This window comes from Bacteroides congonensis (assembly GCF_900130125.1).
GTDB lineage: Bacteria > Bacteroidota > Bacteroidia > Bacteroidales > Bacteroidaceae > Bacteroides > Bacteroides congonensis.
The window spans coordinates 115,343-576,715 of the sequence record NZ_FQXY01000008.1; the positions used below are offsets into that span (position 1 = coordinate 115,343).

At 43.0% G+C, this 461,373-nt stretch carries 350 protein-coding genes, 5 tRNA genes, 3 rRNA genes, 4 pseudogenes and 5 riboswitches (1 of these 367 running past the window's edge); of the genes and pseudogenes, 185 read left to right on the forward strand and 177 right to left on the reverse strand.

All coding sequences use genetic code 11. The features are described 5' to 3' along the window. Positions 1-69: 69 nt before the first annotated feature. From BQ7997_RS03865 to BQ7997_RS03880, 4 genes are read left to right on the forward strand one after another with little or no spacing between them, the layout of a single operon-like run. Positions 70-1,233 carry a thioredoxin family protein gene (locus BQ7997_RS03865; RefSeq protein WP_073343742.1) on the forward strand — a complete coding sequence of 388 codons (1,164 nt, stop codon included), beginning with the start codon at positions 70-72 and terminating at the stop codon, positions 1,231-1,233. Between the two features lie 29 nt (positions 1,234-1,262). Further along, the gene (locus BQ7997_RS03870; RefSeq protein ID WP_073343744.1) at positions 1,263-4,535 is read left to right on the forward strand and encodes a SusC/RagA family TonB-linked outer membrane protein; all 3,273 of its coding nucleotides are present in this window, start codon (positions 1,263-1,265) and stop codon (positions 4,533-4,535) included. A gap of 27 nt (positions 4,536-4,562) precedes the next feature. Then, positions 4,563-6,041, forward strand: coding sequence for a RagB/SusD family nutrient uptake outer membrane protein (locus BQ7997_RS03875; protein ID WP_073343747.1), 1,479 nt, complete (start codon positions 4,563-4,565; stop codon positions 6,039-6,041). Positions 6,042-6,055: 14 nt separating this feature from the next. After that, a complete protein-coding gene (locus tag BQ7997_RS03880; protein ID WP_073343750.1) occupies positions 6,056-7,402 on the forward strand; it encodes a TlpA family protein disulfide reductase in 1,347 nt (448 codons plus the stop codon). A 136-nt stretch (positions 7,403-7,538) separates the two neighbouring features. On the opposite strand, the gene BQ7997_RS03885 is transcribed toward BQ7997_RS03880, so the two are convergent. Beyond that, positions 7,539-7,832 carry a hypothetical protein gene (locus BQ7997_RS03885; RefSeq protein WP_073344751.1) on the reverse strand — a complete coding sequence of 98 codons (294 nt, stop codon included), beginning with the start codon at positions 7,830-7,832 and terminating at the stop codon, positions 7,539-7,541. A gap of 206 nt (positions 7,833-8,038) precedes the next feature. On the opposite strand from BQ7997_RS03885, the gene BQ7997_RS03890 reads away from it, so the two are divergent. The 3 genes from BQ7997_RS03890 to BQ7997_RS03900 all read left to right on the forward strand — a co-directional run bounded on the left by BQ7997_RS03890 (position 8,039) and on the right by BQ7997_RS03900 (position 12,792). Beyond that, positions 8,039-8,500: a helix-turn-helix domain-containing protein gene (locus BQ7997_RS03890; RefSeq protein WP_073343753.1), complete on the forward strand. Its 462-nt coding sequence runs from the start codon at positions 8,039-8,041 to the stop codon at positions 8,498-8,500. Between the two features lie 29 nt (positions 8,501-8,529). Then, positions 8,530-10,287 (forward strand): ATP-binding protein, encoded by a 1,758-nt coding sequence (locus BQ7997_RS03895; protein WP_073343756.1) that lies wholly within the window; start codon positions 8,530-8,532, stop codon positions 10,285-10,287. Positions 10,288-11,067: 780 nt separating this feature from the next. After that, a complete protein-coding gene (locus tag BQ7997_RS03900) occupies positions 11,068-12,792 on the forward strand; it encodes an ATP-binding protein (RefSeq protein WP_073343759.1) in 1,725 nt (574 codons plus the stop codon). A 63-nt stretch (positions 12,793-12,855) separates the two neighbouring features. On the opposite strand, the gene buk is transcribed toward BQ7997_RS03900, so the two are convergent. Together buk and BQ7997_RS03910 are read right to left on the reverse strand one after the other, a co-directional pair. Beyond that, complete coding sequence (gene buk, locus BQ7997_RS03905; RefSeq protein ID WP_073343761.1) at positions 12,856-13,917, reverse strand: butyrate kinase; 1,062 nt, start codon at positions 13,915-13,917, stop codon at positions 12,856-12,858. A 45-nt stretch (positions 13,918-13,962) separates the two neighbouring features. Beyond that, the gene (locus BQ7997_RS03910; protein WP_022139442.1) at positions 13,963-14,919 is read right to left on the reverse strand and encodes a phosphate acyltransferase; all 957 of its coding nucleotides are present in this window, start codon (positions 14,917-14,919) and stop codon (positions 13,963-13,965) included. A gap of 180 nt (positions 14,920-15,099) precedes the next feature. Between BQ7997_RS03910 and BQ7997_RS03915 the strand changes: the two genes are divergently transcribed. The 3 genes from BQ7997_RS03915 to BQ7997_RS03925 all read left to right on the forward strand — a co-directional run bounded on the left by BQ7997_RS03915 (position 15,100) and on the right by BQ7997_RS03925 (position 17,498). After that, positions 15,100-16,008 (forward strand): S66 peptidase family protein, encoded by a 909-nt coding sequence (locus tag BQ7997_RS03915; protein ID WP_073343764.1) that lies wholly within the window; start codon positions 15,100-15,102, stop codon positions 16,006-16,008. A 70-nt stretch (positions 16,009-16,078) separates the two neighbouring features. Beyond that, positions 16,079-17,062 carry a M20 family metallopeptidase gene (locus tag BQ7997_RS03920; protein WP_073343767.1) on the forward strand — a complete coding sequence of 328 codons (984 nt, stop codon included), beginning with the start codon at positions 16,079-16,081 and terminating at the stop codon, positions 17,060-17,062. Positions 17,063-17,072: 10 nt separating this feature from the next. Next, a complete protein-coding gene (locus BQ7997_RS03925) occupies positions 17,073-17,498 on the forward strand; it encodes a SufE family protein (RefSeq protein WP_004316653.1) in 426 nt (141 codons plus the stop codon). 14 nt (positions 17,499-17,512) lie between these two features. Here the strand turns inward: BQ7997_RS03925 and BQ7997_RS03930 are convergent, their stop codons facing one another. The 5 genes from BQ7997_RS03930 to BQ7997_RS03950 all read right to left on the reverse strand — a co-directional run bounded on the left by BQ7997_RS03930 (position 17,513) and on the right by BQ7997_RS03950 (position 24,025). Beyond that, positions 17,513-18,292: a CPBP family intramembrane glutamic endopeptidase gene (locus tag BQ7997_RS03930; protein WP_073343770.1), complete on the reverse strand. Its 780-nt coding sequence runs from the start codon at positions 18,290-18,292 to the stop codon at positions 17,513-17,515. Between the two features lie 148 nt (positions 18,293-18,440). Beyond that, positions 18,441-19,433 (reverse strand): bifunctional riboflavin kinase/FAD synthetase, encoded by a 993-nt coding sequence (locus tag BQ7997_RS03935; RefSeq protein WP_073343773.1) that lies wholly within the window; start codon positions 19,431-19,433, stop codon positions 18,441-18,443. Positions 19,434-19,443: 10 nt separating this feature from the next. Continuing rightward, positions 19,444-20,064: an HAD family hydrolase gene (locus BQ7997_RS03940; RefSeq protein WP_073343776.1), complete on the reverse strand. Its 621-nt coding sequence runs from the start codon at positions 20,062-20,064 to the stop codon at positions 19,444-19,446. Then, on the reverse strand, positions 20,054-22,759 hold the full coding sequence (locus tag BQ7997_RS03945; protein ID WP_073343779.1) for a calcium-translocating P-type ATPase, PMCA-type: 2,706 nt from the start codon (positions 22,757-22,759) through the stop codon (positions 20,054-20,056). Before BQ7997_RS03945 ends, BQ7997_RS03940 begins: the two co-directional genes overlap by 11 nt. Before the next feature lie 90 nt (positions 22,760-22,849). After that, positions 22,850-24,025, reverse strand: coding sequence for a sensor histidine kinase (locus BQ7997_RS03950; protein WP_073343782.1), 1,176 nt, complete (start codon positions 24,023-24,025; stop codon positions 22,850-22,852). Between the two features lie 224 nt (positions 24,026-24,249). Here BQ7997_RS03950 and rd point away from each other — a divergent pair, with 224 nt between their 5' ends. After that, the gene (rd, locus tag BQ7997_RS03955) at positions 24,250-24,414 is read left to right on the forward strand and encodes a rubredoxin (RefSeq protein ID WP_004306971.1); all 165 of its coding nucleotides are present in this window, start codon (positions 24,250-24,252) and stop codon (positions 24,412-24,414) included. Positions 24,415-24,548: 134 nt separating this feature from the next. After that, positions 24,549-25,250, forward strand: a complete 702-nt coding sequence (locus tag BQ7997_RS03960) for a hypothetical protein (protein ID WP_073344753.1) — start codon at positions 24,549-24,551, stop codon at positions 25,248-25,250. Between the two features lie 90 nt (positions 25,251-25,340). Here the strand turns inward: BQ7997_RS03960 and BQ7997_RS03965 are convergent, their stop codons facing one another. After that, entirely contained in the window at positions 25,341-27,038 is a 1,698-nt protein-coding gene (locus tag BQ7997_RS03965) for a Na/Pi cotransporter family protein (protein ID WP_073343785.1), read from the reverse strand. 82 nt (positions 27,039-27,120) lie between these two features. Here BQ7997_RS03965 and BQ7997_RS03970 point away from each other — a divergent pair, with 82 nt between their 5' ends. Together BQ7997_RS03970 and BQ7997_RS03975 are read left to right on the forward strand one after the other, a co-directional pair. Continuing rightward, positions 27,121-28,794 (forward strand): nucleoside kinase, encoded by a 1,674-nt coding sequence (locus BQ7997_RS03970; protein ID WP_022139431.1) that lies wholly within the window; start codon positions 27,121-27,123, stop codon positions 28,792-28,794. Between the two features lie 238 nt (positions 28,795-29,032). After that, positions 29,033-29,440, forward strand: a complete 408-nt coding sequence (locus BQ7997_RS03975; RefSeq protein WP_073344756.1) for a hypothetical protein — start codon at positions 29,033-29,035, stop codon at positions 29,438-29,440. Between the two features lie 166 nt (positions 29,441-29,606). Here the strand turns inward: BQ7997_RS03975 and BQ7997_RS03980 are convergent, their stop codons facing one another. Then, positions 29,607-30,914, reverse strand: a complete 1,308-nt coding sequence (locus BQ7997_RS03980) for an acetylxylan esterase (protein ID WP_073344758.1) — start codon at positions 30,912-30,914, stop codon at positions 29,607-29,609. 8 nt (positions 30,915-30,922) lie between these two features. Continuing rightward, a complete protein-coding gene (locus BQ7997_RS03985) occupies positions 30,923-32,296 on the reverse strand; it encodes an aminopeptidase P family protein (protein WP_073343788.1) in 1,374 nt (457 codons plus the stop codon). Between the two features lie 138 nt (positions 32,297-32,434). On the opposite strand from BQ7997_RS03985, the gene rpoN reads away from it, so the two are divergent. The 6 genes and pseudogenes from rpoN to BQ7997_RS04015 form a co-directional block, all read left to right on the forward strand. Continuing rightward, positions 32,435-33,919 carry an RNA polymerase factor sigma-54 gene (gene rpoN / locus BQ7997_RS03990; RefSeq protein WP_073343790.1) on the forward strand — a complete coding sequence of 495 codons (1,485 nt, stop codon included), beginning with the start codon at positions 32,435-32,437 and terminating at the stop codon, positions 33,917-33,919. An 85-nt stretch (positions 33,920-34,004) separates the two neighbouring features. Beyond that, positions 34,005-34,676: a phosphatase PAP2 family protein gene (locus BQ7997_RS03995; RefSeq protein WP_022139426.1), complete on the forward strand. Its 672-nt coding sequence runs from the start codon at positions 34,005-34,007 to the stop codon at positions 34,674-34,676. Positions 34,677-34,705: 29 nt separating this feature from the next. Further along, positions 34,706-35,086 carry a glycine cleavage system protein GcvH gene (gene gcvH, locus BQ7997_RS04000; protein ID WP_022139425.1) on the forward strand — a complete coding sequence of 127 codons (381 nt, stop codon included), beginning with the start codon at positions 34,706-34,708 and terminating at the stop codon, positions 35,084-35,086. A 100-nt stretch (positions 35,087-35,186) separates the two neighbouring features. After that, positions 35,187-35,696, forward strand: coding sequence for a 5-(carboxyamino)imidazole ribonucleotide mutase (gene purE / locus BQ7997_RS04005; RefSeq protein ID WP_004296231.1), 510 nt, complete (start codon positions 35,187-35,189; stop codon positions 35,694-35,696). Beyond that, the gene (locus BQ7997_RS04010; RefSeq protein ID WP_073343793.1) at positions 35,696-37,534 is read left to right on the forward strand and encodes a 4-hydroxy-3-methylbut-2-en-1-yl diphosphate synthase; all 1,839 of its coding nucleotides are present in this window, start codon (positions 35,696-35,698) and stop codon (positions 37,532-37,534) included. The genes purE and BQ7997_RS04010 overlap by 1 nt, the downstream gene beginning before the upstream one ends. Positions 37,535-37,836: 302 nt before the next feature. Beyond that, positions 37,837-38,265: pseudogene (locus BQ7997_RS04015) on the forward strand (DUF6078 family protein); the annotation flags it as partial. Between the two features lie 345 nt (positions 38,266-38,610). On the opposite strand, the gene BQ7997_RS26005 reads toward BQ7997_RS04015, so the two are convergent. Continuing rightward, a complete protein-coding gene (locus tag BQ7997_RS26005; RefSeq protein WP_022139422.1) occupies positions 38,611-38,739 on the reverse strand; it encodes a hypothetical protein in 129 nt (42 codons plus the stop codon). Between the two features lie 288 nt (positions 38,740-39,027). Here BQ7997_RS26005 and BQ7997_RS04020 point away from each other — a divergent pair, with 288 nt between their 5' ends. The 7 genes from BQ7997_RS04020 to BQ7997_RS04050 all read left to right on the forward strand — a co-directional run bounded on the left by BQ7997_RS04020 (position 39,028) and on the right by BQ7997_RS04050 (position 48,129). After that, a complete protein-coding gene (locus BQ7997_RS04020) occupies positions 39,028-39,657 on the forward strand; it encodes a porin family protein (RefSeq protein WP_073343796.1) in 630 nt (209 codons plus the stop codon). A 220-nt stretch (positions 39,658-39,877) separates the two neighbouring features. Further along, on the forward strand, positions 39,878-41,146 hold the full coding sequence (locus BQ7997_RS04025) for an ATP-binding protein (protein WP_073343799.1): 1,269 nt from the start codon (positions 39,878-39,880) through the stop codon (positions 41,144-41,146). 82 nt (positions 41,147-41,228) lie between these two features. Continuing rightward, complete coding sequence (locus tag BQ7997_RS04030) at positions 41,229-43,175, forward strand: heavy metal translocating P-type ATPase (protein ID WP_073344761.1); 1,947 nt, start codon at positions 41,229-41,231, stop codon at positions 43,173-43,175. Positions 43,176-43,181: 6 nt separating this feature from the next. Then, complete coding sequence (locus BQ7997_RS04035) at positions 43,182-43,604, forward strand: Fur family transcriptional regulator (protein ID WP_022139419.1); 423 nt, start codon at positions 43,182-43,184, stop codon at positions 43,602-43,604. Between the two features lie 240 nt (positions 43,605-43,844). Further along, positions 43,845-45,080, forward strand: coding sequence for a hypothetical protein (locus BQ7997_RS04040; protein ID WP_139260883.1), 1,236 nt, complete (start codon positions 43,845-43,847; stop codon positions 45,078-45,080). A 101-nt stretch (positions 45,081-45,181) separates the two neighbouring features. Further along, positions 45,182-47,248: a TonB-dependent receptor plug domain-containing protein gene (locus BQ7997_RS04045; protein WP_159436741.1), complete on the forward strand. Its 2,067-nt coding sequence runs from the start codon at positions 45,182-45,184 to the stop codon at positions 47,246-47,248. Positions 47,249-47,250: 2 nt separating this feature from the next. Beyond that, on the forward strand, positions 47,251-48,129 hold the full coding sequence (locus BQ7997_RS04050; protein ID WP_083589163.1) for a DUF4249 family protein: 879 nt from the start codon (positions 47,251-47,253) through the stop codon (positions 48,127-48,129). A gap of 105 nt (positions 48,130-48,234) precedes the next feature. Here the strand turns inward: BQ7997_RS04050 and BQ7997_RS04055 are convergent, their stop codons facing one another. Beyond that, entirely contained in the window at positions 48,235-49,236 is a 1,002-nt protein-coding gene (locus BQ7997_RS04055) for a malate dehydrogenase (RefSeq protein ID WP_073343809.1), read from the reverse strand. 197 nt (positions 49,237-49,433) lie between these two features. Here BQ7997_RS04055 and BQ7997_RS04060 point away from each other — a divergent pair, with 197 nt between their 5' ends. The 4 genes from BQ7997_RS04060 to BQ7997_RS04075 all read left to right on the forward strand — a co-directional run bounded on the left by BQ7997_RS04060 (position 49,434) and on the right by BQ7997_RS04075 (position 52,456). Further along, positions 49,434-50,273, forward strand: a complete 840-nt coding sequence (locus BQ7997_RS04060) for a CvfB family protein (RefSeq protein WP_073343812.1) — start codon at positions 49,434-49,436, stop codon at positions 50,271-50,273. 115 nt (positions 50,274-50,388) lie between these two features. After that, a complete protein-coding gene (locus BQ7997_RS04065; protein WP_073343815.1) occupies positions 50,389-51,066 on the forward strand; it encodes a proline and serine-rich protein 1 family protein in 678 nt (225 codons plus the stop codon). A gap of 59 nt (positions 51,067-51,125) precedes the next feature. Further along, on the forward strand, positions 51,126-51,257 hold the full coding sequence (locus tag BQ7997_RS04070; RefSeq protein WP_262481142.1) for a DUF4476 domain-containing protein: 132 nt from the start codon (positions 51,126-51,128) through the stop codon (positions 51,255-51,257). A 14-nt stretch (positions 51,258-51,271) separates the two neighbouring features. Further along, entirely contained in the window at positions 51,272-52,456 is a 1,185-nt protein-coding gene (locus BQ7997_RS04075) for a hypothetical protein (RefSeq protein WP_073343817.1), read from the forward strand. A gap of 191 nt (positions 52,457-52,647) precedes the next feature. Here BQ7997_RS04075 and msrB read toward each other — a convergent pair whose 3' ends face one another. The 6 genes from msrB to BQ7997_RS04105 form a co-directional block, all read right to left on the reverse strand. After that, a complete protein-coding gene (gene msrB, locus BQ7997_RS04080; protein WP_073343820.1) occupies positions 52,648-53,676 on the reverse strand; it encodes a peptide-methionine (R)-S-oxide reductase MsrB in 1,029 nt (342 codons plus the stop codon). An 84-nt stretch (positions 53,677-53,760) separates the two neighbouring features. Then, entirely contained in the window at positions 53,761-55,101 is a 1,341-nt protein-coding gene (locus tag BQ7997_RS04085) for a TolC family protein (RefSeq protein WP_073343823.1), read from the reverse strand. A 9-nt stretch (positions 55,102-55,110) separates the two neighbouring features. Continuing rightward, positions 55,111-56,211 (reverse strand): efflux RND transporter periplasmic adaptor subunit, encoded by a 1,101-nt coding sequence (locus BQ7997_RS04090; RefSeq protein WP_044653908.1) that lies wholly within the window; start codon positions 56,209-56,211, stop codon positions 55,111-55,113. A gap of 64 nt (positions 56,212-56,275) precedes the next feature. Beyond that, the gene (locus tag BQ7997_RS04095) at positions 56,276-57,517 is read right to left on the reverse strand and encodes an ABC transporter permease (RefSeq protein WP_022139411.1); all 1,242 of its coding nucleotides are present in this window, start codon (positions 57,515-57,517) and stop codon (positions 56,276-56,278) included. A gap of 4 nt (positions 57,518-57,521) precedes the next feature. Then, positions 57,522-58,781: an ABC transporter permease gene (locus BQ7997_RS04100; RefSeq protein WP_022139410.1), complete on the reverse strand. Its 1,260-nt coding sequence runs from the start codon at positions 58,779-58,781 to the stop codon at positions 57,522-57,524. Between the two features lie 33 nt (positions 58,782-58,814). Next, the gene (locus BQ7997_RS04105; protein WP_022139409.1) at positions 58,815-59,531 is read right to left on the reverse strand and encodes an ABC transporter ATP-binding protein; all 717 of its coding nucleotides are present in this window, start codon (positions 59,529-59,531) and stop codon (positions 58,815-58,817) included. Between the two features lie 179 nt (positions 59,532-59,710). On the opposite strand from BQ7997_RS04105, the gene BQ7997_RS04110 reads away from it, so the two are divergent. Beyond that, complete coding sequence (locus BQ7997_RS04110) at positions 59,711-60,691, forward strand: ROK family protein (protein ID WP_022139408.1); 981 nt, start codon at positions 59,711-59,713, stop codon at positions 60,689-60,691. A gap of 282 nt (positions 60,692-60,973) precedes the next feature. On the opposite strand, the gene rplS is transcribed toward BQ7997_RS04110, so the two are convergent. Continuing rightward, the gene (gene rplS / locus BQ7997_RS04115) at positions 60,974-61,327 is read right to left on the reverse strand and encodes a 50S ribosomal protein L19 (RefSeq protein ID WP_044654838.1); all 354 of its coding nucleotides are present in this window, start codon (positions 61,325-61,327) and stop codon (positions 60,974-60,976) included. Between the two features lie 181 nt (positions 61,328-61,508). Here rplS and BQ7997_RS04120 point away from each other — a divergent pair, with 181 nt between their 5' ends. From BQ7997_RS04120 to BQ7997_RS04135, 4 genes are read left to right on the forward strand one after another with little or no spacing between them, the layout of a single operon-like run. Beyond that, on the forward strand, positions 61,509-62,582 hold the full coding sequence (locus BQ7997_RS04120; RefSeq protein ID WP_044654839.1) for a PDDEXK nuclease domain-containing protein: 1,074 nt from the start codon (positions 61,509-61,511) through the stop codon (positions 62,580-62,582). A gap of 14 nt (positions 62,583-62,596) precedes the next feature. Next, complete coding sequence (locus BQ7997_RS04125; RefSeq protein WP_073343826.1) at positions 62,597-63,382, forward strand: 5'-nucleotidase C-terminal domain-containing protein; 786 nt, start codon at positions 62,597-62,599, stop codon at positions 63,380-63,382. Between the two features lie 25 nt (positions 63,383-63,407). Next, entirely contained in the window at positions 63,408-64,238 is an 831-nt protein-coding gene (locus tag BQ7997_RS04130) for a bifunctional metallophosphatase/5'-nucleotidase (RefSeq protein WP_044654841.1), read from the forward strand. Then, positions 64,235-67,252, forward strand: a complete 3,018-nt coding sequence (locus tag BQ7997_RS04135) for a serine hydrolase domain-containing protein (protein WP_073343828.1) — start codon at positions 64,235-64,237, stop codon at positions 67,250-67,252. The genes BQ7997_RS04130 and BQ7997_RS04135 overlap by 4 nt, the downstream gene beginning before the upstream one ends. Before the next feature lie 104 nt (positions 67,253-67,356). Here BQ7997_RS04135 and BQ7997_RS04140 read toward each other — a convergent pair whose 3' ends face one another. The 4 genes from BQ7997_RS04140 to BQ7997_RS04155 all read right to left on the reverse strand — a co-directional run bounded on the left by BQ7997_RS04140 (position 67,357) and on the right by BQ7997_RS04155 (position 71,706). Further along, complete coding sequence (locus tag BQ7997_RS04140) at positions 67,357-67,983, reverse strand: porin family protein (RefSeq protein WP_022138548.1); 627 nt, start codon at positions 67,981-67,983, stop codon at positions 67,357-67,359. 15 nt (positions 67,984-67,998) lie between these two features. Beyond that, positions 67,999-68,634: a DUF4136 domain-containing protein gene (locus BQ7997_RS04145; protein ID WP_073343832.1), complete on the reverse strand. Its 636-nt coding sequence runs from the start codon at positions 68,632-68,634 to the stop codon at positions 67,999-68,001. 226 nt (positions 68,635-68,860) lie between these two features. Next, entirely contained in the window at positions 68,861-69,211 is a 351-nt protein-coding gene (locus BQ7997_RS04150) for a MarR family transcriptional regulator (RefSeq protein ID WP_022138550.1), read from the reverse strand. A 35-nt stretch (positions 69,212-69,246) separates the two neighbouring features. Further along, positions 69,247-71,706, reverse strand: coding sequence for an FAD-dependent oxidoreductase (locus BQ7997_RS04155; protein ID WP_073343835.1), 2,460 nt, complete (start codon positions 71,704-71,706; stop codon positions 69,247-69,249). Between the two features lie 131 nt (positions 71,707-71,837). Here BQ7997_RS04155 and BQ7997_RS04160 point away from each other — a divergent pair, with 131 nt between their 5' ends. Then, positions 71,838-73,178, forward strand: coding sequence for a sigma-54-dependent transcriptional regulator (locus BQ7997_RS04160; protein ID WP_073343838.1), 1,341 nt, complete (start codon positions 71,838-71,840; stop codon positions 73,176-73,178). Positions 73,179-73,347: 169 nt separating this feature from the next. On the opposite strand, the gene BQ7997_RS04165 is transcribed toward BQ7997_RS04160, so the two are convergent. The 6 genes from BQ7997_RS04165 to BQ7997_RS04190 form a co-directional block, all read right to left on the reverse strand. Beyond that, complete coding sequence (locus BQ7997_RS04165; RefSeq protein ID WP_073344763.1) at positions 73,348-74,571, reverse strand: clostripain-related cysteine peptidase; 1,224 nt, start codon at positions 74,569-74,571, stop codon at positions 73,348-73,350. A 112-nt stretch (positions 74,572-74,683) separates the two neighbouring features. Then, entirely contained in the window at positions 74,684-76,762 is a 2,079-nt protein-coding gene (locus BQ7997_RS04170) for a hypothetical protein (RefSeq protein WP_073343840.1), read from the reverse strand. Positions 76,763-76,823: 61 nt separating this feature from the next. Continuing rightward, positions 76,824-77,900 (reverse strand): DUF6562 domain-containing protein, encoded by a 1,077-nt coding sequence (locus tag BQ7997_RS04175; protein ID WP_235817255.1) that lies wholly within the window; start codon positions 77,898-77,900, stop codon positions 76,824-76,826. A gap of 44 nt (positions 77,901-77,944) precedes the next feature. Next, the gene (locus tag BQ7997_RS04180; RefSeq protein ID WP_235817256.1) at positions 77,945-79,057 is read right to left on the reverse strand and encodes a DUF6562 domain-containing protein; all 1,113 of its coding nucleotides are present in this window, start codon (positions 79,055-79,057) and stop codon (positions 77,945-77,947) included. 19 nt (positions 79,058-79,076) lie between these two features. After that, positions 79,077-80,282 (reverse strand): DUF3575 domain-containing protein, encoded by a 1,206-nt coding sequence (locus BQ7997_RS04185; protein ID WP_073343849.1) that lies wholly within the window; start codon positions 80,280-80,282, stop codon positions 79,077-79,079. Between the two features lie 380 nt (positions 80,283-80,662). After that, positions 80,663-81,652, reverse strand: a complete 990-nt coding sequence (locus BQ7997_RS04190; RefSeq protein WP_073343852.1) for a tyrosine-type recombinase/integrase — start codon at positions 81,650-81,652, stop codon at positions 80,663-80,665. 1,855 nt (positions 81,653-83,507) lie between these two features. Between BQ7997_RS04190 and BQ7997_RS04200 the strand changes: the two genes are divergently transcribed. Then, positions 83,508-83,846, forward strand: a complete 339-nt coding sequence (locus BQ7997_RS04200; protein ID WP_073343855.1) for a hypothetical protein — start codon at positions 83,508-83,510, stop codon at positions 83,844-83,846. Positions 83,847-84,258: 412 nt separating this feature from the next. Here the strand turns inward: BQ7997_RS04200 and BQ7997_RS04210 are convergent, their stop codons facing one another. Next, on the reverse strand, positions 84,259-84,474 hold the full coding sequence (locus tag BQ7997_RS04210; RefSeq protein ID WP_073343867.1) for a hypothetical protein: 216 nt from the start codon (positions 84,472-84,474) through the stop codon (positions 84,259-84,261). Positions 84,475-85,071: 597 nt separating this feature from the next. On the opposite strand from BQ7997_RS04210, the gene BQ7997_RS04220 reads away from it, so the two are divergent. From BQ7997_RS04220 to BQ7997_RS04270, 11 genes are all read left to right on the forward strand, one after another. Beyond that, a 16S ribosomal RNA gene (locus BQ7997_RS04220) occupies positions 85,072-86,601 on the forward strand. Between the two features lie 183 nt (positions 86,602-86,784). Continuing rightward, positions 86,785-86,858: transfer RNA gene (locus BQ7997_RS04225), tRNA-Ile, on the forward strand. 17 nt (positions 86,859-86,875) lie between these two features. Beyond that, positions 86,876-86,949 (forward strand) — tRNA-Ala (locus BQ7997_RS04230). A gap of 144 nt (positions 86,950-87,093) precedes the next feature. Then, positions 87,094-89,973 (forward strand): 23S ribosomal RNA (locus tag BQ7997_RS04235). 72 nt (positions 89,974-90,045) lie between these two features. Continuing rightward, a 5S ribosomal RNA gene (gene rrf / locus BQ7997_RS04240) occupies positions 90,046-90,156 on the forward strand. The 16S, 23S and 5S rRNA genes sit together here with 2 tRNA genes alongside, the layout of an rRNA operon. Before the next feature lie 448 nt (positions 90,157-90,604). Next, positions 90,605-90,685, forward strand: a complete 81-nt coding sequence (locus tag BQ7997_RS04245; protein ID WP_073343870.1) for a potassium-transporting ATPase subunit F — start codon at positions 90,605-90,607, stop codon at positions 90,683-90,685. 28 nt (positions 90,686-90,713) lie between these two features. Beyond that, positions 90,714-92,420 (forward strand): potassium-transporting ATPase subunit KdpA, encoded by a 1,707-nt coding sequence (gene kdpA / locus BQ7997_RS04250; protein ID WP_073343873.1) that lies wholly within the window; start codon positions 90,714-90,716, stop codon positions 92,418-92,420. Positions 92,421-92,438: 18 nt separating this feature from the next. Then, positions 92,439-94,472 carry a potassium-transporting ATPase subunit KdpB gene (gene kdpB / locus BQ7997_RS04255; protein WP_073343876.1) on the forward strand — a complete coding sequence of 678 codons (2,034 nt, stop codon included), beginning with the start codon at positions 92,439-92,441 and terminating at the stop codon, positions 94,470-94,472. A gap of 16 nt (positions 94,473-94,488) precedes the next feature. Beyond that, a complete protein-coding gene (locus BQ7997_RS04260; protein ID WP_073343879.1) occupies positions 94,489-95,061 on the forward strand; it encodes a K(+)-transporting ATPase subunit C in 573 nt (190 codons plus the stop codon). Between the two features lie 15 nt (positions 95,062-95,076). Then, positions 95,077-96,207 (forward strand): sensor protein KdpD, encoded by a 1,131-nt coding sequence (locus tag BQ7997_RS04265; protein ID WP_022139937.1) that lies wholly within the window; start codon positions 95,077-95,079, stop codon positions 96,205-96,207. Positions 96,208-96,226: 19 nt separating this feature from the next. After that, the gene (locus BQ7997_RS04270; protein WP_022139938.1) at positions 96,227-97,666 is read left to right on the forward strand and encodes a sensor histidine kinase; all 1,440 of its coding nucleotides are present in this window, start codon (positions 96,227-96,229) and stop codon (positions 97,664-97,666) included. A 23-nt stretch (positions 97,667-97,689) separates the two neighbouring features. On the opposite strand, the gene BQ7997_RS04275 is transcribed toward BQ7997_RS04270, so the two are convergent. Beyond that, positions 97,690-98,232: an RNA polymerase sigma factor gene (locus BQ7997_RS04275; protein WP_073343882.1), complete on the reverse strand. Its 543-nt coding sequence runs from the start codon at positions 98,230-98,232 to the stop codon at positions 97,690-97,692. 200 nt (positions 98,233-98,432) lie between these two features. On the opposite strand from BQ7997_RS04275, the gene BQ7997_RS04280 reads away from it, so the two are divergent. The 8 genes from BQ7997_RS04280 to guaA all read left to right on the forward strand — a co-directional run bounded on the left by BQ7997_RS04280 (position 98,433) and on the right by guaA (position 111,445). Further along, positions 98,433-99,614 carry a FecR domain-containing protein gene (locus BQ7997_RS04280; RefSeq protein ID WP_073343885.1) on the forward strand — a complete coding sequence of 394 codons (1,182 nt, stop codon included), beginning with the start codon at positions 98,433-98,435 and terminating at the stop codon, positions 99,612-99,614. Between the two features lie 201 nt (positions 99,615-99,815). Then, positions 99,816-103,400 carry a SusC/RagA family TonB-linked outer membrane protein gene (locus BQ7997_RS04285; protein WP_073344766.1) on the forward strand — a complete coding sequence of 1,195 codons (3,585 nt, stop codon included), beginning with the start codon at positions 99,816-99,818 and terminating at the stop codon, positions 103,398-103,400. 11 nt (positions 103,401-103,411) lie between these two features. Beyond that, on the forward strand, positions 103,412-104,908 hold the full coding sequence (locus BQ7997_RS04290) for a RagB/SusD family nutrient uptake outer membrane protein (protein ID WP_022139943.1): 1,497 nt from the start codon (positions 103,412-103,414) through the stop codon (positions 104,906-104,908). A 7-nt stretch (positions 104,909-104,915) separates the two neighbouring features. Continuing rightward, positions 104,916-105,857, forward strand: a complete 942-nt coding sequence (locus BQ7997_RS04295) for a substrate import-associated zinc metallohydrolase lipoprotein (protein WP_159436742.1) — start codon at positions 104,916-104,918, stop codon at positions 105,855-105,857. 13 nt (positions 105,858-105,870) lie between these two features. Then, a complete protein-coding gene (locus BQ7997_RS04300; protein ID WP_159436743.1) occupies positions 105,871-107,337 on the forward strand; it encodes a DUF4302 domain-containing protein in 1,467 nt (488 codons plus the stop codon). Positions 107,338-107,366: 29 nt separating this feature from the next. Then, the gene (locus BQ7997_RS04305; RefSeq protein ID WP_073343894.1) at positions 107,367-108,236 is read left to right on the forward strand and encodes a Calx-beta domain-containing protein; all 870 of its coding nucleotides are present in this window, start codon (positions 107,367-107,369) and stop codon (positions 108,234-108,236) included. A 13-nt stretch (positions 108,237-108,249) separates the two neighbouring features. Next, positions 108,250-109,788, forward strand: a complete 1,539-nt coding sequence (locus BQ7997_RS04310; protein ID WP_073343897.1) for a BACON domain-containing protein — start codon at positions 108,250-108,252, stop codon at positions 109,786-109,788. 349 nt (positions 109,789-110,137) lie between these two features. Continuing rightward, on the forward strand, positions 110,138-111,445 hold the full coding sequence (guaA, locus tag BQ7997_RS04315; RefSeq protein ID WP_073343899.1) for a glutamine-hydrolyzing GMP synthase: 1,308 nt from the start codon (positions 110,138-110,140) through the stop codon (positions 111,443-111,445). 117 nt (positions 111,446-111,562) lie between these two features. Here guaA and BQ7997_RS26220 read toward each other — a convergent pair whose 3' ends face one another. The 4 genes from BQ7997_RS26220 to BQ7997_RS04335 form a co-directional block, all read right to left on the reverse strand. Further along, the gene (locus BQ7997_RS26220; RefSeq protein ID WP_073343378.1) at positions 111,563-112,042 is read right to left on the reverse strand and encodes a transposase; all 480 of its coding nucleotides are present in this window, start codon (positions 112,040-112,042) and stop codon (positions 111,563-111,565) included. Further along, complete coding sequence (locus tag BQ7997_RS26225) at positions 112,039-112,398, reverse strand: transposase (RefSeq protein ID WP_073343902.1); 360 nt, start codon at positions 112,396-112,398, stop codon at positions 112,039-112,041. The genes BQ7997_RS26220 and BQ7997_RS26225 overlap by 4 nt, the downstream gene beginning before the upstream one ends. 28 nt (positions 112,399-112,426) lie before the next feature. After that, the gene (locus BQ7997_RS04330) at positions 112,427-112,807 is read right to left on the reverse strand and encodes an ISAon1 family transposase N-terminal region protein (protein ID WP_022136870.1); all 381 of its coding nucleotides are present in this window, start codon (positions 112,805-112,807) and stop codon (positions 112,427-112,429) included. A gap of 158 nt (positions 112,808-112,965) precedes the next feature. Next, positions 112,966-113,042, reverse strand: a tRNA-Met gene (locus BQ7997_RS04335). 224 nt (positions 113,043-113,266) lie between these two features. Between BQ7997_RS04335 and BQ7997_RS04340 the strand changes: the two genes are divergently transcribed. The 4 genes from BQ7997_RS04340 to BQ7997_RS04355 all read left to right on the forward strand — a co-directional run bounded on the left by BQ7997_RS04340 (position 113,267) and on the right by BQ7997_RS04355 (position 118,124). Then, positions 113,267-113,653, forward strand: coding sequence for an START-like domain-containing protein (locus tag BQ7997_RS04340; protein WP_073343905.1), 387 nt, complete (start codon positions 113,267-113,269; stop codon positions 113,651-113,653). A 76-nt stretch (positions 113,654-113,729) separates the two neighbouring features. Beyond that, positions 113,730-115,628: an LptF/LptG family permease gene (locus BQ7997_RS04345; protein WP_073343908.1), complete on the forward strand. Its 1,899-nt coding sequence runs from the start codon at positions 113,730-113,732 to the stop codon at positions 115,626-115,628. Between the two features lie 5 nt (positions 115,629-115,633). Continuing rightward, on the forward strand, positions 115,634-116,848 hold the full coding sequence (locus tag BQ7997_RS04350) for a bifunctional 3,4-dihydroxy-2-butanone-4-phosphate synthase/GTP cyclohydrolase II (RefSeq protein ID WP_022139952.1): 1,215 nt from the start codon (positions 115,634-115,636) through the stop codon (positions 116,846-116,848). A gap of 82 nt (positions 116,849-116,930) precedes the next feature. After that, positions 116,931-118,124 (forward strand): pyridoxal phosphate-dependent aminotransferase, encoded by a 1,194-nt coding sequence (locus BQ7997_RS04355; protein ID WP_044653813.1) that lies wholly within the window; start codon positions 116,931-116,933, stop codon positions 118,122-118,124. Between the two features lie 133 nt (positions 118,125-118,257). Here BQ7997_RS04355 and BQ7997_RS04360 read toward each other — a convergent pair whose 3' ends face one another. Then, on the reverse strand, positions 118,258-118,428 hold the full coding sequence (locus tag BQ7997_RS04360; protein ID WP_002559159.1) for a DUF362 domain-containing protein: 171 nt from the start codon (positions 118,426-118,428) through the stop codon (positions 118,258-118,260). A gap of 180 nt (positions 118,429-118,608) precedes the next feature. Here BQ7997_RS04360 and metA point away from each other — a divergent pair, with 180 nt between their 5' ends. From metA to BQ7997_RS04380, 4 genes are read left to right on the forward strand one after another with little or no spacing between them, the layout of a single operon-like run. Further along, positions 118,609-119,526 (forward strand): homoserine O-acetyltransferase MetA, encoded by a 918-nt coding sequence (gene metA, locus BQ7997_RS04365; RefSeq protein ID WP_022139954.1) that lies wholly within the window; start codon positions 118,609-118,611, stop codon positions 119,524-119,526. Further along, a complete protein-coding gene (locus BQ7997_RS04370; RefSeq protein WP_073343911.1) occupies positions 119,523-121,352 on the forward strand; it encodes a peptidase U32 family protein in 1,830 nt (609 codons plus the stop codon). Before metA ends, BQ7997_RS04370 begins: the two co-directional genes overlap by 4 nt. Continuing rightward, positions 121,349-122,407 carry a zinc ribbon domain-containing protein gene (locus tag BQ7997_RS04375; RefSeq protein WP_167369126.1) on the forward strand — a complete coding sequence of 353 codons (1,059 nt, stop codon included), beginning with the start codon at positions 121,349-121,351 and terminating at the stop codon, positions 122,405-122,407. The genes BQ7997_RS04370 and BQ7997_RS04375 overlap by 4 nt, the downstream gene beginning before the upstream one ends. 39 nt (positions 122,408-122,446) lie before the next feature. Next, complete coding sequence (locus tag BQ7997_RS04380) at positions 122,447-122,938, forward strand: GNAT family N-acetyltransferase (RefSeq protein ID WP_073344771.1); 492 nt, start codon at positions 122,447-122,449, stop codon at positions 122,936-122,938. 573 nt (positions 122,939-123,511) lie between these two features. Here BQ7997_RS04380 and BQ7997_RS04385 read toward each other — a convergent pair. The 5 genes from BQ7997_RS04385 to BQ7997_RS04405 all read right to left on the reverse strand — a co-directional run bounded on the left by BQ7997_RS04385 (position 123,512) and on the right by BQ7997_RS04405 (position 131,139). After that, entirely contained in the window at positions 123,512-125,959 is a 2,448-nt protein-coding gene (locus BQ7997_RS04385) for a TonB-dependent receptor (RefSeq protein WP_073343914.1), read from the reverse strand. 90 nt (positions 125,960-126,049) lie between these two features. Then, positions 126,050-126,652: a response regulator transcription factor gene (locus tag BQ7997_RS04390; protein ID WP_073343917.1), complete on the reverse strand. Its 603-nt coding sequence runs from the start codon at positions 126,650-126,652 to the stop codon at positions 126,050-126,052. A 17-nt stretch (positions 126,653-126,669) separates the two neighbouring features. Beyond that, entirely contained in the window at positions 126,670-128,322 is a 1,653-nt protein-coding gene (locus BQ7997_RS04395) for an NAD(P)/FAD-dependent oxidoreductase (RefSeq protein ID WP_073343919.1), read from the reverse strand. A gap of 60 nt (positions 128,323-128,382) precedes the next feature. Continuing rightward, positions 128,383-129,750, reverse strand: a complete 1,368-nt coding sequence (gene radA, locus BQ7997_RS04400; RefSeq protein ID WP_073343922.1) for a DNA repair protein RadA — start codon at positions 129,748-129,750, stop codon at positions 128,383-128,385. Between the two features lie 351 nt (positions 129,751-130,101). Then, entirely contained in the window at positions 130,102-131,139 is a 1,038-nt protein-coding gene (locus tag BQ7997_RS04405; protein ID WP_073343925.1) for an asparaginase, read from the reverse strand. A 398-nt stretch (positions 131,140-131,537) separates the two neighbouring features. Here BQ7997_RS04405 and thrA point away from each other — a divergent pair, with 398 nt between their 5' ends. From thrA to thrC, 3 genes are read left to right on the forward strand one after another with little or no spacing between them, the layout of a single operon-like run. After that, the gene (gene thrA, locus BQ7997_RS04415) at positions 131,538-133,973 is read left to right on the forward strand and encodes a bifunctional aspartate kinase/homoserine dehydrogenase I (protein WP_073343928.1); all 2,436 of its coding nucleotides are present in this window, start codon (positions 131,538-131,540) and stop codon (positions 133,971-133,973) included. A gap of 6 nt (positions 133,974-133,979) precedes the next feature. Continuing rightward, positions 133,980-135,188 carry a cofactor-independent phosphoglycerate mutase gene (locus BQ7997_RS04420; RefSeq protein ID WP_022139964.1) on the forward strand — a complete coding sequence of 403 codons (1,209 nt, stop codon included), beginning with the start codon at positions 133,980-133,982 and terminating at the stop codon, positions 135,186-135,188. Positions 135,189-135,200: 12 nt separating this feature from the next. Continuing rightward, complete coding sequence (gene thrC, locus BQ7997_RS04425) at positions 135,201-136,502, forward strand: threonine synthase (RefSeq protein ID WP_073343931.1); 1,302 nt, start codon at positions 135,201-135,203, stop codon at positions 136,500-136,502. Positions 136,503-136,679: 177 nt separating this feature from the next. On the opposite strand, the gene BQ7997_RS04430 is transcribed toward thrC, so the two are convergent. Genes BQ7997_RS04430 through BQ7997_RS04440 form a run of 3 tightly spaced genes read right to left on the reverse strand, consistent with a single transcriptional unit; the run spans position 136,680 to position 140,213 of the window. Continuing rightward, positions 136,680-137,306 carry a thiamine diphosphokinase gene (locus BQ7997_RS04430; protein ID WP_073343934.1) on the reverse strand — a complete coding sequence of 209 codons (627 nt, stop codon included), beginning with the start codon at positions 137,304-137,306 and terminating at the stop codon, positions 136,680-136,682. Further along, on the reverse strand, positions 137,303-137,917 hold the full coding sequence (pnuC, locus tag BQ7997_RS04435) for a nicotinamide riboside transporter PnuC (RefSeq protein ID WP_073344774.1): 615 nt from the start codon (positions 137,915-137,917) through the stop codon (positions 137,303-137,305). The genes BQ7997_RS04430 and pnuC overlap by 4 nt, the downstream gene beginning before the upstream one ends. A gap of 13 nt (positions 137,918-137,930) precedes the next feature. Further along, the gene (locus tag BQ7997_RS04440) at positions 137,931-140,213 is read right to left on the reverse strand and encodes a TonB-dependent receptor (protein WP_073343937.1); all 2,283 of its coding nucleotides are present in this window, start codon (positions 140,211-140,213) and stop codon (positions 137,931-137,933) included. Continuing rightward, a riboswitch (TPP riboswitch) is annotated at positions 140,214-140,310 on the reverse strand. A 129-nt stretch (positions 140,311-140,439) separates the two neighbouring features. Between BQ7997_RS04440 and BQ7997_RS04445 the strand changes: the two genes are divergently transcribed. Next, positions 140,440-141,345, forward strand: coding sequence for a mechanosensitive ion channel family protein (locus BQ7997_RS04445; RefSeq protein ID WP_073343940.1), 906 nt, complete (start codon positions 140,440-140,442; stop codon positions 141,343-141,345). 118 nt (positions 141,346-141,463) lie between these two features. On the opposite strand, the gene BQ7997_RS04450 is transcribed toward BQ7997_RS04445, so the two are convergent. Beyond that, complete coding sequence (locus BQ7997_RS04450) at positions 141,464-141,703, reverse strand: hypothetical protein (RefSeq protein ID WP_022139978.1); 240 nt, start codon at positions 141,701-141,703, stop codon at positions 141,464-141,466. 74 nt (positions 141,704-141,777) lie between these two features. Beyond that, the gene (locus BQ7997_RS04455) at positions 141,778-143,064 is read right to left on the reverse strand and encodes an O-acetylhomoserine aminocarboxypropyltransferase/cysteine synthase family protein (protein WP_073343943.1); all 1,287 of its coding nucleotides are present in this window, start codon (positions 143,062-143,064) and stop codon (positions 141,778-141,780) included. Positions 143,065-143,242: 178 nt separating this feature from the next. Between BQ7997_RS04455 and BQ7997_RS04460 the strand changes: the two genes are divergently transcribed. From BQ7997_RS04460 to BQ7997_RS04525, 14 genes and pseudogenes are all read left to right on the forward strand, one after another. Then, positions 143,243-143,713: an Lrp/AsnC family transcriptional regulator gene (locus BQ7997_RS04460; RefSeq protein ID WP_022139980.1), complete on the forward strand. Its 471-nt coding sequence runs from the start codon at positions 143,243-143,245 to the stop codon at positions 143,711-143,713. 129 nt (positions 143,714-143,842) lie between these two features. Continuing rightward, the gene (locus BQ7997_RS04465) at positions 143,843-144,643 is read left to right on the forward strand and encodes an IclR family transcriptional regulator (RefSeq protein WP_229088190.1); all 801 of its coding nucleotides are present in this window, start codon (positions 143,843-143,845) and stop codon (positions 144,641-144,643) included. Between the two features lie 29 nt (positions 144,644-144,672). Next, positions 144,673-146,430 carry a YncE family protein gene (locus BQ7997_RS04470; RefSeq protein WP_073343946.1) on the forward strand — a complete coding sequence of 586 codons (1,758 nt, stop codon included), beginning with the start codon at positions 144,673-144,675 and terminating at the stop codon, positions 146,428-146,430. Positions 146,431-146,441: 11 nt separating this feature from the next. Continuing rightward, positions 146,442-147,536, forward strand: coding sequence for a chorismate transformation FkbO/Hyg5 family protein (locus BQ7997_RS04475; RefSeq protein WP_073343949.1), 1,095 nt, complete (start codon positions 146,442-146,444; stop codon positions 147,534-147,536). A 30-nt stretch (positions 147,537-147,566) separates the two neighbouring features. Beyond that, positions 147,567-148,142: pseudogene (locus BQ7997_RS04480) on the forward strand (cupin domain-containing protein); the annotation flags it as partial. A gap of 45 nt (positions 148,143-148,187) precedes the next feature. Next, a complete protein-coding gene (locus tag BQ7997_RS04485) occupies positions 148,188-151,490 on the forward strand; it encodes an SUMF1/EgtB/PvdO family nonheme iron enzyme (protein WP_073343952.1) in 3,303 nt (1,100 codons plus the stop codon). A 32-nt stretch (positions 151,491-151,522) separates the two neighbouring features. After that, on the forward strand, positions 151,523-153,982 hold the full coding sequence (locus tag BQ7997_RS04490) for a cytochrome c biogenesis protein CcsA (RefSeq protein WP_073343955.1): 2,460 nt from the start codon (positions 151,523-151,525) through the stop codon (positions 153,980-153,982). A gap of 18 nt (positions 153,983-154,000) precedes the next feature. Next, positions 154,001-154,900, forward strand: a complete 900-nt coding sequence (locus BQ7997_RS04495; protein WP_394333722.1) for a beta-propeller domain-containing protein — start codon at positions 154,001-154,003, stop codon at positions 154,898-154,900. A 206-nt stretch (positions 154,901-155,106) separates the two neighbouring features. Further along, positions 155,107-155,733 carry a CatB-related O-acetyltransferase gene (locus BQ7997_RS04500; protein WP_073343958.1) on the forward strand — a complete coding sequence of 209 codons (627 nt, stop codon included), beginning with the start codon at positions 155,107-155,109 and terminating at the stop codon, positions 155,731-155,733. 7 nt (positions 155,734-155,740) lie between these two features. Next, positions 155,741-156,274: a GNAT family N-acetyltransferase gene (locus tag BQ7997_RS04505; RefSeq protein ID WP_073343961.1), complete on the forward strand. Its 534-nt coding sequence runs from the start codon at positions 155,741-155,743 to the stop codon at positions 156,272-156,274. Between the two features lie 97 nt (positions 156,275-156,371). Then, a complete protein-coding gene (locus BQ7997_RS04510) occupies positions 156,372-157,751 on the forward strand; it encodes an MATE family efflux transporter (protein ID WP_073343964.1) in 1,380 nt (459 codons plus the stop codon). A 745-nt stretch (positions 157,752-158,496) separates the two neighbouring features. Beyond that, positions 158,497-160,452 carry a DUF3857 domain-containing protein gene (locus tag BQ7997_RS04515; protein ID WP_073343967.1) on the forward strand — a complete coding sequence of 652 codons (1,956 nt, stop codon included), beginning with the start codon at positions 158,497-158,499 and terminating at the stop codon, positions 160,450-160,452. A 6-nt stretch (positions 160,453-160,458) separates the two neighbouring features. Further along, entirely contained in the window at positions 160,459-162,024 is a 1,566-nt protein-coding gene (locus tag BQ7997_RS04520; protein WP_073343970.1) for a DUF3858 domain-containing protein, read from the forward strand. A 253-nt stretch (positions 162,025-162,277) separates the two neighbouring features. Then, positions 162,278-163,474 (forward strand): aminotransferase-like domain-containing protein, encoded by a 1,197-nt coding sequence (locus tag BQ7997_RS04525; RefSeq protein ID WP_073344779.1) that lies wholly within the window; start codon positions 162,278-162,280, stop codon positions 163,472-163,474. On the opposite strand, the gene BQ7997_RS04530 is transcribed toward BQ7997_RS04525, so the two are convergent. The 7 genes from BQ7997_RS04530 to BQ7997_RS04560 form a co-directional block, all read right to left on the reverse strand. Then, positions 163,466-164,878 carry an aminotransferase-like domain-containing protein gene (locus BQ7997_RS04530; protein ID WP_073343973.1) on the reverse strand — a complete coding sequence of 471 codons (1,413 nt, stop codon included), beginning with the start codon at positions 164,876-164,878 and terminating at the stop codon, positions 163,466-163,468. The two genes, BQ7997_RS04525 and BQ7997_RS04530, sit on opposite strands and share 9 nt — an antisense overlap. A gap of 139 nt (positions 164,879-165,017) precedes the next feature. Beyond that, positions 165,018-165,488: a GyrI-like domain-containing protein gene (locus tag BQ7997_RS04535; RefSeq protein ID WP_073343976.1), complete on the reverse strand. Its 471-nt coding sequence runs from the start codon at positions 165,486-165,488 to the stop codon at positions 165,018-165,020. A 30-nt stretch (positions 165,489-165,518) separates the two neighbouring features. Then, positions 165,519-166,652 carry a GyrI-like domain-containing protein gene (locus BQ7997_RS04540; RefSeq protein ID WP_073343979.1) on the reverse strand — a complete coding sequence of 378 codons (1,134 nt, stop codon included), beginning with the start codon at positions 166,650-166,652 and terminating at the stop codon, positions 165,519-165,521. Beyond that, positions 166,653-167,069 carry a DUF3788 domain-containing protein gene (locus BQ7997_RS04545; protein ID WP_073343981.1) on the reverse strand — a complete coding sequence of 139 codons (417 nt, stop codon included), beginning with the start codon at positions 167,067-167,069 and terminating at the stop codon, positions 166,653-166,655. It abuts the gene before it with no gap. Positions 167,070-167,209: 140 nt separating this feature from the next. Next, entirely contained in the window at positions 167,210-168,076 is an 867-nt protein-coding gene (locus BQ7997_RS04550) for a 23S rRNA (adenine(2030)-N(6))-methyltransferase RlmJ (RefSeq protein WP_022139104.1), read from the reverse strand. A gap of 100 nt (positions 168,077-168,176) precedes the next feature. Beyond that, a complete protein-coding gene (locus BQ7997_RS04555) occupies positions 168,177-168,671 on the reverse strand; it encodes a hypothetical protein (RefSeq protein WP_073343984.1) in 495 nt (164 codons plus the stop codon). Between the two features lie 220 nt (positions 168,672-168,891). Continuing rightward, a complete protein-coding gene (locus BQ7997_RS04560) occupies positions 168,892-171,021 on the reverse strand; it encodes a cation:proton antiporter (RefSeq protein ID WP_073343987.1) in 2,130 nt (709 codons plus the stop codon). Positions 171,022-171,167: 146 nt separating this feature from the next. Between BQ7997_RS04560 and BQ7997_RS04565 the strand changes: the two genes are divergently transcribed. Beyond that, positions 171,168-171,791: a hypothetical protein gene (locus BQ7997_RS04565; protein WP_073343990.1), complete on the forward strand. Its 624-nt coding sequence runs from the start codon at positions 171,168-171,170 to the stop codon at positions 171,789-171,791. Between the two features lie 94 nt (positions 171,792-171,885). Here the strand turns inward: BQ7997_RS04565 and BQ7997_RS04570 are convergent, their stop codons facing one another. Beyond that, on the reverse strand, positions 171,886-172,089 hold the full coding sequence (locus BQ7997_RS04570) for a hypothetical protein (RefSeq protein WP_073343993.1): 204 nt from the start codon (positions 172,087-172,089) through the stop codon (positions 171,886-171,888). A gap of 145 nt (positions 172,090-172,234) precedes the next feature. On the opposite strand from BQ7997_RS04570, the gene BQ7997_RS04575 reads away from it, so the two are divergent. Genes BQ7997_RS04575 through BQ7997_RS04585 form a run of 3 tightly spaced genes read left to right on the forward strand, consistent with a single transcriptional unit; the run spans position 172,235 to position 177,686 of the window. Further along, the gene (locus BQ7997_RS04575) at positions 172,235-173,344 is read left to right on the forward strand and encodes an efflux RND transporter periplasmic adaptor subunit (RefSeq protein ID WP_073343996.1); all 1,110 of its coding nucleotides are present in this window, start codon (positions 172,235-172,237) and stop codon (positions 173,342-173,344) included. Between the two features lie 6 nt (positions 173,345-173,350). Further along, on the forward strand, positions 173,351-176,458 hold the full coding sequence (locus BQ7997_RS04580; RefSeq protein WP_073343999.1) for an efflux RND transporter permease subunit: 3,108 nt from the start codon (positions 173,351-173,353) through the stop codon (positions 176,456-176,458). After that, entirely contained in the window at positions 176,436-177,686 is a 1,251-nt protein-coding gene (locus BQ7997_RS04585; RefSeq protein ID WP_022139097.1) for a TolC family protein, read from the forward strand. The genes BQ7997_RS04580 and BQ7997_RS04585 overlap by 23 nt, the downstream gene beginning before the upstream one ends. Before the next feature lie 69 nt (positions 177,687-177,755). On the opposite strand, the gene BQ7997_RS04590 is transcribed toward BQ7997_RS04585, so the two are convergent. Beyond that, complete coding sequence (locus tag BQ7997_RS04590; RefSeq protein ID WP_022139096.1) at positions 177,756-178,121, reverse strand: MmcQ/YjbR family DNA-binding protein; 366 nt, start codon at positions 178,119-178,121, stop codon at positions 177,756-177,758. Positions 178,122-178,234: 113 nt separating this feature from the next. Here BQ7997_RS04590 and BQ7997_RS04595 point away from each other — a divergent pair, with 113 nt between their 5' ends. Further along, positions 178,235-178,801: a sugar O-acetyltransferase gene (locus BQ7997_RS04595; RefSeq protein WP_235817257.1), complete on the forward strand. Its 567-nt coding sequence runs from the start codon at positions 178,235-178,237 to the stop codon at positions 178,799-178,801. 86 nt (positions 178,802-178,887) lie between these two features. On the opposite strand, the gene BQ7997_RS04600 is transcribed toward BQ7997_RS04595, so the two are convergent. The 8 genes from BQ7997_RS04600 to BQ7997_RS04635 form a co-directional block, all read right to left on the reverse strand. After that, the gene (locus BQ7997_RS04600) at positions 178,888-180,381 is read right to left on the reverse strand and encodes a DUF4998 domain-containing protein (protein WP_159436744.1); all 1,494 of its coding nucleotides are present in this window, start codon (positions 180,379-180,381) and stop codon (positions 178,888-178,890) included. Positions 180,382-180,397: 16 nt separating this feature from the next. Continuing rightward, positions 180,398-181,801, reverse strand: a complete 1,404-nt coding sequence (locus tag BQ7997_RS04605) for a DUF4959 domain-containing protein (protein ID WP_073344005.1) — start codon at positions 181,799-181,801, stop codon at positions 180,398-180,400. 30 nt (positions 181,802-181,831) lie between these two features. Next, complete coding sequence (locus BQ7997_RS04610) at positions 181,832-183,775, reverse strand: RagB/SusD family nutrient uptake outer membrane protein (protein ID WP_052662231.1); 1,944 nt, start codon at positions 183,773-183,775, stop codon at positions 181,832-181,834. 9 nt (positions 183,776-183,784) lie between these two features. Further along, positions 183,785-187,198: a SusC/RagA family TonB-linked outer membrane protein gene (locus BQ7997_RS04615; protein ID WP_073344008.1), complete on the reverse strand. Its 3,414-nt coding sequence runs from the start codon at positions 187,196-187,198 to the stop codon at positions 183,785-183,787. Between the two features lie 315 nt (positions 187,199-187,513). Next, positions 187,514-188,752, reverse strand: coding sequence for a FecR family protein (locus tag BQ7997_RS04620; protein WP_083589167.1), 1,239 nt, complete (start codon positions 188,750-188,752; stop codon positions 187,514-187,516). Positions 188,753-188,807: 55 nt separating this feature from the next. After that, positions 188,808-189,308: a sigma-70 family RNA polymerase sigma factor gene (locus tag BQ7997_RS04625; RefSeq protein WP_044655180.1), complete on the reverse strand. Its 501-nt coding sequence runs from the start codon at positions 189,306-189,308 to the stop codon at positions 188,808-188,810. Positions 189,309-189,436: 128 nt separating this feature from the next. Further along, complete coding sequence (locus BQ7997_RS04630; RefSeq protein WP_052662234.1) at positions 189,437-189,952, reverse strand: thioredoxin family protein; 516 nt, start codon at positions 189,950-189,952, stop codon at positions 189,437-189,439. Between the two features lie 207 nt (positions 189,953-190,159). Next, a complete protein-coding gene (locus BQ7997_RS04635; protein WP_073344010.1) occupies positions 190,160-190,795 on the reverse strand; it encodes an HU family DNA-binding protein in 636 nt (211 codons plus the stop codon). 348 nt (positions 190,796-191,143) lie between these two features. Between BQ7997_RS04635 and BQ7997_RS04640 the strand changes: the two genes are divergently transcribed. The 9 genes from BQ7997_RS04640 (at position 191,144) to BQ7997_RS04680 (ending at position 205,407) form a co-directional block, all read left to right on the forward strand. Continuing rightward, positions 191,144-193,237: a BT4734/BF3469 family protein gene (locus BQ7997_RS04640; RefSeq protein WP_044656320.1), complete on the forward strand. Its 2,094-nt coding sequence runs from the start codon at positions 191,144-191,146 to the stop codon at positions 193,235-193,237. Positions 193,238-194,307: 1,070 nt separating this feature from the next. Further along, the gene (locus BQ7997_RS04645; protein WP_073344013.1) at positions 194,308-195,171 is read left to right on the forward strand and encodes a helix-turn-helix transcriptional regulator; all 864 of its coding nucleotides are present in this window, start codon (positions 194,308-194,310) and stop codon (positions 195,169-195,171) included. A gap of 39 nt (positions 195,172-195,210) precedes the next feature. Then, on the forward strand, positions 195,211-195,858 hold the full coding sequence (locus tag BQ7997_RS04650) for a hypothetical protein (protein ID WP_073344786.1): 648 nt from the start codon (positions 195,211-195,213) through the stop codon (positions 195,856-195,858). A gap of 148 nt (positions 195,859-196,006) precedes the next feature. Continuing rightward, the gene (locus tag BQ7997_RS04655; RefSeq protein ID WP_073344789.1) at positions 196,007-196,603 is read left to right on the forward strand and encodes a DUF3575 domain-containing protein; all 597 of its coding nucleotides are present in this window, start codon (positions 196,007-196,009) and stop codon (positions 196,601-196,603) included. A 59-nt stretch (positions 196,604-196,662) separates the two neighbouring features. Beyond that, entirely contained in the window at positions 196,663-198,141 is a 1,479-nt protein-coding gene (locus BQ7997_RS04660) for a DUF3868 domain-containing protein (protein WP_073344016.1), read from the forward strand. 50 nt (positions 198,142-198,191) lie between these two features. Continuing rightward, positions 198,192-199,586: a hypothetical protein gene (locus tag BQ7997_RS04665; protein ID WP_073344019.1), complete on the forward strand. Its 1,395-nt coding sequence runs from the start codon at positions 198,192-198,194 to the stop codon at positions 199,584-199,586. Between the two features lie 196 nt (positions 199,587-199,782). Next, on the forward strand, positions 199,783-200,700 hold the full coding sequence (locus BQ7997_RS04670) for a FimB/Mfa2 family fimbrial subunit (protein ID WP_073344022.1): 918 nt from the start codon (positions 199,783-199,785) through the stop codon (positions 200,698-200,700). Between the two features lie 20 nt (positions 200,701-200,720). Then, positions 200,721-202,112 carry a DUF5042 domain-containing protein gene (locus BQ7997_RS04675; protein WP_229088201.1) on the forward strand — a complete coding sequence of 464 codons (1,392 nt, stop codon included), beginning with the start codon at positions 200,721-200,723 and terminating at the stop codon, positions 202,110-202,112. A 37-nt stretch (positions 202,113-202,149) separates the two neighbouring features. Beyond that, complete coding sequence (locus BQ7997_RS04680; protein WP_073344024.1) at positions 202,150-205,407, forward strand: DUF4906 domain-containing protein; 3,258 nt, start codon at positions 202,150-202,152, stop codon at positions 205,405-205,407. Positions 205,408-205,547: 140 nt separating this feature from the next. Here BQ7997_RS04680 and BQ7997_RS04685 read toward each other — a convergent pair whose 3' ends face one another. The 10 genes and pseudogenes from BQ7997_RS04685 to BQ7997_RS04730 all read right to left on the reverse strand — a co-directional run bounded on the left by BQ7997_RS04685 (position 205,548) and on the right by BQ7997_RS04730 (position 210,991). Beyond that, positions 205,548-206,111 carry a YdeI/OmpD-associated family protein gene (locus tag BQ7997_RS04685; protein WP_073344027.1) on the reverse strand — a complete coding sequence of 188 codons (564 nt, stop codon included), beginning with the start codon at positions 206,109-206,111 and terminating at the stop codon, positions 205,548-205,550. A gap of 61 nt (positions 206,112-206,172) precedes the next feature. Next, complete coding sequence (locus tag BQ7997_RS04690) at positions 206,173-206,532, reverse strand: DUF6463 family protein (protein ID WP_022139081.1); 360 nt, start codon at positions 206,530-206,532, stop codon at positions 206,173-206,175. A 34-nt stretch (positions 206,533-206,566) separates the two neighbouring features. Beyond that, positions 206,567-207,022 (reverse strand): GNAT family N-acetyltransferase, encoded by a 456-nt coding sequence (locus tag BQ7997_RS04695; protein WP_073344030.1) that lies wholly within the window; start codon positions 207,020-207,022, stop codon positions 206,567-206,569. Between the two features lie 195 nt (positions 207,023-207,217). Next, positions 207,218-207,490 (reverse strand): annotated as a pseudogene (locus BQ7997_RS04700) (RagB/SusD family nutrient uptake outer membrane protein); the annotation flags it as partial. Positions 207,491-207,532: 42 nt separating this feature from the next. Beyond that, positions 207,533-208,012, reverse strand: a complete 480-nt coding sequence (locus tag BQ7997_RS26230) for a transposase (protein ID WP_073343378.1) — start codon at positions 208,010-208,012, stop codon at positions 207,533-207,535. Between the two features lie 20 nt (positions 208,013-208,032). After that, positions 208,033-208,368 (reverse strand): transposase, encoded by a 336-nt coding sequence (locus tag BQ7997_RS26235; protein ID WP_073343381.1) that lies wholly within the window; start codon positions 208,366-208,368, stop codon positions 208,033-208,035. A 28-nt stretch (positions 208,369-208,396) separates the two neighbouring features. Then, positions 208,397-208,777 carry an ISAon1 family transposase N-terminal region protein gene (locus BQ7997_RS04715; RefSeq protein ID WP_022136870.1) on the reverse strand — a complete coding sequence of 127 codons (381 nt, stop codon included), beginning with the start codon at positions 208,775-208,777 and terminating at the stop codon, positions 208,397-208,399. Positions 208,778-209,071: 294 nt separating this feature from the next. After that, a tRNA-Lys gene (locus tag BQ7997_RS04720) sits at positions 209,072-209,144 on the reverse strand. Between the two features lie 94 nt (positions 209,145-209,238). Then, complete coding sequence (locus BQ7997_RS04725) at positions 209,239-210,372, reverse strand: AI-2E family transporter (protein ID WP_073344033.1); 1,134 nt, start codon at positions 210,370-210,372, stop codon at positions 209,239-209,241. A 19-nt stretch (positions 210,373-210,391) separates the two neighbouring features. Further along, positions 210,392-210,991 carry a thymidine kinase gene (locus tag BQ7997_RS04730; RefSeq protein ID WP_022140377.1) on the reverse strand — a complete coding sequence of 200 codons (600 nt, stop codon included), beginning with the start codon at positions 210,989-210,991 and terminating at the stop codon, positions 210,392-210,394. Between the two features lie 140 nt (positions 210,992-211,131). Here BQ7997_RS04730 and BQ7997_RS04735 point away from each other — a divergent pair, with 140 nt between their 5' ends. From BQ7997_RS04735 to BQ7997_RS04755, 5 genes are all read left to right on the forward strand, one after another. Next, positions 211,132-211,692, forward strand: coding sequence for a hypothetical protein (locus BQ7997_RS04735; RefSeq protein ID WP_073344791.1), 561 nt, complete (start codon positions 211,132-211,134; stop codon positions 211,690-211,692). A gap of 11 nt (positions 211,693-211,703) precedes the next feature. Then, entirely contained in the window at positions 211,704-212,378 is a 675-nt protein-coding gene (rsmI, locus tag BQ7997_RS04740) for a 16S rRNA (cytidine(1402)-2'-O)-methyltransferase (RefSeq protein ID WP_022140375.1), read from the forward strand. A gap of 34 nt (positions 212,379-212,412) precedes the next feature. Further along, positions 212,413-213,270, forward strand: a complete 858-nt coding sequence (locus BQ7997_RS04745) for a Cbp1 family collagen-binding glycoprotein adhesin (RefSeq protein ID WP_073344035.1) — start codon at positions 212,413-212,415, stop codon at positions 213,268-213,270. Between the two features lie 98 nt (positions 213,271-213,368). Beyond that, positions 213,369-214,061, forward strand: a complete 693-nt coding sequence (locus BQ7997_RS04750; RefSeq protein ID WP_073344038.1) for a YjjG family noncanonical pyrimidine nucleotidase — start codon at positions 213,369-213,371, stop codon at positions 214,059-214,061. Positions 214,062-214,123: 62 nt separating this feature from the next. Further along, positions 214,124-214,783 carry a MarC family protein gene (locus BQ7997_RS04755; protein ID WP_073344042.1) on the forward strand — a complete coding sequence of 220 codons (660 nt, stop codon included), beginning with the start codon at positions 214,124-214,126 and terminating at the stop codon, positions 214,781-214,783. Positions 214,784-214,934: 151 nt separating this feature from the next. On the opposite strand, the gene BQ7997_RS04760 is transcribed toward BQ7997_RS04755, so the two are convergent. Genes BQ7997_RS04760 through BQ7997_RS04770 form a run of 3 tightly spaced genes read right to left on the reverse strand, consistent with a single transcriptional unit; the run spans position 214,935 to position 220,584 of the window. Then, positions 214,935-215,822 carry a hypothetical protein gene (locus tag BQ7997_RS04760; RefSeq protein WP_231590165.1) on the reverse strand — a complete coding sequence of 296 codons (888 nt, stop codon included), beginning with the start codon at positions 215,820-215,822 and terminating at the stop codon, positions 214,935-214,937. Positions 215,823-215,850: 28 nt separating this feature from the next. Further along, complete coding sequence (locus BQ7997_RS04765) at positions 215,851-217,518, reverse strand: SusD/RagB family nutrient-binding outer membrane lipoprotein (RefSeq protein ID WP_073344045.1); 1,668 nt, start codon at positions 217,516-217,518, stop codon at positions 215,851-215,853. A 12-nt stretch (positions 217,519-217,530) separates the two neighbouring features. Further along, the gene (locus tag BQ7997_RS04770) at positions 217,531-220,584 is read right to left on the reverse strand and encodes a SusC/RagA family TonB-linked outer membrane protein (protein WP_235817265.1); all 3,054 of its coding nucleotides are present in this window, start codon (positions 220,582-220,584) and stop codon (positions 217,531-217,533) included. A gap of 596 nt (positions 220,585-221,180) precedes the next feature. Between BQ7997_RS04770 and BQ7997_RS04775 the strand changes: the two genes are divergently transcribed. Further along, positions 221,181-221,360 carry a hypothetical protein gene (locus BQ7997_RS04775; RefSeq protein WP_073344048.1) on the forward strand — a complete coding sequence of 60 codons (180 nt, stop codon included), beginning with the start codon at positions 221,181-221,183 and terminating at the stop codon, positions 221,358-221,360. A 213-nt stretch (positions 221,361-221,573) separates the two neighbouring features. On the opposite strand, the gene BQ7997_RS04780 is transcribed toward BQ7997_RS04775, so the two are convergent. After that, positions 221,574-222,764, reverse strand: a complete 1,191-nt coding sequence (locus BQ7997_RS04780; RefSeq protein WP_022140366.1) for a site-specific integrase — start codon at positions 222,762-222,764, stop codon at positions 221,574-221,576. 451 nt (positions 222,765-223,215) lie between these two features. Between BQ7997_RS04780 and BQ7997_RS04785 the strand changes: the two genes are divergently transcribed. The 6 genes from BQ7997_RS04785 (at position 223,216) to BQ7997_RS04810 (ending at position 234,297) form a co-directional block, all read left to right on the forward strand. Continuing rightward, complete coding sequence (locus BQ7997_RS04785) at positions 223,216-226,296, forward strand: SusC/RagA family TonB-linked outer membrane protein (protein ID WP_073344051.1); 3,081 nt, start codon at positions 223,216-223,218, stop codon at positions 226,294-226,296. A gap of 15 nt (positions 226,297-226,311) precedes the next feature. Further along, the gene (locus tag BQ7997_RS04790; RefSeq protein WP_073344054.1) at positions 226,312-227,751 is read left to right on the forward strand and encodes a RagB/SusD family nutrient uptake outer membrane protein; all 1,440 of its coding nucleotides are present in this window, start codon (positions 226,312-226,314) and stop codon (positions 227,749-227,751) included. A 133-nt stretch (positions 227,752-227,884) separates the two neighbouring features. Next, positions 227,885-229,141 (forward strand): GTPase HflX, encoded by a 1,257-nt coding sequence (gene hflX / locus BQ7997_RS04795; protein WP_073344056.1) that lies wholly within the window; start codon positions 227,885-227,887, stop codon positions 229,139-229,141. Between the two features lie 58 nt (positions 229,142-229,199). Then, the gene (locus tag BQ7997_RS04800) at positions 229,200-231,191 is read left to right on the forward strand and encodes a DUF4954 family protein (protein ID WP_073344794.1); all 1,992 of its coding nucleotides are present in this window, start codon (positions 229,200-229,202) and stop codon (positions 231,189-231,191) included. Positions 231,192-231,383: 192 nt separating this feature from the next. Continuing rightward, complete coding sequence (locus BQ7997_RS04805) at positions 231,384-233,021, forward strand: fumarate hydratase (protein ID WP_073344059.1); 1,638 nt, start codon at positions 231,384-231,386, stop codon at positions 233,019-233,021. Between the two features lie 115 nt (positions 233,022-233,136). Beyond that, entirely contained in the window at positions 233,137-234,297 is a 1,161-nt protein-coding gene (locus BQ7997_RS04810) for an acyltransferase (RefSeq protein WP_073344062.1), read from the forward strand. 132 nt (positions 234,298-234,429) lie between these two features. Here BQ7997_RS04810 and BQ7997_RS04815 read toward each other — a convergent pair whose 3' ends face one another. The 9 genes from BQ7997_RS04815 to BQ7997_RS04855 all read right to left on the reverse strand — a co-directional run bounded on the left by BQ7997_RS04815 (position 234,430) and on the right by BQ7997_RS04855 (position 246,710). Next, a complete protein-coding gene (locus BQ7997_RS04815; RefSeq protein WP_083589169.1) occupies positions 234,430-235,776 on the reverse strand; it encodes a TolC family protein in 1,347 nt (448 codons plus the stop codon). Next, positions 235,773-238,805 carry an efflux RND transporter permease subunit gene (locus BQ7997_RS04820; RefSeq protein WP_073344065.1) on the reverse strand — a complete coding sequence of 1,011 codons (3,033 nt, stop codon included), beginning with the start codon at positions 238,803-238,805 and terminating at the stop codon, positions 235,773-235,775. Before BQ7997_RS04820 ends, BQ7997_RS04815 begins: the two co-directional genes overlap by 4 nt. A gap of 12 nt (positions 238,806-238,817) precedes the next feature. Next, positions 238,818-239,903, reverse strand: coding sequence for an efflux RND transporter periplasmic adaptor subunit (locus BQ7997_RS04825; RefSeq protein WP_073344068.1), 1,086 nt, complete (start codon positions 239,901-239,903; stop codon positions 238,818-238,820). Between the two features lie 101 nt (positions 239,904-240,004). After that, entirely contained in the window at positions 240,005-241,636 is a 1,632-nt protein-coding gene (locus BQ7997_RS04830) for a hypothetical protein (protein WP_073344071.1), read from the reverse strand. Positions 241,637-241,700: 64 nt separating this feature from the next. Then, entirely contained in the window at positions 241,701-242,633 is a 933-nt protein-coding gene (gene rsgA, locus BQ7997_RS04835; protein ID WP_073344799.1) for a ribosome small subunit-dependent GTPase A, read from the reverse strand. 73 nt (positions 242,634-242,706) lie between these two features. Beyond that, positions 242,707-243,267 (reverse strand): ribosome recycling factor, encoded by a 561-nt coding sequence (gene frr, locus BQ7997_RS04840; protein WP_044656385.1) that lies wholly within the window; start codon positions 243,265-243,267, stop codon positions 242,707-242,709. A 51-nt stretch (positions 243,268-243,318) separates the two neighbouring features. Then, positions 243,319-244,230, reverse strand: coding sequence for a DMT family transporter (locus BQ7997_RS04845; RefSeq protein WP_073344074.1), 912 nt, complete (start codon positions 244,228-244,230; stop codon positions 243,319-243,321). Positions 244,231-244,616: 386 nt separating this feature from the next. Beyond that, a complete protein-coding gene (gene pyrH, locus BQ7997_RS04850; protein ID WP_022140351.1) occupies positions 244,617-245,327 on the reverse strand; it encodes a UMP kinase in 711 nt (236 codons plus the stop codon). A 54-nt stretch (positions 245,328-245,381) separates the two neighbouring features. Then, positions 245,382-246,710, reverse strand: a complete 1,329-nt coding sequence (locus BQ7997_RS04855; RefSeq protein ID WP_073344077.1) for an MATE family efflux transporter — start codon at positions 246,708-246,710, stop codon at positions 245,382-245,384. 111 nt (positions 246,711-246,821) lie between these two features. Between BQ7997_RS04855 and BQ7997_RS04860 the strand changes: the two genes are divergently transcribed. After that, the gene (locus BQ7997_RS04860) at positions 246,822-247,505 is read left to right on the forward strand and encodes a tetratricopeptide repeat protein (RefSeq protein ID WP_073344080.1); all 684 of its coding nucleotides are present in this window, start codon (positions 246,822-246,824) and stop codon (positions 247,503-247,505) included. Between the two features lie 88 nt (positions 247,506-247,593). Here the strand turns inward: BQ7997_RS04860 and BQ7997_RS04865 are convergent, their stop codons facing one another. From BQ7997_RS04865 to BQ7997_RS04940, 16 genes are all read right to left on the reverse strand, one after another. Next, entirely contained in the window at positions 247,594-250,173 is a 2,580-nt protein-coding gene (locus BQ7997_RS04865; RefSeq protein WP_073344083.1) for a family 78 glycoside hydrolase catalytic domain, read from the reverse strand. A gap of 23 nt (positions 250,174-250,196) precedes the next feature. Further along, entirely contained in the window at positions 250,197-251,498 is a 1,302-nt protein-coding gene (locus BQ7997_RS04870; RefSeq protein WP_073344087.1) for a trehalase family glycosidase, read from the reverse strand. 24 nt (positions 251,499-251,522) lie between these two features. After that, entirely contained in the window at positions 251,523-253,775 is a 2,253-nt protein-coding gene (locus BQ7997_RS04875; protein WP_073344090.1) for a glycoside hydrolase family 3 C-terminal domain-containing protein, read from the reverse strand. Between the two features lie 201 nt (positions 253,776-253,976). Beyond that, on the reverse strand, positions 253,977-255,617 hold the full coding sequence (locus BQ7997_RS04880) for a polysaccharide deacetylase family protein (RefSeq protein WP_073344093.1): 1,641 nt from the start codon (positions 255,615-255,617) through the stop codon (positions 253,977-253,979). Positions 255,618-255,686: 69 nt separating this feature from the next. Then, on the reverse strand, positions 255,687-257,570 hold the full coding sequence (locus tag BQ7997_RS04885; protein ID WP_073344096.1) for a beta-L-arabinofuranosidase domain-containing protein: 1,884 nt from the start codon (positions 257,568-257,570) through the stop codon (positions 255,687-255,689). A gap of 132 nt (positions 257,571-257,702) precedes the next feature. Then, entirely contained in the window at positions 257,703-260,483 is a 2,781-nt protein-coding gene (locus BQ7997_RS04890) for an alpha-L-rhamnosidase (protein WP_073344099.1), read from the reverse strand. Between the two features lie 139 nt (positions 260,484-260,622). Next, positions 260,623-262,053, reverse strand: coding sequence for a glycosyl hydrolase family 28 protein (locus BQ7997_RS04895; protein WP_073344102.1), 1,431 nt, complete (start codon positions 262,051-262,053; stop codon positions 260,623-260,625). Between the two features lie 100 nt (positions 262,054-262,153). Continuing rightward, positions 262,154-263,998, reverse strand: coding sequence for a RagB/SusD family nutrient uptake outer membrane protein (locus BQ7997_RS04900; RefSeq protein WP_073344105.1), 1,845 nt, complete (start codon positions 263,996-263,998; stop codon positions 262,154-262,156). Positions 263,999-264,018: 20 nt separating this feature from the next. Then, a complete protein-coding gene (locus tag BQ7997_RS04905) occupies positions 264,019-267,249 on the reverse strand; it encodes a TonB-dependent receptor (protein WP_235817258.1) in 3,231 nt (1,076 codons plus the stop codon). Between the two features lie 273 nt (positions 267,250-267,522). After that, positions 267,523-269,019 carry a hypothetical protein gene (locus tag BQ7997_RS04910; RefSeq protein WP_073344112.1) on the reverse strand — a complete coding sequence of 499 codons (1,497 nt, stop codon included), beginning with the start codon at positions 269,017-269,019 and terminating at the stop codon, positions 267,523-267,525. Between the two features lie 161 nt (positions 269,020-269,180). After that, positions 269,181-270,266: a FecR family protein gene (locus BQ7997_RS04915; RefSeq protein WP_073344115.1), complete on the reverse strand. Its 1,086-nt coding sequence runs from the start codon at positions 270,264-270,266 to the stop codon at positions 269,181-269,183. Between the two features lie 96 nt (positions 270,267-270,362). Further along, a complete protein-coding gene (locus BQ7997_RS04920) occupies positions 270,363-270,935 on the reverse strand; it encodes an RNA polymerase sigma factor (protein WP_083589190.1) in 573 nt (190 codons plus the stop codon). Between the two features lie 232 nt (positions 270,936-271,167). Next, positions 271,168-272,472, reverse strand: coding sequence for a zinc-dependent metalloproteinase lipoprotein (locus BQ7997_RS04925; protein WP_073344122.1), 1,305 nt, complete (start codon positions 272,470-272,472; stop codon positions 271,168-271,170). 67 nt (positions 272,473-272,539) lie between these two features. Further along, positions 272,540-273,298: a biotin--[acetyl-CoA-carboxylase] ligase gene (locus BQ7997_RS04930; protein ID WP_073344125.1), complete on the reverse strand. Its 759-nt coding sequence runs from the start codon at positions 273,296-273,298 to the stop codon at positions 272,540-272,542. Then, the gene (locus BQ7997_RS04935; RefSeq protein WP_022140346.1) at positions 273,282-273,638 is read right to left on the reverse strand and encodes an MmcQ/YjbR family DNA-binding protein; all 357 of its coding nucleotides are present in this window, start codon (positions 273,636-273,638) and stop codon (positions 273,282-273,284) included. Before BQ7997_RS04935 ends, BQ7997_RS04930 begins: the two co-directional genes overlap by 17 nt. 52 nt (positions 273,639-273,690) lie before the next feature. Then, positions 273,691-274,056 (reverse strand): YraN family protein, encoded by a 366-nt coding sequence (locus BQ7997_RS04940; RefSeq protein WP_073344127.1) that lies wholly within the window; start codon positions 274,054-274,056, stop codon positions 273,691-273,693. Positions 274,057-274,123: 67 nt separating this feature from the next. Here BQ7997_RS04940 and BQ7997_RS04945 point away from each other — a divergent pair, with 67 nt between their 5' ends. Next, positions 274,124-274,357 carry a hypothetical protein gene (locus BQ7997_RS04945; protein WP_022140344.1) on the forward strand — a complete coding sequence of 78 codons (234 nt, stop codon included), beginning with the start codon at positions 274,124-274,126 and terminating at the stop codon, positions 274,355-274,357. A gap of 30 nt (positions 274,358-274,387) precedes the next feature. Then, a complete protein-coding gene (locus tag BQ7997_RS04950) occupies positions 274,388-274,825 on the forward strand; it encodes a nucleoside deaminase (protein ID WP_073344130.1) in 438 nt (145 codons plus the stop codon). Positions 274,826-274,873: 48 nt separating this feature from the next. On the opposite strand, the gene BQ7997_RS04955 is transcribed toward BQ7997_RS04950, so the two are convergent. The 3 genes from BQ7997_RS04955 to BQ7997_RS04965 form a co-directional block, all read right to left on the reverse strand. Continuing rightward, positions 274,874-275,176, reverse strand: coding sequence for a DUF4834 family protein (locus BQ7997_RS04955; RefSeq protein ID WP_022140342.1), 303 nt, complete (start codon positions 275,174-275,176; stop codon positions 274,874-274,876). A gap of 67 nt (positions 275,177-275,243) precedes the next feature. Further along, positions 275,244-275,951, reverse strand: coding sequence for a CDP-diacylglycerol--serine O-phosphatidyltransferase (gene pssA / locus BQ7997_RS04960; RefSeq protein WP_044654021.1), 708 nt, complete (start codon positions 275,949-275,951; stop codon positions 275,244-275,246). Between the two features lie 10 nt (positions 275,952-275,961). Next, complete coding sequence (locus BQ7997_RS04965; RefSeq protein WP_073344133.1) at positions 275,962-276,648, reverse strand: phosphatidylserine decarboxylase family protein; 687 nt, start codon at positions 276,646-276,648, stop codon at positions 275,962-275,964. A 161-nt stretch (positions 276,649-276,809) separates the two neighbouring features. On the opposite strand from BQ7997_RS04965, the gene dnaE reads away from it, so the two are divergent. From dnaE to BQ7997_RS04980, 3 genes are all read left to right on the forward strand, one after another. Further along, positions 276,810-280,616, forward strand: coding sequence for a DNA polymerase III subunit alpha (gene dnaE / locus BQ7997_RS04970; RefSeq protein ID WP_073344136.1), 3,807 nt, complete (start codon positions 276,810-276,812; stop codon positions 280,614-280,616). 66 nt (positions 280,617-280,682) lie between these two features. Further along, a complete protein-coding gene (gene trxA / locus BQ7997_RS04975) occupies positions 280,683-280,997 on the forward strand; it encodes a thioredoxin (protein WP_022140338.1) in 315 nt (104 codons plus the stop codon). A 40-nt stretch (positions 280,998-281,037) separates the two neighbouring features. Beyond that, a complete protein-coding gene (locus BQ7997_RS04980; protein ID WP_073344139.1) occupies positions 281,038-281,373 on the forward strand; it encodes a hypothetical protein in 336 nt (111 codons plus the stop codon). A 77-nt stretch (positions 281,374-281,450) separates the two neighbouring features. On the opposite strand, the pseudogene BQ7997_RS04985 reads toward BQ7997_RS04980, so the two are convergent. Together BQ7997_RS04985 and BQ7997_RS04990 are read right to left on the reverse strand one after the other, a co-directional pair. Beyond that, positions 281,451-282,671 (reverse strand): annotated as a pseudogene (locus BQ7997_RS04985) (PD-(D/E)XK nuclease domain-containing protein); the annotation flags it as partial. Between the two features lie 43 nt (positions 282,672-282,714). Beyond that, positions 282,715-283,440: an RDD family protein gene (locus BQ7997_RS04990; RefSeq protein ID WP_073344142.1), complete on the reverse strand. Its 726-nt coding sequence runs from the start codon at positions 283,438-283,440 to the stop codon at positions 282,715-282,717. A 101-nt stretch (positions 283,441-283,541) separates the two neighbouring features. Between BQ7997_RS04990 and BQ7997_RS04995 the strand changes: the two genes are divergently transcribed. The 6 genes from BQ7997_RS04995 to BQ7997_RS05020 are packed head-to-tail and all read left to right on the forward strand — an operon-like array spanning position 283,542 to position 289,619. Further along, positions 283,542-284,504: a stage II sporulation protein M gene (locus tag BQ7997_RS04995; RefSeq protein ID WP_073344145.1), complete on the forward strand. Its 963-nt coding sequence runs from the start codon at positions 283,542-283,544 to the stop codon at positions 284,502-284,504. After that, positions 284,485-285,423: a hypothetical protein gene (locus tag BQ7997_RS05000; RefSeq protein WP_073344148.1), complete on the forward strand. Its 939-nt coding sequence runs from the start codon at positions 284,485-284,487 to the stop codon at positions 285,421-285,423. Before BQ7997_RS04995 ends, BQ7997_RS05000 begins: the two co-directional genes overlap by 20 nt. Positions 285,424-285,439: 16 nt before the next feature. Beyond that, positions 285,440-286,057 (forward strand): DUF4129 domain-containing protein, encoded by a 618-nt coding sequence (locus BQ7997_RS05005; RefSeq protein WP_073344151.1) that lies wholly within the window; start codon positions 285,440-285,442, stop codon positions 286,055-286,057. Further along, positions 286,054-287,322 (forward strand): DUF4350 domain-containing protein, encoded by a 1,269-nt coding sequence (locus BQ7997_RS05010; RefSeq protein WP_073344154.1) that lies wholly within the window; start codon positions 286,054-286,056, stop codon positions 287,320-287,322. The genes BQ7997_RS05005 and BQ7997_RS05010 overlap by 4 nt, the downstream gene beginning before the upstream one ends. A gap of 11 nt (positions 287,323-287,333) precedes the next feature. Continuing rightward, positions 287,334-288,308, forward strand: a complete 975-nt coding sequence (locus BQ7997_RS05015) for an AAA family ATPase (RefSeq protein WP_022140330.1) — start codon at positions 287,334-287,336, stop codon at positions 288,306-288,308. After that, positions 288,309-289,619: a DUF58 domain-containing protein gene (locus BQ7997_RS05020; protein WP_073344156.1), complete on the forward strand. Its 1,311-nt coding sequence runs from the start codon at positions 288,309-288,311 to the stop codon at positions 289,617-289,619. Between the two features lie 70 nt (positions 289,620-289,689). Here the strand turns inward: BQ7997_RS05020 and BQ7997_RS05025 are convergent, their stop codons facing one another. The 4 genes from BQ7997_RS05025 to BQ7997_RS05040 all read right to left on the reverse strand — a co-directional run bounded on the left by BQ7997_RS05025 (position 289,690) and on the right by BQ7997_RS05040 (position 291,647). Then, positions 289,690-289,917 carry an immunity 17 family protein gene (locus tag BQ7997_RS05025; protein WP_022140328.1) on the reverse strand — a complete coding sequence of 76 codons (228 nt, stop codon included), beginning with the start codon at positions 289,915-289,917 and terminating at the stop codon, positions 289,690-289,692. Then, a complete protein-coding gene (tsaE, locus tag BQ7997_RS05030) occupies positions 289,914-290,327 on the reverse strand; it encodes a tRNA (adenosine(37)-N6)-threonylcarbamoyltransferase complex ATPase subunit type 1 TsaE (protein ID WP_073344159.1) in 414 nt (137 codons plus the stop codon). The genes BQ7997_RS05025 and tsaE overlap by 4 nt, the downstream gene beginning before the upstream one ends. 20 nt (positions 290,328-290,347) lie before the next feature. Then, positions 290,348-291,151, reverse strand: a complete 804-nt coding sequence (locus tag BQ7997_RS05035) for a metal ABC transporter permease (RefSeq protein ID WP_073344163.1) — start codon at positions 291,149-291,151, stop codon at positions 290,348-290,350. A gap of 61 nt (positions 291,152-291,212) precedes the next feature. Next, a complete protein-coding gene (locus tag BQ7997_RS05040; protein ID WP_022140325.1) occupies positions 291,213-291,647 on the reverse strand; it encodes a hypothetical protein in 435 nt (144 codons plus the stop codon). Positions 291,648-291,758: 111 nt separating this feature from the next. On the opposite strand from BQ7997_RS05040, the gene BQ7997_RS25455 reads away from it, so the two are divergent. Further along, the gene (locus tag BQ7997_RS25455) at positions 291,759-292,871 is read left to right on the forward strand and encodes a leucine-rich repeat domain-containing protein (RefSeq protein ID WP_073344166.1); all 1,113 of its coding nucleotides are present in this window, start codon (positions 291,759-291,761) and stop codon (positions 292,869-292,871) included. A gap of 23 nt (positions 292,872-292,894) precedes the next feature. Continuing rightward, a complete protein-coding gene (locus BQ7997_RS05050) occupies positions 292,895-293,899 on the forward strand; it encodes a M20/M25/M40 family metallo-hydrolase (RefSeq protein ID WP_073344169.1) in 1,005 nt (334 codons plus the stop codon). 167 nt (positions 293,900-294,066) lie between these two features. Here BQ7997_RS05050 and BQ7997_RS05055 read toward each other — a convergent pair whose 3' ends face one another. The 4 genes from BQ7997_RS05055 to BQ7997_RS05070 form a co-directional block, all read right to left on the reverse strand. Further along, positions 294,067-296,079, reverse strand: a complete 2,013-nt coding sequence (locus BQ7997_RS05055; RefSeq protein ID WP_073344172.1) for a RagB/SusD family nutrient uptake outer membrane protein — start codon at positions 296,077-296,079, stop codon at positions 294,067-294,069. 13 nt (positions 296,080-296,092) lie between these two features. Next, entirely contained in the window at positions 296,093-299,326 is a 3,234-nt protein-coding gene (locus BQ7997_RS05060; protein WP_073344175.1) for a SusC/RagA family TonB-linked outer membrane protein, read from the reverse strand. A gap of 575 nt (positions 299,327-299,901) precedes the next feature. Further along, entirely contained in the window at positions 299,902-300,618 is a 717-nt protein-coding gene (locus tag BQ7997_RS05065) for an SDR family NAD(P)-dependent oxidoreductase (RefSeq protein WP_073344178.1), read from the reverse strand. Between the two features lie 53 nt (positions 300,619-300,671). Continuing rightward, positions 300,672-301,904 (reverse strand): 3-phosphoshikimate 1-carboxyvinyltransferase, encoded by a 1,233-nt coding sequence (locus BQ7997_RS05070; protein ID WP_097677743.1) that lies wholly within the window; start codon positions 301,902-301,904, stop codon positions 300,672-300,674. Positions 301,905-302,069: 165 nt separating this feature from the next. Here BQ7997_RS05070 and BQ7997_RS05075 point away from each other — a divergent pair, with 165 nt between their 5' ends. Beyond that, on the forward strand, positions 302,070-303,122 hold the full coding sequence (locus BQ7997_RS05075) for a winged helix DNA-binding domain-containing protein (RefSeq protein WP_073344181.1): 1,053 nt from the start codon (positions 302,070-302,072) through the stop codon (positions 303,120-303,122). A gap of 522 nt (positions 303,123-303,644) precedes the next feature. Here the strand turns inward: BQ7997_RS05075 and BQ7997_RS05080 are convergent. Continuing rightward, on the reverse strand, positions 303,645-304,310 hold the full coding sequence (locus tag BQ7997_RS05080) for a DUF1349 domain-containing protein (protein ID WP_229088067.1): 666 nt from the start codon (positions 304,308-304,310) through the stop codon (positions 303,645-303,647). Positions 304,311-304,397: 87 nt separating this feature from the next. Between BQ7997_RS05080 and BQ7997_RS05085 the strand changes: the two genes are divergently transcribed. Then, on the forward strand, positions 304,398-305,171 hold the full coding sequence (locus BQ7997_RS05085) for a response regulator transcription factor (RefSeq protein WP_073344184.1): 774 nt from the start codon (positions 304,398-304,400) through the stop codon (positions 305,169-305,171). Here the strand turns inward: BQ7997_RS05085 and BQ7997_RS05090 are convergent, their stop codons facing one another. The 10 genes from BQ7997_RS05090 to BQ7997_RS05135 form a co-directional block, all read right to left on the reverse strand. Next, entirely contained in the window at positions 305,172-305,870 is a 699-nt protein-coding gene (locus BQ7997_RS05090) for an HAD family hydrolase (protein ID WP_073344187.1), read from the reverse strand. Between the two features lie 81 nt (positions 305,871-305,951). After that, positions 305,952-308,135 (reverse strand): glycoside hydrolase family 3 N-terminal domain-containing protein, encoded by a 2,184-nt coding sequence (locus tag BQ7997_RS05095; protein ID WP_073344190.1) that lies wholly within the window; start codon positions 308,133-308,135, stop codon positions 305,952-305,954. Positions 308,136-308,144: 9 nt separating this feature from the next. Further along, a complete protein-coding gene (locus BQ7997_RS05100) occupies positions 308,145-310,100 on the reverse strand; it encodes a sialate O-acetylesterase (protein WP_073344806.1) in 1,956 nt (651 codons plus the stop codon). An 18-nt stretch (positions 310,101-310,118) separates the two neighbouring features. Then, the gene (locus BQ7997_RS05105) at positions 310,119-312,122 is read right to left on the reverse strand and encodes an FAD-dependent oxidoreductase (protein ID WP_073344192.1); all 2,004 of its coding nucleotides are present in this window, start codon (positions 312,120-312,122) and stop codon (positions 310,119-310,121) included. Between the two features lie 28 nt (positions 312,123-312,150). Continuing rightward, complete coding sequence (locus BQ7997_RS05110) at positions 312,151-313,188, reverse strand: BACON domain-containing protein (protein ID WP_159436745.1); 1,038 nt, start codon at positions 313,186-313,188, stop codon at positions 312,151-312,153. A 52-nt stretch (positions 313,189-313,240) separates the two neighbouring features. Continuing rightward, a complete protein-coding gene (locus BQ7997_RS05115) occupies positions 313,241-314,941 on the reverse strand; it encodes a right-handed parallel beta-helix repeat-containing protein (RefSeq protein ID WP_159436746.1) in 1,701 nt (566 codons plus the stop codon). Positions 314,942-314,967: 26 nt separating this feature from the next. After that, entirely contained in the window at positions 314,968-316,467 is a 1,500-nt protein-coding gene (locus BQ7997_RS05120; protein WP_073344201.1) for a RagB/SusD family nutrient uptake outer membrane protein, read from the reverse strand. Between the two features lie 11 nt (positions 316,468-316,478). Further along, the gene (locus BQ7997_RS05125; protein ID WP_083589170.1) at positions 316,479-319,913 is read right to left on the reverse strand and encodes a TonB-dependent receptor; all 3,435 of its coding nucleotides are present in this window, start codon (positions 319,911-319,913) and stop codon (positions 316,479-316,481) included. 132 nt (positions 319,914-320,045) lie between these two features. Then, positions 320,046-321,026, reverse strand: coding sequence for a FecR family protein (locus BQ7997_RS05130; protein WP_073344203.1), 981 nt, complete (start codon positions 321,024-321,026; stop codon positions 320,046-320,048). A 78-nt stretch (positions 321,027-321,104) separates the two neighbouring features. After that, a complete protein-coding gene (locus tag BQ7997_RS05135) occupies positions 321,105-321,692 on the reverse strand; it encodes an RNA polymerase sigma factor (protein ID WP_159436747.1) in 588 nt (195 codons plus the stop codon). Positions 321,693-321,784: 92 nt separating this feature from the next. On the opposite strand from BQ7997_RS05135, the gene BQ7997_RS05140 reads away from it, so the two are divergent. Further along, positions 321,785-322,849: a DUF2027 domain-containing protein gene (locus BQ7997_RS05140; RefSeq protein WP_073344206.1), complete on the forward strand. Its 1,065-nt coding sequence runs from the start codon at positions 321,785-321,787 to the stop codon at positions 322,847-322,849. A 99-nt stretch (positions 322,850-322,948) separates the two neighbouring features. Here BQ7997_RS05140 and BQ7997_RS05145 read toward each other — a convergent pair whose 3' ends face one another. The 3 genes from BQ7997_RS05145 to BQ7997_RS05155 form a co-directional block, all read right to left on the reverse strand. Continuing rightward, positions 322,949-323,305 carry a hypothetical protein gene (locus tag BQ7997_RS05145; RefSeq protein ID WP_044656705.1) on the reverse strand — a complete coding sequence of 119 codons (357 nt, stop codon included), beginning with the start codon at positions 323,303-323,305 and terminating at the stop codon, positions 322,949-322,951. A 292-nt stretch (positions 323,306-323,597) separates the two neighbouring features. After that, complete coding sequence (locus tag BQ7997_RS05150) at positions 323,598-324,206, reverse strand: LysO family transporter (RefSeq protein ID WP_073344209.1); 609 nt, start codon at positions 324,204-324,206, stop codon at positions 323,598-323,600. Further along, the gene (locus tag BQ7997_RS05155; RefSeq protein ID WP_073344212.1) at positions 324,203-324,490 is read right to left on the reverse strand and encodes a LysO family transporter; all 288 of its coding nucleotides are present in this window, start codon (positions 324,488-324,490) and stop codon (positions 324,203-324,205) included. The genes BQ7997_RS05150 and BQ7997_RS05155 overlap by 4 nt, the downstream gene beginning before the upstream one ends. Positions 324,491-324,919: 429 nt before the next feature. Between BQ7997_RS05155 and BQ7997_RS05165 the strand changes: the two genes are divergently transcribed. Next, on the forward strand, positions 324,920-325,588 hold the full coding sequence (locus BQ7997_RS05165) for an ATP-binding cassette domain-containing protein (RefSeq protein WP_073344218.1): 669 nt from the start codon (positions 324,920-324,922) through the stop codon (positions 325,586-325,588). Positions 325,589-325,626: 38 nt separating this feature from the next. On the opposite strand, the gene hemW is transcribed toward BQ7997_RS05165, so the two are convergent. Further along, positions 325,627-326,757 (reverse strand): radical SAM family heme chaperone HemW, encoded by a 1,131-nt coding sequence (hemW, locus tag BQ7997_RS05170; RefSeq protein WP_073344220.1) that lies wholly within the window; start codon positions 326,755-326,757, stop codon positions 325,627-325,629. A gap of 379 nt (positions 326,758-327,136) precedes the next feature. On the opposite strand from hemW, the gene BQ7997_RS05175 reads away from it, so the two are divergent. From BQ7997_RS05175 to rprY, 3 genes are all read left to right on the forward strand, one after another. Then, positions 327,137-329,293 (forward strand): elongation factor G, encoded by a 2,157-nt coding sequence (locus tag BQ7997_RS05175; protein ID WP_044654686.1) that lies wholly within the window; start codon positions 327,137-327,139, stop codon positions 329,291-329,293. Between the two features lie 265 nt (positions 329,294-329,558). Further along, positions 329,559-331,115: a sensor histidine kinase gene (locus BQ7997_RS05180; RefSeq protein WP_044656166.1), complete on the forward strand. Its 1,557-nt coding sequence runs from the start codon at positions 329,559-329,561 to the stop codon at positions 331,113-331,115. Between the two features lies 1 nt (position 331,116). Further along, positions 331,117-331,818: a response regulator transcription factor RprY gene (gene rprY / locus BQ7997_RS05185; protein ID WP_024987200.1), complete on the forward strand. Its 702-nt coding sequence runs from the start codon at positions 331,117-331,119 to the stop codon at positions 331,816-331,818. 78 nt (positions 331,819-331,896) lie between these two features. Here the strand turns inward: rprY and BQ7997_RS25665 are convergent, their stop codons facing one another. After that, positions 331,897-332,073: a hypothetical protein gene (locus BQ7997_RS25665; RefSeq protein WP_022140303.1), complete on the reverse strand. Its 177-nt coding sequence runs from the start codon at positions 332,071-332,073 to the stop codon at positions 331,897-331,899. Positions 332,074-332,213: 140 nt separating this feature from the next. Next, positions 332,214-332,660: a MarR family winged helix-turn-helix transcriptional regulator gene (locus BQ7997_RS05190; protein WP_005678715.1), complete on the reverse strand. Its 447-nt coding sequence runs from the start codon at positions 332,658-332,660 to the stop codon at positions 332,214-332,216. A gap of 160 nt (positions 332,661-332,820) precedes the next feature. Between BQ7997_RS05190 and rpsF the strand changes: the two genes are divergently transcribed. The 8 genes from rpsF (at position 332,821) to BQ7997_RS05230 (ending at position 340,399) form a co-directional block, all read left to right on the forward strand. Next, positions 332,821-333,165 carry a 30S ribosomal protein S6 gene (gene rpsF, locus BQ7997_RS05195; protein WP_044656008.1) on the forward strand — a complete coding sequence of 115 codons (345 nt, stop codon included), beginning with the start codon at positions 332,821-332,823 and terminating at the stop codon, positions 333,163-333,165. Between the two features lie 2 nt (positions 333,166-333,167). Continuing rightward, positions 333,168-333,440 (forward strand): 30S ribosomal protein S18, encoded by a 273-nt coding sequence (gene rpsR, locus BQ7997_RS05200; protein ID WP_004307964.1) that lies wholly within the window; start codon positions 333,168-333,170, stop codon positions 333,438-333,440. A 14-nt stretch (positions 333,441-333,454) separates the two neighbouring features. Continuing rightward, entirely contained in the window at positions 333,455-333,898 is a 444-nt protein-coding gene (gene rplI, locus BQ7997_RS05205) for a 50S ribosomal protein L9 (protein WP_044656007.1), read from the forward strand. A gap of 78 nt (positions 333,899-333,976) precedes the next feature. Continuing rightward, a complete protein-coding gene (locus BQ7997_RS05210) occupies positions 333,977-335,641 on the forward strand; it encodes a DUF6377 domain-containing protein (protein ID WP_022136933.1) in 1,665 nt (554 codons plus the stop codon). A 235-nt stretch (positions 335,642-335,876) separates the two neighbouring features. After that, positions 335,877-336,989 carry a Gfo/Idh/MocA family protein gene (locus tag BQ7997_RS05215; protein ID WP_022136934.1) on the forward strand — a complete coding sequence of 371 codons (1,113 nt, stop codon included), beginning with the start codon at positions 335,877-335,879 and terminating at the stop codon, positions 336,987-336,989. A gap of 11 nt (positions 336,990-337,000) precedes the next feature. Continuing rightward, positions 337,001-338,488: a Gfo/Idh/MocA family oxidoreductase gene (locus BQ7997_RS05220; RefSeq protein WP_022136935.1), complete on the forward strand. Its 1,488-nt coding sequence runs from the start codon at positions 337,001-337,003 to the stop codon at positions 338,486-338,488. A gap of 34 nt (positions 338,489-338,522) precedes the next feature. After that, positions 338,523-339,392, forward strand: a complete 870-nt coding sequence (locus BQ7997_RS05225) for a 3-keto-disaccharide hydrolase (RefSeq protein ID WP_073344223.1) — start codon at positions 338,523-338,525, stop codon at positions 339,390-339,392. A gap of 89 nt (positions 339,393-339,481) precedes the next feature. Then, entirely contained in the window at positions 339,482-340,399 is a 918-nt protein-coding gene (locus tag BQ7997_RS05230; RefSeq protein ID WP_073344815.1) for a sugar phosphate isomerase/epimerase family protein, read from the forward strand. 104 nt (positions 340,400-340,503) lie between these two features. On the opposite strand, the gene BQ7997_RS05235 is transcribed toward BQ7997_RS05230, so the two are convergent. Together BQ7997_RS05235 and BQ7997_RS05240 are read right to left on the reverse strand one after the other, a co-directional pair. After that, positions 340,504-340,725 (reverse strand): hypothetical protein, encoded by a 222-nt coding sequence (locus tag BQ7997_RS05235; protein ID WP_022136938.1) that lies wholly within the window; start codon positions 340,723-340,725, stop codon positions 340,504-340,506. A gap of 159 nt (positions 340,726-340,884) precedes the next feature. Then, complete coding sequence (locus BQ7997_RS05240) at positions 340,885-342,558, reverse strand: long-chain fatty acid--CoA ligase (RefSeq protein WP_022136939.1); 1,674 nt, start codon at positions 342,556-342,558, stop codon at positions 340,885-340,887. Between the two features lie 110 nt (positions 342,559-342,668). Between BQ7997_RS05240 and mtaB the strand changes: the two genes are divergently transcribed. From mtaB to BQ7997_RS05260, 4 genes are read left to right on the forward strand one after another with little or no spacing between them, the layout of a single operon-like run. After that, positions 342,669-343,988: a tRNA (N(6)-L-threonylcarbamoyladenosine(37)-C(2))-methylthiotransferase MtaB gene (mtaB, locus tag BQ7997_RS05245; RefSeq protein ID WP_073344226.1), complete on the forward strand. Its 1,320-nt coding sequence runs from the start codon at positions 342,669-342,671 to the stop codon at positions 343,986-343,988. Between the two features lie 2 nt (positions 343,989-343,990). After that, positions 343,991-344,917, forward strand: a complete 927-nt coding sequence (locus BQ7997_RS05250) for a lysophospholipid acyltransferase family protein (protein WP_073344229.1) — start codon at positions 343,991-343,993, stop codon at positions 344,915-344,917. Further along, complete coding sequence (locus BQ7997_RS05255; protein ID WP_073344232.1) at positions 344,914-345,942, forward strand: glycosyltransferase family 2 protein; 1,029 nt, start codon at positions 344,914-344,916, stop codon at positions 345,940-345,942. Before BQ7997_RS05250 ends, BQ7997_RS05255 begins: the two co-directional genes overlap by 4 nt. 4 nt (positions 345,943-345,946) lie before the next feature. Next, on the forward strand, positions 345,947-346,477 hold the full coding sequence (locus BQ7997_RS05260; RefSeq protein ID WP_022136943.1) for a methylglyoxal synthase: 531 nt from the start codon (positions 345,947-345,949) through the stop codon (positions 346,475-346,477). A 4-nt stretch (positions 346,478-346,481) separates the two neighbouring features. Here the strand turns inward: BQ7997_RS05260 and folB are convergent, their stop codons facing one another. The 4 genes from folB to BQ7997_RS05280 form a co-directional block, all read right to left on the reverse strand. Further along, the gene (gene folB / locus BQ7997_RS05265) at positions 346,482-346,853 is read right to left on the reverse strand and encodes a dihydroneopterin aldolase (RefSeq protein ID WP_073344234.1); all 372 of its coding nucleotides are present in this window, start codon (positions 346,851-346,853) and stop codon (positions 346,482-346,484) included. Next, positions 346,837-347,889: an acyltransferase family protein gene (locus tag BQ7997_RS05270; protein WP_073344236.1), complete on the reverse strand. Its 1,053-nt coding sequence runs from the start codon at positions 347,887-347,889 to the stop codon at positions 346,837-346,839. The genes folB and BQ7997_RS05270 overlap by 17 nt, the downstream gene beginning before the upstream one ends. Positions 347,890-348,140: 251 nt before the next feature. After that, positions 348,141-350,822 (reverse strand): 4-alpha-glucanotransferase, encoded by a 2,682-nt coding sequence (locus tag BQ7997_RS05275; RefSeq protein ID WP_073344238.1) that lies wholly within the window; start codon positions 350,820-350,822, stop codon positions 348,141-348,143. 131 nt (positions 350,823-350,953) lie between these two features. Further along, positions 350,954-353,491 (reverse strand): adenosylcobalamin-dependent ribonucleoside-diphosphate reductase, encoded by a 2,538-nt coding sequence (locus BQ7997_RS05280; protein ID WP_022136947.1) that lies wholly within the window; start codon positions 353,489-353,491, stop codon positions 350,954-350,956. 284 nt (positions 353,492-353,775) lie between these two features. Between BQ7997_RS05280 and BQ7997_RS05285 the strand changes: the two genes are divergently transcribed. Continuing rightward, on the forward strand, positions 353,776-354,519 hold the full coding sequence (locus BQ7997_RS05285) for an NADPH-dependent oxidoreductase (protein WP_022136948.1): 744 nt from the start codon (positions 353,776-353,778) through the stop codon (positions 354,517-354,519). An 88-nt stretch (positions 354,520-354,607) separates the two neighbouring features. Here the strand turns inward: BQ7997_RS05285 and dnaA are convergent, their stop codons facing one another. The 3 genes from dnaA to BQ7997_RS05300 form a co-directional block, all read right to left on the reverse strand. Beyond that, on the reverse strand, positions 354,608-356,020 hold the full coding sequence (dnaA, locus tag BQ7997_RS05290) for a chromosomal replication initiator protein DnaA (protein ID WP_073344241.1): 1,413 nt from the start codon (positions 356,018-356,020) through the stop codon (positions 354,608-354,610). 350 nt (positions 356,021-356,370) lie between these two features. Continuing rightward, positions 356,371-357,264 carry an MlaD family protein gene (locus tag BQ7997_RS05295; RefSeq protein ID WP_022136950.1) on the reverse strand — a complete coding sequence of 298 codons (894 nt, stop codon included), beginning with the start codon at positions 357,262-357,264 and terminating at the stop codon, positions 356,371-356,373. A gap of 9 nt (positions 357,265-357,273) precedes the next feature. Further along, complete coding sequence (locus BQ7997_RS05300; RefSeq protein WP_073344817.1) at positions 357,274-358,530, reverse strand: N-acetylmuramoyl-L-alanine amidase family protein; 1,257 nt, start codon at positions 358,528-358,530, stop codon at positions 357,274-357,276. Positions 358,531-358,611: 81 nt separating this feature from the next. On the opposite strand from BQ7997_RS05300, the gene BQ7997_RS05305 reads away from it, so the two are divergent. The 3 genes from BQ7997_RS05305 to BQ7997_RS05315 all read left to right on the forward strand — a co-directional run bounded on the left by BQ7997_RS05305 (position 358,612) and on the right by BQ7997_RS05315 (position 361,775). Beyond that, the gene (locus tag BQ7997_RS05305) at positions 358,612-359,574 is read left to right on the forward strand and encodes a bile acid:sodium symporter family protein (protein WP_073344244.1); all 963 of its coding nucleotides are present in this window, start codon (positions 358,612-358,614) and stop codon (positions 359,572-359,574) included. Between the two features lie 21 nt (positions 359,575-359,595). After that, on the forward strand, positions 359,596-360,699 hold the full coding sequence (locus tag BQ7997_RS05310) for a PDDEXK nuclease domain-containing protein (RefSeq protein WP_073344247.1): 1,104 nt from the start codon (positions 359,596-359,598) through the stop codon (positions 360,697-360,699). 92 nt (positions 360,700-360,791) lie between these two features. After that, positions 360,792-361,775 (forward strand): hypothetical protein, encoded by a 984-nt coding sequence (locus BQ7997_RS05315; protein WP_073344249.1) that lies wholly within the window; start codon positions 360,792-360,794, stop codon positions 361,773-361,775. 257 nt (positions 361,776-362,032) lie between these two features. On the opposite strand, the gene BQ7997_RS05320 is transcribed toward BQ7997_RS05315, so the two are convergent. Continuing rightward, positions 362,033-362,641 (reverse strand): HU family DNA-binding protein, encoded by a 609-nt coding sequence (locus tag BQ7997_RS05320; protein WP_073344252.1) that lies wholly within the window; start codon positions 362,639-362,641, stop codon positions 362,033-362,035. A 103-nt stretch (positions 362,642-362,744) separates the two neighbouring features. On the opposite strand from BQ7997_RS05320, the gene BQ7997_RS05325 reads away from it, so the two are divergent. The 3 genes from BQ7997_RS05325 to BQ7997_RS05335 are packed head-to-tail and all read left to right on the forward strand — an operon-like array spanning position 362,745 to position 366,026. Then, on the forward strand, positions 362,745-363,044 hold the full coding sequence (locus BQ7997_RS05325) for a hypothetical protein (RefSeq protein WP_139260885.1): 300 nt from the start codon (positions 362,745-362,747) through the stop codon (positions 363,042-363,044). Further along, positions 363,041-365,125 carry a BT4734/BF3469 family protein gene (locus BQ7997_RS05330; RefSeq protein WP_073344258.1) on the forward strand — a complete coding sequence of 695 codons (2,085 nt, stop codon included), beginning with the start codon at positions 363,041-363,043 and terminating at the stop codon, positions 365,123-365,125. The genes BQ7997_RS05325 and BQ7997_RS05330 overlap by 4 nt, the downstream gene beginning before the upstream one ends. A 37-nt stretch (positions 365,126-365,162) precedes the next feature. Then, entirely contained in the window at positions 365,163-366,026 is an 864-nt protein-coding gene (locus tag BQ7997_RS05335) for a BRO-N domain-containing protein (protein ID WP_073344260.1), read from the forward strand. 131 nt (positions 366,027-366,157) lie between these two features. Here BQ7997_RS05335 and BQ7997_RS05340 read toward each other — a convergent pair whose 3' ends face one another. Next, positions 366,158-367,324, reverse strand: a complete 1,167-nt coding sequence (locus tag BQ7997_RS05340) for an exo-beta-N-acetylmuramidase NamZ family protein (protein WP_073344263.1) — start codon at positions 367,322-367,324, stop codon at positions 366,158-366,160. Positions 367,325-367,392: 68 nt separating this feature from the next. Between BQ7997_RS05340 and BQ7997_RS05345 the strand changes: the two genes are divergently transcribed. Together BQ7997_RS05345 and BQ7997_RS05350 are read left to right on the forward strand one after the other, a co-directional pair. Further along, entirely contained in the window at positions 367,393-367,929 is a 537-nt protein-coding gene (locus BQ7997_RS05345; protein WP_044654406.1) for an HDIG domain-containing metalloprotein, read from the forward strand. 89 nt (positions 367,930-368,018) lie between these two features. Next, the gene (locus BQ7997_RS05350) at positions 368,019-370,733 is read left to right on the forward strand and encodes a putative LPS assembly protein LptD (RefSeq protein WP_073344266.1); all 2,715 of its coding nucleotides are present in this window, start codon (positions 368,019-368,021) and stop codon (positions 370,731-370,733) included. 80 nt (positions 370,734-370,813) lie between these two features. Here BQ7997_RS05350 and ung read toward each other — a convergent pair whose 3' ends face one another. Together ung and asnA are read right to left on the reverse strand one after the other, a co-directional pair. Beyond that, positions 370,814-371,476: a uracil-DNA glycosylase gene (gene ung / locus BQ7997_RS05355; protein ID WP_073344269.1), complete on the reverse strand. Its 663-nt coding sequence runs from the start codon at positions 371,474-371,476 to the stop codon at positions 370,814-370,816. A gap of 5 nt (positions 371,477-371,481) precedes the next feature. Continuing rightward, positions 371,482-372,519, reverse strand: a complete 1,038-nt coding sequence (gene asnA, locus BQ7997_RS05360; RefSeq protein WP_073344272.1) for an aspartate--ammonia ligase — start codon at positions 372,517-372,519, stop codon at positions 371,482-371,484. Between the two features lie 274 nt (positions 372,520-372,793). Here asnA and BQ7997_RS05365 point away from each other — a divergent pair. Beyond that, positions 372,794-372,865 (forward strand) — tRNA-Arg (locus BQ7997_RS05365). A gap of 91 nt (positions 372,866-372,956) precedes the next feature. On the opposite strand, the gene BQ7997_RS05370 is transcribed toward BQ7997_RS05365, so the two are convergent. From BQ7997_RS05370 to BQ7997_RS05390, 5 genes are all read right to left on the reverse strand, one after another. Next, positions 372,957-373,817: a BRO-N domain-containing protein gene (locus BQ7997_RS05370; protein ID WP_073344276.1), complete on the reverse strand. Its 861-nt coding sequence runs from the start codon at positions 373,815-373,817 to the stop codon at positions 372,957-372,959. Between the two features lie 24 nt (positions 373,818-373,841). Next, a complete protein-coding gene (locus BQ7997_RS05375) occupies positions 373,842-374,267 on the reverse strand; it encodes a hypothetical protein (protein ID WP_073344278.1) in 426 nt (141 codons plus the stop codon). 602 nt (positions 374,268-374,869) lie between these two features. Further along, the gene (locus BQ7997_RS05380; protein ID WP_073344281.1) at positions 374,870-377,722 is read right to left on the reverse strand and encodes a bifunctional fucokinase/fucose-1-phosphate guanylyltransferase; all 2,853 of its coding nucleotides are present in this window, start codon (positions 377,720-377,722) and stop codon (positions 374,870-374,872) included. Between the two features lie 50 nt (positions 377,723-377,772). After that, on the reverse strand, positions 377,773-378,447 hold the full coding sequence (locus BQ7997_RS05385) for an inorganic diphosphatase (protein ID WP_073344284.1): 675 nt from the start codon (positions 378,445-378,447) through the stop codon (positions 377,773-377,775). A gap of 34 nt (positions 378,448-378,481) precedes the next feature. Continuing rightward, positions 378,482-379,291, reverse strand: coding sequence for a hypothetical protein (locus BQ7997_RS05390; RefSeq protein WP_073344287.1), 810 nt, complete (start codon positions 379,289-379,291; stop codon positions 378,482-378,484). Between the two features lie 192 nt (positions 379,292-379,483). Here BQ7997_RS05390 and BQ7997_RS05395 point away from each other — a divergent pair, with 192 nt between their 5' ends. Next, entirely contained in the window at positions 379,484-379,990 is a 507-nt protein-coding gene (locus BQ7997_RS05395) for a DUF5035 domain-containing protein (RefSeq protein ID WP_073344290.1), read from the forward strand. A 99-nt stretch (positions 379,991-380,089) separates the two neighbouring features. Here BQ7997_RS05395 and BQ7997_RS05400 read toward each other — a convergent pair whose 3' ends face one another. From BQ7997_RS05400 to lysS, 3 genes are read right to left on the reverse strand one after another with little or no spacing between them, the layout of a single operon-like run. Then, positions 380,090-381,427 (reverse strand): glucose-6-phosphate isomerase, encoded by a 1,338-nt coding sequence (locus tag BQ7997_RS05400; RefSeq protein WP_073344292.1) that lies wholly within the window; start codon positions 381,425-381,427, stop codon positions 380,090-380,092. Between the two features lie 18 nt (positions 381,428-381,445). Then, positions 381,446-382,441 (reverse strand): NAD(P)H-dependent glycerol-3-phosphate dehydrogenase, encoded by a 996-nt coding sequence (locus BQ7997_RS05405; protein WP_022139686.1) that lies wholly within the window; start codon positions 382,439-382,441, stop codon positions 381,446-381,448. Between the two features lie 23 nt (positions 382,442-382,464). Then, the gene (lysS, locus tag BQ7997_RS05410) at positions 382,465-384,195 is read right to left on the reverse strand and encodes a lysine--tRNA ligase (RefSeq protein ID WP_022139687.1); all 1,731 of its coding nucleotides are present in this window, start codon (positions 384,193-384,195) and stop codon (positions 382,465-382,467) included. 105 nt (positions 384,196-384,300) lie between these two features. Between lysS and BQ7997_RS05415 the strand changes: the two genes are divergently transcribed. Further along, positions 384,301-385,653 carry an MATE family efflux transporter gene (locus BQ7997_RS05415; protein WP_044656003.1) on the forward strand — a complete coding sequence of 451 codons (1,353 nt, stop codon included), beginning with the start codon at positions 384,301-384,303 and terminating at the stop codon, positions 385,651-385,653. 210 nt (positions 385,654-385,863) lie between these two features. Here the strand turns inward: BQ7997_RS05415 and BQ7997_RS05420 are convergent, their stop codons facing one another. The 3 genes from BQ7997_RS05420 to BQ7997_RS05430 all read right to left on the reverse strand — a co-directional run bounded on the left by BQ7997_RS05420 (position 385,864) and on the right by BQ7997_RS05430 (position 387,273). Then, on the reverse strand, positions 385,864-386,298 hold the full coding sequence (locus BQ7997_RS05420) for a DUF6078 family protein (protein ID WP_022139689.1): 435 nt from the start codon (positions 386,296-386,298) through the stop codon (positions 385,864-385,866). A 293-nt stretch (positions 386,299-386,591) separates the two neighbouring features. Further along, a complete protein-coding gene (locus tag BQ7997_RS05425) occupies positions 386,592-386,996 on the reverse strand; it encodes a HepT-like ribonuclease domain-containing protein (protein WP_073344295.1) in 405 nt (134 codons plus the stop codon). Continuing rightward, positions 386,980-387,273: a nucleotidyltransferase family protein gene (locus BQ7997_RS05430; RefSeq protein ID WP_073344298.1), complete on the reverse strand. Its 294-nt coding sequence runs from the start codon at positions 387,271-387,273 to the stop codon at positions 386,980-386,982. The genes BQ7997_RS05425 and BQ7997_RS05430 overlap by 17 nt, the downstream gene beginning before the upstream one ends. A gap of 468 nt (positions 387,274-387,741) precedes the next feature. Between BQ7997_RS05430 and BQ7997_RS05435 the strand changes: the two genes are divergently transcribed. Then, positions 387,742-388,518 carry a hypothetical protein gene (locus BQ7997_RS05435; protein WP_022139692.1) on the forward strand — a complete coding sequence of 259 codons (777 nt, stop codon included), beginning with the start codon at positions 387,742-387,744 and terminating at the stop codon, positions 388,516-388,518. A gap of 3 nt (positions 388,519-388,521) precedes the next feature. On the opposite strand, the gene BQ7997_RS05440 is transcribed toward BQ7997_RS05435, so the two are convergent. Together BQ7997_RS05440 and BQ7997_RS05445 are read right to left on the reverse strand one after the other, a co-directional pair. Then, positions 388,522-389,106, reverse strand: coding sequence for a Crp/Fnr family transcriptional regulator (locus BQ7997_RS05440; protein ID WP_022139693.1), 585 nt, complete (start codon positions 389,104-389,106; stop codon positions 388,522-388,524). A gap of 13 nt (positions 389,107-389,119) precedes the next feature. Next, positions 389,120-390,475, reverse strand: a complete 1,356-nt coding sequence (locus tag BQ7997_RS05445; RefSeq protein ID WP_073344301.1) for an MATE family efflux transporter — start codon at positions 390,473-390,475, stop codon at positions 389,120-389,122. 323 nt (positions 390,476-390,798) lie between these two features. On the opposite strand from BQ7997_RS05445, the gene BQ7997_RS05455 reads away from it, so the two are divergent. The 7 genes from BQ7997_RS05455 to BQ7997_RS05485 all read left to right on the forward strand — a co-directional run bounded on the left by BQ7997_RS05455 (position 390,799) and on the right by BQ7997_RS05485 (position 401,902). Next, positions 390,799-393,021 carry a polysaccharide lyase 8 family protein gene (locus BQ7997_RS05455; protein WP_159436748.1) on the forward strand — a complete coding sequence of 741 codons (2,223 nt, stop codon included), beginning with the start codon at positions 390,799-390,801 and terminating at the stop codon, positions 393,019-393,021. A gap of 281 nt (positions 393,022-393,302) precedes the next feature. After that, positions 393,303-393,515, forward strand: a riboswitch (cobalamin riboswitch). 144 nt (positions 393,516-393,659) lie between these two features. Further along, a complete protein-coding gene (locus BQ7997_RS05460) occupies positions 393,660-395,717 on the forward strand; it encodes a TonB-dependent receptor plug domain-containing protein (protein WP_073344311.1) in 2,058 nt (685 codons plus the stop codon). Between the two features lie 4 nt (positions 395,718-395,721). Continuing rightward, positions 395,722-396,879, forward strand: coding sequence for a YncE family protein (locus BQ7997_RS05465; protein WP_073344314.1), 1,158 nt, complete (start codon positions 395,722-395,724; stop codon positions 396,877-396,879). 5 nt (positions 396,880-396,884) lie between these two features. Further along, positions 396,885-398,120: a cell surface protein gene (locus BQ7997_RS05470; RefSeq protein WP_073344317.1), complete on the forward strand. Its 1,236-nt coding sequence runs from the start codon at positions 396,885-396,887 to the stop codon at positions 398,118-398,120. 33 nt (positions 398,121-398,153) lie between these two features. Continuing rightward, positions 398,154-399,437 carry a fibrobacter succinogenes major paralogous domain-containing protein gene (locus BQ7997_RS05475; protein WP_073344320.1) on the forward strand — a complete coding sequence of 428 codons (1,284 nt, stop codon included), beginning with the start codon at positions 398,154-398,156 and terminating at the stop codon, positions 399,435-399,437. A 44-nt stretch (positions 399,438-399,481) separates the two neighbouring features. After that, positions 399,482-400,996, forward strand: a complete 1,515-nt coding sequence (locus BQ7997_RS05480) for a PKD-like domain-containing protein (protein ID WP_073344323.1) — start codon at positions 399,482-399,484, stop codon at positions 400,994-400,996. Between the two features lie 198 nt (positions 400,997-401,194). Next, complete coding sequence (locus BQ7997_RS05485; RefSeq protein ID WP_073344325.1) at positions 401,195-401,902, forward strand: Dph6-related ATP pyrophosphatase; 708 nt, start codon at positions 401,195-401,197, stop codon at positions 401,900-401,902. Here the strand turns inward: BQ7997_RS05485 and BQ7997_RS05490 are convergent. Beyond that, positions 401,872-402,444 (reverse strand): DUF2284 domain-containing protein, encoded by a 573-nt coding sequence (locus BQ7997_RS05490; RefSeq protein ID WP_073344328.1) that lies wholly within the window; start codon positions 402,442-402,444, stop codon positions 401,872-401,874. The two genes, BQ7997_RS05485 and BQ7997_RS05490, sit on opposite strands and share 31 nt — an antisense overlap. Before the next feature lie 60 nt (positions 402,445-402,504). Here BQ7997_RS05490 and cobO point away from each other — a divergent pair, with 60 nt between their 5' ends. Then, complete coding sequence (cobO, locus tag BQ7997_RS05495) at positions 402,505-403,020, forward strand: cob(I)yrinic acid a,c-diamide adenosyltransferase (RefSeq protein ID WP_073344331.1); 516 nt, start codon at positions 402,505-402,507, stop codon at positions 403,018-403,020. A gap of 22 nt (positions 403,021-403,042) precedes the next feature. Here the strand turns inward: cobO and BQ7997_RS05500 are convergent, their stop codons facing one another. Next, positions 403,043-404,728, reverse strand: a complete 1,686-nt coding sequence (locus tag BQ7997_RS05500) for a putative transporter (protein WP_073344820.1) — start codon at positions 404,726-404,728, stop codon at positions 403,043-403,045. Between the two features lie 309 nt (positions 404,729-405,037). Continuing rightward, positions 405,038-405,246: riboswitch (cobalamin riboswitch) on the reverse strand. 52 nt (positions 405,247-405,298) lie between these two features. After that, a riboswitch (cobalamin riboswitch) is annotated at positions 405,299-405,509 on the forward strand. A gap of 161 nt (positions 405,510-405,670) precedes the next feature. Here BQ7997_RS05500 and BQ7997_RS05505 point away from each other — a divergent pair. Together BQ7997_RS05505 and BQ7997_RS05510 are read left to right on the forward strand one after the other, a co-directional pair. Next, positions 405,671-406,687, forward strand: a complete 1,017-nt coding sequence (locus BQ7997_RS05505; protein ID WP_073344334.1) for a PKD domain-containing protein — start codon at positions 405,671-405,673, stop codon at positions 406,685-406,687. A 33-nt stretch (positions 406,688-406,720) separates the two neighbouring features. Further along, the gene (locus tag BQ7997_RS05510) at positions 406,721-408,034 is read left to right on the forward strand and encodes a DUF5074 domain-containing protein (protein WP_073344337.1); all 1,314 of its coding nucleotides are present in this window, start codon (positions 406,721-406,723) and stop codon (positions 408,032-408,034) included. Positions 408,035-408,128: 94 nt separating this feature from the next. On the opposite strand, the gene BQ7997_RS05515 is transcribed toward BQ7997_RS05510, so the two are convergent. The 8 genes from BQ7997_RS05515 to BQ7997_RS05550 form a co-directional block, all read right to left on the reverse strand. Further along, positions 408,129-408,884 carry an ABC transporter ATP-binding protein gene (locus tag BQ7997_RS05515; RefSeq protein WP_073344340.1) on the reverse strand — a complete coding sequence of 252 codons (756 nt, stop codon included), beginning with the start codon at positions 408,882-408,884 and terminating at the stop codon, positions 408,129-408,131. After that, positions 408,881-409,897, reverse strand: a complete 1,017-nt coding sequence (locus BQ7997_RS05520) for a FecCD family ABC transporter permease (protein WP_073344342.1) — start codon at positions 409,895-409,897, stop codon at positions 408,881-408,883. The genes BQ7997_RS05515 and BQ7997_RS05520 overlap by 4 nt, the downstream gene beginning before the upstream one ends. Further along, positions 409,894-411,033, reverse strand: coding sequence for an ABC transporter substrate-binding protein (locus BQ7997_RS05525; protein WP_073344345.1), 1,140 nt, complete (start codon positions 411,031-411,033; stop codon positions 409,894-409,896). The genes BQ7997_RS05520 and BQ7997_RS05525 overlap by 4 nt, the downstream gene beginning before the upstream one ends. A 38-nt stretch (positions 411,034-411,071) precedes the next feature. Further along, positions 411,072-413,099 (reverse strand): TonB-dependent receptor plug domain-containing protein, encoded by a 2,028-nt coding sequence (locus BQ7997_RS05530; RefSeq protein ID WP_073344347.1) that lies wholly within the window; start codon positions 413,097-413,099, stop codon positions 411,072-411,074. After that, entirely contained in the window at positions 413,096-414,169 is a 1,074-nt protein-coding gene (locus tag BQ7997_RS05535) for a YncE family protein (protein WP_073344350.1), read from the reverse strand. The genes BQ7997_RS05530 and BQ7997_RS05535 overlap by 4 nt, the downstream gene beginning before the upstream one ends. 137 nt (positions 414,170-414,306) lie before the next feature. Continuing rightward, entirely contained in the window at positions 414,307-415,428 is a 1,122-nt protein-coding gene (locus BQ7997_RS05540) for a YncE family protein (RefSeq protein ID WP_073344352.1), read from the reverse strand. 22 nt (positions 415,429-415,450) lie between these two features. Next, positions 415,451-417,304, reverse strand: a complete 1,854-nt coding sequence (locus BQ7997_RS05545) for a hypothetical protein (RefSeq protein ID WP_073344353.1) — start codon at positions 417,302-417,304, stop codon at positions 415,451-415,453. Positions 417,305-417,349: 45 nt separating this feature from the next. Continuing rightward, positions 417,350-419,101: a PKD-like domain-containing protein gene (locus BQ7997_RS05550; protein WP_083589172.1), complete on the reverse strand. Its 1,752-nt coding sequence runs from the start codon at positions 419,099-419,101 to the stop codon at positions 417,350-417,352. Positions 419,102-419,264: 163 nt separating this feature from the next. Next, positions 419,265-419,472: riboswitch (cobalamin riboswitch) on the reverse strand. A 765-nt stretch (positions 419,473-420,237) separates the two neighbouring features. Here BQ7997_RS05550 and BQ7997_RS05560 point away from each other — a divergent pair. Together BQ7997_RS05560 and BQ7997_RS05565 are read left to right on the forward strand one after the other, a co-directional pair. Continuing rightward, positions 420,238-422,997 carry an outer membrane beta-barrel protein gene (locus tag BQ7997_RS05560; RefSeq protein ID WP_073344357.1) on the forward strand — a complete coding sequence of 920 codons (2,760 nt, stop codon included), beginning with the start codon at positions 420,238-420,240 and terminating at the stop codon, positions 422,995-422,997. A 52-nt stretch (positions 422,998-423,049) separates the two neighbouring features. After that, positions 423,050-423,685 (forward strand): cytidylate kinase-like family protein, encoded by a 636-nt coding sequence (locus tag BQ7997_RS05565; protein ID WP_073344359.1) that lies wholly within the window; start codon positions 423,050-423,052, stop codon positions 423,683-423,685. A gap of 104 nt (positions 423,686-423,789) precedes the next feature. Here BQ7997_RS05565 and BQ7997_RS05570 read toward each other — a convergent pair whose 3' ends face one another. Continuing rightward, on the reverse strand, positions 423,790-425,454 hold the full coding sequence (locus BQ7997_RS05570; protein ID WP_073344361.1) for a putative transporter: 1,665 nt from the start codon (positions 425,452-425,454) through the stop codon (positions 423,790-423,792). A gap of 257 nt (positions 425,455-425,711) precedes the next feature. Here BQ7997_RS05570 and mutA point away from each other — a divergent pair, with 257 nt between their 5' ends. From mutA to BQ7997_RS05615, 9 genes are all read left to right on the forward strand, one after another. After that, entirely contained in the window at positions 425,712-427,613 is a 1,902-nt protein-coding gene (gene mutA / locus BQ7997_RS05575) for a methylmalonyl-CoA mutase small subunit (protein ID WP_022139705.1), read from the forward strand. A gap of 1 nt (position 427,614) precedes the next feature. Next, on the forward strand, positions 427,615-429,762 hold the full coding sequence (gene scpA / locus BQ7997_RS05580; RefSeq protein ID WP_073344362.1) for a methylmalonyl-CoA mutase: 2,148 nt from the start codon (positions 427,615-427,617) through the stop codon (positions 429,760-429,762). Positions 429,763-429,968: 206 nt separating this feature from the next. Continuing rightward, positions 429,969-430,589 (forward strand): RNA polymerase sigma-70 factor, encoded by a 621-nt coding sequence (locus BQ7997_RS05585; protein ID WP_073344365.1) that lies wholly within the window; start codon positions 429,969-429,971, stop codon positions 430,587-430,589. Between the two features lie 118 nt (positions 430,590-430,707). Then, the gene (locus BQ7997_RS05590) at positions 430,708-431,691 is read left to right on the forward strand and encodes a FecR family protein (protein WP_073344368.1); all 984 of its coding nucleotides are present in this window, start codon (positions 430,708-430,710) and stop codon (positions 431,689-431,691) included. A gap of 32 nt (positions 431,692-431,723) precedes the next feature. After that, positions 431,724-432,872 carry a peptidase M26 gene (locus BQ7997_RS05595; RefSeq protein ID WP_073344370.1) on the forward strand — a complete coding sequence of 383 codons (1,149 nt, stop codon included), beginning with the start codon at positions 431,724-431,726 and terminating at the stop codon, positions 432,870-432,872. A gap of 176 nt (positions 432,873-433,048) precedes the next feature. Continuing rightward, positions 433,049-436,570: a SusC/RagA family TonB-linked outer membrane protein gene (locus tag BQ7997_RS05600; RefSeq protein ID WP_073344374.1), complete on the forward strand. Its 3,522-nt coding sequence runs from the start codon at positions 433,049-433,051 to the stop codon at positions 436,568-436,570. Positions 436,571-436,590: 20 nt separating this feature from the next. Then, entirely contained in the window at positions 436,591-438,348 is a 1,758-nt protein-coding gene (locus tag BQ7997_RS05605; RefSeq protein WP_073344377.1) for a RagB/SusD family nutrient uptake outer membrane protein, read from the forward strand. Positions 438,349-438,372: 24 nt separating this feature from the next. Beyond that, complete coding sequence (locus BQ7997_RS05610; protein WP_073344379.1) at positions 438,373-439,932, forward strand: endonuclease/exonuclease/phosphatase family protein; 1,560 nt, start codon at positions 438,373-438,375, stop codon at positions 439,930-439,932. A 223-nt stretch (positions 439,933-440,155) separates the two neighbouring features. Then, positions 440,156-442,327, forward strand: coding sequence for a DNA topoisomerase 3 (locus BQ7997_RS05615; protein ID WP_073344381.1), 2,172 nt, complete (start codon positions 440,156-440,158; stop codon positions 442,325-442,327). A gap of 209 nt (positions 442,328-442,536) precedes the next feature. Here BQ7997_RS05615 and BQ7997_RS05620 read toward each other — a convergent pair whose 3' ends face one another. Beyond that, a complete protein-coding gene (locus BQ7997_RS05620) occupies positions 442,537-443,457 on the reverse strand; it encodes a hypothetical protein (RefSeq protein WP_097677746.1) in 921 nt (306 codons plus the stop codon). A 249-nt stretch (positions 443,458-443,706) separates the two neighbouring features. On the opposite strand from BQ7997_RS05620, the gene BQ7997_RS05625 reads away from it, so the two are divergent. Beyond that, positions 443,707-444,762, forward strand: coding sequence for a linear amide C-N hydrolase (locus BQ7997_RS05625; protein ID WP_073344383.1), 1,056 nt, complete (start codon positions 443,707-443,709; stop codon positions 444,760-444,762). A gap of 120 nt (positions 444,763-444,882) precedes the next feature. Here the strand turns inward: BQ7997_RS05625 and BQ7997_RS05630 are convergent, their stop codons facing one another. Both BQ7997_RS05630 and aroC read right to left on the reverse strand, forming a co-directional pair. After that, positions 444,883-446,247, reverse strand: coding sequence for a dipeptidase (locus BQ7997_RS05630; protein ID WP_073344386.1), 1,365 nt, complete (start codon positions 446,245-446,247; stop codon positions 444,883-444,885). Between the two features lie 19 nt (positions 446,248-446,266). Then, the gene (gene aroC / locus BQ7997_RS05635; protein ID WP_022138565.1) at positions 446,267-447,343 is read right to left on the reverse strand and encodes a chorismate synthase; all 1,077 of its coding nucleotides are present in this window, start codon (positions 447,341-447,343) and stop codon (positions 446,267-446,269) included. A 160-nt stretch (positions 447,344-447,503) separates the two neighbouring features. Between aroC and BQ7997_RS05640 the strand changes: the two genes are divergently transcribed. Further along, on the forward strand, positions 447,504-448,070 hold the full coding sequence (locus BQ7997_RS05640; protein ID WP_022138566.1) for a calycin-like domain-containing protein: 567 nt from the start codon (positions 447,504-447,506) through the stop codon (positions 448,068-448,070). An 87-nt stretch (positions 448,071-448,157) separates the two neighbouring features. Here the strand turns inward: BQ7997_RS05640 and BQ7997_RS05645 are convergent, their stop codons facing one another. Both BQ7997_RS05645 and BQ7997_RS05650 read right to left on the reverse strand, forming a co-directional pair. After that, the gene (locus tag BQ7997_RS05645; RefSeq protein ID WP_022138567.1) at positions 448,158-448,943 is read right to left on the reverse strand and encodes a porin family protein; all 786 of its coding nucleotides are present in this window, start codon (positions 448,941-448,943) and stop codon (positions 448,158-448,160) included. Positions 448,944-448,983: 40 nt separating this feature from the next. Then, complete coding sequence (locus tag BQ7997_RS05650) at positions 448,984-450,069, reverse strand: PCMD domain-containing protein (protein ID WP_073344389.1); 1,086 nt, start codon at positions 450,067-450,069, stop codon at positions 448,984-448,986. Between the two features lie 143 nt (positions 450,070-450,212). On the opposite strand from BQ7997_RS05650, the gene BQ7997_RS05655 reads away from it, so the two are divergent. Continuing rightward, positions 450,213-451,499: an L-cysteine desulfidase family protein gene (locus BQ7997_RS05655; RefSeq protein ID WP_073344827.1), complete on the forward strand. Its 1,287-nt coding sequence runs from the start codon at positions 450,213-450,215 to the stop codon at positions 451,497-451,499. A 192-nt stretch (positions 451,500-451,691) separates the two neighbouring features. Here BQ7997_RS05655 and BQ7997_RS05660 read toward each other — a convergent pair whose 3' ends face one another. After that, entirely contained in the window at positions 451,692-452,273 is a 582-nt protein-coding gene (locus BQ7997_RS05660) for an FKBP-type peptidyl-prolyl cis-trans isomerase (protein ID WP_073344392.1), read from the reverse strand. 479 nt (positions 452,274-452,752) lie between these two features. On the opposite strand from BQ7997_RS05660, the gene ilvD reads away from it, so the two are divergent. From ilvD to ilvC, 5 genes are all read left to right on the forward strand, one after another. Continuing rightward, positions 452,753-454,555 carry a dihydroxy-acid dehydratase gene (gene ilvD / locus BQ7997_RS05665; protein WP_073344395.1) on the forward strand — a complete coding sequence of 601 codons (1,803 nt, stop codon included), beginning with the start codon at positions 452,753-452,755 and terminating at the stop codon, positions 454,553-454,555. A 26-nt stretch (positions 454,556-454,581) separates the two neighbouring features. Beyond that, complete coding sequence (gene ilvB, locus BQ7997_RS05670) at positions 454,582-456,279, forward strand: biosynthetic-type acetolactate synthase large subunit (protein ID WP_073344398.1); 1,698 nt, start codon at positions 454,582-454,584, stop codon at positions 456,277-456,279. Between the two features lie 56 nt (positions 456,280-456,335). After that, on the forward strand, positions 456,336-456,899 hold the full coding sequence (gene ilvN / locus BQ7997_RS05675) for an acetolactate synthase small subunit (protein WP_022138573.1): 564 nt from the start codon (positions 456,336-456,338) through the stop codon (positions 456,897-456,899). Between the two features lie 21 nt (positions 456,900-456,920). After that, on the forward strand, positions 456,921-457,664 hold the full coding sequence (locus BQ7997_RS05680; protein ID WP_073344400.1) for an acyl-[acyl-carrier-protein] thioesterase: 744 nt from the start codon (positions 456,921-456,923) through the stop codon (positions 457,662-457,664). Between the two features lie 109 nt (positions 457,665-457,773). After that, entirely contained in the window at positions 457,774-458,817 is a 1,044-nt protein-coding gene (ilvC, locus tag BQ7997_RS05685) for a ketol-acid reductoisomerase (RefSeq protein ID WP_073344403.1), read from the forward strand. A 474-nt stretch (positions 458,818-459,291) separates the two neighbouring features. Here ilvC and BQ7997_RS05690 read toward each other — a convergent pair whose 3' ends face one another. Continuing rightward, entirely contained in the window at positions 459,292-461,232 is a 1,941-nt protein-coding gene (locus BQ7997_RS05690; RefSeq protein ID WP_073344829.1) for an AAA domain-containing protein, read from the reverse strand. A 66-nt stretch (positions 461,233-461,298) separates the two neighbouring features. Between BQ7997_RS05690 and BQ7997_RS05695 the strand changes: the two genes are divergently transcribed. Continuing rightward, positions 461,299-461,373 carry the 5' end (the start) of an aconitate hydratase gene (locus tag BQ7997_RS05695; protein WP_073344410.1) on the forward strand. 2,169 nt of this gene lie beyond the right edge of the window, so only the first 75 of its 2,244 coding nucleotides appear in the window; it begins with the start codon at positions 461,299-461,301; its stop codon lies beyond the right edge, outside the window.

The window sequence follows — 461,373 nt, forward strand, 5'->3', positions numbered from 1 at the left end:
ATAGTTTTAAGGTAAAAGAGAAAATTGCAAACGAGGCACACAATCAAATTCTTAACCAAATAATAAAACATGAAGAGAAATTTGTCTATTTTAATTGCATGTATTTGTGCGATTTCCTTAAGTGCGCAGAGCGCAGGTATTAACTTTCTACACGGTGCCACATGGGCGGAAGCCGTAACAAAAGCAAAAGCAGAGAATAAACTTATATTCATAGATTTCTACACTCAATGGTGTGGCCCTTGTATGAATATGGCGCAGACTGTCTTTTCTTTGCCGACAGTGGGGTATTATTACAATAATACGTTCGTCAATCTGAAAATAGATGCGGAAGAAGGCGAGGGAGTTACGCTGGCAAAGAAATACGGAGTACGCAGCTATCCTACTTATGCGTTCATTGACCCTACTACTGAAGAAATAGTTCATAGAAGCAGTAGCCGTCAGTCGGCAGAACAGTTCATTCAGACAGGAAAAGATGCCACGATACCTGCACAACGTTCTTTCTATTTGCAGGAACAGTATGCGAACGGTAACAGAGAACGTGCGTTTTTAATCAATTACATCAATTACAACCACTCCGTTTATGCGCGTGATAATGTTCAGAAAGCATTTGAAGAATTGTTGAAAGGTGGTGCCAGGTTGACAGACCCCGATATCTGGGAAGTCTATGTGAATAATATCTCAGGCATGACCCCTTATCTGAAACAAGTGTCGGACAATTATGCGGATTTCTGCCAACGCTTCGGGAAAAAAGCGGTGGATGCAAAGTTAGCTAAAGAAACAACCTACGGTGATCTGACTGCTATTGAAGCTTTATGCGATTACGAAGGAAAGGACTTCAATTGTAAAATGATTCGTATCAACAATAGTGTTAACGCAAAGAATTATGATGCTGCCGCAGCTCAGATTGACGCAATGATTGCAGATCCGAATGTTGACCAACAGGAACTTATCTCCCGGTTGAAATTTATCGCACGTTTAAGCTATAAGGTAGACGAACTGCCTGATGCATGGTTTTACAAGTGTGTAGACTATTTGAGATATATCGCTTATAATCAGAAAGACAGGGATGATGCTTATATTCATCAGGAATATGCGTCAGCTTTGGAGATGGTGGTTCGCAGAATGAATGACAAGCAAGTGGTTCCGGCTTATATCATTGCCCCACCGACACACGGTAAGCCTATCTATAACATGCGTCCGGATGCATTGAAAGCAAAGCCTAAACGAAAATAACATAAACATATTTAATTAATTGCTAGAATATGAAAGTAGCAAACATTACGAAGCGAAGCAGTATATACGGCTTGCTCGCTTTAAGTGCTATGTCGTTTTATCCGGTTTCTTCTGCTTATGCCGAGCAGATGAAACATAACGATACGACAATGGAAGTGAGCCAGAAGAAAGTAAGAATTACTGGCGTGGTAAGAGATGAGAACGGAGATGTGGTTCCCGGAGCCAGTGTTATAGTGAGAGGTACTAATAATGGTACGGTCACTAATATAGACGGACAATTCTCACTGAATGTTGAGGCGGGGAACACGTTGGTGGTGTCTTTTGTGGGATATACCAACGCTGAGTTGAAAATCACTCAGGACAAGTCTAATTATACAGTAGATTTAAAACCTGCAAGCCAATTGTTGGACGAAGTGGTAGTGACCGGTTATCAGACAATCTCAAAAGAACGTGCGACAGGTTCTTACGCTATCATGACACCGAAGGATATAGAAGGAAAACTTCAGACTAATATCTTGGATAGAATGGAAGGAAAAGTTGCGGGGTTGGACTTGAGGGTGTCAGCGGATAAGGACGTCGTTCCGTCTATACGTGGTATATCGACTTTGGTTAAAGGAAAACGAACACCATTGTATGTCGTAGATGGTATTCCTTATGAAGGGGAACTGGATGCTATTAACCCTGCCGATATTGTTAATGTTACGGTTTTGAAAGATGCTACGGCGGCTTCTATCTATGGAGCCCGTTCGGCGAATGGGGTTATTGTAATCACTACCCGTTCCGGTGAAAAAGGTAAAACCCGTGTCAGTTATAATGGTAGCGTCAAGTTTACACCGTTGCCTTCACATAGCTATATGAATCTGACTTCAAGCGGTGAATTGGTCGACTTGATGCAAGAGTTATTCGGATATTATCATAATCCGTATCAGCCTACTGATGCACGTTCTACGAATGAAATTTATTTGTTGATGTATAAGCGCGAAGCGGGTGAAATTGCTACCGATGCGGAGTTGCAGTCACAACTTGATGTATATCGCAATCGTGATAGTTATTCACAGATTAAGGACGAGCTTCTGCGCAAAGCTGAAATTACACACCAGCATAACATATCATTCAGTGGCGGTTCTGATATTTATAAATATGCTTTATCGGCAAACTATCAGGAAAATCTTCCTTACGAGAAAGAGCAATCCAATCAACGTATCGGCTTTAACTTAAAGAACCAGTTTGATTTCTTTAAATGGTTGCAGGTTAATGTGGGTATTATCAACAGTAATTACAAAGCAGATTACGATAATGGCTTTCAAGGATTTAGTAATTTGTATTCAAAACCCTACCGGATGCTTCGCAATGAAGACGGTACTCCTGCTATATGGACAATGAATCGTACCCAGGAATCTATTGATGGATTAGTTGCTAAAGGGTTGCTTGATGAAACTTACCGTCCGTTGGATGAAATAGACAAGGCACACTATAACAATGAAAAAAAATATCAGAATTTGAATGTTAGTGCCAAATTCAAGATTATGCCTGAATTGAATTTGTCGATATACTACCAAAATGAAAATACTTCTATTTATAATAGTCAGTATTATGATGTAAATTCATATACAATGAAGTCCACGATAAATGATGCTACTGTTATTAAGGACGGAACGATAACCAACCATATACCTGTAGGTGGGCGTCTAAGTGAGACTTGGAATAAGAATAAGTCATATACATTTCGTGTACAAGCGGATTTTAATAAGGAATTTGGCAGACACGATGTACAAGTACTGGTTGGTGCTGAGAGAAGGCAGGTAAAGACACAAAGTTCATATTATACCAAATGGGGGTATGATCCGCAAAGTTTAACATGGAAATCGTTTAATGAACTGCAATTGGGAACAGGTATAAGTGGAACAGAGGCTTTATATGGCAGCTATTATTTTAGTGGGCCGTATGACAAGTTTACTGATACCGATGACCGTTATGTCTCATTCTATGGTAACGCATCTTATTCGTTAGACCATCGTTTGTCTGCCACCGGTAGTATTCGTATTGACCAGTCGAACTTGTTCGGTACAGACCCCAAATACCAATATCGTCCGTTGTGGTCAGCCGGATTGCATTATGTAGTTTTGGAAAACTGGCAATGGATTGATCGTCTGGCTATACGTGGAACGTATGGTATCAATGGTAATATAGCCAAAGACAGCGGCCCGTATATGATAGCTACAACTAATTCGCGTCCCAACTCCTACACGAATGAATATTACTCGTACATCTCTACTCCCCCCAATCCGACTTTGCGCTGGGAAAAGACAGGAGTATTTAACCTCGGCGTTGATTTCAATATTTTGAATAACCGTTTGAGCGGAACAATCGAGTTTTATAATAAAAAGACGGTAGATTTGTTGGGGCAACGGCAGACCGACCCGACTTCCGGTTGGGGCTCTTTGCAGTTGAATTACGGTCAGATGTATAATCGCGGTGTGGAAGTCACTTTGCATAGCGAAAATATTCGTACACATAGCTTCAGTTGGTCTTCTGATTTCATCTTCAGTTATAATAAGAACAAACTGACTCAAATAGAGAATTCGGGAACTTCAGCTCAGAGTTATTTCGGATCTTTGCAGAATCGTGAGGGCTATCCTATGAATTCTATATTTGTAGTCCGTTATGCCGGTTTGGATAAAGAAGGTTTACCGCAGGCTTATAAAGCCGACGGAACCATTGTCAATAGCTACGCTTTGTTAGAGCCGGAAGATTTGGTACATGTGGGAACTACCACTCCTCCTTATTCCGCTTCTTTATCAAACCGGATTGCTTACAAGGGATTCGATCTTGATTTCATGTTTATATTTTATGGCGGTCATAAATTAAGAGATGTTGCGGCAAGCAGTATGTTCACGATGTATCCTGTGATGAACTCTACCAGTGCGATAGATCGTGACCGTCTTAACTTCTGGAGACAACCGGGTGATGAGAATGATCCGAACATGGCTCCTGCTTTCCTGTATGGCAACAGCCGTTCGGGTCAGGTGCAATACTTGTGGAGTGCGGCGGATAAGCATATCCAGAAGGGAGATTATATTAAGCTGCGCGACCTTTCTATAGGATATACATTCCCCAAAGTATGGATCAAAAAATTCTTTATGCAGAATCTTCGCGTAAACCTGCAAATTCAGAATTTATGGTATTGGGCTGCCAATGACAAGAATTTAGATCCGGAAGTATGGTCAGGAACAAGCCTTTCGCCGTCCAGAGGACAGCATATTCCTGCAACTTATACAATCGGGCTGTCAGCTAATTTTTAAAAACAAAATTTGAATAGTAAGAATAATATGAAAATAACAAAATATATTGCTATCGCTTGTGCTATCTTATCTTTAGCTTCCTGCGATGACTGGTTGGGCAATAAGCCGAAAGGTTATACTATTCCCGAGACTTATGCTGATTACGAAAAGTTAATATCCAGTCAATATCTAATTAATGTATTAGATCCTTATTTGGTTTATTTCACTGACGATCCGATGATGGTGGAAAAAGGCGAAACGACAGTTGAATGGTTCGAATATATCGGTAAAAAAGACCATGAAAGGAATATCTTCTCGTTCCAGCCAGGACAGGTCTACACACCCGGAAACAGTGATGCTATCTGGGAAGATGCATATGCTAACATTTTCAGTTATAATGCCATTATTAATAATGTATTAAGTGCTACCGGCGGTAATGATGCCGACAAGCGCCGTCTGCAGGCAGAGGCATTGGTAGGTCGTGCGTTCGAGTACTTATGTCTGATTAATGTATATGGAAAGCAATATGATGCTTCTACCGCAGCTACGGACTATGGAGTGCCTTTGGTGTTGAGTGAAGAAGTAGGGGGCGGTAAATATAAGCGTAATACGGTTGCCGAAGTTTATGGACAGATAAAAGAAGATTTGGAAACTGCTTCCGCAAGTTTGGCTGACAAAAAAGCGTTCCCTTTCTATCCCACTAAAAATGCTTGTTATTCAGTGTTGTCCCGTATGTATCTGTACATGGGTAATTATAGCGAGGCTTTGAGATATGCCAATATGATACTTTCTGATCCGCAGAATATTCAGTTAATCGAATATAAGAACTATAAGAAGATCGACGGAACTCAATGGAGAAATATCGTAACGGATGACGATAACGAGACACAGTTCCCCGATGGACAATATGGTTTCCCAAGCCCGGAACAGATTTATACCCGTTATATCAGTAATCATACTTTCAACAGTGTAGCTGAAAGCGACGATTTGCGTCAGGCTTTTGCCAAGAATACGGATACAGAGGCAGGTGAAGTGGATTTGCGTGAATATTTATTTTTCCGTTCCGACTGCATGAACCGGGGAGCGGGTATGGAATACTTCAAAGGATATACCGTTTATACAGCATGGATACAAATCAATGCGGGGACTTCCATTCCTGAAATGCTCCTGACTGCGGCAGAATGTGAAGCGCGCGTGGGAGCTACTTCCAAAGCTATCGGCTACCTGAACACTTTGCGTGCATCCCGTATCAAAAATCATATTGCATATGATGCTGCGGACTATACAGATAGACAAAAAGCATTGCAGTTAGTACTTGACGAACGTCGTTGTGAGTTCGCAATGATAGGATATATGCGATATGTGGATTTGCGGCGTCTGAACAAAGAACCTCAATTTGCAAAAACGATAGTCCATAAAGTGGGAAATGAGACATGGGAACTTCCGGCGAATGACCCGCGTTATATTATGCCTGTTCCCCAAAATGTATTGGAATATAATCCGGACATTCCTCAGTATGAACGTTAATAGATAGAAATTGTATGTACAAAATAACATCAATGATGGTACTCGGCTTAGCGCTGAGTGCCTTCACGACGGCAGAAGCCGCCAAGCTGACTTTCAAGATAACCAATCCCGATGAAACAGCTAAAGTGGTATTAACCTTCGCTCAGAGTAATGAACAAAAGGAAATTGCGATAGATGCAGCCGGAAATGGAAGTATTGAAATCACAGACTTTGCGCCGCAATATGTAACCATGCAATATACTCGTGGACGCCGCACCCTTTATCTGGATCCTGAACAGGATCTTAGCCTCTCGTTCAACAGCGATGATATGTGGAAGAATGTAACCTTCGCAGGAGAAGGAGCAGCTATCAACACTTACTTGGGAAGCGGAAAACTCAAGTCGTTAGGCATGCCCGATATGAAAATGCAGGAAGATGCCATCTTGCACAGGGGCGATAGCCTGTATGCGGCTAATTGTCAGGTTCTGGAGTCTTCACTGTTGCCTGCCGACTTTACCGCATTAGAGAAGGTGCGTTTGCAGTATTACACTTACTATTATCTTCCATTGTACGCTTCTTATCATTCTTATTACGGAAAAGATAAAGACTACACTCCTTCGGAAACATTCTATAAAAAGCTGAAAGCACTAACCCCGATTGACGCCAAACTGTTGGCTCTGAGAGAATACAAAGCATATCTGCCCGGCGCTGTTACGGCTTTGAGCCTCGAAGGAAAAACAAACGATTCAAGAGTGATTGAACAACGTGTCCATTATGTGGATTCTGAAATAAAAGATGCGGAAGTTGCAGAATTTCTGATGAATGAATTCGTTTATAGTTATGTAGAGAATAGCGGTTTGGACGATGCTGACAGCCTGATTGCCATGTTTCGCAAACATGTGAAAGATGCGCAGTCTATAGAAAAGTTTAATACACTTTGTGGCAAATGGGAAAAGCTGAGATCGGGTAATCCGTCCGTTAGTTTCTCTTATATGGATATAGATGGTAAAACCGTTTCCATGGCTGATTTGAAAGGTAAGTATATCTACATTGACGTATGGGCTACATGGTGTGGCCCTTGCCGCGGAGAACTTCCTTCATTGAAAGAACTGGAAGAAAAATATGCGGGCAAGGATATTTACTTCGTCAGTATGTCATGTGATAAAAACAAGAAAGCATGGGAAAACATGGTAAAGAAAGATGAACTGAAAGGAATCCAACTTCACATGGGTACTGACAGGTCGTTTATGGATGCCTATCTTATTAATGGTATTCCCCGGTTTATCCTGTTAGACCGTGAAGGCAAAATTATCTCTGCTAACATGACACGTCCTTCGGACTCCAGAACAGCAAAGAAGTTTGATGAATTATTAGGTCTTTAATACCTGCTTTTTACTTCTAAACATTAGGGTGGATTACAGATTATTCAGAAATAAAGAGGGCTCGCTTCACGATTGGAAGCGGGCCCTCTTTGGGATAAAGAAACCGGTTAGGGTATTTATATATAGGGATGAGGATTTATTTTTTAGTTAGATGTTGAGTGAATATTTCTTCTGATTTATAGTCTTCTGCAATCTGTTTTATCCGTTCATTGGTTTGGTTTAATATCTCATACAATTCTGTTTCATCGAAACAATCTCCCAGTTCTATGGCAGGTGTCAGAAAATCAGGTCTGTTATCTCCTTCTTTTTCATGGATTATAACTACGATTTTCCCTTCTTGATTCGTGGAAAACAAAATGCCGTGTTTTCGGATTAACTCAATAAATTCTTTTACGAACTTATATTCTTTTATTGTTAATATTCTTTCCATGGTTTTCTGTTTGTATGTTGTTTGCTGCAAAGTTCGTGTTTTTTTCTATAATCAGGCTGTTTGGAAGTATTCATTTTATTACTTTTGACCGGTAGTAATATTCCTTTTATCCATATTATCACATCTATTCGTTTTTTTCGTATATTTGCTTCGAGCGAAACTTTTCATTTGTATATTTGTTGGATTTTAAAAAGAAGAAATCAAGAATGGAAACAGAAGAATTGACTATTGGGAGAGTCCATCACGGACGCAATATACGTCGTACCCGTATTGAAAAGAATATGAACCAGGAAGGTTTAAGTGAATTGGTACACCTTTCACAACCTGCTGTCTCTAAATATGAGAAGATGAGAGTGATTGATGATGAAATGTTGCAGCGTTTTGCACGGGCATTGAATGTTCCTTTCGATTATCTTAAGACTTTAGAAGAGGATGCACAGACGGTGGTGTTTGAGAATAATACGGTGAATAATAATGACCAAGGAGGAGCTAACTTTAATTTGGGAACTGTTAAGACATGTGATGTTGATAACGATAATCGAGTTAACAATTTCAACCCTATCGACAAAATCACCGAACTCTATGAACGTCTTTTAAAAGAAAAGGATGAAAAGTATGCAGCTTTAGAACGTCGTTTGCAGCATATTGAGCAAAGTTTGCAGAAATAGAAAAATAGATAATTGAAAGGAATCGCAATATGATGAAACAAATACCATACGGAATAACGGACTTTGGACGAATTCAGAAAGAGAATTATTATTATGTGGATAAGACAATGTTCATTGAAAAAATAGAGATGCAACCGCCTTATCTATTTCTGATCCGTCCCCGTCGATTTGGGAAGAGTCTGACTTTGGCTATGTTGGAAACCTATTACGATATTAGTTATGTCGAACAGTTTAATGAATTGTTCGGACATTTATACATAGGTCAGCATCCTACCAGGCTACATAATAAGTTTCTCATTATGCGGTTTAATTTTTCCGAAGTAAGTTCTAATGTCAATGAGGTAGAGCACTCGTTTAAACTTCATTGTTGTAACAAGATAAAAGACTTCGTATACAAATACGAGCATTTGTTGGGAAAAGAAATTTGGGAGGTTTTGGATGAGGATACCCAAAAAGTCCCCGGTGCTTTTTTATCGGCAGTCAACACCTATGCCAGTCGCAAAGGAAATCTCCGAATTTATTTGCTTATTGATGAATATGATAATTTCACTAATACCATTCTTTCAACTTACGGTACAGACTATTATCGGAAAGCAACGCATGGCGAAGGTTTTATCCGCGGCTTCTTTAACGTGATAAAATCAGCCACTACCGGAACCGGCTCTGCTCTCGAGCGATTGTTTATCACTGGAGTGAGTCCTGTGACGATGGATGATGTCACTAGTGGTTTTAATATCGGAACCAACATCACAAATGATTCCTGGTTCAATGATTTGGTTGGCTTTAGTGAGAAAGAGTTGCGTGAAATGTTGACGTATTATAAAGAGCAGGGAGTTCTTGAAGAATCAGTGGATGAAATTGTTGCCATGATGAAACCTAATTATGACAATTATTGCTTTAGTGAAGATACGTTGGAACAGTGTATGTTCAATTCTGATATGGCACTTTATTTTCTGAAATCTTTTGTTCTTCATCATAAAAAACCAAAAGAGATTGTAGACCCTAATATCCGCACTGACTTCAATAAACTGACATATTTGATAAAGCTTGATCACGGATTGGGAGAGAACTTTTCCGTTATAAAGGAAATAGCCGAACAGGGCGAGATTACTACCGATATCGTCACTCATTTTTCTGCATTGGAGATGACAGATCCCAGCAATTTCAAGTCTTTGTTGTTCTACTTCGGACTTCTTTCCATTAAAGGTGTTGATATGGTGGGAAGACCCATCTTGCATGTCCCGAATTTAGTGGTAAGGGAACAGCTTTTCAATTTCTTGATTCAAGGATATAGTAAACATGATATCTTTAAGATGGATATGAACAAGATGACAGCTCTATTTGAGGATATGGCTTTTCGGGGAGACTGGAAACCTCTTTTCGGTTTTATAGCTGATGCCATTCGTGAGCAGAGCCGCATCCGTGAATATATTGAGGGTGAAGCACACATTAAAGGTTTTTTGCTTGCTTATTTAGGGATGTACCGTTATTATCAACTCTATCCGGAATATGAATTGAATAAAGGTTTTGCAGATTTCTTCTTCAAGCCTAGTCCGTCGGTTCCCGTGATGCCCCCGTTCACCTATCTGCTCGAAGTGAAATATGCGAAAGCCGGTGCTTCGGAAAAAGAGATACGTACCCTTGCCGATGAGGCGCGCGAACAGTTGCTTCGTTATAGTGAAGACGAATTGGTGGCGGGAGCTAAGGCTAAAGGTGGACTGAAACTGATTACAATTGTATGGCGTAGTTGGGAGCTTGTATTATTGGAAGAGATTACTCTTTCTTAATAATATGAACCAGTAGTTGAATTTGAATGAAACTGTACGGAAATAAGTTGAATTATATCTCCCAATAACTCTACTAGGGAATTAAAATGTGAAAATTTGCTGTCACCTGTCACATATTTACATTTAAACATGTGATTGTGAGGGAGTAATGATGTGACAGCAGTATGTGACAGCACGGTGATAGCATTTTTGCTGTCACATCTCTTCTTCTCTCTTTCTTTTAAAAGCAAGTTCCAAGTTTGTTCCTCTTGCCTGAAACTTTAGTTTCAAGCAGTAAAAACTAAAGTTTCAAGGCTTAGAAACAATTGTTTCGAGTAATTGAAACTCTAGTTTCAAGCGGGTGAAACTTTGGTTTCAAGCAGGCGAAACTCTAGTTTCATCCTATGAAACCAATAGTTTAAAGGCATGAAACTAATATTCCCCCCTACGGCTAAAAAATATGAGCTATACAAGTTGTGATTTTTAAGAAAGAGAAAAGAGAGGGAAGATAGAAAAAGGGAGATAAAATGGTGACAGCACTTTTGCTGTCACTGTGCTATCACATGCTGCTGTCACATCATTACTCACTCACAATCACATGTTTAAATGTAAACACGTGACAGATGACAGCAAGTTTCCACTTTTTAATTCTCTAGTGGAAATTCGTGGAGATTACGTTTCGTCTTGTTTTTGCATAGTGACACTTCAACTTTCTTTCCCTTTCTTTGTTCTTTCTGCGGGAATGTGTTACTTTTGTATTGCCCCAATCAATGGGTATGAGGACTAAAGAAAGGAACAATTATGGAAGAAGTAAAAAGAATCCCTTATGGGGTTTCCAATTTTGTGGAAGTGGTGGAGCAGAACCAATATTATGTGGATAAAACGATGTATCTGCCTTTGTTGGAAGAGCAACCCAGCAATTTGTTCTTTATCCGTCCCCGCCGTTTCGGTAAGAGCATCTTTCTGAGTATGCTCCGGACTTATTATGACATCTCTCAAAAAGAAAAGTTCGAAAAACGCTTCGGCAATTTGTGGATAGGTAGTCGTCCTACACAGTTGCAAGGGGCTTTCCAAATACTTTATCTTGATTTTTCCAGAGTGGGGGGGCTTGATAGGACACTTGCCCAGAGCTTTGATGATTACTGCTGCGGCGGACTGGATGATTTTGCTTCTATCTATGAACCCTATTATTATCCCGGCTTCGAAGAGGAAATGAAAGCCCAATGCGGCACTACCAACAAAATTAACTTTCTGGAGCGTAAGGCACGTAATAACGGCTCCAAGCTTTATCTGATAGTGGATGAATACGATAATTTCACTAACGTGGTGCTGAACGAGCAGGGCGACAAAGTTTATCATGCCTTGACCCATGCCAGTGGCTTTTACCGCGAAATATTCAAGAAGTTCAAAGGTATGTTTGATCGTATCTTCATGACTGGTGTCAGCCCTGTGACATTGGATGACTTGACTAGCGGATTCAATATCGGTTGGAATATTAGTACTGATCATCAGTTTAACATGATGCTGGGATTCAGTGAGACTGATGTACGCGAGATGATCCGGTATTATAAGGATGCCGGACGGTTGCCGGGCAATACGGATATAAATGCGATGATAGAGGAAATGCGCCCGTGGTATGACAATTATTGTTTTGCCGAAGAAAGCTTGGAGCGCGATCCGAAAATGTTCAACTGTGACATGGTGTTCTATTATTTGCGGCATTATATGACTTTGGGTAAATCGCCCAAAGAGATGATAGATCCCAATACCCGTACAGATTACAATAAGATGAAGAAACTTATCCGGCTGGATAAGTTGGACGGTAATCGTAAGGGCGTATTGCGTAAAATCACGGAAGAGGGGCAGATTGTCACCACGTTAGTGACTACCTTTCCTGCTACCGATATCACTAAACCGGAGATTTTCCCCAGCCTGCTCTTTTATTATGGTATGCTCACCATTACCGCCACCTACGGAAAACGCTTGGTGCTAAGTATTCCCAATAATAATGTGCGTAAGCAATATTATGAATTCCTGCTGGAAGAGTATCAGGACAGAGAACATATCAATTTGAATGATTTGGCAGACTTGTTTGATGAGATGGCCTACGAGGGTCATTGGCGTGAAACGCTGGAATTTATCGCCCATGCCTACAAAGAAAACTCCTCCGTGCGAAGTGCCATCGAAGGCGAGCGCAATCTGCAAGGCTTCTTTACTGCCTACTTGAGCACGAATGCCTATTACCTGATAGCTCCGGAAGTGGAATTGAACCACGGTTATTGCGACTTGTTCCTAATGCCCGACTTGATGCGCTATGACGTGAAGCATAGCTATATCATCGAAATGAAATACCTTTCCACCAAAGACTCGGAAGCGAAAGCCGAAGCTCAGTGGCAAGAAGCCGTAGAGCAGATAAAAGGGTATGCTGTTGGTCCTAAGGTACGCCAGATGGTGCACGCCACCGAGTTACATTGCATCGTGATGCAGTTTCGCGGATGGGAACTGGAACGGATGGAGGAAGTTTGACCTAATCCATAACATTGGGAAAAGAGCAGGCGGTTCACTCTCATTCTTGCGCAAAAGTTCATGTTACTTGTAGACCTGTATCGCCAATTCTCCTTTCAATGCCCCTATCGCATTAAAAGCCAATGACTCCATTTCGTTTTCTCCGGGATAGATATGGATAGGAGCCAGAAATGAGATGCGTTTTTTGAGTCGGGAAATAACATAATCCGAATAAGCAATTCCCCCGGTCAGAAGGATGGCGTCTATTTTTCCGCATAGGACGGTAGCTGCGCCACCGATGGCTTTTGCTACATTATAAATCATGGCATCCAATATCAGTTCCGCTTTTTTATCCCCTTCTTCTATGGACTTGATAATAGCAGGTACATCGGTAGTCCCCAAATGTGCAGTCAGGCCGGCGCGACCGGAAATTCGTTTTTTCAATTCATCTTTGGTGTGTTGTCCGCTGAAACAAAGATCAATGAGTTGACCTGCCGGAAGCGTTCCGGCACGTTCCGGTGAGAAAGGGCCTTCGCCATCTAATGCATTGTTCGCGTCGATAGCCCGTCCATGATGGTGGACAGCTATCGAAATACCGCCGCCCAGATGACAAATTATTAAATCGAGATCCTCATACTTTGTTCCCTGCTCTTTGGCAAAACGCCGGGCTATCGCCTTTTGATTCAATGCATGCCAGATGGTGATTTTCGGCATCAATGGAGAGCCTGTAATACGGGCTATATCTTCCAGTTCGTCTACAACTCCCGGGTCGGCAATGAAAGCAGGACAATTGGGAAGAGAAGATGCCAGTTCTTTGGCTATCAAGCCGCCTAAGTTGCAGGCATGCGTGCGCATGGCATGCAATGTGTCCCGTACCATAGCCTCGTTCACTTCATATACACCACCGGGAATAGGCTTTACCAATCCGCCCCGTCCGATGACGGCATCAAAAGCAAAAGGAATGCTATTGGACTCTAATTCTTTAAGTACAAGGTTCTTTCGGAACTCAAACTGGTCTATAACCTGCGGATAAACGGATAATTCTTCTACCGTATGCTTGATATTGCTGACAAATAGGGGTGTTTCGTTTTCGTATACAGCTATTTTTGTAGAGGTGGAACCGGGGTTGATGACTAGAATCTTCATAGAGTCTAATGTTTTAAGTATGGATTATGAACTGTGAATTGCGAATTATGAATTATTACCTTGATTAAGCACTTGCTTTCTGCACTCGCAATCTCCTGACACTTGCAGGCATGCCATGGCTATACTGTAATATTTGGATAATCCCGAATCACTGCGGGACGGAAGGACTACGGGGCACACAGGGCCTTGCAGCAATCCTGCCATTTCTGCATTGGCAAACAAGGAAACAGACTTATAAAAAGCATTTCCAGATTCTATATTAGGGAATATAAGCACATCTGCCTGGCCGTTGATAGGAGATACAATACCTTTTATATCCCCGCTTGCCTGCTCGCAAGCCGTACGTACATCCAGCGGTCCGTCGATAATGACGTTTCCGAACTCTCCGGCTTCAGCCAATTCAACAATATTCACATAATCCAATGAATGAGGGAACTTTGCGCTTACTTTTTCCGTACAGTGAATCAACGCCACACGTGGCTGTTCAATGCCGAAGTGCCGGCAGGTACAAATGGCATACCATATCATTTCTATACGTTGTTGCAAGGTAGGACGTGGGATTACCGCAGCATCTGAGAAGAAAAGCAGCTTATGATAAGTCGGAATTTCCATCACTGCCAGGTGCGTGAGGATTTTCCCTTTCGGGAGCAGTCCTTTTTCTTTGTCGAGTATAGCGTGCAGCAGGTTGTCCGTATTGATGATTCCTTTCATTAAAATATCCGCTCCGCCCTCACGAACGATACGTACGGCTTCGCGCGCTGCTTCGTCCGAATCTTCTATATGGATGGTTTTCACATATTCCGGATATTGTTTGAGCGTAGGGTATTTTTCAAGGATAGCCGAGTCTCCAATCATCAGAAACTCCGCAATCCCTTCTTCCAAAGCACGCGTAATCGCATACTCGGTATTAGGATCATTGGCACAAACCACGGCAATCCGTTTTCTGTGGTTTAGTTTCTTGAGGTGTTCTGTGAGTTGGGCAAAATTTAGAATAGGTTCCATAACGTTAGATTTTTAGCAAATATCAGAAAAATGATTGAAAAAATAAGGATTATAACCCGAAAAAATACATCTGTTGTGTAACATTTTGCTATATTTCATTTGTTTTGCCCGCTAGATGCGCATGGAATCGTTTTTTCATGTATTTTTGCATACATAAGTCAACAAAATAGAGTATAGAATATGGATATTCAATTTCCCCCTTTTTTGCAGCCGGGTGATAAAGTAGTCATTGTGTCGCCTTCCAGTAAGATAGACAAAGAGTTTCTGAAAGGTGCCCGGAAACGGATCGAGTCATGGGGACTGAACGTTGCTATCGGAAAGCATGCCGGCGGTTCTTCCGGAAGATATGCCGGAACAATCAAACAACGTCTCAAAGACTTGCAGGACGCGATGGATGATCCGACGGTGAAAGCTATTCTTTGCAGCCGTGGGGGATATGGAGCGGTGCATCTGGTAGATAAGATCGATTTTACCGCTTTTCATGAGCATCCGAAGTGGTTGCTTGGATTCAGTGACATCACGGCATTGCACAATCTGTTTCAGAAAAACGGATATGCATCTCTGCATTCACTGATGGCACGCCATCTCACGGTAGAGCCGGAGGATGATCCGTGTACTGTCTATTTAAAAGGTATCCTGTTCGGCAATCTGCCTGTTTATACTTGTGAAAAACACAAGCTGAATAAACAAGGGAGCGCGCAAGGAATCCTGCATGGCGGAAACATGGCAGTAGCCTACGGTTTGCGTGGAACTCCTTACGATATTCCGGCGGAGGGGACGGTGCTGTTTATAGAAGATGTCAGCGAGCGCCCTCATGCCATTGAACGGATGATGTATAATCTGAAACTGGGTGGTGTGCTCGAAAAACTGTCCGGGCTTATTATCGGGCAATTTACCGAATATGAAGAAGACCGTTCCTTGGGAAAGGAATTGTATGCAGCCTTGGCAGATTTAGTGAAAGAGTATGATTATCCCGTTTGTTTTAATTTTCCGGTGGGGCATGTCACTCATAATTTGCCGCTTGTCAATGGGGCAAAAGTGGAGTTCACGGTTGGAAAGAATAATGTAGAATTAAAGTTTATTTGTTAATAATCTATTCCATCTGAGCAATGCTGTGATGAAAATGACTAATTTTGAGGCTTTAATAGAAAAGAGGACGATGAAAAAGAAACCTATGATAGTATTGACAAGTGCCTTTTTGTTATTATCGGCTTTCTCTTGTGGAGGCGGCAACAAGGCAAATAGTACAAATGAACAAAGCGAGAAGGTAGTCGTGAACGTACCACAGTTTGATGCGGACAGTGCTTATCTGTATGTGAAGAATCAGGTGGATTTCGGCCCTCGCGTGCCTAATACGAAGGAACACGTAGCTTGTGGAAATTACCTGGCAAAGCAGTTGAAAGACTTTGGCGCACAAGTGACCGACCAATATGCCGACCTGATAGCCTATGACGGAACTTTGCTGAAAGCAAGAAATATCATCGGTTCTTATAAGCCCGATAGCAAAAAGAGAATTGCCCTCTTTGCGCATTGGGATACACGTCCTTGGGCTGACAACGATCCCGATGAAAAGAACCATAAGACTCCTATTTTAGGAGCGAATGACGGAGCGAGCGGAGTAGGAGCCTTATTGGAGATAGCCCGTTTGATAAACCAACAGCAGCCGCAACTCGGTATTGATATAATCTTCCTTGACGCGGAAGATTATGGGGCGCACGATCAGAATAATGAAGCATCATGGTGTCTGGGCGCACAGTATTGGGCACGCAACCCTCATGTGCAGGGATACAATGCCCGCTTTGGCATCCTGCTCGATATGGTGGGCGGCAAAAATACCGTTTTCCTGAAAGAATCATATTCAGAACAATTTGCGCCGGATATCAATAAGAAAGTCTGGAAAGCAGCCAAGAAACTGGGATATGGTAAAATGTTTATTGATGAAGACGGCGGCGGAGTGACAGACGACCATCTGTTTATCAACCGCCTGGCACGTATCAAGACGATTGATATCATCGCTTCTGACCCCGAGGGCGGATTTACTCCTACCTGGCATACGCTGACGGACAACATGGAGCATATTGATAAAAATACATTGAAAGCAGTCGGACAGACTGTATTGGAAGTAATTTATAACGAGAAATAATAAATATATCATGTCAATTAATGAATTGCAAGACGAAGTTATTGCAGAGTTCAGTGACTTCGACGATTGGATGGATCGCTACCAACTACTTATTGACTTAGGAAATGAGCAGGAACCGCTGGAAGAAAAATATAAGACGGAACAGAATCTGATTGAAGGATGCCAAAGCCGGGTATGGCTTCAGGCGGATGATGTAGACGGTAAGATTGTTTTTAAGGCGGAAAGTGACGCGTTGATTGTAAAAGGAATCATAGCCTTGCTGATAAAGGTGTTGTCAGGGCACACTCCTGATGAAATACTGAATACGGATCTTTATTTTATTGATAAGATCGGATTGAAAGAGCATCTATCGCCTACACGCAGCAATGGGTTGCTGTCGATGGTAAAACAAATACGAATGTACGCATTAGCATTCAAGGCAAAAGAGGGGAAGTGAAAACTTCCCTTTTTTTATTTTGCTTTTGCGGAAGTCAGATAACGCATAGCCAATATACTTCCAATGAGTAACAAAACCGCTCCGGATAAAACAAGCAGGTAGGGTGTACCGCTTATCAGATCATCCATGTTTTTCGCTTCGGGATATTGGATACTGAGATATACCGCCAGTGAGTTGTTCAGCACATGCATGAGTATACAGGGAATCAGGCTGCCGGTCTTATAATACGTCCATGCAAACAGGATACCGATGAGAAATGCCGGAAGTATCTGTGCCGGATTAATATGAAAGACACCAAACAGAAGCGCTGAAATGAGGATAGCCTTCGTCGGGCTATATTGCTGTAGTAATGCTTTGGTGATAGCTCCGCGGAACAACAATTCTTCCAGTACAGGGCCTATGATGGCTATCGCAAGAATTCCACCCCAACCGGATTGAAGAATGTCGAAAGATTGTTCCATGATATCAGGAATCCAGTCAAGCAGTCCCATAAGTGCGGATACTGTAAATCCGCCGGTGAGGATAGCCAGCCCGCTACATACCAGATAAGGAGCTGATACAGGCGACCATGTTGCCTTTTTTGTACTGATATAACCGGCTTTCCATAGATAAATGCCCATCATAATCTGACCGGCCAATTGTGCCGGAATCATGATTGTCTGCGTCAAGACAGCTCTGTCCAGGTTCCCGGTAGTGACCAATAAATAGATGGTACAGGGAATCATTATCAGAATAGGGGCGACAATCTGTGCGATGAGAAGGTCGATCAGAACTAGTTTGATGGCTGTCTTCATAAGGCTTTATGTTCTTTATTTAGTTGTAAAGAAACTGCATATGAACATAGCTAACATGGAAATAGCTATTACCACGAGGGAGATACTCATAAATGTCTTTTGCATAAGAATCCGCTTTTAAGTTGTTATTATATATGGTTCATTTAGTCTATTTCGTCGGAAACACCTCTTTTCCCTTTGGTGAGCCTGTCTCTTTGGCAAGAAGGATGGCTTCTGTCTCTTCAGCGTCTTTATGAAGTTGTATAATCAGTTCGTCGATACTGGAATATTTCAGTTCGGGACGAGTCCGTTTTACAAAAGTGAGCCGGATAAACTTGTCATATATGTTGGAATGGAAGTGAAGGATATTCACTTCAATCGTGCGGTCAGGCCCATTGCCAATCGTTGGGCGGACGCCTATATTCAACATTCCCATATAAGTTTTCCCGTCGAATGTCACCCATACGGCATAAACACCATCCGCAGGAATGAGTTTGTCGGGATCGTCAACACTTAAGTTTGCGGTCGGGAATCCGATTTTCCTACCCACTTGATAACCGCCTACTACTGTTCCGTCCAGAAAATATTCATATCCAAGGCAACGGGCTGCCAAGTCTACATCTCCTTTGTGGAGCAGTTTGCGGATGAGGGAAGAACTGACAGTTACACTCTGTCCGTCTTTCATTTCTACAGGACTGGTATATGCTTTTGCCTGAATAACCTCTATGCCGATTTCTTTTCCATAGCGTACATAATCTTCAAACCCTTCACTGCGGTTGTGCCCGAAACGATGGTCGTAACCAATCACCAGGCATTCCACCTGAAAGCGCTCTTTTAGTACTTGAGTCATAAACTCACGTGCCGTCAGTCGGGAAATTTCCGGTGTGAAATCAAGCATCAGGCAGTAATCTACTCCGATGCCGGCCAACAGATTTATTTTTTCTTCCGGTGTAGTCAGAAGTTCCGGGCGATAATCGGCGTTCATCACTTTGCGGGGATGAACAGGGAAAGTAACCAATGCAGAACGTAAACCTTTGGCTGTCGCTATCTCTTTCACTTGCCGAATCAGATAGCGGTGTCCTGCATGAACTCCATCAAAGAAACCGATGGTAGCTACACAGGGTTCCGGAGTAAGGGGCGATATATCACGTATAATCTGCATTTCTACGAATTTATTTTTTGAAAAGATGACTCCAGTCTTCGCCGGCTTTTGCCGTATAGGTGGAAATGCCCAGTTCTTGAGCGGCCTTACAGTTGATTTCGGAGTCGTCGATGAAGAGTGTTTCTTGCGGTTCGATACCTGCATCTTCGATGACAGCCTTAAAAATATCCGCTTCCGGTTTTACCATGTGCATCTCATAAGAGAGATAGGCTTTTTCGAAATAATCCTCTACTCTGAAGGTGCGATAGGGAAACAGGTTGTGGCAGGCATATTTCCAATGGATTTCGTTGGTGTTGCTAAGCAGGTAGACAACATATTTAGTGCGCAATTTCAACAGTAAATCAAGTTTGTAGTCAGGTATGTCTACCAGGAAACTATTCCAGGCCGCGTCTATTTGTTTGTCACTGACTACTTTGCCCATCATGTCCCGGAGCCCGTTCCGGAATTCGGCGGAAGTAATCAGCCCTTTTTCCTGTTGCATGAATACTCCATGCAGTTGTTGGATATTCAATCGCTCTTCTACGTCTGTGAACCCTAATTTCTTAAAGTTCTCCATACAACGTTGGCGGTCGAGATTGATAAGCACACCGCCCAAATCAATAAGAAGGTTTTTAATTCCTTTACTTTTCATTTCTACTCTTTTTGTGAATAATACGCTGAACAAGGCGGACAAGTTCTCCAACCCATAACACCGTGGACGAAACGCCTATAATTAGAAGCCAAGTCTGCCAGTCGAGTGGTGTCGTACGGAATACAGCCCCACCGAACTGTACAATCAGGAATTGTCCGACCAGGATGGCCAGTACAATGAGCTCCATACCATACGATTTGGAAAGCCCTTTGAATGCCGAGTCGGTAGTTCCGAATACGCGGGCGTTAAAGAGATTCCAGAATTGTAACATGACAAAGAAGGTGAAGAAAATAGTGAGGTTACGTATATCCATACCTTGCGGGCTATGGTCGAAATAATAAATCATCCCGAGCAGCACGATAAGGAAAATAGACCCTACACCTATTATATTAGACCGCATCGCTTTACTGATAATAAAATCGGTACTGCGACGGGGTTTCTCAAGCATCACGGTTTCGCTGGGCGGGATGGAAGCCAGAGCCAAGGCCGCAAAAGTATCCATAATCAGGTTTACCCATAGCATCTGTGTCACGGTCAGCGGAAGTTCCGTACCGATAACCGAACCCAGCAGAACGATAAGCAGAGCGACGAAATTAATCGTCAACTGGAAAACAATGAAACGCTGGATATTTTTATAAAGTGAACGTCCCCACATGACAGCGGTTCCGATACTGTTGAACGAATCATCGAGCAATGTAATGTCACTGGCTTCTTTGGCAACGGAAGTTCCCGTCCCCATTGACAACCCGACTTGGGCATGGTTCAGGGCAGGCGCGTCATTCGTACCGTCTCCGGTTACGGCTACTACCGCCCCTTTCTGTTGGAGTAATTGTACCAGGCGTTGTTTATCCGTCGGGCGGGCACGCGACATGATTTTAAGATCCATCACCCGGTCTAATGCTTCTTCGTCACTCAATTCGGCGAATGCCACTCCGGTGATACGATTCCGCTCTGTATCCGTCTCCGGATTCCAAAGACCTATCTGACGGGCAATCTCCGTAGCAGTTCCCGGTGTGTCACCGGTCACGATCTTGATACCGATACCCGCCGACTGGCATTTGGCTACGGCAGCAGGCACATCCGGACGAATCGGGTCGGAAATGGCAACGATTCCTAAGAAGTTCAAATCATTGGCTGATACTAATTCGGTACAGTCATCCGGTTCGTTCTCCCCTACAATCTTGAAAGCAAATCCAAGTGTGCGCATTGCCATATTCTGGTAATTCAGCAATTGCGCTTCTACTGTCGAACGGTATTCCACGGCATCCACTCTTCTTCCGTCCAGTACAACTTCCTTACACTTACCAAGAACGATTTCCGGCGCTCCTTTAATATAGAGTATTTTCTTTCCGATTAATGGCGATTTTACAAGAGTAGCCATGAACTTCCGTTCGGTCGAGAACGTGAGTTGGTCAAGGATATGTGCATTTTCGCGAAGTTCGAGATAATTCCTTCCCTGGCTGTTCAACCATAACAGTAAAGCTACCTCAGTAGGATTTCCCACTCCTTTCGGTTTTTCTCCGGTAGCTGATTCTTCCAGAAAAGCGGTTGAATTGGCACTGATACCTTCCGCGATAAGTGCGCTGATATCGTCATCGGACAGGTCACTGCCGTTCTTTATGCCATAAAAGTTAGGTTCATGCACCTGCATCAGATTCTGTGTCAGCGTACCTGTTTTATCCGTACAAATCACAGTGATAGCGCCCATCGTCTCGCAAGCGTGCATCTTTCGTACGAGGTTGTTAGTAGAAAGCATACGGCGCATATTCAACGCCAGGCTGAGGGTGACGCTCATAGGTAATCCTTCGGGCACGGCCACTACAATCAGAGTAACCGCCATCATAAAGTATTTGAGTGTCCGCTCGAAAACCGGAAGCCATTCATGCCATCCGTTCAATGCGCCGAAATCAAAGTAGAGCAATACATCTTTCACGAAGAAAATAAGGAAAGCGAATCCTGCAACGGTAAAGCCGATTTTTCCGATCAGGTTGGCAAGTTTCGTCAACTGTATATTCAGTGGTGTCGGTTCAAGATTATCTTCCGTACTTTGGCGGGCTACTTTTCCGATTTCGGTAGCATCTCCTACATGCAGTACACGCATTGTTCCATGCCCGTCGACTACCGTAGTGCCGCGCATTACCAAGTTTGAAGCATACGTCGCCTCTTCGTCAAAATCCGCTTCCACAGTCGTCTTATTGATAACGGGTTCTCCAGTCAGATTGGATTCGTTCACCTGCAAGGAGATGGCTTCCAGCAGTTCTCCGTCCGCCGGTATTTCTTCTCCCGTTTCCAGGATAACGATATCACCAACCACTATATCTTTACGGGGAACTTCCTGCACACGTCCGTTACGGATTACTTTTACCAATGTCTCTTCGTTGACTGCATTCAGCAAATCGAATTTCTTACTGGCGTCATATTCGAAAAAGAAACCGATACCGGTAGCCAACAGGATGGCGGCTATAATTCCGATTGTCTCGGCATACTCATTCTCAATGATGGAGATTATTAACGAAAATGCGGCTGCCACTAATAGTACGCGTACAACCGGGTCTTCAAATTTTTCGAGATAAAGCTTCCATAGGGAAGGACGCTTGGGGGGTGTTAACAGGTTGATACCATTTTTTTCCCTGCTTTGAAGGACTTCGTTATCGGTAAGTCCTATATGATAAAAGTCATCTTTATTTGTACTCATGCAGATACATGCGTTTAGTTTGGACTGCAAAAGTACAACATAATATTGTGATAAAATGTTTAATTAAAACTTTTTATGAAGTCGGAATTATTACTGCGGCTTGCCACATGTCCGGTAGGGGATGGTGAACCAGAATGTAGAGCCTTCACCCTCTACGGAGTCCGCTCCGATTTGACCGTCCAGTCTGTTTACGATGGTTTGGGAAATAGAAAGCCCCAGTCCTGCTCCTTTCTTGTCTTTGTTCAGCTTCACAAACCGCCCGAATACGTCCGGCAATTTTTCGGCAGGAATCCCTGCTCCGGTGTCCTTTACATAAAAATAAATTTCAGTATCCCGGGCTTCATATCCGATACGGATCGTACCTTCATGCGTGAATTTAATCGCGTTGGTCGTAAAGTTGGAGAGCACTTGGGCGACGCGGTTGCGGTCGGTCGATATGAGACAGGAAAAACGCGATGGTTCTGCTATGATTTTAATCATTCCGCCGGCATCATTCACCCGCATCTGGAAAAGTTGCTGTAAGTCTGAAAGCAACAAGTTGATATCAACCGTTGTATATACAAACTCCAAGGTGCCCGCTTCAATCTTTGACATATCGAGAATATCATTGACCAGTTGCATCAGGAGGTCGGCATTCATCTTTATGATTTCCTGATATTGTTTTTTTTCCTCTTCTGTGTTGGCGCTGCCCATTATTTCCGCAAATCCGGTAATGGCATTGAGGGGTGTACGTATCTCATGGCTCATATTAGCTAGAAACGCAGATTTGGATATATCGGCTTTCTCCGCTTTTTCCTTGGCGCGTGTCAGTTCCTCTTCCGCTTTTTTCAGACGGGTGACATCATGGACGGTAAGTACCATATTCTCTTTCTCATCCAGAAGAAAGTATGAACCGGATATGCTCGCGTTGCATTCGACGGCATCATTATCGGAAGTAACTATGTTCAGCGTCGCTTCGAGGTCGGTGAAATTCCTTCTTTGCTCGAAAGCCTGGCGTATGGCAGTACGTACCGGGCAGGAACCGCAAAAACTATGTGTTCCGCAACCCCCTTCGGCAGCCAATGCGTTGCGGCATTGCAGCAGGTCGCCCACTCTTTTTTCTTCCGCTCCTTTCTTGGTTCCGGTTTTCTGGTAGTAATTGGTTTTCAGAACTTTGAAATCGTTGTCTATTAACAGGATAAAAGCATGCACGTTTTTCAGGACAGAACCGGCGATATGATTGGTGCGTTCCAACTTTCTGGATTCCCGGAATAATCGTTGTTGCATCCGGAGACATTTTCTGCGCTCCCATAAGAAACTAAGCAGCAGGATGGCGCATAAGACTACTAATATTGATAATAATGCTATAAGCATACTTGTATAATTGTTGTTTTAGCTTGATGAATATGACTACAAAGATAGTTTTTTCTTTCCGTATAAAAAAAGTGTTGAACAAATATCGTACTATTTGCGTTATATAATTTAGAAAACCAATTAAAAATACGAACGTTATGAAGAAGTACATTTGCACGGTCTGTGAATATATTTACGACCCCGAACAAGGAGATCCGGAAAGCGGAATTGAACCAGGAACTGCGTTTGAAGATATTCCAGATGATTGGACTTGTCCACTATGTGGAGTCGGTAAAGAAGATTTCGAGCCGTACGAAGGATAAAGCAGAGAGGGAGAGAATTTATTAAGTGAAAATGGTTGGATACATTGGATGTATTCAGCCATTTTGTTTTTTTGTGATAAGAAATGCTTATGATGCCTGAATTTGTAATACCTTTGATTCAAAATTATAGCATTATGTATTACAACAAGACAACCACTACTAATCGAATTTCACAGTTATTCCTTTTTATATCTGTATTATTCATATCCGGCTTTTTAATTACGGGCTGCCATGACGATGATGATGTTCCTGAACAAGAACCGCCTATCCCGGATTATACTATCATAGTCAAGGATATACAGAATATCCCCGAGGGCTTTGTTTTTGACAGGGTAGAGGTGAAGGTTACGGGCGTTGACTGGAGTGTGATTGAAACGCTTACGTTCCCTTATGAGAATGGGCAGATTATTATGGATTTACCCACTGTTTTTTCTTCAGAAGTGCTGCAAAAAGTAGACCGCAGAGGAGGGGATATGAGTGGATACTGGACGGGAACTTCAAATGACAGCGATGCGCTTGTTGCCACACTGGGAGATTTTTTTGTATTTAACGGGGATAAGAAAGTAGGCCGGATTGCAATATCCAACTGGACAGGCAGGGGTTCTTCTGCCGGAAAAGCCACATTAGTGAGTTATCAGTTTGCCGACCGTCCTTTTTCGTTGACAGGCAGTGATAAATCTTATAATTACAGCGATTGCTCTTTCGTCAGAGGATGGAATATGTTTGCCAATATCAATCCGGCATCAGAAAACGGTACGGGAAAAGTTCTTCGAACCACTGTCGTGCCGGAATCTACTCTATTTTGGCGTCTTGCGGAATCGTATGTTTATAATTGATTGCTCTTAAAAGATATATAAAAAAGGAGAATCGACCTGATGCATTCGCACAGTCGATTCTCCTTTTTTATTATTTGTTTCCTTTACTTATTAAGAAGCCTTCTTCTCTTTCACATCACTGCTTGCTTCCACCACATTTACCACATAATCACCCAGTTTCTCACATTCGGCGATAATATCCATGTAATAAACTCCCATCTGATAATCATATTCTTTGTTGTTCACGTCAAGGATATTCTGATTCTTCAGTTGGTTGCGGTAGTTATTGATTTCGTTCTCGATATTGAAAGACTTGTTGATGTCAATACTCTGATGTTCCGGTTTCTCCACTACCACAATCATCTGCGCGAGGGCATCGCTTGTCAGCTTCATCATGAAGTGGATATGTTCGTATTGCTTTTCGGTGAAGTCCTGGTTTGTCTGGCGTTTCCGGTTGATGGTACGCGCCAGGTTATAACAACTGTCCCCGATACTTTCAATCTCCGTCACCTCACGCAGCATGGCACGTATCTGCAACTTACTTTCGGAACTCAAACGTCCTTCTGACACTTGATTCAGATAGTTGGCTATTTCCAACTCCATATTGTCGCTGATATTCTCGTATTTCTCTATCCGGCTGAACAGTTTGTTGAAGTCATCATCCTTCTCCGTATGCAGCAAGTCCTGCACCATACCGAACATACGATGGGTACGTTCAGCGAAAAGATGAATCTCCTTGCGTGCCTGAAGAATGGAAAGCTCCGCCGTAGACAGCATACCGCCGGTGATAAACCGCAGTCTCGGTTCTTCGTCCTCTTCCTTCGGGTGGATTAAAGCACATACGGTACGTTCAATCAGTTTCACGGCCCATATCAGGATACATACGTTACAGATATTGAAGATAGAGTGGAAAGCGGATAGTTTGTATGAGATGGCAACTTCGGGGTTGCTGCTTTGGAAGAAAGTGTCTACTACCCAGTTTACAAACTGCATGAAAGGGTGGAAGATAATCAATACCCAGATAACACCGAACACATTAAAAACAAAATGCGCCAATGCTGCCCGTTTAGCCTGTGTGTTGGCTGTTAATGCGGCAAGATTGGCGGTGATTGTAGTTCCGATATTTTCTCCCAGTACGAGGGCTGCTCCCAGTTCCAGACTAATCCATCCGTTGGCACACATAATCAGTGTAATTGCCATCGTGGCGGCAGAAGCCTGTACAATCATGGTCAGTATCGTACCGATGAACAGGAACAGGAGAATGGAGAAGAATCCCATATCCGTGTAGTTCTGTACGAAGGCGAGCATTTCCGGGTTGGCATTCAAGTCGGGCGCATTTGCTTTCAGGTAAGAAAGCCCCATAAAGAGGAAAGAAAAACCGAAAATGAATTCACCGACGGACTTGCGGTTGCTTTTGCCCGAGAAGATAAGCGGAAGGGCGATGGCCAGAAGAGGAAGGGCAAAGGCGGCCATGTCAACCTTAAATCCGAAAATTGAGATAATCCAGGCAGTGACCGTAGTACCGATGTTGGCACCCATAATGACACTGATAGATTCGGCAAGAGTAAGCAACCCGGCATTAACGAAACTCACGACCATTACCGTCGTTGCTGAAGAAGATTGGATAAGGGCTGTGATTAACACACCTGTTAAAACCCCCGTTACCCTGTTGGTGGTCATTGCCGTCAAGATACTTCGTAGTCTGTCACCCGCGACCTTTTGTAAGCCCTCGCTCATTATCTTCATTCCATACAGGAAGAGGCCTAATGAACCTATGAGCTTTAAAAAATCATAAAAAGAATATTCCATCTATAATATTTTTAATGGTTATTTGTTCTCAGTCTGATTATAAGTATATTAGTCCCAAATTATTCACCTTTTAACGAACTCGATGAAACAGATGTTACAAATATGTTGCAAAAATAACAATATTTCCAAAGAATTCCCTATCGGAAGCTCACTTTTGGATATTTATTACGGTTTTAATCTTAATTTTCCTTATCAGGTGGTTAGCGCCAAGGTCAATAACCGCTCTGAGGGACTTAATTTTAGGGTATATAACAATAAGGATATAGAGTTTTTGGACGTAAGGGATCAGTCTGGTATGCGTACCTATGTCCGTTCGCTCTGTTTTGTCTTGTTCAAGGCTGTCACGGAGTTGTATCCCGACGGAAAGTTATTCGTAGAACATCCCGTCTCCAAAGGATATTTCTGCAATTTGCGTATCGGGCGCCCCATCGAACTGGAAGATGTGAAACGCATCAAGCAGCGTATGCAGGAGATTATTGCCGAAAATATTCCTTATCACCGCATCGAGTGTCATACGGCGGAAGCTGTACGTGTATTCAGTGAACGGGGGATGAATGACAAAGTGCGGCTGCTCGAAACTTCCGGCTCCCTCTATACCTATTATTATACGTTGGGCGATACGGTCGATTATTATTATGGTAATCTGCTGCCCAGTACCGGATATATTAAGTTGTTCGACATCGTGAAATATTACGATGGACTGCTTCTTCGGATTCCGAGCCGCGAGAATCCCGAAGTATTGGAAGATGTTGTGAAGCAGGAGAAGATGTTGGACGTCTTTAAGGAATATCTGAACTGGAGTTACATTATGGGACTCAACAACGCCGGAGACTTTAACCTGGCTTGTGAAGAAGGGCACGCCACAGATTTGATTAATGTAGCCGAAGCCTTGCAGGAGAAGAAGATAGCCCAGATAGCCGATACCATCTTCCACCGTGGAGAAAACGGCAACCGTGTGAAACTAGTCTTGATTGCCGGGCCCTCATCCTCGGGAAAAACTACTTTCAGCAAACGTCTCTCTATCCAGTTGATGACAAACGGCTTGAAACCCTATCCCATTTCTCTGGACAACTATTTCGTAGACCGTGAAGACACCCCTCTGGATGAAAACGGAAACTACGATTATGAATCACTTTACGCTCTCGACCTGGATTTGTTCAACCGGCAATTGCAAGCCTTGCTGCGTGGTGAAGAAGTGGAGCTTCCACGTTTTAACTTCTCCCTTGGCAAGAAAGAGTATAAAGGTGACAAACTGAAAATAGAAGATAACACGATTCTAATTCTGGAAGGTATTCATGCCTTGAATCCGGAACTGACTCCCCATATTCCGGCTGAACGCAAGTTTAAGATTTACGTATCTGCACTGACTACCATTTCCCTGGACGACCATAACTGGATTCCGACCACTGATAACCGTCTGTTGCGCCGTATTATCCGCGACTTCAATTATCGTGGATATTCCGCCCGCGAAACCATTTCACGCTGGCCTAGTGTACGTGCCGGTGAAGACAAGTGGATATTCCCTTACCAAGAGAATGCCGATGTCATGTTCAATTCGGCATTGCTTTTTGAGTTTGCCGTTCTTCGTCTGCATGCCGAACCTATTTTGATGGGAGTTCCGCGCAATTGTCCCGAATATTGTGAAGCCTACCGGTTGCTGAAATTCATTAAATATTTTGTTCCGGTACAGGATAAGGAAATTCCGCCGACTTCCCTGCTTCGCGAGTTTTTGGGTGGAAGTAGCTTTAAATATTAAGTAAAACTATAACTAAATTAAGTAGAACTATAATAAGAATATATTTGTCCTTGTGTTTTCTGCAATGGGAACACAAGGATTTTTTGTACTGTAAAAACACAAAAGAAATACAAAATAGATGATAATTAGATTCTATTTTCGAAAAAGAGCGGCTGAACGTTCTATTAAACTTTAAAACATTGAACTTTTGCTTGTTTTATCCGTTATGAATTTACATGCAACAATAAAGAGAGAGAATATGATTTTTTACAATAATCTTTTAGCAAAATGGTTCTTAGGAAAAGGGAAGAATAAGAGTCATTATTTTATGTTTAGTGGTTTTTTCTTTACCCGATATAAGTATTTGGAAATTTGGGAAGATATGGAACTACGGATTCATGCAAGGCAGTTTTGGGAATGTTTCCTTTTAACACTGTTTCCTGCCTTAGTCTTGTCATTAGTGTATTCATGGTGGTGGATGATACTGCCTTTCATGACTTACCATGTGTTTTACTGGCTGGAAAAGTCATTCCGTCCTCATTCTGTTTTCGATTGGGAAGCGATAGAAAATTGTGGCGACTCACTTTATATAAGGAAAAGAAAATCGTATGCGTGGATGAAGTGGTACGGAAAGAAAACATTGCCTTTGTCCGATTGGGACGATTAAAAAATAAGTAAGACGATTGGAATTAAAGATTGTCGAGACTTCTTAGGATTTTTCTTAGGCACGGATTACACGGATAACACGGTTTTTAATGAATTGGAACCGTGAAATCCGTGTAATCCGTGCCTAAAAATATTATTATGGCTGGCTGATTTTTATTTTTAAGACTTTATTTCAAATGCTTCTTTATCCAAAGCAAATGCCCGTATTCAGTATCACTTGAAGTCCAATGCTCGTTAATCGGAGTAATCAATGCCTCTTTCGGACAGTTCAATGCATTATATACAATATAACTGGTTGTCGGCGGGCATACATCATCGTTGAATCCCCATGTCATGTAAGTGTCCGCTTTGATTAGTTTTGCGAAGTTCACTACATCGTAATAAGCCATTGTCTTTATCTTTTCAGGCGTATCCATGCCTGTTGCTCTTCTGAAAAAGTGCGGATAACCGCCGGCACGTCCGGCCTTGTATCCCGCCATGTCACTTAATGCAGGATGGTTGGCAACGCAAGCGGTGACACGCTGGTCAAGTCCGGCAGTGATTAACGCTAATGCACCGCCCTGGCTGCCACCTTGGACAATCACATTCTTGCCGTCCCATTCAGGCAGGGAAGTCAGCAAGTCAATGCTGCGGACGCAAGCCAGATATACCCGTTTCATATAATAATTGTCAGGGTTGTCCAGGCCGTTGGTTAAATAACCGTTCTCCCTGCCGTTGAACGCGTTGCTGATTTCTTTAAATTCCTGTTCACTCATTTCCGGATTAAGACCATGTATCTCAATTTCAAAGCGGATGCAGCCTTGTTCCGCATAATATTTATGGCGCATCGGGTCTTTAATCGTTTTGATGCCCGCTCCCGGAGGACACAATACCACAGGAAATTTTCCTTCTTTCTTGGGATAGAATAAATAACCATAGACGCATTGACCGCCTTTATTCAGTTGTAATTTCACGAGATAACAATCTATTTTGTCCGTAGAATACTTTTCTACGTGCTCTTTGGTGTAAGTCAGCGGAAACTCTTTTTGCTCTGCTTTGGCCTTTTCCCAAAAATCGTTGAAATCGGCGGGCATGGTCGTATAGGGCTTCAGCTTTTCCGGTGAGAAACCTACTTTTACATGATGCGAATATGTTTTTCCGTCTACTGTTGTTTTCAGGCGGCAATCGCGGAATCCGGGTTCTTTCATTGTGCCGATGGGTATTACGGCCCTGCCGTTTTTAAGCGTAACACTTCCCTTTGTATCGGCCGGCATCAAATCCCCGCCTGTTTCATAGTTGACAACTACGTTATCTCCGGGGATACCATATTTATAGAATTGTACTTCCACGGTCGCTTTTTCTCCTGTCTTATAAATCCAGTCGGCATGGTTGGGAACGGTAACCCAAAGTACATCGCTTCTATAAGGATAGTTTTCGGCTACGGCAGATAGCAAGGTTACCAACAACAGACATACGGATAAGAATAGTTTCTTCATGGTGCTGTTCATCTTAAGGCTTCCACTTCTTCCGGAGTCAAAGGTATTTTCTTACCCAGTCTGCGAGCTCCGGTTTCAGTAATCAGATAATCTTCTTCATTGCGGATGCCGCCGAAATCTTTGTAAGTCTCCACCACATCGTAATTGATGAAATCGGTAAACTTCTTTTCCGCTTTCCACATATCAATCAGTTCGGGAATAAAGTAAATTCCCGGTTCTACGGTATGCACAAATCCCGGTTCCAATGGAATGGCAAGACGCTGTGACTTGCGACCGAACTGCGTACTCTTCGGCTGACCGTTATATCCTACCCATATCTCTCCCAGGTTCTCCATATCATGCACGTCCAGTCCCATCATATGACCTAATCCATGCGGATAGAACAAGGCGTGAGCGCCTTCGCGAACCGCGCTCTCCGCATCTCCTTTCATCAATCCAAGCGCCTTCATTCCCTCTACCATCACACGGGCGGACAATTCATAAACTTCCATATAAGGAATCCCCGGACGGAGAGCTTTCACCGATTCCAGATGCATCGCATTCTGAATTTCATAAACTTCACGCTGCCGGGTAGTAAATTTCTTATCGGCAGGAACCGTAGACGACATATCACCTGCATAACCCGATTCGACTTCCGCACCGGCATCAATCAGGAACAAGTCACCCGGTTTCACTTTATTTCCATGATAATGGTTGTGCAATGTCTGTCCGTTGATTGTTGCAATTGTGGCAAAAGAGAGCTGGCAGTTGTTAGCTTCCGCCACCCGGTTCATTTCCGCTACTATTTCATATTCATACATCCCCGGGCGAAGCACCTTCATGGCAGTGATATGCATATCGGCAGTCACGTCGCAAGCCTTTTCTATCTCTACGATTTCTTCTGCCGATTTATAATTACGTTGAGCAATGACAGCGCGAATAAAAGGAACAGACCCCTCCTGACGCGCAGGCGGAACACCCAGCCAATCCATCAGTTTCAATTTATGTTCGGGACGGTAAGGCGGCAGATAATGAACTGCTTTTCCTTTCTGCACGCACTTGTGAAGATAACTTACAATTTCAGCGGACGGCATTAAATCAGCCACGCCTACACGTTCGCACTTGTCACGCAACGTCGGCTGAGAACCCATCCACACGATAGCGTCAATCGAAAGCTCGTCGCCGAAAATAATTTCCTTGTCTTCGTCAATATCTATGATTGCCGAAAGTCCGGCGCAAGAAAGCCCGAAGTAATAAAGAAATGTTGAATCCTGCCGATAACGGAACGTGTTATCCTCGTAATTCAGTCCGCACTCGTCATTTCCAAGAAATAACAATACTCCAGAGCCTATATTCTTTTTCAGCAGGGCTCTCCGCTGCATATACGTTTCTTTGGCAAACATATGGTTCTATTTTTTAAGTTCGTGCAACAAAGATAACGAATTTTGTGTTATAGGATTAAAAATAATCCCCTTAATCTGTGTAATCTCTGGTTAAAAAGTTACTTTTGTAGCGAGAAACGATAGAAAGCAAAAACGAATATGGCACAAGGTTCCCGTCAAATACAATCTCAGGCGCAACAGCAGATACAGACGCTATCGCCCCAGCAGATTCTCGTCGTGAAATTGTTGGAGCTTCCCGCAGTAGAGCTGGAAGACCGTATTCATGCCGAACTGCTTGAAAATCCGGCTCTTGAAGAAGGCAAAGAAGATAATGCCGCCGATGAATATACCGATGCCGACAGCGCGGAAGACGGCATGGAGAATGATGCCAATGACTATGATTCTTTAGGTGACTATCTCACCGAAGACGATATTCCCGATTATAAACTGCAAGAGAATAACCGCTCGAAAGACGAGCAGGCGGAAGATATACCCTTCTCCGACACCACTTCCTTTTATGAAATATTGAAAGAGCAACTCCGTGAACGGAATTTGACAGAACATCAATGCGACCTGGTAGAATACCTGATTGGATCATTGGATGACGACGGCTTGCTCCGTAAATCTCTGGAAAGCATCTGTGACGAACTGGCCATTTATGCCGGTATAGAATCCACTGAAGAAGAGCTCGAAGAAGCATTGTGCATCTTGCAGGACTTTGACCCGGCAGGTATCGGCGCCCGTAGCCTTCAGGAATGTCTGTTGATACAGATTGACCGGAAGAAAGAGGCGGAAAGAACTCCCGATCCCATACTCGACCTCGAAGAACGCATCGTCCGTGACTGCTACGAAGAGTTCACCCGCAAACATTGGGAGAAAATCATAAAGAAACTGGATGTTGACGAAGAAACATTCAATGAAGCCATCTGCGAAATCACCAGACTGAATCCCCGTCCCGGTGCTTCTTTGGGCGAAACCATCGGCAGAAATCTTCAGCAGATAATTCCCGACTTTATCGTAGAAACCTATGATGACGGAACGATCAATATAAGTCTCAATAACCGCAACGTCCCCGAACTCCGCATGAGCCGTGACTTTACGGAAATGGTGGAAGAACATACCAGGAATAAAGCCAACCAGTCCAAAGAATCCAAGGAAGCGATGATGTTCCTGAAGCAGAAAATGGACGCGGCACAAGGATTCATCGACGCTGTCAAGCAACGTCAGAATACGCTGATGACCACCATGCAGGCAATCATCGACCTGCAACGGCCGTTTTTCATCGACGGAGACGAGTCGCTGTTGAAGCCAATGATTCTGAAAGACGTAGCCGAACGTACCGGACTGGATATATCAACCATCTCCCGTGTCAGCAACAGCAAATATGTGCAGACGAATTACGGCATCTATCCGCTTAAATTCTTTTTCAGCGACGGATATACCACGGAAGACGGAGAAGAAATGTCCGTCCGCGAAATCCGTAAGATTCTGAAAGAATGTATCGACGGCGAGGACAAGAAGAAGCCGCTGACCGATGATGAACTGGCAGAAATCCTGAAAGAAAAAGGATACCCCATTGCCCGCCGGACAGTAGCCAAATACCGCCAACAACTGAATATACCGGTGGCGCGGCTTCGGAAATAGCGGCTTAGGAAATAAGAATGGACAATTGATATTATAAGGAACGAGAGTTATAATTTGCAATTAATAATCAGTAATTAAAAAAGAAGTGGACAGAGAAAGAGAGCATATCATAGCGGATAAGTCAATGTTGCAGGTGGCGAGGGTCACTTCGATATTGTTTACCCCATTTTCTATTCCGTTTTTGTCGTTTCTGGTGTTATTCCTGTTTTCTTATCTGCGCATCATGCCGATGGTGTATAAGTTGATTGTATTGGGAATCGTTTACTGCTTCACCATACTGACACCTACCATCACCATTTTCCTGTTTCGCAAGATAAATGGTTTTGACCGCCAGGAATTGAGCGAACGTAAGAAACGCTATATACCTATCCTGCTGACTATCATCTCCTATGTATTCTGCCTGTTGATGATGCGCAAACTGAATATACCCTGGTATATGACGGGCATTATCCTCGCTTCTCTGGTGGTATCTGTCATTTGCATTGCAGTCAATCTGAAATGGAAACTGAGCGAACATATGGCCGGAATGGGTGGAGTGATAGGAGGACTGGTTTCTTTCAGTGCCCTGTTCGGTTATAATCCGGTAGGCTGGTTATGCCTGTTTATCCTGATAGCCGGCATACTCGGTTCAGCCCGTATCATCTTGGGACATCATACGTTGGGTGAGGTGCTTTCCGGCTTTGCTGTCGGTCTGGTATGCGCCCTTCTGGTGCTTCATCCGATGAGTAATTTCTTATTTCGAATATTTTTGTTTTAAAACAGTATAAATCCTAAAAACTAATTATTATGGACTTTCCACAGAATTTGAAGTACACGAACGAACACGAATGGATTCGCGTTGAAGGAGACATTGCTTATGTTGGTATCACAGACTACGCTCAAGAGCAGCTAGGGGATATTGTATTCGTAGATATACCTACTGTCGGTGAAGCGCTGGAAGCCGGCGAAGTTTTCGGAACCATCGAAGTAGTAAAAACCATTTCCGACCTTTTCCTGCCGGTAGCGGGTGAAGTAATGGAACAAAACGAAACGCTGGAAGAAAATCCGGAGCTGGTGAACAAGGATCCTTATGGCGAAGGCTGGCTGATTAAAATGAAGCCGGCAAACCTGAAAGACGTAGAAGACTTGCTGGATGCCGAAGGGTATAAAGAAGTGATTAACGGATGAGTGATTAGTGATTAGTAGCTGCGCTGTGGCTGCTAATCGCTGAGTAAAATCATGCACGTTATCTAAATATATTAATCGCTAAAAAACTAATCATTAAGAAATGACTCCAATTGTAAGTATCATCATGGGCAGTACGTCCGACCTTCCCGTAATGGAGAAGGCTGCGCAACTGCTGAATGATATGCATGTACCGTTCGAAATGAACGCACTTTCTGCTCACCGCACGCCCGAGGCTGTGGAAGAGTTTGCCAAGAATGCCCGCAACCGTGGCATCAAAGTGATTATCGCTGCTGCCGGAATGGCTGCCGCCCTTCCCGGTGTAATTGCGGCCAACACTACGCTTCCCGTCATCGGAGTACCCGTAAAAGGTTCCGTTCTCGATGGTGTAGACGCCCTTTACTCTATCATTCAGATGCCTCCGGGCATTCCCGTAGCCACCGTTGCCATCAACGGCGCGATGAATGCGGCTATCCTGGCTATCCAGATGCTTGCATTGAGTGACGAGAAGTTGGCCGAAGCTTTTGCTGCTTACAAAGAAGGACTGAAAAAGAAAATCGTAAAAGCAAACGAAGAACTGAAAGAAGTGAAGTTTGAATATAAAACGAACTAATGGATCTATTCAATTATTTTCGAAGAGAAACCACAGAAGTGAATATTGGGGCTGTACCGTTGGGCGGCCCCAATTCTATTCGTGTCCAGTCGATGACCAACACGTCTACGCAGGATACGCAGGCTTGTGTGGAACAGGCAAAGCGAATTGTTGACGCGGGTGGCGAATATGTCCGCCTGACAACGCAGGGCATCAAGGAAGCGGAAAACCTGATGAATATCAACATCGGTTTGCGCAGCCAGGGATATATGGTTCCGTTGGTTGCCGATGTGCATTTCAATCCGAAGGTTGCCGATGTAGCTGCTCAATATGCGGAAAAGGTGCGTATCAATCCGGGAAATTACGTAGATGCTGCGCGTACTTTTAAGAAACTGGAATATACAGATGAAGAGTACGCTCAGGAGATACGCAAGATTCACGACCGGTTTGTCCCTTTCCTGAATATCTGTAAGGAGAACCACACGGCTATCCGTATCGGAGTGAACCATGGCTCTTTGTCCGACCGCATCATGTCACGCTATGGTGACACCCCCGCAGGAATGGTAGAATCCTGCATGGAATTTCTCCGTATCTGCGTCGAAGAGAACTTCACCGACGTAGTGATTTCTATCAAAGCGTCCAATACAGTCGTCATGGTGAAAACCGTCCGCCTGTTGGTAGACGTGATGGAAAAAGAAGGCATGGCCTTCCCGCTGCACCTCGGAGTGACGGAAGCCGGAGACGGGGAAGACGGACGTATCAAGTCTGCTCTCGGCATCGGCGCGCTGTTGAGCGACGGACTTGGTGATACCATCCGTGTATCTTTGAGTGAAGCGCCCGAAGCGGAAATTCCCGTAGCCCGCAAACTGGTGGATTATATCCTGTTGAGGCAGAACCACCCTTATATCCCGGGACTGGAAGCACCGGACTTCAATTATCTGTCTCCCGAACGCCGCAAGACGAAAGCTGTCCGCAATATCGGTGGTGAACACGTCCCTGTGGTGATTGCCGACCGTATGGATGGAAAGACGGAAGTCAATCCCCAATTTACCCCGGATTATATCTATGCCGGACGCGCTTTGCCCGAACAACGGGAAGCGGGCGTGGAATATATCCTCGATGCCGACGTATGGCAAGGGGAATCCGGCACCTGGCCTGCTTTTAATCATGCGCAACTGCCACTGATGGGCGGCTGCAATGCAGAACTCAAATTCCTGTTTATGCCCTATATGGCACAAACGGACGAAGTAATAGCCTGCCTGAAGCAACACCCCGAAGTAGTCATCATTTCCCAAAGCAATCACCCGAACCGTTTGGGCGAACACCGTGCGTTGGTACACCAACTGACAACGGAAGGTTTGCAAAACCCGGTTGTCTTCTTCCAACATTACGCTGAAGATAACGCAGAGGATTTGCAAATAAAATCTGCCGCTGATATGGGCGCCTTGATTTTTGACGGACTTTGCGATGGCATCTTCCTGTTCAACCAAGGCAGCCTGAGCCATGCGGTAGTGGACGCAACCGCTTTCGGAATCCTGCAAGCCGGACGTACCCGTACTTCCAAGACAGAGTATATCTCTTGTCCCGGTTGCGGACGCACGCTCTACGATTTGGAAAAGACAATTGCCCGCATCAAGGCGGCTACTTCACATCTTACGGGACTGAAGATCGGTATCATGGGATGCATCGTGAACGGCCCCGGCGAAATGGCGGATGCTGACTACGGTTATGTAGGTGCCGGACGGGGTAAGATCAGCCTTTATAAAGGCAAAGTCTGTGTCGAGAAGAATATCCCCGAAGAAGAAGCAGTGGAAAGATTGCTGGAGTTTATCCGGCATGACAGGGAAGAAAACTCTTGATACTATTATTTTATGGGGTGCATCTGCTACGGATGTCACCCCATAAATTTTCCTTGAATGCCAATTGCTGAATTTATTTTAGCTCTTTGAGTTCTTCTTTTTTGTTATAAATACTCGAAATCAATGATTTAATGTTGGTAACCGTGGTTACAGTAACCATCGTTACCAGAGTGTGTGTGCTTTTAGTCAATAACGTGCAATTGTATTTCCTAGAAAAATAATAAATGCGATATAAATTGTCTTACTAATCAATTTGCTGTAACTTTGTATTGTCAAATAAGAAAGCAAAATAAAATACGATAATGGAAGAAAATTTTGACTACCAGGCAGTGCCCTGTGGTTTCACCCACTGCTTCAATAACCAATGTCCGAAAGGAGAAAAATGCCTGCATCGCTTGGTGGCAATGCATAGTACCAATCAGTACCCCACCCTGTCTGTGGTAAACCCCAATTGTATTCCGGAAGATGCAAACGCTTGTTCTTTTTATAAGCCGGTTCGGAAGATACGGGTGGCGTGGGGAGTTAAGCATTTGCTGGATAACGTGCCCCATAAGGATGCGGAAGTGCTTAAAAGCCAAATGCTTGGATATTTCGGACGCGGGATGTATTACCGTTTTTACCGGAAAGAGAAATATTTGTCTCCTGAACAGCAGGAATATATCCGTAGAATTTTTCGCCAAAAAGGTATAACTGAAGAACCTGCGTTTGATTCCTACACAGAAGAATATAAAGGTTCTTCTTCAAATTTGGTGGTAAATTCTTTATCTCTTTATTTCCAAGTTAATAATTATCCCTTTTTATTTACTTTCATAAGAAAATATAGGCACTGACTGAATTAGTTAAATGAGCGGAGAAAAACTTACCACCAAATTTGACGAAGAACCGTTTTATAAACTTTATTGTAGGAGATTTGGTATCTATTGATGATATGCATTCCTAGTTTTGTAGCTTTTGCTCCCTCCAAAAAATAAGGGGAACTCTCGGATAAATCCGTTCGTCCCCCTCCGGGTCTTAGCCAATTCTTAATAATATTTTGTCAAAGACAAGTAACAACATATGAATATAATGTTTTTGACTTACAATTTTATAGACATAAAAAAAGCGGAAGGGTATTTACCTATCCGCAAACGAGGGAGTCCAAGCCCTAAACGCACAAACAGGAAACACCCCCCGCCATATTTGCAGGGAGCATCTATCTGTTTCATGTGCGTTGATTTTATTTTGGACTTTTCATTGGCACAGAAATCAGCTAAACGCTTTTTTTTTAATATAAAAATGCAGTCGCGCTACGACTGTGCAAAGATAGCAATAAATTGAATCATGCTCTTATCAATCCTCAGTTTTTTGTGGCAATTGTTTTCTCTTTTAATGATTGTCCGACTTATTTGTTTTTCAACAGGTAATTATATTCATCCAAGATTTGTTGATATTCTGTAAAATCTTACTATTTTGTGGCACATGATTTCTAAACAATAATTAAATTATTTATTCTTATGAAAAAGATTCTGTTATTTTTCGCTTTAGTAGCGATGAGTGTAGTGAGTATCAACGCGCAGGATAATCTGAAATGGGGTGTGATGGCAGGTATGAATGTCAGCAAATACACTATTACCGGCTTTGACAGTAGGATAGGTTTTCATGCAGGTGTAAAAGCCGAATTGGGGTTGTCTCAGGAAGCGAGCGGGGCATATATGGATTTTGCTGCGTTGTTGACACTAAAAGGTGCGAAGATTGATGCAGGCTCACTTGCAAGTTTTAAAATGAATCCGTATTATTTGGAAGTACCGGTACATATCGGTTATAAATATGCTGTGAATGATGATTTTGCATTGTTTGGTAGTGCAGGCCCTTATATTGCTGTCGGCTTGTTTGGAAAGGCTAAAGCAAAGGTTGATGGTGATCTTGTCGATTTAGGAGAGTTTGGTGGCAACTCTGCATCCGAAGATATATTTGGCGATGACGGATTTAAACGGTTCGATTTCGGTCTTGGCTTGAAAGCGGGTGTTGAGTTCAGTAAGAAATATCAGGTTGCTATAAGCTATGACTTCGGTTTGGTAGAAGTGGCAAAAGATTTGGGAATGAAGAACAGAAACCTGATGATTTCATTGGGATATATGTTCTAAAAAATAGGTTGAAGGTAGGAATTTTAAATTCAAGAATATTGGAAAGTAAGGTTTTCATTTATTGTACCACTGATAAGCGGTATTATAATGAATGCCTTACTTTCTTTTATTGTTGGAACAGAACTATAGGAAAAGATTGTTACGATAGGTAAAAAGAAGGTGTTGCTTAATATATTGAGCATAAATTTGCTATATTTGTGCAATATAAAAAGCATGTTTTATGGAAAAACGGATAATAAAGGCAATTATAGCCGAACGTCAGCAAGAAATCGGTAAGATTCAGTTGGTTGAGAGACCTATATATTTTGAGGAGCAGGCGAATTATGTTCTGGTCGGTATTCGTCGGGCAGGTAAATCTTATCAAATGTATCAGGATATACAGAATCTTGTGAAATCGGGCAAAGCTACGCTTGAAGATTGCCTTTACATTAATTTTGAAGATGAACGAATCTCTTCCATTGAAGCTTCAGAACTGGGACTTCTATTGGAGTGTTATACTGAAATGTATGATAACCGCAAACCCTTGATTTATCTTGATGAGATTCAAAATATTGAGGGATGGGAGAAATTCGCTCGTAGACTGGCTGATTCTAAATATAGGGTTTTTATAACCGGAAGCAACGCGAAAATGCTTAGTAAGGATATTGCAACTACTTTAGGCGGACGATATATCATACGGGAAGTGTTTCCCTTTTCATTTGCCGAGTATCTGACTTTTCATCAGATTCATTTGAAGACAAACTGGGAATTTGATCCGGAGCAACGGTTGGAAGTCATTAAATTGTTCAATACCTATTTTCATTTCGGTGGATTTGCCGAAACATTCTCTCTGACAGATAAACGGGAATGGATTAATTCGCTATATCAAAAGATTCTGTTGGGGGATATTATAGCACGTAACGAGATTCGCAATAGTGGTGCTATCCGCCTGCTGGCAAGGAAACTTGCTGAAAGTGTCATGCAGCCAACTACACAGACACGGTTATTGCATATTGTAAAATCTTCAGGTAGTGGCATCAGCCGTAATACATTAGCGGATTATCTGACTTATATGAATGATGTTTATCTGACTTTTAACATCCCCAATTTTACAGATTCAGTAGCTGAACGTATGTCTAGTTGTAAAAGGTATTTTTATGATAACGGATTGCTTAGTAATTTTCTGATAAATGCCGAAACTAAGTTGTTGGAGAATATCGTGGCTGTAAATCTGATAGAACGGTATGGTAAAGAAGAAGATAGGGTTTTCTTTTATAATAAGGGTGTTGAGGTGGATTTTTATATTCCTGATGAAGAAATGGCTATACAAGTATCATATAGCATTGATGATCCGATTACTCGGGAGCGGGAAGTCAGGGCTTTATATAAAATGTCGGAAGTTTTTGGTATCAAAAAAGCCTTTGTCATTACTTGGGATGAGGAAAGGACTATTTCAGAAAATGAGCTGGGCATAGAAGTCGTGCCTGTTTGGAAATGGTTGTTGAGGTAAGGTAATCTGTTGTTGCATGATAATTTGCAACTTTGTTGCACGAATCATTCACTACCTTTGTTGTAACTAAAAGATGAAAGATATGGGACATTGTAGTTGCTGTGCACACGGATGTGCATCTGAAAAGGAAATTGAAGTTAAGAATTCTATATTTCAAGAATACTGGAAAGCAGGGCTTTCATTTATATTGCTGATAAGTGGTATTATAATGAATGCCCTGGATTTCTCTTTTTTTCATAAAGAGTATGTAGCCTTAATCTGGTATATTGTAGCTTATCTTCCCGTTGGACTCCCTGTTATAAAAGAAGCATGGGAGAACATGAAAGAGAAAGACTGCTTCAGTGAGTTTACTCTAATGATTGTTGCCACAATCGGAGCTTTCTATATTGGTGAATATCCAGAGGGGGTAGCTGTGATGCTGTTTTATACCATTGGAGAACTGTTTCAGGACAAGGCAGTCGATAAAGCAAAACGTAATATCGGTGCTTTATTGGATGTAAGGCCGGAGAAGGCTTTGGTATTGAGAGATAACAGTCTGATTACAGAAAGCCCGAAGAATGTAAAGGTCGGTGAGATTATAGAGATAAAATCAGGCGAGAGAGTCCCTTTGGACGGAGTGATGCTCAACGAAGTCGCCGCTTTTAATACGGCGGCATTGACAGGTGAAAGCGTTCCCCGCAATATTCGCGAAGGTGAAGAAGTGCTTGCCGGAATGATTGTGACGGATAAAGTGATTCGAATCAAGGTGACAAGACCATTCGATAAGAGTGCGCTTGCCCGGATATTGGAACTTGTGCAAAATGCTTCGGAGCGAAAAGCCCCGGCGGAATTGTTTATCCGTAAATTTGCACGTATCTATACACCTATTGTTATAGGACTGGCGGCATTGATCGTACTCCTTCCGTTTGTTTATTCATTCATTGATACTCAGTTTGCATTTGTGTTTAATGACTGGCTGTACAGAGCCTTGGTCTTCCTGGTGATTTCGTGCCCGTGTGCTTTGGTAGTAAGTATTCCACTAGGATATTTTGGTGGCATCGGAGCTGCTTCCCGCTTGGGAATCTTATTCAAAGGTGGTAATTATCTGGATGCAATTACTAAAATCAACACGGTTGTGTTCGATAAAACAGGTACTCTGACTAAAGGAACATTTGAAGTGCAGGAGTGTAAATCCGCATCCGGTATTTCAGAAAAGGAATTGATTGGAATGCTAGCTTCGGTAGAGAGTGACAGTACGCATCCGATTGCTAAAGCCATCGTGAACTATGCAAAGCTGCAAAACGTAGAACTGCTACCGGTCACCGGTACAAAAGAATTTGCCGGATTCGGCTTGGAAGCAATGATTAACGGAACTCCGGTATGGGTCGGAAACTGTCGTTTACTATCCAAATTCAATATCGAATATCCGGCAGAGTTATTACAGATTACCGATACGATTGTAGTCTGCGCCATTGGAACAGATTATGCAGGTTATTTGTTACTGGCTGATACACTGAAAGATGATGCAAAGAAAGCTATTGATGATTTAAAAATGTTGCATATCAAAAACATTCAGATATTATCCGGTGATAAACAAAGTATTGTTACTAACTTTGCGGAAAAGCTCGGTATCACAAGTGCTTATGGCGATTTGTTGCCGGAAGGGAAAGTGCGGCATTTGGAAGAACTGCGGCAGGACGGGACGAATCAGATTGCATTTGTCGGCGACGGAATGAATGACGCGCCGGTACTTGCGTTGAGCCATGTCGGTATCGCCATGGGGGGATTGGGTAGCGATGCGGCCATTGAAACAGCTGATGTCGTGATACAGACAGACCAGCCCTCTAAAGTGGCCGAAGCCATAAAGGTAGGAAAGCTGACGCGCAGGATTATCTGGCAGAATGTTTCACTGGCATTCGGAGTGAAACTGCTCGTACTGATATTGGGAGCCGGTGGTATAGCTACCCTTTGGGAAGCGGTCTTTGCAGACGTCGGTGTTGCGCTGCTCGCCATTATGAATGCCGTAAGAATACAGAAAATGATAAAATAAGAGACTATGGAAGAGAATATTTATTTGGATAAGTTGGCACGGAGAGATATCAAGCCGACAGCAATAAGGCTTCTCATACTAAAGAATATGATGGAAGTTGAACGTGCGGTATCATTGCTCGATTTGGAAACTCTGCTGGATACGGTGGATAAATCAACCATCTCCCGGACAATAGCCCTCTTTTTGTCTCATCACCTGATACATAGCATAGATGATGGAAGCGGTTCGTTGAAATATGCTGTTTGTGATAATTCCTGCAATTGTGTGGTGCAGGATTTACATTCACATTTCTATTGTGAGAAATGCCACAAGACATTCTGCCTGGAAGGTACGCATATTCCTGTGATTGATTTGCCGAAAGGGTTTGCTTTGCATAGCATTAACTATGTATTAAAGGGGATTTGCCCGGAATGTTCTTCTCGAAAATAATCTGTATTTGATACTATGTGGGCCGAAGTTTGTAGTTATTGATTAATTTAGACGCAATAATCACTGTTTTTTAAACTTTAGGTGTCAAAAGTATCTGTTTAATCACTTTTTTAATTTTAATTGTTTTTTTAGTCTATAAAAGATTCCTATATTTGCGGTATTAATTATTGTTACTTTGTGGATATTATGATAGAACATAATTATAAATATGCAAACATAACATTTTAAAAGTGTATAGATATGACAAGAAAATTGTATTTTTTGATTCCTTGCCTAATAATGGCAATGATGGCATTCACAGGATGTAGTGATGACAATAATGATGGACCGACAGGTGGTGAAGTTTTATCAGCAGAGCAGAGTAAAGAAAAACTAAGTGAAATCGGACAAAAACTGATTGGTCTAGTGAATGCCGATGACCAGAAACAGTTGGCACAAGTGGGGAATTACTTTTCGGAGATAGTAGGTTCATTGGAAATTCAGGAAAATGTACAGCAAACGGTGCAATCTTTGGTTGCCGCTTCTCATGGCGATATGGCTAAAGTATATACGATGGCAGCTTTCAGTAATGATATCTATCAAGCTAGTGATTATTATGGTATTTATACGTATAATGTTGGCAGAAAGGAATGGGAACTCAGTACCGAGCCTGCTTCGGCACTTGTGCTGAAATTTGCTTACGAAAACCAGGATGCTGAAGTAAGAGTGGCAACTACGGGGAATACTACGGACTTTACTTACGATGATGTAACTGTGAAAGTGCCTGCAAAAGTAACAGCTACTATAAAACTGGGTTCAACTACTTTGACTTCTCTTGATATTGCTACTGCGAATGTAAGTAACTCTCCAAGAAAAGCTGACATAACAGTAAATGTAGATGCTAAAGGTTATAAAATATCTACGTCTGTAAGTGCAACACCTCAGGTTGTGAAAGCTAATTATTCAATAAACATAAAAGGTACAGAAGCCGTAAAGGGGGAAGCTTATTTGAATGGTAGTAATATGACAGCGGATGAAGGTGTGAATGAGGATATAAATGAACGTTTTAATGACGCCCGGGCAGAAGCGGTTATAATGAATGAAGCAACTGTTGATTTGAAATGTAGCAGTTACAAGAATTTAGCTAGCGAACTTGAACAAGTTGAGGATCAGTATTATACTGAGACTGAAATGTGGGGAGAGTCTCAGAAAGCTGCGCAGGCTACTGCAGATGTATATAAGAAATATCTTAATGGCAACTTGGCATTCGGAGGAAGTGAAAATCCATCTGCTATTTTAGCATTCCAACCTTATATATATTATACATCTTCATATGGTGGAAAACGTGAATATTGGGATGTCGAACCTTTGTTACAGTTTGAAGATGAGTCTTTGATTAGCTTTGAAGACTACTTCGATGCAGCTTCCGGCCCATTTAAATCTTTGGCTGATAGTTTTGAAGCATTGGTTAGAAGTTTTGAAGGATTTATAGAATAAGGATGGGGTATATTAGATAAATGTGAATAAATAGAATAAGACCGAAGAAGGGAATGATTCTCTTCTTCGGCTTTCTTTTTTATAGATTAAATCAGTTGGATGTGATAAAATACATACTTGTACTGCTTGCGCCAGTGATAGTTACAAGTGTATATGCCCAAAAGGAGATACATGGTGATGATACTATCCGGACCGATTCGATTTGGAAGATCCGGGAAGTGGAAGTAGTGGCTTCTAGGAAAGTGCCTGTGTTGCAGCTTACTGCAAAAGGTGATTGGAAACTCGATCCGGATGCTGTAAATTTCATGCCCCGTATGCTGGGAGACAGCGACCCGATAAAAACTTTTCAATTGTTGCCGGGTGTGACTACTGCCGGCGAACTGAACGGTGGACTTTATGTGCACGGAAGCGAACCGGGACATAACCTGATATGCATAGACGGTGTGCCTGTGTATAACTCCTCACATTTGCTAGGCTTTTTTTCTATATTCAATAACGATCACTTTTCTTCTTTCTCACTAAATAAATCTTATCAGCCGGCAGACCGTAGTGGAAGACTGGCTGCTGTAGTGGAAATGACTCCACGTGATTCTGTCTTGCAACGGGCAAGCGTGTCCGGCAATGTGGGCATATTGGCATCGAGAATTACAGGAGGAATACCGTTAACCCGAAACAGTGCGCTTTACCTATCTGCGAGAGTCACTTATGTAAATCCTGTCATTTCTTTGATAGAGGGTGGTTTTGAAGATAATACGAGGCTCCGTTATGGATTTCAGGATTATAATCTCACTTACGTGTGGAAGCCGGATTCTAAAAATAAGATAGTGCTGAATAGTTATGTCGGCAATGATTTGCTGAAACTGAAAGAACATCAATACCAAGTGGATTTCAAAATGCAGTGGATCAATGCGATTGCTTCTTTGAAATGGGAACACTGCTATAGCGAAAAAGTGTCTCTGACACAAAGAATCTACATGACACACTACCGCACTAATCTGCGGGCTAATCAGAATTCACTGAATATGACTATGCCTTCACGATTGACAGACATAGGATATATGGGAAATGTAGACTGGCGCTTGAGGACATGGAAAATAAAATCGGGCGGAACTTTTATTCACCATATACTTCGTCCGCAATATCCTGAATCGGTGAATATCTTCGAGGGAATTAATGCCGGAAATCCCGGCAGATGCGAAATGGAAGAATTTGCCTTGTATGCCGAAGCGGAGAAGAAATGGGGAAAACTGATTATGGATATGGGAATGCGTTATAGTGGTGCCATACAAGGTGACTGTTATAATGGTGGGGCGGAACCCCGTCTCCGACTGGAATATGAACTTCCGAAAGGCAGGAGATTGAGTCTTTCTTACCAACTGAATAGACAATATATGAATCAAATCACCGTGTCGAGCGCCGGATTGCCTATTGACTTTTGGATGCCCTCAACGAAAGATATATCAGGACAGAAAGTCCATTCGTTAGATGTTTCTTTTTTGCAACCGCTTCCGGGTGGGGATTATGAACTGTTATTGGAAGGTTACTACCGGAAGCTTTATCATCAGACGATATTCAACGGTGGATTATTGGATATGTTTAATCAGACATACCGGATTGAAGACCATGTGTTGCTCGGGAAAGGGCAGAATTATGGCGTGGAACTGATGTTGCGGAAAAGTAGGGGACGCTGGAACGGTTGGATTGGATATACGCTTGCTTGGGCTGACCGGAAATTTCCGGAATTGAGAGAGGGAAATACGTTTCCGGCCAAATATGACCGGAGGCATAATGTGAATGCAATGGTTCATTATACACTGAATGATCACTGGGATTTTTCCATGACATTTGTGTATGCTTCGGGTAATGCAGTGACGTATCCGAGGGCTATGTATATGATAGGTGAGAATGCAGTTTGTGTATATGACGAGTATAACAGTAGTCGTATGCCGTCTTATCACAGAATGGACTTATCGGTGAATTATTGGTTGGGGCATAAGAAAAACAGCTGTATAAATCTGTCGCTTTACAATGCTTACATGAGACATAATCCGGTTTTTGTGCAAGTGGACGTAAAGCCATCAAAAGATAACGCTGGTTTGCTTATCAAGAAAAAGAATATGTCGCTTTATAGCCTGTTGCCTTCAGTCAGTTATATATTTAAATTTTGAAGATGATGAAAGTACTTTTATATAGTTGGGTGGTTGTTTTGGTTGTGGCTTTAGTATCATGCGACCCGGACTGGGATTTTGATAGCGACTATGAATCGGAGGTAGTAGTGGAAGGTGGTATTGAAGCGGATGGATTCGCCAAGGTTTACCTTTCTCAAAGTAAGATTTTGAATAGTACATGGGATAGTATAGCAGTTTCTAAACTGCCTGTGACTAGCGCTAAAGTCACTGTAAGCGATGGTGACCGGACAGAAATCCTGGTGGGAAGAGTGAATAAGGACAGATTGCCTTATTTTGTCTATACAGGTTCGCGGATACGGGGAGAAGTAGGCAAGGTGTACACATTGACCGTCATATACCGGGGAAAAGAAATAACCGCACGTACCACCATCCCCAAGCCGGTTTTACTGGATAGTATACGTTTACAGCCGACCGAAGGGTGTGATACGCTTTATCAGGCCACTGCGTATTTTAATGATCCAACTGGCGAAGCTAACTATTATAAGATTTTTACCCGGGTAGAAGAGAAAGATAATGATTATTACAATGCTTTTATGGGGACATTTTCTGATGAAATATTAGTGCCGCCGGTTGCGAAGGCTGAGGTTTACAGAGGATTTAGGCATACGGAACTCAACAAGTATACTCCTTTCTTTATTCCCGGTGAGAAAGTGGGAATTTGTTTCTCCCAAATCACAGAAGAAGGCTTTCGTTTTTGGAGCCAATATGAAAATGAAGTAATCAATAGTGGTAACCCGGTATTTCCAAATACGACTAATTTGCCCGGTAATATAAATGGTGGACTTGGCATCTGGATGGGATATGGAACTGCTGTTTATCATGTTGAAGTGAAAAATACCTGTTATCATTACGAATATTGATAATTCAGATTTTCTTTTTCATATCTTTTTGCAGTAGAATAAAAAAGCCGGAACTCTGATAACTGAATTATCGTTGAGTTCCGGCCTCCTGCTAATATTGTATGTTTACTTGATGTTAGGATTCAGCGTATGCCAGTCCTTGATAGCGGGGATAATTCCCATTTCAATCACTTCGTCACGAAGTTTGCACAGATGTTCGTAGCTCTTTTCCAGTTCCTGCTGTTCGGCGGGAGTTCCGGCTACTTCTTTATAGGTAACACCGTCTTTAGTGATTGAAGTTTCCATTGCCATCATGATATGGTCGAATTTGCCGTTGGAAACATAAGTTCCGGCAGGCCAGCGGAAAGGTTGTCCGCCCATAGCGGCAGCAATCATTTCGATAGAAAGATAAGCCGGGCTTTGGAAAGAAGAACGTCCGCGAAGGTCGATGATATGCTTTCCGCCTTGGATGACACGTACTTTCAGTGCTTCCCATTCGGTCAGCGGGAGACGGGTAGTACCGATGAAATCAGTCAGCGGTTCTCCTTTTACTTTGGTTGTAGATGCGAATACAGCCATTTGTTCGCCATGTCCGCCGTAGGTGCGGCAATTCTGGATGTCGGAAGCGGGGATATGGAAGTATTTCACTAGTTCAGTCTGTAGGCGGGTGCTGTCCAATGCAGCTAAGGTAGAAACCTGTGAAGGTTTCAAGCCTGAATATAATAAGGTAATCAGACCGGTGATATCTGCCGGATTGAATATGACAACGATATGTTTCACATTCGGGCAATATTGACGGACGTCTTTACCAAACTGGGCGGCAATCTCTGCGTTTCCTTTCAGCAAATCTTCACGGGTCATACCAGCTTTGCGGGCTGCTCCACCGGAAGATACGATATACGATGCTCCGGTCAATGCTTCCTTGATGTCGGACGTATAAGTAAGGTTGACACCTTCGAAGCCGCAGTGATACAGTTCTTCTGCCACTCCTTCCAAAGCAGGAGCGAACGGGTCATACAGGCAAATATTCGGAGTGAGTTTCATCATCATGGCTGTTTGTGCCATATTAGAGCCGATCATTCCGGCAGCTCCTACAATCGTAAGTTTCTCGTTGGTTAAGAATTCCATAAAGCTTAATATATTTAAAGGTGAATAATTTTATCTTTCTTTTTGCCGCTACAAAGATAACATTTTACAGCCCTGATTGTTCATAGCAAATAGTTTTATCCGATAACGAAAAGTTATAGTAACTTGATAGAAAGTTCTGTTGAAAATAGACTATCTTTGTATTTAATAAGACTAATAAAACAGAGTAGATTAAAAATATGAGCATCGAATTAGGAAAATATAATCAGCTTGAAGTTGTGAAGGAAGTAGATTTCGGCGTATATCTTGACGGCGGAGAAGAGGGTGAGATTTTGTTGCCTACCCGCTATGTGCCCGAGGATTGCATGATAGGGGACATTCTGAATGTCTTTCTTTATCTGGATATGGATGAAAGGCTGATTGCGACGACGTTGACTCCGTATGTGCAGGTCGGTCAGTTTGCTTGTCTCGAAGTATCGTGGGTGAATGAATACGGGGCTTTTTTGAACTGGGGACTGATGAAGGACTTGTTTGTCCCGTTCAGGGAACAGAAGATGAAGATGCAGGTGGGACGCAAATATGTGATTCATGCGCATCTGGACGAAGAGAGTTATCGTATCGTGGCTTCGGCAAAGGTGGAGCGTTATCTGTCGAAAGACAAACCGGAGTATGCTTCGGGTGACGAAGTGAATATCCTTATCTGGCAGAAAACGGACTTGGGCTTTAAGGCTATCATAGATAATAAGTATAGCGGCTTGCTGTATGAGAATGAAATATTCACTTCGTTGGAGACAGGGATGGAGATGAAAGCTTTTGTGAAACAGGTGCGTGAAGATGGTAAGGTAGACTTGATTCTTCAGAAACCGGGTTTCGAGAAGATTGATGATTTCGCGAAAACATTGCTGGATTATATCAGGGAGCAGGGTGGACGAATCAGCCTGAATGATAAGAGTCCGGCGGAAGATATTTATGATACGTTCGGTGTGAGTAAGAAAACCTTCAAGAAAGGAGTGGGCGACTTGTATAAGAAACGTTTGATTTCCCTGCATGAGGATGGCATCACTTTGGCGGAATCCTAAACAGAATAGGGAAATCCCTACATATGAATAGAGAGAATCATTGGGGTGGGGAGTTTCCTCACCCTATTTTTGTGGTATAAGAATAAAGATATTAATAATAAAAACTAGATATGCTATGCGTAAGATAATAATAAGTTTCTGTATCCTGCTCGCTGCTCTTTCCTTAAAAGCGCAATCTATCAGCGGAATCCGTATCGACGGTGGAAACACTCCGATTCTTGTTTACTTTGGCGGAAATCAGATGTGTATGCCGACTACCACTTGTTTCGTGGCCAATTTGAAATCAGGATATTATACCGTTGAAGTGTATTCTACCCGCTTTTCCCGTCCGGGAGAACGAGTATGGAAAGGGGAGAGATTGTATAAAGACAATGTTTATTTCAATGGAATCGGAGTAACGGAAATTGTGGTGGATGGACGCGATGAAATACGACCGGACAACAGACCCGGACGCCCGGGACATGGTGGACATCGCCCGGATTACGACCGCCACGACAGAGTGATGGACAACCAACTCTTTCAGACATTTCTTGGTAATGTGAAGAAAGAACCTTTTAAAGATGACCGCATAGCATTGATAAATGCAGCTTTGACAAGTTCGGATTTCACTTCAGGCCAATGTCTTCAATTGACGAAACTTTATACCTTTGATGATGACCGGATGGAGATTATGAAGATGATGTATCCCCGGATTGTTGACAAAGAGGCTTTCTTTACGGTCATTGCTACGTTGACATTCTCTTCCAATAAGGATGAAATGAATGAGTTTGTGCAGAATTACGGAAGACGTTGATATTGGTTAACTAACTAAAACGATACAGTTATGAAAAAGATACTCCCGAACAAGTGGATGTGATGAAGATGTTGTATCCGTATGTCAGGGATAAGCAGAATTTTAACAAGGTGATTGATATCTTATTCACTAATATATATAAAGATGAGGTGCGTAAGTTTATCAAGGAGTATCATCAGAATAATAAATGATAGGAGATTGAATTATGAAACGAATACTGTTTTTACTCTTTGCTGTCGGTCTGGGTGCCAGTATGACCGTGATGGCTGGAATGAGTACCAGCAAAGTGCGTAAGGAGACACGTTTTCTTACGGATAAGATGGCATATGAATTGAGCCTGAGCACTCAACAATATAATGATGCATATGAGATTAATTACGACTTTATTTATTCTGTCCGTAATATAATGGATTATGTGGCACGTGGCTATGAATGGGCATTGGATGATTACTATGAAGCATTGGATATTCGTAATGATGATCTTCGTTGGGTATTGAGTGATGTACAGTATCGCCGGTTTATGGGAGCTGATTATTTTTATCGGCCGATATACGTAACCGGAGGAAGATGGAATTTCCGTGTTTATATCAATTATCCGAATCGTAGCTTGTTCTATTTCGGAGTACCTTATCATTATCGTACCTATTGTGGAGCACATTATCGCCCGTATATCCATCATACAAGTTATTATCGGGGGCGGTATAATAATTTCCACCATTATTCTACGCCGCATCGGATGAGGGATGAGAGGGTATATCATTCTTATCGCCGTTCGGATTTTGGGTCGGTTCATTTCCGTCCGAATTCTTCCAATCGTCCGCATAATGCACCTACCCGTCCGGGAGTTGCTGTACGTCCCGGCAATTCTTCACGCCCCGGTAGTTCTTCTCGTCCCGGAACGTCAACAAGTTCTCGTCCCGGAACAGAACATAGACCATCAACTTCTACCAGACCGTCGACTCCGTCCGGGAATGAAAAACCGAATAAAGAGGTTAAGCCTGATAGAAACAATAACAGAGGCGAGGGAAATTCCTATCGTCGACCGGAAACGAATTCAAGCTCATCCGGCTCAAGTCGTAGACCAACAGGTGGAAGCTCGACTACTTCAGGTTCCAATCGTGAAAGCGGACGTACAAATAGTAGTTCAGCAGGAAGCTCAAGTAGACGAAGTGAAAGTAGTTCCTCTAGTAGAAACAAGAGTTCCGAAAGAACAAATAGTTCTTCCAGTCGGAGAACCGGTAGCTCCAGTCGTAGTAGCAGTAGCACCAGTTCCAGCCGGAGTAATGTTTCCAGAGGACAAACAGAAAAACGTTCTTCTTCAGGAAGTGCGAGAAGCAGTAACACAAGCTCTTCCCGTTCATCTGAAAGAGGTAACGGTTCAAGAAGATAACCTATTCCTTTATTATTAATATCATTATCATTGCTCCTCAGCGGTAGGAGAACTAGACTCCGGCTTCTCGCCGGTTAGACTATTCCGGGCGTTGCCCGTAACTTGGATTTCGGGACGGATATTATCCGCCCCGATTTCACTTATAAGTCTACAACTGTTCATTTATCTATTTCAGTCTATCTACGTATCGTTTATTTAACGAGCGGCAAATATTCTCCATAACCTTCTTCTTTCATCTTTTCTTTGGGGATAAAGCGAAGTGAAGCACTGTTGATGCAATAGCGAAGTCCGCCTTTGTCCTTCGGGCCGTCCGTGAATACATGTCCCAAATGAGCGTCACCACTTTTACTGCGTACCTCTGTCCGGAGCATTCCATAAGAAGTATCTTTTTTCTCTGCAATCAAGTCTTTTTGAATAGGCTTGGAGAAACTAGGCCATCCGCAACCCGAATCGAACTTGTCAGTGGAAACAAACAACGGCTCGCCAGTAGTAATATCAACATAGATACCCGGGCGATGCTCGTTCCAATATTCATTCCGGAAAGCTGGTTCCGTTGCACTCTTCTGAGTTACGGCATATTGTTCTGCCGATAGCTTTTTCCGCAAAGTAGCGTCATCCGGCTTTTGATAACTCTTCGTTTGAAGGGCATTGGCTTTCCGTGCCATTTCAAATAAAGCCGGATTGATATGGCAATATCCGTTCGGATTCTTATCCAGATAATCCTGATGATAGTTCTCTGCCGGATAAAAGTTTGTCAATGGCTTCACTTCTATGGCAATCGGACTCTTATATTGGGTAGCCAGTACCTGAACAGCCTGATTAATGACAGGCACATCGGCTTTATTGGTATAATAAATCCCTGTTCTGTACTGCGTACCACGGTCATTCCCTTGTCGGTTGAGGCTGGTCGGGTCGATTGTTTTAAAATACAAATCGAGTAATAGAGTCAAATTGACGACTTCGGGATCATAGACCACTTTCACTGTTTCGGCTGCATCGGTCTTTCCCGAACATACCTGTTCGTAACTTGGATTGTCAACAATACTGTTGGCATATCCTGCCTGAGTACTTTCTACTCCTCTGATTTGTTTCAGGAAATGTTCAGTTCCCCAAAAACATCCCCCTGCGAGATAGATTTCTGCTTGATTTTTCATTGGTTTAGCAACTCCTAAAAATACATTACTAATCGTCAGAATCACTAAGATAATAAAATGGTTCATATCCGTTGGTTCTTTCTATAATAACGAATAAACCAACGGATATGTTTAAGGGAATCACTATGTTAAGCTCAAGTGTGATTCTTGTTATTCAATAATCTGTCCTTTGTAGAAATCTAAAATCTTTGTGCAGAACAAATAATCATATTTGGCTTGCAGCCTGTCTGATAACGCTTTTGTCAGATTGAGCTTTGATTCGTTATATTCTACAAAAGTAGCTTTACCATTATTGAATTTCTCATTCATTAGCCGGAAAGATTCTTCATTAGCTTTCACAGCTACTTCACTGGAATTATATTTGCTTTCTGCTGCCAAAGCATTGTACCAGGATTGTTGAATTTCCTTGTAGAGCGTTTTTTTAGCATTGTCAAGTTGCAGTGTAAGATTGTTCTGCAGTAAGCGGGCTGTCCGTACTTTATTACGTGTAGAAAAACGGTTGAAGAGCGGAACACTAAGATTGAATCCTACATATTTATTCAGATTGTTTTTCATCTGATTGCCGAAGCCGCCTTCTGATTTGCCGTTTACTGTATAATAATTACTTCCCAAACCTGCACTGAAAGATAATTGTGGATAGAAATTACCTTGTGCAATACGAATACTGTTGATGCTACCTTGCAATCTGTATTCTGCCGATTTAATGCTTGGTTTGTAGGCAAGTGCTTGCGTATAAATATCATCCGGTGGAGTGAGAGGGGTAAATTCCAATTCCTCTTTCGGATTCTCAAGAACGAATCCTTCCGGTGTAGGGAGTTCCAGGAGTTGGCTAAGATCCAACAGTGATAATTTGTATTTATTGTCGGCTTGTACGGCGGTCATTTCATCCTGTGCTACACGAGCCTGTGCTTCAGCCACTTCAGACGGGGAAGCTTTACCTACTCCGAAAAGTCCTTGAATACGTTTTAGCTGGTCTTTACTTAAATCGACCTGATTGTGGGCAACCTTACTTAATTCCAGATTAAATAATACCTGCAAATAGGCAGAGGTGACATTAATGGCAATATCTTCTTTGGCTTTATTGAGGTCTTCAATGGCCGCTTTCAAATCCAGTTTAGCCAGTGAATATTGATTGGATAGTTGCAAACCGGTGAATATAGGTACATTTGTGCCTAAACTGAAACTTGTATTGGCACTATTGATATCGCTATATGAGTTATCTACCGGAGAGGCTGTACGTCCCCAACTCCAGTTTTGGCTGGCACTACCACTCAAATTCGGGAGACGTGCCCATTTGGTGGTATGCACATCTACTTTACTTATTTCGGCATCGTTGGCAGATTTGCGAATCCCTGTATTATGCTCGATGGCATAGTCGATACATTGCCGCAATGTCCATGTTTGCGACGAGTTGTTGTCTTGCGCCTGAATGGAAATTATTCCGATTCCTGAGAGCAGGAGCACTGATATGGTTTTACGGATTGTTTTCATTGAAGTCTGTTATTTGTCTTTTTTCTCAGCACCGCGTATTTTATCCTGTGCAGTTATTCCTTTCTTTATCTCTATCTTGATGCCGTCACTCATCCCTGTTGTCACCTGTGTGCGTTGGAACTTTTGTTTCGGCACGGAATCCGTCATAAGATACACAAAGGTAGAGTCTCCGCTAAATTCAACTGTACTTTCGGGCACAGCCAACACCTGATTGGCACGTTGCAGCACGATTTCCGCGTTGGCAGAGTAACCGGAACGGATTTGAACGGAATCCGGTACGGAAATCGCAGCCTTGATTTCAAACTGGTTGGCTCCGTTTGTTTCTACTCCTTTCGGAGATATATATTCCAGAATAGCGTTGAAAGTCAAATTCTGTAAAGCACCGATTGTCAGTTTTATCGGCATCTGTTCATGAATACGTCCCACTTCGGTTTCGTCAATGTTACCACGGAAAATCAGGTCATTCATATTGGCTACCGTAGCGATAGTCGTTCCGTCATTAAAAGTATTACTCATAATAACCGAGTTACCGGCTTTTACGGGCACATCCAGAATCAATCCGTCAATCGTGGAACGAATCATGGTGCTGCTGAAGGAAGCATTATTCTTAGTGATTCCTTCTTTGATGATTTCCAGATTGTCTTTGGCAGTCTGTTTTTCTTCACGTGCCTGTTTTAGGGCAATTTCGCTTTTTTCATACTCTTCCCGGCTGATAAGCTGGTCGTCATACAACTTTTTGATACGGTTAAAATCCGTCTCAGCCTGTGTGGTGTTGATTTCTGCCAGCCGTACACGGCTTTCTGCGGCGTTCAGTTGTCCGAGTTCGGGGATAACCTTCACTTTGGCTATAACTTCTCCTTTCTTCACGGTTTGTCCCGCTTCTTTATAGACATCGTCGATAATACCGGAAATCTGCGGCTTGATTAAGATTTCATCTCTCGGCTCCACCTTTCCGGTAGCTACGGTAGTCTTTTGCAAGTCTGTTATTTCCGCCTTCACTGTTTCATAGACAGTAATTTTCGGCTGCGATTTCTGATAAAGGAATACGAACGTTCCAATAAGGATTACGGCAATGATTACCAATAATGCGATTTTCAGATACTTTTTCATCTTGGATATATGTGTTTAATTTTTAATTCTTCGTTCTCAACTCTTAACTCTCCATTCTCAACTTCTACTCATCCCTGATCGCTTCAATCGGCTTGATAGCCATAGCCCGATAGGCGGGTGCCAGTCCTGCTAGCATACCTAACGCGATCAGCAACGCACAAGTACCGATTGCCAGTCCGAAGCTGACTTGGAAATGAGTGTCTCCACCGTCTGAATTTACTCCCATTTCCAACAGTTGCAATATCATGACGGCAAAGGAGATTCCGCACATTCCCGCGATGGTTGTCAGCACCATACTCTCAGAGAGAATTTGCTGCATGATGTCTCTCGGCCGTGCTCCGATAGCCCGGCGGATACCAATCTCAGTAGTACGTTCTTTAACGGTTACCATCATGATATTGGATACGCCGATAGCGCCGGCGAGCAAAGTTCCCAAGCCAACCATCCATACCAATATATTGATACCGGTAAATAAGTTGTCAACCATTGAAAACATAGCTTCCGCATTCAGGTACATAAGCGCCTGTTTGTCATTGGGGGCGATATAATGCGCGGCTTTGATAATCTGCTCCATTTCCGGCTGAACGTCGGATACTTTGACACCATGTTTCACGGTGAAGCAGATAACATCAATTCTTCCGCCCAAGTTGTATGTTTGCTGCATGGTGGTGAAGGGTAGGGTGACGGCTTCTGAAGCCCGTCCCTGTATATTCATGTCTCCTTCGGAAGAAGACATTCCGATAATCCGGTAATAAATACCGTCTACACGGATATACTTGCCGCAAGGGTCTTCACCTGCCTTGAAAAGACTTTCATAAACCCGTTTTCCGATAACGCATACTTTGCGCGCTTCCTTTATGTCCACATCATTGATAAACCTGCCGTAAGCCATTTCTTGTGATTCGATGTGAAGGTAGTCGGGGTACAATCCCTTTACGCTGCAATCATATTTCTTGTCTTCATATACGGCTTTCGATCCCCAGCGGGCAATGGAAGGAGTAATAACTTCTATTTCTTTGACTTGTGAACGGAGACGTTCGATGTCGACAGCTTCCAAGTCCCACCATCTTCCTTTACGAAAGCCCTTGTAGGCTTCGCCCGTCCTTTGCGAAGCGAGGAAGCCGGAATTGGTGGCGAATCCTTCAAAGTTCTTCTTCATCATATCTTCCAGTCCCTGTCCGCCGCCGATAAGGGCAACGAGCATGAAGATTCCCCAGAACACGCCGAAGGCAGTCAACAGGCTTCTCGTCTTGTTTCTTGTGATGGTTATGAGGATTTCCTCACAGGTATCCATGTCTATTCTCATACTCTTAATCTGCTCTAAGTGCTTCAATCGGCCGGATACTGACTGCCTTTCGGGCGGGGAACAATCCGGCTAACGTACCAGCTATTACTAATGTGAGTGTAGCCTGTATGGCAACTCTTATGTCTACGGTCGGATTCAGGAACACCGTTTCTGTCCACACTCCGGTATCCATTGTCTGATTTCCGAAGGCGTTGTTCATCCACTCGGTCACTCCGATGCCGGCTACCATGCCGATGTATCCGAATATAGTGGTGATGATTATGCTTTCTACAATAATCAGCCAAAGAATTGAGCTTGGCTTAGCTCCTAACGCCTTGCGGATACCGAACTCGCGTGTACGTTCTTTAACGGTAATCAGCATGATATTGGATACCCCTACAATGCCGCTTAAAAGGGTGAATATACCGATCACCCAGATTCCGGTGCGTAGAATGGCCATGCCTTTCTGTTGTTGCAGATAATTGGTGAACCGGTTCCATATCCAGATAGCACTATGGTCGGTAGGATCAAAACGGTGGTTGGCACCTAGCGCTTTCCGGTATTCTTTTTCAAAGTTCTCATTCGCTTCGATTGTTTCCAGATTTTTTGTAGCGATGGTCAGGCAACTCAGCTTGTCTCCTTTATTATAGATTATTTGCAGGGTGGAAAAAGGTATGAGAGCGGGATTCTCTCCACTGTCTCCTTTGTCGTTGCAAAGTCCTACTACCTGATAGGCAACATTTCCCATGTTGACAAATTGCCCGATAGGTTCGGTATGTGTCTTATTAAAAAGAATTTCAGCCGTCTTTTTATGCAGGACGATTACTTTCCGTCTTTCTTTTATATCCGTCTCATTAATGAAACGCCCTTTATAGAGCTTTATGGTTTCCATATCCGTATGGTTGGGGAAGACTCCCGCCAGTCCGACACTGGCATACTCCGAACCGAAACTGATGTTGACCGAACCTTGCCAGATGGATGCTCCTGTCGTAATGACATTGTCGGGAAAATGGGTATCGGTAATCAGGAAATCTTTGTTGTCCAGTTGAATCTGCCGCCCCTCTTTTAATCCGTCATAAGACTTGGAAGTCCAGCCCGGATAGATTTTAATACTGTTCAGTGCACGTTCCGAAGCAGACTCTTCGAAAGCGTGGATCAGCCCGTTGCCTGCGCCCAGCAGGACGATGAGCATAAAGATACCCCATGCTACGGCAAATCCGGTGAGAAAAGTCCTCAGCTTGTTGCGCTTGATGGTACTGTATATTTCTTGCCAAATATCAATCATGATAATGTTTGTATAGTAGTGGTGGATTCTGGTTTATTTCATGATGCCGTCCTTGCCGAAAGGAGAAGCGTCGTGGTCGATGTTATCTTCGATTCGTTCGATAATACCATCTTTGATATGTATAATCTTGTCCGTCTGGTTGGCAACGCCACTCTCATGGGTGACGACTATAATTGTCATCCCCATCCGGTGCAAATCTTTCAGAATCTGCATCACTTCCACAGACGTCTTGCTGTCCAATGCTCCGGTCGGTTCGTCCGCCAGGATAATTTGTGGCTGGGTGATGAGTGCACGTGCGATGGCTACACGTTGTTTCTGACCGCCGCTCATTTCGTTGGGCATATGATGTGCCCATTCTTTCAAACCCAGCCGGTCGAGATATTCCAGTGCAAGCGCATTACGTTTCTTACGACTTACCCCCTGATAGAATAAAGGAAGTGCTACATTCTCTACGGCATCTTTAAAGGAAATCAGGTTGAATGACTGGAAGATAAATCCTATCATACGGTTCCGGTATTCGGCAGCTTTGGTCTCGCTGAGATTTTTGATAAGTACATTATTCAGATAATAATCTCCGGTATCGTAATTATCAAGAATACCTAATATATTAAGTAAGGTTGATTTGCCCGAACCTGACGCTCCCATGATGGAAACAAACTCGCCCCGTTCTATTTTGAGGTTGATGCCTTTGAGTACATGGAGCGGTGCTCCGTTGTTGTAAGTCTTGTTGACGTTTGTAAGTTGTATCACAATTTCCTTTATTTAGTTTCTGTTTTCTTATGAATTTCTACTATTAGACGGTCGAAAGATACGAAAAGTTGCAAAGCAGGTGAACTTTTTTTGAAAAACATTTTGTAGACTCAATCTTCTTTACGTAATTTGTGTGCAGTAAACTTAATGATTAACTAACCCTTTTAAATAAAAGTATCATGAATTCAAACATGGAGAAACCCTACGTAGTAGGTATTGACATAGGCGGAACGAACACCGTCTTTGGAATTGTAGACGCACGCGGAACTATTATTGCTAGCAGCTCAATCAAAACTGCCGGTTATCCTACTGCTGAAGAATATGCTGACGAAGTTTGCAAGAACCTGCTTCCGTTGATTATCGCCAATGGTGGTGTTGACAAAATCAGAGGTATCGGTGTCGGTGCTCCGAATGGTAACTATTACACAGGAACGATTGAATTTGCTCCAAACTTGCCTTGGAAAGGCATCCTTCCGCTGGCTGCCATGTTTGAAGAAAGACTGGGTATTCCTACTGCTTTGACAAACGACGCGAATGCTGCCGCTATCGGTGAAATGACTTACGGCGCAGCCCGTGGTATGAAAGACTTTATCATGATTACGCTGGGTACCGGTGTAGGTAGCGGTATCGTTATCAACGGTCAGATGGTGTATGGCCATGACGGTTTTGCTGGTGAATTAGGCCATGTGATTGCCCGTCGTGACGGTCGTATCTGTGGTTGCGGTCGCAAAGGTTGTCTGGAAACTTACTGCTCGGCTACCGGTGTAGCCCGTACGGCTCGTGAATTCCTTGCTGCTCGTACAGACAGCAGTTTGCTTCGTAACATTCCTGCAGAAAACATCACTTCAAAAGATGTATATGATGCAGCCGTACAAGGAGATAAACTTGCACAGGAAATCTTCGAATTTACAGGTAACATTTTAGGTGAAGCATTAGCGGACGCTATCGCATTCTCTAGTCCGGAAGCTATTGTATTGTTCGGTGGTCTGGCTAAATCGGGTGATTATATCATGAAACCGATTCTGAAGTCAATCGACGACAATGTGTTGAATATCTATAAAGGTAAGACTAAATTGCTCGTTTCCGAACTGAAAGACTCTGATGCTGCCGTATTGGGTGCCAGCGCTTTAGCTTGGGAACTGAAAGATATTAAGGAATAATATCAATTTTATAATAAAGGTAATGAAAATCCCTGGGAGCGGTTGCTTTCGGGGATTTTTTTATCTCTGCCGGAAGACAGTGTTCTGAATGAAAGGCCTTGGATGAAGATGAGTTTCGGCACCGGGAAACAACAGTTTCCACACCGGGGAAACGACAGTTTCTCACCGGGGAACAACTCCCTGGTCGGTGAGGAAAAAGAGCCGGAGTTAAATAAACCAATAAAAAAGGGGAACTTCACATTGAATGAAGCTCCCTTTTTTATTTCGAATCGAAAAGTAGTCTTAGTTATTAACTCTTTTTTCTTTGATTCTAGCTTTCTTACCGGTAAGAGCACGCAGGTAGTACAATTTAGCGCGACGAACTTTACCTACCTTGTTCACCTCGATATTGTCGATAGCCGGTGATTCGATTGGGAAAATTCTTTCTACACCGATAGTACCTGACATTTTACGTACGGTAAAACGTTTCTTGTCTCCATGACCGGCGATTTTGATAACAACACCACGGTACAACTGTACACGTTCTTTGTTACCTTCAATAATACGATATGCTACTGTTACAGTGTCTCCTGCTTTGAAGCTCGGGTGCTGTTTACCGGTAGCGAATGCTTCTTCTGCAATTTTAATTAAATCCATTGTTGTTATTATTAAATTGTTTCATCGTTACAACGCAACATACCAAGTATCTCGTCTCTTGACAGCGATTGCGCGAAAGCGGTGCAAAGTAACGAATTATTTGGCAGATAGCCAAATGTTTTTTGTATATTTGTAGCTGTGAACAAGAAAAGGCCCATTGGGTTACCAATAATAAATAAAGATGGAAGTAAGCATACCAAATACACAATACCAAGCTCAATTTGATGAAATCAGATTAATAATTGATACACGTAAAAAGCGGGCTTATAAAGCCTTGAATAATGAGATAATTCTCAGTAATTGGGAAATTGGACGATATGTATCCGATAAAATCAAGTCCGCTAAGTGGGGGAGTAAGGTCATAGATATGCTTGTTGTATATCTCAAAGAGAAAATCCCCGGCATCAAAGGCTATGAAAAACGTTCTATTGAAAGAATGGTCAGATTCTATAATGAATATTCTTCCGTAGAATTTGCGTCAGCCATTCCGACGCAAATCAAAGAACAGGCAATTGCGTCAGACGCTCTGACGCAATTTGGCGACGATGCTGCTGTACTCTTCTTATTGGTACAAGTGGGTTGGTCTGCCCATCTTGAGATAATGTCCGGATGCCCGTCTCCTGAAGAACGCATCTTCTACATATTATTAAGTAATAGAGAAAACCTTACTTATCAGGAACTTCGCAGGCAGATTGATGCCTGTGTTTATGAACGGAGCTTACTGGGGAATAATAATCAATCGCTTGCACTAAGAAATACGTATCCGGATGCCGGACGACTTTTTAAAGATACATATATGGTTGATTTTCTAGGTTTGCCTGAAAACTACAGTGAGAAAAGTCTTCAGGCCGGTTTGGTTAAACAGATGAAGAGTTTCATATTAGAATTGGGAAAAGATTTTTTGTTTGTGGGTGAGGAATACCGTGTGCAGGTAGGAATGAAAGATTTTCGGATTGATTTGCTCTTTTTTCATCGTGGATTGCAATGTTTGGTTGCAATGGAGATAAAAATAAACGAGTTTAAGCCGGAATATCTAGGGCAGTTGGATTTTTATCTTGAAGCGTTGGATCGAGATGTAAAGAAAGAAAATGAAAATCCGAGTATAGGAATATTGTTGTGTAAAAGCGCAGATAGTCAGGTCGTTGAATATGCGTTGAATCGTAGCTTAAGCCCAACAATGATTGCAGAGTATAAGCGACAGTTAATACCGAAAGAAATATTGCAGAAGCATTTGAAGGAGATTCTTGATAAATAATAAAAATAGCGAACATGAAACAGACTTATGTGAAGTATCTGATTGTGGCAGCATTGGCAGGTGGTATCCTGTTTACATCCTGTCGCACGACACGAGAGGCTACTGCTCACTATCAAGTGGCAAAAGTAGAAGGTAGTATGATTAAGATTGATTCTGCCTGGGACGCTAATCCCGACAAAAGAACCACCGAAGTATTGAAACCCTATAAGGACAAAATTGACGGGATGATGTATGAAGTCATCGGCACCAGCGAAATGAAAATGGATAAGGGCGGGCCTGAAAGTCTGCTTTCCAATCTCGTTGCAAGTGTCTTGCAGCAGGCTGCCGCACCGGTATTGGGGAAACCTGCCGATATGGGACTGGTGAATATGGGCGGATTGCGTAATATCCTGCCGAAAGGTGAAATCACTGTAAGTGAAATCTTTGAAATACTTCCTTTTGAGAACTCCCTTTGCATCCTGACAATGAAAGGCTCGGACATGAAACGCCTTTTTAAAGCGATTGCTTCTTTGCGCGGAGAAGGAGTGAGCGGTATCCGTTTGGAAATCACGAAGAAAGGAGAACTGCTGAATGCAACAATCGGCGGTAAGCCCGTAGACGACAACCAACTCTATACGGTAGCCACTATCGACTATCTGGCAGACGGCAACGGGCGGATGGATGCTTTCCTGCAAGCGGAGAAACGGGAATGTCCCGACGGCGCTACCCTGCGCGGATTATTCCTCGACTATGTCCGTAAGCAGACTGCCGAAGGCAAAATGATTACTTCCAAACTGGACGGACGCATTACCATAAAATAAAAAGGAGAATCTAAAAACATTGAATATGAAAAGAATTCAAATATCATTCCTGCTATGCCTTGCATTGAGCTTTGCTTTTTCCCTATTTGCGCAGGATACCAAAGAACTTATACTTTTACAGACCAGCGACGTACATAGCCGCATCGAGCCTATCAACCAAAAAGGCGACCGTAATTACGATGAAGGCGGATTTGTCCGCCGGGCTGCTTTCCTCGACCAGTTCCGCAAGGAGCATAAGAATGTCCTGTTGTTCGATTGCGGAGATATTTCCCAAGGTACACCTTATTATAATATGTTCCAGGGAGAAGTGGAAGTGAAACTAATGAATGAAATGGGCTACGAAGCCATGACTATCGGCAACCATGAATTTGATTTCGGCATGGATAATATGGCACGCCTTTTCAAAATGGCGAAATTCCCGGTCGTTTGTGCCAACTACAACCTGGACGCCACTCCCTTGAAAGACATCGTAAAGCCTTATGTAATCCTCGAAAAATATGGCTTGAAGATTGGCGTATTCGGCTTGGGAGCCAAACCGGAAGGTCTGATTCAGGCAAACAAATGCGAAGGTGTCATTTATGAAAACCCTATCGAAGTATCGAATGAAATAGCCGCCCTGCTGAAGAAGAAAGGATGCGACCTGATAGTGTGCCTGTCTCATCTGGGTATTCAGATGGACGAACGCCTCGTTGCGAAAACACGCAATATCGACGTGATTCTGGGCGGACACTCACATACCTTTATGAAAGGCCCGAAAACTTATTTGAATATGGACGGCAAGGAAGTGCCCGTCATGCATTCCGGAAAAAGCGGTGTGCGTGTAGGCCGTCTCAACTTGACTTTGAAACGTAAATGAAGATAATTCCCTCAATTTTAGCGATTTTATTTCTTTTCTCTGCCGGACAGGTCACAAGTTCGGCGCAGAATACCAATACTGCCACAGTCGAACCATTGCTTGTTTCCAAAGCTCTTCAGGATGAAGACTGCCGTCACTGGGTAGACTCGGTAATGAACAAACTCTCCTTTAAAGAAAAGGTAGGCCAGTTATTTATCTATACCATAGCTCCGATAGATACCAAACGAAACTTGGAACTTCTGCATGAAGCTGTTGAAACCCACAAGGTAGGCGGACTTCTCTTCTCCGGCGGGAAAATGCAAACTCAGGTCGAACTGACAAATCGGGCACAGAAGCAGGCGAAAGTTCCTGTGATGATAACCTTCGACGGCGAATGGGGCTTGGCGATGCGTTTGCGCGGAACACCTGTTTTCCCGAGAAATATGGTATTGGGATGTATCCGTGACAATCAACTGATTTATGAATACGGTAGCGAAGTGGCCCGTCAATGCCGGCAGATTGGCGTACAGGTCAATTTTGCTCCGGTGGCGGATGTGAACATCAATCCCAAGAATCCGGTTATCAACACCCGTTCTTTCGGAGAAGACCCGGTGCAGGTAGCAGATAAAGTAATCGCTTACGCTTATGGACTGGAAGGTGGGGGAGTATTATCCGTATGTAAACATTTCCCCGGTCATGGCGACACCGATGTCGATTCGCATAAAGCGCTTCCGGTGCTTCCTTTCACTCGCGAACGCCTGGACAGCGTGGAACTTTACCCCTTTAAAAAAGCGATTCGTGCCGGACTGGGCGGCATGATGGTAGGACACTTGCAAGTACCGGTGATCGAACCGGTAGGCGGACTTCCCTCTTCCTTGTCCCGCAATGTCGTCTATGATTTGCTGACAGACGAGCTGGCTTTCAAAGGACTGGTATTCACCGACGCACTCGCGATGAAAGGAGTATCGGGTAATGGCCATGTCAGCTTGCAAGCATTGAAAGCCGGCAATGACATGGTACTCGCTCCCCGAAATCTGAAAGAAGAAATACCGGCTGTGTTGGAAGCGGTTGAAAAAGGTGAACTTGCCAGGGAAGATATTGAAAATAAATGCCGGAAAGTACTGACCTATAAATATGTATTAGGACTCAAGAAAAAGACGTTTATTCAACTATCCGGCCTGGAACAGCGAATCAACAGGCCTCAGACACGTGATTTGATCCGTCGGCTGAACCAGGCGGCCATTACCGTGCTGAATAATAAAAATCACATCCTGCCACTTCATGCCGACAAAGCGCAGACACTTGCGTTGCTCGAAATCGGAAAGCCGGGAGAAACAGAAGTATTAGCCAAACAAATGTCACGTTATACATCGCTGGCTCGTTTTAGGCTTCGGCCTAATCAGACAGAAGCGGAGAACCGGCGGTTGCGTGATTCGTTGGCTACTTATAAACGAATAGTTATCGCCGTCAGCGAACAACGCCTGGCTCCTTACCATTCGTTCTTCGCAAAGTTCGCTCCCGAAAATCCGGCCATCTACCTGTTCTTCACTCCCGGTAAAATGATGATGCAGATTCATCATGCGGTGTCTCACGCTCCGGCAGTGATATTGGGGCATAGTCACAATAGCGATGTGCAACGCCAAACGGCTGATATCCTGTTTGCCAAAGCCACGGCGGACGGGCGGTTGTCAGCAAGCATAGGCGGATTATTCCCGACAGGGGCAGGAGTGACGATCACGCCGGAAACTCCTTTGCATTTCATTCCCGAAGAACATGGTCTTTCGTCCGCCCTTCTTAAAAAAATTGATACCATAGCATTGGACGGTATCCAACAGGGAGCCTATCCCGGCTGTCAGGTGGTAGTGTTGAAAAACGGTCATGTCATGGTTGATAAGGCTTTCGGCACTTATGCGGGAAAAGGCAGCCCCGGTGTCGAATCTACGGACATTTACGATTTGGCTTCCCTTTCCAAAACAACGGGAACACTGCTTGCCGTTATGAAACTCTACGATAAAGGGCGTTTCAACCTGACCGATAAGATATCCGATTATCTGCCGTTCCTGCAACGCACGGATAAGAAAGATATAACGATTCGGGAGATACTATACCACCAGTCCGGTTTGCCGCCCTGGCTTCCTTTCTATCAGGAGGTTATTGATAAAGACAGTTACGACGGAAGGCTGTTCAGTGCACGCAAAGACGCGCACCATCCGGTACAGATCGGAACGGCTACATGGGCCAATCCGAAATTCAAGTTTAAAAGCGAATACATATCCCCTGTCAAGACCGGCGATTACACCATTCAGATTTGCGACAGCCTGTGGCTGAACCGCTCTTTCCGGAAAGTGATAGAAGAGAAAATAGTGGAAGCTCCGTTGAAGCAGAAACGCTACGTATATAGTGATATAGGCTTTATCCTGTTGGGAATGTTGGTGGAACAGTTGGCGGGAATGCCAATGGAAGCCTATTTGCAACGTGAATTTTATGAACCGATGGGCTTGGAACATACAGGCTACCTGCCTTTGCGCCGTTTTGCCAAATCGGAAATCGTGCCATCCAACAAAGACCGCTTCTTGCGGAAAGAGACTTTGCAAGGATATGTACATGATGAGGCTTCCGCTTTCTTCGGCGGACTTGCCGGAAATGCCGGACTTTTCTCAACCGCCCGTGAAGTGGCGCGTGTCTATCAGATGTTGTTGAATGGCGGAGAGATAGACGGAAAACGCTATTTGAGCAAAGAAACCTGTAATCTGTTTACAACGGAAACTTCAAAGATAAGCCGTCGGGGGCTGGGCTTTGATAAACCGGATATGGAAGACCCGAAGAAAGGAAACTGTGCTTCCGGCGTACCTGCCGGGGTGTACGGACATACCGGATTCACTGGTACATGTGCCTGGGTAGATCCGGAGAACGACTTGGTCTATGTCTTTTTGAGCAACCGTATTTATCCCAATGTCACCAACCGCAAGCTGAACCAACTGCATATTCGCGAACGGATACAGGAAGCAATCTACGGTGCGATGAAGAAGAAATAAGTAATCCGTGCCTAAAAAAAAGAAAGTAAAAGGCGGCTATATTAAAAAGTCACCTTTTACTTCTTTTATTATTAACGTAATATTCTGATAGTTGCAGTTCTTTTTTAGAACGATACACCCAGGCGGAAGCCGAAGTTGCTCAATCCATCTACACTGTAATGTAGTACATCAGCCTTGTTGGTACCATAGCTGTAGTACAAAGCAAAGTGCAAGCCCGGTCCGTATACCCAGGGGAATACATTGATACCGACTTCAGGAGAAGCATAGAAGCCCCAACTGTTTTCTCTTGCTTCGAGCATATTGAAGTTAGAGCGTACTTTCGCATATTCAGCACCGAGTTTAGCACTGACATAAGGTTGGAAAGAACCGCCACGGTTCCACTGGTAGCGTGCTGCAGCACCGAAAGGCAACTGGAAGATAGTATGTTGCTGGTCGGTAGTCACATCGCCGTTTGCCATTTTGAATGTTTCGCGGCCTACATATTCGTGGTTACTGTGATAGTTCAGGAAAAGTCCCAAACCGATGTTCGGAGTTACAAAATAACCACCTTCAAAGTTCATACCCCAGCCGCTTGCCTTGTCAGCAAAATGATTGCTCAGCGGGGCATTGAACTGCCAGTCGATGTTGGCATATCCATTGTCGGATAACTGTGCCTTGGCCGGCATGGCGAAGGCGATGGCAATAGCCGCCAGTGCTACTACCTTGAAGTATATATTTTTTCTTGTTTTCATAACAGTTGTAGTTGATTATTTGTTAGTAAGATAAGGTGACTGAGTGAATGACTGGTTGACAGCTTGCACTGCCAGAGTGCGGTTGATAGCTTTAGAGCCAGTTTCAAATCCGGTCAGATAGCTTGTCCATACAACAGGCAGTTTTTTGCTTTCACCTTGTTCGGCTTTCAAGTTCACCATTTCTGTCAGGAATGAGTTGGTACTATAACTGTAAGTCACAGCGTACGGGTAGTACCATCCGCCACCCCAGTTTCCGCCCCAGTAACCGGGACCCCAGTAACCGGGATAACCCCACCACCATTCAGGTTGAGCATAACTGGTGAAATAATAAGTACTTGCAATGTAGCTCACTTGAATACCAAGGTCTGCGCTTTCTTTGTCAGCAGCGGCCGTGTAACCTCTGGCTTCCATGTTTTCTGTGTAAGCAGCCAGAATTTGTTCAGCGCCTTCTCCTTCGAGATATTCCGGTTCTTTGCTGTCACTGATTACAAGAATCTGTGGAGCCAGAAAGAATGTAGGAACTTTGAAGTCAGCTTTCTCGTCGTGGTTAGTGTACACCAGATAGTTGTCATCCAGCTTACCCATGTCCGGGTCTTTTTCGCAAGATGCGAGTGAAAAGACCGCCAATAAAATAGGAATTAATTTCTTCATATCTTTATAATGTTTAGGTTATATAAAAATCATGCCCTGGTACCTTGGGGCATTTGCTACAAACAACAAGATAGAAATAAAAAGGTTCGCCTGAAAAATAGTTTTGCCGGAAAATTAACATCTTTCTTTTTCCGGCTTCCATCAAAAAAGATGAGCAATCTGCCGATGGTCAGGCGGATTGCTCATCTTTTTGTTGTTTACTGAAATTTGTTTGAAAATCCGTTTCTTAAAACAGCGGTTTTAATAATTCCGGTATCTCCACTTTGTCAAGTTCCAGTTCAGTCACCCGTTGTTTCCCCGTCGGGGACAGATGAAAATACATTTGACGTCGGTCTTCATTTCCGAGGGTTCTGATGATTAACTCCTTTTCTTCCAGTATCCGAAGCATCTTCGAGGTATGCGACGGGCTCAAGTCCGTTTGTTTTGACAGGTTGGTGGCCGTCATTCTCTCCGAAGAGCACTTGAGAGTACACAATATCATAGCCTCATTCAGCGATATCCGGTAGACTTTTTCAAATGCAGTTTCAAAGCTTGTCATGGCTCTGAACACATCACGCATTGCACATATTGTTTTCATATCTTATTTGAATATATTTTTATTAGTTACTTCCGTTAAATAAACAGATTAACGTTGGCATTATCCGCTCGTTCCATATACGTTGCCACACCGCCGATGGTCACCTCGTCCAGGAGTTCTTCTTGTTTTACTCCCATCACGTCCATTGACATCTGGCAAGCAATAAATTCGACTCCGTTTTCCAAGGCTTGCTGGCGCAGTGATTCAAGTGAGTCGATTCCCTTCTCCTTCATGATATACCGCATCATTTTCCCACCTATTCCGCCCATGCTCATCTTCGAAAGTTTTAGTTTCTTTGAGCTTGACGGCAGCATCATACCAAACATTTTTCCAAAAATATCTTTTTCCACTTTCGGCTTGTGCAACTTCTTGATAACGTTCAATCCCCAAAAGGTAAAGAAGATTGTAACTTTCTGTCCGGTGGCTGCCGCGCCGTTAGCGAGTACAAAGGTAGCTAAAGCTTTGTCCAAATCATCACTGAACATGATAAAAGTTTTTCCTTTGCCCTCACAAGAAGTAACAATATTGCATGATTTTGGTTCTCCTTTTTCAATAATAACGACAGATTTTCCACCGGATGCCTCTTTAGAAACCAGTTGATTACCAGTCGAACTGCACCATGCGGCGGCGTCGCGCGGGAATCCCGGGTCGGTTGACGTAATCTCCACCCGTTCGCCCGAAGCCAATCCGTCCATTGTTTTTTTCATTTTCAGAATCGGGCCGGGACATTGCAATCCGCAGGCATCTACCCGGATGGTTTTGGCGGCTGCGATGGGAGCGGCAGAAGCAGCCCCCTTTTGCTGTATGGGCATTTCCTCTATTTCGCTTCCATTATCTTCATGTATGATAATTGGAGCAGTGGCTGCACGATATGTCTTGAGCCCGCCCGAAAGATTACGGACCTTCTCAAATCCGTGTTGTGTCAAGATGCGGTAAGCAAGGTATCCCCGCAGTCCGACCGCGCAGAAAGTATAAATCATCCGGTCTTTCGGCAGTTCCGTCAACCGGTCGCGCAGCTCATCCAACGGAATATTCACCGCTCCCGGCAAAGTACCTAAAGCAAATTCGTCCGGAGTGCGGACATCCAGCAGGAATTTGTTTTCCATTTCAATATCTCGCAGTTCTCTCCAATAGATAGGGTTCGTTTTACCGATGATAATATCCTCGGCCACATATCCCGCCAGCGCTACCGGGTCTTTGGCGGAAGAGAACGGTGGTGCGTAAGCCTGCTCCACTTTCATCAAGTCGTAAATCGTTCCCTCGTGCTTGATGACAAGCGCCAGTTCGTCAATCCGCTTGTCAACCCCGTCATAACCGACTATTTGCCCGCCATACAGCCGTCCCGTCTGTTTGTCGAAAGTGATCTTGATACTCATCGGCATGGCATCCGGATAATATCCGGCGTGGGAAGACGGATGAATGGTAGACGACATATAATCAATCCCTTCCACCCGCAACCGCTTTCCGGGTAATCCGGTAGAAGCTACCGTCATATCGAAAACCTTGGCGATGGAAGTGCCGATAGAACCTTCATAGGCAATCTTCGCTCCCAGTATATTATCTGCAGCAATACGTCCCTGACGGTTGGCAGGCCCGGCAAGATAGTTAAGCCAGGGCTTTCCGGTAATCGGATGGCGATATTCAATCGCGTCGCCGATAGCATAAATAGATTCATCAGACGTCTGCAAATAATCATTAACGGCAATACCGCCGGCCGGGCCGATAGTCAGTCCGGCAGCCCGTGCCAGGTTCGTTTCCGGACGTACGCCGATAGATAAAATAACAATATCGGCAGCAATGGACTGACCGTTCTTGAAAGTGACCTTCACCCCCTTTCCATCCCGTTCAAAAGAAGCTACTGCCTGTTCCAGATACAGGTTGACTCCCTTGTCCATCAAATGCTGATGTACCAGTGAAGCCATTGAAAAGTCGATGGGAGCCATCACTTGGTTACCCATTTCCACAATCGACACCTTCGCCCCCTGTGCGTGTAAATTCTCCGCCATTTCAAGCCCGATAAATCCGGCTCCTACCACTACCGCTTGCCGCGGAGCATGGCTGTCGATATATGCTTTGATTTTGTCCGTATCCGCAACGTTTCTCAAAGTGAAGATTCCGCTCAGGTCTATTCCCGGCAGGGGCGGGCGTACAGGGGAAGCACCGGTTGATATTAACAGCTTGTCGTAACTCTCTTCATACGTATCTTCGCTGCTTTGCCGCACCGTGACTGTCTTTCTTTTCCGGTCGATAAAAATCACTTCATTCTCCGTGCGGACATCTACGCGGAAGCGTGTAGAAAATGCTTCGGGAGTCTGAACGAACAACTTGTCTCGTTCTTCGATAACTCCACCTATATAATAAGGCAAGCCGCAATTGGCATACGATATATACTTTCCTTTTTCCAAAAGGATGATTTCCGCTGACTCGTCTACTCGTCTGATTCGGGCAGCAGTGGTAGCTCCGCCTGCAACGCCTCCGATAATGATTACTTTCATATATTTATTAATGTAAATAGTTTCCTAAGGAAATAACAAACAGTATAAGTGAAATGTTCATGGATTCATTGAAAAAACTTATATTTGCACACCCTGTTTTTCATTCTTCTATTTAATATAGGCAAAATTGTATGAGTAAAATTCTTATTATTGACGATGAAGTCCAGATTCGCAGCCTTTTGGCTCGTATGTTGGGGCTCGAGGGGTATGAAGTATGTCAGGCAGGTGATTGTAAAACTGCTCTCAAACAACTGGAAGTCCAGTCGCCCGACGTGGCTTTATGCGATGTTTTTCTTCCCGACGGAAACGGCGTTGATCTGGTATTGACTATCAAAAAAACAGCTCCCGACGTTGAAGTGATTCTTCTCACCGCCCACGGTAATATCCCCGACGGCGTGCAGGCAATCAAAAACGGCGCGTTTGATTATATAACGAAAGGAGATGATAACAATAAGATTATCCCCTTGATAAGCCGTGCCGTAGAAAAGGCGAAAATGAATGTCCGCCTGAAGAAACTGGAGAAGAAAGTCGGTCGGATGTATTCGTTTGATTCTATCCTGGGTGAATCGAAAGCCTTGAAAGAAGCAGTCCTGTTGGCACAAAAGGTATCTGTGACGGATGTTCCCGTATTGTTGACCGGCGAAACCGGAACGGGAAAAGAAGTCTTTGCACAGGCCATACATTATAACAGCAGACGAAGCAAACAGAATTTTGTGGCAGTCAACTGTTCCTCTTTCAGTAAGGAATTGTTGGAAAGCGAAATGTTCGGACACAGAGCCGGCTCGTTCACCGGCGCATTGAAAGATAAGAAAGGGCTTTTTGAGGAAGCCGACAACGGTACTATCTTCCTCGACGAAATCGGTGAAATGGCTTTTGAACTGCAAGCCAAATTACTGCGTATCCTTGAAACAGGCGAATATATAAAGATAGGCGACACAAAACCGACACGGGTAAATGTGCGCATTATAGCCGCTACCAACCGCAACTTGCAGGAAGAAATCAAAGCCGGACGCTTCCGCGAAGACTTGTTTTACCGCCTTTCGGTATTTCAGGTACAGCTTCCCGCTCTTCGTGAGCGCTCGGGAGATATCCGGATTCTGGCTGACGCTTTCGTCAAAAGTTTTTCTGAAAAACTCTCATATACAGTCAGTGAAATGACTCCCGCTTTCCTGGAAGCCCTGGAACAACAACCCTGGAAAGGAAATATCCGCGAACTAAGAAATGTCATCGAACGCAGCCTGATTGTTTGCGAGGGTGGACGACTGGATATCTGCGACCTTCCTTTGGAGATTCAGAATACTCATTATGAATGTTCAGACGATACGGCAGGCAGCTTTGAACTGGCTGCGATGGAACGCAGGCATATCGCCCGCGTATTAGAATATACAAACGGGAATAAGACGGAAACTGCCCGCTTGTTGAAAATCGGGCTTACTACACTATATCGGAAGATAGAGGAATACAAAATTTGAATATCTATCATACAAAGAACGGGGCATTCATTAAAAAAATGAATGCCCCGCGCTTCACAGCGCAGAGCATTAGCATACAAACAAACAAAAATAAAACACGGTGTGGCATTAGGGGTGACAGTGCCTGATAGCTAAAGTGGGAATCCCTGAACGCTTTCTTGGGAATTAGCTATTGGTATACCGTCCCACACCATGCAGTTTGTGTGTATCCTTGATTTGCATACAAGAAATCTCTTTGTGGCACATAACAACTCAATCCGCTATGTGCATGTATCGTGAAGCCATATGCCAGCCCTGGAAGGAAGCTCGGCGTAGCGGCTGAATAGGTAACAATGCTCTTCCATAAGTCATCCACATACGTACTTAGCGCGGGATTGGCCGTCAGCAATGCTTCTTTAAAGTCGAAGAACAGATGCCATTCGTTGCGGTTAAAACACTGTAAGGCAGAAATTGTTTCGACATCCGGCTCCCAACGCAAAAAAGCGGCACGGGCAAGCTGTGCCAGTTCTTCCAAATGTCCGGTTCGCACAACGCTGATAGTAGCCGAACGGTAATCTCCCGTTTTGCTATCCCATGTATTGAAATAGGCTTGGGCAAACTTCTCCAGTCCGGGCGTTGGCTGAAAGAGATAGGGCAGGGCGGACGGATACACTTCCGTCATTCCCGGACTCACGATTTCCGTAGGAGAAGCAATGATAGCTTCCGTCTTGTCTTTCAGCTCATAAGCCACCTCAACACTCCCCATATAGCAACCTTCAAAAAGAATAAAATCCCATTTCTTATTACCGGGCAGGGGAAGGGCAGCGGCAAAATCCGTCAGTTCCATCTCACTCTCCCCGTCGGTACAAACACTGCGCGTACTGCGACGGGAAGAGTCGATGTCTTCTTTTTCTAAATTCTCTCCTTTGTATGGTTCTTCCAAACCGCCTGCCGGCAACCATGCAGATCCATGTGAAAACAGAATTAATCCGTAGCTTGAGGCGGAATAGTTTTTCAAAATATCGTTCAACACTTGCTTCATGACCTCTGCCGAAGCGGAGTTCTGTGTCGTATAAGTTTTTAATATCTGCCGAGGGGTTTCAGTGTCGGCACTGATTTCCAACAGTTGGGGTGATACATGTTTGCGGTCATAATAGATAAATAATCGGTTTTGCGAATAATCCGCCGAAAGAAATCCGACAGTAAGCGCTGCTATCTTTTGCTCAATCTCTGACGACAGACTGTTGTCTCCGGCAAGATAGGCTATGATAATACGTTGTATTTCTTTTTCCGGTTGAGGGGTGATGGGATAGAAATAACCCTCATTGCTGCATGAACTGAATAACAGGCAGCAACAACAAAAGAAAAATAACCGGTAACGGATAAATAATACTATGTGAAGAAGATATTTCACCAATAACGGGTTTGTTTGTAGCTTGAATCAGAGATAGGAAAATATAGCCGGGTAAGGCTATACGAGGAGACAATACCCGGCTATGATTGTTGAGATAAAAAAGTGGGAATGATTAATATACAGCTACTGAAATGTTGCTCCAGTTGCTACCTTCGTATCCTGAGTACAGATTTTTGATGTCCTGGCTGTCATATACTAACTTGCAATCAGCTCCTGAATCAGCAAATAAAGGACCGAATACAGTGCCTGCTTTCTTTATAGTCAAAGTTTTACCGTTCTTCATTGTCAGCTTGTAATCTGCAACGCCGTTGCCGTCATTATCTACGTAAGGCAGTGAACCACCGTTAACTGTAGTGTTTACGCTAGAGTTAAAGTCTTTGAATGTACCGCCGCTGATAACAGCTTTTGCAGTATCTTCAGAACCAATAACTGTAACCGTGCTGTTGTATTCTCCGCCATTGAATGTAGCAGTTTTTTCAACAGTGATGGCTACTGAGTTGTATGTAGTTCCTGCGAAAGTGACATTCTTCGCTTTGATAGTTGTCGGCCAACCGTTTGATACAACTTTTTCGATAGTAACGTCAGCAGTGCTAGTCACTTCAAATTTTTGGATGCTAGGCAAATCTAAAGTAATGTTATTGCTCAAACCTTCCAGGATAATGTCCTGTCCGTCTTTGGTCAATGTCAACTTAATGTCGTTAGTTACATTGCCGGTCAGGTCAGAGAAATCGGCAGGGTTAGGAATATCCGTGCCGCTCATGTTGATAACCGGTTTAGTCTCATCAGCAGCAGAAGATAAGTTTTTCATGGCCACGAGATCATCAATAACCTGGTCGAAGTTATCTTTGTTGATACCTGTGATATCGATAGAGATAGCCTTACCGTCATCACCGCGTACCACTACAACATGCGCACCATTTACGTCACCTTCAGGAATGAAGTGGTCGTCCGTACTTTGTTTTTTGTCATCGTCAGTAATTTCTACTGTTTCAGTACCGCCTGTGAACTCATCAACGATAGTGACTGTACAGCTATATGCCTTATACAGATTCATCTTGATGATGGTGTGAGCATTTGTTCTTACAGGAACATTGCTTGCGTTACGAACAGCTACCAGTTTGAGTCCGTCAGCTACTTCATTGATAGTAGTCAGTTCAGCAGCAGCCTTGGTAAACTCAGTCGCCACCAGTTGGTCTACATTGTAACCTTTGAAGCTCAAAGAATAAGTAGCATCTTTACCTGCTTTTTCAGGGATAACGTAGTTCAGGTCGAAGATAGGATAGTATTTATCACCATCTTTGTGCCATTTCACACCATTGACATCATCAGAAGTGCTGGTAGCAGAAGCCACGTCAAACGGACGGTGGAAGTAATTCTTAGTAGTCGGAGTTGCCGAAACCGGAGTCTGCGTCAAAGCATTGTAACCAGTTGACAGGTTAGTAACTTCCATTCCCAAGTATTCGAGGATATTCTCTTCACCAATGTTGTTCAAAGCGTCAGCCCATTCGGTCTTGTTATCATAGTCAGTCAAAATCAAGCTGATCTTAGCGAACTTACGAGTAGCTGTGATAGGAATTGCAGTTGTAATACTATTATTTTCTGTTCCCTCTGCAATATTGTAAGTGCCGTCTGCGTTCACGGTGAACTTGATAAGACCGGTGTAAGCGTCGCGGGCTTCAGGAGTTTCGATGATAGGCATCATACCCTCTGTGAATTCCAGTTCGGAAACATTAGCCAGGTTTTCAGTCTTCCAATAATAGTCGTTGCGGTTTTCAGTGCTCGAAGATGTCACCGATTTCGGAACGAAGTCCACCCATACCACAGCCGTGTAGCTGTTACCTGCCGCCAGGCGGAATTCGGGAAGGTCGATGTCGTTGCCGCCGGGAGCTTCTGTCAATACAGTTCTTACCTGCGTGTATGGAGCTGTCCCTCCATTAGCGAATATCTGCAAAGTTGCACGTACATTCACTGCATCAATCATTTCTGTGTCGGAATCTTTCCAGTTAGACCATCCACCCTTTGAGAAATCCGTACCTGCATAAGTGCTGATCGCATTCCCCATGTTAATTTTGAACGCTACAGGCGTCTCCTCACCTGTCACAACCTGTTGGTTGTCAACAAATGCATCATCACCGCACGCCGTCATCATAGCTGTTGCAGCTATTAACGACCAGAATAAACTTTTTTTCATGCTTTAAAAAAATTGGTTAATAATAAAAATGTGTCACTGTTTGTTATAATAGAAAGAAATTTTACGGACGATATTCTTTGAATGTCAATGGATATATACGCTCGCTTCCTTCCTGTTCCTCTGTCGCTCCTTTGATTAACAGCATATAATTCGGATTGGGCAGATTGATCGAGATAGAAGAATAATCCGGCGCGCCGCTTCCATACCGTTTGAATGTCACCGGAGTACTGCCTGATGCTGTTTCTGCCGAAATGTAGAAAGATAAAGGAATGACATCCGCCATCGGTACAGGTACTATCAGATAGTCATGCAATGCAAATGTCCTGTCAAAGGAAGAAACCTCTTTGGGATAAAGCGATTCGGGATCTGTCCTTCCTCCTGAAGTCTCTCCCGTCCATACATTAAATTGGGTATATAATGCGCTTCCCGTTTCATATACGATTCGGACATTCTTCAGACCTTCTGCCCATGCAGCGCCATTCTCGTCAGTCAACTTCACCCATGGGAGAGATACTTTCACGAACGGACGTCTCAACTTGATTGAAGTCAGTTTCTCCTCGTCGCCTTCCTTTATATCTCCATTCACTTCGATGGTGAACGATTCGGATTGTCCGGCATAGGCATCCTCTATATTCAGGTCGTTGGCAGCCGCTTCTGAATGAACAGTTCCGATTGTCTCGATGAGGCGTATGTCGCTCAACCCCTTCGATGTATTGTAAATCAAGTCAGTTACCGTCCCTGCCGCGATATAATCAGCCCAGCAGATAGCCTTGTACGTATCATTGGGCGCCAATCGTATGTCCGGGAAAGTGATAGCCCCGGTCAGTCCGCTGTCATCGTCGATAAATTGCTGGGACTGTGCTACGCGCAGGTTCGTTGTCGTCGAATACACTTCGATTTTGCAGCGCAGGCGATACCCCGCAGGTACTTGCTTGTCGCCGCCGGCACGAGTGATTACGCCGTAGTCCGTTGCCGCTTCCGGTTCGTTCGCAGCCTTAGTGTCAACTGTTGCCTGTATGGAAACGCTGGTTTCCGGAGATTCAGCCGGCCCTATATTCAAGGGCGACTCGTTGGTGCATGCCGCAGTGAGAAACGACAGACCGAAACATACTATCCGGAAATACTTCTGGTGATTCATAAGCCTATATTTTTTCATCTTATCCTATCCTTAAAAATTATTCATTAATCAGGTATCACTATTTCTATTATTTCGTCGAAATCATCGTCGATACCCGGTGAACTGGGCTTGCGGACGGTCAGGAACGCGCCATATACCAATGTATGCTTGTTGCGTTGCATACGTATCTCCGCGTTTCCGCTTTTGTGTATGCTGCTTCCGTCTGCCGCGTGAGTTTCTACTATAATGTTATAATAGTTGTCTGTTCCGTCGCCCGGCCCTATAAAGATGAGGTCTTCCGCCAGTTTGTATTCTTTCCCTTCCGTATGCACACTTACAGGATGCTCGAATGTCGCGCCTGATTGTGAACCGTTTGCCACCTGGCGGAAAGTGTCGAACATCGGCGGTATCCACATCTGGTAATTCACTTTGGCAGTATGCGGTTCCGGTGCATCGGCGCCTGCTTTTTCAAAATACTCTTCCATATCGTTGGAAATCACCGTATACGTGCCGAAGGGGCGCAACAGTTCCAGTTCTTCCGTAAAGTCGAGGTCGTTTGCGTGAGAGTGCGGCACTCCGTATCCGCTGTAATCCCAAGTGGCGCTTCCGCTGAAAGCATCTTTGGTGGCTCCCGCTCCGAACGGTTCCAGCATCTTGACACTGCTGAGTGAAGTTACGTCGAAGTAAGGATTTGCGGTTTGTCCGCTTGCCAATGGTTCAGCCCATGCCAATACGGCAATCTTTGTGGCGGGAAGGTCTACGTTCACTGTCTGGCTGTTGTTGCCTTCGTTCAGTGTGCCGCCGTTCACAATCTTGCGTTCCAGCTGCGTTTCCAGTCTGCCGTCATCGCCCATCGTCCAGAATTCCAGTACATAGCGTACCGATACATTGCTCGCGGTGCGTGTGTAGTTCGAATAAATAGGTTCGTTATCCCACGCCGTGTTGAATTTGAGCGTCAGTCGGGTGTGGCAGACGTGCGGATGCGCATCCAGGTAACAAAGGTCTTTCTTCTCACACGAACTCAGCAGTAGCATGGAAAGTATCAACAGTGCCGCCGCAGATGCGGAAATCATTGTTGTCAACCTTTTACGTTGTATCGTCTCTTTCCGGTTTCCCCATTCAGACACGTTATATTTGTTATATAAATCCATAGTTTCAGTATCTTTTTCTATTCTCATAATCAGGTCCTCCTATGATTTAAAATCTCCAGACGAGTGAAGCCTTGATTTTGCTTGGTCCCCAATAGTTCTTGCCTTTATGTTGCTTGAATGCGTTGCACGGGTCATACCAGAAATACTTGTCGTATTTGAGACGGTTGTATCCGGCAGAGATGCCGAGGTCGAAATAAAGGCAGTCGAAACGGTTGAACTTGAAGATATATCCATAAGAAACACCCAGTCCGCGGATATTACCCTGACGTCCCGTACTTCCGAATTTCACGTCATATTCGCCATATAGCCCGTATAGTCCCCAGTAAGAACCCTGGAAAGAACGGTCGTCACGTATGTACATGCGCACTTCCGGCGATACGGATGCTACGTTGTAGCTGTTCCCTTTCGCTTTGTTGTCCTTCAGCCAGCGGTATGCGCCTTCTACGGCAATAGAATAGCGGTTGCCGAGATACGCTTCCAGTTCGATGTTCGGAGTGATAAGCGCGGCCCACGAAGCGAGGTTGGTTTTGATAGCCATAAACGGCGGTTCGCACCGGCAAGGTTCCGGTTCTTGTACTACCGGTTTCTGCGGAGTTCTTTTCACAGTATCCACCTCTACCACTTTTATCTCTTCCTTTACCACGGGCGGAGCAACGACAGGCACAATTTTTAGTAACTGTACACTGCTTGCGCTTCTCAGTTTCGGATAGAAAGTATTCAGCATATAGCGGTAAGCACCGCCGGGCAATTTCTTGAGGGCGATTTCCGGATCCGTTCCTTCGGGAGTATTGTTGAGAATATCCAGTATGCGGGCTTTCTCCTTCATGTCACTCTTTTCGACCATGACACGCAGCTCGTTCCAGTTTTCCCCGCCTGCCACTACTTCGAACAGGCCGGGCTCAAGTCCGGTCTTAGCTACCAGATAGTCTTTCAACACATCTGCTCTGGCTGCACTGAGCTTCATGTTCAGTGCCAGCGGACCTTCGGGGGATGCATATCCGATGATGCGGATGTGGTCGATGACGTACTCATTTTTGTCTATAATCTCTTGTACTCTGTCGATACATCGTTGTAGAGTACCTCTGTTGCCGTTGTATTCCAAATCAAGATTACTCTTTCCTGTTTTGAAATGGATGTACCAGGCTTCCGGATCCTTTGTCAGTGAGTCGGTGGGGAGTATTTGTCCCCATGCGGCGCACGTCATCAGAATACTTCCGGCTAATAGGCATAGCTTTCGTCTTAAATATTCCATACTGGTTTTAAATTTTTGTTTCTCTGTGGTGTGCGCCGTTACTTTGTAGGTAACGGCATGTGTCGCCCCAGGCAGTCGGAAGCGTCCTCTGAGCGCGGTTGGCATGGATAAAAATACAAAAGGAGAGTCGCGCCACTGTGAGCACAGTTGCGTACGTTTAGTTTTCGTATCCAACCCCCGGATACGACTGGAATATTTATGCGATAAAGTTGCTTGGTTTAGTTTAGGAAAGTTTTCATTTTAGCAAAATCTTTGCTTTTTTATAAAAACCTGCAAAAAAAATGTTAGTTTTGTTTTCATATTTCAAATTCAATGCATATATTTGCCGAATCTTTTGTGTACCGTTACCTACAAAGTAACAGTCTATGTAAATCGTTGAATTACAGAATTGTAACTGTTGGATATTGATTTTCGCATCCTTTCTCGGCTTCTTTTTTAATGTAAGATATTATCATTCTGTTTGTCCTATCTATTTCCTTTTGCTCGAAGGCTTTTAAATACGTTTCCGTCACTTTCATGGACGAGTGTCCCAAGGCGTTGCAGATAACTCCTGTCGCACATTTCTTTTGATAGGCAGTTGTTGCCCATGTGTGGCGGGCTGTATAAGATGATAGCTTTTCTCCGAGATTCATTCTTCTTGAAAGCTCATTCAGCTTTCTGTTGAATCCTCTTAGTATAGCTTGATATAGTCTGTATTCTTCCCTGCTTCCGAAGCCGTTTGTATTTTGCGTCCTCGGATTATCCGGTAAGATGGATAATAGGTAGGGTGACCTGGGATTCCGGTTGGCCAACTGGTTGATAAGCCGCATTGCTTCGGGAGTCACGTTCACGGTGATTACCCGTCCGGTCTTTTGTCTCTTATAGATAAGGGTGTTCCCGTGCAGGTCGCATTTCCTCAGTCGGGCAAGGTCGATAAACGGCATTCCTCTTAATAAGAAAAGGAGTACGAACCATGACTGTGCTTCCCTTAGCGAGGGGAGTGTCTGGCGGGCAACAAGTATGTTTCCCATATGTCCGGGTGTCAGCGCTCGTTTCGTGTCTGCCCGCACACCTGTATATACGGTGTCGAACAAACCTTGTTTCCATTTGATTCGTCTTTCTTTGGTAGCCCTGTGATAAATAGCCCGTAGCATACGCATATAAGTAGATACGGTATTCATGCTGAGCATGTTCTCTAATAGATACCTCTCGAATCCCTGCAAAAGTGCCGGTGTGAAAACTTTATCCAACTTCATTGTGCCTTTCTGTTTGCTATGCCAATATTGCGATATAGCATTCAGGGTACTTTGATAAACGTGGGCTGTCCCATACCGCCCTTCGCTTTCCAGTCTTAGTATGACTGTCTCCATAAAACTTTTTAAATCATTCATAATTCCATTGTTTTTTCAATTAAAAGCTGAAGGGACAATTGCAGACGCATGCTTCTTGTTTATTCGTTTGTGCAATCTTTGCATTTCAAAGTATTGTTTTAACCGTTATTTTTGTTTCTTGTATGCAAACAGTTATTCTTGTTTGTTCTTTTATCATACGCCCTTTTTCCTTCGTTCCACAAAGATAGGGATGTATTGGAAAAACGGAGTTTTCAATTTGGATTTTTGTATTTCTATCTGTATCATTCTGATTTGTAGGCTTTTTGTTTCTCGGCATACCATTGCTTTTAAATGTACTGAAAATCGTCCGGTCTTATGTTTTGAAATAATTTGTTTCGACTTATGCACATGATGCTTTGCGTTCTTGCGGAAAGTGGAAGTCTTGTTTCAATATCGAATTATTACTTCTTTTGCTCTGTTGTATTTATAAAGTATGGGTTCGATGCCTTATCAAGTTATGTTAGTGCCTTTCTGTAGGTAGGCTTCCCATAAAAAGTTTTGTTGAGTTTTACCCTCATACTCTCATAAATCGTTTGAAACCTTTTATTCATAGTCGTTTCAGCTATGGGAGCAGGACTTTATATCTCCCTGATAGTAACTTTTACTCTCATACGTAATTTTTACCTTTAATATATAATATATTTATAATCAGTATAATATGTATTTTTGTGATAAGTCGACATATTCCATGTCGACTGCTTTTTGTGTTTTATTTGCTTCGTATAGCCTATAATTTTATGTTTGTTTCGGTTTCAAGTAGCTGTTTTTATCTTTTTTCTCCTATATATCATACGCCAACTCCTTATATCTTATATGTCGGTTCCTTATATCTTATATGTCAGCCTTTGTATATTGTATGTCAATCCTTTGGTATTCTTATGTTTTCCCTTAATCATGTGTAAGGGCTCACTAGTGTGAGCTTATTTGTTCACATATGTAGATATATTTATCTACGGCTGTTAGCCTATTTATTCACAATAGTGAGCCCTTGACAATGACTAAGGGAAGATATATAGATACCTAAGGAAAGATGTCCGGATATTAGTGGGATGATTTCTTGATGCCTGCTTTATGTGTTGTAAAGTACCGCTTGATAATATGTGATTAAGCGGTGCATGACTTCATGTTTACCTTGAAATATGTTGTTGTTTAATGGCTTTTTCGTTTCAGAAGTGTTATTTTTCTTATGAGAAATGATTGATAAACGTATGAGAAATGCACTGTTTTTAAGGTAAAATGGTAAAAAAAGTATGAGAAATGCCGTATTTGATTTTATTTCTCATAGTGTTATCTGATTGATTTATATGTAATTACTATATAAACAATGAGAATATGAGAAATGATTTTGCGAAATCGTTTCTAGAAGGTGCTGAGCAGCGAGTCTCTGAGTGTCCTGTAGAGTTTAACTTATAAATGCGTTGCCTTTAAGTTGAAAAGGTTGATTGGGTGTATTTGAAAGTTGTTTGTGTATAACCAAAATAATTTTGTGTCTCATGCTCATTTCTTTGTCAATATTGTTTGTTTGCTAAATATAAATTGCTACTTTTGTCGTAGTTTACTTTCTAGCGAAGAAAGTAAGTTTTAATAATTTTATTGAGAACGGTTATTTGTTATATCCTTAAGATAAAGTCCGCTACTTTTGTTCCAGAGGATGGTAATGAGTGACAGGTCTCACGCACATTTGTATGTATAACTTTGTTATATACTCAATTGGGCGTGGGGCTATCACTTATGCTTCTGGAACGGGTCTTAGCGGACACCTATCTTAGAGTATATAGTAGATAGTTCCTGCGCTCTTTTTTATATATAAACCCTCGCACCTTTGGGAACAGATGCGGCAAACAAGACTAAAACGATGATTAGCGATTTTAAAGAGAACATCATCCGCTTGATGCAACACCCTATCATGCATAAGCCTATAAGTGAACTGACGGATTGGGAACAAAGCCAGGCTTGTGAAATCCTTGATAGTCTGGTTGAGGCTTCCATGGATAACTCCTGTACCCAGATCGACTATATTCAAATTTCCCGTCTGCATTATGCCCTTGGTGAGTTGGCTTATGAACAGTGTGATGATCCTGAACGTATAATTAAATATTTTCTTTCCTCTCTGCATTCCTTGGAGAAAGGGGGAATTGACTTGAGTCTGCACAAATGGGCAGAACTGGTTAATTTGCGCCAATCTTCGGAATAATGAAGTCAATCTTCGGAGCGATGAATGCTTTTAATGAATTCAATGAATTCAATGAATTCAATAAAACCAATGAATTCAATAAATTGAATAACTCTGAGTTGAATTGCGTAAATCGGATAAAATCATCCGTATGCGCCGGATTCATAATTTTGTCGTATGACATGATGATGAATCAGTTTTCGTAATCCTACCAGCGTATATAACGGAGGTCGCGAACCGGCAGATAGCTTGTGAAAGTGGTTTGTTTGGTTTGTCTCCTAGAGAGGATACCCAACTTTTCCCTTACGGGTATCCTCTTGCTTTTTATCCTATCCTTTTCTGTCTGCAATAAATCTTCTTTGTTTATAACAAGCCTTCTTTGTCTACAGTAAGCCTTCTTTGTCTACAGTAAACTATAATAAATCTCCTTTGCCTACAATACCCCTTCTTTGCTTATGGTAAATTTCCCCGGAATCTTTCTTTGAATCTCTGTTTTCCGGTAGTCTTTTTCTTCCTGCCATCTTTTTTCTCCTGCAATTCCCTTTCTTTTTTTCTCCCCGGTCTTTATCTCTTCGCGCGCATTTCGCGCGCATGTGAATATAATAAGGTGTACCTGCTCACCCGTTCCCGCGCACGCCTTTCCATTCATTAAAAAACATGCTTTACAACATACTTATCAATCAACGACTTAGCCTATTTATTCAAAAATAATCAAAAAAAAGAGCTGAATATATTTGGAGTATATTCCAAAACGGAGTACTTTTGCACCCGCTTTCCGAGAGAAGAAAGCCTTGACAAAATGACTTAGTGATAAAGCGTAAGACAGCTTAAACATAAGAACAAAAAAACTTCCGAAAAAGTTTGGAAGATAAATCTAAAAGTTCTTATCTTTGCAGTCCGATTCGCAAAGAAAGCGGTTTTGCTTTTTCTTTTATAATTATTCTTTCCCTTTCGCAAGAGAGCCTGAGAAACGAGTTGAAAAAGAAAATAAAAAAACTTCCGAAAATATTTGGCAGTTAAAAATAAACCTCTTACCTTTGCACCCGCTTTTAAAACGAAAGCAACAAGTTCTTTGAAATATTGATAAACAATACAAGTAGTACAAGTTAAAAAATAGAACCGTCAATACTTGTTTCATAGGTAGCAATACAAATGAAATACAGGTACTTGAAAGAAGTCAATAAATTTTGTACGGCATCCTGAACAGAGCAACAATCAGCAATACCGGATGATTAACAATACTTTTACAATGAAGAGTTTGATCCTGGCTCAGGATGAACGCTAGCTACAGGCTTAACACATGCAAGTCGAGGGGCAGCATTAAAGTTTGCTTGCAAACTTTAGATGGCGACCGGCGCACGGGTGAGTAACACGTATCCAACCTGCCGATAACTCGGGGATAGCCTTTCGAAAGAAAGATTAATACCCGATGGTATATTTTCACCGCATGGTGAAACTATTAAAGAATTTCGGTTATCGATGGGGATGCGTTCCATTAGGCAGTTGGTGAGGTAACGGCTCACCAAACCTTCGATGGATAGGGGTTCTGAGAGGAAGGTCCCCCACATTGGAACTGAGACACGGTCCAAACTCCTACGGGAGGCAGCAGTGAGGAATATTGGTCAATGGGCGCGAGCCTGAACCAGCCAAGTAGCGTGAAGGATGACGGCCCTATGGGTTGTAAACTTCTTTTATATGGGAATAAAGTTTGGTATGTATACCATTTTGTATGTACCATATGAATAAGGATCGGCTAACTCCGTGCCAGCAGCCGCGGTAATACGGAGGATCCGAGCGTTATCCGGATTTATTGGGTTTAAAGGGAGCGTAGGTGGATTGTTAAGTCAGTTGTGAAAGTTTGCGGCTCAACCGTAAAATTGCAGTTGAAACTGGCAGTCTTGAGTACAGTAGAGGTGGGCGGAATTCGTGGTGTAGCGGTGAAATGCTTAGATATCACGAAGAACTCCGATTGCGAAGGCAGCTCACTGGACTGTTGACTGACACTGAGGCTCGAAAGTGTGGGTATCAAACAGGATTAGATACCCTGGTAGTCCACACAGTAAACGATGAATACTCGCTGTTTGCGATATACAGCAAGCGGCCAAGCGAAAGCATTAAGTATTCCACCTGGGGAGTACGCCGGCAACGGTGAAACTCAAAGGAATTGACGGGGGCCCGCACAAGCGGAGGAACATGTGGTTTAATTCGATGATACGCGAGGAACCTTACCCGGGCTTAAATTGCATTTGAATATATTGGAAACAGTATAGCCGTAAGGCAAATGTGAAGGTGCTGCATGGTTGTCGTCAGCTCGTGCCGTGAGGTGTCGGCTTAAGTGCCATAACGAGCGCAACCCTTATCTTCAGTTACTAACAGGTCATGCTGAGGACTCTGGAGAGACTGCCGTCGTAAGATGTGAGGAAGGTGGGGATGACGTCAAATCAGCACGGCCCTTACGTCCGGGGCTACACACGTGTTACAATGGGGGGTACAGAAGGCCGCTACCTGGTGACAGGATGCCAATCCCAAAAACCTCTCTCAGTTCGGATCGAAGTCTGCAACCCGACTTCGTGAAGCTGGATTCGCTAGTAATCGCGCATCAGCCATGGCGCGGTGAATACGTTCCCGGGCCTTGTACACACCGCCCGTCAAGCCATGAAAGCCGGGGGTACCTGAAGTACGTAACCGCAAGGAGCGTCCTAGGGTAAAACTGGTAATTGGGGCTAAGTCGTAACAAGGTAGCCGTACCGGAAGGTGCGGCTGGAACACCTCCTTTCTGGAGCGATGTCGTAACAACTGACTTTCAGGTTAACCTCACGGTTAATCAGGTTCTGTTTTTATTGTACTACTGGTACTTGTTTATTTATAAAATATAGATCAACCATCTATAGAAGTATAGATAGAGATAAACAAGAGAAAAAAGAAGCCGAGTCTAACAGAAGGTAGACAAGGTTGAACTAGTCCTATAGCTCAGTTGGTTAGAGCGCTACACTGATAATGTAGAGGTCGGCAGTTCAACTCTGCCTGGGACTACTCCGAATAACTCTTACGGGGGATTAGCTCAGCTGGCTAGAGCATCTGCCTTGCACGCAGAGGGTCAACGGTTCGAATCCGTTATTCTCCACTCTCTCTNCACACTAGAAAAACGATCTTTGACATGATGAAAACAAAAAGTAAAATTTTAGTAAAGAGCTAAAAGTATATATCGAACCGTACGTTCTTAATGTATACACTATCAATAGTGAAATACAGCGAGAAGTCAGTTTGAAAGAAAGTAAGCAAGGGCGCATGGCGGATGCCTTGGCTCTCGGAGGCGATGAAGGACGTGATAAGCTGCGATAAGCTTCGGGTAGGTGCAAATAACCTTTGATCCGAAGATTTCCGAATGGGACAACCCGGCATTCTGAAGGAATGTCATCCAACCAAGTTGGAAGCTAACGCAGGGAACTGAAACATCTTAGTACCTGCAGGAAAAGAAAATAATAATGATTCCCCTAGTAGTGGCGAGCGAACGGGGATTAGCCCAAACCAATGTTGTTACGGCAATATTGGGGTTGTAGGACCACAATGTCGCATGAAGTTTAGTGAATAGAACCCTTTGGAAAATGGGGCCATAGACGGTGATAGCCCGGTATATGAAGCTGAATAAAGCGTAGTGGTATCCTGAGTAGCGCGGGACACGAGAAATCTTGCGTGAATCTGCCGGGACCATCCGGTAAGGCTAAATACTCCCGAGAGACCGATAGTGAACCAGTACTGTGAAGGAAAGGTGAAAAGAACTTCGAACAGAAGAGTGAAATAGTCCCTGAAACCGTGCGCCTACAAGCGGTCGGAGCTCCGTAAGGAGTGACGGCGTGCCTTTTGCATAATGAACCTACGAGTTACTTTTTCCGGCAAGGTTAAGTGTCTCAAGACATGAAGCCGAAGCGAAAGCGAGTCTTAACAGGGCGATTAGTCGGAAGGAGTAGACGCGAAACCAAGTGATCTACCCTTGGGCAGGTTGAAGGTTAGGTAACACTAACTGGAGGACCGAACCGATAAGCGTTGAAAAGCTTCCGGATGACCTGAGGGTGGGGGTGAAAGGCTAATCAAACTTGGAGATAGCTCGTACTCCCCGAAATGCATTTAGGTGCAGCCTTGTGAGTTACTAATGTGAGGTAGAGCGACTGATAAGATGCGAGGGCTTCACCGCCTATCAAGTCTTGATAAACTCCGAATGCGCATTAGTTCTATCACAGGAGTGAGGGCATGGGTGCTAAGGTCCATGTCCGAAAGGAGAAGAATCCAGACCATCAGCTAAGGTCCCCAAATAATTGCTAAGTTGAACTAACGAAGTCAGATTGCTAAGACAGCTAGGATGTTGGCTTGGAAGCAGCCATTCATTTAAAGAGTGCGTAACAGCTCACTAGTCGAGGAGTTTGGCGTGGATAATAATCGGGCATCAAGCAATTTACCGAAGCTATGGGATCAGTAAGGATCGGTAGGGGAGCATTCCACTCCGCGTCGAAGGTGTACCGTAAGGTATGCTGGAGCGTGTGGAAAAGCAAATGTAGGTATAAGTAACGATAAAGGGGGTGAGAAACCCCCTCGCCGAAAGACTAAGGTTTCCTGATCAACGCTAATCGGATCAGGGTTAGTCGGGTCCTAAGGCTCAGCCGAACGGTGAGGCCGATGGCAGAACAGGTTAATATTCCTGTACTACCTTGATGAGTGACGTGGAGACGGAGCAGTGACAGCGCCGCGGACTGACGGAATAGTCCGTTGAAGGGTGTAGACGTTGATTGTGGCAGGCAAATCCACCGCAAGAGTCGAACCTGATAGTATACCGAATTCTTCGGAATAAGGTAATAGTGCGTGTAATCATACTCCCAAGAAAATCCGCTAAACTTAATCATTAAGGTACCCGTACCGCAAACGGACACACGTAGTCGGGTTGAATATACTAAGGCGCTTGAGTGATTCACGGTTAAGGAACTAGGCAAATTGACCCTGTAACTTCGGGATAAAGGGTCCCAACGAGAGTTGGGCGCAGAGAATAGGTCCAGGCAACTGTTTAACAAAAACACAGGGCTGTGCCAAATTGAAAGATTACGTATACAGCCTGACACCTGCCCGGTGCTGGAAGGTTAAGAGGAGATGTCATCGCAAGAGAAGCATTGAATTGAAGCCCCAGTAAACGGCGGCCGTAACTATAACGGTCCTAAGGTAGCGAAATTCCTTGTCGGGTAAGTTCCGACCTGCACGAATGGTGTAATGATCTGGACACTGTCTCAACCGTGAGCTCAGTGAAATTGTAGTATCGGTGAAGATGCCGATTACCCGCGATGGGACGAAAAGACCCCGTGAACCTTTACTATAGCTTAACATTGAATTTGGGTAATTGATGTGTAGGATAGGCCGGAGACTTCGAAGCAGGTACGCCAGTATTTGTGGAGTCGCTGTTGAAATACGGCCCTTTGATTATTTGAGTTCTAACTCGTGTATGCGAGGACACTGTTTGGTGGGTAGTTTGACTGGGGTGGTCGCCTCCAAAAGTGTAACGGAGGCTTCTAAAGGTGCCCTCAGGACGATTGGTAACCGTCCGTAGAGTGTAATGGCATAAGGGCGCTTGACTGGGAGACATACACGTCGATCAGGTAGGAAACTAGAGCATAGTGATCCGGTGTTTCCGTATGGAAGGGACATCGCTCAAAGGATAAAAGGTACTCCGGGGATAACAGGCTGATCCCTCCCAAGAGCTCATATCGACGGAGGGGTTTGGCACCTCGATGTCGGCTCGTCACATCCTGGGGCTGGAGAAGGTCCCAAGGGTTGGGCTGTTCGCCCATTAAAGTGGCACGCGAGCTGGGTTCAGAACGTCGTGAGACAGTTCGGTCTCTATCTATCGTGGGCGTATGAAATTTGCGTGGCTCTGACACTAGTACGAGAGGACCGTGTTGGACTGACCGCTGGTTTACCAGTTGTGCCGCCAGGTGCATCGCTGGGTATCTAAGTCGGGATTGGATAAGTGCTGAAAGCATCTAAGTACGAAGCCAGCCACAAGATTAGATTTCTTAGGGTCGTCAAAGACGATGACGTTGATAGGATGCAGGTGTAAAGGTGGTAACATCATAGCCGAGCATTACTAATTGCCCGTTCACTTTCTTTTGGAGCTTGTACGGGGCGCGATATATACGTTTAGCTGTTGCTAATTTTACTTTTCATCATGTCATAACCTTCTTCAGGTGGTTATAGCACGAGGGTTCCACCTCTTCCCATTCCGAACAGAGAAGTTAAGCCTCGTCACGCCGATGGTACTGCGTAACAGTGGGAGAGTAGGTAGCCGCCGTTTTTAAGAAGCCCCTTGATTCAACGAAAGAATCAAGGGGCTTTCTGTATTTATACATCTCATAGTTTGCTCTATATACCTCGTATTTTACTCTATATTTCCTTTTTTACTACTGTTCTCCACGTTCATCTCTCCACTGTATAACTTCTATATAACTTTTCAAAATAGTATAACCCTTTCAAAATGGTAGGGTATTTCTTTCCTTCTCATAACTATCCCTTCTTTTTATTATGCTGTAAATCAAATCTTTACATCTGTATTCCTTTTTCTGGCACACCTTTGGCATTATCTCCGGCAAATAATTAGAATTATTAATCCATTTAAAAAGGTAAAAAACATGGGAATTACATTATCATTTATTTTCTGCCTGTTGAGCGGTTTCGTTTGTTTCTGGCTGTTTTGGAAATGCGTAGACTGGTTTGAGAATATTTAAAGAAAAGGAGAATTGATTATGTATACAGCATTATTTGTATTGGGGATTGCAATTTTCGGTTACTTGATGTATGTACTCGTCAAACCCGAAAAGTTTTAATTAACACACAGTTTAAGGTAAAAAGTATATGAATACAGAAATTTTAGGTGTGGTTGCGCAGATTGCCTTGATGGTGATTTTGGCTTATCCACTGGGTAAATACATTGCCAGAGTCTACAAGGGGGAGAAGACTTGGTCGGATTTCATGGCTCCTGTCGAAAGGGTCATTTATAAAGTTTGTGGAATTGATCCCAAGGAAGAGATGAACTGGAAGCAGTTCCTGAAAGCGTTGTTGATTCTGAATGCTTTCTGGTTCTTTTGGGGGATGGTGTTGTTGGTTTCACAAGGCTGGTTGCCGCTGAACCCTGATGGAAACGGGCCGCAGACACCGGATCAGGCTTTCAATACGTGTATTAGTTTTATGGTCAACTGTAACTTGCAGCATTATAGTGGCGAAAGCGGGCTGACTTATTTTACGCAGTTGTTTGTTATCATGCTTTTCCAGTTTATTACCGCGGCGACAGGTATGGCTGCCATGGCAGGTATCATGAAAAGTATTGCCGCAAAGACAACGAAGACAATCGGTAACTTCTGGCAGTTCCTTGTAGTAAGTTGTACGCGTATCTTACTGCCGCTTTCCTTGATTGTGGGCTTTATACTGATTGTCCAGGGAACGCCGATGGGATTTGACGGAAAGATGAAAGTGACTACACTCGAGGGACAGGAACAGATGGTTTCCCAAGGCCCTACGGCCGCAATTGTTCCTATCAAGCAACTGGGTACAAACGGTGGCGGTTATTTCGGTGTCAACTCTTCTCATCCGTTGGAAAACCCGACTTATCTTACCAATATGGCAGAATGCTGGTCTATCCTGATTATTCCGATGGCAATGGTGTTTGCGTTGGGCTTTTATACTCGCAGGAAGAAACTGGGGTACAGCATATTCGGAGTCATGCTCTTTGCTTATCTGGTAGGTGTCTGCATCAATGTGGTTCAGGAAATGGGCGGTAACCCGCGTATCGACGAACTGGGTATCGCACAGGACAATGGAGCCATGGAAGGAAAGGAAGTCCGTCTGGGGTCTGCCGCGACAGCCCTTTGGAGTATCACGACTACGGTGACTTCCAACGGTTCTGTCAATGGTATGCATGATTCCACTATGCCTTTGTCCGGCATGATGGAGATGTTGAACATGCAGATCAACACTTGGTTCGGCGGTGTAGGCGTAGGATGGATGAACTATTATACGTTTATTATTATTACCGTGTTTATCAGTGGCCTGATGGTAGGGCGTACACCGGAATTCCTGGGTAAGAAAGTCGAAGCCCGCGAAATGAAAATCGCCACTATTGTCGCCCTGCTTCACCCGTTTGTAATTCTGGTGTTCACGGCAATCTCCAGTTACATTTATGCGCATTATCCCGAATTTGTGGAAAGTGAAGGCGGATGGTTGAATAATCCCGGATTCCACGGTTTGAGCGAGCAGCTTTATGAATATACTTCTTGTGCTGCCAACAACGGTTCCGGTTTCGAAGGTTTGGGGGATAATACTTATTTCTGGAACTGGACGTGCGGCATCGTTTTGATTCTCAGCCGTTTCATTCCTATTGTCGGACAGGTTGCCATAGCCGGTCTGCTGGCACAGAAGAAGTTTATTCCTGAAAGTGCCGGAACCTTGAAAACGGATACGCTGACTTTCGGAGTAATGACATTTGCTGTTATCTTCATTATTGCCGCCCTGTCATTCTTCCCGGTACATGCGTTGAGTACGATTGCTGAACATTTAAGTTTGTAATACTGAATTAGAGAAGATATGAAAGATAATAAATCAGCTTCTTTGTTTCCAAAGGAGCAAGTTATAGAAAGCTTGAAACAATCATTCGTGAAACTAGATCCGCGAATGATGATTAAGAATCCGATTATGTTTACGGTAGAAATTGCTACGGTGGTGATGCTGCTCGTTACACTCTACTCTATTGTAAATTCCTCACAGGGTTCGTTTGCTTACAACATTGCCGTATTTGTCATTCTGTTCATTACGTTGCTGTTTGCCAATTTTGCCGAAGCTATCGCCGAGGCTCGTGGCAAGGCGCAAGCCGACAGTTTGCGTAAGACACGTGAAGAGACTCCGGCGAAGAAAGTGGAAGGTGATAAAATCGTTACCGTAAGTTCTTCACAGTTGAAGAAAGGGGATGTGTTTGTTTGCGATGCCGGAGACGTGATTCCGTCGGATGGTGAGATTATTGAAGGGTTGGCTTCTATCGACGAAAGTGCCATCACCGGTGAGTCTGCTCCGGTAATCCGTGAGGCGGGCGGTGACAAGAGTTCTGTAACGGGTGGTACGAAAGTACTGTCTGACCATATAAAGGTGATGGTGACTACCCAGCCGGGAGAAAGTTTCCTTGACAAGATGATTGCGCTCGTAGAAGGCGCGTCACGTCAGAAAACCCCGAATGAGATAGCGTTGACTATTCTGTTGGCAGGTTTTACGCTCGTTTTCGTCATTGTGTGTGTCACTTTGAAGCCGTTTGCCGATTATAGTAATACGGTCATCACCATTGCTTCATTTATTTCTTTGTTCGTGTGCCTGATTCCGACAACTATCGGCGGACTTCTTTCTGCCATCGGTATTGCGGGTATGGATCGTGCGCTTCGTGCCAATGTGATTACAAAATCCGGTAAGGCGGTAGAAACTGCCGGTGATATTGATACGTTGCTGCTTGACAAGACCGGTACAATTACAATCGGTAACCGTAAAGCGACGCACTTCCATACGGCTCCGGGCGTTGACTTGCACGACTTTGTGGAGAACTGCCTGCTGGCTTCCCTGTCTGACGAGACTCCGGAAGGAAAGTCTATCGTGGAATTGGGACGTGAATCGGGTATCCGTATGCGCAGCCTGAATACGACAGGAGCGCACATGATTAAGTTTACCGCCGAAACCAAATGCTCCGGTGTCGATCTGGCGGACGGGACACAGATTCGTAAGGGTGCGTTTGATGCCATCCGTAAGATTGTGGAAAGTGCCGGAAACAAGTTCCCGAAAGAGGTGGAAGATGTGATTTCCGCTATCTCAAGCGACGGTGGTACTCCGTTGGTGGTGTGTGTCAACAAAGAAGTTGTGGGTGTCATCGAATTGCAGGATATTATCAAACCGGGTATTCAGGAACGTTTCGAACGTCTGCGCAAGATGGGTGTGAAGACGGTTATGGTGACCGGTGACAATCCGCTGACTGCAAAATATATTGCAGAAAAGGCCGGTGTGGATGACTTTATTGCCGAAGCCAAACCGGAAGACAAGATGGAATATATCAAGAAAGAACAGCAGGCGGGTAAGTTGGTGGCAATGATGGGTGACGGTACAAACGACGCTCCCGCACTGGCACAGGCAAATGTGGGTGTAGCGATGAACAGCGGTACGCAGGCTGCCAAGGAAGCCGGAAATATGGTGGACTTGGACAATGACCCGACGAAACTGATCGAGATTGTAGAAATCGGCAAGCAGTTGCTGATGACCCGTGGTACGCTGACTACGTTCTCTATCGCCAATGACGTGGCGAAGTATTTCGCTATCGTTCCGGCATTGTTTATGGTTGCCATTCCCGAACTGGCGGCGCTGAATATCATGAATCTGCATAGTCCTGAAAGCGCTATCCTTTCGGCGGTCATCTTCAACGCGATTATTATTCCGATTCTGATTCCGCTGGCTTTGCGTGGCGTGCAATACAAGCCGATTGGCGCAAGTGCCTTGCTTCGCCGTAATCTACTGATTTATGGTGTGGGCGGTGTGATTGTTCCTTTTGTCGGAATCAAGTTGATTGATTTATTAGTAGGTTTATTCTTTTAATTAAATAGCAATAGCAATGAAAACTTTATTGAAGTCATTAAAAATAACACTTGCTTTTTGTGTCTTTTTCTCTGTGTTCTATATCCTTGTCCTGTGGCTGTTTGCACAGGTGGCAGGCCCTAATAGGGGAAATGCCGAGGTGGTTACGCTGAACGGAAAGGTAGTGGGAGCGGCGAATGTCGGCCAGATGTTTACAAAGGATATTTATTTCTGGGGGCGTCCTTCCAGTGCCGGCGACGGATATGACGCTACAAGTTCTTCTGGTAGCAACAAAGGCCCTACGAATCAGGAATACTTGGATGAAGTGAAGGCACGTATCGACACCTTCCTGGTTCATCATCCTTACTTGAACCGCGCTGATGTGCCGGCTGAAATGGTAACGGCAAGCGGCTCCGGACTTGATCCGGATATCACTCCCCAGTGTGCTTATGTTCAAGTGAAGCGGGTGGCACAGGCACGCGGGCTGACAGAGCACCAGGTGAAAGAGATTGTTGACAAGAGTGTGGAAAAGCCATTTCTGGGTCTTTTCGGAACAGAGAAAGTGAATGTGCTGAAACTGAATATTGCACTTGAAGAAAATAATAAATAGTTGAGTCGTGATAAAATGGATGATAGAGAACAAAGTGTACAGCATTTCCTGGATTTGATAAAAAGGTCGCACCGGGGGAAATTCAAGATTTACATCGGAATGATAGCTGGTGTGGGTAAGTCGTATCGTATGCTTCAGGAAGCGCATGAATTACTGGAGAATGGGGTGGATGTGCAGATTGGTTACATCGAAACGCACGGGCGTACCGGTACGGAAATGCTGTTGGAAGGCTTGCCTGTCATTCCGCGGCGCAAGATATTCTATAAGGGGAAAGAGTTGGAAGAAATGGACACGGACGCAATTATCCGTATTCATCCGGAGATTGTCATTGTGGACGAACTGGCACATACCAATGTGGAAGGCAGCCTGAATGAAAAGCGTTGGCAGGATGTAATGACTTTGCTGGATGAGGGAATCAATGTGATTTCGGCAATCAATATTCAGCACATCGAAAGCGTGAACGAAGAGGTGCAGGAGATTACGGGTATCGAAGTGAAAGAGCGGGTGCCCGACAGCGTTCTTCAGGAAGCGGATGAGGTGGTGAATATTGACTTGACGGCAGAAGAGCTGATTACCCGCCTGAAAGCGGGGAAGATATATCGCCCGGAAAAGATTCAGACAGCATTGGACAATTTTTTCCGGACTGAGAATATCCTGCAATTGCGCGAACTGGCACTGAAGGAAGTGGCGTTAAGGGTGGAGAAAAAGGTGGAGAATGAAGTGGTGATGGGAGTGGCTGTCGGGCTGCGGCATGAAAAGTTTATGGCTTGCATCAGTAGCCACGAGAAGACACCACGGCGGATTATCAGAAAGGCGGCAAGGTTGGCAACGCGTTATAACACTACGTTTATCGCCTTGTATGTACAGACTCCCAAAGAAAGTATGGAAAGAATTGATCTGGCAAGCCAGCGTTATCTGCTGAATCATTTTAAACTGGTGACAGAACTGGGGGGCGAGGTTGTTCAGGTGCAGTCCAAGGATATTTTGGGGAGTATTGTCGAGGTCTGTAAGGAGAAGCAGATTTCGACCGTATGTATGGGTAGCCCTGACATGAGACTGCCATATGCCATTTGTTCTATACTGGGATACAGAAAGTTTTTGAATAATTTGTCGCAAGCTAATATAGATTTGATTATACTTGCATAATATTAATCGTATGAATGTTATGAATATTAAAACGAAACTGATTCTTGGCATCGGGATGCTGGCGGGAATGATTATTTTATTGGTAACGCTTTCAGTAGTGAATCTTCAAATCCTGACGGCTACTGAACCGGACAGCCCTGCCGCCATGCCCGGACTGGAACGTGCGTTGCTGTGGATTTCCATTACCGGCGGTATCTGTATCCTGACCGGACTGGTATTGCTTTATTGGCTTCCCCGAAGTATCAGCAAACCGATAAAGGAACTGAAAGAGGGAATCCTCGAAATAGCCGGTCATAATTATGAGAAGCGTCTGGATATGAGTGATAATGAGGAATTCCGTGAAGTGGCCGATAGTTTCAACCGGATGGCGGAACGTTTGACTGAATACCGTGCCAGTACTTTGTCGGACATCCTTTCGGCAAAGAAATTCATAGAAGCGATTGTGAACAGTATAGACGACCCCGTTATCGGTTTGAATATGGAGCGCGAAATCCTGTTTATCAACGAGGAAGCACTGAATGTACTGAATATGAAGCGTGAGAATGTAATCCGTAAATCGGCGGAAGAACTTGCCTTGAAGAACGATCTTCTCCGCCGTTTGATTCGTGAACTGGTGACGCCGGGCGAGCAAAAAGAACCTTTGAAGATATACGCTGACAATAAAGAGAGTTATTTCAAGGCATCTTATGTCCCCATCATCAATACAGAAGCCGAAAAGGACGAGCCGCGTAAATTGGGGGATGTGATCTTGCTGAAGAACATTACGGAATTCAAGGAACTGGACTCTGCCAAAACGACCTTTATCTCTACCATCTCCCACGAACTGAAAACCCCGATTGCCGCTATTATGATGAGCCTTCAACTATTGGAAGACAAGCGTGTCGGCGCATTGAATGATGAACAGGAACAACTCTCGAAGAGTATCAAGGAGAACAGCGAACGTTTGCTCAGTATTACCGGAGAGCTGCTGAACATGACTCAGGTGGAAGCGGGAAAATTGCAACTGATGCCTAAGATTACGAAACCGATTGAATTGATAGAGTATGCCATTAAAGCCAACCAGGTGCAAGCGGATAAATTCAATATCCAAATCGAAGTGGAATATCCTGAAGAGAAGATAGGAAAGCTCTTTGTGGATAGCGAAAAGATTGCCTGGGTGTTGACAAACTTATTAAGCAATGCCATCCGCTATTCCAGAGAAAACGGTCATGTAGTCATCGGTGCCAGACAAGAAGATAATATTATTGAATTGTATGTTCAGGACTTCGGCAAAGGTATTGACCCGCGCTACCATAAAAGTATCTTCGACCGTTATTTCCGTGTCCCCGGAACGAAAGTGCAGGGAAGCGGGCTAGGACTGTCTATTTCGAGGGATTTTGTGGAAGCGCATGGCGGTACGTTGACGGTGGAAAGCGAATTAGGGAGAGGAAGCCGGTTTGTGATACGGTTGAAAGCGTAAGGTACGACGTGTCGTTGGTGGCTTTATAGAAATAATAAGATAAAGGCTTTGTCTCCCAATTCTTTTTTAAGAATCTGCTTGGCTCTCCGTTTATAAGCCTTTATCGCATCTTCCGTGGTATCCATTGACAGGGCTATTTTAGCAATGGATTCTCCTTCCATGCTCTTGAGCATTACCTCTTTGTAATGGTCGGGCAGCAAGTCTATGCTTTGGTATAGTTGTGAGATAACCTCTTCATCAAGGATATATTCCTCATCCAATGCGGCAGATTGCTCGACTTTATACTTTTCGAACTGCTGATTAGTACGTATTACGTTCAGGCACTTATTTTGAACACTGGTATATAGATATGATTTCAAAGAAAGGATATTGTCAAAACTCTGTTTATTATTCCAAATGGTGAGAAAAGTGTCTTGCACGATATCCTCTGCAAATTCAACTCCTATCATTTTCTCCGCAATACGTAATAAGGGCTTATAATAAGTGATGAAAAGCGCCCGGAATCCTTCGGGGAAGTCGGTCGCTATTTGGGATATGATTACTTCATCGGGGTTAAGTCTTGCCATTTTTAAGTAAAAACCTTCTGTTATATCATACAGTGTTCATTCTCTTTTTGCAAAGGTATAAGTATTATCCAACTTTGGACAAAATACATAAAAAATATTTTGATTCTATTCAAAAAAAAAGAAGTTACCGTTTTTTTTTGAAATAATGCGCCACTTTTCTTTCTCTTATGTGTCTTTATTTATAGAAAGGAGACTAATTAATGAACAATCGTCATCTTATTTATATCGCTACATTAATCAGGAAAAGTATTTCGGGTGAAATAACTTTGGAAGAAAAGAGGCAGTTGGAAGACTGGCTGGATGAGTCGGCACGCCACCGTGAACTGTTTGATAAATATAATAATCCGGATTTCCTGGCATCGGTAGATATTGAAAAAGATATGGCAGAAGCTCAGGAAGCATATTCAAACTTTATGCAGCGCCTGAAACCTGCGAAACCGGTGCGTCGTATTGTTTGGAATAGATATGTTGCGGCAGCCGCATTGATAGCTTTTGTATGCGCGTCCGCCATATTTGTATATATGTATGACGGCGGAGAGCCGCATTCTCCTTCGGGACTGGCGGTTGTACCCGTTCAACAAATGGATACTGTTCCGGCGGATTCGACAGACATACTCCTTATAACTGCCAGTGGAGAGAAAATTCCGGTGCAGAGTTCTCAAAAGATGTTGTCCGTGTCATCCGGGACTATAAGAATAGACGAACAGCCTATCGAGGAATATGCACAAGTGAAGACCGCTCCTGCCGAAGTAGTATATAATACATTGAAGATATTGCGGGGAAAAAGATTCAAGATGCAGTTGAGTGACGGAACTCTCGTCTGGCTCAATGCAGATTCGGAAATCACCTTCCCAAGCAACTTTGACGGAAAAGAAAGAAAGGTATTGGCGAAAGGCGAACTCTTTTTTGATGTAACCGAAAACAAGTCGCAACCATTCATTGTGGAAACTCCTACCGGAAATATCCGTGTTTTAGGAACTGCTTTCAATATACATTGTTATGAGGATGAGGTGCCTATGACCACGTTGGTTCGCGGAAAGATAGCCTACTCTCTAGGGAAAGAATCAGTTATCCTGGCTCCCGGACAACAATGCAGGGTGGAAGATAATAAATTGTCTGTAAGAGAAGTGGACACCTACGAATATGTATCATGGATAGACGAAGTCCTTGTCTTTAAAGATAAGGAACTTGACGAAATACTGAGTACATTGAGCCGTTTGTATGATGTCGATATTTATTACGAAAATCCGGAACTGAAACGATTGCCGTTCACCGGTTCTTTCAAACAATATGAGCACTTGGATAAAATAATCCGAATGATAGAGGATTGTGGGCTCATACGTATAAAACAGAATGGAAAGACGCTGACAATCAGTAAATAAACAGATAAGCAATCTTTTTACCATGCGATAAAACATCGTGTGGCGGGGACTAATATTCACTAAAAATAATACATTATGAAAATTTACTATCGAAACACCAACAAATGCAGGGACAACACCCAGGTTGAAATCTCTATGAAATTTACCAATTTCTTGTGCGATAAACACTATGAACTCACTATCATAAAACTGTAAATGAATATGAGCAATAAAATATCTTATGGTTTGAAATATCTGATAATAACCTTATTATTGTTCTGCAATGCTCCTTGGACAGCGGCGCAGCAACCTGCCCGGAAGGTAACCTTGAATTTGGAGAACGTATCTTTTGAAAATTGCCTGAAGGCAATAGAGAGACAAACACATTATACTTTCCTGTATAGGAAGGACTTGATAAATTTGTCAAAACCGGTCAGTTTCTCATGTAAGGATGAAGCTTTGACTGCCGTACTGGACAGTTTGCTTCCTTCGCAGAATATTGCTTACCGGATTCAGGATCTTACTATCGTACTGACTCCCAAACAGGTAAGAAGCAAAAAGACCCCGACTCTTATACAGGGAAATATTGTCGATGAGAATAAAGAGCCGGTAATAGGTGCTTCTATCAAGATAAAAGGAACTACGCAGGGGACTATTACTGATATTGACGGAAACTTCAGCTTTGAAGCCTCTCTGGATGATAAGGTGATAATCTCTTATGTCGGATTGGAAACAATCGAGCGGAAGATTGGCACGAAAGTCATGAATATCGTAATGAAGGATGATGCCGTGAGTCTTGGCGACGTGGTAGTCACAGGCTATCAGAAGATAAACCGCAAAATGTTCACCGGTTCTGCTTCAAAAGTCAATGCGGACGAGACTGTCCTGAAGGGAAATCCCGATGTAACCAACTCCCTGCAAGGAAAAGTGGCAGGTGTGCAAATCACTAATGTTTCGAGCACTTTCGGCGCAAGCCCCGTACTTACTATCCGCGGTAACTCTTCTATCAACGGAACCAATAAGCCCCTGTGGGTAGTGGACGGTGTGATTCTGGAAGACTTGATGAGCGTGAGCGCGGAAGAACTGACCTCCGGTAATCTTTCTACGTTATTGAGTTCGGGCGTGGCAGGTCTGAATCCCGAAGATATTGAAAGTTTCGAAATCCTGAAAGACGTATCCGCCACTTCTCTGTATGGTGCGCAAGCTATGAATGGAGTGATTGTCATCACTACCAAACAAGGCAAGAAAGACCGGTTGACTATCAACTATACCGGTAGTATCGCCTTGAAAGAGAAACCCGATTACCGTAATTTCAACATTATGAACTCCGATGATGAAATGTCAATCTATAAGGAGTTGGAACGTAAGGGTTGGATTGATATTACTACGGTGGCCCGCAGCGAAAACTTCGGTGCTATGGGGAAAATGTTTGATGAAATAACAAGGAAGAATATCAATTGGGGGCCGAATGGTTCTTTGAACGAAGATTTTCTGTCGGCTTATGCCAACAGTAATACAGACTGGTTCAATACCTTGTTTCATAATTCGCTGGTCAATCAGCATTCACTGAGCATATCCGGTGGTGGTGACAAGACTACTTTCTATGCTTCCCTGAGTTACTATACCGACAATGGAATGGCAGTCTCCTCTGATAAGGTGAACCGCTATACCGCTTCATTGCGCGGTACTTTCGCTGTATCTCCCAAACTGAATATAGGCTTGAAATTGTCTGCCAATATCCGTGACCAGAGAGTACCGGGAACGAAAGACCGTAATTTTGACACCTCTACGGGAGAATTCACCCGCGACTTTGACATCAACCCTTTCAACTATGCGCTCAACACCAGTCGTAGCATGCGTGCGTATGATTCAAACGGGAATCTTGAGTTCTTTCGCCGGAGCTTTGCCGATTTTAATATCTTGCATGAACTTCGTCACAACTTTGTTGACCTCACAGTGAAAGATATATCCACACAAATGGATTTGGAATACAAACCTCTGAAAGTACTGACCCTGAAAGGCTCTTTCCAATACCGTTCGGCAAATACATTGAGAGAACATAAAATCCATGAGTTCTCCAACCAGGCCGAGGCTTACAGGGCTGACTACTCACAAGCTATCATTGACAACAATCGTTTCCTGTTCCAAAATCCTTCTTTGCCTACCGCCAATCCGTATAGCATCCTGCCCGAAGGCGGATTCTACAATACCAATGAAGCGGATTTACGACATACTTACTTCAGAGCAACGGCGGACTACTCGCCGAAGTTAGGTTTGGATCATGTCGTGAATTTCTTTGCCGGATTTGAAATCAATAAGGTGGACAGAAAAATGAGACTGAACGAAGGTTGGGGATACCTATGGGATAAGGGCGGTGTCGTTGTGACTCATCCCGACCTGACTTATTATCTGAAAGAACAGGGGGAAGTCTATTATGATTATGCTGAAGGACGGGACAGAAGAATCTCTTCATTCATCAATTCCGCTTATTCTTTCAAAGGCAAATATATTGTAAACGCCGGATTCCGCTATGACGGCTCGAACCAGTTGGGTAGTTCGAGAGAAGCCCGTTACCTGCCTTCGTGGAATGTCAGCGCGGCATGGAATATGCACGATGAAGCCTTTATGAAAGGAATTTCGGAAGTGGTGAATACCCTGAAACCTAAAATCTCTTATGGTTATAACGGTATTATGGGGCCTTCTACCAGCGCGGAACTGGCTATTTATGCCAAACAGACGTTGCGTCCTTCCGACAATGAAGTGTACAACGTCATAGAAGGCCTTAAAAACAAAGACCTCACTTGGGAGAAAATGTACGAGCTGAACCTTGGTTTCGAGGCCGGACTTTTCAACAATAGGATTATGATGGACTTTGCACACTATCGTCGTAAATCCATCGACTTGATTGATTATGTCAATACGGCCGGAATCGGCGGACAGTCCATCAAACTCGGAAATATCGGCAATATGAAATCTTACGGTTTTGAATTTGCCATCAATTCAGTTAACGTAAGTACGAAAGACTTTGACTGGAAAACGAGCCTGAACATCAACTTCCATAAGAGTAAGATTACCAAATTAAACAATTTCTCAAGAATGTCCACTGCCATTGCAAATACCGGTACGGCTATGTTGGGTTATCCTCAAAGAGGATTATTCTCCGTTCGTTTTGCGGGGCTCGATGGTGAAGGTATCCCTACTTTCTACGGGGCAAACAATGAAATCGTTTATGATATGAATCTTCAGTCGCGCAACGATGTCGATAAAATACTGAAGTATGAAGGCCCGTTGGAACCTAAAGGTTATGGTGGCCTGACCAACACATTCCGTTATAAAGACTGGACATTATCCTTCGGATTCGTTTATAAGTACGGTAATGTCATCCGTCTGGACGATGAGTTTTATCCGTACTACGATGACTTCTCCTCTTTCCCGAAAGAGCTGAAGAACCGCTGGATTATGCCGGGCGACGAGAACCGGACTTCCGTTCCCGCCATTTTGGATAAACGGACTTACGACCGTATCGAAGGAAAATATACGTATCAAATGTATAACAAGAGCACCGAAAGAGTGGCGAAAGGTGATTTTATCCGTCTCAAAGACCTGAGCATCGGTTACCGATTCCCGAAAGAATGGCTCACAGGCACTTGCATACACAATGTGAACCTGTCGTTCCAGGCAACCAATCTGTGGCTTCTATACTCTGACAGCAAACTGAACGGCATCGACCCCGAATTTTATCTTTCGGGCGGAGTATCTTCACCGGTATCGCGGATGTATACTTTTACAGTAAACTTAACCTTTTAAATAATAAACGCATGAAGTATTTATATATAAAAATAGCGGTCGTACTATCTGCTGTGGTGGCTCTTTCTTCGTGTGACTCCTTTCTGGATGAAACTCCCGATAACCGATTGCGCCTGAACAGCTACGAGACAATAGCGGAACTCGTCACCAATGCTTATCCCGAAGGAAGCGGCGTTTTCATGGAATGGATGAGCGACAATGTAGGGGCCGACCCTAAAAATATACAGCGTTCTGAAATGACACAGGCATACAACTGGCAGGACGTGGAACAGGAAGGGCAGGATACTCCTTCGTTCTACTGGAGCGGCAACTATAAAGCGATAGCGCATGCCAATCAAGCCCTGGAAGCTTTGGAAGAAGTGAAAGAAAACAATCCCGGCTATAAGGACGCCATTCGTGGGGAAGCTTTGGCCTGTCGTGCTTTCGCGCATTTTATGTTGGTCAGTACCTTTGCAAAGAGCTACGACCCTGCAACAGCCGCGTCTGACAAAGGGATTGTCATAATGACGAAACCGGAAGAAAACCTGTTGGCTACCTACGAACGCAGTTCCGTGCAGGAAGTTTACGACTTTGTAGAGAAAGACCTGCTCGAAGCCATCGAACTCGTATCCGACCAATACTATAAGAACTCCGGAAAGTACCACTTTAACCGTGCGGCATTGATGGCTTTCGCTTCGCGTTTTTTCCTTTTCAAGAAAGACTATGAAAAGGTCGAAAAGTATGCGACCGAACTTTTGGGTAACGACTATAATCCGCAGATGATACGTGATTACACGCAAGTCTATACCGGCACAACTTCCGAAATGATGGGACGAAAGTTTACGGCAGCTACTTTGCCGTCCAATTTGTTACTGATTCGTAAAGATGTACTCTATGGCTATAAGGGGTATGCGGGCTACCGCTTCAATCAGGATGTGTATAACAGTCTGGTGTTGTCGCAGAGAGATTTGCGTTTCTCCGTATCTTACAGCTATGGCGGAACTTCTTCATTTCTTCCCAAGTTCCAAAGGGATCTGATACGCAAGACTTCCCTGACGTCCTCTTCGGGTTATCCTTACGTCATCGAAGTTGCTTTCAGAGGTGAAGAAGTCTTTTTCAACCGTCTCGAAGCCTGGGCAATGATGGGAACAACCAAGTTGTCGCAATTTGAAAGCCAGTTCAGCAGATATTTGAAGGCCGTTTATGCCGGAACAGTGGATTATCCTATTCTATATCAGAATTACCAGCGATTCTATCCGGGAGTACCCGCAAACGAACTGCGTCTTAAAATGGTACTCGACGAGAAGCGCCGTGAGTTTGTGGAAGAAGGACTCAGGTGGTTTGATATTTGTCGTCATAAGTTGAGCGTCACGCATACTGACATAGCGGGTGTCACCCGTATTTTGCAACCCGATGATTCGAGGAAGGTTATTCAGATTCCCGAATCGGCGATTATCTATGGCGACTTGCAGCCTAATGAAAGAAAAAATATTTCCGAACCGGAAGCTCATTTAGTAATTCGTAATTAACATGCATATGAAAAGAAGTATATTATATATTTGTTGTTTGTCGCTCTGCTGTTTTATGTCGTGTTCCGATGACGAAAGTACGAACTATGTCCCCGAATCGAAAGAATTATCGACAGATGAAATCGATGTTTATTTTCAGGAGAACTTTCAGGAGAAATATGGCTCTACCGTTCGCTGGCAATGGATTGATAAATATGTCGATATTAATTATATCGTCGCGCCGGCTATGCGCAAAGTGCTTATCCCGACAGGAGAAATGATTCGTCGTTTCTGGATAGAACCGTTTATTCTTGAATCGAAGGCGAGTGGCGAGTTTATCCGCAAGCATTTCCCGCCGGAGATTGTGTGCGTGGGCTCGGAACTGCGAAATGCCGACGGCACACGTACACTGGGTTATGCCGATGCCGGAGTACGCATTACTCTTACGGAACTGAATTATTTCGACCTGACAAACAGGGAATGGGTGATTCAGCAGTTGCATACCATGCATCATGAATTTTCGCACATCATCCATCAGACCTACAAGATGCCTAACGGTTTCAATAAAATCACCGAGGATACTTATACCGGACAGGCATGGAAAGATATAAATACAAATGCGCAGGCCGAACTGATAGAAAAGGGCATCAGTTCTCCTACCACCCATGAGATAGATTCCGTAGCCCAAAATATGGCGATTCAGAGAGGAATGCTCACACCTTACGGAACTTCCTCAGAATTTGAGGATTTTGCGGAGTTCGTGTCGCTTTATTTATTGACGGAACCTGCCGTATTTGAGGAAACGTATATCGCATCAGACCCCAAACGGACTTTTCTGGACGAAGGCAAAGCCAATATCGACAAGAAACTGGCTTTGGTGAAAGAGTATTACGTGAGTAACTTCTCGATAGACCTTACTCACTTGAGAGAAATCATCTTACAAAGGTTGAACGAAATAAACATGAAGTAAAATGAAGAATACAATGAAAAATATAATGGGTATTTTGTTACTTGCCGCAGGCTGTTACTCCTGTTCGGACAACGAGGTGGACAGCGTGTTCGACAAGACTCCCGAAGAAAGAATCGCGGCTGTGAAAGCAGAATACAAAAATATATTGGTTGAAGCGTCTCACGGTTGGAAAACCTATTTTGGAACCAGTGACAAACTGGGGCGCTGGCTGATTCTCATGGATTTTGATGCCGATGGCAAGGTCACGATGAAATGTGATCCGGTCGACTATTATTATATAGGTGGCGTCAGTATTGAAGACCCCGTAACGTATCGGGTCGATTACTCGCAGTTTCCCGAACTCGTATTCGAGTCTTTTTCGCAGTTCTCGGCTTGGAATGAGTTTTATGTAGATAGTGACGGTGACGGGTATTTCGATAAATACGCCAGTCCCGAAACCCAGTTTATATTTGATGCCTATCGGGATGGAAAGCTCTATATGAAAGGAAAGACGAATATGGGAGTAGGAAAGAAACCGGAAGAGATAATGACTTTTGTTTTTGAACCGGCTTCGGAAGCGGACTGGACTCTCAATGGCATAGCCGACGTGAAGAAAGCGATAAACTACAACGAAAGTAAAGGTAAATATCAACGTTTGGAGTACAAAGGGGAGTTGTTGGAAAGCCTGTTCCTTATCGACGCGGAATCGAGAGTAGTACTCTATATGTCAACGGAAATTGCGGGCAGCCAAATGCAGATTCTTCCTTTTTATATCACTCCGACCGGCTTTACACTCGTTTCACCATTGAAGATAAAAGGCGTGGGGAATATACGGCAATTTGACGTGAGTCAGGATGGAACTGCCGTCACAGAGTCTACCCACCAGCAACTCCGCGTGGTATATACAGACAAAGTGCCGGCCGTGCAGCGGACTCCTTTCAGCATATTCGACAAACTTTATCTCGGTATTGAAGTCTACCACTCTACCGGTGACCCGATAGGACGCAACCTCAAAAAGTACTTCGATGACTTGCGACCGCCATATGCACCGATGGAACAGCACCTCAATGTGATTTACTTCGCTAAAAATATTGATAAGGATATGGGTAAGATTCCATTCAAATATGCGGAAGAGTTGACTATCATCTATGCCGACTCCGATCCAAGTTACTCGAGCAAGGACTTGTATGGCGACAATCCTACCTTTGTGCGCATCCCTGTTTCATTTGAAACATCTGCTGACAGAATGTGGATTATTTCGTTGAAAGGCTCTGTTGAACAAGCGTTCCTGGATGCTTACCCCGATGATGCCGGGTATGCCAGAGACAAAGCGAAAGCAGCTCTGCCTATGCTGTACAGATTGCTGAACGAGCGGGGATGGGGATTGTATGCGCAAGGTCTGGATACTAACAATCCAACCGTGAAAGTCGTTGACGAGGAAGATGTAGTGGGAAGTTTCTTCACTCTCTATCCGTATACGCAGACAGATGTAGATAGATAAATGTGGCACATCAGTAAAAAAGATAAAATATGAAGTATATAATATATAATTTGTGGATATTGATGTTCCTGTTTGCCTGTAGCGAATCGGAACAGGTGGAGTATTCAAAGCTCAGTGTCGGTTTTCAGAAGAGCAAGATTGATGTGGGCGAAAATACCGGCATACTTGAGATTCCCGTAGTCTTGTCGGGCGCTAATATGGATATGCCCTTGCAAGTATCGGTTCAGGTGTCGGCAACTGACGGGGATGCCGTAGCGGGTGTTGACTATGAACTGATTGATACTCAATTAGCTTTTGAAGTATGCGGGCAGACTACGTTGAAAGTCAGAATCATGGATAACGAAGAGATAACAGATGTCGTCAAAACCTTTACTGTTAATCTGAAAGCTGAAACCCCGGAAGTAAAATCTGGTATTTCCAGTATAAAAGTTTATATCATTAGTGATGATGTGGAGAAGGTTACCATGGCAGGGCATTACACACTTACAGCACAGGATTTTGTAGAGGGAACTAAATTGTCTTCTACTCCGGGTGGAGTAGAAATAGTGCAGGACTTGGATGATAGCAATAAGTATTACATGAGAAATATGGTTTTGGTCAATGGAGATAAAGTGTTACCTCTTACGATGGGAGGTGATTTGTATTTCACTGTTGACAATAGTGGAAACATGGCGATTCCCAGCCAATTGAAAATCGGCAATTACGGTGATGGAGAAGCGTTCGCTGTCGGCTTGACAACTGAAGGTTATTTCACTGAAGATCCTATAAAGATAGAAAAGAAGGATAACCGGTTACTTATTATGGGCGGAGGACTTGCAGGTATTTTTATAGATGATAAGGATGACCTGAGTATTTATTATGCCTTGAAAAATATAATTCTCGAGAAAGTAAACCACTAACGAATTCAGAAATATGAGATATAAGATTCTAAGATTAGCATCAGCGGCTTTCGCTATTCTATTGGTGGCGTGCCATGAACAAAGTGAATATCTTTTTGGAGCGGACGCCCCTTTGGTAGAGATAAGTGCCGACGCTGAAAATGAGGGAAACTTTACCCCGGAAGCTCAAACCGGTTATGCTCTGCTTCGTTCCAACGCGCGTTGGAAAGCGGAGAGTCTGTCCGAATGGCTGACGTGCAACACGACCGCCGGAGAATATAATGATACGATTTATTTTTCCATGCCTGAGAATAAGGGGGATACACGTATTGGCAAGATTGTAGTTTGTAATACGATTGGCGAGGAGAGATTGGATACATTGACCGTCAGACAACAATGTGCTGTCAGCTTTATCCCCGAAGGGTATAAAATAAAGATTGAGTCGGATGACCTGAAAGCACCTTTGTCCGGTGAATCTTTTGCCGAAGTAAAGTTTGAAGTGAACAGTCCTACCGCTTGGCGTGCATTTACCAAGGTAGCAGACGGATGGAGTACGGTAATGACGAAGAAAGGTGAAACATCGGGAAGCGGTTCGTTGATTGTGACTGAGAATGAAACAGTTGTTCCCCGTTCGATGTATATCTATGTCCAGTCAGTTGAGTTCCCGACACTGAAAGACAGTATTCTGCTTACACAATCCGCTCGTCCGTTGAAGTTGGAGATAATATCGCCTACAAATAAAAAAATCATGCTTGATGGTGCGGAATCACAATTCATATTCTCTGTCAACGGAGACGGAAAGTGGAAGATTGAAGACGCGCCGGGATGGGTTGAGCTGGAAAAAACAGAATATGAGGGTAATGCGAATGTATTTGTAAAAGTATCTGCCACTGGTACGGAACGCACGGCTCTGTTGACTGTAAGGTCACTTGTACAAACCGATAAAACAGATGTACTGACCATAGAGCAGAAGAATATTCCTGATGGACGACTGAAAGACAGCTTGGCATTAGTTGCTATTTATCAGGCTACCAAAGGAGAAAACTGGAAATATACCTGGAAACCGGAACTGCCATTGTCTGATTCGAATTGGCCGGGAGTCTTTTTTGATACGGTTGACGGTGAACTTCGTGTGGTGGATTTGAGTTTGTTGGATTATAATATGGAAGGAAGTCTGCCTAATGAAATCGGTTGGCTGACGGAAATCATCAAAATCAAGTTGCAACGGAATAAACTTTCAGGGCCGCTTCCTGCCAGCATCAACCGTCTGACAAACTTGACGCATCTTTATATCACTTCAAATCAGTTCAGCGGAGAGTTCCCGGATATTCCGAACCTGCAAAAGTTGACTTGGATAGAAATGGAATTTAATCGTTTCACGGGAGAATTTCCACCTGTATTCTCTTTATTACCCAAATTGTCGACTTTGAAGATGAAGTATAACAATTTCGATCCGAACACTTGTGTTCCTGCCCGCTTCGGTGGTTGGAAGCTATCACTGTATATCAATCCGCAACGTGCTGTATATGGTGATGCAAAGACCGATTATAATTTGGTCGATTGTCCTAACTAGGACAAAATATGAATGAGTAATTGACACGCCCGTTTCCCTATAAAGAAACTACAGTTTCCTCGTAGAGATACGGGCGTTCCCTTATTGAGAAACGACAGTATCTATGCCGGGAAACTGTCGTTTCTTTACTTGGAAATGGTAGAGAACTGTAATGTGTTGATTTGTAGATGTTAGTATGCGGAGTAATGATGCCGGGTTCGATGCTGAAGGATAGAAAGAACTTAGTATTAAATTAAAAATGAAACTTTAGGGAAGCCGGACATTGTAGCTTCTTTTAAAATATTTATATTTGCGGACAAGTTGGAACTAAAGTCGAACTATTGACAATAACATAATTAAAAAGAATCAGATGAAACAGGACATGATTGTTATCCTTGACTTGGGTAGTCATGAGAATACGGTATTGGCTCGCGCCATCCGTGCGTTAGGAGTGTATAGTGAGATTTATCCTCACGATATCACAGTGGAAGAACTGAAAGCATTGCCCAATGTAAAGGGTATTATAATCAATGGCGGACCGAATAATGTGATTGACGGTGTTGGCATTGATGTAAATCCGGGTATTTATACAATGGGGATCCCTGTCATGGCAGCCGGTCACGATAAAGCAACGTGTGCAGTGAAACTGGCAGAATTTACAGACGATATTGAAGCTATTAAGAATGCTGTGAAATCTTTCGTCTTCGATACTTGCAAAGCTGAAGCCAACTGGAACATGACGAACTTTGTGAACGACCAGATAGAACTGGTTAAGCGTCAGGTAGGTGATAAGAAAGTGCTGTTGGCTCTGTCCGGTGGAGTGGATAGCTCTGTGGTAGCTGCTTTGCTTTTGAAGGCAATCGGTGACAATTTAGTATGTGTACACGTAAATCATGGCTTGATGCGTAAAGGGGAGTCTGAAGATGTGGTTGAAGTGTTCAAAAATCAGTTGAAGGCAAATCTTATTTATGTAGACGTCACCGACCGTTTCCTGAATAAACTGGCAGGCGTGGAAGATCCCGAACAAAAACGTAAAATCATCGGTGGTGAATTTATCCGTGTATTTGAAGAAGAAGCACGCAAACTGGATGGTATCGACTTCTTGGCTCAGGGTACTATTTATCCGGATATTGTAGAAAGTGGAACAAAGACTGCCAAAATGGTGAAATCCCATCATAATGTAGGCGGTCTGCCCGAAGACCTTAAATTCGAACTTGTAGAACCTTTACGTCAACTGTTCAAGGATGAAGTCCGTGCCTGTGGTTTGGAGTTGGGCTTGCCTTATGAGATGGTTTACCGCCAGCCTTTCCCCGGTCCCGGTTTAGGTGTGCGTTGTCTGGGTGCTATCACACGCGACCGTTTGGAAGCTGTACGTGAATCAGACGCTATCCTGCGTGAAGAATTTCAGATTGCCGGATTGGATAAGAAGGTATGGCAGTACTTCACGGTAGTGCCAGATTTCAAATCTGTCGGTGTACGTGATAATGCCCGCTCTTTTGACTGGCCTGTTATTATTCGTGCTGTCAATACGGTAGATGCCATGACAGCTACCATTGAACCGATTGATTGGCCCATCCTAATGAAAATTACAGACCGTATTCTGAAAGAAGTGAAGAATGTGAATCGTGTTTGTTATGATATGTCGCCGAAACCCAATGCGACTATAGAATGGGAATAAAAGAATAGAATAAGAAAAGCCCTCGAAAGTGTCGGGATAGATAACTTTCGGGGGCTTTTTGTTACATTGAATTTGGCTCAGTTGTAAATCTTGGGGGATTAACTAGTGTTAATTCCCTCATGCATATACTTTGGCTAACCTAAATAGGAAAAACTTTCTGTCTACTACCCCTCTAAATGATGCTCTAAATGCCTTTATTTTGGCATTAAATGCTTCTGCCTCCGCATTCGTACTTCTGTTCACAAAGAAGTTCAATATTCTTTCATAATGGTTTTCAATGGAATTAGCCACAGTGGAAAATGTGTCATATCCATATTCTTCTATTTTATTGTACCATAACGCGAGTTTGGCTCTTGCCACATCCTTGTCATAAGTAGCCGAAAATATCTTTCCTAACTGGAGTGAATAGTAGTATACATGCTTGATATCCTCAAACTGTTTAAATAAAATTTCTGCTCTAATCTTCTGACTTTTGGTCCATTTATCAGGTGATTTAAAAAGAAGATATCTACTTCTGGCCAGGAGTTGTTTGATTGTATCCCCATTCTCAAATACTTCCGGTTCATAATCAATTCCTCTCTTTCGTGCTTCTTTCATCCGCTTGTTTTCTTCCTTGATTTTCTGGCGATTTTATACATGCTTGCGGCCATGTCCAAAGTGATTTCCTTGACTTGCCGGCGTATATCTTCCGGAATCAACATCAGTACAGCTATAACGTCTTCCGCTTTAGTCCCCTTAATGACTGCCACAATAGAACCTTTTCTTCCATGTTTGTCCTTATTGATAATAATTGTGTAAAGCTCTCCCTTGCTTAGGGCTGTCTCGTCTATACAAAGACGATAGCCGACATTCTTGGGATAAAGAATATAATCTTGGGCATGCTCTTTTTGTTCCCAGTCTTTATAATCACTTAAATGTTCTTTGTATTGACTCTGAAGCTGTTTACCATCCATACAATAATGTTCAGCTACGCTTTGGCAGCTAACGGCATGATTGTCTAAGTAATTCTTTTAAAAATGCTCCGAACTCTGCTGTAATGCGAGTGCCGGAGGCTACCAAAGTCCAGTCACGACTATAGGTCTGTCCTGTTGTAGGCTCTTCCCAACGACGACGTTTGATACGCAAATAAACTGCTTTTCCACGGATAGGGAAATCTTGTACTTCAATCTCGGGAAAGAAGCCTTTGGAATGAAGATGAAGGTCGGAATATTCATCAGGGATAACAGCTTTCTCTTCCAAATAAAGGATAAAACAGGTATCTTGAGAGATACTGTCAACAAGCGTAAAATAATCAAGTAAGCCCGAAGGTAAGAACAAACTTAGGGCATCAATTAAAGCTATGGATTGAGAAGGAGTTTTCATGATGCAAAAGTAGATATTTTAACCAAATCCCCCAAATTTTCAGACTGAGCCTTGAATTTGACGCTAGCGCAAACCATAGCGCAAACCGAAGGTATATAAAAAGAAAAACGCCCAGAGGTGGAAGCCCTCCAAACGTCTTATCTGTAAGTCTTTCGACTTGGTAGCGGGACCCGGGATTGAACCGGGGACCTCATGATTATGAATCATGCGCTCTAACCAGCTGAGCTATCCCGCCATCGTTTCTCGATTGCGGGTGCAAAGATAGATGTTTTTTTATAATCTCCAAAACAATTCTGTATTTTTTTTGTTTTTTTCTTTAGGAAAGGTTTTAATTTTCCCTATAAACAGGGAGTTTGAGACCCGATAGTGAAAGAATAATTAAATAAAGTGTCTGATTTATGCGGTGTATTCAGAAAAAAGTATTTATCTTGGCACACGTAAAAACAATTCGAAATTGCTATGAAAAAGGAAAAGATTCATTTGGAATATTTATTGAACGCAACCTCTAAAAATATTCTTTGGGGAGCTATTAGTACACCTACCGGGTTGGAGGACTGGTTTGCTGACAAAGTGATATCCGATGATAAGATAGTAGAATTCCATTGGGGGAAAACTGAACAGAGGGTAGCTGAGATTATAGCCATCCGTGCTTTCTCTTTCATCCGTTTCCGTTGGCAGGATGATGAAAACGAACGCGATTACTTCGAAATCAAAATGACGTATAATGAGTTGACAAGTGACTATGTATTAGAAATTACCGATTTCGCAGAGCCGGATGAAGTGGCTGATATGAAAGAATTATGGGAGTCACAGGTAACTAAATTAAGAAGAACTTGCGGTTTTTAGTTAACTTTCAACTAAAAATTTTCGATGCTCCTTTTTTTGTGCTAATTTTGCGTCTTAAATGCACGAACCTATTAAGATGCTACGCATAAAGAAATTAGATATATTCATTGTAAAGAGCTTTTTCATGCTCTTTATAGGCACATTCTTCATTTGTCTGTTCATCTTTATGATGCAGTTCTTGTGGAGATATGTAGACGAATTGGTCGGAAAAGGATTGGAGATGAGCGTAATGGCTCAATTCTTCTTTTATTCCGCATTGACATTAGTGCCAGTATCGTTGCCGTTGGCAGTGCTACTGGCTTCTTTGATTACTTTCGGTAACTTCGGTGAGCGTTACGAACTGCTTGCGATGAAGGCTGCGGGTATCTCCCTGCTCAAAATCATGCGTCCGCTTGCGTTCTTTGTATGCGGGCTGGTCGGCGTTTCATTCTATTTCCAAAACGTAGTTGGCCCTATTGCCCAGGCTAAACTGGGAACCCTGATTCTTTCGATGAAACAGAAATCCCCGGAACTGGATATTCCCGAAGGCGTATTCTATTCCGAGATAAAGGATTATAATCTGAAAGTTGCCAGGAAAAACCGGAAAACAGGTATGCTCTATGATGTCCTGATTTATAATATGAAGGACGGATTCGAAAATGCGCATATCATCTATGCGGACTCAGGACGTATGGAAATGACGGCTGACAAACAGCATCTTTGGTTGCATCTGTATAGCGGCGACTTGTTTGAGAATCTGAAAGCACAGAGTATGAAATCGCAGAATGTACCCTATCGGCGTGAATCATTCAGGGAGAAACATACATTGATTGAATTTGACTCAGACTTTAATATGGCGGACGAAAGTATCATGAGCAATCAGTCCAGTGCCAAGAATATGACGATGTTGCAGGCTTCCATCGACTCGATGAAAGTGCTGGGAGACAGCATCGGAAGGCAGTATTACCGGGAAGTGGCCGAAGGGAATTTCCGCCCATCTTATGGATTGAGCAAAGAAGATACGGTCAAAATCGAGAATGCGAATATACAGGAGTATAATGTGGACAGCCTTTATGCCGCCGCATCTCTGACCCAGAAACAAAAGGTGTTATCTTCTGCCACCAGTCGTGCCGAGAATGTGTCCAGTGACCTTAGTTTCAAGAAATTCACAATGGAGAATAATGACTATGCCATCCGGAAGCATAAGACGGAATGGCATAAGAAGATTACCATTTCCCTTTCTTGTCTGCTATTCTTCTTTATCGGAGCACCCTTAGGCGGTATTATCCGCAAAGGTGGTCTGGGTATGCCGGTAATCGTATCGGTACTGGTGTTTATCATTTATTATATCATTGATAACACGGGTTATAAGATGGCGCGTGACGGTAAATGGATTGTGTGGATGGGAATGTGGACAAGTAGTGCGGTTCTCGCTCCGTTGGGCATCTTCCTTACTTACAAATCGAACAAGGACTCTGTGGTGCTGAATGCCGATGCGTATATTAACTGGTTTAAGAAGGTTGCCGGAATCCGTAGCGTGCGTCATTTGTTCAAGAAAGAGGTTATCATTCATGACCCGGACTATGGACGCATACCGGGAGAATTGGAACAGCTTACGGCGGAATGTCAGGCATATGTTACCCGCAATCAGTTGACGAAAGCGCCCAATTACTTCAAGTTATGGATGGCAGGTGAGAAGGATGATGAAGTAATGGCTATCAATGACAGGCTGGAAGCATTGGTGGAAGAAATGTCCAATACCAAGTCGGCTACTTTGATAGGAGCATTAAACAATTATCCAGTCATTCCCGTTTCTGCTCATATACGACCGTTCCATATTTATTGGCTGAATCTGGTAGCCGGGGTGATTTTCCCCGTGGGATTGTTTTTCTATTTCCGCATTTGGGCGTTCCGTATTCGTCTGGCGAAAGACATGGAACGGATTATAAAGAATAACGAACAAGTTCAATTCATCATACAGAAAATTAATAAATAATTGATATGGAAGAGATTAAAATGGATAGAATAGAAGACGCGATTGCCGACTTCAAGGAAGGTAAGTTTGTCATAGTAGTAGATGATGAAGACCGCGAAAATGAAGGTGACCTGATCATTGCCGCTGAAAAGATAACTCCCGAGAATGTAAACTTCATGTTGAAACACGCGCGTGGAGTGCTTTGCGCACCTATCACAGTGTCCCGTTGCAAGGAGCTGGATTTGCCGCATCAGGTGAGTGATAATACTTCCGTACTGGGAACTCCTTTTACGGTTACTATCGATAAACTGGAAGGCTGCTCCACCGGAGTATCTGCTTCCGACCGTGCCGCTACAATTCGGGCATTGGCCGATCCTACTTCCACACCGGCTACTTTCGGACGTCCGGGACACGTCAATCCGTTGTATGCACAGGAAAAGGGAGTGCTTCGCCGTGCAGGACATACGGAAGCTGCTGTTGATATGGCACGTTTGGCAGGACTCTACCCGGCTGGCGCTTTGATGGAAATCATGAGCGACGACGGTACGATGGCGCGTCTTCCCGAACTTCGCAAAATGGCAGATGAATATGACTTGAAGTTGATTTCTATTCACGACCTGATCGCTTACCGCTTGGAACAGGAATCAATCGTAGAGAAAGGGGTAGAGGTAAATATGCCTACCGAACATGGGATGTTCCGCTTGATTCCTTTCCGTCAGAAGTCGAACGGACTGGAGCACATGGCTATATTTAAAGGTACGTGGAGTGCGGACGAACCGATTTTGGTGCGTGTTCATTCATCTTGCGCTACCGGAGACATTCTCGGTTCACAGCGTTGTGACTGCGGCGAACAGTTGCATAAAGCCATGGAAATGATTGAAAAAGAAGGAAAAGGCGTAGTCGTTTACCTGAATCAGGAAGGCCGGGGCATCGGTCTGATGGAAAAGATGAAAGCCTATAAACTTCAGGAAGACGGAATGGATACTGTTGACGCTAACATTTGCCTGGGACACCTCGCCGACGAACGTGACTATGGTGTAGGTGCACAGATTCTTCGCGAACTGGGAGTGCACAAGATGAGACTTTTGACAAATAATCCGGTGAAACGTGTCGGTCTTGAAGCCTATGGATTGGAAATAGTAGAAAATGTACCTGTTGAAACCGTTCCTAATCCGTACAATGAACGCTACCTGCTAACAAAGAAAGAAAGAATGGGACATACTTTACATTTTAATAAGTAAATTGCCGATTTGTTTTCATATATCAAATATTATCGCTTATTTTGCAACGATTTTCACTCAACAACAATAAAATAGATACAAAATGAATCAATTATCAGATCGTTTGAACAGCTTGTCGCCGTCGGCGACGCTTGCCATGTCGCAGAAGAGCAACGAGCTTAAGGCACAAGGCGTTGATGTTATTAACTTAAGTGTAGGAGAACCGGATTTCAATACTCCTGACCACATCAAAGAAGCTGCAAAAAAAGCCATAGATGATAACTTCTCCCGTTACTCTCCGGTACCGGGCTATCCGGCTTTGCGCAACGCTATTGTTGAGAAACTGAAAAAAGAAAACGGTCTGGAATATACAGCAGCCCAGATTTCTTGTGCAAACGGTGCAAAACAGTCTGTTTGTAATACAATCCTCGTATTGGTAAATCCGGGTGACGAAGTTATCGTTCCGGCTCCTTACTGGGTAAGCTACCCGGAAATGGTGAAAATGGCGGAAGGTACTCCTGTGATTGTTTCGGCTGGTATCGAACAGGATTTCAAGATTACTCCCGAACAGTTGGAAGCTGCCATCACCCCGAAGACTAAAGCGTTGATTCTTTGCTCTCCGTCCAATCCGACAGGTTCTGTATATACAAAAGAAGAATTGGCCGGCTTGTCTGCCGTACTGGCTAAGTATCCGCAGGTAATCGTGATTGCTGACGAAATCTACGAACATATCAATTATATCGGCGCGCACCAAAGCATTGCACAATTCCCCGAAATGAAGGAACGTACAGTGATTGTAAACGGTGTGTCAAAGGCTTACGCTATGACCGGATGGAGAATCGGTTTCATCGCCGGACCGGAATGGATTGTAAAGGCTTGCAACAAATTGCAGGGACAATACACTTCAGGCCCTTGCTCCGTATCTCAAAAGGCTGCTGAAGCTGCGTATGTAGGTACACAGGAACCGGTAAAGGAAATGCAGAAAGCATTCGAACGTCGTCGTGACCTGATTGTGAAACTGGCAAAGGAAGTTCCGGGATTTGAAGTGAACGTTCCGCAAGGTGCTTTCTATTTGTTCCCGAAATGTGACGCTTTCTTCGGAAAGAGCAACGGTGACCGTAAGATTGCAGACTCGGACGACCTGGCAATGTACCTACTCGAAGAAGCTCATGTAGCTTGTGTAGGCGGTGCTTCTTTCGGTGCTCCTGAATGTATCCGTATGAGTTATGCTACAAGCGATGAGAATATCGTGGAAGCTATCCGTCGTATCAAGGAAGCATTGGCTAAATTGAAATAAGCGGTTCTTATATAGAATAAAAAGGCAGTGGGCGGTTTCCTTAGAAATCGCCCACTGTTTTTTTATTGTTGGGAAGAGATAATAAAAAGGCTGCCTTCCGTGGAAAGCAGCCTATACTTTTTTGTAGATTGTATTATTCAGCCGGGTGAATAGCTTCAGACGGACAAACGTCTGCGCAAGTTCCACAGTCAGTACATACATCCGGGTTGATAGAATAGATATCACCTTCAGAGATAGCTTCTACCGGACACTCGTCGATACAAGTTCCGCAAGCAATACAATCGTCACTAATTACGTAAGCCATTTTTCTAAGATTTAAATTATTAGTACTAATTTCTTCCGCAAAAATAAGGCTTTTATTGATTGGTTGTTATGCTTCTATGATTAAATTGACTTAATTTGTACGTCTTCTAAATAAGCAACGTCCCTATTATGTGCTATATTTTTCGTATTTTTGTGCTCAAATTACTAATATATAGCGATTATGCCTTTAAATTTACCCGATAAACTACCTGCGATAGAGCTATTGAAGGAAGAGAATATTTTCGTCATCGACACTTCCCGCGCTACGCAGCAGGACATTCGTCCGCTACGGATTGTGATTCTGAACCTGATGCCGTTGAAGATTACGACGGAAACGGACTTGGTGCGCTTACTTTCAAATACTCCGCTTCAGGTGGAGATTTCTTTTATGAAGATCAAGAGCCATACGTCCAAGAATACGCCGATAGAACATATGAAAACGTTCTATACGGATTTCGACCAGATGCGTCACGAGAAGTACGATGGTATGATTATCACCGGAGCCCCTGTGGAACAGATGGACTTCGAGGAAGTGACTTATTGGGATGAGATTACGGAAATCTTTGACTGGGCACGTACGCATGTGACTTCTACCTTATATATATGCTGGGCTGCGCAAGCCGGATTGTATCATCATTACGGGATTCCCAAGTATCCGCTGGAAAAGAAGATGTTCGGTATCTTCGAACATCGGGTATTGGAACCTTACCACTCTATTTTCCGTGGTTTTGATGATTGTTTCTATGTACCCCACAGCCGCCATACGGAAGTGCGGCGGGAAGATATACTGAAAGTTCCGGAGTTGACGTTGCTCTCCGAGTCGAAAGAGGCGGGGGTGTACATGGCGATGGCACGTGGCGGACGTGAGTTCTTCGTGACCGGTCATTCGGAATATTCTCCTTTGACATTGGATACGGAATATCGTCGTGACCTCGATAAAGGCTTGCCGATAGAGATTCCCCGTAATTATTACGTGGATGATGACCCTGATAAAGGCCCGTTGGTACGTTGGCGTGCCCATGCCAACCTGTTGTTCTCCAACTGGCTGAACTACTTCGTTTATCAGGAAACTCCTTACAATATTAATGATATTAAATGATAAAGCAGCGTAAAATAGAACTTCTCGCTCCGGCGAAAAATCTGGAATGTGGTATTGAAGCTATCAATCATGGTGCGGATGCCGTATATATCGGTGCTCCGAAGTTCGGTGCACGTGCGGCGGCTGTGAATTCTTTGGAAGATATCGAGGCATTGGTGCAGCATGCCCATTTGTATAATGCACGTATCTATGTCACTGTCAATACGATTCTGAAAGAAGAGGAACTGCAAGAGACGGAAGAGATGATTCATGCCCTGTACCGGATTGGTGTGGATGCGCTGATTGTACAGGACATGGGGATTACCAAACTGAATCTTCCGCCGATACCGCTTCATGCCAGTACGCAGATGGACAACCGTACGCCCGAGAAGGTGAAATTCCTTTGGGAAACAGGCTTTCGCCAGGTTGTGCTGGCGCGGGAATTATCGTTGCGTGAGATAAAGAAGATACATGATACTTGCCCCGAAGTGCCTTTGGAAGTATTTGTACATGGAGCGCTTTGTGTCAGTTATAGCGGGCAGTGCTATGTCAGTCAGGCTTGTTTCGGACGTAGTGCGAACCGGGGAGAATGTGCGCAGTTCTGTCGCTTGCCTTTTAGTCTGGTTGATTCGGACGGAAAAGTAATTGTTAAGGATAAACATTTGCTTTCTCTGAAAGATATGAATCAGAGTGATGAATTGGAGCAGTTACTGGATGCCGGAGCTTCTTCGTTCAAGATAGAGGGGCGGCTGAAAGATGTGTCTTATGTAAAGAATGTGACGGCTGCTTATCGCCGGAAGCTGGATGCTATCTTTGCCCGTCGGCAGGAATATGTAAGAGCGTCTTCGGGAACTTGCCGTTATGAGTTCAAACCGCAGTTGGATAAGAGTTTCAGCCGTGGATTTACTCATTATTTCCTGCATGGGCGTGATAAGGAAATCTCCTCTTTCGATACTCCCAAGTCATTGGGAGAGGAAATGGGAACGATGAAGGAAGCCCGTGGCAATTATCTGACAGTTGCCGGACTGAAATCCTTTAATAATGGAGACGGCGTTTGCTATATCGACGAGCAGGGACGTTTGCAGGGATTTCGTATCAACCGGGTGGATAGCAATAAACTGTATCCACAGGAGATGCCCCGTATCAAACCCCGTACGACACTGTATCGTAATTTCGACCAGGAATTTGAACGTGTACTTTCACGGAAGTCGGCCGAAAGGAAGATTGCAGTCAATATATTGCTCGCAGATAATGAGTTCGGCTTCTCGCTGACGTTGACCGATGAGGATGATAACAGCGTCACGCTGAGCCTTTCCCGCGAAAAGGAATTGGCACGTACACCGCAGACGGAGAACCTGCAAACGCAGCTTGCAAAATTAGGAAATACGCCTTTCGAAGCGAAAGAGATAGAAGTCTCATTTGCGGAAAACTGGTTTCTGCCCGCTTCGGCATTGGCTGATTTTCGCCGGCAGGCAATAGATAAGTTAATAGCTGCCCGCCGGATAAACTATCGTCAGGAATTGGCTGTATGGAAACAGACGAATCATGCTTTCCCGCAAACGGCATTGACCTACTTGGGAAATGTGATGAACAGCCGTGCGGCTTCTTTCTATGAAGAGCATGGGGTGCAGCGTGTTGCTATGGCTTACGAGAAAGAAGCGGTGGAAGATGCGGTATTGATGTTCTGCAAACATTGTTTGCGTTATAGCATGGGATGGTGTCCCATTCATCAGCGGGTGCGCTCACCTTATAAAGAACCTTATTATTTGGTATCGAATGATGGCAAACGTTTCCGTCTGGAATTTGATTGCAAGAATTGTCAAATGAAAGTAAAAGCGGAGCAATGAGAATAATTCACCACAGAGGACGCGGAGGACACAGCGTATCAGGGCATTTTCCCGAAACCGGCTTTTTGAATGGTTGGTGGGAGAATCTGTTTTCCTTTGTCTCTTTCGTACCCTTTGTGGTGGTTCTGCTGTTTTTCTTCTCGTCTTGTCATTATACTCGTCCCAACCTTTCCTCTGAAGAGATGTCGCAGAAAACGAAGGACTCTCTGAATTACCTTTATGAACGGCATTATACCTGGAATACGAATCTGGAATTAACGGCGGATTCCGTCTCGTTGGAGTGCCTGCCTATCAAGGATACGTATATTGACCTCTACCGGGGTGACCGCGTGGTGGTAGCCGAATTTGCCGTGCACCCTGCCGATAGTGTGGATAGTATTTGGGTGAAACTGGCACATACACAGGATGAACAGGGGTGGATACGTGAGGTGGAACTGAAGCGGTCTTTTGTTCCTACGGATAGTATTTCCCAGGCCATCCATTTGTTTAGTGATACGCACGCTTCCTATTTCGTGGTTATATTCGCGTTGTTTGTCGGTGTTTGGCTGCTTCGTGCTTTCCGTCGAAAACAGTTACAGATGGTGTATTTCAATGATATTGACAGTGTTTATCCGTTGTTCCTCTGTCTGTTGATGGCTTTCAGTGCAACGATTTATGAGTCCATGCAGGTTTTTACACCGGAAACATGGGAACATTTCTATTTCAATCCTACCTTGTCGCCTTTTAAAGTTCCTTTCATTCTTTCAGTCTTTTTGCTGAGTATCTGGTTATTTTTAATTGTCGCATTGGCGGTGCTTGATGACTTGTTCCGCCAGTTGACTCCGGCGGCGGCAATCTTTTATTTGTTGGGGTTGATGTCCTGTTGTATTTTCTGCTATTTCTTCTTTATTTTGATGGTTCATGTATATGTAGGTTATTTATTCCTCGCTCTTTTCATTCTTGTTTTTGCGAAGAAAGTGCATCGGAATAGTGGCTATAAATATCGTTGCGGACATTGTGGGGAGAAATTGAAAGAGAAGGGTGTGTGCCCGCATTGCGGGGCAATCAATGAATAATTCTATTGTTTATTTCATTTCCGAATAACTTTTTAGATGATGAATATCAGGTCTACCGAATTAAAAGAGCTTCCTTTAGTAATGGAGATTTATGACTGTGCCCGTAATTTTATGCGGACGACAGGAAACACTACCCAGTGGGTCAACGGTTATCCGTCCGAAGCATTTATCCGTCAGGAGATTGAAGAGGGGCATAGCTTTGTCTGTGCGGATGAACAAGGGGTGATATCAGGTACTTTTTGTTTTATATTGGGTGATGACCCTACTTATCAGCATATTTATGAGGGAGCATGGTTGAATGACGAACCTTATGGGGTAGTGCACCGGTTGGCAACGAACGGCATAAGGAAAGGGGTGGCGGCAGCTTGTCTGGACTGGTGTTTTCAACGGATGCCGAATGTCCGGGTGGATACACATCGGGATAATAAGGTCATGCAGCATATCTTGGAGAAGCATGAGTTTCAGCGTTGCGGTATCATCTATGTAAAGGATGGTACGGAGCGTATTGCTTATCAGAAGATACTTGTTTGATAAACTCGGTCTTATTCTTTTGGCTGAGTTTAGTCCATTTTTGCACGGATATGAGCCAAGTATTTAGCTTCATCAAGATTTAAAATGATATAATTATCTTGCACACCTACACTCTTTGCATCTATTCGATTGATACATAGAAATATAAGTGCGTGCAAGATACCGTTGCAGATGTGTGCAAGATAAAAGTATCTTGCACGCTGTCTGCTGTGATTACTTGGCTATTCATTCCTGTTAACGGTAGTTCCCATTTGTTTCAAGCACTTGAAACAAAGTGTTCATAGGCTTGGAACAAAGTGTTTACTTACTTGAAACAAAGTGTTTCTCTATAGCAAACACTTTGTTTCATTACTTTGAACAAGTCATTTGATGCCTTGATTCTATAAATGACTGCATAGTTTTTGGGAATTATCAGGAACTTTTTGAAACAGACAAAGCGTGCAAGATACTTTTATCTTGCACACATCTGCAACGGTATCTTGCACACACTTATACCTCTATGTATCAATTTGATAGATGCAAAGAGTGCAGGTGTGCAAGATAATTATATCATTTTAAACTCTATACGAAATTTTAGAACCGGCAGCGAAGATCTATCCCGAACTGTACCGGACGCCCTTTCTGCATGAATCCTTTATTCATGGTTTCAAAATAGAAAGCTGCATAGCTTTTATTCAAGAAATTGCGTGCCCAAAAACTAATCATGGCATCTCCGATTTCGAGATTCGTTCTCCAGTTCAATGTCCCGTAGAAAGATTGGCTTACGTCATTCCGTTCCGTCCAGTAGATACGCCCGGCAGCATTATAATTCGCTTGGAATACTACACGGTCGAATATGGAGCGCGGACTACAAGTGATGGCATATTCTCCACCGATATTCAGGGTATGTTTGGGAACGAAGGGGACATATTTGCCGTTATAGTCATCTTTTACAGTGAGGTTTCCCTCTTTATCCTTTTCATATTCAACGTAGTCTGTAAAGGTAGCATAAGTATATCCGTAGCTTACGTTCAGGCTTAGTTCATTAGTCAAACTGGCACGGAGAGAGGCTTCCGCACCGTAGCTACGGCTTTTTCCGGCATTGAGAGTCGTACGTCCTAATCCACTTGCTGCGAACTGGGAAATCTGTTGGTCATGCATATCCATGTAGAAAGCGGAAAGGTCAGCCCAAAGTTTACCTTCCCAAAGAGTCAGATGGCTTCCTACTTCATAGTTCCATGAATATTCAGGTTTATAGCGAGTAGCTTCTTTTACTTCGGGAACTTCATCTTTCTTTGCATATTGGTCAATGATAGCAGCAAATTTGGAGAACTCATCGCTTTCCTTTATGGCATCTATCATTGAGTTTTTTAAATCTCCACTGATTAGGTCAGAGAACATTTGTACGTTGTAGCCACCGGAACGATAACCTTTTGATACGGTTGCATATACATTGTTTCCTTTTCCCCATTCGTATTGTAATGCGAACTTGGGGAGAAGCTGGACATAATCGTCTGATATTTTTCCGTCATAACCGGCATTTGCGAGCAGATTTTTAGCTTCTAATGACATAGATGGCATTGGGGGAGGAGCCATCATTTTCATGCTGAAGTTGAAATCAGTAGGGTCGCTCACAGAAGTATACTTCATGCTCATCTTTTCGTAATCCAAACGTAAGCCGATAGTAAAGGATAATCCTTTTACAAAGAGGTCATTCAATGTCGATTGATGGAAAACTGCCGCATTCCAAATAGGAGTACTGAAGTCTCCACCTACCAATAATGTAGGGTTATTAACAGTCAAATGTAATTTGGGAGCCGAAGGCTTCATGCCATCAAAAATGTTGTTTACATTTCCTTCAATAACATTTTTAACCCCGTCTTCCCAAAATGTCACAGGGCCTTTGGTATTCAATGTTTGGTATAAACCGAAAACTCCTGTTGCCCATTGCCATCTTTTATTCGCTTTTGATTTGAATACAATCTCTTCAGAAACAGTATTAGACTTCTGTTTCTGTTCTAGTGTATAGATTGCCTTTTCTGTAAAATCCTGGTCTAGGAACATACGGTCATTCAGGTTTTGATAACCTGTGACAGCACTAAGAATGAAGTTCCGTGCCTGGTATTCCAAATTGACTCCGGCATTCGTTAATCCGCGGCGATAACTGCTACGTTCGTTATATGAAATCTTTCCGATGTAGTCGGCACGGTCTTCAGTAAGCTCTTTCCCTTTTCTTTTAGCTTCTGCTATACCGTTTTGGGTAATCCCGGTATAATAATAAGGATAACCACCCTGATCGCTATATTCATAACTAAGCGCCATATCTATTTTCAGATTCGATGTCGGCATATAAATACCACGGAAACGCCCGCCGCCGGCATTGCTTTTATCCACCTTTTCATTATTTCGTGCCGAATTTTCAAAGAAACCGCCCGTATGCTCATAAAAACCTCCGGTGGAGAAAGCGAAACGGTCGGATATACGGTGATAATGAGTCAGTGAAACATTGTAGTTGTTGTAGGTCGCTGCTCCCATTCGTATATCGGTTCCTTGATAAGTGAAAGGCGATTTGGTATGCACTTTGATAAGCCCGCCCATCGTGTTACGACCGTACAATGTTCCTTGTGGGCCGCGAAGTACGTCGATACGTTCGATGTCACAATAATTAAAATCGAATGCGGATTTATCAATATAAGGGATATTGTCTACATAAAGTCCGACGGACGGAGTATTGATACGTGAACCGATTCCACGGATATAAATAGAGGTTGTCAGTTTGGAACCATAATCCGGGATAAATAAGTTGGGGACAATACCCGTCAGGTTTTTTACAGAGTTAACCTGGTTGGCACGCATGTTCTCTTGCGATAGAACGGTGGCGGCTACGGGTAAATCACGCAGTTTGCGGTTCTCTTTCGGAGTGGCGATTACTACCACTTCTTCTATGTCCACTACTTTTAGTGAGTCTTTCGGAAAATCTTCAGCCCATGCAGTCCCTGTCGTTAGGAGAGTGAGGGCAAGCATCATATTCTTTGTCTTCATTCGCGGTTAATTTGTCTGGTGCAAAGAAACGGCAAATATAGTTAACTGGCAATCCTCATTTATTAGGATTGTGATTTATTTTTTAAGGAATCAGATTCGGTCTGCTTCAATATACCCGTTCATTACAGCATAAATAGTCAGGCCGGATACCGATTTGATACCTAATTTCTCCGTGATATTCTTCCGGTGGGTGATGACGGTGGTCAGACTGATATTTAGTTTGTCTGCTATTTCTTTGTTGATTAATCCTTTGGTTACCAACACAAGCACTTCAATCTCACGAGCGGATAAAATTTCCTGATGCGGCTCTATCGGAGTCATGGGCGGCATATCTTTCACCGGATAACCGTTGTGGTGGGCATGTTGATGAAGTTTCAATATACTTTTCACCAATTCTTCTTCAGATTCATGAATATTGAGTACAGGGACGCCGGATAGTTGGAATTGCGGGCTGTCGCTTGCCAGTACGATGGTTTTCCGTTTCCGGGGAAGGAAGAAAGCATTGTGCTCTACATAAATTTGTGCGGAAATAAAATAATGGGCGTACATATCCGGGGTGTCATCCATCAGTTCGTTGAAATGATGGAAAGTACGTATGGTTGCCATAGGAATCATTTCTTCTAAAATACCTTTCAGTCCAAGGCAAGTAAGGGTGTTTGATTCAATAATTGCTATTTCGGGTTGGGGCTTCATCGGCTTATGTGTTTGGGTTAATGATTCAAATAGTTGGCTACCGCTTCCGCACATCGTTCTCCGTCTACTCCGGCAGAAACAATTCCACCGGCATAGCCTGCACCCTCTCCGCAAGGGAACAGCCCGCGAACGGTTACATGTTGCAATGTCTCTTTGTCGCGTATGATGCGGACAGGGGAAGAGGTACGTGTCTCTACTCCAATCATCACTGCCTCATTCGTGAGGAAGCCATGACTGCTGCGTCCGAATTGCTGGAAACCGAGAGATAACCTTTTGCTGATAAACTCCGGCATCCAAAAGTGAAGCGGGGAAGAAATCAATCCCGGTGCATATGAAGATTCGGGCAGGTCATAACTTAATTTCTTACGGGTGAAATCCGACATACGTTGTGCCGGAGCCGTCTGCCGTCTGCCACCTTGCAACCAACACTGGCGTTCCAATTCTTCCTGAAAGTGAAGGACGGGGAGAAGTTGGGAGTTGAGAGTTGAGAGTCGGGAGTTGCTCAGAGATGGATTAAGAGCTAATAACTGCTCATTTTGTTGCGCAGCCAACTCTCCGTTCTCCATTCTCCACTCTCCACTTATTAAATCTTCCGGTTGTATTTCTACCACCATTCCCGAGTTGCTCCAACGTGAGCCACGGTTGGAAGGAGACATGCCGTTTACTACGACTTGCTCCGAGCCGCTGGCGGCAGGAACAATGAATCCACCGGGACACATACAGAAACTGTACACCCCTCTGCCTTCTGCTTGGGTTACGAAACTATATTCGGCAGCGGGCAGGTATTTTCCTCTTCCGTTCTTGTTGTGATATTGTATTTGGTCAATCAACATTGCCGGATGCTCCAAACGGACACCGACGGCAATTCCCTTTGCTTCAATCGTGACATCGTTTGCGGCCAGCCAACGGTAAACATCTCTCGCTGAATGTCCCGTAGCCAGTATCACAGGGCCGAGAAATGTTTTTCCCGTATTCGTCTCGATACCTTTTATTTCGTTGTTTTCAATAATCAGCGCATCCATCCGAGTCTCGAAATGGACTTCGCCGCCACATTCGATGATTGTATTCCGCATATTCTCAATGACACGCGGCAGTTTATCTGTTCCGATATGCGGATGCGCGTCTGCCAATATCGCCGTAGACGCTCCATGTTGGCAAAATACATTGAATATCTTGTCTACATTTCCTCTTTTCTTGCTGCGGGTATAGAGCTTTCCGTCCGAATAGGCTCCTGCTCCCCCTTCGCCAAAACTGTAATTTGATTCCGGATTTATCGTATGCTCCCTGCTGATTTGAGCTAAATCCTTTTTACGTTCGCGCACGTCTTTTCCGCGCTCTACGATAACCGGGCGTAAACCAAGTTCGATAAGCCGTAAGGCGGCAAATAGCCCGCCGGGGCCTGCCCCCACTACAATAACTTGTGGCTTTCCTTCCACCTTATTATATATGGTATGTTCGTACTCGTCGTCTTTGGGCATTTCATTGATGTAAACCTGTACCTTCAGATTGACAAATATAGTCCGTTGGCGTGCATCGATACTCCGTTTCAGAATTCGGGTAGCATTGATGTTGCGTGGATTTATCCCTTTTTCCTCAGAAAGATATTCTTTCAGCCGTTGTTCGTTTGCTGCGATTTCGGGAAGGACGCGGAGTTGGTATTCTTGTATCATTTGATTTTTGTTGCTTTTGATTATAAAATGGATAAAACTGATATGTAATAAATAACTATCTTATCCGAATAAGGCTCTGAACGCCTCTTCTACCTTTCTGACAGGCACTAGCTCTATCTTCAATTTCTGTGTATCTATTCCTTGCAGATTATATTTCGGCAACAGGAAACGTTTGAAACCTAACTTTTCAGCTTCTCCGATACGCTGTTCTATCCTGTTCACGGGACGGATTTCTCCTGACAGCCCGATTTCTCCCGCCATGCAGACTTCCGGTTCGATAGCTGCGTCCATATTGGAAGAAAGAATAGCACTGATAACGGGCAAGTCGATTGCCGGGTCATTCACTTTCAGTCCCCCCGCAATATTCAGGAATACGTCTTTTTGTGCAAGCTTGAAGCCGACACGCTTTTCGAGAACGGCGAGAAGCATATTCATTCTTCTCAAATCGAAACCGGTTGCCGAACGTTGCGGATTTCCATAAACAGCAGAACTTACCAAAGCCTGTGTCTCAATCAGGAACGGGCGTATCCCCTCAATGGCAGAAGCGATGGCAACCCCGCTCATTCCCTCGTGGTCTTGACTTAGCAATAATTCAGAAGGGTTGCTCACTTGCCGCAATCCGTCCTGACGCATTTCATAAATGCCCAATTCTGCCGTACTACCGAAACGGTTCTTGATGCTGCGCAGAATGCGGTACATATAGTGTTGGTCACCTTCAAACTGAAGGACAGTATCTACAATATGCTCCAATACTTTAGGGCCTGCAATGCTTCCTTCCTTATTAATATGTCCGATAAGCAATACCGGCGTATGTGTTTCTTTGGCGAAACGGAGAATGGATGCGGAACACTCCCTGACTTGCGCGATACTTCCGGGAGACGATTCTATATTTTCAGTAGAAATAGTCTGTATAGAGTCGATGATAACCAAATCGGGATTCGTATTCTTGATATGTACATAAATTTGTTCGAGCGAAGTCTCGCAGACGATAAGGCAATCACTGGAAACACCGGAAAGGCGGTCGGCGCGGAGTTTCAGTTGACGTGCACTCTCTTCGCCGGATACATAGAGAATCTTCTTCTCCGGCATATGCAGTACAGTCTGCATGACAAGCGTTGATTTGCCGATTCCCGGCTCGCCGCCTATCAGGACGAGAGAGCCCGGCACGAGTCCGCCACCCAACACACGGTTCAATTCATCATCGTGCATATCAATGCGTGGTTCATCATCCGCTTCTATTTCACTGAGGACAACAGGTTTGGGCTTCTGCGTCTCAATGCCCGACACCGGTCGGCGGTTGGCCGGTTCTTTCCGTACGATTTCTTCTACATACGTATTCCATTCTCCACACGACGGACATTTGCCCACCCATTTCGGTGAGTCTTGTCCGCAGTTACTGCATACATATACGGTTTTCTCTTTTGCCATTTGTCTCTTATTCTAGTCAAAATTGTACTATAAACCTGCTTTCGGAGCAAAAGTAAGTATAAATAGCCCAAAGCACAAAACAAATCTCATCGATTTTAATTCAATTATGTAAAGCAAATCACAATAATAACTATCTTTGTTGTGATAATCCACAAAATACCGTTCAATATGAATAGTTTGCATATAAAGAGGATTTGGATTTGGTATTGGAACAGAATATTGAAATCTGATAAAACAGCAAAATGACCTTTGTTTTCTTAATGTATACATTATATATAAGGCATAATTTGTTCAACGCGCAAAACAAATTCATGGAAAATCTGTTCAATGCATAAAACAAATAGGGGGGGCTTACAGAGTAATCTCTCCCGCCATCGACCGGTTCATCCGGTCGCGTACCTCATCCGGCGTATATCCGTGCCCCAACAGGAACATTAATTTTGTGACAGCCGACTCGGTCGTACTGTCGTAACCGGAGACAACACCTGCCTGCAATAACTGGTATCCCGTCTCGTAACGCTCCATCTCCACCATTCCTGCACTGCATTGTGTCACATTGACAATCACGATTCCACGTTCACTGGCCTGGCAAAGCCGGCGGATAAACCATTCTTTGCGGGGTGCGTTCCCCGAACCGTACGTTTCGAGTATAACCCCTTTCAACCCTTTTATATCTAAAATGGTAGCTACCACATTCTCCTGAATCCCCGGAAACAACTTCAATACCACTACATTCGTATCCAATAAATAATGCGGCTTCAATTCCCGCTCCTCTCCGTTCACATGAATCTGTACATTATTATATTTAATGTGAATCCCCGCTTCCGCCAATACCGGATAATTGAACGACCGGAACGCATTGAAATTCTCCGCATTGATTTTCGTTGTCCGGTTGCCCCGCATCAAATGATTCTCAAAGAAGATGCAGACTTCCGGAACAAGCGCCTTTCCCTCTTTATTCTGTGCGATGGCAATCTCGATGCTCGTCATCAGATTTTCTTTCCCGTCCGTGCGAAGTACTCCGATGGGAAGTTGGGAACCGGTCAGGATAACAGGCTTGTTCAGTCCTTCCAACATAAAGCTGAGTGCGGAAGCAGTATAAGCCATCGTATCCGTGCCGTGCAGAATGACAAAACCCTGATAACGGTCATAGTTCTCGTGAATAATGGAAACTAGTTTCCGCCACATATCCGGTTCCATGTCCGAAGAATCCATCGGCGGGTCGAACTGATACGTATCAATCGGGAAGTTGAATTTCTGTAATTCGGGGACATGCTTTTGGAGCTGTTCAAAATTGAAGTTCTCCAATGCGCCTGTCACGGTGTTCTCAATCATTCCAATTGTTCCACCGGTGTATATTAACAATACGGAAGTATTTAGCGGGTTCATAAGCTGATTTGTACGTTCGTTTTCGCAAATATAATAATATAAATGGAATATTAATAGCAAAATGTCATAAATATGAAGAGGAATTACAAGACGGAAAGAAGCCGGAATATTCTTTTTATCAGAAAAAAACCGGAAAAAGTGATAGATTGAACGTTTTTATTATTACTTTTGCGACACTTATCAAAAACAAGAGTAGAAACAGGACTATGATGAAGTACTATCCACATACAGTCACATCGATGTGTACCATGACCCTTAGGGGTTAATGGATAGTTTTGTGTATCTACGTGATTCACGCCTGTATAAACAGGCAAAATTCAAATTCAATTTTATTCGTAAACAACCAATCGTTCTGTAATAAGCTATACACAGGACATTGCATTTAAATAAGTATCTTCATGAAAGTAATGAAATTCGGCGGAACGTCCGTAGGTTCCGTGAACAGCATTTTAAGCGTAAAGAGAATCGTAGAGTCGGCTAAAGAGCCGGTAATTGTAGTTGTTTCCGCATTGGGGGGCATCACTGACAAATTGATAAACACATCGAAGATGGCGGCAGCGGGAGATTCGGCCTATGAAGGTGAGTTCCGCGAAATCGTTTACCGCCACGTGGAAATGATTAAGGAAGTGATTCCTGCCGGAGAAAAACAAACATCGTTGCAACGTCAGATTGGCGAACTGCTGAACGAGTTGAAAGACATTTTTCAGGGAATCTACCTGATTAAAGATCTTTCACCGAAGACATCGGACACAATCGTCAGCTATGGAGAACGCCTTTCGTCCATTATCGTTGCCGAACTGATCGAAGGGGCACAATGGTTTGATTCACGCACTTTTATCAAGACGGAAAAGAAACATAATAAACATACACTGGATGCGGAACTGACCCATAAGTTAGTGAAAGAGGCTTTCAAATCCGTTCCGAAAGTGGCGTTAGTGCCCGGATTCATCTCTTCTGATAAAATCTTAGGTGATGTGACTAACCTCGGTCGTGGTGGTTCGGACTATACGGCATCCATTATTGCTGCGGCGCTCGATGCCAACAGCCTGGAAATATGGACGGACGTGGACGGCTTCATGACGGCTGACCCGCGTGTCATCTCAACGGCTTATACGATTGCCGAACTGACTTACGTAGAAGCAACCGAACTTTGTAACTTCGGTGCGAAAGTAGTCTATCCGCCGACTATTTATCCGGTATGCCACAAGAATATACCTATTATAATAAAGAATACATTCAATCCGGATGGAGTAGGGACTATCATCAAACAGGAAGTTTCCAATCCGCATTGCAAAGCCATTAAAGGTATTTCTTCCATCAACGATACGAGCCTGATTACTGTTCAGGGACTCGGTATGGTAGGTGTAATCGGTGTCAACTACCGTATCTTCAAGGCACTGGCAAAGAACGGAATCAGTGTATTCCTCGTATCCCAGGCTTCATCAGAAAACAGTACTTCCATCGGTGTACGTAATGCCGATGCCGACCTGGCTTGCGAAGTGCTGAACGAAGAATTTGCCAAAGAAATCGAGATGGGAGAGATTTCTCCGATTCTCGCGGAAAGAAACCTGGCTACGGTGGCTATCGTTGGCGAGAATATGAAACATACGCCGGGTATCGCAGGTAAACTCTTCGGTACGTTGGGACGTAACGGTATCAACGTAATCGCTTGTGCACAGGGTGCTTCGGAAACTAACATCTCTTTTGTAGTCGATTCCAAATCCTTACGCAAGTCACTGAACGTCATCCATGACTCTTTCTTCTTGTCCGAATACCAGGTATTGAACCTCTTTATCTGCGGTATCGGTACGGTAGGTGGCAGCTTGGTAGAGCAGATTCGTTGCCAACAGCAAAAACTGATGATGGAGAACGGGCTGAAACTGCATGTGGTAGGTATCATTGATGCAGCTAAGGCGATGTTCAGCCGTGAAGGTTTTGACCTTGCCAACTTCCGCGAAGAACTGAAAGAGAAAGGTAAGGACAGCAACCTGCAGACTATCCGTGATGAAATAGTCGGAATGAACATCTTCAACTCCGTATTTGTAGACTGTACGGCAAGCCCCGACATCGCATCGCTTTACAAAGATTTGCTGGAGCACAACATTTCCGTAGTAGCCGCCAACAAGATTGCCGCTTCTTCGTCTTACGAGAACTACCGCGACTTGAAAACGATTGCCCGTCAACGTGGCGTGAAGTACCTGTTCGAAACAAACGTAGGTGCGGGACTTCCGATTATCAATACAATCAACGACCTGATTCATAGTGGTGACAAGATATTGAAGATTGAAGCTGTACTCTCGGGTACATTGAACTATATCTTTAATAAAATCAGCGCTGATATTCCTTTCAGCCGCACCATCAAGATGGCGCAGGAAGAGCGTTACTCCGAACCCGACCCGCGTATCGACCTTAGTGGTAAAGACGTAATCCGCAAACTGGTTATCCTGGCACGTGAAGCCGGATACCACATCGAACAGGAAGACGTAGAAAAGAACCTCTTTGTTCCGAACGATTTCTTCGAAGGTTCTTTGGATGACTTCTGGAAACGGGTTCCGAGCTTGGACGCTGACTTTGAAGCCCGTCGGCAAGTACTCGAAAAAGAAAATAAACACTGGCGTTTTGTTGCCAAACTGGAGAATGGAAAAGCTTCTGTCGGCTTGCAGGAAGTAGGAGCCAACCATCCGTTCTATGGTCTGGAAGGCAGTAACAACATCATCCTGCTGACTACGGAACGTTATAAGGAATATCCGATGATGATTCAGGGATACGGTGCCGGTGCGGGCGTGACTGCTGCCGGAGTTTTTGCCGATATTATGAGCATCGCAAACGTTTAACGCCTTATGAAACATATTATCATATTGGGAGACGGCATGGCCGACTGGCCGGTGAAGTCATTAGGGGACAAGACGCTCCTGCAATATGCAAAGACGCCTTACATGGATAAATTAGCCCGCATGGGACGTGTCGGACGGTTGAATACCGTAGCCGAAGGCTTCCATCCGGGCAGTGAGGTCGCCAATATGTCCGTTTTGGGATATAATCTTCCGAAGGTCTACGAAGGCCGTGGGCCGTTAGAAGCAGCCAGTATCGGCGTAGACCTGCAACCGGGAGAGATGGCGATGCGTTGCAACCTGATTTGTGTGGAAGGGGAGATTCTAAAAAATCACTCTTCGGGACATATCTCTACGGAAGAAGCGGACGTATTGATTCAATACCTGCAAGAGAAACTGGGAAATGACCGCGTGCGTTTCCATACGGGAGTCCAGTACCGCCACCTGTTGGTTATCAAAGGGGGAAACAAAGAACTGGATTGTACCCCGCCGCACGATGTGCCTTTGAAGCCTTTCCGTCCATTGATGGTGAAACCATTAGTGCCGGAAGCCCAGGAGACGGCAGACCTGATTAATGACCTGATTCTGAAATCACAGGAACTGCTGAAAGACCATCCGCTGAACCTGAAACGTATGGCAGAAGGCAAAGACCCTGCAAACAGCATTTGGCCTTGGAGTCCCGGTTACCGTCCGCAGATGCCTACTTTCTCCGAAACATTCCCGCAAGTGAAGAAAGGAGCGGTAATCTCGGCTGTCGACCTGATAAACGGAATCGGTTATTACGCAGGCTTGCGCCGTATCGCAGTAGAAGGAGCTACCGGACTTTACAATACGAATTATGAAAATAAAGTAGCTGCTGCCCTGGAAGCCCTGAAGACGGACGATTTTGTCTATCTGCATATCGAAGCCAGCGATGAGGCGGGACACGAAGGAGACATCGATCTGAAACTCCTGACAATCGAGAATCTCGACAAGCGTGCCGTAGGCCCTATCTATGAAGCAGTGAAAGACTGGGACGAACCGGTAGCAATAGCTGTATTGCCCGACCATCCCACTCCCTGCGAACTTCGCACGCATACTGCCGACCCTATCCCGTTCCTTATCTGGTATCCGGGCATCGAACCGGACGAAGTACAGACGTATGATGAGGTATCGGCTTGTAGCGGTAGTTACGGTCTGCTGAAAGAAGACGAGTTTATAAAAGAGTTCATGAAATAACGCATCCGAATTATGATTTATTATAGTACCAATAAACAAGCACCTGACGCTTCCCTGCAAGAAGCGGTGGTGAAAGGTCTTGCTTCCGACAAAGGGTTGTTTATGCCTATGTCCATCAAGCCGCTTCCACAAGATTTTTACGATACGATTGACAGCTTATCTTTTCAGGAAATAGCTTATCGTGTGGCCGATGCCTTCTTCGGCGAAGACGTTCCGGCAGATATACTGAAACAGATTGTATATGATACGTTGAGCTTCGATGTACCTTTGGTAAAGGTCTCGGAAAATATCTATTCACTCGAACTTTTCCACGGCCCTACATTGGCTTTCAAAGATGTGGGCGGTCGTTTTATGGCACGCCTGCTCGGTTATTTCATCAAGAAAGAAGGGCAGAAGAATGTCAATGTACTGGTTGCTACTTCCGGTGATACGGGAAGTGCGGTGGCTAACGGATTCTTAGGAGTGGAAGGTATCCATGTATATGTACTGTATCCGAAAGGAAAAGTCAGCGAAATACAGGAAAAGCAATTCACCACACTGGGACAAAATATTACCGCCCTCGAAGTAGACGGAACATTCGATGATTGCCAGGCATTGGTGAAATCGGCTTTCATGGATAAGGAACTGAACGAACATCTTTCTCTGACTTCCGCCAATTCTATCAACGTTGCCCGCTTTCTGCCGCAAGCATTCTATTATTTCTATGCTTACGCCCAGTTGAAGCGTGCCGGAAAAGCTGACAATGCAGTAATCTGCGTGCCTAGCGGAAACTTCGGAAATATCACTGCCGGTCTGTTCGGTAAGAAAATGGGATTACCCGTGAAACGTTTCATTGCAGCCAACAACCGTAACGATATATTCTACCAATATCTGCAAACAGGCGAATACAACCCGCGTCCATCTATCGCAACCATCGCTAACGCCATGGACGTAGGCGACCCGAGCAACTTTGCCCGTGTACTCGATTTGTATAAAGGTTCTCATGCCGCTATCTCCGCTGAGATTTCGGGAACTACCTATACCGACGAGCAAATCCGGGAAACTGTGAAAGAGACTTGGAAAGAACATCATTATCTGCTCGACCCTCATGGTGCATGTGGCTATCGCGCATTAGTAGAAGGCTTACAACCAGGCGAAACGGGTGTATTCCTTGAAACAGCCCATCCTGCCAAGTTCTTGGAAACTGTAGAAAGTATCATTGGTGAAACGGTAGAAATACCTGCCAAATTGCAGGAATTTATGAAAGGCGAGAAGAAGAGCCTTCAAATGTCAAAAGACTTTGCGGACTTCAAGAAGTATCTGCTTTCGCTCTGATTCTACCATTTGATTAAGTCTTCCTGTAAACGCCTTAGGACATACTCCTGAGGCGCTTCAATGAATGGTTTGTGCCACTCCTATGGCACGGTTGTGCCAATGCTGTGTCACTGCCGTGCCATAATGGTGGCACAGTTGTGCCAAGGCGGTTGCACAAGCTTGGCACAACGATATGACTTATAAAGAAGTGAGGAATATCAAATATTCTCCCGTACAATGAATAGTAAACTCATCGGCTGTTGCTTCATTCAGCGTACCCTGCCACCAATTAGTGAAGTCACTAAGCGGATAAACCAAGCCTTCTCCATGTAATCCTTTCGCTCCGAAATTGATAATGGAAATCTGCTGTCCGGGGTGAGATTTGAAAGTCTGCGTACCGTTTGCGGGCATAAATACACCATAATCAGTGACAGTCCGCACTTCCATGCCTTCTCTCATATAATCCATGAGCAGGCTGATATTTCCCAATGTATGGTCTTCCCGTTTGCCGGTAGCTCCTACGATAGCAATCTTTCGGAATCCTTTCTTTTGCAGGAAGTGAACGGCTTTAGTTTGGTCGTTCGTTTCCTGGTCGGATATCTGATGTATAATAGGAGAAAAAAGTTCTTTATATTCGGGTAAAAGGGAGTCTCCGTCGCCGATAATCACATCCGGTGTATGTCCGCGGGAAATATATTCATTGGCTGCGCCGTCACAACAAGCTACGAATTTAGCTTCTTTCAACAGTTGCAGGGGAAAGGGATGAGTAGGATATTCACCATTTGCCAATATTACGGCTTCGGGAGTGTAGTGTTCGCTTATCATTGTTGTATGCTCATTAATTTTTTCCATTTAAAGTAGCCAAAGATAGCTATAATGGAGTAAAGTCCATATAAAGCGGAGGTAAAATAAAGGTCTTTATAGATATACAGTCCGCAACAAACGATGTCTACGAGAATCCAGGCAAACCATTGCTCGATATATTTGCGTGCCAGCATCCACATACCGACGATACTTAATGCTGTGGTGAAGCTATCCAGCCAGGGCACATTGCTATCCGTATATTCAATCAATATCCAGGCAATGCCGAAAAATGTAACGACAAATACCAGTAAAAGCGGAAGATAGCATTTCCACGGTGTATGTACGATAGGGAGTGCTTTCGGTTTATCACTACCCGTTTCATCACCAATAGGCTGATTCCGTTTTCCTTTCCGTTGCCCCCACATCCAAAAGAACCAACCGTAAATAGCTGCTATCAGATAGTAGATATTGATACCGAAATCTGCATATAATCCTGCTTTGTAATAGACGAAGATATAGATAGCAGGCATGATAATACCCGCTATCCAAAGATAGATACTTGCCCGGTATTCCAACCACAGGTAGACTAAACCGACAATTGTACCGAATATTTCAAGGAAATTCATTTCCATCATTCAAATCTGTTTAGAAACGGAACGTGATATGTGCCAGTATATTGGTACCTGCCATCGGATAGAAACGCGGGTCGTGCTTTATCACATATGGCTTTGTCTTGTCTCCGTTTTCGTAAAGGGCAACGCTTTGCGAGTATCCGTTCGTTTCATATTTCGTGTTGAATAGGTTGTAAACGGTAGCTCCTATTGTAATTCCCTTTGTGTAGCGGGTTTGGAAAGAATACGATGCACTAAGATGATTAACAAAATAGGCGTCGAGTGAATTATCCTTTGTTCCGAAGTTGTCGAGATACTGGCGGCTGACATACTGTGACTGGAAAGAAATTTCCAACCCGTTGCTGCTGAGAGTAATCAAACTGTTTCCAATAAAAGAAGGGGAGAAAGCGATAAGACTATTGCCACCTTCAATCGCTGTTTGTGTCCATAAATCATCGGTTACTCCATTCACCAAACTTTGGTCATACACATAACCCACATAGTTCTTGATACGGTTTTTGCTCCATGTTCCGTTGATATCCCAACGCAGCCAGTCATTGAACTTAGCACCCAATGCCAGTTCGATTCCCATGCGGTAGCTGTCTTTTACGTTTTCTGCCATGGCTTCACCTATATCATTGGTCTTTCCGTTCAATACTAATTGGTCGGTATAATCCATATAATACAAGTTGACACCTGCCGTAAACCATTCGTTGCGATAGGTGTATCCTAGTTCATAGTCCAGTAATTTTTCCGCTGTGGGATGTTCTTCAAACATACCATCCGTGTAGTTATTGCGGGTAGGCTCTTTCTGTGCTACCGAAAAGGATGCATAGGCGCTATGGTTAGGATTGATTTGCCAGAAAAGTCCGGCTTTGGGATTGAAGAAGCTGAAATTCTCTCTCACGTCTAATCGCTGTAGGTGCGGGGGAGTAGCAGTGAAATCCCATTTGTCGTTATCTCCGTCAATCTTGTAGTGAATATAGCGATATTGAAGGTCGGCATAAGCACTTAATCCGTCGGTCAACTGATAATTGGCTTTTAAATAGACATTACCGTCCGTTTTTCCACCGTTGTTGCGATAATATTCATGGTCAGGGGCAAGCTGTTCGGAGTAGTTTTTCACCCACAGTACTTTTCCATAATGGTCGTTGCTGTATCGGTTCAAAGCACCGCCGAAAGAAGCGTTTAGTTTCTCGTTCTGATAATTCAATGAGAAGATACCGCCACCGAAATCGCTATCCACTAACTTTTGGCGGACAAGATTTGTTTTCTCCTGCGGCTCGCTATTGCCTGGTAGATAGAAAGGTTTCAATCCGTATTCTTCCAGGCTGCGTCCGTTCTTGTACTCCTGATAATAACCGAAACCATTGGTATAGTGGAAAGCGATATTCAAATTCCATGCCGGAGAGAAAATATGATCGAACAGGAGTTGATAATGAGTTTGACGGTAATTATCCATTTGGTCGTCATAGAAACCGATGGGATTTCCTTTTCCTTTGTTATCGTCGAGAATCACTCCGTTTGGATTGTATGTCCGGTCATTTTCCAACTGTTCTTTACTGATACCATCCCAAGCATGATAAGTCTTTTCCTTTCCGCCGAAGGTGATAAACTTAATCGTCGTGTTTTCACCGAAATATCCGCCTTGTACAAAATATGATTTCAAATCAGATGAGGCACGGTCACGATAACCGTCACTCTGAATATTTGAAAGGCGTGCATCGAACGCCCAGTATTTATTAATCAGTCCTGTTCCTACCTTTACCGTTTCCTTATGCGTATTGAATGAACCATAAGAGCCTGAAACTTCTGCGTAAGGTTTGGAAGAAATACTTTGTGTACGCATATTGATACTGGCACCGAATGCTCCCGAACCATTGGTGGACGTTCCGGCACCACGCTGAATCTGCATATCTTCCAGGGAAGAAGCGAAGTCAGGAGTGTTTACCCAAAAGATGGCGTGGCTTTCGGAATCGTTCATCGGAATACCGTTGGCAGTGACATTGATGCGGGTAGCATCTGTACCACGTACACGAATGGCGGTATATCCTACGCCTGTTCCTGCATCCGAAGTAGTCAGTACGGATGGAGTGGTAGATAAAAGGAACGGAATATCCTGTCCGAAGTTCTGTTTACTAATCTGTTCTTTTTTAACGTTGGTAAATGCCACCGGAGTTTTTGCCGTGGCACGGGTGGATACTACCTGCACCTCTTGCAGGTTTACAACTTTCATACTGTCCTTTGCACTCGTCTGCGCATGGACAGTAACGCCTGCGCCCAATAAGGCGACGGCCATCAATCCAATTTTTTTCATCTTGCTTATTAATTAGTTCTCTACGCCGGCATTACCCGGTTCAGATTCTATGGGTATGTTCTCAGCCCGTCATGTTAAGGCACCCCTACCAGTGAATCGGTTGCAAAAATACGGCTTTTGCAGGAGTAAAACAAAAAAAACTTTTAGATTTGCTAAAAACAATATAACTTTGCGGTTTGTTGAAATAACGAAACAACGATTTATTCATTTTAATACATTTTTAATTATGCTACTATTACTTCAGGCAACACAGGCGGCGGATTCCGTGCAAGTGGCCGCAGATAAAATGATGGAACAAGCCATAGCCAATGCTGAAGGCTTGGACAAGCTCTCGTTAATAACTCAACAATTAGTCGGTTTCGGTATCCGTGCCGGAGAACGTATCTTGATAGCGGTAATCGTCTTTATCGTAGGACGTTTCCTTATTTCAATGCTTAATAAATTTATCAGACGTCTTCTGGACAGGCGGAAAGTCGATATAAGTATTAAGACCTTTGTCAAAAGTCTTGTAAATATAACATTGACTATTCTGTTAATCATTTCAGTAGTCGGTGCGCTGGGTGTCGAAACTACTTCCTTCGCGGCTCTGTTGGCATCTGCCGGTGTGGCTGTCGGTATGGCGCTGTCCGGTAACTTGCAGAATTTTGCCGGTGGACTGATCGTGCTGCTGTTCAAACCTTACAAAGTTGGTGATTGGATTGAAAGCCAGGGCGTTTCGGGAACAGTGAAGGAAATTCAGATCTTCCATACTATCCTGGCTACGGGAGACAATAAAGTGATTTATATTCCGAACGGTGCAATGAGCAGCGGAGTCGTGACCAACTATAACACGCAGACTACCCGTCGTGTAGAATGGATTGTTGGTATAGATTACGGTGAAGATTATAATAAAGTGCAGCAAATTGTCCGTGACATACTGGCTGCCGATTCACGTATCCTGAACGATCCCGCTCCGTTTATCGCCCTTCATGCGTTGGATGCCAGCAGTGTGAATGTCATAGCCCGTGTATGGGTGAACAGTGGCGACTATTGGGGAGTATATTTTGATATTAACAAGGCTATCTACGAAACCTTTAATGAAAAAGGAATCAATTTCCCGTTCCCGCAACTTACCGTACATCAAGGGAACTGATTATTGTAAAATATATAATAAAATAGTCTATAATAAAAAGGAGAGAGCTTCACTGAAAATGGGGCTCTCTCCTTATTTATTATAGAAAACTTGTCTGGTGTGATGAATGAAATTTCTCTTATTTGATGCCGAAGTCTTCGACCAATTCGTATCTATCTTCTTTGATTCCCAGTACGTGGTTAATTTTCCTTCTCTTCTCAAGGTCTTTAAAGTAGTCTTCTACAACCTGATAGAGGTCGAAATTGGTAGTGGAACCTGCGGCTAAATCGAGTGACTCCACCATCTTTTCCACGGCCTGATGGATTTTCTCTGCGTCTATCAGATGCAGTTCGTTGCTGTGTATTAAATATTTTTCCATAACTGCAATGTTTTAATGTTATATTGTTATAACGTTCCACAGTGACGGAAAGTTCATACATAAACCGCTGCATCTTAGATTTTGGCAAGTGCCTGTTCCAGGTCGGCAATCAAATCATCAATATGCTCCGTTCCGATGGACAGGCGGACTGTGCCCGGATAGATTTCCTGTTCGACAAGTTCCTGTGCGTTAAGTTGTGAGTGGGTAGTGCTTGCAGGATGAATTACGAGCGATTTTACATCGGCAACATTGGCAAGCAGTGAGAATATCTCCAGACTGTCGATAAAACGATGTGCCTCTTCCTGTCCGCCTTTCACTTCGAAAGTAAAGATGGAGCTTGCGCCATTCGGGAAATAACGCTGATACAAGGCATGGTCGGGGTGACTGGGCAATGACGGATGATTCACTTTCTTCACCTTCGGATGATTGTTTAAGAAATTCACAACTTTCAATGCGTTTTCCACATGGCGTTCTACACGTAATGAAAGAGTTTCAAGTCCTTGCAACAGGATGAAAGCGTTGAACGGACTGATAGTTGCTCCGGTATCACGCAAGAGAATAGCACGGATACGGATAGCGTAAGCGGCTGCACCGGCAGCGTCGACAAAGCGTACACCATGATAGGAAGGGTCTGGTTCGGTAAGTTGTGGAAACTTGCCGGAAGCTACCCAGTCGAACTTGCCGGAATCAACGATCACTCCACCCAGTGACGACCCGTGCCCACCAATGAATTTAGTTGCTGAATGTACCACGATATCTGCTCCATGCTCGATGGGACGGATTAAATACGGAGTACCGAATGTATTGTCGATAATCAAAGGAATCTTGTGACGGTGGGCAATTTCGGCTACGGCTTCTATATCTATGATATTGGAATTCGGATTACCCAGTGTCTCAATAAATACCGCTTTTGTATTCTCCTGAATCGCTTTCTCGAAGTTGGATAAATCGCTTGGGTCAACGAAAGTAGTTGTGATACCATAACTGGGCAGCGTATGTGCCAGCAGATTATAACTTCCGCCATAGATGGTTTTGGCTGCTACGATATGGTCGCCTGCACGGGTGATATTCTCGAAAGCATAAGTGATGGCGGCAGCACCCGAAGCAACTGCCAGTCCGGCTACTCCACCTTCAAGGGCGGCTACGCGTTGTTCAAAAACTCCCTGTGTAGAGTTAGTCAGACGACCGTAAATATTTCCAGGGTCTTGCAGGCCGAAACGTGCGGCTGCGTGAGCCGAATTGTGGAATACATAAGAAGTAGTCTGATAGATAGGTACTGCACGGGCATCTGTTGCCGGGTCTGCCTGTTCTTGTCCTACATGTACCTGTAAAGTCTCGAAGTGTAAATTCTTTGTTGCCATAATCGTATGTTTTTTGAGGTTTAATATTCTTTCTTTATTTTCTTGCAAAGTTAGAGTGTGTGGAGTTATCGAACAATATATGATGAAAATATAGAAAATAATGCTATTTTTGTGCTTCTATATAGAATGGATGATTTGCTTCATTCTTTAAATTCGCCTTTTAGAAGAATATTATTCTATGAGTACATTAGAGAAACTGGATAAAGTGGATTTGCAAATACTCCGTACTTTGCAAGAGAATGCCCGCCTGACTACCAAAGAGCTGGCTGCGCGGGTGAGTTTGTCATCAACCCCTGTATTCGAACGGCTCAAACGGCTTGAGAGTGGCGGTTATATAAAGAAGTATATCGCCGTACTCGATGCGGAAAAACTGAATCAGGGATTTGTGGTGTTTTGTAGTGTGAAGCTCAGACGGCTGAATCGGGATATTGCTGCTGAATTTACCCGAATCATACAGGATATTCCTGAAGTGACCGAATGCTATAACATATCGGGCAGTTATGATTACTTATTGAAGATTCATGCTCCTAATATGAAATATTATCAGGAGTTTATTCTGAATGTATTAGGCACGATTGATAGTTTGGGGTCGTTGGAAAGTACCTTTGTGATGGCCGAAGTGAAGCATCAATATGGGATACATATTTAGTCTCTTAAATATGTTATGCAGCATACTTAACTTCTTTTTGCACATCTGTAGTTCCATTTAAGAGCAACATCCCTATTTTTAATCAAAAGCTGGAATGATATTTCAAATATGGAAAACATGTTGCCAAATATGGAAAATACAGAGCAAAGTCTGGAAAAAGCAGACGATAATTATAAAGTGCCTAATTTGGAAAAAGGCATTGCAGTGATTGAATATCTTTCTTCACGGTCGGAAGGGGAGACATTGCAGGAAATCAAGCAGGCGCTTGATATATCGCAGACTACCGCCTACCGCATCCTGAATACATTGGTACGTCTGGATTATCTTTCTTTTAGTGAAGATACCAAGCGTTATAAGTTAACCCGGAAATTACTGACATTGGGTTTCCGTGCGCTGAATGAACACAATCTGTTGGAAACAGTCCTGCCGCATCTGCGTGATTTGAGGGACAGGGCGAAAGAGACAGCTTGTTTCGGTGTATTGGGAGATGAAAAAGGCATTTTTATCGAACAGGCACGGGGACATCATGCGTTCTGCTTTGTCCTGTCGCCGGGCAAACCTTTTGAGTTGCACTGCTCCGCACCGGGAAAAGCCATTATGGCTTATTTGCCTGTAACCGTCCGCAACCGTTATCTTTCCTATATGACTTTCCCCCGTTATAATTCCCGTACGATTACTTCACGGGAAGCTTACCTGGAAGAACTGGAAAAAGTTTATCAGCAGGGATATGCTTTGGATAACGAAGAGGAATTGAGCGGAGTGATTTGCGTGGGTGCACCTGTCCTGAATTATACGGGATACCCCTGTGGCTCTATTTGGATTTCAGGTCCCAAAGACCGTCTGACGGAAGAACAGTTGCGAAGTACCGTGCAGACTGTCAAGGAGATAGCCGGGCAGATTTCTGCCGAACTGGGATACAGGAGAGTTTAAAAGATAACGTCCTAAAAACACAAGATACTATGATAAGGAACTTTTTACTAATTTGCTTGCTCGGCTGCGGCATATCCCTCGCAACGGCCGGAAATCCGCCTTACTTTACCACGGGCACTGCCGTCAATGGAAAAGGAGAACTATTGATGACTCAAAAGGGAACGAAACGGCTGGATGTTTTTGCCGCTGACGGGAAAACTCTGCTCCGTTCCTATCCGTTCAAAGAAACTCCTACAGGACTTTTGCTTGATGGGGATATGGCATATGTGACCACTTTCGAGAAAACCGGACGGTTGGAAGTGCTGTCATTGAAGTCGGGACAAGTGGAAGCGGTGATTCCTACCGGTTCGGGAGCTTGCTATCCTGTATTTGATGCGGACAAGAAACATATATATGTATGTAACCAATTTGCCAATACCATAAGTGAGATCGATATTGCGTCACGTAAAGTGGTGCGCAGCGTGAAAGTCTTGCGTGAACCCCTGTCTGCCATATTCAGTAAGGACGGACGATATATGTTTGTTGCAAACTTCTTGCCTGCGCAGCGGGCAGACCTGAATGTAGTGGCAGCCTGTGTCTCGGTTATTGATATGAGGAGCTTTACCAAAGTAAAGGACATCCAACTGGCAAATGGCAGTAACGCTTTGAAGAACATGTGCATTACTCCCGATGGCAAGTATATTTATGTATCTCATAATTTAGGCCGTTTTATGGTGCCTACTTCGCAATTACAGCAGGGATGGATGAATACAAGTGCCTTTAGTATTATCAATGTAGAAAAGCAGGAATTTGAAGGAGCTGTATTGGTGGACGAGCCCGACCGGGGGGCTGCCGGTATATGGGGAATTGCCTGCGATGAGAAATATATCTACGCAACCCATAGCGGAACACACGAAGTCAGTGTCATCGACCATTCCCGGATGCTGAATAAATTTAGGAGTTATGAGGATAAAAGTCGTTTGGACTACGCTCTGACCTTTCTCTATGGACTACGCAAAAGGATTCCTTTGCAGGGCAACGGGCCGCGCAATCTCCTGATTTCAGGTAATAAACTGATTATTCCCACCTACTTTGCCGATATATTGAATATAGTAGATGTGAATACGCTGTCGGTAACTGCCGTTAACATGAATATGGGACGTACCGAGACAAAAGAGCAGAAAGGGGAGAAATACTTTAATGATGCCGGACATTGCTATCAAGGATGGCAAAGCTGTAACGGATGTCACCCCGGAGATGGTCGTACGGACGGTATGAACTGGGACTTGATGAATGACGGGGTAGGTAATCCCAAGAATTGTAAGAGCATGCTTTATAGTCATGTGACACCACCCAATATGATTTCGGGTATTCGTGCCAAAGCCGAAATTGCTGTGCGGGCAGGTTTCCGCTATATCCAGTTCTATGAACCCGAAGAAGAAATGGCCGAATGTGTAGATGCTTATATGAAGTCTTTGCGTCCGGTTCCCAGTCCGTATCTGATAAACGGAGAGTTGTCGGAGAAAGCCAAGGCGGGAAGAAAAGTCTTTGATAAGTTGAAGTGTGGCGAATGTCATAGCGGGCCTTTCTATACAGATATGAAAATGCACCGCATTGGTGAGGATATAGAATTTGAGAAAGGATGGGATACACCTACATTAGTGGAATGTTGGCGTACTGCCCCTTATTTGTTTGACGGGCGCGCTGCTACCATGCAGGAAGTATTTGAAGTCCACAAACATGGAGTTGACAAGAAGGTTTCAAAGAAAGAGATAGAAGAGTTGACCGAATATGTAAATTCCCTGTAAGAAGAAGGCTTATGAATTATTGCGATAAAATACATTACTCCCTGTACGTTGCTTCTGCAAATGATTTTTCGTCCATGATAGACGATTTATTGTTGCAGTTGCCCGAAAAAGAGAGTGTGCTACGCCTGATTTTATTCGGTACGCCTGCTTTGGAAGAAGAATATGTCGCCTGGCGTCAGATTTTCAAGATGAAGGTACGCCGTTTCTTCGGAGATTGTGAACCTGCACTTAGCTATGTCTCACAACCGGTATTGGATGCATCTCTAGTATTGGAAGTGCATAGTTACCGTCCCGATACGGACGAACGGATTTCATACCGCTGCTATGAGGACATTCCTTATGTATTGGTGGAAAATGAATCGGGACGTTTCCTTTTTGCGGGCGGATTTCAAGGGGATGAATCCTGTACGGACAGGGAACAACAGTCGGTAGCGGCTTTCCAGCAGTTGAGAGGTGTATTGGATAAGGAATCGTTTCCTGTCAACAGCATTATTCGCCAATGGAACTATATAGAACAGATAACCGGATATGACGGAGCCGGTCAGCACTACCAGTCATTTAACAATGTGCGTACAGCATTCTATGCGGAAAGCGACTGGTCGAAAGGCTATCCTGCCGCTACGGGAATCGGCATGGATCTGGGCGGTATTTTGATTGATGTGGATGCGGCGGTGTTTCATACGTCTGATGCTTTCGCCACTCCTATTGACAATAAATTACAGGTTGCCGCCCATGCCTATTCCGGACAAGTGCTCGAAGAAGCCCGACAGAAAAAGACTACTCCGAAATTTGAACGTGCCAAGAGCATGACTTTTCATGACCGGCGTTTGGTTTATATTTCAGGAACAGCCGCTATCCGCGGAGAAGAAAGCCTGAAAGGGGTCGGCTTGGAACGTCAGTTACAGATTACGATGGAGAATATCGCCCAATTAATAAATGATGCCTGTTTGGTGATGTTGCGTGTCTACCTGAAGAACAAGTCGGATTATGAGGTTGCAAGGCGGGAACTTGAGAACTATGGACTGAATATTCCCGTTTCCTACCTGCAAGCCGGCGTATGCAGGGAAGAGCTATTAATTGAAATAGAAGGAATAGCGATAGAATAAATACGATACTAATATAAATAATAACAGATAAAAACGATGACTAATTTGAAAAAGTACACTAATGCCGATTTCTATAAGAACGGCGTGTTCCAGCAAGAGACTGCGATTGAAGCAATGAAGGCAATGTTTGTTCACTATAACATTCCCTTTACCGGGTTTATGGCTGAAAATATGTGGGTGACGGACTTTGGCTTAGGAGATTTCGAGAATGTGGGTATGGGCGGTATCTTTTGGATTAACGACCCGACATACGGCTATTTCGCCCATGCCATTTATTTACTTCCGGGACAGATGATTCCTGAACATGCTCATGTGAAAACGGACTTCCCGGCCAAACATGAATCATGGATGGTAGAGAAAGGATGGGTTTACAATTTCTCGGAGATAGGAGAGACTACTCCGGACATTCCGGCAATTCCTTCCACGCATGGCCCTATTAAAAGCAAGAATTGTGTAAAACAGGAAGTAGGGGATATCTTACGCTTGAAAGAAATGGAAACCTTTCACTTTATGATGGCAGGGCCGGAAGGGGCTGTAGTCTGTGAATGGGCCAACTACCATGATAATGCCGGACTGCGTTTCACCCATCCGACTGCTGCGTTATAAACTGAATATTTCGAATCAGCATAGATTCGACTGAAACAAACCACCATGAAAAACAAGTATCACACATTAGTGTTGTTTTTAGTATTTCCTTTACTGACTTCTGTGGCTGCGGCTCAACAGAAGAATACCAGAATAAATATTTCTGCAAAAGAAAAACAAGCGCAACGTATACATAGGTTGCAGAACGAGCTGAAATGGCTGAATATAGAAGCCATTCGATTGGCATATGAAGATATGAAGCGTCTTGAAGGATTCGACGTTGTAAAATATCAGCCTGTTTTGACGGAACTGGAACAGCAAGTGAAGCAAGGATTCGGTGATATCCATAGTGGTGATGAGGCTGTTTTGGCAAATGCGGAAAAGGCGATTGCCAATAAGCGTGCTATCCTACTGGCTAATCCATTACTGGATGGAGACAAAGTCCTTACCGTCCGTTATAAATTAGGAAATAGGGATCGCCGGGCGATGGCTCCCGACCTTGGTACGCAGTCGAATAACTGGAGCAACCAGGAGTCTGCCCGCCGGAAAGGTTTTGACGCGGATATCGTAGAATTAAGTAATTTGCGTAAAGACGTACAGATTCGTACGGTTTATAAACCGGCCAATACTTCCTCTATTGCCGATTTGAAACTGCATTGGGACGGGGAACGTGCGATGTTTACCCAAACTATGCCTGATAATCGCTGGAATATATTTGAAGTGAAACTGGATGGTGGTGATTGTAAGAAACTGATTGATAACCCTGAACCGGATTTGGAGTTTTACGACGGTACTTATCTGCCGGACGGACGTATCATTGCCAATTCGAATATCGGTTATCAGGGAGTTCCTTGTGTCAATGGTAGTGATCCGGTAGGGAATATGGTGCTCTATACACCACAGAATAAAAATCTGCGCCGTCTGACATTCGACCAGGATGCCAACTGGAATCCGGTGATAATGAATAATGGGCGTGTGATGTATACCCGTTGGGAATATACAGACCTCACCCACTACTACACCCGTATCGTAATGAATATGAATCCTGACGGTACGGAACAAAAAGCATTGTATGGCAGTGGCTCGATGTTTCCCAACAGTACTTTTGACGTGCAACCCTTACCCGGTTATGGTTCTGCTTTTGTCGGCATCATTTCAGGACATCACGGAGTGGCACGTTCCGGTCGTCTGATTCTGTTCGACCCGGCTAAAGCGCGTAAAGGAGCAGCCGGCATGTTGCAGGAGATTCCTTACCGTAACCGCCCCATCGTTGAAGAAGTAAAAGACAGGTTGGTAGATGGTGTATGGCCACAGTTTATCAAGCCTTCTCCTCTCAACGATACCTACTTTCTGGTCGCTGCGAAACTGGATAAGAATGATTTGTGGGGAATCTATCTGGTGGATAAGTTCGATAACGTAACTTGCTTGCACAAGATGGATGGTGAAGGATATATCAGTCCGATAGCTGTGCGCAAAACTGTGACTCCGCCTGCCATCCCCGATCGGGTGAAGTTGGACGACAAGCAGGCAACCGTCTTTATACAGGACATTTATGAAGGCGAAGGGTTGAAGGGCATTCCGCGCGGAACAGTGAAGTCACTTCGTTTGCACGCTTATGAATATGCTTATGTACAGACACAATCCGACCATAACTGGCATGGTATCCAGTCGGGATGGGATATCAAGCGTATGCTGGGAACTGTGCCGGTAGAAGAAGACGGTTCGGTTATCTTTAAAATCCCTGCCAATACGCCTGTCTCCATCCAGCCTTTGGATAAGGACGGAGTAGCCGTGCAGTGGATGCGCAGTTGGCTGACCGGGCAACCGGGAGAGATTGTCTCCTGCGTAGGATGCCATGAAAACCAAAATCAGATTGTCATACCGAAACGTGTGATTGCTTCGCAAAAAGCACCGCATGCTTTGACTCCCCCTGAAGGCGGTACCCGCTCGTTTACTTTTGACCTGGAAGTACAGCCGATTTTAGACCGTGCCTGCATCGCCTGTCATAACGGTGAAGGAAAAGCATTCGATCTGCGTGGCGGCAAGAAGGATAAGAAAGGATATGGAACATCTTACCTCAATCTTCATCCGTATGTACACCGTCAGGGTGGTGAAGGGGATATGGTAGTGCTTTATCCTTATGAATATCATCCGAATACCAGTGAACTGGTTCGTCTTTTGAAGAAAGGTCATTATAATGTGAAACTGACGGACGCGGAATGGCGGAAAATTTATAACTGGATTGATTATAATGCTCCCGACAAAGGATATTTCAATGCCAATGTGCTGACGTCGTTCCCTTATCAGGGATACGACCAGATAGAACGTCGTAAACAACTGACCGATAAATATGCCGGTGGAGCCGGTGTGGACTGGAAAAAGGAAATTGCCGATTATGCCGGTCAACTCAAGAATAAGGGTGAAATACAACCGGTAATGCCGGAGAAAACCGCCCCTGTGAAAGAGAAGGTACAGAAGGTGAAAGGATGGCCGTTTACTGCGGATAAAGTAAAGGAACTGTTAGCCGGTGAAAAAGAAACTGTCAAGGTGTTGGAAATAGCACCGGGCATTCAAATGACATTTGTACGTATTCCGGCGGGTGAGTTTGTTATGGGTAGTTACGAAGGTGAACCGGATGCTTATCCTACCACTAAAGTGAAGATAGATAAAGCATTTTGGATGGGGGAACTGGAAGTGACCAACCAACAGTATAACACTGTATTTCCGCAACATGACAGTCGCTATGTAGACCAACAATGGAAAGACCATGTAGTGCCGGGCTATCCTGCCAATAAGCCGGAACAGCCTGTTATCCGGGTAAGTTATAATGACGCAATGGAATATTGCAGGATATTGAGTCAAAAGACAGGATTGAACATCACTCTTCCAACCGAAGCACAATGGGAATGGGCTTGCCGTGGCGGTAGCGACCAGGACTTTTGGTTTGGTAATCTAAACGCAGATTTCGGTAAGAAAGATAATTTGGCCGATGTGACAACCAACAAGTTTGCCGTGATTGGAGTCGACCCGCAACCAATGTCGCCTGAATCATCTTGGTATAAATATTATACCTTCCTTCCAAAGGCTGACAATGTGGATGATGGCAGCTTGGTACAGGTAGGTGGAAAGAAATATGAAGCCAACCCGTTCGGATTATACTGTATGCATGGCAATGTTGCCGAATGGACACGTTCGGATTATGTACCTTATCCGTATAAAGAGAATTCGAAAAAGGTTTCCGAATATAAAGTAGTTCGTGGCGGTTCGTATATTGAACGTCCGAAACATTCTACCGCCTACTCGCGTAAGGGATTCTATCCTTATCAATGCGTATTCAATGTCGGTTTCCGTGTCATTATTGAAGATTAAGTGAGTATATTGAAGATAAAGTGAGTATTTAAATGGGAAAAACAAATCTGAAAAGACTGATTTCATCCTCAACAACTACGATTGTATTGTTGCTTGTTTATGGTATTGGCTTGGCAGCCGCCACTTTTATTGAAAAGTATCAGGGAAGTGAGGTAGCCAGGTCGATGGTGTACTGTTCTCCTTTGTTTTTCCTTCTTCAATTTCTACTGGTGCTCAATTGGTTGGCTGTCGCCATCCGGCAACATTCGCTGAAAATGCGAAAATGGGGAATGTTGGTTACTCATGGCGCTTTCATTATCATTCTGCTCGGAGCATTGGTTTCCCACCTTTACGGTGAGGAAGGTATTCTGCATTTGCGTGAGGGAGAGACGAGCAACCGTTTTGCCGTCCGTCATGCCGGTGGAGTGACTTACCATACGCTTCCTTTTAGTGTAGAACTGATGAATTTTACGCTGACCCGCTATCCCGGTTCGTCCAGTCCGTCCGCCTATGAAAGCGAGTTGCTGGTACATATGGACGAAGAAGTCATTTCCGGGCGGGTTTATATGAATAACGTGTTGGATGTGAAAGGCTATCGCTTTTTTCAAGCTTCTTATGACCAGGATGAACAGGGCACAGTGCTCTCCGTCAACCGTGATGTGGCAGGACGAACTATCACTTATACCGGATACGCTGTTCTGTTGCTCGGACTGGTTTTATGCTTTGTGGACAAGCGTTCGCGGTTTATGCAGCTCGGTCGCAGGCTGAAGGAATTACGTTGTTCAGTTCTCCTGATATTGTCAGTACTTGCTTCTTTGTCGGTTCAGGCTAACGATACTTCAACGCAAGTTGCTAACGATACTTCAACGCAAGCGAAAGAAGTGACGCAAGCGACAGAAACTGTTTTGAAGAGTGTCGTAAATGCCGGACATGCCGCCCGTTTCGGTGCATTGCCCCTTCAATCGGGAAAAGGACGTGTACTTCCCGTCAACACTTTCTCATCCGAAGTCCTGCGGAAATTACATAAATCGGATACATTCGGTTCTTTAAATTCCGACCAGTTTCTGATTAGTGTCTTGGTAATGCCGGAACTTTGGACGCAAGTACCTTTTATTGCCGTTCCCGGAAAAGAATTGAGCGATTTCTATCATCTGCCCTTTCCTCAATGCGCCTATATGGATGTATTTGATGCCGATGGGAATTATAAATTGCAGGAGAAACTCGAAGAAGCCTATGGCAGGATGGCTGCCGCGCGGACTCGTTTCGATAAAGAACTGATAAAGTTTGATGAACAAATCAATATCTTTCATCAGTTACTCAACTGGCAGTTATTAAATCTCTTTCCGAAAGAAGACGACCCGCAACATACATGGTATGCTCCCGGCGATGACTTGTCTGCGTTTTCAGGAAAAGATTCGATGTTTGTCTCCCGTATCCTGACCTGGTATGTCGAGGAAGTGCAAACTTCTTTTCAGAGTGGTGACTGGACAAAACCGGATGAAATAGCAGGTATGATTTCTACTTATCAACAGGCAAAGAATAAGATAGAGGGTGTTACTCCTGAAAAGATGGAAGCAGAAATAAAATATAACCGTTTGGATGTATTCAGCCAGTGTAAGAAAGGATATCTGATTTTTGGGGGCTTATTGCTGGTATCTGCTTTTGCTTCTTTATTTAAGCGCATCCGTTGGATACGTTTGTCAGGTTGGGCGCTTTGTGTCGCTATTCTGGCTGTTTTCTTTTTCCATATGTACGGAATGGGGATGCGGTGGTATATCGCAGGATATGCCCCATGGAGCAATTCATACGAAACAATGGTGTATGTATCCTGGGCTACGGTTTTCGCAGGATTACTGTTTGCCCGCCGTAGTCTGCTGACTTTTGCCTTGGCTACACTGTTCGGTGGCACTATCTTATTTGTTTCGGGACTGAACTGGATGGATCCGCAAATCAATCCGCTCGTTCCTGTTCTGAAATCACCGTGGCTCATGTTTCATGTAGCCGTTATTGTGGGTGCATACGGATTCTTCGGTATCAGTTGCCTGCTTGGATTAGTCAATCTGGTGATGATGAGTCTTAAAAAGTCGGTATTGATACAACGGATAAAAGAATTGAGCATTATAAACGAAATGTCTCTCCTGATTGGGCTTGCCTTGATGACGATAGGAACATTCCTTGGAGCTATTTGGGCAAATGAATCATGGGGACGCTATTGGGGATGGGATCCGAAAGAGACTTGGGCACTGATTACAATGGTCGTTTACGCTATTGTCACTCATCTTCATTTGATGCCGTTCAGAAACAAGTTGTGGCTGTTCAATCTGTCTTCAGTGATTGCGTTCTATAGCGTGCTGATGACTTTCTTCGGAGTGAATTATTTCTTGAGCGGTATGCATTCTTATGGTCAAAACGACTATGTAGGCGGCATATTTATCTATCTTTTAGCATCGGTGTTCCTGGTGGCATTGCTTGGAATTCTATCTTTCATGGGAAAACAAAAACAGAATAATTAATCGGACGTAATGATGTATATGATGAAGAATACTATAAAGAATCTTGTATTGCTATTTGTTCTATTTTGCCTGTCACCGATTGTTCAGAGCAAGTCACCTCAACATTTGTTGTTGGGTGGTTCCGGTTGGAACAAGATTGCCATTATAAATAAAGAAACCAAAGAAATAGTATGGGAGTATCCTTTGGAAAAAGGTTGGGAATGTAACTCGGTGGCAGCTACAAAAACAGGAGAAATCCTCTTTTCCTACTCCAAAGGAGCAAAAATGATAACCCGTGACGGACAGGAACTTTGGAACATTGCCGCTCCTGCGGGTTGTGAAATGCAGACTGCACGTATATTGCCTGACGGTAATGCGTTAATAGCCTGGTGCGGTCATCCGTCTACCATTTTAGAAGTGAATCCAAAAGGGGAAATTCTTTCGAAAACCGAGTTTGAAACAGGTATCGAACGTCCCCATGCGCAGTTCCGTCAAATAAATAAGAATAAAAAGGGAAATTATCTCGTTCCTTTATTTGCTACTTCTGAAGTGCGCGAAATTGCATCTGACGGTAAATTGCTGAATACAGTCAAACTCTCCGGTACTCCTTTCTCCACTGCTTTTCTTAAGAATGGCGACTATTTGGTAGCTTGCGGGGATGCTCATTGTTTCGTTCAACTGGATGCTACCTCGAACAAGATTATCCGTCAGGTAAATGCCAATGATATAGACGGGGTACAACTATTTTTTGTAGCTCAACTCTTCCCCTTGAAAAAAGGCGGACTTTATATTTGTAACTGGCAAGGGCATGACCGTGAAGCCGGTAAGGGTAAACATCCCCAATTGGTAGAGATTGATTCAAACGGTAAAGTGGTATGGCAACTGAATGATAAAGTTAAATTCGGTATGATTTCTTCTGTTTGTCCAATCAGAAGATAGTATCAGGCAATTTATTTTGTACATTTGTCAGGTAATATAAATACTATTCTTCTGACGCAATGAAATGGCAACTCTGTAAATAGCTTCGCCCATATGGATTGTGAACAATGGAAAAGTCTGTTGTTCCAACTATTTGTGACTTCACATAAGTCGCAAGTTATTTCATTATTCTATTTAGGAAACCATATTTAAGAAGCTATTACACAATGAATACGAAAATATATCCCCGTACCAATGATTTTCAGACTATCTATCTGAATACAGTAATAAAGAGCCCTGCTATTATTGTAGGTGATTATACGATATACAACGATTTCGTGAATGACCCGGTTCTTTTTGAGAAGAACAATGTTTTATATCATTATCCAATTAATAGAGACCGGTTGATTATAGGAAAGTTCTGTTCCATTGCTTGCGGAGCTAAATTCCTTTTCAACAGTGCAAACCATACATTGAACTCTTTATCCAACTATACATTTCCTATCTTTTTTGAAGAATGGAATTTAGATAAAAAAGAGGTTGCCTCAGCTTGGGACAATAAAGGCGACATAGTGATTGGCAATGATGTTTGGATAGGATATGAAGCTGTTATCATGGCCGGAGTACATATCGGGAATGGAGCAATTATTGCATCGCGGGCAGTGGTAACGAAAGATGTTCCCCCTTATACGATAGTGGGCGGAATACCCGCCAAAGAGATTCGGAAGCGTTTTGATACAAATACAATTGCTTTATTGCAAGAATTGCAATGGTGGGATTGGAGTTTTGAAAAGATATCCGAATGTTTGCCTTATATAATGGGTGGGAAGATTGAAGAATTAATGCAAAAATAAACAATATATGAATTTGAAAATAGAGCTTGGAACCTCTGCTGATATAGATGAACTGGAAAGGCTATATGACGAGTTGAACGATTACTTGGCAACTACGGTTAACTACCCCGGATGGATAAAAGGAATCTATCCGGTTCGCGAAGATGCAGTTTCCGGTGTGAATGATAACAGCCTTTTTGTAGCAAGATGTGATGGGAAAATTGTGGGGTCGGTCATTCTGAATCATCAACCGGAAAAGGCTTATGAGAACATCAAATGGAAAATAGACGTAGATTATAGTCACATCTTTGTGGTACGCACTTTTGTTGTGCATCCTTCCTTTTTACAAATGGGGGTTGGGCGTGCACTAATGGATTATTCATTGGAATTGGCTCAAAGGTTAGGATTGAGTTCTGTCCGCCTGGATGTCTACGAGAAGAACCTTCCTGCCATTTCTCTGTACGAGAAATGTGGATTTGATTTTATTGATACAGTAGATTTGGGATTAGGTAAATATGGACTTGATTGGTTCAAACTGTATGAGAAAGTAATATCTGTATGATTTGTATCAGTTACCATATTGATTAATCCAACCTTTTAAACCGTCAAACCTCTTTTTCTTGTAACTTTGCAGCCGATTTTAGAAAAAGAAATTTGGAATGATAAATAAATACGAGGAACGGCTGGGAACAGAACGTATGTTGCCGCTTGTTTTTAAGATGGCACTTCCAGCAGTAGCTGCACAGTTCGTCAATTTGCTATATAGTATTGTCGACCGTGTATATATCGGACATATTCCGGGTATCGGAACCGCTGCATTGGCCGGTGTGGGAGTAACTACTTCCCTCATTATCCTGATTTCTTCTTTTTCAGCAATTGTAGGCGGTGGCGGTGCGCCATTAGCTGCCATTGCACTCGGACAAGGGGACCGTTTGCGTGCCGGCAAAATATTGGGAAATGGTTTTGTCCTTTTAATAATATTCACCCTACTTACTTCTTTCATCGCATATACATTTATGGAACCCATTCTCCTTTTCACGGGAGCTTCGGAAAATACATTGGAATATGCAGTGGATTATCTTTCCATTTATCTGTTGGGTACCATATTTGTAGAAATATCAACAGGATTGAACAGCTTTATTAATGCACAGGGGCGTCCTGCCATTGCTATGTTTTCGGTTCTAATCGGTGCTTTACTGAATATAATTCTTGACCCTATCTTCATCTTCTGGTTTGATATGGGGGTGAAAGGAGCGGCTCTGGCTACGGTGCTTTCACAGGCTTGCAGTGCTGCGTGGGTACTGACTTTCCTTTTTTCCAAACGTGCCTCTTTGCCTTTGGAAAAGCGTTATATGAAATTGGACAGGAAAATAATACTTGCTATATTGGCTTTAGGAGTGTCTCCATTCATTATGGCTAGTACGGAGAGCTTAGTTGGTTTTGTCCTTAATAGTAGCTTGAAAGAGTTCGGCGACATCTACATTAGTGCATTGACAATTCTGCAAAGTGCGATGCAGTTTGCCAGTGTGCCATTGACGGGATTCGCGCAAGGATTTGTCCCGATAATAAGCTATAACTATGGACATGGTGACAAACAGCGTGTAAAAGACTGTTTCCGTATTGTATTGATAACCATGTTCTCTTTCAACCTGATATTAATGCTTTTCATGATTCTGTTCCCTTCAACGGTAGCTTCCGCTTTTACAAGTGATGAAAGGTTGATTGAGACTGTTCGTTGGACGATGCCTGTGTTCTTGGGCGGCATGACTATTTTCGGATTGCAGCGTGCCTGCCAGAATATGTTTGTAGCATTGGGACAGGCTCGGATTTCTATTTTTATTGCTTTGTTGCGTAAGGCAATTCTATTGATTCCGTTAGCATTGATATTACCGCATTTCATGGGAGTGACAGGTGTATATGCGGCTGAAGCTATATCCGACGCGACAGCAGCAATATGTTGTACTCTGTTATTCTTTTGGCAGTTCCCCAAGATTCTAGGAAAAATTCGAGGGAATACGAATACTCTACGTATAAATTAATACCGGATAAGATTCGGGAGAACTGTTGCTAACTGAAAAAATGACCTCTCTTAAAAACGGAATATTTAAACTGGCTGGAAATCAATATAACCAATGACTGGTGGAAAAGAATAGAGAAACTCCGGCATTTATTAATATGCTTTTTCTGTTTTAAAGGGATTTGAGAGATATGATGATAAAGTTGTAATGGCATACCTGTTTTACTTGTCATATTGAGTGTTTTATAATGAATAACTAATCATTCGGTTATATTATATCTTCTTCGGCTCTACGATGAAATAGAGAAAAAAGGTCGTTTCGAACACTCGAAATCCTCTTTCTGTATCTTCCTCACCGAGGAAGGATAGGTTCCTCGGTGAGGAACTTGTCGATGCACACCGAGGAACGCTTCGTTGGTTTAAGTGGAATAAAAATTAAGTGGTTGAAGAAATTGCATATTATATGCGGAATTATGTGATATTAGTCTGTATTTATGCATAATATTGCACTTGTTTATGCAGCTTTTACTCTAATTCACCACTTTTAAAACAATCGTTTCTCATCGTAATCTTAAAAATAGCACATCCATGATGAATACTTTTTGCACTCTAATTAGAAGAAGTATCCCCAAAATAGCCTCTGCCATAGAATTATTCGACGAACGCCCTGATAACTCATGACGAAACAAGTAATATAGGAGATAAACTTCGCATACTCAGAGATTTTACTTATATTTGTTCTTATAAATAAAATGTAAGTAAAAAACATGAGAAAACAACTATCAATTACATTAGCTTGTTTCCTTCTTACTTCGGCTACGGCATTCGCTCAAAGCTGGAAACCTTATGAAAATACTGCGAAGGGAAAGACTTATGAAACATCCGATTGCGTGACATTACTGGATAGCACGCTGGTATCTGTCCAACCTACCGGACAAGGTTCGTTTGCTGTGTGCAAAGTGATTAAAGTGCAAACTCCGAAAGGGGCAGTAGCTAACCGGGTAATTAAATACGATTATGACCCTCTGACCGCTTATGCCGAATTCAAACGTGTAACCGTTTACCGTGCCAATGGGCAGGTGGATGAACTTGATGTAAAGAAAACCTGTGATTATGCCGCTCCTGCCCGGGCTATTTATTGGGGAGCGAGACAGATTATGCTCGAAATCGGTGCTTTACACCCCGGTGATATCGTGGATTATGAGATAGCTAAGAAAGGTTTTACTTATGCGCTGCTTGGATCCGGAGATGAAGACGATTCACGTTTTATCCCGCCTATGTGCGGACAATTCTATGATATTGTTCCTTTTTGGAGTAGTGTCCCCACCGTGCGTAAAGTTTATAAAGTGGCTGTCCCCATGGAAAAAGAACTGCAATTCCAGTTCTATCAGGGTGAATGTGCTTCATCCATGCGTTATGAAGACAATAGCAAGGTGTACACTTTTACAATGGATAATGTGATGCCTTTCGTCAGAGAACCGAATATGGTAGACCTTTTTGATGCGGCTCCCAAACTGATGATGTCTTCTACTCCCCAATGGAAAGACAAGTCCTTGTGGTTCAATAAAGTGAATGAAGATTATGGCAGTTTTGCCCCACTGCCCGAAGCACAGAAAAAAGTGGACGAACTGATAAAAGGCAAGAAAACCGAGATGGAAAAGATTGCCGTGCTGACTCATTGGGTGGCAGATAATATCCGTTATTCCGGCATATCCATGGGAAAAGGAGAGGGGTTCACACTTCACAATACTAAAATGAATTATACCGACCGTTGCGGGGTCTGTAAAGACATAGCAGGCACACTGATTTCCTTCTTGCGTATGGCAGGTTTCGAAGCCTATCCGGCTATGACAATGGCGGGCAGCCGTGTGGAGAGTATTCCCGCCGACCATTTTAATCACTGTGTGGCAGTGGTGAAATTGAGTAACGGAACGTATATGCCACTCGACCCTACCTGGGTTCCTTTCTGTCGCGAACTGTGGAGCAGTGCCGAACAGCAGCAGAACTATCTGCCGGGTGTGCCCGAAGGTTCTGATTTGTGCATCACTCCGGTTTCAGCTCCCGAAAATCATTATATGCGTATCAAAGCCGACAACCGCCTGGATGCGGATGGTACTCTGCGTGGTACTTTCACTCTTACCGCCGAAGGGCAGAGCGACAGCAATATCCGCCGCATCTTTACTACCGGATTTCAGAGCGAATGGAAAAATACAATGGAAAGCCAGCTTTTAGCCATATCTCCAAAAGCCAAATTGTTGAGTGTAGACTATGGCAAGAATCCTAAAGACTATCAGGCGGCACCTATTAAAATCACTTTCCGTTATGAAATACCTGACTATGCATTAAAAGGAGAGAAGGAGATGTTCTTCCGTCCGTTAGTGATGAATAACCTTTATAACCAGGTGCGTTCTTACTTGCGTATCGACACTTCGTTGAAAGAACGTAAGTATGGTTTCAAAGATGGATGCTCGCGTCTGGTCGAACTGGATGAAACGATTCAGCTTCCGGCAGGATACAAACTGGCGAATGCCAACAAGAATGAAACAATGCAAGGTACGGGAGCCGATTTTGAAGGCTCATTGGCGCAGCAAGGAAACAAAGTGTTGCTTCACAACAAACTAGCCTTGAAGAAACGTGTCTATGAGGCTTCCGACTGGGATAGTTTCCGTAATTCAGTGAATGCCCACAAGGCATATGGTGAATATTTAGTGATTAAAAAGTAGAGCAGAATGAAAAATATACATTATTATATAACTACACTGGTAGTACTGCTGCTTATAGTAGCTCCGGTGAAAGCGGCATCCGAAGCCGAATTCGGGAAATTGCACAAAACTTACATCTTGCATGCTGATGGTAGCCAGGAGATGCGTGTACAAAAAGAACTGACACTATTTACCCATGCAGCAATGAATCGTCTGTATGGTGAAAGTTTTATTATTTATAATCCGAAGTTTCAGGAATTGAAGATTCACGAATCTTACACCTGTCAGAAAGACGGCAATATTGTAAAGACACCCGAAAATGCGTTTGTGGAAGTACTTCCTTCTGCGGCAGCCGATGCTCCGGCATATAATGGTTTGAAAGAAATGGTCGTAGTCCATACCGGATTGGAGCTAGGAGCTACTATTTATCTGGATTACTCGATTATTTCCCGCCCGGGCTATCTACCCGAACTGGACGTGTGCGAGCAGGTGGAAGAACTTTCTCCAATCAAAGAATATATGCTTGCATTATCAGTGCCCGAAAACAAGCCTTTGCATTATGAATTATTGAATGGTAAAGCTGTTCCGGCAGTGAAAACTGCGGGTGGTGTAAAGACTGTGACTTGGGCATTGAAGAATGTGCAACCACGTCCTTATATGCTCGACGTTTCTTTGCCGGCAGGCAATGTGCAGGCTATTGTAGCTTCTACTTATGCTTCAAAAGCCGATGCCTTGAAAGTGATTAAACAACAACTCGAGAGTAACGGAAGGGAAGTTTCAGAATTGGCAAAGAAACTGACTGCCAACGCACAAAGCCCGGAGCAAAAAACGAAACAACTCACTGCTTACGTACAAGGATTAGGAAACTGCCGTTTGTCATTGTCGCAAACCGGATACCGTTTGCGTCCGGCTGCCGAAGTGATTCGTTCAGCTTATGTGACGGAAGCGGAGAAAGCGGCTTTGTTGGCTGCCTTGCAGCAAGCAAGCGGTATTCAAACTGAAATAAAGGCTGTTTTTCCTGAAACAGTGAATAAGGATGCAGCAGGACTTGCTACTGTCAGCAAACTGTTTGTTACTGATAATGCAGTTGCTGATATACAAGATTTTGTTTCTGTTGTCAATATGGACGCCCAACCAATAGCTTTAAAAACGGTTTCCCATGTGATTTCGCAAACCGACACATTGCGGGTGACTGCAAAAACCGGAAAAGCTTTGGAAGCAGGTTACCGGAGATTCGAACTGCCCCAAGCGCAGAGCGGCTGGGCTGCTTATGAAGGACGTTCAACAACTAAGAATACAACTCGTCCGGTTAATCTGCTATTGCGATATTTGCCTGATGAAACTTATACTTGTATTGTGAAAGTAGCTGACGGGATGAAACCGGTAGTGTTACCGACTGATAAAAAGATTGAAAATCCTGTCGGTGCAATAGAAGTTGCAGTGAGAAAAGCAGCGGATGAAATAGAGATTATCCGTACTTTGAAACTGAAAAAGCAATTAATAACTCCGGCAGAATATCCGGCATACTATCGCTTGATGGCAGAATGGATGGATGCTGATAAAAGCACTCTACTCTTTCAAGCTGCAAACTGAATATCACATAACTTATAAAAGATGTCCTCGTTATTAAACAACGGGGGCATCTTGCTTTATTATATCAATTCCTGTACATGAATATCGTTGCACAGGACAACCCCATATAAGCGTCTGACTTTGCCTGTTTATCAACCGGAAGAACACACCAAAATCTGTATCCCTTTATATAAAGAAAATTGTATCTGTTTTTATTTTCTTTTTTTGCTTTACTTTGCAGTGTTGTTTTAATCTCCCTAAATATTTAATGATTATGAAACTGAATTTCGCAAAAAGAATGTCCTATATCAAGGCATCGGAGATAAGAGAAATACTGAAAGTAACCGAACAGGATGATGTCATTTCCTTTGCAGGCGGTCTACCCGCCCCGGAATTGTTTCCGGTGAATGAGATAAATGAAATAACCCGGATTGTTTTGGAAGAAGCGGGAACGAAGGCGCTCCAATATACTACAACAGAAGGTTATGCTCCTTTAAGAGAGTGGATTGCCGAACGAATGAACAACCGCTTGGGGACATCTTTCGATAAAGATAATATTCTGATTACTCATGGCTCCCAACAAGGATTGGACCTGTCGGGAAAAGTCTTTTTGGACGAAGGAGACATAGTCTTGTGCGAAAGCCCTACATACCTGGCTGCTATCAGCGCATTGAAAGCATACGGATGCAGTTTCATTGAAATCCCGACCGATACGGACGGCATGAATATGAATGTTCTGGAAGATGTGTTGAACAGTACGAAAAACGTAAAACTGATATATGTCATACCCACCTTCCAAAACCCGACAGGAAGAACCTGGAGCTTGGAAAGACGCAGGAAACTGGCTGAACTGTCTGCTAAATACAATATTGCAGTTGTCGAAGACAACCCCTATGGCGAATTAAGATTCGAAGGAGAGCATCTGCCATCCGTCAAGTCTTTTGATGAGGCAGGCAATGTTCTGTGTACAGGTAGCTTTTCCAAAATATTCTGTCCCGGTTTCCGGATTGGCTGGATGGCAGGAGATAAGGAGATTATCCGTAAATACGTTCTGGTGAAACAAGGCACGGATTTACAATGTAATACTATCGCCCAAATGACCATCGCCGAATACTTGAAACGCTATGACATCAACAAACATATTGCAAAAATAATCGAAGTGTACAGAAAACGCAGGGATATTGCCATGAAATGCATGGAGCGTTACTTCCCCGATACTGTTAATTTTACTCATCCCGAAGGCGGATTATTTACGTGGATAGAACTTCCGGAAGGAGTCCCGGCACGTGAAATCCTGGAAAAATGTCTGGAGAAAAAGATTGCTTTCGTCCCGGGCGGTTCTTTCTTTCCCAACGGAAACAGGGAAAACACCCTTCGAATCAACTACTCCAATATGCCGGAAGACAGAATAGAGAAGGGACTTCAGATAATGGGCGAAGTCATAACGGAATATATCCGTAAATCAAAGTGATTCCTTAATCATATTCCCCAATATCATCAAACGTTCTTCGATAAAAGGACTCCACTGCTGACCGTAACTTAAACGCATACAATTTCTATATTGCTCCTGCAACGTAAACATACGTCCGGGAGCAATACTGATTTTATGCTGCATAGCTTTATAATACAGTTGTGTCGTATCTATCTTTTTATCCAGCTCTACCCAAAGCATGAATCCGCCTTGCGGAGTGATGATTTTAGTATCTTCGGGGAAATAGTCGATGATAGAACGTGCAAAATGCAGACTGTTCGCATGCAACTCATGGCGTAGCTTACGCAAATGATTCTCATACCTGCCGTTTTCCATAAAATTGGCTATCGCTTCCTGATTGAGAGATGGTGAAGATATGAGATGAATGTTTTTCTGACGAATCACAGCTTCCTTGAATTTTCCGGGTGCAATCCAACCTACCCGATATCCGGGAGCCAATGTCTTTGACACGGAACCACACCATAATACAAGTCCTTTTTCATCGAAAGCCTTGCATGGCTTTGGACGTGAATTTCCGAAGAAAACATCTCCATATAAATCATCCTCAATTAAAGGAATATCCTGTTCTGCCAACATACTCACAATCTCTTTTTTGTGTTCATCGGGCATACAACTGCCCATCGGATTGCTGAAATTACTGATAAGCAGGCACACATTTATCTGCGGTAACACTTTCCTCAAAGCATCCGGTTCGATACCCGTAACCGGATTTGTAGACAGCTCCAGTACACGAAGTCCCATACTATTGGCTAATTGCAACATTCCGAAATACACCGGACTTTCAACAGCGATGGTGTCTCCTTTTTGTGCAACGACGGACAGAGCTAAAGAGATGGCATTAGTCACCCCTGTTGTAGTAACAATATCATCTTCCGTTAAATTTCCGTTCCAACTATATGTGAAACGGGCTACGTCTTTTCTGAGTCGGACATTTCCTTGCGCATCTTCATATCTCGTCCCGTTCCCCGGCAGCGAATGCATCGCTTTAGTCAGTTCCTTATTGAGTTTGGCAATAGGCAGAAAAACATCTTCCGGTATCCCCAAGGAAAAACGGGTGATGGACGTATCTTCTATCGAACTATATACTTCGGCTATTAAATCCTCGTCCCCCTTCCCCGTAAACTTAATTGCAGGCTGCGTTGTAGCCGGTGCCGACAGGCGCAACGGTTTGTAATTGACAATATAACCGGATTTTGGGAGTGAAATGATGAATCCACTCTTTTCCAATTCATAATATGCCTGAATCGCGGTATTCAGACTTACTCCATATTCATTGCTAATAGTACGCAGGGAAGGCAGTTTTTCCCCCATTTTCCATATACCTGTTTTTATCTGCCGGGCTATTGTTCCGGCTATTTTCTGATATAGAGTCTCTTTTTCCATGCTTATTCCGTATCCCGCAAATGTACATAAAATATGGTGGTATTTGTTTTTATGAGGCAAAAAAATGCTGAAAGAAATACGGGCGGAAGCTGTGAAGAGTTCTCTATACAGGGGATAAAATACGGGTAGAGGAGAACGTTTATAACAATGGCATTTCTACTCTTGTCACTTGTTCCTCTTCGGGTACATCAGGACCGGTATAATAATACTCTATAGATGTCCCCGAAGCCTTGTATCCATTGGACTTTATCCATTCCATCATTTCATTGTACAGGGTAGCCAGTTCGGCATAAGTTCCTCTATGCAGACAGGAAACTATTTTTCTTTCCGGTATTATTATAGATTGTATATCCTCTTTACCTTGTAATTCTTTGGGTGATTTAAGACCGATAATCATTCTGATATTCTGTTCAGTCAAACTTTCAAAGTCAGGATATTCAACGTAGGGAATATCTGTTGTGACTTCTCCCTGTTCTTTAAATAAAGAGTCTATCCTTACGAAATTTCTCCCGATAGCTTTCGACATTCCGTTCATATCTGTCCGTACTTCAACTGCCAAAGCGAATTGTTCCGGTTGTTTCAATAGCATGATTTCTGAAATCTTTCCCATAATAGATTGTTTTAGAGTGTTGATAATTTATTATTTCTTTACGACCGGAATATAAATGTCAGTAATTAACTCCGTTTTAAGAGTGGAATCAGGATGATTCATATACATCTCAAAGCTAAAGGTACTTTGAGGACGATACTTGCTTTTCGGAAACCATTCTTCGTAAATTCTCCGGTAGAATTTGTGCAATAAAGAGTAATCTCCGGTATGCCTGAATATCGCATAGCGACCACCGGGGATTTCCATAATTCCCGGTTGAGAGTCATGTGTCATGTTATTATCTATCGTTACTCCGAGATAGAAGCGGCATTTATCCATAGGAGTAATGGATGGGTCGTCCATACTGACACTGACAAATTTATAATTCGATTTACTTTCATTATATTGTTTGGCATAATTTATCAGCCTGTTCCATATTAATTTATATCGAAGCTCATCCTTGTATTTTTCACCGACTTCAATATAGAATATTTTCATTGGCTGAATCGACCAAATCTCAGGGACAATAACCGTATGCTGTTCGTCATGCATCGGCTTGTATTTTTCCCTATATTGCGAAGTCGTTATTTCAAAATGCTTTTTGAAAGCTTTGGCAAGACTAAACTTTGTCTGATAGTTTGTCTGCTCCAAAATCTGATTGATTGTAAAGTCAGTAGATACTAATAAATGTGCTATATGTTCAAGTCGTAACCGTTGTATATAGCTTCCTATATTTTCTCCGCTAACGGTCTGAAACACCCTTCTGAAGTGATATTTGGAAAGTCCGCTCATGTCACTTAGCATATCTGTATCCAAAGAATCGAATAAGTGATTATTGATATGAACGATAATATCCTGAATCTTCTGGTGGTGAATGTTACTGGTTTCCAACTTCTGTTTCCAGCGTTTCAGTTTAGGTAAACGCGTGTTGAGTATAGTTCTCAACTCTTCCGATGAATATGTGGTATCTGCATATTCATTGTACTTGTCGGTGTATTTTATCCAAATATTAATCATCTCCGACATCGGAATATCAACGATATATTTTCCGTCTTTCAGGCAATAATAGCAGTATTCGTCACTTCGCGACCCGTCGGAGTTTGTACCCAGATATTTCTCTATATCAAAACGTAAGGGCATCCCGCAACTTTGACAATATTTCTTGTTTATTTCAGATTCAATCATTTATCGGTTAGGTTTTCGTTTGATGGATAGAAGTCGCTCCATATCATTGAATAAGCTGGTATCTCTCAGTTCGAACATAATCCACTTTCCATCATGAAAAGTGGTCGCTTCATCATATATCTTCAGTGTTTCGTTAGAGAAAAGAGCTCGCTGTGATTCAAATTTGGCACGTTCGTCTTTGCCTAAAATGACCATGAAACCGAAAGTCTGCTCTCTGGCATATAGGGCGCAAAGCGTTTTCCCACCTCTGCGATATTTATATTCGTACTTCCAGGCTTTTCCGCCATGATTCCACAATTGTTCCATATTGTACTTCTGTTCAATAAGTTGGCAAAGTGAAGACCATACATTATAAAGTTCTTTACCTATCAGGTTTTCCAATGTCTCGGGAGTAGGAATCTGCAAAGTTTCTTTCATGACATTCTATATTTACTTTTAATTATCAATATCACAAAGATAGACTGATTTTTCGATAGATAGTTGTCCAATATAGCTGTCTTTTGTATGTTTTCGTATATAAAATACGTGTTTGAGGGTATTACAAGAGGGTATTATTCTCATAGGCATGAGAATGTTTGAGAAAAAGCATCAATGTATAAACTGCCATCATATTCCTTATATTTTGCATCTTTGTATATGTTTACCAACTTATTGCCATAATCAAGAATCATCTGTTGGGATTCTTGTGATAGGTTTGTTGCCAGAATACCGCTTCCCAAAATGCCGGGATTGCATAAAATGCTGTCTTTTCTTATTGAGTTCATCGTGAGTTCTACGCACGTGTAGCTCTTGATACCTTCTTTTTTCAGATTGGATGTGATGTAGTTTTCCAGGGATTCTTTATCATCTTCAGTTATAAAACCATACCATAATAAACACTTCATCCCTAATTGAGTTGCTTTTATCAGAACATCGAGATAAGTGTAGCCTGATTCTCCTTTCTTATCTATTTCGTAAGGGTCGATATGGATGAATGACGATTCGGGAAGTGAGGGTAATAGCTGCATCGTCCCTTCCAAAGAATTGGTATTACGTACTTCTACAGAGGTATTCAAGCCTATTTGTTTGGCATAAAGAGCCACATTATCCAATGCACTCTTTTCCAAATCAAAGAATACAAATCTTTGTGTTTGCTTCCCTGATACATTCATAGCCAGTGCAGGAGAGCCTAAATAATGCCCTTTTGTCATTTCTGCACTTTCCAGTTTGTAATAAATGGAATCCGTCAAGGACTTATCTTTATCCGCATTTTCTAGAAAATGGTAGATACCATATTGCTGTTCCGGAGTATGTGTCATTGGGTAAATGGCGCATGCCGAATTGGTTTCTACATATACTTGTGGCGCTTCATTCCGAAGGGCTTCACAGAGTATCAGATGTTTCAGAACATCCGGTTGTTTTGCGAAGTGGGTGTAAGTTGACATGTCGGTGTGTATTGATTTATGCAAATATAGATAATTGCATAATATTTGCGAGTAAAAAGGGACTTTTTCTATCCAATTCTTTTTCAATTCTTCTTGAATATTACAATGCATGTATGTGCTCACCGGACGCAGTGATAATTAACCCGCCCTGGTCACTGACTACTATTTCATGCTTGCCTTCAGGAGTCACAATGATTGAACCTGTCTGTAGGAAATGTTTCCCATCTGCTGATACCCGTACTTTGGAACTGGTATCTTTTTCGGAAGATTTTTCTTCTTTCTTCTCTTTCGTTGTCTTGTCTCTGTCACGACAACTATCATAGCTATCCAAATAGCTTTTCATCTCGACTACCCTATTATCCACAAACCGGATTCTTGCAACCTTGGCCGTACCATATTCGGAAGAACGGAACTCCAGTATTTCATCCTTATCATCAAAATTCCGATAACTAGGTTCACCCAATATAGCTATCACCTCTTTGGGGAACATTCCTCGTTCTATACGCTCCAAGTTTTTATAACTGATTTTAGTTGTATAGCAACTACTGAGTAACATTGCCAGTAGCAAAAGCAAAAAGGTCTGATTCTTTTTCATATTAAGTATAGTTTTGTGTTTCTTGATGTCACAAATGTAAAGTAAGAAAACCTTCTATACGAGTGATTCTTCCTAATTGCATATAGGGATTTCCCTAACTTTTCTAGTCAGATTGAATTAAACTTTTGCAACTGAACTGTTTGTTACTCAACTAGATTGAGCGCCATGAGATGTCTTTGGTGAAAGAGGCTATGGAATTTTAACAATAGCCTTAAAAAAATCAACTCTTCTTGAACCATTTATAAACCCATTTACCTACTTTCTCATAATGCTGTGTCTCGGTATCGGTATATAACTTGGAGAAGAAAGAACTGTCCAACGGTTCTCCCGATTGATTGGGATACAGTACAATCAGGCTATTGTTAGAGAAGTATTTTCCTAATTGTCTCGGCAATTTCTCAAACGAACTGTCATAAGAAAGTGTTCCGGGACGTGCACTGATAATGACTAACAGATGGTCGTAACTCACTTGTCCGGTCAAGACCAGTAAATCGTTCCAGTCTTCCAGGGAAGAGAAGTCGGTCAGCACTTGTTTATGTCGTTTCTTTATCCAGGCTTGCAGGCGGGTGGTGGTCTTTTCGTTTGCGAAGAAATGTACGCGGCATCCGAGGGTACTTCCCATCCGGCAGAAATGTTCCATCCATCGTGGAAAACCGGATTCATATTCTGCTTTGGGAGGGACAGCAATGACAATTCGTTTGATTGTATTGACCGGTATCAGGAATTTGGAGATGATTATTTCGCAGTTCAATCCTTTCAACAGGTTTTCGGTGAGCATTCCGAAATATGAATCGGTGATGTTGACCTTGCGGTGCAGACCGGTGATAATACTCGTCACCTCATTCTCTTTCACTGAATGGATAATGCCGGAAGCGATATTCAAGTCATAACGGGTGAGCTGTTTCAACGGTACATTGGCGGCGGTTGTTGTCATGGCTGCTTTTTCCAAGTAACGTTTGCTCCGTATTCTTAGGTTATCGGAAGTATTATCGTCATTGATAACATTCAATGCCAGTAGATTATCTTTTAGTTTCGTATCACGTATCACTAAAGAAAGATTCATCATGTCTTCAATCGTATTCGGATTGGCAAGCGAAATCAGAATCTTTTCCGCTTCCGTTGAAGACTCCTTTTCCGGTTCAGAGTCGTCCATGGCAACTTTTCTGGCTGCCCGTTCGGTTATTAGCGAACTGACTATGCAGGTAACCAGTATCAGCAGGACAGTCCCGTTCAAGACATCATCATTCAGCAGGCGTTCGCCGTTAGGCAGGAATATGTTGTATCCGACCAGTACTGCTGCCAGTGTTGCTGCCGCCTGCGCATTACTCAGACCGTACATCAGGTTTCGTTCAAGAACGGACATCTTGTATATCTTTTGTGTGAGCCAGCAGGCAATCCATTTACCGGTAAGCGCCATTACAATCATAACAGCAGCCACTTTCAGCGCATCTCCGTGTCCGAAGATAACACGCAGGTTAATCAACATTCCCACTCCGATAAGAAAGTAAGGAATGAAAAGTGCATTACCAACGAATTCAAGATGGTTCATCAATGGAGAAACATGAGGAATGAGCCGGTTTAACACCAGTCCTGCGAGAAATGCGCCTAAGATGCCTTCCATGCCCACAAACTCCATAAGCCCCGCACCCAGAAAGACCATGGCAAGAACGAATATGAACTGCATCACGTGGTCATTGTACCGATGGAAGAACCAGCGACCGATACGTGGGAAGAAATAGATGATGAATCCGCCCAGGAAAATGACTTTTACTACCAGCCATAGCCAGAAGAAACCGCCGGTTTCTCCTTTGAACAGACCGCCTATAACCGCCAGTACCAACAAGGTGAGCGTATCTGTCACTGCTGTTCCGCCTACCGCTATGCTTACGCTGCGATGGCGTGATATGCCGAAACGAGTAACGATGGGATAGGCCACCAATGTATGGGAAGCATACATACTGGCTAACAGTACAGAAGTGACAACACTGTATTTCAGATAGGATATATTTGCCACGAATCCAATCCCGATAGGGATGACGAAAGCGAGTAGTCCAAGGACTAATGCCTTATTGCGTGTCTCTTTGAAATCCCCCATATTCATTTCAAGTCCGGCCAGGAACATGATATAATAAAGCCCCACTTTTCCGAAAAGTTCAAAGCTGCTGTCGCGTGCCAAAATATTGAAACCATGCTCACCAACGGCCAATCCTGCCAAAATCATGCCGATAATGTGAGGGATACGCAGCTTATTCAATAATATGGGAGCAAACAGTATGATGAGAAGTACAAGGAGAAATATCCATGTAGGGTCGGTAATAGGGAATGTTAAATCAAGGCCAATCCAATCCATAATTTGATGAGTTCGTGATATTAGTTGTGCAAAATAACTTAAAAAATACTTCTAAGAAAACGATTGCCGATAAAATTTTGTTTTTATTTATTGCCATATAATTATTATCTTTACATTAATTTAAAACAAAACAGGATTTTAAGAAGATGAAAACAGCACTATTAGCAGTAGGAACCTTGTGTTTCATGGCAAGTTGCACGCCGGAAGTGATGAGTTCAAAAGGCATCGTTTGTGATGCAAGTATGAATACGGTTTCAATCGTTACGGATAAGAATGATACGCTTTCATTCAGTACGATGGATGCGAACAAAGAAGAAGTGAACGGCTTGCTTCTGAACGATACACTGGAAGTCTTCTATACCGGAAAATATACTCCGGGGATGCAGGCTACAAAACTCGTTCAGTATCCGCAATCTGCAAAATTGGGTGGCGACCGGGACGAACACGGATGTATCGGCTCTGCCGGCTATGTGTGGTGTGAAGTACAAAAAGATTGTATCCGTCTGTTTGAAAAGGGGATTCGTACGGAAGCTGCCGATGGAAATAATGTCTCCGCTTTCATCGTTTTCAGCCCCGATTCCACTCGTGCCGAACTATTCTTCTCTGACGGGCAGGCCAATGAAATCTTGGAGAGACGTGGTTTACCTTCGGGCGGTTATGCATGGAATGTAGAAGATGATGATACAAAGAATGTACGTCTGGTGGATGGTTTGTGGACAATCAGCCAAAGAGGTAATTTGATTTATACGCAGAAAGCAGAAAAGAAATAAAAAGCAGAAAACAAATAATCTGTAATAAGATAGAGGATTAAAATCCCGGTGCGAGTGTATATATGACTTGTACCGGGATTTTTAGTAGATAATCTTATTTTCCTTCCAAATTCATTGTCAACGGAATGAAGAAGGCGAGTAGTCTTGTCATAACAATGGCAATACCACATATGACAATAATAAATGCTGAAGGAGGAAGCAATCCGGTAATAAAGATAGAAACTCCCACTATGACATAAGACAGATTTATCATCACAACCTTTCGGACACGAAGATTCTCCTTATAACACTTATTCATAAAAAAAGAAAATATGGCTTGAAATAGTTTCTATAAAACTCTAATGGAATTCTAATAACGTTCTAACAATTCTCTAACAGTCTTCTGAAGTGCCTCCGCTTACCTTTGCAACCGAAAAACGGTTCTAACTATATTATTAGGAATTATGATGAAGAAAAGAGAATTACAAATGCTTTTGATTTGTAGTGTATTATTGATTACTGCATGCAAGAGTAAGCAGAGAGAAGAACAGCAAAGTGGTTACCGCATGGAAGGCGACACAGTATATGTTACAGACCCTATTTTATCAGAGAAGATAAAAATAGCGGATGCAAGACTCGAGCCTTATTCCAAAGAAGTGATAACGTCCGGTATGGTGCGTCCTATTCCTACGCGCTATGCTTATATTGCTCCGCCTTTTGCGGGAAGAGTCATAAAATCATATATACAAGTCGGGCAGTTGGTGAAGCGGGGAACCCCTTTGTTTGAAATCAGTTCACCCGATTTTACCACGGCACAAAAGGATTATTTCCAGGCTCTTTCGTCACGGGAACTGGCTAAGAAGGATTTGAAACGTAAGGAAGACCTGATAAAAAACGGGGTTAGCTCGCAGAAAGAACTGGAAGAAGCGCAGAATGCTTTATTGATGGCTGATAAAGAGTTTGAAAATGCTTCTGCCGCATTGGAAGTGTATCAAGTGGATCAGCCGGAACATATGGCACTCGGGCAACCTCTTGTGGTTCGTTCACCTATCTCGGGAGAAGTTATAGAGAATAATATCGTGACCGGGCAATATCTGAAAGATGATGCCGAACCTGTCGCGATAGTTGCCGACTTGTCCGAAGTTTGGATTACGGCACAGGTGAAAGAAAAGGATATTCGTTTTATCGATGCGGGTAGTAGCCTGGATATTGAAGTGTCGGCATTGCCCGGCACGGTGATTAAAGGCAGTGTCTATCATGTTGAGGAAGCGGTTGACGAAGAAACCAGGTCTATAAAAGTACTTTCTGTTTGTGAGAATTCGAAGAGACATTTAAAATTAGGTATGTACACTACTGTACATTTTCTTAGTGCCCCCATTGGGCAGGTACAGATTTCGGAGAAGGCATTGTTGCAGGGAGAGAAAGCCAGTTATGTATATGTGCGGGTCGCTCCTGGAGTCTTTGTGAGAACTGCGGTGGAAGTGGAGGCTACCAAAGGCGGAATAGCTGTAATCAGTAGCGGGTTGCATCCGGGAGATAAGGTAATCAGTGAAGGAGGATATTATTTAAAGTAGAAGATTATGAAGAAGGATTTAATGCTTTCAGTTATACAGAAAAGATGGGTGATGCTTTGCTTGTTCGTGATGATGAGTGTTTTCGGATACTATTCATGGACACAGCTTTCCATAGAAGCCTATCCTGATATTGCAGATGTCACGTCGCAGGTTGTTACCCAAGTGCCGGGACTGGCCGCCGAAGAAGTGGAACAACAGATTACCATTCCTTTGGAACGCGCTATCAACGGCCTGCCGGGTATGCACGTCATGCGTAGTAAAAGCACATTCGGACTATCTATGATTACGATTGTGTTCAAGGACGGAACGGAAGATTACTGGAGCCGCCAGCGGGTACAGGAAAGACTGAACGAAGTAGAATTACCTTATGGGGCGGTTCCGGGACTTGACCCGTTAACCTCACCTGTAGGAGAGGTTTACCGTTATATTATAGAAAGTGACCGTCATTCGCTTCGTGAACTGACAGACCTTCAGAACTGGGTGATTATTCCCCGTATCAAAGAAGTGTCGGGAGTGGCGGACGTAACAAATTTCGGTGGCATCACTACACAGTTCCAGGTGGAAATCAATCCCAATAAACTGGAACAATATAACCTGTCGCTTAGCCAGGTAATCGAAGCTATCGAAAATAACAATGCCAATGTAGGCGGTAGTGTCTTGAGCAGGGGAGACTTGGGGTATGTGGTACGAGGCATCGGATTGATTGAGAATTTGGAGGATTTGGGACATATCGTAGTGAGTACGACGTCCGGTGTCCCTGTTTTTTTGAATGATATAGGTTCTTTGAAGTACGGTAATCTGGAACGGAAAGGAGTATTGGGATATACAGACCGTACCCGCAATTATTCCGAAAGCCTGGAAGGGATTGTGCTTCTTCTGAAACATGAGAATCCGTCCAAAGTGCTGGATGGTATTCATGCGGCAGTGGATGAATTGAATAATGAAACCCTGCCTGAAGGGGTGCGGATACATACTTTCCTCGACCGTACGAGCCTGGTAGATACAACGTTGGATACAGTATCCCATACTCTACTGATGGGAATGGCTTTGGTGATTATTGTGCTTATCCTGTTTTTGGGTAACTGGCGCGGGGCGCTGCTGGTTTCTGTCACGATTCCCGTATCCTTGCTTATTGCCTTTATCCTTATGCATCTCACGGATATTCCTGCCAATCTTTTGTCGCTCGGAGCTATTGACTTCGGAATAATTGTAGATGGGGCTATCGTTATGCTGGAAACTATTCTCAAGAAACGGGAAGATAATCCCGGACAGTACATCGAAGAAAAAAGCATTGCGCAGCGTGCCAAAGAAGTAGGCCGTCCTATTCTTTTTTCAACCATCGTTATCATAACAGCCTATTTGCCCTTATTCGCTTTCGAACGTGTCGAGCGCAAACTTTTCACTCCGATGGCATTTACGATGAGTTATGCGATGATTGGCGCTCTGATGGTTGCTCTTTTGTTGATTCCGGGACTTGCTTATGCCATTTATCGCAAGCCACGCAAGATTTATAAGAATAAATGGTTGGAAAAGTTGAAAGAGAAATATACCGTCGCGATAGCGAAATTGGTAGAAAACCCCATGAAGGCAATTGTACCTTCAAGCCTGGTTCTGATAACAGGCATCGTATTGAGTGGCGTTGTAGGAAAAGATTTCCTGCCGGAACTGGACGAAGGTTCTATTTGGTTGCAGGTGAATCTTCCGCCCGGCATTTCCGTGGAGAAATCGAGAGAGATGTCCGATACCCTTCGTGCCCGCACGATGAAATATCCCGAAGTAACTTACATCATGGTTCAGGCAGGGAGAAATGATGATGGTACCGATCCGTTCACCCCTTCGCATTTTGAAGTTTCTATCGGTATAAAGCCGTATGATGAATGGCCGAAAGGAAAGACCAAGAAGGATTTGATTAATGAACTGGAAGAAGAATACAAGACACTGCCCGGCTTTAGAGTAGGATTCAGCCAACCGATGATAGACGGCGTGATGGACAAGATTGCCGGTGCGCATAGTGAGTTGGTCGTGAAAGTGTATGGAGAAGATTTCCGGGAAACACGCCGCATCGCTGAGGAGATAACCCGGGTAGTGGGAACGGTGAAAGGGGCTGTCGATTTGGATATTGACCAGGAACCGCCATTGCCTCAACTACAAATTATCATGAACCGGGATGCGATTGCCCGGTACGGGCTGAATGTGTCGGATGTCGCTGATTTGATAGAAGTGGCAATCGGGGGGAAGGCTATCGCGCAGCTTTATCAAGGAGATAGGCAGTATGATATTACCTGTAAGTATAAAGAAGAGGCGCGGGATACGCCTGAAAAGATAGCCGGACTGATGCTGACTTCTTCTTCAGGTGCTAAAATCCCTCTTTCGCAGGTTGCCGACGTGAACCTGAGTGTCGGCGAAAGTACGATTACCCGTGAGATGAACAGGCGGCATCTGACAGTGAAACTGAATTTGCGTGGACGAGACTTGGCATCTTTCCTGAAAGAAGCGCAGAACGCTATCCATGAAAGGGTGAACTATGATGAAAGCAAATACACCGTGAAATGGGGAGGAGCATTCGAGAACCAGAACAGGGCTTATACCCGCCTGTCCGTCATTCTTCCCTTGACGTTGATGTGTATGTTTATCTTGCTCTATGCTACATTCGGAAAATTTCGTCAGGCAGGACTGGTACTATCCATCGTGCCATTAGCTCTTTTCGGAGGTATGCTTGCCCTCAATGTACGCGGGATGACATTGAATGTATCTTCTGCTGTTGGATTCATCGCCATGTTCGGGCTTTCCATACAAAACGGGATTATTATGGTATCACAAATAAATAGTTTGCGCAAAACAGGGATGGAGCTGCAAAAGTCTGTTGTCGAAGGGGCACGCCAGCGTTTCCGTCCCATTCTGATGACTTCTGTCACCACAGTGCTCGGACTCTTCCCTGCATCTTTGGCAACCGGAATCGGTAGCGACGTGCAACGTCCTTTAGCGACGGTTATCGTATATGGATTAATGTTCTCAACGCTCATTTCCATGTTTGTGCTTCCGGTTTTCTATTATCTGATTGAGAAGAATGTTTTAAATAAAAAGAAGGATGATGAAAAAGAATATACGCTCTAATATTATATTTCTCCTGTTGATTGTGGAAGCAATGTGTATCTCTGCTTTTGCGCAACTTCCTGTTAATGCTCCCCATCAGGATATCTCTTTCGAAGAATATCTGAACAGGGTAGGGAAGAATAATCTCAACTATCTGGCAGAAAAGTTGAATGTGAGTATAGCCGACGCGGAGATAATTGCTCAGAAAATATTCCCCGACCCGGAACTGGGATTTGAAGCCGGTAATGAAACTTTCTCATTGGGACTTTCTTATTCCTTGGAGTTGGGAAATAAACGGGGAGCACGTATCCAGTTAGCACGAAGTCAGGCCGAGCTTGAAAAATTGACTTTAGAACAGGGATTCCAGAATCTGAGGGCAGAGGCTGCCAATCTTTTCCTGGAAGCGATTCTACAAAGGGAGCTGCTCAAAGTACAGCAAAGCTCCTACGAATATATGTTGAAATTGAGCCAGTCGGACAGCTTGCGTTATGTGGCCGGAGAGATTACGGAGAATGATGCACGCCAGTCGAAACTGGAAGCTGTCACTTTGCTCAATACGGTTTATGGACAGGAAGCGGCGTATCAATCTGCATTAGTTATGTTGAACAGGCATATGGGAGTTGCTGCGGATACTCTCCATATTCCGTTTGGTAATTGGGATGAATTAAGCCGCGAGTTTGATTTGCCGGAATTGGTTAAAGCCGGTTTGAATAACCGCATAGACTTACTTGCTGTTCAAAAAAGTACAGAAGTCACTACCCGGGAATATAGATTGACGAAGGCGGAACGTCGTCCGAATATCGGTCTGTCCGTCTCTTATGAAAGGGACTGGAACGGTTTTCTTCCCCCGGCCCGTTCTGCCACTGCGGGAGTATCTGTTCCTCTCACCTTTTCAAATATGAATAAGGGGGCTATCAAAGCAGCAAAATTCCGTATAACCCAGTCTGAAATAATCGAAAAAGATATGGAATTACAAATACAGGCAGAGATTACCCAGGCATGGTTCGGCTATGAAGCGGAGAAAAAGAAAGTGGCTCAATTTAAATCGGGAATGCTTGAAGATTCTCAAAAGGTACTGGATGGAATGGTATATAAATACAAACGTGGCGAAACTAATATTCTGGATGTATTGGTGGCGCAGCGTACCTATAATGAAGTGCAACAGGAGTATCTTGAAACAATGAAAGGATATGTTACTTCATTGGTAGAGCTTGAAAAGTCTTGTGGAATTTGGGACATACATTTCTGAAAATGCAGATGTCTTATCCGGCTTTGCTATCAATGCTGATTGTGGAGCCGGATAGTTGTATTTAAAATGTCAAATCATTGAGCGGTATTCTTCCTGCTTTTTCTTAGGTAGCTTTTTTATGACTTCCTCTACCGAATGACTAATCAACTCTTTTATAAGCTTATCGGATACATCCCCCTCTAAATAAACAGTAATCCAATGTTTCTTATCAGAAAAAGGTCCCCAAAAGATATCCTCATATTGGTCTACTAATTCTGCCGCCCTGTCAGGAATACATTTCATATCAGCCCAGAATCTTCCATCTTTAGGGCGTAGCGTCGCAAAAGTAAACATCTTGTCCATGACCTTGAAAACCAAGGTATGTTCATCAAACGGCATGCATTCTGTCGCTCCTTTTACTGATAAGCAATATTCTCTATATTCTTCGATATTCATGGTTTCTCCCTTTATCCTTTTTCAAAAGACAAACATACATAAAATTTGAAGATTTTTGTGTATGTTTGCTCCGTATAATAATCTGCTGTTCTATAAAATATAAAAATTAGCTTATGACAGAAAAAGAAAAAATGCTTGCCGGAGAAATATATGATTGCGGCGATTCGGAATTACTCCGGCGTTGGCATTATGCAAAGGAACTTCAGCTCCGGTATAATAATACGGATAGTCGGAATAGTGAAGAATTATCTGCTATTTTGGATGAATTAGTAGGCTCGCGTGGGGATAATGTATGGATTGCGGCACCTTTCTTTGTCGATTATGGAGAGAATATACATATAGGCAGCCATGTTGAGATAAATATGAACTGTGTCTTTTTGGATTGCAATCGCATTACGATTGGAGACAATTGCGGTATAGGTCCCGGCGTACACATCTACGCAGTCACTCATCCCGTGAATCCGACGGAACGATTGTCTCCAGACAGCCAGTTTTGGAAATCACTCACTGCTCCGGTTACAATAGGAAATAACGTATGGATTGGCGGTAGTTCCGTTGTCTTGCCGGGAGTTACCATTGGTGATAATGTGACTATTGGTGCCGGAAGTGTAGTAACTAAAGATATTCCGTCGAATAGTCTGGCAGTAGGAAATCCTTGCCGGGTTATAAGGAAGCTTTAAACAGACAAGGCAACATTCAGAAAAGCGAATGTTGCCTTGTTTGTTTAAGTGTCGGTTCGATATAGGTTTTGCCTGGTAAGAAATAATTAATATAGCCCTATCTCAGCTAAACTTATATTATAAATAGATTCAGAATGTGGTGTAGAAACCACTACCTTTACGTATTGGGCTTGTTTGCCGCCCTCTACAAATGGAATGATATTCACTTCTCCGGTGCTATGTCCGATTTCCAGTTCTTCCAGATAAGTGGCGTTTTCCCAATTTTCAGAATCTTTGGATACGAATATTTTGACTATGCCGGGACACCAGGAACGTTTGTTCTCATTCTCGAAATAGGTTTGTACAAGTTTCAGGCCTTGCAGGTTTCTTTCAGTCTTTAAGTCCAATGTCAGTGAATAAGTCGTCAATTCTTTTGTTCCGGCAGGTTCCCAGTTCGTTCCAATATTATTGTCTGTCAGACATTCCAAAGATGATTTGTAGTTCTCGGCGTCAGCTGGAGAAGAAGTGAACTTCAGGTTTGAAAGGTCAAGGAATGAATAATCGGGAATAGAGGTTGCTCCTTTTTCCTCGAGATATTCAGCCTGAGTCAGATTAGAATAATGTTTGTTATAACGTTCTACTACGAAATCCGGATTCAATTCGTGCAGTGTTTTTAAAACAAAATCACTTAATGCGGCATCATATACCTTGCTTTGAGCAGTTTCGGAATCGTTCACCAACTCATCACGGATATAACGATGTTTCCCTAATACAAGTTTCTTTAGATTTGGCAGATTCAATAAGTCCGAGAAACTGCCGATAGTCCAGTCAAAACTGATTTCTTCGACAGTGGAAGCCCAATTATCCGGAATATCTTCGTCAAAACCGAACTGGCGTTTCATTTCCTGCTTGAAGTCTGCATTGAATAATCTGACGTTATCAAGTTCCGTGGGGGCAAATACAATTTCATCATCACAGCCGGGAATACGGCCGGAGCGGTAAAGTTCTACCGGTTTGGATGTGTCTATTGCATCGGGCAACAAGTAATAAAGTTTATTGACCAGTTGTTCATCCAGTTCGATTCGTCCGGTACTGCCATCTGGCCGGGTATATGTCAGGCAGGCTTCTGTAACATTCTCTTCCCATCCTTGAAAGAGGAGAACCAGGCGATTCTTCAAGAAATAATGATTGGAGACAATTTGAGTAAACGATTGTACCATCTCATGGTTTGCTGTGTACGGGCGACCGTAAATCGGGCTTTTTAAAGATGTATTTCCTTCCTTGTCAATTGAACATACTGTTATTTCGTAATTGCCGTCCTCTAAATCCGGAATATTGAAACTGTTTATTTCCCGGTCCAATAATTGCTCCTTTACTACTCCATCCTTCGACCAGGTGATTTTAATTTTATCAATTACCGGATCGGCACTGTTTGTCCAGCTGACAATCAGCCTGTTCCAACCGGGGCGAACAACCAAGTCTGTACATTTACCGAGATAACGGATAGGGCCGTCACCTGCATAGTCCTTATAGGTATCTTCCAAAGACTCGCAAGATACCATTGCTAAGATAACTACTAATAATCCTATGTATTTTTTCATGTTTATACTCCTCCTTTTAATCTTTATCAGAATATATTTCAAGTTCATGCAATGTCAGGTATTTCGTCAGTTTGTTTGTCGTATCATCACGCTCGTACGCTGACGGATACATGTTATAAGCTCCATTAAATTTTATCTTCAAATAACGGAATCCCTCTTTTTGTAAGTCGATATTGATGCTCATTGATTTATAAATCGTGCTGGCACCTTCCATCAAGCTTAGTGTACCGAAACAGTGAGCTTTTTTGACTCCTCCACAAGTTGCTGCGTGATAAGTCCAGCGTGCATCATCGTCTATATCCGGATCGTCTTCGAATGAACTTAAAATCTCCCATTTCAAATTATTCCAGTCAGAACCGGAAGCATCTTGTCTGCAACCGTATATGGTTATGGAACATGGCAGTTTATTCATCAGGTATCGTTTGAAATATTGCGGTCCTTGATAAGATGCTGAAGTACTACTGCCACCCCAGTCTATAAAAGACTTGGCGCTAAAGGAATATGTGCCGACGTGACGATAAGCATAAAATCGAACTTCTGATATCGGACGCATCTTTTTCAAATCAATATACATAGGCTCAGAATTTTCGCCTACTCCGTTTTCTTTTGAAAGGAATGTATAATAATGATGTGCATTTTGAGTTTGGAACCAGGCAGTTCCCTTATTATCCCCATCTGTCAGATATTGAAGCCCGATTTTCTCTTCCGGCACTTCCAATGAATTATTATAGACAATCTCAAAGTTGGACGGCTCAAGTTTTTCCACATTGAAAGCCTGAATGTTCTCCCAAACCTTTTCTTTCACAATATATCCGCGGTAATCTTCAGCGCGTACAATGATGGTGTTGTATGCACTTTTCTGTTGCGGCGTATAATGTCTGATATCCTGTCCTGCATTCAACGGGAATGATTCGAGTAATATCGTATCTTGTCGGTTATCTAACGGATTGATGCCGAGATAGAATACATGCGCCATTCCTGTAGTGCCTTCCGGGTTGTTGTATTCGAGCGTGCATCCGTTCCAGCCGGATTTCACTTCCGCGCCGTTGATAAAGCAGATCGGTGCAGAGTCTAAGGTGCTGAAAGTTACGTCGATCGGTTGTGATTCTTCATTATTTCGTTTCAGGAATGACACATGTGCCGGAACGTCACTTGCTTCCTCATTGAATCCGGTGATTGCCAGCAAGTCTGTCGAATTGCTGCCTGTCTTTAATATATTATTGCCGTACACATCCTTGTAACGCACATTTATGGCTATCACGTCCGGATCGTCGGGCAGTTTGTAGCGCAGCATTGCGCCGCCCATTGCCGGAGTAAACTGGAAAGCGCCTGCCGGCAAATCTACAGTAAATCCCTCTGATTCGTCATTGCAGGAAACAAAGGTACAAATTGCTATTATTAAATAAATTAATCTTTTCATACTTGTCTTGTCTTTAAATCAATTCAACGATTACCAGTTGGGATTCTGGACACACCCCGAAATCATTACTTCTTCACTGCCGATAGGGAAGAAATAGTCGCGTGGAGCTGTAAATCCCCGTTTTTTCCATACGATGACCGGTTCCTTATTATTGTTGTAGAAACGTTCTTCCGTATCTCCAATAATGTTCCATCCGTAAAGCGGTGCATTCAGTTCCTCGTGTGCGGTCATCCAACGGCGGAGATTATAGAATCTGCGTCCTTCGAAAGCAAATTCGATATTCCATTCCTGCCGGATTATTTCACGCATGCCTGCTTGTGTCTCTACCTTTTGTGGATTACGCGCATAAGTTTTCCATGCATCACGTACTTTGGCAATTCCTGCTCGCGTACGAACCTTGTCCAGCGGGTCATATACACGTTCGTCCGGTTTGTCCAGATATTCGTTCCATGCTTCTGCCGATGCCAGTAGCAAATCCGGAAGGCGGAACAGGATGTCGCCGGATTCGGAAGAACTGTTTGCGTAATAATCTTTTAAGGCTACATCCGCATTGTCGAATTTCTTCACATAATATCCAGTGAGGCATTGAGGGATACTTGAGTCATAACGTTTGGAAGCAGTTCCCATCAATTGTCCTTGCAGGCATTCGCACAGCATGGGTTCGTTGGTGCTGTTTACACTCTTTTTATACCAGAATGTATTATGAGCTATGATATTGGCATAGAAGCGGGGCTCGCGCCGGCGGTGCAGGCTCAGGATGGGCTCGCCCAGCGGAACAATATTTTTATACCGCTCGTCGCTTTCCGTGGACATGGCATACCGGGAAGCTACCCATTGTTTGTCTTCCGAGAGAGGCAGACCATGTTCCGTATAGTACATTTCCACCATCTTCATGGAAGCACCGAAACCACCGACACAATATTGATCATAATAATTCAGCTCTTCTTCCGTAAATCTGGGATGGTAGAACACTGGGGCGGAGAAACGTTGATGACGTACACACAGCAGCACTTCCTTGTTGTTATAGTCGTAGTTGAGGCATGATTGCTGGATGTCACGGATGGTGTTCAGCATGGGAGTCGGCCATTCTGAGCTTCCCTCAACTAATTGTTTGCCACCATCAGCTGCGATTTTCAGAGCCTCATCGGCGGCTTCCGCTGCTTTCTTCCATTTTTCTTTGTCATATGCGGGGAACAGGCGTTCTCCGTTCTTGTTTACCATATCCGCCATCATAGTGTTGCCGTTGAACAACTTGGAAGCGGCGTAAAGCAACGTCATTGCTTTGAGAGCAGCCGCTCCTTCTTTGGAGAAATAGGCGTAGTGGTTTTGTTCTTGCTCCTTATAATAAGGTAATTTGGGAATTGCCGCGTCACAAAGTTCCACGATTGCTTTCACCACTTCGTCAATCGGACGGCGGGGCTGTTGCATTTCTTCAATGGGCGCTGCCGCATTGATATTCTCGGGAACCAGGATGATGGGACCGTAGCGGCGCATCAGTTCAAAATAGTATTGTGCTTTCAGTGCTTGTATTTCGGCACGCCAAAGGTCTTTTTCTTCTTGCAGCATATTGTACACGCCGTCTATATGGCTGAGGAACAGGTTGCAATAGCGGATACCGCCATAAAATTTCGTACTTTTCCATACATCACCATAAGGAGACTGTGCCATTTGTATACCGTCGGCAATCATCAGTCCCGGCATACTGTTGGGGTTGGTCAGGCGGATATAATCATCAGCCACCACTTCGTCCGTTCCCCAAAAGGCCGGACAGGCATTGATGTCGGAAATGTCCATCGTTATCATGGAGTAGCAGGTCTTGAACCATGTGTAGGCATCTTCCCGTTTCTCGAAAGTCGTCTCGATCGTTTCGATATCGTTGTCCGGCACTACATCCAGATAGCCCTTGCAGCCGGTGAAGGAGATGGACGCGACGAACAATAAACTGTATATGATATTCTTTGTTTTCATCATCATGTGTTGTTTTTAGAAACTAATATTTAAGCCCATGGAATAGGTCTTTTGAATAGGATAATTAAAACCGTTCTCACCTAATTCGACATCCCATATCTTGAAGTTCGTGAAACAGAACGGGTTGTTTGCACTGACAAAGAGCTTTACATTCTGCATCTTCCATCTGTTCAGCAACTTTCTGGGCAGGTTGTAGGCCAACTGGAGTGAGGTGCAACGCAGGAAACTGCACTCACGCATGAAATAGGTACTCTTGCGCACTTCAGCCCCGCTGTACCAGTCCTCTTGTGGATTGTGTGTGACAATATTCTGCGGAGAAAGGCGTGGCCAAAATGGTCTTGAACTCATGTTGTCTTCCGACCAGTGATCCTCGTAAATGGCTGTCAGCATGGCATGGTCGCCATAGAAGGGGGAGATGGATTTCGGATTCATGAAGAAAGTGCGTTTGCCCGAACCTTGGAAGGCAAAACTGAACTCGAACTCTTTATAGTTCAGGAAACCGCTGAAACCGTAGATGACCCGCGGAGTCTCCGGATAACCGATGTAGGTGGCATCCGCCACGGTGATTACACCGTCACCGTTCAAGTCGCGGTATTTGATGTCTCCCGGCATGACATCTCCGTCCTGTCGGGGCGAGTTGTCGATTTCAGCCTGGTCGCGGAATACTCCTTCGGCTATATATCCCACTGCCTGACTGATTTCCTTGCCTGCCATACGCTGCCAGGCCGGTTTGTTGGTAGCTTCTTCAATCTCCTTGTAAACAACTTTATTATAAGTGGCGGTAGCGTTTAAAATCATCCAGAAGTCATTGTTGAACTGATGCTGTACTTTGGCCGAAAGGTCGATTCCGCGTGAACGTGTCTTGCCGATATTATCCAGCGGAGCCACTTCAATACCGACATTCGCCGGAATGACATAACGGTTGGAAAGGATATTGTGGCGGATTTCCTGATAGATGTCTGCCTGCACTTCAAGCAGTCCTTTGAAGAATTTGGCTTCGATACCCAGATTGGCTTGTTCCGCTATTTCCCATTGGATATCCTCATCACCGTAGAAGTTTACAATTCTACGGGAGCTTGAACCTGCAGTCTTATAGGCTTCTACGTCTTTTGTGGTGCCGGCTCCGGTTGAACCGATATCCTGCAAATATACATAGCGTGGGGTGGAAATGATGCCGTCGTTACCGACTTTACCCCAGGAGAAGCGGAATTTCAAGTAAGAAAGCCAGTTGGAAGCCGGACGCATCCATTTCTCGCTTGAGGCCACCCATGCGGCTCCCAAAGCCGGGAATACTCCCATACGGTTGCCTTTTGCAAATCGTTCGGAACCATTGTAACCGACACTTACTTCACCGAAATACCGGTCTTTGTACCCATATGAACCACGTCCGGAATAAGTCAGGTTGCGTTGCGGCATCCCGTTCAGAACGGATGAAATAGGAGTAAAGGTACGTTCGTAGGCTTGGAATACTCCGGTCAATGAGGTCTGGTGATCTCCCCAGGCTGCGGTGTGATAGACCCGTCCTTCATAAGTGACGCGTGTATCGGTGGTATTGCTGTTTCCGCCTACTCGCAGCGTTTTTGAAGCGGTTGCGTTTCCTACTCCCGCCAAGGTGTGTCTGCCGGTTTCGAAATCATAATTTTTCAGATAATATTTATAGGGACTGGTTGTAAATGTATTGTCATAGTAACCCGACTGGACATAAGAAGCGCTTAGACGGACTTCCAGACCTTTTACCAGAGAACTGAGATTATGGATATATTCCGCCTTGTTGGTAGTGGAATATCGGGTACGTTCCTTATATCCTTGCTGGTTCATCATATAAGGATTGGTGGCTCCGGCAGCGGTTGTACCGAAACGGATATGTGGCCAGCTGTAGTTTTCGTCGGCAGGATAGATAGGGGCGAAATCTACCGGAGAAGCGTTAAAGGCATATGAATAAGCGGCAGACTGGTCGGTCACCGGACCGTGATATTTATCTATGTTGGTAGCCGAGTTGATAACGAGTCGTATACCCGAAGTCAGGTTGATATTCAAATTGGTGCGGAAGCTTACCTGATTGTTGGTGATGTTACAGTCGAAATCATTCAATTTGTCGGATTTCAGCATGCCTTGGTCACGGTTATAATTGACGGATGCATAATATTGTATTACTTTGGAACCGCCGCGGATAGTGACACCGGCATGATGGTTAATGCTCTGCCCTTTGAACAGGATATCGTACCAGTCATTGGCAGGATACACCCATGACGGATACCTGCCGGAAGCTGTACGGTTGATGTGTTCTACGCTATATTTGGGAGTTCCGGCGTTGGAACGTCCCATGATAGCCTGATTATACATTTTCATGTAGGTGATAGGGTCTACCACATCGATCTCCCGTGTCGGTTTGCCGACAACCATCTCGTAACGTGCGGTGGTATAGACACTTCCTTCTTCTCCTTTCTTGGTAGTGACGAGAATCACTCCGTTGGCTCCGCGTGCACCGTACATGGCAGTTGCGGAAGCGTCTTTCAGGACACTGAAAGATTCGATGTCCTCTACTGCCAGGCGGGACAGTTCCAGTTTGGAGGATTCCACTCCATCAATCAATATCAGCGGGTCGGAGTTGGCGCTGGACTGGAATGAGGTGATACCACGTACATAAAACTTTGTGTTCATCTCGTCTTCAGTCAGGGCTCCCGGAAGTCCGCCGGTCTGCCAGGCAATCATTCCGGGGATTTTTCCGGCAAAGCTGGAGGTCAGATCGCTGCTTGAAGTTTTCAGTTCACCGGGACGTATGGTCGTAATGGCAGACACCACGCTTTCCTTCTTCTGTGAGCCGAAAGCCACGACTGTCACTTCATCCAGATTCTTCGAAGAGGGTTCCAGGCTCAGGTTCACTGTCGTCTTTCCTTTCACGGGGATTTGTTCGGTCTTGTAGCCGATGAACGAGAAGTCCAGTACATCATCCGGTTTCACCTTTACAGTGTACCGTCCGTCGAGGTCGGTCATGGTTCCCTGTTTGGTTCCGTGGATTTTGATGTTGACTCCCGGCACGGGAACTCCGTTCTCGTCCACCACCTTTCCTTGTACCTTGATGGTTTCTTGTCTGGGTTCTGCCGTGCGGTTGGTTTCTTTGGATGTCACCGTGATAAATTGTTTGTCAATGGTGTACTCCAATGGCTTGTTACCAATGATTTGCTTCATGGCATCATGAATGTCCTTAGCACGGATTGTTCCGTTTACACCATACTTGTTCACATCTTCCGTGATGAACATGATTTTGTAGTCTGTCACTTTTTCCAAGCGTTTGAATACTTGGGGAAGCCGCTCGTTTTTCACTTCAAGCACGATTTCCTTGTCTTTCCCTTTCTGGGCGGTCATTGTGACCGGGCAGAATTGGATAAGCAGGAAGGCTAAAATGAAAATAACTGAAAACTTTCTCATAAACTATTAACATTATATAATTAGACCTTTACTGTTAAATCGGAATCCACTAGCAATAAGACACCCCTAAAAATGATTTTTTTTCAAAAAAAGAGTGATTTATTGGAAAAGGTAGCATTAGTTTATGATTGGAGAAGAAGCTCTGCTCATTCTGAAATCGCTTGTGAAAGGGAGGATATGTAAATAATAGCAAAAAGAATAGAATATTAACAGAATGTACGTATGCTTTCTTCCGATACCAGTTTTTTCTGTACAGGTGTCGGAAGAAAGTATTATTCCATGAATGAATTTGGAAGGTATGAATCAGTGCAAGATTTATCGGATATATAGAGTGTTGCCGCTTAATGTGGCGTGAATCTTTTTCATGCGGTTCAGCAGGCTTATCGCCCGTTCCAGTGTCTCGCTACGTACGCAGAAATACCGGATATGCATATCCATCAATGCTTTGTTTTCAAATATGACGTTTATATTATACCAGCGTCCGAGTTCCTGAGTTACGTCCATCAGCGGCATATTATCGAAGTAGAAATATCCGTCTTTCCAGTAGACATAAGCGTCCGTATCTACGTTCTTGACCACGAAAGCTTCGTTCTCACACCATTGGGCATCCTCGCCGGGATTCAGAAAGACTGAATTTTCCTTGTTTTCACTGTCACTGACTTGCACCCGTCCGTTAATCAAGGTGACGTGAGAGTCGCGGGATACGTAATTGCGTACATTCAGTTCCGTACCCAATACCTGTATCTGCATGCGGTCGGTACAGATGACAAAAGGACATTCCGCATTTTTCGCCACTTTGAAATAAGCTTCCCCTTTCAGGCGGACCGACCTGGTCTTGCCGCCAAACTGAGAAGGATACTCCAGACTGCTTTCCGCATTCATCCAGACAACGGTTCCGTCTTCGAGGGTGATTTTGAAATCCTGTCCTCTCGGAGTGGAAAGACGGTGTGTCTCGATATTTTCTTCGGACACATCCGGATTGTTTCTGGCAGTATAGGCAAGTTCCAGTGTGTCTTTATTGTTGAATAAGGTACCTACTGCTTCCAAAGCCTCTTCACGTGTGTCCCGTGCAAGGGCGAACCGGTCGCCTGCGCTTGTCTGCAACGTCACCTGCTGCACACTGTCAATGGCTTGGAAGGCAACGATTCCGCTTTTTGACGACGGCGTTCCTATCAGCCATGAGTACAGGAAAACGATGAGGAAAGATGCGGCTATTCCCGTCAACGTCCCCCATAAGAAACGGTGTGATTTATTTCCGTTGGAGGATTGGAGGGGGGCCGCCGGATTCGCGAGAGAACGGGGCTGCGTAGTGGAGAACGGAATACTGCACTCTTTTTGGCGGAATGCCTGCCATTCCTTTTCCACATCGGGAGCGTCATTGTCGCATTGGCGTATTACGGCATTCTTGCAGTTTTGCAGTTCCCGGCAAGTACGCATAACCTCTTCATCCTGCATGACTGATGCAAGTTCCTCGTCGGACAGCTGTTTACCATCTTCCATCAATTTGACGATTCGTTCCAGTTCTTCTTCCTTTATATCTTCTTTTTTATCCATTGATTGTAACAGTCTGTTTGTTATATATCGTATCCGGTTAGGTTTTGTACACCACTTATTTGTCTTTTTTTGCAATTACCGCTCTGAATGCTTTCAAAGCGTTAACGATATGTTTCCGCACGGCGCTGACGCTGATACCGAGTTCATCGGCTGTCTCACTATATGTTTTCTTTTGGAAGTAGCACATTTCTAGGATGGTACGGGTTTTAGGGGTGAACTTGTCCAACATGCCGTACATTTCCGAGATTTGTTGTTCCATTTCCTCGTATGTGTCGTCCTCGCCACTTTCGTTATACATGTACATATAGAAATCTGCATACCGGGCTTTTGCCGTCTCGTGGCGGAGATGGTCAACGCACTTGTTGCGTACCAGCGAATACATATAACTGGTAAGGTTGAACTGTTCTTTCTGATGGGAAAATGCCCATGCCTGTTCAAAGGCATCGCCTACAATATCCCGACACACTTCCTTGTCACCTATCATTTGAAAGGCAAAATAATAGAAGCGGGAATAGTTTCCCTTAAAAAACAGTTCAAACTCAGTCTCCTTTTCCAATACTCCGAACGTTTTGATTCCTTTATTAATTTAGTTGAGAGTTGCGTGCAAAAATAGTATTTTTGTCTTTATTTCAAAAGATTTTAGTGAAAAACCGAAAGAAGGAACCTGTCGGAAAAAGAAAAATGTCAGTTCCCTTTCTGCATGCGTTCTTTTTTGGTGTATTCGTCTTCCTCACCCAGTAATGCATTTTTTAGCTTGTTGGCAAAGGCTGTGACATAGGCTCCGCCTACAAATTTATTATAAAGGGTGCCGTCCGGATTTATCAGCAGATAAGTGGGGTAGACTTTGACTCCGAATTTGTTTTTGAGCATTTTGCCGTCGCCTGCTTTTTCCATGTTGACCTTGATGGTGACGAACTGGTAATTCATGAAGTTACCGATCCGGGTGTCTTTGAAAGTGGTGTCCAGCATTTTTTTGCAGGGAGCGCACCATGAAGCGTAACAGTCTACAAATATACGCTTATTCTCCGCTTTTGCTTTTTTCAGGGCTTGTTCATAAGAGATATCAAGGAACAGGACACCTTTACCTTCATCATAAACGGTGTCTTTCTTCTGTGAATAATTGTTTTCGACACCTTTTTCTTGTGCTGCTATCCAAAGTGGCAGGATAGCGAATAATAGTTGGATGAATACTTTTTTCATACTCCGATTTCTTTAAGTTATATAAGTTTATTATTTAAATCGGAAAGGTATGCCAATCGGACACCACGGAATATTATTTTTCATGATTTTGCCCTCATACCCTCATAGTTTGCTTGAAACTCTTTATTCATCGTTGTTACAGCTATGAGGGCAGAATGATAAAACACCCTGAGGGTAACTTTTACCCTCAGGGTGCTAATTTCCTATTTATCCCGTAATCGGTTCATTATTACCATAATAACCGCTTCCCGGCACATAAATCGGTTGCATCACTCCACCCTCATTTTTCAGCTTTCCTTCATCACGTAGCCGTCGGATATGCCGCATAGCCGTGCTTCTTGCCATTCCGCAGAGATTCTGGAAGTCATATCTCCGCATGAACTGATGTGTCTGGAAGTATTTCGTCAGTCTCCGGTCTATTTCTTCATTGGTCGGTTGCGAGAAGTCCAGTCCGCCTTTCAGGCTTTTGACTTTCAGTATGCCGAACTCATTCTTCAATGTCTGGTCGGCACGAAACAGGATAGATTTCAGTTTTACTTTGGTCGCCTTTCGTTTCGTGCCTATCGTTACCGGTTCCGTACTGGTCAGGCAGGGGCGGAAGTAGCCGATGCCGTCCAGATGTACCTGCTTCCCGTCCGCCAACTCTTGTCCCATGATGTGGGAAAGGGCGTCGAGCACGGCGGTGACATCCGTTGCCGTCAGCGAGCAACGCTCCTGGATACGTTGGCGCAACAGGTCAGTCCCTATCGAACCATTATATTTTAAACGCGGATGCAGTGTTTTCTCTCCCTGTTCTTTGTCCGAAGGTTTCGGGTCTTCATACCAGTCAAATAATATTGCCATAGCTTCATGTTTTGTTTTAAAGTAACTGTTCTTGTTATGTATTCTCTTATATAGTTGTACGTTAATGCTTACTGTTCGTTTTGTTAAGCCTTAATGCTTTACAAGGGCTCACTGATGTGAACAAAGCCGTTAACGTCTGTGGACGTTTTTGTTTACAACTGGTAGCCTGTATGTTCACATTAGTGAGCCCTTGGTAACTATTAAGCAAAGATACATGAAATATAGGTGTAATGCAAATAAAATGCGGGTATTAATCAGAAGAAATGCTTGTTTCCTGCAAATTAATAGCGTATCTTTACAGGAAATAAACAAGATGTTGTATTTGTAGAAAAAACAGACAAAAACAGGATGAAATTTACTTTAATCAGACAGGATAGCGGGAGTGGAAAAGAGACTCTCAGCATTTGTGAAGCAAGCACATTGTTCGACAAAATGAAGACGGAGACAAAATCGGGACATATCACGGCTTTGCGCGAACTGATACCTTTGATGGAAGGTTCGTACGGGCACTATGAACACATAGACAAGCTGCCCTATATTTATTCCGCCGTGGAATATACCCGTACGAAGGACGGCGAACGGAAGATGAAACAATATAACGGACTCGTGCAACTGGAAGTGAAGCACTTGGCGGGTCTGTCTGAAATCGAGTTTGTGAAGCGGCAGGCGGCGCTTTTACCGCAGACTTTCGCCGCTTTCTGCGGCTCCAGTGGGCGGAGTGTAAAAATATGGGTGCGTTTTGCCTTGTCGGATGCCGGCGGACTTCCCGAAAAGGAAACGGACGCTGAACTGTTCCATGTCCATGCCTATTGGCTGGCAGTGAAATGTTATCAGCCGCTATTCCCTTTTGACATCGACCTGAAAGAACCGGTACTGACGCAAAGATGCCGGATGACATTGGATGAGGCTCCTTATTATAACCCGGACGCGGTGCCGTTCTGCCTGGAACAACCGCTCTCCATGGTGGGTGAAGAGACTTTCAGGCAACGCAAGCAGGGAGAGAAAAATCTTCTGTCGCGCTTGCAGCCGGGATATGAGTCTTCGCGTACTTTCAAGAAGGTTTATGAAGCTGCGCTGAACCGTGCGCTTCAGGAAATGGAGGACTGGAAACGCGGGGATGACCTTCAGCCTTTGCTCGTGCATCTTGCCGAACATTGTTTCAAAGCGGGTATCCCCGAAGAGGAAGCCGTGCGACAGACACTTATCCACTATTATCGTGAGGAAGATGAGCAGGTTATCCGCCTCGAATTGCATAATCTCTATCAGGAATGTAAGGGATTCGGCAAGAAGAGCAGTATCAGCAGGGAGCAGGAGACAGCTTTCCTGTTGGAAGAATTTATGAACCGGCGTTACGAACTTCGTTACAACACCGTGTTGGATGATTTGGAGTACCGTCAGCGTGATTCCATCCATTTTCATTTCAAGCCCGTGGACAAGCGTGTGCGCAACAGTATTTCTATCTGTGCGTTAAAAGAGGGTATCAGTGCATGGGATCGCGATGTAGACCGCTTCCTGAACTCGGAATATGTTCCTTTGTACAATCCCGTAGAGGAATATCTTTATGAAGTGGGGCGTTGGGACGGCAAAGACCGTATCCGTGCGTTGGCAGGTCTGGTTCCCTGTGACAATCCGCATTGGCAGGAGTTGTTCTACCGTTGGTTTCTTAGCATGGTGGCTCATTGGCGTGGGGTAGACCGGCAGCATGGAAACAATACTTCGCCTTTGCTTGTCGGCCCGCAAGGGTTTCGCAAGTCAACGTTCTGCCGCATTATCCTGCCGCCGGAACTGCGTTTCGGCTATACGGACAGCATCGACTTCAAAAGCAAGCAGGAAGCGGAGCGTTATCTGGGGCGTTTTTTCCTGATAAATATTGATGAGTTCGACCAGATTAATGTCAGTCAGCAGGGATTCCTGAAGCATCTGTTGCAGAAACCGGTCGCTAATCTGCGGAAACCTTACGGCAACACTATCCGCGAAATGCGTCGTTATGCTTCCTTTATCGGCACGAGCAATCAGAAGGATTTGCTGACTGATCCCAGCGGGAGCCGCCGTTTCATCTGTATAGAGGTGACAGGTCCTATCAACACGAATGTCACCATCAATTATAAACAGCTTTATGCACAGGCGATGGATGCTATTTATAAAGGTGAACGGTACTGGCTGAACGAGGACGATGAGCAGATTCTGAAAGAAACAAACCGTGAATTTGAACAGGTAAGTCCGTTGGAGCAGTTGTTTCATTGTTATTTTAGTCCGGTGGCGGAAGAAGAGGATGGCGAATGGCTGACGTCCATGCAAATTTTGAGTTATTTACAGACAAAGACACGTGATAAGTTGGCTATCAATAAGGTAGCGCAATTCGGTCGCACGCTCCAAAAATTGAATATACCTTGCCGGAAGTCTTATCGGGGGACGCTTTATCATTTGGTGAGGATGGAGTGATGGGGATGGCACATCTGTGATGTCGTTACAATATAAGTAGGTGTCCTGAGGGTAAAACTTACCCTCAGGGGGTAAATGTGTTTTGCTCTCATAGCTGAAAGGCCGATGAATAAGGGAATGTGGAAGAATTATGAGGGTATGAGGGTAAAGTATGCATGAAAAATATTTGTAGAGTAAATTAGGAATTACTCTATAAGTGTATGTGCAATTGTCTGTTTCTTAAAAATTAATGTCTGTTTCATATAATGTTTGTTTTGTCATATCAAACTAATTTTGCCCCCAAATAATAGTGGTAGCTTTTTGTGATATTGTTGTTATGAATAAAGGAGAGAATATGATAATATGTAATAGTCGGTTGGCAAAGATTTTATTAACCGGACAGGAGTCTTGTTTTATGATTTTCGGATGTGTGCTTACATTTATAAGTTATCATTTGTTTTATTGGTTGGAAAAATGGTTCGGTTTTGTTGTTTATATATAGTTATATGATATAGCTGCTGTGAAGCACCTTGTTTCCCTAAAAAAGTCCATGCCCTTACCATTTTTTATTTGTGGTAATATAAGAAAATGGAGTAATGGAGTTTTGCTGCCTGGGAAGGTGGCTATTGTTTGTTTTGTTTGTATGATGCATCCTTTTTTCAGTGGAAAAAAGGATGCTTTTTTTTAATACAAATCTTGGCTTATATCTTGCTTATAAATAAACTACTGTCAATTTGTTAGAATGAGGAAATAGTCTTTCATGTATAAAAAATAGTCATTTATGTATAATCGAGAAAAAATGAATTGGTTTTTCTTTGTAGAACATTGTGTAGGATCAATTTGATTATGGAAGCTTTTGTGCCCTTATGCTCGATTCGAATATTTGCGATGCTAATTGGTTGGGGGAAAGTAAAAGGAAGACGAAATATTAATTGTTCCAGAATAGTGTTTTGTGTTGATTATATTTACTATTAAGTAGGCTTCTTGTATAATCATCGTTTTTTGTCTGTAATCTAAAAATAGATGTCTTTTTTGTGAAAAACAAATATGTAAAATGGATTGTTTTTTTTTAAAACTACTTGTATTATAACATGAAATTACTTTATTTATCAGAACATCATTCCTGTTTTAATTATCAGCTAAAATTTGACAGTGGGTTTGCTCGATACAAATTGGCGTCACAAGAATCCGGCCAAATTGATAATAGCAGTTGTTTTTGTATTTTGTTTCTTTTAGAAGGAGAGTTATCTGTTAGTATAGGTCGAGAATGTCACATTCCCCTTCTTAAAAATAACATGCTGCTTATACCGCAGAATGAGAGAAACCAGATTGATAGTATTGTATCGGCAGAAGGTCTTTTATTGTTTTGGGATAAACAAATAACAGCTTGTGACAAAATGTTTCTTGAATCAATTTCGCATGACAAAATAGAAAATGAGAATTGTCGTGTTTTGCCAATCAGAAAACCGCTATTGTACGTTTTGAGGCAGTTGCTTTTTTATTTGGGAGAGGGGATGTTGTGCAGGCATATGCATATTCTTAAACAGCAGGAAATAAACCTTATATTAAGAGGCTTTTATACAAAGTCTGAGCTTGCTACTTTTTTTTCTGGAACAACCGAAATAGGACGGAAGTTTGAAAATTTTGTATTGGATAATTATCAGAAAGTGAGAACAGTGAAGGAGTTCGCGAGTTTATGTTGTGTCTCGGAACGTTCTTTTAACCGTAAGTTTCAAGAGTATTTTAACCAAAGCCCTTATCAATGGATGCAGGAGAGAAGGGCTGAACTGATCCGTGAGAAAATTAGCGAACCGGATATTGCTTTTCGGGAAATAGCTATGGATTTCGGGTTCAGTTCTCCTGCTCATCTGACTTGCTATTGCAAAAAGTTGTTTGGCGCAACGCCGACTGAACTACGAAGCAGCTGTGAAAAAGAAAATAAAACTAAACTATAATACGTTTTTTCTGATATGGTGAGTGGTGAATTGAATAATATGGAATTTGGAGACGGTAATGAGGGAGAGAACAAATACCTTTTATGTAGTTCAAGGGAGCATTGCTCCGACCTTTTTAAAGAGCTTGTCGGAAAGATGTCCATGTGTTTGAAAGACAAAATAATGCAGGATATCTTTTACTCCATGTTGGCAGGGGGAGGTATGGTTGAGCTGTCTGGTAAGTATAACCTTTCCCGGAAAGCGTTGATTTTTATGTATGAAAAAGCTATGAGGGAAGTGAGTGATAGTTGGGAGGATATAATTCAAGGAAAACAAAAACTTCAATTAGCCGATCTCCGGTATAGAAATTGTAAAACAGTCTTGTCTCGGAACAATTTTATTTGTGAAGAAACCAAAGTTGCTGTTCCTGTTAAAGAGTGTGATATACCGGTTGAGTATCTGGAAACACTGTCCACTCCTTTGTCTAATTTTGGAATATCTCCGAGGATATTACGAAACCTTAGAAAATATAATATCTATTTATTGGAAGATCTGTTGCGGTTTATTAAAAGGAATGGTTTTGACGGAATTGGCAGATTGCATGGTGTGGGGGCTAGATCTTGTGATCAGTTGTTTGTAATACTGAAAGATAAGAGTGTTTTGGAGGATAAAGATACCTGTTATTTGTTCCGTTATATTTTTGTATAGATAAGGACGTGTGCATTATTGATAAATAGGCGTATATTTATTAATTTATGTCTTTTTTGTATAACATCATTCCCGCGCTTCTGCACTAATTTTGCATCAATAAAAATTGATGTGAAAAGTTTTAATAAAAATGACAAAAATCTTTAGTGTGAAGAGATCGGTTTTTCTCTTATTTTTAATTGTTTGTACCCATTCTTTTGCTCAAAAGGTGGCGCTAAAAAACAATTTGGCATATGATGCCTTGAAGACTCCTAATCTTTCTGTTGAATTGTCAATGGGTAGAAAATGGACTCTGGACACGCAGGTGGGGATGAATTTCTTTTTATTCACGAAAAATGCCACCTCTCCCCGATACAAAAATAAGAAGTTTAGCCATTGGCTGGTGCAGCCGGAGCTTCGTTATTGGACTTGTGATGTGTTTAATGGTTGGTTTTTCGGGTTGCATGCCCATGGAGGACAGATGAATATCGGCGGGGTTGATGTGCCTTTTGTTCTTCAAAGAAAGGATGACAGTATGAAAGATCACCGCTACGAGGGCTACTTTTGGGGAGGCGGTTTGAGCGCTGGGTATCAGTGGGTTGTTTCCAATCGTTTTAATGTGGAGGTTTCTTTGGGAGTTGGTTATGTACATGCTGAGTATGATAAGTATAATTGTACTACATGTGGTAAAAAAATGGGTAAGGGAAATGCTGATTACATCGGCCCCACTAAAGCGGCAATTTCCCTTATCTATATGTTAAAGTAGACTTTTAATAAGTTGGGGTTCGTTTTATTGTTTTTCTATTTTGCTAAAAAAGTATATTAATGAAACTGTTACAATATTATAAGCAACTGTCTTTTATGGTGGGCTGGTGCGGATTACTACCGTTGTGTACTTATGCTCAGGATGCTGTGTTGCCTGCTGGCAACTTACGTTGGGATTATTCAGATAGCCGTGTGGCGAGGAGTGTGGATGGACGTGATTTGAATATCGAGTTTGCGATAAAACCTGTCGTAAAACTGAAAACTCAAGAAGTTGTGTGTATTTCTCCCCGTTACATTTCGGCAGACGGGAAAGAAAGCATAGAGTTGGAACAGGTGTGCATATCCGGAAAAAGAAGATATAAGGTGATTAAGCGCCGTAAGGCTTTACGTAATCAAAAGCCCGGACAAGCTGGTTTTGGTGAAGTGCATTCTGTTAAGGAGTTGAAAGATGCTCCTATGGTATTTAAGAGTACTTTTCCTTTTAAAAGTTGGATGGCAGATGGGCATATTATAGTGGAGGAGGTGTCGTATGGCTGTGCCGAGTGTGGAGTAAGTTTGAATGAGGGTATGGCACTGGAAGCTGGTATTCCATTTTTTGGAGCAAAAGATTATGTCTATGATTTTATCGAACCGGAAAAGGTTTTGGTTAAGTGTTACAAGGATTCTTTTGATTGTAAAGTGACTTTTCCTGTGGCACAGTATGGGCTTCGTGAGACTTTTGCCGATAATAGTCAGGAACTTGCCAGGCTTGGACAATTTGTTTCTGAAAGTTTGAAAATCAAAGGAGCGGAACTCAAGAGTGTATATATAAAAGGCTATGCCTCGCCCGAAGGAGATTTTGATTATAATAGGTCTCTTGCACAAAGACGTACTAAAACCCTTTCGGACTATATCGCCAACCGATATCCTGCCTTGAAGAAAGCAGTGGTCTATAGTGCTGAAGGTATCGGGGAAGACTGGGAAGGTCTTAAGGCGGCAGTCAGTGGCTCCAATCTTGCCAATAAGGACGAAATCCTTTTTATTATCGAACATAACCAAAATGATATGGAACGCGAGTCTGCTATCCGTGAGTTGGATAATGGCAGAATCTATCACATTCTCCTGAAGGAGTTCTATCCAAAGCTACGGCGTACGACATTCAGTCTCAGTTTTGATGTAAGGCCTTATGAACTAGAGGAACTTTCGGGAGTTTTTGAGACGACCCCGGAATGTCTTAGCCAGTATGAAATGTACTTGTTGGCCGAATTATATGCTTCCCGAAGTGAGAATCCCTTTTCAGTGTACAAGAGGGCATATGAGCAGTTTCCGGGAGACATTGTGGCGACTTTGAATTATGCCAATGCCCTGCTGAAATACGGGAATGATCCGGATGGGGCTCTACAGGTGCTGGATGCTGTAAAAGAAGATTCTCGTTCTCTTTTCCCCATGGCAATTGCCTATAGTTTGAAAGGTGAGTGGAAACGGGCTGAGAGTTTGTTGAAGGAGGCTGCTAAATATGGTAACATTCATGCCGCTACGTTTTTCAAAAATAGAAAATAATCAATATATAACTTAGATTTAATTTTAATATTTATTTAAACAATTAACTTATGAAAGTGGTAAAAAGTTTTACTGTTGCGGCCTTGGCATTGCTCGCGGCATGTAGTAATGAAGAAAATCAAGTTACATCAGACAATACAAGTTATCCGGTGGACGTTAGGGTGTCATTGAATACTAATAAAGTGGGGACACGTGCCGCTATGGGAGACTTACAGGAAACAGTAGCTGACCAGGCGGCGGCCACACTGTCTAAAGTACATGTGTATCTGGTAGATGGCAGTGGTAATATCACGGTTGCAGAAGAGTTTATAAAGGACGACGCGAAGTGGGGGCAACTGGTGAATGCCGTTCCCGCCTCTGCCGATAAAACCCCGGGAGGATATAAATTCCTCGATGTGACGGCTGCAACTAAAGAGGCAGTTGTAATCTGTAATCCTCAGGGAGCTATCGTTCAGAAAGGTGGTAAAATGGCCGATATTGTAGATTATGTGCTTAAATCAAAAATTGGAGAGGTTATTTACGCAGATGCCAAAGGCCTGACAACAATCGGTCAAGAATCTTATGGTGTTAATCCACAGGATGATAAGAGAGTGGTTAAAGCCGCTGAATTCACTCTTGCCGGTAATATGAACCGTTTCCAGATATTGGGAACCAAATTTGCGAAGATAGAATGGACTCAGTCAGGAAAGGCAGATGCTAAAAAATGGCAGGAAGACTGGATAAAAGCTAATGCCGGTAAAACACCTGAAGAAGCTCTGGCAGCTTTTGTCGTTCATGTCGGTAAGTATGACGTGAAGACAGGAGCGTCTCCAAATGATGCAGAATGGAAGAAATATTTCCAAGTTGTTGATGTAACAGCGGAGAATACAGGCATTGTGATGAATCGCTTCTATAACAAGTTCCATGTTGCAAACCATAGTTCCAATGAGTTGCTGGAAGCAAAAACTTATCAGGGTGATAGATATGACTTCGCTACAGGTACATTTAAACCGGATGGAAAAAATGATTTGTCTGAAGCTGCTTCTTATTATAATGCTGTTGGTTTTGATTTTGAGACAGATAAAAAAGCTGCTGCTTTCAATTTCTTCAGTGATAAAGTGACTAACTATGGGAAAGGTGGTGATGCTCCTACTCTGCATTTTATTTTTAAGACAGGAAAGGTTAGTGAAAACCGTCGTTTCCTGAATGTTACTGGATATACCGAAACTGAAGGACAGGATGCAGGCTTGGATGCTGCTGCAAACAAGGTCGGAAAACTGTTGAACATTGATCTGTCGAAAGTGAATGGCGGTAATGGTATTCTAGTAGATGCTGACCCGACTATTCCTGAAGGAGTAATACCTGAACCGGGTGGTAAGGAAGATTTCAATAACGAGAGTGCAAACGTGATTGTCAGAGTGCAGGTACAACCTTGGGTGGCAGTAAATGTATTTCCTATTCTTTAATATACAAGTAGGTATAGATTAATTGTCTGTTTGTTCTTTCCCGTTTTTTTCATGTTCGGAAAGAACGGGAAAGCCTGAAAGTTCTCGTAAGGAGGGTATTTCCTGCCCTTCTTTTTTTTGTAAGACAAACTGATGGAAGCATAAGACTTTTCAGGGGTTTGTGAAATAGATATTTGATTATTATTATTTTAAAAATATGAGCATTAGATACGCATTTACATGGCTGCTACTGATGGTCACAGCGTTTGTCGTGACATCCTGCAACCAAGTCTACGATGACTTAGGCGCTTGTCTTGGCAATACCATTGTCTTTTCCTATCTGGCTGATGATAATAAAGAGCATCTACAAGAATATGTAGATGATATTGATGTCTTTATTTTTGATGCTGAAGATGAAAATCTGGTAGAAAAATATCATCTCAAAGGAGAGCAGTTATCCTCTCCATTGGAAGTCAGACTTCCTGAAGGAAAGTATAGGGTGGTAGCTGTAGGTAATGCCTTGAAAGAAACTTCCATTATAAAAAAAGATAGTTATAAAGAAGGACTGGTGTCCCGTCTTGAACTTACAGAAAATGATATCCCGGCTGTGGGTACGTTTGACAGGTTGTATTTAGGAGAAACTATTGTAACATCGAAGGTGCTGAATGAATCGCGTGATGTGGTACGCCTTTATTCTCAACATGTAAAAATACATGCGGAAGTGCTTCCCGATGGAGATGCGGATATACAGCCTTGGTTTGAACAGAATACTAAGAATGGATTCCGTCTGCAGGTGGAATCTTTGTCAGCCCGTTTCTCTTTTACCGGTGCTCGTTCCGGAATTACCTCATTTGATCTTCCATTTACAGCCGGAGAGAAAAAAGACCGTTTTGTACTTGATTTCAATACTTTGCGCTTTGAGGACGAGGATCCGATATTGATTTATCTTGTACAGAATGAGGCAGTTCTTTGTACTGTAGATGTAGCGCAATATATCGCACAGTACCATGATAAAGTTCAGATAACAGGTCGGCAGGAAGCACTGCTTCCATTATATTTCCGTCAAAATCTGTTTTCTTTGAGCGTAAGTGTAAAACCATGGGAAGCAGTGGATGTGGTTCCCATAACTGATTGATGAAGATTATGTTGAAATATATGAAATATATCCATACGGTAAAAGCTATTGGTCTTTTTATGATTACAATGCCACTGCTCCTTTCTTTTGTTCTACTGTCTTGCCAGGGAGAGGAAAATATTATGGAGCAGTTTTCAGATGAGGACAATGTGACTGTCAGATTGAATTTATCGACTAGAAGTGTTGAAGCAGGAGAGAGTGACATGTTGGATGAATATTCTTCCGATCCTGCTAACTGGTATAAAACCGGAACGTTATTTCCTAAACCACCTGCTTTGCCGAGAATCGCGCTTATGATTTTTAACAAGGATCTAAACCGGTATGTATATAACAGCTTGATATCCTTTAATCCCGATGGTACGAGTGGACGGTATCAGATCAAGGTACGTATCCCTAAAGGTGAAACAGAGTTTTATGCTTTTTATGCTCCCAATCAGACGGGACAGGATTTGCCTTATTATACTCCTGAAGGAGATTTTCGCAATAAGATTCCATGGGATTTTCTAAAGATGGATATAGAAGAAATAAACAGAGAAGCTATTGTAGGTGCAGCGTTCCCCGCTATTCTTAAGGAGCAGGAGAATGGTAGTATCGGACTTCCGTCAAATAGCCCCTATGATGGCGTAGACCCTTCGCCGGCAAATGAAAAAATTATAGATTGGACGGAGACTGTTGCAAAGCCTTGGGAGGATGTTCCCGGAATGTCTAACAGATTACATATGGGCATGCTTTCGGGAAAGGCAGAAGCAACTGTGCAACCTTCTACTGGGGAACAGGTACAGGAGGTTACAGTTCCCTTATTCCGTGATTTCTCCCGCATCCGGATATATATCGCAAGTGCGGCCGCTCATGACCGAATAAATTATATTTATAAGAGGATTGCTTTTCTTAATTTTCCGGTGATGATGTCTCCTTCTTTCAGAGAAAATGATTCGGATGAATCCCAACTGGCCGCTTCTAGCCCAAGTACAGAGAATATAATGGAACATACAGGTGTCTATTCTTACGGAATAAAGAACGGGGGAGCAATGAGCATATATGAGGCCCCTTTTACTACTGATGGAAAGATTGATCATACGCAGATGGAAACTCGGAAATATGAACAGTTCTTTTTGCCACAGTATCTGGCTCCTTATATTCCGGAAAGCAATACTTGGCAAAAGGGGTACCCTCATCCAAAGATACAGTTGACTGTGGAGCATTCTGATGGAGGAAATAATTCACAGTTAAAGACAAAGACTTTCTTGTTTGATGTTGGTGAAGAAACCTCTCCTGGTGTATATTCCGGACCGATTTATCCAAATCGAGATTATAAAGTGTTCATTGTTTTACCGGAGTCTTCTGACAAGGAGATCATTTACCGGGTCGAACCGTGGGTAAGGAAAAATGTGGATTTTCCTCCATTCCAATGATATACACAAGAATTTATCATGATAAATTTTATTACTTATGAAACGATATAAACTGAAAACAACTTATTTCATTCTGTTATTGCTTCCATTGCTTGTATGTTGCACGGATGAAGACCTTATTCAAAGGAGTGGCGTGACGGAGGGAATACCTACCACGGTGGACATAAGTGTCGGTACGGCAGCCAATACCGCCAAGACCCGTTCTGCCTTATTAGAGAGTGAAGAGAGAAAAATCTATGATCTTTACTTGTGGGTTTTCAATGCTTCAGGTGGTGTGGAGTTCTCTCGTGAATATCCGAGGGACGAGCTTAATATGGCTGCAAGTGATTTGGAAGCGGCAACGGGCGAGAAAGACAACGATGCGCCTACTAGTATGGGGTTGCTGAAAAATATAGGTCTCACCACGGGAGAAAAGACACTGTTCCTGTTGGCAAACTATAAATCGGACGGTGACGGGCTGTTTCATGTCGAGCCGGATGTGCTGGAGGGGATAGTGAACCTGTCTGACTTGGAAAAAATAAAGGCGGCTATGACTATACATACTTTGTTCCGTCCGAATGGTAATCTGCTAATGTCAGTGACTCATAAGGTGACGATTTCCAATGCTACTAAACGGATAGAGGTTTCTTTGAAGCGTTGTGAGGCTAAGGTTACGGTTAATGTGAAAACCGCTGACGGGCTTGTATTTGAGCCTGGAACATACAAACTTGGTAATGTTCCAAGTTCAACGTTCCTTACGGAACATACCAAAGGTTCTGATCAAACAGCTTCGTGGGACGCGAACGGGATGGACGGAAAATCATACTGGAACTCGGAAAAATTCCAGTTTGAGGGAGATGCCGACAACATAACTACTTCATTCTATATGCCTGAAAGCCGGAAGGCTGCGAAGAAGGCCATTCTTCCCACTTCTCCCGGATATAATGCGGATAGGAAAGGGTATGACCTGAGACAGAAGCAACTGAAGTCTCCCGTTGCAGGTGCAACTGACAAACCGAATCTACAAAACGGTGCAACGGAATATGCGCCGGATCTTGCTCCTTATATTGAATTTACAGGTGAATTGCGTCAAAGCATGATGACTGGAGATATTCCGACCGAACGTTTTGGAAGAGTGACTTACCGTATCTACTTGGGATATACGTCAATCGAGGATCCGGTTAATGATTATGATATAGAACGTAATGTGCATTATACTTATAATGTGACTATTAAGGGGATGAATGACTTGGTTATTGAAGCATTGTCAGACAAGGATAAGGAAGAGGAACCTTCTCCTGGTACGGAAGGTTTGGTATATGACGCACATAGGTCGTTTATCTTTGATTGCCATTATGAGCAGGGGTTAATGCGTTTTAAAAAGGACGAGCTTGCTATTTTTAACCCGGATGGCAGTTTGAAGGATGATGCTATGCTCTCTTTTGCTATTCGTACGCCGTTTTGTGACAAGATTATATCTTATACGAAAGCGGAATTGGAGCAACTGAAGAATAACAACTATATTCCCCTCAAAGAAAAAAAGGCTGATACAGACTGGCTCAAATTCTATATCCATCCAAGCACTTTGGCCGACAATGGAAACGAGGATATGCAATATTTCTCCGATACGGGTGCTAATCTGCTTTCGCTGGAACAGTTCCTTTACAGGCTGATGAATGAACCTGATTATGTATTCAATGCGGCTTCGGGACTTTGTAAAGTAACAGTTTATGCCAATGAATATTTCTACGAACAAAATCCTATGCAGGAAAACGCTCCTAAGGATAAGGATTTGTGGAAAATCTTTGCCAACTCTCCGGATCGGACGTTTGATTTGCTGGTAAATACGTCACATGAAATTTCTCCTGACGGACAGTCACGTTATCATCAAGCTATTGTGACCATTCGGCAGATGTCCATAAAAACAGTGTTTGTCAATAGTCCTGACGGTATGCGCGTTTGGGGAGTGGAGAATGTAAATGAGACGCCAGATTTGGATTACATGGTAAGAGCCGCTACTGAAGCAGATGCTTTTTATAATAAATATTATTCTAATGGTTGGGCAAACACGTGGTCTGTAATGAGCAGACGTACTGGAGGATTAACTGATAATGTAATGCCTGATCCTATGTTTAGAAGTAAAGAGAATACTTTATGGCAGGTTATGACAAAAGTAGCAAATGCAAAATTAACATTAAGTAAGGATCATACGAATTTGGCAATGTCTAATTATCATGCTACGTATGCTTGTTTTACCCCATTCTTAAGAAACAGGGATAACAATCGTGACGGACAGATGCAGGCAAATGAAATGCAATGGTATATTCCTTCCATTTGTGAAACGAATATGTTGTATGTGGCAGAACGAGCGTTACCGTTAAAGAGCAGGCTTGTCGGGCATGCTCCATCAGATAATGCTACGGCATTGTACACTTCAAGAGCTTTTATGGGAAGTACCAATTTGACTTTGGCCAGTTGTAATACCATTATGTTGGTGGAAGAGTCACATAGTATGACTCCTATATATAATTTTGATTATTATAGCAATAGTTCTGCTCCGGGAAAAAGAATGCCTTATTCGGATGTGAGATTGATCAGGGATTTGGGAATTTTGGAAACTTCGGAGGATCATAGTTACCATCTCGATGAAATAGGTAAGGAACTCAATAAAACATTAGTCAATAAATGGACGGAGAATGAGTACTTGATTTTCAGGGCTGATAATTTACCTTCTAATGTTACCCGGGCTACAAGGGCTATTTATGAACTACCGGCACATAATGAAACCTCACAGATAAATACGGTTTATCAGAAAGGGTTTGAAGTTGCCAGATATATAGCCAATACAATAGACAAACCAAAGGATTTGAATAAGCCTAACAGGGAAAGTGAATATTATTATGAAATCTGGAGTACTTTGATAAGTGATATAGAGAAAGGAAAATCTCCGTGTGCTTATTATTATCAGAACCCGGATAAGAGCGATTTGGGGACATGGCGTTTACCCAATGAAGCTGAACTGATGATAATGGCTGGAGGTTTGTTTGATTGGGATGACAGAGAGAAGGATAAAGTCTATGATTTTGGTGGGAATTTACCTTCTTTCAATATGAAAAATGGACAAGTTATTCACTCTCGGACAGGATTTTCCAAACGCGATATGAACGGTGCAAGATCATTTAGTGCAGGTTATCAGATGTATTTCGATGGTTATCTCAGGTTTATCACGACTGTTGACACACGATGGGGAGGAGATAAAGATAGGCTTGTGAATGCCGGAAAAGGATATGTACGTTGTGTAAGAGATCTTGAATAGGGATAACATTTGAAAACAGACATAATTACTTGATTGTTTTATAATTGACAGGTGCTATGGAGTCAATCTGTAGCACCTGTACATATTGAAGTGGGGGATGTATAAATTCGGATGATCAGTCGTTTGTTTCTGAATATTGATTAATAGTATTTATCAATCCCGCCAAATCCTGTTATTATTTTATTTTCTTTTGTCTTGTTGATAAAGTTGTTTAAGCGTTTCTCAAATTCTTCCGGTCGTTTCCTTGCAGCTTCAATATATGCTATCCGGATACGTTTATATGGTTCGGAAAAACGTTGGTAATTCTCCCATATCATTTTATCTTCTTTCAATCTGCCCATTATATCATCGGGAAAAACAAAAGGAGCAGACAAGACATCCTGTATCTTATCTTCAAATTTAGGGTGTATCATTTTATTTTCCAGTAGCCATTTTAGTCTTTCTTTATTGGCTTGCGAATAGGTACTTTTAGGGTTTCTGGGCGTGAAATGCTGGATTTTATGTTCTTTGTCGAGAGCCTTTATTGTACTGTCAATCCACTCGAAACAAAGGGCTTCTTCAACAGCGTCATTGTACGTTATACTTTTTTTGCCCGAAGCCTTACTGGGAAATACAAACCAAATATCATTGGCAGTCTCAAAGTTGTCGGTCAGCCACTTTCGCCAGTCTTTCCTATTTTCAAAATATTTTATTTCTATTGGCATGACAAATTATTCCTCTTATTTTTTTGTATCCTTATCGGACGACCTATATATTGTTTCACGTTCAATTCCGCTTTGAACAAATAATGATTATTGCTTGCGGCAAGAAGAGCCAAAAGCCGGAAACAGGTTCAATAATGCAGCCGATTATGGTGAACAACAGAATAGCGTAACCTAAAAATGCAGGTGCCGGTTTCTGTTCTTTGTTGATGTAATACTGAAGTGTTTCTCCCCAAAGGATGAGTATTATTCCGCAGATTAAGAACCAAAAAGCAAATCCCAGGTTGTAATTTTCCCCGACAGAGTTTACCAATCCCTTTCCGAACATTTCCGAAAACGCATCTTTCCCGATGAATAGTGCATAAATCGTATGAATAACTCCCGTTACTGTTAAAAAACGTCCACTGTATTTCCAAAGTTTCATATACTTGCTTCTTAGTTCTTGATTAATAGATTGTTTATTTCAATTCAATTTCATATATTCGGGAATGTTCGCCCCATGGATGATAACATTCTCCTATATACGTAAAGCCAAAACGTTCATAATATGAAGTATGATGTGTGCTTAGATATAATTTTGAATACCCCATCGCCAGTGTATCTCTCTTTACCTGTTCTATTAAAAGGTTTGCATAATTATTTCCCCTATGTTTTTCTTCTATGAACAAAGCGACCAGCCAGGGATATAAGTCCATGCGGGAATTGAAATCATTAGTGGTAAGTCCTACGCACCCGATGATTTCATCATCTTTCATTAAAAGATACCATTGAGGAATGGGGCTTTCCGTTGTGATGGAATGTCTGAAACAGTCGTCATAAACCATCTTAGAATCATTGTCCGCCCATTTGCTTTGAAAATAAGCAATAGTCCTTTCCAAATAGTGAGGTGACTTTCGTAGTGAAATGATATTCATATAATCTTTATCAGTTTTGTATATTAATAGTTAGTACAGTCATGATTTGTTGCAATATAGCAATATTTAGGGTGGGGGATAGAACTTAGCGTGAAGATTTAAGTGTTATTTAGAAAAACACTTAAATCCGACATTATGATAATGTGCAGATGCCGGGATTGATTCCATGGCATCTGTACATTTTGAAATGTCTACTTAATATCCCGGGTTCTGGTACTCACTGCCATTGGTGATTGTAGCGGTAAAAGTGGTTGAGATAGGACGTAATGCATAATTCGGATGGAAGAATCGGGCTAAATCCGGATGAGTGTTTTCCAGATACCCGGAGTCCTTAAACATTTCTGTCCGTTTTAGGTCGTAAAAGCGGCAATATTCGCCACAAAGCTCACGGCTTCTTTCGTCCAAAATATCCCGCACCGTAATACTTTCTGTAAGCGGATTTGCTTCGGCACGTTCACGAACTTTATGGCTCAGTTGTAAATCTTGGGGGATTAACTAGTGTTAATTCCCTCATGCATATACTTTGGCTAACCTAAATAGGAAAAACTTTCTGTCTACTACCCCTCTAAATGATGCTCTAAATGCCTTTATTTTGGCATTAAATGCTTCTGCCTCCGCATTCGTACTTCTGTTCACAAAGAAGTTCAATATTCTTTCATAATGGTTTTCAATGGAATTAGCCACAGTGGAAAATGTGTCATATCCATATTCTTCTATTTTATTGTACCATAACGCGAGTTTGGCTCTTGCCACATCCTTGTCATAAGTAGCCGAAAATATCTTTCCTAACTGGAGTGAATAGTAGTATACATGCTTGATATCCTCAAACTGTTTAAATAAAATTTCTGCTCTAATCTTCTGACTTTTGGTCCATTTATCAGGTGATTTAAAAAGAAGATATCTACTTCTGGCCAGGAGTTGTTTGATTGTATCCCCATTCTCAAATACTTCCGGTTCATAATCAATTCCTCTCTTTCGTGCTTCTTTCATCCGCTTGTTTTCTTCCTTGATTATCTGGCGATTTTATACATGCTTGCGGCCATGTCCAAAGTGATTTCCTTGACTTGCCGGCGTATATCTTCCGGAATCAACATCAGTACAGCTATAACGTCTTCCGCTTTAGTCCCCTTAATGACTGCCACAATAGAACCTTTTCTTCCATGTTTGTCCTTATTGATAATAATTGTGTAAAGCTCTCCCTTGCTTAGGGCTGTCTCGTCTATACAAAGACGATAGCCGACATTCTTGGGATAAAGAATATAATCTTGGGCATGCTCTTTTTGTTCCCAGTCTTTATAATCACTTAAATGTTCTTTGTATTGACTCTGAAGCTGTTTACCATCCATACAATAATGTTCAGCTACGCTTTGGCAGCTAACGGCATGATTGTCTAAGTAATTCTTTTAAAAATGCTCCGAACTCTGCTGTAATGCGAGTGCCGGAGGCTACCAAAGTCCAGTCACGACTATAGGTCTGTCCTGTTGTAGGCTCTTCCCAACGACGACGTTTGATACGCAAATAAACTGCTTTTCCACGGATAGGGAAATCTTGTACTTCAATCTCGGGAAAGAAGCCTTTGGAATGAAGATGAAGGTCGGAATATTCATCAGGGATAACAGCTTTCTCTTCCAAATAAAGGATAAAACAGGTATCTTGAGAGATACTGTCAACAAGCGTAAAATAATCAAGTAAGCCCGAAGGTAAGAACAAACTTAGGGCATCAATTAAAGCTATGGATTGAGAAGGAGTTTTCATGATGCAAAAGTAGATATTTTAACCAAATCCCCCAAATTTTCAGACTGAGCCAACTTTATTGATATATCCGGCTGCATTCGCGCCACCGTTCAGGTAGATATCAGCTTCCGCCGCAATCAAATAAACTTTGCCCCCCTAATCGTTTTTTGGGGAAGGGGGTACGATTTGGATACTAAAGTGTGTCTTTTCGTGCCCCTTTTTTGAAACGGCTGTTTTCTGCTACCTGCCAGAAAAAAGAAATCCCTGATAATGTCTGATTATCAGGGATTTGCTTGATTTTTCTTTTGTTTTCAGTGATCCGCCTGGGGCTCGAACCCAGGACCCCAACATTAAAAGTGTTGTGCTCTACCTGCTGAGCTAGCGAATCAATCCTTATTTGCGAATCAGTTATTTCCTGATTGCGGGTGCAAAGGTAGTGACTTTTATTTAATCTGCAAGTGTTTCGTAGAAAAAAGTTTCAATTATTTTTCCTCTTTACCGCTTGTTTCTTGATTATCAGTAATTTCGACTTCATCATATTTTATCTTTTCTTTGTTGATAATAAAGCGTTGATAATAGGAAAGCATCAAAGTGGTGAGAGGTAATGCGATGATCATTCCAAGCATCCCCATTAAAGAACCCCAAATAGAAAGAGATAAAAGGATGATGGCAGGATTCAGTCCGGTAATCTTTCCCATGATTTTGGGGACAAGGAGAGTGTCCTGTATGATTTGCACGATGGCAAAGACTGCCAATGCACATGCAATGATAATCCAAAAGTTCTGTCCGGTATCGGCAGCTTTGAGGATGGCCAGTACAATGGTAGGGAGAAAACCGATAATTTGCAGGTAAGGAACCATATTGAGAGCCCCGATGAAAAGCCCTAAGGCAATGGCCATCGGGAAATCAATAATCAGGAAACCTATGCTGAAAAGAATACCTACACAGAATGCAACCAATGCCTGACCACGGAAATATCTGTTCATACCGTCCTGCACATCGTAAACCAGGTTGGAAGCGAACTTACGGTATTTATTCGGGAGCAGGTGAAGCCATCCTTCGGCTATGGCTTCATAATCCAGTAATATAAAGATTACATATAATAATATGATAAAGGAAGCAAGGATACTGAACAGGATATTGAGTGATTCTGCAAGCAAAGCCCACATTTTGGGTACAGTTTCCTTGATTGCGGCAAGGATATTCTCTTCACTCAGCATTTTGTTCAATGCCACCAAATCGAGATTCTCATGGACAAATTCGGAAAGCGTTTTGGGGACGTTGCTGCCGCCGCCATTGGTGAGGTAGGACACCAATAAATCATTCATCCTGCCTATTTCGGAAATCATCGGTGGAATCAACAGATAGAACAACGCTACTCCGACAACACTAATCAGAAATAGAGCACAGAAAATGGAAAGGATACGACTTTTCATCTTCAGCTTGTACTGGAAGAACTTGACCAGCGGATAAACCATATAGGCAATCAGCCAGGCAATAAAGAAAGGCAATAGCACTCCGCTCAACCGTTCTACAAGCATTAATATCCCTACCACCATCACGCATCCGATGGCACCGCGTATAAAACTGTCGAATGTTATCTTCTTCCTTTCCATATATGTTTTCTGTTGGGTTTTATATCTTTTGTCCGTCCTCTTCCAACGCACGGAGATAGCATTGCCTGCAAAGAGGTTCGTATTCTGCCGTTTCGCCCAGAAGGACTTGCTTGTCATTCTTGACTGTACGATGTGAGAAAGATGCCAGATTTCCGCATTTTACGCAGATGGCATGTACCTTGGATACTTCATCGGCTATGGCGCAGAGTTGTGGCATTGGCCCGAAAGGATTCCCTTTGAAATCCATGTCCAATCCTGCAATAATGACACGAACCCCGTTGTTGGCAAGCTGATTGCAAACGTCTATCAGTCCGCTGTCGAAAAATTGCGCTTCGTCGATACCTACTACATCTATCTCGGAAGTAAACAGCAGGATACTTGCCGATGAATCAATAGGAGTGGAAGCAATGGAATGACTGTCATGTGAAACGACATCTTCTTCCGAATAACGGGTGTCGATAGCCGGTTTGAATATCTCCACGCGCTGACGTGCGAACTTTGCCCGCTTCATTCTGCGAATCAGTTCTTCTGTCTTTCCCGAGAACATGGAGCCGCAGATAACTTCAATTCTCCCCCTTCTTTTAGTCTCCTGTATGTGGTCTTCTGAAAATAATACCATGTGATTTCGTGCTTTCTTGATTAAATAAATGACTGCACAAAGGTAAACAATTCAATGTGCAAGAACTGTTAAAATATCCATTATTTTAAGTTATTGCATAAATTATTCCTACATTCGCACCATATTAATAATGGATGAACATGAAACAGAAGCTATTAACAGATATCGAACTGGATGTTCATGAGTTGAAGTATCTCATGGAGTCTTTTTCCAAAGAGCCGACTCAGACTCTGTCTGAACTGTTGAAGCGGAGTATTGCGCGTATGCAGGGACGTCTGGATGAACTGTCGCAGGAGGTAGATGCTGTTGAGGTGGAATCTGTTGTTGTGGAAGAAGATGAAGCAGGCGATTCTCTTATCGCAGAAGAGAAACCGGTTATAACGGAAGAAGTGCCTGTCGTCGAGGAAGAGCCTGTTATTGATAAGAAGGAAGAACTTAAATCCGCAGTGTTGGGAGAAAGCATCAAATTGGCTGCCGGCCTGCGCCATTCTATCAGCCTGAATGATTCTTTCCGTTTCTCACGCGAATTATTTAAAGGGGATACTGATTTGATGAATCGTGTGGTCGAACAGATTTCGGTAATGAGTTCTTATAAGACTGCTGTCGCCTTCCTTTCTTCGAAAATTGAAATAGACGAAGAGAAAGAAGCGGTAGTTGACTTTCTGGATCTACTAAAGAAGTATTTTAACCAATCAGCATAAACAAAAAGGATATGGGAAAGTTGTATGTAGTACCTACGCCGGTAGGAAATCTTGAGGACATGACCTTTCGGGCTATCAAAGTCCTGAAAGAGGTCGACTTGATTCTGGCAGAGGATACGCGTACTTCCGGTATCTTGCTGAAACACTTTGAAATAAAGAATGCAATGCAATCCCACCACAAATTTAATGAACATAAAACGGTGGAAAGTGTTGTTAATAAAATAAGGGGCGGTGCATCGGTTGCGTTGATTTCGGATGCCGGAACGCCCGGGATTTCTGATCCTGGATTCCTGGTGGTTCGTGAATGTGTGCGCAATGGCATTGAGGTGCAGTGCTTGCCGGGAGCAACGGCTTTTGTTCCGGCACTCGTAGCATCGGGATTGCCGAACGAGAAATTTTGCTTCGAGGGTTTTTTGCCCCAAAAGAAAGGACGTCAGACACGACTGAAGGCATTAGCAGAAGAACGCCGTACGATGGTGTTTTATGAATCGCCCCACCGTCTGTTGAAGACGTTGACACAGTTTGCCGAATATTTCGGTGCTGAACGTCAGGCAACCGTGTCGCGCGAAATATCCAAGCTCCATGAGGAGACGGTACGCGGCAGTCTGACAGAGTTGATAGAACACTTTACCGCCACCGAACCACGGGGCGAGATTGTGATAGTATTGGCAGGAATAGACGATTAAAATAACTTCATTTAAAAACGTAAAACGTAAACGTATGAAAAAGTTAGCAGTTTTATTTGTATGCGCAGCCATGTTGGCTTCGTGTGATGGCTTTAAAGGTGGAAGCAAAGACCTGAAGGCTGAAAATGATTCTCTATTGATGGAACTGACCCAGCGCAATGCTGAACTGGATGATATGATGGGAACTTTCAATGAAGTACAGGAAGGTTTCCGTAAGATCAATGCTGCTGAAAGCCGCGTGGACTTACAACGCGGAACTATAACAGAAAATTCAGCCAGTGCCAAACAGCAGATCGCTTCTGACATCGAATTCATCTCTAAGCAGATGGAAGAAAACAAAGCACAGATCGCTAAATTGCAGGCTCAGTTAAAGAATAGCAGTTACAATTCTGCACAAATGAAAAAAGCTGTTGCCGCTTTGACTGCCGAACTGAACGCTAAACAACAGCGTATCGAGGAGCTTCAGACAGAACTGGCTTCCAAGAATATCCGTATTCAGGAACTGGACGCTGCTGTCAGCGACTTGTCCGCAGCTAAAGAAACATTGGTTGCAGAAAACGAAGCTAAAGCAAAAACCGTTGCCGAACAGGAAAAGAGCTTGAACGCTGCCTGGTTCGTATTCGGAACGAAATCTGAATTGAAAGCTCAGAAGATTCTTCAGAGCGGAGATGTTCTGAAGAGCGCTGATTTCAACAAGGATTATTTCACTCAAATCGATATCCGTACGACGAAAGAAATCAAATTGTACTCTAAACGTGCTGAGTTGCTGACTACTCATCCGTCCGGTTCTTATGAATTGGTAAAAGATGACAAAGGTCAACTGACATTGAAGATTACTAATCCTAATGAATTCTGGAGTGTATCCAGATACTTGGTGATCCAGGTAAAATAAGGTAGGATTCCTTTTTTGAATTGCCAATGTGCTGATTCCTGAATTCGAGAAATTAGCACATTGGCTTTTTTATTTCTTATATACACCCATAGCTACTGATGAAATATAAAAATCTGTTTTTTGATCTTGACGACACTATCTGGGCTTTCTCCCGCAATGCCCGCGATACCTTTGAAGAGGTATATCAGAAATATGCATTCGACCGTTACTTTGATTCGTTCGACCATTATTATATGCTTTATCAGAAACGAAACACAGAACTTTGGATTGAATATGGCGAAGGGAAGGTGACGAAAGATGAACTGAACCGTCAGCGTTTCTTTTATCCTTTGCAGGCGGTAGGAGTGAATGATGAGGATTTGGCTGAAAAGTTCTCGAAAGATTTCTTTGCTGTTATTCCTACAAAAAGCGGTCTGATGCCTTATGCCAGAGAGGTGTTGGAGTATCTTGCCCCTAAATATAATCTGTATATCCTTTCCAATGGCTTTCGTGAATTGCAATCGCATAAGATGCGTTCGGCGGGTGTGGATGGTTATTTCAAGAAGGTGATTCTTTCGGAAGATCTCGGAGTGTTGAAGCCCCGACCTGAAATCTTTAATTTTGCCCTGTCTGCCACTCAATCGGAGTTGCGCGAATCGTTGATGATTGGTGACAGTTGGGAAGCTGATATTACCGGAGCGCATGGGATAGGGATGCATCAAGCCTTCTACAACGTGACGGAACGGACTACTTTCCCTTTTCTTCCTACTTATCACATCCATTCTCTGAAAGAATTAATGAATTTATTATAAGTTTTCTGGATTAAGTCGTATTTTTGTTGCGTTTAATAAATGCATAAAAATACGATATAATCATGGATAGTACACTTCTGCCTTTTGCTTTACTTTGCTTCACCTCGTTTTTTACGTTGACCAACCCTTTGGGGACAATGCCCGTCTTTCTGACGATGACTCATGGAATGACGGAGAAAGAGCGTCAGTCGATTGTCCGTCGCGCCACTATTGTGTCGTTTATCACAATAATGGTTTTTGTCTTTGCCGGCCAGTTCCTTTTTAAGTTCTTCGGTATCTCTACCAACGGATTCCGTATTGCCGGGGGAGTGATTATCTTCAAGATAGGCTTCGATATGCTTCAAGCCCGCTATACACCGATGAAGCTGAAAGATGAGGAAATCAAAACGTATGCGGATGATATTTCTATTACTCCGCTCGGTATACCTATGTTGTGTGGCCCCGGAGCGATTGCTAATGCTATTGTATTGATGCAGGATGCACATTCCTATGAAATGAAGGGGATATTGATAGGCACTATTGCCCTGATTTATCTATTGACTTTCTTCATTCTTCGTGCTTCTACGAAGTTGGTGAATGTCCTGGGTGAGACGGGAAATAATGTGATGATGCGTCTTATGGGGTTGATCTTGATGGTGATTGCTGTAGAATGTTTCGTGAGCGGGGCGAAGCCGATATTGGTGGATATTGTGAGAGAGGGGATTGGTGGTATTCTCAAATAAAACAAAATGAAGATATAACTTTGGTAATTTTTAAATTCTATATATAGAGAAAACTTCTGTTTTATTATAGAAAAACCGACAGTTTGATTTTAATAATATCAAACTGTCGGTTACATTATGTTTTTTTATAAATGTTCTATTTTAGAATATGTCAATAGTTCGTTGATATAATCATTTGATAATCACCGAAGCTACCTTCATCAACAGTCAGAGGTCCATTCAATGTTATTGTACCTTTACATGCGTCAATAGTACCAGTGGCTTGATAGGCGACATTATTGTAACCACCAACCCATGCAACACTTCCATGAGCAACTATTTGTTTGCTTACTTTTACAGTGTGAGTGCTTGTGTCAATTGTTAATTTTAGAATACCATCAGGCTCTACGCCTTCAGCAACTCCATGTATCTCCAGTTCTGTATCTGATGTTTTAACGATTTCTGCCCGATAAGACTCTGCATAAAAGTCATTTAATACTACAGGGCCTACAAATTCTTCAAGATCCAATTGACATGCAACCGGATATCTGACGTTGTATGAATAGGCTCTTCCATCAACCTCCCATCCGGTGAAGAGCTTGTTGTTGAAGTCTGAATATTCATTCCAGCCATATACAACGTAACCGTCCTTTAGAACCGCATTGGTTGTGAAATAAACAATTTCTCCTAGTGTAGGAGCTTCTTTCCCGAATTGCTGATACACGTTGGCCATATCTATTGATATATCTTTAGGGAATTCTTTAATGTTATCTATGATGACTTTGGAAGTTGTTTTGCCGTTCACATCAGTGAAAACACATAAGAGTTGCGCATAGTCAAGCATGGAATAATCTCCTTGCTGTTTGGGAATAGATACAGAAACTTTATAATTGCCGTCTGTTATTCCGGCAGAAAGTACCCCATCAGAGTCGGGTGCACGAACAATGTCAATGACTACTCCTTTTTTTACCTGGTCTATAGGATAAGGGAGGTCTCTATCGCAACTGACTGTCAGCAATGCCCAAAGGGCAGTTGCTATGAATAATTGTATATATCTCATATTCGTTTTTATTTTCATCATTAATAGTTTATTTATCCCAGAATAAAATAGGATTGCTCAAATTTCTTCCTTCGTTAGTAACGTTAGGGTTACGTGTCACTTCCGAACTTGGATACCACATTGCTCTCGGAAAAGCATTGATACCTTTTAGTGGAATATTTACCGGCCCTAGTTCCGGATCTTGACTGGTTTTGTAAGGAGATTGAGCATACGTTGCATTCTGAGGCAATAGGGTAGGATATCCGGTACGACGTATATCGGTATATGCTTCAACTGGATTAAAGAAGTTGGCAATCCATTTTTGAGTCATGACAATGCATAATTTTTCTTCATTATTGGCAGCAGTGTCATACTTTCCTAATACTTTTTCCACAAAAGTCTCAATGGATTCATTGCTTATGTCAGGTACATTTGCATCAGAAGCCTTCGCTACTGAATTGACGTGATTTATAGAACGTTTAATACCTTCTTCAAGAGCCTCCTTTGCATCTCCGTTTGCATTTCCTGTTAAATATAATTCAGCTAAAAGGAAAGGGACTGAATAGGCTTGCAACATCTTTTCGGGTGCCACGCCATTACCGACTTTTGCATCACATTTTCCGCCATTACCATTATCGTATTTTCCTCCACATGGATAAATGCCGATAAAAGTAGAAGTTTCCCGCTGGTCATTACTTGCTCCGGAAGCATTGGATGCAAAGAATATGGAAACAAAAGCACCGTCACGGTAATCTGTAGCATTCTGTGCCTTATCCCCCGCTTTTATTTGGTTTACCCAATAGTATGGGATACGTGGGTCTGTGATGCCTACGAATGGGTTGTTTGTTACATTTAAATTCTTTCCACTCATTGTTTCGTAAATCCAGGGACTGATGTAATAAGTGCTTTGACCACCGAGATATTCATCTACATAAGCTTGGTGACGTTCGTCCGGCGTATCTTTGGCGGTATGTTTGAATTCGAAATCCTCTCCGTCATTCATGAATTTGTTCTCGGAAAGCAGATTGGATAACTTTGTATTCCAGTCTGTTATCTCATCTTTAGCTTTTCTTGATTGTACCAATAACTTTAATTTTAAGGTGTTACCCATTCTTACCCATTTCTCAATGTTGCCTTTATATATCAAATCATCGTTTGCTGGTTTCAATAAATTAGCAGCATTGGGATCTTGCAGATTGCCTATGGCTTCATCTATGAGTGCAAATAATGAATTGTAAATATCTTGGCTACGGTCTAATTTGGGAGCATAATTACCTTCTATATCAAATTCAGTGTATGGAATATCTCCCCAAAGATCAACGAGATTGGTAAATGCATAAGCTTTCATTAATTTGCCTATTCCCGCATAAATCATGTTATTTCCTTCTTCTGCTGCTCTGATAACAGCGTTTGTGTTTTTCAGACCATAAGCGTAACCCTGTAACCAGGTGTTTCCCAAGGTGGAAGTGGCATTAGTTATGCCATAGTTGTCAACTTCACGGGAGCTCAGATGAAAAACATAAGAAGGTAATGAAGAACCGATGTAACTACCGGCTGCAAAAGACATGGCTATGTCATATTCAGCCCCGGTTAACACTTTATTCAGTTCTGCACTTGTTGGCTTGTTCGGATTGTCATTAATATCGAGATATTTCGAACAACTCGTGCTGACAAGCAGTGTTGCTGTTAAAGCATATAATAATTTGATAATTTTCATACTTTATTTTTATTAGAATGTGAGTTTGAGATTAAAGCCGTAACGTCTTGTGTTAGGGGCTGAGGTGTAATCAATTCCTTGTACGTTGCCGCCACCATAACTGCTTGCTGTTGGATCGTAATTAGAATATTTAGGAACGTTGGGAGCAAAATACCAAAGGTTGCGGGCTACAAATGATATAGTTGCCGAACCGATAAAAGTTTTTGCCAACCAGGATTTAGGAAGTTGGTACCCAATGCTTAACTCTCTTAAGCGGAAAGTCGTAGCATCATAAACAGATGCTTCATCTACCCCGTTGGTTGCAAATGTAGACACACTGGTACCCGGCGAGAACCATAAGTCAAGTTCCTTCATTTGAACATTGTTGGGGATTTTATTTCCATTTCCGTCTAGCAACGGTTTTTTCGTGGAAGGATCAGCCAAGTATCCGGGCAAGATACGGGAACCATAACGGTCTTCTGTGTCTTTGGTAACACCACGTCCCAATAAGTCAGGAATGTATGAAGTCCAGACGCAACCACCAATTTGTGCATCGAACATGAATGACAATGAGAAACCTTTGTAGGTAAATGTATTGTTCAAGCTAAGTTTGCAATCTGGAGCAGGATCTCCTAAGTCGCCTTCTTCATCTGCTATGAGATAAGCCCCGGAGTTTGGATCCACCAGATAATTGCCCTCTTCATCACGCGCAAAAACTTGTCCTACCAGCATTCCATAAGGTTTGCCTACTTCAAGAACGGCTTTTGGTGTTGCAAAACCTGTATTTAAAGAAACTCGTTCTACTCCTTCTGCCAATTCTTTTACTTCACTTCGGTTTTGGGTATAAGTAAAGTACATATCCCATTTGAAATCTTTATTTAAAATAGGTATAACATTCAATCCTATTTCAATACCATGGTTATTCATTTTACCAAAGTTGGTATAATAGCTCCCGTACCCGGTAGAGTATGGAAGGCTTAATGGAGCGATTTGATTAGTGGAGTTACGATTGTACCAGGTGAAATCAACATTTACGCGGCTTTTTAAGAATTGTAATTCAGCTCCAAATTCAACCTCTGATGTAAATTCCGGTTTTAAATCGGGGTCAAACATGGAAGATGGTAATGATAATATTGGTTGGCCGTTAAAGGGTTGCCCCAAAGTAAATGTACCATTTTTATAGTATGCGCCCGCATCATTACCAACTTTAGCCCAACTTAATCGCACTTTACCGAATTTGATAATATCTTCATTTATATGAAATGCATCTGTAAATACAAACGAACCTGCAATTGACGGATAGAAGAAACTACGATGATTTTTGGGTAGCGTGGATGAAAAGTCATTACGTCCTGTGATATTCAAGAATGCATAATTCTTGTAATCCAATGTAACATCTCCAAATAATGCCCATAAACGGGTTCTTGTATATTCTTCTTCCGATGTTTGTGATTCTGTATTATTTATATTGTAAACTCCCGGAGACATAATGTTCATACCCTTTGTCAGAGTTTCGTTAGCGGTGAATTGATTCACATTATGTCCCAAAGTCGCTTTCAGCCCAAAATCTTTATGAACCGGAATATTGAAACGTAACAGTAAAGTTGATTCTATTTCTTGTGTATCATAAGTAGAAACAAGAATACGTCCTTTCCCACCCAAAGCTCTTGAACCTAAATTTAAAACCTCCTTACGATCCATTTTATAATCATTGATACCAACGCGATAGTCAACTGAAAGCCATTTTGTAATATCATAACCCATATTTACATTTGCTATAGTTCTATCCATTTGAGTGTTGATCGTATTATACTTCCAGGACCAAATCGGATTATCTGCCTGATCGCCCACAAAGAATAAAGATTTATGGTCAGGTGTTTCATAAGGTAGTGACATATCCCAGTTACGTCCAAGGATTAAAGCACGTGCAAATGAAGAGGCGCCAATACCGCTGGATTGATTGTTACCGAACATCGGACCATTTTGCTCGTTTCTTGAAAAAGAGACATTTCCTCCGATACGTACTCCGTTAGCTAAAGTCTGGTTTCCACCGACACTGATAGAATAACGACTAAAGTCAGCATAAGGTATGTAACTATCTTGATCCATTTTGGATAAAGTTGCAGTAAAGTTACCGGTTTCGGTATATCTGTTGAAGTTTAATGAAAGATCATATATTCCTCCCAGCTCGAACAGATCTTTGACATTGTTTTTATATGCTTTATAAGGTATAGTTTGGGGAAGATTCGGATAGGCTTTTCCATAAGCATTAGCAGCATATATACTCAAAGGCACCTCTGTTACATCTGTAAAAGCCGCTCCCCAAGAACCGTTTGCACCCCCTGGAATAAAATCATTACCTGTACCGAAAGAATTTTGATATTCAGGCAAACCTGCTATTTGTTCGATCGTGTAGGATGCATTTAAGGTGATTTCCATACCTTTTCCAGCTTTTTTCTTACTTTTTGAACCTGTTTTTGTTGTGATAAGCACTACACCATTGGCAGCACGTGAACCGTACAGGGCGGCTGCTGCTGCACCTTTTAATACGTTCATTGATTCAATATCGTTCGGGTCAAGTGTGGAAATACCACTACCGTAAGCACCACCGGCATCGGTAGCTTGATTTGAAGAAGCAACTTCCGTGTTACTATAGGGAACACCATCAACTATATATAATGGTTGATTGTTTCCTAAAAACGATGAGTTGCCTCGAATGGTCATACGTGTGGCCGAACCGGCAGCACCAGAGGGTGAATTAATCGAAACACCGGGTATTTTTCCATCTAAAGAACGTATTAAGTCCGGTTCTGCTTTTTGGATAGCTTCATCTGCATCAACCTTGGATACAGAATATCCTAATGAACGTTCTGCTCGTTGAATTCCGACTGCAGTAACTACAATCTCATCAAGTTTTTGAGAATCAGACTTTAAAATAATCTTTAATACTGGCTTTATAGCCACTTCCTGAGTCTGCATACCAATGTACGAAATCTGCAAAGTCTTTGCAGAACTAAATATTATCGTAACCTCTTTATAATGAGCGACAAACAGATAATGTGATATCTGTTTGGCATAAATATGCATCAAATGTAAAATGCAGATTATAAGTATTTTAGCATTTACTAAAAATCTTGAGTTAATGATTTATTCTACTGTATTTCCACCCGAATAAGAATTTTATTCATTTGATTATCAGATGAATAAAATTGATATTCAGAAGGATATTAAACGTTACTTGTTACCGTTTTGTGACAGGTAACCATTTTGTTACTATTAATTGTTATAATTATCTATAATTAGATGAATATAACTAGGTGTGAAAATGAGTCAACTGATAACTATACGATTTGAACTTAAATACTACATAATGAAAAAACATCTATCATACTATCATTCATTTTTATATTGAATTAATTATCAGAAGAATAAGTATGATAGATACTTTTAAAATCCGATATCTATCATACTTTCTTCATGAAAAACGGGTATCTATCATACCAATACTGCTCTATTTTAGTGTAGTATCAGGGAAAAATACCCATATAACGCCACAGGGATGTCTATTTTACAGAATGGTAATCCGCATTTGTCGGCTTAATAATCCATTAGGAACGGTAATCTTTTTATAGTCCACATATGTAGGCTGTACAGCCCGCACCTGTAAACCGTATAGCCCACGTATGTGTGACGAACAGCCTGCACTTGTGGGCTATAAACTTATCGCCATTCAAGTGGAATTATTAAGCCATGATGGTCAGATTTATATGGATTCATTGCTACAAAAACAAGCTATCTTACGCCTGTCCGACCTTTATTCGGCTATTTTATTAATGAGAGATACCCTGTTTTTGATGGTATAAGAATGATAGATACCTTTTTTAAAATACATCTATCATACTTATTCTTTTGATAACTAAGATAATATAAAAATGAATGATAGTATGATAGATATTTTTTTCATTATGTAACAGTTAAGTTCAAAACCACACAAAAGTAAGATTTTAATACGGTTAACCTATGAATTGAGTACCCGTGGCTATAAAACAATAAATTTGGAAATGGAATTTTTCAATCTAATTCTTATATCCGTTCTTCCCCTTCAACAAAGCCGCCTTTTCAAGATCACGCACGACTGTAATGTCCATTATATTTGCATATACCTGAGTGGTTTTCACGCTTTTGTGACCTAATAATTTTTGTACAGTGGTTATATTTGCACCGCTATATAATAATAAGGTAGCATTTGTATGACGTGCAGTATGAAAAGATACCCGTTTGTCAATACCCGCCAAGTTTGCTAATACATTCAACTCTTTATTGATATTAGAATTATCTTTTAGCTTGAAAAAACTATTCAATTCTTCCTTGTAACGTTGCAATATACCAATTCCTTTGCCCTCAAATAATAGGTATAATGGCAGACGTACTTCGATTCCGGTTTTTACAGATTTATATATAAGCCAGGTTTCCTGATGAAATTCGACAATATTCGCAGGGTTCAGATTTATAAAATCGGAATATCGCAGCCCTGCATAGCAACAAAATAAAAAGGCATCTTTTGTCTTTTGTAATTTCATAAATCTCCCAGTCAACTGTAAGTCTTCAAATTTATGCAGCTCTTCTGGTGACAAATGTGTATGATTGCCCTCCACGCTTTTAATCTTATATTTTCTGAAAGCGTATTTCTGTACATCCATATATTCCTTGTTTATAGCAACATTGACATACCGTTTCAAGTGTTTCATATGTTTGGCTATGGTATTAAGGTGGTATCCTCTGGATTGCATGTAATTGTCAAATGAAGAAACAAATTCGAATGTCAAGTCCGTAAACGATATCTCTTTCTTGAACTCCCGAAGTAGCTCAAGCGTAGAAAGATGATTCTGCTTGGTACTTTCTTTCAATGAAGAATTGGAAACTTCTTCTCTATAGAAACTCAAAAATGACCTTCCATTACTTACAGGTCTATCAATAGACTCTTTTAATAAATCCAGTGAAATCGATTTCCCTTGTTGCCACAGTCCAAGTTCGGTTTGCTCAATCGCAGCTATATATTCATATAACATGCGGTTGAGAACATCAGCGTTAGGGTGGCTTTTTACCATTTTCCGCTTAGTGTCCCATTGGTCGACTTTGAGATATATTTTAGTAGAGAAATACATTTTTCTCCTGTTGAGATAAGCTTCCACCTGCACCAATGCCATCCCCTTCTTATTCAATTTCTTTTTTCTGTTAAACACAAGATTGTAACTAATCTTTTCCATACTTTTCCTTTTTAATTAATAATAGAACAAATTAAACGCAGTTCTGTGCTACATCAGAGATGAATTTGCATTAATATCTCTAAAAAAAATATTCTTTTAATCATTGAGTATTCACAAAACTTTAAATTAAATGCCACTTTTTTGTTGCTATTCTTACGTAAAAAGCAAAAAGCAGCTTTATTAAAGGGGAAATGTGACGGAAAATGACTAAAAGAAATCTTAAAAGGTACATTTTGTTCAAACAAAATATCACTATACACTTTTAAAAGTGGCTATTTTAATGCTATAAAAAGGTGTTTATTAGCATAAAAATAGCCATAAAAATAACAATATGTTAGATTTGCAACCTTTTTTTATTAAAATAATTGTTAGTTTCATATTTATTAATATATTTGCAAATTGTTAGAGTGAAGAAACAATTAATGTAAAGTTAAACTTTAAGAGAGAATTTATGAAAAGAAAATTGATGCTGTTATTGGCATGCCTTTTTGTGGGCATAAGCCTGGTAACTGCTCAGACTCAGAAGGTCACAGGCGTTGTGATTTCTGAAGAAGATGGGCAGCCGGTTGTTGGCGCTTCTGTGTTAGTAAAAGGTACCACCCAAGGTACAATCACAGATGTAGATGGTAATTTTAATTTATCGAATGTACCAAGTTCTGCAAAGACTTTGCAGATTTCGTACATTGGTATGCAGACTCAGGAAGTGGCTATAAAACCTACCCTGAAAGTTGTGTTAAAGTCTGATGCACAGCAAATTGATGAAGTGATGGTTGTAGCTTATGGTACTGCAAAAAAAGCGTCATTTACAGGTGCGGCTTCTACCGTTAAAGGAGACAAAGTTTTGAAGGATATTCCGGTGACTTCTTTTGAAGAAGCTCTTTCCGGAACAACTCCGGGACTGACTATTAATTCTACCAGCGGACAGCCGGGTGCAGGATTGCAGATTCGTGTTCGGGGTACCGGTTCTATGAACGCATCTAATGAACCGTTATATGTTATTGATGGTGTACCGGTTGTGTCGGGTGATATAGCAATATCTGCTGTGACGGATGATTCAAAAGCATTTAATGTAATGTCATCCATTAATCCGAGCGATATTGAGAATATTACGGTGTTAAAAGATGCTGCCGCTGCGTCATTGTACGGCTCACGTGCTGCCAATGGTGTTATTTTGATAACGACCAAGCATGGGAAAGCAGGTAAGACCCGGGTTAATTTTAAGGCAAATTGGGGATTTTCTGATTGGGCCATGAAAAACCGTAAAAGCGTGAATGGACAGCAACGTCACGAACTGACGTATGAAGCGTGCTATAATGAAGCTACCATTTATGGTATTCCTGATGATGATGGTAACTATACAGGACCGGCTTCTGAAGCAGAAGCAAAAGCTTATGCACAGGAAATGGCCGATTTCTATGCTGATGGCAAATATGATGTTGATTGGGAAGATGCTTTCTTCCGTAAACATGGTTCCAGTCAGAATTATGAGTTTTCAGCACAAGGTGGAGATGAACGTAACTCATTTTTTGCTTCATTAGCATATAAAAAAGAGGAAGGTAAATCAAGAACATCTTCATTGGATGGATTTATGGGACGTATTAATGCAGTTCACCGTTCTGCAAATAATAAATGGCAAATGGGAGCTAATATTTCTATGTCGAGACAAAGTTCATCTGTTTCGAGTGAGGGTACCGCTTATGCTAATCCTTTCTTCCTGATTAATTATGTGTGTACTCCGAATATGCCGATTTATGATGATGAAGGCAATTATTATACGCATCCGTTCCTGCAGCAGATATTTACTCACACTCATCCGGTAGAAGATATTAATCTGGATAAGAATGAATCGAAGGTATTCAGGAGTTTCAACAACTTGTGGGCTTCATACCAGTTTATTGAGGGGCTGACTTTGAAACAAAGTATCAGCTATGATTATGTGAACAATAACTCTATAACTTATTGGCCGTTAAACTCTAACAATGGAACGCTGACTGGTGGGTTAAGAGCTAATTATCCGATGCAACAGCAAAATAGCTATTCATCTACTACTTTGAATTACGTGAAGACATTCGGACAAAAGCATAATTTGGATGCATTGATCGGTTGGGATGTGGACGACCGTCGTACTGAGTATGTTTTTGCTACCTCTTCGGGATATCCTCACGATAAGCTTCCTGAATCAATAAATGCAGCTACTCCTGAGGAAGGTTCTGCGTATTATACGGAAGATCATTTACTCTCCTTGTTGTCTCGTGTTAATTATGATTATGATAATAAGTATTATGCATCGGTAAACTTCCGTAGAGATGGTAGCTCACGTTTGGGGGCTAATAACCGTTGGGCTAATTTCTGGTCTGTATCGGCAGCCTGGAGGTTGACGCAGGAAGATTTCATGAAAGGTATCACGCAGATTAATGACTTGAAAGTGAGAGCTTCTTATGGTATAAACGGAACACTGCCTAGAGACTTGTATGGACATTTGAGTTTGTATGGATACGGTTATAATTATCAAAGTATTGCAGGTTCTGCACCTAAATCAGTTCCTAATCCTGACTTGTCATGGGAAAAGAATAAGAACTTCAATATTGGTTTTGACGCATCTCTTTTTGACCGTTTGAATATCAGCTTTGATTATTACAGCCGCAGGACTAGTGATTTGTTGCAGAATGTGCCGACTTCAATGGCTGTTGGTTTCAAGACGATGTTGAAAAACGTAGGAGAGATGACCAACAGGGGAGTGGAGCTTGATATTAATGTTGATGTATTTAAACATACACAAGTAAAATGGAATACAGGTCTGGCACTTTCGCACAACTCGAATAAAGTGTCTAAACTGTATGAAGGGAAAGATATTATAAACGGTACTAGCATTATCCGTGAAGGTGAATCATATTATTCATGGTGGAGCCGTGAATGGGCGGGTGTTGACCCTGCAACCGGTGAGGAACAATGGGTCTTGAATACCAAGAATGCAGATGGAAGCCTTAATAAAGAGTTGACAAAAAATCCGGCTCAGGCTCAGAGAGTAGTTATTGGCAAGCCGGATCCGAAGCTGACCGGTGGTTGGAGAAACTCAGTATCATGGAAAGGCCTGGAACTGAATTTGTTATTTAACTTTTCATTGGGTGGAAAGATTTTTGATACAATGAGAACAAGCTTTACTGACACTGACGGTTATGTGGTTTATTACAATTCTTCTGTTGATCAGCTTGACAGATGGCAGAAACCGGGTGATGTAACGAGTGTGCCGAGACGTATCAATAACTATGAATATGGAAATTACGGAAGCTCCCGTTTTATGAAAGATCTGAATTACTTGCGTTTGAAGAGTATGAGTTTGTCATATACTCTTCCGGCACAGTTGACACGCCGTGCACAAATGGAGAATGTACGTTTGTTTATTTCCGGAAGCAATCTTCTGACATGGACCTCTTACAAAAATGTGGACCCGGAACAGCCGATTAATGGCATTCCTACTTTTGCTTTCCCAAATCTGAAAAGTGTGACATTGGGTATTGAAATCGGATTTTAATAAGAAAAACAGAATATGATGAAAACAATCAATATATATAAAAAAATAGGGGGAGTCCTTTTTACCGGTTTGATCATGCTGTCGTCCTGCAGCGATTATCTGACGACTTTGCCTACTAATTCTTTGGTGAGTGATGGTGCTATAAGTACACCTGAAGATACAAAAACTGCGTTGAACGGAGCGTATGCCGGATTGATTAGCGCAAGAGCTGATGATGTCACTTATTATTATTACGGAATGGATTTTCTGGCTCGTGCTGAAGTTGGAGGTGATGACACTCAGACAAATAAAGTAGGTGACCGTACAGAGAATTACTACCGTTTTACATACCGTCAGAATAATGCTCCACAAGATTTGTGGTATCCTCCCTATGCGGTTATTAATCGGGTGAATGTACTTTTGGACGCCATTGATAAAGGTGAAGTGCCAATGAACGATGTTGTAAAGAACTCTAAAGGGGAAGCATTGGCTATCAGGGCGTTAGCACATTTTAATCTGCTTATCACTTATGGCGCCCCATACTTGAAAGATAATGGAGCTTCATTAGGAGTGCCTGTTGTAAAAACGGTATTGACTGCCACTGACCTTCCAAGCCGTTCCACGGTAGCGGAGGGATATCAGGCTGTGCTGGATGATTTGTCGGATGCGTTAGGATTGATTAGCGAGGAGAAAAACTATGGTCATTTTAACAGATGGGGTGTGAAGGCTTTGCTGGCACGTGTAAATCTATATAAAGGTGACTATGATGCTGCTTATTCATATGCTAAGGATGTGGTGGAGAATGGTCCGTATTCGTTGATTGATAATGCTGATTATCTGACGGTATGGGGGCAGGAAGAAAATAATGAATCTATATTTGATTTGGCATTGTCATCAACTTCTTATTCCGGTGACCGTGAGTTATGGGGGGCAGTTGTCAGTCCGAGTGAATATGGAGCGGTTGTTGCTACAAAAGCATTTGTAGATCTTTTGAATGAAGATCCGGATGATGTGCGTCTCGGTTTGTTGGTTACTGATAAAAATGGGACAGAGCGTACTATAAACAAGTATCCGGGACGTGGTTCGGTTACAATTAATAATGTCCGTGTTTTACGCTTGTCGGATATTTATCTGATAGGCGCTGAGGCTGCTTTGAAGAAAGCGTCACCTGACCAGGATTTAGCGGATGAGTATCTGTATCAGATTAGACATCGTGCCAATCCGGATATTACAAAAATTGACGCTACATTGGATTTGATTGCTAAAGAACGTCGTAAGGAATTGGTATTGGAAGGACATCGTTTGTATGATGTATTGCGTCAAGGAGCGGAAATCACCCGTCAAGGAGGTTCACATTTCTTGAATGGCAATGATTTGATAACGGTAAAATGGAGTGATTATCGGACTGTGATGCCTATTCCCCAGGCAGAAATAGATGCTAATCCAAATATATTGCAGAATCCGGAATATAACTAAAACTTTATTGGGTTGAGGAGTGTTTTCTCCTTAGGAATGGAGCTTGTGATTGATGAAAAATGAAGGAACTCAATCACAAGCTCCATATTTTTTGTTATATTTGCGCCCACATTATTATATATAAAAGTAAAGAATGAAAGAATTTGTAATATCCGAAGCCAAAGTAGAGACAGCAGTACTTGTCGGACTCATCACGCAGACGCAGGATGAGCGTAAGACGAACGAGTATCTGGACGAACTGGCGTTCCTTGCCGAGACGGCTGGGGCGGAAGTAGTGAAACGATTTACACAGAAGTTGCCGACAGCCCATTCGGTGACCTATGTAGGAAAAGGAAAACTGGAGGAAATCAGACAATATATCCGTAACGAAGAGGAAGAAGAACGTGAAGTGGGAATGGTCATCTTTGACGATGAGCTTTCCGCGAAACAACTTCGTAATATAGAAGCCGAACTGAAAGTGAAGATACTGGACCGTACTTCGCTGATTCTCGATATATTTGCCATGCGTGCCCAGACTGCCAACGCGAAGACGCAGGTGGAACTGGCACAGTACAAATACATGTTGCCACGTCTGCAAAGACTCTGGACGCACTTGGAACGCCAGGGTGGTGGTTCGGGTGCGGGTGGTGGTAAAGGTTCCGTGGGACTTCGTGGTCCGGGTGAAACACAGCTCGAAATGGACCGCCGTATCATCCTGAACCGTATGTCATTGCTGAAAGAACGCCTGGCGGAAATTGACAAGCAAAAAGCTACCCAGCGTAAGAACCGCGGACGTATGATACGTGTCGCACTGGTTGGTTATACCAATGTCGGTAAATCGACCATGATGAACCTGTTGGCAAAGAGTGAAGTCTTTGCGGAAAACAAACTGTTCGCTACGTTGGACACTACCGTACGTAAGGTGATAATTGATAATCTTCCGTTCCTGTTGTCGGATACGGTAGGATTTATCCGTAAGTTGCCTACCGACCTGGTTGAATCATTTAAATCTACTCTGGATGAAGTTCGCGAAGCGGACTTGTTAGTGCACGTGGTAGATATCTCACACCCCGGATTTGAAGAACAGATTGAGGTGGTGAACAAGACGCTGGCCGAAATTGACGGTGCCGGCAAACCCATGATACTTGTATTTAATAAAATAGACGCCTACACCTACGTGGAGAAAGCGCCGGACGACCTTACCCCCCGAACTAAGGAAAACTTGACACTCGAAGAACTGATGAAGACGTGGATGGCAAAGATGGAAGACAACTGCCTTTTTATTTCCGCCCGCGAACGAATCAATATGGACGAACTGAAAGATGTAGTTTACCGACGAGTGAAAGAATTGCATGTTCAGAAATATCCCTATAACGATTTTCTTTATCAGACCTACGAAGAGGAAGAATAATTAATCAATGTGCTGCTTTGCTGATTGGGGGAAGCGGCACATTACTATATTTATTTATATGAAAGACTATCGTAGATTGACTGAAGATGAGGTGCTTCAGTTAAAGAGCCAGTCGTGTCTGGCCGATGATTGGGGAAATGTTCTGGTAGCCGATGGATTTAATTGTGAGTATGTCCATCACACCCGTTTTTCGGGAGAAGTGAAGCTAGGGGTATTTGAAGCTGAATTCACACTGCGGGGCGGTATTAAGAAACATTCGGGATTGCGTCATGTGACGCTGCACAATGTGACGGTAGGGGATAACTGCTGTATTGAGAATATCCAGAATTACATTGCCAATTATGAGATTGGCAGTGATACCTTTATTGAAAATGTAGACATCATCCTGGTGGATGGGTTGACTACTTTCGGTAATGGGGTGGAAGTGGCGGTTCTTAATGAAACCGGAGGACGTGAGGTCTTGATTAATGACAAACTGTCCGCACATCAGGCGTATATACTTGCGCTGTACCGCCATCGTCCCGAACTGATCAGCCGCATGAAATCCATTGCGGATTATTATTCCAACAAACATGCATCTGCCGTTGGCAGTATTGGCAATCATGTCATGATTCTCAATACAGGCTCCATCAGGAATGTCCGGATTGGCGATTATTGCCATATCTGCGGAACCTGCCGTCTGACTAACGGTAGTGTGAATAGTAACGTGACGGCTCCCGTACATATCGGACACGGAGTGATTTGTGATGATTTTATAATCTCTTCCGGTTCGCAAGTGGATGACGGCACGATGTTAAGCCGTTGCTTCGTCGGGCAGTCTTGTAAATTGGGGCATAACTATTCCGCTTCCGATTCCTTGTTCTTTAGTAACTGCCAGGGAGAGAACGGAGAAGCTTGCGCCATTTTCGCGGGTCCTTTCACCGTGACACATCACAAATCGACTTTGCTGATTGCCGGTATGTTCTCGTTTATGAATGCAGGCTCAGGGTCTAATCAAAGTAACCATATGTATAAGCTGGGTCCGATTCACCAGGGGACGATGGAAAGGGGAGCGAAAACGACTTCCGATTCATACATCCTGTGGCCGGCACGTGTCGGAGCTTTCTCTCTCGTGATGGGACGCCATGTCAATCATGCAGATACATCCAATCTTCCTTTCTCTTACCTGATAGAGCAACGGAATACGACTTATCTGGTTCCGGGCGTTAATCTGCGAAGCGTGGGTACAATCCGTGACGCCCAGAAATGGCCGAAACGTGACAAGCGGCAAGACCCGAACCGGTTGGATTATATCAATTACAACCTTTTGAGTCCCTATACCATTCAGAAGATGTTCAAAGGGCGTTCTATCCTGAAAGAATTGAGACGGGTATCCGGTGTGACATCCGAAATCTATTCTTATCAAAGCGCCAAAATCAAAAACTCTTCTTTGAATAACGGTATCCGCTTTTATGAAATAGCTATTCATAAATTCTTGGGCAACTCAATCATCAAGCGGTTGGAAGGTATCAACTTCCAAAGTAATGAAGAAATCCGCCAACGTCTGAAACCGGATACGGAAATCGGAATCGGTGAATGGGTGGACGTGTCCGGGCTGATTGCTCCCAAAAGCGAGATAGACCGTCTGCTGGATGGCATTGAGAATGGTACTATCAATCGTTTGAAGTCAATCAATGCCTGTTTTGCAGAAATGCACGAGAACTATTACACCTACGAATGGACGTGGGCTTACAATAAGATTCAGGAATTTTATGGCTTGAATCCGGAGACTATTACGGCGCAAGATGTGATCCGTATCGTAAAATCCTGGCAGGAAGCTGTTGTAGGACTGGATAAGATGGTATATGAAGATGCAAAGAAAGAATTCTCCCTGTCTTCCATGACCGGATTTGGTGCCGACGGCTCTCACGACGAGATGAAGCAGGACTTTGAACAAGTGCGTGGTGATTTCGAGAGTAATACATTCGTGACGGCTGTGTTGAAACATATTGAAGAAAAAACAACTCTCGGAAATGAACTGATTAAACGTATCGAAGGCATACAAGAGTAAGCAAACCATAACCTATGAAACGATAGACGGCGGGCGGTGTGCAACTAAAGCACAACTTGTCCGCCATTTTTGTTTCAACGCCGGATTTCTCCGTTATTCATTCTTAATTCTTCATTCTTCATTCACCATTCTTCATTCTTAATTACTACCTTTGCCACACTAACTAACATTACGTAATAAAATAAGAGACTTATGGCAACACCTCCGTTTAAGTATCAGCCCATGTTTGAAAAGGGGAAAGATACAACTGAGTATTATCTGCTTACAAAAGACTACGTGTCGGTAAGCGAGTTTGAAGGAAATCCTATCCTGAAAATTGAGAAAGAAGGTTTGACTGCGATGGCTAACGCAGCTTTTCGTGATGTATCATTCATGCTCCGCCGTTCGCACAACGAACAAGTTGCTAAGATTCTGAGTGATCCCGAAGCCAGCGAAAACGACAAGTATGTGGCATTGACTTTCTTGCGTAATGCGGAAGTTGCTTCAAAGGGGATACTTCCTTTCTGTCAGGATACGGGTACTGCCATCATCCACGGTGAGAAAGGCCAGCAGGTATGGACCGGTTATTCTGACGAAGAAGCTCTTTCACTGGGTGTCTATAAGACATATACTGAAGAGAACCTGCGTTACTCTCAGAATGCACCTCTGAATATGTATGATGAGGTAAATACAAAATGCAACCTTCCCGCACAGATTGATATCGAAGCTACCGAAGGCATGGAATATGAGTTCCTTTGCGTAACGAAAGGCGGTGGTTCTGCCAACAAAACTTATCTGTATCAGGAAACGAAAGCTATCCTGAATCCGGGTACATTGGTTCCGTTCCTCGTTGAGAAAATGAAAACTCTCGGAACAGCCGCTTGTCCTCCCTATCATATCGCTTTCGTTATCGGTGGTACTTCTGCTGAAAAGAATCTGTTGACAGTGAAACTGGCTTCTACTCATTTCTATGATAACCTGCCGACAACAGGAAACGAATACGGTCGTGCATTCCGTGATGTCGAACTGGAAAAAGAAGTATTGGCTGAAGCTCACAAGATTGGTCTTGGCGCGCAATTCGGCGGTAAATATCTGGCTCACGATGTCCGTATCATCCGTCTGCCCCGTCACGGCGCTTCTTGTCCGGTAGGTCTGGGCGTATCCTGCTCTGCCGACCGTAACATCAAATGTAAAATCAACAAGGAAGGTATCTGGATTGAGAAACTGGATTCAAATCCGGGCGAACTTATTCCGGTGGAACTGCGTAAGGCAGGCGAAGGCGATGTTGTAAAGATCGACCTGAACCGTCCGATGGCTGAAATCCTGAAAGAGTTGACTAAATATCCGGTATCGACCCGTCTGTCATTGAATGGAACGATTATCGTAGGTCGTGATATCGCACACGCCAAACTGAAAGAACGTCTGGAACGTGGTGAAGACCTGCCGCAATATGTCAAAGATCATCCTATTTACTATGCAGGTCCGGCAAAAACACCGGAAGGCATGGCTTGCGGCTCAATGGGGCCGACTACAGCAGGACGTATGGATTCCTATGTAGAGTTATTCCAAAGTCATGGCGGCAGCATGGTTATGCTGGCAAAAGGTAACCGCAGTCAGCAGGTAACGGATGCTTGCAAGAAATATGGTGGTTTCTATTTGGGTTCTATCGGTGGTCCGGCTGCTATTCTAGCTCAGAATAACATCAAGAGCATCGAGTGTGTAGAATATCCGGAACTGGGTATGGAAGCTATCTGGAAGATTGAAGTGGAAGACTTCCCGGCATTCATCCTCGTAGATGATAAGGGCAACGACTTCTTCAAACAGTTGAAACCCTGGAATTGCACTAAATAAACAGACAATAAGTTCATTTATATAAAACTATTTATTTAAGGGATACCTGTCAATTTTCCGTATGGGTATCCCTTTTTTACTAACTTTTCCTTTCTGCTTACTACTAATTACTATTATGAAACCATCGACAATTGAACTAACTAATCAGAAGAACCAGCATATTGTATGGCTGGATGTTGTACGCCTTATCGCAATGTTTACAGTTGTTTGCTGCCATTGCACCGATCCTTTTAATTTTTATCCGGGCACTGCTCCCAATATCGGGGAAATCAAATTATGGGGAGCTATCTATGGATCTGTTCTCCGTCCCTGTGTACCCTTGTTTGTGATGATAACGGGCGCATTGCTTTTACCTGTCCGGGGGGATGCTTCCACTTTTTATAAGAAACGTATTACCCGTGTCCTGTATCCGTTCTTAATCTGGTCTGTTATCTACAATCTTTTTCCTTGGATAACGGGCGTATTGGGGTTGGAGCCTAAGGTTATTCTTGATTTCTTTCCTTATGCCGGCGAGGAAGTGATGCAGCAATCCTTTTCGGTGGCTGTGCAGTATATCCTGGCAATTCCTTTCAACTTCTCTGTATTGGCAGTGCATATGTGGTATATTTATCTGCTTATCGGGCTTTATCTTTATTTGCCCATATTCTCGGCATGGGTGGAAAAGGCTTCGCAGCGTGCTAAACTGATGTTTCTGCTGGCTTGGGGCGTGACCTTGCTTCTGCCTTATTATTATCAGTTCGTTTTTCCTTACCTGTGGGGCTCTTGCTCATGGAATTCTTTCGGAATGTTGTATGCATTTGCCGGATTCAACGGATATTTATTATTAGGGCATTATCTGAAAGATCTCGACTGGAGTTTGAGGAAAACATTGTTAATCGGTATTCCGATGTTTGCAGTAGGTTATGTTGTGACGTTCTTAGGCTTCCGCTATATGACGGCTTTGCTGGATTGTACAGATGAAATGTTGGAGCTTTTCTTTACTTACTGCTCTCTAAATGTGGTTATGATGACCATTCCTGTATTTATGTTGGCTAAAAAAGTCAACGTCCGTTCGGAGAGAATACGGAAAGCATTAGCAGATTTGACCGTGTGTGGTTTCGGAGTTTATATGATACATTATTTCTTTACCGGTCCGTCTGTGGTATTAATGAGGGCTCTTAATGTACCTATTCCTTTGCAGATTCCGATTGCCGCAATAGTTGCGTTTGCTGCTTCCTGGTTGATAGTACATTGGGTGAACCGTATTGGCAAACCTGCAAAATACATAATGGGATAACAAAATGCATAATGGGATAAAAGTCCAAAGGATTTTTTGAGGACATAAGAACAAAAGAACATATTTCTTCCGATACTGATATTCTTGAAATATTGAGTGTGGAGTATATGTTCTTTTGTTCTTATGTCTTTTCTATTCTTCCAGATACTTTGTAATCTTTCCGCTAATCTGCAATAACGAAATCTCACAAAGTTTCGTATTATACTCTGCAGAAAGGATACGTTCTTCCGCATCTAATAAACTCTTTTGTGCTTCGCGTACTTCGAAGCCGGAAAGGTCTCCCTGGATATAACGGTCCATGGCAATATCATGGTTGTCTTTGGCAGTTATAAGATTCTGTCGTTCCAGATTCAACAATTGAAGATTGTTGCGATAAGCCTGCCATAAATTGCTGAGGTCGGAGCGAAGTGCCAGTTCAAGGTTCTGTCGTTCCAAGCGCCGGTTCTTAAAGGCAAGAGTCGCGTTCCGCTTTTCGCGGCGGCGGTTTCCATCGAATATATTAAATCCGATAGTTACTCCGGCATTGAAACCTAAATTGCCTCTTCTGCTTGTGGCGTTAACGTCATATTTGTTAAAAGTATATCCGTAGCCGGTATTCAATTTGAGATAGGGATAGTTGCGTGAGTTTATCTTTTTATAATCCAGTTGTGCCAATGTCGTATTCTGGTCAGCTTTTAGTAAAGACGCATTTGTTGTCAACGTAGCATTCCATAAATCTTCGAACTTCAGGTTGCTGTGTACGTCAATAGTGGAATCCTTGATAATGATAATCTGATTGACGTTGTTATTAGCCATCAATTCATTCAACTGGATGCGTGAAGAGTGCAGCAATTCCTGTTGTTTTATGTATTGGGCACTGTCCGCATTGAAGTCCACCTTTGCCTGTTGATAATCCAGTCCTGAAAACTTACCGACGAGGTGGCTCGCTTCCGCGATACGCAGACGCTCTTTAGAGAGTGACATTGCGTAATGAAAGTTTTTCAGACGAATCTTCTGCTGAATGAAGTTGTAGTATTCCGATGTCAGGTCGGCAATAAAGTCCTCGATGGCGATGCGGGTGTTGGTTTCCCCCTGTCGCTCCAACTCTTTCAACTGCTTGTAAGTCGTACTGATCTTGAATCCGTCAAAAATAGTCCAATTAAGGTTGAGCCCGACATTGACTGTCTGGTCATATACTCCATTGGTTTTCGTTATCTCTCCGGTTTCACGGGCTTTACTTTCAATATTATCCAGATTGCCGGTATATCCGGCAGAAAAGTCCAGCGTCGGCAAATAACCTGCGTTTCCCAATGTTGCGTTGTTCTTGCTGATTTGCTCTTCGTTATGGACGATACGCAAAGAGTAATTGTTCTGCAATCCTTCTTCCAGGCACTCTTTTAAGGTGAGTACTTGTTGCGCCTTCGCAGTAGAAACTGATAAGAAGGCACATGCGGTAACTATATATGTGATGCGTTTCATGCAAATTCCTTTCTGTTTCATTCGGTTATCTTTTTGACTCGGTTAGTTGAAATATAACTGTAAATAGCCGGTACAATGTACATGGTGAGCAAAGTAGAAACTACCATGCCACCTACTACTGCCGTACCCATGGCGATACGCTGATTGGCACCTTCTCCGGTGGCAAAAGCCAGTGGGATAAGTCCCAGAACCGTAGAAGCACTTGTCATCAGAATCGGGCGGAGACGTTGCAAAGCTGAATCCTTGATTGCGCTCATCTTGTCTTCTCCGGCTTCCTGTTTCTGATTGGCGAATTCCACAATCAGGATACCATTCTTGGCCACCAGCCCGATAAGCATAATGATACCGATCTGGCTGAAAATATTCATTGTAATATCTCCGAAATACATAAATACTAATGCTCCGGCAATAGCCAGCGGCACTGTCAGCATGATAATCAACGGGTCTTTGAAACTCTCGAACTGGGCAGCCAGAATCAAGTAAATCAGAAGAATAGCCAGGATAAAGGCAAACATCAAACTGGAAGAACTTTCGCGATATTCCTTGGAGTCGCCCGACAAGGCGGTACGGAACGTATCATCCAATGTTTCCTTGGCTATCTTATCCATTTCATCCAGTCCCTGTCCGATTGTTTTTCCATCCGCCAGTCCTGCTGAGATAGTGGCTGATACAAAACGATTATAACGGTATAGTTTAGGCGGAGCAATACCACTTTCCAGTTCAATCAGGTTATCCAATTGAATCATGTCACCATTGCTGCTACGGACATAAATCGCTTTCAAGTCGGCCGGTTTATTTCTTTGCTGACGGTTGATTTCACCGAGGATTTCGTATTGCTTTCCGTTCATATAGAAATATCCCATGCGCTGACCGCTCAATCCGTATTGCAAGGTCTGGGCGATGTTCTTTGTACTTACCCCCATGATACTCGCCTTGTCGCGGTTAATCTGGATACGGGCTTCCGGCTTGCTGAACTTCAAGTCAACGTCCGCCATCTGGAAGACCGGGTTTTCGTACACTTTCGCCATGAATTTAGGCAGTACCTCTTCCAACTTTTCCAAGTTGGTAGCTTGAAGTACATACTGGACAGGCATACTTCCACGACGTCCGCCGAAGGAAGATTGCTGTTGCACGAACGAACGCGCCATCGTCTTCTTCTGTACCGCTTTCGATATTTTTTCGGCAACATCCATCTGTGTGTAGTCGCGGTCTTTCATGTCCTTCAGCGTGATACGCACGTTTCCACTACCACTGGACACACGGGCGGTAACCGCTTCCGCATCCGGCAGGATGGAGTCGACAAGCTGATTGATGTCTTCGGTGTAATCACGTATATATTCATAAGTGACACCCTCTGCGCCTCTCGTATTGATAGTGATTTGCGAACGGTCTTCCAAAGGTGCCATTTCGGAAGGAACCGCATTCCACAGGATACCAATCAGGCAAATCGTGATGAAAGTGAATGGAAGCGCAATCCATCGTTTATTCAGGAAAGCGGCAAGTGAACGGCTGTACAGGCGGTTCATACCTTCAAAGAATGGTTCTGTCTTTGAGTAAAACCAACCTTGTTTTTCCCGTTTGATAAGCAGTTTGGTTGCCAGCATCGGCGTGAAAGTCAATGCGGCAAATGAAGAGATGATGACCGAACCGGAGATTACAATGCTGAACTCCCGGAACAGGCGTCCCGTCATACCGTCCATAAAAACGATGGGGAAGAATACGGCAACCAGGGTGATAGTCGTTGAGATGACGGCGAAGAAGATTTCTTTGGCTCCTTCGATACCCGCCTCTTTCGGACTCATTCCCTTTTCAATACGGATATAGATATTCTCCGTCATAACGATGGCATCATCTACTACCAATCCCACGGATAGCACGATGGCAAGCATGGACAGTACATTGATAGAGAAACCTGCCAGATACATGACGAAGAATGCACCGATGAGGGAGACAGGAATCACGATACATGGTACCAGTGTCACACGCCAGTCGCGCAAGAACAAGAAAATGATGATAATAACGAGTACGAAAGCTTCATACACGGTAGACTTTACTTCGTTGATGGATGCACGGATAAACTTGGTATTATCAAAACCGTAGTTGTAGTGCACATCTTCCGGCAAGTCTTTCTTCATCTGTTCCATACGTTGATATACGGCGTCCGCAATCTCAATATGGTTGGCTCCTGGCTGTGGAATAACTACGACACCTACCATCGGCACACCGTTCATTTTCATGTAACTTTTGATGTCGGCAGGCCCCAGTTCGGCACGTCCGATGTCGCTGAAACGCACGATGCGGTTGTTCTCTTCCTTGATAATCAAGTCGTTGAACTCGTCTGCTGTGTGCATCAATCCTAAGGTACGGATTGTCAACTCGGTAGTATTTCCTTCGATACTACCTGACGGGAGCTCGACATTCTCATTATCCACTGCATTTTTCACGTCGATAGGACTGATACCATAGCCGGCCATTTTTGCCGGGTCAAGCCAGAGACGCATGGAGTAACGCTTTTCTCCCCAAATGGATACGCTACTTACATCAGAGATGGTCTGTAATTGCTCCTTAACCGTCAAATCCGCGATTTCACTTAATTCCAACAGGGTGCGTTTGTCGCTTTGCAGAGCTACCATCAGGATAGGCATAGCGTCTGCGTCTGCTTTCGACACGGTAGGCGGGTCACAGTCACGGGGCAGGTAGCGTTGTGCGCGTGAAACCTTGTCGCGCACGTCATTTGCCGCCGTTTCCAGATCGACGGACAATTCAAACTCTACTGTAATACGGCTCTGTCCTTGTTGGCTGACACTGGACAGAGAACGGATACCGGGAATACCATTGATATTCTGTTCCAACGGTTCCGTAATCTGGTTTTCGATAACGTCGGCATTGGCTCCCGGATAGGAACAACTGACGGAAATAATCGGATTATCCACTGACGGATATTCACGGACACCCAGGTAGTTGTATCCGATAAATCCGAAAAGCAGGATAATGATTGTCAGTACGGTGGCTAATACCGGTCGGCGTATGCTTAATTCAGATATATTCATAGGGCACTGGTATTAGTCAATTTTGTCAAGTGTCACGGCAAGTCCGGTGCGGAGTTGCAATGTGCCTGAGGTGATAATAGTGTCTCCCATGTGCAATCCTCTTGTCACCTGTACTTCGGATGCGGTGCGGATTCCAGTGATGATTTCCACAGGTTCGGCTTTTCCTGATTTGTACAAGTAGACTTTATCTTTACCCATTTCCGGCACAATCGCTTCCGTAGGGATGGCGATTGCATTCTCTATCTCGTCTTTTTTTATCAATACGCTTGCATAGCGGCCGGGGAGCAGGATATGGTTGACATTCGGATAGAGTGCACGGGCGGTAAACTGGTGCAGATTAGGGTCGATAGCTGATTCGACAGCATACACCTGTGCACCGAACGCATCCAGATTGCCTTCAACGTTAAAGTTTAAGTTAGTCCCTTTTCTAATCTGTTTGGCATAACGTTCCGGCACGGAAAATTCAACTTTGAGGGGAGAGATTTTTGTCAGTTTGGCAACAACCGTAGTAGGAGAGGCGTAGGTACCGATACTGACTTGGCGAAGCCCGATAACGCCGTCAAACGGAGCACGAAGTTCGGTCAATTCGATATTAGCCTTAATGATTTCTATGTCGGCATTAAGAGTTGCCAGGTCGGTCTTGACTTGTTCGTAGGCTTCCTTACTGACAGCATCCCGTTTCAATAGTGCGTCTTGGCGGAACACACGGTCTTCGGCCAATTTCAATTGTGAAACAAGACGTTGTAATTGTGCCTGCAACTGCCGGTCGTTTACCTTGGCGAGCAACTGGCCCTTCTTTACCGATGTTCCTTCCTCGAAATTGATTTCGACAATCTTTCCGGAAGTTTCGAAAGACAAATCCACTTCTTCATCGGGCAGAAGTACCCCCGTAGTCGTAAATTCATCTGTCAGGGATTGTGGCTTTATGACTTTGGCGTTCACATTCAGAATCTGTCTTCCCTTTTTCTTATTACCGCTCATTACTTTGTCGGCAGCGGTTAGTTCGTCGTTCTTTTTGGGTAATTGTGAGTAGATTCCACCACCGATGATACCGGCACCAACAAGAATAATGATGCCCCATTTAGTTTTCTTATTCATGGTTTAGTATAGTATATAGCATGTTTACATTACATCTTTAGAAAATTAGATGTTTTTGGATAGGAAAGGTTTAATGGGGCATTTGTTTTTTATCTTTCTTATTATCGTGATTCAAAATATGGACAATAGCCAGTACTAATATTACATTTAGAGCCATTTTGATCGCATCCAGTTCGAGTACATATTCCACTTCCCATTTGACTTGTCAATCCGCTGTTAAAATAGCGGCATTCATACCCATGTCTAAAGGAGTTGTCTCGTGGGGCAGAATTTGTGTTTGAAGATGAGTCAGTGCGTTTTTGGGGATGGCTTTGGCTAGGTTGGGAAGTAGTGAGCTGATATGTTCCTTTTCCTTCCCATATTAATTCACCGCATTTAGGGCAATACTCTTTATATGCGTAATCAAATATGACTTTTCCTTCCCTATATTTGGCGTTGTCGATATTCATATTCTTACTTATATTCTTGTTTCCACAATGAGGGCACTCTTCTATGGCTCTCTTTAGTATAGCATTGCTGTTATATTCTTGAGTATATTGGCATTTTTTGCATACATCTTTATGATGATAATGGACAGTTGTTGCATAATACGTATAGGCACTATGTGTGATTTTTCTGTTCGTATCCAACGTGAAATGAATGTTACAGTTGATTGTCGTTGCTTCTCGTCCGGTTTCTTCTTTGTAGAAATTAATGCTATAAATGGTATGACAACGCTTGCAACGCTTTTCTAGTCTTAAACAACTTTTTAATCCTAATGCCAGTGCATACCCTATCCCAAGATAACAAGGAAAAAGAATCATCCATACGCTATGATAATGTTCTAAAAAGATTATCGAAAAAAAGTATGGGATTAAAAATGTACCTGTACGGAGCGTAAAGTTAATTGCTTTGTTGGGGACGAACCGAATGAACATCATTCCCCAAAGGATTGCCAGTAATACTATTGACAACGGTAGCATATATAGTATATATGTCAAAATTCCTTCTGTGATAGAAGTGCTATTATCATTGTCGGTGCCTGGTTCAATGAGTAATGGTCCTTGTGGCTCATATATGTTTAGGGAAAGAATGTCGGAGTAAAAGAATAGGAATCCGAAAAGATTAGAAGTTTCGTTATGATGGATACTACTTATTACAATTCCTTTTTCGTCTGTATATAGGGTGACAGAGTGTGACCGGCTGATTCCAGATACATAGGTTATATATGGGAATGTATAAGAATTTTCTTGTTTATTGCATAGTGTATAATCTCCCCATTTTGAAACAACCTCTGAAATGGAATGCTTGTAAGGAGCAAAAGTTCCGAACCAGGTACCTCCCATATAATAATGATAGTTGGGGTTGATCATCTTAAGTGGACGTTGAGTTTTCACATAACGGCTTAACACGGTAAAGCGATTGCCATCCTTATCTTCTAGTAAGGTATATTCTTCGTCAGTTTGGCAGATTGCGACTACTTCCGTATCTTTTGAGAGTGTTTGTCCTTTCACACCTAGATAATAGACGACATCTGCTGTAAGTTTTGCATTTTGTTTTTCTTGAGTAACGAAATGCATTTCTTCTTTTAAATGTGATAAACTACTATTCGGTAATGAGTCTTTGCTTGCTGATAGATGCTTTGTCGTATCCTGTCTATTGGATTCTGTGGTTGGTTCTAATATCGCATAGATAATTGTAAGTAATGATATAAGTACATTGACAATGAGAAAAATGATACAACCTTTTTTCATGGTTTTAGAGCTTTTTATATGGTTAATAAGTTTATAGTTGTGTTTTGTTTCTATTTTGAGAGCTTTAGTAAGCAGACCGATACTTGCCTTCTTCTTTATCTTCCAGCATATTTAGATAAGAGGTGTAGCGTGATTCACTGATTAAATGTTCTTCTACCGCCTTGCGTACAGCGCATCCCGGTTCGTGGCGATGAGTGCAGTTATTGTATTTGCAGTCAGCGGAAATCTTGAATATTTCGGGGAAATAATGTCCGATTTCTTCCTCTTCCATATCGAATGTGCCGAAACCTTTGATACCCGGGGTGTCAATGATATATCCATCCCCGTCTACTGGAAACATTTCGGAGAAAGTAGTGGTATGCATTCCTTTGTTGTGATAAGAGGAAATCTCACCGGTTTTAGCTTCTATTCCCGGCAGTATGGCGTTGATGAGCGTGGATTTTCCTACTCCCGAATGGCCGGAAAATAGTGTGATTTTGCCTTCCAGGTCTTTTTTTATTTCGTTTACACCGTCACCGTTCTTGGCGGAAACCTTAAAACAGGGGTAACCGATATGTGTATATAAATTAATAAGTGCGTCCAGATAGCGGAGTTCGTCTTCGTTGTAAGCATCTACTTTGTTGAATACCAGTTTGACAGGAATCCGGTAAGCTTCTGCCGATGCAAGAAAACGGTCGATGAAGATAGTGGATGTTTCGGGATAGTTGACGGTTACCACCAACATACATTGGTCGAGGTTGGCAGCAAGGATGTGGGACTGTTTAGAAAGATTGGAAGAACGACGGATAATGTAGTTCTTCCTATCTTCTATTTCGTTGATGAAAGCAGTGCCTTCCTGATTAAGTATAATCTGAACACGGTCGCCTACCGCTACCGGATTGGTACTGCGAATACCTTTGAGCCGGAAATTACCTTTGATCTTACATTCGATAAATTGCCCGTCATCGGTCTTTACCTGATACCAGCTACCTGTGTTTTTGATTACTAATCCCTTCATAAATTGAGAATTGAGAACTTCGCTCAAAACCTTATTTGATTTTTAATATTAAAGTATAGTCTCAATTTTCAATTTAAACAGTCATGATTTCTTTGTCCTTTTCAGCCAGCATATCATCAATCTGTTTGATATACTTATCATGGATTTTTTGCAGTTTGGCTTCCGCATTCTTCTGCTCGTCTTCTGCCAATCCGTCTTTTACAGCTTTTTTCAATGCGTCATTACCGTCACGGCGGGCGTTGCGTACGCTGACTTTAGCTGTTTCACCTTCGGCCTTGCATTGTTTGGCCAATTGCTTACGACGTTCTTCCGTCAAAGGAGGGATACCGATACGGATTATTTCACCATTGTTTTCGGGCATAATGCCGAGGTCGGAGTCGATGATTGCTTTTTCGATGACACGGAACATGCTTTTATCCCAGGGTTTGATGGTGATACTGCGTGCATCGGGAGTGGTCACGGCTGCTACATTGCTGATAGGAACCATGCTTCCGTAAGAGTCTACACGGATACCGTCCAACAGTCGGGTACTCGCTTTTCCGGCGCGGATATGTGCCAGTGCTTCTTCCAGATACATGATGGCCATATCCATTTTTTCTTGTGCATTGTCAAGGCAAGTCTTTACGTCTACCATATTTTTCGATAATTAAAGTTGCTATTCGATTGATTAATTAGCAAAAGTATATTATTTTTTGTTCATCTGCAACAGCATTCCCATCTTTTTTATAAGCAACTTCCCTATGATAATCAGGGTAACAGCGGTGATTATCATTAAAATGCCTGTCATTAACCGGGGCGTAAGTTTTTCGTGAAACAGAAGAACTCCGAAAAACAAAGCTGTCACAGGTTCCAAAGCTCCTAAGATAGCCGTTGGTGTGGAGCCTATGTAATGGATGGCCAGGGCTGTACAGACCAGTGATACGGCAGTAGGCAGAATAGCTAGTGCCAGTACGTCCGCCCAAAGCCAGGCGGATGGAATAACTTGCAGTTCCGTACAACAGTTCAGGCGGACGATATAAACGGAAAGCCCGAACAGGATAGCGTAAAACGTAAGTTTCGTTGTCGGCAGGTTTTTCAGTGCCGAACGGTTCACACCTACTATATATATGGCGTAGGAGAGTGAAGACAGCAGGACAAAGACGATTCCTATGGTTGATAACGGTTTACTACCGTCTCCCTGGTACAGCAGAGCGATGCCCGAAAGTGCCAGCAGGATGGAGAAGACGGTAATCGCGGAAATCTTCTCCTTGAAAAACGCTCCCATAATAACCGCTACCATCACCGGATAGACGAATAGAATCGTAGATGCAATTCCTGCGTCCATGTAGTTGTAGCTCATAAAAAGGAGTAAGGAAGAAAACGAGAATAACAATCCCATAATAACCAACGGCAGAATATCTGCTTTCTGAAGAGAGAAAGATTGATGTTGCATCTTCATCAGTATCCCTAATACAATGACAGCAAAAAAGTAACGGTAAAATAAGACCGTATCGACACTCATGCCTGCTGCATAGAGCGGGAGCGTAAAAAGAGGATTCATACCGTAACTTGCGGCGGCAATCGCTCCATAGATAAAACCTTTGGTTTTGCTGTTCATCGTTTTAAGTTTTTTAAATGGCGTGCAAAAGTACGCAGTTCGTACATGATAAACAAGCGTTTACCCCGTTGATAGTATAATTTAATCTTTCGTATGCTAAAAAACTAATCTTTCGCTTGCATAGAACTAATTTCGTTCATGCATAATTTAATTTGTTTGCCTGTAGGCGAACTTTCATCTGCCTATAGGCAAACTTGCGTCCGGCTATAGGCAAACGAAAGATACACTATAGGCAGACGAATTAAATTATGCAGTTCGAGGATTAATTGAGTGCAGTCGGATGGGTAACTTTTAGGAGCGTAGGAGATAATTTCATACGAAACAAGGCAAAGAATATCCCCTAAACGAGATTCTCTGCCTTGTTATAGATGTATTGAAGAAGCCGATTAGTTGTGTACGATTGTACCGATTTCTTCGCCGTTGATTACTTTTTTAAGGTTACCTACCGTGTCCATGTCAAATACGACGATAGGCAGGTTGTTTTCTTTGCACATACAGGTAGCAGTCAAGTCCATTACTTTCAATCCGCGTTTCAGTACTTCATCGTATGTGATGTCGTTGAATTTGGTTGCAGTCGGGTCTTTTTCAGGGTCGGCAGTATAAATGCCGTCTACACGGGTGCCTTTCAGCATTACATCTGCTTCGATTTCGATTCCTCTCAATGAAGAACCTGTATCGGTAGTAAAGAAAGGATTTCCCGTTCCTGCGGACATGATGACAACCTCACCGTTCTCCATATGTTCGATAGCTTTCCACTTGCTGTAGAATTCTCCGATAGGCTCCATGCGGACTGCTGTAAGCACACGGGCTTTTACTCCGGCTGCTACTAATGCCGAACTCAATGCCAAGCTGTTGATGACAGTTGCCAGCATCCCCATCTGGTCACCTTTCACACGGTCGAAACCTTTATTGGCTCCACTCAATCCACGGAAGATATTTCCACCACCGATAACGATACCTATCTGTACGCCTTGTCCGTGGATTTCTTTGATTTGCTCTGCATATTCTGCTAATCTTTTCTCGTCAATGCCATATTTTTTTTCGCCCATTAGGCTCTCTCCACTGAGCTTTAGTAAGATTCTTTTATACTTTGCCATATCTTTTGCTTTTTATTGTTTGCCGCAAATATAGAGATAATTTGTCAGATAGCCTTATTGAGATACAATTACTTTTTTCATGATTTGTCTTCCTAAGAAGGTTTGTACAATTCCTCTCAATGAAAGATAAACAAGAAACGCCAACCATAAAGCATGATTTCCCAAAAGGGAATGAAACGCATAATATATCCCGAAAAAGCTGGCGGAAGCAATTAACATAGAGTAAAGCATCTGACGGGTAGCAGTGGCACCGATAAAGACCCCGTCCCAAAGGAAGGCGGAAAAGCCTGCTAATGGAATGGCGAGTGCCCAATAGAAATAGGAGTCCGACGCATTGATTACCGAGTCGTCATTAGTCAGTAGCCCTAAAAACTCTTTTCCGCCTGCTGAATATAAGATAGTGAATACCAGTGAAAGCCCGAATCCCCAATAGAAAAGGTGATATACAGTGTTGCGCAGACCTGTTTGATTTTTAGCTCCGATATAGCGTCCTGCCAATGCTTCACCGGCATAAGCAAAGCCGTCCATGATATAGGAGAAGAGCGTAAATAATTGCATGAGCAATGTGTTCACGGCTAATACGATTTCTCCTTGTGCGGCTCCGGCTGAAGTAAAGAACATGGTGACCATGACAAGGCAGAGCGTACGGAAAAAAATGTCACGGTTTACCTGGAAGAAACGATACATAGCCTTCTTCTGCCAAATATCTTTCCATACAATTCGTTTTCTAAGCGTATGATAGTAGCGTATGTATAACAGAATAGCCATGAAGAAACCTGCATATTGGGCGATGAGGGTTCCCATAGCCACACCTGCCACTTCCATATCCAATAAATAGACAAAACAGAGACTGGCTACAATATTGACAATGTTTTGCGTGATAGCGATATACATCGGGAAACGTGAATTCTGCATTCCGATGAACCAGCCTGCAAATCCATAAAGGCCTAATGTGGCGGGAGCTCCCCAAATGCAGATGTAGAAATAGGTCGTTGCCAGTTGCTCGACTTCCGGTGTCGTTTGTATAAATGTAAATGCCAGTTTCAGGATAGGATATTGGAGTATCAGCAGACAGAAGGCGATTAATAATCCCACGCCGACAGAGCGTAATAGCAGTCGGGTGATTTCATTTAGATCGTGCTGACCGTAAGCCTGCGAAGTCATGCCACTGGTTCCCATGCGCAGGAAACCGAAAATCCAATAGATAATATTGAACAACATACCCCCTACGGCAATGGCTCCGATATAAGCCGGAGAACCGAGGTGACCTACGATAGTGACATCAATAAGTCCCAGTAGCGGAACGGTTATATTGGATATAATCGATGGTATGGCAATCTGTAATATTCGTCTGTTTTCAGAGGTTTGTTTGTTATCTATCATTTTATAGAAACACTTTTATCAAATTGATTGTTCTTTTTGTGCGCAAAGGTACATTTTTTATTTTTTTATTGTATCTTTGTGTGCCACGAACTAAATAGCAAATATTGGATTATGAGAGCCTTAACTATCTTCTTTTTATCTTTGTTTTCGTTGCCGCTGATGCTGAATGCGCAGTCGGTGGACGAGATGTTGCAGAAAGTGTCTGCCGCTATCGAAGCCGGGCAGAACGGGCAGGCTGTGAGCTATTTCCGACAGACGCTCAGTCTGAATATTGACCGCACGGAAATGTACTATTGGACGAATGTGGACAAAAGCAGTGAGATCAGCGTGAATCTGGCGAATGAACTGGCGATTGCCTATAAGAAGAAGCGGAATTATGACAAGGCTTATCTGTTCTATAAAGAGTTACTTCAAAAGGCTCCCAATAATGTAGACTATCTCGAACCCTGTGCCGAAATGCAAGTTTATCGAGGACAAGAAAAGGATGCTCTGCGCATATATGAGAAGATATTGCAATTGGATGCGGACAACTTGGCTGCCAATATCTTTTTAGGGAATTACTATTATTTGATGGCTGAACGGGAAAAGAAGCAGTTGGAGACTGATTATAAGAAAATATCGTCGCCAACGAAAATGCAATATGCCCGTTATCGGGATGGATTGTCGAAAGTGTTTGCTACGGGATACGAAAAGGCACGGAACTCCTTGCGGAAGGTTGTATTGAGGTTTCCGTCGACAGAGGCTCAAAAAACGTTGGATAAGATATTGAGAATAGAAAAAGAGGTGAATCGCTAAGCGATTCACCGTATATATTCGGTATGTGTGAATTTGACCGTCTGGCAGTGACATAGCCTTGTGGATACATTTTTTTACTATCAAATTCTTACATGAAAAACTTTTTGGTCACCTTGTAAGTTCCACTTCCATAGTTCTTTGATTTCATCTCTCCGGGAAGAGTTACGGTAGCGGTGGCACCTTTAGGGATGGTAAATTCCCAAATCCAGGCGTCTCCTTCGTATTTCCAGGCACTCTTGATGAGTCCGGCGGCGGAACGGTATTCGGCAGTCACGTGTCCTAACCGCTTGTCTGGAATAGGCTTCATAATGATATGTTTGAAGCCGGGGGTGGCTGGATCGGCTGCGATGCCGGCAACAGTTTCCCAAATCCATTCACATACGCATCCGTAGGCATAATGATTGAAGCTGTTCATGCCGCTCGGTCCCATTCCCTTGTCTATCATATAGCTGTTCCACCGTTCCCAGATGGTGGTGGCTCCGTTGTCCACAGAGTACAGCCAGCTTGGATTCTTACGTTGGAAGAGGAGTTCATAGGCAATGTCTTCCATGCCATTCTCCGTGAGGGTGGCCATGAGGATGGATGTGCCTAAGAATCCGGTCTGTAAGCAAAGGTCGTGCTGTGCGAAGTTTTCGCGCAGACGGTTTATCATCTTCGCTTTGGCATCGCCTTCCACAAGCTGGTTCTTCAGGGCGAACAAAGCAGGTGTCTGCATGGTGTTGAGGATGGCGGTTTTGAAGGTACCGTCTTCATTGAGGAAGTTTTCTTTGATGTATGCCTTTGCCGAATCAGCCATTTGCTGGTATTTGACGGCATCGCGACCGGTGGCGGCAGCCATGTCCCGCATCATGAAAGCATCTGTCATCCAGTAGGAAGCACTCAAATAGTTCCAGTAGCTGATAGCATCAGGAAGCGGACCTTGGGGAGAGAAAGCCAGTCCGCTCCAGCTTTCCAGAGGTTCGTAGCTCAGCCAGTCGGCCCATTGATAGTTACCGTTCTCGCTACAGAGGGCCTCGTGGTTATACTTGGTGTCGTTGATGTGGTTCATAAACAAGTCCATGGCATTCCAGTTCTCCTCGATGATTTGCGTGTCATCGAATTGTTTCCATACCGTCCAAGGCACGATGATTCCGGCATCAGCCCAACCGAAACGCATTTTCTCGTCACCGTATTGTGCCAAGGGGGCCACTCCGGGGAATCCGCCCAAACTGTTCTGTGTGTCGCGCATGTCACGCATCCACTTGTGGAAGAACTTCATGGTGTTGGCAAAGAACGTTCCTGTTTCTGCAAACACTTGTGTGTCTGCTGTCCAGCCCAGACGCTCGTCGCGTTGCGGGCAGTCGGTGGGTATGGACAGGTAGTTGGATAGCTGCCCCCAATAAGTGTTGGAGATGAGCTTGTTCACAAGCTCGTTGCCTGTGGATATAGTGCCGACCTCCATTTTCTTTGTGATGGAAGTGACTGGGATGGACTTCAGCGACTTGATGGCGACATTCCCGGTGGCAGTTATGGAGACGTAGCGGTAGCCGAAGAAGGTGCAATGAGGGTAGTAGGTCACATAGCTATTTCCGGCAGCAAAAGTGTAGTCCAGACGGACGCCGTAAGGGAAGCGCAGGTTTTCGCGGTGACAGCTTCCTTCCGGACCGTCCATGCCACGAATCTTGGCACCATTACCGTCATTGAGCAACTCTGCGGGAAGGCAGGTCAGCACTGTTCCCTCGGCAGCTTTGAATACGAAAGAGGGGATGCCGGCACAATTTTGTCCGAAGTCTACCACTAACGTCTCTCCCGGACTTACGGTCATCTCTGTATCTAATGCGAACTCACGGGCAATAATTACCTTACCGAACTCATGCTCCTTCGCTCCCTCTACATTCTTCCAAACGTATGCTCTGACAGGAGCAAGGGTGAGGTCGGTACGTAGATAGACTTCCGCTCCGTCCGAAGGCAGAATGTCGCCGGAGAATTCGGTATTCTCTTCGGGTACGGAGAGTTTGTCCGCACATTCGTAGCCCATCGGTTCGCGTGCATCGTACGTTTCTCCATCAAAGATGCCAGCATGTTTCACCGGGCCGGCAATTCCGGCTTTCCAGTTTTTGAGGTCAGTACCGTAGCGCTTCTTGCTTCCGTCAGAAAAAGTCAGTTCCAGTACACCGCGAAAGGCACATTTCTTGCCTATCATGCCGTCATGTCCTCCGGGGGTTATGATTTTGTCACCCCACCATCCCGGCGTCACCTGTGCGGAAAGTCTGTTCTCGGCGTTTGGCTTGGTACGAATGATGTCTGTAATATCATAGGTAAAAGAACGTTTGGTCTTGGCATAGTGTGTGAAGCCCGGTTTCAGGAATTCCCCGCCTACGGGTTTCCCATTCACATACAACTCGTAAATTCCCAGTCCGGTGGTCATCCACTTGGCGGAGATGACTTCCTGTTCGTTTTTTACAGTGGACACGAACCAGGTCGCGCCATCGGCCGCGAGACCGTTGTTGTGTCCTTTCGCCACGGGGGCGTCTGTTGCGGAAATCCATTTGGATTCGTTCCAGGCCGACGCTTCCAATGCGTCAGTACGTTTCCCGACTTCGGTTGCGTTTATCAGTCCGCTATTTGAGAACAACACGAAAATTATTATCGGAATAATATCCGCAAAATAATGAAAATTCATTTTCATACTTATATGTGTTTTTATTTTTCTTATTTAATCAGATAATCAGATGCGTAGATAAAAGCACCGGCTGTCCACCCCATAAATGGAGGCATTTCGTATTCATTATTCACTTCCAAATTTCCTAATTCAGCGTTATATTTCTCCCATAGATTACCTGAAGATTGGTAAATCTTAACAATACTACTAACATATTTCTGAGCTATGCGACGAGCTTCTTTTTTAAATCCATAGCGGTCCAGACCATTTATTGATAAAAGATTAAAACTCGCCCATGCATTAGGAAAATCCCACTGATAGGTTCTCTTGCGTTTTCCTTGTTCGCAAGCGACAATGCCCCAAGGATATTCTAATCTTTGAAGATGAACAACCACATTCTTAGCTTGATGTTTGGTTAAGACCTCTGCCCAAAGTAAATTAAAAACAGCCGCAGAATATATAGGGCTTAGTCGATTATTTATAAAGTCATAATCATAAAAACAGCCGTCTTGAGAGTTGTAACAATATTTATTCAACAGATTTTTCCTTTTTTGGGCTGCATCCAACCATTTGTTTGAACCTTTCTTTTTCAATTCTTTATAGAAAAAAGCAAAATTCTGTTCATATAAATAGAGATTTGCATTTAAATCCACAGGATTAAAATCTTCACATCGAAAATCAAAACGAGGGGAAAAATCCCAACCGGACTCCGCTTCTGCAATTAAATGAGAAGATTGTTTCAATAACTTCAAAGAATCTGTTAAAACAGGCAAGTCAGTGAAACGTGTTCTCATATATTCATAAAATGAAACCAGTTCATCTCTTGTTGCACTGTTCGAATATCGGTTCAGTCCCGTAGGTGTAATTCGTTGAGTCATCCAGAATGTGTACTCTTTTTCTAATATTCTACAGGCAGATTCCAACCATATTTTATCCCTGCTCTTTTCGTAAATATCCCGAACCATCATACTGGCAAATGGTGGTTGTGAACGATTCAAATATGAAACATTAGATCCATTAGGCATAAATCCAAACTTATCTATTAAGTAAAGGATGTTATCTACATTATTCAATGCCTGCTCAAAGTCATCATCCGATATCAACCCTATATTTGTAAAATATGTATCCCAATAATACATATCTTGCTGAAATGCACCACTCAAACTTGGAACACTATAAGGTTTTGGCAAAGCAATATATCCCAATGTATCCTTTTTACACTCTTTTACAGTATGTCCCATATGTTCTTTAATGAATAAACGTACATTTCGTATGTCTTCAAGCGATTGCTGTTGGGCATTTATAAAGAGAGAAAATATGAAAATAAATATTGCGGTTAATAATTGACGCATAGTATATTGTATTTTAATAATGTTTTATTTTAACTCAAATACTATTGTTCCCTTGATATTCCGGGAGGAACTCCCAATCATCGCTTCAAACTTGCCGGGTTCGGCTACCCATTCATGTCTTGCATCATTAAAGAAACTCAACGCTTTTTTATCAATCGTCAGTGTTACCGTTTTCTCTTCTCCCGGAGCCAATTTAACTTTCTGGAAAGCTTTCAGCTCCTTCAACGGACGCGGCAGGGAAGATTTTTTATCGCTGATATAAAGCTGAACAATTTCCTGACCTTCATAGGTTCCTGTATTTTTTATGTTGACGGTAAACGAAATCGTATCATCGGCGGTCATTGTTTTCTTGTCCGCAGCAGGTTTGCTATAAGTAAAAGTGGTGTAGCTTAATCCGTGTCCAAACGGAAACAATGGCTTGATTTTTTCTTTATCTGCCCAACGGTAACCTACAAAGATGCCTTCATGGTAAGTTTCGTTTATTGTGTCCCCTTGATGCTTAGTTACCAATTCTTCTTTATTGCCTGGATATTCGCCTAATTTATGAGCACCTACATCATCCAATTTTACGGGAAAAGTAAAAGGTAATTTACCGGAAGGATTAATATCTCCGATTAATACAGAAGCGAGGGCCGTTCCGGCTTCCGAACCCAAGAACCAACCTTGAACAATGGCGGGAACTTCGTTCACCCAAGGCATAGCTACAGCATTGCCGGAAATATTGACAAAAATCAAATTCTTATTAATCTGAGCCAATTCACGGATTACTCTGTCTTGCGCATATGGCAATCCCAAAGAAATACGGTCTGAACCTTCACAATCTTGTCCTTCACTCTTATTTAGCCCACCGAAGAAAATAACATAATCCGCATTTTCGGCCGCTTGCAGAGCCTCAGCGAGAAGTTCGTCTTCCGAACGGTCGTCTTTCAAGTCCTGACCGGTTTTCACACCGTTATATTCACCTGTCGGGTCGCCTACGTAACCACGGGCATACACTACTTCCGCTTTTGTACCTACACGATTCTTCAATCCATCCAACGGAGAAATCTCGTACTTCACTTTCAAGGAAGAACTACCACCGCCCACTGTCATCATCTTGATTGCATTTTCACCGATAACGGCTATTTTTTTCGCTTTGTTCAAGTCAATAGGCAACACGTTATTGTTGTTCTGTAAAAGAACGATTCCTTCTTCAGCTATCTTACGACCGGCTTGTCCATGTTCAGGAGAACCTAAAGAGCCGAACGGCTTATGCGGATTCATCGAAGTACGGAAAATTAGACGAAGGATGTTGCTGACTTTCTCGTCCAACTCTTTTGTTCCGACTTTACCCTCTTTAATCAGTTTCAGGTAAGGGAAAGCCAGGTAATAATTATCATAAGCATTACGGGTTCCGTCAGACAATCCGTTTGTCCACGAACCGAATTCCAAGTCCAGTCCATTGTAGATGGCTTGTTCGGTATTATGCACACCACCCCAGTCGGACACTACCACGCCGTCGAAGCCCCATTCGTCACGGAGAATGTCTTTGAGCAGGCGTTTGTTATGACAAGCGTGCTGTCCTTGATAAAGATTATAGGAGCCCATAATCGACCAGGTTCCGCCTTCCTGAACGGCAGCCTTGAAAGCAGGCAGGTATATCTCATAAAGGGCACGGTCGTTCAGGTGCATATTCGTAGTGTTTCGATTGGTTTCCTGGTTATTCAACGCATAATGTTTCACGCAAGCGGCTACACCATTTTCCTGTACTCCTTTGATATAAGGGACTACCATCATGGCGGACAGATACGGGTCTTCACCCATATATTCAAAATTACGTCCGTTCAGAGGAGTACGATAGATGTTCACACCGGGTCCTAACAAGATGTCTTTTTTCCGGTAACGCGCCTCTTCACCGATACTTTTTCCGTAGAGATGAGACATTTCCGGATTCCAGGTGGCAGCAAGACAAGTCAATGCGGGGTAAGCGATACAAGAGTCATTTGTCCATTCTGCCTGATCCCATTCATCCCACAGTACTTCCGGACGAATACCGTGAGGACCATCGGTAGCCCATACCTCCGGGATTCCAAGCCGAGGTACGCCTGCCGAACTGAATTTTGATTGTGCATGAAGCATCTTCACCTTTTCTTCAAGGGTCATCCGGCTCAATGCGTCTTTTACACGCTCTTCGATTGGTCTATTCGTATCCAGATACGCTGGCGTCTGCGCAAAGGCAGGCAACGCAGCCTGCAAACAGAAAAATAATAGTTCCGCTAAGATTGTCAGTTGTTTCATACGTATAAAAAGATTAGTCAGTATTAATATAGAATTATATGAGTTACAGCTCATATAAAAAAACAGATAATTATCGTTTGATGTGATAAAGAACTACCTATAAGCAAAGACTAATATTTCGATAATCAGTCCTTACCTATAGGTAGATCATCAAACACCAATTGAAATTTAAGCAAAATGTCTTAACAAGTTTGCTGCTTTTTATTTGAAATCACGGGATGAACAATCTATAATCAGACGATTGTTCTCCGGATTTAATGATACTGTATTTCCACTCTGTTTCACATTACCTTTCAGACAGACAATGCCGTATGAAATACCTTTCAGTTCACCAGTCAACGAATTGTTTCCTTTCACTTTCAGTGGCAGTGTCTTTCCTGTGGCAACTTCGAGTTTCAACTTCCAAGGGTTGGATGTTTTACCTTCTATTTTAATCTCTTTCTCGGACAGGGTGATTGTATAGACAGATTGGTCGGTAGCTACACAACGTAGTTGCATCTTGCTGTCATTCACTGTCTTCACTTCTACATTCTTTATGGTCACTTCCTTTTCTGTTCCGTTCTTTATGGTGTAAAAACGGATAGCAGCATACTCTTTGGGGGTGCTCCATAAGAAACCGTCAACAATCGGACAAGTGGTGAACACACACTGGTTAGAAGTTCCACGTCGTTTTAAATAATCCGATTCTATACGTTCATCAAATAAGTGGATATCCCTAAAACGAATGGAATAATCATTCCATAACAGATTTGTACGGTAGAAACGACTGTTGAACCATACAGTCCGATTACCATTGTCTTGCGCGTCAGTGAGTGCTGTGACCGAGGTAGGAGGAGTGACAGGATATTTCTTTTTAAACCAACGTCCCGCTTCTTCCAGTGTCTCAATCTGTATATCTCCGGCTTGTGCCAATGAATCGAGAAGAGGGAATTGAACTCCCAATCCTTTCTTTATACCTGCCCAAGTAAAAGAATTTTCCTGACCAACTTGTGTATAGTTGAAACCGATACAGGGATCTTCAAAAATAGATTTAAAGAAATAGCGCACCCATTTTTCATTCCTGCCTGCCTCCCAAACAGGTTCCAACGTAATAACTCCCTGTGCAGATTCTCCCAAACTGGTATCATATTGATAAATAGGATCACTACCTAACATGCGGAATACCGGAACGGGAATTTGTCCTTCTTTCGTCTGTGCAGGCATATATCCGTTGAGGCGACTGGGATAGTAGGCCTGATTCCAATAGCCGCCCCACAATGTATAGCCATCTGTTCCATACTGATCCCTACATGTACATGATGACACAATGCCATATTTTTCATACATGTATCTCAATGTATGGGCATCGATAAACCATGAACCGACTGAAGCAGGATATTTTCCAAAAATCTCTTTAAATTTTTCCATGTACACATCTACGAGTTTTTCTCTCTCTTCCGGAGTATATCCTACGGCAAAACCGACATCTGCATGCCAGTCCCATGGATAACGTCCTCTCCATTTCAATCCGACTGCTTCTACATGCGGTTGAGTAATTTCCCACCAACCACCAACTTCTGTTCCTCTTTTCATTTCTTCCTTCAAAAGTGACTGATAACGAGGATTGATCAATGCATCGTATTGCAGTAAGAAAGTTCCTCTCATATTGTACTTCTTCAACAGTTTCACCTGTTCGCATACCGTTTCATACAATACATCTTCTGTGATGTTATTGTCTCTGGGCTCCAATTGACGTATAAAGTTGATGATGTTTACAATGCGAGGAGGATGATTATTTTTGGCAGTACCATTGGTTACCGCCAGAAATAATAGAATCGTGATTGAAAAAAATAATTTCATCATTGCGTTTCAAGATTATTGTTTAAAACATTATTCATAAAATACATTCCTGCCAATGTCATATTAGCCTATTTAATACTGACGATAAGCTTCCGACATCTGATTAAGTGTTTTAGGAATCCACACTCTATAGCGTCCGGTTGGGGCCCAATCATTCCCAGCAGAAGCAAAATCACAGAATTTAATCTGTTTGACAGCTTTATTTTCCATATTTTCCAAATCCGTACCAAGTATCATTGGCACCTCCATTGTAACCCATGCAAAGGAATCTTTTCGAGTTTCTTGTGGCACAGCCGATACCTCTCCCTTTTCATTCTGTTGAATAATGGCACATTCATCTACATATCCATCCATAAACCGACTGTCACGGGCGAACACCAATGGTCCATAGGTTACAGCTTGATGCTGATCATACTCCTCCACTTTCGCTTTTAATTTGAAATTAATGGATACTTTATCTCCTTTCTTCCACTTTCTTTGCAAGTAAAGATACCCGCCTTTGCGTACACTTGTCTGTGATTCTCCATTAATGGCAATCTGATAATTATCATCCACCCATAATGGAATGCGGAATGCTAATGTAAACTCTGTTTCTTTACGTGGATTTATTGACAATTCAACATGTCCATCAACAGGATATTGAGTTTTCATATCAAGTTTTATTTCATTTTTATTCATGAAAAATGCCGCCTCTGAATCCAAATAAAGATTTACGTACACCTTGTCATTCTTCATCATATATGCCGTTTGGGGAATTAAGGCAAACGCACGCGGACCATTAGCATTACAACAATTGATTTGCATGCCACATTGTTTTTCGCCTTCACATCTACGTCCTTCTAACGGACTATATTTAGATATTTGCGTACCATCATTTTTCATGGACGACATCAATGCATTATACATGGTGCGTTCAAATTCGTCAGCGTACAATGAATTGGTCGTTTCCTGCAATAGCCGTGCACACAATTGCATCCAGGTAAATGTCACACAAGTCTCCATGGTATGGTAAGTAGGTATTGTTTGTTTTTTCTTTCCTTCATACCAACATTCAAAAGTTGCTCCCGAACCGACTATATTGATTTCATCAGCGATGATGTTTGCAACAGTCTTCTCGGTTGCCTGCAAATACAACGGATCGTTAGATATTCTGCCTAATTCAACCATTCCCTCATAGCATGACATCATTTCATAAGCTTTCTGTCCATTTTCATAACTCCACCATGATTTAGGAAAAGTAAAACGATGGACGGGGATATTCTTTAGCGCTTTGGTAATTAATTGCGAATGGCCTTCTTTTTCAATACTGTTTATAATTCCTTTTGCGAAGTGCAAATAACGCGGTTCCTTTGTTGCTTCATACAAATAAACAACCGGCTCCAATATGGAACAACTTGGCATTCCGTAATAAAATCCGGTTTCTGCTATATCGAGTTGTTTCTCTTCCAGTTCTTTTATCAGAAGATCTATTAAGCGCTGTACCGCAATCAATGCATTGTTGTCTTTGGTCAATCTGTAGTAAGACAATAATGCCAAAGATGTGTATTTCCGTCCCCAGATATCCCAACAAGTCAGTCGATTTTCCGGTTTATAATTACCGATATAACCGTCGGCGTGTTGTGTTTCCATAAACTGATTGGCTGCATTTACTATCTTCTGATAAAGCTCCTCATCCCGTGTGTATTCGTATGATGCAATAGCTCCTAACATCCATTTTCCTAAGAATTCTGATTGCCAACCGTTTCCTTCCGTCAGATGCCGAAAGGGCTCTACCAGTTCATCCGCATTCTGTGCTTTCACTCTTTGGTCAATACACATCCGGATGCGGTCTCCAATATAGCCGTTAATACTGATTCTTCCCCCTTCGTTATTTGTACCACTGAAGAGTTTTTTAGTCTGCCCGTTAGCAACAATAGCGGTAAGAGCAAAAAATAAAATATAAATAATTTTTTTCATTTTCTTTCATGTTATAAGTTCTCTCCAATCCCCATAAAAGGGGGTGGAGCTAAAGTAATTTTATTGTGCCATATCCCTTGCTTAATGGCAATATGGAAATGGCATGTATTTCCTGATTTAAAAAGTTATGTTTTATCCTTTTACTGAAAACAGATAGTCTCCGGAACCCACTTTGATTTTTATTCTATTTTGTTCGACTCCTAAAAAAACAATATCCTCAACCGAACTCAGGCAAATTCCATAATCCATAACATTTTCAATTTTTGCAGTAGGCAAGACTATTACCGCTTCACTATTTGCCGGAATAGAAACTTTCAACTCAAAATCTTCTTGCTTTTTCTTCCATTCACTACATATTCGGCCGTAGGGCGACTCATAAGAAGCCGATGCTGTAGTTATATCTCCAACGACATGAGGATCAATTAGTATTGTTTTATATGCCAATGATTGTTCTGTCTGACGTATTCCTCCTATGCCACCATATAACCACTCCATCAAATGTCCTAACATAAAATGATTGTTGGACACAAAACCAAATGCTTGCCATGATTCGGTAAGTGCTGTTGCTCCATGTGCCAACTGCCAACCATATCCAGGCACATTGTATTTACAATTCATCTTATAAATCAACTCTGACAAACCGTTTGTTTCTAAAGCTTGCAATACATATCTATATCCGATATCACCCGCAGTTAACGAATAATTCCGTTTTTCTATATCGCAAATCAGATTGTTAATGATTGATTGTTTATATGTTTCATCTGTTAATCCCATAAATAGTACTATCGAATTTGCAGTCTGACTATTACGGTCATAAGTTTTAGTGGAAGAATTGAAAAACCTGCGGTTGAATGATTCTTTAATTTCAACTGCCAATCTTCCATACTTTTCCACGTCATCCGGTTGAGCCAGCAAACGTGCGATTTTTTGCATAATAGTAGCGTTATAGTAATAAGTTGCAGTTGCGGTTAAACCATTTGAAGTCAGCTGGGAATTTCCAGGAACATCCGGACCTATGTCAAACCAATCCCCCAATCCATATGCTATGATATTGTCGTTTGCGCGGGAAGCTAAGTAATCCATGTATCTTTTCATCATAGGATAATAGTTTGTCAGTGCCCTATCATCGCCATACCATAAATATGCGTACCAGGAAGATATTATAAAAGCACTTCCCCATTCCGGCGTATCTTCAAAGCCTTCTTTAAATCTTACATATTCGGGCGCAATGGATGGAATCACTCCTTGCTCGGTCTGTGACAGATACATATCCCTTATAATCTTATTATACATCCTCGACATGTTATAGCGATACTGCAACGAATACTGCATTAAGTAAGTCTGTTCTACCCATCCTAATTTTTCTCTGTGAGGACAATCTGTCAATACACTGGCCATATTGCTACGCATAGCCCAGTCAATGAGGTTGTGTATCTTATTGAACAGGGGATTGGAACAAAAGAAAGTTCCGGATTGAGGAGCAGACAAACTTGTATGTAACCCTGTAAGTTCAATTATCTCAGGAAGATTCTTCGGATTTTTTTCTCCTGTCGGAACAGCCCCCTTTACTTCCACATAGCGAAATCCATAATAGGTAAACTGCGGTTGCCAGGTTTCGATAGTATCGTTTCCTCGAAGCTTATAATGATAACAAAACGGATACCCGGAAGCTGACTGATTGGCAGTGTTGTTCTTGTTTAGCAATTCGGCCGGAACAAGGCAAAGACTCTGATTCCTTTTTCCTGAAACGCGGAGACGAACTATTCCGGAGAAGTTCTGTCCCAAATCATACACCCAGTTGCCTTTACTGTTTTTATAACATCTGACTACAGGTATTTCTTTTTTTATCTTTAACGGCTCTATTTGCTGGGAAACCATTTTAGGATGATAATCCACTTCAAGAGCATCTTTCCAATTTTTGTCATCAAAACCGGCATTCATCCATCCGACTTCTTGTTTGGTAGCATCATAGTCTTCACCGCCATATATGCTGGAGAATGTAATAGGGCTTTCGGTCACTTTCCAAGAGTTATCCGAAACGATTTCCTGCGATGTACCGTTATCATATAGTACTTTCAGTATTAATTTCAGTTTGGGAGCACCGTATGAAACTAATAATTTGAAATAACGTTCTTGTGGTACATTGTAGAAACCATTTCCAAGCATAACTCCAAGAACATTATCTTGTTTATTCAACAGTTCTGTTACATCAAATGAAACATAGAAGACCTCCTTGTCATACAAAGTCCATCCTGCATCTAAAAAATGGTCGCCCACTTTAGAGCCATTTATAAACAAATCAAAATGTCCTACTCCTGAAATATAAACAAAAGCTTTTTGTATACCTTCCTTTATTTGAAACTCCTTTCGGAATTGGGGCATTTTATACATACCTGTTTTAGAAGTTGGCAAAGCATCTTTATCTTGATAATGAATACCCTTTATTTTTGCTCCGTCTGCTTCCATTGCTATCCAACGGGAAGTACCCCAATCGCTTTCATTCAGTAGTCCTGTTGTAAAAGTATGCATTTGACTCCATGCAGACTCTTTCCCTTTATCATTCCAGACTTTTACTCTCCAATAATAGGTTGTAGAAGATAGTAATTTTTTCCCTTTAAACTGATTGAAAATCGAATTGTCTGAGAATACTTTACCACTATCCCATATATTGCAATCATCGTTTTCCAATTTGGCAGGAGAGTCTGCAACACAGATATGATAAGCACTTTGTTTAAAATTTCGTTCTTGTGCATGTATCTTCCAACTGAAGTACGGCTCGTTGGTTTCTACTCCAATAGGATTTTCTGCCTGCTCTGTCATGAGTCCATATACTGAAAATGAGGGAGCTGCCGACATACTTGCAGTAATAAACCAAACGAATATAAAAACTATTTTCTGTATTTTCTTTTTCATTTTATCGCAATCGATATATCGGTAAATCTCTTTTTCGCAGTTACAATATCATTATCGTCTACCCTATCACGATAGATAGGGCAGACAATGGATTTACAGGTATACAAGTTCTTCAATTCATATCTCAAAAAATTGCTTGTTACTCAACTGTGACGTTAGTAACATAGTTGTTTTTGTGTATGAGATTTGATGTTCCGGTTATTTTCGTACCATTGACATAATAATCTTTAATATATATATTGGATACCTTGTGCTCTTCATCATATCCAGACAAGTCGACTCCGGTGCAGCCGGAACCTATGTGACGAATATTTTGAAAACTTACGTTATCTATACTTCCCCGGATATTATCTTGAGACCATTGGGTGCCGGTAATTCCTAAACAAAATGATTTTCCCCACCAGCCTGTATCCACAGGTTCGTCTTTTAACATGGCATTTTCTTTTATCGCTTCTTCAATGGAGATATTTTTAAAATGAACATTTTCAATGTGCCCCCTATCACCATTCTGCATGTCCAATGCAACCATTGTAAAGTGAGGAATATAACAATTCGAAATATTGACATTGCGAATAACATCCACTACAGTTTCGGCTCCAAATTCAATAATTTTTCCCCAGTCATTCCAAAGCACACAATTATCCACTGTTATATTTTCGATAACTTTTTGCTTATCATAACAAGCCTTCTGTCCTTTAATTGCAATACAGTCATCAAACGCTCTGACAAAAGAATTCTTAATTGTTACATCGCTACTGTTGACAATATCTATCCCATCAGCATTATATCGCCAAAAGCCTACCAACTTGACATTGTCGAAAGTGATTCCATTACAATAATAGGGAACCACCGCCCAATGAGCCGGATCTTTCACAACAATACCTTCAATATGAGCATTCGATACTCCCTTCAAGGAAATGGAATGTCCCGAATTCATGTGGCTTGAGTCGAGAATACCTTTCCCCACAATTTTTATATTAGACGTGTTCTCACTTTCAATAGCTCCGTAGACTATTGCTCCTTCGTCAATATATACCATTTCATTACTTCTCATTGTAATAAGGCCGACTTCATGGGTACCGGGACCAAAATAACGCGCATCAGCACTTCTTTCGACTGTCAATTTTTTCGGATTGGCAAACAGATGCAAGGCTTCATGGTAGTCGCCAAATTCGACGACGAACTGGCAAGGACCTGATAATGTAAATTCAATAGTATTTTCTTTCACTACGGGAACAATGCCAAACTCTGTAGGACGTATTGTACATTCTTTCACATTTTTCGGTGAAGTAATTTTCACCACGGCATTCTTTTTATAATCGAAATAGGCAAAATGGGCGATTTCCGTTTGAGAAACAGGTCGTTGAAACCCTTCCCATACCATATTCTGAGGATATTTAGAAACTCGTGCCTGATGAACCGTTACCGGGGTTCCATCCACTTCTATTTTCCATTCTCCTGAAGGCTTATCAATCGCCTCATCATTTGTTTTACTATGACAACTTGTAAAATGAAAACTGCAACTTACAATAAGTATATACTTAAAAAAAAGATTTATTGTTCTCAACATGATTATTAAAAAATTATTGTTTTTAACGTGATTATTAAAGATTTATTGGGATGCCGGAAACTGTATTCCTGAGCTTCCGGTACTCTATTCATTCTTTCAATTATTTATATCCCGGATTTTCCACTAAATTAGGATTGTTACCTGTACGTCCTAACGTGATTGGGAAATAATATTGATGTTCGGAGAATTTAGGTCTATTATCTCCATCTATATTATACAACACTTCCAGTTTATATTGAGGCGGATTCGTACCATAAACCTGTATATAACGCAATCCGGAATTGCTTTTCGACAATACATCTGTAGCTATCCTCCAACGTCTCACATCCCAATAGCGATGCCCTTCGAAAGCCAGCTCTACTTTTCGTTCATGACGTATTTTCTCGCGGTCGATGGTTTCCAATTCTTTGATACCGGCACGTCTTCTCAGTTCATTAATAGCACTCAGTGCGTCTGATTCATTCAGTTCAAAAGCTGCTTCAGCCAGGTTCAACAATATCTCTCCATATCTGAAAACGATATAATCGGTACTTGAAAAACCGGGAGGGCCTTGAAGGGTATTGCTACTTTCATCCAAATATTTCATTACACCAAAACCAGTTCCAAAACTGTTATCTACACTTTGTGTACCCAGTGCTAACACACCCTCGTGTGATCCTGAGGTCAAAATCTGTCCATTCGGCAAAAGCAATCCATTATGGTAATCGACTTTTGCTCCCTTCCAGTCGGTATTTTGTGTATAAATGGTGGCAAAAAAGCGTGGGTCTTTATCTCCCCAAAGTTCTTCCGTAGTCCACGTTTTACTCATGATTTGTTGTTTGTTCAACGTACCGGGGGTTCCGTCTGTGTATTCGAATTCCTCTGCCATTTCAAGGTAAGGGGCGTCTTTGTTCCCTGCATTCCATGCGTGTGGTTTCGGGCATTGGGCAAAATCATACCCCCAACAGTTACCACCACTATACTGGCCGGTATCTATAGATGTCGGCGAGCTATTATGCTTTTTGGCAAAAATCACCTCATTGTTGTCTTTTACAAGAAATATATTCTTGAAATTTACAACCTTATCAGCATCCGAATTGTATAAAGAGAATTTCTTTTTTATCTCTTTTGAAGCTTTGTATGACTGGCGATAATAGCCCTCTGCTTCCGATGCCGGTATTCCCAACAAGCCATCCAATTGCACAGTACCGAATTGCGCAATACTTCCGGCATATAAAGCCGCGCGGCTTATCAGTGCCAATGCCACATATTTAGTGGGACGTCCTGATTTTGAATCTGCCACATCGGGCAAATGACCCTTTTCAACGACGTCTGTCATTTCAGAGAGTATGAAATCATATACCGCCTTCTCTGAAGTACGTTTAGCATACAATTCTTCCTCCGGGTCATCCAACTTCTGAGGGACTGTAATCAATGGAACCGCACCATATCGTTTGACCATTGCAAAATAATTGAATGCTCTCAAAAAACGTGCTTCCGCCATCCGCTGATCTTTTAAATTTTCATCAATCGGGGATGAAGGTAGCCGTTGCAGGAATTCATTCAATTTACGGATAATGACATAAGCATGGTCCCACCATTCTAACAGACCGCCTCCTATACTCAATCCGCCGGCTTTATAAATGGCCGCATCACCTGTGTTATATCCCCAGTTTACCTTGGCTTCATCGGCTATTTCATTAATCCAGTGCATTCCCATTCCGGCTTCGCTTTGCCAAAAGCTATTAAAGTGTTCGGAAAAATAGGTAGGCGTTTCGTTGACGAATACGGAAGTCTGATAATAGCATTCCGAAAGATAACTTTCTATCAATACGGGATCACTCCAGACTGTTTTGTCTGAAATTATATCCAACGGTTCCTTGTCGAGCACATCCAAACAAGATGTCATTGTTGTGAGTGTTGCTGCAAACAACCCTAACAGTAGATTTCTTTTATATTTTTTCATTGCATTCTACTTTTATTGTTCTAAAATGAAACATTTAATCCAAGACTGATGGTACGTTGTTGCGGATAATAGCAACCGACGTTCGGTGCTTCGGGGTCAATTCCATATTTGCCAAGTTTGTTGAATGTCAACAGGTTTGTTCCCGACAAATAGACTCTTACGTTACTTAACTTGCACTTTTCTATAAGATATTTTGGTAAATTATATCCTAAAGATGCTACCTTCAAACGAAGATAACCCGCCTTCTTGTAAAGGAAATCAGAGGCCCAATTATTACTTGCAGCTCCTCCTAAACGGTAGAACAAAGCATTAGGATTGTTTTCAGCCGAAGTCCATCTTTCCTCATAGAGTAAAGTGGAAAACATATCGCTTGTTACATGCTGGTTATAACCGAAAGCTCCTTGGAAAAGTGCACTCAAATCAAATCCTTTATAGGCTAATGCTATATTGATTCCATACATCCAATGCGGAGTCTTCCCTTTTCCTATTTCAGTCTGGTCTTTCCAGTTGATAATGTTATCACCATTCAAGTCTTTATACTTCACATCTCCCGGTCGGAGGGTAGCATTACCGCCCAAATCTTGATAATGTGGTGCTTCCATGATTTCTTCCTGGCTGGTAAATAGTCCTTCGGAGATATATCCATAATCGCAATCTGTCCATTTTCCGCTTTTCAAGTAAATTCTTGCTTGATCGGGGTCGGTTATATTGGCTTCTTCAACATATTTCCATTTCGCACGCGACCAAGAAATGTTTCCGCTTATATCATAAACGAGATCATTCCACCGTCCGGAGGTTCCTAATTTTATCTCAAACCCTCTATCGGTTAGGCTATTCAAATTTTCTGGCGGCAGAGCAGCACCGAAGGTGGACGGTAAAGAGCCGATCCGATCGGCCGGAATACCCGTACGTTCGCGATAGAACACATCCATTTCTCCATATAAGTTCCGGTTAAAGAATGAAAAATCAATACCGACATTGCTTATTTCCACTTTTTCCCATGTCAAGTTAGGATTGGCAAGCCCTGTAGGAGTAATACCTTGCACCGCGTCATTACCAAACAAATAGGAATGCCCGTAATTATAACCCGACAAATATTGGAAATTTCCTACACCGTCATTTCCCGACTGACCATAGCTAAGACGCAACTTCAGATTATCGATAAACTTGATATCAGACATGAATTTTTCCTTGGAAACCACCCAACCTAAAGAGACGCTGGGAAAATATCCCCATCGTTTCTCGGGGGGGAATTTGGCAGAAGCATCAGCGCGAAGAATAGCCTCCAGCAAGTACTTATCCATATAACTGTAATTGATTCTTCCGACAACGCTCATTCTCCCCATTTCCGAAGCATATCCGTTATTGGTCATACCTTCTGCGCTTCCGGCAAACATTTGGTCAATGGCTGTACTCATGAAGTTTTTTCTTCCTGCAAGTAAGGTATTGCTTGAATAATCAATGCATTCCAACAAAGCCATTGCCGACACATGATGGTCTTTGAAATAATTGTCGTAATTAAAAGAATATTGCTGGGTAAACGTGGCATCCCGCAACACCGATTGGTTTAAAGAAGCTTTGCTGCCACCGAATGTTCCTGCCAATGTGTACGTTTCACTGGTAGGATCATATGTGTAAAGAGTCACCGGTTTGGAAAATGTTTTGTTAAATACACCAAGCTTTCTGTAACTTTCAAATAATTTGAACGATAACCCTTTCACAAATTTGAACTTGTATTCCAACGAAGCAGAAGCACGCAAATCCTCATTTCTGGTATCTGAGTATCCGGTCAGATCTCTATTTGAGCTGACATGTAAACCTCCTGTACCTGCTCCATTCGCATAAGATATTTTGCTCGGATCGGGCAGAGTGGCGGGATAATAAGGTAATGTATTCCAATAATCCTGCCAGATGTTGGACGTCCCCGGAGACATGTCGCGTGTTGGGAAATTACGATCTTCCTGACTGTATCCGATGTTTACTTGCAGGGTCAGATTATCCAATATTTTAGCATCGATATTGGATTGGTAATTGAATCGCTCATATTTACCCCCATTTTTCTTAATCATCGTCTGTTGATTCAGATAGCCGACGAACCCGTAATATTTAATCTTGTCACTACCACCACGAATTGATACATTATGCTGTTGTTCGGGTGCCCAATCTCTCATTATCACTTTATACCAGTCAGTATTGGGAAAGAGAGGGTCTGTACCTTCATAATATTTCCGTACGGCTTCTTCCGTAAAAGGAGCGTCAGCTTCAGGCTTTCCGGACTGAAGGTGTTTTTCTCTTTCCATTTCAGCTCTTTGTCCGGCATTGGCAGGCTTCAACATGTTCGTTGCGCCCTGCCAGGTAAACGTACTGTTGACCGTGATTGTCGGCTTCTGATTGATACCCCTCTTTGTGGTAACCAATATTACACCATTACCGGCCCTGGCACCATAAATTGAGGCTGCTCCATCTTTTAGTATAGATACGGACTCTATCTGATTGGTATCAATATTATCAAGAGATGCTTCAACGCCGTCGACAATGACCAACGCATTGCCAAATCCACGAATGTTTAATGCAGCAGAATTAGCACCAGGCTGACCGCTGGATTGGGTAGCAATCAATCCGGGCAATCGTCCTGCCAATGAGTTGGAAACCGTAGCTATAGGAGCTATTGTCAAGTCTTCCGACTTTACGCTGGATATAGAACCAGTCAGAGTACCTTTCTTTTGGGTTCCGTAGCCCACAACCACCACTTCATTCAGCAATGCATTGTCCGATTGCATTTTAACATTCAATACTTGTTGATTACCTGCTTGTAAGAGCTGTTTTTTATATCCGATGTATGAAAACTGTAATTTTGTATCGTTATATACCTCTATTGAAAAACTTCCATCTATTCCTGTAACGATTCCTCTATTTTCTCCTTGGGCCATAATACTGACTCCTACCAAAGGTTCGTTGGTATCTTCGTCTAATACCCATCCTGTCAATGTACGTTTTTTCCGTTTCTTGTTATCCTTCGAAGATTGTTGTGTTTCCTCTTTTTTGAGGGAAATCTGCCTGTCTTTTATCTCATACCGTACATCTGTACCTTCAAATAATTGGTTCAAGATGACAGTGATAGGTTTATCCTTTACAGACAAACTGACATTACGTTTCGTATCAATCGCTTTATTATAGTAGAAAAAAATGAATTCGCTATTCTTTTCTATATAGTCAAGCACTTCTTTAACTGTTTTGTTCTGTATTTCCACTGTTAGTGTTTTCTCCTGAGCATATCTGTCCGCATTTACTGCGTAAGAATGCAAAGAAAGAAAACAAAAACTAAAAAGAAATAATATGCGAGTAACTCTCGTTCCCGCAGAAAATATACTACCAGTATTTTTCATATATTAGCAACGAATTTTATAAAATTAAATAATTGAATGTTGTTTAATTTTGGGGCTGAATGATAATTGCAGTATCATTCAGCCTTTTCTCAAGGACTTTTATTTCTCATAAAATTATATATTGAAGGGATAGCAATACTATTTCTGATAGGATCCCGGGATCAAATGACCTTCAGCAGGAAAGGCTTTAATGCTTTCCAACCAGCCTAAGAACTCTTTGCCTAAACTCTGTTCTATTTTGGCGGGACGAGAATCCGGATCAAACTCATTAATGACACTCTTCACGGCACTCAAAGTTGTTGGAGTAAAGCCAAGGGCGGCAATATTTTCATCCCATTCACTAATCTCTTTCTGTTCGTTATAATTGAATCCCAATTTGTGTCCATTAGTGTCCCATTCCGTACAGCCGTATAGGTCGGTATTTGAAGGAATGAACCCGCTGTTATTCGGAGCAATACCTCCAAACAGGTTATAACCTTTGGAAGTCAGGCGACATTTATCAGGATCGCTTACATTTACAATAGGATAGTCAACGACACCACCAGTAATAATGATATTGTTCATCAAGCATGATTGTTGGGAAGGAGTCGATTCGCAACGCAAGCGAAGTCCATCACACCCCTCTATCATCGTATTGTTGACAAGCAGCATTGCAGCGGCTCCATTTATAGAACCTTCACTACCCCAATTTGCGATTAAGAACGTGTTGTTCATACACAAATTTCCGGCAGACATTTGAATGGCATAACCATATTCTCTACCTGTATTAAAATTGATGCGGCTACCGTTGATGAAAAGAACCACATCATTGTTTTTTGAACGGATAGTTCCCAGCGAACCACCATCACCTGTGGCATTATCTCTCACCAATACATCATTCAACTTGACGATACCATGATCAATGAAAATGGCAGAACCACCCGCACCCTCCGTTTCAGTTCTGTGATTCCGGCACTTTCTGATGCTACAATGGTTCAATTGCAAAGTTGCCTCCGCGTGTGCTACATAAAAACCGCTACCGTAGCTATTGTCTGAATTGTTAGCATGAAAACCTTGAGAAAAGGTAAAGCCATCGAATGTAACGTCTGTATAAGCGCCTAATGTGAACAATGAATAATCGCCGTCATCAGCTTCACCATTTCCATTCACATCTCCTGTAAAGATGGTCGGATTGGCTATGTCGCGCTTGTCCAAATTCGTTCCGGTACTTGCCGGATCGTATCCACCCCAGAATTTGATTACAACTTGCTTCTCAAGTCCTTTGTATGCAATCGTCACACCTTCGGGTTTGTCTCCAATAAGATAGGTACCTTGTGCGACGTGGAAAGTCATATTTTCGACATCTCCGGTTGCTTCCGCACTACTATTCAGCAGGTCGCGCAATTCTGCTGTGCCCATTGCGTTGTCCCAGTCTTCACCGGAACCCGATCCCGCTTTCTCTTGCTTGACAAAGTAGGCTTTCGACGGTACTTCCGGAATGTCGGGAACATCCGGAACATCGGGAACATCCGGAACGTTGGGCTCGTCCGGTGGAAGCACCTCTTTTGTGTCATCGTCTGAACATGCGTTTCCCATCAAAATAGCTAAAGAAAAAAAAGCAATCTTTGAAATCGCTAAAAGTCTGTTTTTAATCATGATATTTTTCATATATCAGTAATAAATTTTATAAAGTTAATAATTGAATGTTGTTTAATCTTTTGGTTGAATGATAATTGCAGTATCATCCAACCTTTTTTTAAGGACTTTTGTTTCTCATAAAATTATACATTAAAGGGTTAACTATAAATGATCCATACCTATTCTTTTCTTACAAATATTCTCCCTTCTATTTCTTCGCAATATATAGGAGCAGAAAAAGAAATAGTATGTAAAACGTCTTCTAATTTTTCTTTCAAATCCAGTTTTCCGGAAACTTGCAGCTCTGCCACGCCGGATTCCAAGATAAATTCTTTGCCGTAATACAAATTTAATTTTCTAAATACCTTATCCAAAGGTTCATCTACATACATCAGCATATTCTTCACCCAGCATACATATGGCTCAACATCTACATTGCGGGGAGAATGCAACCGTCCCGTTTCTATATCAACCAGTTGCCCTGGAGCAAGTATCACTTGTTCTTTCTGCTGATTCTTTACATTCACGCTTCCCTCAACCAACACGACAGATGAAACGCCCTCCGACGGATATGCAGAGACATTAAAAGATGTCCCCAAGACCTGTATCTGAAAATCTTTAGTCCGGACGATGAAAGGAGCATTCTCATTACGAAACACGTCAAGATAGACTTCTCCTTCTACATAAATCTCACGGCGATTTTTTTCAAAATGACCGGGATAAACGACGCGTGTCCCTGAATTTGCCCATAAACGTGTTCCGTCTGCCAAGGTCAATCGGGTTCTTTTTCCTTTCGGTATTATCAATTGATTGAACTCTCTTTCTTTCTCCTGTGTTTCTCGCTGAGTAATTGTATCAGAATTGACTACCACCGTTCCATTTTGCGAATAGATGATATTTGCATCTGTTTCTTTCACTTCTACTTCCTTCTTGCCTGGTATCAGTAATCGAATATCCTTGTTGGTTGCTTCTTCGGCTTGTGCATATTGGGCAAAATCAACAATTGAATCATCATCCGCATAATAAGCAATGAATTGTTTGCCTAACCAGAACATGCAGAAGAAGATAACCGCAGCCGATAAAGCCATGGTGACATACAGGATACGGCGTCGTGAGTTCTTTCTTTTCTCTATGAATACTTGTTCTTCTACACGTTTCCACAAGTCGTCCAGTTCTTCAGGAGTGACATGTCTCTCCTGTTCTCTGGCGTGCTCGATCAATTTTCGTGCAACATGGTGGCGTATTTTAAACTTTCTTTTCTCCATTTTTCATCGTCTTTATCTTTAAAACGATGATAATGCAAATGTCTACTCACTTTTTCCGAAAAAAAATAGAGTATTTATAAAAAAAGAGTAATATAGTCAGGAAAAGAATAAAATAATAAATAGTAAATACTCATCCAAAGTCATTTTTGACCGTAAATTGGTTAATGCACGAGAAACCAAATTCATGGAAGACTGGGGATTTATGTTCAAGACAGCTGCCATTTCTTTATAGGACAATCCTTTGACATAACGAAGATAGATTGCCACCCGCTGGTTCTCAGGCAGACTTTTGTAGGCGTTTACCAATTTTTTGCTTAATTGAAGTTCTTCATCATTACCATTAAAAAGGGATTCTAAAGCAGCATCTTCTATTTTCAGTTCAAAGAAATGCTCATTCAAATCTTCCGTCAGTCTCAATGATGACAATTTATCAGATATAACATTTTTCAAAGAAGTTAAAAGATAAGAACGTACATACTCCGTCGATGATAATCGCTTACTTGTACAAAGTTTCACAAAAACATCCTGAATGCAATCCTTTACGAATTCTGCGTCTGAAGTATATTTCAGACCAAAGTTAAGTAATAATTCGTAATGTTTCTTATACAATAAAGACATAGCTTTCATATCGCCCTTCAATACAAGGTTCCATAAAGCCACATCTTTCATATTTTGATATAAGGTATATTGCATCAGAAAAGCAGAAGATATTGTGTTTATAAATTAGTAATTCGTTGCAAATATAATTAAATCTTCAAGAAAAAAAATAATTTCCTCTCCATCTGTTACTATCAATATGCATTTTGCTATTTATCAAGTTACAAATTGATAGGGACAGGATAGTTTAACCTTCGAAAATAAAGGATACTTACGATGTACCTCTTTTAGCTTATTTCAAATACTAATATCTAAACTGTATTGGTGGTTGTTCGTCATAACTCAAAGAACGGGTATCTGCTGATGTGTATTCCTTTACCCCGGGAATAAGAGGGCTGTAAGATAATACGTGGCGGATACGTTTGCGTTGCTGGAATGTAAATTGGTCTGAATAACAAAAAGCATAGTCCATGATATTGTGAGAAATAAAGGTGTCGCCCTCACAGTTCGTTCTTGTACACAATTCATCGAATGAATACTTGTTCAAATCGTCTATGTCGTTAACCCATTCTGTATATTCAGTAATGTTGTAAGTAGGGGTGTCGGTGCAATAATCGGTATCTTTACACAAATCAGTATTATCTCCATCTTCGGAAAAGGCATGATGTAATCCAAGATAGTGTCCTAGTTCATGTGCAAGAGTATTGTAGACATCAGTCGTATAGTAGGAACTATTGTCACCGTTTACATAAATATAGTTGCTATTGATAGACACACAATGAGGGTATTCTACCTCATGGCTTAAGAAATAATTTCCATTGTTTAAACCATCTAACGGATATGATGATAAACAGTAAGGTAAATGTGCAATTCCTAAAATGTTGTTTTCGCTAAATGGATATACAAAAATATTGATATATACTTTAGGATTCCAGAGCATTTCCGCATATTTCTTAGCTTGGTTTTTATCTTTTCCATCCATAAATTGTTCGCAAGACATCGGAACTTCATCCCATTCTATTCGTTCAACTCCTGCTTCTTCCAAAGTTGTTCCGTCCGGCTTTTCTGTAGCCATGACAAATTCAAGATTCATATCTTGGCTGATGTTATATTTTGAATTTTGATATATCTTGTTCTTATATGTCAAGTTACAAGCGTTAATGATTTGGGCGAGACGGCCTTTGTCTACATATTGCTTTCTATCATTGCGGTTTTTATAAAGTACATGGAATATAACGGGCAATTTATAATGATGTTCATTGGCTGTACTTGTAGAAGGGGATTGAGTTATTTTTATAGTCTTGTTCGTTTTCTTTGCCATGATGGTGACTGTCGCATTCCTTTCCTCTGACGTATTGTTGGCATGTATAGTCAAGACGAGTTCTCCATCATTACTACCATTTTGTAAATTTGGAATACACCAATTTTGGTTACTGCTTGTTCTCCAAGTAGAACTGCATGTGATGGATACTTTTATGGTAGCTCCTTCCGGACTGACATCATCAAATGTAGATTGGGAAATTTCTAAAGTTGCTGAATCAGAGTTTGAATCACTACAGCCTATTAATATCCATAATAACGGAAGCAGGAAAATTAATCTTGTTTTCATAAATGAGAGAGTTTTTTATATAAAACATTGGCTTCAAAGATAATGTTTTAATCAGTCAGTCAATTATTTATTTCAATAAATATTCCACTTCTTTAAACATATAACCTCTTTTTATCTGTCTCTCATCTTCTAAAATCAATCTTCCTTCGGGCTCTACATATACAATCCGTGCAAGAAATTCACCGTTGGCATCTTTGTATCGATGCATCCCTTCCTTTCTGAAAAGTGACTTTTCATAGTGGGTGACAATTGATGAAGTATCATTCTTTTTAAGTTGGTAATAATAAGACTGAACGCGCAGCATAATATTCTTCAATACTTCAAAAATATCATATTGTTTACCTGTAATTTGGTACAATGAAACAGGATTGGGAGCAGGGCTGTGAAACTCTTCCTGATTGATATTGATTCCGATTCCCGCAATACTCCGGCTGATATTCCGCCCCATCAAATCATTCTCTATCAATATGCCACATATTTTCTTCTCTTTCCAGTAAATATCATTCGGCCATTTGATAGAAACATCATCGGTATATGTATCCAATTCTTCTTTGATAGCTAAAGACACAATTTGGGAAATAAGAAACTGGCGGCGTGCTTCCAGAAACTCAGGAAAAAGCACAAAGCTGAAAAGGAGATTTTTGTGCGGTTCCGATTCCCATGAATTTCCACGCTGTCCCCGTCCGGAGGTTTGGTAGTCGGCAGCTACGGTTGTAAACTCTTCTGTTTTTTCTTTGGCACAAAAGGTTTGTAAATAGCTATTGGTAGAATTTGTTTCGCTGATATGAATCAATGGAACCGGAAATAAATCAGGGGAGAGCATCATATTCTGCACGTAATTTTTTAGTAAATTTCTTGATTACTTCATCGTAAGAGTGGTCTATGAGTTCTTTCATAAGCCTGTCATCTACATCACTGTCAAAGTGGACGCTATTCCAATACTTCTTGTTGAAATGGTATGCTCCTTCGATTCCGGAATAACGTTCGCGTAGTTCAATCGCTTTTTCCGGATCACATTTCAATGCAATGTGGTTTGCTTCTTCCAGATCAATAAGGGCAAACATTTTGTTCATTACCTTTATTACAAGTGATACCTCGTCAAAAGGAAAAGATTCAGTGGTTCCTTTCTTGCTCAAGCAATATTCTCTGACTGTTTCTACGTTCATAATAACTCAATTATAAATAAATCTGTGTACTTTGCACTCCTTAGCCTGAACTTTAGAATAAAGGAGGATAAAATGCTTCCTTTATATGCTCAATCTTGAAATCTCCATCATCACCTACTACAGTGATAATATCGAAACGCACAGGGCTGTCAATCTGAAACAGTTTCAAATAGGTATCCGCAGCACGTACTGTACGTCTTATTTTGGGCAGGTCAACGGCATCTTCCGGTTCTGTAAACAGAGTGTTGCTGCGGGTTTTCACTTCTACTACAATCAACTCATTCTCTTTTGCAGCCACAATATCCAGTTCGAAATGCCCTTTTCTCCAATTCCGGTCACGGATGATATAACCATGCTGTTCAAGATAGGTTACAGCGGCATCTTCTCCGGCTTTACCCAATTCATTATGTTTAGCCATCTTTTTTTGCAAATTTACTGCTTTTATTCTTTGAATTTACAGAAGTAAAAGTAATTTTGCAGAAGATATGAGAAAAAGGAGTAAGAAGTGCCTGAAAATGCACGTCGAATGTACTAAAAGGGAACGACGGATGAGCATTTTGTTGAGCGATGAAGAGCAACTGATAGTGGATCGTTATCTTGAGAAATACAAGATATCGAATAAGTCACGTTGGCTTCGCGAAACTATTCTCATGTTTATCCATAAGAATATGGAAGAGGATTATCCGACCCTTTTCGGTGAACACGATATGAGACGATAGGGGATAGTTTATGATTAAAAATTAAGGAGAGTGCTGGACGATACTTACTTCATGAAACAGGCTTTGATAGAGGCGTGTAAAGCTGCCGACCGGGGAGAAGTTCCTGTGGGAGCTATTGTGGTTTGTAAAGAGCGGATTATCGCACGTGCTCACAACCTCACGGAAACATTGAACGATGTGACGGCCCATGCCGAAATGCAGGCTATTACTGCCGCTGCCAATGTACTTGGTGGTAAATATCTCAATGAATGTACACTATATGTTACCGTTGAACCTTGTGTGATGTGTGCCGGAGCCATTGCCTGGGCACAGACAGGAAAACTTGTATTTGGTGCCGAAGATGAGAAACGTGGCTATCAGAAATATGCCGGTTCGGCTCTGCATCCTAAAACTGTTGTCGTTAAAGGACTGATGGCCGATGAATGTGCCACGCTTATGAAAGAGTTCTTTGCTGCGAAACGGAGATAAGTGATAACAGGGTAGTGGATTGACACTATGTAGCGCAGCAATAAATCACTATTCCTTAATTTCCTCGAAATCTACATATTCACCATCATCCTGCGTGAATATTTTCTTATGCCTTCTTCCCGTTACATTCTCCGAGTATATCTCCTCTTCATTATCTGCCGGGGTTTGTGTTCCCTGATTGTAACTCTGTTGTCCCGTAGCACTACGTCCTGATTCAGTTTGGTTCGGACGTGACGACGACGAGGAACGGCGTCCTATCCCGAAAATGGCTCTTAGCAGGAATCCGACAATAGAGAGACCAAATACGACAATGGCAATAATAAAGATAAGTATGAATAAAAGTATATGCATCGGGCTATGATTTTTATATTGTAACTTTGATAAAACTCATAGTACAACAAACGTGCCAAGAGATTGTTTATTTACTTTTTCTTGTAAAAAGTGAAAGTAAAATATACCATACAATAATAGCTGCAAAGCTACTGATTCCCAGGAAAATAAGTAAAGGAATACAAATAATCAAGAAAATAAAACTGACTTTGTTGTCACCCCATGACAGGCTTTTGAATTTCAGGGAAAACATCGGTATTTCGGATACCAGTAGCCATGAGGACAGGCAAACGAGTATAAAAAGATAGACAGGATGGCAGCTTTCGGAAATCAGCAAGTCATGTGCGCCTGCTACTAAAGAGCCCCAAAACAAAGCATTGGCAGGAACAGGAAGGCCGACAAAAGAGCTTGTCTGCCGGGTATCATTATTGAACTTTGCCAAACGCAAAGCAGAGAATACGGAAATCAGAAAAGCGGCATAAGGCAAGTAAGGAGCTATAAATTCCATGCTTGCCGGATAGTACATCTCTTTAAACAAAGAGAATACAATCACTGAAGGTGCAAAGCCGAAGCTGACATCGTCAGCCAATGAGTCCAAGTCTTTTCCAATGATAGAATGAGCATTGAGCACGCGTGCCAACAGTCCGTCGAAGAAATCGAAGATAGAACTTAAAGCGATAAAAAGCAGTGCCAGTTCGTATTTTGCTTCAAAAGCCATGACGCATGCAATACAACCGGAGAAAAGGTTCAGGCAGGTTACAGTATTCGGGATACTGTTTTTAATAACGTTTGTCATTGTGACAGAATTATTTAAGTTTAGCGATAACCGTTTGGTTACCGGTCGTTAATTGACCCATGCTGACACAGACCTCTGTACCAATGGGTAAATATACATCCACACGAGAACCGAATTTGATGAATCCCATGTGTTCGTCGATATAACATTCTTCGCCTACCTCAGCGTAGGTGACGATACGGCGTGCCACAGCACCGGCTATTTGGCGGGTGAGCACTTCCACACCTTCCGGTGTTTCAATCACTACCGTAGAACGTTCGTTCTCTGTGCTGGCTTTCGGCAGCCAGGCTTTCATAAAGTTACCATTGTGATGAGCCACCTTCTTGATAGTGCCGTCCACCGGATACCAGTTGGCATGAACATTCACAATGCTCATGAATATAGAAATCATCAGACGACGTTCATGAAAATACTCGTTTTCATCGACTTCTTCGATCACAACGATTTTCCCGTCGGCAGGCGCAACGACTATTTTCTCAGTGTCCTGCCCGAAGAGACGGATCGGACAACGGAAGAAATTCACCATTAGCAGATAGACTGCGATACTCGCCACTGCTACCACATAAAATGGAATTTTGCAATCGATTCCCCAATAAAGAGCGGCATTAATCAATAGCAATAGCAAGAAGCTAGCCCATAATATATGTGTTCCTTCACGGTGAATACGTATTTTCTTCAATTTCTTTAGTCGGCTCATGAATGCTGTTTAATGATATTGTCTGCAAAAATATACTTAATTTAAAAAATCAGCAAGTAAATAGGCATAGAAATGTGAATGTTGATAACTTTTTGAGGATTATTTTTGTTTATAACCCCAGAGGTAGTAATTTTATGCCTTCAATTTAACTACTTATCATTATGCAGGATTTCGTTCATTTACATGTCCATACCCAATATTCTCTCTTGGATGGTCAGGCAAGCGTCGCTCGTCTGGTCGATAAAGCAATGAAGAATGGAATGAAGGGTATTGCTGTGACCGACCATGGAAATATGTTCGGTATCAAGGAATTTACGAACTACGTCAATAAAAAGAATAGCGGCCCGAAAGGTGAAATCAAAGACCTGAAGAAGCGGATAGCAGGAATCGAAGCCGGTACGATAGAATGTGAAGATAAAGAAGCGGAGATTGCCGCTTGCAAAGCCGGGATAGTAGAAGCGGAAAACAAACTCTTCAAACCCATCATCGGTTGTGAAATGTATGTGGCGCGCCGCACGATGGATCTGAAAGAGGGAAAACCCGACCAGAGCGGTTATCACCTGATCGTATTGGCAAAGAATGAGAAAGGTTATCATAACCTTATTAAATTGGTATCGCACGCATGGACGCGGGGGTACTATATGCGTCCGCGTACAGACCGCAGCGAACTTGAGAAGTATCATGAAGGACTGATGGTCTGTTCGGCCTGTCTTGGTGGTGAAATACCGAAACGGATTACCGCCGGACAATTTGCGGAAGCCGAAGAAGCCATACAGTGGTATAAGAACTTGTTTGGTGACGATTTCTATCTTGAGATGCAACGTCATAAAGCGACTGTTCCCCGTGCCAATCACGAATGTTACCCATTGCAGGTGAATGTGAACAAACACTTGATGGAGTATGCGCAGAAGTTCAACATCAAGCTGATTTGTACGAACGACGTCCATTTCGTGGATGAAGAAAATGCCGAAGCGCACGACCGGCTGATTTGTTTGAGTACCGGCAAGGACTTGGACGACCCAAGTCGTATGCTTTATACCAAGCAGGAGTGGATGAAGACGCGCGAAGAGATGAATGAACTCTTTGCAGACGTGCCCGAAGCGCTGAGTAATACATTGGAAATTCTTGACAAAGTAGAATACTATTCCATTGACCATGCTCCCATTATGCCTACTTTCGCTATTCCTGAAGACTTCGGAACGGAAGAAAGATACAGGGCAAAGCTAACGGAGAAAGACTTGTTTGATGAATTTACGCAGGACGAAAATGGAAATGTCGTTTTGAGTGAGGAGGATGCGAAAGCTAAAATAAAACGTTTGGGCGGCTATGATAAACTCTATCGTATCAAACTCGAGGGAGACTATCTTGCCAAGTTAGCTTTCGACGGAGCGAAGCGGATATATGGTGAACCGCTGTCCGAAGAAGTCAAGGAACGTCTGAACTTCGAGTTGTACATCATGAAAACGATGGGTTTCCCCGGATACTTCTTGATTGTGCAGGACTTTATTAATGCGGCTCGTACAGAGTTAGGAGTGTCAGTAGGACCGGGGCGTGGTTCGGCTGCCGGTTCGGCAGTGGCCTACTGTCTGGGTATTACGAAAATCGACCCTATCCAGTACGACTTGCTGTTCGAGCGTTTCCTGAATCCTGACCGTATCTCATTGCCCGATATTGATGTGGACTTCGATGATGACGGTCGTGGTGAAGTACTCCGTTGGGTAACTAATAAATATGGACAGGAAAAAGTAGCCCATATCATCACTTATGGTACAATGGCTACGAAACTGGCGATTAAGGACGTTGCCCGTGTACAGAAACTTCCTCTTTCCGAATCAGACCGCCTGGCAAAATTAGTGCCGGATAAGATTCCTGACAAGAAGCTGAACTTGCGCAACGCCATCGAATATGTTCCCGAATTGCAGGCGGCGGAAGTATCGCCGGATCCATTGGTGCGGGATACGCTCAAGTATGCCAAGATGCTCGAGGGTAATGTCCGTGGTACGGGTGTGCACGCCTGTGGTACGATTATCTGTCGTGATGATATTACCGACTGGGTGCCTGTCAGCACTGCCGATGACAAGGAGACGGGTGAAAAGATGCTCGTCACCCAATATGAAGGCTCGGTAATCGAGGATACCGGATTGATTAAGATGGACTTCTTAGGACTGAAAACTTTGTCCATTATCAAGGAAGCCGTCGAAAATATCCGTCTGAGCCGTAGCATCGAAGTAGATGTGGATATGATAGATATCAACGACCCTGCTACCTATAAGTTATACAGTGATGGTCGTACGATTGGTACATTCCAGTTTGAATCTGCCGGTATGCAGAAGTACTTGCGCGAATTGCAGCCTTCTACATTCGAGGATTTGATTGCCATGAATGCCCTCTATCGTCCGGGACCGATGGATTATATTCCTGACTTTATTGACCGTAAGCACGGACGCAAGCCGATTGAGTATGATATTCCGGTCATGGAGAAATATTTGAAAGATACGTATGGTATTACGGTCTATCAGGAACAGGTGATGCTTTTATCACGCTTGTTGGCGGATTTTACCCGTGGTGAATCCGATGCCCTTCGTAAAGCAATGGGTAAGAAGTTGCGTGACAAGCTGGATCATATGAAACCTAAATTCGTCGAGGGCGGCCGAAAGAATGGACACGACCCCAAAGTCCTTGAAAAAATTTGGACGGACTGGGAAAAGTTTGCGTCTTATGCGTTCAATAAATCGCACGCTACCTGTTACTCCTGGGTAGCTTATCAGACAGCTTATCTGAAAGCGAACTATCCTGCCGAATATATGGCGGCTGTCATGAGCCGAAGTTTGTCTAACATTACCGATATCACGAAACTGATGGACGAATGTAAGGCGATGGGTATCCAGACACTCGGACCGGATGTAAATGAGAGTAACTTGAAATTTACCGTCAACCATGACGGTAATATCCGTTTCGGGCTCGGGGCGGTGAAAGGTGTAGGTGAAGCCGCCGTGCAAAGTATCATGGAAGAACGTGAGAAGAACGGTCCTTTCACCGGAATTTTCGACTTTGTACAGCGTGTCAACCTGAATGCCTGCAACAAAAAGAATATGGAATGTCTTGCATTGGCCGGTGGTTTCGACAGTTTCCCGGAATTGAAACGCGAACAATACTTTGCAGTCAATTCCAAAGGGGAAGTCTTCCTTGAAACTCTGATGCGCTATGGTAACCGTTATCAGGCAGACAAGGCGGCTGCGGTCAACTCTCTGTTTGGCGGTGACAACGTGATTGACGTGGCAACTCCTGAAATACCGCAAGGAGTGGAACGTTGGAGTGATCTTGACCGTCTGAACCGTGAACGTGATTTGGTAGGTATCTATTTGTCCGCTCACCCGTTGGATGAATTTTCGATTGTACTGGATCATGTATGCAATACGCGTATGGCGGACTTGGAAGATAAGGCTGCGCTTGCCGGTCGTGAGATAACGATGGGCGGAATTGTGACCAGTGTCCGTCGTGGAATCAGCAAGAACGGAAACCCTTACGGCATTGCCAAGATAGAGGATTATTCCGGTTCTACCGAAATCCCATTTTGGGGAAACGACTGGGTGACTTATCAAGGGTATCTCAATGAAGGAACTTTCTTGTATATCAAAGCCCGTTGCCAGGCAAAACAATGGCGGCAGGATGAACTGGAAGTGAAAATTACTTCTATGGAACTTCTTCCGGACGTAAAGGATGAACTCGTGCAGAAAATAACGATCATGATACCTCTGTCGGTATTAAACTCCGCTTTAATCAAGGAGCTTGCGTCGCTGACCAAAGAGCATCCGGGCAATACGGAACTCTATTTCAAGGTGACGGACGATGTCGATGTGAATCGTGTGTCGGTCGATTTGATTTCCCGTCCGATCAAGCTTTCGGTAGGCCGTGAATTAATTACTTATTTAAAAGACCGTCCCGAACTTGGATTCCATATAAATTGATTATATTTGTGGCGTAAATGCCTCGTGAAATAATTTTTAATAATTAATACTTAATACTTAAAGAAAATGGCTTTAGAAATTACAGACAGCAACTATAAGGAAATCCTTGCAGAAGGCAAGCCGGTTGTTGTAGATTTTTGGGCTCCCTGGTGTGGCCCTTGTAAAATGGTGGCTCCTATTATTGAAGAATTGGCTACGGAGTTTGAAGGACAGGTTATTATCGGTAAATGTGATGTGGACGAAAACAGTGATTTGCCTGCAGAATATGGTATCCGTAACATTCCTACCGTACTGTTTTTCAAGAATGGTGAGATTGTAGACAAGCAGGTAGGTGCCGTAGGCAAACCTGTATTTGTAGAAAAAGTGAAGAAACTGCTCTAACGGTAATACTTGAAACTTATCACTTAATACTTAAATAATCATGGGACTGGAAGAAGATTTTTTTATAGCAGATGCTGACGACGAAAAGACTGTCGAGTTTATTAAGAGCTATCTGCCTCAGGAACTGAAAGAGAAATTCGTGGACGACGAGTTGTACTATTTCATCGACTTGATCGACGAATATTATGCTGAAAGTGGTATTCTCGATGCTCAGCCCGATGACGACGGTTATGTTAACATCGACTTGGAAGAGGTTGTGGCTTACATTGTGAAAGAAGCTAAGAGTGACGGACAAGGAGAATACGATCCTGAAGAGATTCTTTTCGTGGTTCAGGGAGAGATGGAATACGGAAACTCTCTGGGGCAGGTGGATTAGACAGGAGCCAGTCTCATTAGTAGATAGAACGGATGAAAGCCCGGAAGATGCAAATTTTCCGGGCTTTCATCCGTTTGTTACACTTCCCAGCATTTATAACCTTTATTCCCGCATATATATACAATATAGGTTCTGACTTTATAATTCGGAAATTTCCTTTTTGTGTCCGCTGCGTATCCTTTTACCTGCTCCACGTGTTGCGGAAGCGGTTCGGTGAGTGCCAGTATCTTTTCGGCATCTTTATTGTGGTAGTACTTGAACTCTACCACTCGGTCGTCCGTGTAATAGTCTGTGCCGGGGATGCCTGTCATTTCAAAGTCTGACCGGCCGGCAGCATTGTTCTGTTCGATAGCGAAGGTATAGCAACTGCTCAGGTAGCGGGAGATAAGTTCATAGAAGGAGCATCGGATAAAGTTCTCGTTTATTTTATCAAATACCTGTGCGGGGAATTGTCCCAGATATTGTTCAAAATAGTTTTCTATCAATGGTTCGAGGCGGCGGTCACTGTCATAGCGTTCATAAACCGGCACATATCGTTGGGCATTTCCCTCAATATGGTTGATTTGATTGTAGTAATCCATATAAACACTGCGCATAGTCATGTTGGGAAGTACCATACGGTAACTGTTTTTCAGTGTTGTCATGCCTAAATAAAACAAACTGATAGGGTAGAATTCTTTATTGAAGAATTTCTTTTTATTGAACTTGCTCGAAAGGTCGGCAACGTTATAAGACAGTTCATCATCAATCACCAGTGCGTCCAGCATGGCCTTTGCGTTATCCAGTGAAAGTGTGAGCCGACGTATCCAGTTAATATCTGTGCGCAGGTTCTCATCGACCAGTTCATCGGGGATGCTACCGGCATTAACAGCAAATTTCTTGAAGAAATAAGTCAGAATGGTAGAATTGAAAAGACGTTCTCCGTTGGGACGGAACCGGTAACCGTCATAGTTGTTCACAATCAGTTGCCAGATTTCATCAAAACGGTCTTGCCCGGATGCATATTTGTCGAGGACGTAGCGCAAATAGGTTTCTGTTTCCTGATAGGTAAAGCCCAGCATATTCAGGAAGGTAGGCTCCAAAGTCAGTATTTCGGCAATGTTGTATCCGCTGGTCAAATCGTCCATGGTGACCGGCAATACACCTGTGCAGAAACAAGTACGAATGCTTCCTTCTCCTATACCTTTCTTTATCATTTTGAAGAAAGTATGCAGGAAACTGTCGTTAGTGGTTACTTCTTCATAAAGCGGATTGTTGTACGCAGTGAGCAGTTGGTTGGTGAAGTTGTCATATTCGTTCTGCTTTTATTCTATACGAACAAAGGTAAAGATAAAAAACGAATTATATTTCTTCCAGCGCATAATATTGATAATCCCTCAATACTGTCTGAAGAAACTTCTCCTGATTGCCCTCTCGCGGAGTGATAGAAAGGAGTGATTGTACTTTTTTTGCGAGTGCCGTAATTCGGCGTGCCCGGTCTTTCTCACCTGATTCCAAAGTCCGGGTAATCACATTTACTTGTTCCAGTGATAAATCCGCAGATTGCGGATAGACCGGATGATAATTTTTAGTCAGGTAATCGAATTCGTCAAGACTGACGTGTATCTTGCGATAGTTCTTTTCTTTAATCACCATAGTGCCCGCGGCAAGATCACCCAGTCGTTGACTGTTTTTGGTGAGCAGGATAACAAAAATTCCTAAACCACTTGTCAATGGCCCGTCAATAATGAAAAGGAGCCAGCGTAGCAGATAAGAACTGACGGTAGGAGTAGAGCCGTCTACCTTGACAACACGAATATTCATTAACTTCTTACCGAAGCTCTGTCCATGATTGAATGTCTCGCAAAGAAAAGAATAGCCAAGTATCGGTAAATAGATGATACACAGGAAAAAGAATGTTTTGAATCCCGATGATAACCGAAGCTCCATTAAAAGGGCAATTGTAGAATATACATAAACCACGATCAGGAAATAATCGATGACTAATGCCAGAAATCGCTCGCCGATACTGGCGGGTGTTTGGCTGATACGGACGAATTGTCCGGTGATTATCGTAGATTCTGCCATTTTGGGTTAAACATTTTTAGGATTCCGTTGCAAATATAATCTAATTCTCTTACTTTTGCTTCTGCTTTCGGACAAAACTTATCCGAAAACGCTTGAAAAGCATGAAAGAAGTTACGTTTATCCGTCGGAACATTGAAAAATGGAAAGAGACTGAGAAGGTAGTGGAACGGGCGGGAAGCCTGTCCCCCGACCAACTTGCCGACGCCTATACGGATCTGACTGCTGACCTGGCATTTGCCCAGACACACTTCCCGGCATCCCGCATTACGATTTATTTGAATAACCTGGCTTCAGCATTGCACAACGAAATCTATCGGAACAAGCGCGAGAAGTGGGGGCGAATTATTACCTTCTGGACACGGGAAGTTCCGCAAACAATGTATGACGCACGCCGTGAACTGATGACTTCCTTTCTTATTTTTATAGCCAGTGTCTTGATTGGCGTTTTATCTGCCGCGAATGATCCTGATTTTGTCCGTTTGATTTTGGGAAACGGCTATGTGGATATGACGTTGGAGAATATTGCCAATGGGGAACCGATGGCGGTATATGGCGGCTCTTCAGAAGTTCCTATGTTTTTGGGAATTACGCTCAATAATGTGATGGTGTCTTTCAACTGTTTTGTAATGGGACTGTTTACCAGTTTCGGTACAGGATATATGCTTCTGTCCAATGGAATTATGGTGGGAGCTTTTCAGACCTTCTTTCATCAACACGATTTGCTTTGGGAATCCAGCCTTGCTATCTGGCTGCACGGAACACTTGAGATTTGGGCGATTATCGTAGCCGGTGCTGCCGGATTGGCCTTAGGTAACGGATGGTTGTTTCCCGGAACTTATTCAAGACTGGAATCTTTTCGGAGAGGAGCGAAGCGGGGACTGAAAATCGTTATCGGTACTGTCCCTGTATTTATCATGGCCGGCTTTATCGAAGGCTTCATCACCCGTCACACCGAACTTCCTGATATGTTGAGGCTGGGTGTGATCCTCACTTCTTTAGCATTTATCATTTTCTACTATATTTATTTACCAAATAGAAAAAAACATGGAATCACAGAAACCTAAGATTGCAATGTACGTAAAACGCCCCTTTGGCGAAAAGTTGAACGCTTCTTTTGACTTTATAAAAGAGAATTGGAAACAGTTGTTCAAGTATTCAACGTATCTGATGCTCCCTATCTGCTTGATTCAAGCTGCCAATTTCAGCGGGTTGATGGGAAGTATGATAGATATGAGCGCCATGCAGTCAGCAGGAAGAGTGGGCGACAATCCTTTCGCTATGCTGGGACCTGCATTTGCATTGAATTATGCGGGAGTAATCTTCTTTTCATGTTTGGGTGCTTTATTGTTGACCTCCTTGATTTATGCAATGGTTCGATTGTATAATGAGCGTGAAGAACGATTGAACGGCATTGCATTCAGTGACATAAAGCCGTTGTTGCTTCACAATGTCAAGAGATTGTTTATCATGGGGGTAGTTATCAGTTTCTTATTCCTGTTTGTCATTGTTGTCATGGTGCTGTTGGCTGTGTTGACTCCTTTTACACTACTGCTCACTTTCCCGTTGTTGTTTGCATTCATGATACCTTTAGCTCTGATGGCCCCTATCTATTTGTTTGAGGATATTTCATTGGGCGAGACATTCAAGAAAACATTCCGGTTGGGATTTGCCACTTGGGGGGGAGTCTTTTTGATTTTGATTGTGATGGGGATCATTGCCAGCGTGCTGCAAGGAATTGTTTCTATTCCATGGTACGTTATCTATATTGTGAAAATGATTTTTGCCATGAGTGACGGTGGTGAAGTTGCTTCATCCGTCGGACTGAACTTTGCGCAATATCTGTTCTCTATTCTGATGTTGTATGGTTCTTATCTATCAGCCATATTCAGCATTGTCGGCTTGGTTTATCAGTATGGCCATGCATCCGAAGTAGTAGACAGCATTACGGTAGAAAGCGATATTGACAATTTCGACAAACTCTGAAACAACTCCCGAATAGATGAATATCACTTCCCCGGCTGATACATTGGTCTGTGATACGGCGCAGATTGCCCTTTGGCAGTCTGATCCGGCATATAACTATAACCGTGAGTTGATTACTCCCGAACTTAACCTGTTCGAGTGGATCAGTAAACAGTTCGGGGAATTCATGCGCAAAATATTCGGCAGCCGTTTTGCTGAAGAATATTCAGGGCTTATCCTGATATGTATTGCTATTATTATCCTGCTCCTGATTATTTGGTTCGTCTATAGAAAACGTCCCGAACTGTTCATGCGTTCACGTAAGAACGCATTGCCTTATACAGTAGGGGAAGATACGATTTATGGCGTAGATTTTCCGGGAGGGATTACCGATGCGCTTTCTCGTCAGGACTACCGCGAAGCGGTGCGTTTACTTTATTTGCAGACATTGAAACAGCTAAGTGATGCGGAACGTATCGACTGGCAACCTTACAAAACGCCTACACAATATCTTACTGAAGTCCGGCTACCGGCTTTCCGTCAGCTTACCAATCATTTCTTAAGGGTACGTTACGGAAATTTTGAGGCAACGGAAGAACTTTTCCGCACCATGCAGACCTTGCAGGAAGAAATAAGGAAAGGAGGCGTCTTATGAAAGCGAGTCGCTGGTTTATCGTCTTTATTGTAGCTTTCCTGCTGATAATGTTTGCGATAGAGTATAATCTGCCGAAGAAGTTTGTGTGGACACCTACTTTCAGCCACTATGACGAGCAACCTCTCGGTTGTGCGTTGTTCGACAGTCTGCTGTCTTCTTCTTTGCCGCATGGCTATTCCCTGTCCAAGGAAACCTTCTATCAGATGGAAGAAGATACGGTAGACAAGATGGGAATACTGATGATTGCCAATACCTTGTCTATGGTGAAAGCGGATGTAAATGCTTTATTGAAAATGGCGGAACGGGGGAATAAGATAATGTTGGTAAGTAATAACTATCCTAAATTACTGGAAGATACGTTGGGATTTTATTGTACATATTCTCATTTTAATGCGGCTGCTTTCAGGAAATACGCTTCTTCCATTTTCAGGAAAGACAGTATTTATTGGGTTGCCGATTCTGTTTATTCCCGCCGGCTATACCGTTGTTATCCGCAATTTTGTAATTCCAGTTTCAGGCGTTATGATTCGAAGGTGATACGGAAGTTGGCAGAAAAAGATATGACGGATGCTATCGGTGATGCGTTGGCTGATTCTGATTCGGTAAAAGTGTACAGTAATTATCATCCGTTGCTGGCTATGGCACGTCCGTGGGGTGAGGGAGAAATTATACTTGTATCTACTCCGTTGTTGTTTACGAACTATGGAGTATTGGACGAAAATAATGCGAATTATATATTCCGCCTGCTATCGCAGATGGGAGAACTTCCTATTGTCCGTAGCGAGGGATATATGAAGGCGACGGCACAGGTGCAACAGTCACCTTTGCGCTATCTGCTTGCGCACCAGCCGCTTCGTTGGGCTTTGTATCTGACGATGATTACCATCCTGCTCTTTATGATATTCACCGCGAAGAGACGGCAGCGGGCTATTCCTGTTGTCCGTGAACCGGCCAACAAATCGCTTGAATTTACAGAATTGATAGGTACTCTTTATTTTCAGAAGAAAGACCATGTTGACTTGGTTCGCAAGAAGTTTGCTTACTTGACAGAAGAGTTGCGGAGGGAAATTCAGGTGGATATAGAGGAAGTGGCGGATGACAAACGTTCTTTCGAACGGATTGCCCGGAAGACGGGGATGGATGCCGGAGAAATTGCGAAATTTATCCATGGAGTCAGGCCGGTGCTTTACGGTGGACGTGCCATTGATTCGGAGCAGATGAAAGTGTTTATTGATAAAATGAATGAAATAATCAATCATATCTAAAGAAGAAATTTATGGAAGAGAATACAGAACAGCGAGTGGATTTAACTCTCTTTTCCGGGAAGATACAGGAGTTGAAAGACCGGATTGCTTCCGTCATTGTCGGGCAGGAGCAGACGGTGGATTTGGTGCTGACGGCAATTCTGGCTAACGGTCATGTACTGATAGAAGGAGTGCCGGGAGTTGCAAAGACACTGTTGGCACGTTTGACTGCCCGCCTGATTGATGCTGACTTCAGCCGTATCCAGTTTACACCGGACTTGATGCCAAGTGATGTATTGGGCACAACGGTATTCAACATGAAAACCAACGGCTTTGATTTCCATCAGGGGCCGATTTTTGCGGATATCGTATTGGTTGACGAAATCAACCGTGCCCCTGCCAAGACGCAGTCGGCTCTGTTTGAAGTAATGGAAGAACGTCAGATCAGTATCGACGGAACTACGCACCAGATGGGCGAACTATATACGATTCTTGCCACACAGAATCCTGTGGAGCAGGAAGGAACGTACAAACTTCCCGAAGCGCAACTCGACCGTTTCCTGATGAAGATTACGATGGATTATCCTTCCCTTGAAGAGGAAGTGAATATCCTTGAGCGTCATCATACCAATGCTGCATTGGTGAAACTGGACAACATCACGCCTTCCATCACAAAAGAAGAACTTCTGTCGCTCCGTGCTTTTATGAATCAGGTATTCGTAGACCGTACGCTGCTTCAATACATCGCCTTGATTGTGCAACAGACGCGTACCAGCAAAGCGGTATACTTGGGAGCTTCTCCACGTGCATCCGTAGCCATGCTGCAATCTTCGAAAGCATACGCTCTCTTGCAGGGACGGGACTTCGTAACGCCGGAAGATATTAAGTTTGTAGCTCCTTACGTGCTTCAGCACCGTCTTATCCTGACTGCGGAAGCGGAAATGGAAGGTTATTCTCCTGTGAAAGTGACGCAGAGATTGATTGATAAGGTAGAGGTTCCCAAGTAGATGTATTTAACCCGTCGTTTCTATATTGCCCTCGTCGTAATTATCCTCTTGTTGGGTAGTGGATACGCCTTTGCTCCGCTTTTTGTCATCGGGCAATGGGTGCTTTTTGCCTTTTTCCTGACTGTGTTGGCGGATGGTTATCTGCTTTATTCTATTCGTGGGATTCAGGCATTCCGCCATTGTGCCGACCGTTTCTCCAATGGAGACGAGAACGAAGTGAGCATTCGGGTGGAGAGCAGTTATCCGCGTCCTGTTTCTTTGGAAATCATTGATGAAATACCTTTTATATTTCAAAAACGAGATATTGACTTTCGTGTAGAACTCCGGGCAAACGAAGGAAAGACAGTCAGTTACCGGCTTCGGCCTACTCGCCGGGGTGTTTATCCTTTCGGGCATATCCGGATTTTTGTAACCGGACGGATAGGTTTGGTTTCCCGTCGGTACACTTGCGGCGAACCGATGGATATAAAAGTATATCCGTCTTATCTGATGCTTCATCAGTATGAATTGCTGGCTATCAGTGATAATCTTACCGAACTGGGAATAAAGCGTATTCGCCGGATAGGTCATCATACCGAATTCGAGCAGATAAAGGAATATGTGAAAGGCGATGATTACCGTACGATAAACTGGAAAGCGAGTGCCCGCCGGCATGAACTTATGGTGAATGTTTATCAGGATGAACGTTCACAGCAGATTTATAATGTGATAGACAAGGGTAGAGTGATGCAGCAGGCTTTTCGTGGAATGACTTTACTGGATTATGCGATAAACGCTTCGTTGGTACTTTCGTATGTGGCAATGCGGAAAGAGGACAAAGCGGGATTGGTGACTTTTGACGGGCATTTCGATACGTTTGTTCCTGCTTCCAGGCAGCCGGGGCATATGCAGACATTACTTGAAAAGCTTTACAGCCAGAAGACAACTTTCGGGGAAACGGATTTCTCGGCTCTTTGTGTTCATCTGAACAAGCATGTCAGCAAAAGGAGTCTTTTGGTGCTATATACGAATTTCTCCGGTATATCCAGTATGAACAGACAGTTGGCTTATTTGAAACAACTGAACCGCCAACATCGTCTGCTCGTTGTCTTTTTCGAAGATGCCGAATTGAAGGAATACATTGCCACTCCTGCCAAAGATACGGAAGGCTATTACCGCCATGTGATTGCAGAAAAGTTCGCTTATGAAAAACGACTGGTTGTTTCTACCTTGAAACAGAATGGTATTTATTCCTTATTGACTACACCGGAGAATCTTTCGATTGATGTGATTAATAAGTATTTGGAGATGAAAGCACGGCAGTTGCTTTAGACATAAGAACAAAAGAGTATATTTTTGTAATCTTTTGCGCTTTTGTTCTTTTGTCTGACAAAAAGTAGCGTCAAAGAGTGATGGCTTTTCGAGTTTCTATAAAAAAGAAAACAGCCATGCCAATGATGATAATTCCCAATATGCCATAAAAGAGTCGTGCACGGTTTCGTCCTACGTTACGGATAATGGTCTGTGCATTGCGTGTTGTGAAGAACCAGTCCCAGTTGAGCAACGACGCCAGCAGGGAGACAGTTCCTGCCAGCGCAAAGATTCCTTGTACGATATATTGTCCGGTCATAGTTTGATGACTCTGCTTCCGTCTTCCAATTCTTCAATCGTCACTTTCACAGCGTCACCCGGCAGCAGTTCTTCTACGAGCTCCGGCCATTCGATGAAGCAAAGAGCGCCGCTGTAGAAATAATCTTCGTATCCCATGTCGTACACTTCGCTTAGTTTCTTGATACGGTAAAAGTCGAAGTGATAAATCAATTCCCCTGTCTCGTCCGAACGATATTCGTTGACGATGGCAAAGGTGGGTGAGCTGATAACGTCTTCCACGCCCAATTCTTCGCAGAGTGCTTTGACAAATGTCGTTTTGCCGGCACCCATCTTTCCGTATAAAGCAAATACAGTGTTGTCGCCCATAGCAGCGATGAATTCGCGGGCTGCTTCATGGATACTTTCCAGTGATTGAATTTTGATTTCCATATACTAATCTATTATAATGACTATTTCCTGCAACAACTCTTTCCTATTTTGCAAACAACATAAATCAGGATTGAGAAAAATATAATGGAAGCTCCCGAAGGGACTTTCCAATGATAAGAAATGAACAATCCGCCCAGGCATCCCAAGAAGCCGATACCGATGGACAGCCAGATTATTTTTTTGAAACTATAAGTGAATAAGTTGGCAGTCATCTGCGGAATGGTGAGAAGGGAGATGGCCAGCACGATACCTACCATACGCAGACAGGCAACAATCGTCAGTGCGATAAACATCATCAGCACATATTCAAATATCTCTACCGGAATCTTCTGTGAACGCGCAAACTCACGGTCGAAAGCGATATATACAATAGGTTGGATAAACAGGTAAAAGAATCCTGTCAGTATCAGCGCCAGTATGCCGAGCATCCATAAGTCAGCCTGATTGATAGTCAGGATATTCCCGAAAAGATAGGCGGAGAGGTCGGGAGCGAATCCCGGCGACAGAAAGCTGAACATGATTCCTAATGCCATCCCCAACGTCCAGAATACGGCAATAGCGGAATCTTCGCGCATATCTTTCCGCCTGCTAAGCCATTCAACGCCAAAAGCGGATAACACGGAAAAGACAGCAGCGGAAAGTATCGGGGAAATTCCCGCAAACAACCCTAATCCTATCCCCCCAAAAGAAGCATGGGTAATTCCGCCACTGATAAATACCAGGCGGCGGGTGACGATGTATGTACCTATAATCCCGCAGGCAATGCTTGCCAGCAGACTCCCTAACAGGGCATGTTGAAAGAATGTATATTGTAGTAGATCCACTGATTTAATTTACTAATTATAAGTTCTGAATTACGAATCTGATAAACAAGGTCTGTGTTTGTCAGTCTTCTTTCTTCTCTACGATTCTTCTTTCTCCGATGATCAGGAACACTTCATCTTTAAGCTCGTCCGGCAATTCGATGCCACGAAGTTGTAGGCTGCGCACCCATCCGGCCACTTCATCATCTCTGGTGGTATACAGTACATCCCGAAACAGTTCTGTCTCTTCTTCCGTGTACGCATTCCCTTCGCGACCCATGAACTGATCCAGTTCTTCATCATCATAATATTCTATCTTCTTGCTGACAGCAGCCAACAGGCTGTCTTTTTCGCACACTTCATGTTGTCCGCAGCATTCGGTATCCACCTCCTTCACTTCCGGCATGCGATCCAGTTCGCCTCTCTCTATTTTCTTTTGCAGTCTCTTGTTGCGGATGATTCCGGCTATCAGTGCGATAACACCCAGCAATACCAGACCTATAATGAGTATCCACATAATCGTACTAAATCAAATTTCTGCAAAGTTACTTATAAATTTGCATTCTATCGGTGTATGATATCTATTTCTTTTCTTACTTTTGTGTGTTGCTAACTTAAATATAAAGCCATGAAATTTAATAAATTGCTCTCCGGTCTGGTAGGAATATGCTTATTTTTCGGATTCACATCTTGTGTGGAAGATAAAAGAATCTTTGGAGATGATATTGAAATTCCTGAATTGACGGACGATAATACGGTTCAGTTTACAGTAGAGGTTGCCAGTGACTGGAAGCAGATAGAAGTGATTGCCGGCGGTGGAAGAATGGCTATTGAATGGGGAGACGGGCGTCTGCAAAAGATAGAAGACCCGGGAACGACCGGACCTATAAATTATAAATATGGAAACAAGAAAATTTATCAGGTGAGGATATGGGCGGAAGAGTTAGACTTCCTTAGTATAAGCGGTCTACTTCTTCCTGCAACAAATCTTCGTATGGGATATTTGCCTGGAATAAGAAGTTTGAATCTAAATAGTTTTTCGGGCACTACGGAGCTTGACCTGAGCGGTTGTTGCCCTAATGTGGAAGATATAAATATCGGCAACTGGTCTGATTTGGAACGTCTTGATATAACCCAGTGTAAACAATTGGAAAGAGCGGACATCTATACAAATCCCCGGTTGACTTCCTTGAATATACTAAACCTGCCAAAACTGAAGGACTTGAATTGTGCCGGAAACGGGTTGACCACTCTTTCTTTGAAAGGAACGCCTGCGTTGCGGACTTTATATTGTAATAACAACCCTCTGACTGCCATTGACTTTGAAGAGGATATGGCTATTTCCGGGTTATTTATACAAAACTGCGCTTTTAGTTCATTAGACTTTTTAGATAGATTACCTGTGCTCTCGGAATTTAGCTGTCGCTCTAATAAACTGACAACGTTAGATTTATCAAATCATCGGTCGATTCGTTTTCTGGATTGTAGTTTCAACAGGAATCTGAACCACTTATCAATCCCTGCAAATAATTTGGTACAAATACTACGTTGTCATTCTTGTAACCTGAAAGCAAATACATTAAATGAAATATTTGATGCACTAGTTTCCCTTCCCAAACCATCCACCCCTGAACACGGAAAGGATTATCGAATATCTTTCTATGATAATTCAGGAGAGAAGGGCTGCGATATGAGCATACTTGAAAATAAAAACTGGTATATAGACACGAATAAAAACTGATTGTTAACATGAACTCAAATCTAATGAAAAGAAGATTTTATTTACTTATTTCTTTTTTATTGGGCGGAACGATATTTGTCTCTGCCCAGTCTCCCGTGGACAAAGGCCTGAATACTATCAACCGCTCTTCTGCCGAATCCACTATCGGCTTTCTAGCGGCAGACGAACTTCAAGGGCGTGAAGCGGGATTTCATGGTTCGTATGTATCCTCGGAATACATTGCTTCTTTATTGCAATGGATGGGCGTACAACCTTTGGCCGACAGTTATTTTCAACCTTTTGATGCCTATCGCAAAGAGCGTCAGAAGAAAGGACGCCTGGAAGTCCATCCCGATTCTATTGCCAAACTAAAGCAGGAAGTGCACCAAAAGCTCTCCATGAGGAATGTATTAGGTATGATTCCCGGTAAAAATAACAAGGAATATGTGATTGTAGGCGCGCATTTCGACCACTTAGGGATAGACCCTGCACTCGATGGTGACCAAATTTATAATGGCGCCGATGATAATGCATCCGGTGTATCGGCTGTGTTGCAAATAGCCCGTGCTTTTGTAGCTAGCGGACAGCAACCGGAAAGAAATGTCATCTTCGCTTTTTGGGATGGAGAAGAAAAAGGACTGTTAGGCTCGAAATACTTTGTGCAGACTTGTCCTTTTCTGTCTCAAATCAAGGGTTATCTGAACTTTGATATGATTGGCCGTAATAACAAACCCGACCCCCCCCGTCATGTAGTCTATTTTTATACGGCTGCTCATCCTGCTTTCGGTGATTGGCTGAAAGAAGATATTAAGAAATACGGTTTGCAGTTAGAACCGGACTATCGTGCGTGGGATAATCCGATAGGCGGCAGTGATAACGGGACATTTGCCAAGGTGGGTATTCCTATCATATGGTATCATACGGACGGACATCCCGATTATCACCAACCATCCGATCACGCCGACCGGTTGAACTGGGATAAGATTGTGGAAATCACCAAGGCATCTTTCCTGAATATGTGGAAAATGGCGAATGAAAAGTCATTTTAAAAATATGTCATCCGGAGCGTAGTGAAGAACTCCTTTTTATTTGTTCAGGAGTGGGGACTCTTCGCTACGCTCTGAATGACAGACAGTTCAGATAAAGGCTGATCATATAATGGTAAGGTCGATTTATTTATGAAATCAATGAGTGTAGCCTTTATCTTTTTTTATTGCTATTCTACTGGTTGTGCACCAGTATCTCCCTCAATTTTCCAACCGGGATTCTGATAAACCACTGAGCTTGTAAAGTCATTTTTGTTCGAAGCAGTCTGGCGGAATACAGCCATGCCTATCGGATTCAGATAATGAGCCGGAGTAAAGAGGAAGCCGTTCTGCCCTGCTATCAGGTTATTCTTCGTGATTTTTTCGTACGGAAGGATATATTTACTTAAATCGGATGAAGACATATTGCCTTCTGCCGGGTCTACTTTACATAAGTCTTGCAGTTGCTCTTCATAGTCACTCCCCCAGTATAACATACCTTCCACACGGTAAGGTTTGGATATTAGCTGGTCGCATGCACGCCAGCGCTTCAGGTCTTCCCAACGCAAAGCTTCTGCACAAAGTTCGTTGCGGCGTTCACGGCGAATATTATATAATGTCGCATCTATCAGTTGCCCGTGAGAATAAGCACCGAAATCACCTTTGGCTTCTTCGCTCATTTGTGTCGCGGTAATTGTCTTGTTATAGTCTTCATCCACTTTGGCACGCCGGCGTAAAGCTTTCCAATATCCGTCGGCTGTCGCGTCAATTCTGCCGTTCTTTTCGTAGGAAGCTTCCATGTAGATCAACATGGCTTCCGCGGCACGGAAAACAATACCGCCTGATGTTCCTGCACTGTGGTCATTGGCCATATGACTGGAATAATGTTTGCCTTTCTTGATGATGAAACCTGTTGTCGCCAGACTTCCCTTGTCTCCATAAATGAAGCGGATAGAACAATAGCTGGGAGTACCGTCATTGCCGTAATAATTCACGTCACCCTCATCTTCCGTATTCGCATCACCCGGCTTTTTGGTAAAGATAACAATACGTGAATCCCGGTTTTGCAAGGTGGAGTTGACTCCTTTCTTTTCCCAATTGCGGTCATAACCCGAACCGTCCGCATAGATCGGAAGCCCGTTGCGCATCAGGAAAGAGTTGACCATGCCGCGAGTCCATCCGGAACCGCCGCCGTTGCGTTCCAGTTCCATTTGCAGGTTACTTGTCACCAACCCCTCCTTGAATTGTTTCCACATCAGAATTTCATCGTATCCTTCCATATTCTCATCACAGAACATAGTGTAATAAGGGTTGATGGAAGCCAGACTGGCATTCATTCCCTCGGGAGTATCGGTGTTCTCTGCCAGTTTTCCGACAATATAGTCACCCACTACTTTGGACGATTTCATGGCTTCGTCAAGAAAATAAGCTATTTCTGTGTCAATGTTGAAACCGCTCACGTCTGCGGGATTGCCCGGCCATCCTTTTCCACCGGGTACGAATGCCGTCCCTTTATGGTACTTTTCCCAGGTTGCTTCGAAGAGGGCGACACGCGCGCGTAGCAAATGTGCTACATTTCTGCTGATACGGTTCTTGCCACCGGGACCTTTGTCGAGCAATAATTCCGTTGCTTTCTGCAAATCGTCGAGAATGAAACGTGCCACCTTATTACGTGGTTGACGTTTGCTGGATTCCACCAAAGTCTCTTCTACGTCGGGCAATGCTGTGGTGATGATGGGCAAATCTCCTAAAGAAACCAGCAATTTATAGTAATTATATGCACGTATCACATACATCTCTCCGATGTAATGTTTTACATTATCCTGATTGCCGGTGATGGTACCCGCTTCGAATTTAGGTAAAGTGTTGTCGAAGAAATAGTTGCAGGCACGTATCTTCTTCCAGTCCCAGTCGCCTTCGCCCGACGGAACTTTCTTCTGACCGGGTATCCAGAATGCCGGGGAGTCACCGCTGGCTTGGTTATCAGTATCGTTATCTTTGCCGAAGAAGTTAATGCCATACGCGTCCGTCACGGTTTCGAACGGATAAGCATTGATAGTGTAAGCAGCCAAATCACTTTCGGATGCGAAATATTTTTCGGGAATAACTTTGTCCAGAGGTTCCCTGTCCAGAAAATCATTGCAACCGGTCAGTCCGCCCAACAGCAATGTTCCTATTGTCAAAAGTTTGATATGTTTTTTCATAATCGTCTGTCATTTAAAAAGTTGCACTTAAACCGAATGATACAGTCTTGGATAATGGATAGGTACATCCGTCCCAGTTGCCGATACCGACAGTTTCGGGATCGAATGTGTCAGCCAGATTGGTAATGGTGAATAAGTTTTCTGCCGAAACAAAGAAGCGAAGGTTGTTCACACAGAACTTTTCTGTCAGTGATTTGGGTAATGTATAGCCTAAAGTCACGTTCTTCAGTCGGCAATAAGCTGCATTCTGCAAGTAGCGGGTCTGCGGATTGCGGTTTCTGTCGTTCTCAAGAGGACGAGGATAATAACCGCCCAGATTGGGGCCTAACGGATTGGTCGTATCTGCTCCACGGAAATAGTCCAGATGTTGCTTGAAGAAGTTAGTCTGCCAGTAACCTACTGCTCCCCAGAACATGGTAGAGCCACTTCCCGGCATATAGTCACGTTTCATAGTTCCCTGGAAGAACAGCTTCAGATCGAAGCCTTTCCATGCGGCATCCAGATTCAAGCCAAAGTTATAGCGTGGTGTACTGTTACCGATCTTTTTCAAATCGCCATGGTCTGCAAGGGTCTTGTTTCCTCTGCTTATCTGACCGTCGCCATTCAAGTCGGCATACATGACATCACCGGCTCCCCAACCTGAACCCAGTACGTCTTGTGCACCATTAGGCATACTGGCAAGATGATCTTTCATTTCCTGATCGGTTTTTGCGATGCCGACTGTCTGGAATCCCCATATGTCCCCTACATGAGCACCTGCGTAATATGTATTATTATTGTCCTTATCGAGAATTGTGTTTGACGGGTTGGGATATCTGTCGATGACTACCTGATTGTCCGACAAGGATAAGGTAACTCCATATTTGAAATCACGGATTTGGTCGCGCCAGTTCACCTGTATTTCCCAACCTTTGGAAGTCATGTCGAGGTTATTTACTTTGGGGACATCAATACCCAGTAGGTTGGGGAGTTCGGGCGCAGGGCCTACCATATCTTTGGATTTCCGTTGGAAGTAGTCGAATGTTACATTCAGGCGGTTGTTGAGCATCGACAGGTCGAAACCTAGATCCAGTGTTTGTGTCTTTTCCCAAGTCAGCAAGGAAGATACCAGGGCGGATTCCTTGGAAATGTTCGGTTTTGCACCGTTTACCAGCCAGCCGCCCAATGCGTAATTGCCCCATTGGTCTTTGTTAATGTCGATGGTGCGATAGAACGGATACCAGTTGTCTGTATTCTGGTTACCTAGTTCACCCCACGAGCCTCGTATTTTGAATGTACTGATTAAGTCGGTAAAATCCTCGAAAAATGCTTCACGGGCAATGTTCCATCCAAGAGAGAAGGACGGGAACAGATTCCAGCGGTTGTCCCGGAGGAAACGTGATGTTCCGTCATAACGCATATTGACTTCTGCTAGATAACGTCCTTTATAATCGTAGTTGAGACGTCCGAAAAATCCGGCAGTTGCCCATTCGCTATATCCACCCCTGTTCTGTGCATTCGTCTGGGTAGTGTTTAATGTGGCAACTCCCGACATGATACCATCTTGTGAAGCAGTAATGTCCCGTTGTTTGAACAACTCGCTTTGGAAACCCAGCATCACTTTAAAGTTGTGTCCGCTTTCCAGCGATTTGTTATATTCGGTAAATATATTCGGATTGAAGAAATTGCTCTTATAAGCATATTCCGTAACACTGGAAGTTTGGTTGGCTATTATATAAGGATCTTTGTTTACATCATATCCATAAACGGTTTGATAATCGGTGTGATTGAAATCATAGTTGGAGCGGTAGTTTAGCTCTACATTGATTTTCCAGTCTTTGATAGGTTCCATGATGAAAGCGAGCTGATGTGCCATTACGTCTTTTTGCGATTTGTAGCGTCCACCTTCTGTTAATTGGTAAATCTTGGATTCAACAGTGTAAAACCCGTTCGGGTCTACTACCGGGATGACAGGCCAATAGCGGCATACGTCGAAATAGAATACATTACTCTTGATATCTCCGCCGGCAAATGAAGGAGCTTCATAGTCTGTGCGGTTGAAACGCATACTATAACTTATCTTTAACCATTTAGTAAGGTCGGCATTGATTTTTGCTGTAAAAGCGTATCGTTGCTTGTTGTCATCACCAAATTTCAACAGACCGCCTTGGTCGAGATAGTTGGCTGAAAGATAATATTGTATCTTATCCGTACCACCGTTCACGCTCAATGAATGTTCGTGAGTGAAACTGTTGCCGAACAATGTTTTCAGCCAGTCGGTGTTGCCGGCAGGCATCACGTCTTTGCGTTGGGGATCATCGAATGAGTTCCATCTTCCTGCATCGGTAGGCCACATATACTGTGTGCCTTTTCCTGCCTGGAAATCCAGAATTTGTTGAAGTTTTGTGGCACTGTACATAGGAGTTTGTCCGCCATTGGTCAACTGGTCGTTAATAGCCAGTGCAAAGTTATAGGAATCAGCCATTTCCGGCATATTCAACGGAGATACGAAACGGAAGTTGTTGTTATAGTTGACTACCGTCTTTCCCGATTTACCTTTCTTTGTCGTAATCAGGATTACTCCACCCGGTGCACGGGAACCATAAATGGAAGAAGCAGCCGCATCTTTCAGTACGGAAATATTCTCAATGTCCTGTGGATTGATCGCGTTCATGTCCCCTTCCATGCCGTCAATGAGTACCAATGGTTCTACCTTCGAGCCGGCACCAATCGTTCCGACGCCACGAATGTTGAATTTTTTATCCGAACCTAAGGAACCGCCACCGTCACCGGTAGAGATGTTCATGCCCGGAACTACACCTTGTAAGGCTTCGATAGTGGAATTGACGGGACGTGCTGCAATTTCTTTCGCTCCCACAGTGGATACGGCTCCTGTCACATTCACTTTCTTTTGTGTACCGAAGGCGACGACAACGACTTCATCCAACTTTTGGGTATCATCTTTCAAGATGATATTCAATGATTGTCCTGTGAATTTGACTTCCTGGGTTTGATACCCTACGAAAGAGATGACGATAATGTCTCCTGCCTTTACATTGCTTAAAGAGAAATCACCGTCAAGTCCGGTGATTGTACCGTTCGTTGTACCTTTGACTACAACGGATGCGCCGATAATGGTTTCACCTACTGCGTCTTTTACTACACCTTTGCAAGTAGTACCCTGCTGTACAGCGGAAACATTCAAAATGCTTCTACCAGTCTCCGAATAAACGGTTCCTGCTGACATTGTCAGTAGAAACAACAACATGCTAACTGACTTTAGTTGTTTTAACATAGCATTGAATTTAAAGTTTTTTCCTAGTGTCCGGAGTAACTTCTTAATAAGTCCTTTCAGAACTTATCCTGATATATAATAACGGTTCTGAAACTTTAAACTCCGGAATCCGCTCCTTTACAACGCTGTATTTTCTACTTGTTATCTACCTTTTTTGATATTTGCCAACCGGCTGTTTTTACTTGATAGAATAATAATATTCAAGGAAATGAGAGATGTGTTTATAGCAGAATTGAATATGAAATACGTATTATTGTGCTTTAAATAAGAAATAATGCACCCGAATTTGATATATTTTCTATAAATGAGCGTGATATATTAAAATATATTATATATTTGTATTGTTAATTCTAATTTATAAATCACCCTAGTTCTGAAAGAACTTATTCTTCCATCATTAATTACTTATTCTTAAAATCCTCTCTTATTGCATTAATCTTGTTTGGTTATGAGTCAGTCGTCATTATTGGGGCAATATGTTTGGGAAGGATTACAGACATGGCTGAAATCCGGTAGATACCGATATCCGTATAAACTATTATCAGTCGCTACATCCGGCAATAAATGGCAGCCGGTAAATGACGGAATAATATAGCTATATATTTCCATCTTTTGGAAATGAAAGCTACCTTTCTTTTTTTGTGAATAGCTCTTTTTATCTGTTTCACGGCTTTGTCTACCGGAGTAATCCAGAACAATCCTTCTCCTTTAGCCATCGCTGTATCTACAAATCCCGGACGGATATCTGTTGTATGGATGGGGTAGGGGGATTTGGTTGCTTTCTGCCTTAACCCTTCCATGTAGTTGATTTGATAGGCTTTCGATGCATTGTAGGCAGGTGCGACACCGCTGCCACGCGTACCGCCTACGGAAGAGATAGTGACTAAATGCCCGCTCTTCTGCTGTTCAAAATAGCGGAATCCCCAATCGGCTATGTTGGTGAATCCTATTACGTTGGTCAATAAAGTCGGTTCTTCCAGTTGGTAAGAAAGCTCGGGATTGAGCTCTCCTGTGCCGGCACAGATTATCAGTATATCCATTCCACCCATTTTTTGTACGAGTGTTTCCAGGCATTGGATAGTGGTATGCGTTTCGGTGATGTTGCATACTTGATAGAATAGTTTATCTTTATTCCGGACACATATCTCTTGTAGCAGGTTTTCTCTGCGACCGGTAATTCCTATGAGGCAATCTTCTTGAACATACGCTTCCGCCAGCCCGCGGCCAATGCCGGAAGTTGCGCCTATAATGATTATTTTCTTCATGTTTTTTATAGTTCTTGTATCTTTATTGAGATCTCCACTGTAACGGGGCGGTGTTAGTCTTCGTTTATAACCTGAAATCCGGCTTGCTTCAAGTCTTCCCAATATCCCGGATATGATTTGGTAACGACTTGCGGGTCGGCGATTTGCATGGTAGGGTGGCAGATAATTGCCGGAGCGAATGCCATTGCCATCCGATGGTCTTCATAGGTGGCAATAATCGGAATTTCTTCCGGTTCACATCGCTCACCGTTCCACATCAATACGCTGTCATTCTCTTCTTCGATAACGTATCCCAGCTTTTTAAGCTCGGTTCGCAGGGCGGCAATACGGTCGGTTTCTTTTATTTTCAAGCTTTGTAGTCCAGTGAAGCGGAAAGGAATGTTCATCATGGCACAAGTGACGACAAACGTCTGTGCCAGATCAGGTATGTCAATAAAGTCTTCTTCCAGTCTTTCCGGTGCTTTGCCTGTCTTTTTTAGTTTGACGCCTTGTGAGGTAAATTCGGTTGTTATTCCCAGTCGTGAGAAAACTTCTGCTCCCCGGCTGTCTCCCTGATAACTGTTACGGAATAATCCCAATAACTCAATTTCCGCTTTTGAAGATAATGCTGCAATCTGATACCAGTAAGAAGCCGCACTCCAGTCACTTTCTACTTTGAAAGGAACGCTCTGATAGGGTTGAGGAGCAACGGAGATACTATTCGGGGAAGTCCATGCCGCTCTGGCTCCGAAATCCTGCATCAGTTGCAGTGTAAGATTAATATAAGGGCGGGAAATGATCTCTCCGTTCAAATGTAAAGTCAATCCGTCTTTGAGTACCGGACCTACCATCAACAGGGCAGATATATATTGGGAACTGACATTTCCTTTCAGCGTAATTTCATTTCCTTTCAGTTCTGCCCCTTTGATACATAAAGGCGGGTATCCTTCATTGGAGACATACTCTATATCAGCTCCCAGTTCACGAAGCGCGTCGACCAGTATCTGTATCGGACGCTGTTGCATACGTGCCGTACCGGTGATGGTCCGTTCTCCCTGAGTTACACTCAGATAGGCGGTCAGAAAGCGCATGGCGGTTCCGGCAGCCATAATATCAATGGTTGCCTTTCCTTCGGTAAGGGCTTTTATCATCACCCGTGTGTCGTCACAATCAGACAGGTTCTCCGGTGGATAACTACTTTTAGCCAACGCGTTAATTATTAACGCACGATTGCTGATACTTTTAGAAGCCGGCAACTGGATAGTTGCTTTTACCACTGGAGGAGGGATGAGTTTATAGAGCATCATTTCTATCTTCTTTGGTTTGCGATGACAAAAATAGGCATAAATTGCTATATATGCAGCTATATGGTCAGAAAAAGAATAGAAAATTTGGAATAGGGAAATTACAATCGTATTTGAAATAAATGCTATATTCGTGACGAATTACAATCATATTTAAAAAGGAAGCTAATGAAAATACCGGATATCCGTTTGCGGAACCAGCAATTATTGAATCCTCTTTTCTGCCAACCGAAGGAACTTGTGTCCTGGATGGGAGCTATGCAGGCACAGAATTATCCCATGGTGAAGTGGGCAGTAGGAATGCGTTTGAAATCGGCAACGTTTCAGACCGTGGAAAAGGCCTTGAAGGAAGGTGAGATTCTGCGGACTCACGTGATGCGGCCGACATGGCATCTGGTGACAGCCGAGGATATCCGTTGGATGCTGAAGCTTTCGGCGGGGCGCATTATAGCAGCCAATGAGTCTTATGCAAAAGGACATGACCTGGAGATTTCCGAGGAACTCTATACGAAGAGCCATAATCTGTTGGAGAAGATCCTTTGTGGGAAGAAAAGTCTGACGCGACAGGAGATTGCCGAACATTTTAACCGTTCGGGGATTGTAGCGGATAATCATCGTATGACCCGCTTTATGACACGTGCGGAACAAGTAGGTATCGTTTGTAGTGGAGAGGATAAGGGAGGAAAATGTACATATGCACTTTTGGAAGAACGCGTGCCGCCAATGCCCGAACTAACGAAAGATGAGGCATTGGCCCGTTTGGCGCGCAGCTATTTCCGTAGTCATGCTCCCGCCGCTTTGCAGGATTTCATTTGGTGGTCGGGATTGCCGGTAACGGAAGCCAGACAGGCGGTCTGGCTGATAGAATCGGAACTGACCGCTGAACAGTGGAATGGTCAGACATGGTACATTCATAGTTCTTCGCGGACTCGTGGGAAAGTGTCCGGTTGTCTGCATCTTCTGCCTTCCTATGATGAATATCTGCTTGGGTATAAAGACCGGACGGATGTTTTGCCTTTGGAACATTATTCGAAAGCGTTCACCAATAATGGGTTATTTTATCCGGTAGTCCTGCACGAAGGGCACGTCATAGGAAATTGGAGTAAATCTATTAAAAAGGGAAGTGTGATAATAGAACATTCCAGTTTCCGGAAGAGTGATTGTGTGGATGAATCTGTATTGGATAAAGAAAAGGACAGATACATACGGTTTTTAGGATAATCTTAAAAAACGCATATTTTATCGTTGCATAATCTTAAATATGCAGGCAATGTTGTGGTGAAACTGAAAAATGGAAGCGAATCCTATTTGGTAAATGTCTCTATTATGCTAAAATGGGTGAATGGTAAATATATTGATAGGTGAATGAGGTGAAAATGGATGAAGTTACTTAATATTGCTGTATATTGTGTTAATTTGTAATATTCGTATTGGCTTGTTTTTAATACCAACCAGAGCTGAAACATCACTGAAATATGGCTTTATGTGTTTCTTTTAAAGAAACAGAGTGTTTCCCGTAATGAAACAAAGTGTTCCCCGGTGTGAAACAACTTGTTTCACACCGGGGAAACTATTTCTTATAACCTGTGAAAAGTGTATATTCTACTTGTTTTTATGTAAAAGTACCTTTGAAAACTGTATATTCTTGCAATGATTTATGCGGAAAACCTTCTGTCAGGTAAAACTAATATCTACTTGTTTGTATGTTGAGCTTAAAAATAGAACATTTATTCGATAAGGCTTTTATTTATTTTGCTGCTTCTTTGCCCAATCCAATCTCCGTTGGTCTGCCAGCGGGGTTACCTTGAATTCCTCGAATATGGCGGTAAATCCCTTACCGTCGGGACAAGCGCCCATCAATCCTACCATAACCGGACAATTATCCTGTAGCCAGCAGACACGTGTCATTATATATTCCTTGTCATCACGCGAGTAGAAAATTTCTACGGCATCCAGTCGGCGGATTGCTTTTATCCAGATAGAACGCGGGGCATCCGGTAACTGTACTACACTCCAGTCGCTGGTCCGGTGTGTCACTACGGTGCTTACATTCTGTTTGCCGTCAACAAATTCCACTCCTGTCTTTATCCAGTTTTCATGGTCAATGCGCAGCATCAGTCCCATTTGGTCGAAAGTGGTCACGTAGTTGCCGGTAATCTTTACTTTCACTTCGAATTCTCCACCATAGGTAGCATAGTAGAAAGGCCCGTCATCTACTGTAAACCCATAATGGGAGATTCGCCAGAAATCGGTTTTGGTAGGTACGTCCATCACTAGAGTGTTACCTTCTTTTATCTCCCATCGTTGAGGCTCGTTCAGCCAGTTCATTTTGTTCAGGCTTTGTCCCATAACAGATGTTGTTATTGCCAATAAGGCTATTGGCATGATTTTGATTTTTAAATGTTTCATGGTTGTTTCTTATTTAATTATCTTTGTGGTGCAAAGGTAGGTCATGCCTTCATATGCAGCAATACTGAATAATAACCATTTTACAGGATGGACGTATTACAAAAGGAAATAGATGAGGTTTATGTTACGCAACTGATAACTAATGAGGTATTAGACAAAGGAATTGTGGAGCAACATCGGCATTTTGTCCGTTCATTGACGGAGATTAATGGCGGATGTGCTGTAATTTCTGACCTTTCGAACCGCAAAAGTTATGTAACGGTTCATCCGTGGGCGCATTTTCTGGGGTTAACTCAGGAAGAGGCCGCCTTAAGTGTTATTGATTCGATGGATGAGGATTGCATCTATCGACGTATTCACCCCGAAGATTTGGTGGAGAAACGTTTGTTGGAATATAAGTTCTTTCAGAAAGCGTTTGCCGTGCCGCCTGAAGAACGGTTGAAGTATAGAGGAAGGTGCAGACTGCGTATGAAGAATGAGAAAGGGGAATATCAGTATATAGATAATCTGGTCCAAATCATCGAAAATACTCCTTCCGGAAGGGTGTGGCTGATATTTTGTCTGTATACTTTGTCGGCCGACCAGCGGACGGAGCAAGGGATATATTCGACCATCACCCACATGGAACGTGGGGAAGTGGAAACATTGTCCCTGTCGGAAGAACATCGAAATATCTTGTCCGAACGTGAAAAAGAAATACTCCGCTGCATACGCAAAGGGCTGTCAAGTAAGGAGATAGCAGCTATTCTTTGTATCAGTGTGAATACAGTCAACCGACACCGGCAGAATATTTTGGAGAAACTTTCTGTCGGAAATTCGATTGAAGCGTGCCGGGCGGCTGAGTTGATGAAATTATTATAACTATCCAAACAGGGGTAGTAATTCATCGAATCTTTTCACTTGTTTCAGATGAGCATGTGTGAATGTATCTACCACTTCATGTTTCCACATTACTTCGAAAGGAATATGCACTCCATATCCACCTAATGATAATACAGGTTGAATATCAGATTTCAGAGAATTGCCGACCATGGCGAGTTCTGAAGGACTGATTTGCAGGATATTCAACATTCGGATATATTCTTTCTCTGTTTTGTCGGACATTACTTCAATGTGGTCGAAATAGTGGGATAGTCCGGAACGTTCCAGTTTGTTCTCCTGGTCAAGCAAATCCCCTTTTGTCGCAACGACTAACTTGTATTGTCCTCTTTCTTTCAGTGTTTTCAGCGTTTCTTGTACTCCGGGTAATAACTCGATAGGCATTTTTAATAATGATTTCCCTAAATCAATAATGTGCTGAATATCTGTGCCCGAAATCTTCTGTCCGCTAATTAGCAAAGCAGTCTCAACCATGGAAATGGTAAAAGCTTTGGCACCGTATCCGAGATGTTTCAGATTGTTCATTTCTGTCTGAAATAAGGCGGCTGAAATATCTTCGGAAGTACCATAAGGCTGTAATAAGTTGGTATATTGCTTTTCAATTTCCTGAAAAAAAGGTTCGTTGCTCCACAAGGTATCATCAGCATCAAAGGCGATGACTTTAATAGGTTGTTCTTTCATCGGTTTCATCGTTAATTCATAATATGGAAGATACTTGGGTATCTTGTGGAGCAAAGGTAGAAGAAAAAATCAATATATCACTTATAAGTTGACTTTGATATCTTTTTTGAAAATAATATCCTCTGCATTTCTCCCAAGCATAATGGTATAATCTCCATTTGCTTTTTCCCAGCCGGACTGACCGTAATATGCTAATCGTTCAAAAGGTATTTTTAGTTGAACCAACCGTTTCTCTCCCTTTTTGAGAAATACATTATCAACAGCTTTGAGCTCTTTTACCGGACGGGTTGACTCTCCCCACCATTTCCGGGTATATATTTGGATTAGCTCGTGTCCATCCATTAAACCGCTATTATGAATGGGTATATTGATAGAAATAGAATCTTTATCAATGATGATATCGGGTTGGCCGTACTCGAAAGTTGTATAGGAAAGACCGTAGCCGAACGGATATTGTGGTTTGTAGTCAATATCAATATAACGACTTGAGTAGTTCCCTTCCTTGTCTACTGCCGGACGACCAGTATTTTTGTAATTATAGTATACAGGGATTTGCCCCATATGTTTGGGAAAGGACATAGGTACTCTTGCTGACGGATTATATTTTCCTGTTATGATATCTGTCATGGCATTGCCGGCTTCTGTCCCAAGAAACCAAGTATAAAGAATGGCAGGTGCCTTCTCTGCTATCTGGTTAAAGATGAGCGGTCTTCCCCCCATTAGTAAGGTAATACTGTTTTGATTGACTTTATAGATTTCGCAGGCAAGTTCTTCTTGTACTCCGGGAATATGCAGATCACCTCTTGAACGTGCTTCTCCACTCATTCCCCAGTTTTCTCCCAAAGCCAATATGACTAAATCGGCTTCTTGGGCTGACTTGATGGCAGCCGGGAAACCTGATTTATCGTTATCGGAGATGGAACACCCCTCTGTAAAACTGATTTCAGCTTGTGGAAACTTATTTTTGAGTGCTTCCAGTAGAGTGACGGCTACATTGGTTTCGGCAGCTACTGTCCAGTTGCCGTCCATAGCCCGTTGAAAGTTGGCTAGCGGTCCGATGACAGCTACTCTTTGGGGAATCTTAATAGGGAGCAGACTGTCGTTTTTGAGTAAGATGATAGACTTGCAAGCCATTTCATATGCTACTTTCCGGTGTGAATCCGTTAGAATTTCATTCGCTTCTTTTTGGCTGTTGCAGTATCGATACGGATTGTCAAAAAGTCCTAATTGATATTTTTGTACCAAGACTTTGCGAACTGCATAATTTAAGGTGGCTTCCGGAACTTTTCCGGTTTCTATTAATTTCTTCAATTGACTGGAATAGATATTACTTTCCATATCAATAGTAACTCCTGCCTGGATGGCTTGCATTGCTGCCATCTCTCTGTCTTTGCTGTAACCGTGCACTACCATTTCCCAAATGGAAGCCCAGTCGGAGACTACGAGACCCTTATATCCCCATTGTTTATAAAGTAGGTCGTATAAGTATGCATTGCCAGAAGAGGGTACGCCATTAATCTCATTAAAAGAACACATAAAACTGGCTACTCCGTTCTCAGCTGCAACTTTGAAGGGGGGAAGGTAGACATTATGCAATGTTTGCATGGAAATATCCACAGTGTTATAATCTCTACCACCGATAGCTGCTCCATAGGCTGCGAAATGTTTGGCGCAAGCCATTAGCCGGAGTCCGTCGTCGAAGGGTTGCTGATAACCGTTAATCATAGCTTTTCCCATTTCGCAGGCCCAGTATGTATCTTCTCCCGGTCCTTCCATCACTCTTCCCCAACGGGGATCACGGGCTACGTCCAACATTGGTGAAAAAGTCCAATGAATACCGGAAACTATTGACTCACGTGCTGCCACACGGCATGATTTTCGTATGGCTTCCGTGTCAAAACTGGAGGCCATAGCCAAAGGAATAGGGAATACGGTCCGATAGCCATGAATGACGTCTAATCCGAAAAGAAGTGGAATACGCAACCGCGATTGCATGGCAAGTTCTTGCATGGAACGAGTTGCTTTCTCACCACATACATTCAGCATAGATCCTATTTTCCCTTCTTTGATCAGTTTCCGTCTATCCCCGGAATTAGTAATGGGACCGGTTGCCATCTGGAAACCGGTTATTTGATTGAGTTGTCCTATTTTCTCATCCAGTGTCATTAAACCGATGATAGAGTCTGCTTTGACTTCATAACTTTGTTGGGCAAAGATTGAAGAGGAGATGATTATTCCTACAAGGAATATGGTGATATGTTTCATATTATTTTTTTATTTTTCTGTGATACCTTTCCAATTATCCGTACGGAATGGAACTGCTGGAAGACCATGGGTATTAAATAGATTGGCAGCGGGATTGTTACTCCACGCATAACGGACAGCGACGGGCTCTGCTATATTATCATTGTATATAATGATTTTTCCATCTGCATCAATAAATGCTTTTGCCCATGCAAATTTTCGGTCTTTTCCGGCAATGCTGAATCCTTCCAGATAGCCATACTTATTGTGGACAGTTAGTGGAGAATCATATGTATTCATCTCAATGACAGCCTTATTCCCTTTAAAACTAACATTTTGGAAAGTAGGACCACTATAAACAAGTGAGTCCTTGCCATAATCTTTGTGTAGGGCAATTAAAGATAACCGTCTGCCTACTTCCTGTTTGTTGGTAGGGTGTATATTATGGGCGTCCCCGATGTCGTATATAGTGGCTTGCCCTGTATGTGGCAGTTCCAGTGCCATAGTTTGAGATTCCCGAAGTTCTGCCCATGAACTCTCGACAGGGTTTGTATCTTCCGGATACAGATTGGCCAATTGTACCCAATAGAAGGGTAGCTCATATCCCCATCGGGTTCGCCAATCTTTTATCTGTGTTTGAAATAGTGTCCGGTAATTGTATCCAGCTCCTACATTATTCTCTCCCTGGTACCAGATGACTCCTTTTATTCGGAAAGGAGTGAGCGGATGAATCATAGTGTTATATAGTGAAGAATGTACCATATTGGGTGTTATATCCAATACATGGTAATCCGCATTGGCAACTGACGTTTGATATTTCCAGTTGCCTGCCAAAGAGTGACGGGTCTTGTCAATTTCCAGATAGATGTCCGCTTCTTGTCCCCACATGCCACCGCTTCCGCCATTGTCAGTTACTCTTACTGTGATATTGTTATTACCTTCTTTTAATATACCGGGAGGTATGGAATAGATTCGTGGAGTATCCCATCCATTGGCATTGCCAACTTTTGTTCCATTCACCCATGTAATATCTGCGTCGTCAATCGTTCCAAGAGAAAGAGTGGCGGGTCTGCCTGCTTCTGCGGCAGTTAAATTCAGATTATATTTGAACCATACATGTCCGTCTATTAATGATAAAGGAGTTGTTCCCCATTCACCGGGCACTCTCATTTCTTTCCATGTCACAGTTTTGAATTCGGGAATAAACCATTGTTTGTTGATTCCCGGATCGTTTTCCATGGCATCCAGAAAAGTCTGTTTCTGTCCCTTGTTCTGGCGAATATATTCTTCCAGATTATTGGCGACTTCCATGTTATATTGCTTTTGGACATCGGCGGGAAGCGTCCTGAAAGCTTCGTTGCTGATCCAAGTCTCAATATCTGTTCCTCCCCAGGAAGCGTTGATAATTCCAATAGGAATTTGCATTTCTTTATACAGAGCTCTGGCATAATAATAGGCTACTCCCGAAAAAGTTCCGACAGTGGTAGGAAGACATATCTCCCATTTGGCACTAAAATTGTCCTGTGGGTTGTTTTTGATGTCTTTAGGAACTCTTAATGACCTGATTTCCGGATAATTGGCATTCTGAATCTCTTGCTTTGAATTGGCTGATTGTTCAACAGTCCATTCCATATTAGACTGTCCGCTACATAGCCAGATGTCTCCACTTAATATATTTTCTATTTTGATACAGTTTTCTTTTCCTTGAACCGTTAGAGAGTAAGGACCACCATGGGGTAAGGAAGATAAAATTATTTCCCAAGTGCCGTCTTTTTTACATTTTGTTTTCACTTTCTGATTATGAATACTGACTGTCACAGTTTCATTTTTGCTCCCCCATCCCCAAATCTTTACGGGGGCGTCACGTTGCAACATCATGTTGTCGGTGAAGTATCCGGGCAACTTGATTTCTGCCCGGACGCTTTGAGAGATGAGTAAACAAAATGTGATTAAAAAGAAAGTATAATATCTTTTAAATCTATCCATTTTTATACGTTTTATCAATTAATTGTCTGTTGCAGGGATAAAGAGTACTGCATCTGCTACAACTACTCCGTCTGCTTCTTCATTCGAAATTCTCACATAGTTATCCATTCCCTTTGAGAGTTTGTATTGTCCGACAGAAATCCATTCACCGGAAGTCTGTCCTTCTACAATAATATCCGAAGATTGGATGATTTTCTTATGTAACTCATTTCCATCATAAATGTCTATGTGCGTTTGTGTTGTGGCATTTTGCACTTTGGGGAAATAAGCATATATTTCATACATGTTGTCTACTGGTATGGTCGGAGTATATCGTATGTCTTTAGGGCTTGTTCCTTTGGAATCGTCAGAAAAGAAATCGGGGCCATAAGCTTTCCATATTTCAGTTTTCCATTCTCCGGTACGTTGAACATGGAGAGTGTCATGGTTGTCTATTAGAATTTCCGGTTGGCTTTTGTCCGCCAACGGGTTGTCCCTGAATTCTTTCAGGACAGCTTGGGCATCTACTTTTTGTACGCAGTTATTATGTCTGTCAATGGCTTGACCGGCGGCAATAGCTGCTGATTGTGCCAATACCATGAATACCGGTTCCATGCGGATTGAGCCGTATGCGATGTGTGACGTTGACAAGCAAACAGGAACCAGCAGATTTTGCACCTCATTTTGTTTGGGAGTGATGGCTCGATATGAAATAGGATAGGGACCGAAGCCGCCGATTTCTACATTTCCTTCATTCTTCACCATCCCATTAACAACATGGCGGTCACAGTTATGTGAATCCATGGTATAAGCTGCCCAGCCTATACCATCGGTTACAGTTTCCCTACCTTGGCAGTGATGTTGTGTCATGACTAGTTCTCCAATCATTCGGCGAGCTTCACGCACATATAGTTGATGTGTCCAGTGTCCGTTGTCTACATATTCATCTTTTGGATAACCCCACTCCAACATTTGATTGCGGATTGATTCGGGAATCCGTTCGTCATGTCCCACGAAATATAGCAGTCCTTTGGTGTAATCTTCATGAAATTTCCAAATTCGTGCCCGTTCTTCGTAGTCAGCATCCGGATAGTTCCAGTTCTCGCCTATTACATCTGTAGAAAAACCTCCGAAATTATTAATATCTGTCTTTCCGTTAGGCATATCACTCCAAATGAAAACATCTGTGTGCTTGTTCCATGGGCGTGACTCCTTGAGCCGTAGCAATAATTCATAGCGTGACGGATCGTAATTGTCCGGTTTGGTGATCGGAATCCGATTTTCCGGGCGGTTTGTTAATGTTATCCTGAAATTGTATGCCTGTACTTTCTTGTCACCGGTTCCATTGGGATTGACCGGAGCGGAATTGATGCCATAAATCAATCCACTGGTTGAATCACCTTTTATCCTATAGGGATCTATGCCATCTGGGAATTGATGACGATCCATTAGCTCCACTCCGTTATATGTTTCTCCATATTGCTTATTCGCTTCCCGTCCCACTATATAAGAAACGCCACTTCTTGCCATCAAGTCTCCTTCGTAAGAACAGTCAATAAATATCTTTGCCCGCACTTTCCGATTGGTGGCATTGTCCGGATGTTTACTATTCTCCAAGGTAATGGAGGTGATAGCGTTATCTTGCTTTTCTACACCGGCCAATCGGTTTTCATACCAGACCTCAACACCTGCGCGGTTTATGTAGTCATTGAAAATGGTTTCGGCCACACTCGGCTCAAATATCCATTGTTCCAATTTGCCATAGTGTGTGCCCAACCGGCGATAGAAATCCAGTGCTAGTCCTTGTACCACATACTTGTTTCCAATGTCAGTAAAACCTAATCCTCCCGAACTCATGCCGCCCAAATGGCGGCCCGGTTCGATGAGTAAGACGCTTTTTCCAGATTGTTGCGCTGTATAGGCTGCGATTACACCTGCCGATGTGCCGCCGTAAATACAAATATCTACTTCTTTGGCCGATTGTGGACGGCAGGCGACTAAGGTTATCAATATAATTGATAGTAATATTATTTTATTCTTCATATTTCACATTTAGTTTTTTACTGGTTGTTTATTTGAAATCAAAGTTCATTACTTTGAAAGACATGGTAGATGAGCTACCGCCGGCAGCTTTAGCATAGATTCCAACTGTACATTCTCCTCCTGTTACGTTGACTTGCATGGAATTCTCTTTCCAGCCACCGCCAGGTAATGTCATTTTTTGTTGTGTTTCGTTTCCATTCTTATCAATCGCAATGAAATAAACTCCGTCAGTGGCTGCTGAATTTCCCGGATAACCGGCTGCCTGACAAGATAATATGTATACTCCATCGGACAGATTTGTAAGTTTTTGGGTAACCCTGCCTTCAAATCCGCTTGTTGCGGAGAGGTTGTTTTTAAGATAATAAGCTCCTACGGGTGATCCTGCTGCAATGTATGTGTCAGTAGCCAGTCCAAATAGGCCGGTTGTACCGCTTGTTGTCCAATGTTCCATGCTGTTATTGAGGAAAGAACCGTTTTGTAATATTGCATCACCACTTTGTTTCACGATGATTGTTACGCTGGGAAAATCTCCACTGGGATGTATCGTTATTGAAGTTCTTCGTTGGGTGACATCATTAGGAGAAGCTGTCAGTTTGAAGCCGTTGGGGGTAATATCACTTATACTACACCAAGTGTCAATTGGCGGATCTACTGTATAATCTATATTTGTGGTAAGAGTCACATATAGTTCGCCGCCGGCTTGTGCAAATGTTTTATTCAGCTCCTCATCCGCTATTGAAAAGTTAGGCTCGCCTTGTTCTTGCGTGACTTTGATAATGTAGAAAGGATACCCTACGGCAGCCACAACAATGTCGGCATTTCTTGTTGTTGCCAATGTATTTGTATGGACTGAAAAGAAGAAACCATCTTCTGCCTTTTCTCCGATGGTACACCATGACTCGGAAGACATAGGTACATAATTGTCAGTGGAAATTACGGGTATGAATATTTCGTCACCACTTTTTTTTACAGTCAGGTTTTGTGCACTATCCACTTGGAATATTTTTCCGGATAGTTCATTGTCTTCATCGCAACTAAATATGATTAGTGCGAATGTGACTATCATTGATATTTTCAAAAACTGTTTCATGATGCAGATATAAATAAGGTTATATATTTTATTTTGCAAATGCTCCCAAATAGCCGATTCCTTGAACCGGATTTCCTTCAAAATCGGTATCGGCCATTCCGTCAAACAATACTCCATCCGTGAATGCTTTGGGCTCGGTTGCCCGGAATTTCAGGGCTTGGTTGAAACCATTGGCTGAAACAGGTGCATTAATTTTCGGATCATAACGGAGTGGGGATGAATCTACCATAAAGGAACTGCCCACATGGAAAAACAGATTGTTTTCGAATGAATACTTCTCCATGTTGTGCAGGTCTATTTTTCCTGTACAGGGAGTCATTGACACAAATATATTATTTCGATATGAAATGTCATGAGACTTTCCACCATTGGCCCAGTCGTCGGTAAAAATGATTACTGGAGTGGTTCCATTATCTAATACGATTGTATTATTATAAATGTCTGTCATTCCCACGTTACTCGAAACTGTCATCAGACTGCCGCGGTAGCTTCCGTCATTTTTGTAGAAAACGTTATTGCGGATAACCGTTCCGCTATGGTCTCCTTCCTTTATATTACACAGAAGAATACCGCCTCCTTTATTATGATGGACGTAATTGTATTGTACTAATGTGTTTTTACAGGCAATATCCACATCAAGTCCTTGACCGTCGGCACTGCCATGGGCCAGCCAAGTATAAGCTGCTTCATTATATTGCATGACGATATTGGTGCAGCTATAAGGCCAGAGTCCGGCACTTGCCTGTCCGTTCCGTCCAAGAAAGTTGGCATGGAAACAACGGTTATGATCAATATAGGACTCGGTTGACCCCATCAGAATCAGACCATCACCGCCACAGTAACTGAAATCATTACCTTGTATTACCACATTTTTTGATGGATACCAGTTTTGTTCGTCACTTATGTATTCATTGTTACCATTACCCGGTTTGTCACGTTGTCCCCATTTTCCTTGAATCAGGATCCCTGTACGGCATACTTGGCGAATTACGTTGTTGGTGATAAAGAGGTTCTCGTACCAGCTGGCACCCTGTTCTTTGGTTGTGGCGTTTTCGATGATGATACCACCGAACTCTTTATTGGAAAAACGGTTGCCTGGTGCTATTTTTTCTACGTCGATCGTTTCCGGATCTACATTTTCAAAGGGGGTGTCCCCAGCCCAGTTCACTTCTTCGATGAGGCAGCCTGTTATTTCTATGTTGAGGAAAGCGCCGGCACCTTTGAATTGGGTTTGTATACGGATACCACGTGTTCCGGTCTTATTTGTTACACGAATATTGCGAAAACGCATATTGTCATCTTGAATTAATACGGCTTGATCTCCAGTTCCGCTGATGGTAGGACGTTCTGTGCCTCCATAAATGTCCATAATAAACGGCTTGTCAGCGCTACCATTCAGATTTTTCAGAACCAGATTCTCTGCAAAAACAGAACCGCTTTTCAGTAAGACTTTCATTTTGGGAGTCTTGGTCATGTATGTAACCTTAGATAATGTTCTGAAAGGAGTTTCTTCACTCATTCCGTTATTTGTATCATTACCTGTATTGGCATCTACATAGTAAATGGTGTAATCGCTTTCGTCAATAGTGGAAATTGAGGGCGGAGTAATTATCTTGTCATAAGTCACCTCTATTGATTGATTGGGTTTGTTATCAATCGGATCATTGTTCCCTTCACAACTGTAGCAAGAACAGATGAACGCATATAGCCATATATATCTTTTCTTCATATTATTAACTTGATTATGGTAAAACATTAATTTGTATATCCCGGATTTTGCTTGACCACCCCTTCTGATTCGAGAATGTATTTGGAAGGTATGGCAAAACGTACTTTATGATTTGCCGACTGGCTATTGGGGAACATGGCCTTGGAATCGGAAACAAATACTCCATGGCGTATTTTATCTTGACGAGACAGACCTTCTGCCATGAATTCGTGTAACCGTTCGTAAAGGATGGCTTTATTGAAAGCTTCCTTGTCCGATGTTTGTGTATCAGTCAGTTTGGGCAGGTTTACACGATTGCGAATCTCATCGACGAGGTCGACAGCTTCCTGTGTCGGACCATTGTTGTTCATATTGATACATTCTGCTAACGACAGCATGACGTCGGCAAAGCGGTAAACAATCAAATCGACTGACGCAAATTCACCTCCGGTATAGGTGTGGTCATCCACTTTAATGATACCTGCAGCGTTGGCAAGGAATCCGTGCGTACGGTCGTTTGCCTCATTTGTGATGCTGGTGTAGGCAGTAACAATGGAGTTCAAACGGTCATCACCACTTTCAAAAGTATCGTAGAAATCCCAGTTCATACCAAAGGTAAACCAGCACTGTCTGTCCTCGCGATAGCGTACCGGCCAAAATTGAATGATACTTCGGTTTTGCATTCCATCCGCAAGTCCGCATGGAATGGCATGTATGATCTCTTTGTTTTTGACATTGTATTTGTTGAAGATGTCTCTGTATTTGCCTTTTTCCATCAAATCATACGTGGTTCCGCGATAGCTGTACAGTTCTCTTGCTATTTTTTCGGCTTCTGTATAATTTTTGTCTATCATGTGGAATTTAAGTTTTAGCATCAATGCCAGTCCCTTGGATACCCGCCCCCAATCGTTGTCTTGTCTGATGGGGAGTTCAGTGATGGCATCATCCAAATATCTGTGCATAATAGCCGTGTATTCAGCATCACTCAAACGGGGAATAAGTATTTTTTCATTCGGATTAGCTAATGCTTCTTCTGTAACCAATGGCACAGGACCGAATAGGTCATAAAGAATGAAGCCAATCCATGCGTAAATACATTTTGCTTCAGCGACGGCTTTCGTTTTAAGCTTGTCGGTGATAGGAGCGTTTTCTATGCGTTTGATAGTCTCCAATACAGAAGTAAGTTTGTTATATTGTGAGTACATCCGTTCGGCGAAATCCTTGGCATATCCTGCGGGTGCATTCTCTTCCCAGCGATGTTCTTGATATTGTGGATAGCCTGTAGCGGTAGTCCAGCGGCTGGCTAATGTACCTGAAGTGAAGTCCGATGCTACTTGATAACTGTATTGGTCGACTCCGTAGAAACTGCCGTATCCCATCCGGAATGGTCCGTAGTACAATCCTGCAAGCGCTTTATTCACATCGTCTTCGTTGCGGAAAAAGTTCTCAGGATAGATTTCATTGTATGATTCCCTTTCGAGCGTACATGCTTCCATTGAAAGGATTATCGAAGCAATTGCTATTATGAATTGTATTTTTGTTTTCATGATGATAAGGATTAAAATTTAATATCCACACCGACAGTGAAGGAACTGGTACTCGGATACGTGTACGCATCGTATTCAGGATCGTAACCTTTGTAAGGGGTTAATGTCAGAATGTTTTTCATAGATGCGTAGAAACGTACAGACTGCAAGACTTTTTTTGTGATACTTTTAGGAAGCGTGTAGCCTAACGTAATATTGTCCAACCGGATAAACCATGCCTTTTCCATAAAGTAGTCGGCATACCCTAAACTCGATGACGTGTTTTGGGTGAAAGCCGGAATGGCAGATGTGGTATTGTTAAAAGTGAATCGATCGTTGAAATAAGGTGATGTATTGGTGCCTTCATAAGGACCATAAGCGATGTTCACCAGATAGTCAGTGTTTTTATAATGATTGAACTTACCATACATATGAATGCTCAAGTCGAAATTCTTGTATGAGAACGTGTTCGTCCAACTGACTGGTATCGGTGTCTTGTTGTGAATAACGACGAGGTCGGCATTGTCGATTTTTCCGTCCGGTTCACCCAAATACATCGGACGACCGTCGGCATCTCTCATTATGCTGCCGTCTGCATCGTATAAATAGCCGTTAATATCTTTGATCTTAATGGCACCGGGAAGGGCGCCAGGCATATGAGGAACAGTTTCACCTGGCATGATTAACCCGTCTGAAAGATAACTCCAGACATCGTTCCAATCAACATTACGGGCGGGAGTGTTAATGTCGAGCACTTCAGAAGGATCCCGTTTTGAGGTAAAGTCGCGATAATAAGTCAGTGTAAACTGACTGCGCCAGTTGAATCCGGATTTGGTGGCTACGGTTCCATAAAGTGAAAGGTCAACTCCTCGTGTGTTGTCTATTCGTTGGGTGTTATAATTTAATGTATTGATTTCATGATATGACATCAGGCTTTTTGTACCGATGCGATCCCTGATTTTCCGCTCATAGATGTCAATAGTACCACCGAACTTATTATTGAAGAATCCGAAATCCAAACCGATATTGATGTCTTGCTGTGATTCCCATGATAAATCAGGGTTTCCGAGTACAGAGAGTGCTACACCACTTGTCAATTTGTTATTGAAATAGTAATCTTTTCCCGGAGTATAATAAGTGCGGGTACCAGTCAGACTTCCGGCATATCCGGTGATACCTGCCCCCAATCGAAGTTTTAAATTTGATAGCCATTCAATCGGTTTCATAAACGATTCTTCATTCATACGCCAGGCAACAGATACGCCACCAAAATTACCCCATTGTTTATTGGCGGCAAAATTGGACGAACCATCCCTACGGAAATTGGCGGTCAGCAAGTAACGGTCTTTATATGTGTAATTCAGACGTGCGATGAAAGATGCGTTTTGGTCTGTGGTCTTTGAAGAGGATGCAATCGGTTTTTCGTATGTACCAAGATCGAGGTTATGCCATTTAACTCCATCATATGGAAATCCGCGGTTTTCACCACTCAGGCTTTCCGATACCACTTTCTGATACTCCCAACCTGCCATCAATGTCAAAGCATGGTCATTGGCAAATGTCTTGTTGTAAGTGGCGGTTGTATTGATGTAGTAGTTTGACAAATTGTTCTCATTGATTTTGGCGATTCCTCCATTGGCATTGATACCTTCTTGAGTAGTCATAGGAAAATATGCCCCGGTACTGGCAAATTTCCGGTCATAACCTACGGTTGTTTTCACTACCAAACCTTTAACTGGCATAATATCCAGAAAAGCGGAAGTCAGAAGATTATCTTTCTTGGTTAGCATGGTAGCATCCAGTATGGATGCGGGATTTTGAGCCAGGCCGTAGATTCTTCCGAGAGCATAATTCCCATTTTCGTCTCGTATCGGAATCGTGGGGTCATATTTGCGGGCTGCCATGAAAAGAGTTGTTGAACCTGACTTTCCCGATATGGGTACATCATTCGATTTTATATGTGAATAAGAGACCGTTATCCCTCCTTTGAAATATTTGCTGAATGTCTGGTCAAGGTTGATACGCCCTGATGTCCGGCTGTAATCGTTGTTCTTAACAATCCCGTCATTGCCCATATATCCTAATGAGATGAGGTAGTTGGATTTCTTGCCACTGCCACTGACTGAAAGATTGTAATCCTGTATTTGCCCGTTTCTTGTCACAGCGTCATACCAATCGGTTCCTCCTGTGAAATTCTGAATCTCATCCCAGCTATAATTCCATGTTTTTCCGGCAGCCTCATATCGGCGGCGCATTTCGTTAATATCTTCTGAAGGCGGAAGATTTCCCCATGGGTAATATCCGTTGGATTGCATCCATCGTTCAAGTTGAGAGTCGTTGGAAGCGACCATATATTCCTTGGGATTCATAACTTCCGGTTTTTCCGCAATCCACTGGCCTGTATAGGACGCTTTGAAGGAAACATTCACTTTCTCGTCCGTCGACCCGCGTTTGGTGGTAATTAGAATGACGCCTCCGGCTGCACGGGAACCATAGATTGAAGTGGCACTGGCATCTTTCAAGACTTGGATATCCAAAATATCGTCAGGGTTAATATTATCGAGTACGCTTTCCTTGTCACCTTTCCCGAAGTTAAGTCCCGGATCAGGTTCCCACATGGTGCTGACTGGTACACCGTCCACAACAATCAACGGTGAAGCGCCGGCTGCTGCACCACGGATTTGCATCCAAACGGCGGCACCTGGCTGACTGCTGGTTTGTGTGAAAGACATACCTGCTACCTGTCCTTTTAGCGCCTGTCCTAAAGTGGTAGAACCGATTTGAGGCATTTCTTCTCCTTTGATGGAAGAGATGGAACCTGTTAGATCTCTTTTTCTTTGAGCTCCGTATCCGATGACTACTACTTCATCGAGTGTTTGAGTATCAGGAACCATGTTGACTTTCAGATTTTGCTGGTCTTTTATTTTCTGTTCTTGAGTGAGATACCCAAGATATGAGAATACTAGTGCAGAACTAGGATTTACGTCGATGGTGAACTTACCGTCAATATCCGTAGTCGTACCTTTAGATACTCCCTTAACCTGTATTGATACCCCGATGAGAGGTTCATTATTCTCGTCTACTACTACTCCCGTCAACTTTTTATCTTTTTCCTGCCTTATGGGGATGATAGCAAAGGTATTTCCACTTCGTTTGAAAGTTAGGGACATCGGGGACAATACCTTATTCAGAAAAGTTTCCACGGGCATTTGACTGGCCGTAATAGTCACTTTTTTTTCTTTTGTCAGGTTTACGTCCCGATACGTAAAGCGGTAGATTGTTTTGTTTTCTATTTGATCTAATACCTCTTGGAGACTTACATTCTTGACCGATAGAGTAATCTCTTTGTTTTGAGCATGCAGATTCGTCGGATGAATGACTAAAATGAGAAGAAAACTAAACAAGATTAGATAATTATTGCTACATTTGTAGCGATAACTTTTCTTAAGATAAAAATTATCCATCATATTAAATATTAAGGTTGATACTAAAAACTATTTGCAAGTTTGTATTGACTATGGAACCGGAGAGTCTGCCAACTTTTCGGTTCCAATTTTGTTAGGGTGCTCTTTCTTTCATATCTGTTGTTTTTAGGGTGATTACTTCATTTTTATCAGGATTTTACCATTTCTCTCAGTGTAGGTAAATTGATAGTGCATCTGTAAGAGTCTTAGTACTCCATGGATATATTCTTCTTTAAAACTACCGGTAAAAAGGTCGGTGTTATATTTGTCACCGGATATCTGAATATCGATTCCGTAGCGTTTCTTCAACTTTTCTATGATATCAGAGAATTTAGCGGAACGGAAAACTAATTCTCCCCGTGTCCAAGCTGTTTCAAAGTGTCCTGTGGTTTGTAGAGTGGATAGTTGGTGATTCTTCTTTGAGTAAATTACTTTTTGGTTAGGTTTCATAATGACAGAATGCTGGCTGTTGTTCTTGGTAGTCAGTTTGACTGAACCCTCTATTAGCGTTGTTTCTACTTCGCTCTGATCCGGATATGAGCTGACATTGAACTTTGTGCCCAAAACTTCAATCTCTACTTCGTCAGTATGTACATGGAAAGGCTTTTCTGCATCTTTGGCTACTTCGAGATAGGCTTCTCCTGTCAGGTATATGTCTCTTTGGTTTAATCCGAAATCACTGGGATAGGAGAGGGAAGTGGCCGCATTCAGATACACCTTTGTACCATCTGGGAGAGTGATTGATGCTTTTTCTCCACTTTCCACTTGAATAGCTAGTTGCTGACCGATAAATTTATTCAGTTCATCGTTGGTTATATATAAGTGAATCTGTATACCTATAAGTAAAGGTATTGTAATGACTGCCGCCACTTTTGCTATAAATAATAAGGTACGTCGTATGGGCGATTGAGACTTGATGGAAAGTTTTCTTGCTATTTGTTCAAAAGTTACAGGTGAAGTAGCTTTTGTTTCATATTGTTCCCATATATCGGACATTGCCTGTTTTAATTCTTGGTCTGATAATTCCGAAACAGACTTTTTTAGCATTGTTCGTTCATCTGGAGTGATACTCTCATTGACGAATTTATTTAATAGACTATTTATATGTTTTTCCATGTAATAACTTTGTTGTTCTATAAGTTAATACGAGAGCAACTAAAAAGTCTACTATGGGAAAATGATTTTTTTTCGGTCTTATTCGAAAAAGATGGAGAAAAGAAGAATAAGAGTGTCTCCCATTTCTTTTTTTAGAATACGGATTGCCGTTGAAAGCTGGTTGTAAATAGTTTGTTCACTGATGTTTAGCTTGTTGGATATTTGTGGAGTTGTCATTCCCATCTCTTTGCTCAATTCGAAAATTTCTTTTTGACGGTTCGTCAGTTTTTCTTTTGCTTTATTTAAACGTTCAATAAATAAATCAAAATCAAGCTTTTGTTCAACGGAAGATGGATTGCTTATCTGTAAATTGTCAGAATAATCCAGGTAGTTTTCAAATATAGGATCATTGAGGCGTTTGCGGAATTCATCAATAATTAGGTGGTGTGAAATTTTAAATAGATAGGATTTAAAAGATTGGTTAGGGTCAATATTCTCACGGTTAGTCCATACTTTGATAAATGTATCTTGCACAATATCTTTGGATAATTCATGAGAACGGGTTAAACCAAATACGAATCCGTATAGATTACCGGCATATCTATTATATATGATTTTAAAATCATTATAAGAGCCATACCGTAATCTTTCTATGTGTTTTTCAGTCTCCATTTTTAGTGTATCCATATTCTTAAAAGCAAAGTTACTGAAATATTTCATAGAAATACTTATCTTTGTTACTCGTTTTTTAGTTTGAACTTTAATTGGAATGTACAACGATGAAAATAGGAGATAAAGTACGCTTTCTCAGTGAGGTAGGCGGTGGAATTGTAACAGGATTCAAAGGAAAGGATTTTGTTTTGGTTGAAGATGCGGATGGATTCGATATTCCTATGCCGATACGTGAGTGTGTAGTGATTGAAACAGATGACTATAATATAAAACATAAGTCGAGCACATCGGCTCCGAAACCGCAAGAACCTGTGAAACCGTCAAAACCGGAAATGCCCGTTATACAACGTCAGCCGGAAGTGCGCGGGGGAGATACCTTGAATGTGTTTCTTGCGTATGTACCCGAAGATGCAAAGGCGATGATGACTACCCCCTTTGAGACTTATCTGGTAAATGATAGTAATTACTATTTGTATTATACTTATCTGAGTGCGGAAGGAAAAGCATGGAAGACCCGTTCGCATGGTCTGGTAGAACCCAATACAAAATTGCTGTTGGAAGAATTCACGAAAGATATATTGAATGAAATGGAGCGGGTAGCCGTTCAACTAATCGCATTCAAAGATGGTAAGACTGCAGCTCTCAAACCGGCTGTCAGCGTGGAGATACGCATTGATACTGTGAAGTTCTATAAACTACATACATTCAGCAATTCCGATTTCTTTGAAGAACCTGCATTGATTTATGACATTGTGAAAGATGATATGCCGGCCAAGCAAGTCTATGTTTCGGCAGAAGAAATTCAAATTGCTTTGTTGCAAAAGAAAACGACAGATAAAGCGAAGTCACAACCTATCGTGAAGCCTAATCATGCTTCCGGTGGAAAGAATGGGATTGTTGAAATAGACCTTCACATTGATTCTTTATTGGATGATACGCAAGGTATGGGTAATACTGAAATACTAAATTATCAATTGGATAAGTTTCGCGAAGTAATGGAAAACTATAAGAATAAACGCGAACAGAAAATTGTATTTATTCATGGCAAGGGCGATGGAGTGCTTCGGAAAGCTATCCTTGATGAGTTGAAACGGAAGTATAGCAGTTGTCGTTATCAAGATGCTTCTTTTCAGGAATATGGATTCGGGGCTACGATGGTGACAATTAAATAATGTTTTGTCGATAAATGGTACTTGCCATGAATAAAAAGAAAGGGTGGAAACCGATTATCAGTTTCCACCCTTTTTCTCTCTCTTGTATATTAATCGTTTTTACTTATTCAATTCAATACCTTTGTTCATCAAGGTAATGTTCATCAAAGCAGCATACTTGGCATATTGTTCAGCACTGAGTGTCTGTCTCATCAGTTTCAAGTTACCATAAACAGCATTGCGTAATTTAGCTTCTTTATCTTTCTTTGCTGTTGTGGCTTTTGACATCTGTGTAGAGAAGTAATCGCAAATGTTTGCTACTTCTTCGCTTTGAGCAGAGTTCAGATTTAAATACTTACCTAGTTTACTTACATTGATGTTACCTTCCCATTTTGCAGTTGTAGGCTGATTTCCAGCTGCGAATGTTGTAGCAGCAAGGCAGAGCGCTGCCACTAATGTTAATCCTAAACGTTTCATAATACCTACTTTTTTAATTGTTATACCTAAAACTATTCCTAAAAACAAATCTAATACCTATTGAAAATTCTGTCTAAGCGCTTAATTTTTTCTTTTTACCTATGCAAATATAGGAATATGTTTTATAACACAAAAATAAAGAAAAGGAAAAGATTCTATTTAGGTTGATTTCTTGATGTAAATCAAGAGTAGATGTGCTTTTTGATACAAAAATGCCTTTTTATGAAACGTTTTTGTAATACGTGTGCGGAAACGATGATTGAACTTTATCTTGTTTTAGGATTTATTGCTATTAAAATGATATTGAACAAAGGAATGTAACCAGGAAAGGAACACTGAAATCGACAACAAAACCATGAAAGATGGAAATGATTACAAACTCCTTTCCAGAGTATCGTGTAATGATAGGAAGAGTTGTATCCATAGTCGTAGCTCCACCAACGGAGATGGGGGCAAGTTTTCCGAAAGACTTCACTAGCAGCGGGGCACATAGTAAAGCTATGATTTCACGCATGATATTGGAAAGCAATGCGATAGTTCCCAGTTCCGGGCCTTTGTATTCAGTGATAAAAATACTGGAGAGCGAATAATAACCGAATCCAGCTCCTACAGCCATACAGTCCAAAGCACCCCGTTGGCTCATAAAAGCTCCGGCTACCGCGCATCCCGCTAATGTACCGAGTATCGTCATGATAGGAAGAAATACAAGTCGGGGATTCAGTGAGCGGAAACTTTTCAACGTGTTCGGGTCGTTACCGATACTGATACCTACACAGAACATCAGTCCGCAGAGGGCATAATAACTGAGTTTGCTGTCGGTGAAATCATATGGGATGAGATGATAAACTCCGCAGAGAGTACCAATAATGAAGAAAGAGACAATAATCAGACTACCTTTCATGCTTCTGTCTCCTTTCCTCTATTCCTTATATATAATAGATACCATAGCCCCCATGCGCATAAGGTACTTCCTATGACAGCGGCCAGAGTGATGATGACAGCTTCCAGTCCGAGCGTGGGCAGTCCTTTGATGATGGTTTCGTTTCCGCCTACATCAATTCCGAGCAGGAATAGCAGCGTCCATATAAGGAAAGTAATGATTTTGTGTATCCATGTCAACCGTTTGTTGCGTAGAAGATAGCCAATAAGCATACCCGTCAGCATGATTCCGATGATAATAAACATAGTTCGTACGTATTTTTGGTTGCAAAGATAATTGAAAATGTACGTTCGCGCCCTTCTTTAGGGTAAAATAAGTATTAAAGAACTGTTTGGTTGGAAATAATCGGATTTATTAATATATTTATTGCGGCAATTAATATCTTGTTTGATGCGGAGATTAAAACTATATCATCTGTTTTTTATCAGTACGTTAAAAATAAACGTTCCGCTATCCTTGTTGGCCTGTCTGCTCATATCAAAAGGTGATTGGACTATATATTTTGACGCCCTTCCGTATATGTTGGGCGGGGTAGGAGTTATAACGAGCCTGCTTTACAAAGAAGTCATGGAAAAAGAAGCTTATTATTTTTATTATAATTCCGGTATTCCGAAAAGGAATTTGATAGTCTTTACATTTATTGTTTATTGGTTCATCCTTTGGATTATAAGATTATGCGTCATCAGCTTGAGATAGATAGTGTTATCAAAAACTTCGGCACCAGGCAGTTGCTGACAGATGTTTACCTGAAGATAAATACGGGTGACATTGTTGGACTGTTCGGCAGGAATGGTACGGGAAAGTCTGTGCTTATGCAAATCATTTTCGGGACAATGAGAGCCGACCGAAAATTTATCCGCTTGGATGAAAGTAAAATACTTCCGGTTCCTTATCAGTCTCCCGGAGTAATTGCTTTTCTGCCACAGGGCGGTTATCTTCCCAGGCATCAGAAGATAAGGCAATTGGTAAGCTACTACCTGAACGAAAAGGAAGCTGATGACTTCTACAAAGACGATGAAGTGGCACAATCGTGTATGGAACGGCGCGTATCACAACTCTCCGGCGGAGAACGTCGCTATTTGGAAGCTAAGTTACTGCTATTTGGTAATGCAAAGTTTGTATTACTGGACGAACCGTTCGATTACCTCTCTTTCCATTTGGCGGATAAGTTGATAGAACAAATCAAAATACATTCCGCAGACAAAGGTATTGTGATTACTGACCATAACTATGAAAAAGTGTTGGAAGTAGTAACCCGGCTCACTCTGATTCGGGATGGTGCACTGATGGAACTTACCGATAAGCGGGGATTGGTGGAGCAGGGTTATCTTTTAAGTTTATGATACTGGATATAAATGGCCATGGCTTGCCGTTTGTTTTATTAATCTACCCAAAGCAAATCACTCATTATACTGTCAGAAATGAAAATACCTTCGCGGGTCAGGCGCAAGGCGCCATCGTGCACTTCCAGTTTTCCATTTTCCAGATAAGGTGCAGCCATCTTCCGGCAGTATTCCCATAGCTCATGGCCGAATGTCTGTTGCAACTTTTCTATGGGAGTGCCCCATGCAGTACGTATCGTAGTGATGATAAATTCATTATAACGGGTAACCAGATCCAAGTGCTCGATTTCAAAAGCACGTTGGTTTTCCTCTATACCTTTTATATATAGGTCGATGGAGGAAACATTCCATTCCCGTGTCATTCCGTTGAAAGAATGTGCCGATGGGCCACAGCCCAGGTAAGAGATACCCTGCCAATATGAAGTGTTGTGGCGAGAGTATTTACCGGGGCGGCAGAAATTAGAAATTTCATAATGCTCGAACCCTGCTTTCTGCAAATGCTCTATCAGTAACGTAAAGAACTCCAGGCTTGAATCTTCGTCCACTTCGGATATCTGATGCTGTTTAAGCATCTTATATATAGGTGTATCTTCTTCGTAAATCAAATGATAGGCAGAGATGTGTTCCACATCCAGCGCGATAGCCTGTCGGAGATCGTTCTCCCAGCGTTCTTTTGTTTCGCCCGGCAGTCCGTATATAAGGTCAATGCTGATATTGCGGAACCCAGCTTGCCGGCATCTGCTGACGGCTTCAATGGCAGTGCGGGCATTGTGGCGGCGTTTCAGCAACTTGAGCGTGTTGTCATCGAAAGTCTGTATCCCCATGCTAAGACGGTTGAAAGGGAGAGAAGAAAGCATTTCCAGATATTCGGATGTCAGGTCGTCGGGATTGGCTTCCAAAGTGATTTCCTGGCAATGGCTCAGTCCATAATGCGTCCGGATGGTTTCAAATATCAGTTCAAAATCGTCCTTTTCCAGTTGCGATGGAGTTCCGCCACCGAAATAAATGGTTTCTATATCTTCTCCTTTCAGATATTCTTTCCGCATTTCCAACTCCCGGCAGAGCGCTTGTACGTAGCGTGATTTCAGTTCACTGCGTGTAGTTGAGTAAAAATCGCAATAGATGCAACGAGTCTTGCAGAAAGGGATGTGGAGATAAATACCTGCCATAGCTATGTCGTTTTGGATTTTGTGGCTGTAAAAGTAAGATTATTATCTGATATATCAAAAGACTGTTTACCAAATAACTTTGCTTCCATACTATTGTGAACTAAACGCTCTGCATTCGAGAAATATTTGTGCTATATAAACAGGTTGTCTGACACCCGGGTGTCAGACAACCTGTTCATGCAGCTTGAAAATAACTGAATAGCGTTAGAATTCAATTTATACTCAAGTAAAAAGGTTCACGATAAAGATGTGTTACATAACATTGTTTAGTAACACTACCGTAAGTGTTGCTTTTCCCCCAATTAATCCCTAATTTGCGCATCACAAAATTAATGGTATGTGAGAAACATACTGAGTAATTACTAAAATCTTATATATTATGAAAGTATATCAGACTAATGAAATCAAGAACATTGCCTTGTTGGGAAGTTCTGGCTCTGGGAAAACCACTCTCGTGGAAGCGATGCTTTTCGAGAGTGGTGTTATAAAACGTCGCGGTTCTGTTGCCGCTAAAAACACTGTTAGTGATTATTTCCCTGTTGAACAAGAGTATGGTTACTCCGTTTTCTCCACCGTTCTCCATGTAGAATGGAACAATAAAAAGCTTAATATCATTGACTGTCCGGGTTCGGACGACTTCGTAGGCAGTACAGTAACTGCATTAAACGTGACCGACACTGCAATTATCCTTCTCAATGGCCAATACGGCGTCGAAGTCGGTACACAAAATCATTTCCGATATACAGAAAAATTGAATAAGCCAGTTATTTTTCTAGTCAACCAGCTTGATAATGAAAAATGCGACTATGATAATATCCTTGAGCAATTAAAAGAAGCTTATGGCTCTAAAGTTGTTCCCATCCAATATCCTATCAGTACCGGGCCGGGCTTCAACGCTCTGATTGACGTGTTGCTGATGAAGAAATATTCATGGAAACCCGAAGGCGGTGCTCCCGTAATCGAGGATATTCCTGCTGAAGAAATGGATAAGGCGATGGAAATGCACAAAGCCTTGATAGAAGCCGCTGCTGAAAATGATGAAGGCCTGATGGAGAAATTCTTCGAACAGGAATCACTTTCGGAAGACGAAATGCGTGAAGGCATCCGCAAAGGTTTGATTGCCAGAGGTATGTTTCCGGTATTCTGCGTTTGTGGCGGTAAGGACATGGGTGTTCGCCGCTTGATGGAATTCCTGGGTAATGTTGTACCTTTTGTATCAGAAATGCCGAAGGTGCAGAATACAGATGGTAAGGAAGTAGCGCCGGACGTGAACGGGCCGGAATCCCTTTATTTCTTCAAGACAAGCGTGGAACCGCATATCGGTGAAGTATCTTATTTTAAAGTAATGAGCGGTAAAGTTCATGAAGGCGACGATTTGCTGAATGCCGACCGTGGTTCGAAAGAACGTATTGCGCAGATTTATGTGGTAGCCGGTGGCAATCGTGTGAAAGTGGAAGAATTGCAGGCCGGTGATATTGGCGCTGCCGTGAAACTGAAAGATGTAAAAACAGGTAATACACTGAATGGCAAGGATTGCGATTATAAATTCAACTTTATCAAATATCCGAATTCCAAATATACGCGTGCCATCAAGCCTGTGAACGAATCAGACGTGGAAAAGATGATGACCATCTTGAACCGTATGCGTGAAGAAGATCCGACATGGGTAATCGAGCAGTCAAAGGAGCTGAAACAGACTTTGGTGCACGGCCAGGGAGAATTCCATCTTCGTACATTGAAATGGCGTCTGGAAAACAATGAAAAACTCCAGATAAAATATGAAGAACCGAAGATTCCGTATCGTGAAACAATCACGAAGGCGTCTCGTGCAGACTATCGTCATAAAAAACAATCCGGCGGTGCTGGTCAGTTCGGTGAGGTTCATCTGATTGTGGAGCCTTATAAAGAAGGTATGCCTGTGCCCGAAACTTACAAGTTCAACGGACAGGAATTTAAGATTACCGTGAGAGGTACGGAAGAAATTCCACTGGAATGGGGTGGCAAACTCGTGTTTGTCAACAGTATCGTGGGTGGTTCTATTGATGCCCGTTTCTTACCTGCTATTATGAAAGGTATCATGGCTCGTATGGAACAGGGCCCGTTGACAGGTTCGTATGCCCGTGATGTACGCGTGATCGTTTACGATGGTAAGATGCACCCGGTAGATTCTAATGAAATCTCCTTCATGCTTGCCGGACGTAACGCTTTCAGTGAAGCGTTCAAGAATGCAGGCCCGAAGATTCTGGAGCCGATTTATGATGTTGAAGTGTTTGTGCCATCCGATAGAATGGGAGATGTGATGGGTGACCTTCAAGGACGTCGTGCCATGATTATGGGTATGAGTAGCGAAAAAGGTTTCGAGAAACTGGTTGCTAAAGTACCTTTGAAAGAAATGTCTTCTTACTCGACGGCACTTAGCTCGCTCACAGGCGGACGTGCTTCGTTTATCATGAAATTCTCTAGCTATGAGCTTGTTCCGGCAGATGTCCAAGATAAGTTAATTAAAGATTTCGAGGCTAAACAAACCGAAGAATAGTTCATAATCCTCTTAATAGTGTTAAAACCGCTTTCTTTTTTAAGTAAAAGAAGGCGGTTTTTGTTTAACTATGATTAATAAAGATGGAAAAACGCAAGGAGAAGATTTAATTTTTTATTAAATTTGCAAACCAAAGGAGGGTTTATATTGTTGTAGTAATCAGAATACGACCTTAATAACTCCTTTCGGTTAATTTCCGGGAAGTTCCGGTTAAATCAAGTTAATGCATTAGGAGTGTTAATTAGGGAGTGTTAATTTTGTTGCTATGAAGAAGTCAACAATTTGGATATTAGGTATTGTAATGGGGCTTTCTTTCCTCAGTCTGCTGTATTTACAGGTCAGTTATATAGAGGAAATGATGAAAACCCGGAAGGAACAGTTTGATTCGGCTGTACGCAATAGCCTGGATCAAGTTTCTAAGGATGTGGAATATGCAGAAACGCAACGTTGGTTAATTGAAGATGTTTCTGATGCTGAACGGAAAGCTTTGATTGAAAACAACGCTTCATTGCAGCAGAATGATTTGGTTCAGCAGACGCAGCGGTTTACGATGAAGTCTAAAGATGGAAAGGTATATACGGATTTTGAACTGAAAGTGATGACTACCAAACCATCCGAACTACCGAAAGCGATGATTTCTCCTTACAGGGGAACCAAAACGATTCCGGAAACCTCGCGTTCGTTGATAGAGGCTATCAAAAACCGATATATGTATCAGCGTGAATTGCTGAATGAAGTGGTTTGGCAGATGATTTATCGGGCAAGTGACAAGTCTATTGGAGACAGGGTACGTTTTGGAGACTTGAACGGTTACCTGAAATCGAACCTATATAATAATGGTATAGACTTACCTTTTCACTTTATGGTGATTGATAAGGACGGACGGGAAGTCTACCGTTGTGCGGATTATGACGGAAAGGGAAGTGATGAGTTCTATCAGCAGGCATTGTTCAAGAACGATCCACCTGCCAAGATGAGTGTACTGAAAGTGCATTTTCCGGGAAGAAGAGACTATCTTTTTGATTCGATCAGCTTCATGATTCCGTCGTTGATATTTACGATGGTACTGTTAGTGACATTCATCTTTACGATTTATATCGTATTCCGTCAGAAGAAGCTGACAGAAATGAAGAATGACTTCATCAACAATATGACACACGAATTTAAAACACCGATATCCACCATTTCGTTGGCGGCACAGATGCTGAAAGACCCCGCGGTGGGAAAATCTCCGCAGATGTTCCAGCATATATCGGGAGTGATAAATGATGAAACCAAGCGCTTGCGCTTTCAGGTAGAGAAAGTACTCCAAATGTCGATGTTCGACCGTCAGAAGTCGACTTTGAAGATGAAGGAGATTGATGCGAATGAACTGATAACGGGAGTTATCAATACATTTACCCTGAAAGTGGAACGGTATAATGGTAAGATAACATCGAACCTTGAGGCCACTGATCCTGTTATATTTGCAGATGAGATGCATATCACCAATGTAATCTTTAATCTGATGGACAACGCGGTGAAATATAAGAAACCGGAAGAGGATCTGGAGCTGAAAGTGAGAACGTGGAATGAATCGGGTAAACTGATGATTTCGATACAAGATAACGGTATCGGCATCAAGAAGGAAAACCTGAAAAAGATATTTGAAAAGTTCTATCGTGTGCATACGGGTAATCTGCACGATGTGAAGGGCTTTGGACTGGGATTGGCTTATGTGAAGAAGATTATCGTCGAGCATAAGGGAACCATCCGGGCGGAAAGCGACCTGAACGTGGGAACTAAATTTATTATTGCATTACCTTTATTAAAAAATAATTGATATGGACGAGAAACTGCGTATTTTATTATGCGAGGATGACGAAAATCTTGGCATGCTTTTAAGAGAATATTTACAGGCAAAAGGTTATTCTGCTGAGTTATTTCCTGATGGCGAAGCCGGTTATAAGGCTTTCTTGAAGAATAAATATGACTTGTGCGTGTTTGACGTAATGATGCCTAAGAAAGATGGCTTCACACTGGCACAGGATGTCCGTGCAGCGAATGCTGAAATTCCTATTATCTTCTTGACGGCTAAGACGCTGAAAGAAGATATTCTGGAAGGATTTAAGATTGGTGCGGATGATTATATCACCAAACCGTTCAGCATGGAAGAGTTGACATTCAGAATTGAAGCAATCCTGAGACGTGTTCGCGGAAAGAAGAACAAAGAAAGTAATATCTATAAGATTGGTAAGTTTACTTTCGATACTCAGAAACAAATTCTGGCTTCGGAAGGCAAGCAGACTAAGCTGACTACAAAAGAATCTGAATTGCTCGGATTGCTTTGTGCTCACGCTAACGAGATCCTGCAACGTGACTTTGCGTTGAAGACTATCTGGATTGACGATAACTATTTCAATGCCCGCAGTATGGACGTGTATATCACGAAACTGCGTAAGCACCTGAAAGAAGATGACTCTATCGAAATTATCAACATCCACGGAAAAGGCTATAAGCTGATTACACCGGAAGTTGAATCTTAATGAGATTACATTCGATAACTACAAATAAAAAATCCCGGAAACGTTCGTTTCCGGGATTTTTTATTGATTTCTACGAAATTAATCAGCGATCTTCTTATTGATAATGATATAAGAGATGAGTCCCAGTACTACCAGTACTACTGAGGTGCCCAGGATGGCGTTGTTGTTTACATTACCTGTAAATGAACAACCCAGCAGGATAACTACTCCGACCAAGATTAAAATCAATCCCAAGTTCTTTAATAAACTTTTCATGTGTGTGTATTTTAATAGATTATTATATTCCAGTCACAAATTAAAGCATAATTCTTTAACGGGCGAAATTATTTAAATAAAAAATCCATTATAAAGATGGTATTTAGTGGATTTTATGATTTAATGGGCTGTTTCTCTGCTTAATCCTTCGTGTTGAAGAAAACCTTTTTCAATACTTCCTGTCCGATGCTTAGTTCTTCAAGCGTAATGCCATGAAGTGCTTCCTTCAAAGTCTGCCCGGCGATGATACGTGCTTTCTCTTCCAGCTCTTTCCCGTCTTTGGTGAGGTGGATGAGGTTGGTGCGGCGGTCTTTTTTATCAGAGATGCGTACAACGAGATGTTGCCGTTCCATATTGTCAATCAAACGGGTCATGCTGGGTTTGTCCTTAAAAGTTGCATTACACAACTCTTGTTGCGTCACGCCGTCTTTTTCCCACAGGAAAATAAGTACAGTCCACTGCTCCGGACTGATTTCCAGACCGTTCTGACGGAAGTTACGGTACAGTTTACGGTTGATTGCCGCAGAAACCTTACCATTCAATATGGCAAAAATAAGCCGGATGTCGAAGTTGAATTGCTCTATCATGAAATTATTGTTTAAACAACTTTGCAAAGGTAAGCCACTTCTCGGATAATTCCTACATTCGGATACAAAAAAAGATTAAATGTTTGTAGTTCAAAATAAATTGTCTAACTTTGCACCCGCATTTAAAAATCAAAGATTTATTTATTTAATTAAACGAAGTATGAATCAATACGAAACCGTTTTCATTTTAACTCCCGTTTTATCTGATGTTCAGATGAAGGAAGCGGTAGAGAAATTCAAAGGTATTCTTCAAGCTGAAGGTGCTGAGATTATCAATGAGGAAAACTGGGGACTGAAGAAATTGGCTTATCCAATTCAGAAGAAGTCTACAGGTTTTTATCAGTTGATTGAGTTCAATGCAGATCCTACTGTAATTGACAAGCTGGAAATAAACTTCCGTCGTGATGAACGCGTAATCCGTTTCTTGACTTTCAAGATGGATAAGTATGCTGCTGAATACGCTGCAAAAAGAAGAAGTGTTAAATCAAACAAAAAGGAGGATTAATCATGGCACAACAAGTTCAATCAGAAATCAGATATTTAACTCCGCCGTCAGTAGACGTTAAGAAGAAAAAATACTGCCGTTTCAAAAAGAGTGGTATTAAGTATATCGACTACAAAGATCCTGAATTCTTGAAGAAATTCTTGAATGAACAAGGAAAGATCCTTCCGCGTCGTATCACAGGTACTTCTTTGAAGTTCCAACGTCGTATCGCGCAGGCTGTGAAGAGAGCTCGTCACTTGGCATTACTGCCTTATGTAACTGACATGATGAAATAAGAAGGAGGAAAAGTATGGAAATTATTTTAAAAGAAGACGTAGTAAACTTAGGATATAAGAACGATATCGTAAACGTGAAATCCGGATACGGTCGTAATTATCTGATCCCGACTGGAAAAGCTGTCATCGCTTCTCCTTCTGCAAAGAAAATGTTGGCTGAAGAACTGAAACAACGCGCTCACAAACTTGAGAAAATCAAGAAAGATGCTGAAGCTGCTGCTGCTAAGTTGGAAGGCGTAACTTTGACTATTGCAACTAAAGTTAGCTCAACTGGTACTATCTTCGGTTCTGTTGGTAACATTCAGATCGCTGAAGCATTGGCTAAGCTGGGTCACGAAATCGACAGAAAGATCATCGTTGTAAAAGACGCTGTGAAAGAAGTTGGTAACTACAAGGCGATAGTTAAACTTCACAAGGAAGTTTCGGTAGAAATTCCTTTCGAGGTAGTTGCTGAATAAGAGCAAATTTACTTCAATATATGAAAAGCGATTTGTTCTGAATGAATAAATCGCTTTTTTGTTTTTTTTGTTAATATTATGAAACTCAAGGGTTGTTTTCTGAAGAAGAGATTTTGGCTTCTGCTGATTACTTTAGGAATTGGCGGTACTCTTTATGCAAACAATGAATTGAAACTACTGACCGACTCTTTGCGTAGGGTGATAGATGAAAAACACATTTTTGTTCAGAAGAAAGAGGACAGAATCAACAGGATAAAGTGTATGTTGAAAAGTTCCGGTTTGACGCTTGAAGGAAAATATAGAATCAACCTCCGTTTATACGACGAATATAAGAAGTTTCATATCGATTCCGCCATTCATTATGTGGAAGATAATATTGAAATCTCCCGTAAACTGAATAAATCTTATTTGACGACTCAGTCGTCTTTGCATTTGAGCCTTCTATATTCAATGTGTGGCAGATTCAGGGAGGCGGAAATAATATTAAAAGGTATAGACTCTTCCACATTACCTAAAGATTTGTTGATTGCTTATTATGAAACTTATTCAAGTTTTTGGGGACATTATTCTATCTCAGTTGCTAACAATATTTACGGACAACAGCAGGCTGCTTATCAGGATTCACTGATTGCTCTCATCGATCATACCTCTTTAAGTTATAAAATGTCCCGAGCGTCTTATTATATATGGCGCGATACTTTGAGATCGAAAGAAATTTTTAAGGAACTGTTGGAGATTGAAGAGGTGGGAACGCCTAACTATGCTATGATTACTCATTCGTACTCCAGGTTGTGCAGACATCAAAAGAAATATGACGAGGAAAAGAAATATTTGATATTATCGGCTATTGCCGATACGCGTAATGCCACGAGAGAGAATGCTTCTTTACAGAACCTCGCATTGATACACTATGAAGAGAAAAAGTTGGCAGATGCTTTTAAATTTACCCAGTCTGCTATTGATGATGTCATTTCTTCGGGGATTCATTTCAGGGCAATTGAAATTTATAAGTTTAATTCTATCATTAATACTGCTTATCAGACAGAGCAGGCTAGATCCAGGTCAAATCTGACCACCTTTCTTATTTCTACGAGTATTATTCTGTTTCTTTTAGTCTTACTGGTGATATGTATCTATATTCAGATGAAGAAGATATTGAGGATAAAGCGGGCATTGGCGCAAAGTAATCAGGAACTTCTAAGGCTGAATGACAAGCTGAACAATATTAATAATCAACTGAATGATACAAATAATCAGTTGTATGAGATTAGTAATGTGAAAGAACATTATATTGCTGAATTTTTCGATGTGTGTTTTAGCTATATCAGTAAGATGGAGAAATATCAGAATGTGCTGTATAAGTACGCGATTAATAAATACTATGATGAATTGATTAAGAAATTGAAGTCTTCTGCACTTATTGATGAGGAACTAACCGCTTTGTATGCTCGTTTTGATAAAGTCTTTTTAGGGTTATATCCAACTTTTGTTGCAGATTTTAATGCTTTATTGAAAGATGGTGAGCAAATTGTTCTGAAACCGGATGCATTGTTGAATAGAGAACTTCGTATTTATGCTTTGTTGCGATTGGGAATTACGGACAGTGGTAAGATTGCTAACTTTCTCCGGTGCTCTACAAGTACGGTTTATAACTATCGCACACGAATGAGAAATAAGGCGGCAGTCGACAGGGATGAATTTGAGAATGAAATTATGAAAATAAATTCAACCCAAGAGAAATAATTGTTGTTATAAAGAAAAAAAAGATTCCAAATCATCTACATTTTTTAGACCTTCTTGAAAGGTTAAATATCTATATAATAGATATTTAACCTTGTTTTTTATCTACATAAAGTTATCTAAGCCGAATAAAATGTTGTTTATTTGGCTAGTTTTGCAGCATCGGTTTTCGGTTTATCTGCCGGATGGCGGGAATTGATAACCTATTGATTTTTTGTACTTAAATTCACTATGTTTTATGGACACGCAATCTTCAGTAGACACAAAAGTTAAGGTCGGTATCATCGGTTTCGGTAGAATGGGACGATTCTATTGGGAAGCGATGCGGAAAAGTGGGCGATGGGATATTGCTTATATTTGCGATACTAATCCGGAATCACGTCAGTTGGCTAAGGAAGTATCTCCGGAATCTCTTATAGTAGAAGACAATCAATGTATTTTTGAGGATGAAAGTGTGCAAGTTGTCGGACTTTTCACTTTGGCGGACTCACGAATGGGACAGATTGAAAAAGCCATTCGCTACGGAAAACATATCATTTCAGAAAAACCTGTTGCAGATACAATGGAGAATGAGTGGAAGGTTGTGGAAATGACGGAAAACTCAAATCTTATTTCTACCGTGAACTTGTATCTGCGCAATTCCTGGTATCATAATCTGATGAAGGAATATATCCAAGAGGGAGAAATAGGGGAGTTGGCAATCATCCGTATCTGCCATATGACTCCCGGACTGGCGCCGGGTGAAGGTCATGAATATGAAGGGCCGGCTTTCCATGATTGTGGAATGCACTATGTAGACATTGCCCGTTGGTATGCCGGATGCGATTACCGGACATGGAATGCGCAGGGAGTGAATATGTGGAATTATAAAGATCCCTGGTGGGTGCAATGCCACGGTACTTTTCAGAATGGCGTAGTCTTTGATATAACCCAAGGCTTTGTTTATGGACAATTGTCTAAAGACCAGACACATAATTCATACGTAGATATAATCGGAACGAAAGGGGTGGTGCGCATGACGCACGACTTCAATACTGCTGTGGTCGATCTGCATGGGGTGAATCAGACACTTCGGGTGGAGAAACCTTTTGGTGGCAAGAATATCGACGTATTATGTGACTTGTTTGCTGATTCGGTAGTGACCGGACAACGTAGTCCCCGCCTACCGCTATTGCGTGATTCGGCCATTGCGTCCGAATATGCATGGACATTCCTGAAAGATACACGTACGCATGATCTGCCGGCTATCGGTAATCTCCGTACGCTGGAACAAATTCGCGAAAGAAGAAGAAATATGAAAAATGGATATGGGTTGCTACACAGTAATCTTCCACAAATAACGAACCCTTAAAATAACTAATTATGTCAGACATTTCGAGGAGAGACTTTCTCAAAACGGGCGCTATGGCTTTGGCAGGCATTACCATTGCTCCGAGTTCTATTTTAGGAATGAGTCACGGACACGTGTCTCCCAGTGATAAATTGAATCTTGCAGCCGTGGGTATTGGCGGCATGGGACATGCCAATATTAATAAGGTGAAGGGCACTGAAAACATTGTGGCTCTTTGCGATGTGGACTGGAGATATGCAAAAGGTGTGTTCGACGAATTTCCGAAAGCAAAGAAATATTGGGACTATCGGAAGATGTACGATGAAATGGGTAAATCTATCGACGGGGTAATTATTGCTACTGCCGACCATACTCATGCTATTATCACTGCTGATGCGATGACAATGGGCAAGCACGTATTCTGTCAGAAACCGTTGACTCACTCTGTTTATGAGTCCCGTTTGTTGACTAAGTTGGCTGCTTCGACCGGTGTTGTCACTCAGATGGGTAATCAGGGGGCATCTGATGAAGGTACGGATTTGGTTTGCGAATGGATATGGAACGGTGAAATCGGCGAAGTGACTAAGGTGGAATGTGCTACTGACCGTCCTATCTGGCCGCAAGGACTGAATGCTCCTGAAAAGGCTGACCGTATCCCAAGTACATTGAACTGGGACTTGTTTACCGGCCCGGCTAAGTTGAATCCGTATAATGAAATTTATCATCCTTGGAACTGGCGTGGATGGTGGGATTATGGAACAGGAGCATTGGGTGATATGGCTTGTCATATCCTGCATCAACCGTTCAGAGCTTTGAAACTGGGTTATCCTACTAAGGTGGAAGGTTCTTCTACTTTGTTGCTGAGTGCTTGTGCTCCGCAGGCGCAGCATGTGAAAATGATTTTCCCTGCCCGTGACAATATGCCGAAAGTGGCGTTGCCGGAAGTTGAAATCCATTGGTATGATGGCGGTATGATGCCCGAACGTCCGAAAGGATTCCCACAAGGTAAACAACTGATGCAGAGTGGGGGTGGTCTGACTATTTTCCACGGAACGAAAGATACTTTGATTTGCGGATGTTATGGACAGAATCCTTGGCTGCTTTCCGGTCGTACGCCTAATGCTCCGAAAGTTTGCCGTCGTGTGCCTAATGCAATGAATGGCGGTCACGAAATGGATTGGGTGCGTGCATGTAAAGAAGACAAGTCAAATCGTGTCATGACTAAATCTGATTTCTCCGAAGCAGGGCCGATGAATGAAATGGTAGTGATGGGAGTATTGGCTATCCGTCTGCAAGCTTTGAACAAGACTTTGGAATGGGACGGTGCTAATATGTGTTTTACCAACATCGGTGATAATGAAACTATCCGGACTTGTATAAAAGATGGCTTCAAGATTCATGACGGTCATCCTACTTTCGACAAGACTTGGACAGAGCCGGTGAATGCGAAGCAATTCGCTGCCGAACTGGTGAAACATAACTATCGTGAAGGCTGGAGACTGCCTGATATGCCGAGATAAAAAGAATATCTTAATCAAATAACAGAATAATATCATGAAAAAAGTATTTTATCCTTTGGCTTGTTGCCTGGTTGCGGGAGTTTTCACTTCTTGTGGCGGTCAGAAAGCCGGAAATGCTCAAGACGGGCAGACATCAGACAAGGTTGCATTGTCTTATTCTAAATCATTGAAAGCAGTGGAAGCAGACAGCTTGAATTTACCTGTCGATAAGGATGGTTACATCACTATCTTCGACGGTGAAACGTTTAACGGATGGCGTGGTTATGGTAAGGATCGTGTTCCTACCAAGTGGACAATTGAAGATGGCTGCATCAAATTCAACGGAACCGGTGGCGGTGAAGCGCAGGACGGTGACGGCGGCGACCTGATTTTTGCTCATAAGTTTAAAAACTTCGAACTGGAGATGGAGTGGAAAGTTTCTAAAGGTGGCAACTCCGGTATCTTCTATTTAGCTCAGGAAGTTACATCGAAAGATAAGGATGGTAATGATGTGCTTGAGCCTATTTATATTTCCGCACCCGAATATCAGGTGTTGGATAATGCTAATCATCCGGATGCCCAATTGGGTAAGGATGGCAACCGTCAGTCGGCTTCTCTGTATGACATGATTCCGGCTGTTCCTCAAAACTCTAAACCGTTCGGTGAATGGAACAAGGCAAAGATTATGGTTTATAAGGGCACGGTTGTTCACGGACAAAACGATGAAAACGTATTGGAATATCACCTGTGGACAAAACAGTGGACAGATATGTTGCAGGCAAGCAAGTTTAGCGAAGACAAATGGCCTTTGGCATTTGAATTGCTGAACAATTGTGGTGGCGAAAACCATGAAGGATTTATCGGATTGCAAGATCACGGTGATGACGTTTGGTTCCGCAATATCCGCGTGAAGATTTTAGACTAACTTCACTAACTAACCACAGCTTTCACAGGTAAATGAGGATTTGTTTACTTGTGGAAGCTGTATATTTTATAACTCCTGATATCTATTATATGAGAACCCGAATTTATTTATATGCCTTGGCTGTTCTTCTTATGATTCCGGTTACGATGACCGCACAGACGAAGAAAAAAGCTAAGAAGGCAAGGAAAGAAGTAGCTATTCAGCTCTATTCTGTTAGAGATATATTGAATAAGGTGGACAATAAGGACGGTAAATGTGATCCGGCTTATACTGCTATTCTCGAGAAATTGGCAAAAATGGGTTATACCGGTGTTGAAGCGGCCAATTATAATAATGGAAAATTTTATGATAGAACCCCTCAACAATTCAAGAAAGATGTCGAGTCGACTGGAATGAAAGTCTTGTCCTCGCATTGTACACGTGGATTGTCGAAGGAAGAACTGGCTTCCGGTGATTATTCAAAGTCACTTGAATGGTGGGAACAGTGTATTGCAGACCATAAGGCAGCAGGTATGAAATATATCGTAGCTCCCTGGATGGATGTTCCTAAAACACTGAAGGATCTGGAAACTTACTGTACTTATTACAATGAAATAGGCAAACGTTGTAAGCAACAGGGCTTGCAGTTCGGCTACCATAATCATGCCCATGAATTTCAAAAAGTGGAAGGTAACGTGATGTATGACTATATGCTGGAACATACGAATCCCGAATACGTTTTCTTCCAGATGGATGTTTACTGGGTGGTTCGCGGACAAAACAGTCCGGTCGATTATTTTAATAAATATCCGGGCAGGTTCAAGATATTCCATATCAAAGACCACAGGGAAATCGGTCAGAGCGGAATGGTAGGCTTCGATGCTATCTTTAATAATGCAAAGATGGCAGGTGTAAACTATCTTGTAGCCGAAATCGAGAAATATAGTATCCCGGTAGAGGAGAGTGTGGAAGTGAGCCTGGATTATTTATTGGACGCTCCTTTTGTGAAAAGCTCCTATTCCAAATAACTTCTAGTCTATATAGTATAAACAGCTTACAATAGAGCATAAAAAAAAGTCTGTGCATGCTTTATGCATGTCAGACTTTCAATTCTCTCCTGGCTGTTACTGAATTATTCAGCTACAGTTTCAGTTACTTCTACTGCAACGCTATCAGTTGTTGTAGTATCTGCTGCTGCTTGTTCTGCTTCAAGAGCTGCTGCTTCTACTGCTGCGATTGAGTCAGCGATACGGATAGAATCTGCAGTTGCTTTTGCTGCGTCAGCTGCTTTGTTACCACATGATGCGAATGATACTGCTACGATAGCTACTGCCATCAAAACTAATTTTTTCATTTTCTTTGCTTTTTAAAAACGTAATACAATCAATTGCTTTATTAAAACGCTGCAAAGGTATGTACTTTTTCAATATGTTGTTCTCGAAAAGCCAACTTTTTTTATATATTTTTTGGTAACTGGCCCCTTTCTTGCTCTTTCCCTATGTTTTAGAACATATTAATCGATAGCTATACTGTTATATAGGTATCTTTTGATGCTTCTTTTCGGTGTTTTTTCAAATTCCGTGGGGTAGAGTTGTATCTTGCTGATTTTTTCGTAAGCAGCTACATTCGCGTTCAGATTCTTGAGATTCTCGTCCATGATTGTTTTCAGGTTATCCGGGTTATTCAGTCCGAGTGAATCCAGTGCTTCGTAATCCGCGTAGACAAGGGCTACCAACTTCTTGTTGCGTTCGATGACGATGCTTTCAAGAACGAACGGCAGGTTGTTGAGCTTCGTTTCCAGTTCTTCCGGGAAGATATTTTGTCCGCTTGAACTCAAAATCATGGTCTTGAGACGTCCGCGAATGAAAATATTGCCGTTGGCATCCATTGTTCCGAGGTCGCCGGTGCGCAGCCAGCCGTCTTCGGTGAATACTTCCCGTGTGGCTTCCGGATTCTTGTAATACCCTACCATTGTGTTCTCACCGCGTACCTGTATTTCTCCCACTTCCGATTCCGGGTTTTCCTTGTAGATACGGGCTTCCATAATATCCAGTATTTTTCCCGAAGAACCCAATACAAATTCATTCCACGGAGCATAACTGATAAGCGGCCCGCATTCTGTCATTCCGTAACCGATGGTGAAAGGGAATTTGATTTTGTAGAAAAACTCTTCCACTTCCTTATCCATGGCGGCACCGCCGATGATAATTTCCTTGAAACGACCGCCCAGTGCGTCGATCAGCCGTTTGCGTATCTGGTTATAAATCTGCGTGTCGAGCAAAGGAATATTAAGCGCCCATTTCATCCCTTTCTTATTGATAAGAGGTTGGATGATATTTTTATATATCTTTTCGATCACGAGCGGTACGGTGATAATCAGGTTTGGTTTCACTTCCTCAAAAGCCTTCATAATGATTTTGGGCGAAGGAGTTTTTCCAAGCAGGGTGACATGCGTGCCGACGGCTGTTGCTGTCAGAAAGTCGAATGCGCAACCGTAGGCATGGGCAAGCGGAAGGAAAGAAAGTACTTTATCTCCCTTTTTGAGCAATTCGGTACGAATGCCGAAAGTGACGTTGCCGGCAAGGTTGTTGCCGGTCAACATGACTCCTTTACTGAAGCCGGTAGTACCGGAAGTATAGTTCAGGAGCATTACTTTATCGTTGGAGAGGGTAGTGTACTGCACATCTTCGCGGGTAAATCCTTTCGGATAACAGGAATGCATCTCTTTATCGGTATTCTTCAGAAACTTCTGTATTGTCTCTCCGTCACGCTGATACAGGCAACGGAAGTCGGTCAGTGAGAAGACTCCCCTTAATCCCTGCAATTTCTCTTCTTCCAGGTTATCCCAAATACTGTCGCTTGTGAACAGGAAGACAGATTCGGAATGATTGACGATATGATGAACATCATTGGGAGTAAAGTCCTGAAGAATAGGTACGACGATTGCGCCATAGGTGATAGTTGCCATATAGGCGATGCACCAATGCGCATTATTTTTGCCGATAACTGATATCTTATCTCCTCTGCGAAGGCTACAATGCTTGAATAACAAGTGTAAACGGGCGATTTCTTCAGCTACTTGTCCGTACGTATATTGGGTATTTTCTCCGTAATCAGTATAACAAGGTAAATCCCAATTCTCACGAAAACTATTTTCGTATAGTTTAATGAAATTCTCTTTAATCATTGCACGTTTTTTAGTGAATTGTGCAAAAATAGGAATAAACTTTCGTATCCAAAAGGGTTTTACTAATAATAATGTGTAACTTTGCAAAGTTAATGTGTTTATAACAGCTTATGATAGATACCACTGTATTTCAAAATAAGACAGCCGTTTATTATACACTAGGCTGCAAATTAAATTTTTCAGAGACTTCGACTATTGGTAAAATACTGCGTGAGGCAGGTGTGCGGACTGTCCGTAAGGGTGAGAAAGCGGATATCTGTGTGGTGAATACCTGCTCGGTGACTGAGATGGCGGATAAGAAATGCCGGCAGGCCATTCATCGGTTGGTGAAGCAGCATCCCGGTGCTTTTGTGGTGGTGACCGGATGTTATGCGCAGTTGAAACCCGGCGATGTGGCAAAGATAGACGGAGTGGACGTAGTATTGGGAGCCGAGCAGAAAGGAGAGTTGCTCCAATATTTGGGCGACTTGCAAAAACATGAGAAAGGCGAAGCCGTTACTACTGCAACCAAAGACATTCGTTCCTTTTCTCCTTCGTGTTCACGGGGTGACCGTACGCGCTTTTTCCTGAAAGTGCAGGATGGGTGTGATTACTTCTGTTCATATTGTACCATTCCTTTTGCCCGCGGGCGAAGCCGTAACGGGACTATTGCTTCTATGGTGGAGCAGGCAAAGAGTGCCGCTGCCGAAGGCGGAAAGGAAATCGTCCTGACCGGAGTGAATATCGGAGATTTCGGCAAGACAACGGGTGAAACTTTCTTTGACCTGGTGAAAGCACTGGATGAAGTGGAAGGAATTGAACGTTACCGTATATCTTCTATTGAACCCAACTTGCTGACGGATGAAATCATCGAATTCGTATCTCGCTCCCAACGCTTTATGCCTCATTTCCATGTTCCTTTGCAATCGGGATGCGACGAAGTATTGAAATTAATGCGCCGTCGCTATGATACCGCTCTCTTTGCTTCGAAAGTGAAGAAGATAAAAGAGGTGATGCCTGACGCCTTTATCGGCGTGGATGTGATTGTGGGAACTCGTGGCGAGACGGCAGAATATTTCGAGCAAGCCTATCAGTTCATTGCCGGATTGGACGTGACACAACTGCACGTGTTCAGCTACTCCGAACGTCCGGGAACACAGGCGCTCAAGATAGACTATGTCGTTTCACCTGAAGATAAGCATCAGCGCAGCCAACGGCTGTTGACGCTTTCGGATGAAAAGACGCAGGCGTTTTATGCCCGTCATATCGGACAGACTATGCCGGTACTGATGGAGAAATCGAAAGCAGGCACTCCGATGCATGGATTTACGGAAAACTATATCCGTGTGGAAGTGGATAGTGACAACTCGCTCGACAATCAGGTGGTCAATGTACGTTTGGGAGAATTTAACGAAGATAAGACAGCCTTAAAAGGTACAATTCTGATATAAGTATGAAATCAAAACTTATCTATTGGCTCGTATCTACGGGGATGTGGCTCTTTTCAGCCCTTCCGTTCAGAATATTGTATATCCTTTCGGATTTCAATTATCTGTTGATGTACCGTGTGGGAAAATATCGCCGGAAAGTCGTTCGGGAGAACTTGAAAAAGTCATTCCCGGAAAAGCCCGATGCAGAAAGATTGCAGATAGAGCGCAAATTTTATCGTTACCTTTCGGATTATATGCTGGAAGATTTGAAGTTACTGCACATGTCTGCCGAAGACCTTTGCAAAAGGATGACTTATAAGAATACGGAACAGTATTTGGAACTGACGGAAAAGTATGGCGGAATTATCGTGATGATTCCCCATTATGCCAATTATGAATGGCTGATAGGGATGGGGGCGGTCATGAAGCCGGGAGATGTCCCCGTACAGGTGTATAAGCCTTTGAAAGATAAATATCTGGACGAACTGTTCAAACGTATCCGTTCCCGTTTTGGCGGATACAATATACCGAAACATTCTACTGCCCGCGAGATTATCAAATTGAAACGTGAAGGCAAAAAGATGGTGGTCGGACTGATTACCGACCAGTGGCCTAGCGGTGATAGATATTGGACTACCTTCCTGGGACAGCAAACCGCTTTCCTGAATGGTGCGGAACGTATTGCCAAAATGATGAACTTCCCTGTTTTCTATTGTGAACTGACGAAGAATCGCAGAGGATATTGCGAAGCCGAATTTAAATTGATGACGGAAACTCCCAAGGAAACAGCCGAGGGAGAGATAACCGAAATGTTTGCGCAGCGTTTGGAGCAAACTCTTCGCAGAGAACCTGCCTACTGGTTGTGGTCGCATAAACGATGGAAATTTACTCCGGAAGAATGTGCGCGGAATGAACAGGAAGAACAGCTCAAGAGAAAAGAAGGAAAATGAAAGTATCGGTTGTCATTCTGAATTGGAACGGATGCGATATGCTTCGCACTTTTCTTCCGTCTGTAATCCGTTATTCGGAAGGAGAGGGGATAGAGGTCTGTGTGGCGGACAATGGTTCTACGGATGATTCGGTGGATATGCTTCGTCGGGAATTTCCTTCTGTCAGGACAATCTTGCTCGAACAGAATCATGGATTCGCGGACGGATATAACTTGGCTTTGCAACAGATAGATGCTGAATATGTGGTACTCCTGAACTCCGACGTGGAAGTGACGGAGCATTGGCTGGAACCGATGATTGCCTATTTGGATGCTCATCCGGAAGTGGCCGCTTGTCAGCCGAAGATACGCAGCCAGCGGCAAAAAGAATATTTTGAATATGCCGGGGCATCGGGGGGATTTATAGATAAGTATGGTTATCCTTTCTGTCGTGGTCGTATCATGGGAGTAGTCGAGAAAGACGAAGGTCAGTACGATACGATACTTCCCGTATTTTGGGCGACGGGGGCGGCTTTGTTTATCCGCCGTGCCGATTATCTGAATGTCGGCGGACTGGATGGACGTTTCTTTGCGCATATGGAAGAGATTGATCTCTGTTGGCGACTCCGTTCCCGTGGGCGTGAGATTGTTTGTATTCCTCAAAGTGTTGTCTATCATGTAGGCGGGGCTACCCTCAAAAAAGAGAATCCCCGTAAGACTTTTCTTAATTTCCGTAATAATCTTGTCATGCTCTATAAGAATCTTCCACGGGAAGAGTTAAATAAAGTGATGCGTATCCGGGCTTGTCTTGATTATGTAGCAGCACTTGCTTTTCTGCTGAAAGGTGATGTAGGTAATGCTCGTGCGGTGGTAAGTGCACGCAAGGAGTATAAGCAGATATGTCCGTCATTTTCTTCATCCCGTGAAGAAAATCAAAGAAAAAAAACTTTGAATCCGATTCCCGAACGGACAAAAAGTAGTATCTTGTGGCAGTTTTATGTGAGAGGATGCAAACGGTTCTCTCAATTGTCGGACTTAAAAGGATAACAAGATGGAAGCATCAAAAGTAAGAAGAGGCATCGGGCTGGTAGCGCACGATGCGATGAAAAAAGACCTCATCGAATGGGTATTGTGGAACTCCGAATTATTGATGGGAAATAAATTCTACTGTACAGGTACTACCGGTACATTGATATTGGAAGCATTGAAAGAGAAACATCCCGGGCAGGAATGGGATTTTACGATTTTGAAATCCGGGCCTTTGGGTGGCGACCAGCAAATGGGGGCGCGTATTGTGGAAGGACAGATTGATTATCTTTTCTTTTTCACTGACCCAATGACTTTGCAACCGCATGATACGGATGTGAAAGCATTAACCCGCCTGGCAGGTGTCGAAAATATCGTTTTCTGTTGTAACCGTTCAACGGCGGATCATATTATTTCCAGTCCGTTGTTTATGGATCCCAATTACGAACGTACTCATCCTGATTATTCCAGTTATACGAAACGTTTCCAGGATAAGCCTGTGGTAACGGAAGCGGTGGAAGCTGTGGATAGAAGAAAGAAGAAAAGAAAATTATAAGTTTTTACTTTCTGCTACAATGCAGTTCTATGCCCGCAGACTCTATATCAGCCCCCATTGGTGGATTCCTTTTAGAAAGTCGTAGTTCGATTTCTTCAATAGTCGGGAATTGTTGAAAAAGTTTTTCAACAATTCGCCCCCCTGCGTGTTCCAGTAACTTTGATGGAACAGCCATTTCTGTCATTATCACACGATGTACTTCGGCGTAGTTAACGGTATCGGCAACTTCGTCCGTTTGTGCGGCTTTACTGATATTTACTTTCATCTTCAAGTCAATGATGTATTCGTTCCCGATAAGATTCTCTTGTGGCGCGACTCCGTGATAGGCGTAGCAGCGAATCTCTTTCAAAAGAATATAGCTATTGTTTATCTTCATATGATGGATTGTTGGTATGATTCTGTTTTACTTTCAATAAGTCTTTCTGCGCAACCATTTGCGGGATTACTTTCAGAAATACGGGAGTGAGCAGGATACAGATACTCAATGTTATGAGCAGGAGTGCAATTGCCTGTGCCCAGTCATTATGAATATATCGTGCTACCAGTGGCCCTAAAAAATGAAGAATAGGCCCGTGAATACTCAGGGTGATAATAGAATATCGTCCCAGATAAGAAACAACCTTCAGCCTTTTCACTTTTTTGCAAAGTAACATAATCATAAATATTCCTGCAAATGCTGCGACATAAACTTGGAAGATATTTCCTGAATAGTTGTTTGTGCGCATCCCTAATGTAGTGGCAGTAAAGTACATCACCACCAATGCCAATAGGACAAAAACAGGAATCAGCTTGTCAAACCGATGGCTTGGAAACAGGAAAAAGTTATATCTGCGAATCCAAAACCCCGCTACATAAAAAGGCAGGGCAGTCATGGAGATATCTATATAGAGAGGTAATTCTATCTGCAACTTTCCGAGATAAAATCCAGTGCAGCCTATCAATAGCGTAAGAGCGAACATGAGGGGTAAATGCTTCTCCCGTAAGAAATGTATCAGATAAAACAGGATATTACAGTTGAACAATGCGAGCAGAAACCAAATGGGCGGATTGAACTTGATAAGGTCGTGCCCGTGGAATACGACCAACAGCTCTTTCCATGATACAGGTAATTGAAAAACTCCCGGTGCTATTTTCCAAATGATATATTTCAGCAGGAAAGCACTTAGATAAAAAAACAGGAAAGGGATAATCAGCTTATTTATTTTTCGGACAATGAATCCTAATAATCCTTCGTATGATTTAAAAAAGACTCCCGATATAAAAAAATAGAGCGGCATGCGGAAACAAGATAGCATAGAATCCTTGTCGAGTTTATCGAAAGCCCCGCCAATATGCGCCATGACTACAAGAATGATGCAGACTCCTTTGGTTAAGTCCACAAAATCAATACGTTTCCCCGGGTTGCCTTCCATTCTCTCTTTTAATATCTTTTATTTCGCAATTCGGGCGCAAAGATACTTGATAAATTGGAATAAAAACGGAGAAGACAAAGAAAATTAAAAGACGGCTGCGTAAAGAGAAACAATAGAAGGAACGCTGGTTCGGTTATTGCAAAAAAAGAATGCTTGAGATATGAATAACGCGGATAATTCAGGGTTCTCATATCTTTAAGCCTGTATTATCCGCGTATTATCTACGTTGTTTAATAGTACCTTGTCTATATTTATTTTTCGGGATTTCTTCCGGTATATTTTATCAACTCACATATTTTGTCATTAAGCTTCTGTGCTTTCATCAATTGCTCCAGTGTGATATGCATCCGATACCGCCAATAATTCCGCGGATTGGACGGGACGTTGATCCGTTCTTCCTGTACATTCGGATTCCGTAGTTTCCCGTCTATGGACAACCAGTCCTGGAATGACAAGATGCAGAGCATCGAGTTGCTGTTAAGATGGTTACGTACAATCTCTTCGCACAGTTCAGGAGTCGCAACAGTAGGCGCAATACCATAATGTCCCAGCATTGTATTGTAATAACGTTGCGTCTGTTGGTAATCTTCTTCCCACCAACCGCGCAGCGTAGACATATCATGCGTGGAAATTGTGCAAACCGACCGGTACGGGTATTCTTTCAGATGTCCGAACTCATGCATCGGATTTTTAGGCATCCGTTGGATTTCCAGACTAAGAATACGTAAATCATTCATAACTGACGGCACACAGGCAGGTATCATACCCAAATCCTCTCCGCATACCAACATACGGGTGGACTGCGTTAATTGAGGTAACTTCTTCATCGCCTGCTGATACCAGAACTCATTGTGACGATGATAATAATACTGGTCGTATAGTTTATTAAAGGCATTCTTATCCTCTTCACTCAATGCGCGGAAGATAAAGTCGCGTTGTACACCGATGCGGGGATGATATTTTCCTTCCTCTTTTCTGTCCGGTACAAACAATACATTACTGATTAAGGAATATAATCCGTCCCGAATCCAAATGCTGTCTTCGTCATTCTTGCCGGCAAAGAACTGTTTCACTTCCTGTTGCGTTTCAAATCCCGGCTTCATGTGATAAATCCCGGACTCGTCTGCCAACTCGAGAAAATCTTGCTTCACAGTATTCGTGTAAGGCCCGAATAGCTGTCCGAGGAAGGACTCATGGATATATGGATTCAGATATTCTTCCCGGAATGTGAAGCCGTAACTCTCTATCTCTTCCCGGCTCATAGGCAAGGAAGGAACAAACTGGCCTAACAATCCGTGTACGGCATTCATCGGTATTTCCCAGATACGGAAGAATCCGAGAATATGGTCAATCCGGTAGGCGTCAAAGTATTCAGCCATCTTTTGGAAACGCTTCATCCACCAGCGGTATCCGTCTTTCTCCATCACATCCCAGTTGTATGTGGGGAATCCCCAATTCTGTCCATTCACAGAGAAATCATCGGGCGGAGCTCCTGCCTGTCCGTTCAGATTGAAATAATGCGGTTCCGTCCAGGCTTCCACGCTGTTGCGGCTGATACCGATGGGAATATCTCCTTTCAGTACGACCCCCTTCTCACGGGCATACTTCGTAGCTGCCAGTAATTGCAGGTGCAGGTGATACTGAATGAAATAATATAAAGCGATATGCGGATAATCTACCGTCTCCGGCTGACACATCTTTTCTATTTCCTCTGCATTATAAACAGAGTACTTCGGCCATTCACGGAAATTAGGTGTCCGGTAAGCATCGCGCAGATAGCTGAATACAGCATAAGGCTGCAACCATTCCTTATTCGCTTCAAAGAACTCCTTAAACCCTTTGGAAGCCAACACCTTTTCTCCTTCCTGTTGGAAAATTAGGCGGAAGAATTCCCATTTCGTCTGATTGACCGCTTCGTAATCAATAGCAGTCAGACTATTCAGTTCCTTTTGTTTTTTGCTGAATCCGGATGCAGCTTCTTTATCTTTCAGGGTTCCCATTTGCTTCATATCCGCATACATCGGATGGAAAGCATAGATAGAAATGCTGTTGTAAGGATAAGAATCCGTCCATGCATGCGTCATGGTCGTATCGTTGATGGGCAAAATCTGAATCACCTTCTGGTGCGTACGTACAGCCCAGTCGATCATGCGTTTCAAATCACCGAAATCACCGACTCCGAAACTCTTTTCCGATTTCAACGAGAATACAGGAATAGCTATACCCGCTCCCTTCCATGCCGGAATATCAAAATTAGCGTATCGGTCGGAAACCACGAGCGTTTCGTTCGTCTTTATTTCCGGGTCTGCCAGGTAGCGGTTGGGATTATTTTCCCAACAGTCCACTTTCTTTTCCAGCTTGTTGTAAAGAACAAATTTATATTCCAGCGGATATTTGAGTTTACTGGCATCCAGTTCCACCTGCCATTCCGGGAAGTTGGCGTCACTCATCAGAACAGCCTTTTCCGGATCCCAGTTGCCTAATGCCTTCTGATTGCCACAAATCCCCAAACAGTAATCCTTGTTAATGCGTGGAGCATAAGCTTTGATTACCAGTCCCTTCTTGTGACCTTGCGGAATACTTTCCCTTTCGGGATGCGACAATAATGCTTCCGTAAAAGCCGAACTGTAAAGGTACAGTTGCTCCGGAATATTTTTCCAGCAATCATTGATTCTGTATTTCTTTCTGGGGACGCCGGACAGGAAAATACATCGTGGAAAATTGTCCCATTCCTTGCGCATAACGCTCCCGTTTTGTTCTATCTGATAGTTATAATTGATAGTCAACCCTTCCTGGGGAACTTCCACTTCCAGTTCTGCTGTCCAGTATATGCCATCTGTTGTGTGCATGGGGACAGACTCTGTGGACAAGCCGGCAAGCCTGACTTCTTCCCCCCAGTTGGTGCGATATTCGATATTAAATGATAAAATCATATATATTAGATTTTGATTGAATATTTAAGACACTGCAAGTATAAGACATTTTTTTGAATAAAAAATAAAAGGAGTCCTCACGAACTCCTTTTAGCCTTTTGTTTATATATTAATTAACATACGTAAGATGTTTATCCACATCTGGAAGCGCCGCAGCTAGTACATATCAGGCAACCTTCCTGGTAAATCAATGTTTCATTGCCGCAGTTCGGACATTTCTTTCCTTTGGCTTCGGTTCCATCCTGAATATACTTCTTCAAAGCACGTTCCACACCATTTTTCCAGGTGTTGATACTTTCACTGTTCAATTGCAGGGAGCCTACCAGCTTGATAACCTGCTCAATCGGCATCCGGTAGCGAAGTACTCCCGAAATCAATTTCGCATAGTTCCAATATTCCTTGTTAAACTTCTCTGACAATCCTTCAATGGTCGTCTTATATCCACGTTTGTTCTCAAATTGGAAGTCGTAACGTTTTGTGCCGTCCTCATCGACGTTCTTGATGATACGTCCGCAAGTTACGCTCTTTGGCAGCAGGATACCTTCGTCATCATCCTGCAAACCGGTGAAGATTTCGTAAGGATGTCCGTCCAGCAAGCCGACGAAAGCCACCCATTTCTCCTTGTTATTCTGGAAACGCACTACGTCAGCTTCCAGAACTCTCGGACGTACCTCTACAACCGTAGGCGGTTTGCAAGGCGGTAAATCTTCTTTCTTTTCCGACTTCGTAGAAATCAATACACCCGACCGTGAACCGTCACGATATACGGTACATCCTTTACAGCCGGATTTCCAAGCCTCTACATACAAGCGGTTTACCAAATCCTCGTCTACATCGTTCGGCAGATTGATAGTCACGCTGATGGAGTGATCCACCCATTTTTGGATTCTTCCCTGCATCTTCACTTTCATCAACCAGTCAACATCGTTGGAAGTAGCCTTGTAATAAGGAGACTTAGCTACCAACTCGTCGATTTCTTCCTGTGAATAGCGTTTTGACGGATCATATCCATTGGCTTCCATCCAAGTAACGAACTTATGGTGGAATACGATGTATTCTTCAAATGCATCCCCTGTCTCGTCAACAAAGTCTACATGGACGTTCGTATCGTTCGGATTCACTTTTCTTCTGCGCTTGTAAACCGGCAGGAACACAGGCTCGATACCCGAAGTCGTCTGTGTCATCAGACTGGTTGTTCCGGTAGGAGCGATAGTCAGACAAGCGATGTTACGGCGTCCGTACTTCTTCATGTCTTCGTACAGTGCCGGATCAGCTTCCGCCAAACGCTGGATGAACGGATTGTTCTGTTCACGTTTGCTGTCATATACCTCGAAAGCGCCACGTTCTTTCGCCATCTCCACTGACGAACGGTATGCGCCGAGAGCTACCGCCTTATGTACTTTTTCAGAGAATTCCGTAGCTTCTTCCGTACCGTAGCGCAGTCCCAAAGCAGCGAGCATATCACCTTCGGCAGTGATACCTACACCGGTACGGCGACCTTGTCCGCTCTTCTTGTATATCTTGTCCCAAAGTACACGTTCCGCACGTTTTACTTCTTCGTTTTCCGGGTCTTCATCAATTTTCTTCATGATACGCTCGATCTTTTCCAGTTCGAGGTCGATGATGTCGTCCATGATGCGTTGTGCCAAAGCTACATGCTTATGGAATAAATCAAAATCAAAATAAGCATCCGGCTTGAAAGGATTAACTACATACGAATATAGATTGATTGCCAACAGGCGGCAAGAGTCATAAGGACACAAAGGGATTTCACCACACGGATTGGTAGATACGGTTTTGTAACCCAGGTCTGCATAGCAATCGGGCACAGACTCGCGGATAATCGTATCCCAGAACAGGACACCCGGTTCTGCTGATTTCCATGCGTTATGAACAATCTTCTTCCATAAGGTAGAAGCGTCGATTTCTTTCGTAAATGACGGATTCGCCGAGTTGATAGGATACTGCTGTACATAAGGCTTTCCGTCTACGGCAGCCTGCATGAAATCATCGTCCAGTTTGACCGAAACGTTTGCGCCTGTCACCTTCCCTTCTGTCATCTTGGCGTCGATGAAAGCTTCGGAATCCGGATGCTTGATAGATACGCTCAACATCAACGCGCCGCGGCGTCCGTCCTGGGCTACCTCACGAGTTGAATTCGAATAACGTTCCATGAACGGAACAAGACCGGTAGAAGTCAGTGCGGAGTTTTTAACCGGAGAACCTTTCGGACGGATGTGCGACAAGTCATGACCCACGCCACCACGTCTTTTCATTAGTTGTACCTGTTCTTCGTCGATTTTGATGATCGCCCCGTATGAGTCGGCGGCGCCATCTACTCCGATAACGAAACAATTGGATAGTGAAGCAACCTGGTAGTCGTTACCGATTCCTGTCATCGGGCTACCTTGGGGAACGATGTATCTGAAGTGATCCAGTAAATCGTACAGCTCTTTAGCTGTCAGCGCGTTCGGATACTTGGATTCGATACGTGCCACTTCATTTGCGATTCTCCAATGCATGTCTTCCGGAGACTTTTCATAGATATTTCCGAAAGAATCCTTTACTGCGTATTTGTTTACCCAAACCCTTGCAGCAAGCTCGTCGCCCTGAAAATATCGTAAAGATTCTTCGTAGGCTTCGTCATAAGAATAAATTTGTTTTTCCACGATTCAATTTGTGTTAAATCTGATTTTTAATAAGTAATGTGTAGAAGTTTACTTATCGTTAACAAATGCAGGCGCAAAGCTAAGAATGTTTTTTCATCTATCAAAATAAAAATGAAACAATTTATTAACAGGTTGCAAGTTTTCCATTTGTGTGCGCTAAGTGTTTGATAAACAGATGAAATTGAATTTTGTTCAAAGGTTAAAGTTTTCCAAAAAGAAAACTATTCTTTTCTGTCTGTGTGGTGGAATAGTTTTTTCTTTTTATATCTTTGCAAAAAAAAGATATGTTTGAAACCGTAAAGAACAGAAGAACAATCAGGAAATACCAGTCGAAGGACATTGCTCCTGATTTGTTAAATGATTTGCTTGAAACCTCTTTTCGTGCTTCTACGATGGGTGGGATGCAACTTTATAGTGTAATTGTCACTCGCGACGCGAAAATGAAAGAGAAACTTTCCCCTGCCCATTTTAACCAGCCGATGGTAAAAAATGCACCTGTGGTACTTACTTTTTGTGCTGATTTCCGTCGCTTCAGCAAGTGGTGTGAACAGCGGAAAGCGGTACCGGGCTATGATAATTTAATGTCTTTTATGAATGCGTCCATGGATACTTTGTTGGTTGCGCAGACTTTCTGCACGCTGGCCGAAGAAGTAGGACTCGGTATTTGCTATTTGGGCACTACTACTTATAATCCCCAAATGATTATTGATACCCTTCAACTACCCGAATTGGTATTCCCTCTCACAACGATAACGGTAGGTTATCCCGATGGTATTCCCGCGCAAGTAGACCGTCTGCCTTTGGAAGCTGCCGTGCATGATGAAAAGTACCACGATTATACGCCGGAAGAGATAGATAAGCTCTACGCATACAAAGAATCATTGCCGGAAAACAAACAGTTTATCGAAGAAAATAAGAAAGAAACTCTTGCCCAGGTATTTACAGATGTACGTTACACAAAGAAAGATAACGAATTTATGTCTGAGAATCTGTTGGAAGTACTTCGTCAGCAGGGATTCTTGAAATAATGACTAACGTTTAGTGATTAGTGGTTAAGACTTAAAGCGTAAATGCGCAGCCTGTTAATCACTAATCACTAAACGTTAACCGCTATTCTTAGTTTCTTTTCTTCAGCAACGACTCAATCTCCTGTACCTCTGCACTAAAGCTCTTGTCCACCTCTAATTGTCCTTTTACGGTTTTGCAGGCGTGAAGTACGGTTGCATGATCCTTGTTACCGATGAACTTTCCTATCTTGGATGTTGAAAAGTCTGTGTGATTTTTGGCGAGATACATGGCGATCTGCCTTGCTTGAACTACTTCTCTCTTTCTGGATTTTGTGTGTATGGCAGCCGGTTCCAGATCGAAATGCTTGCATACCACTTTGAGAATATCATCAATGGTAACAGCCTTTGTCTCATTATGAACCACTCCATGTACGATGTGTTGCGCCAAATCCATATCTATTTCCTTGTTGAAAATAGTAGAGCGTGCCATGATTGCGATAACGATACCTTCCAGGTCGCGTACACTTTCGTTTACGTTCTCGGCAATATAGTCGATAACTTCTTCCGGGAACTGTAATCCGTCGCGGTGTATCTTATTGCGCAGAATGTTTTTACGAAGTTCTACGGTCGGCTTTTCGAGCTCTGCCACCATGCCCCATTTGAAACGGGTGAGCAGTCGTTCTTCAATACCTTGCAACAACACGGGAGCGCGGTCGGAAGTCAATATGAGCTGTCTGCCGTTTTGGTGTAGATGATTGAAGATATGGAAGAAATTGTTCTGCGTCTTGGTGACACCGGCAAATTCCTGGATATCATCGATAATCAATACATCAATCGTCTGATAGAAGTTTATGAAATCGTTCGTCGTATTATTACGTACAGAGTCCGTATATTGTACCTGGAACAAATGTGCCGAAACATACAATACTCTTTTCTCCGGATAAATTTCTTTGATTTTCGTGCCTATTGCGTTTGCAAGGTGCGTTTTTCCCACTCCGGATGCTCCATAGAGGAACAACGGGTTGAAAGCAGTACCCCCGGGTTTTTGTGCTACGGCTTCGGCTACACTTCTCGACAGCTTGTTGCTGTATCCTTCAATGAAGTTTTCGAAGTTATAATTGGGGTTCAAATGCGGGTCTAAGTCCTGAACAGCAGGAGCCTTCAAGAAGTTAGGCGCTTTGTTACCGTCAAATATGCTTTTGGGAGTAATAGCCGTAGAGCGATTGCTTGCTTCGAGATTCACGGTTTGATTCGGAATCGAAGTCTTGTCTACCATGACGTTGTACATCAACTTGGTGCCTTCGCCAATGACCTTATACAATGTCTTGCGGATAAGATCTACGAATCTCTCTTCCAGTATTTCATAGAAAAACTGGCTGGGGATTTGTAAAATCAATGTTTTGTCCTCATATTTCAATGGGACAATAGGGGCAAACCAAGTATTATATGTCGTCTCGGGAACATTGTCTTTTATAATGTCGAGACAGCGGTTCCAAAGTACGACATGATTTGATTCAATCATAGTGACTTTTAATACATTTATTAATTAAGCAAAACTTCTACGTTTGCAAAATTGGGAATCTTATTCCGAAAAAACAAATCAGCTTTTTCTTGTTTTTTTCGTGAGAATAATAATGTGTTTACTTTCAATGACTTATATACATCTGACGGAACACTATATGTTAATCCACTCTTGCAAAATTATAAGTATCTGTATTCTAGTTTGTTATATATAAAATGCTGTTCATTTTTCTTCCATTTGTACGTTTGTACGGGAATATTATTTCGGTTTGTAGATAGACATTTGAGAAGCAATGACACGCTTTTCGAAACGCTTCGTTATTTAGATAAAATCTATATAACGATAAAATGCTACTTATCTTTCTTACCGAATAATGAGAAGTGAACATAGCGTTTCGGATGCTCTTTCAGGTCTTCCAACAAGCTCGCTGCGTTTTCGGTTGTAGCGTTCAAATTATTGTATAAAGTCGGGTCGTTGAAGAGCAGTCCGAGAGTGTTATCTTTGCTGTTCAATTTCTCTGTAAGTATTTTTACGTTAGCCAGTGTTTCGTCTATTTTTTTGAAAGTGGATGCATAGTCCACTTCCTTCAGGTTGCCGCTGATAGCTACGAAGTTATCCCCGATTGTATTCAGCTTGCTGGTGAGCTGCGGGATATCGTTGCTCATAAGTCCTTTCACTTGCGAGCTGACTACTGCCAGGTTGGCTGTGGTTGTTTCTATTGAATGTAAAGTGGCGGGGATGCTCTTGTCTCCTAAGATATTGTTCAATGAGATAAGGATGGAGTCCAGTTTCGGGAGCATTTCCTCTACCTTGGGGATGAGCTTCGCCGCGCTTTCCATCATTCCGTTGTTCATCGTGCCGGGGATGGTATCACCTACGGCATATTTTTCGCGCGGGTTGTTTGCCAGGAGTATGTTCATGCGTACACCGCCCATCAGTTCGGCTACCAGTTCGGCAGTACTTCCTTTCGGGATACGCAGTTCCGTATCCAGTTCCACTTCCACCACTACATTTCCGGGATTCGTGTAATCATAATAGATGTCACGTACAATACCCACGCGTACACCGTCCGCAAACACCGGGCTCGACTTGGTCAGTCCGTTCACGTTCTGAAATTTGGCATAGAAATAGCTTGAAGGTTGAAACATATGTATCCCTTTCAGCCAGTTAATCCCATAAACAAGCACGCATAGTGCAATGATACCTGCAATACCTATTCTGACTTCTTTTGTAATGTACTTCATTTTATCTTTTTATTTATTTCTTCTCTTTTTAAATTCGGCAATCGCTTCGTTGACGTTCATTTTCTCCCCGTTTCGGAAGGCGATGATGAAAGCATCCTTGAATTGTGGCGTAATGGTGCGTTTCGTACGCAGCACTTTGTTATAATCACCGGAAGCGCCATACGTATATTTGTATATGCCCTTTTCCTTATAATAATCCACATTTTTCAGCCCTTTCAACCGTTTGTCGTTTTTGGCAAGAGGTTTGGAAGAGGTGAGTATCTGTATCTTAAACGTAATTTCACTGTCATTGGTTGCGCTTTCCGATGCAATCGGGCGGTTTGTTGTCGTTTTTGTTGCCGAAGCAGGTTTTGTTCTGGCTTCTGCCAGTAATTCCTTCTGTTGAGGGGCTGTCACGCTTTCCGTGTCTTTTTGTGCAATTGCCTGAGCATCGTTTTCTTCCCGTTCGGTGGGGATAATTGTTTTGCTGACTCCCGTTAGACGTATTTCATGCTCTCTTTTATAATTCAGGAAAGCATGATAAATACCTTTTGCCATGGTTGAGGCTCCTGCTTCGGAACTTAGATACCGTTCTTCCTCAGGGGTAGAGATGAATCCCAGTTCTATCAGGATGCTCGGCATCGCACTTGCTTTCAGGACAAGGAATCCCGCTTGATGCACTCCGCGGTCTGCCCGTTTGCAGGTGTGGCGGAATTGTTTTTGCATCAGTGAAGCCAGATGCACACTCTGCTCCATGTACTTGTCCTGCATAAATTCAAATATGATATAAGATTCTGCGGAGTTCGGATTGAAGCCGGCATATCGTGTCTGATAATCGCTTTCGTAGAGGATTACGGAGTTCTCCCGTTTCGCGACTTCCAGATTGGCGTCCGATTTGGCAAGACCCAGTGTCCAGGTAGATGCCCCTTTGGCTGTGCGGTTGTTTGCCAGTGCGTTGGTATGGATGGAGATAAAGAGGTCAGCCTTCGCGTTATTCGCGATTTCGGCACGTTGGTCTAAGGGGATGAAGACATCTTTGCTGCGGGTGTAAATCACTTTGACGTCATCGCAGTTTCTTTTTATCAAATTCCCTACTTTCAGGGCAACGTTCAGATTGATGTTCTTCTCTTTGGCTGTTTTGCCTATGGCACCGGGGTCATGTCCGCCGTGTCCGGCGTCAATAACTACTACAAAGTCCTTCCCCCATAAATGGCTGGTACATGAGGGTAGAAAAAGTAGCCAGAGGCAAATGCATATATATACTATGTATGGTCTATTCAGTTTCATATTTGTAATACGGTGCAAATGTAGTAGAAATTTGTAGAAAACTCATTATTTGCCATTAAGTTTTGTGTTTTTTTCGGTTTAATGATAGCTTTTTTCCTGAAATCTCCGTTACTTTGCGCTTCGAAGTTAAAATGTACGACGATGCTTAAGTTTTTGAAGAATTGGACATTACCTATTGCCATGTTGGTAGGTGCCGTGGGTTATCCGCTGTTCATCGGCCTTTCTTTCCTGACTCCCTATCTTATTTTTACGATGTTGCTGCTGACTTTCTGTAAAGTGTCTCCACGTGACTTGAAGCCGAAACCTCTCCATGCATGGCTGCTGCTGATTCAGATTGGTGGTGCGTTGGCGGCTTACCTGCTGCTTTACCGGTTCGATAAGATTGTAGCGGAAGGTGTGATGGTTTGCATTATTTGCCCGACGGCTACTGCTGCCGCGGTGATTACTTCCAAGTTGGGGGGCAGTGCGGCGAGTCTGACTACTTATACGTTGCTCGCCAATATCGGAGCGGCCATTGCCGTACCCATTCTTTTCCCTTTGGTGGAGGTACATCCCGATGTCGGATTCTGGCAAGCGTTCTTCGTTATTTTGAGTAAAGTATTCCCGTTGCTGATTTGCCCGTTCCTGCTTGCATGGCTGTTGAGTAAATGTCTGCCGAAAGTTCATCAGAAACTATTAGGTTATCACGAACTTGCTTTCTATTTGTGGGCTGTTTCGTTAGCCATCGTTACGGCTCAGACATTATATTCATTGCTCAATGACCCTGCTGACGGTTTTACTGAAATCATGATTGCCGTCGGAGCTTTGGTAGCTTGTTGTTTGCAGTTCTTTCTGGGAAAAACTATCGGCTCCGTCTATAACGACCGCATCAGTGGCGGTCAGGCGTTGGGGCAGAAGAATACGATTCTGGCTATTTGGATGGCTCATACCTATCTCAATCCGTTGTCTGCTGTTGCGCCGGGCTCATATGTGTTGTGGCAGAATATCATTAATTCGTGGCAGTTGTGGAAGAAGAGAAAGAATGAATTGAAAAATCAAGTGTAAAACGTTAAGTAAGGAATCGCAATGGATATAAATCAGAATTATAGAGAAGCGGTAAAGAATATAAAAGAAGCTATTCTACGCAGCCAGTACCGTGCAGTTGCATCGGTGAACAAGGAACAGTTATCTCTTTATTACGGTATCGGACGTTACGTGTCGGAAAATTCCCGTACGGGCTTTTGGGGAAAAGGTGCAATAGAACAGATATCTTCCCTATTGCAAAAAGAGTTGCCGGGATTAAGGGGATTTTCAGCAACAAGCATAAGAAATATGCGTATTTTTTATGAGGAATGGGCTCCGATTTTAAATCATCAGCCATTGGCTGATGATTTGGTGTTAAATGAAAAATTGCTTCTTGTAGAAATTCATCAGCCAGCGGCTGACGAATTTAATTGGGCTGACTTCCTTTCAATCGGCTTTAGTCATCATACTGAAATCATATCTAAAGCTAAGACTTTAGAAGCGCGATTGTTTTATATACATGAGTGCGCTACTCGTTATTGGAGCAAATATGCTTTAAGAGATTACTTAAAAGCAGACCTATACAGCCATCGGGGAACTTTACCTAATAATTTCGCACAAACATTGCCCGATACTAAGCAAGCTCTAAAAGCTGTTTGTTCATTCAAAGATGAATACCTGCTTGATTTCATCAATGTAGAGGAACTGGATGAACAAGAAGAGGATTTAGACGAAAAGATAGTAGAAAAGGCGATTGTTGCCAATGTGAAGAAGTTCATCATGACCTTTGGACAAGATTTCAGCTTTATAGGCAATCAATATCGTGTGGAGGTTGCAGGGGAGGAAATGTTCATTGATCTGCTCTTTTTCAATCGAGAACTTAATTCGTTGGTCGCGGTCGAGTTGAAATCCGGAAAATTCCGTACATCTTATTTGGGGCAACTGAATACTTACCTATCTGCCTTGGATACATATATCAGAAAGCCGCACGAAAATCCCTCTATCGGAATAATCTTTTGCAGGGAAATGAATCAAACCTTTGTAGAGTTTGCAGTGCGTGATTATAACAAACCGATGGGAGTTGCTACCTACCGTGCATCCAAAGATATGCCGGAACGACTTCGTAACGCCCTGCCGGACATTGAGGATTTGAAAAAGCTATTGTAAAGCGAAAGCCTTGTTCCTTTTTGGCAGGAAATTATCTTTTGCTATTTCTGCAGAATGTCTAAAACTGAACATTGGAACTAGAAAGAAAAGCAATGGAGGAAATATTTGAAATAGAAGACCTAAAAGAACTGGAAGAATTTTTGCAGTCCCAATCAGAGATAGAACTGTTGCGCGAACGCTTGTTTGCCGGGTTTCTGAAATATGCGGATTATAAAAATGCGGAAGAGTGGAATAAAGCCGTTCGTCTTTGCGAGAGCCTGGCTATTATCGGCTGGGGAAATCACGAACCTGTCGAAGCATTGAGAGGACAATTCTTTAATGGAAACCCCGCGACCTGTTTTCAAAATAAATTTGGAGAAACTCGTTTTGTCGATGCCATTTGGTCGAAAAGAGTCAACGGTTTTACTATGGAGCAGGGAAGGACAAGTTATTGTTTCAGTCCTGACGACCCGAATCAAAAGCAATCCGTATTTTGGGAATATGAGATAAAGGAAGATATACAGGATATAAGGCTTGAAAGCCAGAGAAACTGGATTCCTAAAAATCCGGTTTGGATAAGGAGGACGATTGGTAACTGTTATGAAAACTCTAAGGCAGTAATCGAGAGTGTTGACAAAGAACTGAAACCGGAGTTGGATAGAAGGATGCGCCCGGAGATGTACGGACGTGCTATTAATCGAATTATAATTAATTGTTCGTATAGCTATTATGACCACGATCACTGTAAAACAAACTATATCATTGCTGATGAAAAGTTGAAATTGAAACAAAAAGATTTCTATCGGACATTGCTCACTATGTTTACCAGGCAAGAAATAGAGAAGAATGGATATTATCTTCGCAATCGTTTTGAATTTGGACCATTCAGGACAGATACCGGGAAAATTAGAATCGGGCTATGCCTTGAGAAAGAATTCAGTGAATTAAGTCATGCCGAACAGAAATCGAAGCTAAGCGAATATATCCTGCTTGCTCTGAACCATGTTACCGACAAGCTAAAAAAGAAAAAACTGGATTATGACTTTGACTTGATGCTTGAAGATTTTAATTCAATACTGGCTGAGTGGAAAGTATGAAAAATATTATAGAGTTATCTCTGAATTCTTCGATATTCATTTGACTTTTTTATGTTAGGTTATCTGTGCAAAAATAGTTAGAATAAAGTAATACTTATTCATAGAGTAGGAAATAACTATCATTGCTCTCATCTTTTTTGCTAATGTGCTTATTAATTGATAAATAAGTATGATAGATACTTTTGAAATCCGGTATCTATCATTCTTTCTTCATGAAAAACGGGTATCTATCATTCTTATTTCTCTGTTTTTACTATTTAATCTTTCATGGTATTAACCCGCACATAAATTTTATGGCTGCCGCTCCCAATGGTATCCAGCACTCCTTCTTCCACCCATCCGTTCAATTCATTCAGTGCTTTGTTCTTTAGCAGTCCCGTCAGTTGAGTATACTCTTTGCGTCGTATCATCGGTCTTTCATCCAGAAACTTCTCCAGCCTGCGGCGGCGTTCCTCCACCGGAACTTCGGCGGAATGTGCAAATCCCGACTTTGCTTTTTCCACAAATCCGCGAACCTTCTTTCGGAAAGAAGAGGAAGGACGAAAATTTACATTGTCGAAATAGATCGACTGTGCATGTATCTCTTTGGCATCCATCACCGGACGTGCTTTCAGCTTGGCTGAAAAATAGCCGAGGTCGCCCAGCTGAACGTGATAACCGCTGACTAGATATTCGGATATTTTATTTTCAATAGCCAATTGGACTCCTTTGATATCTGCCGGTGTGAAACTGGAAGCTTGGGAGATCTCTTTGACAATTTGTTGGAAGTCGATGGTTCCGCTCGATACGATGCGGGGATACAGCGGCTGTTCGTTTTCGTCCTCTTTTGAAGACGGTTTTTTGCGGAAATCATACTTTGCGTACATGCCTTTTCTTTTATGGGTTAATAGTGTTGAAATGCCTTTTATAAGGCACTTTAATTGTTACTAGGTAGTAAGATAACCTGTATTTGAAGCTTGGATAATCTGCTTGGAACGGCATCTTTTCTTGGGCACACAATTGTGGGCTGTAGAGCCCGCGCCTGTAAACTGTACAGCCCGCAAATGTGGGCTATACGGCACACATCTGCGGGCTGAAGTCTTACTGCCTGCAAAGATACATCATCCTGCCTTTATTCGCAAATTTAGTAAGCATTATTTCTATAAAATAAAGGCATGTGACGTAGCAAATAAAGACGGGAAAATTTGTTCGGGCGGCGTACTTGTCGTACCTTTGCCCGACCGTAGTGAAGCTTTCCTTATCGGTAGAAAGAATAATAAAAAAAGATGAAAATAACATTAGTCAGAGACGATGGCAAGGTAAATACCTTACGGACGTTGAAAATAGAGCTCCTTCTGGAGCAGATGAAAACGGAAGTCAAGGCACAGCCCGTCTCCAGGATGAGGGAAGCGTTGAGGTATACCCTTCCGGGAAATTCGATTGAAGAGGTGCGTAAAGTTCCCAAAATGATGCCTGCCGCAGCTTTTGCCCGTAAAGAAGGGGTGATGACCTTGTGCGAATATAACGGCATAGTGATGATGGAAGTCAACAACCTTTCTGGAAGGGCGGAAGCCGACGAGGTGAAAGAGCGGGCAAAAGAACTTCCGCAAACATACCTTGCCTTCACCGGTTCTTCCGGCAAATCAGTAAAGATATGGGTGCGGTTCACTTATCCTGACGACCGCCTGCCGGATTCACGCGAACAGGCGGAGTTTTTTCATGCGCATGCCTATCAGACGGCTGTGAAATATTATCAGCCGCAACTGCCTTTTGATATTGAACTGAAAGAACCGTCGCTCGAACAATATTGTCGGCTGACGTATGATCCCGAACTTTATTTCAATCCGGAAGCGATGCCCGTTTACATGAAGCAGCCTGCCGGTTTTCCGTCCGAAACGACTTTTATCAAACGGACGCGGGAAACCGACTCTCCTTTGCAGCGGATGGCGCCCGGATATGAGAATTATGAAGCGTTGTCGGTACTTTTCTCCGCCGCATTCAATCGGGCACTCGATGAATTGGATGGGTATCGGGGAGAAGAGGATATGCAACCGTTGCTGGTGTGTCTGGCAGGGCATTGTTTTCGGGCGGGTATCCCCGAAGAAGATACCGTGCGGTGGACGAAGGCGCATTACAGGCTTCCTTCGGACGACTTGCTGATTCGCGAGACTGTGAAAAGCGTGTACCGTACCGCCAAAGGGTTCGGCAAGAAGAGCAGCCTGACGGCCGAACAGCTTTTCGCCATGCAGATGGACGAATTTATGAAGCGTCGCTATGAATTCCGATACAATACGTTGACTACGGAAGTGGAATATCGCGAACGGAATAGTTTCAATTTCTATTTTCGTCCGGTAGACAAGCGGGTATTGGCAAGTATCACGATGAACGCCATGTATGAAGGGTTGAAAATGTGGGACAGGGACGTAATCCGCTATTTGGATTCCGATCATGTGCCTGTTTTTCAGCCGGTGGAGGATTTCTTGTATCACTTGCCCCGTTGGGACGGTAAAGACCGGATTTTGGAACTGGCGAATCGTGTCCCCTGTGATAATCCGCATTGGGCACCGTTGTTCAGGCGATGGTTTCTGAGCATGATTGCCCATTGGAGGGGGATGAATAATAAGCATGCGAACAGTACGTCGCCTTTGCTGATTGGTCCGCAGGCATACCGGAAATCTACTTTTTGCAGAATGCTTCTTCCGCCCGCTTTACAGGCGTATTATACGGACAGCATTGATTTCAGCCGGAAGCGGGATGCGGAGTTGTATCTGAATCGCTTTCTGCTTATCAATATGGATGAATTCGACCAGATTAGTCCTACCCAGCAGGCTTTTCTGAAACATATTCTGCAGAAACCGGTAGTGAACACGCGTCGTCCGAACGCTTCGGCAGTGGAAGAACTTCGCCGGTATGCATCATTTATCGCCACGAGCAATCATCGGGATTTGTTGACGGATACTTCCGGTAGCCGTCGTTTCATCGGTATTTATCTGACGGGGGCTATAGATGTGTCGCGTCCTATCGATTATGAACAACTGTATGCACAGGCGCTGGAGTTGCTTTATCATAACGAACGTTATTGGTTTGACTCCGAAGAGGAGGCTATCATGACGGAAAGCAATCGTGAGTTTGAACAATCACCTGCCGTCGAACAACTGTTTATGGTTTATTATCGCGGGGCGGAAGATAAGGAGGAAGGCGAATGGCTGCTGGCTATCGACATCCTGCGACGGATTCAGAAAGCGAGTAAAATGACATTCTCTGCCAGACAGGCTTCTTATTTCGGGCGTATCTTGCAGCGGCTTGGGGTGAAATCCAAACGGAAGACGTATGGGACGTATTATCATGTTGTTCCTTTGGAAGTGGAATAGGATTTGCTATTAATGATTTACTCATATATATAATGCTATGACTAAAAAAGATGCTATAAAAGTATTTGAAGATAAAAAGATTCGTGCTGTTTGGGATGACCAAAAAGAGGAATGGTATTTTTCCATTGTTGATGTGATTGAAGTATTAACGGATAGTGACCGCCCTCGCAAGTATTGGGGGGATTTAAAAAAGAAGTTGAAAACAGAGGGAAGTCAGTTGTCCGAAGAAATCGGACAACTGAAATTACCCTCTTCCGACGGCAAACTGTATAAGACTGATGTAGCTACAACCCAACAACTTTTCCGACTCATTCAGTCTATTCCTTCGCCCAAGGCGGAGCCCTTTAAGATGTGGATGGCTCAAATTGCCAAAGAGCGTTTGGATGAAATACAAGACCCCGAACTGACTATAAACCGGGCGATGATGGAATATAAATCTTTAGGTTACTCGGACAATTGGATTAATCAACGATTGAAATCAATTGAAGTACGGAAGGAGCTTACTGACGAATGGAAAAGGAACGGGATGCAAGAGGGCGTCCAGTTTGCTGCATTAACGGATATAATTTATCAAACGTGGGCTGAAAAGTCGGCAAAAGAATATAAGCAGTTTAAAGGATTGAAGAAAGAAAATCTCCGTGACAATATGACAAACACTGAACTGATCCTTAATATGCTTGCCGAAACGGCTACTACGGATTTGTCCAAGGAGAGAAACCCATCCGGTTTTGCTGAAAATGCCGAAGTGGCAAGAGATGGAGGGAATGTGGCAAAAGTTGCCCGCAAGCAATTGGAAAGTCAGCTGAAACGCCCTGTTATATCTCCGCTTAATGCGAAAAGTACATTGCAAGTTGAGGGTGAATCGAAAAAAAATGAGAGCTCGGGAGAGGAAGTGGAATAATCAACCATGATAGATACCCCATTTTTAATGGTCTAAGTATGATAGATACCGGAAATAAAAATTATCTATCATACTTATTCTTTTGGTTATTAGTGATTTATGAAAATGAATGAGAGCATGATAGTTATTTTTTACTCATAGAGAAGATATTTTGTTCTCATCTCCTTGTAAGCCTGTAATTCCTTTTGCCAGCTATTTCTTATTTTTTCTTCCGAGTCCCCTCTGAGGATAGCTTTGCGTACACTATCCGTGCCCATAAGTAAATCGAACCATCGGGGGCGGGAGAAGAAAGCTGTGCCTTCGCCGGACAATCGGTAGAAATCGAGAAAGTAGCGGAGAGTAAATCCGTTTACGTCGTCCACGTTCCGAAGGTCTTCTCCGTAGCAGGCTACATTCTTGTGCATCGGATTTTTGTCAAAGCCGGGGAGAGAGCGGGGAGTAAAAGTAAAATCTCCATATTTCTTGTTGGGTGCCCCTAGCACTTGGAAGGGAAATGTAGTTCCCCGTCCCACGCTGACGCGGGTTGCTTCGAAAGGGCAAAGTGAAGCGTACAGACGGATGGACTGGTCGTTCGGCAGGTTGGGGGAGGGCTTGATGGGGAGTGAGTAAGGTTCTCCGTGTTTCCATCCGGTCATTGGGATTACCTTTAATGGACAAGGATTTTTCTTGTTGGCAATCCATCCTTCCCCGTTTATCATTTGAGCCAGTTCGCCGATGGTGCATCCGTGAAGTACCGGAATAGGGAGCATACCGACAAAACTTCGATAAGCCGGTTTAAGTACCGGTCCCTCTACATAATCACATGGATTGGGACGGTCCAGTACAATCATCTCTTTATTGTTTTCTGCGCAGGCTTCCATTACATAGTACATGGTGCTGATATAAGTATAAAAGCGTGCTCCCACATCCTGAATATCAAATAAGATAACGTCGATATCTTTTAGTTGGGCGGCAGTCGGCTTTTTATTGTTGCCATACAGGGACACGATGGGGACTCCGGTACGCGAATCTTTTCCATCCTTCACAGTCTCCCCCGCGTCTGCATTTCCCCGGAAACCATGTTCGGGGGCAAATACCTTGACTATGTGGATGTCTTGTTTCAGCAGGGTATCGAGTAGGTGAGTCTGTTCCGTCCCAACGACGGAAGTGTGGTTTACAACCATTCCGACACGTTTTCCTCGGATAAGCGGCAGGTATTGTTCAAAGCGTCCGGCACCTGTGATAACTTTGCCGCTGACGCACTCGGGAAAGAGCATGGCGGACAGAAATAAAAGAATGAGGGAAGTTCTATTTCTCATGTCGGTAATTTTTTGTAATATTGCACAAAAATATTAATTTCTCGTCAAGAGAGCAAAAAAACAAGCACATGAATCCCTACGAAATCATTGATAAGTATTATCCGGAAAATACAGAACAGCGGCAGATTTTAGTAATACACAGCCTTGCAGTGGCGGGAAAAGCTATGAAAATACTGGATGCACATCACGAATTGCGTTTAAACAGGAGCTTTGTGAAAGAAGCCGCTCTCCTGCATGATATTGGTATTTTTCAGACAGATGCTCCTGGCATTCAGTGCTTTGGAGAGAATCCTTATATTGCCCACGGATATTTGGGGGCTGAAATCTTGCGGGCGGAAGGCTTTCCGCAACACGCGCTGGTTTGCGAACGCCATACGGGAGCAGGACTTTCCCTACAGGAGATTATCGACCGGCAACTTCCCATCCCTCACCGTGAGATGTTGCCTGTCACTATGGAAGAACAATTGATTTGTTTTGCCGACAAGTTCTTTTCTAAAACCCGTCTGGACGAAGAGAAGACGGTGGAAAAGGCACGGCAAAGTATTGCCAAATATGGTGAAGAAGGTTTAAGCCGCTTTGACAGATGGTGTTCTTTGTTTTTATAGCACTAAAAAATAATTAAATAACGAAGTTTCCGGCTCATAATTGGTGAAGTTTGTGTACTTTTGCCACTTCAAGCGTAAACTATTAGTTAATGGCGCCATTGAAAGCAAAAATACTTATATCATTAATACTGCTGATTGTCTTGCTGATGCTTCCCGATGAGGCTACGTCTCAGCGTCGAAGAAGAGGAATGATTGCCTCCAATACTGCACAAAAGGACTCCCTGCAAGGGAAAGATTCTTTGAAGGCGGATACGGTTACGGTACGCATTGATTCCGTCGCACCCGTTCAGAAGAAGCAGCCGCTCGATGCACCGGTTGTATACGAATCTAACGACTCCACCGTATTTACTTTGGGCGGGTCTGCTACGCTTTACGGTAGCGGAAAGGTCAATTATCAGAATATCGAACTCGCTGCCGAAGTGATTTCGATGAACCTGGACAGCAGTACTGTTCATGCCTATGGCATCAAGGACTCCACCGGAGTGGAAAAAGGCAAACCGGTATTTAAGGAAGGGGATACTTCTTATGATACGGAAACTATCCGTTATAACTTCAAAACCAAGAAAGCGGGAATCACGGACATCGTCACCCAGCAGGGAGAAGGATACGTGACCGGTAGCAAGGCAAAGAAAGGCGCGAATGATGAAATCTTTATGGAGCACGGACGTTATACGACTTGCGACCACCACGATCATCCGCACTTCTATATGCAATTGACACGTGCGAAAGTACGTCCCAAAAAGAATGTGGTAACGGGACCCGCCTATCTGGTGGTGGAAGATGTTCCTTTGCCGTTGGCCGTTCCGTTCTTCTTCTTCCCGTTCTCCAGTAGTTATTCTTCCGGTTTTATCATGCCGACTTATATGGACGACTCCAGTCGTGGTTTCGGTTTGGCCGAAGGGGGATATTACTTTGCCATCAGTGACATCATGGACTTGAAGATGACGGGGGATATTTTTACGAAAGGTTCGTGGAGACTCTCCGGTCTGACAAACTATAATAAACGCTATAAATATTCCGGTACACTGCAAGCGGACTATCAGGTCACCAAGACGGGTGATAAAGGGATGCCGGACTATACGGTTGCCAAGGACTTCAAGGTGGTTTGGAATCACCGTCAGGATGCCAAGGCCAGTCCGAACAGCACTTTCTCTGCCAGTGTGAACTTCTCAACCAGTAGTTACGAACGTTCTAATATCAACAACCTCTATAATTCCCAGTTGTTGACTCAGAATACCAAAACATCAAGTATCAGTTACTCGCGAAGTTTCCCAGATATCGGTCTGACGCTGTCCGGAACGACCAATATCGCCCAGACAATGCGTGACTCTTCGATTGCGGTGACATTGCCCGACCTTAATATTACATTAAGCCGTCTGTTCCCGTTCAAACGTAAGAAAGCGGCAGGTGCCGAACGTTGGTATGAGAAGATTTCTCTTAGCTATACCGGACGTCTGACGAATAGTATCCGTACGAAAGACGACCGCCTGTTCAAAGCCGGACTGAGCGAATGGGAGAATGCAATGAATCATAATATTCCTATCAGCGCTACTTTCACGCTGTTCAAATATTTACAGGTTTCACCTTCGGTCAATTATACGGAACGCTGGTACACTCGTAAGATTAATCAGCAATACAATGAGGTGGAGCATAAATTGGAAGCATTGCCGGGTGATACGCTGAATGGCTTTTACCGGGTATCCAATTATTCGGCAAGTTTGAGCTTGAGTACGAAGCTGTATGGTATGTACAAACCTCTTTTTGCAAAGAAGAAGGAGATACAGATTCGTCACGTATTCACCCCGCAGGTTAGTTTAAGCGGTGCACCCGGGTTCAGTAAGTACTGGGAAGAATATACTGATTATAACGGCAATACACAATATTATTCTCCTTTCACCGGTCAGCCTTATGGCGTACCTTCGCGTGAGGGGTCGGGAACAGTCAGTTTCTCTATTTCCAATAATTTGGAGATGAAGTATTATGATGCAAAGAAGGATACGCTTAAGAAAGTGAGCCTGATTGATGAATTGGGCGCAAGTATGTCTTACAATATGGCTGCCAAGGAACGGCCGTGGAGTGATTTGAGCATGAACCTGCGTCTGAAACTGACTAAAAACTATACTTTCAACATGAATGCGTCGTTTGCTACGTATGCTTATACGTTCGATAAGAATGGTAATGTGGTGACTGGTAATCGTACGGAATGGTCGTATGGACGTTTCGGACGGTTCCAGGGCTATGGCTCTTCTTTTAATTATACCTTCAATAATGACACATGGAAGAAATGGTTCGGTCCGAAAGAGGATGAACAAGGTAAGGATAAAAAGAAAGGGGATGGTGAGGATGATGATGCGGAAGGAACCGACGGAGAAGATGGAACTGTAACCAAGAAAGTGGAAAAGGCGCAAGCAGACCCGGATGGTTATCAAGTGTTTAAAATGCCTTGGTCATTGAGTCTTAGTTATTCGTTCAATATTCGCGAAGACAGGACAAAACCTATCAATCGTTATTCCATGAGGTATCCTTATACATATACGCATAATATCAATGCGAACGGAAATGTGAAGATTTCCAATAACTGGTCGTTGTCCTTCAACTCGGGTTATGACTTTCAGGCAAAAGAGATTACACAGACTTCCTGTACTATCACCCGTGATTTGCATTGTTTCAACTTGTCTGCCAGTCTTTCGCCTTTTGGACGTTGGAAATATTACAATGTAACTATCCGTGCGAATGCAAGTATCCTGCAAGACTTGAAGTATGAGCAGAGAAGTCAGACGCAAAGTAATATTCAGTGGTACTAAAATCAATGTCGGATATAAAAAAGCGGCTGCATTATCTTTTATGATAATGCAGCCGCTTTTTTATATATATTATTTCAAGATTACCAAACAATTTCCGTTTCTCCGTGTGCTTTCAGATAATCATTTGCCCGGCTGAAATGTTTGTTTCCAAAGAAGCCGTTGTAGGCAGAAAGGGGAGAAGGATGGGCGGAAGTAAGTACCAGATGTTTGTTGCGGTCGATAAATGCTCCTTTCTTTTGAGCGTATGATCCCCACAGGATAAATACCAGGTTTTCTTTTTCTTCTGCCAATGTGCGGATGGCTGCGTCGGTGAATGCCTCCCAACCACGGTTTTGGTGTGAGCCTGCCTGGTGGGCACGTACGGTCAAGGTAGCGTTGAGTAACAATACTCCTTGTTCCGCCCAGCGTGTCAGGTTTCCTGTTGTGGGGGCATCAATGCCTATATCTGCTTTAATCTCTTTGAAGATGTTCACCAATGAAGGGGGGAAGGGGACTCCGTCGTTCACAGAAAAACAGAGACCGTGTGCTTGTCCCGGTCCGTGGTAAGGATCTTGTCCGATGATTACAACTTTCACTTTGTCGAAAGGGCAAAGATTGAAAGCATTGAATATCAGTCTTCCCGGTGGAAATATCTGATATTGGCTATATTCGCTTTTGACGAAATCGGTCAGTGTGCGAAAGTAGTCTTTGTCGAATTCAGGTGCCAGATGTGTCTTCCAGCTTTCTTCAATCTGTACGTTCATAGTAATTATATAAGATGTATTTCAAGTTCCTCACATTCCTTGCGCATATCTTCGGGCCAGATGCTGGCTTGTATTTCTCCGATATGGGCTTTACGAAGGTAGAACATACACAAGCGGGATTGTCCGATACCACCACCGATGGATAAGGGAAGGGTGTCGTTCATCAGTCGCTTGTGGAAATAAAGTTCCAGTCGTTTCTCTTCATTCTCTTCTTTTAACTGGCGTTGCAGGGCTTCTTTGTCTACACGGATACCCATAGATGACAGTTCGATGGAGCGTTGCAGTACATCGTCCCATAGTAAGAGGTCACCGTTCAGTCCGGGCAGGTCGTTCAGACCTTTGGTTGTATAGTCATCGTAGTCCGGTGCACGTCCGTCATGCTTCTTGCCGTCGCTTAGTTTGCAACCTATGCCAATGATAAATACTGCTCCGTATTTCTCACAGATAGCATGTTCGCGGCATTTGGGCTCCAGATCGGGATAAAGTTGGCGTAGCTCTTCCGAATGAATGAAATGTAGCTTTTGTGGCAAGCATGGCTTGATTTGGGGGTACATTTCATATACCATATATTCCGTGCGGATCATGGCCGCATAGATGCGGTTTACGATTTCCTTCAGGAAGTTTACGTTTCTGTCTTCATTGGTGATGACACGTTCCCAGTCCCATTGGTCTACGTAGAGGGAGTGGAGATTACCCAGTTCTTCGTCCGAGCGGATGGCGTTCATATCCGTATAAATGCCATATCCGGGTTCGATACAATAATCAGCTAATGTCAGTCTTTTCCATTTGGCTAATGAATGAACCACTTCTGCTTGTGCGTCGCCCAAGTCTTTGATAGGGAAAGAAACAGGGCGTTCTATTCCATTCAAGTCATCATTGATACCCATTCCTTTCAACACAAACAGGGGGGCAGTCACACGTCGGAGACGCAATTCGGATGATAAGTTTAACTGGAAGAACTCTTTTATTTGTTTGATTCCCAGCTCGGTCTGTTTGAGGTCGAGTAGCGGGTTATAGTTCTTAGGTTTTATCAAGTAACTCATAGGTTTGTTGAATGTTAATTGTCGGCAAAGATAGGAATAAAATTGATATATGTAACGGATATTCTCTAAAAGATTGTCAAATTGATAAAGTAAATGCTCTAAAGCGTTTCAAAATAATAGAGCCTTTGTGAGGGCAGTTACCTTAACAACTATAAAAAAAGAAGAATCATTAGGAAGATGAGAACTTTTTTTATACTTTTGTCATCGCATTCGGAAAGAATGGCTTTGTTATTGAATGAATAGAGCGCTTTTCTGATGTGGGCGGATTGCATAAGCACCTGTAGTTCAATGGATAGAATGGAGGTTTCCGGTACCTCAGATAAGGGTTCGATTCCCTTCGGGTGTACTTTAAAGTCGTACTTTGAGAGAGTACGGCTTTTTTATATCATCCATAAATCTTCCAAATTGAAGAAGAATCTTCCATATTTGCTTTTGACTTACTTGTCGCTATTTATATTTTCTTCTTCTTTCTGATTATTGTCTATCTGCAAAATCCGTTTGGCATTAAGCGAAGATACTACTTTTTGTCCGGTTTCAGCTTCCAGTTTTAGTCTGGCTTCAAGGGCAACGCCACCACCACGTCGTGCGATGTCTTTGTGATCGTCAAACGTTTCGGGTTGGCTTACCTCGGATATTTCTTTAGTAGAGAGTTCGGCAAGCATGTTTAATACAAGCTCTTTATTCGTCATATTATCCCGCAGGTTCTCCTTTTTCAAACCTTTTAATTGCTTATACTCTTTTGTCGTATTTCCTGACCAGGATTTTGTGATAATATCCGTGAGGGTGGCAAATTGAACACCTTCCTCTAAACCACGTGCTTTCCATTCATCGGTGAGCTCTTTCCGAATCTCGATGCTTTTTAATCGCTGATTTATCCAGCTTTCAGAGTAGCCAAGTGCTTTATATTCCATCATTGCGCGGTCGATAGTCAATTCCGGGTCTTGCATTTCGTCCAGGCGTTCTTTGGCAATTTGTGCCATCCAAAGTTTGAAAGGTTCAGCTTTAGGGGAAGGTATGGACTGAATGAGACGGAAGAGTTGTTCGGTAGTTGCTACATCGGTCAGGCGCATTTTACCATCGGTAGCAGGCATTTTCAAAGCGTTACAATTTGTAACGGTTTGGTTTCCCTCGTCTAATAATCTCTTTTTTAGTACACGCCAATATGTTTGAGGGTTGTTACTTTCAGTTAAAACAGCTACAACATCTACGATGGAAAAATACCACTCTTCCTTCGTATCGTCCCATATGGCACGAATCTTTTTGTTCTCGAATATTTTTATAGCATCTTTTTTAGTCATGATATCTTGTGTTTTAAAATCTTTTTATTTTTCTTCTTCTTCTTCTTTTATCCGAGAAGTACAAACTAGTTTCTTATCTGTGTTTTCTGGAGTGTTTTTTTTATCATAATATTCCCAATCCCTTTCAAGTCTTTTGGCTACGTCTATTTTTTCGGTAAAGTAGATGTGTTCTTGTTTTGCTACATCAAAAATGGAATAAAAAAGAATTTCCTGTTCCTTTCCTTTTTCATCCGTATAATAATCTTTGGCTAAAAAGATCTTATACTTGCCATCTTCCCGAACGCAGTATTCTTTGTTCTTTTCAAGAATATAAGTACCAGTGACATCCGTCTCATCATTAGCTACCATTTCTACAAAAATCGGTTTTGGATCTCCAGTTTCCGGCGTTTCTGTTGAATCATCACTGCAAGAGAATAGCAGAGCGACGAGTAATAATCTGAATAGTTTCATATTTGTATTTTATAGGTTTTATATTTTTTCTTTGTCTAATATATTAAGCTCAGCTTTTATTTAACAGACTTGCAAATGTACTACTTTTGCATAATATATCAACAGTAATCAGCTAAATAAATCTGTTTTATATTGTTGATATTTAGTTTGATAATAAAATAGCTGAATGGTGAAGTTTTTCGTATTATGCAACTAAAGTATCAAGATGCAGGTTTTCTGTTTATACTTGCATAATTTAGTCTAAATTGAATAAAAAGTTGTTTTAGATGGCTGCTTTTCCATAGAAAATGATAACTTTGTAGGTGTGGGCAGGTGAATGGATGCTGATTGAAATTCTATGTTTATGACCCTTGCGGAAGTAGACATTTGATGATAATTACATTAACCCTTAACTGGAGTCAGTATCATGGAAGAAGCAGGAAAGAAGAAATGGGCTAGTGTTGTACTAGTTGTTGGCGCTATCGGCTTTATCATTGCTTTGATTTACTTTACAGTAATTTCAAGTATTAACATGTAAAAGAAATCATTATGAGGCTTGAAAATGAAAGCTTGGACATAGACGGTAATCGGATTCTATGCCCAAGCTTGTTTCTTTGAAGTTCTTAGCTTCTTGATACTTGAAGTCCTTTGTCGGAAAGCGTCATGTCAACGAAGCGTGCACGCGGATTAGGGGCTTGTTCTGTCAGTATCCGGCGGATTTGCCCTGCGGCTTGCGGGTCTTTGGCTACCATATACAAGTAACCGCCACCCCCTGCACCGGGGAGTTTGTATCCTAATGTATAATCTTTGATTTTCTCGATAATGGCTGCTACTGCCGGTGGATTCGTTCCGCAGTCCAATGCCTGGTTCTGTATCCAGGTCTTACCTACCAGATTGGCAAAATTGCTGAAGTTACTGCGTAGAATGGCTTCACTCATATCCATGGCGTGTGCTTTCATTTCAGCCAGTAAGCTCAGATGCATGCCCGAATTGAGGAACATGGAGCTGACGATTTCGGCTAATATACCTTTGGCTGTACGGGTGATTCCCGTATAGTACAGCAAGTGGCAGTCTCGATAATCAGGATGGACAAAGAGTTGGTCGGGTAACCAGCGTACTAACGGGTTCTGTTCAAACCCTGCTTCGGATTGAAGCAGCTTGACACCGGAGAATACACCGCCGTATTGATCCTGCCAACCGCCGCCTGTGGTCAGGAGTTGTTCCAGTACTAATGTATAGCTGCAAATATCATTCTTGTCCCAAGCCAGTCCGCAGAAATCATTGATGGCTCCGAGAACGGTGGATGCCAGAATGGAACTGGTTCCCAAACCTGAACCTGCCGGGATGGCAGCCAATAAGGTAATTTCTATTCCCGAACCGAAGGCTTTCAAATGTTCTTCCAATGAAGCGTAGCATTCGGCGGAGAATGCCGGTGCAAAGCCTGCCAGACTAAGCGCTGCTTTAGGAATGGAGAACGGTGAACCGACCTTCTTATAGTCTTGCAGTTCTTCATAGTTCCTGATAATTTCCATTGCGGCCATGTCGATGGAGCGGAGTACGATGTGGTATTCTTTACAGGGTTTCACATAGACCTGTAATGGTGGCTGTCCGTTCAATTCGATGGCGAGGTTGACGACACTTCCGCCTGAATAAAGAGAGTAGGGTGGAGTATCCGTCCATCCCCCCGCGACATCAATCCGCACGGGGCTGCGTCCCCATACGATTTGGTCGGAATAGACGCTGAGTGCAGGACGGTTTTTACGCTCCGGCATAACTCCCAGCAAACCGTCACGAAGTAATTGGAAAGCTGCCTGTTCTTCCTTTTGGCAAGCATTGTCTCCACGTAATTTCATGATCCGTGCACGGAGCATCCGGTTGTGTATCCGAACCATTTGCGCGGCATCCTCTTTCAGAATGTCGGGAGTGTTTAAGTCAAATCGTACAAACTCATGGGCAGCATCCTGCAAATCGAGTTGGTAGAACACACTCTTTTCGTAGTTGGCAGCCAGTCCTTTCCAGTTCTCTTTGCGGAAACTGCTGCGCTGTGCATAGAGACGTTTCAGATTGGCACTTGCCGAAATCTCATCAGCGGAAACTTTCTCAGCTTTCAGCCAAAGTTCTTTTCCTTCTTCCTGTTGAGGTTCTGATGTCATCCAACGTATTAATATCCCTAATTCCTCTACGGAAGTTACTTTCGGGAAAATAGAAGCAGCCTGCAAATCGTCCGTGCGACCTTTTATGTCGTCCCACGTAATTCCTCTTTCTTCCATCCATTGTGGGAACGGGATATTGAGATAAGTAGTCGTCGCCTTTTCCAACGCTCCTTTGAATACATCATCCAAACCATACGGACGGGCTACGAAATTGTGTTCGCCGACAGGAATAATATCCACACAGACACCATCCGGCAGAGAGATGTCCCAATGATTCTCCGGTACTCCGGTAATGATTTGGCGGGAACCCAATTTCCAGCCTTTTCCTATATAACTGTTTTCTATCCAAAGATTGGCATTATCGGCAGAAAGAGCCACCTGCGTGATGGAATTTTGAATAAAGATAGCCGGATTGGGTTTTACTTTCCGGTGCATGATTTTTCTTTGGTCGCGTACCTTGTCCTGTATGGACAGCGTCGAAGAAATCAGTTCATGGCTTGTGCCATAGTGATAAAATTCTCCACCGGGTAAAGGCAATATGGCCACGGACAGTTGGTTGATTTCTTCATCTGCTGTCTTGGGATGCTCTCCCAAAGCCAGTCCGTAGTCTGAATATAAATCATAATAATGAATGTCGTCCGCTCCTTTTTTCAATGAACGCTTCATCAATACTTCCACGGCGCGGTCACTCAGAATCCAAATGCCGATGTCCATCAGGAAAAGATGCGTTTTGGATAAACTCTCCAATTCTTCAAGCGAAGGTTTCTGCAACATGAAGTCGAGAACTTCCGGGCTCTTCCGGTCGGATACAAATACGCCGTGATGTGTTGCCAGCGAAGGGTTCACCCAAAGACCGTAACACACTACATCTACATTGGGAATATCCTGCAACGGTTTTTCCGAACGGATATACACGTCTCCGCTGGCTATCAGGGTATTCAGCCCGGCGGGAGCCTGCTTCATGATTCTTTCGTATAGTGGAAGCTGTAATGACAGCAGATTCTGTCCCAGCTTTTGTCCCCGTTCCCAACTGAAAATAGGAATGGGAGTCAATATCTTACCGGAAGGCCCGTAGCTTGGCAGCCGACGGCTTTGTCCGCCCGCATGAAGCAATATTCTCTTTTCGCGTCCTATCCAGTCACTAAAAGTGTCCTGAGGTGCGGATTCCTGATGGCAGGCTTGCAGCAGCCAGGTAGTTCCGCCGCCGGAACCCAGTTTGCTTCCAATGGGGTCTGACGTACAAAACCAGTCGGCATGATTCACTTCTTCCAGTTCGTGAAAACAATGGATTAAGTTAGGTGGTAAGGATAGTAACTTTTGCATAGTAGAATCGATATTTTAAAGATAAACGTATTAATGAATGAAACAGATGCTTATATATCCAGATTGTCCCAAACTTCGCAAAGCGCTTGCATGGAAGGGAACAGTAAATCAGCTCCCGCATCCAGTAAAACCTGTCCGTCCAGCGGCCCTGTGTTTACGGCAATCGTGAAGATGCCCGCTTTGTGTCCGGCTTCCACTCCTAACGGAGCGTTTTCTATGACAACGGCTTCATCCGCTTTCAATCCGCCTTTTTTTAGCGCCATCAGATAAGGTTCAGGATGCGGCTTTCCGTATTTCACGTCGAAAGCCGTAACCATCAACTCCTTTTTGAACATTCCCGGAAAGTTGTGCTCCAACCGTTCAAGCAGCGAAAGCTGTCCCGAACCGGTCACGACCATAGGAACCAGTCCTTCACTCTTTATTTTTTGCAATAACTCCCATGCGCCGGGCATACGTTCCGCTTCCGCATACGAGTTGAACAGGACACTTTTCTCCTGATAGATACTTTCTATTTCTTCCTGGGTAGCTTCCCTGCCCAGTTCACGTTGGAATACGATGTTGATAGTGGCAGCTCCCGTCCGTCCTTCGTGCATATACGCTTCTTCGCGGCTGAGGGTGAGCCCGTGAGATTTCATTACTTTATGCCAGGCTTCGGAATGGTAGGGCATGGAGTTGAAAAGTACTCCGTCCATGTCGAACAGGACGGCTTTCAGTTTCTTTTTCATACTTGGTACGTCGTAGAATCTTTTTTCGTAATACTTATTTTTTTATTATCATTTTCTCCAGTTCGGGCAGGGTGATGACTATATCATAGTGATTGCCGGATTCCGTACCGATATATCTGTAAGCTATGCTTTTGTCGTTATTGATGCAAGTTTGCAGGAATAACTGGGTTGCCGGGTCGCCTTGTCCTGCCAGGTTGGCAACGATTCCTTTTTTCACCTCTTCCGCATTCGTTTCAATCTGACTGACGGGACATGCGTCTTCGTCTACTTTGCAGATATAAACAACCGATTCGTCGCTGAGTTCAATCTTCTCTATAAGAATCTCTTCACTTGCCTGCATCGGGAATTGCAGGTTCGCCATTTTCAGTTGCGCTTCAAGCTTGGCACGCTCGCTTTGTGACGGGTCGGATTCTGCTTTGAGAACTTCTTTCACTTCCTCGGGAGTGAGTTCGCAGACCGCCTCTTCACCGGAGTCTTTCCCTACAAACTTCATTTGAAGTCCTGCGTTACATTCGGCTACCAGTTTAAGCATCTCTTTGACATCCTTCGCCGGGTTCCGGAACATAATCTTGATAGACTCTTTCATGCTTTCGGGGTTGTCCTTCAAGATGGCTATATCGGTAATACTCTCATTCATGTTGAGCGTGTACACTACATTGCTCCCGTCATAGGTGATGCTGGTAATCGTACCGACTTCTCCCATATCCATTGGGCATTGTTTGTTTGCAATAGCAACTACTGCTTTGAGTTTACTTTCCTGACAACTGCTGATTGATACCATCAATAATAACAAGCTACATAGTAGCACGAACCCGTAGGATTTCTTTAGTAGATTTCGTTCCATTCTATTATTTTTTTTTAAGTTGAGTCGTTTTAAATCATCCCCATATACGAGGCAAAGATAACGATAAAAAATGAGAGATAAAGTAGAATGGCAAGATAGTTGTAAACAAGGCTGTTATGTGATTAACAACACAAATATTTGCTGTTTAGAAGATTATGTGTATTTTTGTAGCGTTATAAACTCGACGATAGCATGAAAAAGAGAGTATTATTGTTGCTACCATTGTTTTTAGGCGCTTGTTCCAATAGTGGGGAAAGTCCTGTGATTAAGATCGAAAAGCTATATGTGAAGGCTGAACCGGACAGTGAAAAAGGAGAGGACTATGCTAATAAGATGGATGAGCTGCCGGCTTTGAAGGTGGGAGATAAGGTCGATGCGTTTTTATTTTTGGACGGAAACGGAGCGGAACTGAAAACTTTCAAGCTTCAGAAAGATAATGATGAGGCATTGGCTACCAAGCTCGTCTATGAGAAAACTGAAGTGTCTACCGAAGGAAACCTGACGGATGAAGAGAATGGGCAGCTTCGTTTTAAAGACGGTGTGACGCAGACCCGGATTATGGTGCGGGCTACCATTGCACATGTGGATAAGAACGGTGATGTAAGACTGGAATTCTATCTTTCCTCTAAAGCTGAATGTGAAGGAGCACAAGAAGAAATCGGCTTAAAAACAAAAGTCGATGATGAAAAAGAAGAATAAAGGTAACGAAAAAGCATAAAAACAACTTTGGTACAGGATATAAAAAAAGAAGCGGTTTACAGAAAACCGCTTCTTTTTCTATATATAGACTTTATTCTATTACAATTTAGCACGAATCGCTTTAGACTCTTCTTCGTAACCCGGTTTGTCAAGCAAAGCAAACATATTCTTCTTGTATGCTTCTACACCCGGTTGGTTGAACGGATTCACGCCCAGCAGATAACCGCTGATACCGCAAGCCTTTTCGAAGAAATACAGCAAACCTCCGATATTGTATTCGCTCAATGAAGGGAGAACGATACGCATATTAGGTACGCCACCGTCTACGTGAGCCAGTTGAGTTCCCAGTTCAGCCATCTTGTTCACTTCGTCCACACGTTTGCCGGCTAAGAAATTCAGACCGTCCAGATTCGCTTCGTCAGAAGGAACTTCCAGTTTATGGTCTACCTTATCCAGTGAGATGACAGTCTCGAAGATAGAACGTTCACCTTCTTGAATCCATTGACCCATAGAGTGAAGGTCGGTAGAGAAGTCTACTGATGCGGGGAAAATACCCTTGTTGTCCTTGCCTTCTGATTCTCCGTAAAGCTGTTTCCACCATTCGCTTACATAATGCAGTTTCGGGCAGAAGTTGACGAGGATTTCGATCTTCTTTCCGTTTCTGTACAGTTCATTACGGGTAGCAGCGTAGATAGCAGCAGGGTTTTCGGCAAACGGAACGTCTGCGCCACATGCTTTTTCCATGTCGGCAGCACCGGCAACCAGTTGCTCAATATCGAATCCGGCAACAGCAATCGGCAGCAAACCAACCGGAGTCAGTACAGAGAAACGTCCGCCTACATTATCAGGGATGATGAATGTTTTGTAACCTTCCTTGTCGGCAGTAACACGTGCAGCACCTTTCTTGGCGTCTGTAACGGCAACGATTACTTGTTTTGCAGTTTCTTTGCCGCGTTGGTCTTCACATTGCTTCTTCAACAGACGGAAAGCAAGCGCAGTTTCAGTTGTAGTTCCCGATTTAGAGATATTGATAACACCGAATTTCTTATCTTTCAGATATTCAGTAAGCTCATACAGATAATCTTCGCTGATATTGTGTCCGGCATAAATCATGACAGGAGCTGTTTTCTTTTCCTGCAACCAAATGAAACTGTTAGACAAAGCTTCGATTACAGCACGTGCACCCAGGTAGCTACCACCGATACCGGCAACGATTACCACTTCGCAATTATCTCTCAATACTTTTGCGGTAGCGTTCAAATCAGCCAGATGTTCTTTGGTGATGGAAGAAGGCAGGTGTAACCATCCTAAGAAGTCATTTCCTTTGCCTGTTCCTTTTTCAAGCATTTCCTGTGCGGCTTTCACCTCTGCTTCGTAGGCAGAAACCTTTTCTTTGGAGATAAATCCAAAAGTCTTTTCAATGTTCAAGCTAATCATATCTTTCTTGTTTAAAGGTTATCTAAAAGAATCAGTTAGTAATTTAATCTCAATCATAGGTGAGATACGTTCATACAGGATGTTGTACACAGCGTCCAGTATCGGCATATTGACGTGATGATGCTTGTTGATTTCCTTGATACATTTCGTACCATAGTAACCTTCGGCAATCATCTCCATTTCAATCTGCGCACTCTTTACGGAATATCCTTTCCCTATCATCGAGCCGAATGTCCGGTTACGGCTGAAGTTGGAGTATCCCGTCACCAGTAAGTCACCGAGATAAACAGATTCATCTACGTTTCTGTTCAGCGGGTGTACCGTATTCAGGAAACGGTTCATCTCCTGGATAGCGTTGGAAATCAGTACAGCCTGGAAGTTATCGCCGTATTTCAGTCCGCTGCAAATACCGGCGGCGATGGCATACACGTTTTTGAGCACCGAACTATATTCGATACCCGATACGTCGTCACTAACAGAGGTCTTGATAAAACTGCTTCCCAACCTGCGCGCGAAGATGCGTGCTTTGTCTTTGTCGGGGCAGGCGATGGTCAGATAAGAGAGGCGTTCCAGGGCTACTTCTTCCGCGTGGCAGGGGCCTGCCAGCACAGCTATGTTCTCGGGTGGTACGCCATATTCCTTTGTGAAGTATTCTGATACAATAATATTATCGTCGGGTACGATTCCTTTGATAGCGGTGATGATGAACTTATCCTTTATCTTCGTTTTCAGCTTTTTCAAGTGAGCCTTCAGATAAGGGGAAGGAGTGACGAAAATCAGCGTATCCGATTCTTTCACAACATCATTGATGTTGGAACTGAAAGAGATACGCTTGGTATCGAATTTCACTCCTGTCAGATAAGCCGGATTGTGTCCCAATCTCTTGAAATCAGCGATGCGGTCGTCGCGTCGCATATACCAATTGATAGAGTCTTCTTGAGCCAGACACATCTTCGCAATAGCCGTGGCCCAACTTCCACCGCCCATAATCGCTATCTTACCGGGTAATTTCATTTGTATGGTTTTGGATGAAGAACTTATTTAATTTTCTGTATCCATTCAGTTACGTCGTTTACCGACGGATTGGTCAGTTCTAATTTGTATTTCTTGTTGATGCCGCAGATATCCTGGTGTAGCTTCTGCGCGTTGACATCTTTCATATCCTCTACCGTATTGTAGCCGGCTTTCTGAATAACCGGAACCCAGTCTTCAGCGATTCCCAGTTCCACGTATTTGGCGGCTGCGTCTTTCTTTACCACCTTTTCCGGGCGCATTTGCGGGAAGAACAATACTTCCTGGATGGTAGTCTGTCCGGTCATTAACATAACCAGACGGTCGATACCGATGCCGATACCCGATGTAGGAGGCATACCATATTGCAAAGAACGCAGGAAGTCCTGGTCGATAATCATTGCTTCGTCGTCACCCTTGTCAGCCAGACGCATCTGTTCTTTGAAGCGTTCTTCCTGGTCGAGCGGGTCATTCAATTCCGAGTAAGCGTTCGCCAGCTCCTTACCGTTCACCATCAACTCAAAACGTTCGGTCAGTCCCGGCTTGGAACGGTGCATCTTGGTTAGCGGAGACATTTCCACCGGATAATCGGTGATGAAAGTCGGCTGTATATAAGTACCTTCGCAGAATTCTCCGAAGATTTCATCAATCAGCTTGCCTTTACCCATCGTGTCGTCGATTTCTTCCATCTTCAGTTCCTTGCACACCTGGCGGATTTCTTCTTCGCTCATGCCGTTCAGGTCGTATCCTGTCTTTTCCTTGATAGCATCGAGGATAGGCAGACGGCGGTAAGGAGCCTTGAAACTGATAGTCTTTCCGTCAACAACGCTTTCCGTACAGCCGTTCACAGCGATACAGATACGTTCCAACAGCTTCTCGGTGAAGTTCATCATCCAGTTGTAATCCTTGTACTGAACATAAAGTTCCATACAGGTAAATTCCGGATTATGGGTTTTGTCCATACCTTCGTTACGGAAGTTCTTACCTATTTCATATACACCTTCAAAGCCACCTACAATCAGTCTCTTCAAATAAAGCTCTGTTGCGATGCGCAGATAAAGGTCAATATCCAGTGAGTTATGGTGCGTGATGAACGGACGTGCGCTTGCGCCGCCGGCAATAGATTGCAGGATAGGAGTTTCCACTTCAGTGTATCCGGCTTCATCGAGAACGCTGCGCATTGTTTTCACTACAGTGGCACGCTTCAGGAATGTTTCTTTTACACCGTCGTTTACCACCAAGTCAACATACCGTTGGCGATAACGGAGTTCGGGGTCTTCAAAAGAGTCGTAAGCTACGCCATCCTTATATTTTACGATAGGCAGCGGTTTGAGAGACTTGGCAAGTACAGTCAGTTTCTTGGCATGAATACTGATTTCGCCCATCTGTGTGCGGAACACGAAGCCTTCGATACCTACAAAATCACCTAAGTCGAGCAGGCGTTTGAATACAGCGTTGTACAGTTCCTTGTCTTCTCCCGGACAGATGTCATCACGGGTGATGTACACCTGAATGCGACCTTTAGAGTCCTGCAATTCGATGAAAGAAGCCTTACCCATTACGCGGCGGCTCATGATACGTCCGGCTACGGAAACCTGGCGCGGTTCGTCCTCATCCTTGAATTCAGCTTTAATATCTGTAGAGAAAGCATTGGTTACATACTCTGCTGCAGGGTATGGGTCGATACCCATTGCACGAAGTTCATTCAGGCTGTTGCGTCGAATGATTTCCTGTTCACTTAGTTCTAGTATATTCATTTCGTTACGTATTAACTCAATTTTGTGGGCAAAAATACGAAACTTTTCTCATATATCCCGTAATCTGTCTCTTTTTTGTATCTTTGCGCCCTCAAACTAATAGGTATGACAGGACAAAAGACACCCACTGCGTTGGGAACAGAAAAGATTGGGAAGCTTTTAATGCAGTATGCCATTCCGGCAATTATCGCCATGACGGCGTCTTCTCTATATAATATGGTAGATAGTATTTTCATCGGTCACGGGGTAGGAGCAATGGCTATCTCCGGATTGGCGCTAACCTTTCCGCTGATGAATCTCGCCGCCGCTTTCGGATCGCTGGTCGGTGTGGGGGCAGCTACACTGGTTTCGGTGAAACTGGGACAGAAAGATTACGACACCGCACAACGGGTACTCGGCAATGTGCTGGTACTGAATATTATCATCGGACTTGCCTTTACGGTTGTCACATTGATATTTCTCGACCCTATTCTTTATTTCTTCGGCGGTAGTGATGCCACGGTAGGGTATGCCCGCGATTATATGGTCGTTATCTTATCAGGTAATGTCGTCACCCACCTTTATTTAGGTCTGAATGCCGTACTTCGTTCGGCAGGACATCCGCAGAAAGCGATGGTTGCCACGATTGCTACGGTGGTGATTAACACGATACTTGACCCTGTTTTTATTTATGGCTTCGGCTGGGGAATACAGGGAGCGGCTATCGCTACCATTACGGCACAGGTCATCGCGTTGGCATGGCAGTTCAAACTATTCTCTAATAAAGAAGAACTGTTGCACTTCCACAAAGGTATCTTCCGGTTGAAGAGGAAAATCGTGGCCGATTCCCTGGCTATCGGCATGGCGCCTTTCCTTATGAACTTGGCAGCCTGTTTCATCGTCATTCTTATCAATCAAGGCTTGCAACATCACGGCGGTGACTTGGCTATCGGAGCGTTCGGCATTGTCAACCGGCTCGTATTCCTCTTTGTCATGATTGTAATGGGACTGAATCAGGGTATGCAGCCGATTGCCGGCTACAACTATGGGGCACAGCAATATCCGCGTGTGACAAAAGTCCTGAAAATAACGATTTATGCCGCCACCATCGTAACCACTGCCGGATTTCTCATGGGAATGTTGATTCCCAAATTGGCGGTTTCTATCTTTACTACGCATCAGGAACTGGTGGATATTTCTGCCAAAGGATTGCGTATTGTAGTGATGTTCTTTCCCATTGTCGGTTTTCAGATGGTGACGTCCAATTTCTTCCAGAGCATCGGCATGGCAAGCAAGGCAATCTTCCTTTCGATATCCCGTCAGGTTCTTATCCTGATTCCCTGCCTGTTGATTCTCCCTCGTTATTATGGGCAATTAGGAGTCTGGATAAGTATGCCGATTTCCGACCTGACAGCCAGTCTGATAGCGGGAACAATGCTTTGGTGGCAGTTCCGCCAATTCCGGAAGAAGCCTGTCTGACGACTGGTTTGCTGCAATACTTTTCGAGAGTACAACAATTTTGTTTATAGAGCAAGTTTTTCTCAACGATACTCATGCCTATGAGAAAAAATACTCATACATATGAGAATATATTCTCATTGAACTGAGAATTTTTTCTCATAGGCATGAGTATTTCCCCCTGCTAGAATGCTCTGAAACGGCATTTTCTTAGCGTTTATGATAAGGGCTTTACCAGTCGAATAAATTTATGTATTTGTCGAATTCAGGTTTGGTTTTGATGCCATGTTTTAGAAAGACGGCGATAATCTGTTCTTGTTCGTCAGGATGCAGCATCCGTTCTTTGTTACGGATGCGGTAAAACATGCTGCGTCCCATTAAGGAATATAATTCTTTGCGGATGGTCACGGCTGTAGTATATGGAATGTTGTCCAATATATGGTCCATTCCGCAAGCAAAGCGTGAAGTGCAGTATGGTTTGAAAAAGTTGCAGTTGTTCTCATTTCCTGCTATGTGGCTTGGGTTGACTGTTCGGAAATCAGTAACGTTTTGCGGTATGCAGAGCGTAGCTTGATGGCGTAGGCATTTATTGCGGCGCGGGCATTTGCTGTGGGTGCAGTATAAATATTTTTTAGGGATGTCGTTAAAGTCAATTTTTGGGTCCATGATTCTCAATGCTTTTATAGTTTGCTGTTGTTTTCATATTCTGTTTACAGGTGGCAAACTTACACAAAAACGCTGGAATAATCGAAAGAAAATGGAAGAAAAGGAATACTGCACTCCATGCTAGGTATATGTAGAGTATAAATCTACTTGTTTTGTATACGAAACAAAATGATGTGTATTTTATTCTGTATACGAAATAAAATTTAATTGTAAAGCATATCAAACAATTGATGAATACTAAAGAGAACAAGTGAGTAGGACAGACTTGATAGATAAATTAACGTCTTATTGTTTTAAAATAAAGAGTTATGCTTACCGTTTTCTATGTCTGTAATAATGCTATTTATAGTGATTAATAGAGGTGGAATTCCTCTTTTTATGGTATTGAATATTGCTTCGGGGTCGATAGCGGCGTATTCATGGGATAATATATTGCGTAAACCTATAATTCGTTTCCAAGGAATCTCTTTATAATTTTCAACTAGTAATGCTTCTTCTGTAAGGTTGTCTATTTGTCTCACTGTTTCTCCTATTGTTTGAAGACACATGCAAGTAGAATTAAATAGTACCATAGCAGAGTCAGAGGTTAAAAAGTCATGGTATGAATTTAGATGTTTCGTTGTTCTTTCTATAAAAGAACTTTGTTCTTCAACGAAATGTAGCATGCCTACTATTTTTTCTTTAGATATAGATCGCATCTTCTTCTAGACTTTTTTTGAAAAAATTGCGCATGATAGCTCCTAGTGAGATGATGTCCACTTTTGTACGGAATATTTTTTCTAAATCTTCCTTTATATCCTGTATTGTAAAATAGTCAGGCTCTTGTAACTTTATGCAAATATCAATATCACTTGTTTCATCATGCTCTCCTCTGGCGGCGGAACCAAACAACCCCAAAGTGATTATTCCGTATTTCTCAGCATAGTGTGCTTTGAAATCGCGTAATATATCAAGTATTTCAGCGGTTGTTTTCATTTTCTATTCTATTTATAGGAACAAAGGTAGCAATTATTTTGATATAAAGAAAAGTTGGAGACTATAACTTGTGCTGATTTGTAGTATGTTAGAAAATAGTGATAAGGGGTAAAGAATCCTTTGTTCTTGATTTTTCCTAAACATTTATAACTCTCTCTTGTTATTTTCCGAAAAGTATTTGTACCTTTGTCATCGGAACGTAGCATGCCGCTTTTATGGTATGCGATTGTGCGTTTCCTCGGCTAGCAGGAAATTGTAACGGATTTTTTTCAGATGCCGGGAAGACGCCTGTACTTCTATGACTTTTCATAGAGTACGGGCTGTCTGCCCGTATCTGAAGGGTAGCCGTTACTACCTCCTGCTGGCGGGATTAGACAGCTCCGTACTCTTTTATAATAAAAGGTACGGAACAAGTTAATTACTAACTTAGTTCCGTTTTTTATGTCAAAGTGGCTCACAACAAAACAAATGTCCGAAAAGCACGGCATTAATGAACCCATTCTCAGGAATTGGGCGAATCTTGGTTATATTACAAGTTCACGAATAGAGGAACAGCTATTTCTGGATGAAGATAGCCTTCTCGCTTATCTGGAAACCCACAAGAGACTTGGTTTGGAAGCAGATTATTTATCAAGAATCGTAGAAGAAAAGAAGTTGGAACGTGACTTTATCATTTCCAGATATGATGATTTGCTTTATGTCTTGAGAACCCAAAAGACATGTAAGCCTTTGTATACAATCATTATTCGCGAACTGGCTCAATTGATAATTCATCCCGAAGGTCGTGATATTTTCTATTCCATTTCCATAGGAGAACCCATAGCGAAAGTTGCCTGCCGACATCGAATCACCTACGACCGTGCATTACAGATTTATAATTCTCATCTTAAAGGCTTGAAACTACGGAAGGACATGTTGGCTACCTATCGGAAACGTTCCATGGATGCCCGTTTCCTGTCTTTGGCCGAGGACAGGAAGAAGGTAAATCTGGAGCAGGATGAAAAGATACTTAATCTGTCACTCCGGAAAGTTGCCGATACCCGGTTGGCAAATGTGTTGCAGAACAATGAGATACGGACGGTAAAGGAGCTGTTTGAAATCATATCATTAGGGGGATGGAAAAGTATATTAGGCATAGAAGGCGTCGGAAAAACTTCGTACTACCGTTTGTTGTCCAAGCTTCAGATGCTGGGAGTAGTCGATGAAAGTTTGGACAAAATCCTTTCCAAGTGTTCACATGAATAATCCCTATTCTTCCGTATGTGTATTGGCTATTTCCGCCCGAATCCTGCTTAGTGATTGTGGCGTTATCCACAAGTAAGACGCGATATGTTTCAGTGGGACATATTGCAGTAATTCCGGTGTATCCTTGATAAGAGTAAGATAACGCTCTTTGGCTCGCGGGCTTCCCGAACTGATAAGCCAATTTTCTTGTAAGAGCATCTGGTGATTCATAAGACTAATTCCCAGGTTAGCAAGTCCGATGGAAGAAGCGAACAAATGATTCAGGGCTGTACGGGAAATGCAATAAGCTACGCTGTCACACATCGCTTCAATATTTATTAATGAGTAACCATTTTCCACATATCCCCAAACGGAGAAAGCGGCTTCTCCCTCGGACGCAAACCAAATCGTTGAATCCACTCCGTCTTTATGGTAGTATGCCCGCCAAATGCCTTCTATGATAAAATAAAGGTTACTATTCTTTGCTCCTTCGCGTACAATCAATGATTTCTTTTTGAAATGTACTTCTTCCATACAGTCCAATAAAGCCTGTATATCCGTTTCTGACACCTTATACTTATTACAAAGTTTTTCAATGAATGCCTTCATGTTGCAAAGATACTCATCGTCGGCGGACGATTAAGCGATCTTTGAAATAAATTCCGATGATATAGAGCATTGTTAACAATTCTGCAAACGGTACGGCTAGCCATATACCCGGCACTCCTAGTATTTTAGGAAGCACAAGAAAACCGATCAGCATAAATACCACCCCTCGAAGGAGAGTGATAATCATAGCTCTCTGCCCCCGTTCGACGCTTTGATAATAACCGATTCCTATCATGTTGAAAGCAAAGAATATAAATCCGATACCAAAATAAGAAATACCATTCATGGCTATATCGAATGCCGCATAGCTCCGGTCGATAAACAGCGACACGATATTCTGCCGGCATAGGACGGTGATAATGAAAAAGCTGATTCCACAAATCAATGCCGTCCGAATGGCGAGGTGCAAGGCTTTCCTGACACGGTCGGGCTGTCCGGCTCCGAAATTATAGCTGATAATCGGTTGTGCGGATTGCGCAATGGCATTGTAAACCATGAAGATAATCGGGAAGAAGTAGCAGGCAATACTGAATGCAGCTACTCCGTCTTCACCGAGATAATGGATGAAAACATAATTTCCCAAAAACATCATACAGGCGATGGATGCTTCGCTGATAAAGGCGGAACTTCCCAACTTTATCATATAACCGACATTGCGAAGAGTCAGCATCATACTTTTGATACTTAACTTAATCCGGCACAGATGAAGGGAACGGGAGAATTTGAGGAGATAAATCAGTGTCATCAATCCGCCTACGACAGTTCCCAAACTGGTAGCGAACGCTGCTCCCATTATTCCCCAGCCAAATTCAAAAATGAATATATAGTCTAGGATAATATTGAGTATGGCCGCAATAGCATTGCACATCATCGCATAAGTGGGCGAACCATCCAGGCGAATACAGAACATGCCTATATTTAATATCTCATAGAATACAAGAAAAGGGAGATACCATGCCATATACTCAACCGCCAAGGGCAATAATCTGTCCGAACTTCCTAATAATTTGGCCAATGGCTCTATATAATAAAAACACAGGGCGGACATAATAAGTATAAGAAGAGTGGAAAACACAAGCGCTTGAGTAATATTAATACTTGCTACTCTGCGTTTTCCCTGTGATAAATGAATGGAAGCGACTACCGAAGAACCGACTCCGAACATCAGGCCGATGCCGGCGGTAATCATAAAAAGCGGAGCCGTGATGTTAACGGCTGCCAATGCATCACTTCCAATCCCTTTTCCGACAAATATACCGTCCGTAATAACGAATATAGCCGAGAAAACCATTCCTAGTACCGTAGGAATTAATAGCTTACGGAACAATGTGGAAATCTCCATGCTGCTGAAATCAATACTATCTTTCATACCTTTAATCTTTAAAATCTTAGAAAACGGTTGCAAAGGTAAAAGTATGAAAGGAGATAAAAATTACCAAATGGTAATTTTTATCCATCACGTTTATTTTGGTTTATCCGGAGAGAAATTTAAACTGTATCCTTTTGTCCAAAAATGTACATTTATTATTTGTTGGACATTAAATACTCCGATTTGGATTGTATACTTAGGTGGAAATATAGATAAAAGGACTTTATTTGTATAATTTAATGTCAGTATCATTGATGGAATAATATGCACCGGATTTGTGCTGACAAGGAATGAAACATTATAAATTTTTAAATAATACTATTATGCACCTTAAGAAATTTAGTTGGTTGTTTGGTCTGTTTTTTTTATTAAATGTTTTCTCTGTGACATTCATGTCATGCAGTGATGATGAGGCAGTGCAAGAAGAGCCACAAAATCCGGATACACCGGATGATGGAAATGAAGAAGAAAGTATTGCCTTCAAGAAATCATGCCGGGTAATTATGGAAAGAATTACAAATGCCAATATGGCTTCCAATGCTACGGAAGTGGACAATGTAGTCACCAATTGTTTAGCTCTGATGAAAGAAAACGGTTCTTTTTCTGATATTAATTATTGGGATAAATCATACAGTTGGGAACCCGGTACCCATTTGGATAGACTGAAGCAAATGGCTCAAGCATATGTATTGAAGAAAAGCTCTTATTACTGTAATACAGGATTGCATAAGAATATAGTGAATGCTTTGACTTATTGGAACACAGTACATCCGGTTTGTAATAACTGGTATAAAAATCAGATTTTCGCACCGCAAAAGATGGGGGAAATATTGATTTTACTTCGTTCCGGCGAAAAGCAAATATCTAAAGAACTGGAAGATAGTATTCTTGCCTATATGAAAAAAACGGGAGGAAATCCTGCCGAACAAACAGGTGCTAACGAGACGGATGTAGCTTTACATTGGCTTTATAGAGGATGTCTGAAAGAGGATAAGGAAGTATTGGATGCTGCTGTTTTACATACATTTGCCCCACTGGCCTATGTTGGTGTAAATGAGCCCGGCATTCAATACGATCTTTCTTATTTTCAGCATGGCCCGCAGCTATATATAGGTGGCTATGGCCTTATAATGCTTAACGGAGTGACACGAGTTGCTGATTATACTGCTGGGACTGGCTATAAACTATCTGATAGTCAAGTAGACATATTACATAAGTTTATAAGCGATACTTACATGAAAAGTATCCGGGGGAATGTACAATTCTATAATGTGGTGGGGCGCAGTGTCAGTCGTCCGAACGCGTTGTTTTGTCGTGGATTTGCCAATACGCTTGAGAAAATGAAACAAATTGCCCCTGCGCATATAAACGAATATGACCGTTATATTGCTATTTTGCGAGAAGAGGGGAATTATAGTGGTATGGACGAAACATTGACTCATTACTATGTCGGTGATTGTAGTATTTTTCAAGGACAAAATTATTCGGTATGTGTGCGTATGGCGTCCGATCGTACCCGTCGGTGTGAACACGGAAACGGGGAAAACTTGAAAGGATTCTTTATGAGTGACGGCTCTATGGATCTGGCGGTCAAAGGAAATGAATATTTAGATATTTTTCCTGTTTGGGATTGGAATAGGATACCTGGGACAACGGCTCCCCAATTGCCTGAAATACCTCAGGCGGAAGAGTGGGGAGAACCGGGCGAATCTGATTTTTGTGGTGGTCTTTCGGACGGTAAGAGAGGACTGGTTGGTTTTAAGATGGCTCATAAAACCCATGGGGTTGATGTTTCGGCATACAAATCATGGTTTTTCATGGGGGATGAGGTGGTATGTCTTGGCAGTGGTATTTCTTCCAATATGCCCTATAAAGTGAATACCACGGTAGAACAGTGCTTGCTTGATGGCGATGTCGTTTATTCAAAGGAGGGGCAGGAACTGTCTATCTCAAACGGGATGGAACAGGCTGACCAGGCGTTGGATTGGGTATGGCATCGAAATGTAGGATGTTTTTTCCCTGAATCCCAGAAAGTGTCTGTTAAAACAGAAGCCAGAAGCGGACGTTGGTATGATATCAATAATACGCAGAATAAAAATGCAGTCAGCAAAGATGTATGCTCGATTTGGTTGAATCATGATGATTTATTATCAGATGATACTTATAGTTATATTCTTGTTCCAGGGATAAAGAGTGCAAATGAAATGAAAAACTATAATGTGAGAAATATAGAAATCCTGTCCAATACTGTAAATGTGCAATCTGTTAAAAATAATAAGACCGGCGTTATTCAAGCAATGTTCTATAAGGGAGGGACTATCGTAGCGAATGATTTGAAGGTTACAGTTGACAACCCGTGTGCTTTGATGCTTCGTAAAGCATCTGACAATGTATTTGATGTATTTTTCTCTGATCCTTCCCATAATTTAAAAAGTTTGTCCATTACCGTAGAATACGGTAAAAATAAGAAGGAGTATTCTTTTGGTTTATTTACTGAGGATAATGTATATCGGGGGAAAACACATCAGACGCAGCTCTTATTTTGATGTATTGGCTGTGTGCTGAACATAAAGATTGATATTCATGGCAGTTCTTATTCAGAGAATAGATAAAAGTGAGCTTGAAAATGGATATTAAAGGCAGAATTATAAAAGGAAATAAAAAAATATTTGGTGATTTTTATTATTGCCCGGCAATTATATATTTATCAATAATTATGTATTCCATTGATAAATAGTGTGTTAATTGCATCGTAAAATATCGTTTCCTCTCGCTTAATTTCATTTTGTTATTCTTAATATATTATTTCAGTTTTAAAAAATATAAATTATCTTTGCGCCATCAAAGTTTTCAAATCACAAAATCGTGAGGAGAAATTGAAAGGGAATGCAGTGTAAATCTGCAACAGTACCCGCTGCTGTAAGTTCCATTCCATGTTTATGGGAATTATTGGTTTTACAACCTCTGCCACTGACTGAAAAAGTTGGGAAGGCGTAAAACAGGAACAAGTCAGAAGACCTGCTTTGATAGAAATCGGATTGACAACCTGCGGGAGTACGGGTGAATAGTCAGAAAATGGATTCAAAGATTCTGTTCCTATCATTCTTGTAGTCTGTTTTTTAGGCTTGATTATACCCATTTCTCTAAAGGCAAGTCATTATATATTAACCTTTGGTAATATGGAATGAGCATGAGAAGGACTTTATCAGTATTTTCTGTTTTTTTATTTTTAGTAGTTACAATTCCGGTTGTTTCTGCGCAAGAGCGGCACAAAAAATATTATAAAAGCCGTTTGGACAGTATACAGCGTCTGGATACGGTGGTAATCACCGGACAACGATTGAATAAGTACCGGGATGTAATTCCGGCACAGGTGATGACATCCAAGGATTTGGAGAAGCTTAACAGCCTGTCTGTGGCAGATGCCATCCGCTTTTTCTCCGGGGTACAGTTGAAAGACTACGGTGGTGTCGGAGGATTGAAGACTGTAAATATAAGAAGTATGGGTACCAATCATATGGGAGTATTCTATGACGGTATTCAGTTGGGAAATGCGCAGAACGGACAGATAGACTTGGGCAAGTTCTCATTGGACAATGTAGAGGAAATATCCCTTTATAACGGTCAGAAAAGTGAAATTTTCCAGTCGGCAAAAGACTTCGGAGCTTCGGGGACAATTTACATAACCACCCGCAAACCCCGTTTTACAGATGGAAAAAGTGCCAATTTTAAAGCTACTTTACGTACAGGTTCGTTCGGCTTGATAAACCCTTCTCTTCTTTACGAACAGAAGTTGACAGATAAAATAAGTACCTCATTCAGCGGCGAGTGGATTAATGCCAGTGGAAAATACAAATTCCGTTATCGCCGCCGTAACACATTGGGGGAAGTCATGTATGACACAACTGCAGTCCGACAGAACGGAGATATAAACTCTACACGTATGGAGGCCGGATTACATGGCAAAATTAATGACGGGCAGTGGACATTGAGAGGATATACTTATAATTCGGAGCGGGGAGTTCCGGGTGCCATTGTCAATAATGTATTTCGGAATGGAGAACGGTTGTGGGATACTAACTCCTTTATCCAGGGTACTTTCACAAAAGAAGTATCATCCAGATATCGTACTTTGGTAAATGCAAAGTATGCTGCTGATTACACACATTATGAGAATCATGACAGTAAGCTGTTTCAGACCAAGAATACATACAGGCAGAAAGAAATTTATGTTTCGACAGCCAATCTTTATTCTTTGACAAGCTTCTGGGATGCATCATTGGCATATGACTTTCAGTGGAACAAGTTGGATGCCGAGTTCAATAGCCCGAATAATGAAAGTACTTTTCCTTTTCCGCAGCGTTTTACGAATATGGTAGCTTTAGCTACGGCGGTTGATTTGAAACAATTCAAATTGCAGGGAAGCTGCCTGGGATATTTTGTCCATGAGAAGGTGAGACGTTTTGCCAAGTCACCGGATAAAGCTGTGTTCACTCCTGCTGTTTTTGCTTCTTACCGGCCGTTTAAGTATGAAGATTTCTCTTTGCGCGCTTTTTATAAGGAAATGTTCCGTATGCCTACATTCAATGACCTGTATTACACCGATATGGGGAATGCTTTTCTGAAACCGGAATATACTACACAATATAATGTAGGTTTTAAGTATAAAAAAGAATTCCAACACTCTTTGTATAAATTGTTCGATTTGCAGGTCGATGCATACTATAATGAAGTAAAGGACAAGATTATAGCTTATCCTAAAGGGCAGCAATTCCGTTGGACAATGCTGAATTTGGGATATGTAGAAATCCGGGGAATAGATGTCTCCCTGCATCAGGCTGTAGGATTCGGCAAGTTTCTGGCAAATGTGAAGATGCAGTATACCTATCAGAAAGCGCAGGATTTTACTGATCCTTCAAAAAACTATTATTCTCACCAGATACCCTATATTCCGTGGCATAGCGGTTCGTTGATAGCGGCTTTGGAATATGGTTCGTGGGCACTCAGCTATTGCTTTATCTATACGGGCGAACGATACAATCAGCAGGAGAACATAGCTTATAACCATACACAACCCTGGTATACGAGTGACATAAACATGGTGAAATATCTGAAGATAAAATCGAACCGGATGAAACTCTCTCTTGAAGTAAATAATTTATTCAGCCAGGATTACGATGTGATTCTGAATTATCCGATGCCCAAACGGAACTTTCGTTTTTTGATAAGCATAGATATTTAGTCCTATGAACAAGAAAATATATATATCAGTTGTAACACTGCTATGTCTGTTGTGTTGTGCGGGTTGCCGTGAGATAGAACTGGTGAATCCTACAGAATACGAGTTGCTGGATTTTGAGGCGGATTCGGACGCTGATCCTATGGGGCTGTATTTGCTGAATGAAGGTAATATGGGAAGTAATAAATCTACCTTGGATTATGTAGATTACCGTACAGGTATTTATGCCCGTAACATATATGCCGAGAAAAATCCGACGGTCGTAAAAGAACTGGGAGATGTTGGGAATGATATTCAAATTTATAAAGGAAAATTGTATGCAGTGATTAACTGTTCGCATAAAGTGGAAGTTATGGATGCTTATACTGCAAAACGCATTACTCAGATTGACATTCCTAATTGTCGCTATATACGTTTTAAGGGTAACTATGCGTATGTGAGTTCTTATGTAGGGCCGGTGGCAATAGACCCGAATGCCCAGAAAGGAGCTGTTTTCAAGATTGACCTCGATACTTACAAGATAGTGGGGCAGGTGACCGTAGGATATCAGCCTGATGAACTGGAGATTGTTGGCAATAGGATTTATGTGGCAAACTCCGGGGGATACCGTGCGCCCAATTACGATACTACGGTGTCGGTGGTAGAAATGGAAACAATGCGGCAGCTTTACAAAATAGAGGTTGCCATTAATCTGCATCGTATCAAGGCGGATAAATATGGTAAGTTATGGGTGTCATCACGCGGTAATTATGATGATGTAGCTTCTAATTTATATGTACTGGAAGAAAATGCAGGACGCTATAAGGTGACGAAAACCATGAATTTGCCTGCTTCGAATATGGTATTGAGTGGAGACTCCCTTTATGTATATAGTGTAGAGTATAGTAATAATACGAATAAGAACACGGTGACTTACGCTATTGTAGATGTAAAGACTGAACGGGTTGTTTCTCGTAAATTTATTACGGATGGCACGGAACTGAATATTGAAATTCCTTATGGCATTGCCATTCATCCGGTGACGAAGGATATTTACGTGACAGATGCCCGGAACTATGTATCGAGCGGCGCGTTGCACTGTTACTCGAAAGACGGTGTGAAACGATGGAGTGCACGTACCGGAGATATACCGGCACATATGGTGTTTTTGGAACGTAAAAAATAGATAGAATGAAGAAAGTAATAAATTGTTTATGTTTATTGTGTACGGGGCTCATTCTTTCTTGTACACAGGAGGTACCGATGTTGAGCTTGGGAGTTGATGATATATATGTGATTCCGCGAATGAAAGTTATTTATTTCAACCCTGCTTTTACCGGGGAATCTTATCAGTGGAGTATAAAAGCATCCGATGGCAGCGACTCCATTGTCAGTACACAAAAGGAATATATTTTCCTTCCCGAATATACAGGCGTGTACGAGATTGATTTTCGCATATTCGATTCACAAAACCCCATAGAACATCACGTCTCGGTTTATGTTCAGGAAGAAGAAGTGGAGTATAGTCCTTTTATATCCAAAGTTTATGAATATTGTCCGGCTCCCGGGCAGTTTGTGAATGACATGCCTAGATATCAGGAGGGTGATACCGAAAAAGAGATGATACAAAAGGCGGAAGAAGCTGTTTATGGTAAAAACTATGGCGGGGTTTCGTTGGGAGCTTATGGTGGATATGTGACTTTTGGATTCGATCATACAGTAATAAATAAAAAGGGGCAACGTGATTTCTTGATCGACGGAAATGCGTTCCATAGTGCGGCTCATCCGGGAGTGAACGGTGGAAGTAGTGAGCCGGGTATCGTGATGGTGTCATTTGACGAAAACCAAAATGGGAAACCGGATGATAAGTGGTATGAACTGGATAAAGACCCGTGGTACACGAATGAGATTGCTAAGATAAATTGTAAGATAACCTATCATCGTCCGGATCCCGACAGAGAGATTGTCAAGGAGGGACCTCTGACTGATATTTATTATATAAAATGGACTGATAATATGGGACAGGAAGGCTATGTCGCCAAGAACCAGTATCACAATCAGGATTATTATCCGAAATGGATTTCGGAAGACCGGATGACATTTGAGGGAACTTTGTTACCTAAAAATGCGGTGGATGTGTCGGGAGACGGTTCGTATTATTTGCAATATATGTTTGAATACGGAGCTTATGTAGACAACTTTCCCAATGGAGCGTTGGATGCGGATGGCAATAATCGTTCGAGTTTTGATATCGGATGGGCGGTTGACCCTATGACACGGACACCTGTAAACCTGCCGGGTGTTGACTTTATACGTGTATATACAGCCGTCAACCAATATTGTGGCTGGCTGGGAGAAACATCTACGGAAATATATTTGGCACGTGACCTGCATGTATATATACGGCCTACGCGTCCCGATGAATGAAAAATAGTCTGGAAATAAAATAATAATAAAAAAATGAAGAAGCGATTTGTATTGATTGCATTAGGATTTTGGGTAGGAGCTTCCTGTTTATGGGTATCTTGTTCTTACGAAAATAATGATAATCCGGTAGAATATCCGGATTTGGAGCCTGACCCAGAACCGGAACCCGAACCTGTTCCTGAACAGAATACAGAATATGTGGCTGCGTTAGGTGAACCGAATTGTTACATGATACAGGCAGGACAGTCGGTTTCTATTCCAGTGATGAAAGCTTATGCAGTCTGGGATTTGTTTGCGAGTGAACTGGAAGAGGCCGACTTGGACAATCAAGTTCCGGAGCCTGTTCTGCTCTGGCAGGATGCGCAGAATCTGATAACCAATGTCGGATTAATTCCCGGAGAGACACATGAGAAAGATAATATAGCAGTGGCAGTGTCGGCAAATATAAAAAGCGGTAATGCATTGGTTGGCGTGAAGATTGCCGGAGAGATTCGTTGGAGTTGGCATATATGGGTGACTCCATATAATCCGGATAAGGATCCGGTTGTGATGGGGCGTATATATCCTTTTGATAATAATGGTGACGGGGTGGATGACTATATATTTATGGATCGCAACCTTGGAGCGGTGAATACGACCGTCAATTTGGGGACAACCACCGCTGATAGTCTTGCTGCTTGCGGATTGCTTTACCAGTGGGGACGTAAAGACCCGTTTCCGGGTGACAGGAAATTTAAATACAGTACAAATAATAATCCCTATTACGACAGTAAGCCGATTTATACTATTGACAATGTCTTGCTGACGGAAGGGAGTCAGGCGGGAGGGACAGGTATCCGTTCGGTAAAGGCAGACGCGGATCAGACACGTAGCAGCCTGACTCAATCTATTGTGAGCCCATTGACAGTATTACTGGGGCCGGGAAGTTATGGTTATAACGATTGGCTGGAAGAACGCTGTGATACTCTTTGGAATAATCAAAAAGGTGGCAAGGCTCCGTTCGATCCTTGTCCTGAAGGTTGGAGAGTGCCGGCCAATAAGAATGGTACTTATCCCTGGAATGGTTTTGAACTGGCGACAACGGAATATTCTCCGTTGGGAATTTTCCCGATGGCAGGTTTCCGTTACAGTGTAGGCGGGGGGATATTAAAGAATTCCGGGCATACGGTTGAGCTGTGGATTGGTGATGTCAGCGCTAACCATTCGGGAAATGCCAGATGTTTGTCTATTTACTATGATTATGCACATCGGCCGCTTGTCAAGGCAGATGTAGGAACACGTAGTAATGCAGCATCTGTCCGTTGTGTACGAGAATAAAAATATGTGTTTATTATTAATATGAATAAATTTGATTGAAAATTATGAAAACATTTTTGAAATGGAATTTATGGGTCTGTCTACTTGTTGTTACAGCCCTTGCTTCGTGTAAAGACGATAATGATGATGGTAATACGGAAGATCCGAATTACGTATTTAAAGTGGCGGATGAAAACAAAACTTTGACGTGTGACGCGAAGGGAAAAACATTTGTAATAGATGTGACCTCTACTAAAAACAACAGCAAAGTAAGTTTTGAGGTTGAATCTAGTCCCGAATGGGCACCGGCGGAGATTGAAATGACTGCTTTAACAGTTACTGTGAAAGAGAATACGGCTAAAGAACCGCGTAATGGTGGGAAGATTGTGTTGGTACAGGATGAAACGGGTGCTAAACTCGAAATTATAGTCAATCAGGAAGAAGTGACCAGTTCATTGAATTTAGAAGCTAGATATACAACTGCTCGTTGTAAGGTTCTGACTATTGAACCGGATATTGCCGGATATAATGAAGCACCGGTTTATGAATGGACTTGTAAGAAAGTGGGGACGGAAGGCGACGCAAAAGTGGTCGGTACAGAGAAGAATTTACCTTTCATTCAATTGGAAGCAGGTACTTATGATGTAGCGTTGAAAGTGACAGATGGAAATATTGGTGAATCAAAGAGCACACAAGTGACGGTGACTCAGGAAGAGACAGCATATTCACCGTTTATTTCAGAAGTGTTTGCATATCGTCCTGCTCCGGGGAGTAAAATAACTTCGAATCCTACAGATACAGAAGTAATCGCTATCAAAAAAGCAGAGGATCTTTTGAAAGGGAAAGATATTAATGATAATAATACGGGGGCAATGGAATTGGTACAATTGGGTAGCTTCGGGGGATATGTTACATTTGGCTTTGATCATACGGTAGTAAATGTGCCGGGAAAAAGGGATTTCCGTATAAATTCGATGATAAGTAGTAGTAATATGTTCTTTCCAAGTGTGATAATGGTTGCTTTTGATAAGAATGGTAATGGAAAACCTGATGATGACGAATGGTATGAAATAAAAGGGAGTGAACATGATAATACTAAAACGATGAAAGGTCTGACCGTAACCTATGAAAATGAGGATGTAAACTACGCTACTTGCAAATGTACCTGGAAAACGAGTATGGAAGAGAATGGTTCAATGATGGCTGATGATTATTCTATGGCTGGATTAGGATGGCCTCAATGGATAAAAAAGGCAATAACTTTCGAAGGAATAACTCGTTTGCCTGATAATGCTGTAATGTCAGGTATGTTTCCAAGTAGCTATATACAATATGAATATGGATATGCATGTAATGCAAGTCTAGGAAAAGAAGGGGGAGCTAAAAAGTGTGCAATTGATATTTCATGGGCTATCGATAAAGACGGTAATAAAGTGAATTTGCCTGGAATTGATTTTGTCAAAGTTTATACTGGAGTTCTCCAGGATTTGGGTATGTTTTATGGTTACTCATGGGCTAATGTTGCCGGAGCTACCGATTGCCATCTGAAAGGTGAAGACTTTGATTCAGATGTAGAATAATATCTGCAATAAACATAGTGACGCTATCCTTATCATATAGTGACGGTATCTGGCGAATATACCGTCACTATATGATAAGGATAGCGTCACTATAATTTTTACTGTTTAACTTTCGTCACATAGTATAGTAATGAGATTAAAATAAGTAATATCTTTGCACCACAAACCCGATATCGAAGCCATACACTAGAAAATACCATGACTAAAGTAAAAGCCGTCTTTAACTGGAGTGGAGGAAAGGACTCTGCCCATGCCCTGCTGCGAGCTATGGAAGCAGGATGTTATGAAATAGTCGCGTTGCTGACAACCGTAAATCGTGATACGCACCGTTCTACGATGCACGGTATTCCGTTGTCATTGCTCGAAGCGCAGGCTGCAAGCATCGGTATTCCTCTTTATATTGTTGATTTGACACCGAAGGGTAATATGGAGGACTATTCATCGGCTATGTCCCAAGCGGTACAGCATTTCAAAGCATTAGGTGTAACGCATTTCATCTTCGGAGATATATTCCTGCATGACGTACGGCAATATCGTGAACAACAACTTATACCTCATGGCATCGAAGTAGTAGAACCTTTGTGGGGAAAAACTTCGGAGCAGGTGATGGAAGATTTTCTGTCATCCGGACTAGAAACCGTCGTAGTCACTACAATGGATGATGGACTGGGTGCTGCCGCTATTGGAAAACTCATAAACTGTGATTTCATGGCATCACTTCCCGCAGAAACCGACCCTAATGGAGAAAACGGTGAATACCATACCTTTTGTTATGACGGACCGATTTTTCATTTTCCCGTTCCGTATAGTTTAGGGAAACCTTTTTCACAAAGCTACGATATTCATCTCGATGATGGCACAATTAAAACCTATACCTACTGGTTTGCCGATTTGAAGGAAGAATGACAGAATAAGCCACTTACCAATAACAGATATTCCGGCATTTTGCCGTGTTCTCCCCATTTAAGCTCTATGTGTAATAATTCGGAAGCAGTTTTTCCGATGTCGAACCCGCAGGCTTCCAGTGACGGACGAACCTTTTCTGGGTGTATACAAGGCTTGCCTTCCGCGCGAGTACACGACGGACAGAGCAGACAAGAGCCGGGAAAGAATGCACGCCCCTTATGAGACTTTTCCATGTCCAATAATAATGCATCTGTCCGTATCCGCTCCGTTTCCATCATTTTCTTGCCGAAAGAAATATCATCCGTAATCTTTTCGGGGTGTAGAGGTGTGAGCTTAGTTCCGATGAGGAAAGCCGTACTGTATTGCGACAGATACTCATCTACATTGAAAGAAAAAGGCGGGCATGCCCAATACGTGTTATACCGTGTACATTGCTTGCAAAAACCGATAAACTTCTCCGCATCCCGGTAATGCTTCATATATTCGGTAACGGGGATGGTAGTCGTAAAGTCTTCGGCAATATAATCTTCTCCTGCTTTCATATCACAAAGATATAGATTATTTTTGTACTATTGTAACTAATCAGCCAGAAGGAAATCAGAATGGAAAAAGGATACATTCATATTTATACAGGAGACGGAAAAGGAAAGACAACTGCGGCATTCGGCCTTGCAGTCCGCGCTCTTTGTGCAGGTAAAAGCGTATTTATCGGACAGTTTGTTAAAAGTATGAAATACAACGAAACCCGCATAACGGAAAAGTTCGATAAAGTCACGATAGAACAGTTCGGCAACGGCTGTATGCTGACTCGTGAAGCTGCGGAAGAAGACAGGCGTGCGGCGCACGAAGGAGTGTTGAGATGCCGGGAGATACTCTCGTCCCAGACATATGACGTTGTGATTCTGGACGAATTGACCATCGCCCTTTATTTAGGATTGCTGGAACTTGACGACATCTTGCAACTTTTGAATAACAAACGTCCGGAAACAGAACTTGTCGTTACCGGACGCTATGCTCCACAAGAGCTTATTGATGTGGCAGACCTCGTGACGGAAATGCGTGAAATAAAGCACTACTATACACAAGGCGTATTATCACGGGATGGAATAGACCGTTGATTCTTCCATCACCTGTATTTTCCTATCCAAGCGACAAAATCAACAACTGCGCCGTCAACACCCGCAGAAACATCGTGAGCGGATACACTGTGGCATAACCCACCGCAGGCGCGTCACAAGACGTCAGGTCATTCGAGTAAGCCAGTGCCGGCGGGTTGGTCGTAGAACCTGCCAAAACACCGATTAGCGTGAAATAATTCAGCTTGCAATAATACCGTCCTATCAATCCCACAATCAGGAGAGGTAGAATTGTGATAATGACTCCGTAGCCTACCCATACATATCCGCCGCCATGAATGACCGTCTCCACGAAACCTTCGCCTGCCCCCAAGCCTACACAGGCGAGGAAGATGGAAATACCGATTTCGCGCAACATCAGATTGGCACTCATCGTCGTGTAAGTAATTAGTTTGTATTTTGGACCGAAGCGGCTGATAAGGATAGAGACGATAAGCGGACCGCCCGCCAGTCCCAACTTCACCGGCTGCGGTATTCCGGGGAATGCAAAAGGAATACTACCCAGGATACAACCCAGGGCGATACCGATAAAGATAGGAATCAGATTCGGATGATTCAGACGCTTCATCGAGTTGCCAAGCACCTTCTCGGCATGCGCAACGGCAAGCTCCGTCCCGACGATTGTGACACGGTCGCCCATTTGCAACTGTAATTGCGGAGTAGCCACCAAGTCCACACCCGAACGGTTGACACGGGTAATGCTTGCGCCGAAGTTATTTCGTATTTTCAGTTGGGGGAGCGTCTTACCGTTCAGTTCCGGTTTCGTAATCAGGATACGGCGTGAGATGAGCTGCTTGTTCAGTTCTGCCCACTCCATCTGAGTCTCCTTGCCGAAGAAGACAGTAATCGCTTCCACGTCAATCGGAGTGGAGATAACCAATATAATATCTCCCACATGTATGATTGTTTCAGAGTTAACCAGTTCAGTCTCGCCACCCTCGCGGTGCTTGATGCGTGAGATAACAAACTTGCGGTTCAGTAATGGCCCCAAATCCTTAATCTTGATGCCGTCCACCGATTCGTTTCTCACCTCGATAGAGACAGGACGTACGGTCAGTTCCTGCAAATGTCCCAGACCGATTTCCGCCTCTTTCTCTTCCTGCGCAGTGTTGATACGCAAAAGATACTTCAGGGCGAGCAATGAAAGAATGATACCCACCACACCCAGCGGATAGCTGACCGCATATCCCAAGGCAATCTCTGGGGCATCTATACCGTTCAGGTCACTGTTGGCCTGTTGCGCGGCACCCAGTCCGGGTGTATTGGTGACGGCGCCCGACAAGATACCCACCATCGTGGTAATCGGAGTTCCGGTGGTATAATGCAGGATAATGGTGATTCCCACGCCCAGTACCACCACCAGTACCGCCAGCATATTCAGCGTGAAACCACCTTTCTTGAATGCCGAGAAGAATCCCGGCCCTACTTGCAGACCGATTGAGTAAACAAACAGAATCAATCCGAATTCTTTAAGAAAGTGGAGCAGATGTTCGTCCAGATTCATGTTGAAATGACCGAACACGATTCCTACAAAGAGTATCCAGGTGACTCCCAACGATACTCCCCGCACTTTGATTTTAGCCAGGATGATTCCGAACGCTATGGTAAGCGACAGAATCAGCACGGAGTGTGCCACTCCGCCACCCCAAAGGTTGGGGTACCCTTCGAACAAATTTCTTAGAACTTCCATTTTGATTATAATATTATGATATTTTGTAGTGTTAAAAGTATCCCCGGAGAAATCACTTCTGCGGGGATACGCACACATTGAGCATGACGGGCTGATGCCGTCTTTTGATATTTTAGCTAGAGAGAATTTATTCTCTTGTCGTATCTTTCACGATATTTACGTGAGAAGGTTTGCTCATCAATATTGAGCCATACATAGTCTCTATCCTTGCTGATTATAACAATATCAGCAATGCGATTTCTAATTTGCATTTCCATATTAGCAATTATTTTTAGTCTGCCGCTTTCCTATCCCACGAGTAAAAACAGCTATTAAGACAATAAAATGGCAGGTCTTCTGACTGACTCCCTTCTTGATGCCTTCCCAACCTTTTTGTAAAAAACGGCCAGTGGCAATAGTAACTATCAAGAAGTTGAATGGAGCTTCACAGCAGCGGGACTGTCCGGGATTTACACCCGATTCCCTTTTAATTCAGACAGTTGATGTGTCCATCTGAAACCAATTCGTGGACAAAGATAGTGAATTTATGAATAAACCAATTATTTGGCATGTATTTATTTTATATGTACCTTTGCGCCCGGAAATTTTGGTGTCACCCTTCCGATGCTACGGAAGGAGTGGTGAAAAGGGAATCAGGTGTAAGTCCTGAACAGACCCGCTGCTGTAAGCTCCGCTAAAGTTTTCCTGACAATACTCAATCCACTGTCTCGATTTGGAGAGATGGGAAGGGCGTCGGGAAAATGGAGTAAGTCAGAAGACCTGCCAAAATGGAGTTTTTGAGATTTTCCGGGAGTAAGATTTCAAAAATGCAACTTAGTAATCTTTAGACATTAGGACAAAAAATAGAGGTGGTTTTGATGCTATCTCTGTGACATTGTATGCTGTGTAAGCATATGGTATCTTGTTTTTTAATAAATCAAATAGAGTATAAAAACGAGCAAAATGAAAAGAAAGAATGTGAAATTTTTGTCAGCTTTTTTATGGGCTGTAGTGGGTGGACTGGCGATGACTGCTTGTTCCGGTAATGACAGAGGAGGTGATATTCCGGATCCTTCGGATACATATTCTCCTTATGTGACTAAAGTAGTGGATTTTTGTCCCGCACCGGGGCAGTTTACCAATTCGATACCTGGATGGGATGAAGGAGATACACAGGAAACGATGAATCAGAAAGCCTTGGATGCTATTGGATATAATAAAAAAGGATTGGTTTCATTAGGAAGCTTTGGAGGATATATTGTAGTTGGCTTTGACCACACGATTGAAAATGTATCGGGACAGCGTGATTTCCGTATATTGGGTAATGCTTTTTATTCGAATGATAATCCCAATCCTAATCCACCTCGGGATGGGGGAAGTTGTGAACCCGGTATTGTTATGGTGGCATATGATAAAAATAAAAATGGAAAGCCGGATGAAGATGAATGGTACGAACTGGCTGGCAGTGAATATTCCAAGGAAACAACTTTAAAAAAATACAAGGTTACTTATTTCCGTCCAGATGAAAACAAGACTCCACCGGAAACAGCGGAAGGAAGTGAAATCATTGACCCGGAATATGTTCGTTGGGAAGATAATCAGGGAAATAGTGGATATATAGCGAAGAACAGTTACCACAAAAATAATAGCTACTTTCCTCAATGGATAGAAGGAGAAACGCTTGTCTTTGAAGGTACTTTATTACCTGATAATGCAGTAGATGAAGGGCTAATTCATGGTAAAGGCAGTTATTGGGTACTTTATGCTTATGATTGGGGATATGCTGATAATCGGTTGAATACGGAAGAAGGAAGTACGTTTGATATAGATTGGGCAGTGGATGAAGAGGGTGAACCGGTTAGTTTGCCCGGAATTGACTTTGTGAAAGTCTATACTGGAGTATTGCAAACATGTGGAGCGATTGGAGATACTTCCACTGAGGTAGGTGGAGTAGAAGATTTGCATTTATTGAAGAAATAAATAATTCTAATTTAAAACTAATAGGTAATAAGAATGAAAAAGTATTTGGTATTAGTAGCAGTTATGCTAAGTGTGGGTTTTATCTCTTGTAATGACGATGACAATATTACAAAACCGGTTGTATCAATTATCAATGAGTCTGTGGATAATTCAGTGGCCCAGCTTGATACATTATATCTGAAAGCGAATATCGAGAGCGGAATGGGAAACGCAAGTTATAGTTGGACTATAAACGGAAAAGAAGTGTCTACTGCTTCTGCATATAAATTTTCTCAACCTAAAACAGGTGATTATACAGTCGGATTGACTGTAACTGATGCAACAGGAGAAAAAGTGCAGTCGGAGATGGTGGCGAAAGTTTATGGAAGATTTGGTGAGGGTACTTTTATTCTGAATGAAGGTAATATGAGTGATGAAACAGGTACGTTGGTATTTGTAGACTCAAAGGGCGCGATGATAGATAGTGCTTATTACCGTGTTAACGGTACTCTATTGGGCAATGTATGCCAGGACTTATTCATTGTTGATAATAAGATTTATATTCTGGCTCAAAATGGTATCGGAAATGGGGGTGAAGGTAAACTGGTGATTGCTGACGCTAAGACTTTAGAGAAAGAAAAAGTCTACAATGATGAACTGGGTATATCCCAACCTACTCATTTGGCAGTTGTTGGAAATGAAATTTATATGCGCAATAGCGGTGGATTGCATGTGTTCAACACTTCTACTAATGAAGTAGTTGATGTGGAAAATAGCAAAGGGGTAGCCAAAAATCATATGGTAGTCATTGATAACAAAGTATTTGCTATAAATGGAAAGAATATTAATGTAGTGCAAAATAAAGCTATCATAGAAACGATTCCCGTATCCGGTTCTTTATCCGGTTTGGCAAAGGCTTATGATGGTAATTTATGGGCTTCGTGTACAAGTCCGAGTCAAATTATGAAGATAAATCCTTCCGATTATTCGATTATGGAAACTCATGACTTAGAAAAGAGTATTAGTAATAATTGGGGGTCGGCACCTGCTTTTTCAGCAAAACAAGATACACTGTACTTTTGTGAAGGAACTTCTAATTTGTATCGCCATATTTTCTTAGAAAATAAAACAGAAACAGTGGCTAATATCCGCGAACTTCTTCCGGATGCCGGAACTTACTACAATAGTTTGGGAGTGAATCCGGTAACTGGAGACGTATATTTGGCTACCATAAAAGGCTTTGGACAAAGCTATAAGATAAACGATATAGCAATCTTTAATTTTTCAAAGACACCGGCTTTGCTACATGATTATAAGAATAAAAATAGTTTTCCGGCAGGAGTGTACTTCACTCATAACTTTGAATAAAGGTAAGTATATAGTATAAGATATTATTGGATATAGGAAAGAAACCTGTTGATTTATGTAAAGTAAGCCGACAGGTTTCTTTTTATTTGATAATCTATTTTATCCGTACCCTCATCTCCTGTGCGTCAAATGTGATTGACTCATTCCTGAATAATCTCTCGATATGTCCGCTAGCTACCATTTGTGGAGTGGGTAAGCCATATAATTGCGGATTATCTATCAGCATGATAAAATCACAGAGAGACAAGGCAATATCCAAATCATGTGTGGAAAAAATGATGCATTTACCTTCCTGCTGTGCCAGTCTTTTAAGGAGCAGGCAGAGTTCGTAACGGTTGGGTAGATCCAGAAAAGCAGTCGGTTCGTCAAGCAGGATGACAGGAGTGTCTTGTGCCAATGCACGGGCTATCATGATACGCTGACATTCACCATCGGACATTTTATCCATTGTTTTGTCTGCGTAGCCGGACATGCCTACCAATCTCATAGCTTCGTCTACCCGTTCTTTATCTTCCGTTTGCAACTGACCTATCCAGTTCGTATATGGCGCCCGTCCCAGTGCGACGACATCTTCACAACGCAGGTTTGCGATACGTACCTTGTCGGTAGTAACGAAACTGATGTTTCGAGCAAGTTTTTCCGGTTTCAGCGAAACTATATTCTTATTCTGGAGTCTGATTTCACCTGACCGGGGCTTTTCAAGTCCCATCATGGCCCGGAGTAATGTACTTTTACCAGTTCCGTTGCGTCCCAATAACGCGACGAGCTGACCATTAGTCACTTGGGCAGAGACTTTATCCAACAATATGCGTTGGCTGTATCCTAGAGTTAGTTCTTTGATTTGAATCATTTTATTATCCGCAAGTTTTTAGCTATTACCCATAAAATAACGGGGACTCCCAGTAGGGCAGTGATACAATTGACCGGCAATGTGAATTTCTTTGCAATGATATCACAAAGTAACATACTGATAAGTCCTGTCAGCATCGTGCCGGGCACTAATATCCGGTGGTCGGCGTTATTAAATAGTAGTCGGGTGATATGCGGCACAGCGAGCCCGATAAATCCTACCGGGCCACAGAAAGCTGTGACGGTTCCTGTCAATAGAGCAGTGGAGATAAAGATAAGGGTACGCGAGCGTTTTATATTCATTCCCATGCTGCGTGCGTAGTTTTCACCAAGCAATAATAGATTCAATGGTTTGATACAAGCTATTGAAATAAACAATCCGATACATACTATGGGTATCATGAGCCATAATTGCCCGGTTGTGATGTGGCTAAGTGACCCCATTGACCATAACGTGAACATTTTCAGTTGTTCGGCAGAACTTAAGTATTGCAGTATCTGAATAATGGCACCTGCCACATAGCCAATCATTACCCCCATAATCAGGACACCCAGAATATTTTTCACTTTTCGGCTGATGATGGCTACTCCCAACAGGATGACAGCAGTGCCTATCCAGCCGGAACCCACAATACCCATCGACTGAAGCATGGGGAAATCAGACCAACCAAGTAAGGGAGCTCCCAAGATGAACAATGCTACTCCCAAACCGGCACCGGAACTAACTCCTAACAAATAAGGGTCAGCCAATGGATTCTGAAAAACGGTTTGCATCTGTAAGCCACTAACGGAAAGTGCTATACCTATCAATGATGCGACTACCACCCGGACAAACCGGATGGAAAAGAGGATATTACGTGTCATCTCATCACATTCGCCGCCGGTGAGCACTGCCCAGACTTTAGCGATTGGGATAAAGGTATCTCCCGTAGCCATGTCTATCAGTAACAATAGTATGGCTGTTACTCCTAGTATGCTGAATAAGAAAATGGTATGTTTGCGGGATTGTTTCATTCCAAATGTCGGTAATAATAGGGTGAATCGGAAACAAGTTCCGGGTGAAAAATATGAATCAAGTCGCGTAGCACGATATCGGGGCGCACGACTGCTGACTCCCAGTAATCATTACCGCCGGTAGCTGTCAGGCGCAAATTATTATTATAGGCAGTCTTTTCACGAACCGCTTTTGCATCGGCAAATTTAGGATTGATTGTTTTTAGTTCATCCAACGTAGAAGCTGAACCGACATTAATCCAGTAGTCGGCTTTTTGTATCAGTGCGTAAGCCGTTTCCAGTCCGATGGGGGCGGAACTGTTGGACGTGTTTTCCTTATATATATAGTCTGCACCGGCGTCATTCACCAGTTGCGCCATGTAGCTTTTGGTGGATGGCATTACCCAACTATCGTTCCACGGAGTGTTGAACATTACGGTAGGACGTTTCTCCGAAGATTCTGTGAGCGCTTTCAAGGCAAGATAGCGTTTGGGTATTTCCCGGAAAATTTCGATTCCTTTTTCCCGGCTGTCTGTTAGTTCGGATAATGCGACTAACCATTCCGCTTTTCCCAATGGAGATTCTTCCAGGTATTCTCCCATATATATATAGGGTATGGATAACTCTTTTAATTTATCCGTTACGGCAGTCTGTGCATCTCCGATACCATACAGCAGGACAACATCCGGTTTCAGCCCCAGTAGGAGTTCGTAATTCATTTCAGGCCCCATGTCCTTGATTATATCCTTATGTTCCTGCACATAAGGATTTGATACATAGTTTATGCCTGATACTCCGACAATCCGGTCTACCTGTCCCAATGCGTCAAGCATGGCAATATAGGAAGAAGACATGCATACTATATTTTTTGCTCCGGCAGGAATGACAGGGCCGTTAAATCCGGCGGGTGCCTGTTCGCCGTCACGCGAAATGAAATAGGACATTTCTACGTTTTCAGCTCCCTGCCACGGGTTGAAGACCTGTATGAGGGTGCTGGCTGTGTTTTCAGCTCCTACTATTTTGAAACCGGAAGCATATTCCGGGGTGTATATATCTTGGTTGAAGGCTTCCAACGAAGTCTTTTTCTTTGATATGCAACTTGTCAGAAAGAAGATACAAAGTAACGTAAATACTGATATTGAAGTTTTTGCTTTCATATTTTAGTTCTTAATTCATGAATACTTTCTATTTGTTTTTATGAGTCTTTTTTTCCCCATCGGGGATTGATGCTGATTGTAAAACCATAATTTCTTCGGGGCATCGGCCGGCTGAGCACAGATACATATTCTTCGTTGAACAAATTATATACGGAGAATTTAATGCCCAATGCAGTGTTCTTCCAGTTGAACCGTTTCTCCAGCGAAACATCATTCATATAGTATGAAGTCAACCTATCCCGTGTCGTGTACATTTCGTTACTCGATGTTGTGAAGCGTTCACTGTAATAATTGTATTTATAAATCAAGAAAAAGTTTTTCCAACTTACTTGTGCCATTACAGCGGATGAATATTCAGGGATATAAACCAATTGTTTTCCGACGGATATATCTTCCGGGCTTACCGGTTCGCCTTTATTGATCGCTTTGGTATGATTCCAGTTGGCATCCAGCCAGATTGTCCAGTCTCTCAGCCTTAGCGAGGCTTTTCCTTTTACTTCAATGCCGTAGCTGTGTACTTCTTTTACATTGCGGGGAGTCCAATAGCCTTTTTGGGTAGGAACCCAAAGAATCCAGTCGTTAATGTGCGAGTCGAAGGCTGTCACTTCTCCTTTCAGGGTGAAACGGTCGGTGGATTTCAGGGTAAACTCGATACCCGTATCGTATGTAAATCCGCTTTCCGACAAAAGTTCAGGGTTTCCTCCCGGCTTGAAATAAAGATCGTTTAAGGTAGGGTAACGGTAATTGCGGGCGATGGATGCTTTAAACATCACTCCGTAGCGTGGCCAGAGGGTTACATCCAGAAAAGCGGCAGGTATGAGCGGAGTGAACTTATCATAATATATTTCACGCAAGTCTACTGCCAGTCCTACGCGCGGACAAGGGCGGTATCGGACGGTAGCAAGTGCGGAGATTTCCGGTCGCCCCTCTCTGTATCCCTCCTTATCTGCATATTCCCAAGTGTCGGCATAGTTGTATGTGCCGCTTATGTTTCCTCCAATCATCCATTTTTCCGACGGGATATATTCGGCATTCCCCGACATGAATCCGGAGTAAATGTAACTGCTTGCATTCTGCATCCGGTTCATTTGCTCTAATACTCGTGCGTCAAATGTATATTGCATATGGGTATAGGTATATCCCAGTTTACCGGATACTTTTAGCTTCTCAGCATTTTTATCCCAACCTCCTACTGTGCGGAGAGTCGTTTCTTTCTGCCGGGTTTGATAATCGTTGTCATCCCGTTGGTCGGTGGTAAGTACCGGTATCCCGCGGTCGGAATCCATGAACCAGGCGGTGAAGGAGAACTTGTTGCCGTCTTTGCGGTCATAATAGATTTCCTGGAGCAAGTGAAAGTCCCGGTACTGGCAGTTTTTGTTACGGGTCTTTTCATATTCCGGGTTATAGCTGCCATCGTCATTAATCTGCGCTTTATCGTAGTTGATGTATTTGAAGTCATTTTTAGAATCCGCGAGATACAGGCGGGTGGAACTCTGCCATTTCTCACCTCCATAGCGAAAATGGAGAAAGTCGTCGAAAGTACGGTAGCTGCTGATGCCTTGTATGAACTTGAGGTCGAACCCTTTTAGATTCTCTGCGCTTGTGCCCAGTGTGATGGCACCACCCAGTCCGCTACCGCTCACGTTGACCGAACTTGCCCCATGCCACAGGCTCATGTCGTCGACAAAGTAGGAGGGAATCAGTGAAAAATCCACTTGTCCCAGCATGGGTGAGTTGATATTCATGCCGTTCCAGAGTACTTGCGTGTGTGAGGGTGAAGTTCCTCTGAAGGAGGCGGTAGACATGGTGCCCCTGCCGTAGCTTTTTATGAAGATAGAGGTGCTTTGAGAAAGGACATCTGCCAGGCTGTTAGTGATGCTTTCACGTAAGATAAGCGTGTCGAGCACGGTTTTGGTCGTTCCGATGTCCCGGAACGGGCGCTTTCCCATGATAGTCACAGTATCCAGCCGTAGTTGCCATGCTACATTGTTGTCCTGTCCCTGTACGGAAAAGGTGCAGCAAAGCAGGACTACCATAGCTATTTTTATTTTAGTCTGTATATTCATTGGCGATTGTATTTGAAACAGAAAGCTCCGGGAATGATGCCGACTTTGAAAGTATCTACCGGCACTGCATCAGGCGTGAAGCGGTAGATAACCCCGGATTGCACATAGTCTATGGCATCCGCCACGTATACTTCCGAAGTATAAGGGTCTACTGTCAGACCGTAGTAAATACTGTTTTTATTCGGTGATTTCAGGAACGGACGTACCGGAACACGGGTAGCTGTGACGTCCATCCGCCAAATATCTTCGTTGATAAAGTAAAGTGTATCCCTGTCACCGTTGAGTACTACTTCCGAAGCTCTTTCTCCTTTTTTGAATGAAAAAGTCTTTTCTATGGTTCGGGTGGCGGCATCTATCCGGTAAAGTGCCGGTGCTTCGTAACCATAAGGACTTCCTTCATATCCTCCATCGGTTACAGTCCATATTTTGCCATATTTGTCGAGTGCTAGTGAGGTTGGCTGTACGCCTACGGTGATTTCATCTACCATTTCATCCGTTTCCGTATCTATCACCAAAATCTTGTTATCATAAGACCAACAGTTGATAAACACATACTTTCCGTATTGTACCATTTGTTCTGTCGACTTATGTCCTTTCGTATCAATAGATCCGGTTTTCTGCAGGGTTTGAGGATTGAAGATGGTGATAAGCGGGGCATACAAGTCAGTGATGTATGCCTTCGTGTCACTCACAAAATGTATATAGCGGGGGGAAGTCAGGTTTTTGATACCTCCCTGAATTTCGAAGGTTTCTAAATCAATGACATACACTACTCCCGAATTATTGACCACTACATAGCCTTTATCATTGTGAATAGTCATGGATTGTGCCACATCGCCCAACTTTCTTCCATTAGAGCGGAAGAATATATCATTTTCTACTTCTTTTTTTTCAGTATCATAATAGGAAAGGCTAGCATTACCATATTGGAAATTGCCTTCATTAGTGATAAACAATCCGTTTCCGGATACTTTAAATGCTTTTTTATCGAATGGATCATAGTCCATGCACGACGCTACGGCAAGGAACAAAAGCAGTATGGGAATTATTATTTGAGTCTTTTTTTTCATGCAGTTGCTTTTATCAACATGATATTTTTATTTGAGTGACAAAAGTAGGAAAAATAAGAAGATTCACCTTCTCCGTGAGGAAGTTTCGCGAAGAAGGTGAATGAGTATATTATATTATCTTTGGTAATACAAAGATATTATTTGATGAACAATACAGTGTTGACATTGGCTGTGCCAGTCTCTATAGGATTCTCTACGCGTATAGGCGTTCCGTCAGACTCGTAAACATATAGATTTTGTCCGCTCTGTCCGAAACAAACATCTCCGTTGAATGGGTTCACAGAAACACTATAACCAAGCATCAGGTCAGGAATATCTGTAGTAAATGGTGTAACTGTTCCACTGAATGACACTTTTTGTAAAGTAGTCGGCATTTCATAGTTCGGGTCATACCAATCTACGTATGTAGTATAAATAGCGTTATCACCTATTTTAAATGCGTCTGCCAAATTTGCTACATGAGAATAGCCTTCTCCTTCCAATTTGTACAATGCAGATTTCTCTGTTGTATAGTTGCCCAAAGAATTGAAATAGAGAGTTCCGTTCGGAGCTTGTGCAATCAATTTCGGGTTAGTAGGAACAGTTATAGGCTCTAATATTTCAAGATCTGTTGTGAGTCTTGAGATTGTGGTTCCTTGTCCGGCATACGAGTCTCCCGTATTACCCGAATTACAAACATACACTGTGTTGTTGGCAACGCAAATTCCTTCGGAATAGGTTGCATTTAATGGAACAGCATTTTTCATTTCAAAATCAATGGTATCAATAACCATTACAGCTCCAGAATAAAGACTGACATATACTTCCCCACCATAAGCGGCAAGACGGCGCGGCATGGCTTTATGACCATTCTTCGGATCGTCATATTGTTTCATAGCGGTCGTACATGGTACTCCTGTGGCGGCATTGAGCACCCAGATTCCTCCATTGTCAGCTGTTAAGTCATGACCGCTGACGGCACAATATAATTTAGAACCATATTGAATGAGATCATTGCCTGTATCTCCGACTTCTAATGTGTCAGTTCCTATCCAGTTATTGTCATACGTAATAAGTCTTCCCGGTAAAGAGGGTGGTTCCTGTTTCCAAGTGCCTTCGCATAATACGTATGCCTTAGACCAATTGGCATCGCCTACTGCACGTGTGTTTTGTGAAGAAGGTTCATTTACTTGTCCGGCATTGTCGAACATTTCATCACTACAACTGCCCAGCACGAATGTCAATGCACAGGCTGCATAAAAAAGAAAATTCTTTTTCATTTTGTGAATTATTTAATGATTATTATTTAGTGAAATCACCAGTCGGTGAATCTTTCATCTCTTGTAAACTAGGCTTGTAGCCGCCAAGACCACAGTTATATACTTGCCAACCAGTTGTTATTCCTTCCTTTATAAAGTCGTGGAATGAACTAAAGTCATATAGACTCTTAAAATTCCAAATGCGTACTTTACCTAAATGTTTAAGATAGGGGAAAATCTCTTTGATATCCAACTTCGCTATTGAAGAACTGGTCTTTGGCTGCATACTAAATTGCCCACCAATCGTTTCAAGATTTTTCATTTGGAGAAATGAAAAATCTTCTTGGCTGTTATGAACATAAAGTGTTAAGTTACCTCCTATTTCTTTGAGTTCAGGAGCTTCGAAAGGATCTGTCGGTACATCTGCATTTAGAGCAGAGATACTGATATTTCCTCCCACATATTCCAAATCCGGTAAATGAATATCATGTAATACACTGTTAGCTATTCCCGCTGAAGGGTATGATACTGTTAGATTTCCATTGATACGTTTTATATCTTTAATGATTAAATTTCTTTCTATATTGGTTCCTAAATTATAATCTTCCACAGTCGTAAATCCTTTCAGTGTGGGTGGATTCATATTCGTCGACGTAAAAGAAATACTGCCGAAGGGCTCATCTCCCGTTATGATAAATTCTTTTGTTGAGTCACCGGCTCCTATCTGTACTTTCCCCACCTTTTTCCCTTGCAGGTTTAAATTGAAAACTCCGGTGCCACTGAGTGCTAATGTGCCTGCGATGCTCTCAATATTGTTGAGGGTGTTTTTGAGACTTTCATCACTAAAAACACTACATCCGCTTAGAGTCAATCCTGTGGTTAGATTCTTCAATACCGGAACATTCAGGTTTTCCAACTTAACGGCATTCTCTATTTTGAGAAAGGCACACGTGGTTAACAGGGGTAAATTGATTGTCAGTAGTTCATTCGTACTCTTATCCCCCTTGATATAAAGGGAACTGTTCACTACTTCCAATGCAGGTAGCTCTAATTGGTTCATGACACCTCCATTAATAGTGAAAGCACCATCTACCTTCTTAAGGGAATTCACATTCAACTGTTCCATGACCGATGCATTGATTGTGAACATTCCGCTTACGGTTTCCAAATAGGGAAAAGCTATCTTTTTGTAATATTTGCTCTCGTTAATTATGAAATTCTTGCGAACAGAAATCAATGAGGGTAAGGTGATGTCTGTCAGCATCGTTTCGCTACCGGTGGCAAGTGAAGTGATAGTCAGGTTTCCTGCTTTTTTCAGATTGGCAAGACCGTTCAGGTTTTTTCCTTGGTAGTATCCGCCGATATTGATATCGTCCAGTACCTCTGTCAGTGCGGACAGACCGTCCAGATTCTTGACGGGGTCTTCTGCATTTTGGGTTGTCGCGATGGAGATACTACCTTCTATTATGGTAATATTACTTTCGGCAAACGCATCCACTTCGGCTTGTGAATTTAAAACGAAACTGGCGGCTTCACTAACGTCAGTATGGCGAACCGTATATTTGTAAGTGCGTGAAGTCCCGTTATAGGAAGTCACCGTCAGTTGCTGTTCTTCGTTCCATGCGCTGATGCCTGCCGGGTCGGGGGCGATACTTGCCTGCTCGCTGATAGTGTAATGTGCGGTTGCACCGTTAAGCTCCGTTCCCTGAGGGGCGGACAGAATAATCTTATCGTCTACTATGGCGGCTTGCCATGTGTTTTCTCCAAGAGACAGCGAGAAAGAAAGAATATTGTTGTCTACACCGGCAAACGGGCTATCATCGTCGTCACCGCACGCTGTCAGGAACCCGACGAAAAATATCGTCAGAAGCATTTTCCAAGTCTTGTTCTTTGTCATAATCAAATTCTTTATTGTTATTAAAATTGTGTACTAAAAATAAGTTTAGAGTTGCCCGGGAGCCTTTTCCATTTGTATATCCCGGAAGCCGTAAACTTCGGTAGATACTTCACCGAGAACTCCCGCTTGCGACTGGACGCCTGTCTGTACTTTTATGAAGTCTATATAACGTAGATTGACAGGAGTTCCGTCAGGATATATGGCATTCTTTATCTTGAAACCGTTTCCTATGGCATTGGCGTCATGATTATCTCCGTCGGAGAGGAAGTCTTCTCCATAGTTGTCGGCATATCCCCATTCGTAAGATTCGTTTCTCCAGATTCCATTATTGAGGAAGGTTCTTTCTTTAATCCGGGTGCCGCGCAGTTCATAAGAGTTTCCATTCAGCCAACCGGGGAAAGCCGGTCTCAGGTCTATAGTTCCTGTATTGCCACGGTTGTCTATCCACTGTACGGGCATATTGTAGGTCGGCGGGCGGTAGTAGGTGACGGAATAATTCTGCCAAGTGGTAGATTTGCCTGTTTCGCTGCCTTTCAGTTCGTACCACGTGTCGTCCGGCAGTCCGTTTCCGTTTTCATCCTGCATCACGTAGACTATCCCCGGCTCGGAACTTCCGTCGAAAGCATTGCCTATGATTGAGAAGTCGTATTGGCTGTTGTCGCTAGCGCTGGCATTATAAACGCTATGGTCGAACCCTACAACGATGTATCCACCCCATGCTCCCAATGAGACATAACTGACTATTTCGTTCATCCGGGTTTCGGCATAACGGCATGCTTCTGCTTCCGTCTTTCCGCTTATCTGCTGTACGAACTGTCCGGGTGCGGGCAGAAGATTATATACCGTTACTTTGCTGCTCGAACTTCCGGCTTGCGGAGCACGGTAACGGGCTGCTTCGTCCGATTGCAGGCATTCTATGGTTTGTGTAGCCTCTGCTGAAACATCGCCGTCTGTTCCCGTTACTTTCACTTTGTATTCTCCCGGTGCCGGTGGTGTAAAAGTAAAGGTTGGTTTTGTTTCGTCCAGATACGGTTTTCCGTTCACTTCCCATGCGTAAGTGGTATTCTCTGTGTTGTCCGTAATAATAGGAGCTACACAGGCAGTACGTCCTGTAGGTACGGTTTGGCGTTCGTTCTCAAAAGTAATGTTGAGTTTTCTTTCGGGGGATACCCGTATGGCAGTTGTTGCTTTTCCGAATCCGTCTTCATTCGTTACTGTAAGAGTTATACTAAACGAGCCTTCTTGTGTCGCCTCGAATGTGTACTCTTCTTTATCACCTATGACAGCGCCTTCTTCATTCGTCCACTTATAGGTGCTGCCTTCCGTGAAGTTTACGGCTGACTTGATAGTGACACTTTCTCCTACATACGTAGAATAATACTGGATTAACGATACTGACGGAATCATCTTGTCCATAACGTCTATCCGGAGTTCTTCCTGGGCACTTCCGTTTTTCGCGTCTACTCTGAAAGTAAAATACTTTTCTCCGTCTGCCGGAGATGAATAAGTGAATGAGGCGTCTGTACTGACAATCTTGCCTTTCTCGTCCTTCCATGTATATACAGGGTCGGTGGCATTATTCACAATAGGGGTGATCGTGATTTCTTTCAGTATTTTTACAGGATAAATCCCTGTACCATTGTCAAAGGTTATCACCGGCGGATTCTTAGAATCTCCTCCCGGAGTGATAACTCCTTCGTCTTCTCCGAGGTCGCGGTCATTTCCGCAAGAAGCAAGAGCGGCGATGCAGCATAGCATTAGTAACTTAGCGGTTGTTCTCCAAAATTCATTCATCATAAGTCTCTTTTTTAATTAGGTTATAATCAAGAGTAATAATGAATTTTACATGGAGCGGCAGATATCTCCGGCAAGTGTAGTTATAAAAGGAGTCTTCTCAACCGCACAAGATATGTGTTATTGAGAATAAAACTTCGAACTGCTTCCCGTATGCCGCAGGAGTAAAATTCAATCGAAAAAGGTAGGTCTTCTGACTTATTCCCTTTATTTGTAGTGCCTTCCCAGTGAAAAATCCCAGTGACAATTTACTACAAACTGTACTGCTTTTCAACAGCAGTACGGGAAAATACAGCAGCGGATACTGTTACCGATTCACACGGTATTCCCTTTTAATCTTCTATATCGTGACATCCACTAAGGAATGTAATACATAGAAGAACCAAATTCGTGACGACAAAGATAGGCATCTTTTTTACATATAATGTCTTTTGTTTGCTGTTTTTTTTTATTTCAATTTAATATATGCCAAAGATATTTAGATAGTAACAATGTAAAAAATGTTCTGTTTTTAAGATATTCTTGCAGATAACTGAAAGAAAAAAAACTGTTTTAGGAAGAAAAGTGTATTTCTTTCTGTATAAATATGCGAAATATTTCCTAGAGAGTGTATATGGAAAGAATAAGCATACATTTTTGAATGCTATAAATGATTGCTTGGTCGGTGAGTATGACGAGTTTCCTTTTAAAGGAAACCAGGGTTTCTTTTAAAGGAACGGGGTGATGCCTTAAAAGGAAGGTTTCGTTGCATGAAAATGAGCTTGTTTTTACTGTCGGATAAGGCTCTTTTATGTTAGTTACTTCTGCTTTGTTACTATTTTAAATTTGATAAAATGTGTGCAAAATGGTTCGTTTGATATGATGTATGTTTGTATTTTCTTTTTTTTTATTATATTTGATGGTTTTAGGTGTATATCTGTTTCTTTCTGATTCTTTGTAGCTCCTATTCTTTCCTATATTTGCATATTATTCTGTTGATGAGTGGAATTTCCGTAAGAAACAGATATCAGACTGTTCTTTTTTTAATATAGGGATGCTACCATTCTTTTTTCAGATTTATCATAACATTTCGGGACTCTTTTATTAACTTTGTCCGGTTTTTGAAATAAATTGAATTTAGGACTTAACTACTATATGATATGAATGTTTGTAAGTTGGTGGGACCACTTTTACTGCTGCTTTCTGTGCATACACTTTCATATGCCCAGCAGGTGAGAACTGTTCGGGGAAAAGTGCAGGCAATGGAAGCAGGTGGTAATAAGAAGCAGCCCTTGCCTTCTGCCAGTATCGTTGTTTTGGAGAAGAACGACTCTTCGTTTGTGAAAGGTGCGACGAGCGACCGAAATGGTCGGTTTACTCTCAATTATCAGTCGCAGAAGAAAAAGCAATATTTGATGAAGGTTTCTTTTATGGGGATGCAGTCGGTGTATCGTGTGCTGGGTGATTCAGCATCGGTGAATGTCGGCACGGTGGTGTTGAAGGATGAGGATATCCGGATTGATGAAGTGACAATCACGGGGAAACTGAAGGAGGTGGTGATGGAAGGGGATACGACTGTTATCAACGCTGCTGCTTATAAGACTCCCGAAGGGGCTTATCTGGAAGATTTGGTGAAGCGTGTGCCGGGACTGGAGTATAATAAGAAAGATAATTCATTGACTTACAATGGTCAGCCTATCAGCGAAATCAATGTAAACGGCGAGTCTTTTTTCTCGGGAGATAAAAAGACGGCGCTCGAAAACTTGCCGGCAAACTTGATTAGCAAGCTGAAGGTGTACGACAAGAAATCAAAAGAGGAAGAGTTTACGGGCATTAGTTCCGGGGAAAAAAAGTATGTGCTCGACCTGCAAACCAAAGAGGAACTGAACAAGACGTGGCTAACGAATGCGACGGTAGGCTATGGCAACAACAAGAAGAAGGATTTGGAAGGGCAGGTGAATTATTTCAGCAAGGACGGGCAGAATTTTTCTTTTATTGCACGTTCTACGAATCGTTATCAGAATAGTACATACAAGGATAATATCAATAATTCCGTCGGAATGAATATGACACACAAATTCGGGAAGAAGTTTACGCTGAACGGAAATGTGAATTATAATCTCAATCGGAACGGGAATATTAATTCCATGTATCAGGAACAGTATCTAAAGACCGGCAATCAGTATTCTGGGTCTGCCAATGAGGGATATTCTAAAGGTCGGTCGATAAATTCCAATTTTATGGGAAGCTGGGAAGTAGATAAGCGTACGCGCATACATTTCAACGGGAATTTCGGATTCTCTCCCAATAAGAATGTGAGTAATAGCGAGAGCGCTTCCTTCGACGCTCCGCCCGATGTGAACCATGAACGCCTGTTTGAAGACTTTGAATCTATCCCTGAAAATATAAAGGTGAACCGTAGTGAGAACCGCTCGCTTTCGGATGGAAAGTCAACTCGGTATGATTGGGGAATGGGCATTATGCGACGTCTGAATGAGAAGGGAACAACTCTGGGTTTGAATATTATGAACTCGGATTCGTGGGGCAATAATGAAAGTTTTGCGCTGTCGCAGACTACATATTTCAAACTGAAAGATAAGAATGGAAATGACTCGGTGCTTTATCGTAATCAATATCTGAAATCTCCTCAGCGGAATAATTCATGGCGGGTAGGGGTGAACTTCACTCAGCCTATCGGTAAAAAGATGCATTTCAGGGCGGCATATAGTTGGAATACCCAGTATGAACGGGATAATCGCTCTACTTACGAGTTGTCTTTATTGGAGCATCCGGGTGTTTTCGGTGAGTTACCTTCCGGTTATGAGGCCGGCTATGTGGATAGTTTGAGTAACCGGAGCCATAGCCGTAGCAATGGACACGACCTGAATGTGGGATTCAATTATTCAGATGACAACTGGATGTTCAATGCGTCGGTGGCGGTTACTCCGCAAAGACGTACCATCGACCGGAAGGTGGGGACGCTTCATGGGGATACGGCCATGAATATCATTGACTATCAGCCTATGCTTTGGGTAGGGTGGCATAAGAAGGAGAAGATGCGTATCAACTTCAGTTATGACGGCAGGACACGGCAGCCTTCCCTGTCGGATTTGATGCCGCTGACAGATAATAGTAATCCGTTGTATATCACGCGTGGAAATCCGGATTTGAAGCAGATGTTTATTCACAATATCCGTTTGAACTTTCAGTATCCTTCGAAGGGTATTTCGGCCAATGCGGGATGGCAGACAGAGCAGAACAGTGTGACGCATGTGATGCTTTATGATGTCCAGACCGGCGGACGGGAGACGTATCCCGTGAATATAAACGGTAACTGGAATACGTATGGAAGTGCGAACTGGTGGAAGCGTTGGGGACATTTCTCTTTAAAGCTGAATTCAGCGGGAAGGTATAGTAATCGTGTCAGTATGGTGAACGAGGACAGGAATGTGCAGCCGGAGAAGAGTACGACACGTGATACCGGATTGAACTGTGAGGTACAGGCGGGTTATCAGCCTACCTGGGGCGGACTTGAGCTTACCACTTCCTGGGACTATCAGTATTCGCTCAATTCTCTGAATGATAATGATAACTATACGCGTTATTATAATTTCCGTTTTGACGGTTATGTGGATTTCCCTTTCGGTTTGCAGTTGCGCACGGATGCGGCATATCTGTTGCGTAGCGGTACGAATATCAAGAAAGGCGAAGATAATGAGATTGTGTGGAATGCGACTGCTACCTGGCGGTTTCTGAAGGAAAAGAAGGCAGAGTTGTCGGCTCATTGGTCGGATATTTTGGGTAAAAGGAAAAGTTATGGGCGTACAGCTACTTCTGACGGTTTTTATGAGTATCGTACGCAGGAAATTAAAGGATATTTCATCGTAACTTTCAAATATAACTTTCGTCTGATGATGTGAGTTTTCGAAAAAAGTCGTATGTTTGCTGCCAAACCATAAAACAAAATGTACTATGAGCGGTAATTATGTAATTAACATCGGTCGACAATTGGGTAGCGGCGGCAGAGAAATCGGAGAGAAGTTGGCAGCTCGTTTAGGAATCGACTTCTACGATAAAGAACTGATTAATCTGGCTTCCGAAGAAAGCGGCCTGTGTAAGGAATTCTTTGAAAAAGCGGACGAGAAAGCTTCACAAGGTATTATTGGTGGATTGTTCGGTATGCGTTTCCCGTTTATCAGTGAAGGGGCGATGCCATGTACGAATTGTTTGAGTAATGATGCTTTGTTTAAGGTGCAGAGTGATGTGATTCGTCGTTTGGCGGCAGAGAAGTCCTGTGTGTTTGTGGGGCGTTGTGCGGATTATATCCTGCGCGAACATCCGCGTTGTGCCAATGTCTTTATCTCGGCTTCCAAAGAAGACCGTATCGGAAGGATATGCCAGATTCATCAAGTGAATGAAGAAGCTGCGGAAGAGATTCTCGAAAAAGCGGACAAGAGACGTTCGGAATATTATAATTATTATAGTTATAAGACGTGGGGAGCAGCGGCTACTTATCATTTGTGTGTGGACTCTTCTTCATTGGGAGTGGAAGAAACCGTACGGTTTGTGGAAGAGTTTGTGGTGAAGAAATTGGAGCTGATACTATAAGACGATAGACAGTACAAAACAATAGTGATATATAAAATGAATAAAGCCGGCTTAATTCTGTAGAAGAATATAGCCGGCTTTACTGCTTATATGCTAAGCTCGATTTACATCATGGTCAATAATATCATCTGTCCCGTCAGAATACGGAGGAACATGGATAATGGATAAACGGTAGAATATCCTACCGCAGGGGCATCGCTTGATGTTATTTGATTGGAATAGGCCAATGCGGGCGGGTCGGTGTTACTACCGGCTATCAATCCCATCAGAGTAAAGTAGTTGACTTTGCAATACAACCTTGCGATAGCGCCAATAATAAGCAACGGAATGACCGTGATAAGGAAACCACAACCTACGTACAATAGTCCGTCACCTTCAACAACCGTTTGCACGAAGTTGGCACCGGCATCTATACCGACACTGGCAAGGAAGAGTACAATACCGATTTCACGAAGCATCAAGTTGGCACTCATTGTCGTGTAAGTCACCAGATGGAGTTTATGACCGAAACGTCCGATAAGAATAGCTACTACCAACGGACCACCGGCCAATCCTAATTTCAAAGGAGTCGGCATACCGGGGAATGCAATAGGAAGACTACCCAAAAGGATACCTAAGAAAATACCAACAAAGATAGTCACAATATTCGGTGTATCCAGACGCTTCAACTGATTACCCAGTACACCTGCCACACGTTCCACCGCATCTTGCTGACCTACCACCATCACGCGGTCACCCACTTGAAGAATCAGATTCGGGTCGGCAAACAAGTCCATACCAGAACGGTTGATACGAGTTACATTTACACCATACATACTGCGGAAGTGCATAGAACCCAACGTCTTTCCGTTGATTTCCGGTTTAGTAACCAGGATACGGCGGGAAACCATCGGAAGGTCTTGTTTTTCCCAGTCTATGTTCACCTCTTTACCTATAAATACAGTAATAGAGGCAGCGTCATCTTCTGAGCAGACGATAAACAACTGGTCGCCTACATTAAAAATGGTTTCATGGTTCGGAATACTTACGTGACCTTCGTGACGGATACGGGAGCAGACAAATTGGCGTCCCAGGAAATTTTTAACTTCCAACAATGTCTTTCCGTTGATAGACTCATTACGCACTTCAAGGCTCAACATGTGAGGCATTAAATGTGCGTCTCCGCTCTGCGTTTTCAGGCTTTCTTCTTCCTTCGTCATATTGACACGGAAGATGTAGCGGATAGCGATGATAGAACCGATGATACCTACCACACCGAGCGGATATGCGCAGGCATAACCCAGCGCAATCTGCGGGCCGTTGTAGCTCAACTGGTTCAGTGCCTCATTGGCGGCACCGAGTCCCGGAGTGTTCGTCACAGCTCCGTAGAGGATACCTACCATCATCGGCAGTTCTACACGACCGTTCCACAGGAAGTAAAGCCCCAGCGCAACGGCAATATTTAACACTACGATGCCTACAGCCAACAGGTTCAATGTCATCCCCCCCTTCTTGAAAGAAGAGAAGAAAGACGGCCCCACCTGAAGACCGATACAGAATACGAACAAAATCAATCCGAACTCACGGATGAAATGTAGGATGTGTGTATCGGCCGTGAAGCCGAAATGTCCCATCAGGATGCCGGCAAACAAAACAAATGTGACGCCCAAAGATACTCCGAATATCTTTATCTTGCCGAGATACACGCCCGCTGCCACTACAAAAGCGTAGAGGAAAACGATATGTGCCACGGAACTGGGGTCCCACAATAAACTTTGTAACCAATCCATAATATAGCAGTTTTTATAATGTCTTTTTCAAAACGGGTGCAAAATTACTTATAACATTGATGTAAATCAAGTATTTCTCCTCTTTTATTTTCTAGATCAGATGTCCGACATTCTGCAAGCGGACTGTGCGAATTTTCTATAAAAAAGAGCTTTGTTTTAACTTATTAGTTATATTTGCAAGTCGAACAACAGACATTTGGAAAGAGACAGATAAAAATAAAGACAATATTAATTCTTGTTTTAATTTTAGATAAACTATGGCAGACAAAAAAGAAAAACTCTTCTCAGACTTTTCTCCTGTCTCCACCGAACAATGGATGGAGAAGGTTACAGCCGACTTGAAAGGTGCTGATTTTGAGAAGAAGCTCGTTTGGAAAACAAACGAAGGGTTCAAAGTGAAACCTTTCTACCGGATGGAAGACTTGGAAGGTTTGAAAACTACTGATGCACTTCCCGGAGAATTCCCTTATCTGAGAGGAACTAAAAAAGACAACAATGAGTGGCTGGTTCGCCAGGAAATCAAGGTGGAATGCCCTAAAGAAGCCAATGCGAAAGCACTGGATATTCTGAACAAGGGTGTTGACTCACTTTCTTTCCATGTGAAGGCGAAAGAACTCAGTGCGGAATATCTTGAGACTCTGTTGAATGATATTCAGGCTGAGTGTGTAGAGCTTAACTTCTCTACTTGCCAGGGACATGTTGTTGAACTGGCTAATCTGCTGGTAGCTTATTTCCAGAAGAAAGATTATGATGTGAAGAAACTGAAAGGTTCCATCAACTATGATTTCTTCAACAAGATGCTGACCCGCGGTAAGGAAAAGGGCGATATGGTGCAAACTGCCAAAGCTCTGATTGAAGCTATCCAACCGCTTCCTTTCTATCGCGTATTGAATGTAAACGCTTTATCCCTGAATAACGCAGGTGCTTATATTTCCCAGGAACTGGGGTATGCATTGGCTTGGGGTAATGAATACATGAACCAACTGACCGAGGCCGGTGTTCCTGCCGCTATCGTAGCCAAGAAAATCAAATTCAACTTCGGTATCAGTTCCAACTACTTCCTTGAAATTGCAAAATTCCGTGCCGCACGCCTGCTTTGGGCGAATATCGTAGCTTCCTACAACCCTGAATGTGTGCGCGATTGCGATAACAAAGGTGCTAACGGTGAATGCCGTTGCGCAGCTAAAATGGCGGTTCATGCCGAAACTTCTACTTTCAATCTGACTTTGTTTGATGCACACGTGAACTTGCTTCGTACACAAACGGAAGCGATGAGTGCCGCATTAGGTGGTGTAGATTCTATGACAGTGACTCCGTTTGACAAGACATACGAGACTCCGGATGAATTCTCCGAACGTCTTGCCCGTAACCAACAACTGCTGTTGAAAGAAGAGTCTCATTTTGATAAAGTGATCGACCCGGCTGCCGGTTCATATTATATTGAAAACTTGACTGTATCTATCGCTAAGCAAGCCTGGGAATTGTTCTTGTCAGTAGAAGAAGCTGGTGGTTTCTATGCTGCATTGAAAGCGGGAACCGTTCAGGCTGCCGTGAACGAAAGTAATAAGGCTCGTCATAAAGCGGTGGCTCAGCGTCGTGAAGTGTTGTTGGGTACCAACCAGTTCCCGAACTTCAACGAGAAAGCAGGAGACAAGCAACCGGCAGAAGCGAAATGCTGCTGTGGCGGTGATTCTCATACTTGCGAAAAAGATGTGGATACATTAGTATTCGACCGTGCTGCCAGCGAATTTGAAGCACTCCGTCTTGAAACGGAAGCATCCGGTAAACGTCCGAAAGCATTCATGTTGACTATCGGTAACCTGGCAATGCGTCAGGCACGTGCACAATATTCTTGCAACTTCTTGGCTTGTGCCGGCTATGAAGTGGTTGATAACCTCGGATTTGAAACAGTGGAAGCCGGAGTGGAAGCTGCTATGGCTGCGAAAGCTGACATTGTCGTTATCTGCTCCAGCGACGATGAATATGCGGAATATGCAATTCCTGCATTCAAGGCATTGAATGGTCGTGCCATGTTTATCGTTGCCGGTGCTCCTGCCTGCATGGACGAACTGAAGGCAGCGGGTATCGAAAACTTCATCCATGTCCGTGTCAACGTACTGGATACCTTGAAAGAGTTTAACGCCAAACTATTGAAGTAAGATGAGAAAAGATTTTAAAAACTTAGATATATATGCCGCATTTCAGCCTGCCAACGGTGCTGAATGGCAAAAGGCTAACGGTATCTCCGCTGACTGGAAAACACCGGAACACATTGAAGTGAAGCCTGTTTATACAAAAGAAGACCTCGAAGGAATGGAACACCTCGGCTATGCTGCCGGACTTCCGCCTTATCTGCGTGGCCCGTATTCAGTAATGTACACGCTCCGTCCCTGGACTATTCGCCAGTATGCCGGATTCTCTACTGCCGAAGAATCAAATGCATTCTATCGCCGTAACCTGGCTTCCGGTCAGAAAGGTCTGTCGGTTGCATTCGACCTGGCTACTCACCGCGGTTATGACCCCGACCACGAACGTGTTGTGGGTGATGTAGGCAAGGCAGGTGTATCTATCTGTTCCTTGGAAAACATGAAAGTACTGTTCGACGGTATTCCTTTGAACAAGATGTCCGTGTCTATGACAATGAACGGTGCGGTGCTTCCGATTATGGCATTCTACATCAATGCCGGACTGGAACAAGGTGCCAAGTTGGAAGAAATGGCAGGTACTATCCAGAACGATATTCTGAAAGAATTCATGGTGCGTAACACCTATATTTATCCGCCTGCATTCTCAATGAAGATTATTTCCGACATCTTTGAATATACTTCACAGAAGATGCCGAAGTTCAACTCTATCTCTATCTCCGGTTACCACATGCAGGAAGCAGGTGCTACGGCAGACATCGAGTTGGCTTACACACTGGCTGACGGTCTCGAATATCTTCGTGCCGGAACTGCCGCAGGCATTGATATCGATGCGTTTGCTCCGCGTCTGTCTTTCTTCTGGGCAATCGGTACAAATCACTTTATGGAAATCGCCAAGATGCGTGCCGCACGTATGTTGTGGGCAAAGATTGTGAAACAATTCAATCCGAAGAACCCGAAATCACTGGCATTGCGTACTCACTCACAGACTTCCGGCTGGTCACTGACCGAACAAGACCCGTTCAACAATGTGGGACGTACTTGTATCGAAGCAATGGCCGCCGCTTTGGGACATACACAATCCCTGCATACCAATGCACTGGATGAGGCTATCGCCCTGCCGACGGACTTCTCCGCACGTATTGCACGTAATACTCAGATTTATATTCAGGAGGAAACTTACATTTGCAAGAACGTTGACCCATGGGGTGGTTCTTATTATGTAGAATCTCTGACTAACGAACTGGCACACAAGGCCTGGGAACTTATCGAGGAAGTAGAAAAACTGGGTGGTATGGCGAAAGCTATCGAAACCGGTATTCCTAAGATGCGTATCGAAGAAGCTGCCGCACGTACACAGGCCCGTATCGACAGCGGTCAGCAGACTATTGTCGGCGTGAACAAGTATCGTTTGGAAAAAGAAGCTCCGATTGACATTCTTGAGATTGATAATACAGCGGTTCGTCTTGAACAGATTGAAAACCTGAACCGTTTGAAAGAAGGACGCAATCAGGCAGAGGTGGACAAGGCATTGGCTGCTATTACCGAATGTGTGAAGACCGGCAAGGGTAACTTGTTGGAACTGGCTGTGGAAGCGGCTCATGTCCGCGCTACATTGGGTGAGATTTCATCTGCTTGCGAACAGATTGTAGGACGTTATAAAGCAATAATTAGAACTATATCAGGCGTGTATTCATCAGAAAGTAAAAACGACAGCGACTTCAAACGTGCTTGTGAACTGGCTGAGAAGTTTGCGAAGAAAGAGGGACGTCAACCTCGTATCATGGTTGCCAAAATGGGACAGGACGGTCACGACCGCGGTGCTAAAGTGGTAGCGACCGGTTATGCGGATTGTGGTTTCGATGTGGATATGGGACCTCTGTTCCAGACTCCTGCGGAAGCAGCTCGCGAAGCGGTAGAAAACGACGTTCATGTAGTAGGTGTTTCTTCACTGGCTGCCGGACACAAGACATTGGTTCCGCAGATTATTGAAGAGTTGAAGAAACTGGGTCGTGAAGACATTGTGGTGATTGCCGGTGGTGTTATCCCTGCACAAGATTATGATTTCTTGTATAAGGCAGGTGTAGCCGCTATCTTCGGCCCGGGCACTCCGGTGGCGAAAGCTGCTTGTCAGATTTTGGAAATTCTTATGGATGAAGAATAAAGCAATCAACAGGTTGTATAAGCCGTAAAATGAGATTTTAAAAAGGGTCAGTTGCTGACCCTTTTTTTGTATTTTATTATTGAAATATCTCCTTTTGGGGATTTTATAAAAAGTACCTCAAATTTGATTTATTGAAAAAATATTCATAATATTGTCATCACTTTGTTAACTATATGGCCGTACCTTTGCGCGTAAAATTCTAAACTATGGTAGATTTCATGGATGATAAACAATTATTGGGGGAACTGAAAAGAGGCAATAATGCGGCTTTTGAGTTTCTGTTCAAGAGTTATTATCCTCGTTTGCGAGGGTATGCTATTCGTTTTATTGAAGATGAAGAAACAATTCGCGATATTATTCAGGAGTGTTTCTTGCGATTTTGGGAACGTCGCGAAATGTTATCTGCTGTTTCACTCACTTCTCTTCTTTTTTCTATGGTCCGTAACGGATGCCTGAATTATTTGAAACATCGCTCGATTGTTGAAAAGTACCGGGTGGAGTATCTGGCAAAGCTGGACGGAGAAGAAAGGCTCTACTACGCAGACTTTATGCAGGATGCGGAACATAAATTATTATACAATGAATTGCAGGAACAGATTGCTCTTGTTCTCAATCAGTTGCCGGACAGGTCGCGTGAGATTTTTTTGTTAAGTCGTTTCAGGGGATTGAAGAACAGGGAAATCGCGGAAAAACTACAAATATCCACTACGGCGGTCGAAAAACATATTGCAAGAGCTTTGCAGTATTTTTCCCGGCATTTCAGCGAACATTATCCGGTAGACCTATATATAGTGATATTGGCATGGCTGATGATGGAGCATAAGTGATTAAGACGCTCTTTAAGCATATAAAGAATAAGAAGCAGGAAAGTTTTTTCTGCTTTTTTTGTTTCGGGGGTTGGGTAAATGAAATATGGGTTGTTACATCTTATAGAAAGTGAATATAATGAAGCAAGAAGAAAATATTCGGGAATTGGCTATTCAGTACTTTGAAGGACGTATATCAAGAGCTGACGAAAGAACCCTGTTTGAAAGTCTCGAACAGGCGGAAGACGGCTATGGCAGATTCCGTCAGTGGGAGAAAGAATGGATGAACAACCGGGTGTCCGATTCGCAGACCAATGCCGAATGGGAAGCATTGAAGCATAAGATATATACGCAGGAAGCTATTGTCCCATTATTGAAGAAACCGAAACTGAATATATGGAAGATAGCCCGTATCGCTGCTGTGGTAGCATTGATTGTCGGTTCTACACTGGGTATCCGGCAGGCTGTTTACCTGTTTGCACCGAAAACCTTCTTTGTCTGCGAGGCTCCGTTGGGGGATAAAAGTAAAGTACAGCTCTCGGATGGTACTATCGTATGGCTGAATTCAGGTTCCGTATTGAGATATTCGAATCATTTCAATACTGCCGACCGGGTTGTGGAACTGGAAGGAGAGGGATATTTTGAAGTAACCAGGCAGAATGGAAAGAAATTTACGGTAAAAACACAGGAATATGATGTGGTGGTGAAAGGTACAAAGTTTAATGTATCCGCCTACCCGGATGATTCTTATATAACGACTACCTTGCAGGAAGGAGTGGTAGAGTTGAATTATAAGGAAGAACAAATACGGATGTCGCCGGGAGAATCCATTTCTTTGGATTTGCAGACAGGGCAGTTGAAGGGAAAGAAAGTCAATGCATGGCAGGCGATGGCATGGGCGGAAGACAGAATCGAATATGATGACATCACATTGGGAGAGATGGTGAAGAAACTTTCCCGTCAGTACGATGTGCGTATTCAGTTGGGGTCGGAGAAGCTGGGTGACATGAAGTTCCGTGTTTCATTACGCAATAAAGAGACAATCGTGGATGTAATGGACGCGCTTAAAGAAATCATACCTATCAAAGTAGAATATAAGGAAAAGGATATATATATAAGATAAGAACTCAATGTTTAATTGTAAAGAAATCAAGTATGAATATTACTCAAATAGGCAGATTGGGGATGCTGTTGATGATGGCATCTGTTGCAATCTCGTGTTCTGACCCTAATCCTTTAGATTCTTATACTCGTGTTCCATTTGAAAAGACGGAAACGGATGACGGAAATAATGATGGTGACGGAGACGGTGCCGGCGGTTTGTTCGAGAAAGGAAACGGAACGGACAGCAAACCTTATGTGATTATGAATGGGACGCAGATTAAGAATATGCGCAGTGTGCTGAAATCGGGAATAAAAGTTTATTTCCAATTGGGTGCTGACATTGATATGGCAGGTATTGATGACTGGCAATCGCTGAATGGCTCAGGGGATTTTCCTTATGAGATAGATTTTGACGGAGACAGCCATGTCATTAAAAACTTTAAATGCTCTGCCGGTGATTATCCGAGTTTCTTCGGAGTATTGTGCGGTGATTGTCGTAATGTAGGCTTTGTTGACGCTTCTGTATCGTCTACTCGGCAAGGCATTGGAATTATCACCGGTTATCTCGGACTTAAAGACAAGGGAAATGGCAGTAAGACGGGAAGAATTGTGAATTGCTTTACGACCGGGGAAGTGACAGGTTCAGGTGCGGCAGGTGGAATAGCCGGCGTATTGGCAAATAGCTATGATGGACAGGAAAGTTATATAAAGAACTGTTATTCAAGTGCAACCGTCAACGACCAAGCGGCAAGCGGCGGAAAAGCAGGTGGTATTGCCGGACGGAAAGTTGGTGTGGGTGGCTTTATTGAGAACTGCTATGCATACGGAGCAGTCAGTGCAACCAAAGGGGGCATAGGCGGTATTTTGGGACAAATCGACAAGAATTGTGATATTGCTATCAAGAACTGTGTAGCGTGGAGTAATCTGACCGGAACAGATGCTTCGTCAACCGTAGGGCGTATTGTCGGTGTCTCTGCTTCTTTGGGCAGCTATGAGAACTGTTATGCTTGTGAAAGCATCATACTGAAAGTGAACGGAGGTACGATTACCGCGTCAGATGAATCATCAGCCACAGGAACGACATTTCACGGAGTTGCAAAGACTGTCGATGAACTGGGAAATATTATCGTAGCTTGGAATCCGAATCTTTGGAAAAAAGGAATGGACGGTTACCCGGCATTCCAGTGGGCTGAGAAATGAGCACCGGTCGATACAAAAAAGCAGATTATTTCTGCTTTTTTGTATTTATAGGGGTTGGGCAGATGGATGATGAGTTGTTTTATCTTATAGAAGCGGTTCTGAGAAACACTACAATCGAATATATATATCCTTAAATATAAATCACTTTAAATTGTAACAACTTAATTGATAAAATTATGAATGACCGAAGAAACTCATTTTTTAGGCTGTTTCTCCTGATTCTGTTATGTATGGGCGTCCAGTCACTTGGGGCGCAGACGGTAACGAAGGTCTTTAAAAATGAGCCGCTAAAGGCGGTATTGAAAGAAGTTGAGCGGCAGACAAAGTACTCCATTATCTATAAAACGGACGAGGTTAACGAAAACAAGAAAATAACGGCTTCCTTTCAACAGGCAACCGTTAACAATGTGCTTGCCGCTGTTTTGGATAAAGATGTAGAGTACAAGCTGCAAAACCGGATGATTATCATCACGAAGAAGACGGTACGAAATATCGCTGCCGCCCCGTCACAGTCTTTACACCGGGTTACGGGGAAAGTAGTCGATGTGAATGGTGAGCCGGTAATCGGTGCCAGTGTACAGGTGGTAGGACAGTCTATGGGAACGATTACGAATTTGGATGGTGAATTTACATTGTCGTCCGTTCCGGTCAATGCGGTAGTAGTAGTGTCCTATATCGGATTTGAGAAGAAGGAAATCAAAGTCTCCGAGTTGCAGAAATCTTCGAGAGTGATGCTCCGTGAGGATACAGCGACGTTGGAAGAAGTGGTAGTCGTTGGTTATGGCACTCAAAAGAAAATCAACCTGACGGGGGCTGTTGCTGTAGTAGATAGTAAAACGATGGAAGACAGGCCTGTACCGAGAGCTTCGCAGATGCTGCAAGGAACAGTACCTAATATGAATGTAACCTTCGGTTCAGGTTATCCGGGGGCTTCGGCAACCATCAATATCCGTGGTGTCAATTCTATTAGCGGCAACGCGTCGCCGCTGGTTCTGATTGACGGTATAGAGGGAGACATCGACCGCTTGAACCCGAATGACATCGCATCCATTTCAGTGCTGAAAGATGCTTCTTCGGCTGCCATTTACGGTGCGCGTGCCTCTTATGGTGTTATCCTTGTGACTACTAAAGAAGGTTCTGCCCGTAAGACTACCGTATCGTATGATGGAAGATATTCATGGAGCAATCAGACGACTTCTACCGATTTTGAAACCAGAGGCTATTATTCGGCAGGTATCAATGACTTGTTTTATACCAACTATAATGGAAAGCCTTATACTAACTACACAGAAGAAGACTACCGCCAGCTCTGGCTGCGCCGGAATGATAAAACGGAGAATCCGGAACGTCCCTGGGTAGTGACCGACCAACGCGATGGAAGAGACACATACGTCTATTACGGTAACTTTGACTGGTATAATTATCTCTATCGTAAAAACAGGCCGATGTGGGAACATAATATCAGTGTCAGCGGGGGAAATGACAAACTGAACTATTACTTGTCAGGAAATACAGTCGACCAGACAGGTATTTTCAGGCAGAACCCGGACAAGTATAAGGTGTATAACTTCAGAAGCAAAATCTCGGCTAAAATAACCCCGAGACTGACTATCAGCAATAATACGAAGTACCATTACAATAGTTACTCTTATCCGGGATTATCGGGTATCAATAACAACTTCAATACCGCAGTGAATCATGCGTTGGCCAGCTTCGTTCCTGTCAATCCTGACGGTAGTGCCGTATATCTGACTTCATTGAGCAATTCTGCTGTTTTGGATGGGATGGGTGCTATCCTTGCTTATGGCAAGCATAAGAATGAAGACCAACGCTATGAGTTCTCCACCACTTTTGAGGCAAGCTTCAACGTGATGAAGAACCTGAATGTCCGTGCCAATTACAGTTACCTGCATTACAACTACCAGACCATGAACAGGACGGTGAATGTGCCCTATTCCAAATATCCGGGTGAAATATCTTATCTGACTACCGGAAACGGCGTGAACCAGTTGAAAGAAACACAAACCAATCATTGGTACCAGGCTTTCAATGTTTATGGTGACTACATGTTGGATATTGCCGACCACCAATTTAAGATTATGGCTGGTTATAACTATGAAACCAAACGTTTGAAAGATATTAAAGTCTCCCGCCAAGGCTTGCTTTCCGATGACCTGAATGACTTGAACCTGGCAGTAGGAGATGCGATGACTATGTCCGGCGGACAGAATGAATACGCACTTTTAGGAGCATTTTATCGTCTTAATTACTCCTACAAGGGTGGTCGTTACTTATTCGAGACGAGCGGGCGTTATGACGGAAGTTCCCGATTCAGAAGCGGACACCGATTCGGTTTCTTCCCCTCGGCTTCCGTAGGATGGAGAATCAGTGAAGAACCGTTTTTCGGAAACTTGAAGAAGAATATTGATAATGTGAAATTGCGTCTGTCGTACGGTTCGTTGGGAAACCAGCAGGTAGGATATTATGATTATATCCAGACCATTAACACCAACGGCACCATGAACTATATCTTTGGCGACCAGAAGAAAGGTTCCTATGCCAGTGTTTCCGACCCGAACTCTGCAGACTTGACTTGGGAAACTGTCTCAACCTGGAATGTGGGACTGGATCTCGGTTTCTTCAATAACCGTTTGAATCTGACTGCCGATGCCTATATCAGAGATACCAAAGGGATGCAAACTTCCGGCAAGAAATTGCCCGGTGCTTATGGGGCTAATGAGCCCAAGCAAAATGCAGCCAATCTGCGTACTAAAGGCTGGGAATTGATGTTGACCTGGAACGATGCCTTCAAACTGGCAAACAAGCCTTTCCGCTATAACCTGTCCGTAGGTCTGGCAGACAACACATCGGAAATAACAAAATTCGATAATCCGTCCAAGATATTGAGTGATTATTATGTCGGTCAGAAACTGGGTGATATTTGGGGATATGTGGTAGACGGACTTTTCAGAACAGATGAAGAAGCGGCAAGCTATAATGTCGACCAGTCGGCTGTGAACTTCGTCATCAACACGGCACAGGTGAATCCGGGACTTCATGCCGGTGACATGAAATTCGTCGATTTGGACGGCGACCATAAAATTTCTTCCGGTTCGAATACGGCGGATGACCCCGGCGACCGGAAAATAATCGGAAACTCATTGCCGCGCTATACATATAGCATTCAAGGTGGTTTCGACTGGTACGGCTTCGACTTCTCCATCTATCTTCAGGGGGTAGGGCATCAGGATTGGTATCCGGGCACGAATTCCGTATTCTTCTGGGGACCGTATGCACGTCCGTATTCATCATTCATTCCCCGTGATTTCTTGAGTAATGTGTGGAGCCCGGAAAATCCGGATGCTTATTTCCCGCGTCCGATAGGTTATCTTGCTTTGGGCAACAACCGTTCCTTGGGAGTGGTGAACGACCGTTATTTGCAGAACCTGGCTTATTGCAGGGTGAAGAATATAACAGTAGGCTATACGATTCCCGCCGTATGGACAAAGAAAGTGAAGATAGAACGCCTGCATATCTATTTCAGTGGCGAGAACCTGTTTACCTTCTCTCCGCTAAAGAGCGATTACATTGACCCGGAACAAGCTTCGGCGGAGAACTCTATTAAATCTGCGAATGGTAACGCTAAACTGTATCCTTGGTCGAAAACCTATTCTTTCGGAGTGAACGTAACTTTTTAAACTAAATAATATTCTGAATTATGAAACCTGTTTATATAGTATCTTGGTTGCTCGCATTGGCGGTATCTTTCGTTTCTTGCGACGATTGGTTGGATAAGACGCCCAAAGACCGTCTCTATCCGGATGTATATTTCAAGACTGAGGATGAGTTGCGGTTGTTTACGAACCAGTTTTATAATAACTTGATTCCGGCTGCCGCCGATATCTATTCCGAATCATCCGATTTAATTGTCAAGTCCGATTTGATGCTCGAAATGTCCGGGCAGCGTATCATCCCCGACGAGGGTAACGGCTGGAATTTTACTGCACTTCGGGATATTAATTTCTATTTACAGTATTCCCACAACTGCACGGATGTGAATGCCCGTAACCGCTATGATGGTGTCGCCCGTTTTTTCAGAGCTTATTTCTATTTTGAGAAAGTGAAGAGGTACGGTGACATTCCCTGGTATGACAAAGCACTTGATTCGGACGACCCGGATTTATATAAAGCCCGGGATTCACGGGAATTCGTCATGCAGAAAATGTTGGCCGACCTGGATTTTGCGATTACCCATCTTCCGAAAACAAAAAATGCATATATACTGACCCGGTGGACAGCCTTGGCACTGAAATCCCGTGTCTGTCTGTTCGAGGGGACTTTCCGTAAATATCATGGATTAGAGGATTATGAGAAATATTTGGACGCTTGTGTCTCGGCGTCCGAAACATTTATGAATGAAAGCGGATATACGCTCTATAAATCGGGCAGCACACCTTATAGGGATTTATTCGCTTCCATGAATTTGCAAGCGGATGAAATCATTTTCGGTCGCGACTATGAAGCCTCTCTTTCCGTGCTTCATAATGTGCAGAATTATGAGAATGCCACCACGATGGGGCGTCCGGGGTTAAATAAGAAGATTGTGAATTCTTATCTGATGGCGGACGGAAGCCGTTTCACGGATAAAGCCGGTTATGAAACAATGACTTTCGACCAGGAATGTCAGAATCGGGACCCGCGACTGGCACAAACTATCCGTACTCCCGGATATACGAGAATAGGAAGTACAAAGAAAGAGGCTCCGAACCTTGCCTACACAATGACGGGGTATCACTTGATAAAATATTCGATGACAGCTAATTATGATGAATATAATAAGTCATGCAATGATATTCCACTGTTCCGTACGGCAGAGGTGTACTTGAATTTTGCAGAAGCAAAAGCCGAATTGGGAACTTTGAAGCAGGCGGATATTAATAAATCCATCAAGTTACTCAGAGACAGGGTAGGGATGGGGAATCTGGATATGGAACTGGCTAATTCAAAACCGGATCCGTACCTGATGAGTGCTGCCACAGGTTATCCGAATGTGAAAGGAGCCAACCAGGGGGTAATTCTTGAAATTCGTCGTGAACGGACTATCGAACTGGCGATGGAAGGTTTCCGCTATTACGACATCATGCGTTGGAAAGAAGGGAAATTATTCGAGAACGACTTGCTGGGAATCTATATCCCCGGTCCGGGCACTTACGATTTGGATCAGGACGGTACGGATGATGTCTGTTTCTATGTTGGAACGAAACCTGCCGGAAATGTACCTTTGTATTTGGAGATTGGCGAACAGATTCGCTTGTCGAACGGCGAGAGTGGTTATATCATTTGTCACAGTCTCATTACTAAAAAATGGAATGAAGACAGAGATTATTTATACCCTGTTCCTATCAGCGAACGTACTTTGTCCAATGGTGTGGTAACACAGAATCCCGGTTGGAATGACGGATTGAACTTTAATTAATTAGATTCAGAAATATAAATTCTTATGAAAAATATGATTTCTTATATATGTCTTCTGGCAGCAGTGTTTGCCAACTTGTCCTGTGCCGATGACATGGACAACTCCAAGTTTGATAATATGATACCCTATGGTAAGCAGGAGATTTCTTATACTTACCCGAAAGGAGAGGATAATCTCAGAGTACTGACTTTTAACATAAGGCATTGCGCCGGTAGCGATGATGTGATTAATTATGACAGAACTGCAGCTATTATCAATGGGATGGAGCCTGATATTGTTTGCTTGCAGGAAGTGGACTATATGACTACCCGCAGTAATAAAGTCGACCAGTTGAAAACCTTGGCGGATAAAACAGGAATGAACCACTATTTCAGCAAGTCAATCACCTATCAGGGAGGTGAATACGGAAACGGTCTTTTATTTAAAGGAACACCGGTCAGTACGCGGACTTATCCGCTTCCCGGTGCCGAACTTCGTTCTGCTGCCATAGCCGAATTTGAGAACTATGTAGTTATCTCCACGCACCTGGCTCTGGAAGAAAATAACAGAATAGAGTCTGCGAAGTTATTGACACAGCTTGCCAAAGAATACAAAAAGGTAGTGTATATGGCAGGCGACTTTAATGAAGACTTGATGAACGGGGCATTTTTTACGGAGTTGAAAAAGGAATGGAATGTAGTTAGTTCTACGGAAAATACTTTCCCTACGGGGCAATCTACCAAGCGCATCGACTTTGTTGTGGCATTGAAGAGTCCTGCAACGAGTGTGGTGAAATCGAATGTCGTGTATAATCTGGACGGTGTTAACGTTTCGATGGCTTCCGACCATTATCCTCTTTATTGTGATTTCCGTAAGGTGACGGCACTCGAAGAATTTCCGAAAGCCGCGGGAGATTTACGCATAGCTAATTACTTCACGAAAAACTGTGCCGGTACGGACGGAATTATTGACTATGATCGCATCGCTGCTGTTATAAATAAAATGAATTCCGATATTATCTGCTTGCAGGGACTGGATAAGGAGACGGAGCGCTCAAGCGGCATAGACCAGTTGAATACATTGGCGCAAAAGAGTAATATGCATGATTATTTTGCTAAAGCGATTGATTACAAGGGCGGGGAGTTTGGCGTAGGTATATTGACGAAAGACGAACCAATCAGTGTGGACAGATATCAGATGCCGGGAAAGAGTGAGATGCGTGCGGCAATGGTAGTGGAATATGAGAAATTTGTGGTAGCCAGTACGAATTTTGATACGGATATGGCTAAACGTATCGAGGCGCTTCAGACATTGCATACGAAGTTGTCCGCTTATAACAAGCCGGCATTCTTGGCTGGCTATTTCAATGAAGGCAATTTGGAAAGCGACTTCTTCAAGAAAGTAAAGGAAGACTGGAATCTTCTTAGTGCGGACAAGTCGACTGAAAACGGTGGAAAACAGCGTCGTCTGGACTTTATTGTATCTTTGAAAGACCATGGCGTTACTGTGACGCAAGCCGACGTGATGGAATATCTGACCGGAGCCGACGTTGCGACCGCTTCTTCACACTATCCTCTCTTCTGTGACTTCACAGGTTTGAAATAAAATGATTAGGTGCGGAATGCTATATGGATACTAATTGACTAAAATGTAATAATCCCGTTTTTTCACTCCAGATAGAATGAAGAAACGGGATGTTATTTTGCTCGTATCCTCATTATGAGTGCTTTACTTTGGTAGGAGTAACATATTCTGCAGAATATTGTTCTTTTAGACAAATATTCGTGTAACTTTGCAAACTGATAGTATAAAAACAAGAGGAGAAAGAATGATAGTTTGCATAGCCGAAAAACCATCTGTAGCACGTGATATAGCCGAAGTACTCGGTGCTCATACAAGAAAAGAAGGATATATAGAAGGAAACGGATACCAGGTGACCTGGACATTCGGGCATCTATGTACTTTGAAAGAGCCCCATGAATACACGCCTAATTGGAAATCGTGGAGTTTGGGCAGCTTACCGATGATTCCCCCGCGTTTCGGTATCAAGCTGATTGGGCATGACCCGGGTATTGAGAAACAGTTTCATATTATCGAGCAGTTGATGCAGAATGCGGATGAGATTATCAATTGCGGTGATGCCGGTCAGGAAGGAGAATTGATTCAGCGTTGGGTGATGCAGAAGGCTGGAGCACGCTGTCCGGTGAAGCGACTGTGGATTTCTTCTTTGACGGAAGAAGCTATTCGTGAAGGTTTTTCCAAGTTGAAAGACCAGTCTGATTTTCAGTCGTTGTATGAGGCGGGACTTTCTCGTGCAATAGGTGACTGGTTGTTGGGAATGAACGCCACCCGTCTTTATACGATTAAGTACGGTCAAAACAAGCAGGTGCTCTCTATCGGTCGTGTGCAAACGCCTACTCTGGCACTGATTGTCAACCGCCAACTGGAGATTGCCAACTTCACGCCCAAGCAATATTGGGAATTGAAGACAAACTATCGTGATACCACTTTCTCCGCCCTTATCCGCAAAAGTGATGAAGAAATCGCTGCCGAAGAAGAGAAGAACGGCGGAAAAAAGAAAATAGACAATCCGGGCATCGACCCCATCGCCAATCGTGAGGAAGGCGAAGCCTTGGTAGAACGTATCAAAGACCTGCCGTTTGTAGTCACCAGTGTCGGCAAGAAAGACGGAAAGGAATACGCTCCGCGTTTGTTCGACTTGACTTCCCTTCAGGTAGAATGTAACAAGAAATTTGCCTACTCTGCCGATGAGACACTGAAACTTATCCAGTCTCTCTACGAAAAGAAAGTCGCTACTTATCCGCGTGTCGATACAACTTTCCTGAGTGACGATATTTATCCGAAATGCCCCGGCATATTGAAAGGACTCCGTGACTACGAAATATTGACTGCCCCTTTGAACGGCTCTACACTGCCTAAATCGAAGAAAGTATTCGATAACTCGAAAGTGACAGACCACCATGCCATCATCCCTACCGGAGTGTACGCTCAAAACCTGACCGATATGGAACGCCGTGTCTACGACCTGATAGCCCGCCGTTTTATAGCCGTGTTCTACCCTGACTGTAAGATTTCTACCACCACCGTGATGGGCGAAGTAGACAAAATAGAATTTAAAGTAACCGGTAAGCAAATCTTGGAACCGGGCTGGCGTGTCGTATTCGCCAAAGACGTGAAGGACTCCACCGAAGAGAAAGAGGACGAGGACGAAAATGTTCTCCCTGCCTTTGTGAAAGGGGAGAGCGGCCCTCACATCCCTGACTTGAACGAGAAATGGACGCAACCGCCAAGACCTTTCACGGAAGCGACTTTGCTCCGTGCAATGGAAACCGCCGGAAAACTGGTGGATAATGACGAACTTCGTGATGCCTTGAAAGAGAACGGTATCGGGCGACCGTCTACCCGTGCCGCTATTATAGAAACCTTGTTCAAACGGAATTATATCCGCAAGGAGAGAAAGAACCTGATTGCCACCCCGACAGGAGTGGAACTGGTACAAATTATCCATGAAGAACTCTTGAAATCTGCCGAACTGACAGGTATTTGGGAAAAGAAGCTCCGCGAAATAGAAAAGAAAACCTATGATGCCCGCCAATTCCTCGAAGAACTGAAGCAAATGGTTTCGGAAGTTGTGATGAGTGTACTGTCTGATAATACGAATCGTCGTATTACTATTCAAGACGCAGTAGCTGCCCAGGCTGAAGAGAAAGCAAAGAAAGAACCGAAGAAACGTGAACGGAAACCAAGTGCTCCAAAAGAAAAGAAACCGAAGTCCGAAACAAAGGTGACAGAAAGTACAAAAGTTGAAACACCGCCGGCTACTGTATCTGCTTCGATAGCCTCTTCGGTTGATAATCCGGATGCATTAGTAGGACAACCTTGCCCGCTTTGCGGCAAAGGAACAATCATAAAAGGCAAGACAGCTTACGGATGTTCGGAATGGAGGAACGGATGTGCTTACCGGAAGAATTTTGAATAAAATTCGGTTGCTCCTTTCTCTGTCAGTTTTATCCATATACTTAGATATCAGTCTCTTATAGTTTCTTGTAGTTTCTATTACAGGAAACTCTCGTTTCTCTACGAGGGAACGCCCGTTTCCCTACGGGGATACAGTCGTTTCTCTACGAGGATACTGGCGTTTCCTTATGGGAAACGGACATTATCATCAAGGCTCTTGAAATTAACTCCTTATCTCGGGCGTATTGGCAAAAAAGAACGAGGTGGAGCAATGGTAGGGCCACCGCTGTAATCACCACCACCGTGTTTGTCAAATATGACATTGCGTAGTACTTCGTACAGAACTCCGCCTACATCCAGACCAAGTTTGAAATTATTCTTGAAGCGATAGGTGGGAATAACAACAGGAACTGTCTCCCAACGTCCTCTCATAGCATCGTAATAACGTTGTACTCCCATCTCCATATTGAAGCGGTCGGACATATCGATGGACATGGTAGCTCCATAACTGTGAGTACTCATTCCGTAAGAATTGCCGATGTCATATGAGCCGAATACCTTGAAAGCAACACGGTCGGAAGCGTGATAGAGCAGAGCGCCCGAAGTGCTGAATGCCTGTCCGGTGAAATGCATCATGTTTATTTTCATTGCATTAGCCTGAAGTTGTAATTCAAACCTGTCATTGAAGATGTGCTGATAACCCAACGAAGCATTGTTGAAAAGTCCGATGCCCGGCACACTCGTTTGCTTGCCCGAGCCGAATACTGCTCCGTGAGGGAATTGCATTAATATGCCGCTTGTATTGTAATCACCTTTGAAGAGTGGAGAAGGATTTATCTGATAAGGCAGATAGATTTCTCCTTTATGTGAAAAATCGGGTGGAAAGTAAAACAGCTGTTTGGACAAATTCGGAGAAGAAGTGTCCTTGAACTTTGAAGGCGGGAACAAATCAGGCGTGGCATATTGAAACAAATCAGGTGTAGCATGTTGAAACAATATACCTTCCGGTTGTTTTAGCAAATCATTACGAATAATGCGGGTACTGTCAATCCCTTCCTGTGCAGAGAGCAACTGCGGAATGGAAGACAGCAGAAGGAGCAAACCCAGGAAAATTGGAAACCGTGAAATGCTAATCTTTTGTTTCATACGCATTTGTCCTCTTCTTATAGTTTAGTAAATTCTTCTACCCACAAAAATAACGAAAGGAGAGTGGAATAACAAATAGTAAACAGCATTTCCTTCCAACGACAAGTTTTTTTAACTTGATGAACCTTGGAATAACCAAAGAAGTCCTCGGATAAATCCTTTATTTTCATTAAATTCGTCTTTCTTTCAGGCAATATTCACCAGGCAGTTGTTATTTATAGATAAGAGTATCAATTATTTAAACCAAAAAGAAAAATGAAGAAAAATCTGGCGGTAGTTGTATTATTGTTGGTTGCTGCCTCTTTAGGGAGCATACAGCAGGTAGAGGCGTGTACACGTGCAGTGTATATCGGCCCGGAGCAAATGGTGGTAACCGGTCGTACGATGGACTGGAAAGAAGACTTACACTCGAATCTCTATGTATTTCCACGTGGCATTCAGCGCACGGGACACAATAAGGAGAAAACGTTGAACTGGACGTCCAAGTATGGAAGTGTCATTGCAACTGGCTATGATATAGGAACTTGTGACGGAATGAATGAGAAAGGACTGGTAGCAAGTCTGCTGTTCCTGCCTGAAACGATTTATTCACTGCCGGGGGATACCCGGCCGGCGATGGGAATAAGTATTTGGACGCAGTATGTGCTTGATAATTTCGCGACAGTGCGTGAAGCTGTAGACGAACTGAAAAAGGAAACCTTCCGTATCGACGCTCCCCGTCTGCCGAATGGCTCGGAATCGACTCTGCACCTCGCTATTACCGATGAAACAGGAAATACTGCCATATTGGAATATTTGGACGGAAAACTAAGCATCCATGAAGGAAAAGAATACCAGGTGATGACAAACTCTCCCCGCTACGAATATCAGTTAGCTATCAACGACTACTGGAAAGAGGTGGGTGGCCTGCAAATGCTTCCGGGTACAAACCGTTCAAGCGACCGCTTTGTACGTGCTTCTTTCTATATTCATGCCATTCCACAAACCTCGGATGCTAAAATCGCCATCCCGAGTGTATTGAGTGTAATGCGCAATGTCTCCGTCCCGTTCGGAATCTCTACTCCCGATAAACCTCATATTTCTTCTACCCGTTGGCGTACCGTCTCCGACCAAAAGAATAAGGTCTATTATTTTGAATCGACCTTAACTCCGAATTTGTTTTGGCTGGATTTGAAGAAGATTGATTTCAGCCCGAAAGCTAGTATAAAGAAGCTGTCTTTGGCAAATGGTGAGATTTATGCAGGTGACGCTGTGAAGGATTTGAAAGACAGCAAATCGTTTACTTTCCTTTTTCAGACTCCGGTGATGTAAATAACGTCTGTTCGATGTAAGGGTTATCTGTAAAATAAAGAAGAACGGTGGACAAGTGCTTGAATGCAAGCCTGTCCATCGTTCTTCTTTTATTCTTTCTATTGGCTGTATATTATATTTTTAGAGTCTTGCATATTCCTTGTGGAACTCAACCACCGCTTCGATACCTTTACGGAAAATATCAAGTGAAAAGTTCTCGTTCGGCGAATGAATAGCATCCGATTCAAGTCCGAATCCCATCAATACGGTTTTGATACCCAAGACTTGTTCAAAAGTGGAGATGATAGGAATACTGCCACCGCGACGCACTGCCAACGGTTTCTTTCCGAAAGCAATTTCGAAACCTTTCTCTGCCGCCTGATAAGCAGGAAGAGAGATAGGACAGACATATCCCTGTCCGCCATGCATCGGGGTAACTTTCACCTGCACCGTATCGGGAGCGATGCTGCGGATATAATCAGCAAACATTTGAGAAATCTTATGGTGATCCTGATGCGGAACCAATCGGCAGGAAACTTTGGCGTAAGCCTTTGACGGAAGTACGGTCTTTGAGCCTTCTCCCGTATATCCGCCCCATATGCCGCACACATCAAAAGACGGACGGCAACTGTTACGTTCCAGTGTGCTATATCCTTTCTCTCCGAACACTTCCTTCACGCCGATTGCCTCTTTATATTTCTTTTCATCGAAAGGAATATGTGCAATCATTTCCCGTTCGGCTTGCGGAACTTCTTTCACATCGTCATAGAAGCCGGGAACGGCAATCCGTCCGTCGGCATCCGTCACTTTGCTGATAATCTGGCAAAGCGTATTGATGGGGTTGGCTACCGCGCCGCCGAAGTGTCCTGAATGTAAGTCACGATTCGGGCCGGTCACTTCTATTTCCCAGTAAGCCAGTCCGCGCAGACCGGTAGTCAGCGAAGGAAGTTCAGCTCCCAGCATACTCGTGTCCGAGACGAGGATTACGTCTGCTTTCAACAGTTCTTTGTGTTCTTCGCAGAAGGATTCCAAACTCGGAGAACCGATTTCCTCTTCCCCCTCAAAGATAAACTTCACATTATTCTTTAATAACTCGTTTTTGAGAAGATATTCGAAAGCCTTCACCTGAATGAAAGATTGTCCTTTATCATCATCCGCGCCACGTGCCCAAATATGTCCGTCACGTATTTCCGGTTCGAATGGCTGGCTTTTCCAGAGTTCCAATGGTTCGGCAGGCATTACGTCGTAGTGGGCGTAGACTAAAACAGTCTTGGCATTCGGGTCTACTATTTTCTGTGCAAAGACAATCGGATTGCCTTTGGAGGGCATTACCAATGCTTCATCCACTCCGGCTTCCAGTAATAGTTGTGCCCAACGCTCTGCGCATGCCAACATATCGTCATGATGTTCGGGCAGTGCGCTGATACTCGGAATACGGATAAGGCTGAACAAGTCTTCCATTATCTTTGGCTCGTTCGCTGTAATATATTTCTGAATTTCGTTCATATTGAATCGTTTGCTGATATTAAAGCTGCGTGGTCTTATCCAGCAGGTAATAGTCAAGTATCGTCATGGCAGCCATCGCTTCCACGATAGGCACGGCACGCGGCAGTACACAGGCATCATGACGTCCGCGGGCTTTCAGCGTCGTGTCCACACCGTCGATGTTGACCGTCTCCTGTTCCATTAATATAGTAGCAATCGGTTTGAAAACTACCCGGAAGTAAATATCCTGTCCGTTGCTCAGCCCGCCCTGGATACCACCGGAGTGGTTGGTATGCGTTTCGATTCGTCCGTTGTTGTTGAAGAAAACATCGTTCTGTTCCGAACCTTTCATCTTCAGTCCCTTGAATCCTTCGCCGTATTCGAATGCTTTGGCAGCGTTGATACTTAGCATGGCATTGCCCAGGGCAGCATGAAGTTTGCCGAAAACAGGTTGTCCCAGTCCGATGGGGCATCCTTTGATGACACAGGTCAGCGTGCCGCCGATGGTGTCGCCTTCCCCTTTCACCTTGTAGATAAGGTCTGCCATTTCCTTCGCCTTTTCCGGGTCCGGGCAACGTACGTCGTTGCTTTCTATCAGGTCAAGGTCATAATCGGAATAGCTGCCTTCCAGTTTGATAGCGCCTACCTGCGAGGTATAAGCGGTGATGCTGACTCCCAACTGGCGGAGTGCCAATTTGGCCAAAGCACCGGCTACAACGCGCGAAATTGTCTCGCGTGCCGAAGAACGTCCGCCACCGCGGTAGTCACGGATTCCATACTTCACGGTGTAAGTATAGTCAGCGTGTGAAGGACGATATACATTTCTCAGATTGTTGTAGTCACTAGAGTGCTGATTCTCGTTCCATACGATAAAACCGATAGGGCATCCGGTGGATTTACCTTCGAAAATACCGGAGAGAAACTCCACTTTATCAGCTTCTTTACGTGGTGTGGTAAGGATAGATTGTCCCGGACGGCGGCGATTCAGTTCTTGCTGTACAAATTCTTCGTCGATGGTGATTCCTGCAGGAAAACCGTCAATCACTCCCCCAACTCCTTTTCCATGAGACTCACCGAAACTTGTGAGCCGAAAGATATTGCCAAATGAATTAAACATAGTCGTGGCTTTTTTAAAATTACTGTATGCAAATATAACAAAGTTTTCGGTAAGATTGTTGTGAACTCAAAATATCTTCAAAAAAGGAAGCATATTGAACCTTTTTTCTTCAATTCGGTTTATAAATGGCGATTTTATATAATAACTTAACTGAAGACGTATGAAAAAGAATCTATTGTATTTATTGGCATTTGTATGTTCCGTCACTCTCTTTTCTGCTTGTAGCAGCGATGACGACGACGATAGCAAGAACAACAACGGTAACGAACCCGGTGAGGAAGCGGTAATAACAGCTCCCGATGTAGTAGGGACTTACTGGGGAAACCTGAATATTTCCATGATAGCGGATGGTTCCGACCAAGAGACTGTCATTGCTGACGGACTGCCTAAGTTTATCACATTCTCGCAGGTCAGCGATACGGAAATAAAAATAGAACTGAAGGACTTTGAATTGTTCCTGAACGGGCAGATATTGAAATTCGGGGATATTGTGATAGATAAATGTACGGTGAAGAAGGAAGAAGGCGTCTCCGGTTTTACGGGACAACAAGACCTTACCTTCCAAGGAGATGCCGCTGCTCTGGGGACTTGCAACGCTACCGTAGCGGGAACGGTGGAAGATATGGATGCGAATATGACTATCAACGTGAAAGTGCCTGCATTGCAACAGACAGTGAAAGTTACTTTCCTGGGTGTGAAACAGGTGGAGAACCCTGATAAAAACTGATCTTGTAGAAATAAAAGCGGGGCTGCCTGAAGAAGAAATATCGTTCAGGCAGCCCCCCCCTTTTTAATTTAAAACATATACATTTCCTTAGAATGCATATCCGAAACCAATATTCAAATAGATAGGATACATGGCGAAAGTAATCGTGTGAAAATCATCTTTGAAAATATTATTCAGTCCCCAAGTGAGGTCTGCATACACATTGAGATGCTTGAACGCTCTCCATCCGGCTCCTACCTGCAATCCCCACTGGAAATGTCGTAAGTCGTCGGAGAAATCATAAGTCGCAATCTTTCCGTCCGTAAATTCCACTTTAGGCCCGGTAGGGTCGTCCTCACGCAAATACCCTTCGTACACATGTCCCGAAAACTCTCTTGAAAGAATATAGGAGAAGTAAGGGCCTGCCTTTATATTCCATCGGTCAGTCAGTTTGTAAGTCGCCATTAAAGGAATAGTCAGCCCCGCGGTATGTACTTTGGTTTTCACTCCGCCCGTCCATACGCCGCTGATTCTTTCACCGCCTTGTCCGAGAATCTCCATATTGTAATTCTTTACGGTAGCTTCGGTCGTCATCGCCTTGTTCTCAAGGCGCAACCCGACGATGATACCCAGTTTGTTTTGAACAGCCACCCATTTGGTAACTTCGCCGCCGATAGTAATGGCAAGCGTCGGATTATAACCGTCGATTGAACGGATTTCCACGGGCAAGGGAAGCGGTGCTGTGCCACCGATGCTGAATCCTGCCTTTATTTCATATTCCAGTCCGCGAAGGGCGGAACGGATAAGCGTTTCATTTCTGTCCACTTGCGAATACCCCGGCAAGGCTATTCCCATGCAAGCGAGAAAACTGAATATATAAGGATAAATTTTCATCTTTCTGTCTATTATAAAATTAATTTTTCCGGGTAATGGATTAATTCTCCGAGTGATAGATTAATTCGACTTCATCAATCAGTAAAGTACTTCCGATAGCTCCGTTGAAGTATGCCCCTTCCAGGCTTGATGTAAATACGATAGCAACATTATATTTTCCATTCTTCAACTTTTCCTTATCAATGAACTTACCGGGCAGGGTAGTGAAGGGAAGTTTGAAATATGTCCATTCATCTGTCTCCTTAGCGTTGTCAATACGAGCTATCGAAACCAGATTCGGACTGGTGAACGCGTTGCTTCCATCAAGTGTAGGGACAGATTCAGTCGTTTCGTACATAATGGCATATATATCGCATATGTCACGTTTTCCATCTACTTCCTTACCTCCTTCCGTGAATTTATCTCCCGCCTTGTATTTATAATACCCGGCCAGATAAGTCGGCACATACCGGAAAGGAAGTCCGAACTTCGTAGCTTGCAACGGATTGCTCATTGCATTGCCCACATCGAAAGAACCGATAAACAGATTCCCGGCAGCAATAGGCATACCCATCAAACTCCCGAAGAATCCCGTACTGCGTGTCACCAAAGAAAGGCATTTTCCTTCTTTACCTTCCGTCACCTGGAAAGTGGGGTAGTCATCAGCCGTCTTGGGTACTCCGGTCATGGCATAGCCGGCATTTCCGCTTGCCCATTCCATTACTACTTTATCACCCTCACGCTCCACGAAGATGTAATACTTCTTTCCGCCCAAAGTATCCTCGAATTGATAATTGGTGGCAAGCTCCGTATCAATGACGGACACCGTATATGTCTTTCTCCAAACGCCATCGGCGGCTGTGACGATATATTTCTGAGGAGAATTAAAATCATGTACCGTCCCGCTTTGCGGGCTGATTGTTGCCCACTGTGTCAGGACAAATTCCGGCGCAAGTGCCGAAACATCCGTTCCCGGCCCGACAAAGAGAGTTACTGAATTATTGTTGATGATAGGACTAGTAGTCATTACCACATCAGGCAGTATGCAACTGAGAATATCTGCCTCTGCATTGGGAGCTTCGTCGCGAATACAAGAAGACGAAATAATAGCTAATAGCAAATAGAAAATCACGTGTTTTGCTTTCATTTTTCTTTATTCTTGCTGTTAAAGTTGGATTATCACAAGAATTTATAACAAAATGTGATTTTATTTGTTCACTAAGTTGTGTAGGATAGAAAAGAATTTTCTATTTTTGTGGAAACATTCATAGAAACAAAACTTATATGTTCATGACTGAGTCAGAAAGAAGGCAAATTATAGAGCTGGTTAAAAGAGAGGTGATTCCTGCCATCGGATGCACGGAGCCTATTGCAGTGGCACTTTGTGTTGCGAAAGCAGCCGAAATGCTGGGTGAGAAACCGGAGAAAATTGAAGTATTGTTAAGTGCCAATATACTCAAGAATGCTATGGGAGTAGGAATCCCCGGCACGGGTATGGTAGGGCTTCCGATAGCTGTTGCCCTGGGCGCGTTAATCGGTAAGTCTGATTATCAACTGGAAGTATTGAGAGACTGTACGCCCGAAGCTGTAGCACAAGGTGAACAGTTCATCGCGGAAAAGAGAATCTGCATCTCCCTGAAAGAGGATATTACCGAAAAGCTCTACATCGAAGTCATTTGCAAAGCCGCAGGCAAAACCGCAAAAACCATTATTGCCGGCGGACACACTACCTTTATATATATAGCCAAAGACGGGCAAGTATTGCTCGACAAGCAACATACAGCCAGTGAAGAGGAAGAAGGCGCTTCTCCCGAACTGAACCTGCGTAAAGTCTACGACTTCGCCCTGACCGCTCCACTGGATGAAATCCGTTTCATCCTCGACACCGCCCGCCTGAACAAAGCTGCCGCCGAACAAGCCTTCAAAGGTAACTACGGACATTGTTTGGGGAAAATGCTCCGTGGCACTTACGAACATAAAGTGATGGGCGATAGCGTATTTTGCCATATCCTCTCGTATACTTCAGCCGCCTGTGATGCCCGAATGGCAGGAGCCATGATTCCGGTCATGAGCAACTCCGGCAGTGGTAATCAGGGAATATCCGCTACGCTTCCGGTAGTAGTCTTTGCCGAAGAAAACAACAAGAGCGAAGAAGAAATGATTCGTGCCCTGATGTTGAGCCATCTTACAGTTATCTATATCAAGCAAAGTTTGGGACGATTGTCCGCCCTGTGCGGTTGTGTGGTAGCCGCCACAGGTTCCAGTTGCGGAATCACCTGGTTGATGGGTGGCAACTATGACCAAGTTGCCTTTGCCGTTCAAAATATGATTGCGAACCTGACGGGAATGATTTGTGACGGTGCCAAACCGAGTTGTGCCCTGAAGGTAACTACCGGAGTGTCAACAGCCGTCCTGTCTGCCATGATGGCGATGGAAGACCGTTGCGTGACTTCCGTAGAAGGTATTATTGATGAAGACGTGGATCAAAGCATCCGTAACCTGACAAGAATCGGCTCACAAGCCATGAATGAGACGGATAAAATGGTGCTCGATATTATGACGCACAAAGGATGCTGAAACAAGAATAGTTGAATTAAGAGAATCTGCATTAAAGAGCAGCCAAGCTAAAGACTAAGCTAAGGAACAACCAAGTTAAAGAATAGTCAAGCTAAGGAATAACCAATAAAAAAATGGATAATGAAACCAAGAAGTTCATTATCCATTTTATTTTTATTGACTGCTGTTATCAACAACAGCAATATCTCTTAATTAGTGGCAGTGTCCGCCTTCGCAACCGCAATCGTCGCCGCATTCACCGTCGCCGCAACTGCCGCATCCGCAACCGCAGCCACCTTCGCCACTCATCATTTTTACCAATTCCTGAATTTCTTCGTTAGTAGCAGGACGGCTTTCGATCACTTCGCCTTCAAAGATAAGGTCAGCGCCTGCCAACGGGTGGTTGAGGTCAACTACTACCACGTCCGGTTTGATTTCCACTACGCTTGCGTTCACGCGCTGGCCGTCACCGGTCATCAAAGGAACGATATTGCCTTCTTTGATACGTTCGCTGTCGAACTTACCATCGATTTCGAAGATATTTTTAGGAAGGTCAATCACGTGTTGTTCGTCATATTGACCGTATGCTTTATCCGCTGCGATGGTAAACTCAAATTTATCACCTTTAGAAAGAGCAGCCACTTGATTCTCGAAATCCTCGAGTGTTGTTCCTAAACCTGAAATGAATTGAAAAGGGTGTTCCGCTTTTGCTTCTTCGAACAACTCTTTTTCACCATCTTCCATTGTATATAGTTTGTATGCAACGGTAATGTACTTGTTTTCTACTGTTTCCATCTGATATTTTATATTTCTAAATTAATAAATCCCGGGATACGGGTTGACAAAGATACGAATTATTTGCTTGTGCACGGACATAGGGAATGTAAATTTCAGATTATTAAGTGCTTTTGTTAGAAAGGTTCGGTGGGGACGATACTTGTATAATAGTTGTAAATTCAACCTTTAAGTGATAAAATAGAGAAATAATACCGCTGTTATCTTACAATTATTAGTTTTTATGTGATTTTTTTCTTCGATTTGTTTGGAGATAATAAAAAAGCCCTTACCTTTGCAGCACGAAAATAAAGAAAAGAAGATATGAATATGTTACATACATCTCTAAACCTGGCAGTCCTGCATATTATTCGCGTCGTGGTGATTCCATCAAGAGCGTGAGGAAGGTTTTTGTGTTGTATGTGTTCGTACCATAAAAGATAAAATTTAGAGCCTTTCTCACTTGTGAGAGAGGCTCTTTAATTAAAAGACAGATTGAAATGAAAAAGCAATTACGCAGTTCGTTTAGTACACAAGGCCGTCGGATGGCGGGAGCCCGTGCATTATGGGCAGCCAACGGCATGAAGAAAGAACAGATGGGCAAGCCCATTATCGCTATCGTCAATTCGTTCACGCAGTTTGTGCCGGGGCATGTACACCTACATGAAATCGGTCAACTGGTGAAGGCGGAGATTGAAAAGCTGGGATGCTTCGCTGCGGAATTCAACACCATAGCCATTGACGACGGTATAGCCATGGGACACGACGGAATGCTCTACTCGCTTCCCTCCCGTGACATCATTGCCGACAGTGTAGAATACATGGTCAACGCCCACAAGGCAGACGCGATGGTATGTATCAGCAACTGCGACAAAATCACCCCGGGAATGTTGATGGCATCCATGCGCCTGAATATCCCTACCGTATTTGTATCGGGCGGACCGATGGAAGCCGGAGAGTGGAACGGGCAGCACCTCGACCTGATCGACGCAATGATTAAGTCTGCCGACCAAAGCGTAAGCGACGAAGAAGTTGCCAATATCGAGCAGAACGCTTGTCCTACCTGCGGATGCTGCTCCGGTATGTTCACAGCCAACTCTATGAACTGCCTGAACGAAGCTATCGGACTGGCTCTTCCCGGAAACGGAACCATCGTAGCTACTCACGAAAACCGTACGCAACTCTTCAAGGACGCTGCCAAACTGATTGTCGGGAATGCCATGAAATATTACAACGAAGGAGACGAAAGCGTATTGCCGCGCAGCATCGCTACCCGCGCAGCCTTCTTGAACGCAATGACACTCGATATTGCAATGGGTGGTTCTACCAATACGGTTCTGCACCTGCTGGCCGTTGCCCACGAAGCGGAAGTAGACTTCAAGATGGACGACATCGACCTGCTTTCCCGCAAAGCTCCCTGTCTCTGCAAAGTTGCCCCGAATACACAGAAATATCATATCCAGGACGTAAACCGTGCCGGTGGCATCATCGCCATCATGGACGAACTGGCAAAAGCCGGATTGATAGACACTTCCGTTCGCCGCGTAGACGGAATGTCACTTGCGGAAGCAATCAACGAATATTCAATCACCAGCCCGAATGTCAGCGAGAAAGCTATCAAGAAATATTCCAGCGCAGCCGCCAACCGTTTCAATCTCGTACTCGGTTCACAAGGCATGTATTATAAAGAATTGGACAAAGACCGTGCCACCGGATGTATCCGTGATTTTGAACACGCATATAGCAAGGACGGCGGACTGGCCGTACTGAAAGGCAACATCGCCCAGGACGGTTGTGTAGTAAAAACGGCAGGTGTAGACGAAAGTATCTGGAAGTTTACCGGTCCTGCCAAAGTGTTTGATTCGCAAGAAGCAGCCTGCGAAGGCATCCTCGGAGGCCGAGTCGTCAGTGGCGACGTCGTCGTCATCACGCACGAAGGTCCGAAGGGTGGCCCCGGTATGCAGGAAATGCTTTATCCTACCTCTTATATTAAATCCCGTCATCTCGGAAAAGAATGTGCTTTGATTACCGACGGACGTTTCAGCGGTGGAACTTCCGGATTGAGTATAGGACATATTTCTCCCGAAGCGGCGGCAGGAGGCAATATCGGGAAAATTGTTGATGGAGATATTATCGAAATCGATATTCCGGCCCGGACGATTAACGTGCGACTAACGGATGAAGAACTGGCTGCCCGCCCGATGACACCCGTCACCCGTGACCGTTACGTGCCGAAGAGTCTGAAGGCATATGCCAGCATGGTAAGTTCCGCCGATAAGGGAGCAGTGAGAATAATCGATTGATACACATCCTCCAATACTAAAAAAGAATGAGTAAAGACTTAATAACAGGTGGAGAGGCGTTGATGCGTGCTCTGGAACATCAGGGAGTAAATACCATCTTCGGATACCCCGGCGGTTCTATCATGCCGGTATTCGATGCCTTATTCGACCATCAAGATACATTGAACCACATCTTGGTTCGCCATGAACAGGGAGCTGCCCATGCAGCGCAAGGGTATGCCCGCGTATCGGGTGAAGTCGGTGTTTGCCTGGTGACAAGCGGCCCCGGTGCAACAAACACGATTACCGGTATCGCCGATGCCATGATAGACAGTACGCCTATCGTTGTGATTGCCGGACAGGTAGGAACGGCGTTCCTCGGAACAGACGCTTTTCAGGAAGTTGACTTGGTGGGCATCACCCAGCCAATCGCCAAATGGAGTTATCAGATTCGTCGTGCCGAAGATGTGGCTTGGGCGGTAGCACGCGCTTTCTATATTGCCCGTAGCGGTCGTCCCGGCCCGGTAGTGCTGGACTTTGCCAAGAATGCTCAAGTCGAGAAAACGAAATACGAACCGACGAAAGTCGATTTCATACGCAGTTATGTTCCCGTACCCGATACGGACGCGGACTCTGTAAAGGCGGCTGCCGAACTGATTAACAATGCCGAACGTCCGCTTGTACTGGTAGGACAGGGCGTTGAGTTGGGGAATGCGCAAAGCGAACTGCGTGCCTTTATCGAAAAGGCGGATATGCCGGCCGGCTGTACATTGCTCGGACTTTCGGCCTTGCCGACGGAGCATCCGTTGAATAAGGGCATGTTGGGTATGCACGGCAACTTGGGCCCGAACATCAACACCAATAAATGCGATGTCCTGATTGCTGTCGGCATGCGTTTCGACGACCGTGTGACAGGCAACCTCGCCACTTACGCCAAGCAAGCGAAAGTAATCCACTTCGACATCGACCCTGCCGAAGTAAACAAGAATGTGAAAGTAGATATCGCCGTCCTGGGCGACTGCAAGCATACACTGGCATCTGTTACGGAACTTCTGAAAAAGAACACGCATACCGAATGGATAGACAGCTTCAAGGAATACGAAAAGGTAGAAGAAGAAAAAGTAATCCGCCCCGAACTTCATCCCGCTACGGACTCATTGAGCATGGGCGAAGTAGCACGTGCGGTAAGCGACGCTACCCGTCACGAAGCCGTTTTGGTGACGGACGTAGGACAGAATCAGATGATTTCCGCCCGCTACTTTAAATATTCAAAAGAACGCAGCATCATCACTTCCGGCGGACTCGGAACGATGGGCTTCGGACTTCCTGCCGCTATCGGCGCCACTTTCGGCGCGCCGGAACGTACCGTATGTGCATTTATGGGCGACGGCGGACTCCAGATGAATATCCAAGAGTTGGGAACCATCATGGAACGGAAAGCTCCGGTGAAAATTATCTGCCTAAACAACAATTACCTCGGCAACGTGCGCCAATGGCAAGCCATGTTCTTCAACCGCCGCTATTCATTCACGCCGATGTTGAATCCGGATTACATGAAGATAGCTTCGGCCTACGACATCCCTTCCAAACGTGTCTTCACCCGTGAAGAACTGAAGGAAGCCATTCGTGAAATGTTGGCGACGGACGGGCCGTTCCTGCTCGAAGCCTGTGTGGTGGAAGAAGGTAATGTCCTGCCGATGACTCCTCCAGGTGGTTCAGTGAATCAAATGTTGTTGGAGTGCTAGGAGAAGTTGAGAGTTGAGAATGGAGAGTTGAGAGTTCACATTTTAAATTAAGAATTATGAGTGATAAGACATTATATACCATCATCGTTCATTCGGAGAATATCGCCGGATTGCTGAATCAGGTAACGGCCGTATTTACCCGCCGGCAGATTAATATCGAAAGCCTGAATGTATCCGCGTCTTCCATCAAAGGCGTACATAAATATACTATTACGGCTTGGACGGATAAGGACACGATAGAAAAGGTAGTGAAGCAGATAGAAAAGAAGATTGACGTTATCCAGGCGCACTACTTCACGGAAGATGAAATCTACTTCCATGAGATTGCATTATATAAGGTATCTACTCCCGAATTTCAGGAGACACCGGAAGCATCCAAGGTGATACGCAGGTACAATGCCCGCGTGGTAGAAGTGAATCCCGTATTCTCTATTGTCGAGAAGAACGGCATGAGTGAGGATATAACTTCGCTCTACGGTGAACTGAAGGCTTTGAATTGTGTTTTGCAATTTGTCCGTTCGGGACGTGTAGCCATTACTACCAGTTGTTTTGAACGGGTGAATGAGTTTCTCGACGGACGGGAAGCCGGCTATAACCAAAGTAAAAAAGAGCAAGAATAATGAGTGAATCAAGCAAAAATAATGAGTGAATCAAATAAAATAGGAACTTACAAGTTTGTGGCAGAACCCTTTCACGTGGACTTCAACGGACGTCTGACAATGGGAGTACTGGGCAACCATCTGCTGAATTGCGCAGGTTTCCACGCCAGTGACCGTGGTTTCGGCATCGCAACGCTCAACGAGGACAACTACACCTGGGTGCTTTCCCGACTGGCTGTCGAACTGGACGAAATGCCCTACCAATACGAGGACTTCTCGGTTCAGACATGGGTGGAAAATGTGTATCGCCTGTTTACTGACCGTAACTTTGCTGTTATCGACAAAGATGGCAAGAAGATAGGTTACGCCCGTTCGGTATGGGCCATGATTAACCTGAACACCCGCAAACCTGCCGACCTCCTGACACTGCATGGCGGAAGCATCGTAGACTATGTATGTGATGAACCTTGCCCGATAGAAAAGCCCTCACGCATCAAGGTGACCAGCAACCAGCCATTGGCTACGCTGACGGCCAAGTATAGCGACATCGACATCAACGGTCATGTGAACAGCATCCGTTACATAGAACACATTCTTGATTTGTTCCCGATAGAACTGTATAAGACCAAGCGTATCCGCCGTTTTGAAATGGCATACGTAGCCGAAAGTTATTTCGGAGACGAACTTTCGTTCTTCTGTGACGAAGTCAATGATAACGAATTCCATGTCGAAGTGAAGAAGAACGGCAGCGAAGTAGTCTGCCGCTCGAAGGTGGTATTTGAATAACTTGAAAGTAGTATTTGAATAACTCGGAAATAGTATTTGAATCATATAGAATATAAAATCAATTAATAACGGATGGCGTAAGCCATCAAAACTAAAAACAAAAAAGAAAATGGCACAGTTGAATTTTGGCGGAACTGTTGAGACAGTAGTAATCCGTGACGAATTTCCATTAGAAAAAGCTCGTGAAGTATTGAAAAATGAAACAATTGCAGTAATCGGTTATGGCGTACAGGGCCCAGGACAGGCACTGAACCTGCGTGATAACGGTTTCAGTGTAATCGTTGGCCAGCGTGAAGGAAAAACATACGATAAGGCAGTAGCAGACGGATGGGTTCCGGGTGAAACGTTGTTCGGAATCGAAGAAGCTTGCGAGAAAGGTACTATCGTTATGTGCCTCTTGTCTGACGCAGCAGTAATGTCCGTATGGCCTACTATCAAGCCTTACCTGACTGCCGGAAAAGCTCTTTATTTCTCTCACGGTTTTGCTATCACTTGGAACGACCGTACAGGTGTAGTTCCTCCTGCTGACATCGACGTCATCATGGTTGCTCCTAAGGGTTCGGGTACTTCATTGCGTACTATGTTCCTCGAAGGACGTGGCTTGAACTCTTCTTACGCTATCTACCAGGATGCTACAGGCAAGGCTTACGAAAAAACAATCGCTTTGGGTATCGGTATCGGTTCAGGTTATCTGTTCGAAACCACTTTCCAGCGTGAAGCTACTTCCGACCTGACAGGTGAACGCGGTTCATTGATGGGTGCTATCCAAGGTCTGTTGCTCGCACAATACGAAGTGTTGCGTGAAAACGGCCACACTCCTTCCGAAGCGTTCAACGAAACAGTAGAAGAACTGACTCAGTCACTGATGCCGTTGTTCGCAAAGAACGGTATGGACTGGATGTACGCAAACTGTTCTACTACTGCTCAACGTGGTGCTCTTGACTGGATGGGCCCCTTCCACGATGCTATCAAACCGGTAGTTGAAAAGTTGTATCACAGCGTTAAGACTGGTAACGAAGCACAGATTTCTATCGACAGCAACTCAAAAGTAGACTATCGCGAGAAACTGGAAGAAGAACTGAAAGCATTGCGCGAAAGCGAAATGTGGCAGACTGCTGTTACAGTACGTAAACTTCGTCCTGAAAACAATTAATCAGATTGAATTATACAAGTTTTATAGGAAGGGAGAGCTGAAAAGCTCTTCCTTTTCTTTTGTCTGCAAATTGGTTGGAAATCAGTTCCGTAAAACTGGTGAATGTTTTTTGAAAAATATATTACTATTATGGACAAATAATGCAACTTTATGTTTATATTTGCAGCATCAAACTGAAGCAAATAATACCGTATGAGAAGTATTTGATGTATATTTAGATTTTTGACTGCATATTCGCAGGATTCTTTTTAACAGTGATTCCCCCTTTTAGTTTGATGTTTTTTAAAGAAATATCCGTAAGATGACGGATCGTTTCGATACAAATTCTGTCTTTAATTTGCTCCGGTGGTAAATTGAGGAAGTATAAAAGATAGTACTTAAAATAATAAATATTGTTTGTTTTGTTTGTGTTAAAAATGAAAGTCTGGTTTCGTGAGAAAGTAGGCTTTATAAAACAAAAAGAGGATTAATGAGTTAATCCTCTTTTTTAATGAATAACATCAACCTTTTATAGAAAGGATGTTTTGTCAGCGTGCTCGCGTCTCCCAATATGACTAGTTTCATCCGTGCCCGGGTAATTGCTACGTTCATTCTTCGCAAATCATTCAGGAATCCTATTTGCCTGTCCTCATTGGCGCGGACAAGACTGATAAAGATTACATCCCGTTCCTGTCCCTGAAAGCCGTCCACCGTATTCACGGTGATGAGGCTGCGGAAAGGGCGGAGAAAGCTGCTCCCCTTGATTTTGCTTCTCAAATATTGTACCTGTGCTTTATATGGAGAAATCAGGCCGAAATCAATCCTTTCATCCAATATCCGGTCTTTGCCGATCCGGTTGATATATGCTTCCAGTTCCTGCAAAAGCAGATTTGCTTCCTGCTTGTTGATTCTCCCGAAACTCTCACCTACAAATTCTTCGCGGAAATCCATTTCAGAAGTGTCTATCCAGTTCATGGGCGTATCGAAATCGAGAATCCCCCGGTAACGTACTTCGGGGGCAGCTTCCAGTTCGCCGTGGTAGAACCAGTCCGAAGGAAACTGCATGATAGCTTCGTGCATCCGGTACTGTACTTTCAGCAACGAAACGGCAGATGGCTTTTGTTGGACTACTTTTTCCATCAACGTGTGGTCTAGTCCGCCACGGGCTGCCTCTATACATTTAATAGTAGGTGGAAGCTGACAATGGTCTCCGGCAAGAATAACCCGGTCGGCTTTGCGGATGGCAATCCAGCATGCCGCTTCGAGTGCCTGGGCAGCTTCGTCAATAAATAAGGTAGGAAACCGCCGTCCGTTGAGCAAGCGGTGATTACTGCTCACTAAAGTAGAGGCAATCACACGGGCACTGTCGAAAAGGTCGGCATTGATGGCTATCTCCAGTTCCGTGGCACGGTCGCGCAAGCGGCTCATGCGGCTGCGTATACCCTCCCGTTCGGCGTAACTTCTCCGGCGCATCCGGCCGTTCATTTCGCGGATAGACTTGCGGATACCCCATAGTTCCGGATAGGCCGGATGACTTTCGAACCGCCGTTCGTAAGTGAAAGACAGCATCTTGTCATTTACCCGTGTAGGATTTCCGATACGCAGCACCGGCACGCCCCGGTCTACAAGCTTCTCACAAATCCAGTCGACAGCCGTATTACTCTGTGCGCAGACCAGCACTTGCGGCTCGCGGTGCAACGTTTCATAAATCGCTTCGACCAGTGTCGTCGTCTTTCCCGTTCCCGGCGGGCCGTGGACGATGGAGACATCGCGCGTGCAGAGCACTTTGTTGACAGCCGTCTCCTGCGTACTGTTCAGCCACGGAAAGCGTACCGGATACAACTCACGAAATCCCGGTTTCAGCGTTCCAAGCAGCGTGTCGCGCAGTTCTGCCAACCGGTTGCCTTTGGCGCGGACTACATCTTCCAGTGCTTCGAACATCGCCCGGTAAGACGTTTCGTCAAAATAAAGCTGCACGCCAAGCAGTATATTGGGAATTTGCAGTTCCATCAAAGCACCCGCTCCGGGCAACACGACCACCATCCGTTCCTCATCCGCATAACTGACGGTAGCAATGAAATTCATATACTTCATCTTCCCCTCGAGCGACTGATGGAAAAAGCAGACGGGACGTCCGAACTCGAAAGAGTGCTCTATCTCTTTATTTTCGGTACGTGTAATATCTATTACAAGCTGATTCAGCGAATTGTAGTAACTTCGGCCGAGAGAGACGGGATACCAGCAGAGACCGCGTTTCACTTTCCGGGCGACGCCCATCGTTTCGGTCTGCCGCTTGAACTCTTCTTTCTCGTATTCGTACTCCATCCGTAAGAGGAGTTGTTGTTGCTGAAGATCGGCTATCGGACTTTTCGAATTATTATTCATAATAGACGCAAAGGTAACAATTCTTCTCTCCGGGTAGAAAAAATATTTCATTTTGTTAAACATTACTCGAACGTCGTTCGTTATTTTTATAGATAGACTAAAAAAACTAAAAGCGATATGGTATACGATGTGACTATGTTAGAAGCCTTCTACGCTGCTTATAAAGGAAAGGTAGAACACGTGCGGGCTGTA

Excerpts from the sequence above, each read along its gene's own strand:
- BQ7997_RS25455 (WP_073344166.1), top strand. The coding sequence starts at position 291,759 with ATGAAATTTAATAAATTGCTCTCCGGTCTGGTAGGAATATGCTTATTT.
- BQ7997_RS04440 (WP_073343937.1), bottom strand. The coding sequence starts at position 140,213 with ATGAAAAAAATTGGATTGATGGCCGTCGCCTTATTGGGCGCAGGCGTT.
- rsgA (WP_073344799.1), bottom strand. The coding sequence starts at position 242,633 with ATGAAGGGATTAGTAATCAAAAACACAGGTAGCTGGTATCAGGTAAAG.
- BQ7997_RS04640 (WP_044656320.1), top strand. The coding sequence starts at position 191,144 with ATGAAATTTACTTTAATCAGACAGGATAGCGGGAGTGGAAAAGAGACT.
- BQ7997_RS04130 (WP_044654841.1), top strand. The coding sequence starts at position 63,408 with ATGAAAAGAATTCAAATATCATTCCTGCTATGCCTTGCATTGAGCTTT.
- BQ7997_RS04540 (WP_073343979.1), bottom strand. The coding sequence starts at position 166,652 with ATGATTGAATCTGAAATAAACAAGAAATATTGTCAAAGTTGCGGGATG.
- BQ7997_RS26235 (WP_073343381.1), bottom strand. The coding sequence starts at position 208,368 with ATGGATGGTAAACAGCTTCAGAGTCAATACAAAGAACATTTAAGTGAT.
- BQ7997_RS04210 (WP_073343867.1), bottom strand. The coding sequence starts at position 84,474 with ATGAATGGAAAGGCGTGCGCGGGAACGGGTGAGCAGGTACACCTTATT.
- BQ7997_RS03880 (WP_073343750.1), top strand. The coding sequence starts at position 6,056 with ATGTACAAAATAACATCAATGATGGTACTCGGCTTAGCGCTGAGTGCC.
- BQ7997_RS03960 (WP_073344753.1), top strand. The coding sequence starts at position 24,549 with ATGTATTACAACAAGACAACCACTACTAATCGAATTTCACAGTTATTC.
- BQ7997_RS05080 (WP_229088067.1), bottom strand. The coding sequence starts at position 304,310 with ATGAAACATTTAAAAATCAAAATCATGCCAATAGCCTTATTGGCAATA.
- BQ7997_RS05065 (WP_073344178.1), bottom strand. The coding sequence starts at position 300,618 with ATGAAGAAAATAATCATTATAGGCGCAACTTCCGGCATTGGCCGCGGG.
- BQ7997_RS05105 (WP_073344192.1), bottom strand. The coding sequence starts at position 312,122 with ATGAAGAATAAAATAATATTACTATCAATTATATTGATAACCTTAGTC.
- BQ7997_RS05095 (WP_073344190.1), bottom strand. The coding sequence starts at position 308,135 with ATGAAACATATCACCATATTCCTTGTAGGAATAATCATCTCCTCTTCA.
- mtaB (WP_073344226.1), top strand. The coding sequence starts at position 342,669 with ATGATAGATACCACTGTATTTCAAAATAAGACAGCCGTTTATTATACA.
- BQ7997_RS05520 (WP_073344342.1), bottom strand. The coding sequence starts at position 409,897 with ATGAAACAATCCCGCAAACATACCATTTTCTTATTCAGCATACTAGGA.
- BQ7997_RS05090 (WP_073344187.1), bottom strand. The coding sequence starts at position 305,870 with ATGAAAGAACAACCTATTAAAGTCATCGCCTTTGATGCTGATGATACC.
- thrC (WP_073343931.1), top strand. The coding sequence starts at position 135,201 with ATGATTTATTATAGTACCAATAAACAAGCACCTGACGCTTCCCTGCAA.
- BQ7997_RS04610 (WP_052662231.1), bottom strand. The coding sequence starts at position 183,775 with ATGATGATGAAAACAAAGAATATCATATACAGTTTATTGTTCGTCGCG.
- BQ7997_RS03875 (WP_073343747.1), top strand. The coding sequence starts at position 4,563 with ATGAAAATAACAAAATATATTGCTATCGCTTGTGCTATCTTATCTTTA.
- BQ7997_RS05250 (WP_073344229.1), top strand. The coding sequence starts at position 343,991 with ATGAAATCAAAACTTATCTATTGGCTCGTATCTACGGGGATGTGGCTC.
- BQ7997_RS05175 (WP_044654686.1), top strand. The coding sequence starts at position 327,137 with ATGAAAGTATATCAGACTAATGAAATCAAGAACATTGCCTTGTTGGGA.
- BQ7997_RS05000 (WP_073344148.1), top strand. The coding sequence starts at position 284,485 with ATGGAATCACAGAAACCTAAGATTGCAATGTACGTAAAACGCCCCTTT.
- BQ7997_RS04925 (WP_073344122.1), bottom strand. The coding sequence starts at position 272,472 with ATGAAAACAAGATTAATTTTCCTGCTTCCGTTATTATGGATATTAATA.
- BQ7997_RS04845 (WP_073344074.1), bottom strand. The coding sequence starts at position 244,230 with ATGAACAGCAAAACCAAAGGTTTTATCTATGGAGCGATTGCCGCCGCA.
- lysS (WP_022139687.1), bottom strand. The coding sequence starts at position 384,195 with ATGAATATACTAGAACTAAGTGAACAGGAAATCATTCGACGCAACAGC.
- BQ7997_RS04895 (WP_073344102.1), bottom strand. The coding sequence starts at position 262,053 with ATGTTGAGAACAATAAATCTTTTTTTTAAGTATATACTTATTGTAAGT.
- BQ7997_RS04485 (WP_073343952.1), top strand. The coding sequence starts at position 148,188 with ATGAAAAACAAGTATCACACATTAGTGTTGTTTTTAGTATTTCCTTTA.
- BQ7997_RS04185 (WP_073343849.1), bottom strand. The coding sequence starts at position 80,282 with ATGGAATATTTAAGACGAAAGCTATGCCTATTAGCCGGAAGTATTCTG.
- BQ7997_RS05625 (WP_073344383.1), top strand. The coding sequence starts at position 443,707 with ATGAAGAAAAATCTGGCGGTAGTTGTATTATTGTTGGTTGCTGCCTCT.
- BQ7997_RS04265 (WP_022139937.1), top strand. The coding sequence starts at position 95,077 with ATGGATGATAGAGAACAAAGTGTACAGCATTTCCTGGATTTGATAAAA.
- BQ7997_RS03935 (WP_073343773.1), bottom strand. The coding sequence starts at position 19,433 with ATGCAGATTATACGTGATATATCGCCCCTTACTCCGGAACCCTGTGTA.
- BQ7997_RS04560 (WP_073343987.1), bottom strand. The coding sequence starts at position 171,021 with ATGGATTGGATTGGCCTTGATTTAACATTCCCTATTACCGACCCTACA.
- BQ7997_RS05515 (WP_073344340.1), bottom strand. The coding sequence starts at position 408,884 with ATGATTCAAATCAAAGAACTAACTCTAGGATACAGCCAACGCATATTG.
- BQ7997_RS05600 (WP_073344374.1), top strand. The coding sequence starts at position 433,049 with ATGAATGACCGAAGAAACTCATTTTTTAGGCTGTTTCTCCTGATTCTG.
- BQ7997_RS04150 (WP_022138550.1), bottom strand. The coding sequence starts at position 69,211 with ATGAAAACAATATGTGCAATGCGTGATGTGTTCAGAGCCATGACAAGC.
- BQ7997_RS05395 (WP_073344290.1), top strand. The coding sequence starts at position 379,484 with ATGAAAAAGAGAGTATTATTGTTGCTACCATTGTTTTTAGGCGCTTGT.
- BQ7997_RS05125 (WP_083589170.1), bottom strand. The coding sequence starts at position 319,913 with ATGATGGATAATTTTTATCTTAAGAAAAGTTATCGCTACAAATGTAGC.
- BQ7997_RS05370 (WP_073344276.1), bottom strand. The coding sequence starts at position 373,817 with ATGACTAAAAAAGATGCTATAAAAATATTCGAGAACAAAAAGATTCGT.
- BQ7997_RS04575 (WP_073343996.1), top strand. The coding sequence starts at position 172,235 with ATGATGAAGAAAAGAGAATTACAAATGCTTTTGATTTGTAGTGTATTA.
- BQ7997_RS04355 (WP_044653813.1), top strand. The coding sequence starts at position 116,931 with ATGAATCAATTATCAGATCGTTTGAACAGCTTGTCGCCGTCGGCGACG.
- BQ7997_RS03915 (WP_073343764.1), top strand. The coding sequence starts at position 15,100 with ATGGATATTCAATTTCCCCCTTTTTTGCAGCCGGGTGATAAAGTAGTC.
- BQ7997_RS05050 (WP_073344169.1), top strand. The coding sequence starts at position 292,895 with ATGAAAAGAAGATTTTATTTACTTATTTCTTTTTTATTGGGCGGAACG.
- BQ7997_RS04650 (WP_073344786.1), top strand. The coding sequence starts at position 195,211 with ATGGAATTTGGAGACGGTAATGAGGGAGAGAACAAATACCTTTTATGT.
- BQ7997_RS05540 (WP_073344352.1), bottom strand. The coding sequence starts at position 415,428 with ATGAAAAAGAATTTTCTTTTTTATGCAGCCTGTGCATTGACATTCGTG.
- BQ7997_RS04370 (WP_073343911.1), top strand. The coding sequence starts at position 119,523 with ATGATAAAGCAGCGTAAAATAGAACTTCTCGCTCCGGCGAAAAATCTG.
- BQ7997_RS04590 (WP_022139096.1), bottom strand. The coding sequence starts at position 178,121 with ATGAATATCGAAGAATATAGAGAATATTGCTTATCAGTAAAAGGAGCG.
- BQ7997_RS04525 (WP_073344779.1), top strand. The coding sequence starts at position 162,278 with ATGAAACTGAATTTCGCAAAAAGAATGTCCTATATCAAGGCATCGGAG.
- BQ7997_RS05680 (WP_073344400.1), top strand. The coding sequence starts at position 456,921 with ATGAGTGAATCAAATAAAATAGGAACTTACAAGTTTGTGGCAGAACCC.
- BQ7997_RS05465 (WP_073344314.1), top strand. The coding sequence starts at position 395,722 with ATGAACAAGAAAATATATATATCAGTTGTAACACTGCTATGTCTGTTG.
- BQ7997_RS05220 (WP_022136935.1), top strand. The coding sequence starts at position 337,001 with ATGTCAGACATTTCGAGGAGAGACTTTCTCAAAACGGGCGCTATGGCT.
- BQ7997_RS04470 (WP_073343946.1), top strand. The coding sequence starts at position 144,673 with ATGATAAGGAACTTTTTACTAATTTGCTTGCTCGGCTGCGGCATATCC.
- BQ7997_RS04820 (WP_073344065.1), bottom strand. The coding sequence starts at position 238,805 with ATGAATATATCTGAATTAAGCATACGCCGACCGGTATTAGCCACCGTA.
- BQ7997_RS05150 (WP_073344209.1), bottom strand. The coding sequence starts at position 324,206 with ATGAAAGGTAGTCTGATTATTGTCTCTTTCTTCATTATTGGTACTCTC.
- BQ7997_RS03940 (WP_073343776.1), bottom strand. The coding sequence starts at position 20,064 with ATGAAAAGTAAAGGAATTAAAAACCTTCTTATTGATTTGGGCGGTGTG.
- BQ7997_RS04715 (WP_022136870.1), bottom strand. The coding sequence starts at position 208,777 with ATGAAAACTCCTTCTCAATCCATAGCTTTAATTGATGCCCTAAGTTTG.
- BQ7997_RS04180 (WP_235817256.1), bottom strand. The coding sequence starts at position 79,057 with ATGAGAATAGAAAAAGATACTGAAACTATGGATTTATATAACAAATAT.
- BQ7997_RS05110 (WP_159436745.1), bottom strand. The coding sequence starts at position 313,188 with ATGATAGTCACATTCGCACTAATCATATTTAGTTGCGATGAAGACAAT.
- rplS (WP_044654838.1), bottom strand. The coding sequence starts at position 61,327 with ATGGATTTAATTAAAATTGCAGAAGAAGCATTCGCTACCGGTAAACAG.
- BQ7997_RS04815 (WP_083589169.1), bottom strand. The coding sequence starts at position 235,776 with ATGAAACAGAAAGGAATTTGCATGAAACGCATCACATATATAGTTACC.
- BQ7997_RS05270 (WP_073344236.1), bottom strand. The coding sequence starts at position 347,889 with ATGGAAGGCAACCCGGGGAAACGTATTGATTTTGTGGACTTAACCAAA.
- BQ7997_RS04545 (WP_073343981.1), bottom strand. The coding sequence starts at position 167,069 with ATGAAAGAAACTTTGCAGATTCCTACTCCCGAGACATTGGAAAACCTG.
- BQ7997_RS05100 (WP_073344806.1), bottom strand. The coding sequence starts at position 310,100 with ATGGATAGATTTAAAAGATATTATACTTTCTTTTTAATCACATTTTGT.
- BQ7997_RS04755 (WP_073344042.1), top strand. The coding sequence starts at position 214,124 with ATGGATAGTACACTTCTGCCTTTTGCTTTACTTTGCTTCACCTCGTTT.
- BQ7997_RS03900 (WP_073343759.1), top strand. The coding sequence starts at position 11,068 with ATGGAAGAAGTAAAAAGAATCCCTTATGGGGTTTCCAATTTTGTGGAA.
- BQ7997_RS03910 (WP_022139442.1), bottom strand. The coding sequence starts at position 14,919 with ATGGAACCTATTCTAAATTTTGCCCAACTCACAGAACACCTCAAGAAA.
- BQ7997_RS04100 (WP_022139410.1), bottom strand. The coding sequence starts at position 58,781 with ATGATTGATATTTGGCAAGAAATATACAGTACCATCAAGCGCAACAAG.
- rpoN (WP_073343790.1), top strand. The coding sequence starts at position 32,435 with ATGGCACAAGGTTCCCGTCAAATACAATCTCAGGCGCAACAGCAGATA.
- BQ7997_RS04825 (WP_073344068.1), bottom strand. The coding sequence starts at position 239,903 with ATGAATAAGAAAACTAAATGGGGCATCATTATTCTTGTTGGTGCCGGT.
- BQ7997_RS04125 (WP_073343826.1), top strand. The coding sequence starts at position 62,597 with ATGAAACAGACTTATGTGAAGTATCTGATTGTGGCAGCATTGGCAGGT.
- thrA (WP_073343928.1), top strand. The coding sequence starts at position 131,538 with ATGAAAGTAATGAAATTCGGCGGAACGTCCGTAGGTTCCGTGAACAGC.
- BQ7997_RS05055 (WP_073344172.1), bottom strand. The coding sequence starts at position 296,079 with ATGAAAAAACATATCAAACTTTTGACAATAGGAACATTGCTGTTGGGC.
- BQ7997_RS04140 (WP_022138548.1), bottom strand. The coding sequence starts at position 67,983 with ATGAAAACAAGAAAAAATATATACTTCAAGGTAGTAGCACTGGCGGCT.
- BQ7997_RS05215 (WP_022136934.1), top strand. The coding sequence starts at position 335,877 with ATGGACACGCAATCTTCAGTAGACACAAAAGTTAAGGTCGGTATCATC.
- BQ7997_RS05285 (WP_022136948.1), top strand. The coding sequence starts at position 353,776 with ATGTTTGAAACCGTAAAGAACAGAAGAACAATCAGGAAATACCAGTCG.
- BQ7997_RS03945 (WP_073343779.1), bottom strand. The coding sequence starts at position 22,759 with ATGAGTACAAATAAAGATGACTTTTATCATATAGGACTTACCGATAAC.
- BQ7997_RS04535 (WP_073343976.1), bottom strand. The coding sequence starts at position 165,488 with ATGGGAAAGATTTCAGAAATCATGCTATTGAAACAACCGGAACAATTC.
- BQ7997_RS05210 (WP_022136933.1), top strand. The coding sequence starts at position 333,977 with ATGAAACTCAAGGGTTGTTTTCTGAAGAAGAGATTTTGGCTTCTGCTG.
- BQ7997_RS04285 (WP_073344766.1), top strand. The coding sequence starts at position 99,816 with ATGAGCAATAAAATATCTTATGGTTTGAAATATCTGATAATAACCTTA.
- BQ7997_RS05640 (WP_022138566.1), top strand. The coding sequence starts at position 447,504 with ATGAAAAAGAATCTATTGTATTTATTGGCATTTGTATGTTCCGTCACT.
- BQ7997_RS04555 (WP_073343984.1), bottom strand. The coding sequence starts at position 168,671 with ATGAAAAAGAATCAGACCTTTTTGCTTTTGCTACTGGCAATGTTACTC.
- BQ7997_RS05435 (WP_022139692.1), top strand. The coding sequence starts at position 387,742 with ATGTCCGAAAAGCACGGCATTAATGAACCCATTCTCAGGAATTGGGCG.
- BQ7997_RS05605 (WP_073344377.1), top strand. The coding sequence starts at position 436,591 with ATGAAACCTGTTTATATAGTATCTTGGTTGCTCGCATTGGCGGTATCT.
- BQ7997_RS04805 (WP_073344059.1), top strand. The coding sequence starts at position 231,384 with ATGGCAACACCTCCGTTTAAGTATCAGCCCATGTTTGAAAAGGGGAAA.
- BQ7997_RS05530 (WP_073344347.1), bottom strand. The coding sequence starts at position 413,099 with ATGAATATACAGACTAAAATAAAAATAGCTATGGTAGTCCTGCTTTGC.
- BQ7997_RS05010 (WP_073344154.1), top strand. The coding sequence starts at position 286,054 with ATGAAAGCGAGTCGCTGGTTTATCGTCTTTATTGTAGCTTTCCTGCTG.
- BQ7997_RS05020 (WP_073344156.1), top strand. The coding sequence starts at position 288,309 with ATGTATTTAACCCGTCGTTTCTATATTGCCCTCGTCGTAATTATCCTC.
- rsmI (WP_022140375.1), top strand. The coding sequence starts at position 211,704 with ATGGGAAAGTTGTATGTAGTACCTACGCCGGTAGGAAATCTTGAGGAC.
- BQ7997_RS05400 (WP_073344292.1), bottom strand. The coding sequence starts at position 381,427 with ATGATTAGCTTGAACATTGAAAAGACTTTTGGATTTATCTCCAAAGAA.
- BQ7997_RS04980 (WP_073344139.1), top strand. The coding sequence starts at position 281,038 with ATGGGACTGGAAGAAGATTTTTTTATAGCAGATGCTGACGACGAAAAG.
- BQ7997_RS04465 (WP_229088190.1), top strand. The coding sequence starts at position 143,843 with ATGGAAAATACAGAGCAAAGTCTGGAAAAAGCAGACGATAATTATAAA.
- BQ7997_RS05550 (WP_083589172.1), bottom strand. The coding sequence starts at position 419,101 with ATGATGAATGAATTTTGGAGAACAACCGCTAAGTTACTAATGCTATGC.
- BQ7997_RS26005 (WP_022139422.1), bottom strand. The coding sequence starts at position 38,739 with ATGAAACAGATAGATGCTCCCTGCAAATATGGCGGGGGGTGTTTCCTG.
- BQ7997_RS05305 (WP_073344244.1), top strand. The coding sequence starts at position 358,612 with ATGATAGCTTTTTTCCTGAAATCTCCGTTACTTTGCGCTTCGAAGTTA.
- BQ7997_RS04405 (WP_073343925.1), bottom strand. The coding sequence starts at position 131,139 with ATGAACCCGCTAAATACTTCCGTATTGTTAATATACACCGGTGGAACA.
- BQ7997_RS05180 (WP_044656166.1), top strand. The coding sequence starts at position 329,559 with ATGAAGAAGTCAACAATTTGGATATTAGGTATTGTAATGGGGCTTTCT.
- BQ7997_RS05455 (WP_159436748.1), top strand. The coding sequence starts at position 390,799 with ATGCACCTTAAGAAATTTAGTTGGTTGTTTGGTCTGTTTTTTTTATTA.
- BQ7997_RS04275 (WP_073343882.1), bottom strand. The coding sequence starts at position 98,232 with ATGGCAAGACTTAACCCCGATGAAGTAATCATATCCCAAATAGCGACC.
- BQ7997_RS05595 (WP_073344370.1), top strand. The coding sequence starts at position 431,724 with ATGAATATTACTCAAATAGGCAGATTGGGGATGCTGTTGATGATGGCA.
- BQ7997_RS25665 (WP_022140303.1), bottom strand. The coding sequence starts at position 332,073 with ATGAAAAGTTTATTAAAGAACTTGGGATTGATTTTAATCTTGGTCGGA.
- BQ7997_RS05485 (WP_073344325.1), top strand. The coding sequence starts at position 401,195 with ATGACTAAAGTAAAAGCCGTCTTTAACTGGAGTGGAGGAAAGGACTCT.
- BQ7997_RS04085 (WP_073343823.1), bottom strand. The coding sequence starts at position 55,101 with ATGAAAACAATCCGTAAAACCATATCAGTGCTCCTGCTCTCAGGAATC.
- BQ7997_RS04385 (WP_073343914.1), bottom strand. The coding sequence starts at position 125,959 with ATGAAGACAAAGAATATGATGCTTGCCCTCACTCTCCTAACGACAGGG.
- BQ7997_RS05415 (WP_044656003.1), top strand. The coding sequence starts at position 384,301 with ATGACAGGACAAAAGACACCCACTGCGTTGGGAACAGAAAAGATTGGG.
- BQ7997_RS05140 (WP_073344206.1), top strand. The coding sequence starts at position 321,785 with ATGAAAATAGGAGATAAAGTACGCTTTCTCAGTGAGGTAGGCGGTGGA.
- BQ7997_RS04065 (WP_073343815.1), top strand. The coding sequence starts at position 50,389 with ATGCGTAAGATAATAATAAGTTTCTGTATCCTGCTCGCTGCTCTTTCC.
- BQ7997_RS26220 (WP_073343378.1), bottom strand. The coding sequence starts at position 112,042 with ATGAAAGAAGCACGAAAGAGAGGAATTGATTATGAACCGGAAGTATTT.
- rprY (WP_024987200.1), top strand. The coding sequence starts at position 331,117 with ATGGACGAGAAACTGCGTATTTTATTATGCGAGGATGACGAAAATCTT.
- BQ7997_RS04885 (WP_073344096.1), bottom strand. The coding sequence starts at position 257,570 with ATGAAAAAAATTATTTATATTTTATTTTTTGCTCTTACCGCTATTGTT.
- BQ7997_RS04760 (WP_231590165.1), bottom strand. The coding sequence starts at position 215,822 with ATGAGATATATACAATTATTCATAGCAACTGCCCTTTGGGCATTGCTG.
- trxA (WP_022140338.1), top strand. The coding sequence starts at position 280,683 with ATGGCTTTAGAAATTACAGACAGCAACTATAAGGAAATCCTTGCAGAA.
- BQ7997_RS04750 (WP_073344038.1), top strand. The coding sequence starts at position 213,369 with ATGAAATATAAAAATCTGTTTTTTGATCTTGACGACACTATCTGGGCT.
- BQ7997_RS04475 (WP_073343949.1), top strand. The coding sequence starts at position 146,442 with ATGAATTATTGCGATAAAATACATTACTCCCTGTACGTTGCTTCTGCA.
- BQ7997_RS05015 (WP_022140330.1), top strand. The coding sequence starts at position 287,334 with ATGGAAGAGAATACAGAACAGCGAGTGGATTTAACTCTCTTTTCCGGG.
- BQ7997_RS04620 (WP_083589167.1), bottom strand. The coding sequence starts at position 188,752 with ATGGATAAAAAAGAAGATATAAAGGAAGAAGAACTGGAACGAATCGTC.
- BQ7997_RS04630 (WP_052662234.1), bottom strand. The coding sequence starts at position 189,952 with ATGAAAAAAGTATTCATCCAACTATTATTCGCTATCCTGCCACTTTGG.
- BQ7997_RS04390 (WP_073343917.1), bottom strand. The coding sequence starts at position 126,652 with ATGAAGCCCCAACCCGAAATAGCAATTATTGAATCAAACACCCTTACT.
- BQ7997_RS05040 (WP_022140325.1), bottom strand. The coding sequence starts at position 291,647 with ATGTGGATACTCATTATAGGTCTGGTATTGCTGGGTGTTATCGCACTG.
- BQ7997_RS04955 (WP_022140342.1), bottom strand. The coding sequence starts at position 275,176 with ATGCATATACTTTTATTCATACTTATCTTTATTATTGCCATTGTCGTA.
- ung (WP_073344269.1), bottom strand. The coding sequence starts at position 371,476 with ATGAACGTACAGATTGAAGAAAGCTGGAAGACACATCTGGCACCTGAA.
- BQ7997_RS05470 (WP_073344317.1), top strand. The coding sequence starts at position 396,885 with ATGAAGAAAGTAATAAATTGTTTATGTTTATTGTGTACGGGGCTCATT.
- BQ7997_RS04305 (WP_073343894.1), top strand. The coding sequence starts at position 107,367 with ATGAAGTATATAATATATAATTTGTGGATATTGATGTTCCTGTTTGCC.
- BQ7997_RS05165 (WP_073344218.1), top strand. The coding sequence starts at position 324,920 with ATGCGTCATCAGCTTGAGATAGATAGTGTTATCAAAAACTTCGGCACC.
- mutA (WP_022139705.1), top strand. The coding sequence starts at position 425,712 with ATGGCAGACAAAAAAGAAAAACTCTTCTCAGACTTTTCTCCTGTCTCC.
- BQ7997_RS04110 (WP_022139408.1), top strand. The coding sequence starts at position 59,711 with ATGAATTCAAACATGGAGAAACCCTACGTAGTAGGTATTGACATAGGC.
- BQ7997_RS05115 (WP_159436746.1), bottom strand. The coding sequence starts at position 314,941 with ATGAAGAAAAGATATATATGGCTATATGCGTTCATCTGTTCTTGCTAC.
- BQ7997_RS04310 (WP_073343897.1), top strand. The coding sequence starts at position 108,250 with ATGAGATATAAGATTCTAAGATTAGCATCAGCGGCTTTCGCTATTCTA.
- BQ7997_RS05590 (WP_073344368.1), top strand. The coding sequence starts at position 430,708 with ATGAAGCAAGAAGAAAATATTCGGGAATTGGCTATTCAGTACTTTGAA.
- BQ7997_RS04865 (WP_073344083.1), bottom strand. The coding sequence starts at position 250,173 with ATGAAAATGAATTTTCATTATTTTGCGGATATTATTCCGATAATAATT.
- BQ7997_RS05350 (WP_073344266.1), top strand. The coding sequence starts at position 368,019 with ATGGCGCCATTGAAAGCAAAAATACTTATATCATTAATACTGCTGATT.
- BQ7997_RS04530 (WP_073343973.1), bottom strand. The coding sequence starts at position 164,878 with ATGGAAAAAGAGACTCTATATCAGAAAATAGCCGGAACAATAGCCCGG.
- BQ7997_RS05315 (WP_073344249.1), top strand. The coding sequence starts at position 360,792 with ATGGAGGAAATATTTGAAATAGAAGACCTAAAAGAACTGGAAGAATTT.
- BQ7997_RS05320 (WP_073344252.1), bottom strand. The coding sequence starts at position 362,641 with ATGTACGCAAAGTATGATTTCCGCAAAAAACCGTCTTCAAAAGAGGAC.
- BQ7997_RS05475 (WP_073344320.1), top strand. The coding sequence starts at position 398,154 with ATGAAGAAGCGATTTGTATTGATTGCATTAGGATTTTGGGTAGGAGCT.
- BQ7997_RS04495 (WP_394333722.1), top strand. The coding sequence starts at position 154,001 with ATGATGAAGAATACTATAAAGAATCTTGTATTGCTATTTGTTCTATTT.
- BQ7997_RS04800 (WP_073344794.1), top strand. The coding sequence starts at position 229,200 with ATGAAAGACTATCGTAGATTGACTGAAGATGAGGTGCTTCAGTTAAAG.
- BQ7997_RS04680 (WP_073344024.1), top strand. The coding sequence starts at position 202,150 with ATGAAACGATATAAACTGAAAACAACTTATTTCATTCTGTTATTGCTT.
- ilvB (WP_073344398.1), top strand. The coding sequence starts at position 454,582 with ATGAGTAAAGACTTAATAACAGGTGGAGAGGCGTTGATGCGTGCTCTG.
- BQ7997_RS04600 (WP_159436744.1), bottom strand. The coding sequence starts at position 180,381 with ATGAAAAAATACATAGGATTATTAGTAGTTATCTTAGCAATGGTATCT.
- BQ7997_RS04395 (WP_073343919.1), bottom strand. The coding sequence starts at position 128,322 with ATGATACAAGAATACCAACTCCGCGTCCTTCCCGAAATCGCAGCAAAC.
- BQ7997_RS05500 (WP_073344820.1), bottom strand. The coding sequence starts at position 404,728 with ATGGAAGTTCTAAGAAATTTGTTCGAAGGGTACCCCAACCTTTGGGGT.
- BQ7997_RS04245 (WP_073343870.1), top strand. The coding sequence starts at position 90,605 with ATGTATACAGCATTATTTGTATTGGGGATTGCAATTTTCGGTTACTTG.
- BQ7997_RS05565 (WP_073344359.1), top strand. The coding sequence starts at position 423,050 with ATGAGCGGTAATTATGTAATTAACATCGGTCGACAATTGGGTAGCGGC.
- BQ7997_RS04330 (WP_022136870.1), bottom strand. The coding sequence starts at position 112,807 with ATGAAAACTCCTTCTCAATCCATAGCTTTAATTGATGCCCTAAGTTTG.
- BQ7997_RS05275 (WP_073344238.1), bottom strand. The coding sequence starts at position 350,822 with ATGATTTTATCATTTAATATCGAATATCGCACCAACTGGGGGGAAGAA.
- msrB (WP_073343820.1), bottom strand. The coding sequence starts at position 53,676 with ATGAACCATTTTATTATCTTAGTGATTCTGACGATTAGTAATGTATTT.
- BQ7997_RS05145 (WP_044656705.1), bottom strand. The coding sequence starts at position 323,305 with ATGAAACGTTTAGGATTAACATTAGTGGCAGCGCTCTGCCTTGCTGCT.
- BQ7997_RS03890 (WP_073343753.1), top strand. The coding sequence starts at position 8,039 with ATGGAAACAGAAGAATTGACTATTGGGAGAGTCCATCACGGACGCAAT.
- BQ7997_RS04670 (WP_073344022.1), top strand. The coding sequence starts at position 199,783 with ATGAGCATTAGATACGCATTTACATGGCTGCTACTGATGGTCACAGCG.
- BQ7997_RS04060 (WP_073343812.1), top strand. The coding sequence starts at position 49,434 with ATGAGCATCGAATTAGGAAAATATAATCAGCTTGAAGTTGTGAAGGAA.
- BQ7997_RS04565 (WP_073343990.1), top strand. The coding sequence starts at position 171,168 with ATGAAAACAGCACTATTAGCAGTAGGAACCTTGTGTTTCATGGCAAGT.
- BQ7997_RS04160 (WP_073343838.1), top strand. The coding sequence starts at position 71,838 with ATGAGTAAAATTCTTATTATTGACGATGAAGTCCAGATTCGCAGCCTT.
- BQ7997_RS05375 (WP_073344278.1), bottom strand. The coding sequence starts at position 374,267 with ATGAAACTATTCAGATTATTACTCGTCGCTCTGCTATTCTCTTGCAGT.
- BQ7997_RS04075 (WP_073343817.1), top strand. The coding sequence starts at position 51,272 with ATGAAACGAATACTGTTTTTACTCTTTGCTGTCGGTCTGGGTGCCAGT.
- BQ7997_RS04940 (WP_073344127.1), bottom strand. The coding sequence starts at position 274,056 with ATGGCTAAACATAATGAATTGGGTAAAGCCGGAGAAGATGCCGCTGTA.
- BQ7997_RS05060 (WP_073344175.1), bottom strand. The coding sequence starts at position 299,326 with ATGTTGTTGTTTCTACTGACAATGTCAGCAGGAACCGTTTATTCGGAG.
- BQ7997_RS04775 (WP_073344048.1), top strand. The coding sequence starts at position 221,181 with ATGTGTGACGAACAGCCTGCACTTGTGGGCTATAAACTTATCGCCATT.
- BQ7997_RS05460 (WP_073344311.1), top strand. The coding sequence starts at position 393,660 with ATGAGCATGAGAAGGACTTTATCAGTATTTTCTGTTTTTTTATTTTTA.
- pyrH (WP_022140351.1), bottom strand. The coding sequence starts at position 245,327 with ATGGCAAAGTATAAAAGAATCTTACTAAAGCTCAGTGGAGAGAGCCTA.
- gcvH (WP_022139425.1), top strand. The coding sequence starts at position 34,706 with ATGGACTTTCCACAGAATTTGAAGTACACGAACGAACACGAATGGATT.
- BQ7997_RS04025 (WP_073343799.1), top strand. The coding sequence starts at position 39,878 with ATGGAAAAACGGATAATAAAGGCAATTATAGCCGAACGTCAGCAAGAA.
- BQ7997_RS05255 (WP_073344232.1), top strand. The coding sequence starts at position 344,914 with ATGAAAGTATCGGTTGTCATTCTGAATTGGAACGGATGCGATATGCTT.
- guaA (WP_073343899.1), top strand. The coding sequence starts at position 110,138 with ATGAAACAGGACATGATTGTTATCCTTGACTTGGGTAGTCATGAGAAT.
- BQ7997_RS04295 (WP_159436742.1), top strand. The coding sequence starts at position 104,916 with ATGAAAAGAAGTATATTATATATTTGTTGTTTGTCGCTCTGCTGTTTT.
- BQ7997_RS04375 (WP_167369126.1), top strand. The coding sequence starts at position 121,349 with ATGAGAATAATTCACCACAGAGGACGCGGAGGACACAGCGTATCAGGG.
- BQ7997_RS04880 (WP_073344093.1), bottom strand. The coding sequence starts at position 255,617 with ATGATGAAATTATTTTTTTCAATCACGATTCTATTATTTCTGGCGGTA.
- BQ7997_RS04500 (WP_073343958.1), top strand. The coding sequence starts at position 155,107 with ATGAATACGAAAATATATCCCCGTACCAATGATTTTCAGACTATCTAT.
- BQ7997_RS03930 (WP_073343770.1), bottom strand. The coding sequence starts at position 18,292 with ATGAAGACAGCCATCAAACTAGTTCTGATCGACCTTCTCATCGCACAG.
- BQ7997_RS04030 (WP_073344761.1), top strand. The coding sequence starts at position 41,229 with ATGGGACATTGTAGTTGCTGTGCACACGGATGTGCATCTGAAAAGGAA.
- BQ7997_RS04090 (WP_044653908.1), bottom strand. The coding sequence starts at position 56,211 with ATGAAAAAGTATCTGAAAATCGCATTATTGGTAATCATTGCCGTAATC.
- BQ7997_RS04875 (WP_073344090.1), bottom strand. The coding sequence starts at position 253,775 with ATGAAACAACTGACAATCTTAGCGGAACTATTATTTTTCTGTTTGCAG.
- BQ7997_RS04040 (WP_139260883.1), top strand. The coding sequence starts at position 43,845 with ATGACAAGAAAATTGTATTTTTTGATTCCTTGCCTAATAATGGCAATG.
- BQ7997_RS05085 (WP_073344184.1), top strand. The coding sequence starts at position 304,398 with ATGGACGTATTACAAAAGGAAATAGATGAGGTTTATGTTACGCAACTG.
- BQ7997_RS04890 (WP_073344099.1), bottom strand. The coding sequence starts at position 260,483 with ATGAAAAAGAAAATACAGAAAATAGTTTTTATATTCGTTTGGTTTATT.
- BQ7997_RS04300 (WP_159436743.1), top strand. The coding sequence starts at position 105,871 with ATGAAAAATATAATGGGTATTTTGTTACTTGCCGCAGGCTGTTACTCC.
- BQ7997_RS04380 (WP_073344771.1), top strand. The coding sequence starts at position 122,447 with ATGAATATCAGGTCTACCGAATTAAAAGAGCTTCCTTTAGTAATGGAG.
- BQ7997_RS04765 (WP_073344045.1), bottom strand. The coding sequence starts at position 217,518 with ATGAAAATTATCAAATTATTATATGCTTTAACAGCAACACTGCTTGTC.
- BQ7997_RS05570 (WP_073344361.1), bottom strand. The coding sequence starts at position 425,454 with ATGGATTGGTTACAAAGTTTATTGTGGGACCCCAGTTCCGTGGCACAT.
- metA (WP_022139954.1), top strand. The coding sequence starts at position 118,609 with ATGCCTTTAAATTTACCCGATAAACTACCTGCGATAGAGCTATTGAAG.
- BQ7997_RS05390 (WP_073344287.1), bottom strand. The coding sequence starts at position 379,291 with ATGGAACGAAATCTACTAAAGAAATCCTACGGGTTCGTGCTACTATGT.
- BQ7997_RS05340 (WP_073344263.1), bottom strand. The coding sequence starts at position 367,324 with ATGAGAAATAGAACTTCCCTCATTCTTTTATTTCTGTCCGCCATGCTC.
- BQ7997_RS04595 (WP_235817257.1), top strand. The coding sequence starts at position 178,235 with ATGACAGAAAAAGAAAAAATGCTTGCCGGAGAAATATATGATTGCGGC.
- BQ7997_RS05310 (WP_073344247.1), top strand. The coding sequence starts at position 359,596 with ATGGATATAAATCAGAATTATAGAGAAGCGGTAAAGAATATAAAAGAA.
- BQ7997_RS04790 (WP_073344054.1), top strand. The coding sequence starts at position 226,312 with ATGATGAAAACAATCAATATATATAAAAAAATAGGGGGAGTCCTTTTT.
- BQ7997_RS03985 (WP_073343788.1), bottom strand. The coding sequence starts at position 32,296 with ATGTTTGCCAAAGAAACGTATATGCAGCGGAGAGCCCTGCTGAAAAAG.
- BQ7997_RS05505 (WP_073344334.1), top strand. The coding sequence starts at position 405,671 with ATGAAAAGAAAGAATGTGAAATTTTTGTCAGCTTTTTTATGGGCTGTA.
- BQ7997_RS04290 (WP_022139943.1), top strand. The coding sequence starts at position 103,412 with ATGAAGTATTTATATATAAAAATAGCGGTCGTACTATCTGCTGTGGTG.
- ilvN (WP_022138573.1), top strand. The coding sequence starts at position 456,336 with ATGAGTGATAAGACATTATATACCATCATCGTTCATTCGGAGAATATC.
- BQ7997_RS04170 (WP_073343840.1), bottom strand. The coding sequence starts at position 76,762 with ATGAAAAAAAGTTTATTCTGGTCGTTAATAGCTGCAACAGCTATGATG.
- BQ7997_RS04430 (WP_073343934.1), bottom strand. The coding sequence starts at position 137,306 with ATGATAAGCGAACACTACACTCCCGAAGCCGTAATATTGGCAAATGGT.
- BQ7997_RS04780 (WP_022140366.1), bottom strand. The coding sequence starts at position 222,764 with ATGGAAAAGATTAGTTACAATCTTGTGTTTAACAGAAAAAAGAAATTG.
- BQ7997_RS05190 (WP_005678715.1), bottom strand. The coding sequence starts at position 332,660 with ATGATAGAGCAATTCAACTTCGACATCCGGCTTATTTTTGCCATATTG.
- aroC (WP_022138565.1), bottom strand. The coding sequence starts at position 447,343 with ATGTTTAATTCATTTGGCAATATCTTTCGGCTCACAAGTTTCGGTGAG.
- pssA (WP_044654021.1), bottom strand. The coding sequence starts at position 275,951 with ATGACAAACGTTATTAAAAACAGTATCCCGAATACTGTAACCTGCCTG.
- BQ7997_RS03920 (WP_073343767.1), top strand. The coding sequence starts at position 16,079 with ATGAAAAAGAAACCTATGATAGTATTGACAAGTGCCTTTTTGTTATTA.
- BQ7997_RS04690 (WP_022139081.1), bottom strand. The coding sequence starts at position 206,532 with ATGAAACTTTGGAAATACAGTGGACGTTTTTTAACAGTAACGGGAGTT.
- BQ7997_RS05615 (WP_073344381.1), top strand. The coding sequence starts at position 440,156 with ATGATAGTTTGCATAGCCGAAAAACCATCTGTAGCACGTGATATAGCC.
- BQ7997_RS04445 (WP_073343940.1), top strand. The coding sequence starts at position 140,440 with ATGCTACTATTACTTCAGGCAACACAGGCGGCGGATTCCGTGCAAGTG.
- BQ7997_RS04490 (WP_073343955.1), top strand. The coding sequence starts at position 151,523 with ATGGGAAAAACAAATCTGAAAAGACTGATTTCATCCTCAACAACTACG.
- dnaA (WP_073344241.1), bottom strand. The coding sequence starts at position 356,020 with ATGATTGAATCAAATCATGTCGTACTTTGGAACCGCTGTCTCGACATT.
- BQ7997_RS03870 (WP_073343744.1), top strand. The coding sequence starts at position 1,263 with ATGAAAGTAGCAAACATTACGAAGCGAAGCAGTATATACGGCTTGCTC.
- BQ7997_RS04665 (WP_073344019.1), top strand. The coding sequence starts at position 198,192 with ATGAAAGTGGTAAAAAGTTTTACTGTTGCGGCCTTGGCATTGCTCGCG.
- BQ7997_RS04340 (WP_073343905.1), top strand. The coding sequence starts at position 113,267 with ATGAAAAAGGAAAAGATTCATTTGGAATATTTATTGAACGCAACCTCT.
- BQ7997_RS04510 (WP_073343964.1), top strand. The coding sequence starts at position 156,372 with ATGATAAATAAATACGAGGAACGGCTGGGAACAGAACGTATGTTGCCG.
- BQ7997_RS03980 (WP_073344758.1), bottom strand. The coding sequence starts at position 30,914 with ATGAAGAAACTATTCTTATCCGTATGTCTGTTGTTGGTAACCTTGCTA.
- BQ7997_RS04155 (WP_073343835.1), bottom strand. The coding sequence starts at position 71,706 with ATGAAAGTAATCATTATCGGAGGCGTTGCAGGCGGAGCTACCACTGCT.
- BQ7997_RS04745 (WP_073344035.1), top strand. The coding sequence starts at position 212,413 with ATGAAAAAGTTAGCAGTTTTATTTGTATGCGCAGCCATGTTGGCTTCG.
- BQ7997_RS05560 (WP_073344357.1), top strand. The coding sequence starts at position 420,238 with ATGAATGTTTGTAAGTTGGTGGGACCACTTTTACTGCTGCTTTCTGTG.
- BQ7997_RS03925 (WP_004316653.1), top strand. The coding sequence starts at position 17,073 with ATGTCAATTAATGAATTGCAAGACGAAGTTATTGCAGAGTTCAGTGAC.
- BQ7997_RS04605 (WP_073344005.1), bottom strand. The coding sequence starts at position 181,801 with ATGAAAAGATTAATTTATTTAATAATAGCAATTTGTACCTTTGTTTCC.
- BQ7997_RS05025 (WP_022140328.1), bottom strand. The coding sequence starts at position 289,917 with ATGACCGGACAATATATCGTACAAGGAATCTTTGCGCTGGCAGGAACT.
- BQ7997_RS03975 (WP_073344756.1), top strand. The coding sequence starts at position 29,033 with ATGATTTTTTACAATAATCTTTTAGCAAAATGGTTCTTAGGAAAAGGG.
- BQ7997_RS05645 (WP_022138567.1), bottom strand. The coding sequence starts at position 448,943 with ATGAAAATTTATCCTTATATATTCAGTTTTCTCGCTTGCATGGGAATA.
- BQ7997_RS04645 (WP_073344013.1), top strand. The coding sequence starts at position 194,308 with ATGAAATTACTTTATTTATCAGAACATCATTCCTGTTTTAATTATCAG.
- pnuC (WP_073344774.1), bottom strand. The coding sequence starts at position 137,917 with ATGGAAATGAATTTCCTTGAAATATTCGGTACAATTGTCGGTTTAGTC.
- BQ7997_RS04675 (WP_229088201.1), top strand. The coding sequence starts at position 200,721 with ATGAAATATATCCATACGGTAAAAGCTATTGGTCTTTTTATGATTACA.
- BQ7997_RS04990 (WP_073344142.1), bottom strand. The coding sequence starts at position 283,440 with ATGGCAGAATCTACGATAATCACCGGACAATTCGTCCGTATCAGCCAA.
- BQ7997_RS04725 (WP_073344033.1), bottom strand. The coding sequence starts at position 210,372 with ATGGAAAGGAAGAAGATAACATTCGACAGTTTTATACGCGGTGCCATC.
- BQ7997_RS04935 (WP_022140346.1), bottom strand. The coding sequence starts at position 273,638 with ATGAACGTAGAAACAGTCAGAGAATATTGCTTGAGCAAGAAAGGAACC.
- ilvD (WP_073344395.1), top strand. The coding sequence starts at position 452,753 with ATGAAAAAGCAATTACGCAGTTCGTTTAGTACACAAGGCCGTCGGATG.
- asnA (WP_073344272.1), bottom strand. The coding sequence starts at position 372,519 with ATGAGTTACTTGATAAAACCTAAGAACTATAACCCGCTACTCGACCTC.
- BQ7997_RS05660 (WP_073344392.1), bottom strand. The coding sequence starts at position 452,273 with ATGGAAACAGTAGAAAACAAGTACATTACCGTTGCATACAAACTATAT.
- BQ7997_RS05610 (WP_073344379.1), top strand. The coding sequence starts at position 438,373 with ATGAAAAATATGATTTCTTATATATGTCTTCTGGCAGCAGTGTTTGCC.
- BQ7997_RS26230 (WP_073343378.1), bottom strand. The coding sequence starts at position 208,012 with ATGAAAGAAGCACGAAAGAGAGGAATTGATTATGAACCGGAAGTATTT.
- BQ7997_RS04270 (WP_022139938.1), top strand. The coding sequence starts at position 96,227 with ATGAATATTAAAACGAAACTGATTCTTGGCATCGGGATGCTGGCGGGA.
- BQ7997_RS05690 (WP_073344829.1), bottom strand. The coding sequence starts at position 461,232 with ATGAAATATTTTTTCTACCCGGAGAGAAGAATTGTTACCTTTGCGTCT.
- BQ7997_RS04580 (WP_073343999.1), top strand. The coding sequence starts at position 173,351 with ATGAAGAAGGATTTAATGCTTTCAGTTATACAGAAAAGATGGGTGATG.
- BQ7997_RS04050 (WP_083589163.1), top strand. The coding sequence starts at position 47,251 with ATGATGAAAGTACTTTTATATAGTTGGGTGGTTGTTTTGGTTGTGGCT.
- BQ7997_RS05420 (WP_022139689.1), bottom strand. The coding sequence starts at position 386,298 with ATGGACCCAAAAATTGACTTTAACGACATCCCTAAAAAATATTTATAC.
- cobO (WP_073344331.1), top strand. The coding sequence starts at position 402,505 with ATGGAAAAAGGATACATTCATATTTATACAGGAGACGGAAAAGGAAAG.
- rd (WP_004306971.1), top strand. The coding sequence starts at position 24,250 with ATGAAGAAGTACATTTGCACGGTCTGTGAATATATTTACGACCCCGAA.
- BQ7997_RS04910 (WP_073344112.1), bottom strand. The coding sequence starts at position 269,019 with ATGATTAAAAACAGACTTTTAGCGATTTCAAAGATTGCTTTTTTTTCT.
- BQ7997_RS04785 (WP_073344051.1), top strand. The coding sequence starts at position 223,216 with ATGAAAAGAAAATTGATGCTGTTATTGGCATGCCTTTTTGTGGGCATA.
- tsaE (WP_073344159.1), bottom strand. The coding sequence starts at position 290,327 with ATGGAAATCAAAATTCAATCACTGGAAAGTATCCATGAAGCAGCCCGC.
- BQ7997_RS04550 (WP_022139104.1), bottom strand. The coding sequence starts at position 168,076 with ATGTCAACTTACACCCACTTCGCAAAACAACCGGATGTTCTGAAACAT.
- frr (WP_044656385.1), bottom strand. The coding sequence starts at position 243,267 with ATGGTAGACGTAAAGACTTGCCTTGACAATGCACAAGAAAAAATGGAT.
- BQ7997_RS05345 (WP_044654406.1), top strand. The coding sequence starts at position 367,393 with ATGAATCCCTACGAAATCATTGATAAGTATTATCCGGAAAATACAGAA.
- BQ7997_RS05330 (WP_073344258.1), top strand. The coding sequence starts at position 363,041 with ATGAAAATAACATTAGTCAGAGACGATGGCAAGGTAAATACCTTACGG.
- BQ7997_RS04455 (WP_073343943.1), bottom strand. The coding sequence starts at position 143,064 with ATGGCAACAAAGAATTTACACTTCGAGACTTTACAGGTACATGTAGGA.
- BQ7997_RS05490 (WP_073344328.1), bottom strand. The coding sequence starts at position 402,444 with ATGAAAGCAGGAGAAGATTATATTGCCGAAGACTTTACGACTACCATC.
- BQ7997_RS05525 (WP_073344345.1), bottom strand. The coding sequence starts at position 411,033 with ATGAAAGCAAAAACTTCAATATCAGTATTTACGTTACTTTGTATCTTC.
- purE (WP_004296231.1), top strand. The coding sequence starts at position 35,187 with ATGACTCCAATTGTAAGTATCATCATGGGCAGTACGTCCGACCTTCCC.
- dnaE (WP_073344136.1), top strand. The coding sequence starts at position 276,810 with ATGCAGGATTTCGTTCATTTACATGTCCATACCCAATATTCTCTCTTG.
- BQ7997_RS05230 (WP_073344815.1), top strand. The coding sequence starts at position 339,482 with ATGAGAACCCGAATTTATTTATATGCCTTGGCTGTTCTTCTTATGATT.
- BQ7997_RS04260 (WP_073343879.1), top strand. The coding sequence starts at position 94,489 with ATGAAAACTTTATTGAAGTCATTAAAAATAACACTTGCTTTTTGTGTC.
- BQ7997_RS04730 (WP_022140377.1), bottom strand. The coding sequence starts at position 210,991 with ATGGTATTATTTTCAGAAGACCACATACAGGAGACTAAAAGAAGGGGG.
- BQ7997_RS04520 (WP_073343970.1), top strand. The coding sequence starts at position 160,459 with ATGAAAAATATACATTATTATATAACTACACTGGTAGTACTGCTGCTT.
- BQ7997_RS03970 (WP_022139431.1), top strand. The coding sequence starts at position 27,121 with ATGAAACAGATGTTACAAATATGTTGCAAAAATAACAATATTTCCAAA.
- kdpB (WP_073343876.1), top strand. The coding sequence starts at position 92,439 with ATGAAAGATAATAAATCAGCTTCTTTGTTTCCAAAGGAGCAAGTTATA.
- BQ7997_RS04810 (WP_073344062.1), top strand. The coding sequence starts at position 233,137 with ATGAAACCATCGACAATTGAACTAACTAATCAGAAGAACCAGCATATT.
- BQ7997_RS04930 (WP_073344125.1), bottom strand. The coding sequence starts at position 273,298 with ATGATGCTCTCCCCTGATTTATTTCCGGTTCCATTGATTCATATCAGC.
- BQ7997_RS04870 (WP_073344087.1), bottom strand. The coding sequence starts at position 251,498 with ATGCGTCAATTATTAACCGCAATATTTATTTTCATATTTTCTCTCTTT.
- BQ7997_RS04570 (WP_073343993.1), bottom strand. The coding sequence starts at position 172,089 with ATGAATAAGTGTTATAAGGAGAATCTTCGTGTCCGAAAGGTTGTGATG.
- hflX (WP_073344056.1), top strand. The coding sequence starts at position 227,885 with ATGAAAGAATTTGTAATATCCGAAGCCAAAGTAGAGACAGCAGTACTT.
- BQ7997_RS04055 (WP_073343809.1), bottom strand. The coding sequence starts at position 49,236 with ATGGAATTCTTAACCAACGAGAAACTTACGATTGTAGGAGCTGCCGGA.
- rpsF (WP_044656008.1), top strand. The coding sequence starts at position 332,821 with ATGAATCAATACGAAACCGTTTTCATTTTAACTCCCGTTTTATCTGAT.
- BQ7997_RS04945 (WP_022140344.1), top strand. The coding sequence starts at position 274,124 with ATGAGAAAAAGGAGTAAGAAGTGCCTGAAAATGCACGTCGAATGTACT.
- BQ7997_RS05130 (WP_073344203.1), bottom strand. The coding sequence starts at position 321,026 with ATGGAAAAACATATAAATAGTCTATTAAATAAATTCGTCAATGAGAGT.
- BQ7997_RS04735 (WP_073344791.1), top strand. The coding sequence starts at position 211,132 with ATGAAACAGAAGCTATTAACAGATATCGAACTGGATGTTCATGAGTTG.
- BQ7997_RS04345 (WP_073343908.1), top strand. The coding sequence starts at position 113,730 with ATGCTACGCATAAAGAAATTAGATATATTCATTGTAAAGAGCTTTTTC.
- BQ7997_RS04635 (WP_073344010.1), bottom strand. The coding sequence starts at position 190,795 with ATGGCAATATTATTTGACTGGTATGAAGACCCGAAACCTTCGGACAAA.
- BQ7997_RS05155 (WP_073344212.1), bottom strand. The coding sequence starts at position 324,490 with ATGTTTATTATCATCGGAATCATGCTGACGGGTATGCTTATTGGCTAT.
- BQ7997_RS05070 (WP_097677743.1), bottom strand. The coding sequence starts at position 301,904 with ATGATGCTCTATAAACTCATCCCTCCTCCAGTGGTAAAAGCAACTATC.
- BQ7997_RS04770 (WP_235817265.1), bottom strand. The coding sequence starts at position 220,584 with ATGCATATTTATGCCAAACAGATATCACATTATCTGTTTGTCGCTCAT.
- BQ7997_RS04460 (WP_022139980.1), top strand. The coding sequence starts at position 143,243 with ATGAGTACATTAGAGAAACTGGATAAAGTGGATTTGCAAATACTCCGT.
- BQ7997_RS04965 (WP_073344133.1), bottom strand. The coding sequence starts at position 276,648 with ATGAGCCGACTAAAGAAATTGAAGAAAATACGTATTCACCGTGAAGGA.
- BQ7997_RS05425 (WP_073344295.1), bottom strand. The coding sequence starts at position 386,996 with ATGCGATCTATATCTAAAGAAAAAATAGTAGGCATGCTACATTTCGTT.
- BQ7997_RS04020 (WP_073343796.1), top strand. The coding sequence starts at position 39,028 with ATGAAAAAGATTCTGTTATTTTTCGCTTTAGTAGCGATGAGTGTAGTG.
- BQ7997_RS05535 (WP_073344350.1), bottom strand. The coding sequence starts at position 414,169 with ATGAAAAAAAAGACTCAAATAATAATTCCCATACTGCTTTTGTTCCTT.
- BQ7997_RS04280 (WP_073343885.1), top strand. The coding sequence starts at position 98,433 with ATGAACAATCGTCATCTTATTTATATCGCTACATTAATCAGGAAAAGT.
- BQ7997_RS04450 (WP_022139978.1), bottom strand. The coding sequence starts at position 141,703 with ATGGAAAAATATTTAATACACAGCAACGAACTGCATCTGATAGACGCA.
- BQ7997_RS03885 (WP_073344751.1), bottom strand. The coding sequence starts at position 7,832 with ATGGAAAGAATATTAACAATAAAAGAATATAAGTTCGTAAAAGAATTT.
- BQ7997_RS04900 (WP_073344105.1), bottom strand. The coding sequence starts at position 263,998 with ATGAAAAAATATAAAAGAAATCTACTGTTAGGGTTGTTTGCAGCAACA.
- BQ7997_RS05295 (WP_022136950.1), bottom strand. The coding sequence starts at position 357,264 with ATGAAGTACATTACAAAAGAAGTCAGAATAGGTATTGCAGGTATCATT.
- folB (WP_073344234.1), bottom strand. The coding sequence starts at position 346,853 with ATGAAGATAAACAATAGCTATATTCTTTTGAAAGAGATTCGCTGCTAC.
- BQ7997_RS05235 (WP_022136938.1), bottom strand. The coding sequence starts at position 340,725 with ATGAAAAAATTAGTTTTGATGGCAGTAGCTATCGTAGCAGTATCATTC.
- BQ7997_RS05335 (WP_073344260.1), top strand. The coding sequence starts at position 365,163 with ATGACTAAAAAAGATGCTATAAAAGTATTTGAAGATAAAAAGATTCGT.
- buk (WP_073343761.1), bottom strand. The coding sequence starts at position 13,917 with ATGAAGATTCTAGTCATCAACCCCGGTTCCACCTCTACAAAAATAGCT.
- ilvC (WP_073344403.1), top strand. The coding sequence starts at position 457,774 with ATGGCACAGTTGAATTTTGGCGGAACTGTTGAGACAGTAGTAATCCGT.
- BQ7997_RS04915 (WP_073344115.1), bottom strand. The coding sequence starts at position 270,266 with ATGGAGAAAAGAAAGTTTAAAATACGCCACCATGTTGCACGAAAATTG.
- BQ7997_RS05135 (WP_159436747.1), bottom strand. The coding sequence starts at position 321,692 with ATGGATACACTAAAAATGGAGACTGAAAAACACATAGAAAGATTACGG.
- BQ7997_RS05430 (WP_073344298.1), bottom strand. The coding sequence starts at position 387,273 with ATGAAAACAACCGCTGAAATACTTGATATATTACGCGATTTCAAAGCA.
- BQ7997_RS05630 (WP_073344386.1), bottom strand. The coding sequence starts at position 446,247 with ATGAACGAAATTCAGAAATATATTACAGCGAACGAGCCAAAGATAATG.
- BQ7997_RS03950 (WP_073343782.1), bottom strand. The coding sequence starts at position 24,025 with ATGCAACAACGATTATTCCGGGAATCCAGAAAGTTGGAACGCACCAAT.
- BQ7997_RS04585 (WP_022139097.1), top strand. The coding sequence starts at position 176,436 with ATGAAAAAGAATATACGCTCTAATATTATATTTCTCCTGTTGATTGTG.
- BQ7997_RS05545 (WP_073344353.1), bottom strand. The coding sequence starts at position 417,304 with ATGACAAAGAACAAGACTTGGAAAATGCTTCTGACGATATTTTTCGTC.
- BQ7997_RS05240 (WP_022136939.1), bottom strand. The coding sequence starts at position 342,558 with ATGATTAAAGAGAATTTCATTAAACTATACGAAAATAGTTTTCGTGAG.
- BQ7997_RS04135 (WP_073343828.1), top strand. The coding sequence starts at position 64,235 with ATGAAGATAATTCCCTCAATTTTAGCGATTTTATTTCTTTTCTCTGCC.
- BQ7997_RS04515 (WP_073343967.1), top strand. The coding sequence starts at position 158,497 with ATGAGAAAACAACTATCAATTACATTAGCTTGTTTCCTTCTTACTTCG.
- BQ7997_RS04830 (WP_073344071.1), bottom strand. The coding sequence starts at position 241,636 with ATGAAAAAAGGTTGTATCATTTTTCTCATTGTCAATGTACTTATATCA.
- BQ7997_RS05440 (WP_022139693.1), bottom strand. The coding sequence starts at position 389,106 with ATGAAGGCATTCATTGAAAAACTTTGTAATAAGTATAAGGTGTCAGAA.
- BQ7997_RS05385 (WP_073344284.1), bottom strand. The coding sequence starts at position 378,447 with ATGAAAAAGAAACTGAAAGCCGTCCTGTTCGACATGGACGGAGTACTT.
- BQ7997_RS04660 (WP_073344016.1), top strand. The coding sequence starts at position 196,663 with ATGAAACTGTTACAATATTATAAGCAACTGTCTTTTATGGTGGGCTGG.
- rpsR (WP_004307964.1), top strand. The coding sequence starts at position 333,168 with ATGGCACAACAAGTTCAATCAGAAATCAGATATTTAACTCCGCCGTCA.
- BQ7997_RS05300 (WP_073344817.1), bottom strand. The coding sequence starts at position 358,530 with ATGAAACTGAATAGACCATACATAGTATATATATGCATTTGCCTCTGG.
- BQ7997_RS04010 (WP_073343793.1), top strand. The coding sequence starts at position 35,696 with ATGGATCTATTCAATTATTTTCGAAGAGAAACCACAGAAGTGAATATT.
- BQ7997_RS05380 (WP_073344281.1), bottom strand. The coding sequence starts at position 377,722 with ATGCAAAAGTTACTATCCTTACCACCTAACTTAATCCATTGTTTTCAC.
- BQ7997_RS05120 (WP_073344201.1), bottom strand. The coding sequence starts at position 316,467 with ATGAAAACAAAAATACAATTCATAATAGCAATTGCTTCGATAATCCTT.
- BQ7997_RS04420 (WP_022139964.1), top strand. The coding sequence starts at position 133,980 with ATGAAACATATTATCATATTGGGAGACGGCATGGCCGACTGGCCGGTG.
- BQ7997_RS04350 (WP_022139952.1), top strand. The coding sequence starts at position 115,634 with ATGGAAGAGATTAAAATGGATAGAATAGAAGACGCGATTGCCGACTTC.
- BQ7997_RS04360 (WP_002559159.1), bottom strand. The coding sequence starts at position 118,428 with ATGGCTTACGTAATTAGTGACGATTGTATTGCTTGCGGAACTTGTATC.
- BQ7997_RS04095 (WP_022139411.1), bottom strand. The coding sequence starts at position 57,517 with ATGAGAATAGACATGGATACCTGTGAGGAAATCCTCATAACCATCACA.
- BQ7997_RS05405 (WP_022139686.1), bottom strand. The coding sequence starts at position 382,441 with ATGAAATTACCCGGTAAGATAGCGATTATGGGCGGTGGAAGTTGGGCC.
- BQ7997_RS03965 (WP_073343785.1), bottom strand. The coding sequence starts at position 27,038 with ATGGAATATTCTTTTTATGATTTTTTAAAGCTCATAGGTTCATTAGGC.
- BQ7997_RS05650 (WP_073344389.1), bottom strand. The coding sequence starts at position 450,069 with ATGAAAGCAAAACACGTGATTTTCTATTTGCTATTAGCTATTATTTCG.
- BQ7997_RS05585 (WP_073344365.1), top strand. The coding sequence starts at position 429,969 with ATGGTAGATTTCATGGATGATAAACAATTATTGGGGGAACTGAAAAGA.
- BQ7997_RS04120 (WP_044654839.1), top strand. The coding sequence starts at position 61,509 with ATGGAAGTAAGCATACCAAATACACAATACCAAGCTCAATTTGATGAA.
- kdpA (WP_073343873.1), top strand. The coding sequence starts at position 90,714 with ATGAATACAGAAATTTTAGGTGTGGTTGCGCAGATTGCCTTGATGGTG.
- BQ7997_RS04190 (WP_073343852.1), bottom strand. The coding sequence starts at position 81,652 with ATGAATGATTTAAAAAGTTTTATGGAGACAGTCATACTAAGACTGGAA.
- BQ7997_RS05510 (WP_073344337.1), top strand. The coding sequence starts at position 406,721 with ATGAAAAAGTATTTGGTATTAGTAGCAGTTATGCTAAGTGTGGGTTTT.
- BQ7997_RS05005 (WP_073344151.1), top strand. The coding sequence starts at position 285,440 with ATGAATATCACTTCCCCGGCTGATACATTGGTCTGTGATACGGCGCAG.
- BQ7997_RS04175 (WP_235817255.1), bottom strand. The coding sequence starts at position 77,900 with ATGAATCACCAGAAGTATTTCCGGATAGTATGTTTCGGTCTGTCGTTT.
- BQ7997_RS04695 (WP_073344030.1), bottom strand. The coding sequence starts at position 207,022 with ATGAATATCATTTCACTACGAAAGTCACCTCACTATTTGGAAAGGACT.
- BQ7997_RS04860 (WP_073344080.1), top strand. The coding sequence starts at position 246,822 with ATGAGAGCCTTAACTATCTTCTTTTTATCTTTGTTTTCGTTGCCGCTG.
- BQ7997_RS04920 (WP_083589190.1), bottom strand. The coding sequence starts at position 270,935 with ATGAAAGATGTGGCTTTATGGAACCTTGTATTGAAGGGCGATATGAAA.
- radA (WP_073343922.1), bottom strand. The coding sequence starts at position 129,750 with ATGGCAAAAGAGAAAACCGTATATGTATGCAGTAACTGCGGACAAGAC.
- BQ7997_RS04685 (WP_073344027.1), bottom strand. The coding sequence starts at position 206,111 with ATGCCAATAGAAATAAAATATTTTGAAAATAGGAAAGACTGGCGAAAG.
- BQ7997_RS05225 (WP_073344223.1), top strand. The coding sequence starts at position 338,523 with ATGAAAAAAGTATTTTATCCTTTGGCTTGTTGCCTGGTTGCGGGAGTT.
- BQ7997_RS05075 (WP_073344181.1), top strand. The coding sequence starts at position 302,070 with ATGAAAATACCGGATATCCGTTTGCGGAACCAGCAATTATTGAATCCT.
- BQ7997_RS05655 (WP_073344827.1), top strand. The coding sequence starts at position 450,213 with ATGACTGAGTCAGAAAGAAGGCAAATTATAGAGCTGGTTAAAAGAGAG.
- scpA (WP_073344362.1), top strand. The coding sequence starts at position 427,615 with ATGAGAAAAGATTTTAAAAACTTAGATATATATGCCGCATTTCAGCCT.
- BQ7997_RS05445 (WP_073344301.1), bottom strand. The coding sequence starts at position 390,475 with ATGAAAGATAGTATTGATTTCAGCAGCATGGAGATTTCCACATTGTTC.
- BQ7997_RS05480 (WP_073344323.1), top strand. The coding sequence starts at position 399,482 with ATGAAAACATTTTTGAAATGGAATTTATGGGTCTGTCTACTTGTTGTT.
- BQ7997_RS03895 (WP_073343756.1), top strand. The coding sequence starts at position 8,530 with ATGATGAAACAAATACCATACGGAATAACGGACTTTGGACGAATTCAG.
- BQ7997_RS04035 (WP_022139419.1), top strand. The coding sequence starts at position 43,182 with ATGGAAGAGAATATTTATTTGGATAAGTTGGCACGGAGAGATATCAAG.
- rplI (WP_044656007.1), top strand. The coding sequence starts at position 333,455 with ATGGAAATTATTTTAAAAGAAGACGTAGTAAACTTAGGATATAAGAAC.
- hemW (WP_073344220.1), bottom strand. The coding sequence starts at position 326,757 with ATGGCAGGTATTTATCTCCACATCCCTTTCTGCAAGACTCGTTGCATC.
- BQ7997_RS26225 (WP_073343902.1), bottom strand. The coding sequence starts at position 112,398 with ATGGATGGTAAACAGCTTCAGAGTCAATACAAAGAACATTTAAGTGAT.
- BQ7997_RS04615 (WP_073344008.1), bottom strand. The coding sequence starts at position 187,198 with ATGAGAAAGTTTTCAGTTATTTTCATTTTAGCCTTCCTGCTTATCCAA.
- BQ7997_RS04995 (WP_073344145.1), top strand. The coding sequence starts at position 283,542 with ATGAAAGAAGTTACGTTTATCCGTCGGAACATTGAAAAATGGAAAGAG.
- BQ7997_RS04145 (WP_073343832.1), bottom strand. The coding sequence starts at position 68,634 with ATGAAGAAATTAATTCCTATTTTATTGGCGGTCTTTTCACTCGCATCT.
- BQ7997_RS04855 (WP_073344077.1), bottom strand. The coding sequence starts at position 246,710 with ATGATAGATAACAAACAAACCTCTGAAAACAGACGAATATTACAGATT.
- BQ7997_RS04505 (WP_073343961.1), top strand. The coding sequence starts at position 155,741 with ATGAATTTGAAAATAGAGCTTGGAACCTCTGCTGATATAGATGAACTG.
- BQ7997_RS03865 (WP_073343742.1), top strand. The coding sequence starts at position 70 with ATGAAGAGAAATTTGTCTATTTTAATTGCATGTATTTGTGCGATTTCC.
- BQ7997_RS05620 (WP_097677746.1), bottom strand. The coding sequence starts at position 443,457 with ATGCGTATGAAACAAAAGATTAGCATTTCACGGTTTCCAATTTTCCTG.
- BQ7997_RS04200 (WP_073343855.1), top strand. The coding sequence starts at position 83,508 with ATGATTAGCGATTTTAAAGAGAACATCATCCGCTTGATGCAACACCCT.
- BQ7997_RS05260 (WP_022136943.1), top strand. The coding sequence starts at position 345,947 with ATGGAAGCATCAAAAGTAAGAAGAGGCATCGGGCTGGTAGCGCACGAT.